Annotated in this window: 462 protein-coding genes and 2 pseudogenes (1 of these 464 running past the window's edge); 229 read left to right on the top strand and 235 right to left on the bottom strand. The window is 70.4% G+C overall.

Annotation, left to right across the window (positions count from 1 at the left end; all coding sequences use genetic code 11):
* The 6 genes in view from argH to EV186_RS31130 are tightly spaced (at most 8 nt apart) and all read left to right on the top strand, a layout consistent with a single transcriptional unit that may run on beyond the window.
* Positions 1–898, top strand: partial view of an argininosuccinate lyase gene (gene argH, locus EV186_RS31155; protein WP_133853030.1) — the 3' portion only. The gene continues 542 nt to the left of window position 1, outside the view; the window shows 898 of its 1,440 coding nt (coding positions 543–1,440); its start codon lies beyond the left edge, outside the window; it ends in the stop codon at positions 896–898.
* A complete protein-coding gene (locus tag EV186_RS31150) occupies positions 895–2,124 on the top strand; it encodes an ATP-binding protein (protein WP_133853029.1) in 1,230 nt (409 codons plus the stop codon). The genes argH and EV186_RS31150 overlap by 4 nt, the downstream gene beginning before the upstream one ends.
* Entirely contained in the window at positions 2,124–2,867 is a 744-nt protein-coding gene (locus EV186_RS31145) for an alanyl-tRNA editing protein (protein WP_133853028.1), read from the top strand. Before EV186_RS31150 ends, EV186_RS31145 begins: the two co-directional genes overlap by 1 nt.
* Positions 2,868–2,875: 8 nt before the next feature.
* Positions 2,876–4,726: an FAD/NAD(P)-binding protein gene (locus tag EV186_RS31140; protein WP_133853027.1), complete on the top strand. Its 1,851-nt coding sequence runs from the start codon at positions 2,876–2,878 to the stop codon at positions 4,724–4,726.
* On the top strand, positions 4,723–5,982 hold the full coding sequence (locus EV186_RS31135; RefSeq protein ID WP_133853026.1) for an MFS transporter: 1,260 nt from the start codon (positions 4,723–4,725) through the stop codon (positions 5,980–5,982). Before EV186_RS31140 ends, EV186_RS31135 begins: the two co-directional genes overlap by 4 nt.
* Positions 5,979–6,980: a pyridoxal-phosphate dependent enzyme gene (locus EV186_RS31130; protein WP_243754379.1), complete on the top strand. Its 1,002-nt coding sequence runs from the start codon at positions 5,979–5,981 to the stop codon at positions 6,978–6,980. Before EV186_RS31135 ends, EV186_RS31130 begins: the two co-directional genes overlap by 4 nt.
* Here EV186_RS31130 and EV186_RS31125 read toward each other — a convergent pair.
* Positions 6,962–7,459: a hypothetical protein gene (locus EV186_RS31125; protein WP_133853025.1), complete on the bottom strand. Its 498-nt coding sequence runs from the start codon at positions 7,457–7,459 to the stop codon at positions 6,962–6,964. The two genes, EV186_RS31130 and EV186_RS31125, sit on opposite strands and share 19 nt — an antisense overlap.
* A complete protein-coding gene (locus EV186_RS31120) occupies positions 7,456–7,797 on the bottom strand; it encodes an NIPSNAP family protein (protein ID WP_133853024.1) in 342 nt (113 codons plus the stop codon). The genes EV186_RS31125 and EV186_RS31120 overlap by 4 nt, the downstream gene beginning before the upstream one ends.
* A gap of 119 nt (positions 7,798–7,916) precedes the next feature.
* Here EV186_RS31120 and EV186_RS31115 point away from each other — a divergent pair, with 119 nt between their 5' ends.
* The 5 genes from EV186_RS31115 (at position 7,917) to EV186_RS31095 (ending at position 13,078) form a co-directional block, all read left to right on the top strand.
* A complete protein-coding gene (locus tag EV186_RS31115) occupies positions 7,917–8,585 on the top strand; it encodes a hypothetical protein (RefSeq protein ID WP_243754378.1) in 669 nt (222 codons plus the stop codon).
* Between the two features lie 29 nt (positions 8,586–8,614).
* Positions 8,615–8,962 (top strand): MmcQ/YjbR family DNA-binding protein, encoded by a 348-nt coding sequence (locus EV186_RS31110; protein ID WP_133853023.1) that lies wholly within the window; start codon positions 8,615–8,617, stop codon positions 8,960–8,962.
* Positions 8,963–9,153: 191 nt separating this feature from the next.
* Positions 9,154–11,646, top strand: a complete 2,493-nt coding sequence (gene pepN / locus EV186_RS31105; protein ID WP_133853022.1) for an aminopeptidase N — start codon at positions 9,154–9,156, stop codon at positions 11,644–11,646.
* 14 nt (positions 11,647–11,660) lie between these two features.
* Positions 11,661–12,653 carry an FAD-dependent oxidoreductase gene (locus tag EV186_RS31100; RefSeq protein WP_166659403.1) on the top strand — a complete coding sequence of 331 codons (993 nt, stop codon included), beginning with the start codon at positions 11,661–11,663 and terminating at the stop codon, positions 12,651–12,653.
* Complete coding sequence (locus tag EV186_RS31095) at positions 12,650–13,078, top strand: VOC family protein (RefSeq protein WP_133853020.1); 429 nt, start codon at positions 12,650–12,652, stop codon at positions 13,076–13,078. Before EV186_RS31100 ends, EV186_RS31095 begins: the two co-directional genes overlap by 4 nt.
* Positions 13,079–13,116: 38 nt before the next feature.
* Here the strand turns inward: EV186_RS31095 and EV186_RS31090 are convergent, their stop codons facing one another.
* Positions 13,117–14,280 carry a metal-dependent hydrolase family protein gene (locus tag EV186_RS31090; protein WP_243754377.1) on the bottom strand — a complete coding sequence of 388 codons (1,164 nt, stop codon included), beginning with the start codon at positions 14,278–14,280 and terminating at the stop codon, positions 13,117–13,119.
* 635 nt (positions 14,281–14,915) lie between these two features.
* Here EV186_RS31090 and EV186_RS31085 point away from each other — a divergent pair.
* The 18 genes from EV186_RS31085 to EV186_RS31000 all read left to right on the top strand — a co-directional run bounded on the left by EV186_RS31085 (position 14,916) and on the right by EV186_RS31000 (position 33,156).
* The gene (locus EV186_RS31085; RefSeq protein ID WP_133853018.1) at positions 14,916–15,947 is read left to right on the top strand and encodes a 3-oxoacyl-[acyl-carrier-protein] synthase III C-terminal domain-containing protein; all 1,032 of its coding nucleotides are present in this window, start codon (positions 14,916–14,918) and stop codon (positions 15,945–15,947) included.
* Positions 15,948–15,962: 15 nt separating this feature from the next.
* Positions 15,963–17,831 carry an HAD-IIIC family phosphatase gene (locus tag EV186_RS31080; protein WP_133853017.1) on the top strand — a complete coding sequence of 623 codons (1,869 nt, stop codon included), beginning with the start codon at positions 15,963–15,965 and terminating at the stop codon, positions 17,829–17,831.
* Positions 17,831–18,079, top strand: a complete 249-nt coding sequence (locus tag EV186_RS31075) for an acyl carrier protein (RefSeq protein WP_133853016.1) — start codon at positions 17,831–17,833, stop codon at positions 18,077–18,079. The genes EV186_RS31080 and EV186_RS31075 overlap by 1 nt, the downstream gene beginning before the upstream one ends.
* Before the next feature lie 25 nt (positions 18,080–18,104).
* The gene (locus tag EV186_RS31070; protein WP_133853015.1) at positions 18,105–19,421 is read left to right on the top strand and encodes a lysine N(6)-hydroxylase/L-ornithine N(5)-oxygenase family protein; all 1,317 of its coding nucleotides are present in this window, start codon (positions 18,105–18,107) and stop codon (positions 19,419–19,421) included.
* A gap of 12 nt (positions 19,422–19,433) precedes the next feature.
* The gene (locus tag EV186_RS31065; protein WP_208115866.1) at positions 19,434–19,817 is read left to right on the top strand and encodes a cupin domain-containing protein; all 384 of its coding nucleotides are present in this window, start codon (positions 19,434–19,436) and stop codon (positions 19,815–19,817) included.
* Positions 19,814–21,388, top strand: a complete 1,575-nt coding sequence (locus EV186_RS31060) for a class I tRNA ligase family protein (protein ID WP_133853014.1) — start codon at positions 19,814–19,816, stop codon at positions 21,386–21,388. The genes EV186_RS31065 and EV186_RS31060 overlap by 4 nt, the downstream gene beginning before the upstream one ends.
* Positions 21,385–22,626, top strand: a complete 1,242-nt coding sequence (locus EV186_RS31055; protein ID WP_133853013.1) for an ATP-grasp domain-containing protein — start codon at positions 21,385–21,387, stop codon at positions 22,624–22,626. Before EV186_RS31060 ends, EV186_RS31055 begins: the two co-directional genes overlap by 4 nt.
* A 40-nt stretch (positions 22,627–22,666) precedes the next feature.
* A complete protein-coding gene (gene ddaH, locus EV186_RS31050; RefSeq protein WP_341815748.1) occupies positions 22,667–23,527 on the top strand; it encodes a dimethylargininase in 861 nt (286 codons plus the stop codon).
* Between the two features lie 160 nt (positions 23,528–23,687).
* Positions 23,688–24,059 carry an avidin-fold protein gene (locus EV186_RS31045; RefSeq protein ID WP_133853012.1) on the top strand — a complete coding sequence of 124 codons (372 nt, stop codon included), beginning with the start codon at positions 23,688–23,690 and terminating at the stop codon, positions 24,057–24,059.
* A complete protein-coding gene (locus EV186_RS31040; RefSeq protein WP_133853011.1) occupies positions 24,056–25,843 on the top strand; it encodes an ABC transporter substrate-binding protein in 1,788 nt (595 codons plus the stop codon). Before EV186_RS31045 ends, EV186_RS31040 begins: the two co-directional genes overlap by 4 nt.
* Positions 25,833–27,182: a cation:proton antiporter gene (locus EV186_RS31035; protein ID WP_243754376.1), complete on the top strand. Its 1,350-nt coding sequence runs from the start codon at positions 25,833–25,835 to the stop codon at positions 27,180–27,182. The genes EV186_RS31040 and EV186_RS31035 overlap by 11 nt, the downstream gene beginning before the upstream one ends.
* The gene (locus tag EV186_RS31030) at positions 27,179–28,423 is read left to right on the top strand and encodes an ATP-grasp domain-containing protein (RefSeq protein ID WP_133853010.1); all 1,245 of its coding nucleotides are present in this window, start codon (positions 27,179–27,181) and stop codon (positions 28,421–28,423) included. The genes EV186_RS31035 and EV186_RS31030 overlap by 4 nt, the downstream gene beginning before the upstream one ends.
* A 43-nt stretch (positions 28,424–28,466) precedes the next feature.
* Positions 28,467–29,774: an MFS transporter gene (locus tag EV186_RS31025; protein ID WP_133853009.1), complete on the top strand. Its 1,308-nt coding sequence runs from the start codon at positions 28,467–28,469 to the stop codon at positions 29,772–29,774.
* Complete coding sequence (locus EV186_RS31020) at positions 29,774–30,232, top strand: hypothetical protein (protein WP_133853008.1); 459 nt, start codon at positions 29,774–29,776, stop codon at positions 30,230–30,232. Before EV186_RS31025 ends, EV186_RS31020 begins: the two co-directional genes overlap by 1 nt.
* A gap of 14 nt (positions 30,233–30,246) precedes the next feature.
* Entirely contained in the window at positions 30,247–31,128 is an 882-nt protein-coding gene (locus EV186_RS31015) for a TIGR03621 family F420-dependent LLM class oxidoreductase (RefSeq protein WP_133853007.1), read from the top strand.
* A 105-nt stretch (positions 31,129–31,233) separates the two neighbouring features.
* Positions 31,234–31,737: an OsmC family protein gene (locus tag EV186_RS31010; RefSeq protein WP_133853006.1), complete on the top strand. Its 504-nt coding sequence runs from the start codon at positions 31,234–31,236 to the stop codon at positions 31,735–31,737.
* 22 nt (positions 31,738–31,759) lie between these two features.
* Positions 31,760–32,494, top strand: coding sequence for a class I SAM-dependent methyltransferase (locus EV186_RS31005; protein ID WP_133853005.1), 735 nt, complete (start codon positions 31,760–31,762; stop codon positions 32,492–32,494).
* A 68-nt stretch (positions 32,495–32,562) separates the two neighbouring features.
* Positions 32,563–33,156, top strand: coding sequence for a hypothetical protein (locus EV186_RS31000; protein ID WP_133853004.1), 594 nt, complete (start codon positions 32,563–32,565; stop codon positions 33,154–33,156).
* Positions 33,157–33,255: 99 nt separating this feature from the next.
* On the opposite strand, the gene EV186_RS30995 is transcribed toward EV186_RS31000, so the two are convergent.
* Together EV186_RS30995 and EV186_RS30990 are read right to left on the bottom strand one after the other, a co-directional pair.
* Entirely contained in the window at positions 33,256–33,468 is a 213-nt protein-coding gene (locus EV186_RS30995) for a DUF397 domain-containing protein (protein WP_341815743.1), read from the bottom strand.
* Positions 33,469–33,478: 10 nt separating this feature from the next.
* Positions 33,479–34,336 (bottom strand): helix-turn-helix domain-containing protein, encoded by an 858-nt coding sequence (locus EV186_RS30990; protein WP_133853003.1) that lies wholly within the window; start codon positions 34,334–34,336, stop codon positions 33,479–33,481.
* Positions 34,337–34,513: 177 nt separating this feature from the next.
* Between EV186_RS30990 and EV186_RS30985 the strand changes: the two genes are divergently transcribed.
* From EV186_RS30985 to EV186_RS30920, 14 genes are all read left to right on the top strand, one after another.
* Positions 34,514–34,810 (top strand): hypothetical protein, encoded by a 297-nt coding sequence (locus EV186_RS30985; protein ID WP_133853002.1) that lies wholly within the window; start codon positions 34,514–34,516, stop codon positions 34,808–34,810.
* A 1-nt stretch (position 34,811) separates the two neighbouring features.
* Positions 34,812–35,051, top strand: coding sequence for a hypothetical protein (locus EV186_RS30980; protein ID WP_133853001.1), 240 nt, complete (start codon positions 34,812–34,814; stop codon positions 35,049–35,051).
* Positions 35,052–35,501, top strand: a complete 450-nt coding sequence (locus EV186_RS30975) for a serine integrase family protein (RefSeq protein ID WP_133853000.1) — start codon at positions 35,052–35,054, stop codon at positions 35,499–35,501.
* A gap of 1 nt (position 35,502) precedes the next feature.
* Positions 35,503–36,180 (top strand): hypothetical protein, encoded by a 678-nt coding sequence (locus EV186_RS30970; RefSeq protein WP_208115865.1) that lies wholly within the window; start codon positions 35,503–35,505, stop codon positions 36,178–36,180.
* Entirely contained in the window at positions 36,177–36,458 is a 282-nt protein-coding gene (locus tag EV186_RS40865; RefSeq protein ID WP_424983709.1) for a helix-turn-helix domain-containing protein, read from the top strand. Before EV186_RS30970 ends, EV186_RS40865 begins: the two co-directional genes overlap by 4 nt.
* Before the next feature lie 2 nt (positions 36,459–36,460).
* Positions 36,461–36,709, top strand: coding sequence for a helix-turn-helix transcriptional regulator (locus EV186_RS30960; RefSeq protein ID WP_243754393.1), 249 nt, complete (start codon positions 36,461–36,463; stop codon positions 36,707–36,709).
* 401 nt (positions 36,710–37,110) lie between these two features.
* Entirely contained in the window at positions 37,111–38,673 is a 1,563-nt protein-coding gene (locus EV186_RS30955) for a M4 family metallopeptidase (protein WP_133852998.1), read from the top strand.
* Between the two features lie 120 nt (positions 38,674–38,793).
* Positions 38,794–39,294: a hypothetical protein gene (locus EV186_RS30950; protein ID WP_133852997.1), complete on the top strand. Its 501-nt coding sequence runs from the start codon at positions 38,794–38,796 to the stop codon at positions 39,292–39,294.
* 129 nt (positions 39,295–39,423) lie between these two features.
* The gene (locus tag EV186_RS30945; RefSeq protein WP_133852996.1) at positions 39,424–40,275 is read left to right on the top strand and encodes a glycoside hydrolase family 16 protein; all 852 of its coding nucleotides are present in this window, start codon (positions 39,424–39,426) and stop codon (positions 40,273–40,275) included.
* Positions 40,276–40,474: 199 nt separating this feature from the next.
* A complete protein-coding gene (locus EV186_RS30940) occupies positions 40,475–41,722 on the top strand; it encodes a glycoside hydrolase family 16 protein (RefSeq protein WP_133852995.1) in 1,248 nt (415 codons plus the stop codon).
* Positions 41,719–42,807 (top strand): RICIN domain-containing protein, encoded by a 1,089-nt coding sequence (locus EV186_RS30935; RefSeq protein ID WP_133852994.1) that lies wholly within the window; start codon positions 41,719–41,721, stop codon positions 42,805–42,807. Before EV186_RS30940 ends, EV186_RS30935 begins: the two co-directional genes overlap by 4 nt.
* Positions 42,804–44,651 (top strand): RICIN domain-containing protein, encoded by a 1,848-nt coding sequence (locus tag EV186_RS30930; protein WP_133852993.1) that lies wholly within the window; start codon positions 42,804–42,806, stop codon positions 44,649–44,651. The genes EV186_RS30935 and EV186_RS30930 overlap by 4 nt, the downstream gene beginning before the upstream one ends.
* The gene (locus EV186_RS30925) at positions 44,648–46,006 is read left to right on the top strand and encodes a chitinase (protein WP_133852992.1); all 1,359 of its coding nucleotides are present in this window, start codon (positions 44,648–44,650) and stop codon (positions 46,004–46,006) included. Before EV186_RS30930 ends, EV186_RS30925 begins: the two co-directional genes overlap by 4 nt.
* 190 nt (positions 46,007–46,196) lie before the next feature.
* Positions 46,197–46,646 carry a hypothetical protein gene (locus EV186_RS30920; protein WP_133852991.1) on the top strand — a complete coding sequence of 150 codons (450 nt, stop codon included), beginning with the start codon at positions 46,197–46,199 and terminating at the stop codon, positions 46,644–46,646.
* A gap of 37 nt (positions 46,647–46,683) precedes the next feature.
* Here EV186_RS30920 and EV186_RS30915 read toward each other — a convergent pair whose 3' ends face one another.
* The 9 genes from EV186_RS30915 to EV186_RS30875 all read right to left on the bottom strand — a co-directional run bounded on the left by EV186_RS30915 (position 46,684) and on the right by EV186_RS30875 (position 58,892).
* Positions 46,684–47,130 (bottom strand): lamin tail domain-containing protein, encoded by a 447-nt coding sequence (locus EV186_RS30915; RefSeq protein WP_208115864.1) that lies wholly within the window; start codon positions 47,128–47,130, stop codon positions 46,684–46,686.
* 280 nt (positions 47,131–47,410) lie between these two features.
* A complete protein-coding gene (locus EV186_RS30910) occupies positions 47,411–49,603 on the bottom strand; it encodes a galactose-binding domain-containing protein (RefSeq protein WP_133852990.1) in 2,193 nt (730 codons plus the stop codon).
* Between the two features lie 36 nt (positions 49,604–49,639).
* Positions 49,640–51,955, bottom strand: coding sequence for a galactose-binding domain-containing protein (locus EV186_RS30905; RefSeq protein WP_133852989.1), 2,316 nt, complete (start codon positions 51,953–51,955; stop codon positions 49,640–49,642).
* Between the two features lie 13 nt (positions 51,956–51,968).
* Positions 51,969–53,591: a glycoside hydrolase family 13 protein gene (locus tag EV186_RS30900; protein ID WP_133853127.1), complete on the bottom strand. Its 1,623-nt coding sequence runs from the start codon at positions 53,589–53,591 to the stop codon at positions 51,969–51,971.
* Between the two features lie 47 nt (positions 53,592–53,638).
* Complete coding sequence (locus EV186_RS30895) at positions 53,639–54,511, bottom strand: carbohydrate ABC transporter permease (RefSeq protein ID WP_133852988.1); 873 nt, start codon at positions 54,509–54,511, stop codon at positions 53,639–53,641.
* Between the two features lie 4 nt (positions 54,512–54,515).
* Positions 54,516–55,463: a carbohydrate ABC transporter permease gene (locus tag EV186_RS30890; protein WP_133852987.1), complete on the bottom strand. Its 948-nt coding sequence runs from the start codon at positions 55,461–55,463 to the stop codon at positions 54,516–54,518.
* Positions 55,460–56,842 (bottom strand): ABC transporter substrate-binding protein, encoded by a 1,383-nt coding sequence (locus EV186_RS30885; RefSeq protein ID WP_133852986.1) that lies wholly within the window; start codon positions 56,840–56,842, stop codon positions 55,460–55,462. Before EV186_RS30885 ends, EV186_RS30890 begins: the two co-directional genes overlap by 4 nt.
* Before the next feature lie 203 nt (positions 56,843–57,045).
* Positions 57,046–58,071, bottom strand: a complete 1,026-nt coding sequence (locus tag EV186_RS30880; RefSeq protein WP_341815776.1) for a LacI family DNA-binding transcriptional regulator — start codon at positions 58,069–58,071, stop codon at positions 57,046–57,048.
* 26 nt (positions 58,072–58,097) lie between these two features.
* Complete coding sequence (locus EV186_RS30875; protein WP_133852984.1) at positions 58,098–58,892, bottom strand: AraC family transcriptional regulator; 795 nt, start codon at positions 58,890–58,892, stop codon at positions 58,098–58,100.
* Positions 58,893–58,955: 63 nt separating this feature from the next.
* Between EV186_RS30875 and EV186_RS30870 the strand changes: the two genes are divergently transcribed.
* Positions 58,956–59,330 (top strand): DUF3224 domain-containing protein, encoded by a 375-nt coding sequence (locus EV186_RS30870; protein ID WP_133852983.1) that lies wholly within the window; start codon positions 58,956–58,958, stop codon positions 59,328–59,330.
* A gap of 72 nt (positions 59,331–59,402) precedes the next feature.
* On the opposite strand, the gene EV186_RS30865 is transcribed toward EV186_RS30870, so the two are convergent.
* Both EV186_RS30865 and EV186_RS30860 read right to left on the bottom strand, forming a co-directional pair.
* Positions 59,403–59,855, bottom strand: a complete 453-nt coding sequence (locus tag EV186_RS30865) for a carboxymuconolactone decarboxylase family protein (protein ID WP_133852982.1) — start codon at positions 59,853–59,855, stop codon at positions 59,403–59,405.
* 43 nt (positions 59,856–59,898) lie between these two features.
* Positions 59,899–60,867 carry a helix-turn-helix transcriptional regulator gene (locus EV186_RS30860; protein ID WP_133852981.1) on the bottom strand — a complete coding sequence of 323 codons (969 nt, stop codon included), beginning with the start codon at positions 60,865–60,867 and terminating at the stop codon, positions 59,899–59,901.
* A gap of 63 nt (positions 60,868–60,930) precedes the next feature.
* On the opposite strand from EV186_RS30860, the gene EV186_RS30855 reads away from it, so the two are divergent.
* Both EV186_RS30855 and EV186_RS30850 read left to right on the top strand, forming a co-directional pair.
* Positions 60,931–62,085 (top strand): epoxide hydrolase family protein, encoded by a 1,155-nt coding sequence (locus tag EV186_RS30855; protein ID WP_133852980.1) that lies wholly within the window; start codon positions 60,931–60,933, stop codon positions 62,083–62,085.
* Between the two features lie 125 nt (positions 62,086–62,210).
* Complete coding sequence (locus EV186_RS30850) at positions 62,211–62,636, top strand: DUF742 domain-containing protein (protein WP_133852979.1); 426 nt, start codon at positions 62,211–62,213, stop codon at positions 62,634–62,636.
* Here the strand turns inward: EV186_RS30850 and EV186_RS30845 are convergent.
* The 5 genes from EV186_RS30845 to EV186_RS30825 all read right to left on the bottom strand — a co-directional run bounded on the left by EV186_RS30845 (position 62,619) and on the right by EV186_RS30825 (position 67,284).
* On the bottom strand, positions 62,619–62,906 hold the full coding sequence (locus EV186_RS30845) for a hypothetical protein (RefSeq protein WP_341815733.1): 288 nt from the start codon (positions 62,904–62,906) through the stop codon (positions 62,619–62,621). The two genes, EV186_RS30850 and EV186_RS30845, sit on opposite strands and share 18 nt — an antisense overlap.
* A gap of 121 nt (positions 62,907–63,027) precedes the next feature.
* Positions 63,028–63,393, bottom strand: a complete 366-nt coding sequence (locus EV186_RS30840; RefSeq protein ID WP_133852977.1) for a hypothetical protein — start codon at positions 63,391–63,393, stop codon at positions 63,028–63,030.
* Positions 63,390–64,682 (bottom strand): PepSY-associated TM helix domain-containing protein, encoded by a 1,293-nt coding sequence (locus EV186_RS30835; protein WP_133852976.1) that lies wholly within the window; start codon positions 64,680–64,682, stop codon positions 63,390–63,392. The genes EV186_RS30840 and EV186_RS30835 overlap by 4 nt, the downstream gene beginning before the upstream one ends.
* Positions 64,683–64,760: 78 nt before the next feature.
* Positions 64,761–65,108 carry a hypothetical protein gene (locus EV186_RS30830; RefSeq protein ID WP_133852975.1) on the bottom strand — a complete coding sequence of 116 codons (348 nt, stop codon included), beginning with the start codon at positions 65,106–65,108 and terminating at the stop codon, positions 64,761–64,763.
* Positions 65,109–65,217: 109 nt separating this feature from the next.
* Positions 65,218–67,284 carry a DUF6461 domain-containing protein gene (locus EV186_RS30825; RefSeq protein WP_133852974.1) on the bottom strand — a complete coding sequence of 689 codons (2,067 nt, stop codon included), beginning with the start codon at positions 67,282–67,284 and terminating at the stop codon, positions 65,218–65,220.
* Between the two features lie 256 nt (positions 67,285–67,540).
* Between EV186_RS30825 and EV186_RS30820 the strand changes: the two genes are divergently transcribed.
* Entirely contained in the window at positions 67,541–68,743 is a 1,203-nt protein-coding gene (locus EV186_RS30820) for a L,D-transpeptidase (RefSeq protein ID WP_424983700.1), read from the top strand.
* Positions 68,744–68,930: 187 nt separating this feature from the next.
* Here EV186_RS30820 and EV186_RS30815 read toward each other — a convergent pair whose 3' ends face one another.
* The gene (locus EV186_RS30815) at positions 68,931–69,566 is read right to left on the bottom strand and encodes a TMEM175 family protein (RefSeq protein ID WP_133852972.1); all 636 of its coding nucleotides are present in this window, start codon (positions 69,564–69,566) and stop codon (positions 68,931–68,933) included.
* A 25-nt stretch (positions 69,567–69,591) separates the two neighbouring features.
* Complete coding sequence (locus tag EV186_RS30810) at positions 69,592–69,978, bottom strand: cold-shock protein (RefSeq protein WP_133852971.1); 387 nt, start codon at positions 69,976–69,978, stop codon at positions 69,592–69,594.
* A gap of 74 nt (positions 69,979–70,052) precedes the next feature.
* On the opposite strand from EV186_RS30810, the gene EV186_RS30805 reads away from it, so the two are divergent.
* Positions 70,053–71,450, top strand: coding sequence for an SDR family oxidoreductase (locus tag EV186_RS30805; protein ID WP_133852970.1), 1,398 nt, complete (start codon positions 70,053–70,055; stop codon positions 71,448–71,450).
* 35 nt (positions 71,451–71,485) lie between these two features.
* Complete coding sequence (locus EV186_RS30800; protein ID WP_133852969.1) at positions 71,486–72,415, top strand: hypothetical protein; 930 nt, start codon at positions 71,486–71,488, stop codon at positions 72,413–72,415.
* 196 nt (positions 72,416–72,611) lie between these two features.
* Here the strand turns inward: EV186_RS30800 and EV186_RS30795 are convergent, their stop codons facing one another.
* From EV186_RS30795 to EV186_RS30785, 3 genes are all read right to left on the bottom strand, one after another.
* A complete protein-coding gene (locus EV186_RS30795) occupies positions 72,612–74,585 on the bottom strand; it encodes a S53 family peptidase (RefSeq protein WP_243754375.1) in 1,974 nt (657 codons plus the stop codon).
* Between the two features lie 123 nt (positions 74,586–74,708).
* Complete coding sequence (locus EV186_RS30790; protein ID WP_133852968.1) at positions 74,709–75,860, bottom strand: acyl-CoA dehydrogenase family protein; 1,152 nt, start codon at positions 75,858–75,860, stop codon at positions 74,709–74,711.
* Positions 75,857–76,726, bottom strand: coding sequence for a 3-hydroxybutyryl-CoA dehydrogenase (locus EV186_RS30785; protein WP_133852967.1), 870 nt, complete (start codon positions 76,724–76,726; stop codon positions 75,857–75,859). Before EV186_RS30785 ends, EV186_RS30790 begins: the two co-directional genes overlap by 4 nt.
* 115 nt (positions 76,727–76,841) lie before the next feature.
* Between EV186_RS30785 and EV186_RS30780 the strand changes: the two genes are divergently transcribed.
* Genes EV186_RS30780 through EV186_RS30770 form a run of 3 tightly spaced genes read left to right on the top strand, consistent with a single transcriptional unit; the run spans position 76,842 to position 78,837 of the window.
* The gene (locus EV186_RS30780; protein ID WP_133852966.1) at positions 76,842–77,381 is read left to right on the top strand and encodes a methylated-DNA--[protein]-cysteine S-methyltransferase; all 540 of its coding nucleotides are present in this window, start codon (positions 76,842–76,844) and stop codon (positions 77,379–77,381) included.
* A gap of 21 nt (positions 77,382–77,402) precedes the next feature.
* On the top strand, positions 77,403–78,407 hold the full coding sequence (locus EV186_RS30775) for an amidohydrolase family protein (protein WP_133852965.1): 1,005 nt from the start codon (positions 77,403–77,405) through the stop codon (positions 78,405–78,407).
* 31 nt (positions 78,408–78,438) lie between these two features.
* Positions 78,439–78,837 carry a DUF1707 SHOCT-like domain-containing protein gene (locus EV186_RS30770; protein WP_133852964.1) on the top strand — a complete coding sequence of 133 codons (399 nt, stop codon included), beginning with the start codon at positions 78,439–78,441 and terminating at the stop codon, positions 78,835–78,837.
* 138 nt (positions 78,838–78,975) lie between these two features.
* On the opposite strand, the gene mftR is transcribed toward EV186_RS30770, so the two are convergent.
* The gene (gene mftR / locus EV186_RS30765; RefSeq protein ID WP_243754374.1) at positions 78,976–79,590 is read right to left on the bottom strand and encodes a mycofactocin system transcriptional regulator; all 615 of its coding nucleotides are present in this window, start codon (positions 79,588–79,590) and stop codon (positions 78,976–78,978) included.
* Positions 79,591–79,663: 73 nt separating this feature from the next.
* Here mftR and mftA point away from each other — a divergent pair, with 73 nt between their 5' ends.
* Genes mftA through mftE form a run of 12 tightly spaced genes read left to right on the top strand, consistent with a single transcriptional unit; the run spans position 79,664 to position 90,976 of the window.
* Complete coding sequence (gene mftA, locus EV186_RS30760) at positions 79,664–79,744, top strand: mycofactocin precursor MftA (protein WP_133853125.1); 81 nt, start codon at positions 79,664–79,666, stop codon at positions 79,742–79,744.
* Positions 79,734–80,009 (top strand): mycofactocin biosynthesis chaperone MftB, encoded by a 276-nt coding sequence (mftB, locus tag EV186_RS30755; protein ID WP_133852962.1) that lies wholly within the window; start codon positions 79,734–79,736, stop codon positions 80,007–80,009. The genes mftA and mftB overlap by 11 nt, the downstream gene beginning before the upstream one ends.
* Positions 80,010–80,028: 19 nt before the next feature.
* Positions 80,029–81,168: a mycofactocin radical SAM maturase gene (gene mftC / locus EV186_RS30750; protein ID WP_133852961.1), complete on the top strand. Its 1,140-nt coding sequence runs from the start codon at positions 80,029–80,031 to the stop codon at positions 81,166–81,168.
* A complete protein-coding gene (locus EV186_RS30745) occupies positions 81,165–83,003 on the top strand; it encodes a mycofactocin system FadH/OYE family oxidoreductase 1 (protein ID WP_133852960.1) in 1,839 nt (612 codons plus the stop codon). The genes mftC and EV186_RS30745 overlap by 4 nt, the downstream gene beginning before the upstream one ends.
* Positions 83,000–84,958: a mycofactocin system FadH/OYE family oxidoreductase 2 gene (locus EV186_RS30740; protein WP_243754373.1), complete on the top strand. Its 1,959-nt coding sequence runs from the start codon at positions 83,000–83,002 to the stop codon at positions 84,956–84,958. Before EV186_RS30745 ends, EV186_RS30740 begins: the two co-directional genes overlap by 4 nt.
* Positions 84,955–85,866: a mycofactocin-associated electron transfer flavoprotein alpha subunit gene (locus EV186_RS30735; RefSeq protein WP_243754372.1), complete on the top strand. Its 912-nt coding sequence runs from the start codon at positions 84,955–84,957 to the stop codon at positions 85,864–85,866. Before EV186_RS30740 ends, EV186_RS30735 begins: the two co-directional genes overlap by 4 nt.
* Positions 85,859–87,136: an FAD-dependent oxidoreductase gene (locus EV186_RS30730; protein WP_133852959.1), complete on the top strand. Its 1,278-nt coding sequence runs from the start codon at positions 85,859–85,861 to the stop codon at positions 87,134–87,136. Before EV186_RS30735 ends, EV186_RS30730 begins: the two co-directional genes overlap by 8 nt.
* Positions 87,133–87,423 carry a ferredoxin family protein gene (locus tag EV186_RS39140; RefSeq protein WP_166659401.1) on the top strand — a complete coding sequence of 97 codons (291 nt, stop codon included), beginning with the start codon at positions 87,133–87,135 and terminating at the stop codon, positions 87,421–87,423. Before EV186_RS30730 ends, EV186_RS39140 begins: the two co-directional genes overlap by 4 nt.
* A gap of 4 nt (positions 87,424–87,427) precedes the next feature.
* Positions 87,428–88,234, top strand: a complete 807-nt coding sequence (locus EV186_RS30725) for a mycofactocin-associated electron transfer flavoprotein beta subunit (RefSeq protein WP_166659400.1) — start codon at positions 87,428–87,430, stop codon at positions 88,232–88,234.
* On the top strand, positions 88,231–89,013 hold the full coding sequence (locus EV186_RS30720; RefSeq protein ID WP_133852957.1) for a mycofactocin-coupled SDR family oxidoreductase: 783 nt from the start codon (positions 88,231–88,233) through the stop codon (positions 89,011–89,013). The genes EV186_RS30725 and EV186_RS30720 overlap by 4 nt, the downstream gene beginning before the upstream one ends.
* Positions 89,010–90,311 (top strand): mycofactocin biosynthesis glycosyltransferase MftF, encoded by a 1,302-nt coding sequence (gene mftF / locus EV186_RS30715; protein WP_133852956.1) that lies wholly within the window; start codon positions 89,010–89,012, stop codon positions 90,309–90,311. Before EV186_RS30720 ends, mftF begins: the two co-directional genes overlap by 4 nt.
* The gene (gene mftE, locus EV186_RS30710) at positions 90,308–90,976 is read left to right on the top strand and encodes a mycofactocin biosynthesis peptidyl-dipeptidase MftE (RefSeq protein WP_243754371.1); all 669 of its coding nucleotides are present in this window, start codon (positions 90,308–90,310) and stop codon (positions 90,974–90,976) included. Before mftF ends, mftE begins: the two co-directional genes overlap by 4 nt.
* Here mftE and EV186_RS39135 read toward each other — a convergent pair.
* The 3 genes from EV186_RS39135 to EV186_RS40240 all read right to left on the bottom strand — a co-directional run bounded on the left by EV186_RS39135 (position 90,957) and on the right by EV186_RS40240 (position 92,814).
* The gene (locus tag EV186_RS39135) at positions 90,957–91,094 is read right to left on the bottom strand and encodes a hypothetical protein (protein ID WP_166659399.1); all 138 of its coding nucleotides are present in this window, start codon (positions 91,092–91,094) and stop codon (positions 90,957–90,959) included. The genes mftE and EV186_RS39135 overlap by 20 nt on opposite strands.
* Before the next feature lie 216 nt (positions 91,095–91,310).
* The gene (locus EV186_RS30705; protein WP_243754370.1) at positions 91,311–92,435 is read right to left on the bottom strand and encodes a sensor histidine kinase; all 1,125 of its coding nucleotides are present in this window, start codon (positions 92,433–92,435) and stop codon (positions 91,311–91,313) included.
* Positions 92,436–92,553: 118 nt separating this feature from the next.
* A complete protein-coding gene (locus EV186_RS40240) occupies positions 92,554–92,814 on the bottom strand; it encodes a hypothetical protein (protein ID WP_243754369.1) in 261 nt (86 codons plus the stop codon).
* Positions 92,815–92,881: 67 nt separating this feature from the next.
* On the opposite strand from EV186_RS40240, the gene EV186_RS30700 reads away from it, so the two are divergent.
* The 3 genes from EV186_RS30700 to EV186_RS40860 all read left to right on the top strand — a co-directional run bounded on the left by EV186_RS30700 (position 92,882) and on the right by EV186_RS40860 (position 94,816).
* Positions 92,882–93,523 carry a response regulator transcription factor gene (locus EV186_RS30700; protein ID WP_243754368.1) on the top strand — a complete coding sequence of 214 codons (642 nt, stop codon included), beginning with the start codon at positions 92,882–92,884 and terminating at the stop codon, positions 93,521–93,523.
* A 172-nt stretch (positions 93,524–93,695) separates the two neighbouring features.
* Positions 93,696–94,733, top strand: a complete 1,038-nt coding sequence (locus EV186_RS30695) for a DUF222 domain-containing protein (RefSeq protein ID WP_166659398.1) — start codon at positions 93,696–93,698, stop codon at positions 94,731–94,733.
* A complete protein-coding gene (locus tag EV186_RS40860) occupies positions 94,658–94,816 on the top strand; it encodes an HNH endonuclease (RefSeq protein ID WP_424983747.1) in 159 nt (52 codons plus the stop codon). The genes EV186_RS30695 and EV186_RS40860 overlap by 76 nt, the downstream gene beginning before the upstream one ends.
* 322 nt (positions 94,817–95,138) lie before the next feature.
* Here EV186_RS40860 and EV186_RS30685 read toward each other — a convergent pair whose 3' ends face one another.
* A complete protein-coding gene (locus EV186_RS30685) occupies positions 95,139–95,774 on the bottom strand; it encodes a TetR/AcrR family transcriptional regulator (protein ID WP_133852951.1) in 636 nt (211 codons plus the stop codon).
* A gap of 37 nt (positions 95,775–95,811) precedes the next feature.
* Positions 95,812–96,993 carry a sensor histidine kinase gene (locus tag EV186_RS30680; protein WP_133852950.1) on the bottom strand — a complete coding sequence of 394 codons (1,182 nt, stop codon included), beginning with the start codon at positions 96,991–96,993 and terminating at the stop codon, positions 95,812–95,814.
* Positions 96,994–97,101: 108 nt separating this feature from the next.
* On the opposite strand from EV186_RS30680, the gene EV186_RS30675 reads away from it, so the two are divergent.
* Positions 97,102–98,100 carry an ABC transporter ATP-binding protein gene (locus tag EV186_RS30675; protein ID WP_133852949.1) on the top strand — a complete coding sequence of 333 codons (999 nt, stop codon included), beginning with the start codon at positions 97,102–97,104 and terminating at the stop codon, positions 98,098–98,100.
* Positions 98,097–98,831 carry an ABC transporter permease gene (locus EV186_RS30670; RefSeq protein WP_133852948.1) on the top strand — a complete coding sequence of 245 codons (735 nt, stop codon included), beginning with the start codon at positions 98,097–98,099 and terminating at the stop codon, positions 98,829–98,831. The genes EV186_RS30675 and EV186_RS30670 overlap by 4 nt, the downstream gene beginning before the upstream one ends.
* A gap of 153 nt (positions 98,832–98,984) precedes the next feature.
* Here the strand turns inward: EV186_RS30670 and EV186_RS30665 are convergent, their stop codons facing one another.
* From EV186_RS30665 to EV186_RS30595, 15 genes are all read right to left on the bottom strand, one after another.
* Positions 98,985–99,632 carry a 4'-phosphopantetheinyl transferase family protein gene (locus EV186_RS30665; RefSeq protein ID WP_133852947.1) on the bottom strand — a complete coding sequence of 216 codons (648 nt, stop codon included), beginning with the start codon at positions 99,630–99,632 and terminating at the stop codon, positions 98,985–98,987.
* A complete protein-coding gene (locus EV186_RS30660; RefSeq protein WP_133852946.1) occupies positions 99,629–100,474 on the bottom strand; it encodes a metallophosphoesterase family protein in 846 nt (281 codons plus the stop codon). The genes EV186_RS30665 and EV186_RS30660 overlap by 4 nt, the downstream gene beginning before the upstream one ends.
* Positions 100,475–100,484: 10 nt before the next feature.
* Entirely contained in the window at positions 100,485–100,838 is a 354-nt protein-coding gene (locus tag EV186_RS30655) for an SCO6045 C-terminal-like domain-containing protein (protein WP_133852945.1), read from the bottom strand.
* Positions 100,835–101,671, bottom strand: coding sequence for an MbnB/TglH/ChrH family RiPP precursor modification enzyme (locus EV186_RS30650; RefSeq protein ID WP_243754367.1), 837 nt, complete (start codon positions 101,669–101,671; stop codon positions 100,835–100,837). Before EV186_RS30650 ends, EV186_RS30655 begins: the two co-directional genes overlap by 4 nt.
* Entirely contained in the window at positions 101,664–102,566 is a 903-nt protein-coding gene (locus EV186_RS30645; protein ID WP_133852944.1) for a TIGR04222 domain-containing membrane protein, read from the bottom strand. Before EV186_RS30645 ends, EV186_RS30650 begins: the two co-directional genes overlap by 8 nt.
* A gap of 18 nt (positions 102,567–102,584) precedes the next feature.
* Positions 102,585–103,469 carry a TIGR04222 domain-containing membrane protein gene (locus tag EV186_RS30640; protein ID WP_133852943.1) on the bottom strand — a complete coding sequence of 295 codons (885 nt, stop codon included), beginning with the start codon at positions 103,467–103,469 and terminating at the stop codon, positions 102,585–102,587.
* Between the two features lie 15 nt (positions 103,470–103,484).
* Positions 103,485–103,955 (bottom strand): hypothetical protein, encoded by a 471-nt coding sequence (locus tag EV186_RS30635; RefSeq protein ID WP_133852942.1) that lies wholly within the window; start codon positions 103,953–103,955, stop codon positions 103,485–103,487.
* A 28-nt stretch (positions 103,956–103,983) separates the two neighbouring features.
* Positions 103,984–104,895: a TIGR04222 domain-containing membrane protein gene (locus EV186_RS30630; RefSeq protein ID WP_133852941.1), complete on the bottom strand. Its 912-nt coding sequence runs from the start codon at positions 104,893–104,895 to the stop codon at positions 103,984–103,986.
* 90 nt (positions 104,896–104,985) lie between these two features.
* Entirely contained in the window at positions 104,986–106,083 is a 1,098-nt protein-coding gene (locus EV186_RS30625; protein ID WP_133852940.1) for an alanine racemase, read from the bottom strand.
* Positions 106,080–107,840 (bottom strand): IucA/IucC family protein, encoded by a 1,761-nt coding sequence (locus EV186_RS30620; RefSeq protein ID WP_208115863.1) that lies wholly within the window; start codon positions 107,838–107,840, stop codon positions 106,080–106,082. The genes EV186_RS30625 and EV186_RS30620 overlap by 4 nt, the downstream gene beginning before the upstream one ends.
* A complete protein-coding gene (locus EV186_RS30615; RefSeq protein ID WP_208115862.1) occupies positions 107,837–109,306 on the bottom strand; it encodes an IucA/IucC family protein in 1,470 nt (489 codons plus the stop codon). The genes EV186_RS30620 and EV186_RS30615 overlap by 4 nt, the downstream gene beginning before the upstream one ends.
* Positions 109,303–110,442 (bottom strand): ATP-grasp domain-containing protein, encoded by a 1,140-nt coding sequence (locus EV186_RS30610; protein WP_133852939.1) that lies wholly within the window; start codon positions 110,440–110,442, stop codon positions 109,303–109,305. Before EV186_RS30610 ends, EV186_RS30615 begins: the two co-directional genes overlap by 4 nt.
* Before the next feature lie 127 nt (positions 110,443–110,569).
* Positions 110,570–111,139 (bottom strand): PIN domain-containing protein, encoded by a 570-nt coding sequence (locus tag EV186_RS30605; protein ID WP_133852938.1) that lies wholly within the window; start codon positions 111,137–111,139, stop codon positions 110,570–110,572.
* 3 nt (positions 111,140–111,142) lie between these two features.
* Positions 111,143–111,598 carry a helix-turn-helix domain-containing protein gene (locus EV186_RS30600; protein WP_133852937.1) on the bottom strand — a complete coding sequence of 152 codons (456 nt, stop codon included), beginning with the start codon at positions 111,596–111,598 and terminating at the stop codon, positions 111,143–111,145.
* A 94-nt stretch (positions 111,599–111,692) separates the two neighbouring features.
* Complete coding sequence (locus EV186_RS30595) at positions 111,693–112,166, bottom strand: cupin domain-containing protein (RefSeq protein WP_133852936.1); 474 nt, start codon at positions 112,164–112,166, stop codon at positions 111,693–111,695.
* Positions 112,167–112,256: 90 nt separating this feature from the next.
* Here EV186_RS30595 and EV186_RS30590 point away from each other — a divergent pair, with 90 nt between their 5' ends.
* The gene (locus EV186_RS30590; RefSeq protein WP_133852935.1) at positions 112,257–112,457 is read left to right on the top strand and encodes a DUF5302 domain-containing protein; all 201 of its coding nucleotides are present in this window, start codon (positions 112,257–112,259) and stop codon (positions 112,455–112,457) included.
* 9 nt (positions 112,458–112,466) lie between these two features.
* Here EV186_RS30590 and EV186_RS30585 read toward each other — a convergent pair whose 3' ends face one another.
* Positions 112,467–113,840 carry a WS/DGAT/MGAT family O-acyltransferase gene (locus EV186_RS30585; protein WP_133852934.1) on the bottom strand — a complete coding sequence of 458 codons (1,374 nt, stop codon included), beginning with the start codon at positions 113,838–113,840 and terminating at the stop codon, positions 112,467–112,469.
* A gap of 136 nt (positions 113,841–113,976) precedes the next feature.
* Between EV186_RS30585 and EV186_RS40855 the strand changes: the two are divergent.
* The 4 genes and pseudogenes from EV186_RS40855 to EV186_RS30570 all read left to right on the top strand — a co-directional run.
* Positions 113,977–114,090 (top strand): annotated as a pseudogene (locus EV186_RS40855) (maleylpyruvate isomerase N-terminal domain-containing protein); the annotation flags it as partial.
* 10 nt (positions 114,091–114,100) lie between these two features.
* Positions 114,101–114,532 (top strand): annotated as a pseudogene (locus tag EV186_RS30580) (DinB family protein); the annotation flags it as partial.
* 87 nt (positions 114,533–114,619) lie between these two features.
* Entirely contained in the window at positions 114,620–114,961 is a 342-nt protein-coding gene (locus tag EV186_RS30575; protein WP_133852932.1) for a YciI family protein, read from the top strand.
* Positions 114,958–116,181 (top strand): RNA polymerase sigma factor, encoded by a 1,224-nt coding sequence (locus EV186_RS30570; RefSeq protein ID WP_208115861.1) that lies wholly within the window; start codon positions 114,958–114,960, stop codon positions 116,179–116,181. Before EV186_RS30575 ends, EV186_RS30570 begins: the two co-directional genes overlap by 4 nt.
* A gap of 388 nt (positions 116,182–116,569) precedes the next feature.
* Here EV186_RS30570 and shbA read toward each other — a convergent pair whose 3' ends face one another.
* From shbA to EV186_RS30545, 5 genes are all read right to left on the bottom strand, one after another.
* On the bottom strand, positions 116,570–117,241 hold the full coding sequence (gene shbA, locus EV186_RS30565) for an RNA polymerase sigma factor ShbA (RefSeq protein ID WP_133852931.1): 672 nt from the start codon (positions 117,239–117,241) through the stop codon (positions 116,570–116,572).
* A 271-nt stretch (positions 117,242–117,512) separates the two neighbouring features.
* Positions 117,513–118,169, bottom strand: coding sequence for a GntR family transcriptional regulator (locus tag EV186_RS30560; protein ID WP_133852930.1), 657 nt, complete (start codon positions 118,167–118,169; stop codon positions 117,513–117,515).
* Between the two features lie 16 nt (positions 118,170–118,185).
* Positions 118,186–118,965 (bottom strand): maleate cis-trans isomerase family protein, encoded by a 780-nt coding sequence (locus EV186_RS30555; RefSeq protein WP_243754391.1) that lies wholly within the window; start codon positions 118,963–118,965, stop codon positions 118,186–118,188.
* Between the two features lie 178 nt (positions 118,966–119,143).
* Positions 119,144–119,905 (bottom strand): maleate cis-trans isomerase family protein, encoded by a 762-nt coding sequence (locus EV186_RS30550; protein ID WP_133852929.1) that lies wholly within the window; start codon positions 119,903–119,905, stop codon positions 119,144–119,146.
* An 8-nt stretch (positions 119,906–119,913) separates the two neighbouring features.
* Positions 119,914–120,405 (bottom strand): DUF3830 family protein, encoded by a 492-nt coding sequence (locus EV186_RS30545; protein ID WP_133852928.1) that lies wholly within the window; start codon positions 120,403–120,405, stop codon positions 119,914–119,916.
* A gap of 201 nt (positions 120,406–120,606) precedes the next feature.
* Between EV186_RS30545 and EV186_RS30540 the strand changes: the two genes are divergently transcribed.
* The 5 genes from EV186_RS30540 to EV186_RS30520 all read left to right on the top strand — a co-directional run bounded on the left by EV186_RS30540 (position 120,607) and on the right by EV186_RS30520 (position 126,228).
* Positions 120,607–121,596 carry a D-2-hydroxyacid dehydrogenase gene (locus EV186_RS30540; protein WP_133852927.1) on the top strand — a complete coding sequence of 330 codons (990 nt, stop codon included), beginning with the start codon at positions 120,607–120,609 and terminating at the stop codon, positions 121,594–121,596.
* Positions 121,583–122,977 (top strand): amidase, encoded by a 1,395-nt coding sequence (locus EV186_RS30535; RefSeq protein ID WP_133852926.1) that lies wholly within the window; start codon positions 121,583–121,585, stop codon positions 122,975–122,977. The genes EV186_RS30540 and EV186_RS30535 overlap by 14 nt, the downstream gene beginning before the upstream one ends.
* A gap of 95 nt (positions 122,978–123,072) precedes the next feature.
* Positions 123,073–124,368, top strand: coding sequence for an acyl-CoA dehydrogenase family protein (locus tag EV186_RS30530; protein ID WP_133853116.1), 1,296 nt, complete (start codon positions 123,073–123,075; stop codon positions 124,366–124,368).
* A gap of 15 nt (positions 124,369–124,383) precedes the next feature.
* A complete protein-coding gene (locus tag EV186_RS30525; RefSeq protein WP_133852925.1) occupies positions 124,384–125,586 on the top strand; it encodes an acyl-CoA dehydrogenase family protein in 1,203 nt (400 codons plus the stop codon).
* A gap of 162 nt (positions 125,587–125,748) precedes the next feature.
* Positions 125,749–126,228, top strand: coding sequence for a hypothetical protein (locus EV186_RS30520; RefSeq protein ID WP_133852924.1), 480 nt, complete (start codon positions 125,749–125,751; stop codon positions 126,226–126,228).
* A gap of 186 nt (positions 126,229–126,414) precedes the next feature.
* Here the strand turns inward: EV186_RS30520 and EV186_RS30515 are convergent, their stop codons facing one another.
* The 4 genes from EV186_RS30515 to EV186_RS30500 all read right to left on the bottom strand — a co-directional run bounded on the left by EV186_RS30515 (position 126,415) and on the right by EV186_RS30500 (position 129,073).
* Positions 126,415–126,750 carry an ArsR/SmtB family transcription factor gene (locus tag EV186_RS30515; protein ID WP_133852923.1) on the bottom strand — a complete coding sequence of 112 codons (336 nt, stop codon included), beginning with the start codon at positions 126,748–126,750 and terminating at the stop codon, positions 126,415–126,417.
* Entirely contained in the window at positions 126,740–127,171 is a 432-nt protein-coding gene (locus EV186_RS30510) for an SRPBCC domain-containing protein (protein ID WP_133852922.1), read from the bottom strand. The genes EV186_RS30515 and EV186_RS30510 overlap by 11 nt, the downstream gene beginning before the upstream one ends.
* Before the next feature lies 1 nt (position 127,172).
* Complete coding sequence (locus EV186_RS30505) at positions 127,173–128,558, bottom strand: MFS transporter (protein WP_133852921.1); 1,386 nt, start codon at positions 128,556–128,558, stop codon at positions 127,173–127,175.
* A 71-nt stretch (positions 128,559–128,629) separates the two neighbouring features.
* Positions 128,630–129,073, bottom strand: a complete 444-nt coding sequence (locus EV186_RS30500; protein ID WP_133852920.1) for a YybH family protein — start codon at positions 129,071–129,073, stop codon at positions 128,630–128,632.
* A gap of 109 nt (positions 129,074–129,182) precedes the next feature.
* Here EV186_RS30500 and EV186_RS30495 point away from each other — a divergent pair, with 109 nt between their 5' ends.
* The 4 genes from EV186_RS30495 (at position 129,183) to EV186_RS30475 (ending at position 134,139) form a co-directional block, all read left to right on the top strand.
* Entirely contained in the window at positions 129,183–129,554 is a 372-nt protein-coding gene (locus EV186_RS30495; RefSeq protein ID WP_133852919.1) for a YciI family protein, read from the top strand.
* On the top strand, positions 129,551–130,744 hold the full coding sequence (locus EV186_RS30490; protein ID WP_133853115.1) for an RNA polymerase sigma factor: 1,194 nt from the start codon (positions 129,551–129,553) through the stop codon (positions 130,742–130,744). The genes EV186_RS30495 and EV186_RS30490 overlap by 4 nt, the downstream gene beginning before the upstream one ends.
* 316 nt (positions 130,745–131,060) lie before the next feature.
* Positions 131,061–132,680, top strand: a complete 1,620-nt coding sequence (locus EV186_RS30480; protein ID WP_166659396.1) for a tol-pal system YbgF family protein — start codon at positions 131,061–131,063, stop codon at positions 132,678–132,680.
* Between the two features lie 67 nt (positions 132,681–132,747).
* Positions 132,748–134,139: an FAD-dependent oxidoreductase gene (locus EV186_RS30475; RefSeq protein WP_133852916.1), complete on the top strand. Its 1,392-nt coding sequence runs from the start codon at positions 132,748–132,750 to the stop codon at positions 134,137–134,139.
* A 158-nt stretch (positions 134,140–134,297) separates the two neighbouring features.
* On the opposite strand, the gene EV186_RS30470 is transcribed toward EV186_RS30475, so the two are convergent.
* Positions 134,298–135,353, bottom strand: coding sequence for an alpha/beta fold hydrolase (locus EV186_RS30470; protein WP_133852915.1), 1,056 nt, complete (start codon positions 135,351–135,353; stop codon positions 134,298–134,300).
* Positions 135,354–135,427: 74 nt separating this feature from the next.
* Here EV186_RS30470 and EV186_RS30465 point away from each other — a divergent pair, with 74 nt between their 5' ends.
* Positions 135,428–137,305, top strand: a complete 1,878-nt coding sequence (locus EV186_RS30465; protein ID WP_133852914.1) for a 4-alpha-glucanotransferase — start codon at positions 135,428–135,430, stop codon at positions 137,303–137,305.
* Positions 137,306–137,503: 198 nt separating this feature from the next.
* Here the strand turns inward: EV186_RS30465 and EV186_RS30460 are convergent, their stop codons facing one another.
* The 4 genes from EV186_RS30460 to EV186_RS30445 all read right to left on the bottom strand — a co-directional run bounded on the left by EV186_RS30460 (position 137,504) and on the right by EV186_RS30445 (position 143,187).
* Positions 137,504–138,655 (bottom strand): acyl-CoA dehydrogenase family protein, encoded by a 1,152-nt coding sequence (locus tag EV186_RS30460; RefSeq protein ID WP_133852913.1) that lies wholly within the window; start codon positions 138,653–138,655, stop codon positions 137,504–137,506.
* Positions 138,652–140,622 carry an ATP-binding protein gene (locus tag EV186_RS30455; RefSeq protein ID WP_133852912.1) on the bottom strand — a complete coding sequence of 657 codons (1,971 nt, stop codon included), beginning with the start codon at positions 140,620–140,622 and terminating at the stop codon, positions 138,652–138,654. Before EV186_RS30455 ends, EV186_RS30460 begins: the two co-directional genes overlap by 4 nt.
* Positions 140,623–140,660: 38 nt before the next feature.
* Positions 140,661–142,274 carry a carboxyl transferase domain-containing protein gene (locus tag EV186_RS30450; protein ID WP_133852911.1) on the bottom strand — a complete coding sequence of 538 codons (1,614 nt, stop codon included), beginning with the start codon at positions 142,272–142,274 and terminating at the stop codon, positions 140,661–140,663.
* A gap of 124 nt (positions 142,275–142,398) precedes the next feature.
* On the bottom strand, positions 142,399–143,187 hold the full coding sequence (locus EV186_RS30445; protein ID WP_133852910.1) for an SGNH/GDSL hydrolase family protein: 789 nt from the start codon (positions 143,185–143,187) through the stop codon (positions 142,399–142,401).
* Between the two features lie 133 nt (positions 143,188–143,320).
* Here EV186_RS30445 and EV186_RS30440 point away from each other — a divergent pair, with 133 nt between their 5' ends.
* The 4 genes from EV186_RS30440 (at position 143,321) to EV186_RS30425 (ending at position 147,571) form a co-directional block, all read left to right on the top strand.
* Positions 143,321–143,953, top strand: coding sequence for an SACE_7040 family transcriptional regulator (locus EV186_RS30440; protein ID WP_133853114.1), 633 nt, complete (start codon positions 143,321–143,323; stop codon positions 143,951–143,953).
* A 105-nt stretch (positions 143,954–144,058) separates the two neighbouring features.
* Entirely contained in the window at positions 144,059–144,865 is an 807-nt protein-coding gene (locus EV186_RS30435; RefSeq protein ID WP_133852909.1) for an SAM-dependent methyltransferase, read from the top strand.
* Between the two features lie 79 nt (positions 144,866–144,944).
* On the top strand, positions 144,945–147,044 hold the full coding sequence (locus EV186_RS30430; RefSeq protein ID WP_133852908.1) for a GGDEF domain-containing protein: 2,100 nt from the start codon (positions 144,945–144,947) through the stop codon (positions 147,042–147,044).
* Between the two features lie 38 nt (positions 147,045–147,082).
* The gene (locus EV186_RS30425; RefSeq protein ID WP_133852907.1) at positions 147,083–147,571 is read left to right on the top strand and encodes a hypothetical protein; all 489 of its coding nucleotides are present in this window, start codon (positions 147,083–147,085) and stop codon (positions 147,569–147,571) included.
* An 11-nt stretch (positions 147,572–147,582) separates the two neighbouring features.
* On the opposite strand, the gene EV186_RS30420 is transcribed toward EV186_RS30425, so the two are convergent.
* Both EV186_RS30420 and EV186_RS30415 read right to left on the bottom strand, forming a co-directional pair.
* Complete coding sequence (locus tag EV186_RS30420; RefSeq protein ID WP_133852906.1) at positions 147,583–148,113, bottom strand: hypothetical protein; 531 nt, start codon at positions 148,111–148,113, stop codon at positions 147,583–147,585.
* Between the two features lie 3 nt (positions 148,114–148,116).
* A complete protein-coding gene (locus EV186_RS30415) occupies positions 148,117–148,539 on the bottom strand; it encodes a DddA-like double-stranded DNA deaminase toxin (protein ID WP_133852905.1) in 423 nt (140 codons plus the stop codon).
* 35 nt (positions 148,540–148,574) lie between these two features.
* Here EV186_RS30415 and EV186_RS40600 point away from each other — a divergent pair, with 35 nt between their 5' ends.
* The 3 genes from EV186_RS40600 (at position 148,575) to EV186_RS30405 (ending at position 151,419) form a co-directional block, all read left to right on the top strand.
* A complete protein-coding gene (locus EV186_RS40600) occupies positions 148,575–148,703 on the top strand; it encodes a hypothetical protein (protein ID WP_279538343.1) in 129 nt (42 codons plus the stop codon).
* Between the two features lie 228 nt (positions 148,704–148,931).
* Complete coding sequence (gene rdmE, locus EV186_RS30410; protein WP_133852904.1) at positions 148,932–150,497, top strand: aklavinone 12-hydroxylase RdmE; 1,566 nt, start codon at positions 148,932–148,934, stop codon at positions 150,495–150,497.
* Between the two features lie 31 nt (positions 150,498–150,528).
* On the top strand, positions 150,529–151,419 hold the full coding sequence (locus tag EV186_RS30405; RefSeq protein ID WP_133852903.1) for an SGNH/GDSL hydrolase family protein: 891 nt from the start codon (positions 150,529–150,531) through the stop codon (positions 151,417–151,419).
* On the opposite strand, the gene EV186_RS30400 is transcribed toward EV186_RS30405, so the two are convergent.
* Together EV186_RS30400 and EV186_RS30395 are read right to left on the bottom strand one after the other, a co-directional pair.
* A complete protein-coding gene (locus tag EV186_RS30400; protein ID WP_341815705.1) occupies positions 151,416–151,772 on the bottom strand; it encodes a VOC family protein in 357 nt (118 codons plus the stop codon). The genes EV186_RS30405 and EV186_RS30400 overlap by 4 nt on opposite strands.
* Positions 151,773–151,908: 136 nt before the next feature.
* Complete coding sequence (locus EV186_RS30395) at positions 151,909–152,289, bottom strand: hypothetical protein (RefSeq protein ID WP_133852901.1); 381 nt, start codon at positions 152,287–152,289, stop codon at positions 151,909–151,911.
* Positions 152,290–152,352: 63 nt separating this feature from the next.
* Between EV186_RS30395 and EV186_RS30390 the strand changes: the two genes are divergently transcribed.
* The 9 genes from EV186_RS30390 to EV186_RS30350 all read left to right on the top strand — a co-directional run bounded on the left by EV186_RS30390 (position 152,353) and on the right by EV186_RS30350 (position 166,259).
* Positions 152,353–153,906: a PucR family transcriptional regulator gene (locus EV186_RS30390; RefSeq protein WP_133852900.1), complete on the top strand. Its 1,554-nt coding sequence runs from the start codon at positions 152,353–152,355 to the stop codon at positions 153,904–153,906.
* A 151-nt stretch (positions 153,907–154,057) separates the two neighbouring features.
* A complete protein-coding gene (gene ald / locus EV186_RS30385; protein ID WP_133852899.1) occupies positions 154,058–155,173 on the top strand; it encodes an alanine dehydrogenase in 1,116 nt (371 codons plus the stop codon).
* Between the two features lie 419 nt (positions 155,174–155,592).
* Positions 155,593–155,727, top strand: a complete 135-nt coding sequence (locus EV186_RS40595; RefSeq protein WP_279538341.1) for a hypothetical protein — start codon at positions 155,593–155,595, stop codon at positions 155,725–155,727.
* 2 nt (positions 155,728–155,729) lie between these two features.
* Positions 155,730–156,131, top strand: a complete 402-nt coding sequence (locus EV186_RS30375; protein WP_133852897.1) for a hypothetical protein — start codon at positions 155,730–155,732, stop codon at positions 156,129–156,131.
* A 91-nt stretch (positions 156,132–156,222) separates the two neighbouring features.
* Positions 156,223–157,392 carry an ABC transporter ATP-binding protein gene (locus tag EV186_RS30370; protein ID WP_133852896.1) on the top strand — a complete coding sequence of 390 codons (1,170 nt, stop codon included), beginning with the start codon at positions 156,223–156,225 and terminating at the stop codon, positions 157,390–157,392.
* On the top strand, positions 157,392–158,234 hold the full coding sequence (locus EV186_RS30365; RefSeq protein ID WP_133852895.1) for an ABC transporter permease: 843 nt from the start codon (positions 157,392–157,394) through the stop codon (positions 158,232–158,234). The genes EV186_RS30370 and EV186_RS30365 overlap by 1 nt, the downstream gene beginning before the upstream one ends.
* Before the next feature lie 65 nt (positions 158,235–158,299).
* Positions 158,300–162,067, top strand: a complete 3,768-nt coding sequence (locus EV186_RS30360; RefSeq protein WP_424983671.1) for an ABC transporter ATP-binding protein — start codon at positions 158,300–158,302, stop codon at positions 162,065–162,067.
* A gap of 189 nt (positions 162,068–162,256) precedes the next feature.
* Positions 162,257–165,994, top strand: coding sequence for a multifunctional oxoglutarate decarboxylase/oxoglutarate dehydrogenase thiamine pyrophosphate-binding subunit/dihydrolipoyllysine-residue succinyltransferase subunit (locus EV186_RS30355; RefSeq protein ID WP_133852894.1), 3,738 nt, complete (start codon positions 162,257–162,259; stop codon positions 165,992–165,994).
* 85 nt (positions 165,995–166,079) lie between these two features.
* Positions 166,080–166,259, top strand: a complete 180-nt coding sequence (locus EV186_RS30350; protein ID WP_133852893.1) for a DUF6104 family protein — start codon at positions 166,080–166,082, stop codon at positions 166,257–166,259.
* A 61-nt stretch (positions 166,260–166,320) separates the two neighbouring features.
* On the opposite strand, the gene EV186_RS30345 is transcribed toward EV186_RS30350, so the two are convergent.
* Positions 166,321–169,578 carry an ATP-dependent helicase gene (locus tag EV186_RS30345; protein ID WP_208115860.1) on the bottom strand — a complete coding sequence of 1,086 codons (3,258 nt, stop codon included), beginning with the start codon at positions 169,576–169,578 and terminating at the stop codon, positions 166,321–166,323.
* A gap of 114 nt (positions 169,579–169,692) precedes the next feature.
* The gene (locus EV186_RS30340; RefSeq protein ID WP_243754366.1) at positions 169,693–172,884 is read right to left on the bottom strand and encodes an ATP-dependent helicase; all 3,192 of its coding nucleotides are present in this window, start codon (positions 172,882–172,884) and stop codon (positions 169,693–169,695) included.
* A gap of 63 nt (positions 172,885–172,947) precedes the next feature.
* Here EV186_RS30340 and EV186_RS30335 point away from each other — a divergent pair, with 63 nt between their 5' ends.
* From EV186_RS30335 to EV186_RS30315, 5 genes are all read left to right on the top strand, one after another.
* Positions 172,948–173,703: an alpha/beta fold hydrolase gene (locus EV186_RS30335; RefSeq protein WP_133852892.1), complete on the top strand. Its 756-nt coding sequence runs from the start codon at positions 172,948–172,950 to the stop codon at positions 173,701–173,703.
* A complete protein-coding gene (locus EV186_RS30330; protein ID WP_133852891.1) occupies positions 173,703–173,990 on the top strand; it encodes an MGMT family protein in 288 nt (95 codons plus the stop codon). The genes EV186_RS30335 and EV186_RS30330 overlap by 1 nt, the downstream gene beginning before the upstream one ends.
* A gap of 74 nt (positions 173,991–174,064) precedes the next feature.
* Positions 174,065–174,808, top strand: a complete 744-nt coding sequence (locus EV186_RS30325; RefSeq protein WP_133852890.1) for a hypothetical protein — start codon at positions 174,065–174,067, stop codon at positions 174,806–174,808.
* Complete coding sequence (locus EV186_RS30320) at positions 174,805–175,842, top strand: GNAT family N-acetyltransferase (RefSeq protein ID WP_133852889.1); 1,038 nt, start codon at positions 174,805–174,807, stop codon at positions 175,840–175,842. The genes EV186_RS30325 and EV186_RS30320 overlap by 4 nt, the downstream gene beginning before the upstream one ends.
* Positions 175,839–176,873 (top strand): GNAT family N-acetyltransferase, encoded by a 1,035-nt coding sequence (locus EV186_RS30315; RefSeq protein WP_133852888.1) that lies wholly within the window; start codon positions 175,839–175,841, stop codon positions 176,871–176,873. Before EV186_RS30320 ends, EV186_RS30315 begins: the two co-directional genes overlap by 4 nt.
* Positions 176,874–176,897: 24 nt before the next feature.
* Here EV186_RS30315 and EV186_RS30310 read toward each other — a convergent pair whose 3' ends face one another.
* Both EV186_RS30310 and EV186_RS30305 read right to left on the bottom strand, forming a co-directional pair.
* Entirely contained in the window at positions 176,898–178,187 is a 1,290-nt protein-coding gene (locus EV186_RS30310) for a hypothetical protein (RefSeq protein WP_133852887.1), read from the bottom strand.
* A gap of 27 nt (positions 178,188–178,214) precedes the next feature.
* A complete protein-coding gene (locus EV186_RS30305) occupies positions 178,215–179,000 on the bottom strand; it encodes a hypothetical protein (protein WP_208115859.1) in 786 nt (261 codons plus the stop codon).
* 257 nt (positions 179,001–179,257) lie between these two features.
* Between EV186_RS30305 and EV186_RS30300 the strand changes: the two genes are divergently transcribed.
* Positions 179,258–179,962, top strand: coding sequence for a hypothetical protein (locus tag EV186_RS30300; protein WP_133852886.1), 705 nt, complete (start codon positions 179,258–179,260; stop codon positions 179,960–179,962).
* Positions 179,963–179,983: 21 nt separating this feature from the next.
* On the opposite strand, the gene EV186_RS30295 is transcribed toward EV186_RS30300, so the two are convergent.
* On the bottom strand, positions 179,984–180,898 hold the full coding sequence (locus EV186_RS30295) for an FYVE zinc finger domain-containing protein (protein ID WP_133852885.1): 915 nt from the start codon (positions 180,896–180,898) through the stop codon (positions 179,984–179,986).
* The gene (locus EV186_RS30290; RefSeq protein WP_133852884.1) at positions 180,895–181,827 is read right to left on the bottom strand and encodes a hypothetical protein; all 933 of its coding nucleotides are present in this window, start codon (positions 181,825–181,827) and stop codon (positions 180,895–180,897) included. Before EV186_RS30290 ends, EV186_RS30295 begins: the two co-directional genes overlap by 4 nt.
* 410 nt (positions 181,828–182,237) lie before the next feature.
* Here EV186_RS30290 and EV186_RS30285 point away from each other — a divergent pair, with 410 nt between their 5' ends.
* From EV186_RS30285 to EV186_RS30270, 4 genes are read left to right on the top strand one after another with little or no spacing between them, the layout of a single operon-like run.
* On the top strand, positions 182,238–183,245 hold the full coding sequence (locus tag EV186_RS30285) for an NAD-dependent epimerase/dehydratase family protein (RefSeq protein WP_133852883.1): 1,008 nt from the start codon (positions 182,238–182,240) through the stop codon (positions 183,243–183,245).
* Positions 183,245–184,291, top strand: coding sequence for a glycosyltransferase family 2 protein (locus EV186_RS30280; protein WP_133852882.1), 1,047 nt, complete (start codon positions 183,245–183,247; stop codon positions 184,289–184,291). The genes EV186_RS30285 and EV186_RS30280 overlap by 1 nt, the downstream gene beginning before the upstream one ends.
* The gene (locus EV186_RS30275) at positions 184,288–185,511 is read left to right on the top strand and encodes an ATP-grasp domain-containing protein (protein ID WP_133852881.1); all 1,224 of its coding nucleotides are present in this window, start codon (positions 184,288–184,290) and stop codon (positions 185,509–185,511) included. Before EV186_RS30280 ends, EV186_RS30275 begins: the two co-directional genes overlap by 4 nt.
* Before the next feature lie 52 nt (positions 185,512–185,563).
* Positions 185,564–186,094 (top strand): hypothetical protein, encoded by a 531-nt coding sequence (locus EV186_RS30270; protein ID WP_133852880.1) that lies wholly within the window; start codon positions 185,564–185,566, stop codon positions 186,092–186,094.
* Here EV186_RS30270 and EV186_RS30265 read toward each other — a convergent pair.
* The 4 genes from EV186_RS30265 to EV186_RS30250 all read right to left on the bottom strand — a co-directional run bounded on the left by EV186_RS30265 (position 186,091) and on the right by EV186_RS30250 (position 190,395).
* Complete coding sequence (locus EV186_RS30265; RefSeq protein WP_133853110.1) at positions 186,091–186,921, bottom strand: TIGR02569 family protein; 831 nt, start codon at positions 186,919–186,921, stop codon at positions 186,091–186,093. The two genes, EV186_RS30270 and EV186_RS30265, sit on opposite strands and share 4 nt — an antisense overlap.
* 71 nt (positions 186,922–186,992) lie before the next feature.
* A complete protein-coding gene (gene moeZ, locus EV186_RS30260; protein ID WP_133852879.1) occupies positions 186,993–188,165 on the bottom strand; it encodes an adenylyltransferase/sulfurtransferase MoeZ in 1,173 nt (390 codons plus the stop codon).
* Between the two features lie 109 nt (positions 188,166–188,274).
* Positions 188,275–189,369 carry a DUF3152 domain-containing protein gene (locus tag EV186_RS30255; RefSeq protein WP_133852878.1) on the bottom strand — a complete coding sequence of 365 codons (1,095 nt, stop codon included), beginning with the start codon at positions 189,367–189,369 and terminating at the stop codon, positions 188,275–188,277.
* Between the two features lie 39 nt (positions 189,370–189,408).
* Positions 189,409–190,395, bottom strand: a complete 987-nt coding sequence (locus tag EV186_RS30250) for an alpha/beta fold hydrolase (RefSeq protein ID WP_133852877.1) — start codon at positions 190,393–190,395, stop codon at positions 189,409–189,411.
* A 108-nt stretch (positions 190,396–190,503) separates the two neighbouring features.
* Between EV186_RS30250 and EV186_RS30245 the strand changes: the two genes are divergently transcribed.
* Positions 190,504–191,136 (top strand): TetR/AcrR family transcriptional regulator, encoded by a 633-nt coding sequence (locus tag EV186_RS30245; RefSeq protein ID WP_133852876.1) that lies wholly within the window; start codon positions 190,504–190,506, stop codon positions 191,134–191,136.
* Here EV186_RS30245 and EV186_RS30240 read toward each other — a convergent pair.
* From EV186_RS30240 to EV186_RS30210, 7 genes are all read right to left on the bottom strand, one after another.
* Positions 191,133–192,056 (bottom strand): alpha/beta fold hydrolase, encoded by a 924-nt coding sequence (locus EV186_RS30240; protein WP_243754364.1) that lies wholly within the window; start codon positions 192,054–192,056, stop codon positions 191,133–191,135. The genes EV186_RS30245 and EV186_RS30240 overlap by 4 nt on opposite strands.
* Positions 192,057–192,332: 276 nt before the next feature.
* Positions 192,333–193,661 (bottom strand): UDP-glucose dehydrogenase family protein, encoded by a 1,329-nt coding sequence (locus EV186_RS30235; protein ID WP_133852875.1) that lies wholly within the window; start codon positions 193,659–193,661, stop codon positions 192,333–192,335.
* A gap of 14 nt (positions 193,662–193,675) precedes the next feature.
* The gene (locus EV186_RS30230) at positions 193,676–194,893 is read right to left on the bottom strand and encodes a glycosyltransferase family 4 protein (protein WP_133852874.1); all 1,218 of its coding nucleotides are present in this window, start codon (positions 194,891–194,893) and stop codon (positions 193,676–193,678) included.
* Positions 194,890–196,050, bottom strand: a complete 1,161-nt coding sequence (locus EV186_RS30225) for a glycosyltransferase family 4 protein (RefSeq protein WP_133852873.1) — start codon at positions 196,048–196,050, stop codon at positions 194,890–194,892. The genes EV186_RS30230 and EV186_RS30225 overlap by 4 nt, the downstream gene beginning before the upstream one ends.
* A complete protein-coding gene (locus EV186_RS30220; protein WP_133852872.1) occupies positions 196,031–196,987 on the bottom strand; it encodes a lysylphosphatidylglycerol synthase domain-containing protein in 957 nt (318 codons plus the stop codon). The genes EV186_RS30225 and EV186_RS30220 overlap by 20 nt, the downstream gene beginning before the upstream one ends.
* Positions 196,984–198,237, bottom strand: a complete 1,254-nt coding sequence (locus tag EV186_RS30215; protein WP_133852871.1) for a metallophosphoesterase — start codon at positions 198,235–198,237, stop codon at positions 196,984–196,986. Before EV186_RS30215 ends, EV186_RS30220 begins: the two co-directional genes overlap by 4 nt.
* 2 nt (positions 198,238–198,239) lie before the next feature.
* The gene (locus EV186_RS30210; protein WP_133852870.1) at positions 198,240–199,274 is read right to left on the bottom strand and encodes an NAD-dependent epimerase/dehydratase family protein; all 1,035 of its coding nucleotides are present in this window, start codon (positions 199,272–199,274) and stop codon (positions 198,240–198,242) included.
* Between the two features lie 128 nt (positions 199,275–199,402).
* Here EV186_RS30210 and EV186_RS30205 point away from each other — a divergent pair, with 128 nt between their 5' ends.
* Complete coding sequence (locus EV186_RS30205) at positions 199,403–200,989, top strand: AfsR/SARP family transcriptional regulator (RefSeq protein ID WP_133852869.1); 1,587 nt, start codon at positions 199,403–199,405, stop codon at positions 200,987–200,989.
* A 40-nt stretch (positions 200,990–201,029) separates the two neighbouring features.
* Positions 201,030–202,001, top strand: coding sequence for an aldo/keto reductase (locus tag EV186_RS30200; protein ID WP_133852868.1), 972 nt, complete (start codon positions 201,030–201,032; stop codon positions 201,999–202,001).
* A 15-nt stretch (positions 202,002–202,016) separates the two neighbouring features.
* On the opposite strand, the gene EV186_RS30195 is transcribed toward EV186_RS30200, so the two are convergent.
* Positions 202,017–202,895 carry an alpha/beta fold hydrolase gene (locus tag EV186_RS30195; RefSeq protein WP_243754363.1) on the bottom strand — a complete coding sequence of 293 codons (879 nt, stop codon included), beginning with the start codon at positions 202,893–202,895 and terminating at the stop codon, positions 202,017–202,019.
* On the bottom strand, positions 202,856–203,776 hold the full coding sequence (locus EV186_RS30190) for an AurF N-oxygenase family protein (RefSeq protein ID WP_133852867.1): 921 nt from the start codon (positions 203,774–203,776) through the stop codon (positions 202,856–202,858). The genes EV186_RS30195 and EV186_RS30190 overlap by 40 nt, the downstream gene beginning before the upstream one ends.
* A gap of 80 nt (positions 203,777–203,856) precedes the next feature.
* Here EV186_RS30190 and EV186_RS30185 point away from each other — a divergent pair, with 80 nt between their 5' ends.
* Positions 203,857–204,591: a TetR/AcrR family transcriptional regulator gene (locus EV186_RS30185; RefSeq protein WP_133852866.1), complete on the top strand. Its 735-nt coding sequence runs from the start codon at positions 203,857–203,859 to the stop codon at positions 204,589–204,591.
* On the top strand, positions 204,578–204,889 hold the full coding sequence (locus tag EV186_RS30180) for a DUF4873 domain-containing protein (protein WP_133852865.1): 312 nt from the start codon (positions 204,578–204,580) through the stop codon (positions 204,887–204,889). The genes EV186_RS30185 and EV186_RS30180 overlap by 14 nt, the downstream gene beginning before the upstream one ends.
* A 53-nt stretch (positions 204,890–204,942) precedes the next feature.
* Here EV186_RS30180 and EV186_RS30175 read toward each other — a convergent pair whose 3' ends face one another.
* Positions 204,943–205,173, bottom strand: coding sequence for a DUF3107 domain-containing protein (locus EV186_RS30175; RefSeq protein WP_133852864.1), 231 nt, complete (start codon positions 205,171–205,173; stop codon positions 204,943–204,945).
* A 113-nt stretch (positions 205,174–205,286) separates the two neighbouring features.
* Positions 205,287–205,931 (bottom strand): ferritin-like fold-containing protein, encoded by a 645-nt coding sequence (locus EV186_RS30170; protein WP_133852863.1) that lies wholly within the window; start codon positions 205,929–205,931, stop codon positions 205,287–205,289.
* A 255-nt stretch (positions 205,932–206,186) separates the two neighbouring features.
* Between EV186_RS30170 and EV186_RS30165 the strand changes: the two genes are divergently transcribed.
* The 6 genes from EV186_RS30165 to EV186_RS30140 all read left to right on the top strand — a co-directional run bounded on the left by EV186_RS30165 (position 206,187) and on the right by EV186_RS30140 (position 211,819).
* Positions 206,187–207,887: a DEAD/DEAH box helicase gene (locus tag EV186_RS30165; RefSeq protein WP_133852862.1), complete on the top strand. Its 1,701-nt coding sequence runs from the start codon at positions 206,187–206,189 to the stop codon at positions 207,885–207,887.
* A 6-nt stretch (positions 207,888–207,893) separates the two neighbouring features.
* On the top strand, positions 207,894–209,264 hold the full coding sequence (locus EV186_RS30160; RefSeq protein ID WP_133852861.1) for an Rv3212 family protein: 1,371 nt from the start codon (positions 207,894–207,896) through the stop codon (positions 209,262–209,264).
* A gap of 43 nt (positions 209,265–209,307) precedes the next feature.
* Positions 209,308–210,177: an alpha/beta fold hydrolase gene (locus EV186_RS30155; protein ID WP_133852860.1), complete on the top strand. Its 870-nt coding sequence runs from the start codon at positions 209,308–209,310 to the stop codon at positions 210,175–210,177.
* Between the two features lie 165 nt (positions 210,178–210,342).
* Positions 210,343–211,149: a RecB family exonuclease gene (locus EV186_RS30150; protein WP_243754388.1), complete on the top strand. Its 807-nt coding sequence runs from the start codon at positions 210,343–210,345 to the stop codon at positions 211,147–211,149.
* Positions 211,146–211,472, top strand: coding sequence for a hypothetical protein (locus EV186_RS30145; RefSeq protein ID WP_133852858.1), 327 nt, complete (start codon positions 211,146–211,148; stop codon positions 211,470–211,472). Before EV186_RS30150 ends, EV186_RS30145 begins: the two co-directional genes overlap by 4 nt.
* Positions 211,472–211,819: an arsenate reductase family protein gene (locus tag EV186_RS30140; RefSeq protein ID WP_133852857.1), complete on the top strand. Its 348-nt coding sequence runs from the start codon at positions 211,472–211,474 to the stop codon at positions 211,817–211,819. Before EV186_RS30145 ends, EV186_RS30140 begins: the two co-directional genes overlap by 1 nt.
* 541 nt (positions 211,820–212,360) lie before the next feature.
* Here the strand turns inward: EV186_RS30140 and EV186_RS30135 are convergent.
* From EV186_RS30135 to EV186_RS39130, 4 genes are read right to left on the bottom strand one after another with little or no spacing between them, the layout of a single operon-like run.
* The gene (locus tag EV186_RS30135; protein WP_133852856.1) at positions 212,361–212,981 is read right to left on the bottom strand and encodes a MarC family protein; all 621 of its coding nucleotides are present in this window, start codon (positions 212,979–212,981) and stop codon (positions 212,361–212,363) included.
* 6 nt (positions 212,982–212,987) lie between these two features.
* On the bottom strand, positions 212,988–213,860 hold the full coding sequence (locus tag EV186_RS30130) for a PHP domain-containing protein (protein WP_133852855.1): 873 nt from the start codon (positions 213,858–213,860) through the stop codon (positions 212,988–212,990).
* Between the two features lie 54 nt (positions 213,861–213,914).
* Positions 213,915–214,475, bottom strand: a complete 561-nt coding sequence (locus tag EV186_RS30125; protein WP_133852854.1) for a PH domain-containing protein — start codon at positions 214,473–214,475, stop codon at positions 213,915–213,917.
* A 17-nt stretch (positions 214,476–214,492) separates the two neighbouring features.
* Positions 214,493–214,657 (bottom strand): hypothetical protein, encoded by a 165-nt coding sequence (locus EV186_RS39130; RefSeq protein WP_166659395.1) that lies wholly within the window; start codon positions 214,655–214,657, stop codon positions 214,493–214,495.
* A gap of 151 nt (positions 214,658–214,808) precedes the next feature.
* Here EV186_RS39130 and EV186_RS30120 point away from each other — a divergent pair, with 151 nt between their 5' ends.
* Entirely contained in the window at positions 214,809–215,219 is a 411-nt protein-coding gene (locus tag EV186_RS30120) for an NUDIX hydrolase (protein ID WP_133852853.1), read from the top strand.
* Between the two features lie 25 nt (positions 215,220–215,244).
* Here the strand turns inward: EV186_RS30120 and EV186_RS30115 are convergent, their stop codons facing one another.
* The 6 genes from EV186_RS30115 to EV186_RS30090 all read right to left on the bottom strand — a co-directional run bounded on the left by EV186_RS30115 (position 215,245) and on the right by EV186_RS30090 (position 219,298).
* Entirely contained in the window at positions 215,245–216,360 is a 1,116-nt protein-coding gene (locus tag EV186_RS30115) for a DUF2332 domain-containing protein (RefSeq protein ID WP_133852852.1), read from the bottom strand.
* Positions 216,357–216,863, bottom strand: coding sequence for a MaoC family dehydratase (locus EV186_RS30110; protein ID WP_133852851.1), 507 nt, complete (start codon positions 216,861–216,863; stop codon positions 216,357–216,359). Before EV186_RS30110 ends, EV186_RS30115 begins: the two co-directional genes overlap by 4 nt.
* A 101-nt stretch (positions 216,864–216,964) precedes the next feature.
* Positions 216,965–217,690, bottom strand: coding sequence for an ESX secretion-associated protein EspG (locus EV186_RS30105; protein ID WP_133852850.1), 726 nt, complete (start codon positions 217,688–217,690; stop codon positions 216,965–216,967).
* Complete coding sequence (locus tag EV186_RS30100) at positions 217,687–218,007, bottom strand: hypothetical protein (protein WP_133852849.1); 321 nt, start codon at positions 218,005–218,007, stop codon at positions 217,687–217,689. Before EV186_RS30100 ends, EV186_RS30105 begins: the two co-directional genes overlap by 4 nt.
* Positions 217,997–218,965, bottom strand: coding sequence for a hypothetical protein (locus EV186_RS30095; RefSeq protein WP_133852848.1), 969 nt, complete (start codon positions 218,963–218,965; stop codon positions 217,997–217,999). Before EV186_RS30095 ends, EV186_RS30100 begins: the two co-directional genes overlap by 11 nt.
* A gap of 9 nt (positions 218,966–218,974) precedes the next feature.
* Positions 218,975–219,298 carry a hypothetical protein gene (locus tag EV186_RS30090; protein ID WP_133852847.1) on the bottom strand — a complete coding sequence of 108 codons (324 nt, stop codon included), beginning with the start codon at positions 219,296–219,298 and terminating at the stop codon, positions 218,975–218,977.
* Between the two features lie 388 nt (positions 219,299–219,686).
* Between EV186_RS30090 and corA the strand changes: the two genes are divergently transcribed.
* On the top strand, positions 219,687–220,763 hold the full coding sequence (gene corA / locus EV186_RS30085; protein WP_133852846.1) for a magnesium/cobalt transporter CorA: 1,077 nt from the start codon (positions 219,687–219,689) through the stop codon (positions 220,761–220,763).
* Positions 220,764–220,956: 193 nt separating this feature from the next.
* Here corA and EV186_RS30080 read toward each other — a convergent pair whose 3' ends face one another.
* The 3 genes from EV186_RS30080 to EV186_RS30070 are packed head-to-tail and all read right to left on the bottom strand — an operon-like array spanning position 220,957 to position 223,942.
* Positions 220,957–221,859, bottom strand: a complete 903-nt coding sequence (locus EV186_RS30080) for an ESX secretion-associated protein EspG (protein WP_133852845.1) — start codon at positions 221,857–221,859, stop codon at positions 220,957–220,959.
* 30 nt (positions 221,860–221,889) lie between these two features.
* Positions 221,890–222,312, bottom strand: a complete 423-nt coding sequence (locus EV186_RS30075; protein WP_133852844.1) for a hypothetical protein — start codon at positions 222,310–222,312, stop codon at positions 221,890–221,892.
* Positions 222,313–222,340: 28 nt separating this feature from the next.
* Entirely contained in the window at positions 222,341–223,942 is a 1,602-nt protein-coding gene (locus EV186_RS30070; protein ID WP_166659394.1) for a WXG100 family type VII secretion target, read from the bottom strand.
* Positions 223,943–224,119: 177 nt separating this feature from the next.
* On the opposite strand from EV186_RS30070, the gene EV186_RS30065 reads away from it, so the two are divergent.
* Together EV186_RS30065 and EV186_RS30060 are read left to right on the top strand one after the other, a co-directional pair.
* The gene (locus EV186_RS30065; protein ID WP_133852842.1) at positions 224,120–224,794 is read left to right on the top strand and encodes a metallophosphoesterase family protein; all 675 of its coding nucleotides are present in this window, start codon (positions 224,120–224,122) and stop codon (positions 224,792–224,794) included.
* Positions 224,784–225,632: a ParB N-terminal domain-containing protein gene (locus EV186_RS30060; protein ID WP_133852841.1), complete on the top strand. Its 849-nt coding sequence runs from the start codon at positions 224,784–224,786 to the stop codon at positions 225,630–225,632. The genes EV186_RS30065 and EV186_RS30060 overlap by 11 nt, the downstream gene beginning before the upstream one ends.
* Positions 225,633–225,637: 5 nt before the next feature.
* Here the strand turns inward: EV186_RS30060 and EV186_RS40590 are convergent, their stop codons facing one another.
* From EV186_RS40590 to EV186_RS30030, 8 genes are all read right to left on the bottom strand, one after another.
* On the bottom strand, positions 225,638–225,763 hold the full coding sequence (locus tag EV186_RS40590) for a hypothetical protein (protein WP_279538340.1): 126 nt from the start codon (positions 225,761–225,763) through the stop codon (positions 225,638–225,640).
* Positions 225,764–225,767: 4 nt separating this feature from the next.
* A complete protein-coding gene (locus tag EV186_RS39125; RefSeq protein ID WP_166659393.1) occupies positions 225,768–225,920 on the bottom strand; it encodes a hypothetical protein in 153 nt (50 codons plus the stop codon).
* A gap of 86 nt (positions 225,921–226,006) precedes the next feature.
* Positions 226,007–226,354, bottom strand: coding sequence for a peptidase inhibitor family I36 protein (locus EV186_RS30055; protein ID WP_133852840.1), 348 nt, complete (start codon positions 226,352–226,354; stop codon positions 226,007–226,009).
* An 84-nt stretch (positions 226,355–226,438) separates the two neighbouring features.
* Positions 226,439–227,611, bottom strand: a complete 1,173-nt coding sequence (locus tag EV186_RS30050) for an ABC transporter ATP-binding protein (protein ID WP_133852839.1) — start codon at positions 227,609–227,611, stop codon at positions 226,439–226,441.
* A gap of 10 nt (positions 227,612–227,621) precedes the next feature.
* Complete coding sequence (locus tag EV186_RS30045; protein WP_133852838.1) at positions 227,622–228,521, bottom strand: carbohydrate ABC transporter permease; 900 nt, start codon at positions 228,519–228,521, stop codon at positions 227,622–227,624.
* Positions 228,521–229,468, bottom strand: a complete 948-nt coding sequence (locus EV186_RS30040; protein ID WP_133852837.1) for a carbohydrate ABC transporter permease — start codon at positions 229,466–229,468, stop codon at positions 228,521–228,523. Before EV186_RS30040 ends, EV186_RS30045 begins: the two co-directional genes overlap by 1 nt.
* Entirely contained in the window at positions 229,465–230,817 is a 1,353-nt protein-coding gene (locus EV186_RS30035) for an ABC transporter substrate-binding protein (RefSeq protein ID WP_133852836.1), read from the bottom strand. The genes EV186_RS30040 and EV186_RS30035 overlap by 4 nt, the downstream gene beginning before the upstream one ends.
* Positions 230,818–231,024: 207 nt before the next feature.
* Positions 231,025–231,549 carry a YflT domain-containing protein gene (locus EV186_RS30030; protein WP_133852835.1) on the bottom strand — a complete coding sequence of 175 codons (525 nt, stop codon included), beginning with the start codon at positions 231,547–231,549 and terminating at the stop codon, positions 231,025–231,027.
* 167 nt (positions 231,550–231,716) lie between these two features.
* Between EV186_RS30030 and EV186_RS30025 the strand changes: the two genes are divergently transcribed.
* Entirely contained in the window at positions 231,717–232,691 is a 975-nt protein-coding gene (locus EV186_RS30025; protein WP_133852834.1) for an alpha/beta hydrolase, read from the top strand.
* A 107-nt stretch (positions 232,692–232,798) separates the two neighbouring features.
* Positions 232,799–233,338, top strand: a complete 540-nt coding sequence (locus EV186_RS30020; protein WP_133852833.1) for a hypothetical protein — start codon at positions 232,799–232,801, stop codon at positions 233,336–233,338.
* Here the strand turns inward: EV186_RS30020 and EV186_RS30015 are convergent.
* The 4 genes from EV186_RS30015 to EV186_RS30000 form a co-directional block, all read right to left on the bottom strand.
* Entirely contained in the window at positions 233,335–234,531 is a 1,197-nt protein-coding gene (locus tag EV186_RS30015; protein WP_133852832.1) for an acyl-CoA dehydrogenase family protein, read from the bottom strand. The two genes, EV186_RS30020 and EV186_RS30015, sit on opposite strands and share 4 nt — an antisense overlap.
* Positions 234,532–234,610: 79 nt before the next feature.
* Entirely contained in the window at positions 234,611–234,970 is a 360-nt protein-coding gene (locus tag EV186_RS39120) for a hypothetical protein (RefSeq protein ID WP_166659392.1), read from the bottom strand.
* Positions 234,971–235,075: 105 nt separating this feature from the next.
* Positions 235,076–236,008, bottom strand: a complete 933-nt coding sequence (locus tag EV186_RS30005; RefSeq protein ID WP_133852830.1) for a hypothetical protein — start codon at positions 236,006–236,008, stop codon at positions 235,076–235,078.
* A gap of 17 nt (positions 236,009–236,025) precedes the next feature.
* Positions 236,026–236,832 (bottom strand): slipin family protein, encoded by an 807-nt coding sequence (locus EV186_RS30000; RefSeq protein ID WP_133852829.1) that lies wholly within the window; start codon positions 236,830–236,832, stop codon positions 236,026–236,028.
* Positions 236,833–236,900: 68 nt separating this feature from the next.
* Between EV186_RS30000 and EV186_RS29995 the strand changes: the two genes are divergently transcribed.
* From EV186_RS29995 to EV186_RS29985, 3 genes are read left to right on the top strand one after another with little or no spacing between them, the layout of a single operon-like run.
* Positions 236,901–237,752, top strand: coding sequence for an aminoglycoside phosphotransferase family protein (locus EV186_RS29995; RefSeq protein WP_133852828.1), 852 nt, complete (start codon positions 236,901–236,903; stop codon positions 237,750–237,752).
* Between the two features lie 9 nt (positions 237,753–237,761).
* Positions 237,762–239,039 carry a magnesium transporter MgtE N-terminal domain-containing protein gene (locus tag EV186_RS29990; RefSeq protein ID WP_133852827.1) on the top strand — a complete coding sequence of 426 codons (1,278 nt, stop codon included), beginning with the start codon at positions 237,762–237,764 and terminating at the stop codon, positions 239,037–239,039.
* Positions 239,032–239,532 carry a DUF1003 domain-containing protein gene (locus EV186_RS29985; protein ID WP_133852826.1) on the top strand — a complete coding sequence of 167 codons (501 nt, stop codon included), beginning with the start codon at positions 239,032–239,034 and terminating at the stop codon, positions 239,530–239,532. Before EV186_RS29990 ends, EV186_RS29985 begins: the two co-directional genes overlap by 8 nt.
* Here EV186_RS29985 and EV186_RS29980 read toward each other — a convergent pair whose 3' ends face one another.
* Both EV186_RS29980 and EV186_RS29975 read right to left on the bottom strand, forming a co-directional pair.
* Positions 239,533–239,712 carry a DUF397 domain-containing protein gene (locus tag EV186_RS29980; RefSeq protein WP_133852825.1) on the bottom strand — a complete coding sequence of 60 codons (180 nt, stop codon included), beginning with the start codon at positions 239,710–239,712 and terminating at the stop codon, positions 239,533–239,535.
* A complete protein-coding gene (locus EV186_RS29975) occupies positions 239,709–240,623 on the bottom strand; it encodes a helix-turn-helix domain-containing protein (protein WP_133852824.1) in 915 nt (304 codons plus the stop codon). Before EV186_RS29975 ends, EV186_RS29980 begins: the two co-directional genes overlap by 4 nt.
* A gap of 129 nt (positions 240,624–240,752) precedes the next feature.
* Here EV186_RS29975 and EV186_RS29970 point away from each other — a divergent pair, with 129 nt between their 5' ends.
* A complete protein-coding gene (locus EV186_RS29970) occupies positions 240,753–241,391 on the top strand; it encodes a hypothetical protein (RefSeq protein ID WP_133852823.1) in 639 nt (212 codons plus the stop codon).
* A gap of 2 nt (positions 241,392–241,393) precedes the next feature.
* Positions 241,394–241,597 carry a helix-turn-helix transcriptional regulator gene (locus EV186_RS29965; protein WP_133852822.1) on the top strand — a complete coding sequence of 68 codons (204 nt, stop codon included), beginning with the start codon at positions 241,394–241,396 and terminating at the stop codon, positions 241,595–241,597.
* On the opposite strand, the gene EV186_RS29960 is transcribed toward EV186_RS29965, so the two are convergent.
* Entirely contained in the window at positions 241,594–242,721 is a 1,128-nt protein-coding gene (locus EV186_RS29960; protein WP_424983743.1) for an Mrp/NBP35 family ATP-binding protein, read from the bottom strand. The genes EV186_RS29965 and EV186_RS29960 overlap by 4 nt on opposite strands.
* Positions 242,722–242,806: 85 nt before the next feature.
* Here EV186_RS29960 and EV186_RS29955 point away from each other — a divergent pair, with 85 nt between their 5' ends.
* On the top strand, positions 242,807–243,262 hold the full coding sequence (locus tag EV186_RS29955; RefSeq protein ID WP_243754362.1) for a MarR family winged helix-turn-helix transcriptional regulator: 456 nt from the start codon (positions 242,807–242,809) through the stop codon (positions 243,260–243,262).
* Positions 243,259–243,588: a YnfA family protein gene (locus EV186_RS29950; RefSeq protein ID WP_133852819.1), complete on the top strand. Its 330-nt coding sequence runs from the start codon at positions 243,259–243,261 to the stop codon at positions 243,586–243,588. Before EV186_RS29955 ends, EV186_RS29950 begins: the two co-directional genes overlap by 4 nt.
* Positions 243,589–243,677: 89 nt before the next feature.
* Here the strand turns inward: EV186_RS29950 and tatB are convergent, their stop codons facing one another.
* The 4 genes from tatB to sigE all read right to left on the bottom strand — a co-directional run bounded on the left by tatB (position 243,678) and on the right by sigE (position 247,088).
* Positions 243,678–244,076 carry a Sec-independent protein translocase protein TatB gene (gene tatB, locus EV186_RS29945; protein ID WP_133852818.1) on the bottom strand — a complete coding sequence of 133 codons (399 nt, stop codon included), beginning with the start codon at positions 244,074–244,076 and terminating at the stop codon, positions 243,678–243,680.
* Between the two features lie 10 nt (positions 244,077–244,086).
* A complete protein-coding gene (locus EV186_RS29940) occupies positions 244,087–245,604 on the bottom strand; it encodes a S1C family serine protease (protein ID WP_133852817.1) in 1,518 nt (505 codons plus the stop codon).
* Between the two features lie 267 nt (positions 245,605–245,871).
* Positions 245,872–246,513, bottom strand: coding sequence for a zf-HC2 domain-containing protein (locus tag EV186_RS29935; protein WP_133852816.1), 642 nt, complete (start codon positions 246,511–246,513; stop codon positions 245,872–245,874).
* The gene (gene sigE / locus EV186_RS29930) at positions 246,510–247,088 is read right to left on the bottom strand and encodes an RNA polymerase sigma factor SigE (protein ID WP_133853107.1); all 579 of its coding nucleotides are present in this window, start codon (positions 247,086–247,088) and stop codon (positions 246,510–246,512) included. Before sigE ends, EV186_RS29935 begins: the two co-directional genes overlap by 4 nt.
* Positions 247,089–247,310: 222 nt before the next feature.
* On the opposite strand from sigE, the gene EV186_RS29925 reads away from it, so the two are divergent.
* The gene (locus EV186_RS29925) at positions 247,311–247,961 is read left to right on the top strand and encodes an O-methyltransferase (protein ID WP_243754361.1); all 651 of its coding nucleotides are present in this window, start codon (positions 247,311–247,313) and stop codon (positions 247,959–247,961) included.
* A 67-nt stretch (positions 247,962–248,028) separates the two neighbouring features.
* Here EV186_RS29925 and glgC read toward each other — a convergent pair whose 3' ends face one another.
* Positions 248,029–249,246 carry a glucose-1-phosphate adenylyltransferase gene (gene glgC, locus EV186_RS29920; RefSeq protein ID WP_208115858.1) on the bottom strand — a complete coding sequence of 406 codons (1,218 nt, stop codon included), beginning with the start codon at positions 249,244–249,246 and terminating at the stop codon, positions 248,029–248,031.
* Positions 249,247–249,374: 128 nt separating this feature from the next.
* Between glgC and EV186_RS29915 the strand changes: the two genes are divergently transcribed.
* Positions 249,375–249,839, top strand: coding sequence for a GtrA family protein (locus EV186_RS29915; protein WP_166659391.1), 465 nt, complete (start codon positions 249,375–249,377; stop codon positions 249,837–249,839).
* 24 nt (positions 249,840–249,863) lie between these two features.
* On the opposite strand, the gene EV186_RS29910 is transcribed toward EV186_RS29915, so the two are convergent.
* Both EV186_RS29910 and EV186_RS29905 read right to left on the bottom strand, forming a co-directional pair.
* Entirely contained in the window at positions 249,864–251,372 is a 1,509-nt protein-coding gene (locus EV186_RS29910; protein ID WP_133852814.1) for a leucyl aminopeptidase family protein, read from the bottom strand.
* A gap of 73 nt (positions 251,373–251,445) precedes the next feature.
* Positions 251,446–251,613: a DUF3117 domain-containing protein gene (locus EV186_RS29905; protein ID WP_133852813.1), complete on the bottom strand. Its 168-nt coding sequence runs from the start codon at positions 251,611–251,613 to the stop codon at positions 251,446–251,448.
* A 250-nt stretch (positions 251,614–251,863) separates the two neighbouring features.
* Here EV186_RS29905 and EV186_RS29900 point away from each other — a divergent pair, with 250 nt between their 5' ends.
* Positions 251,864–252,649, top strand: coding sequence for an enoyl-CoA hydratase-related protein (locus EV186_RS29900; RefSeq protein ID WP_243754360.1), 786 nt, complete (start codon positions 251,864–251,866; stop codon positions 252,647–252,649).
* Here the strand turns inward: EV186_RS29900 and EV186_RS29895 are convergent.
* From EV186_RS29895 to EV186_RS29875, 5 genes are all read right to left on the bottom strand, one after another.
* The gene (locus EV186_RS29895; RefSeq protein WP_133852811.1) at positions 252,636–253,205 is read right to left on the bottom strand and encodes a DNA-3-methyladenine glycosylase I; all 570 of its coding nucleotides are present in this window, start codon (positions 253,203–253,205) and stop codon (positions 252,636–252,638) included. The genes EV186_RS29900 and EV186_RS29895 overlap by 14 nt on opposite strands.
* Before the next feature lie 145 nt (positions 253,206–253,350).
* Positions 253,351–253,794 carry an SRPBCC family protein gene (locus EV186_RS29890; protein WP_133852810.1) on the bottom strand — a complete coding sequence of 148 codons (444 nt, stop codon included), beginning with the start codon at positions 253,792–253,794 and terminating at the stop codon, positions 253,351–253,353.
* A complete protein-coding gene (locus EV186_RS29885; RefSeq protein WP_133852809.1) occupies positions 253,787–254,152 on the bottom strand; it encodes a DivIVA domain-containing protein in 366 nt (121 codons plus the stop codon). Before EV186_RS29885 ends, EV186_RS29890 begins: the two co-directional genes overlap by 8 nt.
* A 3-nt stretch (positions 254,153–254,155) precedes the next feature.
* Positions 254,156–254,863, bottom strand: coding sequence for a permease prefix domain 1-containing protein (locus EV186_RS29880; protein ID WP_133852808.1), 708 nt, complete (start codon positions 254,861–254,863; stop codon positions 254,156–254,158).
* Positions 254,845–255,183 (bottom strand): helix-turn-helix transcriptional regulator, encoded by a 339-nt coding sequence (locus EV186_RS29875; protein ID WP_133852807.1) that lies wholly within the window; start codon positions 255,181–255,183, stop codon positions 254,845–254,847. Before EV186_RS29875 ends, EV186_RS29880 begins: the two co-directional genes overlap by 19 nt.
* A gap of 63 nt (positions 255,184–255,246) precedes the next feature.
* Between EV186_RS29875 and EV186_RS29870 the strand changes: the two genes are divergently transcribed.
* From EV186_RS29870 to EV186_RS29850, 5 genes are all read left to right on the top strand, one after another.
* A complete protein-coding gene (locus EV186_RS29870) occupies positions 255,247–256,467 on the top strand; it encodes a cytochrome ubiquinol oxidase subunit I (RefSeq protein WP_133852806.1) in 1,221 nt (406 codons plus the stop codon).
* A 10-nt stretch (positions 256,468–256,477) separates the two neighbouring features.
* Positions 256,478–257,365, top strand: a complete 888-nt coding sequence (locus EV186_RS29865; RefSeq protein WP_133852805.1) for a cytochrome d ubiquinol oxidase subunit II — start codon at positions 256,478–256,480, stop codon at positions 257,363–257,365.
* On the top strand, positions 257,362–258,882 hold the full coding sequence (gene cydD / locus EV186_RS29860) for a thiol reductant ABC exporter subunit CydD (RefSeq protein WP_133852804.1): 1,521 nt from the start codon (positions 257,362–257,364) through the stop codon (positions 258,880–258,882). Before EV186_RS29865 ends, cydD begins: the two co-directional genes overlap by 4 nt.
* 118 nt (positions 258,883–259,000) lie before the next feature.
* Positions 259,001–259,189 (top strand): hypothetical protein, encoded by a 189-nt coding sequence (locus EV186_RS29855; RefSeq protein ID WP_133852803.1) that lies wholly within the window; start codon positions 259,001–259,003, stop codon positions 259,187–259,189.
* Between the two features lie 2 nt (positions 259,190–259,191).
* Positions 259,192–260,739 carry an ATP-binding cassette domain-containing protein gene (locus tag EV186_RS29850; protein WP_133852802.1) on the top strand — a complete coding sequence of 516 codons (1,548 nt, stop codon included), beginning with the start codon at positions 259,192–259,194 and terminating at the stop codon, positions 260,737–260,739.
* 280 nt (positions 260,740–261,019) lie between these two features.
* Here EV186_RS29850 and EV186_RS29845 read toward each other — a convergent pair whose 3' ends face one another.
* A complete protein-coding gene (locus tag EV186_RS29845) occupies positions 261,020–261,928 on the bottom strand; it encodes a glucosyl-3-phosphoglycerate synthase (RefSeq protein WP_133852801.1) in 909 nt (302 codons plus the stop codon).
* A 13-nt stretch (positions 261,929–261,941) separates the two neighbouring features.
* Complete coding sequence (gene folP, locus EV186_RS29840; protein ID WP_208115857.1) at positions 261,942–262,811, bottom strand: dihydropteroate synthase; 870 nt, start codon at positions 262,809–262,811, stop codon at positions 261,942–261,944.
* A gap of 85 nt (positions 262,812–262,896) precedes the next feature.
* Here folP and EV186_RS29835 point away from each other — a divergent pair, with 85 nt between their 5' ends.
* Positions 262,897–263,565, top strand: coding sequence for a lysophospholipid acyltransferase family protein (locus tag EV186_RS29835; RefSeq protein ID WP_133852800.1), 669 nt, complete (start codon positions 262,897–262,899; stop codon positions 263,563–263,565).
* A gap of 195 nt (positions 263,566–263,760) precedes the next feature.
* On the opposite strand, the gene EV186_RS29830 is transcribed toward EV186_RS29835, so the two are convergent.
* The 11 genes from EV186_RS29830 to EV186_RS29780 all read right to left on the bottom strand — a co-directional run bounded on the left by EV186_RS29830 (position 263,761) and on the right by EV186_RS29780 (position 276,307).
* Positions 263,761–264,753, bottom strand: coding sequence for an aldo/keto reductase (locus EV186_RS29830; protein WP_133852799.1), 993 nt, complete (start codon positions 264,751–264,753; stop codon positions 263,761–263,763).
* 309 nt (positions 264,754–265,062) lie between these two features.
* The gene (gene hutI, locus EV186_RS29825) at positions 265,063–266,208 is read right to left on the bottom strand and encodes an imidazolonepropionase (RefSeq protein ID WP_133852798.1); all 1,146 of its coding nucleotides are present in this window, start codon (positions 266,206–266,208) and stop codon (positions 265,063–265,065) included.
* Entirely contained in the window at positions 266,205–267,488 is a 1,284-nt protein-coding gene (locus EV186_RS29820) for a formimidoylglutamate deiminase (protein WP_133852797.1), read from the bottom strand. Before EV186_RS29820 ends, hutI begins: the two co-directional genes overlap by 4 nt.
* Positions 267,485–268,687 carry an allantoate amidohydrolase gene (locus tag EV186_RS29815; protein WP_133853103.1) on the bottom strand — a complete coding sequence of 401 codons (1,203 nt, stop codon included), beginning with the start codon at positions 268,685–268,687 and terminating at the stop codon, positions 267,485–267,487. Before EV186_RS29815 ends, EV186_RS29820 begins: the two co-directional genes overlap by 4 nt.
* A gap of 214 nt (positions 268,688–268,901) precedes the next feature.
* A complete protein-coding gene (gene hutU / locus EV186_RS29810; RefSeq protein WP_133852796.1) occupies positions 268,902–270,563 on the bottom strand; it encodes a urocanate hydratase in 1,662 nt (553 codons plus the stop codon).
* Between the two features lie 10 nt (positions 270,564–270,573).
* Positions 270,574–272,088, bottom strand: coding sequence for a histidine ammonia-lyase (hutH, locus tag EV186_RS29805; protein WP_133852795.1), 1,515 nt, complete (start codon positions 272,086–272,088; stop codon positions 270,574–270,576).
* Between the two features lie 78 nt (positions 272,089–272,166).
* A complete protein-coding gene (locus EV186_RS29800; protein WP_133852794.1) occupies positions 272,167–273,183 on the bottom strand; it encodes a hypothetical protein in 1,017 nt (338 codons plus the stop codon).
* The gene (locus EV186_RS29795) at positions 273,180–273,677 is read right to left on the bottom strand and encodes a SigE family RNA polymerase sigma factor (RefSeq protein WP_133852793.1); all 498 of its coding nucleotides are present in this window, start codon (positions 273,675–273,677) and stop codon (positions 273,180–273,182) included. Before EV186_RS29795 ends, EV186_RS29800 begins: the two co-directional genes overlap by 4 nt.
* Positions 273,678–273,693: 16 nt before the next feature.
* Positions 273,694–274,662, bottom strand: a complete 969-nt coding sequence (locus EV186_RS29790) for a hypothetical protein (RefSeq protein WP_133852792.1) — start codon at positions 274,660–274,662, stop codon at positions 273,694–273,696.
* A 125-nt stretch (positions 274,663–274,787) separates the two neighbouring features.
* Entirely contained in the window at positions 274,788–275,816 is a 1,029-nt protein-coding gene (locus tag EV186_RS29785; RefSeq protein ID WP_133852791.1) for a hypothetical protein, read from the bottom strand.
* Positions 275,813–276,307, bottom strand: a complete 495-nt coding sequence (locus tag EV186_RS29780; RefSeq protein ID WP_133852790.1) for a SigE family RNA polymerase sigma factor — start codon at positions 276,305–276,307, stop codon at positions 275,813–275,815. Before EV186_RS29780 ends, EV186_RS29785 begins: the two co-directional genes overlap by 4 nt.
* A 76-nt stretch (positions 276,308–276,383) precedes the next feature.
* Here EV186_RS29780 and EV186_RS29775 point away from each other — a divergent pair, with 76 nt between their 5' ends.
* Positions 276,384–277,181, top strand: a complete 798-nt coding sequence (locus EV186_RS29775; protein WP_133852789.1) for an IclR family transcriptional regulator — start codon at positions 276,384–276,386, stop codon at positions 277,179–277,181.
* On the opposite strand, the gene EV186_RS29770 is transcribed toward EV186_RS29775, so the two are convergent.
* Genes EV186_RS29770 through EV186_RS29750 form a run of 5 tightly spaced genes read right to left on the bottom strand, consistent with a single transcriptional unit; the run spans position 277,166 to position 280,971 of the window.
* A complete protein-coding gene (locus EV186_RS29770) occupies positions 277,166–277,471 on the bottom strand; it encodes a DUF6191 domain-containing protein (protein WP_243754359.1) in 306 nt (101 codons plus the stop codon). The two genes, EV186_RS29775 and EV186_RS29770, sit on opposite strands and share 16 nt — an antisense overlap.
* Before the next feature lie 42 nt (positions 277,472–277,513).
* Entirely contained in the window at positions 277,514–278,461 is a 948-nt protein-coding gene (locus tag EV186_RS29765) for an ABC transporter substrate-binding protein (RefSeq protein ID WP_133852788.1), read from the bottom strand.
* A gap of 10 nt (positions 278,462–278,471) precedes the next feature.
* Positions 278,472–279,242, bottom strand: a complete 771-nt coding sequence (locus EV186_RS29760; RefSeq protein WP_279538339.1) for an ABC transporter permease — start codon at positions 279,240–279,242, stop codon at positions 278,472–278,474.
* Positions 279,197–279,859: an ABC transporter permease gene (locus EV186_RS29755; RefSeq protein ID WP_133852787.1), complete on the bottom strand. Its 663-nt coding sequence runs from the start codon at positions 279,857–279,859 to the stop codon at positions 279,197–279,199. Before EV186_RS29755 ends, EV186_RS29760 begins: the two co-directional genes overlap by 46 nt.
* The gene (locus EV186_RS29750; RefSeq protein WP_208115856.1) at positions 279,856–280,971 is read right to left on the bottom strand and encodes an ATP-binding cassette domain-containing protein; all 1,116 of its coding nucleotides are present in this window, start codon (positions 280,969–280,971) and stop codon (positions 279,856–279,858) included. The genes EV186_RS29755 and EV186_RS29750 overlap by 4 nt, the downstream gene beginning before the upstream one ends.
* 240 nt (positions 280,972–281,211) lie before the next feature.
* Between EV186_RS29750 and cmtR the strand changes: the two genes are divergently transcribed.
* Positions 281,212–281,571 carry a Cd(II)/Pb(II)-sensing metalloregulatory transcriptional regulator CmtR gene (cmtR, locus tag EV186_RS29745; RefSeq protein WP_133852785.1) on the top strand — a complete coding sequence of 120 codons (360 nt, stop codon included), beginning with the start codon at positions 281,212–281,214 and terminating at the stop codon, positions 281,569–281,571.
* A 47-nt stretch (positions 281,572–281,618) separates the two neighbouring features.
* On the top strand, positions 281,619–282,296 hold the full coding sequence (locus EV186_RS29740) for a cation efflux transmembrane domain-containing protein (protein WP_133853100.1): 678 nt from the start codon (positions 281,619–281,621) through the stop codon (positions 282,294–282,296).
* Position 282,297: 1 nt separating this feature from the next.
* On the opposite strand, the gene EV186_RS29735 is transcribed toward EV186_RS29740, so the two are convergent.
* Positions 282,298–284,694: a putative bifunctional diguanylate cyclase/phosphodiesterase gene (locus tag EV186_RS29735; protein WP_243754358.1), complete on the bottom strand. Its 2,397-nt coding sequence runs from the start codon at positions 284,692–284,694 to the stop codon at positions 282,298–282,300.
* 364 nt (positions 284,695–285,058) lie between these two features.
* On the bottom strand, positions 285,059–286,261 hold the full coding sequence (locus tag EV186_RS29730) for an NAD(P)-dependent malic enzyme (protein WP_166659390.1): 1,203 nt from the start codon (positions 286,259–286,261) through the stop codon (positions 285,059–285,061).
* 300 nt (positions 286,262–286,561) lie between these two features.
* Between EV186_RS29730 and EV186_RS29725 the strand changes: the two genes are divergently transcribed.
* A complete protein-coding gene (locus EV186_RS29725; protein ID WP_133852783.1) occupies positions 286,562–287,164 on the top strand; it encodes a dTDP-4-dehydrorhamnose 3,5-epimerase family protein in 603 nt (200 codons plus the stop codon).
* Here the strand turns inward: EV186_RS29725 and EV186_RS29720 are convergent.
* Positions 287,140–287,469: a S26 family signal peptidase gene (locus tag EV186_RS29720; RefSeq protein ID WP_279538338.1), complete on the bottom strand. Its 330-nt coding sequence runs from the start codon at positions 287,467–287,469 to the stop codon at positions 287,140–287,142. The two genes, EV186_RS29725 and EV186_RS29720, sit on opposite strands and share 25 nt — an antisense overlap.
* Positions 287,470–287,548: 79 nt before the next feature.
* Between EV186_RS29720 and sodN the strand changes: the two genes are divergently transcribed.
* Positions 287,549–287,956 carry a superoxide dismutase, Ni gene (sodN, locus tag EV186_RS29715; RefSeq protein WP_133852782.1) on the top strand — a complete coding sequence of 136 codons (408 nt, stop codon included), beginning with the start codon at positions 287,549–287,551 and terminating at the stop codon, positions 287,954–287,956.
* A gap of 660 nt (positions 287,957–288,616) precedes the next feature.
* Entirely contained in the window at positions 288,617–290,107 is a 1,491-nt protein-coding gene (locus tag EV186_RS29710; RefSeq protein WP_133852781.1) for a HEPN domain-containing protein, read from the top strand.
* A gap of 36 nt (positions 290,108–290,143) precedes the next feature.
* On the opposite strand, the gene EV186_RS29705 is transcribed toward EV186_RS29710, so the two are convergent.
* Together EV186_RS29705 and EV186_RS29700 are read right to left on the bottom strand one after the other, a co-directional pair.
* Complete coding sequence (locus EV186_RS29705) at positions 290,144–290,815, bottom strand: HAD family hydrolase (RefSeq protein WP_133852780.1); 672 nt, start codon at positions 290,813–290,815, stop codon at positions 290,144–290,146.
* Positions 290,812–291,651 carry a GntR family transcriptional regulator gene (locus EV186_RS29700; RefSeq protein ID WP_243754357.1) on the bottom strand — a complete coding sequence of 280 codons (840 nt, stop codon included), beginning with the start codon at positions 291,649–291,651 and terminating at the stop codon, positions 290,812–290,814. The genes EV186_RS29705 and EV186_RS29700 overlap by 4 nt, the downstream gene beginning before the upstream one ends.
* A gap of 207 nt (positions 291,652–291,858) precedes the next feature.
* Here EV186_RS29700 and EV186_RS29695 point away from each other — a divergent pair, with 207 nt between their 5' ends.
* The 9 genes from EV186_RS29695 to EV186_RS29655 all read left to right on the top strand — a co-directional run bounded on the left by EV186_RS29695 (position 291,859) and on the right by EV186_RS29655 (position 296,736).
* The gene (locus EV186_RS29695) at positions 291,859–292,281 is read left to right on the top strand and encodes a plasmid replication, integration and excision activator (RefSeq protein ID WP_133852779.1); all 423 of its coding nucleotides are present in this window, start codon (positions 291,859–291,861) and stop codon (positions 292,279–292,281) included.
* Positions 292,281–292,565, top strand: a complete 285-nt coding sequence (locus EV186_RS29690) for a hypothetical protein (RefSeq protein ID WP_133853096.1) — start codon at positions 292,281–292,283, stop codon at positions 292,563–292,565. Before EV186_RS29695 ends, EV186_RS29690 begins: the two co-directional genes overlap by 1 nt.
* A gap of 11 nt (positions 292,566–292,576) precedes the next feature.
* A complete protein-coding gene (locus EV186_RS29685; RefSeq protein ID WP_133852778.1) occupies positions 292,577–292,822 on the top strand; it encodes a hypothetical protein in 246 nt (81 codons plus the stop codon).
* On the top strand, positions 292,819–293,091 hold the full coding sequence (locus EV186_RS29680) for a hypothetical protein (protein WP_133852777.1): 273 nt from the start codon (positions 292,819–292,821) through the stop codon (positions 293,089–293,091). The genes EV186_RS29685 and EV186_RS29680 overlap by 4 nt, the downstream gene beginning before the upstream one ends.
* On the top strand, positions 293,081–293,713 hold the full coding sequence (locus EV186_RS29675; protein ID WP_133852776.1) for a hypothetical protein: 633 nt from the start codon (positions 293,081–293,083) through the stop codon (positions 293,711–293,713). Before EV186_RS29680 ends, EV186_RS29675 begins: the two co-directional genes overlap by 11 nt.
* A gap of 87 nt (positions 293,714–293,800) precedes the next feature.
* The gene (locus EV186_RS40585) at positions 293,801–294,262 is read left to right on the top strand and encodes a tyrosine-type recombinase/integrase (RefSeq protein ID WP_166659389.1); all 462 of its coding nucleotides are present in this window, start codon (positions 293,801–293,803) and stop codon (positions 294,260–294,262) included.
* 1 nt (position 294,263) lies between these two features.
* On the top strand, positions 294,264–294,527 hold the full coding sequence (locus EV186_RS40580) for a tyrosine-type recombinase/integrase (protein ID WP_166659388.1): 264 nt from the start codon (positions 294,264–294,266) through the stop codon (positions 294,525–294,527).
* 185 nt (positions 294,528–294,712) lie between these two features.
* Entirely contained in the window at positions 294,713–295,099 is a 387-nt protein-coding gene (locus EV186_RS29660) for a hypothetical protein (RefSeq protein ID WP_133852773.1), read from the top strand.
* 680 nt (positions 295,100–295,779) lie between these two features.
* Entirely contained in the window at positions 295,780–296,736 is a 957-nt protein-coding gene (locus tag EV186_RS29655; protein WP_166659387.1) for a CE1 family esterase, read from the top strand.
* Here the strand turns inward: EV186_RS29655 and EV186_RS29650 are convergent, their stop codons facing one another.
* Positions 296,737–297,201 carry a hypothetical protein gene (locus tag EV186_RS29650; protein WP_133852771.1) on the bottom strand — a complete coding sequence of 155 codons (465 nt, stop codon included), beginning with the start codon at positions 297,199–297,201 and terminating at the stop codon, positions 296,737–296,739. It abuts the gene before it with no gap.
* A gap of 62 nt (positions 297,202–297,263) precedes the next feature.
* Here EV186_RS29650 and EV186_RS29645 point away from each other — a divergent pair, with 62 nt between their 5' ends.
* A complete protein-coding gene (locus EV186_RS29645) occupies positions 297,264–297,806 on the top strand; it encodes an RNA polymerase sigma factor (RefSeq protein ID WP_133852770.1) in 543 nt (180 codons plus the stop codon).
* A gap of 59 nt (positions 297,807–297,865) precedes the next feature.
* Here the strand turns inward: EV186_RS29645 and EV186_RS29640 are convergent, their stop codons facing one another.
* On the bottom strand, positions 297,866–298,579 hold the full coding sequence (locus EV186_RS29640) for a hypothetical protein (RefSeq protein WP_133852769.1): 714 nt from the start codon (positions 298,577–298,579) through the stop codon (positions 297,866–297,868).
* Positions 298,580–298,688: 109 nt separating this feature from the next.
* Between EV186_RS29640 and EV186_RS29635 the strand changes: the two genes are divergently transcribed.
* Positions 298,689–299,297, top strand: coding sequence for a histidine phosphatase family protein (locus EV186_RS29635; RefSeq protein WP_133852768.1), 609 nt, complete (start codon positions 298,689–298,691; stop codon positions 299,295–299,297).
* Positions 299,294–299,761 carry a GNAT family N-acetyltransferase gene (locus EV186_RS29630; RefSeq protein WP_133852767.1) on the top strand — a complete coding sequence of 156 codons (468 nt, stop codon included), beginning with the start codon at positions 299,294–299,296 and terminating at the stop codon, positions 299,759–299,761. The genes EV186_RS29635 and EV186_RS29630 overlap by 4 nt, the downstream gene beginning before the upstream one ends.
* Positions 299,762–299,875: 114 nt before the next feature.
* Here EV186_RS29630 and EV186_RS29625 read toward each other — a convergent pair whose 3' ends face one another.
* The gene (locus EV186_RS29625; RefSeq protein ID WP_133852766.1) at positions 299,876–300,280 is read right to left on the bottom strand and encodes a hypothetical protein; all 405 of its coding nucleotides are present in this window, start codon (positions 300,278–300,280) and stop codon (positions 299,876–299,878) included.
* 227 nt (positions 300,281–300,507) lie between these two features.
* Here EV186_RS29625 and EV186_RS29620 point away from each other — a divergent pair, with 227 nt between their 5' ends.
* Positions 300,508–301,446 (top strand): diacylglycerol/lipid kinase family protein, encoded by a 939-nt coding sequence (locus EV186_RS29620; protein ID WP_133852765.1) that lies wholly within the window; start codon positions 300,508–300,510, stop codon positions 301,444–301,446.
* Between the two features lie 208 nt (positions 301,447–301,654).
* Positions 301,655–301,909 carry a WhiB family transcriptional regulator gene (locus EV186_RS29615; RefSeq protein ID WP_133852764.1) on the top strand — a complete coding sequence of 85 codons (255 nt, stop codon included), beginning with the start codon at positions 301,655–301,657 and terminating at the stop codon, positions 301,907–301,909.
* 289 nt (positions 301,910–302,198) lie between these two features.
* Here EV186_RS29615 and EV186_RS29610 read toward each other — a convergent pair whose 3' ends face one another.
* Positions 302,199–303,692, bottom strand: a complete 1,494-nt coding sequence (locus EV186_RS29610; protein WP_133852763.1) for a sensor histidine kinase — start codon at positions 303,690–303,692, stop codon at positions 302,199–302,201.
* Positions 303,693–303,753: 61 nt separating this feature from the next.
* On the opposite strand from EV186_RS29610, the gene EV186_RS40850 reads away from it, so the two are divergent.
* Positions 303,754–303,828 (top strand): 50S ribosomal protein bL37, encoded by a 75-nt coding sequence (locus EV186_RS40850; RefSeq protein ID WP_372448383.1) that lies wholly within the window; start codon positions 303,754–303,756, stop codon positions 303,826–303,828.
* 52 nt (positions 303,829–303,880) lie between these two features.
* On the opposite strand, the gene rsrA is transcribed toward EV186_RS40850, so the two are convergent.
* Positions 303,881–304,192 (bottom strand): mycothiol system anti-sigma-R factor, encoded by a 312-nt coding sequence (gene rsrA / locus EV186_RS29605; protein WP_133852762.1) that lies wholly within the window; start codon positions 304,190–304,192, stop codon positions 303,881–303,883.
* Complete coding sequence (locus EV186_RS29600) at positions 304,189–304,812, bottom strand: sigma-70 family RNA polymerase sigma factor (protein ID WP_279538337.1); 624 nt, start codon at positions 304,810–304,812, stop codon at positions 304,189–304,191. Before EV186_RS29600 ends, rsrA begins: the two co-directional genes overlap by 4 nt.
* A gap of 217 nt (positions 304,813–305,029) precedes the next feature.
* Here EV186_RS29600 and ybaK point away from each other — a divergent pair, with 217 nt between their 5' ends.
* The gene (gene ybaK, locus EV186_RS29595; RefSeq protein ID WP_133852760.1) at positions 305,030–305,509 is read left to right on the top strand and encodes a Cys-tRNA(Pro) deacylase; all 480 of its coding nucleotides are present in this window, start codon (positions 305,030–305,032) and stop codon (positions 305,507–305,509) included.
* A gap of 211 nt (positions 305,510–305,720) precedes the next feature.
* Here the strand turns inward: ybaK and EV186_RS29590 are convergent, their stop codons facing one another.
* A complete protein-coding gene (locus tag EV186_RS29590; protein WP_133852759.1) occupies positions 305,721–306,332 on the bottom strand; it encodes an alpha/beta hydrolase family protein in 612 nt (203 codons plus the stop codon).
* The gene (locus EV186_RS29585) at positions 306,329–307,093 is read right to left on the bottom strand and encodes an SOS response-associated peptidase (protein WP_133853095.1); all 765 of its coding nucleotides are present in this window, start codon (positions 307,091–307,093) and stop codon (positions 306,329–306,331) included. The genes EV186_RS29590 and EV186_RS29585 overlap by 4 nt, the downstream gene beginning before the upstream one ends.
* 78 nt (positions 307,094–307,171) lie before the next feature.
* Between EV186_RS29585 and aroA the strand changes: the two genes are divergently transcribed.
* The 3 genes from aroA (at position 307,172) to EV186_RS29570 (ending at position 310,386) form a co-directional block, all read left to right on the top strand.
* Positions 307,172–308,434, top strand: a complete 1,263-nt coding sequence (gene aroA / locus EV186_RS29580) for a 3-phosphoshikimate 1-carboxyvinyltransferase (protein ID WP_133852758.1) — start codon at positions 307,172–307,174, stop codon at positions 308,432–308,434.
* Positions 308,431–309,459: a ribosome small subunit-dependent GTPase A gene (rsgA, locus tag EV186_RS29575; RefSeq protein ID WP_133852757.1), complete on the top strand. Its 1,029-nt coding sequence runs from the start codon at positions 308,431–308,433 to the stop codon at positions 309,457–309,459. Before aroA ends, rsgA begins: the two co-directional genes overlap by 4 nt.
* 96 nt (positions 309,460–309,555) lie before the next feature.
* On the top strand, positions 309,556–310,386 hold the full coding sequence (locus tag EV186_RS29570) for an SCO4651 family lipoprotein (protein ID WP_133852756.1): 831 nt from the start codon (positions 309,556–309,558) through the stop codon (positions 310,384–310,386).
* 51 nt (positions 310,387–310,437) lie between these two features.
* Here EV186_RS29570 and EV186_RS29565 read toward each other — a convergent pair whose 3' ends face one another.
* Positions 310,438–310,719, bottom strand: coding sequence for a hypothetical protein (locus EV186_RS29565; protein ID WP_133852755.1), 282 nt, complete (start codon positions 310,717–310,719; stop codon positions 310,438–310,440).
* Positions 310,720–310,932 (bottom strand): hypothetical protein, encoded by a 213-nt coding sequence (locus EV186_RS29560; protein ID WP_133852754.1) that lies wholly within the window; start codon positions 310,930–310,932, stop codon positions 310,720–310,722. It lies immediately after the preceding gene.
* 524 nt (positions 310,933–311,456) lie between these two features.
* Here EV186_RS29560 and EV186_RS29555 point away from each other — a divergent pair.
* Both EV186_RS29555 and EV186_RS29550 read left to right on the top strand, forming a co-directional pair.
* Positions 311,457–312,485: a fatty acid desaturase family protein gene (locus EV186_RS29555; protein ID WP_133852753.1), complete on the top strand. Its 1,029-nt coding sequence runs from the start codon at positions 311,457–311,459 to the stop codon at positions 312,483–312,485.
* A gap of 272 nt (positions 312,486–312,757) precedes the next feature.
* Positions 312,758–313,048 (top strand): hypothetical protein, encoded by a 291-nt coding sequence (locus EV186_RS29550; protein WP_133852752.1) that lies wholly within the window; start codon positions 312,758–312,760, stop codon positions 313,046–313,048.
* Between the two features lie 222 nt (positions 313,049–313,270).
* On the opposite strand, the gene pruA is transcribed toward EV186_RS29550, so the two are convergent.
* The 3 genes from pruA to EV186_RS29535 form a co-directional block, all read right to left on the bottom strand.
* The gene (pruA, locus tag EV186_RS29545) at positions 313,271–314,899 is read right to left on the bottom strand and encodes an L-glutamate gamma-semialdehyde dehydrogenase (protein ID WP_133852751.1); all 1,629 of its coding nucleotides are present in this window, start codon (positions 314,897–314,899) and stop codon (positions 313,271–313,273) included.
* A gap of 310 nt (positions 314,900–315,209) precedes the next feature.
* Complete coding sequence (locus EV186_RS29540) at positions 315,210–315,713, bottom strand: DUF6912 family protein (RefSeq protein WP_133852750.1); 504 nt, start codon at positions 315,711–315,713, stop codon at positions 315,210–315,212.
* Positions 315,710–317,110 carry a WS/DGAT/MGAT family O-acyltransferase gene (locus EV186_RS29535; RefSeq protein ID WP_133852749.1) on the bottom strand — a complete coding sequence of 467 codons (1,401 nt, stop codon included), beginning with the start codon at positions 317,108–317,110 and terminating at the stop codon, positions 315,710–315,712. Before EV186_RS29535 ends, EV186_RS29540 begins: the two co-directional genes overlap by 4 nt.
* A 43-nt stretch (positions 317,111–317,153) precedes the next feature.
* Here EV186_RS29535 and EV186_RS29530 point away from each other — a divergent pair, with 43 nt between their 5' ends.
* Positions 317,154–317,924, top strand: coding sequence for a TrmH family RNA methyltransferase (locus EV186_RS29530; RefSeq protein ID WP_166659386.1), 771 nt, complete (start codon positions 317,154–317,156; stop codon positions 317,922–317,924).
* On the opposite strand, the gene EV186_RS29525 is transcribed toward EV186_RS29530, so the two are convergent.
* A complete protein-coding gene (locus tag EV186_RS29525; RefSeq protein ID WP_424983618.1) occupies positions 317,916–318,320 on the bottom strand; it encodes an HAD-IA family hydrolase in 405 nt (134 codons plus the stop codon). The two genes, EV186_RS29530 and EV186_RS29525, sit on opposite strands and share 9 nt — an antisense overlap.
* Positions 318,321–318,403: 83 nt before the next feature.
* Between EV186_RS29525 and EV186_RS29520 the strand changes: the two genes are divergently transcribed.
* A complete protein-coding gene (locus EV186_RS29520; protein ID WP_133852748.1) occupies positions 318,404–318,850 on the top strand; it encodes an Rv3235 family protein in 447 nt (148 codons plus the stop codon).
* 69 nt (positions 318,851–318,919) lie between these two features.
* Here EV186_RS29520 and secA read toward each other — a convergent pair whose 3' ends face one another.
* From secA to EV186_RS29480, 8 genes are all read right to left on the bottom strand, one after another.
* On the bottom strand, positions 318,920–321,790 hold the full coding sequence (gene secA, locus EV186_RS29515) for a preprotein translocase subunit SecA (protein WP_133852747.1): 2,871 nt from the start codon (positions 321,788–321,790) through the stop codon (positions 318,920–318,922).
* A 225-nt stretch (positions 321,791–322,015) separates the two neighbouring features.
* Entirely contained in the window at positions 322,016–322,669 is a 654-nt protein-coding gene (hpf, locus tag EV186_RS29510) for a ribosome hibernation-promoting factor, HPF/YfiA family (protein ID WP_133852746.1), read from the bottom strand.
* A 677-nt stretch (positions 322,670–323,346) separates the two neighbouring features.
* Positions 323,347–324,000 (bottom strand): ComF family protein, encoded by a 654-nt coding sequence (locus EV186_RS29505; RefSeq protein ID WP_133852745.1) that lies wholly within the window; start codon positions 323,998–324,000, stop codon positions 323,347–323,349.
* A gap of 40 nt (positions 324,001–324,040) precedes the next feature.
* Positions 324,041–325,759, bottom strand: coding sequence for an LpqB family beta-propeller domain-containing protein (locus EV186_RS29500; RefSeq protein ID WP_133852744.1), 1,719 nt, complete (start codon positions 325,757–325,759; stop codon positions 324,041–324,043).
* A complete protein-coding gene (mtrB, locus tag EV186_RS29495; protein ID WP_424983614.1) occupies positions 325,756–327,489 on the bottom strand; it encodes an MtrAB system histidine kinase MtrB in 1,734 nt (577 codons plus the stop codon). Before mtrB ends, EV186_RS29500 begins: the two co-directional genes overlap by 4 nt.
* 16 nt (positions 327,490–327,505) lie before the next feature.
* Complete coding sequence (gene mtrA, locus EV186_RS29490; protein ID WP_133852743.1) at positions 327,506–328,183, bottom strand: MtrAB system response regulator MtrA; 678 nt, start codon at positions 328,181–328,183, stop codon at positions 327,506–327,508.
* 60 nt (positions 328,184–328,243) lie between these two features.
* Positions 328,244–328,870 carry a dTMP kinase gene (locus tag EV186_RS29485; RefSeq protein ID WP_133852742.1) on the bottom strand — a complete coding sequence of 209 codons (627 nt, stop codon included), beginning with the start codon at positions 328,868–328,870 and terminating at the stop codon, positions 328,244–328,246.
* A gap of 176 nt (positions 328,871–329,046) precedes the next feature.
* Entirely contained in the window at positions 329,047–329,472 is a 426-nt protein-coding gene (locus tag EV186_RS29480; RefSeq protein ID WP_133852741.1) for a YjdF family protein, read from the bottom strand.
* A 242-nt stretch (positions 329,473–329,714) separates the two neighbouring features.
* On the opposite strand from EV186_RS29480, the gene EV186_RS29475 reads away from it, so the two are divergent.
* The gene (locus EV186_RS29475; protein ID WP_133852740.1) at positions 329,715–331,343 is read left to right on the top strand and encodes a ricin-type beta-trefoil lectin domain protein; all 1,629 of its coding nucleotides are present in this window, start codon (positions 329,715–329,717) and stop codon (positions 331,341–331,343) included.
* Positions 331,344–331,398: 55 nt separating this feature from the next.
* Here EV186_RS29475 and ahcY read toward each other — a convergent pair whose 3' ends face one another.
* Positions 331,399–332,886 (bottom strand): adenosylhomocysteinase, encoded by a 1,488-nt coding sequence (gene ahcY / locus EV186_RS29470; protein WP_133852739.1) that lies wholly within the window; start codon positions 332,884–332,886, stop codon positions 331,399–331,401.
* A 72-nt stretch (positions 332,887–332,958) separates the two neighbouring features.
* On the opposite strand from ahcY, the gene EV186_RS29465 reads away from it, so the two are divergent.
* On the top strand, positions 332,959–335,256 hold the full coding sequence (locus tag EV186_RS29465) for a hypothetical protein (protein ID WP_243754356.1): 2,298 nt from the start codon (positions 332,959–332,961) through the stop codon (positions 335,254–335,256).
* A gap of 499 nt (positions 335,257–335,755) precedes the next feature.
* Here EV186_RS29465 and EV186_RS29460 read toward each other — a convergent pair whose 3' ends face one another.
* Complete coding sequence (locus EV186_RS29460) at positions 335,756–337,075, bottom strand: glutamate mutase L (protein ID WP_133852738.1); 1,320 nt, start codon at positions 337,073–337,075, stop codon at positions 335,756–335,758.
* Between the two features lie 39 nt (positions 337,076–337,114).
* On the opposite strand from EV186_RS29460, the gene EV186_RS29455 reads away from it, so the two are divergent.
* Entirely contained in the window at positions 337,115–337,981 is an 867-nt protein-coding gene (locus tag EV186_RS29455; RefSeq protein WP_133852737.1) for a Vgb family protein, read from the top strand.
* Here the strand turns inward: EV186_RS29455 and EV186_RS29450 are convergent.
* From EV186_RS29450 to EV186_RS29420, 7 genes are all read right to left on the bottom strand, one after another.
* Positions 337,978–339,516: an APC family permease gene (locus EV186_RS29450; RefSeq protein WP_133852736.1), complete on the bottom strand. Its 1,539-nt coding sequence runs from the start codon at positions 339,514–339,516 to the stop codon at positions 337,978–337,980. The genes EV186_RS29455 and EV186_RS29450 overlap by 4 nt on opposite strands.
* 538 nt (positions 339,517–340,054) lie before the next feature.
* A complete protein-coding gene (locus EV186_RS29445; RefSeq protein ID WP_133852735.1) occupies positions 340,055–340,981 on the bottom strand; it encodes a cation diffusion facilitator family transporter in 927 nt (308 codons plus the stop codon).
* Between the two features lie 43 nt (positions 340,982–341,024).
* Positions 341,025–342,239 (bottom strand): mannose-6-phosphate isomerase, class I, encoded by a 1,215-nt coding sequence (gene manA, locus EV186_RS29440; protein WP_133852734.1) that lies wholly within the window; start codon positions 342,237–342,239, stop codon positions 341,025–341,027.
* Between the two features lie 31 nt (positions 342,240–342,270).
* Positions 342,271–343,350, bottom strand: a complete 1,080-nt coding sequence (locus EV186_RS29435; protein ID WP_133852733.1) for an SIS domain-containing protein — start codon at positions 343,348–343,350, stop codon at positions 342,271–342,273.
* Positions 343,351–343,355: 5 nt separating this feature from the next.
* Positions 343,356–343,577, bottom strand: a complete 222-nt coding sequence (locus EV186_RS29430; RefSeq protein ID WP_133852732.1) for a Trm112 family protein — start codon at positions 343,575–343,577, stop codon at positions 343,356–343,358.
* 60 nt (positions 343,578–343,637) lie between these two features.
* Positions 343,638–344,990 (bottom strand): phosphomannomutase/phosphoglucomutase, encoded by a 1,353-nt coding sequence (locus EV186_RS29425; protein ID WP_133852731.1) that lies wholly within the window; start codon positions 344,988–344,990, stop codon positions 343,638–343,640.
* Between the two features lie 59 nt (positions 344,991–345,049).
* Positions 345,050–345,409 carry a DUF3499 domain-containing protein gene (locus tag EV186_RS29420; RefSeq protein WP_133852730.1) on the bottom strand — a complete coding sequence of 120 codons (360 nt, stop codon included), beginning with the start codon at positions 345,407–345,409 and terminating at the stop codon, positions 345,050–345,052.
* A 71-nt stretch (positions 345,410–345,480) separates the two neighbouring features.
* Between EV186_RS29420 and EV186_RS29415 the strand changes: the two genes are divergently transcribed.
* The 3 genes from EV186_RS29415 to EV186_RS39115 all read left to right on the top strand — a co-directional run bounded on the left by EV186_RS29415 (position 345,481) and on the right by EV186_RS39115 (position 346,662).
* Positions 345,481–345,954, top strand: a complete 474-nt coding sequence (locus tag EV186_RS29415) for a metallopeptidase family protein (RefSeq protein ID WP_133853090.1) — start codon at positions 345,481–345,483, stop codon at positions 345,952–345,954.
* Positions 345,944–346,312 carry a hypothetical protein gene (locus EV186_RS29410; RefSeq protein ID WP_133852729.1) on the top strand — a complete coding sequence of 123 codons (369 nt, stop codon included), beginning with the start codon at positions 345,944–345,946 and terminating at the stop codon, positions 346,310–346,312. Before EV186_RS29415 ends, EV186_RS29410 begins: the two co-directional genes overlap by 11 nt.
* Positions 346,313–346,509: 197 nt before the next feature.
* On the top strand, positions 346,510–346,662 hold the full coding sequence (locus tag EV186_RS39115) for a hypothetical protein (protein ID WP_166659385.1): 153 nt from the start codon (positions 346,510–346,512) through the stop codon (positions 346,660–346,662).
* Between the two features lie 49 nt (positions 346,663–346,711).
* Here the strand turns inward: EV186_RS39115 and EV186_RS29400 are convergent, their stop codons facing one another.
* Together EV186_RS29400 and EV186_RS29395 are read right to left on the bottom strand one after the other, a co-directional pair.
* Positions 346,712–350,104: a glycosyltransferase family 2 protein gene (locus tag EV186_RS29400; RefSeq protein ID WP_243754355.1), complete on the bottom strand. Its 3,393-nt coding sequence runs from the start codon at positions 350,102–350,104 to the stop codon at positions 346,712–346,714.
* A 76-nt stretch (positions 350,105–350,180) separates the two neighbouring features.
* Complete coding sequence (locus EV186_RS29395; protein ID WP_133852728.1) at positions 350,181–350,483, bottom strand: WhiB family transcriptional regulator; 303 nt, start codon at positions 350,481–350,483, stop codon at positions 350,181–350,183.
* 210 nt (positions 350,484–350,693) lie between these two features.
* On the opposite strand from EV186_RS29395, the gene EV186_RS29390 reads away from it, so the two are divergent.
* The 4 genes from EV186_RS29390 to EV186_RS29375 are packed head-to-tail and all read left to right on the top strand — an operon-like array spanning position 350,694 to position 354,336.
* Entirely contained in the window at positions 350,694–351,473 is a 780-nt protein-coding gene (locus tag EV186_RS29390; protein WP_133852727.1) for a site-2 protease family protein, read from the top strand.
* A gap of 9 nt (positions 351,474–351,482) precedes the next feature.
* On the top strand, positions 351,483–352,472 hold the full coding sequence (cofD, locus tag EV186_RS29385; protein WP_133852726.1) for a 2-phospho-L-lactate transferase: 990 nt from the start codon (positions 351,483–351,485) through the stop codon (positions 352,470–352,472).
* Entirely contained in the window at positions 352,472–353,806 is a 1,335-nt protein-coding gene (locus EV186_RS29380; RefSeq protein WP_133853088.1) for a coenzyme F420-0:L-glutamate ligase, read from the top strand. Before cofD ends, EV186_RS29380 begins: the two co-directional genes overlap by 1 nt.
* On the top strand, positions 353,803–354,336 hold the full coding sequence (locus EV186_RS29375) for an NUDIX hydrolase (protein ID WP_133852725.1): 534 nt from the start codon (positions 353,803–353,805) through the stop codon (positions 354,334–354,336). The genes EV186_RS29380 and EV186_RS29375 overlap by 4 nt, the downstream gene beginning before the upstream one ends.
* A 19-nt stretch (positions 354,337–354,355) precedes the next feature.
* On the opposite strand, the gene EV186_RS29370 is transcribed toward EV186_RS29375, so the two are convergent.
* Positions 354,356–355,258, bottom strand: a complete 903-nt coding sequence (locus EV186_RS29370; RefSeq protein WP_133852724.1) for a DNA-3-methyladenine glycosylase family protein — start codon at positions 355,256–355,258, stop codon at positions 354,356–354,358.
* A 36-nt stretch (positions 355,259–355,294) separates the two neighbouring features.
* Here EV186_RS29370 and EV186_RS29365 point away from each other — a divergent pair, with 36 nt between their 5' ends.
* Both EV186_RS29365 and EV186_RS29360 read left to right on the top strand, forming a co-directional pair.
* Positions 355,295–356,386, top strand: coding sequence for a mannose-1-phosphate guanylyltransferase (locus EV186_RS29365; protein ID WP_208115854.1), 1,092 nt, complete (start codon positions 355,295–355,297; stop codon positions 356,384–356,386).
* A 192-nt stretch (positions 356,387–356,578) separates the two neighbouring features.
* On the top strand, positions 356,579–357,037 hold the full coding sequence (locus EV186_RS29360; RefSeq protein ID WP_133852723.1) for a hypothetical protein: 459 nt from the start codon (positions 356,579–356,581) through the stop codon (positions 357,035–357,037).
* Between the two features lie 303 nt (positions 357,038–357,340).
* Here the strand turns inward: EV186_RS29360 and EV186_RS29355 are convergent, their stop codons facing one another.
* The 3 genes from EV186_RS29355 to EV186_RS29345 form a co-directional block, all read right to left on the bottom strand.
* Positions 357,341–358,210 (bottom strand): glycosyltransferase family 2 protein, encoded by an 870-nt coding sequence (locus EV186_RS29355; protein ID WP_133852722.1) that lies wholly within the window; start codon positions 358,208–358,210, stop codon positions 357,341–357,343.
* Between the two features lie 24 nt (positions 358,211–358,234).
* Complete coding sequence (locus tag EV186_RS29350) at positions 358,235–359,368, bottom strand: glycosyltransferase family 4 protein (RefSeq protein WP_133853086.1); 1,134 nt, start codon at positions 359,366–359,368, stop codon at positions 358,235–358,237.
* A 75-nt stretch (positions 359,369–359,443) separates the two neighbouring features.
* Positions 359,444–360,484, bottom strand: a complete 1,041-nt coding sequence (locus EV186_RS29345; protein WP_133852721.1) for a glycosyltransferase family 4 protein — start codon at positions 360,482–360,484, stop codon at positions 359,444–359,446.
* Positions 360,485–360,537: 53 nt separating this feature from the next.
* On the opposite strand from EV186_RS29345, the gene EV186_RS29340 reads away from it, so the two are divergent.
* The 5 genes from EV186_RS29340 (at position 360,538) to EV186_RS40230 (ending at position 367,245) form a co-directional block, all read left to right on the top strand.
* Complete coding sequence (locus EV186_RS29340) at positions 360,538–361,491, top strand: glycosyltransferase family 2 protein (RefSeq protein ID WP_133852720.1); 954 nt, start codon at positions 360,538–360,540, stop codon at positions 361,489–361,491.
* 163 nt (positions 361,492–361,654) lie between these two features.
* Positions 361,655–364,126, top strand: a complete 2,472-nt coding sequence (locus EV186_RS29335) for a glycosyltransferase (RefSeq protein ID WP_243754353.1) — start codon at positions 361,655–361,657, stop codon at positions 364,124–364,126.
* Positions 364,119–365,201: a glycosyltransferase family 4 protein gene (locus tag EV186_RS29330; protein ID WP_133852718.1), complete on the top strand. Its 1,083-nt coding sequence runs from the start codon at positions 364,119–364,121 to the stop codon at positions 365,199–365,201. Before EV186_RS29335 ends, EV186_RS29330 begins: the two co-directional genes overlap by 8 nt.
* A gap of 57 nt (positions 365,202–365,258) precedes the next feature.
* Positions 365,259–366,251 carry a hypothetical protein gene (locus EV186_RS39540; RefSeq protein WP_208115853.1) on the top strand — a complete coding sequence of 331 codons (993 nt, stop codon included), beginning with the start codon at positions 365,259–365,261 and terminating at the stop codon, positions 366,249–366,251.
* Positions 366,252–366,816: 565 nt separating this feature from the next.
* The gene (locus EV186_RS40230; RefSeq protein ID WP_133852717.1) at positions 366,817–367,245 is read left to right on the top strand and encodes a VOC family protein; all 429 of its coding nucleotides are present in this window, start codon (positions 366,817–366,819) and stop codon (positions 367,243–367,245) included.
* Between the two features lie 87 nt (positions 367,246–367,332).
* Here the strand turns inward: EV186_RS40230 and EV186_RS29315 are convergent, their stop codons facing one another.
* Genes EV186_RS29315 through EV186_RS29300 form a run of 4 tightly spaced genes read right to left on the bottom strand, consistent with a single transcriptional unit; the run spans position 367,333 to position 368,990 of the window.
* A complete protein-coding gene (locus EV186_RS29315) occupies positions 367,333–367,794 on the bottom strand; it encodes a hypothetical protein (protein ID WP_133852716.1) in 462 nt (153 codons plus the stop codon).
* Between the two features lie 28 nt (positions 367,795–367,822).
* The gene (locus EV186_RS29310) at positions 367,823–368,188 is read right to left on the bottom strand and encodes a VOC family protein (protein ID WP_133852715.1); all 366 of its coding nucleotides are present in this window, start codon (positions 368,186–368,188) and stop codon (positions 367,823–367,825) included.
* Positions 368,185–368,394, bottom strand: coding sequence for a hypothetical protein (locus EV186_RS29305; RefSeq protein ID WP_133852714.1), 210 nt, complete (start codon positions 368,392–368,394; stop codon positions 368,185–368,187). The genes EV186_RS29310 and EV186_RS29305 overlap by 4 nt, the downstream gene beginning before the upstream one ends.
* Entirely contained in the window at positions 368,394–368,990 is a 597-nt protein-coding gene (locus tag EV186_RS29300; RefSeq protein ID WP_133852713.1) for a TetR family transcriptional regulator, read from the bottom strand. The genes EV186_RS29305 and EV186_RS29300 overlap by 1 nt, the downstream gene beginning before the upstream one ends.
* Before the next feature lie 67 nt (positions 368,991–369,057).
* Here EV186_RS29300 and EV186_RS29295 point away from each other — a divergent pair, with 67 nt between their 5' ends.
* Positions 369,058–369,759 carry a tyrosine-protein phosphatase gene (locus EV186_RS29295; protein WP_166659384.1) on the top strand — a complete coding sequence of 234 codons (702 nt, stop codon included), beginning with the start codon at positions 369,058–369,060 and terminating at the stop codon, positions 369,757–369,759.
* On the opposite strand, the gene rfbD is transcribed toward EV186_RS29295, so the two are convergent.
* Both rfbD and rfbB read right to left on the bottom strand, forming a co-directional pair.
* Complete coding sequence (gene rfbD / locus EV186_RS29290) at positions 369,743–370,645, bottom strand: dTDP-4-dehydrorhamnose reductase (RefSeq protein WP_133852711.1); 903 nt, start codon at positions 370,643–370,645, stop codon at positions 369,743–369,745. The genes EV186_RS29295 and rfbD overlap by 17 nt on opposite strands.
* Complete coding sequence (gene rfbB, locus EV186_RS29285; RefSeq protein WP_133852710.1) at positions 370,642–371,634, bottom strand: dTDP-glucose 4,6-dehydratase; 993 nt, start codon at positions 371,632–371,634, stop codon at positions 370,642–370,644. The genes rfbD and rfbB overlap by 4 nt, the downstream gene beginning before the upstream one ends.
* 135 nt (positions 371,635–371,769) lie before the next feature.
* On the opposite strand from rfbB, the gene EV186_RS29280 reads away from it, so the two are divergent.
* Together EV186_RS29280 and EV186_RS29275 are read left to right on the top strand one after the other, a co-directional pair.
* Positions 371,770–373,452, top strand: a complete 1,683-nt coding sequence (locus EV186_RS29280; protein ID WP_243754352.1) for an LCP family protein — start codon at positions 371,770–371,772, stop codon at positions 373,450–373,452.
* A 58-nt stretch (positions 373,453–373,510) separates the two neighbouring features.
* Complete coding sequence (locus EV186_RS29275; RefSeq protein WP_243754351.1) at positions 373,511–374,749, top strand: LCP family protein; 1,239 nt, start codon at positions 373,511–373,513, stop codon at positions 374,747–374,749.
* Here the strand turns inward: EV186_RS29275 and EV186_RS29270 are convergent.
* Positions 374,746–375,234 (bottom strand): hypothetical protein, encoded by a 489-nt coding sequence (locus EV186_RS29270; RefSeq protein ID WP_133852708.1) that lies wholly within the window; start codon positions 375,232–375,234, stop codon positions 374,746–374,748. The genes EV186_RS29275 and EV186_RS29270 overlap by 4 nt on opposite strands.
* A 39-nt stretch (positions 375,235–375,273) precedes the next feature.
* On the opposite strand from EV186_RS29270, the gene EV186_RS29265 reads away from it, so the two are divergent.
* Together EV186_RS29265 and EV186_RS29260 are read left to right on the top strand one after the other, a co-directional pair.
* Positions 375,274–375,954 carry a TIGR03089 family protein gene (locus EV186_RS29265; RefSeq protein WP_133852707.1) on the top strand — a complete coding sequence of 227 codons (681 nt, stop codon included), beginning with the start codon at positions 375,274–375,276 and terminating at the stop codon, positions 375,952–375,954.
* Between the two features lie 27 nt (positions 375,955–375,981).
* Positions 375,982–376,794 (top strand): SDR family NAD(P)-dependent oxidoreductase, encoded by an 813-nt coding sequence (locus EV186_RS29260; RefSeq protein ID WP_133852706.1) that lies wholly within the window; start codon positions 375,982–375,984, stop codon positions 376,792–376,794.
* 3 nt (positions 376,795–376,797) lie between these two features.
* Here the strand turns inward: EV186_RS29260 and EV186_RS29255 are convergent, their stop codons facing one another.
* The 3 genes from EV186_RS29255 to EV186_RS29245 form a co-directional block, all read right to left on the bottom strand.
* Positions 376,798–377,769 (bottom strand): hypothetical protein, encoded by a 972-nt coding sequence (locus EV186_RS29255; protein WP_133852705.1) that lies wholly within the window; start codon positions 377,767–377,769, stop codon positions 376,798–376,800.
* Positions 377,766–379,208, bottom strand: a complete 1,443-nt coding sequence (locus EV186_RS29250; RefSeq protein ID WP_133852704.1) for an FAD-binding protein — start codon at positions 379,206–379,208, stop codon at positions 377,766–377,768. Before EV186_RS29250 ends, EV186_RS29255 begins: the two co-directional genes overlap by 4 nt.
* Before the next feature lie 279 nt (positions 379,209–379,487).
* On the bottom strand, positions 379,488–380,681 hold the full coding sequence (locus tag EV186_RS29245; protein WP_133852703.1) for an acyl-CoA dehydrogenase family protein: 1,194 nt from the start codon (positions 380,679–380,681) through the stop codon (positions 379,488–379,490).
* A gap of 69 nt (positions 380,682–380,750) precedes the next feature.
* Between EV186_RS29245 and EV186_RS29240 the strand changes: the two genes are divergently transcribed.
* Positions 380,751–382,313 carry a class I adenylate-forming enzyme family protein gene (locus tag EV186_RS29240; RefSeq protein WP_133852702.1) on the top strand — a complete coding sequence of 521 codons (1,563 nt, stop codon included), beginning with the start codon at positions 380,751–380,753 and terminating at the stop codon, positions 382,311–382,313.
* Here EV186_RS29240 and EV186_RS29235 read toward each other — a convergent pair.
* Entirely contained in the window at positions 382,306–383,670 is a 1,365-nt protein-coding gene (locus tag EV186_RS29235) for a serine hydrolase (RefSeq protein ID WP_133852701.1), read from the bottom strand. The two genes, EV186_RS29240 and EV186_RS29235, sit on opposite strands and share 8 nt — an antisense overlap.
* Positions 383,671–383,787: 117 nt before the next feature.
* On the opposite strand from EV186_RS29235, the gene EV186_RS29230 reads away from it, so the two are divergent.
* The gene (locus EV186_RS29230; protein WP_133852700.1) at positions 383,788–384,702 is read left to right on the top strand and encodes a GbsR/MarR family transcriptional regulator; all 915 of its coding nucleotides are present in this window, start codon (positions 383,788–383,790) and stop codon (positions 384,700–384,702) included.
* On the opposite strand, the gene purE is transcribed toward EV186_RS29230, so the two are convergent.
* The 5 genes from purE to EV186_RS29205 are packed head-to-tail and all read right to left on the bottom strand — an operon-like array spanning position 384,699 to position 389,702.
* A complete protein-coding gene (purE, locus tag EV186_RS29225; RefSeq protein ID WP_133852699.1) occupies positions 384,699–385,205 on the bottom strand; it encodes a 5-(carboxyamino)imidazole ribonucleotide mutase in 507 nt (168 codons plus the stop codon). The two genes, EV186_RS29230 and purE, sit on opposite strands and share 4 nt — an antisense overlap.
* Positions 385,206–386,390 (bottom strand): 5-(carboxyamino)imidazole ribonucleotide synthase, encoded by a 1,185-nt coding sequence (locus EV186_RS29220; protein ID WP_133852698.1) that lies wholly within the window; start codon positions 386,388–386,390, stop codon positions 385,206–385,208.
* A 5-nt stretch (positions 386,391–386,395) separates the two neighbouring features.
* Entirely contained in the window at positions 386,396–387,523 is a 1,128-nt protein-coding gene (locus tag EV186_RS29215; protein WP_133852697.1) for a glycosyltransferase 87 family protein, read from the bottom strand.
* Positions 387,520–388,818 carry a glycosyltransferase 87 family protein gene (locus EV186_RS29210; RefSeq protein WP_243754350.1) on the bottom strand — a complete coding sequence of 433 codons (1,299 nt, stop codon included), beginning with the start codon at positions 388,816–388,818 and terminating at the stop codon, positions 387,520–387,522. Before EV186_RS29210 ends, EV186_RS29215 begins: the two co-directional genes overlap by 4 nt.
* Before the next feature lie 50 nt (positions 388,819–388,868).
* Positions 388,869–389,702 (bottom strand): GGDEF domain-containing protein, encoded by an 834-nt coding sequence (locus tag EV186_RS29205; protein WP_208115851.1) that lies wholly within the window; start codon positions 389,700–389,702, stop codon positions 388,869–388,871.
* Between the two features lie 229 nt (positions 389,703–389,931).
* On the opposite strand from EV186_RS29205, the gene EV186_RS29200 reads away from it, so the two are divergent.
* The 3 genes from EV186_RS29200 to EV186_RS29190 all read left to right on the top strand — a co-directional run bounded on the left by EV186_RS29200 (position 389,932) and on the right by EV186_RS29190 (position 393,623).
* Positions 389,932–392,211 carry a sigma-70 family RNA polymerase sigma factor gene (locus tag EV186_RS29200; protein ID WP_133852696.1) on the top strand — a complete coding sequence of 760 codons (2,280 nt, stop codon included), beginning with the start codon at positions 389,932–389,934 and terminating at the stop codon, positions 392,209–392,211.
* Positions 392,212–392,485: 274 nt separating this feature from the next.
* Positions 392,486–393,049, top strand: a complete 564-nt coding sequence (locus EV186_RS29195) for a GtrA family protein (protein ID WP_133852695.1) — start codon at positions 392,486–392,488, stop codon at positions 393,047–393,049.
* 19 nt (positions 393,050–393,068) lie between these two features.
* Complete coding sequence (locus EV186_RS29190) at positions 393,069–393,623, top strand: GtrA family protein (protein WP_133852694.1); 555 nt, start codon at positions 393,069–393,071, stop codon at positions 393,621–393,623.
* Here the strand turns inward: EV186_RS29190 and EV186_RS29185 are convergent.
* Genes EV186_RS29185 through EV186_RS29175 form a run of 3 tightly spaced genes read right to left on the bottom strand, consistent with a single transcriptional unit; the run spans position 393,609 to position 396,663 of the window.
* Positions 393,609–394,715 carry an amidohydrolase family protein gene (locus EV186_RS29185; protein ID WP_133852693.1) on the bottom strand — a complete coding sequence of 369 codons (1,107 nt, stop codon included), beginning with the start codon at positions 394,713–394,715 and terminating at the stop codon, positions 393,609–393,611. The genes EV186_RS29190 and EV186_RS29185 overlap by 15 nt on opposite strands.
* Entirely contained in the window at positions 394,712–395,989 is a 1,278-nt protein-coding gene (locus tag EV186_RS29180; RefSeq protein ID WP_133852692.1) for an ATP-binding protein, read from the bottom strand. The genes EV186_RS29185 and EV186_RS29180 overlap by 4 nt, the downstream gene beginning before the upstream one ends.
* Positions 395,989–396,663, bottom strand: coding sequence for a response regulator transcription factor (locus EV186_RS29175; RefSeq protein ID WP_133852691.1), 675 nt, complete (start codon positions 396,661–396,663; stop codon positions 395,989–395,991). The genes EV186_RS29180 and EV186_RS29175 overlap by 1 nt, the downstream gene beginning before the upstream one ends.
* A gap of 33 nt (positions 396,664–396,696) precedes the next feature.
* On the opposite strand from EV186_RS29175, the gene hisN reads away from it, so the two are divergent.
* Both hisN and EV186_RS29165 read left to right on the top strand, forming a co-directional pair.
* On the top strand, positions 396,697–397,479 hold the full coding sequence (hisN, locus tag EV186_RS29170; protein ID WP_133852690.1) for a histidinol-phosphatase: 783 nt from the start codon (positions 396,697–396,699) through the stop codon (positions 397,477–397,479).
* Positions 397,476–397,955, top strand: coding sequence for a GNAT family N-acetyltransferase (locus EV186_RS29165; RefSeq protein ID WP_243754349.1), 480 nt, complete (start codon positions 397,476–397,478; stop codon positions 397,953–397,955). The genes hisN and EV186_RS29165 overlap by 4 nt, the downstream gene beginning before the upstream one ends.
* Positions 397,956–398,112: 157 nt before the next feature.
* Here the strand turns inward: EV186_RS29165 and EV186_RS29160 are convergent, their stop codons facing one another.
* From EV186_RS29160 to EV186_RS29120, 8 genes are all read right to left on the bottom strand, one after another.
* On the bottom strand, positions 398,113–398,418 hold the full coding sequence (locus EV186_RS29160) for a hypothetical protein (RefSeq protein ID WP_133852689.1): 306 nt from the start codon (positions 398,416–398,418) through the stop codon (positions 398,113–398,115).
* Positions 398,415–400,784 (bottom strand): TNT domain-containing protein, encoded by a 2,370-nt coding sequence (locus EV186_RS40225; RefSeq protein ID WP_243754348.1) that lies wholly within the window; start codon positions 400,782–400,784, stop codon positions 398,415–398,417. The genes EV186_RS29160 and EV186_RS40225 overlap by 4 nt, the downstream gene beginning before the upstream one ends.
* 9 nt (positions 400,785–400,793) lie before the next feature.
* Positions 400,794–401,117, bottom strand: a complete 324-nt coding sequence (locus EV186_RS29145; RefSeq protein WP_133852688.1) for a WXG100 family type VII secretion target — start codon at positions 401,115–401,117, stop codon at positions 400,794–400,796.
* On the bottom strand, positions 401,117–401,545 hold the full coding sequence (locus EV186_RS29140; protein ID WP_133852687.1) for a YbaB/EbfC family nucleoid-associated protein: 429 nt from the start codon (positions 401,543–401,545) through the stop codon (positions 401,117–401,119). The genes EV186_RS29145 and EV186_RS29140 overlap by 1 nt, the downstream gene beginning before the upstream one ends.
* A 387-nt stretch (positions 401,546–401,932) precedes the next feature.
* Positions 401,933–402,532 carry an adenosylcobinamide amidohydrolase gene (locus EV186_RS29135; RefSeq protein WP_243754347.1) on the bottom strand — a complete coding sequence of 200 codons (600 nt, stop codon included), beginning with the start codon at positions 402,530–402,532 and terminating at the stop codon, positions 401,933–401,935.
* Position 402,533: 1 nt separating this feature from the next.
* Positions 402,534–403,487, bottom strand: coding sequence for a hydroxymethylglutaryl-CoA lyase (locus EV186_RS29130; RefSeq protein ID WP_133852686.1), 954 nt, complete (start codon positions 403,485–403,487; stop codon positions 402,534–402,536).
* A gap of 3 nt (positions 403,488–403,490) precedes the next feature.
* The gene (locus EV186_RS29125; RefSeq protein WP_133852685.1) at positions 403,491–404,069 is read right to left on the bottom strand and encodes a PH domain-containing protein; all 579 of its coding nucleotides are present in this window, start codon (positions 404,067–404,069) and stop codon (positions 403,491–403,493) included.
* A gap of 235 nt (positions 404,070–404,304) precedes the next feature.
* The gene (locus EV186_RS29120; RefSeq protein WP_133852684.1) at positions 404,305–405,111 is read right to left on the bottom strand and encodes a biotin--[acetyl-CoA-carboxylase] ligase; all 807 of its coding nucleotides are present in this window, start codon (positions 405,109–405,111) and stop codon (positions 404,305–404,307) included.
* A gap of 279 nt (positions 405,112–405,390) precedes the next feature.
* Here EV186_RS29120 and EV186_RS29115 point away from each other — a divergent pair, with 279 nt between their 5' ends.
* From EV186_RS29115 to EV186_RS29090, 6 genes are all read left to right on the top strand, one after another.
* A complete protein-coding gene (locus EV186_RS29115) occupies positions 405,391–407,031 on the top strand; it encodes an acyl-CoA carboxylase subunit beta (protein WP_133852683.1) in 1,641 nt (546 codons plus the stop codon).
* Positions 407,028–407,240: an acyl-CoA carboxylase subunit epsilon gene (locus tag EV186_RS29110; protein ID WP_133852682.1), complete on the top strand. Its 213-nt coding sequence runs from the start codon at positions 407,028–407,030 to the stop codon at positions 407,238–407,240. Before EV186_RS29115 ends, EV186_RS29110 begins: the two co-directional genes overlap by 4 nt.
* Before the next feature lie 7 nt (positions 407,241–407,247).
* A complete protein-coding gene (locus tag EV186_RS29105; protein WP_243754346.1) occupies positions 407,248–407,913 on the top strand; it encodes an AAA family ATPase in 666 nt (221 codons plus the stop codon).
* 91 nt (positions 407,914–408,004) lie between these two features.
* Entirely contained in the window at positions 408,005–408,589 is a 585-nt protein-coding gene (locus EV186_RS29100) for a PadR family transcriptional regulator (RefSeq protein ID WP_133852681.1), read from the top strand.
* The gene (locus EV186_RS29095; RefSeq protein WP_133852680.1) at positions 408,586–410,169 is read left to right on the top strand and encodes a DHA2 family efflux MFS transporter permease subunit; all 1,584 of its coding nucleotides are present in this window, start codon (positions 408,586–408,588) and stop codon (positions 410,167–410,169) included. The genes EV186_RS29100 and EV186_RS29095 overlap by 4 nt, the downstream gene beginning before the upstream one ends.
* A gap of 41 nt (positions 410,170–410,210) precedes the next feature.
* Positions 410,211–410,708, top strand: coding sequence for a DinB family protein (locus EV186_RS29090; RefSeq protein ID WP_133852679.1), 498 nt, complete (start codon positions 410,211–410,213; stop codon positions 410,706–410,708).
* Here EV186_RS29090 and EV186_RS29085 read toward each other — a convergent pair whose 3' ends face one another.
* The 5 genes from EV186_RS29085 to EV186_RS29065 all read right to left on the bottom strand — a co-directional run bounded on the left by EV186_RS29085 (position 410,709) and on the right by EV186_RS29065 (position 414,623).
* Positions 410,709–411,203: an Imm1 family immunity protein gene (locus tag EV186_RS29085; RefSeq protein WP_133852678.1), complete on the bottom strand. Its 495-nt coding sequence runs from the start codon at positions 411,201–411,203 to the stop codon at positions 410,709–410,711.
* A gap of 55 nt (positions 411,204–411,258) precedes the next feature.
* Positions 411,259–411,765, bottom strand: coding sequence for an Imm1 family immunity protein (locus tag EV186_RS29080; RefSeq protein ID WP_133852677.1), 507 nt, complete (start codon positions 411,763–411,765; stop codon positions 411,259–411,261).
* A gap of 46 nt (positions 411,766–411,811) precedes the next feature.
* Positions 411,812–412,339: a flavoprotein gene (locus tag EV186_RS29075; RefSeq protein ID WP_243754345.1), complete on the bottom strand. Its 528-nt coding sequence runs from the start codon at positions 412,337–412,339 to the stop codon at positions 411,812–411,814.
* 392 nt (positions 412,340–412,731) lie between these two features.
* Positions 412,732–413,274 (bottom strand): flavoprotein, encoded by a 543-nt coding sequence (locus EV186_RS29070; RefSeq protein ID WP_133852676.1) that lies wholly within the window; start codon positions 413,272–413,274, stop codon positions 412,732–412,734.
* Positions 413,271–414,623 carry a helix-turn-helix domain-containing protein gene (locus EV186_RS29065; RefSeq protein WP_243754344.1) on the bottom strand — a complete coding sequence of 451 codons (1,353 nt, stop codon included), beginning with the start codon at positions 414,621–414,623 and terminating at the stop codon, positions 413,271–413,273. Before EV186_RS29065 ends, EV186_RS29070 begins: the two co-directional genes overlap by 4 nt.
* Between EV186_RS29065 and EV186_RS29060 the strand changes: the two genes are divergently transcribed.
* The 3 genes from EV186_RS29060 to EV186_RS29050 all read left to right on the top strand — a co-directional run bounded on the left by EV186_RS29060 (position 414,613) and on the right by EV186_RS29050 (position 417,426).
* Positions 414,613–415,299, top strand: a complete 687-nt coding sequence (locus EV186_RS29060) for a hypothetical protein (protein ID WP_208115850.1) — start codon at positions 414,613–414,615, stop codon at positions 415,297–415,299. The two genes, EV186_RS29065 and EV186_RS29060, sit on opposite strands and share 11 nt — an antisense overlap.
* A 9-nt stretch (positions 415,300–415,308) precedes the next feature.
* On the top strand, positions 415,309–415,932 hold the full coding sequence (locus EV186_RS29055) for a Maf family protein (protein WP_133852675.1): 624 nt from the start codon (positions 415,309–415,311) through the stop codon (positions 415,930–415,932).
* Positions 415,933–416,094: 162 nt separating this feature from the next.
* Positions 416,095–417,426, top strand: a complete 1,332-nt coding sequence (locus tag EV186_RS29050; protein WP_243754385.1) for a dicarboxylate/amino acid:cation symporter — start codon at positions 416,095–416,097, stop codon at positions 417,424–417,426.
* A 115-nt stretch (positions 417,427–417,541) separates the two neighbouring features.
* Here the strand turns inward: EV186_RS29050 and EV186_RS29045 are convergent, their stop codons facing one another.
* Positions 417,542–418,258: a hypothetical protein gene (locus EV186_RS29045; RefSeq protein ID WP_133852673.1), complete on the bottom strand. Its 717-nt coding sequence runs from the start codon at positions 418,256–418,258 to the stop codon at positions 417,542–417,544.
* A 152-nt stretch (positions 418,259–418,410) separates the two neighbouring features.
* On the opposite strand from EV186_RS29045, the gene EV186_RS29040 reads away from it, so the two are divergent.
* From EV186_RS29040 to EV186_RS29015, 6 genes are all read left to right on the top strand, one after another.
* Positions 418,411–420,198, top strand: a complete 1,788-nt coding sequence (locus EV186_RS29040; protein WP_133852672.1) for an acetyl/propionyl/methylcrotonyl-CoA carboxylase subunit alpha — start codon at positions 418,411–418,413, stop codon at positions 420,196–420,198.
* Positions 420,199–420,258: 60 nt separating this feature from the next.
* Positions 420,259–420,894 carry a DUF1707 SHOCT-like domain-containing protein gene (locus EV186_RS29035; RefSeq protein ID WP_133852671.1) on the top strand — a complete coding sequence of 212 codons (636 nt, stop codon included), beginning with the start codon at positions 420,259–420,261 and terminating at the stop codon, positions 420,892–420,894.
* A 40-nt stretch (positions 420,895–420,934) separates the two neighbouring features.
* Entirely contained in the window at positions 420,935–421,438 is a 504-nt protein-coding gene (locus tag EV186_RS29030; RefSeq protein ID WP_133852670.1) for a GNAT family N-acetyltransferase, read from the top strand.
* A 135-nt stretch (positions 421,439–421,573) separates the two neighbouring features.
* Positions 421,574–422,026: a transcriptional regulator gene (locus EV186_RS29025; RefSeq protein ID WP_133852669.1), complete on the top strand. Its 453-nt coding sequence runs from the start codon at positions 421,574–421,576 to the stop codon at positions 422,024–422,026.
* Positions 422,023–423,570: a hypothetical protein gene (locus tag EV186_RS29020; RefSeq protein WP_133852668.1), complete on the top strand. Its 1,548-nt coding sequence runs from the start codon at positions 422,023–422,025 to the stop codon at positions 423,568–423,570. Before EV186_RS29025 ends, EV186_RS29020 begins: the two co-directional genes overlap by 4 nt.
* Before the next feature lie 23 nt (positions 423,571–423,593).
* A complete protein-coding gene (locus tag EV186_RS29015; protein WP_133852667.1) occupies positions 423,594–424,433 on the top strand; it encodes an ESX secretion-associated protein EspG in 840 nt (279 codons plus the stop codon).
* 95 nt (positions 424,434–424,528) lie between these two features.
* On the opposite strand, the gene glpD is transcribed toward EV186_RS29015, so the two are convergent.
* Positions 424,529–426,262, bottom strand: coding sequence for a glycerol-3-phosphate dehydrogenase (glpD, locus tag EV186_RS29010; protein ID WP_133853075.1), 1,734 nt, complete (start codon positions 426,260–426,262; stop codon positions 424,529–424,531).
* A gap of 277 nt (positions 426,263–426,539) precedes the next feature.
* On the opposite strand from glpD, the gene EV186_RS29005 reads away from it, so the two are divergent.
* Both EV186_RS29005 and glpK read left to right on the top strand, forming a co-directional pair.
* On the top strand, positions 426,540–427,286 hold the full coding sequence (locus EV186_RS29005; RefSeq protein WP_133852666.1) for an MIP/aquaporin family protein: 747 nt from the start codon (positions 426,540–426,542) through the stop codon (positions 427,284–427,286).
* 19 nt (positions 427,287–427,305) lie between these two features.
* On the top strand, positions 427,306–428,820 hold the full coding sequence (gene glpK / locus EV186_RS29000; protein WP_133852665.1) for a glycerol kinase GlpK: 1,515 nt from the start codon (positions 427,306–427,308) through the stop codon (positions 428,818–428,820).
* 57 nt (positions 428,821–428,877) lie between these two features.
* On the opposite strand, the gene EV186_RS39110 is transcribed toward glpK, so the two are convergent.
* A complete protein-coding gene (locus tag EV186_RS39110) occupies positions 428,878–429,051 on the bottom strand; it encodes a hypothetical protein (RefSeq protein WP_166659383.1) in 174 nt (57 codons plus the stop codon).
* Complete coding sequence (locus EV186_RS28995) at positions 429,038–429,586, bottom strand: DUF4352 domain-containing protein (protein ID WP_133852664.1); 549 nt, start codon at positions 429,584–429,586, stop codon at positions 429,038–429,040. The genes EV186_RS39110 and EV186_RS28995 overlap by 14 nt, the downstream gene beginning before the upstream one ends.
* A 220-nt stretch (positions 429,587–429,806) precedes the next feature.
* Here EV186_RS28995 and EV186_RS28990 point away from each other — a divergent pair, with 220 nt between their 5' ends.
* Positions 429,807–430,688 (top strand): esterase/lipase family protein, encoded by an 882-nt coding sequence (locus EV186_RS28990; protein ID WP_133852663.1) that lies wholly within the window; start codon positions 429,807–429,809, stop codon positions 430,686–430,688.
* Between the two features lie 46 nt (positions 430,689–430,734).
* Here EV186_RS28990 and EV186_RS28985 read toward each other — a convergent pair whose 3' ends face one another.
* Entirely contained in the window at positions 430,735–432,141 is a 1,407-nt protein-coding gene (locus EV186_RS28985; protein WP_133852662.1) for an NAD(P)H-quinone dehydrogenase, read from the bottom strand.
* A 153-nt stretch (positions 432,142–432,294) separates the two neighbouring features.
* On the opposite strand from EV186_RS28985, the gene EV186_RS28980 reads away from it, so the two are divergent.
* Together EV186_RS28980 and EV186_RS28975 are read left to right on the top strand one after the other, a co-directional pair.
* Positions 432,295–432,744 carry a gamma-glutamylcyclotransferase family protein gene (locus EV186_RS28980; protein WP_133852661.1) on the top strand — a complete coding sequence of 150 codons (450 nt, stop codon included), beginning with the start codon at positions 432,295–432,297 and terminating at the stop codon, positions 432,742–432,744.
* 175 nt (positions 432,745–432,919) lie between these two features.
* Positions 432,920–433,459 carry an AMIN-like domain-containing (lipo)protein gene (locus EV186_RS28975; protein ID WP_208115849.1) on the top strand — a complete coding sequence of 180 codons (540 nt, stop codon included), beginning with the start codon at positions 432,920–432,922 and terminating at the stop codon, positions 433,457–433,459.
* 40 nt (positions 433,460–433,499) lie between these two features.
* Here EV186_RS28975 and EV186_RS28970 read toward each other — a convergent pair whose 3' ends face one another.
* The 5 genes from EV186_RS28970 to EV186_RS28950 form a co-directional block, all read right to left on the bottom strand.
* A complete protein-coding gene (locus EV186_RS28970) occupies positions 433,500–434,780 on the bottom strand; it encodes an amidohydrolase (protein ID WP_133852660.1) in 1,281 nt (426 codons plus the stop codon).
* Between the two features lie 218 nt (positions 434,781–434,998).
* Positions 434,999–435,337 (bottom strand): hypothetical protein, encoded by a 339-nt coding sequence (locus EV186_RS28965; RefSeq protein ID WP_133852659.1) that lies wholly within the window; start codon positions 435,335–435,337, stop codon positions 434,999–435,001.
* Positions 435,338–435,425: 88 nt separating this feature from the next.
* A complete protein-coding gene (gene meaB / locus EV186_RS28960; protein WP_133852658.1) occupies positions 435,426–436,409 on the bottom strand; it encodes a methylmalonyl Co-A mutase-associated GTPase MeaB in 984 nt (327 codons plus the stop codon).
* Positions 436,409–438,613 carry a methylmalonyl-CoA mutase gene (gene scpA / locus EV186_RS28955; RefSeq protein WP_133852657.1) on the bottom strand — a complete coding sequence of 735 codons (2,205 nt, stop codon included), beginning with the start codon at positions 438,611–438,613 and terminating at the stop codon, positions 436,409–436,411. The genes meaB and scpA overlap by 1 nt, the downstream gene beginning before the upstream one ends.
* Complete coding sequence (locus EV186_RS28950) at positions 438,610–440,505, bottom strand: methylmalonyl-CoA mutase family protein (RefSeq protein WP_133852656.1); 1,896 nt, start codon at positions 440,503–440,505, stop codon at positions 438,610–438,612. Before EV186_RS28950 ends, scpA begins: the two co-directional genes overlap by 4 nt.
* A gap of 94 nt (positions 440,506–440,599) precedes the next feature.
* On the opposite strand from EV186_RS28950, the gene EV186_RS28945 reads away from it, so the two are divergent.
* Positions 440,600–442,309 carry a serine/threonine-protein kinase gene (locus EV186_RS28945; protein ID WP_279538335.1) on the top strand — a complete coding sequence of 570 codons (1,710 nt, stop codon included), beginning with the start codon at positions 440,600–440,602 and terminating at the stop codon, positions 442,307–442,309.
* Here the strand turns inward: EV186_RS28945 and EV186_RS28940 are convergent.
* Positions 442,293–442,931 (bottom strand): MerR family transcriptional regulator, encoded by a 639-nt coding sequence (locus tag EV186_RS28940; RefSeq protein WP_133852654.1) that lies wholly within the window; start codon positions 442,929–442,931, stop codon positions 442,293–442,295. The genes EV186_RS28945 and EV186_RS28940 overlap by 17 nt on opposite strands.
* An 87-nt stretch (positions 442,932–443,018) precedes the next feature.
* On the opposite strand from EV186_RS28940, the gene EV186_RS28935 reads away from it, so the two are divergent.
* A complete protein-coding gene (locus EV186_RS28935) occupies positions 443,019–444,005 on the top strand; it encodes a hypothetical protein (protein ID WP_133852653.1) in 987 nt (328 codons plus the stop codon).
* On the top strand, positions 444,002–444,454 hold the full coding sequence (locus tag EV186_RS28930; protein ID WP_133852652.1) for an ABA4-like family protein: 453 nt from the start codon (positions 444,002–444,004) through the stop codon (positions 444,452–444,454). The genes EV186_RS28935 and EV186_RS28930 overlap by 4 nt, the downstream gene beginning before the upstream one ends.
* Here EV186_RS28930 and EV186_RS28925 read toward each other — a convergent pair.
* Positions 444,365–445,609, bottom strand: coding sequence for an MFS transporter (locus EV186_RS28925; protein WP_133852651.1), 1,245 nt, complete (start codon positions 445,607–445,609; stop codon positions 444,365–444,367). The genes EV186_RS28930 and EV186_RS28925 overlap by 90 nt on opposite strands.
* 197 nt (positions 445,610–445,806) lie before the next feature.
* Here EV186_RS28925 and EV186_RS28920 point away from each other — a divergent pair, with 197 nt between their 5' ends.
* From EV186_RS28920 to EV186_RS28910, 3 genes are all read left to right on the top strand, one after another.
* On the top strand, positions 445,807–446,631 hold the full coding sequence (locus EV186_RS28920) for a purine-nucleoside phosphorylase (protein WP_133852650.1): 825 nt from the start codon (positions 445,807–445,809) through the stop codon (positions 446,629–446,631).
* Positions 446,628–448,289, top strand: coding sequence for a phospho-sugar mutase (locus EV186_RS28915; protein ID WP_133852649.1), 1,662 nt, complete (start codon positions 446,628–446,630; stop codon positions 448,287–448,289). The genes EV186_RS28920 and EV186_RS28915 overlap by 4 nt, the downstream gene beginning before the upstream one ends.
* Before the next feature lie 108 nt (positions 448,290–448,397).
* Positions 448,398–448,763 (top strand): hypothetical protein, encoded by a 366-nt coding sequence (locus tag EV186_RS28910; protein WP_133852648.1) that lies wholly within the window; start codon positions 448,398–448,400, stop codon positions 448,761–448,763.
* Between the two features lie 37 nt (positions 448,764–448,800).
* On the opposite strand, the gene EV186_RS28905 is transcribed toward EV186_RS28910, so the two are convergent.
* Positions 448,801–449,706: a beta propeller repeat protein gene (locus EV186_RS28905; protein WP_133852647.1), complete on the bottom strand. Its 906-nt coding sequence runs from the start codon at positions 449,704–449,706 to the stop codon at positions 448,801–448,803.
* Positions 449,707–449,717: 11 nt separating this feature from the next.
* Positions 449,718–450,539 (bottom strand): DUF1906 domain-containing protein, encoded by an 822-nt coding sequence (locus EV186_RS28900; RefSeq protein WP_133852646.1) that lies wholly within the window; start codon positions 450,537–450,539, stop codon positions 449,718–449,720.
* A 110-nt stretch (positions 450,540–450,649) separates the two neighbouring features.
* On the opposite strand from EV186_RS28900, the gene EV186_RS28895 reads away from it, so the two are divergent.
* Together EV186_RS28895 and EV186_RS28890 are read left to right on the top strand one after the other, a co-directional pair.
* Positions 450,650–451,093 (top strand): flavodoxin family protein, encoded by a 444-nt coding sequence (locus EV186_RS28895; protein WP_133852645.1) that lies wholly within the window; start codon positions 450,650–450,652, stop codon positions 451,091–451,093.
* 16 nt (positions 451,094–451,109) lie between these two features.
* Positions 451,110–451,916 carry a TIR domain-containing protein gene (locus EV186_RS28890; protein WP_133852644.1) on the top strand — a complete coding sequence of 269 codons (807 nt, stop codon included), beginning with the start codon at positions 451,110–451,112 and terminating at the stop codon, positions 451,914–451,916.
* A 55-nt stretch (positions 451,917–451,971) separates the two neighbouring features.
* On the opposite strand, the gene EV186_RS28885 is transcribed toward EV186_RS28890, so the two are convergent.
* Positions 451,972–452,922, bottom strand: coding sequence for a chitinase (locus EV186_RS28885; RefSeq protein ID WP_133852643.1), 951 nt, complete (start codon positions 452,920–452,922; stop codon positions 451,972–451,974).
* Entirely contained in the window at positions 452,922–453,887 is a 966-nt protein-coding gene (locus EV186_RS28880) for a chitinase (protein ID WP_166659382.1), read from the bottom strand. Before EV186_RS28880 ends, EV186_RS28885 begins: the two co-directional genes overlap by 1 nt.
* Positions 453,888–454,316 lie beyond the last annotated feature (429 nt).

Raw genomic sequence — 454,316 nt, 5'->3', positions numbered from 1 at the left:
CGCCGCGGCCGACGGGCTGCGGGTCTGTCCATTGGGCGCCAGCGCGGTCGCGGGCACCGACCTGCCGATCGACCCGGCGCACACCGCGCGCCTGCTCGGCTTCGACGCCCCGGCCCGGCACGCGCTCGACGCCGTGGCCAGCCGGGACGTCGCGTTGCGCATCCTCGGCGCGGCCGCCGGCCTCGCGGTCACGCTCAGCAGGCTCGGGGCGGACCTGCAGCTGTGGAGCAGCGCCGAGTTCGGGTTCGTGACGTTCCCGGACCGGCTGGTGGGTGGCAGTTCGGCGATGCCGCAGAAGCGCAACGCGTTCCTGCTGGAGCACGTGAAGGCGAAGCCGGCGCAGGCCCTGGGCGCGTGGGCGGCGGCCGCGTCGGCGATGTCGGCGATCCCCTTCACCAACTCGATCGAGGTCGGGACCGAGGCGGTCGCGAGCGTGTGGCACGGGCTGGCCGCGTGCGTGGATTCGGTGCTGTTGAGCCAAGTCGTGGTCAGTGGCGCGCGGCCGGTCCCCGAACGCATGCGCGCACGGGCCGAGGCGGGCTTGACCGCGGCGACGTCGATCGCCAACCGGCTGGTGCGCCACGGCGTGCCGTTCCGCTCGGCGCACCAGCAGGTGGGCGCGGCGGTGCGGGCGGCGATCGAGGCCGGGTCGACCGACCTCGCGGCCTTCGGACCGCCGGGCTGGTTGGACGGGGTCGGCCTGGAGGACCTGGACCTGGCGGCCTTGGTGCGCGCGCACGCCTACGGCGGCGGGCCCGGCGACTTCGACGAGCCGCACGCCGACGCCGTGGGTGCGTGGGCCGGGCGGCGGCAGTGGCTGGCCGACTGGCGCGCGGCCGGGCGGGCGGCCGACGAGCAGCTGGCGGAGGAAGTGGCGAAGCTGCTGGTGCCGGCATGAGCGTGATCGTCTTCGTGGAGAGCAACACCACCGGGACCGGCCGGCTGTTCTGCCGTCGCGCCCGGGAGTTCGGGCTGCACCCGGTCCTGCTCGCCAAGAACCCGGCGCGCTTCCCCTACGTCGAGGCCGACGGCATCGAGCACCACGTGGTCGACACCGACGACCCGGCCGCGGTCCTGGCCGCCGTCAAGGGCCTCGACCGGCCCATCGTGGGCGTGGCCAGCAGCTCCGAGTACTGGGTGGCCACCGCGGGCGAGGTCGCCGCGGCGCTGGGGCTGCCGCACCCGGATCCGGACGCCGTCCGGGCCTGCCGGGACAAGGCCCGGCAGCGGGCCACCCTGCACGCGGCCGGGGTGCCGGGCGCCGAGTTCGCGGCCGCCCGCACGCCGGACGAGGCGGTCGGGCACGCCGAGCGGATCGGGTTCCCCGTCGTGGTCAAGCCGGTCGCGGGCTCGGGTTCCGTGGCGACCCGGCTGTGCCGCACCCCGGACGAGGTGCGGGGCGCCGCGCGGCTCGTGCTCGCCAGCGACCCGGCCGAACTGGGGCTGCCGCCGCAGGACGCGGTGCTGGTCGAGGAGTACCTGGACGGTCCGGAGTTCTCCGTCGAGACGCTCGGCACGCAGGTCGTCGGTGTCACCGCGAAGCACCTCGGGCCGGCGCCGTGGTTCGTCGAGGTCGGCCACGACTTCCCCGTCGACGAGCCGGTCGGGCCGACGGCGGTGGCCGCCCTGAGGGCCCTCGGGCTCGGGTGGGGCGCGGCGCACGTCGAGGTGCGGGTCACCGCCAGCGGGCCGCGGATCATCGAGGTCAACCCGCGGCTGGCCGGTGGGATGATCCCGCGGGTCATCGAGGCGGCCACCGGCATCGACGTGATCGCGCACGTCGTGGCGATCGCCGCGGGCCTGCCGCGACCGGCCGCACCGGCGCGAGCGGGGCACGCCTCGATCCGGTTCCTGGTGGCCGAGCGCTCCGGCGTCCTCGACGAGGTCGCCGGGCTCGACGAAGCGCGGGCCGCCGACCACGTCGTCGAGGTCGAGCTGACCAAACCCGTGGGCACCGAGATCACCCTGCGGCACAGCTTCACCGACCGCTTGGGCTACGCCATCGCCGCCACGGACGAGACCGGCAGCGGTAGCGTCGCCGCACGCGCGGCGGAAGAGGCCGTGCGGACCGTGCGCGCACACGTCGCGCCGATCTCGTTCGCAGCGGAAGGCACAGCAGGCTGATGGGTTTCGAACATCACGGACGCACGTACCGGCTGGACTGGTCCGACGTCACCATCCGGGAGTGGGACTGCACGGTCGTGTGGTCCGACCCGGCCGACCCGGAGGCCGGCATCGTGCTGGACCGCTCGGCCTTCTACCCCGGTGGCGGCGGCCAGCCGCCGGACCACGGCGTCCTGCTCTGGGAGGGCACCCAGACCCGCATCGTCGGCACCCGCAAGGGCGACGACTTCTTCCTGCTCCCGGCACCCGGCGACCCCGTGCCGCCGACCGGTACTGCCGTGCAGGGCGCCATCGACGACGATCGCCGGACCAGCCTCATGCGCACGCACTCGGGCCTGCACGTGTTGTGCGGCACGGTGTTCCGCGACTACGGCGCGCTGGTCACCGGCGGCAACATGGAGCCCGGCGAGGCACGGATGGACTTCAACCTCCCCGAGCTGCCGCCGGGCTTCAAGCAGACCCTCGAGGACGCCGTGAACGCGGAGATCACCGCCGACCGGCCCATCGAGGTCAAGTACATGCCGCGCACCGAGGCCATGGCGATCCCCGACATCGTGCGCACCCAGGACGTGCTGCCGCCCGAGGCCGACGAACTGCGCCTGGTCGACATCGTGGGCCTCGACGTGCAGGCCGACGGCGGCACCCACGTGGCCTCCACCAAGCAGATCGGCCGCCTGCAGGTCTACAAGGTCGAGAACAAGGGCCGCCAGAACCGCCGGGTGCGGATCAGAATCGTCGACTAAGGAGTGCCATGAACAGGTCGGTGGCCGTGATCGGCGTCGGCTCGCGCGGGGTCGGCGTGCTCGAACGGATCGTGTCGCTCTCGCGGCTGACCGACCGGCCCGCCCCGCTGCGGGTGGAGCTCATCGACCCGCGGTGCGACGGCGCGGGCGTCCACGCCACCGACCAGCCCGACTACCTGCTGCTCAACACCACCGCGGGCGCGGTGTCGCTCTTCCCCGACCACCACACGGTCGGCGACGCGGTCAGCCTCGCGGGGCCGTCGCTGCTGGAGTGGGTCACCGACCGCGGGCTGCGGCTGGGCGAGGACGGCTTCACCGTGAGCCACACCGGCCGCCCGATCCGGTCGACCGACTTCCTGCCGCGCCGGGTGCTCGGCGAATACCTGGGCTGGGTGCTCGACGAGGTCATCGCGGCGGCGCCACCGCACGTGACGATCACCCGGCACGCGTCGGCCGCGGTCGACCTCACGCCGGCCGCCGACGGCGACCTCGAGGTCACGCTGGCCGACGGCGAGGTCGTCCGGGTCGCGCAGGCGTTCCTGACCACCGGCTACACCGCCAACGCCGACCGGACGCCCAAGCCCGGCATGCTGCCCGGGCCCTATCCCCTGCCCGGCGTGCTCGACTGCGTGGCTCCCGGGCAGGCCCTCGCGATCGGCGGGCTCGGGCTCTCGGCCATGGACGTGATGTCCGCGTGCACGGTGGGCCGCGGCGGCCGGTTCGTGCCCGACGGCGACCGGCTGCGGTATGTCCCGAGTGGACGCGAGCCCAAGCTGCTCTTCTCCTCCCGCACCGGCGTGCCGTGCCGGGCGCGGACCAAGGTGGTCGAGTTCGGGCCGAAGTACCAGCCGCTGGTGTTCACCGAGGCGGCCATCGACGCGTTGCGGGCCGAGCGCGGCGGCCCGCTGGACATGGTCAAGGACGTGCTGCCGCTGGTGTTCACGGAGATGCGGATCGCGCACCGCCGCCGCCTGGCCGCCATGGCCGGCACCGAACTCCGATTACCCCACGAGGACATACCGGCGGCCCTCGACGAACTCGACCGCAAGCACGGCGCCTTCGACCCCATCGCCGCCTTCGACGGCTCGACCGGCATGCCGCTCGACGACAGGGCCGCCTACCAGGACTGGTTCGCCGACGTCGTCGCCGCCGACCTGGCCGAGGGACGGCGCGGGCTCACCGGCAGCCCAGTCAAGTCCGCTTTGGACATCCTGCGCGACCAGCGCGACATGTTCCGCTACGTCTGTGACTTCGGCGGCCTGACCCCGGAATCGCTCGACGAGTTCACCGCGTCCGTCGTGCCCGCGATCAACCGGGCCGTGGTCGGGCCGCAGTTCGAGCGGCACGAGGAACTCCTCGCCCTGATCGCGGCCGGGATCGCCGAGGTGCCCTTCGGGCCGTCGCCGGTGGCCACGCCACAACCCGACGGCCGGTGGCGGATCGCGTCGACGATGCTCGCCACGCCGCACACGCGTGACGTGGACTGGGTGCTGCCCGCCCAGACACCGCTGCCCGCGGTCGCCGCGTCGGCCGACTCGCTGCTGGTTTCCTTGCACCGCAAGGGGTTGATCCGCCGGTTCCGGCCCGACAGCGCCCTGGTGCCCGGCGTCGACGTGGACGCCGACCAGCACCCGGTCGGCGCCGACGGCCGCCCCGAGCGGCGGATCCGGGTGCTCGGCCCGCTCTGCGAGGGCGCCACCTTCTACAACAACCTCGTCCCCTCACCCGGCATGTGGTCCCGTCCGGTCGCCGACGCACACCGCTGCGTCGTCGCCGCGCTCGCCGACCTGCCGGCCGCTGAACCCCTGCTGACCGCAGGTACAACTTTGCTGACCACCGCCCCGGAAGTGACCACATGACCGAAGAAGTCGGCCACGCCGGCGTTTTCCAGACGTTGCGCGAGACCTCCGCGTCGGTGCACTACGTGCTGCTCGGCGTCTTCATCAACCAGTTCGGCGCGTTCCTGCGCACGTTCCTGGTGCTGTACCTGACCACGGCACGCGGGTTCAGCGCGGGCCTGGCCGGTCTGGCCCTGGGCTTCTACGCGGTCGGCTCCATCTTCGGCTCGCTCCTCGGCGGTGCCCTGGCCGACCGCATCGGTCCACGGTGGACGATCGCCGGGACGATGAGCACGGCCGCGTTGTTCACGTTGTCGGTGACGTTCCTCAGCGCCTACCCGCTGATCGTGGCGGCCGCCGTCATCTCCGGCGCGATGACCAACGCGTCGTCCCCGGCCGCGTCGTCGCTGCTGCTGGGCATGGTGCCCAAGGCGCGCCAGGTGATGGTGTTCGCCATGTACCGCACCGCGTTGAACGCGGGCGTCGTGATCGGCCCGCTGGTCGCGGTGTGGCTGTCGACGATCTCGTGGAACCTGGTGTTCTACGTGGACGCGGCGACCGCGGTCGGCTACGCCCTGATCGCCGCGCTCAAGCTGCGCGACCGCGACGCGGCGCCCGCCGCGCCCGACACCGCCGAGGACGGCTCGCCGGTGCGCCTGCGCTCCCGCTACGCGACGATGCTGCGTGACGGGCGCTACCTGGCGTACCTGGGCCTGATGCTGGCCAACGGGCTGGTGCACATCCAGTTCTGGGTGGTGCTGCCCTTGATGGTCGTGGCCGAGGGCTACCCGACCTGGGTGTACGGCGCGGCGATGGGCACCTCGGCGTTCGTGGTGATCAGCTGCGAGCTGCTGGTGACCAAGGCGACGCAGAAGTGGCCGGCCTGGCTCTCGGTGATCGGCGGCTGGGTCCTGCTCGCCGTCGGCTACGGCGCCTTCGGCTTGCCGGGTGGGATCGCCCTGGTGTTCGCCGGGACGCTGATCGCGGTGGTCGGCCAGATCATCGGCGGTCCCGCCGCGTTCGCCTATCCTGGCAAGGTGGCACCGAAGCACGCGATGGGCCTCTACGTGTCCGGGGCGCAAGCCATGTTCGGCACGGGGTACGCCCTCGGGCCGATCATCGGCGTGTTCCTGTGGAACTCCGTGGGCAAGGGCTTCTGGGGCCTGGTCTTCCTGTTCGGCATGCTGATGGTGGGGCCGGGCATCTGGGGCCTGCGCGCCGACCGGTCCGAGACCCCGAAGGCCTCCGACGACGTGGTCGCGGAGCCTGCCGGGTGACGTGGTGGTCGCAGCCGGGGGCGCGCGGGTGGCGGTGCGCCCCGGCGCCGGACGTGCTCGCGTTCCACCGCTCGCTGCCGGAGTACGCGCCGACGCCACTGGTCTCGTTGCCGGTGCTGGCTTCGGCCTTGGGGGTCGGACGGCTGTTCGTCAAGGACGAGTCGTCGCGGTTCGGGCTGCCCGCGTTCAAGGTCCTCGGCGCCTCCTACGCGATGCACAAGGCCGTGACCGGGCCCGTGTCGCACGTCGTGACGGCGACGGACGGCAACCACGGTCGCGCGGTGGCGTGGATGGCCCGGCGCATGGGGCTGGCGTGCCGGGTGCTGGTGCCGGCCCCGGCCGCCGCTTCGGCTCCCCTGATCGCGGCCGAGGGCGCGGACGTGCGGGTGGTCCCGGTCGGCTACGACGAGGCCGTCCGCATGGCCGCGGCCGAGGACGGGCTGCTGGTGCAGGACACCGCGTGGCCCGGGTACGAGCAGATCCCGCAGTGGATCGTCGACGGGTACTCGACGATGCTGCGGGAGATCGACGCGATCCCGGACCTCGTCCCGGACCTCGTTGTGGTGCCGATGGGCGTCGGGTCGCTGACGCAGGCGGTGATCACGCACTACCGCAGCGGCACCGTGCGCCCGGCCCTGCTCGGCGTCGAGGCGGAGGTGGCCGCGGGCGTGCAGGCCAGTCTGCGCGCCGGACGCCTGGTCGATGTGTCCACAACGGACACCGTGATGGCCGGGCTCAACTGCGGTACGACCTCGTCGCTCGCCTGGCCTTACCTGCGCGACGGCCTGGACGCGGCGGTCACGGTCACCGATGCGCAGTCACTGGCCGCGTCCGACGAGCTGGACGAACTCGGGGTCTCCAGCGGTCCGTGCGGCGCGGCGACGCTCGCCGCCGCGCGCGCCGCGCTGGCGGGCCACCGGGCCGAACTCGGGCTCAGCCGGTCCAGCACGGTGGTGTTGCTCAGCACCGAGGCGAGGCGTCAGCAAGGACCCGTGTAGCGGTCGTCGAGGTAAGCCTGCTTGGCCGCCTCGTCCCGCGCGGTGCGCAGGAACCGCGACCACGCGTTCATCTCGTAGGCGACCGCGCCGAACTCCCACACGCACGCCACTTCCTTGTGGTGCTTCAACGGCAGCACCTGGTACGCCTCACCCTCGTTCGCCACGTACACCGTCGACCACGCCTCGTTGGCGTTGCGCCAGGTCCACACGATCAGGAAGTAGAACGACTCCCCGCACAGGTGGTGGACCACGAACCCCAGGTCGCCCGAGATGGGCAACGCCCCGGAAGCCGCCTCGGCGCGCAGGAACTCCAGCGACGACGCGCGCCACGCGTCCGGCACGGTCCGGTGGCCCTCGCGGATCTCGTACCACTTCAGGTAGGCGTCGTCGGTGACCAGATCGGATTCGGGCAGCGGGGTGATCTGCTTCTCGTAGTGCTTGTAGTCGGCGGGGACGTCACCGAGCGCGTCGAGGTTCATGCGCCGAACTCTGCCATGTGCTTGATCGCCTCGGTCGACATCGGGAAGACGACGGTGCTGTACGCGGCCATCATGGCGCCGACCGGCTCGTCGTACTGCTCCCACTCGGGCTGCTCGTAGAGCGAGGCGCCGAGTTCGGTGCGCTGCTTCTCGTCGTCGAACGCGCGCAGCAGGTAGTAGGTGTCCTCGTCGTAGAGCGAGGGACCGTGTGCGACCACGGTGATGCCGATCTTGCGCATCAGCGGCACCGTGCCCTCCCGGCTGACCCGGTCGAACTCCTCCCGCATGCCCGGCTTGACGGTGAACAGGCGGAGTTCGAGCAACTGCGCATCGGCCACGGGGGTCCTCCCGATCTTGTTGGTGCCACAACGAAAGCGGGCACGAAGGCAATGTCTATCAGGCGCGGTCGGCCCGGCATAGCGGCCAACTGTCGTAGTGCTCCACTACGCTCCCAGCCGTGACCTCCGTGCCCACCGCGACACCCCCGCCGTCCATGGCCGGCCTGCAGCACGCCGTCGACGAATTCGGCGCCTACCAGGGGCCGGAGAAGTCCTGGCTGGCCTTCACCGCGGCCACCGCGCCCGCCGCGGATTTCACCCGTGCGGCCCATCGCAAGGCCGCCCACACCTGGCTCAACGCCTGGACCTGCCGCATCCGGTACCCCCGTCCGGGCGAGCCGGACGTCTTCGGCGCCGGCCTCTCGGCGTGGTGGCGCACGTGGCGGACTTCCTTGCCGCCCATGGATGTCTCGCTTTCCGAGCTGTCCGACGCGCAGGTCGCGGCGGCCGGCGACTGCTTCGCCGCGTTGACGGCGAGCCCGGCCGCGCAGACCAAAACGGTGCGAACGTTCGGTCCCACCGCCGCGTCCAAGTTGATGTATGCGTTGCGCCCCAAGGCGTTACTGCCGTGGGACGAGATGATCGCCACAACCCTGCACGGCACCCGCGACCGCGCGGCCTACGTGGCGCACCTGCGGCTGGCCCGGGCGTGGGCGCAGGCATTGCTCACGGAATCAGGGGTTGACGAAGACGCTCTGTGCGCACGCTTGGGCCGTCCGGGTCGAACACTTGCCAAGTTGCTCGACGAATACTGTTATATCGTGTATACGCGCGATGCCGGTAAATAAGTAAACACAGCAGAATCGAGCCACCACGCATGGTTACCGGTGATGACGTTCGGCGTATCGCCCGCCCTCTTCCGCGAACCACGGAAAGGGTTGTTCAAGATCGATTGAAGTTCTACATCGGTCGAATCGTTTATCTGGCATTGTCACCCGATGAGACCAGTATGGGTTTCGCCTACCCGAAGGAGGAACGCGCTGGGCTGATTGCCGCGGAACCGAACAAGTTCCAGCTGCCCGCCCGGTCCGACCTCCGCTACAACTGGGTACGCGCTGAGCTGGCCGAACTTGATCCGGACGAGCTCGAGGAGCTGATCACCGAGGCGTGGCGGATGTGCGTGCCCAAGCGCGTCGCGGCCGCGTACTTCGACGAAAACGGATGAATCCGCTCCGGGGTCCACTAGCCCGGACAGGCGTACCGAAGATGACCCGAACTGCCCTGCGCACGGCCCTCGAGCGACCGTAGAGTGACGGCGACGCGGCACACTTCGTCCCGCCCCGGAATGTCGCCGACACCTGAAGGCGATATCCGGAACGTGCCATTCCCACCACACCATGGAGAGGCGCTGTCCGCATGCCCAGCTTGACGCGCACCGAGGCCGCCGACCGCAGTGCCTTGTTGACGATCGTCTCTTATCACGTCGACCTTGATCTGAGTACCGGCCCGGAAGTTTTTCGCGCCACGACCACGATCGTTTTCGATTCCGGTGACCAGTCGCGGTCGACCTTTCTGGACGTGCGCCCCGAGACGCTGCACTCGATCACCCTCAACGGCGTCGAGCTCGACCCGGCGGCGCTGAGCGACGGCCGGTTCCCGCTCACCGGCCTCGCCCAAGGGGATGGGACACAGCACAACGAGCTTGTCGTGGTGGCCGACATGGCCTACTCCACCACCGCGCAGGGCCTGCACCGGGCGGTCGATCCCGCCGACGGCAAGGTCTACGTCTACGGCTCGGTGTTCCTCGACCACGCGCCGCGGGTGTTCGCCTGCTTCGACCAGCCGGACCTCAAGGCACCCATGACGTTCGTGGTCACCGTGCCCGAGGACGACTGGCAGGTGCTCGGCACCGGTGTCGCGACCAAACGCGCCGACGGCCGCTGGGAGGTCGTGCAGGAGGTCGGCCAGGCCACCTACCTGACCACGATCGTGGCCGGCCCGTACGCCTCGTTCCGCACCGTGCACGACGGTGTGCCGCTGGGGCTGCACTGCCGCGCGTCGGTCGCCGACGCGGTCGGCGCGGACGCCGACGAGATCTTCCGGGTCACCGGGCAGTGCCTGGACGAGCTGCACCGCCTGTTCGGCATCCGCTTCCCGTTCCCGTCCTTCGAGCAGGTCTTCGCGCCCGAGTTCAGCTTCCTGTCCCTCGACCACCCGGGCTGCGTGCTGATCAAGGAGCTGTACCTGTTCACCACGCCGGTGCCGCGCAGCGAGCACGAGACGCGGGCCGTGGTGATCGCGCACGGGCTCTCACTGCAGTGGCTCGCCGGGCTCGTCACCAACTCCTGGTGGAACGACGTGTGGCTGAGCCAGGCCTTCGCCGACTACATGGCGCACCGGGTGCCGAGCGAGGTCACCGAGTTCACCGGCCCGCTGACCACGTTCGCCGCGCGGCGCAAGGGCCAGGCCTACGTCGCCGACCAGCGGCCCTCGACCCACCCGGTGGCCATCGAGGGCAAGGACGCGCTGAGCGCGCTGCTCGACCTCGACCGGATCTCCTACTTCAAGGGCTCGTCGGCGCTGCGCCAGCTGGCCACGCACCTGGGTGACGACAAGCTGCGGGCGGCCCTGCGGATCTACTTCGACCGCCACGCCTACGGTTCGGCCACCTACGACGACTTCAACGCGGCGCTGTCGGAGGCCGCGGGCCGCGACATGACCGACTGGTCGCGGCGCTGGCTGATGACCCCGAACGTGACCACGCTGGGCGCCGACCTCACCATCGCCGACGGCAAGATCACCGCCGCCGCGATCACCCAGGACGTGCCCGCGTCCCACCCGGTGTACCGCCCGCACACCCTCGACGTCGGCCTCTACGGTCCCGGCGACACGCACGAGACCGTCCGCGTCGACGTGGACGGCCCGCGCACCGAACTGCCCGCCCTGGTCGGCCGGCCGGCGCCGGATCTGGTGCTGGTCAACGAGAACGACCGCACCTACGCGAAGATCCGCTACGACGCGCGGTCGCTGGCCGCGTTGCCCGAGCGCCTCCCGGAGCTCGAGTCGATCAACCGCGGCATGGTCTGGTGCACGCTGCTGATGGGTGTGCAGGACGGCACCGTGACACCGGCCGAACACCTGGCCCTGGTGTGCGACATGGTGGCCGCCGAGACCGAGCTCTCGATCGTGATCGAGGTGCTGGAGCAGGCCCGCATCGACATCGCCGACCGCTACCTCGACCCCGCGTTGCGCCCGGAGCTGATGGTGCGCGTCGCGGATGCCTGCCGGGACCGGCTCACGCGCACGACCAAGGACGACGAGCTCGGCATGCCGTTGCTGCGCGGGCTGATCGAGTTCACCGCCGACACCGGCGAACTGCGGGGCTGGCTGAACGGCACAGCTCTGCCCGCGGGCATCGAGCTGGACGTCGACCTGGCATGGCGGATCCGCTACCGGCTCGCCGTGCTCGGCGCGTTCGACGAGGCCGCGATCGAGGCCGCCTACCAGGCCGACCCGACGACGCAGGCGGAGGCGTTCGCGGCGAAGTGCCGGGCGGCCCGGCCCGACGCGGACGCCAAGGCGGCCGCGTGGCAGGCCATCACCGAGGACGCCACGCTCTCCAGCTACCGGCTCTGGGCGCTCGCCGAGGGCTTCTGGCAGCCCGAGCAGCACGCGCTGACCGAGCCGTACGTCGCTCGGTTCTTCGAGGAGATGCCGAAGGTCGCCGGAGTGCACAGCGACAAGGTGCTGGACACGCTGGTGCTGTGGCTCTTCCCGCGCTACGCGGCGAGCCCGCGCACGCTGGAGCACGCGGAGAAGTTCCTCGCCCGCGAGGACCTGCCGCTGGCGCTGCGCCGCCGGGCCGCGGACCAGACCGACGACTTGCGTCGCGTCGTCAGCACGAGATGAGGAGCGTCGCCGTCGTGGGTGCCGGTGTCGCCGGTGCCCTGCTCACGCTGCGCCTGGCCGAGGCCGGGGTGCCGGTGGACCTGTTCACCGGCACCCAGCCTGACGATGCTGACGCCACCAGTGCGTCCGGTGGCCTCGTGCGGGGCTACGAGCCCGATCCGGCCGCCGCCGCGCTGGCCGCGGCCGGCATCGCGGAGTTGCGTTCGGACCCGCGGATGCGGAGCTGGGCCGACTTCGCCGAGATCGGCTCGGTGTACGTCACGCCGGTGTCGCAGCCGCCGGTCGCGGCGGCCGTCGACCAGGTGCTGACCCGGCTGCCCGGGTCGCTGCGCCTGGCCGAACCCGCGGAGCTGCCGCTGCGCGGCGTGCCCGAGGGCGCGGTCGTGGTGCGGGAACGCCTCGCCGGGTTCATCCGCCCGGGCCGCCTGCGCGCGAATGTCCTCGCCGCGTTGCCGGGTCTCGGCGCGACCGTCCACACGCGACGGATCACGGCCGTGTCCGGCGATGCCGTGCGCGCCGGCGCCGAGGGCTTCGACGGTTACGACGCGGTGGTCGTCGCGGCGGGCGCGTGGACGCGGGAACTGGTGCCGGGCACCGAATCCACCACGCGCCAGATCCAATACGGCCTCTACCCCGTGCGGGTGGCGGGGCTGCCGTCGTTCGTCGACGAGACCAGCGGGCTCTACGGCCGTCCGTACGACGGCGGCCGGATGTTGTTCGGGCTGAGCAGCGACCGGTGGGGGCTCCCGCCGGAGCAGATCAGGCCCGACGAGGAGCTGTCCGCGCGGGTGACCGCGTGCCTCGGCGAGCGGCTCGGCCTCGACGTCCAGCCCGAGCAGGTGGTCGCGTCGTTCGACTGCTACACCGAGCCCGCGGGGCTGCGGTTGCGGCGGGTCGGGAACGTGCTGACGTTCACCGGCGGCAGCGGCGGCGCGGCGAAGACCGTGCTCGCGGCGAGCCGGGTGGCCGCGCGGGAGCTGGTCCCGGTGCTGGAGGGGGCACGGTGATCCTCGGCATCGACCACGTCGGCGTGGTGACCGAGGACGCGGCCGCGGTCGGCGCGTTCCTCGACGCCCTGGGCATGACGCGCACGGAGGACGGCACGGCGCCGGACTACGGGGTGTCGTGCGACTTCTGGCAGTTCTCGCCCGCGGCCGCCGAACCGGCGGTCGAGGTGGTCGCGCCGATCGCGCCGGACGCGGCCGTGCACGACTACCTGGGCAACAACGGGCCTGGTCTCTACCACGTCGCGTTCGAGGTGGACGACCTCGAAGGCGAGCTGTCCCGGTTGCGGCGCAACGGTTTCATCCCGATCGACCGGGAGCCGTGCCGGGGTGCGCGCCCGGGGATGCGGGTGGCGTTCCTCTACTTGCCCAAGCCCGCGGCGTTCCTCGTGGAGCTCGTGCACTACCCGACCCGCAGGCGAGGGTGAGCGCGTCAAGGCTGATCGCGCTCACCCCCGCGCGCTCGTCACTTGACTCGGGCGCCGGCTTTCCAGACACCCGTGATGTGTTCGGGACGAGCCAGCGTGCCGAGGTCGTCGAGCGGGTTGGCGTCGAGCACGATCACGTCCGCGTCGTACCCGGCGACCAGTTGGCCGGACTTCGGCGCCTGCGGGCCCAGGGTCTGGGGGCCGGTCGCGGTCGCCGCCTCGATGGCCTGCAGCGGCGACATGCCGAGCTCGCCGAGCAGCACCGGCTCCCGGCCGTTGCGGCCCCACGAGTTCAGCAGTTCGCGGCCGGTCAGCGCGATGTCCGAACCGGACGCGACGGTCACGCCCGCCTCCATCGCCATGGTGACCGCCTCGGCGTGCCGGTCGATGGTCGCCTTCAGCTTGCGCACGGCGTAGTCGGGCAGCAGGTGCGAGTTGTCCTGCAGCTCCATGAAGATCGTCCGGGTCGGCACCAGGATCGCGCCGGTCTCGCGCATGGCGTCGGCGACCTCCGCGTCGAGGTAGGTGCCGTGCTCGATGGTCTTCACGCCCATCTCCAGCGCGGTCATCATGCCGGACTTGCCGTGGCAGTGCGCCGCGACGATGCGGTCGGCCATGCCGGCCACCTCGATGATCGCGGCCAGCTCGGCCCTGGTGAACTGCTGGTGCTCCGGACTGTCCATTTCGGACAGGACACCGCCGGAGACCGCCACCTTGATCAGCCGCGCGCCCTTGCGCAGCTGCTCGCGGGCCGCCTTGGCGCACTCGGCCGGACCGTCGCACAGCCGCAGCTCGCCGCCGAGGTGACCGAAGTCCTCGATCCAGTCCAGGGGGTAGGTGTGCAGGTCGGCGTGACCGCCGGTGACCGAGAGCGCGATCCCGGCCGAATACACCGAAGGCCCGGCGATCGACCCCTCCTCCAGGGCCGGCACCAGGTTGATGCCGAGCCCGCCGACCTCGCGCACCGAGGTGAAGCCGGCGTCGAGCGCGTCCCGGAAGCACCGCACGACCCGGGCCGCGCGCAGCGCGATCGTCTCCTGCGGCATCACGTCGAGGTCCGGCGACCTCAACCCCATGAAGTGGCCGTGGCAGTCCCACAGCCCCGGCATGACCGTGTTCACCTGCACCGGCGTGACGTCCGGAGTGGGCGGTGCGCCCGCGGCGGGCCCGGCGTAGTCGATCACCGGGCCGTTCAGCACCACGACGGCGTTCTCGACCGGCGCGCCTGAACCTGGAATTAGCCTGTCTGCCTCAATACGTTCCACCATGGCTTAAGACAACCAAAATACCCATGCTCTGGCAACGATACATTTAGCGAGGTGCGCCGATTGGCCTAGAACTTAACCGCCGCTGCGCCAAACGGTCGGACCTCGTACGACCGCGTAACGGGTAACCATATTCCATTCGGCGGCAGGCGTCCCCATTTACCACTGACCGCGTCGGGTGCATATCACGGCGCGGGTTCAGCCATGCGCGAAGCGTGGCGAGCCGAGACTGCGACCTGGGATTTTGTTGTCACACAACCGATCCAGGAGACCTTGCGGACAGTTCGCAAGAATGCGTAACGCTTCCGCTGAGTCATGGGGTGCTACCGAAAGTACTACCCCCTTCTGGCGTAGTGACGACTACCCACAGCTCCGGTAGAAATGATGACGGCCAGCCAAACGGCCGATATAGATCACCAGACCGCGCGGACGAACGCGGCCGGTAACTCCACTCGGTTCAGGCGTTTCCGACGCCTGCGCGAACGCGCGGCGAAACTCATTCACCGAGCGCGGACAAACGCGTCCAAAAGACGAATCACAAATAATCCGGCGTTGCCGGGACGGGAGCATCAATGACTGAGCCACTCGTGGAGTTCGGCATCGCCGGCTTCGGCTACGCGTTCGGCGAGGACCAGGACGTCGCGACGGTGGCGGGCGACTACGTCGACGACCCGGAGCGGCCCATCAAGTGGGGATACCACACGTTCCACCGGGCGCCCGACGGCGTGACCGCCTCGAAGATGGCCGCGACCGCGGCCACCAAGGCGCTCAGCGAGGTCGGCATCGGCGCGGAGCAGCTCGACCTGATCGTGGTCGCCGCCTCGGAAATGCCCGAGTACCCGTACTGGGACACCTCGGCGGCGGTCGCCCGTGAGCTGAAGATCGCCACCACGCAGACCCTGCTGCTCAACGAGGGTTGCGCCTGCGGCGTGACCGGGATCGGTTACGTGGCCGGCATCATGGCCGTCCAGCCGGAGATCGAGACGGTCATGTTCATCGCGGTCAACCGGGTGAGCGAGTTCCACCGCAACCGGATGAACGTCAACAACTCCGTGCACAGCGACGGCGCGGTCGCCACCATCTGGCGCCGCGGGCACAAGGAACTGCAGTGGCTGTCCACCGAGCAGTTCACCGACCCGGAGTTCTGCGACTGGTTCCGCACCGACTACGGCGGCATGGTCGAGCCCGTGCCGCCGCAGGGCTGGTCCAGCCGGCAGTCCCCCGCCGGGCACGTGGCCGTGCAGGCGCACTTCAAGAAGGAGCCGGCCCGGCTGATCGCGTTCTCCCAGCAGCTCGAGCAGCGGGTGGTCGACGTCGTCGACGGCGCGCTGAAGCGGGCCGGGCTCACCCGTGACGACCTCAAGCACCTCATCTACATCAACGACGCGCCGGACGCGATCGAGGACATCGCCAAGCCGCTGGGCATCTCCCTGGAGCACACCAACGCGAACCTGTCGGTCGGGCACGGTCACATGGGCGCCGCCGACCAGCTGATCGCGCTGGGCCAGCACCTGCAGCGCGGTGAGATCCGCTCCGGTGACGTGGTCGCGCTCTGCGGCATCTCCATCGGCATGCGCTGGTACTGCACGCTGGTCCGGGTCTGAGGGGTCGAATCCGAAGTGACCACCATAGGGGAAACGCTGACCGGGGCCGACCTGCTCGCTGCCTTGCGCCAGTCCTTGTCGGACGCGGAGCAAGGCGGCGTGCCGGGACCGGCGTTGCGCACGGCGCTGCTGCGCTGCGACGACCCGCTCGTGCTGCGCAAGGCGGCCAAGACACTCGCGAAACTGCCGCTGGACAACGGTTTGCGTGCGGCCAAGGTCTGCATCCAGGCCACGTGCACGATCGGCAGCTTCGCGCCGCTGCTGCGCGCACAGCTGGTGGGCGCCGGCATCGCGCCGGAGCTGGAGTCCGGCCCGTACGGCCGGTTCGAGCTGACGATGGCCACCGCCGACTTCAGCGAGCACGACGTCGTGGCGTGCCTGCTGGACGAGAGCTACTTCCTGCCGGACGAGTGGGACACCCTCGACCCGGCGGGGCTGGGAAAGCACGTGCGGGCGCGGTTGGAGGAGCTGCGGGGCATCCTGCTCGGCGCGGTCGAGCGGAGCAGCACCTCGTTCGTCCTGCACACCCTGCCGCTGCCCGCCCAGGTGCGGGACAGCTTCATCAGCTGGTCCGGGCGGGCGGCGGTATCCCAGGCGTGGCACCGGCTCAACGCGGACCTGCTCGCGCTGGCCGAGGAGAGCAGGCAGCTCGCCGTGGTCGACCTGGTGGGCATCCTGGCCGACCAGGCCGTCGCGGCCCGCGACGACCGGATGTTCCGCTACGGCGACATGCCCTACACCGACGATGCCCTGCTGGCGCTGGCCAAGCAGGTCCGGCGGTTCACCCAGGCCAAGCTGGGCCTGTCCCGCAAGGTCCTGGCCCTCGACCTGGACAACACCCTCTGGGGCGGGGTCCTCGGCGAGGTCGGGGCGGCGGGCGTGCAGCTGGGCGGGCTGTACCCGGGCAACTGCTACACGCAGCTGCAACGAACGGCGCAACGCCTGCGCGAGCAGGGCGTGATCCTGGTGCTGGCGAGCAAGAACGACGCCGAGCTGGTCTCGGAAGCCCTGCGCGAACACCCCGAGATGCTGCTGCGTGAGGACGCGTTCTCCGCGACCGCGGTGAACTGGGCGTCCAAGGCGGGCAACATCGAGGCCGCGGCCGAGTCGCTTTCGTTGAACACCAACAGCTTCGTGTTCCTCGACGACTCGCCGTTCGAGCGCGGGCACGTCGCCGACGAGCTGCCCGAGGTGGCGGTGCTCGCCGCCGACGGCGACCCGGCCAACGTGGTCCGCACGCTGCTGCGCGACGGCTGGTTCGACGTGCTGGAGCTGACCGACACCGACCTCAAGCGCCCTGAGCTCTACCGGACCCGGGCCAAGCGGGCCGACTTCGCCGGTGGCTTCGGGTCCTCGGAGGACTACCTGGCCGCGCTGGAGATCCGCCTCGCCGCGGAGGAAGCGACCAGCTACACCATCGGCCGCATCGCGCAGCTCGGCGGGCGCAGCAACCAGTTCAACCTCACCGGCATCCGCCCGGACGAGGCCGAGACGAAGCGGCTGGCCGAGAGCGACGACCACCTGGTCGCGTCGTTCGCGGTGCGCGACCGGTTCGGCGACGAGGGGATCATCGGCGCCACCTGGGTCGAGTGCGGCGCGGACCGCTGGGACGTGACCAACTTCGTGCTCAGCTGCCGGGTGCTGGGCCGCGGCGTGGAAATCGCCGCCGTGCACTGGATCGCGGACAAGGCACGCGCGGCCGGGGCGAAGACCCTGCGCGGCCGGTTCGTCCCGAGTGGACGCAACAACATCTGCGCCGACCTCTGGACCCGTTCGGGTTTCACGGAAATCGAAGACGGCGTGTTCGAACTCGACCTGGGGGCGGACGCCGAAGGGGCGTCCCGATCGCCTCGCTGGATCATTGTGAATGGAGAAGATGCTTGATGGACGACTCGGTTTCGGTACGGGACTCCGTGCTGGACATCCTGAGCGGGGTGCTCGACATCGAGGTCGGCGACCTGCTCACCCAGCCGGTGCTGGCCGCCCACGAGTGGGACAGCATCTCGTCGCTGGAGGCGTTTGCCGCCCTCGAGCGCCATTTCGGCATCGAACTCGACCTGCGTGCGTTCCACGCGACCCGCACCGTCGACGACCTCGTGCGGCTGGTCGACAAGACCCCCGCACAAGCGTGAATCCCCAAAGACCTTGGAGAGACAAGTGAACCACCAGCAGGTTGAACTGTTGGCGATCGGTGCGGGGCCGGCGAACCTGGCCCTGGCCGTTGCCTTGGAAGAGATGGCTCCCGCGGAACTCGCCGAGCGCTGTGTCGTCGTCGAGCAGTACGACGACATCGTGTGGCAGCGCGGGATGCTGCTGCCCTGGGCCCAGAGCCAGGTGTCCTTCCTCAAGGACCTGGTGACGTTGCGCAACCCGCGCAGCAAGTTCTCGTTCCTGAACTACCTGCACTCGCAGGGCAGGCTGGACGAGTTCATCAACCTCGGCACGTTCACCCCGTACCGCCAGGAGATCTCCGGGTACCTGCAGTGGGTCGCGCACTCGCTGACCAAGGTGAAGGTGCAGTACGGCCGCAAGGTCGTGTCGGTCGACGCGGACACCACCGCGGACGGGACCGTGCGCGGCTGGCTGGTGGGCTTCTCCGACGGCGCCACGATCGCGTGCCGCGACCTCGTGGTCGGCGCCGGCCGCGACGCCCACGTGCCCGAGGTGTTCGCCTCGGTGTCCAAGGAGAAGGTGATCCACTCCACCGAGTACGCCTTCCGGGTCACCGAGCTCGACGAGCAGGCGGAGCACCGGATCGTGGTGGTCGGTGGCGCGCAGAGCGCCGCGGAGATGCTCTGGTCGTCGCACCAGCGCTTCCCCAAGGCCCAGCTCACCATGGTGATGCGCTCCATCGGCCTGAACGGCTACGAGAGCAGCAAGTTCACCAACGAGCTGTTCTACCCGTCCTTCGTCGACGAGTTCCACGGCGCGCTGCCCGAGGCGCGCGAGCAACTGCTGCGCGAGATGCACCGGACCAACTACTCCGGGCTCGCCCCGCACATGCTCGAGAACCTGTACCGCGAGATGTACCTGGAGAAGCTGCACGGCAAGGAGCGGCTCGCCATGATCACCATGGCAGAGATCGTGGACGCGCAGACCGACGGCGACGAGGTCGTGCTGACCTTGCTCGACCGCAAGTCGGGCGGTCGCAGCGAGTTGCGCTGCGACGTGGTGATGCTGGGCACCGGCTTCGTCAAGGAGATGCCGAGGGTGGCGCAGAACCTGGCCGCCGAGGTCGGCGCGAGCGCCGTCGCCGTGGACCGCAGCTACCGGATGCAACTGCCCGAGAACGTCACCGGCCGCGTGTACCTGCAGGGCGTGAACGAGGCGACGCACGGTATCGCCGACTCGCTGATCAGCGTGCTCGCCGCGCGTTCCAGCGAGATCGTCGCCGACCTGCTCGCCGGGCGCCAGACGCGCGAGATCGCGCGCAACGGCGTCGAGCCCGCGCCCGCCGTCGCCCAGTCGCTGTAGAGGAGTGCTCAGATGATGGAGATCCACCCGCTCGACCGGGAAAACCTCAAGCCCGACAACGGTTTGCGTGCGCAGCGGCTGCTGCCGTGGGAGCTGCTGAACGCGCCGTTCGAGGCCTCCTGGTGCGTCGTGCACCCGGGTGCGGAGTCCGGCGCGCACGGCCACCACGAGTACGAGATCTGGGTCGCGATGACCGGCGCGGCCGAGATCATCACCGACGCGGGCACCACGCCTTTCGTCGCGGGCGACATCGTGCACTTCACCCCGCACGAGCGCCACCAGGTCGTGAACAACGGCGATGCCGACTTCCAGTTCTACTCGATCTGGTGGGACGCCGAGATGGGCGAGCGGTTCGCCGCGCGCCACGCGGAAACGGCGGAGAAGGCGACCACATGACCGACGCCACCCGGCCGGTCGTCATCATCCCGGCGACGCCGACCTCCAACGGCGACCTGCACGTGGGCCACCTCGCGGGCCCGTACCTGTCGGCCGACATCTACGCCCGCTACCTGCGGGCCACCGGCCGCCCGGTCGTCTACACCACGTGCACGGACGACAGCCAGAGCTACGTGATCACGTCGGCGAACCGGCTCGGCCTGCCCAAGCAGGTCCTCGTCGACAAGTCGACCAGCGAGATCGGGCACACCTACGAGGCCATGGGCGCGATGCTCGGCAACGTCAACCGGGGCCTGCCGCCGATCGACGACACGTACCGCGAAACCGTGCAGCGCTTCGTGACGGAGCTGCGCGACGCGGGCAAGTTCGAGAAGCGCACGCTGAAGATGCCCTATGCCACCAAGGCCGGCATGTACCTGTACGACGGCCTGGTCAGCGGCGTCTGCCCGGCCTGCTACGCGGGCAGCTGCGGCGGGGTCTGCGAGGGCTGCGGGCACCCGAACAACTTCGACGAGCTGCTCGACCCGCGGTCCACAATGGATCCCGACGACCCGATCGAGATGCGGGAAGTCACGATCTACGTGCTGCCGCTGGAGCGGTACCGCGAGCGGCTGACGGCGTACTACGCCGAGCACGCCGCGGTGTGGCGCCCGCACCCCAAGCAGCTGATCGACGAGCTGCTGTCCGGGCCGTTGCCGGACTACCCGGTGACCGTGCCCGGCACGTGGGGCGTCGACTCCCCGTTCGAGGACACGCCCGGTCAGATCGTGTACCCGTGGATCGAGGCCATGCCGGCGTCGATCTACAGCACGTGGTGGTCGCTCGGCGCGACCGGCGACGTGGACACGCCGTGGCTGGCCGAGACGAACCCGGAGCTGATCTACTTCCACGGCTTCGACAACGTGTGCCACTGGGGCGTGCTCGACCTGGTGCTGCTGATGGCCCACGACGGCAAGTACGTGCTGCCCTCGGCCAACGTCGTGAACGAGTTCTACGACCTGGACGGCGAGAAGTTCTCCACCAGCCGCGGCCACCTGGTGTGGGGCGCGGACCTGCTCGCCGACGTGCCGCGCGACCTCGTCCGGTTCTACCTGGCGCTGACCGGTCCGGAGTTCCAGCGGACCAACTTCAACCGCTCGACCATGGACCACATCACCACCACCCGGTTGGTGCGGCCGTGGAACGAGCTGGCGGAAGCGGTGGAGCGTGCGGTCGCCGACCTGCCGGACGGCACGGTGCTGCCGACCACCGAGCGCGGCCGCGGCCGGGCCCGCGCGGTGATCGAGCGGGTGAAGCTGTGCTTCCGGCTCGAGCACCTGAGCCTGGGCCGCGCGGCGGAGACCGTGCTCGCGCAGGTGGGCCGGTTGCGGGCCGCGGTGTCTGATGTGGACAGCAAGGAGGCGCTGGGCGACCTGATGCTCGAGTTGCGCACCTTGCTCGCGTGCGCGTCGCCGTTCTTCGTGGACACCACCGAGGGGATCACTCCGGACCTCGACGCGGAACTCCCGCACGAGATCGCGCCGGTGCGCTTCCCCGCCCTCCCCACGATCGAGTCAGGAACCAACCCATGAAGCTGCTCACGATCGAGACCCGGCAGTACCTGAAGTACTACCACTCGCGCTACCAGCAGGTGCTCGACCTCGGCGTCGACCTGTACGTGCTCAACGGTGAGGGCACGGAGGACTTCTGGCCGGCCGAGAAGTACCGGCTGGTCGGCAACAAGAACCTCGACGAGATGATCGCCACGGCCAAGGAGTGGCACGCCACCGAGCACTTCGACGGCGTGATCACCTTCTCCGAGGCCGCGGTGGTCGCCGTCGCGGCCATCGCCGAAGCCCTCGGCCTGCCCGGCATCGGTGTCGAGGCGGCGCTCAACAGCCGCAACAAGTTCCTGATGCGCCAGTCGCACGAGAAGGCGGGCGCGCCGATCCCGAACTACCGGCTCGTGCACGACCTGGCCGAGGCGAAGGCGACGGCGAACGAGTTCGGCTACCCCGTCATCATCAAGCCGACCCTGGGCGCCGGCTCGCACCTGGTGTTCAAGGTGCACGACGACGCGCAGATGGACGAGCGGTTCACCCAGGCCCACGAAGGTCTCAAGAACCTGTTCTGGGTCAACTCCGAAGCCGACGGCATCGACATGGGCCCGGTCGGCATCCTGGTCGAGTCCTTCTTGGACGGTCGCGAGTTCCTGATGGAAGCGCTCGCGTGGGACGACGAGGTGTACCTCGGCTCGTTCGTCGACCGGATCACCATGGAGGGCGACAACTTCGACGACGACATCCACCACGCGCCGACCAACCTGTCCCCCGAGGACATCAAGGCCGTGCAGGAGACCGTGAAGGCGGGCGCGCACGCGCAGGGCCTGCGGCGCAGCGCCATGCACGCGGAAGTCCGCTTCCACGAGGGCAAGCCGTACCTGCTGGAGATCGCGGCCCGCGTCGGTGGCGGTGGCCTGGACATGATCGCCCGCATCACCGCCGACTACGACCCGATCGCCGCGGTGGTCGACGTCGGGCTCAGCCGCAAGCCGAACGTGCGCCACTTCACCCCGACCGGCGTGCACACCGCGTCCATGTGCCTGATCTCCGACGCGGGCGTGGTCGAGAAGGTGAACGTGCCGGACGAGGTCGCGAACTCCGACCGCGCGTTCCTGCTGAAGATCACCGCCAGCAAGGGCGACCTGATCCGCAGGCCACCCGACGGCAACACGATCATCGGCTTCCTCGGCACGACCGGTGAGTCCGAAGAGGACGCCGTGAACCTGATGAACGACTTCGCCGAGAAGATCACCGTCGACTTCCAGTAGCGCGCCGGCCAACCCGCTGCCCACACACGAGAGGACCCCCGTGTTACCGAGCACGAGCGCGGCGCCCGCGACCAGACCGGTGCGCGTGGCACGACCCCGCCGTTACCTGATGTGCCCACCGGCGCATTTCGACGTCACCTACTCCATCAACCCGTGGATGCACCCGGAGAAGCCCACCGACCAGAGCCTCGCGATGGTGCAGTGGGAACGGCTGCGCAGCCTGTACCTCGGGCTGGGCCACCAGGTCGAGCAGATCCCGCCGCGCGGCGGGCTGCCCGACATGGTGTTCGCGGCCAACGGCGCGACCGTCGTGGACGGGCGGGTGCTGTCGGCGAAGTTCCGCCACGCCCAGCGCCAGCCCGAGGGACCGGCGTACCTGGAGTGGTTCCGCGAGCACGGATACCTCACCCGCGACGCGTACCACGTCAACGAGGGCGAGGGCGACTACCTGGTCACCTCGTCGCGCATCCTCGCGGGCACGGGTTTCCGCACCGACGTGCGCTCGCACACCGAGGCGGCGGAGTTCTTCCGCCGCGAGGTGATCTCGCTGTCCCTTGTGGACCCGCGGTTCTACCACCTCGACACCGCGCTGGCCGTGCTCGACGGCGACACCATCATGTACTTCCCCGCCGCGTTCTCGGCCGACAGCCAGGCGACGCTGGCCCGGCTCTACCCGGACGCGATCCTCGCCGACGAGCACGACGCCGCGGTGTTCGGCCTCAACGCCGTCTCCGACGGCCGGCACGTGCTGCTCGCCGAGCAGGCGACCGGGCTGATCGACCAGTTGTGGGCCCGCGGCTTCGTGCCGATCGGCGTCGACCTCTCCGAGCTCATGAAGTCCGGCGGCAGCGCGAAATGCTGCACGCTCGAACTCCGCCCTGGTCCGGGAGCTGTGAAATGACTGGAGCAACTCCGAACCGGCGGCCAAGGGGAACGGGACGCAACCCGGCCACGGACGCGCTGTCAACTGGTCAGCGCCAACGCAACGCAACCGCTTCCGGAAATTCCGGGGCGGCGGAACAGTGCACCTTGGAACTCCGCCCTGGTCCGGGAGACACGCGATGACTCTCAACTATGACGGGAAGCGGTTCCACCCGGTGGAGGACTCCTCGGCCGACCCGAGCCGGGTCGCGGTGTACCACCAGGACGGCGACCTGCTCTGGGGCGAGTTCCTCGGTGGCAAGGCCCGCCGTGGCGCGCTGACCGGCACGGTCAACGCCGACGGCACCCTGGAGTTCGCCTACTGCATGGTGAACGAGGACGGCGACGTGATCTCCGGGCACTGCGCGTCCACCCCGCACCTGCTCGACGACGGCCGCGTCCGGCTGGAGGAGGTGTGGGAACGCTACGGCGCCCACGAGTCCAGTGGCGTCTCCGTGATCGAAGAACTGCCTGCCGAAATCCCCGCGCAGACCGTGAGGACTGGTTCATGACCGCGACCGTCGAGCCCACCACCGTCCGGGACGGCAAGCCGCGCAAGGGCGGCATCGTCACCTGGGCGTGCGCGCCGGGCTTCCCACCCGCGGTGATCTTCCCGTTCACCCCGGCCGAGCGCATGGGCACACGCAACATCATCGAGTTCCAGATGCTGATGTACCGGCCGCTGTTCTACTTCGGCAGCGACGGGACGCCCAGCGTCGACTGGTCGAACTCCATCGGCGAGGCGCCGGTGTGGAGCGAGGACGGGCTGCGCTGCACGATCAAGGTCAAGCCCTGGAAATGGTCCAACGGCGAGACCCTGTGCGCGGACAACGTGCTGTTCTGGGTGAACCTGATGCGAGTCAAGGGCGACAAGTACGGCGAGTACGTGCCGGGCTACTTCCCCGACTTCTGCACCGACTACGGCAAGGTCGCCGAGGACACGCTGTACTTCGAGTTCGACAAGAAGTACTCGCAGCACTGGATGCTCTACAACCAGCTCTCGACGATCACCCCGCTGCCCAAGGCGTGGGACCAGACCAAGGACGGCCCGGCCAACGCCTCGGCCAGCCTGCGCGACCTCGACGTCGCCGAGGTCGAGGCCGTCTACGACTTCCTGATGGAAGAGCAGGGCGACCACACCGACGAGGGCAACGCGCACCGCACCCGGTGGGCGTCCAGTCCGATCTGGAGCGTCGTCAGCGGGCCGTGGCGGTTGAAGGAGTACACAGAGGACGGTCTGGTCACGTTCGTGCCCAACGAGCACTACTCGGGCCCGAGCAAGGCGCACCTCGACGAGTTCCGCCAGGTGCCGACGTTCTCCGACGAGGAGCAGTTCGACAAGCTGCAGCGGGGCGAGTTCCAGGTCGGCTACCTGCCGCTGTCCATGGCGACCGACCGCGTGGCCAACCCGACCGACCCCGGCGAGAACCCGATCGGCGAGCACTTCACGCTGGTGCCGCAGACCGCGTACTGCATCCGGTACTTCTGCCTGAACTACAACAACCCCACGTGGAAGGGGAAGTTGTTCGCCCAGACGTACTTCCGCCAGGCGCTGGCGAAGTGCCTGGACCAGGACTCCGCGGTCCGCGACATCTACCAGGGTCGTGCCTACCGGCAGAACGGCCCGGTGCCGATGTACCCGCCGAGCGAGCACACGGCGCCGTCGCTGCGCACCGGCAGCGGGCCGCACCCCTTCGACCCGGCGCGCGCCAAGGCGTTGCTGGCGGAGAACGGCTGGGACACCGGCGTGTTCCCGGCAGTCTGCGTGGACGCGGACAAGGCGGGGGTGCCCGCGGGCGAGAAGCTCACCGTGCTGATGCGCTACGTCGAGGGCCGCCCCGCGCTGACCCGGCTGATGGAGCAGTACAAAGTGGACTGTGCGGCGGCGGGCATCGACATGGTGCTCGAAGAGGTCTACGGGTCGATCCTGGTCTGGGAGGACGCGCCCTGCGTGCCCAGCGAGGACAACGCGTGCCTGTGGGAGCTCACCTGCTGGAACGGCGGCTGGGCCTACCACCACCCGACCGGCGAGATCCTGTTCAGCACCAACGCCGGCGGCAACTTCGGCCACTACACCGACTCGCGCGCCGACGCGCTGATCGCGAAGACGGTCACCTCCGACGACCCGGCCGTCTTCCACGAGTACCAGGAGTTCATCGCCCGGGAAGCGCCGGTGATCTTCACGCCGAACTTCCCGATCCGGCTGTTCGAGGTCGCCAACACCCTCGGCGGCTTCGGACCGGTCAACCCGTACGGGATGATCAACCCCGAGAACTGGTATTACCTTGAGGACTGAGCTGACCCTCGCCGCCACCGCACCGGTGGCCCCGATCGACGCGCACGGCATGCTGATCCTGTTGCTGCAGCTGGTTTTGCTGCTCGGCACGGCGTTCGGGCTCGGCCGGTTGTGCCAGCGGTTCGGGCTGCCCGCGGTGTGCGGCGAGCTGGCCGCGGGCGTGCTGCTCGGCCCGTCGATCCTCGGCTCGACCCTGCCCGCGTTCTCCGGCTGGCTCTTCCCGCACGACGCCGGGCAGATGCACCTGCTCGACGCCATCGGGCAGATCGGCGTGGTGCTGCTGGTCGCGCTCACCGGCGTGCACGTCGACACCGGACTGGCCAAGCGACAGGGCCGGGCCGCGCTGACCATCAGCGTCGGCGGGGTCGTGCTGCCGCTGGGCCTCGGCGTGCTCGTCGGGCTCGCGCTGCCCGCCGCGATGCGGGGCGCGGGCATCAACACCGGCGTGTTCGCGCTGCTCATCGGGATCTCGATCGCGGTGAGCGCGATCCCGGTGATCGCCAAGGTGCTGCTCGAGATGGGGCTCATGCACCGCAACGTCGGGCAACTGGTGATGAGCACGGCGACCGTCGACGACGTCGTCGGCTGGACGTTGCTCTCGGTGGTGTCCGGGATGGCCACGGCCGGGCTCACCACCGGCCGCGTGCTGTGGTCGATCGGCTCGGTCGTCCTGGTGCTGGTGCTGACCTTCGTGGTCGGCCGGCCGGTGATCAAGCTGGCGTTGCGCGGCGCCAACCGGTCGACCGAGGAGGGCACGCACGTGGCGGTCGTGGTGCTCTTGGTGCTGGCGTTCGCGGTGGGCTCGCACGCCCTCGGGCTGGAGCCCGTGGTCGGCGCGTTCTTCTGCGGGCTGGTCATCAGCGCGAGCGGACTGGTGAACCGGGCGGCCCTGGTACCGCTGCGCACGGTGGTGATGGCGGTGCTCGCGCCGATCTTCTTCGCCACCGCGGGCCTGCGGATGAACCTGACCGCCCTGGCCCAGCCGCCCGTGCTGATCGCCGCGGTCGCACTGCTCGTGGTCGCGGTGATCGGCAAGTTCGCCGGCGCCTACCTCGGCGGGCGGATGGCGCGGATGGGGCACTGGGAGAGCCTCGCGGTCGGCGCGGGGTTGAACGCGCGCGGCGTCATCGGCGTGATCGTGGCGATGACCGGGCTGCGGCTCGGGGTGCTCACCACGGCCGGCTACACGATCGTCGTGCTCGTCGCCGTCGTCACCTCCGTCATGGCCCCGCCGTTGCTGCGCGCCACCGTGCGGCGCATCGCCGAGACCGACGAGGAACAGGAACGCGAGAAATTGCTGAGCGGCCGGAAGGTCGCCGTGGGAGGAACCGAGAAATGACTGAGACGTCCGAGCGTCCCCTGTTGCTGGTGGTCGGAACCGGCATGCGGACCTACCGCGAGTACCTGCTGCGCTCGATCAGCACGCAGTTCCGGGTGCACCTGTTCAACGGCGTCGCCCCCGAGTGGGAGAAGGAGTACCTGCACGGCTGGACGGTGCTGGAGAGCACGACCGACGGCCCCGCGATGGCGGCGGCCGCGGTGAAGCTCAACGCCGAGGAGCCGATCGCGGGCGTGCTGTGCTGGGACGAGGTGCGCATCCACGCGACCACGTTCATCGCGCAGGCGCTCGGGTTGCGCAACGGCGACCCGGACGTGATCTGGTCGCTGCGCGACAAGGGCACGACGCGGCGGATGCTGGACGCGGCCGGCGTGCCGCAGCCCAGGTCGATCCCGGTCAAGACGGTCGACGACGCGGTCGCCGCGGCCGAACGGCTGGGTTACCCCGCGATCCTCAAGCCGCGTGGGCTCGGCGCGAGCCTCGGCGTGATCCGGGTGGAGAACGAGCAGGAGATCCGCGACAACTTCGCGTTCACCGCAAGTGCCGAAGGACCCGAACCGGTCGTCTTCGACACCGACGAACCGATCCTCGTCGAGGAACTGGTCACCGGTGAGGAGATCAGCGTCGACTCGGTCATCCAGAACGGCGTGGTGACCCCGCTCTACATCGGCCGCAAGGTCGTCGGCTACCCGCCCTACGCCGAGGAGATCGGCCACTTCGTGGACGCGGCCGACCCGCTGCTCACCGACCCGGTGCTCGGCGCGGCGCTGCAGGACACGCACACCGCGCTGAAGTTCACCGACGGCATCACCCACTCGGAGTTCATGCTCACCGCCGACGGCCCGAAGGTGATCGAGGTCAACGGCCGCCTCGGCGGCGACATGATCCCGTACCTGGGCCTGCTGACCAGCGGGATCGACCCGGGCATCGTCGCGGCGAGCGCGGCGTGCGGCATCAAGCCCGACCTCACCCCGACCCACAAGCGGGTGGCCGCCATCCGGTTCTTCTACGTGGCCGAACAGGATTCCACCATTCAGTCGCTGTCGTTCGACGAAACGGCCCTGCCCGACTCGGTCGACAAGGCGGTGGCTGTAGCCCAACCGGGTGCTGTTGTCTCCCCGCCGCCCAAAGGTACGGTTTGGGGCCGCATCGCGTTCGCGACAGCGGTGGGCGATTCGCGCGAGGAATGCGCCCGCACCTTGGACACCGCCGAATCAGCACTGCGGATCCGGCTGGCGTGAGATCCGCGCCCGCCGATTCCCCTGAGCCGAAAGAGCCCACCTGATGGCCGCTGACACCCAGCCGCAACAGAGCGCCGGTATCTGGCGCACCTTCGCAGAATCCCCACTGGCCGTGAAAGCCGTGCTCGGCGGCGTGTTCGTCAACCGGCTAGGCGGCTTCCTGAACATCTTCCTCGTGCTGTTCATGACGTCGAAGAGCTACACCGACGGCCAGGCCGCCGTGTCGCTCGGCATGTACGGGGCCGGTGCGGTGGTCGGCGTGCTGGTGGGCGGCACCCTGGCCGACCGGCTCGGCGCGCGGAACTCCACGGCGCTGTCCATGGCCGGCTCGGCCGTGCTCATCGCGTCGATCCTCTACCTGCCGAACTACGCGTTGCTGCTGGTCGCGGTGACCCTGGTCGGCGCGGTCAGCCAGGTCTACCGGCCCGCTTCGGCGACCCTGCTGTCCACGCTGATCAGCGACGACCGGCAGGTCATGATCTTCGCGATGTACCGGTTCGGGCTGAACCTCGGCACCACGGCGGCGCCGTTGCTCGGTTACGGCCTCTACTTCCTCGGCGGCAACCAGTACACGCTGCTGTTCTACGGCGAGGCGCTGGTCGCGTTGGTCTACACGGTCATCGCGCTGGTGGCGCTGCCGGGCAAGGCGCAGAGCACGGGGGCCGACGGCGAGGCCGTGGCCGAGCCCGACAAGGGCAGCTACCTCGACGTGCTCAAGGACCGGCGGTTCACGTTGTACCTGTTCGCCATGCTGTTCAACAGCATCGCGTACGTGCAGTACCTCTCCACGCTGCCGCTGGACGTGAAGGCGACCGGGACGCCGATCTTCTGGTACACCTTCGCCGTCGCGCTCAACGGGTTCATCGTGATCGCGTTCGAGCTGCTGGTGACCAAGGTGTCGCAGAAGTGGCCGTTCAAGGTCGCGGTGGGCCTGGCGTTCGGCCTGGTCGGCCTGGGTGTCGCGGTCTACGGCTTCCCGCTCGGCCCGGCCGTGATCATCATCGGCACCCTGATCTGGACGGTCGCCGAGATCCTGGGCGGCCCCGTGGTCTTCGCCTACCCGGGCATGGCCGCACCCGCGCACCTGAAGGGCCGCTACATCGGCGCGTTCCAGTTCATGTTCGGGCTCGGCTCCGCGATCGGCCCGGTGATCGGTGGCGCGCTGTTCATCGCCATGGGCCACTCGGTGTGGCCGGTGATGGGTCTGTTCGGCGCGGCCGCGTGCATCCTCGGTGTCACTGCGGTCAAGAAGTCGAACCTCAAGAGCGAAGAGGTCGAGCAGGCGGCCGAGCCCGCCGACATCGAGAAGGCCGAGGCGGCGGCGCCCGCGGCGGCGACGGAAGCCGGCTGATGCCCGCGTCCGACTTCGACTTCCTGCACGGCACCTGGCACATCCACAACCGCAGGCTGGACAAGCGGCTCGCGGGCTGCACGACGTGGTCGGAGTTCGACTCGTCGGCGTGGTGCAAGCCGATCTTCGGCGGCGCCGGGAACGTCGACGAGTTCTCCTTCGGCGACGGGGAGAGCTACGGCATCACCGTGCGCATCTACGAGCCGACGACGGATCTCTGGTTTCTGACTTGGGGCGACAGCGGCAAGGGCGCGATGCTGCCGCCGCTGTCGGGGTCGTTCACCGACGGCGTCGGCACGTTCTTCGGCGAGGAGGAGTTCGAAGGACGCACGGTCAAGATCCGCTACATCTGGTCGAAGACCACGCCGACGTCGGCGCAGTGGGAGCAGGCGCTCTCCGACGACGGCGGGCAGAGCTGGGAAACGAACTGGTACATGTACTTGACGAGAACGAACTGACTGGGGCTCCTACGATGAGCAAGGAACTGAAGTTCGGCTTCACGCTGGCGTCCCCTGGGTCCAAACAGGACCTCGTGGACACCGTGCGGGCGGCCGAAGGCTACGGCTACGACATCGCGGTCACAGTCGACCACCTCGGCGCCGGGCGCACGTCGCCGTTCCAGGGCGCGCTCGCGGCGGCGATGGTCAGTGACACGATGCGGGTCGGCACGTTCGTGCTGAACTCGGGCTACTGGAACCCGACCATGCTCGCCCGTGAGGTGGCCACGATCCAGCGGCTGACCGGCGGCCGGTTCGAACTGGGCATGGGCACCGGCATCATCAAGGCGATGTACGACGCGGCGGGCATCCCGTGGCAGCCGTACCGCAAACGCCTGGCGTGGCTGGAATCCTCGGTGGCCAAGGTGCGCGAGCTGATCGCCGCCGAGTCCGGTGTGGACATGCCGCCGCTGATGCTGGGCGGGGCGAGCACGCGCACGGTCAAGCTGGCGGCCGAGAACGCCGACATCGTCAGCATCGCCGGCATCGTCCAGATCCCCGGCCAGCCGCCGGGCGCGCTGCGCGTGCTGTCCGGCGACGAGACCCGGAAACTGGCCGCCGAATTCCGTGAATTCGCCGGGGCCCGGACCCCGGAATTCAATGCGTTCGTCCAGGACGTGGTCATCACCGACGACCGCCGCGGGGCGGCCGAGGCGATCGCCGCCGAACAAGGCGGGATGCTGTCGGTCGAAGGCGCACTGGACAGTCCGTTCCTGTTGCTCGGCACGGAAGAGGAAATCGCCGACCAGGTCGTGCGGGCGCACGAGGAGTACGGTTTCACGTCGTTCTACGTGCAGCGGCCGTGGATGGAAAAGCTCGGCCCGGCCATCAAGCGGGTGCGCGCACAGCTCGGCTGACGAAGATCACGAAATGGGCCCGGTCCGCACGGACCGGGTCCATTTCCTTGCTGTGGCCCCATTTCCTCACTGTGGTAACGGGCGACGGCGCCCATACTGGCCCGCATGGACGCGGCAGAACTGCGGGAGCTGCAAGCACCGCTCAAGGACAAGTACCGCGACGACCCGGCCAGCGCCGTGGTCACGTTGCGGGCGAGCGCCGAGCTCGACGGCACCGGCATCGCCTGCCGGATCGACACCGGCCGCGCGCTCGCCGAGGCCGGCCTGCACCCGGCGACCGGCGGCGACGGCACCCAGCTGTGCTCGGGCGACATGCTGCTGCAGGCGCTCGCGGCCTGCGCTGGGGTCACGTTGCGCGCGGTGGCGACGGCCATCGGGCTCGAGGTGCGCGGCGGGACCGTGCGCGCCGAAGGGGAGCTCGACTTCCGGGGCACCCTGGGCGTGGCCAAGGACGCGCCCGTCGGGTTCACCGCGATCCGGCTGGCCTTCGCGGTCGACGCGGACGCCGACGCCGAGCAGCTGGCCACGCTGCAACGGCTGACCGAGCGGTACTGCGTGGTGTACCAGACCCTGCGCACGGCACCTGACATCGAAGTGACCCTCCGGTAGCGGGTCTCGATATGGTCGCCGGGTGAGCTTCGAGCAGACGCGGCGCGACTGGGCGCGGCTCGGCGCCAGCGACCCGCTCTGGGCGGTCTACGTCGCTCCGGGCACCCGCAACAACAACTGGGACGTCGAAGCCTTCCTCGAACTCGGCCGCGCGGACGTCGCCAAGGCGCTCGCCTGGCTCGACTCCCTCGACCTGCCCACCCGCTGGGCGAGCGTCCTGGACTTCGGGTGCGGCGCGGGCCGGCTCTCCCAGGCCCTCGCCGCCCACGCCGACGCGGTGACCGGCGTCGACGTGGCCCCGGCGATGCTCGACACCGCCCGCGCGCTGGACCGCACCGGCGGGCGCTGCACGTCCGTGCTCAACGAGCGGCCGGACCTCAGCCGCTTCGCCGACGACACCTTCGAGCTCGTCTACACCGAACTGGTCCTGCAACACCTGCCGAGGCCGTTGATCGAGCGCTACCTCGCGGAGTTCCTGCGGGTGCTGCGCCCCGGCGGCGTCGCCGTGTTCCAGTGCACGACCAGACCGCTGAACACGGCCAAGGGGCTGGTGTGGCGGGTCATGCCGTTCCCGGTGATCCGCCTGCTGCAACGCGTCGTGCTGCGCTACCCGGCGCCCATGCGCATGACCGCGGTGTCCCCGTCGCGCGTCCGCGCGGTGGTCGAAGCGCACGGCGGGAGGGTCATCGACAGCCGCGCCGAGGATGTGCCGAGCACCCACTGGCGCTCGGCCACGTACGTCGTGCGCAAGCGGTAGGGCCGATCACACTCGCTTGACTCTCACCGGATCGCCAACGGCCAGGACACTGCTGAGGACACGTCGTCATGCGGATAGACCACTACCAGTGGGCCGACGAGGACCCAGACCTCGTCCTGACCGCAGCCGTCATCCCCGGTGTCACGATCGCCGAGGCCGTGCAGCTCCACGGCGGCGACCCCGCACAGCTCGTATCCAAGCCGTCCGCTGAGGCCTGGCCGGCGCCCACACCGGACGGCGGGCAGACCTTCACCGTGCAGTTCATCGAGCTGGGCACAGCTGTTGTAGCCATCGAGCCAGGCGGTTGGACTGGCTCCATACCCGAGATCGCCCGGCGCGGCTCGAGGAACGGTCGCTACGTCGCTGCGTACTGGAGCATGTCCGGCGCCTACCGCATCACCGAAGCCGAGCAGGGCGGCGTCACCGCCTACTTCGACCCGTTCGCGGTCGGCGAACCGGGCGGCATGGGCGATCGCCAACCCGCGTGGGCTGCCGATCTAGCCCTCGACATCGAGCAGCCGAACGCGAGCTGCCTGGCCGCGCTCGAAGTTCGCAGCGACGTCGCCTTCCAGCAAGAGTGGTTGACGAGTCCTCAGCCAACTTGCCAGGTGCCGGGACCGGATCGATTGCTGGCCGGAGTGGACCAGGCATGGACGCCGTAGTCGTCTTCGATTCATTGAGCTGGACAGTTTGCACTCGTGTAAAAGCAAAGCCCGTCCCTTCTCGCCTTGGGACGGGCTGCCGTTTGTTCTTCTCTCGCGCTACGACGCGCGATCGCCAGCACGCGCGACGAACACAGCAAGGGCATCCGGTGCCAACAGCAGCACAGGGCCATCCGGGTTCTTGGAGTCCCGTATCGCTGCGAGCCGGCCGAGATGGGCCAGTTCGACGCACGTGCCACCGTTGCCGTTGCTGAAGCTGCTCTTGCGCCAGTTGGCTCGGCGGTAGTCGGCGGACATGTTGATCAGCTCCACTCGCTAGGGGCTACCGGCCGTCGATCAGTCCGCGGATCAGCGCCACTGACTGCTCAGGATCGAGGGCGAACTGCCGAAGACCGGCAAAGTTCATGTTATACGTCTCCACCGAGGCCGGGTCCTCCAGCAGGCGGCCAAAGCGCACGTTCTCGATGTAGACAACGTCGTCCAGGTGGTCCTCGTTGAACGACAGGATGTCGAAGGGTGAGCCCATCACGCTGTGCGCACCCTGCTCGAACGATGCCACCTGGATAGTGATGTTGTCCTGCTCGGCGAACTCCAGTAGCCGTTCGATCTGCTGCCGGTGGGTTTCCACCCCGCCGACCACGCAGCGCATCGCAGCTTCGCTGATGATGGCCTCTACGCGGAGCGAATCATCGCCGCTCAGCAGCGCCTGACGCGCAACCCGGATCTGGGCTCGTCCCTGGATGGTCTCCTCGTCGACGGCCGGGACGTCGGCCCGAGCGAGGGCGGCGGCGTACGCCTCGGTCTGGAGTAGCCCTGGAATGAGGTCGATCTTGAAGGTCCGCTCCACCGCGGCCTCGGTCTCCAGCTCCAGGTAGTCATGGGCCGACTCCACCAACTCAGCTTCGGTGTAGTCCTGCCACCAGCCTTTCTCCTGGGCTGCGGCGGTCGCGTTGAACAGGCGGTTCCGTTCGTCCTCGGGTACGTGGTACGTCAGACCGAGCGCCAGCACCTCGACCGGCAAGATCGGCTGGGCGGCGTTCTCGTACTTGCTGAGCTTGGCGGCTGACCAGCCGAGTTGTGCCGCGACGTCAGAGGCCTTCATCCCCGAGGCGGTTCGCCACCGCTTGAGCTGCCGAGCGATGCGCCGCAGCCGCATGCTCGCCCGGAAGACCTCCGCCACGTCAACCTCCTGATCACCGCACCCCGACACCCGAAGCTTACGGACGGCCGCACGTCGGTTTCGCTAGGCCGATCGGACTATCTACGAAACTTTCGTGAGATTCAACTTGCGATCTGGCGAAAGTTGAACGATGGTAAGACTTGATCCGATCAGTCGCTATCGCCATGAGGTGAGGCCGTGATGACCGACGCCCACAAAACCCATATCCCCTGCACCGACGGCTTCCATCGCAAGCGCTCGGTCGGCGTCTGGACCGCCCCGACCACCGGCCAACTCGTGCTTGTCGCACCTCCAGCTGAGGCCGCTCTACTCAGCCCGACCGAGGCCCGGATGCTGGGCAAGAGTCTGTTCGAGCTGGCCGCAGTTACCGAACAGGAGCACCTCGACCTGGTGCAGGCTGGCAAGAGCGGCTTGGTGACTCCAGCCCAGCCAAGAAGCACGCTCTCGTCCTCGTCGCGGACGGAGGCGGTCTGAGATGTCTAGGCCCACCGTCAACGCCTACGTCAAGATCCCCGCCGGCTGCGACATCTCGTACAGCTTCGGGGCTGACGGAGACATCGAGGTCCTGTTCGGTTCCGTGCGGGAGGGTTTCGAGGTCATCTTGACGCCGGAGGCGCTGGCCAAGCTCGCTGCGGTGATCCATCAGGCCCTCCACGTGCCTGCCGACCTCTACCGCGAGCCGGCCGGCACGCCTGCTCCTGCGGCGGTGGTGTAGATGACCACCGAGAAGAACGGCGTGAAGAACATCGCGAGCACGCCCATCCCGTCCGGCGCCCAAGCCTGCATCCAGCGCCCCAAGCCGGCGCCCTCGGGCTCGGTCACACCCCGCCTGGTGTTCGGCTACATCCGCATGGAGGAGCCGGACGAGATCGAGATTGCCAAGCTCCGGGACGAGCTGGCGCGCTTCTGCCTCGGGCACGGCTTCCACCTCGGTGGGGTGTTCTGCGACCGGGGCGTGGCCGAGGACGCCATCGCGCGGGTGGGGTTCGCCGGAGCGCTGGACGCTCTGCGGGTGCCGGAGAGCTACGCGCTGCTCGTACCGGGCCGAGAGCACTTGTCCGGACTCGAACTGGTCGAGCGGGCGCTGGTGCGCATGGTCAACCGGACGGGGTGCCGGGTGCTGGCCTTGCCTGCCGGAGCCGACTCGGCTGTGGAAGTGGGCTGACGTGGCACACCTGTCGCCTGACGGCAGCGTGCTCGACCTGCCGCACGCCGCCAAACCCGTGTTCCGCGGCCCGCACGGCCCCGTCCCCTACGTCGCCAGGTGGAGCGCGGAAGAAGTCCTTGCCGCGCCGATAGTTGAGACGCCGCGAGGCATCGCCTACGCCGACGAGTCCTCAGTGGACCGTGACCGAAACGGTCTTCTGTGGTCACGAGTGGCATCGCGTCCCGGCGTCGGTGAACCCATCTACCGGCAGATGCACCCACTCCGCCAGCGCCGGGCCATGCGCCGCCTGCTGTGCCAGGTGTGCGCCGGACCCGCCGACCACAACGACCACGGCACGCTCTGGCTCCTCCAGGACCAGCACGAGCTGTGGCCCGGATGGCCGGAAGGAGCCCAGAACACCCATCCGCCGCTATGCCTGCGGTGCGCGCGCATCTCGGCGAAGTCCTGCCCCTGGTTGAAACAGGGCTTCGTGGCCGTGCGGGCACAGTCGTTCCTCAGCGGCGCCTCGGGCGGGCTGTACCGCGAGAGCTGGTTCCGTCCCCGGTTGTCGAAGCCCCAGGCCCGCACGCTGCACATCGGCGACCCGCGCCTGCGCTGGCTGCAAGCCGACCAACTGGTGCGGGAGTTGGTGGGGTGCAGGTTTGTCGAGCTTGAGAGGCCGGGGCACGCCACATGAGTGACTCGACCGACAAGCGGGTTGCCTCTCGCCGTGTCCTCGCCGACCCGACAGTGCGTGCACAGGTGCGGCAAGCACTTCGGCTGCAGTACGAACAGGAGGCCAGTGTGCGGGAACTGGCGCGAAGCTCCGGCTACGCGTTCGGCACGGTTCGCACCCTGCTCTTGGAAGCCGGAACCGTACTGAGGGGCCGAGGCCGGCCGGAACAGGGCAGCCATGCTCGAAACCGAACGGAACCGGCGTATGACCCGGCCACCGATCGCACAGGGGGCGCGTGACCATGCCCAAGCCCAACGGAACCCAGATTCGCAAACGGCGAATCGAACGCGGTCTCACCACCGGACAGCTCGCGGCCCGAGTGGGCTTCGCCAACGAGGGCTCGCTGCGCAACATCGAGAGCCGGGGCGATGCGGTGTCGGAGATCAAGCTGCACCGGATCGCACGCGAGCTGGGGGTGTCGGTGGACGAGATCCTGGCGGCCGAGGGTGCGGGGCCGGGTTCGGCCGGCCGGACAGATGACCAGGGCTGAGACGTGCCGCCGGGTTGGTGGCGCGTGCACGTGCGAGGCATCCACCGCGCGCGCTACACGTTGGTGCGCAAGCGGTAGGGCCGATCGTATGGCGTTGCGTGAGCGGCCGAACACGCTCGCGTGACTCTTATTAACATTTGAACAGAATGGGCCGTCGGTAAGTCGCAAGACGGATGGTGGTAGCCATTGCGCCATTCAGTTCCCTACGAAAGTAGGTTTCCGGACAATTCTGGCGCATTTTCGTGTTTCTGCTTGGAATATCGCCGGATGACCACGAAGCGTTTCAGCAGATCGTTGGTTCCGAACACATTGCGGACTGTGCATGATCGGAAATGCCCGAGTTCGCCGGGTTCGCGAGGACCGGCGAGTCCCTGCTTCGGACAAAAGCGAGGAGCACAAACATGAAACGCTCGACCCGGTTCTGGGTCGCCGCGGCCGCGGTCGGCACGGTGATCGGCGGCGGCGCCATCGCCGCGACCGCCGCCCCCACAGCGACGAACACGCCGTTGACCAAGAGCGCGGCCCGCCAGCTCGCGCAGACCGACTCCGTGAAGGTGGCCAAGGCCGCTGGCGTCGGCGCGCAGGAGCAGCTCGTCGTCAAGGACGCCGTTGTCACCAAGGACGGCCTGCGGCACCTGCGCTACGACCGCACCTACCAGGGCCTGAAGGTGCTCGGCGGCGACCTGGTCGTCACCGAGAACGCGGGCGGCGACATCGTGTCGACGACCAAGGCCACGCAGGCCCGGTTCACGCTGTCGACCAAGCCCGGCATGGCCGCCCCGGCCGCCGCCAAGGCCGCCCTGAAGTCGCAGAAGGGCGTCAAGTACACCGCGGGCGACCCGTCGCTGGTGGTCTACGCGGTGCGCACCGCGCCGACGCTGGCCTACGAGACCGTGCTGACCGGCAAGAAGGCCGACCAGACGCCGAGCAAGCTGCACGTCTTCACCGACGCCCGCTCCGGCAAGGTGCTCTACAGCTACGACGCCGTCGAGCAGGTCGCGGGCACCGGCCACAGCGAGTACTCCGGTGACGTGGCGCTCGAGACCACCGAGGGCGGCGACGGCTTCAACCTGGTCGACAGCACGCGGGGCAACCAGCAGGTGTCCAACTCGGACACCAGCACGCTCTACACCGACGCCGACAACGACTGGGGCAACGGCCAGGGCGACGACGACCAGACCGCCGCCGTGGACGCCGCCTACGGTGCGGCCTCGACCTGGGACTACTACAAGAACGTCCACAACCGCAACGGCATCAAGGACGACGGTGTCGGCGCCGAGAGCTTCGTGCACTACGGCGACGCGTACGTGAACGCGTTCTGGGACGACTCGTGCTTCTGCATGACCTACGGCGACGGCATCGGCGACAACCACCCGCTGACCGCGATCGACGTGGCCGGCCACGAGATGTCCCACGGTGTCACCTCCGCGACCGCGGGCCTGGTGTACTCCGGTGAGTCCGGTGGCCTGAACGAGGCGACCTCGGACATCTTCGGCACCGCCGTGGAATTCTCGGTGAACAACGCCACCGACCCGGGTGACTACCTGATCGGCGAGAAGATCGACATCAACGGTGACGGTTCGCCGTTGCGCTACATGGACGACCCGACCAAGGACGGCGCGTCGCTGGGCTGCTGGAGCTCGGACGCCGGCAACGTCGACGTGCACTACTCCTCGGGTATCGCGAACCACTTCTTCTACCTGCTGTCCGAGGGCAGCGGCGCGAAGAACGTCAACGGCGTGGACTACAACAGCCCCACCTGCGACGGGTCGACCGTGACCGGCATCGGCCGGGACAAGGCCGAGGCCATCTGGTACAACGCCCTGTCCACCAAGTTCACCTCGACGACCGACTACCACGACGCTGCCACGCAGACCGTCGCGGCGGCCGACGAGCTGTACGGCGCGGGTTCCCCGGAGTCGCAGGCGGTTGCCGCGACCTGGGCCGCGGTCGGCGTGAGCTGACGCAGCACGATCGAAGCAACGGCCCCCGGCTCCCTCGCGAGCCGGGGGCCGTTGCGCGCCAAGCCTTTGCCAAGCGTCGTCCGACATGATCAATGGTTGCCAGACCATGAAAGGCGGCGCATGACCGGCGAACCGAAACCGTGGCGGCTCAAGGACAGCCTGCAGGCCGGCCTCGTGGTCTGCTTCCCGACCGCACCGATCATCCTCGGCCTCGCGTTCGCGCTCGGTCCTTGGTACGCCTGGATCCTCGCGTTCCCCGGGGTGATCCTCCTGACGGTCGCCATCAGCCTGGTGGCCACCGTGATCCGCGGCCACCGGGCGATCACCGGCCCCTTGACCGCCATCGGCCTGCTGATCCTCGCCGCGGCCGGGGCCGGCCTGATCTGGTTCGGCATCATGGTCAATCTCCACAACGCGCCGTGCGATCCCGAGGTGAGCCAGTGCGTCACGGTGATCAACGGCGTTGCCCGTGGCGAGTCCACCGAATCCACCGGCAGCCAGCAGTTCGGCACGTTCCTGTTGTCGCTGGTGGCCATCCTGCCCGGGCTGCTCCTCCTCGTGGTGAGCGCGCGGGTCACCGGCCACCTCATCCGGCGGCGGAGTTCCTCTGTAGACAGTTGACGCGGCTTGCACGCGTGTCATGACCGACCTGCCCTTGCAGACAAGGATTCACCGGATTCCTGTACGTATCGTCGCCCAGTTGCCACAGTGGAATCCGGACCCGTACTCGAACCGAGAGGGGCGAAATCCATGTCCAGCGTGAAACGGGGATCACGTCTGTTGCTGGTCGCCGCGGCGGCAGTTTTGTGCGTCGGCGGTCAGATCGCCGTGGCCACAACGAGTTCCGCCGCACCGGCAGCCCAGCCGAGAGCGTCATTCGCCGACGACTTCGACGGCCCGGCGGGCGCGGGCGTCGACGGTGGCAAGTGGCAGCACGAGATCGGCAACGGCGGTGACGGCTGGGGCAACCACGAGCTCGAGTACTACACCGACGGCACCGCCAATGCCGCCCTCGACGGGCAGGGCCACCTCGTCATCACCGCCAAGCAGGAAAGCGTCGGCAACTGCTGGAACGGCCCCTGCCAGTACAGCTCGGCGAAGTTCTCCACGCCGGGCACCTTCACCGCGGCGTACGGCCACTTCGAGGCGCGGATGAAGCTGCCGCGCGGGCAAGGCGTCTGGCCGGCGTTCTGGATGCTCGGCGACAACATCAGCTCGGCCGGCTGGCCCAACTGCGGCGAGATCGACATCATGGAGAACGTCGGCAAGGAGCCCGGCACGGTGCACGGCACCATCCACGGTCCCGGCTACTCCGGCGCGGGTGGCATCGGCGCGGGCTACACGCTGCCCGGTGGCGCGTCCTTCGCCGACGACTTCCACACCTTCGCCGTCGACTGGTCGCCGAACCAGATCGTGTGGTCGGTGGACGGCAACGCCTACGAGACCCGCACCCCGGCCGACCTGAACGGCAACCAGTGGGTGTTCGACCACCCGTTCTACCTCATCATGAACTTCGCGGTCGGCGGCTACTGGCCCGGCGACCCGGACGGCTCCACCCAGTTCCCGCAGCAGCTGGTCATCGACTACGTGCACGTCAGCTGACCCGATCGGCACCGGCCGGGCCTCGCCGCGACCCCGCGGCGGGGCCCTTGCCCGTGTGTCACCCACTGGATGCCCGGCCGGACAGATATTCCCCCGGCTATTGTAAATATTGTTTACTACTTGCCACCATGGCGGACATCACACCACGTAGCCACCCGTTGACACATATGTGAACGACGGGCAGAAGGGACGTGTTCAGATGTCCGCACTCCGCAGACCCCGCCGCCTCGCGCTCCTGGGCGCTGCCGTCCTCGGTGCCGCCCTGGCCATTTCCGCCGGTCACGCCACCGCCGCCACCACCAGTCCGGCCCTGGCGGCCGCCTCGTTCACCGATGACTTCAACGGCCCGTCCGGCGCGGCCGTCGACGGCTCGAAGTGGCACCACGAGATCGGCAACGGCGCCGACGGCTGGGGCAACCACGAACTCGAGTACTACACCGACGGCACCGCCAACGCCGCCCTCGACGGGCAAGGCCACCTGGTCATCACCGCCAAGCGCGAGAACTACGGCAACTGCTGGAACGGCACCTGCCAGTACACCTCGGCCAAGTTCTCCACCCCGCAGACGTTCTCCCAGGCCTACGGGCACTTCGAAGCACGCATGCAACTGCCGCGCGGCCAGGGCATGTGGCCCGCGTTCTGGATGCTGGGCAACGACATCGGCACCGTCGGCTGGCCCAACTCCGGCGAGATCGACATCATGGAGAACATCGGCAAGGAGCCCGGCTCCGTGCACGGCACCATCCACGGCCCCGGCTACTCCGGCGCGGGCGGCATCGGCGCCGGGTACACGCTGCCCGGCGGCCAGGCCTTCGCCGACGGCTTCCACACCTTCGCCGTGGACTGGGCGCCGAACTCCATCACCTGGTCGGTCGACGGGAACGCCTACGAGACAAGGACTCCCGCCGATCTCAACGGCAACCGCTGGGTGTTCGACCACCCCTTCTACATCATCATGAACCTCGCGGTCGGCGGCTACTGGCCGGGCAACCCCGACGGCTCGACGAGCTTCCCGCAGCGCCTGGTCGTCGACTACGTGCACGTCACCACCGGCTCCACGACGCCGCCCACCGGGCACCAGATCGTCGGCCTGGCCGGCAAGTGCATGGACGTCTACGCGGCCAACCCGGCCAACGGCACCCCCGTGCAGCTGTATGACTGCAACGGCACCAATGCGCAAGCGTGGACCGCCACCAACGGAACCCTGCAGGCGCTGGGCAAGTGCCTCGACGCCACCAGCGGGGGTACCGCGGACGGCACCCCGTTGCAGCTCTACGACTGCAACGGCACCGGCGCGCAGAAGTTCACCCTGAACAGTGCGCACGACATCGTCAACTCGGCGTCCGGCAAGTGCGTGGACGTGACGGGCAACAACTCCGCGAACGGCACCCGGTTGCAGCTCTGGACGTGCACCGGCGGCGCGAACCAGAAGTGGACCATGTCATGAGGCGCGTGTTCGCCGCGCTGGCCGGGTTCCTCCTGCTGGCGCTGCTCCCGCATGCCCCGGTGGCGAACGCCGCCCCGCAAGCGAGCCCCGCGCCGCAGGCCAACACCCTGCAGGCTGGTCCGACCGCCGACCAGCTGCTGGCGAAGGTCTCGACCTGCCAGCAGATCTCGTCGGGCCGCTACGCCCACGACGAGGGCGGTGCGGCGACCGTGCCGGTCTGCCAGAACAACGGCGTCGTGTTCTTCAGCGCCGACATGGACATCGACTGCGACGGTGTCCGCACGACGCAGTGCAACGAGAACACCGACTGCTGCTTCTACCCCGACACGGCCTTCCACACCTCCACCGACCAGCCGTTGAACGCGGCCCAGCTGCCCTACATCGTGCTGCCGCAGCCAACGTCCAATTGGGACTACCGCAACTACGGCATCGACGGCGGCTCGGTCGTGGCGGTGATCTACCAGGGCCGGGTGGAATACGCCGTGGTCGGGGACACCGGCCCCACCGGCATCATCGGCGAGGCCTCGTACGCCACCGCGGCCGGGCTGGGCATCGACCCCGACCCGAGCACCGGCGGCACCGAGGGACCGGTGACCTACATCGTGTTCCCGCACACCTCGGTCAACCCGATCGAGAACCACGACGTGGCGAACTCCGTCGGCGAGGACGCCGCGAACCGGCTCGTCGGCACCACCACGCCACCGGCGGGATCCGGCGCCATCGTCGGCCTCGGCGGCAAGTGCATGGACGTCGCGGGAGCCAACAGCACCAACGGAACCGCGGTGCAGCTCTACGACTGCAACGGCTCGGCCGCGCAAGCGTGGACCGCTACGAACGGCACGCTGCGCGCGCTCGGCAAATGCCTCGACGTGCGCGACCGCAGCACGGCCAACGGCGCGAAGTTGCAGCTGTGGGACTGCACGGGCGGAGCGAACCAGCAGTTCACGCTCAGCGGCAGCGGCACGATCGTCAACCCGGCCGCGAACAAGTGCGTGGACGTCACGAACAAGTCCACCGCGAACTCGACGCCGTTGCAGCTGTGGACGTGCACCGGTGCCACCAACCAGAAGTGGACCCTGTCATGAAACGAGCACGGGTGTTCGCGGCCTTCGGCGCGGCCGCGATCGTCACCGGGTTGCTGAGCGCCGTGCCCGCCGAGGCGGCCGGCGAGACGGTGAACGTCTGGCTGACCACCACGAACGACAGCGGCGGGCGCAACGTCACCCGGGGCCTGCAACAGCAGACGCCGGTGCAGTTCGCGGCGGGCAACGGGACCGGGCAGCAGACGATCACCGTCGACGAACACACCACCTACCAGAAGTTCACCGGCGGCGGCGCGTCGTTCACCGACACCGCGGCGTGGCTGATGAACTCCAGCGGCGCGCTGTCGCAGTCCACAAGGGACGACACGATGCGCAAGCTCTTCGACCCGAACACCGGGATCGGTCTGAGCTTCCTGCGCAACCCGATGGGCGCGTCCGACCTGGCCCGCTACAGCTACACCTACGACGACATGCCCGCGGGGCAGAACGACCCGGGCCTGGCCAACTTCTCCATCAGCCACGACCTGGCCGACGTCGTCCCGCTCACCAAGCAGGCGCGCCAGCTCAACCCGCAGATCACGGTGATGGGCTCGCCGTGGAGCGTGCCGCCGTGGATGAAGGACAACGACTCGTACTCGCAGGGCTGGGTCGAGTCGCAGTACTACCCGGCGCTCGCGCAGTACTTCGTGAAGTACCTGCAAGCCTATGCGGCACAAGGTGTTCCGGTGAATTTCGTGTCGGTGAACAACGAGCCGACGTGCTGTCCCGGCTACCCGTCGACGCAGTGGAACGGCTCCGGGCTGGCGTACTTCACCAAGACCAACCTGCTGCCCGCGCTGCACACCGCCGGACTGTCCACAAAGGTCCTCGCGGTCGACTGGAACTGGGACACCTACGACGCCTACGGCGCGCCGTCGGTGACCGACTCCGCGATCCGCAACGACCCCAACTTCGGCGGCGTGGCCTGGCACGGCTACGGCGGTGACATCAACGAGCAGGACACGGTGCACAACCAGTACCCGTCGATGCCCGCCTACGAGACCGAGCACTCCGGCGGCACCTGGATCGGCAACCAGCAGGCCGAGGACATGGGCAACATCATCGACTACACGCGGCACTGGGCGCAGAGCGTCGTGAAGTGGAGCCTCGCGGTCGACGAGCACATGGGCCCGCACAACGGCGGCTGCGGCACGTGCACCGGCCTGATCACCGTCCACAACGACGGCACGCACCAGGTCGACTACACCGTCGAGTACTACGACATGGGGCACCTGACCAAGTTCGTGAAGCCGGGCGCGGTGCGCATCGCGTCCAACGACACGGCGGTGCGCAACGTGGCGTGGCGCAACCCGGACGGCTCGAAGGCGTTGATCGCCTACAACGGCACCGGGTCCAGCCAGCAGGTGCGGGTGAACTGGGGTGGCGAGTCGTTCTCGTACACGCTGCCCGCGGCCACCTCGGCGACGTTCACCTGGTCCGGCGACCAGTCCACCGGCGGCGGCACCCCCACCGGCAAGGCGATCACCGGGCTCGGCGGCAAGTGCATGGACGTCGCCGGGGGCAGCAGCGCCAACGGCACGGCCGTGCAGTTGTACGACTGCAACGGTTCCGCGGCGCAAGCGTGGACCGCGTCCGGCGGCACGCTGCAGGCGCTCGGCAAGTGCCTGGACGTGACCGACCGCAGTACCGCCGACGGTGCGAAGCTCCAGCTCTGGGACTGCACCGGCGGCGGCAACCAGCAGTTCACCCTCAATTCCGCCCACGACATCGTCAATGCCGCGTCGAACAAGTGCGTCGACGTCACCGGCAACACCAGCGCCAACGGGACCCGGCTGCAGATCTGGACCTGCACGGGGGCCGCCAACCAGAAGTGGAGCTTCCAATGACGCGAGTCAGATCGGGTTTGTCGCTCATCGCCGCGCTCGCGTTGGCGGTGCTGGCGCCGCTGCCGTCCGCGTCGGCCGCGACGACCGGCCAGATCACCGGCCTGGCCGGCAAGTGCATGGACGTGGCCGCGGCGAGCAGCGCCAACGGCACCGCCGTGCAGTTGTACGACTGCAACGGCACCAACGCCCAGCAGTGGACCGCCACGAACGGCACCTTGCGCGCCCTCGGCAAGTGCCTCGATGCCACCAGCGCCGGGACCGCCGACGGCACGAAGCTGCAGCTCTGGGACTGCAACGGCACCGGCGCCCAGCAATTCACCCTGAATTCCGCGCACGACATCGTCAACTCGGCGTCCAACAAGTGCGTCGACGTCACCGATCGCAACAGTGCCAACGGAACCCGCCTGCAGTTGTGGACGTGCACCGGCGCCAGCAACCAGAAGTGGACGATGGGCGGCACCACGCCACCGCCCGGGAACTCCGGCATGCAGGTCGCGCCGTACTACTACAACGGCTGGGGCAGCCCGCCGAACCCGGCCACCGTGATGTCGGCGACCGGCGTCAAGTGGTTCACGATGGCGTTCATCCTGTCCAACGGCGGCTGCGCGCCCGCGTGGGACGGGGGCCGGCCGCTGACCGGCGGTGTCGACCAGCAGACGGTGAACACCGTGCGTGCCAACGGCGGCGACATCATCCCGTCGTTCGGTGGTGCGAACGGCTACAACCTCGAGACGGCGTGCACTTCGGCCGGCGCCCTGGCCGGGGCGTACCAACAGGTCATCAACGCCTACGGCCTCAAGGCGATCGACATCGACATCGAAGGCGGCACGTACTCCAACGGCACGATCCAGCAGCGCACGATCGACGCGCTGAAGACCGTGAAGGCCAACAACCCTGGCATCACCGTGTACGTGACGTTCCCGTCGGACCAGGGTGGACCGGATTCGAGCATGATCAACCGAGCGGCGTCGTCGGGACTGACCGTGGACGGCTGGACGATCATGCCGTTCGACTTCGGCGCGGCCGGTCAGGACATGGGTGCGCTGACCATCCAGGCGGCCGAAGGCCTGAAGAACACGGTGCGCAACGCCTACGGCTACACCGATGACCAGGCGTACCGGCACTCGGGCATCTCGTCGATGAACGGCATCACCGACATGAACGAGACGGTGACCGTGGCCAACTTCCGCACGATCCTGTCGTACGCCCAGCAGCACCACCTGGCCCGGCTGACGTTCTGGTCGGTCAACCGCGACCGCCCGTGCAGCGGCGGCGGCCCGGGCGACGACACGTGTTCCGGGGTGTCGCAGCAGGCGTGGGACTTCACGCGGACCTTCGCCCAGTACACCGGCTGATCTTCTCGACGGGGAAAGGGGCGGGCCTTCGGGTCCGCCCCTTTCGTTTGCGTTTCCACAACATGATCGGCGGAGGTCACGGTAATCCTTCGCGCGCCGACTGAGCCGAACGGGCGTTTGGTGTGCGCCGCAAAAAGATTACGGTGACCTCCCGGCGACAACGGCGTCGTCGGTGGCGAGTGGAGACACCATGCGAAGGTTGCGGAAGATCCTGTCCATTTCGGCCGGCGTGGCCCTGGCGGCCGGCCTGCTGATCACCCCTGAGGCCGCCGCCGACGACTCGCCGCCCGGGTGCGGCACGCCGCACGAGGTCAACCGTTCGGCCATCATGTACGGCGTCGGCACGTCGTCGTGGCGGGTCGGCACGCTCGTCCAGTACTGGGGCTGGTGCGATTCCAATTTGCGCAACTGGGCGCACGTGAGCTTCTCGGCCGGGAATTCCGCCTTCGGCACGCGGGTGGCGATCCAGACCCGCGACGGCGTCCTGCACGGCGCCAAGACCCACGACAGCGGCACGAGCTTCAACTCGGCCCCCACCGCCACGATCAACGTCGACACCCGGGCTTACGTCGACGGGAACTTCTGGAACGGCGGCGTGGCAACGCTTTCCCCGCAGCACACCGCCTGGAGCGGCTCCTGACCGAGCTGAGGCCCGGCTGCGCGCCGGGCCTCACCGATCAGCATTGGATGGACGTGTGCCCCGAGCCCCAGCCGCACGTGTCGACGGTGCTGCCCGCGGAGTTCCGCAGGTAGGCCGTGTCGCCGGAGTTGTTCCAGATGTACCAGGTCTGGTTCCAGTAACGGGTGGTCGCGTTGTTCGTGCCCTTGCCGGTGCGGACGAAGAGGTACTTGCCCGCGCCGATCGTGGTGGTGGGGAACTTGTAGACGTGGTTCTGCCGGTCGCGCAGGGTCCAGCCGGTGATGGTCTTGGTGCTGGTGGAGGTGTTCTTCAGCGCGATGTACTCGGCGGTCAGGCTGGCGTTGCCGCCGTAGTCGGGCCCGGGCGAGTCGTAGTGGGCGTTCCACAGGACGACGCCCCCGGCGGCATCCGCGGTGGTCGCTCCGGCAAAGCCCAGCACGGCGGACATGACGGCCACGACGATCGCGGCGGGCCCTTTGCGCATCAGAATGTTCCTCTCGCAGGTGGGTTCCGCGAGAAGTCGAAGCAGGGTCACTCATCGTTACCGATAGCGCTTCACGTCACCCGATCCGGTGACATGCCATCGGCTCGGACGTCACCCAAAGCCGCTTTAACTTGCCTCGTTCGAGGCAAGTTTGCCTCGAACCGGAACTTTCTCCGGTGAGGCAAGTGCGTATTTGAGGCAAGTTCACCTCCATCGAGCCGTTGCCGCTGCGGCAAGCTGCGGCGCCCCGCCGACGCAAGCAGGGCGCCGCAGCCCTGGATCAGGAGCCGTAGACCTCCAGTTCCGACAGCTGACCGGCCGGCCAGCCCGTGTTGGCGGTGATCTGGACCCGGACGTACCGGACCGAAGCCGCGGCGAAGGTCACTGTTGCCGTGTTGCCCGAGGCCGGGTCGAACGTGTAGCCGTGCGATGCCGACAGGGTGGTGAACGAGCCGCCGGTCGTCGAGCCCAGGACCGACAACGTCTGGGTGCGGGCGCCCCACGCCGAGGACGGCGGGAGCTTCAGCACCAGTTTGGACACCGACTGCGCCGAGCCGAGGTCGACGGTGATCCACTGCGGGAAGGCGTTGTTCGTGCTCTCCCAGTACGTGTTCGCGTTGCCGTCCACGGCGTTGCCCGGCGCGTAGACGTCGGCCTGGCCGCTGGCCGTCGTGGACCGGTGCAGGGCCAGGTTGCCGTTCGCGGGCGGGTTGCCGGGACCCGAGCCGGGCGCGGGCCACGTGCTGCAGTCCGCCCACGTGCCGCTCCAGCCGGAGTTGCCGCTGCCGGTGAACGTCATCGGCTGGTTCGACGACGGGTACGGGCAGTTGTACGTGCCGGTCACCCCGACGCCCGAGGCCGTGATGTTGGACAGCGACACCGTGCCACCGGTCTGCGACTGCACCACGAAGGTGCCGACGCCCTCGACCGAAGCGCCGTCGACGGACACGTTGTTGATCGACTTGCCCGCACCGTTGCCGTCGATGAACTGGATCGCCTCGTACGGCGAGGCCACCGCACGCAGGTCGGTCACCCGGATGGCGGCGTTCGGCGAGCTGTCCCGCGCGTCGACCCAGAAGGCGCCGACGCCGAACTGCCAGTTCGGGTCGAGGGCGCCCGCGCGCACGGTCGTGTTGTGCGACACCGTGATCGTGCCGGACAGCGGGGTCGCGTTGAAGCGGTTGGCGACCAGGATGCCACCGCCGAGGGCGTTCGTGTCGCGCACCAGGTTGCCCGTGACGGTCTGGTCGGTGCCGCCGTAGATGGCGATGCCGTTGGCCAGCTGCGGCTGCACGACCGTGTTGTTGCTGATGGTGTCGCGGGCGTCGGGTGCGCCGTTGGACCACAGGGCGAGGCCGTCGTCGCCGTTGCTGCGCAGGAAGTTGTTGCTGATCACCGAATCGGTGACGTTGCCGTCGAAGTTGATGCCGTCGGCGGTGGTGTCGAGGATCCGGTTGCCGCTGATGGTCAGGTGGCTGGACGCGCCGTTCATCAACCACAGCCCGCACTTCATGTGCTGGATCCACAACCCGGTCACCGACGAGTTCGCCCCGAGCACGCCGTGGAACGCGTTGTCCGGGCTGCCATCGTTGCGCTCGGTGATCTCGCCGAAGACCGCGAAGTCCTTCAGGTGGATGTTGCCCTGCGCGCCACCGTTCTGGAACGGGTTGTTGCTGTGCAGCACCGTGTACCACTGCCCGGCGCCCTGGATCGTCACGTTGTCGACCTGCAACGACGAGCCGATCTCGAAGGTGCCCTGCGGCACCCACACGGTCTTGCCCTGCGACTTGGCCGTGTCGATCGCCGACCGGAACGCCTGCGCGTCATCCGATCCGTCGTTCGGGGTCGCGCCCGTGGACGTCACCGACACCGAGTTGGCCGGCTGCGCGTCGGCCCCCGCGACCTGTTCGAAGTCGGCGAGGTCGATGGTCACCGGCCCGGCCGACGAGTCGTCGACCTGCACCTTGACTTTGGCGCCGGCCGCCACGTTCTGGCCGAGCAGCATGCGCGTCTCGTCGTAGAACTTGTGCGTCTTGGCCCCCGGGATCCACCCGGTGTCCACATAGGAGTACTTGGAGGTGATGTTGAGGTCGCCGACCTTCTGCGACCCGACGTACACGGCGAGCTTGCCGGAACGCCCATCCTGGACCGAGTACCGGACGTCGATCGAGTTCGCCGCCGCGGACAGCGTGAACTCGACGTACTGCCCGCCGTTCAGCGTGACGGCCTTGCGGCCGGACGCCTCGGACGGCAACGACGCCTGCGTGTAGTTCGGGCCGATGGTCGACCCGTTGGTCGATGCGCTCTCGGCCTCGTACTCCACGAACGGCACCGTCGCGCCCGAACCGCCTGCTGCCAAGGCGGCCGGGGCGCCGAGGGCGCCGGTGAGCACGGTCAGACCTGAGGCCGCGAGCGCGACGGCAGCAGCCGCCGCGAGCGGTCGTTTCCTGGGATTTCGCCGGTTTTCGGGCATGGCGGAGCAGGGCCACCCTTCTGTGTTCGGTGAAACTTACGAGCTGTACGCCTCGAGTTCGGACAGCTGGCCGGCGGGCCAGCCGGTGTTGGCGGTGATCTGCACCCGCAGGTACCGCACGGTCGCGGCGGCGAACGTCACCGTCGCCGTGTTGCCGGAGGCCGGGTCGAACGTGTAACCGTGCGAGCCGGACAACGTCGCGAACGACCCGCCGTCGGTGCTGCCGAGCACCGACAACGTCTGCGTGCGGGCACCCCACGCCGACGACGGCGGCAGCTTCAGCACGACCTTGCCCACCGAGACCGGCGCGCCGAGGTCGACCGTGAGCCACTGCGGGAACGCGTTGTTCGTGCTCTCCCAGTACGAATTGGCGTTGCCGTCGACGGCGTTGCCCGGCCCGTACACGTCGGCCTGCCCGCTCGCGGTGGCCGGGCGGTGCAACGCAAGGTTGCCGTTGGCCGGTGGCGTGGTGGTGGTCGTGGTGGTGGGTGGCGGCGTGGTCGTGGTGCCGCCGTTGTCCCCGCCGTAGACCGGGTTCGGCCACGGGCCGCAGTACTGGCTGCTCCAGCCGGAGTTGCCGCCCTGGTCGGTGATGGCGAAGGCGCCTGCGCCCATGCAGTTGTAGGTTCCGGCAACGCCGATGCCGGTCGCCACCACGTTCTTGAACGTCGCACCGCCCGTGGCCTGCAACTGCAGCGCGAACGTACCCGCGCCCTGGATGCGCACGCCGTCGAAGTGGATGTTGGACACCGACGAGTCGATGAACTGGATCGCCTCGTAGTTCGAGTCGATCAGGTCCATGTCGGACACGTTCACGGTGCCGGTCATCGTGCCGTCGCGGGCGTCGAACCAGAGGGCGCCGACGCCGAACTGCCAGTTCGGGTCAAGCACGCCCGCGCGGATCGTGGTGTTGCCCGACACCGTCGTGGTCCCGGCCAAGGGCGTCGCGGTGAAGCGGTTGGCGACGTGGATGCCGCCGCCCTGGGTCTGGGTCTCGGACACGACGTTCCCGGTGACGCTGTTGTCCTGTCCGCCGTAGATCGCGATGTTGTTGGCCAGGATCGGCGCGACCACGGTGTTGTTGGAGAACGTGTTGTCGTGGTCGGGCTGGTGCTCCGACCACATGGCCAGGCCGTCGTCACCGGTGTTGCGCAGGAAGTTGTCGTCCACCGTGACGTGGCTGATGCCCTGGTGCAGGTTCAGCCCGTCGGCGGTCTGGTCGACGATCGTGTTGTGCGTGACGGTCAGGCCGTCGAACGGGCCGTCGAGCCACAGGCCGACCTTGGTGTGCTGGATCCACAACCCGGAGACCACGGAGCCGCCGCCGAGCGCACCGCCGATGCCGTTGACCTGGTCGCAGTCGACCCGCTCCCGCACCTCGCCGATGATCGCGAAGTCGTAGAGCTTCACCGCGCTGCTCACACCGGTGTTGCCGCCCTGCCCGCAACTGCTGGGCTCGCCGAGGCCGAACACGCCGACCCGCGTCCCGCGCAGTTCCGAGTACCAGTTCCCCGCGCCCCGGATGGTGACCCGGTCGACCGTCAGGTGCCGGTTCACCACGAACCGCCCGCGCGGGACCCAGACTTCCTTGCCTTGGCTCTTCGCCGCGGCGATGGTTGCGTCGAACGCGGCCGCGTCGTCGGTGCTGTCGTTCGCGGTGGCGCCGTAGTCGGTCACCGACAACGACCCGGCCGGCTGGGACGCCGGCGCCCCCAGGTTGTAGAAGTCCGCCAAGTCCACGGTGGACGAGGTGGTGTCGCCGCCGTCGACCTGCACGCGGACCTTCGAGCCCGCGTGGGCGGCCGTCCCGAGCAACGCCCGCGTCTCGTCGTAGAAGTGGTGCGCGTGACCGTCGCCGGGGTTGTTGGTGAACGGGTAGTACCCGTAGTACCAGCTGTAGCGCGACGTCAGGGCGAGGGTTGCCGCCTTGGTGCCGTCGACGTACACCGACAGCGTGCCGTCGGTCCCGGTGCCGGCCCCGCTGTCCGGCAGGCTCGCCCGCACGTCGATAGCGTTGGCCGCGCCGGTCAAGGTGAACTCGACGTACTTGCCCTGGCCGTCGAGCCGGACCGCCCGGCGCCCGGACGCCTCACCGGCGAGGGTGCCCTCCGTGCGGTCCATCGCCAGCACCGCGCCGTTGGTCGCGGCGGATTCGGCTTCGTATTCGGTGAAGTCGACGGTTGCGCCGCGTCCAGCGACCGCGAATGGTGAGGCCGCGCCGGTCGGCGCCGGGGTGACCGGCGCGGCCTCCGACACCGCGCCGATCCCCAGCACCGACACCGTCACGGTGCCGGCGGCCACGGCGGCGGCGGCACCCAAGGCCAGCCGCCGCCTTGTCTGTTGTTTGCTCATGACGCCCTTCCTGTCAGGTCAGCCGCAGCCACGCGGCGGAATCGGCGGGCAACAAGGTTCCTTCGAGCTCTTGGCTGGCAAGCAACACCTCCTGGTGCGCGGGCAGGTCGACGGTGCCGTCGGACAGGTTGACCACACAAGCGATCCCGTCCGTCCGGGCAAACCCGAGCACCCCTTCGGGCAGCCCGTCCAGCCACGTCAGCGGGCCGTCGCCGAACGCGTCGAGTGACCGGCGCAGGTGCAGGGCGGCCCGGTAGAACTCGAGCATCGAACCGTCCACACCGGATTGGGCGGCGACGGTCAACCCGGCCCACGGCGACGGCTGCGGCAGCCACGGCGCGGCACCGGTGTCGTTGAACCCGAACGGCGGTTGCGCACCGGACCACGGCATCGGCACACGGCAGCCGTCACGGCCGATGTCCGCACCGCCGGTCCGCGCGAACACCGGGTCCTGGCGCACCGCGTCGGGCAGGTCCTCCACCTCGGGCAGGCCGAGCTCCTCGCCCTGGTAGACGTAGACCCCGCCCGGCAACGCCATCGACAGCAACGCGGCGGCCCGCGCCCGCCGGGTGCCGAGCACCGGATCCGTTGGCACGCCGTGCTTGCGGTCGTCGAAGCCGAAGGACGTGTCGTCGCGGCCGTAGCGCGTGACGTGCCGCGTGACGTCGTGGTTGGACAGCACCCAGGTCGCGGGCGCGCCGACGATCGCGTGCGCCGACAACGTCGCGTCGATGACGCCACGCAGCTTCTCGGCGTCCCACGGGCAGGACAGGAAGTCGAAGTTGAATGCCGAGTGCAGCTCGTCGGGCCGCAGGTAGAGGGCGAACCGCTCGGGGTCCGGCAGCCACATCTCGCCCACGAACACCTTCGGTTCCGGGTAGGAGTCGGCGATCGCGCGCCAGCGCCGGTAGATCTCGTGCACGCCGTCCATGTCCGAGTACGGCAGCGGGATGGTGTCGCGGCCGTGCACGTCGGGCAGGTCCGGGTCCTTCACCAGCCCGTCGGCGACGTCGATGCGGAACCCGTCGATGCCGCGGTCGAACCAGAACCGCAGGACCTCGTCGAACTCTGCCGGCACGTCGGGGTTGCTCCAGTTCAGGTCCGGCTGCTCGGGCGCGTAGAGGTGCAGGTACCACTCGCCGTCGGGCACGCGGGTCCAGGCCGGACCGCCGAAGCGGGACTGCCAGTCGTTGGGCGGCAGTTCGCCGTGCTCGCCGCGGCCGGGCCGGAACCAGAACCGTTCGCGAGCCGGCGATCCCGGTCCGTCGGCCAGCGCTTGCACGAACCACGGGTGCCGGTCCGACGCGTGGTTCGGCACGATGTCGATGATCACCTTGAGGCCCAGTTCGTGCGCCTCCCGCACGAACTCCTCGGCCTCGCCGAGCGTGCCGAACGCGGGCTCGATGTCGCGGTAGTCCGCCACGTCGTAGCCGGAGTCGGCCATCGGCGACGGGTACCACGGGTTCAGCCAGATCGCGTCCATGCCGAGGTCGGCGATGTGCCGCAGGTGGGCACGCAGCCCGGCGAGGTCGCCGGTGCCGTCACCGTTGCCGTCGGCGAAGCTGCGCACGTAGACCTGATAGATCGCGGCACCACGCCACCAGTCCGCCCTGCGCCACCAGTCGCTGCCCTGCATGTCGGCCACCCGGCCCTCCTCGGTCTTCTCGGTCCTGTCGGTGTTGGTCATCCCTTGAGGCTGCCCGCGGTCAGGCCGGCCAGGATCTGGCGCTGGAACACCAGGAACACCGCCACCATCGGGATGCTGGCGAGCACCAGCCCGGCGAGCAGCAGGTTGATCGGGGTGTCCGGGGCGAACCGGTTCAGCGCCACGGAAAGCGTTTGCGCACCTGGGTCCGGCAGCACGAGCAGCGGCCAGATGAAGTCCTTCCACGCGGCGACGATCGCGAAGATCGACACGACCGCGAGGATCGGCCGCGAGAGCGGCAGCACGACCCGCACCATGGTGGTGATCCGCCCGGCGCCGTCGATGGTCGCCGCCTCGATCAGCTCCCCCGGCACCTGGTCGAAGAACCGCTTGAGCAAGTAGATGTTGAACGCGTTCGCCGCCGCGGGCAGCCAGATCGCGCCCGGCTGGTTGATCATGTTGGTGTGCACGACCGGCACGTCGGTGATCGTCAGGTACGTGGGGACCAGCAACGCCGACGCCGGCAACATCAACGTGGCCAGCATCAGCCCGAGGATCCAGTTGCCCAGCACCGGGCGCAGCTTCGACAACGCGTACGCGGCGGGCACGTCGACCGCGAGCTGGACCAGCCACGCCCCGCCGGCGATCATCACGGTGTTGCCGAAGTACTTGGCCAGCTCCATGAACGACCACGCGTCCGAATAGGTCTCGGGGTGCCACTGCTCGGGCAGGATCGTCGGCGGCACGTGCGCCAGCTCCGGCGCGGACTTCATGGCGCCCAGCAGCATCCACACGAACGGCAGCACGAACGCGACGGCAAACGCGATGAACGCGCAGGAAAACACCACCCAGTAGCCGAGGCGGCCGTGCAAGGTGCGCAATTGGTTGTCGGAGAGCAACGTGCGGTTCACCGAATCACCCCCTTGTCCGGGTCAGGCGCAGGTACAGCGCGGAGAACGCGCCGAGCGCGAGGAACAGCAGCAGGCTCATGGCGCTCGCGGTGCCGAAGTCGTTGTAGACGAAGGCATAGCGGTACAGCAGGAGCAGCACGGTGACCGTCGAGTCCTCCGGTCCGCCCCCGGTCATCACGTACGGCTCGGTGAAGACCTGCATGGTGGCGACTATCTGCAAAAGCATCATGACGAGCAAGACGAAGCGCGTATGCGGGATCGTTATGTAACGCACGCGCTGCCAAATAGTGGCTCCGTCCAGCTCGGATGCTTCGTACAGTTCCCCGGGAATGCCACCCAAAGCGGCCAGATAGATCAGAGTCGCGGATCCCATGTTGGCCCACGTGGACACCAGCACCAGCGACAGCATCGAGGTGCTCGACGAGTCCAGCCAGGACAGGCCCGGCAGGTTGACCGCGTGCAGCAACGTGTTGAACAGCCCTGGACCGGGGTCGTAGAACCACTTCCACAGCAGCGCCGTGACCACCGGAGGGAGCATCACCGGCAAGTACACGACGAGCCGGAAGAACCCCTTGGCGTGGCGGAACTCGTTGATCACCATGGCCACGACGAACGGGATCGCGAACCCGAACACCAAGGCCAGCAAGGTGAAGTAGAGCGTGTTGCGCCACGCGACGGCGAACAGCGGGTCGGCGAAGAGCTTCTGGAAGTTGGCCCACCCGACCCACGTGGCCGGGTTGACGAAGTCGACCTGCTGAAACGACAGCAGGACACCGCGGATGATCGGGTACCACGAGAACAGGGCGAAGCAGATCAGCGCGGCGCACAGGAACCCGTAGCCGGTGAGGTTGTCGCCGAACCGGCCCGGCCTCCCGCTCGACCGGGGACCCCGCCGCCGCGCAGGCTTTTCCGGCCTGCGCAGCGACGTGGTCTCGATGAGCGTGGCGGTCATTTGACCTGGGCGAGGATCGACTTGACCTTGTTGTCCGCCTCGGCCAGCAGCGCCCCGGGATCAGCGTCCCGGCGGGTCAGCACGCCCTGCATGACGTTGTCGAGCGCGGCGTAGATCTCCTGCGCCTGCGGTGGTTCGATGTTGCCCTTGAGCCTGCTCGCACCGTCCATGTAGGACTTGTAGTTGCTCACCGGCACGGTCGCGTACTGCTGCTTGAGCTGTTCTTCCTTGTCCCGCACCGCGCCGGTCCAGATGTCGGCGACCGGCGGCACCGGCAGGCCGACCGGCTGGCCCTGCGCCTTGTAGCGCTTCAGGTTGGTCTCGAACCGGTCCGGGTTGAGGAACTTCCACTGCAGCCACTGCAAACCGGCCTTGATCTTCGCGGGCGAGGCCTTCGGGTTGATCATGTAGCCCTCGCCGCCGATCAGCGTGCCCTGCCCGCCTGGCATCGGCGCCAGGCCGTAGTCGGCGTAGCTGCCGTGGAACTGGTTCACCACGGTCGGCACGTTGTCCGGCGCCGCGAGGTACATGCCGAGCTGGCCCGCACCCATCTTCTGCTGCACGTCTGCGAGTTCGAGCAACTGCTTCTGACCCATGGAGTTGTCGGTCCAGCGCATCTGGTGCAGGTTGTCCAGCACCGCGCGCCCCTGCGGGGTGTTGACCGCGGACTCCCACTTGTCGCCGTTCTTCGTGGCGATCTGCCCGCCTTGCGAGTACATCTCGGCGGTGAAGTGCCAGCCGCCCTGGTTGCTCTTGCTGTAGTCGGCGTAGCCCACGATGCCGTTGCCCAGTGCGGCGATCTTCTTGGCGTCGGCCTGCACCTCGGGCCAGGTCGTCGGCGGCTTGTCGGGGTCGAGCCCGGCCTGGGTGAAAAGCTTGCGGTTGTACAGCAGGCCCATCGTGTAGTTCGCGGTCGGCAGGCCGTAGTAGTGGCCCTTGCCGTCGCTGAAGACATCCCGCAACGGCTGCTGGATGTCGTTGTAGTGCGGGACATCCTTGACGTAGTCGGTGATGTCCGCGGCCTGGTGGCGCGCGATCAGCGTCGACGGGTCGGTGAAGTAGACGTAGAAGACGTCTTCGAGCTGACCACCGGCGAGCTTGGCCGAGAACGTCTTGGGGTCCATGAACCCCTCGTGCGGCTCGAGGTGGATGTTCGGGTGGGTCTTCTGGAACTCGGCGACGTCCTCGTCGAAGATCTTGCGGTCGAACGGCTGGGTCTTGGGTGGCTGGCCGTTGATCGAGATGGTGACGGGTCCGTCGGTGGCGGCGTCGGTGCCGCCGCCGGCGCTGTTGGCGCTGGTGCAGCCGGCCAGCACGCCGAGGCCTAAACCGGCAGCGGCGAGCAGGCCGAGCCCCCTGCGCAGGGCAAAAGAGTTCATCTGTCCTTCTTCGGCGTCGGGGAGGGGCTTCGTTGTGACGGACACCATAGGGATGTTGGACATGAGACTGCAATATCCGAACTCAACTTCGCAAGAACTCGACAGCTCGACTGCACGAAAGGACCAACGCACACAAGAAGCCCGGTCGGCGTCTTGCCGACCGGGCTTGCGGTGTGCTTGCGAGGACTTGCGGAAGCGGATCCTCAGGCCGCGGGCGGCGGCGCCGTCGAACCCCGGACCACCAGCTCGGGCTCGAACAACAGCTCTTCCAGCGGCACCGTTCCCCCGCCGATCTGCGCGGCGAGGATCTCCACCGCCGCGCGGCCCATGGCCTCGATGGGCTGGCGGATCGTGGTCAGCGGCGGGTCGATGGCGGTCATGAACGCCGAGTCGTCGAACCCGATGATCGACACGTCGCCGGGCACCGAGAGCCCGCGGCGCTTGACCGCGCGGATCGCCCCGATCGCGATCGGGTCCGACGCGCAGACCAGGCCCGTGTACCCGCGCTCGATCAACCGCCCGGCGGCCGCCTGCCCACCCTCGACGGTGAACATCGTGTACTCGATCGCCTGGTCAGGCACGGGAACGCCGGCCTGCGCCGCGGCCGCCCGCAGCGCGGCGAGCTTGCGCCGCGACGGCATGTGGTCCGACGTGCCCAGCACCATCCCGATCCGCCGGTGGCCCAGCGCGTGCAGGTGCCGGAAGCACTGCTCGGCGGCCACGGCGTCATCGCACGAGACTCCGGGGAACCCGAGCCCGTCGACGGCCGCGTTCACCAGCACGGCGGGCAGCTTGCGCCGGCGCATCCGCTCGTAGTGCTCGTGCGACGCATCGGCCTGCGCGTACAACCCACCGGCGAAGACGACGCCGGAAACGTGCTGGTCGAGCAGTAGTTCGACATACTCGGACTCGGCGACCCCGCCCGCGGTCTTGGTGCAGAGCACCGGGGTGAATCCGCGCTGCGCGAGCACGTTGCCGACCACGTCGGCGAACGCCGGGAAGATCGGATTCTGCAGCTCCGGCAGCACCAGCCCGACCAGCCGGTTGCGCTCACCGCGCAGCTGGGTCGGCCGCTCGTAGCCGAGCACGTCGAGCGCGGTGAGCACCGCCTGCCGCGTGTCCTCCGAGACGCCGGCCTTGCCGTTGAGCACCCGGCTCACGGTCGCCTCGCTGACACCGACCTTCTCCGCGACTTCGGCCAGCCTTCGTCGTGCCATGGCCGCAAGTATACGCAAACACTTGCAAGGACTTTCAGTCAGTTCAACCGGTGGTACCGGCCGGGCGGCACGCCGAACGCGGCGGTGAACTCGCGTGTCAGGTGCGCCTGGTCGGCGTACCCGAGGTCGGCGGCGAGCCGGCCCCAGTCGACGTCCTCGTCGCGTGCCGCGCGCTCACCCGCCTCGTACAGCCGGTACCGGCGCAGCACGTACTTCGGCCCGATGCCCACGTGGTCCTGGAACGCCCGCTGCAACGCGCGCACGCCCACGCCCGCGGCCGCCGCCAGCTGATCCACCCGGTGCAACGACCGGTCGGTGATGGCCAGCTCGGCCCACGCCGTCGTCGTCTCGCACGGCTGCGGTTCGGTGGGCACGAGTTCGTGCAGCAGTTCGTCGACCTGCTTGGCCGTCCGTTCGTCGGCGTCCCCCTCCGGCATGGCCTCGGCCAGCTCGGGCAGCACGTCCAGCAACGGCACCATCTTGTCGGTCAGCGTGGACACCGGCTCGCCCAGGAACGGCCGGAACCCGCCGGGCCGGAACATCACGCCGAGCGCGCTGCCGTGCCCTTCGAGGACCCGCGTGTACGTCCGCCGCTGCACACCGCTGACGACCACCTCCCGCGCGTCGGTGTCGAACACGACGTTGATCACGGGGTGGACCAGCACCTGCTGCTCGTGCCGTTCGCCGGGTGGCAGGTGCCAGCTCGAGAGCCAGTACCGGTCGACGAACCGCGCCACCTCCGGCGACGGCTCGAACCGGTCGAGGCGGAACTTGCGCAGGCCGGCGGCCGGGCGCACGATCCCGCGCGTGTCCTTCTCCACCGGCTCGACCACGCCCCGATCGTAGGCGACGCGTTTGTTCAAGAGCGCGCGCTGACCAGGCCGTACGCTGCCGCCATGCGTGCTTCGTGCTCATTCACCGTGGAGACCACCGAGACGTCCGACCCGGAGTGGGAAGGCGGCGCGATCCAGCGCAACCGGCTCGCCAAGGTCTTCACCGGCGAGGTGGAAGGCACCAGCGTGGTCGAGGCGATCATGTTCGGCAAACCGGACGGCTCCACCGCGGCCTACGTCGGCATCGAGCGGTTCGCGGGCACGGTGGCCGGCGCCAAGGGCAGCTTCGTGCTCGTCCACCGGGCCACGATCGTCGCCGGCGAGCAGGTCGCCGAGCTGACGATCCTGCCGGGCACCGGCACCGACGAGCTCGAAGGCATCACCGGCACCGCCGACCTGCTCCCCGACCACAACATGACCCTGCACTACGAACTCTGAGCCGCCTCCCCGAATTTTCCAGGTGTGGTTGCGACGTGTTGGCAGCTCACGGTTTCGGGCGGTGGAGCAACCTCAGTACTTCCCGGCCAGCTGGCGGGTGGTGGCGTTGATGCGGTTGAAGACGTTGATCGCGCCGATCGCCACCAGCAACGACGAAAGCCCCTTCTCGTCGTAGTGTTCTTCCGCCTTGGCCCAGATCGCGTCCGGCACCGGGTCGGACTTGTCGGCGATACGGGTGACGTACTCGGTCAGCTCGAGCGCGGCCCGCTCGGCGTCGCTGTAGTACGGGGTGTCGCGCCAGCCGGCGACACCGAAGATGCGCTCGTCGGGCTCGCCTTCCTTGCGCATGTCCTTGGCGTGCATGTCGACGCACACACCGCAGCCGTTGATCTGGCTGGCGCGCAACACGACCAGGTTCAGTGTCGACTTCGGAACGGAGCCGTTCTCGGCGGTCATGGCCAGTGCGATCGTGGCCTTCATCGCCTCGGGCAGCACCATCAGCGGGTTCTTCATGCGTGCGGTCACTGGAATCTCCTCCTTTTTCGCGGTTGAACCCATGACGAGCGCGCTACGAAAAAGGTGACTGCACCGCCTTGTGATAGCGCTCACCCAGCTTGCGCATCCACTCGACGAGCTCCGGCGGCCCGGTCACGGTGACGTCGGCGTCGAGCAGTCCGATGTGGACGGCCAGGCTGGTGATGGTGTCCGCGCCGGTGTGCAGCAGGCACGTCGTCGCGTCGAGCGCCTCGACCGTGCCGACCGCCGGGTTGATCCGTTCGGCGACCTCCGAGGCGGGCGCGTGCACGACGACGTCAGCTCGGTAGCGCCAGGCGGCCGCCGACACGCCCCGGCGCACGCGGTCGGTGACGTCCTCGGGCAGCTCGCGTGGGGTGAACCTGGCGCCGTTCGGGGTCTTCGGCTCGATCCGGTCGACGCGGAAGGTCCGCCAGTCCGCGCGCGACGGGTCGAACGCGACGAGGTACCAGCGCCGGCCCCAGTTCACCAGCCGGTAGGGCTCGACCTCGCGGCGGGACTCGGTGCCGTCGTGGTTGCGGTAGGCGAACCGCAGGCGTTCGTGGTCGCGGGCGGCGGCAGCGATCGTGGTGAGCACGCCCGCGTCGACCCGCGGGCCGGGCTCGTCGCGGGGCACCGGCACCGTGTAGGTCTGCATGGTGTTGACGCGTCGGCGCAGCCGGGACGGCAGCACCTGCTCGAGTTTCGCGAGCGCGCGCAGGGACGCCTCCTCGACGCCGGTGATGGTGCCGCCCGCCGCGGTGCGCAGGCCGACCGCGACGGCCACGGCCTCCTCGTCGTCGAGCAACAACGGCGGCATCGACGCGCCCGCGCCCAGCCGGTAGCCGCCGACGGAACCGCGGGTGGCGTTCACCGGGTAGCCGAGGCCGCGCAGCCGCTCGATGTCGTTGCGCACCGTGCGGCCACTGACCCCGAGCCGCTCGGCCAGTTCGGTGCCGGTCCAATCGCGTGGGGTCTGCAGCAGCGAGAGCAGGCGGAGCAGCCGCGCCGAGGTTTCCAACATGGCTCGAAGTATGCGCTTGCATTAGGAACCGAACGTGCCTAATTGGTTCCTAACGTACTGGTCATGACGAACTCCGAGATCAATCCCTTCCGCATCGACGTCCCGCAGGCCGACCTCGACGACCTGGCCGACCGGCTGGCCCGGGTCCGCTGGGCCGACGAGTTGCCCGCCTCGGAGCTGGCCGCGCTCCCGGCCGAGGGACCGGTCCAGCCGGGCTGGCAGTACGGCGTGCCGGTCGACTTCGTGCGGCGGCTCGTCGAGCTGTGGCGCACCGAGTACGACTGGCGCGCGTGGGAGGCGAAGCTGAACGCGTACCCGCAGTTCACCACCGAGATCGACGGGCAGAACATCCACTTCCTGCACGTGCGCTCGCCGCGGCCGGACGCGACGCCGCTGATCCTCACCCACGGCTGGCCGAACAGCGTCGTCGAATACCTGGACCTGATCGAACCCCTGACCAACCCGGGTGCGGACGACCCCGCGTTCCACCTGGTCATCCCGTCGCTGCCGGGCTTCGGCTTCTCCGGCCCGACCCACGAGCGCGGCTGGAACCGCCACCGCACGGCGCGCGCGTGGGCCGAGCTGATGCGCAGGCTCGGCTACGAGCGCTACGGCGCCCACGGCAACGACGCCGGCGCGTTCGTCTCCCCGGAGGTCGGCCGGATCGACCCCGAGCACGTGATCGGCGTGCACGTGACCCAGCTGTTCTCGTTCCCGTCCGGCGACCCGGCGGAGTTCGCGGGCATGACCGAGCAGGAGCTCGAGTACCTGCGGTTCCTGCAGGCGTTCAACGACAACATGACCGGCTACGCCAAGCTCCAGGAAACCGCGCCGCAGAACCTGGCGCACGCGCTCGCCGACTCACCCACCGGCCAGCTCGCGTGGTCGGCCCAGCTGCTCGCGGGCACGCCCGCGGAGCACCTGCTGACCAACGCGACCATCTACTGGCTGACCAACACCGCGGCGTCGGCCGCCCGGTTCTACTACGAGGACAACCACGTCGAGCACCCGACGACGCCGACGACCACGCCCACCGGGCTGGCCAGCTTCGCCTACGACTTCACCCCGCTGCGCCGCTTCGCCGAGCGCGACCACGCGAACATCGTCTCCTGGAACGAGTTCGACAAGGGCGGCCACTGGGCAACCCAAGATGCGCCGGAACTGCTGGTGGCCGACCTGCGTCAGTTCTTCAAGGCCCTTAACACAGCCAGGGGCTGAATGCACGGACCCGGGAGCGGCGTGTTCCACGTGAAGCAAGGCAGTGAACCGCGTCGCTCCTGGGTACCCCTTGCGTGCCGTCGTACAGTCACGAAGGGCCGTCAAGCCGGACCGCCGGAGCCCGCATGAGCTCAGACAACGACAGAATTCCCGCCGATGACCAAGATCGCTTCTGGATCGACGACTTCCAGAGCGACCATCGCGCGGTGATCCGCCCGTACGTGCGGACCGGCGGGCGGTCCCGGCCGAGCCACGACCTGCGGCTCGAGACGCTGGTGTCCGGGCTGTGGCCCGAACAGGCACCGCTGATCCCCAACGCGCGCCGCACCCCGGACCTCGAGGTGATCCGGGAGCTGTGCCGGGGCGCACCGCTCTCGATCGCGGAGATCTCCGCACACCTGTCCATCGCGCTCGGCGTGGCCCGGATCCTGGTCTCCGACGCGATCAACGCGGGCATGTGCGTGCGGCACGAGACGGCGGACACGGCCGGCAGCCAGCCGTCGATGGACCTGCTGGCGCGGGTCCACAAGGGATTACGCAGGCTCGTCTGACCGGCGCCCGGCCAGCAGCCACCACCCGGCGAGCACCGGCAGGACGAGCGGCACGAACCCGTAGCCACGGCCGAAGCCGGACCAGACCGTGGCGTCCGGGAACGTCGTGACCACAGTGGACAGTCCAACCCCGATGACTCCGACCAGTTCCACCGCACAGCACACCAGAGCCGGCCCGCGGGAGTGCTCCGGATGCCGGTCGGCCCGCACGAGCAGCACCAGACCGCAGGCGTAGACCACCGCGGCCAGCGCCGAAAGGCCGTAGGCCACTGGAGCACGAGACGCATGTGTGCTCAGTTGCACCGCGCTGCGAGCCCCGGCGGCCACTACGAACAAGGCATAGCAGGCCACGAGAACCCTGCCCGGCCCCACCTGTCCTTTTGCGACTCGATCAGCCACCGGTGACCCGCCACGTGGTCTGCATGCGCACCACGATCACCGCGAGCGCCACCAGCGCGACCGCGACCAGCACGGCCGACCAGCGCCCGTCGTCGCGGGCCGACTGCGTGCCCACGGCGGGCAGCACGACCAGCGAGGCCCCCAGGTACGCGGCGTGCGTTGCGGTCTCGGCGAGCTCGTGCCCGCGGACCTGACCGACGACGTCGAAGATCGCTTGTGCCACAAGGGCGATCTCGATCGTCACCAGCAGCGGCAGCACCGCCCGCCACCGGTAGCGGCGCAGGATCCCGGCGCCGAGCACGACCAGCCCGCCGATCGCGCACACCACCGTGGTCGCGAACGCCAGCACCTCGATCACGCGGCCTTCGCCTTCCTGCGCCTGCGCTTGGTGCCGAGCCGGAAGAGCCAGGTGGACAGCGCCGTGACCATCAGGGCCAGCGGCGCGAGGCCGAGCACGAACCAGATGATCCGCCACCAGCCGTTGACCAGCCAGCCGAAGTGCGCGGGTTCGAACACCTTCTCGTAGAACGTGTTCGCGGCGGGCTGCGGCTTCGCGTCCACAACGGACACGTGGTCCGGGTCGTGGCCGTCGACGTAGACGAACTGGTCGCCGCCGAAGAAAGCCCTTGCGCCGTAAGGCTGGTAGCCGGTCCCGGCGATCGAGAACGAGTAGTAGTCCGCCCCCTCCTGCCGGGTCGTCAGGTAGCGGATCTCCCCGGGCGCGTGCGCCACGGCGACCGCGGCGGCCTGGTCGATGCCCAGGACCGGGGCGCCGGCCGGCGCCGGATCGGCCGCGAAGGAGTACTTGGCCTCGTCGGGCGCGCTGCCGCCGGTGATCGCGAGCCACGCCTTTTCCACCTGCGGCAGGTAGAACGCGGCGCCGGTGACGCCCCACATCAGGATGAACGGCAACGAGACGATGCCGATGATGTTGTGCAGGTCGTAGTCGCGGGCGAAGCGGCCTTTGCCGGTGCGAACCCGGAAGCCGTGCGCGAGCTTCTTGCGCCCCGGCCACCACGTGATGATCCCGGTGACGACCAGCAGGATCATGAGCAGGCCGAGCACGTCGAGGGCGAGTGCGCCCCACGTCGTGCCCTCGGGCCAGTCGAAGCCGGGCGAGGGTGGCGTCGCGGCCAGCCACGAGGCGTAGCCCGCGTAGCCGCTGCAGGTGAACGCGCAGTCGTGCAGGTTGGCCAGCCAGCCCAGCACACCGCCGTTGAGGTCGGTCACGCCGTTGATGTGGCCGGTGCCCGGATCCACGGCGTACGCGGTGGCGTAGGTCGGGTCGCCGACGGCGATGATGCCGCCGTCGTTGCTGACCCAGGCGGCCGGGAACTCGGGGTGCGCGGCCGCGACGATGTCGTGGGCCTGCTGCAGGCTGACCGGGCTCGGGCTGTCGGTGTGCTGGTAGAAGCCCGGATTGGTCATCCGGAAGAGCTCGGCGTGGTACAGCAGCACCGCGCCCGACGTGGTCTCGACGACCAGGAACAGCCCCAGCACGAGCGACGTCCAGCGGTGGGTGAGCACGAGGGCGCGGCGGACCGGGCGGCGGCGCCACCAGCGGCGTAACCGGCCGCCTCGCGCGGGCGCGCGCTGCGCGACCTCGGTCCTGGTCAGTTCCTCGTCGACCGGTGCCTCGGCCGTCATCGCCCCACCCCCAACTCGATTCACTAGAGTGAGGTTAGCCTTACTTAAGTTGGACGGTAAAGAGGTGGCTGGGTCACATCACCCGGACGTCCAGTTGTCGAGGTCCTCCTTGAACCACTCGTGCTGCTGGCGCTCCCACGCTTCCATGTCCGGGTACTTGTCCCGGCAGCAACGCTGCTCCAGCCACGCGGCGAACGCACGCACCTCGTCGGCGTCCTCGAACGCCAAGGCGTCGTGGTGAGGGTTGGTGGACAAGAAGAATCCGCCACCCTCGCGCGCCCACAGGTGCGCCTCACCGGTCCGGCCGTTCGGCGTCGCGTCCACCGTGCAGTGCCAGGCGGCGTAGACCCCGCGGTACCAGTAGTCGCCGTTCCAGCGGTCCTGGTTGGCGAGCCACTCCTGCCAGACATCAGTCTTGTCGGTCATCCCGTACCCCCAGTGGCACGCTCGAAGAACCCCGCCAAAGCCCGTCCGTGCGCCTCGACGTCCAGGTCAGGGTAGGCGATCACCTGGGCCGGGAAGGTCGCCGACGTGGTCAGGCGTGCAGCTCCCGCCGGACCTCGTCGAGGAAGCCGGGCACCGCGTACCCGGCGGCCTGCAACGCCCCGAGGGCCGCGCCCAGCTCGTTCGGGTTGGTGGCGGCGTGCAGGGTCATCCACATCCAGCGCGGCTCGGCACTCCCGCCCAGCTCCGAACTCCGCGCCCGCCGGGCCGCCGGCTCGTCCAGCTGCCGCGACGTCAGAACCCTTGCCACGTCCGGGTCTTCGGCCACCCCGAGTCGCTGCACCACCCGCCGGGCCACCCGCCACGCCAACGCGCGCAGCCGGTCGTCCGGCAGGGCTGCGACGGTGTCGACCAAGTCGCCCAGCGAATGCCAGCCGCGCAGGTCGGACCGGGACACCGCGGGCAGCTCGGCCAACAGCGGCAGGATCGGGTAGCCGACATCCGCGTCCAGCAGGCGCGCGAGATCCGCGTCGTCGAGGCCGTACCCGGTGAACCGCTCGATCACCGTCAACGCCTTGGCCCACCGGTGCTCGTAGTCGGCGAAGTCGAGCCCCGCCAGCACCTCCGCCACCTCGCCGACCGGCTCGTCGAGGCCGGGCTCGAACGACGCCAGCACGTCACCGCGGCGGGCGAAGGACAACCGGCTGACCGCGTTGACGTTGCGGTACATGCTCGCCGTGACCCCCGTCGCGGACACCGCGCGCAGCACCGGCCGCCGCGCGCCCTGCCAGCCGTTGGGCTCCACCGCGAGCACGACCTCCCCCAGGTCGAGCACCGCCACCCACGGGTCGATCCCGAAGTCCGCGCCCAACGACGTCATCGACCGGGGCTGGTCCGGGTCCGCGCCGAACCCGCGCAAGACTTCGGCGACGGACGCACCGCGCACCACCGTGATCGTCGACGCCTCCGCCAGCCAGTGGTGCTCGAACCACCGGTACACCGCGTGCGCCGGCACCGCCCGCAACGGCTCGGGCTCGCCACGCAAGCGGTGCCCCAGCCGGTCCCGCCGCGAGTGCACGACCTCCGGTCCGGCCGGCGCGCGCCAGACGATCACCTCATAACGTTCGTCGTCCTCCCCGTCGCGCCCACGCGCGTGGACCCGCGCCCGATACTCCCCCGGCCACGGCGGCGCGGTCAGCCGCACCGGCCGCGCATACCGCGCACGCGCGGCCCGCACCGTCGCCCCACCGCGCGGGGCCACCCAGCTGACCTCGACGACCTCCTCCCACCCGGCCCGCGGGTCCGGCGCGGGCGGCTGCTCCACCACCGAGAACACCACCGGCACGTGCCCGTCCGCGGTGCCGGTGCGCACGACGATCCCGTCACCGACGACCGCCACCAGCCCGTTTCCCGAGAAATCCGGCGGCGACGCCACCTCGCCCTCGGTCAACGCGAACCGGTGCTCGCGCACGACCGCGTCCATCAGTCCGCCGAACGGCAACAAATAGGTGGATCGTTGGTGCTCGAGCACGGCGTCCGCGTACCCGGCGGGCATCGGCCGCGACCGCAACAGCAAGGCAGCGACACCGGCCCCGACCCCGATGACCTCGGGCACCCCGATCATCGGCAACCGCACCGGCCGCAGCGCGCCGGCCGCCACCAGCACGGCCAGGGCGAGGTGGCTGGCCCCGTGCCGGGCCGCGACGGTCGGCTCGTCACCGGCGTCGATCACCAGCAACGACGCCACCTCGGCCCGGTCGGCCAGGGCCGCGGTCACCGCGACGATCGCGGCCGTCAGCCCGGGCCGTAATCGATCCACAATGGACACACCGTTGACCACCGCGCCCCAGCTGGGCATGGCGGCGATCGCCACCGCCCCCGTGTGCGGCTCGGGGGCGGCCACGAGTTCCGCGGGCACCACCAGGTCGAGCCCCCCGACGGCGAGCTCCAACGCCCCCACCAGGCGCTCGACCAGCAACGGGTCCAGCTCGCGCGCCGCCTCGGCAACCGAGTCAGGCGGGTGGGCGTGCGTCACACCCAGGCGTCCCAATTCGGCCGCGGGCGCCGCCGGGACGCGGGCCCGCAACGACGGCAACGCCGCGACGACAGCCGCCGTGAGCTGGGCCATCGCCGGCTCGGGCCGGGTCCCTTCCGTCATGACGGCGAGCATGCCACCGAGCACCGACAGCGACGGGCCGTGCCGTATCGTTCGTGACCACATCGAGCCGCACGGAACCCGGGGCAACCTTTCCGCCCGCCTCAGCGTCGTTACTGGTGGCTCCGTCGGAGCCTCGCCCGGTCCCTCACTCGGAGTGCCGGGGCGGTCGCGTAGATTGGGACCGTCTCGTCCGGCAAACCGACAATCTCCTCTGGATGACATGTTTCCCAAAAAGGCATTACGTCACGTTCCCGCGGTGGTTGCCGGACTGCTCGCCGGCGCCCTGGTGCTCTCCGCGTGCTCGTCCGACGACGGCGGGAGCCCCACCCAGGGCATTCCGGGTGCGGCCCAGAACAACCAACAGGGCAACGGCGGCGCTCCGGCGCAGCCGATCAACCTGACCATCGCCCCGGCAGGTGGCAAGAACGTCAACCCGGCGACGCCGATCGTGGTCAAGGCCTCGAACGGCAAGCTGGTGGATGTCACCGTCAAGAACAAGGTCAAGGGCACCGTCGTCAAGGGTGAAACCGCGGCGGACGGACTCAGCTGGACCTCCAGCGAACCCCTCGGCTACGGCGCCACCTACACGGTGACCGCGCACGCGCAGCCGATGGGCGGTGGTGACGCGGTCGAGAAGACGGCCGAGCTCACCACGCTGCAGCCGGACAAGCTGGCGAACCCGAACATGATCCCCGCGCCCTCGTCGGTGAAGTCCACCGGCATCGGCGTCGGCCAGCCGATCGTGTTCCAGTTCAGCTACCCGGTGCAGAACAAGGCCGCGGTCGAGAAGCAGCTCAAGGTCGAGTCCAGCCCCGAGCAGGAGGGCGGCTGGTACTGGATCGACGACAAGAACGTGCACTACCGGCCGAAGGAATACTGGCAGGCCAACACGACCATCAAGGTCACCGCGAAGGTCTACGGCGTGGACTTCGGCAACGGCGTGTTCGGCTCCGAGGACCGCGAGGAGACCTACAAGGTCCACGACGCGTGGGTCGCGAAAGCCGACGGCAACACGCACAAGATGAAGATCTACAAAAACGGCGACCTCGTGAAGACCATGGACATCTCGCTGGGCAAGGGCTCCACGCCCACCCACGTCGGTCCGCACGTGATCTCCGACAAGCACGAGGACTACGTCATGGACTCGTGCACGTACGGCGTCTGCAAGGGCGACCCGAACTACTACCGCTCGCACGAGAAGTGGTCCCAGCGCATCTCCAACGACGGCGAGTTCGTGCACGAGAACCCGAACTCGGTCAGCGCGCAGGGCAACACCAACGTCTCGCACGGTTGCATCAACCTCAACGGCGAGAACGCGCAGTGGGCCTACCAGCACCTCGGCATCGGCGACGTCGTCGAGGTGACCAACTCCGGCGGCCCCAAGCTGCCGCTGTGGGACCTCTACGGCGACTGGGAGCTGTCCTGGTCGGCGTGGCAGCAGGGCAGCGCGATCAAGTAGGCGTTCACGACAACGAAGAACGGCCCGGCGAGTGCATCGCCGGGCCGTTCTGCTTTGCCGCCACCGATCCGACGCGCCTCCCGGAACGTGGAACACACCCGCTCCGAACGTGGGACACACCCTGCCGGAACGGAGGACACACCCGCCCTGAGTGTGGGACACGCCCGGCGGGAACGTGGGACACGCTCTAAAGGGCGGCGGTGGCGGGTCGGGGCGATGGGCCGAGGACGAACACCAACGCGAGCAAAGCCGTTGCCAGCAGGGTCAACCAAGGCGCAATCAAACAAAGCAGCGTCGCCACCAAATAGCCGAAGACCCCGATCACGTAACGGATCCCGACATCGCGCCGGAACGCCGCGTCGATCGACTCCAGGAGCAACCCGGCCCGCTCCAACCGCCACCAGATCGCGTTGAACATGACCGCGCAGGCGGTCAGCGTCCCGCCGTAGAGCAGCATCGCCGTGCGGCCGTCCGCGCCGGCGGTGTGCTCGGCGACCAGTCGCGTGGGCAGCGGCAGGAACGACACGAACCCGAGCAGCAGCAGGTTGGCCAGCAACAGGATCTGGTCGACCTGGCGCACCGTGCGGAACAACGCGTGGTGGTTGGCCCACATGATCCCGATCTGCAGGAAACTGGCCGCGTACGCGACGATCTGCGGCATCGCGTGCCCGAGCGCGTGCGCCAGGCTCTCGCCTTCTTCGGGTTCGACCCGGACCTCGAGGATCAACAGCGTGATCGCGATGGCGAGCACACCATCGCTGAACGCCTCCAACCGCGCCGCGTCGCCGCGTTGCGCGCCGCCTGACCACCATCCACGTGCCATGCGGCACAAGCTAGCCGGGCAGGGCTCAGCTTTCGATCCAGTTGTGCTTCGCGGCCAGCCGCAGCATGCTCTGGCGGATCTGCTGGATCTGCGCCGCGGTCGCCGTCGGCACCGATTCGATCAACGCCTCGGTCACCTCGCGCTGGTACCCGGACGAGGACAGGACGTCACACAGCGTGTCGTCACGGACGTCTCGGGTCACCGTATCGCGGTCGACCACCCGGACCTCCGACGCCTTCAGCCCGCGGTCCCCGTCGGAGATGTCGAACTCGACCCGGACACCCGCGCGGAACAGGTACTTCTCGTCCAACAGGTCGTTGGCGTGCATGAACACGTCATCGCCGCCGTCGTCCGGGGCGATGAACCCGTACCCCCGCGTGTCGTCGAACCGCAGCACCTTGCCGGTCGCCACCAGGATCACCTCAGCCCAACCACGTGTACTCACCGCAACGACCACCAGGCTACGCGACCTCATAGGCTGCACTCATGACCGGTGTCGACCCCGACCGCTTGCGTGAGTGCCTCGCGGTGCTGGCCGAAGTCGAGCTGCTGCCCACGGACCACCCCGACGCCGTCGTGGTCCGCCGGGCCACCTCGCGGATGTACAAGGTCGCGCGCCAGCGCAAGAAGGCGGCCAAGCGCGCGGCCATCACGGAAGCCGACCGCGAGGTGATTGCCCGCACCGCAACGGGTTCACCCGATCGGATCGACGACGAGACCAAGGGCATCCCGCTGGTGTCCACGGTCCCTGGGGCGAGCGCGGGAGAGTACCAGCGCGCGCGCTCTTGCTACACCTGCAAGAAGCGCTACACCCAGGTCGACGCGTTCTACCACCAGCTGTGCCCGCCGTGCGCCGCCCGCAACCGCGACCGCCGCGACGCCCGTGTGGACCTCACGGGCCGGCGCGCGCTGCTCACCGGCGGCCGCGCCAAGATCGGCATGTACATCGCGTTGCGGCTGCTGCGCGACGGCGCGCACACCACGATCACCACCCGGTTTCCCAAGGACGCCATCCGCCGCTTCAGCGCGATGGACGACAGCGCCGAGTGGCTGCACCGGCTGCGCGTGGTCGGCATCGACCTGCGCGACCCCGCCCAGGTCGTCGCGCTCGCCGACTCCGTGGCCGAGCAGGGCCCACTGGACATCCTGATCAACAACGCCGCGCAGACCGTCCGGCGCAGCTCCGGCGCCTACGCGGAGCTGATCGCCGCCGAGTCCGGACCATTGCCCGCGGGTGAGCTGCCGGAGATGATCACGTTCGGCCGAACCGCCGAGGAGCACCCGATCGCGTTGGCGTCGGTGCCCGTCACCGAACTCGCTCTGGTGGCCAAATCCGCGTCGCCGGACCGCGTCGCCGCGGGCACGGCCATCGACGCGGGCGGTCTCGTGCCCGATCTCGCGGCGACGAACAGCTGGGTGGACCGGGTGCACGAGGTCGACCCGACCGAACTGCTGGAAGTGCAGCTGTGCAACCAGACCGCGCCGTTCATCCTGGTCTCGCGGCTGCGCGCGGCCATGCTGGCGAGCCCGGCGCGGCGCAAGTACGTGGTGAACGTCTCGGCCATGGAAGGCCAGTTCAGCCGGGCTTACAAGGGCGCCGGGCACCCGCACACGAACATGGCCAAGGCCGCGCTCAACATGCTGACCCGCACGAGCGCGTTCGACCTGGTCGACGACGGCATCCTGATGACCGCCGTGGACACCGGCTGGATCACCGACGAACGGCCGCACCCGACGAAGATGCGGCTGGCCGACGAGGGTTTCCACGCGCCGCTGGACCTCGTGGACGGCGCCGCGCGGGTGTACGACCCGATCGTGCGCGGCGAGGCGGGCGAGGACCTGTACGGCTGCTTCCTGAAGGATTTCGAGCCCGCACCCTGGTGACCGGCGCGCGAGCGGGCGATGCGAAACTCCTGCGAGTGGAGTACCAGCTGACCGCCCTTCTCGTTCCGCCGCCCGACACCGCGGAGCTCGACCCGTTGCAACGCCACGGCGTCGCCGCCCTGCTCGACGAGCAGCTCGACATGCTCGCGGGCATCGAGGGCCCGGACGGGGTGGAGATCGAACCCCTCGACCACCGCATCGACGTCACCACCACCGGCGCCCACATCGAGTGGCTGGTGGAGGCGCCCGCCCTCGCGTTCGCCGAGGAAGGCGCGAAGCACGTGCTCGACGAGCTGCTCGCGCAGACCGAACTGCTGGCCCGCTGGCAGGTGCAGCGCTGCGAGGTCACCGCGAGCGACGCCGCCCTGGAGGCGGCCATGTCCGACGAGCCGCCGCAGGACGAGGAAGAGGACGAGCTGACCGAGGCCGACCTCGAAGAACACCTCGACCAGCTGGCCGACGCGGGCGGCGCGCTGCGTGCGTTCGAGTTCGACGACCTCGCCGAGGAGCACGCGCAGCTGCTGGCGGGCGCGCTGATCACGTCGGCGGAGATCCTGGTCGGCGAGTTGTTCGGCGACATCGCGGCCCTCGAGGACGGCGACACGACCGTCGACGAGCACGAGGAACTGGCCGTGCTCCCGCTGCTGCCCGAGCGCTACCGCGACCGGTACACCGCCCACTTCGCGCGCCAGTTCCTGATCACGATGGTGATCGTCGGCTACCGCCTGACCCAGCCGGCGTGGATCCCGCCGGGCACGATCGCCGAGTCGCTCGCGCTGCACCTGCTGCGGATGGAGGCGGCCACGCAGCTGGCGGTGCACGAGGACCTGCCCACCGAGGAGATGCTGGCCGCCTTCGACGCCGTGGCCGTGCACGAGGTCAGCCACGAGCACCTGTACAAGCCGCACCCGGAGTCCGTGGACGAGGATGACGCGGCGGCCGACCCCGACCTCTGGTGGGACTAGGCAGGCGCCTGCTCCGCTTCGCGGCGGGTCGTGGAGTTCACGAGGTAGTCCCACCGTTCGGCGTCGGCGGCGGCCGGTAAGACCAGCTTCAGCCAGTCCCAAGACGTCAGCGAGCCGTCACGGCAACGGCCCCACACGCCAGGCGGGCGTGTGGGGCCGTTGCCGTTGTGCCGTTGTGCCGTTGTGCCGATGTATCTCAGCCGGCCGCCAAGGCGCTCAGCCAGGCCGCTCCGTTGGGCGAGCCGATCCCGGTCACGTCGTCGTACCCGGGCCGGGTGTGGATGGTGAGGTTCGCGTCGAAGTCGAGCGTCCGCAGGCTGACGACGTAGCCCTCGGACGAGTCGACCGTGTTCGCGAAGTCGTTGCGCGCCACGGCGACCGGTGCCGCCGGCGGCACGATGTCGTGGAACGCCGACGTGCCCGCGTTGCGGTAGAACAGCGGGTTGGCGAAGCCGAACGTGCGGCCCGCCTGCTGCTGCGCGACCGCGACCATGCCCGCGAACACCGGCGAGGCCAGGCTGGTGCCACCGATGCGGTACTCGCTGTACGCCGCGTGCCCGTCCGGGAACGTCTGCGTCTGGCCGACGAGCATCCCGGTGTTCGGGTCGGCGATCGAGGCGACGTCCGGCACGACGCGCATCGGCTGCGGCCGGGCGCCGTTCGCCGTCGCGATCGCGTTGGGCACCACACCCGCCTGGTACGCGGGCTGGGTGAAGAGGCGGCTCGTGCCACCGCCGGAACCACTGGTGTAGTTGCCGGGCGGGGTCGGCGACCAGGCGCCGTTCACCAGGTTCGAGCGGCCGGTTTCCCAGCCGGCCTCGAACAGGTAGTTGCCACTGGCGCCGATGGCGATGGCGGTGCCGCCGACCGCGGTGACCCACGGGCTGACGGCCGGCCAGTCCGGGGTGGCCGACGCGGCGTTGGCCGGGTCGCCCGCGGTCTCGTCGCCGTTGTCACCCGAGGAGAAGTAGACGCCGACACCCGTGGCCGCGGCCTCGATGAGCGTGTCGTTGAGCGGCTTGACGTAGCCGCGCGGCAGGAGCTCGGTGGAGAAGCCGTAGGAGTTGGTCACGATCGACGCCAGGTGCTGGTCCACGACGTGGTTCATGGCCGCGTCGAGGTCCTGGTAGTTGTTCGGCGAGCCGACGTAGACGATCTTCGCGCCGGGCGCCATGCCGTGCACGGCCTCGACGTCGAGGGTCTCCTCGCCGTACCAGCCCTGCGGGTCCTGGTGGCTGTTCTGCGGGCGCTTGAACACGCCGGGCGGGGTGACCTGGCTGAAGTTCGAGCCGTTCAGCGCGGGCAGCCCGTGCAGCGACGAGTAGGTGTTGACGTCCTGCACGATGGTCGGCGAGGCGTAGGCGTCGATGATGGCCACGGTCTGGCCGCTGCCGTTGGCGGCCGAGCTGGTCATGCCGTAGGCGCTGCGCAGTTGCGCGGGCGTGTAACCGCACGGAGCCCACGGGTTGGGGTGGCCGTAGGCGTCGGGTGCCTTGGTGCCGTTCGGGGTGAGCGTGGTCGCCGTGTTCTTCTCGTTCCAGTAGGCCGAGCAGGGTGCGGCGTTGACGAACACCGGCGACGGCGGCGCGCTCGGCACGGTCAGCGCGGCCGACTCGTCGAGGCCGACCACCGAGGTGACCGAGGCGGGCAGGTCGGCGGGCACGGACAGGGCACCGTCCGGCGCGCGCAGCGTCTTGCCGGCCACCCGGTACTCACCGAAGCCGGCGCCGAAGGCCGCCTTCGCCTGGGCCACGGTGCCCTCGGCCTGCACGTACCGGTTGTTGCCCGGCGTGGTGCTGATGTCGAAGCCGGACTTGCGCAGCCACTGCTGCACCGCGCTGGCGTCCGACGGCGACGGCGCGAACTGCGCCCGGAACTGGGCGGGCGAGACGAACTTGCCGTAGTCCGCGCTGCCCGGCGTCGACACCCGCGCGGCGAGTGCCTCGGCGCCCGACTGGTTCTGCCAGCCCAGGTAGACCCGGAAGCCGACGCTGTCGGTGTCCGGCGCGTTGCTCGCCCGGTTGGCCGCCGCCGCCCACGGCGGGACGCTGCCCGCGAGCACTCGCCGGTCGGACGGGGCCGCGGAGGCGTCGTGCCCGAGCACGACCGTCATCGCGGCCAGCAACGTCGCCGTCGCCCCCGCCACCCAGCGTTTTCTGTACTGACCCATTTCCCTGCCTCCGCACGATGCGCGAGCCAAAAGGTCCCCGACGTTCGCAGGGAAACGTAAGCGGGGTCGTGCCCGGTTACCAGGGTTCAGTATCGATCAAGTATTTCGATTCGATCGCTTCGCTCATCCTTTGAGTAGCTGCCGCGCCATCACTACCCGCTGGATCTGGTTCGTGCCTTCGTAGATTTGAGTGATCTTCGCGTCCCGCATCATGCGTTCCACCGGGAAGTCACGCGTGTATCCGGCACCGCCGAAGAGCTGCACGGCATCCGTGGTCACCTGCATGGCGGTGTCCGACGCGAACGTCTTCGCCGCGCTGGCCGTGAACCCGGCGCCCGGGTCGCCACGCTCCGCCTTGGCCGCCGCGGCGTAGACCAGGTGGCGAGCCGCCTCGACCTTCATCCCCATGTCCGCGAGCATGAACTGCAAGCCCTGGAACTCGGCGATCGCCTTGCCGAACTGCTTGCGTTCCTTGACGTACGCGATCGACGCCTCGAGCGCACCCTGCGCGATGCCCACGGCCTGGGCGCCGATGGTCGGACGCGTGTGGTCCAGCGTCGCCAGCGCGGTCTTCAGCCCGGTGCCCGGTTCGCCGACGATGCGGTCGGCGGGAATCGTGCAGTCCTCGAAATGGATCTCGCGGGTCGGCGAGCCCTTGATGCCGAGTTTGCGTTCCTTCGGTCCGACGGAAAAACCCGGGTCGTCCTTGTGCACGACGAAAGCGGAAATCCCGTTTGCCGGTTTTGCGGCATTCGGGTCCGTCACGGCCATCACGGTGTACCACGTGGATTCACCGGCATTGGTGATCCACGCCTTCGTGCCGTTGAGGACCCAGTGGTCGCCGTCGAGACGCGCCCGCGTGCGCATCGACGCCGTGTCCGACCCGGCTTCGCGCTCGGACAACGCGTACGAGGCCATCTCGCCCTTCGCGATGCCCGGCAGCACCTGGGACTTCAGCTCCTCGGACGCGGACAGCAGCAACGGCACCGTCCCCAGCTTGTTCACCGCGGGGATCAGCGACGAGGACGCGCACGCCCGCGCGACCTCCTCGATCACGATGCACGCGGCGACGGCATCGGCACCCTGGCCGCCGTAGAACTCCGGGATGTGCACCGCGTGCATGTCCGCGGCCACCAGCGCCTTGCGCGCCTCCTCGGGGAACCGGGCGTCCTCGTCGACCGCGGCCGCGTGCGGCGCGATCTCCTTGTCCACCAACGCCCGGATGGCCGCGCGCAGCTCCTCGTGCTCCTCGCCGAGCTGGTACAGACCCGTCACTTCGCCACCTCGTAGTCGTAGAACCCCCGGCCAGACTTCTTGCCGAGCAGACCCGCGTCCACCATGCGCAGCAGCAGCGGCGGCGGGGAGTACAGCGGCTCCTTGAACTCCGCGTACATCGACTCGGCGATCGCCTTGGTCGTGTCGAGGCCGATCAGGTCGGTCAGGCGCAGCGGGCCCATCGGGTGCGCCAGGCCCAGCACGATGCCCTGGTCGATGTCCTCGGCCGAGGCGAAGCCCGACTCCATCATCCGGATCGCCGACAGCAGGTACGGGATGAGCAGCGCGTTGACCACGAAGCCGGCCCGGTCCTGGGACTGGATGACCTGCTTGCCCAGCGGCCCGGTGACGAATTCCTCCGCGGCCGCGCGGGTCTCGTCGCTGGTCAGCAGCGACGGCACCAGCTCCACCAGGGGCAGCACCGGCACGGGGTTGAAGAAGTGCACGCCGATGACCTGCGCGGGCCGGCTCGTGGCCATGCCCAGCTTCATGATCGGGATGGACGACGTGTTCGACGCGAACAAGGCGTCCTCGCGGCGCACCACCTTGTCCAGGGTGCGGAACACGTCGACCTTCGTGGCCTCGTGCTCGGCGACGGCCTCGATCACGATGTCGCGGTCGGCGAAGTCACCGAGGTCGGTGGTGAACGAAAGGCGGGCCAGCGCGGCGTCCCGGTCGTCCTCGGCCAGTTTGCCGCTGCGCACGCCGCGGGCCAGCGACTTCTCGATGCGGGCCCGGCCCGCGTCGGATGCGTCCTGGTTCACCTCGTTGACCAGCACGTCGAGCCCGGCTCGCGCGCAGACCTCGGCGATCCCCGATCCCATCAGGCCCGAGCCGACAACACCGACCCTGCTGACCTCACCCATGTGCAGTTCCCTCCACGACGACCGAATGCGGATAGTTTGTCGTCCTACTATCGGTAAACCAAGCGCTTGTCGGGCATCTCATGTTCTGTCGGTGCCCCGGTGCACACTCTTCACCATGACCGAGGTCAGCTTCACATTGTTCGACACCCCGATCGGGCGCTGCTCCATCGCCTGGGGTGCGAACGGCGTGGTGGGGGTCGGCCTGCCCGAGCCGACCGACCTGCGCGCCGAGGTGCGCATGCGTCGGCGCTGGCCCGACGTCCGCCGGGACAAGCCGCCGCAGCCGCTGGCCGACGCCATCACGCGGATCGCGGCGCTGCTGGGTGGAGAGAAGAGCGACCTGAGCGACGTCGAGGTCGACTGGTCCGAGGTGACCGAGTTCGACCGCTCCGTCTACGAGGTCGCCCGCACCGTGCCGCCCGGCAAGACGATCACCTACGGCGAGATCGCCAAGCAGCTCGGTGATCCGCTGGCCGCGCGGGCGGTCGGTCAGGCGATGGGCAACAACCCGTACCCGCTGGTCGTGCCGTGCCACCGGGTGCTGGCCGCGGGCGGCAAGCTGGGCGGGTTCTCCGCGACCGGTGGCGTCGAGACCAAGCGCCGGATCCTGGTGATCGAGGGCGCCCTGGAGCCGAACCTGTTCGACGAGTTCTGAGTAACGCGGTTCACTGGTGGCATGCCGCTGACCAAGATCGCGCTCGAGGAGCACTTCCTCGATCCGCGGGCCGCCGCCGACGTCCTCGCCGACCCCGACAAGCTCCAGCGCCTCTCCGACGGCGGCGGCGTCATGCCCGAGTACTACCGCCCGATCCTGGGCCTGCTCGGCGACTTCGACGACCAGCGGTTGTCCACAATGGACAAGTTCGGCATCGAGTGCGCGGTGCTGTCGCTGACCGCCCCCGGCATCCAGCTCGTCGAGGGCACGGCCGACGCGATCGCGATGGCCCGCGACGCCAACGACCTGCTCGCCGAGCAGGTGCGCAAGCACCCCGACCGCTACCGCGGCTTCGCCTCGGTGGCGTTGCAGGACCCGGCCGCGGCCGCCGAGGAGTTGCGCCGCTGCGTGGGCGAACTCGGGTTCGTCGGCGCCATGGTCAACGGCTACACGGCCACCGGTGACGGCGGCGACGCCTACCTCGACGACGAGCGGTTCACCGGCTTCTGGGAGGCGGTCGCCGACCTGGGCGTGCCGGTCTACCTGCACCCGCGCCCGGCGCCGCCGACCGACCGGCACGCGATCGCCGGCCACCCGCAGCTGGTCGGCGCGACCTGGGGCTTCGGCGTCGAGACGGCCACACACACGCTGCGGTTGATCTTCAGCGGTCTGTTCGACCGGTTCCCCGGCGTGCAGTTGGTGCTCGGCCACCTGGGCGAGGGCCTGCCGGCGCAGCTCTGGCGCACGCAGTACTGCTACGACCTCAACCCGTTCGACAAGCGCATCGAGAAAACCCTGCCGGAGTACTTCGCCGACAACATCCACGTCACCACGAGCGGCAACTTCAGCGACCAGGCGTTGATCACCGCGCTGCTGACCGTCGGCGGCGACCGGGTCCTGTTCTCCGTCGACTACCCGTACGCCGACACGGAACTCGCGACCACGTGGCTCGACCGCGCACCGATCAGCGAGAGCGACCGGCGCAAGATCGCCGGCGGCAACGCGCGAAGGTTGTTCGGGCTGTGACGGCGCGAGTGCATTCCGTAGGATCGTGACCATGGCAGGCAGCGCCAACATCCGGGTCGGCAGCGCGGAGCGAGAAAGCGCATTGCATGCCCTGGCCGAGCACCTCACGGCGGACCGGCTGGACGTGGCCGAGTACGAGCAACGCTGCGCCGCGGTGACGGCCGCCCGCACTCGCGCCGATCTGCTGGCGGTTTTCGACGACCTGCCGGTCCCGCACCCGAAGTGGGATCCCGAGGAGCTCGAACCGGCCACCGCGCCGGAGCAGTCCCCGCTGATCGACAACAGCCCGGCCCGGCTGAGCCGCCCCATCGTGCTCGCCCTCGGCGCGATCATGATCGTCGCGGCCGTGGTGGTCGCCGCCGTGACGACGACGTGGTGGGCCCTGCTCCCGGCCCTGCTGATCATCATCGTGATGTTCCTGACCAACTGACCACCCCGGGGCGTGTCCCCCGTTCCGGCCCCGCGTGTCCCCCGTTCCGGTCCCCCGAGTCCCACGTTGAAGGTGGGACACACCCGACCCGAATGTGGGACACACCCGGCCTGAGCGTGGGACACGCCCGGGCCGGGGTCAGGTGGTGCGGACGCCGGTGAAGCTCTCCGCCAACCCGGTCATCGCCGCCGCCATCAGCGCCGCCAGGTCCTGCGACTCGTCGCGCAGCCACTGCTCGTACGACGCGAGCGCCACGCCGAGCGTCGCGTACGCGATGGTCTGCGGCCCGAGCGCGTCCACAGGCTGGTCGAGCCGTTCGGCCACGAACTCGGCGACCACCTGCCGCCAGTTCGCGTACCGCAGCGTCGAGTGCGCCTGCAACGCCGGCACCTGCAGGATCAACGCCATCCGCCGCCGGTGCCACGGCACCTCGGCCGCGGGCACACGGTTGAAGTCGACGAGCGCGGCCCGCACCACGTCCATCAGCGGCTGGTCCACCGGGTAGGCCCGCAAGTCGGTGCGCAGTTGGTCCAGTTGCTCGTCGAAGGCGCCCCACGGGATGTCGTTCTTCGACGGGAAGTACCGGAAGAACGTGCGCCGCCCGATGCCGGCCGCGCGCGCGATGTCGTCCACCGTGGTCGCCTCGAAACCCTGCGCGGCGAACAGGTCGAACGCGACGTGCTCCAGTTCGGCGCGGCTGGTCACCGGTTTGCGGCCGCCGCGCGCGGGCGTCGCGGAATCGTTTCCGTACAACCGAGCCTTCCATTCGGCACCGAGTGCCATTACTCTAGCGGTGTGTCGCCGATCACTGGCTGAGGAGCATGCCATGGACGAGGAACCGGTCGAGGTCGAAGAGGAACTCCTCGTCGAGGACGTGTCGATCGACGGCATGTGCGGTGTCTACTGACTCTCCGGGGTTCGACCCGGCGGCGCCCTACCGGCTGAACCCGAGGGTGGCGCTGCGACCGGAACCCTTCGGCGCGCTCGCCTACCACTTCGGCACGCGCAAGCTCAGCTTTCTCAAGGCTCCCGCGCTGGTCGAGCTCGTCCGCGACCTCGAAGCGCATCCCACGGTGCTGGCCGCGGTCGATCACCTCGCCGCACCCGAGAAGGACCGCTACCTGCGGGCCCTCGCGACGCTCGCCGAGACGGACATGATCGTTCCCGCCTGACCTGCGAAGGGACGCGCGGATGAAGCTGGTCGACCAATTCAAGAAGGGCTTGTCCGCCCCGATCTGCCTGACCTGGGAATGGACCTACGCCTGCAACCTCTCGTGCACGCACTGCCTGTCGTCGTCCGGGCGGCGTGACCCCAAGGAGCTCACCACCGCCGAGATCAAGGCGGTGATCGACGAGCTGCAGCGGATGCAGGTCTTCTACGTCAACATCGGCGGCGGCGAGCCGACCGTGCGGCCGGACTTCTGGGAACTCATGCACTACGCCGTCACCCACGACGTCGGCGTGAAGTTCTCCACCAACGGCCTGCGCATCACGCCGCTGCGGGCGCGCCAGCTCGTCGCGACCGACTACGTCGACGTGCAGATCTCCCTGGACGGCGCGACCCGCGAGGTCAACGACGCCGTGCGCGGGCCCGGCTCCTACGACACGGCGATCGCCGCGATGGCGAACCTCGCCGACGCCGGGTTCGCGGGTTTCAAGGTCTCCGTGGTGATGACCAGGCAGAACGTGCCGCAGCTCGGCGAGTTCAAGGCCATCGCCGACCGCTACGGCGCGCAGCTGCGCATCACCCGGCTGCGGCCGTCTGGGCGCGGCGCCGACGTGTGGGACGACCTGCACCCGACACAGGGCCAGCAGCGCCAGATCTACGACTGGCTGGTCCGCCACGGCGACAACGTGCTCACCGGCGACTCGTTCTTCCACCTCAACGCCCTGGGTTCGACTTCGTTGCCAGGCTTGAACTTGTGCGGCGCGGGCCGGGTCGTGTGCCTGATCGACCCGGTCGGTGACGTGTACGCGTGCCCGTTCGCGATCCACGACGCGTTCCTCGCGGGCAACGTGCGTGAGGCCGGCTTCGGCCGCGTGTGGCGGGAATCGCCGCTCTTCGCGCAGTTGCGCGAGCCGCAGTCGGCCGGCGCGTGCGCGAGCTGCGGGGAGTACGACGCGTGCCAGGGCGGGTGCATGGCGGCGAAGTTCTTCACCGGGTTGCCGCTCGCCGGGCCGGATCCCGAGTGCGTCAAGGGAAACGCGCCGACGACCGGCCTCGCCATCCCGGCTCAGGGCAAGGACCACTCGCACCGCAAGCGGGTCGCGCTCGGGATGCCCAGCGTGCCGGCGAAACCGTGCGACCCCAGCCCGCTGGCGGTGCGGTGATCACCGATCCGGTGACGCTGGCCGGTCGGCAGGCCCCCAGCCGGGTGCTCTTCGGTCCACATGAGACGAACCTCGGGCGTGGCCGCGCCTTTTCCGACCGGCATGTCGCCTACTACGCGCGACGCGCCCGCGGTGGTGCCGGGGTGATCGTGACCGAGACGGCAAGCGTGCACCCGTCCGACTGGCCGTACGAGCGGGCGCCGCTGGCCGCCGAGTGCGGACCGGGCTGGGCGGCCATCGCCTCGGCCTGCCAGGGTTCGCTTGTGCTGGCGTCGTTGGGGCACAGCGGGTCGCAAGGCTCGCCGGCGTTCGGGCAGCAGGCGTTGTGGGCGCCCTCGCGGGTGCCGGACGTGGCGAGCCGTGAGCTGCCGATGGCCATGGAACAGGCGGAAATCGACGCGTTGATCGCCGGGTTCGGCGCGGCGACCAAGCTGGCCATGGCGTCCGGTGTGGACGGTGTGGAGCTCGAAGCGGGCCAGTTCTCCCTGCTGCGCCAGTTCTGTTCGGGGCTGACCAACCAGCGCGATGATCGATATGGCGACAAATCCACCCTGCTGCACGAGGTGATCGCCGTGGTGCGGGCGTCGGTAGGCGACGGCGTGCTGGGGTTGCGGCTCTCGTGCGACGAGCTGGCACCGTGGGCCGGGATCACGCCGGACCAGGGCGCCTCGCTGGCGGCTTCCGTGGCCGATGCCGTCGATTACTTGGTCGTCGTTCGTGGCTCGGCCATGGGCACGTCGGCGACCCGCCCGGACTTCCACACGCCGCCGGGGTTCAACATCGAACTGTGCCGCCAGGTCCGGGCCGCGGTGGCCGGTCGGTGCCCGGTTGTGTTGCAGGGCAGCGTGATCGACCCCGCGATGGCCGAAGAAGCCCTCGACGGGGTGGCCGAGCTCGTCGAGATGACCCGGGCGCAGATCGCCGAGCCGGACCTGGTCGCGTTGTGGCGGGCCGGGCACGGCGCGCGGATCCGGCCGTGCGTGCTGTGCAACCAGCGGTGCCGGGTGCGCGACAACCGCAACCCGATCGTCAGCTGCGTCGGCGAACCGGCGAGCGGCCACGAGACCGAGGACCCGCCGATCACGCCGGCCGCCGCCCCGCGAGACGTGCTGGTGGTGGGCGGTGGACCGGCCGGCCTGGAGGCGGCTCGGGTGCTCGCGTTGCGGGGGCACCGGGTGGAACTGGTCGAGCGTTCGGACGTGCTCGGCGGGATGCTGCGGCACGCGCCGGGCCGGTTCGCCGCGCTCGCCGACTGGTTGGCGGCCGAGATCCGGCGGCTGGGCGTCACCGTGCGGACCGGCGCCACCGCGGACCCGGGCGACCGGCTGGTGGTGCGAGCGGTCGGGTCGGTGCCCGGCCCACGGGCTTACGACGTGGCCGAGGGCGCGGTCGTGGTGGAAGCGGTGGACGTGCTGAGCGGTGCGGAGTTGCCGCCGGGCGCGGTCGCGGTGCTCGACCCGGTCGGCGACGCGGTGGGCGTGGCGGTGGCCGAACGCCTTGCGGGGGCTGGACGTTCGGTCGCGATCGTCAGCCAGGACCAGGTGATCGGCACCCAGCTCGCGCTCACCGGTGATCTGGCCGACGCGAACGCGCGGCTGCAGCGCGCGGGTGTGCGCCTGGTGAAGCGCAGCAAGCCCCGGGCCGTGCGCCCTGGTTCGGTACTGGTGGAGGACGTGTTCACGGCCGAGCAGAGCAACGTGCCCGCCGAGGTTGGGGTCCACTGTGGACATCGATTGCCCGCCGACGCCGACGGCGTCACCGCGGGTGACTGCGTTGCGCCGAGGACCGTCTACGAGGCGATCCTCGAAGGCAGGCGGGCCGGTGCGTTGCCGTGAGCCGCTTGCGTTACCTGTTCTCGCCGTTGCGGGTGGGCCCGCTGGTGCTGCGCAACCGGATCGTGTTCGCCGCGCACCTGACCAACTACGCGGTCGACGGCCTGCCGTCCGAGCAGCACGCGGCCTACTACGCGGCCCGCGCGGCCGGAGGCGCCGGGTTGATCATCACCGAGGAGCACTCGACCCACCCGACGGACTGGCCGTACGAGAAGCTGATCCACGGCCACCACCCGCAGGTCGTCCCCGGTTACCGGCGGATCACCGAGGCGGTACACCGGCACGACACGCCGATCCTGGCCCAGCTCAACCACAACGGCGGGCAGGCCTCGTCGATGTACTCGCGGTTGCCGGTGTGGGCGCCGAGCGCGGTGCCGGACCCGATGTTCCGCGAGGTGCCCAAGGCCATCGACACCCGCGAGATCGCCGAGGTGGTCGCCGGCTACGCGACGGTCGCCGGGCATTGCGCCGAAGGCGGCTTCGACGGCGTGGAACTGCAGTGCTCGCACTCGTCGATCGTGCGTGGCTTCCTTTCTCCCACAACGAATGTGCGCACCGACCGCTACGGCGGTCCGCTGGCCAACCGGGCGCGCATCCTGCTGGAGATCGTGGCCGCGGTGCGCGCGGCGATTGGGCCGGACCGCGTTCTGGGCGTGCGCATCTGCGGTGACGAACTGATCGAGGGTGGCACGACGATCGACGAGGCCGTCGAGGTCGCGCGCATGGTTGAGGCCAGCGGGCAGGTCGACTACCTGAACACGTCGATCGGTGTCGCTACCGCGAGCCTGTTCATGATCGAGGCGTCCATGGCCGTCCCGCCCGGCTATGCCTTGTTCATCGCCAACGCCATGCGCAAGGCCGTGCGCCTGCCGGTCGTCGGCGTCGGCCGGATCAAGGATCCCGTGCAGGCCGAGCGCGCGCTCGCGGCCGGGCACTGCGACCTGGTGGGGGTCGTGCGCGGGCAGATCGCGGACGCGGACTTCGCGGCCAAGGCGCGGTCCGGGCACGGCACCGAGATCCGGACTTGCTTGTCCTGCAACCAGGAATGCGTCGGCCGGATGGGCCTGAACCGCTGGCTCGGCTGCATCGAGAACCCCCGCACCGGGCGCGAGGCCATCGACCTGCCGATGCCCCGGCGCCGAGATCTCCGGGTGCTCGTCGTCGGCGGTGGTCCGGGTGGCCTGCAGGCGGCGTCGACGGCCGCGCAACGCGGGCACCACGTGACGTTGTTCGAACGGGCCGAGGATGTCGGCGGGCAGGTCGCGGTGGCCGCGCGCGTCCCCGGCCGGGCCGAATTCCTCGACGTGGTGCGGAATCTGCGCGCGGAATGCCAGCGCTACGGCGTGGACGTGAAGACCGGCACCGAGGCGACGGCGTCGCTGCTGCTGGCCGAGTCCCCGGATGCCGTCGTGCTGGCGACGGGCGCTCGCCCGCTGCGCCCGTACTGGGCCGGGTCGAGTGCGCGCGTCGTGGATGTGCGGGACGTGCTCGAGCAGCGCTGCGCCCCGTCCGGACGCGTGCTCGTGGTGGACGACCTGGGCTTCCACCAGGCGACCAGCGTGGCGGAGTTGCTGGCCGACCGTGGCTGCTCGGTGCGGATCAGCACGTCCGGGATGGTCGTCGGCCAGGACCTGGGGATCACGCTGGACATGGAGATGTTCTGCGTCCGCGCCCACGCGAAGGGCATCGAGCTGACCACCGACGAGGTGATCACCGGCGTGGCCGAGGGTGTGCCGGCCGAGGGTGTGACCGTACAGTTGCTCAAGCACACGACGAGCGAGACCTTCGACTTGCCGGTGGACTGGGTGGTCTGCGCGACCCACCAGGAGCCGGAGGACGAACTGTGGCACGCCCTGCGTGATGCCCCGTTCGCCGTCCACCGGGTCGGCGACTGCGTGACGCCGAGGCGCGCCCATGCCGCGGTCGTCGAAGGCCACCGAGCGGCGTTGGCCTTGTGATCGGCGCCCCCGGCCGGCCACTCGCCCTTCTCGTCGTTCGCGACGGGGAGCCGCCGCTGGGTGCGGACGAGGCGGTGGCCGAGGCCGCCGGCGCGGCGCTGGTGGTCGGGTCCGGGCCGAGCGCCACCGGGCTGGTCTCGGCTCGCCGGTTGTGGCTCGCGGAGACCGGCTCGTTCGCGCCCGGGGCATTGGCCGCGGCGTTGAGCAGGCTCACGACGTGCGGGCCGATCATCCTGCCGGCCTCCCCCGACGGTCGCGACCTGGCGCCGAGGCTGGCCGCCGTGCTCGGACGGCCCCTGCTGGCCAATGCGGTGCGCGTGCACGACCACGGCGCCGAGGTCACGCGGTGGGGCGGGCAGGTCACCGTCGACTTGACCGCCGCCGGGCCCTTCGTGGCCACGTTGGTGCCCGGCGTGCGTGGGAGCGATCCGGTCGGCGCACCACCGGCCGTCGAACATGTGGACATCAAGGTCGAGCGGGGCGACGACGTCGAGGTACTCGAGACGCTCGAAGCCGATCCGGCCACCGCCGATCTCGCCGAGGCGCCGCGCATCCTCGGGGCCGGTGCCGGACTCGGCAGCCGCGGCCACACCGCGTTGCTGGGCAAGGTCGCGGCCGCGCTCGGCGCGTCGCTGGGGGCCACGCGCGTGGTCACCGACGCCGGGTGGGCGCCCTACGAACGGCAGATCGGCACCACCGGCGTCGCGGTCGATCCCGAGCTCTACGTGGCGTTCGGGGTGTCCGGCGCGGCGCAGCACCTCGGCGGGCTCGGCTCGCCCCGCGCCGTGGTCAGCGTGAACACCGATCCGTCCTGCCCCATGACCGCCATGGCCGATCTCGGCATCGTCACCGACGCGCCGGGGCTGCTCGACGAGCTGGCCGAACGGCTGGGGGTCGAGCGTGACTGAGTTCGACGTGGTGGTGGTCGGCGCGGGTCCGGCCGGCTCGGCGGCCGCGCTGGAGGTGGCGCGGGCCGGGCTCTCGGTGGCGTTGGTCGAGCGTGGGCCGTTCCCCGGGGCCAAGAACGTCTTCGGCGGGGTCGTCTACGGCCGGGTGCTCGACGAACTCATCCCCCGCTGGTGGGAACGGATGCCCGTCCAACGCTGGGTCACCCGCCGCTCCACCATGGTCCTGACGCCGACCCAGGCGTTGACCGTCGACCTGCGGGCACAGGACTGGGGCCAGGCCCCCTACAACGGCGCCACCGCCCATCGGTCCGAACTGGACAGTTGGCTGGCCGAGCAGGCCGTGGCCGCGGGCGCCACGCTCATCACGTCCACCGTGGTCACCGGCCGGTCGGCGACCGGGGTGCGGACCGACCGGCCGGACGGCGACATCGCGGCCAAGGTCGTGATCGCCTGCGACGGGGTGAATTCCTTCCTGGCCAAGGAAGCCGGGCTCTTCAAGGCTCGGGAGCACAACACGCTCGGCGTGAAGGAGACGCTCGCGCTGCCGCGGGCCGTGATCGACGAGCGGTTCGGGTTGACGGGTGACGAGGGCGCGGACTTCGAGATCATCGGCTGCACCGGCGACATCCCCGGCGGCGGATTCCTGTACACCAACAAGGAATCCGTCGGGATCGGCGTCGTGCTCGAACTCGACGGGCTCACGGCCGCCAAGGTGCGTCCCGAGGAGCTGATCGCCGAGCTGAAGGCGCACCCCGCCATCGCGCCGCTGGTGCGCGGCGGCGAGCTGGTCGAGTACTCGGCGCACCTCATCCCCGAGGGCGGCTACCGCACGATGCCCGAGTTGGTGACCGACGGCATGCTCATCGCGGGGGATGCGGCCGCGATGTGCCTCGCCGCGGGGATCTGGCTGGAGGGCGTGAACTTCGCCCTCGGCGCGGGCATGTACGCCGGCCGGGCCGCCGCGGCGGCGATCGCCAAGGGCGACACGTCCAAGGCCGGACTCGCCGCCTACCGCACCATGCTCGAGAATTCCTTCGTCCTCGGTGATCACCGCAGGCTGCGCGACATGCCCGGCCTCGTGCTGTCCGAACGGGTGCAACGGCGCTACCCCGGCCTGGTCTGCGACCTCGCGCAGGGGATGTTCGAAGTGGACAACGCGCAGCCGAAGCCCGGGCTGCGCAAGCTGCTGCGCGAGGCACGGCGGACCCACGGCGTGCGCGTGCGCGACCTGCTCAGGGACGGGATCACCGCGATGAGGTCGCTGTCATGACCTACCCGGAGCGCGACTTCGACGACCGTATGTCCACTGTGGAGTTCCGGGTCGGCGACCGGCCGCACATCACCGTCGACCAGGACGTGTGCCGCTCGTGCACCACGCAGGCCTGCGTGCACGCGTGCCCGGCGAACCTCTTCGTGCCGACGGCCGAGGGCGGCATCCTGTTCAACTACGAGCAGTGCTTCGAGTGCGGCACGTGCTACCAGGTGTGCAACCAGGAGGGCGCGATCACCTGGACCTACCCGGACGGCGGCCACGGCGTCGTGTTCCGGAAGGGGTGAGCCGGTGCTGGTGATCGCCGCCCTGCGCTGGGTCGATCCGCGCCCGGGCGTGGACCCGCTGACGGGCGCCGTGCACACCGACCCGAAGGCCAGCGGCCCGAGCGCGGCCGACGAGTGCGCGCTCGCCCACGCCCTGCGCATTGCCGGGCCGGGCCGGTGCGTCGCCGTCACGGCCGGGCCGCCGGCGGCCGAAGGGCTGCTGCGTGACGCGCTCGCCGCCGGGGCCACCGACGCCCTGCGCATCGACGACGCCGGCGCCAACACGGCGGTCGCGCTGACCGCGGGCATCCGCACGCTCGGCCCGCCGGACGTGATCGTCTGCGGCGACCACTCGCTCGACCACGGCACCGGCGCGACGCCGGCCCTGCTCGCCCACGCCTTCGGTGCCGCTCAGGCCCTCGGGCTGGTCGAACTGTCCATGGATGGCGAGCTCACCGGCCTGCGCCGGCTCGACGGTGGGCGCCGCGAGCGGCTGGCCATCCCACTGCCCGCGGTGTGTTCGGTGGAGCCGACCGGGCTGCGGCCGCCGCGGGCCTCGCTGCCCGCGGTGCTCGCCGCCCAGGCCGCGGCAATCCCCGTTGTGACCGTCGACAGTGGACCGTCAATGGTCCAGGCAGGCGAGCAGAAGCCCTACCGGCCCCGCCCGACCCACCTCGGCGCACCGGCCGGCGACGCCCACCACCGGGTGCTCGCGTTGACCGGGGCGCTGACCGAGCGGACGCCACCTCGCGTCGTGCGCCCGGCGTCGGCTGCCGAAGCCGCCGACGAACTGCTCGACTTCCTGCGCAAGCATGGTTTCCTTGAGCCATGAGCCGGGTCGCGGTGGTGACCGGGGCGGCGCGGGGGATCGGCGCCGCCGTGGTCACCCGCCTGGCCGGTGCGGGGTGGCGGGTCGTGGCCGTCGACCGCTGCGCCGATCTGCCCGGCGTGGGTTACCCGCTCGGCACCCGGGCGGACCTGGACGCCGTGGTCGCGCCCTGGCCGTCGACGGTGCGCGCGGTGGTCGCCGACGTGCGTTCCCCGCACGCTTTGGTCGACGCCGTGGCCTTGGCCGAACGCGACTTCGGCGGCCTGGACGCGGCCGTGGCGGCGGCTGCCGTCATGGCCGGTGGCCGCCCGTTGTGGGAGACCACCGACGCCGAGTGGGACGCGTTGTTCGACACCGGGGTCCACGGCGTGCTGAACCTGGCACGGGCCGCGGTACCCGCCTTGTTGCGCCGCCCGGAGCCGCGGGCCGGGCGGTTCGTGGCCCTGGCGTCGGCGGCCGCACACACCGGCCTGTGGCACCTCGCCGGCTACAACGCGGCCAAGCACGCCGTGGTCGGGCTGGTCCGCGGCCTGGCCGCGGACTTGCGGGGCACCGGCGTGACCGCGACCGCCGTGTCACCGGGTTCGACCGACACCGCCATGCTGGCCGCGACCGCCGACCTCTATGGACTGTCCGATGTGGGCGAGTTCGCCACGCACCAGCTCGTGGATCGCTTGCTGACGCCCGACGAAGTGGCCGCCGCGGTGTGCTGGCTGTGCTCCGCGGAGTCCGGCGCGGTCACCGGCAGCGTGCTGCACGCCGACGGCGGGTTCCTGGCATGACCACGCTGCGGTTGACCCGTGACGGCGGCACCCGGGTGCTGCGCGGCGGCCGGGTGCTCGTCGGTGGCGCTCCCCTGCGCATGCTCCGCCTGTCCAAGACGGGCGCCGACCTGGTGAGCCGGTGGTTCGCGGGTGTGCTGGTCGACGACACGCACCGGGCGCTGGCCCGGCGGCTGGTCCAGGCCGGGATCGCTCATCCGTCCTATCGCGACACCGGGTGGAGCACCGCGGACGTCACCGTGGTCGTGCCGGTGCGCGACCACCCGGTGGGCGTGCCCGGCGCGGTGATCGTGGACGACGGGTCGATCATCCCGGTGTCCGGTGCCGCCGTCCGGCACCCGCAACCCCGCGGCCCGGCTGCGGCACGCAACGCCGGGTGGCGGATCGCCACCACCGAGCTGGTCGCCTTCGTGGATGCCGATGTGCGGCTCACGCCCGGCTGGCTCGACCCGATCCTGGCGCACTTCGCCGATCCGGACGTCGCCGCCGTGGCGCCGCGCGTGCGCAGCCGCGCGGGCACGGGCTTGCTCGCCCGGTACGAGGCGGTCGCGTCCAGCCTCGACCTCGGCGGTGAGCCGGCTCAGGTGCGGCCCGGTGGGGTGGTCAGCTACGTGCCGTCGGCGACCCTGGTGGTGCGGCGATCGGTGCTGGACCGGCTGGGCGGCTTCGACGAGTCGATGCGGTTCGGCGAGGACGTCGACCTGATCTGGCGCATGGTCGATGCCGGGTTGTCGGTGCGCTACGAGCCCACGTCCACTGTGGAGCACGCGCCGCGGGCCAGCTGGGCCGGCTGGGTGCGGCAGCGGTTCGAGTACGGGACATCGGCAGCACCGCTGGCCGTGCGGCACGGGCGAGCGGTGGCGCCGGTGCGAATGTCGGTGTGGAGCGCGCTGTCGTGGCTGGCGGTCGCTGCCGGACGGCCACGCACGGGAATCGCGCTGGCGTTGGCAACAGCCGCGCTGTTGCCGGTCAAACTGCGCCGGGCCGGGCTGCCCCGCGGCGAACTGGTCCGGCTCGCGGTGACGGGCCACTGGTACGCCGGCCGCCTGCTCGCCGATGCCACAACGCGCTCGTGGTGGCCGATTTCCTTGGCGTTGCCGTGGTTCCGGCGTGGCCGGTGGGTGCTGGCAGCAGCCTTGGCCCGGCACCTTCCCGGCCAGGGCGGCATCGACCCGGCGCGCTGGGTGCTGCTGCGCGCGGCCGACGACCTGGCCTACGGCGCCGGGGTGTGGTGGGGCGCGGTGCGCGATCGCACGGTGCGGCCGCTGCTGCCGGACTTCACGGAGTGGCGGCCGTGAGGCTGGACTCGACGGCGTCGGTGCACGGCACGCTCGTGGTCCCGGTGGGCTCGACCGAGCAGCACGGCCCGCACCTCCCGTTCACTGTGGACACCGCGATCGCGGCGGCCCTCGCCGAGCGGCTCGCGGCGGAAGTGTCCGATGTGGTCATCGCACCGCCGGTGGCCTACGGGGCGAGCGGCGAGCACGCCGGGTTCCCCGGGACGTTGTCCATCGGCGTCGAGGCGACCCGGGTGGTGTTGGTGGAGCTGATCCGCTCGGCCGACGCTTTCGACGGTGTGGTGCTGGTTTCCGGCCACGGCGGCAACGCGGTACCCGTGCGTGCCGCGTGTGCGCTCGCCGCGCGCGAAGGCAGGCGGGTATGCGTGTGGTCACCGACGGGGCCCGCCGACGACAGCCACGCGGGCTGGACGGAGACGTCGGTGATGCTGGCCCTGCGGCCGGACGCGGTGCGGATGGACCTGGCCGCGCCAGGGGTGACCACGCCCTTGCCCGAGTTGATGGACCGCCTGCGCAAGGACGGTGTCGCGGGCGTGAGCAAGTCCGGCGTCCTCGGCGACCCGACGAAGGCCAGCGCCGAGACCGGGGAACGCATCCTGCGCCAGTGGACCGCCGACCTGGTCCGGACGGTCACCGCCTGGCGGGCTACTGATCGGCGCGGCTGATGTCGATGATGTCGGCGGCACGCACCAGCACCGCCGGCGCGTGCTCGGGCACGGTCGGCGGACGGACCGGGACCCAGACCGATCCGGTGTGGACGTCGCGCAGGGGCAGCCCCACCACGACCGCGGTGGTGATCGGCGCGGTCGGCGGATGTCTGCGACGGGCACCCGCACGTGTCGTGTAGGTGACCGTACTGCCCCTCGGGTACGTCCTGTCCGGCTCCACCGCGCCCCTTTGTCCCCGACCGTCGGGTGTCGAGGCCGATCTTGGGACCTGTGCGCCCACATCACCCGCCGAGGCCTCGATGATCACGCCTCCGGGTGACGTCGTCCGAGGTCAGGCCGGTACGGTCGCGGTCACCAGCCAGCGGTCCACGCCGCCGGCGTCGAGTGTTCCGCCGACCAACACGAGCCGCTCTCGCATCCCGGTCAGTCCGTAGCCGCGTGGCCCCTCCAGCACAGGAGCATCCTCGGGCACGGCGTTGGCCACGGTCAGCGTCACGTGGTCCGCGTCGAACGCCAACGCCATGGTGACCGGGGCGCCGGGGGCGTGCCGGGCAGCGTTGGTCAACGCCTCGCGGGCGGCGCGGACCAGCGACACCGCCGCCGCGGACGGGAGTTGTCGCGGTGCGCCTTCTACGTGGAAGTCGACCGGACCGTGATCACGCCGGTGCGCCTCGGCGAGTTGCGCAAGCGCCTCGGACAACGACGGCACGCCGTCCCGGCGCAGTGCGGCAACGGCATCGCGCGCCTCGGTCAATCCCTCGCGCGCGAGCCGGTTCGCGCGGCGCACCCGCTCGCTCGCCTGCGCCGCGTCTCCCTTGTCCAGCAACGCTTCCGCCACGTCCAGCTGCACGGTCAAGGCGCCCAGTGAGTGGGCGAGCACGTCGTGCATCTCGCGGGCGATGCGGGCGCGTTCGTCCAGCGCCGCGGCCCGGGACTGCTCCTGCTGCGCCAGCCGGGTCTGGGCCAGCAACTCCTCGGCCTGCCGGGCCCGCAACTGGTACTGCCGCCGGTTCAACCCCAGCACGGTCAGCAGCAACACCATGCCCACCGACCCGAAGACCTCCAGCGTGCTCCGGCGCCAGAGCAGGCAGCCGATGAGCGTGCACGCCTCGCAGTAGACGAAGAGCCACAGGATCAGCCGCCCGCTCGGCTCGGGCAGGGAAGCGAGGCGGCCGAGCAGCACGCAGCAGATGACCAGCGCGGTGGCGTCCGGCGCGGGCCCGACCGCCAGCGCGGGCACGACGATGCTCACCACGAGCACCGGCACCGCCCAACGCGAGCCCACCTGGTCGAGGCCGATGAACGCGAGCCAGCAACCGATGCCGATGCCGTAGACCGTCCACAAGAGAGCGTTGGCAGGCGCGGCGGTGATCACCACCGTGACCAGGATCGCGGTGCCGAGCAGCTGCACCACCAGCCAGCCCGGCGCGAGGCGGTCGATGAGGTGGTCGGTCACGAAGTTCCCTACTTGCTGCCGACTTTGCGGTAGATGATAACCATCGCGACCAGCGCGAGCAGGCCCAAGCCGACCACGATGCCCACCTTGATCAGGTAGTCGGTGATGAGTTCCTCGATCACCGGCGGTCCTCGCGATCGAGGTGGTTGAGCACCGTGCGGGTGGCAAACTTGGCGGCGCCACCCCGCCGCCGGCGCCGAGACGGGCTCTGCGCCCACGAGCGCACCACCGGCTCGACGTAGCGGCGGGCGTCGACCTGCTTGCCATTGCGCTTCAGCACGACCAGCACGGTGAACGCCGCCACCGCGAGCAACGCGATCCCGCCCGCGACGATCGCGAAGCGGACGAGCAGCAAGGTCATCACGTCATGTGCTTCCATGGCGACGACGCTAGGTGCGGGGGCGGGTGGAGGTGGACCACCCGGCGGTGGAGATCGGGGTGGAGACGTGACCGACATCCGGGTGCTGGTGGTCGACGACCAGCAACTGGTCCGCGAAGGATTGGTGGCGCTGCTCGGGCTGCTCGACGGCGTGACCGTGGTCGGCCACGCCGGCGACGGCGCGGAGGCCGTCCGGCTGGCGGCGGAGACGGTGCCGCAGGTGGTGTTGATGGACCTGCGCATGCCGCGCATGGACGGCGTGGCGGCCACGGCGGAAATCGTGAAGCGGCACCCGAGCATCGGCGTGCTGGTCCTGTCGACCTACGCCGACGACGAGTCGATCGGTTCCGCCTTGCGTGCCGGCGCCCGCGGATACCTCACCAAGGATGCCGGCCGGGCGGAAATCCTCGCGGCAGTGCGGTCCTGCGCGGTCGGACAGTCCACTTTCGACCCGGTGGTGTCGGCCCGGTTGGCCAGCGCACTGACCGGAACGCGCCCGGAACCGCCACCGGACCACCTGACCGCCCGGGAGGCGGAAGTGCTCGGCCTGATCGGTGGCGGTTCGAGCAACACGGAGATCGCCGCGTCGCTGTTCATCAGCGAGACGACGGTGAAGACGCACATCAACAACGCATTCGCCAAGATCGGCGCCAAGAACCGAGCAGACGCCGTGCGGTATGCGCTACGGCATGGGTTGGCTCAAGCCTGAGCTTGCCTTTGCTAGTTGCCCTCTATTAGGAGCTATTAGGGGCGGCTGCCGAGGGTGTTCGCCCCCTGCGGTTTATTGGATGGTCCCGTTGGTGCCGGGCTGCGTGAAGAATCGGAATATTCCACCATTCCCGGTTAGGCCGTTTGGTCGATTGTTGTGGTATGATCGAGGTATGGAGCTGGGGGAGCTTAACTCGACTGTCGCGCAGTTGCGGCGTCTGGAGTTGAAGCTGCTCGACGACATTTCCCACCTGGAGTGGAAAGAGTCCGGGTATCCCCAGTTGTGGCGGTTTCTGCAGGATGTCCTGCATCTGACCGCTCCTGAAGCCAAGCGTCTTGAACATCACGTCGAGTTGTTGTGCCCGAAGGTCGGGATCACCGGCCAGTCGATCCCGCCGCGGCTGCCTGCCGCGCGGGCGGCGATGACGGCCGGGGAGATCTCTGGCGCGCACGTCGACAAGATCGCCACCGCGGTGGAACTCGTCCCGGTCGAGCACGCCGAACAGGTCGACGTAGACATGACCGAGCTGGCTCGGGAGTTCAACCCGACCCAGCTCATCCACCTCGGTAAGCGCATCGTCGACGCGCTGAACCCCGACGGTCGCAAGCCGGTCGAGCCGACTGTGGTGGACGCGCAGAACACGCTGGACCTCTACGAACACCGCGACGGGTCGCTGTCAGGCCAGTTCCGGCTCGGCGCCGAGGACGCGAGCGTGCTGCGCGCGCTGCTCTCCCCACTGGCCAAGCCCCAGCCTCAGGATGACCGGATCCTGAGCGAGCGGCAGGGCGACGCGCTGGCCGAGATCATCGGCTTCGCCGCCGACTCCGGCCGGGCTCCGGCTGAGGGTGGCGAGCGTCCGCACATCGCGGTGACGGTCTCTCTGGAGACTCTGCAGACTCGGATCGGCCGCGCGATGCTCGATGATGGCCGCACGCTGGCTCCGGAGCAGGCCCGCCGCGTGGCCTGCGAGGCGAAACTCATCCCCATCGTCCTCGACGGCAAATCCCAGCCACTGGATATCGGGGAACCCGCCGATTGGCCGATAAACGATTGCGCAGAGCCCTCGCCATCCGCGACCAAGGCTGCGCCGCACCCGGCTGCGCGCGAACACCGCATCAATGTCACGCGCATCACATCAAACATTGGGCCGACGGCGGACCAACAACGCTCGATAATCTGGTATTGGTGTGCCCTTATCATCATCGGTTGATCCATCACACCGAATGGGCGGTGCACATGGATAACGGGCTGCCAGTATTCACCCCACCACCCTGGCTACAAGGCGCTGCGTAAATTCCTGTAACTCAGCCACCGCCGGGACGACCCGGGGAACCGCCGGCTGCCCTCGCAACGTAACCCCTCAACCGGGCCACCCCCGCCACGCAATCACCGGCACCGGTGGCAAGGGTGTTCGCCGCCACCAACCCCGAGACCAACCCAGCCACCGAGCGGCGAACACCCGCGGCAGCCGCTCCTAATCGAGGCCCACCGCCCCACCCCGAGACCAACCCCACCACCGGGCGGCGAACACCCACTCGAGAGCAACCACCCCAGAACACAAGCCACCACCCACAACAGCCACACCCGCCTGTGGAAAACCCCAGCAACAAGAGGATCAGCGGGAGTAGGCGCGAACGAAGAGGTCGGCGGCCGATTCGGCGATGCGTTTGCGGTCCTTGGCCGACAGCTCGGTCACCCCGTAAGCCGTGTTGTTCATGCCGCGGAAGGAAAGCAGGCCGAAGTAGTTCTCCACGGCGGCCACCGGGTCCGGCACGTCCAGCACGCCGCGTTCGGTGAGCGCAACGAGCTCGGTGATCAGCACGGTCGCGATCGCCGTCGGCGCCCCGGCCGCCCACATCTCGCGCAGTTCGGGAATCCGGCTCAGCTCGCCGATCATCACCCGGCGCAGGGCCGCCACCCGCTTGCTCAACACCACCGTCAGCATCCGCTCGCCGAACCGGGTCAGCGAGCCGAGCAGGTCGTCGGGGTCCAGCACGGTGGCGACCGCGTCGGCGGGCCGCAGCTGCTGCTCCCGCGCGGCCTCGACCACGGCCATGAACAGCGACTTCTTGTCCGTGAAGTGCCGGTACACGGTCTGCTTCGACACACCCGCGACCGCCGCTACATCGTCGAGGTTGGTGCGGTCGTAGCCGTTGTCCAGGAAGACCGACGTCGCCGCTTCGAGGATGGCCGCCCGCTTCTGCGATGACGGCGGACGGCCGCGCCGGGCCGGTTCGGTCGAAGTCGCCATGAACCGGACCTTATCATACGAGACGGTACAGTCTCGCTTAAGCGGCCGCGCGCAGCACGAACCAGCCGTCGACCCGCTCCCACGTCAGGGACGAGCCGGACGCCGCGAGCCGGTCGCGCAGGCCACGCAACCCGTTGCCCGCCGACGGGCTCCCCGAGCCGGCCCGGCCGTTGTCCCGCACCTCGAGCCACGACTCGCCGAGCCGGACCTCGCAGCGGGACGCGCCGCTGTGCTTGACCACATTCGTCACGCCCTCGCGCACCACCCAGGCGAACTGCTCGCGCAGCGACGAGCGCAACTCCTCCACCCCGCCCGGCAACACCGCCTCGATGCCCGCGGCACGCAACGCGGCCTTCGCGTTCACCAACTCCGCGGCCAGCGAGATCTGGTGGTACCCCGACACGGCGGCCCGCACTTCGACCAACGCCTTGCGCGACAACTCCTCCACGTCCCGCACCTCGCTGATCGCCCGCTCGGTCGCCGCGCCGGTCTCCAGCACGCGCCGCGCCAGGCCCGACTTCACCGTGATCGTGGTCAGGCTGTGACCGAGCAGGTCGTGCAGGTCGCGGGCGAAGCGGCTGCGCTCCTCGGCGACGGCGAGGTCCGCGATCATGCTGTTCGCGTCGCGCAGGCTCTGGATGGTGTTGCCGACGATCAGCAACGACGTGACCGACACGGTGACCAGCACCAGCGTCCACGTGCCGCTCCAGTCGACCGCACCGTCGGCGAGCCAGGTGATCAGCATCTGCAGCCCGATCACGACCGCGCCGATGGGGCGGCTGTAGCGCAGCGGCACGACGAGCACCGTGATCACCATGGCGTAGGTGATCATCGGGAAGTCCTTGGCGTCCATGGAGACCACCGGCAGCAACCCGCCGAGCAGCAGCATCCACGCCACGATCAGCGCCCGCGTGCGGTGCGAAGCCTGCACCCGCATCCGGGCCACCAGCACCGCGACGAAGCTCAACGCGTAAACGGTGGCCACGATCGCGAGCAGCACCCGTTGGACGATCGGGTGCGGCCCGGCCAGGTCGTCGCGCACCGCGGCGAACATGAAGAACATGAACGCCACCGGCGCGAAGAGGTTGCGCACCACGGCGTTCTGCTTGCGGTCGCGATCACGGCCGGCGAACCCCCAAGCCGGCCACTGGTTCGCGGTGAACTCGTAGGCCCGCAGCCGCGCGGCCCGTTCGGCGTCCTCGGAGAGTTGACCCTGCACAACAAGACCCTAGGCGACGCCGCCGGACCCGGCCCATGACATCTGTCATCCCGAACCCGTGACGGCCGTACCGGGGTCGTGGTCCTTTGCGGACACAGACTTCGAGCCATGCCAGTCCAGACCACACCACCGCGGACCACGCAAGCCGTGACGATCCGCGACCTGCGCAAGAACTACGAAACGAAGACCGGCACGGTCGCCGCGGTCAGGGGCGTCGACCTGGCCATCGGCACCGGCGAGGTGGTCGCCGTGCTCGGGCCGAACGGGGCCGGCAAGTCGACGACCGTGGCCACCATCCTGGGGCTGACCCAGCCGAGCGCGGGCACCGTCGAGGTGTTCGGCAAGACGCCGCGCGACGCGGTCACCGAGGGCCTCGTCGGCGCGATGCTGCAGCAGGGCAACCTGCTCGAGGACGTGACGGTCGCCGAGGTGATCGGCATGATCGCCGGGCTCCACAAGCACCCGATGCCCGCCGAGCAGGCGATGCGGATGGCGGGGGTCACCGACATCGCCGACCGCTACTGCACCAAGCTCTCCGGCGGCCAGCGCCAGCGCGTGCGGTTCGCCATGGCCCTGGTCGGCGACCCGCGCCTGCTGGTGCTCGACGAGCCCACCGCGGCCATGGACGTCGGCAGCCGCCGCGACTTCTGGCAGGCCATGCGCTCGTTCACCGACACCGGCCGCACCGTGCTGTTCGCGACCCACTACCTCGACGAGGCCGAGGAGTTCGCCGACCGGGTCGTGCTGCTGCGCGACGGCCGGGTGGTCGCCGACGGCACGGTCGCCGAGGTGCGTGGCAGCGTCACCGGCAGCGTGCTGCGCGCGGTCGTGCCCGGCGCGACGCTCGCCGACCTGCTGCGCCTGCCCGGCGTGACCGGTGGCGAGTTGCGTGGCGATCGCGCCGAGCTCAGCTGCGACGACTCCGACACCGCGTTGCGCGCGCTGCTCGTCGAGCACCCGCTGGCCCACCACTTCCAGATCACCGCGATGGGCCTCGAAGAGGCGTTCCTGTCGCTCACCAGCACCGAAGAACCGCTTGCGGGTTCGAGCATCAGCACCGAAGAACCGCTTGCGGGTTCGAGCATCAGCACCGAGGAGTCCCGATGACCGGCTACCTGACGTTGGAGATCAAGCGCATGTTGCGCACCCCGCGCTTCGTGCTGTTCGCGATCGCGTTGCCGACCCTGCTCTACCTGTTGCAATCGGGGCTGTACAAGGACGAGTCGGTGCCCGGCACCGACGTGAAGTACAAGGCGTACCTGTTGTGCGGGCTCGCCGCGTACGGGGCGTTCGTGTCGGCGCTGTCGACCGGCATCCGGATCGCGGCGGAGCGCTCGGGTGGCTGGCAGGCGCAACTGCGGCTCACGCCGTTGAGCCCGAAGGCGTACCTGCTGTCGAAGGTGGTGGTCAGCATGATCGTGGCGCTGCCCGCGCCGATTATCGTGGCCATGGCCGGTGGCTTCATCGAGAACGTGCACCTGAGCGCGGGTGCGTGGGTGCAGCTGACGTTGGGCACGTGGCTCGCGTCGTTGCCGTTCGCGGTGCTCGGCGTGCTGCTCGGCCTGCTCGCCTCGGCGGACTCCGTGCAGATCTACACGGCCGGGGTCCAGCTGGGCTTCGGTTTCCTGAGCGGTCTGCTGATCCCGCTGACCGGGTTCCCGAGCTGGGTCGCGTCCGCGGTGAAGGCGATTCCCAGCTACTGGCTGGCCGACATCGGGCACGGCGCGTTGCTGGGCAACAACAACACCGCGCTGGCGGTGCTGGTGCTGGGGGCCTGGACGGTGGCGTTGAGCGCGCTGGTCGTCTTCAGCTACCGCCGCGAAGCCGCTCTGGCCTGACCGCCTCCGGGCGTGTCCCACACTCAGGCAAGGTGTGTCCCACACTCAGGACGAGCGTGTCCCACACTCGAGTGTGGGACACACCCCGCGCGAGTGTGGGACACACCCGGCGGGAACGGGGGACACACCCGGCGCGAGTGTGGGACACGCCCGTCAGGCGAAGGGGACGGCGATGGCCGTCAGCACGAAGCCGTCCTCGACCAGCCAGCGGCCCTCGAAGCCCCGCAGCTCGACGCCGTCGAGCACCGGGCCGGGCACCAGCAGGCGGGCGGAGAACGTCCCGTCGGTGGCGAATTCCAGCGAGGCTTCCTCGAAACCCAGCCAACGCTGGGTGATCGGGAACCACGCCTTGTACACGCTTTCCTTGGCGCTGAACAACAAGCGGTCCCAGTGCACGCTGCTGGGCAGGCCGGCCAGGTGATCCCGCTCGGCCGGCAGCGACACCGCGTCCAGCACACCGTCGGGCAGCGGGCCGTGCGGCTCCGCGTCCACGCCGACCGAGCGCAACTCGGTCGCGTGCGCCACCACCGCGGCCCGGTACCCGGCGCAGTGCGTCATGCTGCCGACCACAGTGGACGGCCAGCTGGGCGCCCCGCGTTCGCCCGGAACCAGTGGCACGTAGGGAACTCCGAGTTTGGCCATGGCCAGCCGGGCGCAGTGGCGGACCGTGGTGAACTCGCGGCGGCGGTTCGCCACCGCCTTCGCCACCGCGGCCGCCTCGACCGGCAGCAGCACGGCCTCCGGCGGGTCTTCGAACGCCTCGACCGCGACGGCCTTGGCCGGCAGGATCCGGTCGATCATGCGCGCTCCACCTGTTGTGCGGCCGGGAGGATCGTGCGCACCCAGCGCTCCCGTTTCCGTCGGGCCTGCCACTCCCTCGGGTAGCCGACCGAGACCTCCTCGAACGGCACCCCGTCGTACACAGTGGACCGTGGGATGTGCAGGTGCCCGTATACCATCGCGGCGGCGTTGAACCGGGTGTGCCAGTCGGCGGTCAGGTCGGTGCCGCACCACTGCGCGAAGACCGGGTACCGCAACACGAGCGTCGGCTCGCGGCGCAACGGCCAGTGGTTCACCAGGACGGTCGGGCCTTCGACGGCGGCCAGCCTGCGCTCGGTCTCGGCCACCCGCGCCCGGCACCAGTCGTCCCTGGTCGGGTAGGGCGACGGGTCCAGGAAGTACTCGTCGGTGCAGACGATGCCGGCCTCGTGCGCCGCGGCCAGGCCTTCGGCCTTGGTGCGGGTTCCGGCCGGGCGCCACGAGTAGTCGTAGAGGGTGAACAGCGGCGCGATGGTGACCGGGCCGCCCGCGCCGGTCCAGACCTCGTACGGGTCCTCGGGGGTGACCACGCCGAGCCCGCGGCACATCTCGACCAGGTGCTGGTAGCGCGCGACGCCCTTGAGCTGCACGGGGTCGGACCCACCCGACCACAGCTCGTGGTTGCCCGGCGACCAGATCACCTTGGCGAACCGGTCGGCGAGCGTGCCGAGGGTCCATTCGATGTCGGCGACCTTCTCACCGATGTCGCCGGCGACCAGCAGCCAGTCGCCCTCGTGGTCCGGCCACAGGCCGGTGACGATCTCCCGGTTCTCGGCATACGAGACATGCAGGTCGCTCACGGCGAGCAGGCTTGCGTCGGTCACCGCACCGAGCTTACCGACCCCCGCTGGACCGGTCCTTGAGTTTCCACCAAGGACGCCGGGGTGGCGACGCGAGCAGGCCCTCGGCGATCGCCCAGGCCGCGAAGTCGTCGGCGTCCTGGCGGGCCCGGGTGGTCACGCTCTTCGGATGGCTGCGCGCGAACCGGTCGAACGCCGCCACGTACTGCTCGCCCAGCTCCTCGGCGACGTCCGGGCGCAGCATCGCGGTGACCCGCCGCCGCTTGGCCCACAAGGCTTTCGCCTCGCGCTCGAGGTCCTCGGCGGCGAACCCCGGCGGCGGGTCGCCGTCGGCCAGCAAGGCCCATAGCAACTGCGCCTGCCGAGCGGCCAGCTCTTCTCTGGTCATCGGCCCACCACCGCGCGGATGCGGGCCAGCTCGTCGGCCAGTTCGCTGTCGGACGGGTAGTCGTCGTCGCGTTCGAGCAGCACGCCCGGCGGCTGGGTGCGGTCCCGCAGCCGCGCGAGCACGTCGAGGACCTGCGGGAGGACCGGGTGCGCGTGCGTGTCGTGGTAGGCGCCGTCGTGTTCGACGCCGCCCGCGACGTGCACGTACGCGATGCGCTCCAACGGGATCTCGTCGAGGAACCTCTCGATGTCGAGACCGATGTTGCGGGCGCACGCGTAGAGGTTGGCGACGTCGACGATCAGCGCGCAGCCGGTGCGTTCGGTGAGCTCGGCCAGGAACTGGCCCTCGGTCAGCTCCGCGTCCGGCCACTCGATCAGCGCGGCGATGTTCTCCAGCGCGAGCGGGGTTTCCAGGATGGACTGGGCGGTGGTCACGTTGGCCACCAGCACGTCCAGTGCATCGCGGGTGCGCGGGATCGGCATCAGGTGCCCGGAGTCGAGGCCGCCGGCCCGCACGAAGCAGACGTGGTCGCTGACCACCGGCGCGTCCAGCGCCGCGGCCACGGCCGCCAGGTGCTCGACCCTCGCCGGATCCACCGGGTCGGCACCGCCGAGGGAGAGCGAGACCGCGTGCGGCAGCACCGGCAGGCCCTTGGCGCGCAGCTCGACCAGCGACTCGGGCAGGTGCTCGACGTGCAGGTTCTCCGCGACGACCTCGACCCAGTCCACGCCGGGCAACCGCGCCACGGTCAGGTCGATCTCGGGCCGCCAGCCGATGCCGACCCCGAGGTCCGCGAGGTCCGCGAGGTCCGCGAGGTCAGCCAGGTCAGCCACCGCAACCACCTCCGCCACCGCAGCCGCCGCCACCACCACAACTGCTACCGCCACCACAGCTGCTGCCGCTGCTGCAGTTGGAGCCTCCGCCACCCGAGCCCCCACCGCCGGAGAACGACGCCGGGACGTAGGCGAGCGCGGTCTGGATGGCCGGGTCCGGGTAGAGCGCCATGCCGCCGAGGGCGACCGCACCGGCCGCGCCCGCTCCGGCCAGCACCAGGCCCGCGCTGCCCGTCGAGGTCCGCCCGCGGTGCGCGGCTTTGGCCTCGCGCAACAACCGCCGACCCGACATCGTCGCCAGCGTGGTGTCGCGCCGTCGCAACCGGAAGGCCACGATCATCAGCGCGACCCCGGCCAGCACTTCGAGGACCAGCCAGCCCACCGGCCGGTCGTTCGCGACCCCCGCCCCCATCCGGACGACGCCGAGGAGCACGAAGGCGAGCGACAGCAGGGCCACGGCCTTGCGGCGCAGCTGAACGGCCTTCTCCGGCACGGCCAGACCCTGCTCGGCCAGCTCGCCGTTCACCTTGGTGGCCAGCGGGCCGAGCTTGCCGACCACCTGGGGCAGCCGCTTGCGGCTGGCCAGCCCGAGCACCGTGCGCTCGACCTTGTCCGTGAGCGACTGGCCCGGGATCACGCTGATCAGGCCCTTCTTGCTGACCCGGACCCGCTGCGCGGCCAGCAGCCGTGCGACCGCGCTCTCCGCCATCCGGCGCCGGCCACCGGCCAGGTACGCCAGGTGGTGCACGGTCAGGCTGGTGGACGTCGTGGCGGAGGGCCGCCCGAGTCCCATGACCTGGACGAGCCGCCAGAGCAGCCCGACCACGAACGGCGCCACGAGCAGGACCCCGTACAGCTTCAGCCAATCCGGCCCGGAAATGCCCCACGTCTGCATGGCTACCTCCCCTTCAACTCAGCCGCCGCAACCGCCACCGCCACCACAGGAGCTGCCCCCACCGCAGGAGCTGCCGCTGCAGGAACTGCTGCTACCGCACGAGGACGACGACGACCCGCCGTCGCCGCTGTACCCGCTGAACGCCGTCTGCTGCGGCACGCTGCCCAGCGCCGACACGATCTGCTCGTCCGGGAACGCGCTCAGCCCGGCCACCGCGACCGCGACGGCCACGCCGCTGCCCACCGCGAGCGGCAGGACCGACCGGTCGCCGCGGCGGGACCGGTTGACCAGGTCCTTGCCCGCCTTGGTCGTCACGTCGGCGCGCGCCGAACGCGAGAACGAGAAGCAGAAGATCGCGACCGCGTCCGCGAGGATGAACAACGGGATCAGGTACCCGATCGGTTTCTCCGCCGCGATCCCCGAGACCAGCCGGGCCAGGCCGAGCACGGCGACCAGCACGGCGACGGTGAGGATGACCTGCCGCCGTTGCTTGGTCGCGGCCCGCGGCACCAGGTAACCGGCCGCTGCCAGGTCGTCGGCCAGCGCGTCGCACGGCCGCTCCAGCACCGGCACCAGCTCACGCGCGCGCCGCGAGTGGGCGCCCGCGAAGACCGCCATCTCCACCGGCTCGCGCGGCGCCTGCTGGGACGACTGGCTCAGCTGTCCCTTGCTGTTGGTGCGCAGGTACCCGGCGTCCAGCAGTGAGGCCACCGCCGTCTCACAGACCCGCGGCCGCCCACCGGCCAGGTACGCGAGGTGGTAGACCCCGAGGCGCCGGGCGGTCCCGGTCGCCGACCTGTTCTCCTGCGCGCTCTTCCACACCAGCCCGGCCACGACCTCGACCGCGATCAGCACCCCGAAGATCGCGAGGAACGTCGGCCCGGGAATGCCCCAGGTGTCCATGTCCCCTCCCTCTGCTCATCCGCCGCAGCCGCCGCCACCGCCACACGAGGACCCGCCACCGCAGGAACTCGCGCTGCCGCAGGAACTGCTACCGCAAGAGCTTGCACTGCCGGACGAACCGGTGTCGTAGGTTCCGGCCGCCATGTAGCTGACGCCGCCGGATCGGACGCTAGTCCGACGCACGGGGCGCCTGGTTGGTGGCGGGCTGTAGGTGAGCGCCTTGGCGAGGTCGCCGTCCGGGTAGGCCCGGAGCCCGTTGAACGACACCGCGGCAGCCGCTCCGTGGTGTTCCTTCTTCCGCCGCTGCTCCCGCACCAGCTCCCGCCCCGCCTCGGTGGCCAGGTCGGTCTTCGTGCGCCGGGCGAGCCCCGCCGACACCGCGATGGCCGCCACGTCGACCAGGAGCAGCAACAGCAGGTAGCCGACCGGGTGGTGCACCGACAGGCCCGCGAACAGCCGGACCAGGCCGAACACGCCGACCGCCACGTAGAGCCAGACGACGGTCTTTCATCGCTCATCCCCCGCATCCGCCGCCGCCACCGCACGACGACCCACCGCCGCACGAACTGCCGCCGCCGCACGAACTGCCCGCACCGCTGCTGCACGAGTAGCCGCTGCCGCCACCGCCCCAGAAGCCACCACCTGTGGCCGCCGGTGTGTAGGCCAACGCCGAGACCACCGTCTCGTCCGGGTAGGCCTGCAACCCGTCCAACGCGACCCAGGCGGCCGCACCGCCGAGGATCAGGCCCGCCGGCCCGACCATGGCCGCACCCGCCCTGCGCGTGCGGCCCGCGTCGCGCACCATCGCCCGGCCCGCCGCCGTGATCAGGTGGTCGGGGCCGCGCTCGGCGAACCAGAGCGCCACCGCGATCGCCGCGATGTCCACCACCAGCAGCAAAACCAGGTGACCGACCGGGTGGCCCAGCCCCGAGCCGGCCCAAGCCCGGACCGACCCCAGCACGCCGATCGCCACGTACAGCCCCGCCACCACACGCTTGGCCAGGACGACGGACTTCTCCGGCACGGCGAGGCCCCGCTTCGCCAGGTCGTGTGACAGCTCGTACGTCGCATCCGCGACCACGACCGGCATGCTCCTGATCCTGGCGCCCTCGGCGCGGCGGAACACCGCACGCTCGATCGGATCCGCCGGCTCCGCCTTGCCGACCTTGTGCAGCACGCCCGTGCTGTCCACCCGCAGCCGCTCGCCGTCCAACAGCGACGCGACCGCCGATTCCGCCGCCCGCTTCGGTCCACCGGCCAGGTAGGCCAAGTGGTGCACCGTCATCCCGGACCGTTGCGGGCCGGCCGGCTTGACCCGCCGGACCTGCCACCACCGCCAGAGCACGGCCCCGATCGCCGGTGCGACCAACAAGCCCATGTAGATCTCGATGAAGCGTGGCCCCGGAATACCCCACAGATCGGTCATGGCCCCTCCATTCCCCTGGAGCTTGTGAGTGTGACCACGCAGCCGGGGATTCGGTTGCCACGAAACCGAAAGCTAGTGAAGATTTAGGCGTCAGATAAGGTGCACGACCGCCGGTTTCGGGTGCATCAAGAACTCGGTGTGACTGATGTTGTACGCGTAGGCGCCGGCCATCCCGAACGCCACGACGTCCCCCACCCGCACCCGCGGCACGACGACGTCCCTGGCCAGGACGTCCTTGGGTGTGCAGAGCTGACCGACGAAGGTGACCGGTGCGTCGTCGACCGAAGGTCCGCTCGATCCCCGCGGCAGCACGGCAAGCGGCTGGGAATGCCCCTTGGCGGCGGGTGTGCGCAGGTGGTGGGTGCCACCGGCGCAGATCGCGAACCACGAACCCGCACTGCGTTTCACGTCGAGCACGCGGGTGGCGTACCAACCGTGGTAGGCGCTCACCGCGCGGCCCGGTTCGATGCGCAGCACCGTGCCGGGCGGGGCAAGCCCGCGCAGCAACCGTCCGTACCGCGCCCAGTCGAACCGTTCGTCCGGGCGCAGGTAGTCCACGGCCATGCCGCCGCCGACGTTCACCACCTCACGCGGAAGCCCGGCATCCACCGACCAGCGCACGACTTCCCCGGCGACGGCGGCCGCCTGCTCGGCGTCCACGCCGCTGACCAGGTGGGCGTGCACGCCGATCACCCGCACGCCCGGCGGCGCCTCGACGGCCGCCTTCCGTGCGTCCTCGGGGTCCATGCCGAACGGGCTGGGCAGCCCGCCCATCCGCAGCACCGCAGGGCCTTCGGGTACCGGCAGGTTCACCCGCAGCAACGCGGTCGCGCCGGTCAGCCGCGCGAGTTCGTAGCGGCTCTCCACGTGAAACAGGTCCACAGTGGACTTCAGTTCGGCGTCGGTCTTGCCCGGGCCACCGAACGCGATCAGCAGGTCAGTGCCGAGCTTGCGGACGTGGGCCAGCTCGCCCGCGCTGGCTACCTCCAGACCGTCCACATGCGACGCGATCGTGCGCAGCACACCGAGATCCGGATTTGCCTTGACGGCGTGGAAGAATTCCACGTGCGGCCCGAGCGCGGTCCGGATCGCGCGCACGTGGTCGTCGAGGCCGGGCAGGTCGTAGAGGTACGTGGGTCCGTCGACGCCGAGGGCCGCCTCGGCGACCGCGTCCGGAACGGCGATCATCGGGCGAACGGGTTGCGCAGCGGCACGTACCCGGCCAGCCGGTCGGCGTCCCGAGCCCACCGAACCAGCAGGTTCGCCTTGGCGGGCAACGGTTCTCCGCGCAACATGGCCAGCAAACGCGGCGGGTTGCCGAGCTCGACGCACAACCGGCCGAGCACGTCGCCCAGGGTGTCCCACAGCTCGTCCTCGAACCGGCACATGCCCGGCGCGCTGTGCTGGGCGAGGTCGGCCAGCGCGCCCGCGAGCTCGGCCAGGTGGTTGACGAACAGGCAGTACGCGATCCGCTGCCAGGCCCGGTCCTCGTCGTACGCGCAAGCCTGCGCGACCTTCGGCGGCAACGCGGCGAGGGTGGCGCGGTGCCGGCCGGCCACCAGCTTGGTGCCTTCGAGGTCGCGGGCGAGCACGCGGCGCGGCATGCCGTCCGGACCGGTCACGACCAGCACGTTCTGCAGGTGCGGCTCCAGCACGACGCCATGCCGCGCCCACAACGCGAGCACCGGCCCGACCAGCACGTCCAGGTAGCGCCGCCACCACTCGCGGGCCCACGTCACGCCGTCCGCGACGCCGTCGGCGAGGTCGGCGATGCGGGTCCGGGTACCGGCCGGGTCGGGTGCGGCGGCCGCCAGCGCACCGGCCAGGTGGACCTGGTCGCCGCGCTCCAGGTGCGCGGCGATGCCTTCGCGCACAATGCATCCGAGCCCTTCGAGCAACGCGAACCGTTGGGCCTGCGTGCCGTACCGCTCGGGCAGCAGGACGCTGCGCGCCGCCGGTTCCTCGAGCACCGCGAAGCCCGGCCACCGGCCCCCGACGCGCCGCACCGGCTCGGCCAACGCCTCGGTGAGCGCGACCGCGCCGGTCAGCTCGTACTCGGCGTTGCGCCGGACGCAGTTGGTGATCCGGACGTTCAGGCTGGTCTTGAGGAACAGGTCGGCCTCGGGCTGGTACAGCGTGCGCACGCTGGCCGTCGGGTGCAGCGGGGCGCCGACCGGGCCGAGGTCCTGGATGGTGCCGTCGGCGAGCGCCTCGGCCAGCGGCAGTCCGGTGACCGGATCGTCAGTGAGCAGCCGGAACTGCCACGGGTGCACGGGAACCAGCGCGTGCCCGGCGAACGCGGCGCCGACCAGCCATGCGGTGCGGGCGTGCGCGTCGAAGCCGTGCCCCACATCGCGCACGGCCTCCGCGCGCACAGCGAGCCAGTGCAAGGGGAACGCGGTCCGGTACTCGGGGGCGTAGCGCCGCCACGCCGCCCGGTCCCCGGAGCGCCACTTGGGCGCGGGGTGGCGCGGGTGCCCGGCGAGCAGCGACTGCTCGGAGTCCAGGTAGCCCGACGCCGGCTCGCCCACCGGGCGCGGCGCGCTCGTGGACCGGCGGGCGTGCAGGTCGGCCAGCGTGTCGCGGCTGGCCAGCACCTGGCCGACGAACTCGTCGTTGCCGTGGCCGCTGACCGCTGCCAGCTCGGCGGCGACCAGCTCGGCCAGCGTCGCGGCGTCGAGGTCGCCCCATTCGTCCGCCTTGTGCTGCACCGGATCGGTGAACCGGTGACCGCCCACTGTGGACGTCCGCGCCAGTCGCGCACGCAGCCTGACGCCGGTCCGCGGCAGCGTGACGACCAGGTGCGGGCCGTCGGCGACGGCGTGCCCGCCGGGCTCGGCCAGCTCACGCACGACGCAGCCGAGCAGCGTGTGCGCACAGGCGAGGTCGGCCTGGCGCTGCGGGGCCGACCGCGGCGGCGCGAGTACGGGCAGGGTGATGCTCACGAAGAACTCCGGTGGCGCAAGTAGTTGGGGCCGGTGCGCAGGTAGTGCTTGTTGATGTCGGTGCAGCCGAGGCGGTGCTTGGGCAGCAGGGTGCCGGCCGTCACCATTGCCTTGACGGGTAAGCGATCCGCTTCGAGCACGCGGGTGCGCAACAGCTCGGCCGCCCGCACCGAGGCCGGATCGGTGGGATCGGTCCAGCGGTCGGCGGCCTCGGCGAGACGCCGGCCGATCAGCGAGAAGAGGTCGTCACGCCCGGCCGCGCGGACGGTCGCGGCCGCGCACAGGTGCAGGGTGATGGTGGTGAAGACGTCGGCCAGCTCGGCCGGGTCCGCCACCGCCATGCGCCGGTCGGCGAAGGCCGCCTGCTGCCGGGTCGGGTCCACCCGGGCGCCGTCGTTGTCCTTGTACACCAGGCGAATGCGGTCTCCGGCCAACGCGAGCGTGATGTTCTGCTGGTGCGATTCCAGGGCGATGCCGTAGCGCAGCCAGAGGGCGACGTGGAAGTCGAGCAGCACCCGGAGGTAGCGGTCGAACCAGGCGTCGAGGTCGCCGCCGGCGACGCGGTCGAGGACCGTGCCGGTGCCCCACGGATCGGGGGCGGCCAACGCGGCCAGCGGGACGAGGTGCGCACCGTCCAGTTCGGACGGATAGCGCCGGGTCAGCGCCGCGCGGTATTCGTCCGGGTCGTCCACCCAGACCGACTCGTCGGCCAGGACGATGGTGTCGGCGAGGGCCGGTTCGGCGGCCAGCACCTTGGCCAGCAGGCGTTGCATCTCGGCGCCGTCAGCGAGCGTGCCTTGCTTGATGCTGCGGGTATTCCGGGCGCCGAGGGTCGCCGTGGGCAGCGGCAGCTTGAGGTGCACGCCGGGGTCGTCCGCCAGCGCGACCGTGCGCATGGACAGGGTCGGGATGACCTCGGGACCCAGTTCGTCCGCCTCGACCAAGCCGCGCGCGACGATCAGCGGGTGCACTGGGAGGCCATTCGCTTGGCGGAGCCGGAAGCGTGGGCGGTACTCGGGTGCGTAGGCGCGCAGTTCGGCCTCGGTCAGGCCGAGCCGGGCGCGACCGGCCGGGTGGACGGGGTGTTCCAGGGTCGCGGCCAGCGCCTCGTAGTGCAGCAACCCGGCGAAGCCCATGGGGTCGAGCGGGGCGAGCTCGTCGCGCAGGTCCGGGGTGTCACGCTCGGCGGCGTGGCACTCCTCGGTGAACGCGGCCCAGCCCCGTTCGGCTTCCGGGTCGTCGACCGGCGCGAGCGCCGCGAGCACCGCGTCCAGTGTGGACAATCGACGGCCGCGGACTTCGAGGAACGGCTTGGCCACCCGGTGATCGGCGAGGAACCCGTCCGGCTCGACGGGCAGGCGCAGGTGCCGCCAGCGCCACCAGTCGCCGTCGGGTTCGCCGTCGCTGTGCATGCCGAGGTGGTCCTCGCGCAGCAGTGTGGTCAGCACGCGCGCGATCAGCGTCACCCGGTCACCCGCCAGGTGTTGCTGTCGACGAACTCGCGCACGGCCGCGTGCACGGCTTGCTTGTCGGCGCCGATGGCGTGCACGGCGGAGAGGTAGTCGCGGTTGGTGTGGTGCAGGGGCGCGGCGACGCCGGGCTCGCGCAGGCGGCGGTGGGTGAGCGTGACGCCGGGCGCGGTGATCGTCTGAGCTTGCGGCGCTTCGACCAGCGTGCCCGCGCTCGTGGCGCTGACGTACTCGATGCGTGCGAACCGTTGCAGGTCAACGGGATCCGGCAGATCGGGAAGCGGCTCGCCGAGGTGCAACCCGATCACCGCGTCGAACAGGTCGACGCCGAGCAGCTCGGTGCAGAGCAGGTCCATGGTGTCGCCGATCAGCCGGTAGTTGACCTCGACGATGCGTGCGCGATCGCCCTGCTGGACGAATTCCGTGTGGCAGGCACCGAACCCGACGCCCAGCGCGTCCAGCTGCGCTTCCAGGTGGGCCCGCACGGGCTCGGGCAGCTCGGGCGCCCAGTCCAGCGCCGTCTCGGCGAAGAACGGCGGCGGTCCGAGGCTGGTCCGGAACCCGCCGAAGTGGCGGCCGCCGAGGGTTTCGTAGGTGCGCAGCGGCCCGTCGAGGTACTCCTCGACGATCAGCGGATCGTCCCGGCGCGACCGGATCTCCGCGACCCGCTTGACCAGTTCCTCGTGGTTGTTCACCAGCACGACGTCTTCGCTGGCCACCCCTTCCCGCGGCTTGACCACGGCGGGGAACTTCGGCGCGCTCGGCTCGTCGCCGATCGGCGCGACCGCGACCGGGTCGAGGTGGGCCAGCGCGCGCCTGGTCAGCAGCTTGTTCTTGCACGTGATGGCCGCCCGCCAGTCCTTGCCCGGCAAGCCCAGCAGCGCCGCGGCCTGCGCGGTCGCGGCCTGGAGGTGGTCGCTGTTGCTAAGCAACCCGTCGGCGTCACCCTCAACGGCCGCCACGATGGCGCCCGCGTCCCGCACCTGGCAGCGCCGCACCTCGACACCGTCGTAGCGGTGGGCGTCCGGCTGGTCGGTGAGCACCACGACCGCGAGCCCCCGCCGGGCCGCGGCAGGCAGGAACCCGTGCGTCACCGCGTCGGTCGGGTTCAACGCAGTCAAGTACAGCGGCACCGGCACTCCAACGAAATTGGTGAGCCTTACCTAACTGGCTCTCCGGCAACGCCGTCAAGCCAGGGCACACCATGGAGTGATCAAGCCGGCCCCGACAGCCCGTCACCGCCGGCCCCGGACCCCGCCGTCACGTGAATCGACCGCCCGGTCCACGCAGGAGCTCTGTCACTTCGAGCAAGCCAGAGGCCGCCAGCCGATCGAGAACATCCTCGTAGATGCCAGGGGGCTTCTTCCAGGAATCCGCCACCTGCTGGATCGCACTGACAACACGAGCTTCGTTGAGCCAGTATTGATCCACCAAGAATTCGTCAGCGGTCTTGGTCTCGATTCCCAGCGGCTCCAGGACGTGGTCTGGAAAGTCACGGATGTTCTCCGTGACAATGACTTGAGCTTGGCTCTTGACGGCAGCCGCGAGCACGTGCCTGTCGTCGGGATCCGGCAGCTCGAAGGCATGCTCCAGCGGCTCGTAACCGGTGACCAGGCAGTCGAGCACCGCCTGGTTCATCAACACACGAGTGCGATCCAGCTTGGCAATGTCGATGTCTGGATGATTCCGCTTGATGCTGGAGAACGTCTCATCGAGGATGCGGTCTGTCCATTTCGCTTGCACCAATCCACCCTGCGCAATGCGGATCAGCACATCGCGCAGTGTTGACGGATACAGGACGTTGGCATCGTAAAGAACAACGAACGCCACGGCCTACGTCAGCCCCATCTCCTGATTCAGAGCCGTCAGTTCGCTTGCGACATCGCTCATGCGCTGAGCTTCCGCGCGCATGTAGTCACGCAGCGACTCCGCCAACACCCGTCGATGCGTCCCGACCGTGCGGTACTCGATCTTCCCATCGTTCAGCAGCTTGATTAAGAAGGGACGTGAGACGTTCAGCATCGCCGCAGCCTGCTGGGTCGTCAGCTCGGCGTTGGCCGGAACGATGGACACGCCCTGGCCTGCCGCCATGTGCGTCAGGATGCGAGCCAGCAACTCGATCGCGGCTCGCGGAACCTCGAGGGGCTCGTCCCCGCCATCGGCGACGAGCCGCACGACGTCGCGCGCGTGATGCCTGGCGAGGTACGCCTTGATGTGCGGCAACGCGTCGTGTGCCGTCCGAACATCCCGCTGGTCCGGTGTCAGCGCCGCAGCATCAAACCTGGTCATGGCGTCTCCCACAGCCTCGCGATCGATTGAGGGCCTAAACGCATTATCCGCAATAAGCGCAATATCCGCAACCGACTGGCGACAGCCTTCAGCGTCAAGCCGGGTACTGGTCGTGGCGGGCCCAGAGTTCGAGCCACTCCTCGTCGGTCAGCTTGCGGCCGCTCTCCGCGATCTCCGCCAGCTCGATGAAGTACTTCTCCCGCGGCGCGCCCGGCGCGAACAGGATCAGCATCGACGCCGCCGCGTCCGACTTGTTGTGGAACGCGTGCACGCCGCCCTCGGGGACATACAGGTAGTCACCGGCCTTGGCGTCCACCCACTTGTCGCCGTTGAACAGGCCCACGGTGCCGTCGAGGACGTAGAAGGCTTCGGAGAAGGTCTTGTGGAAGTGCGCGTCCGGGCCCCCGGACTCCGGGCGCATGTCCCAGCGGAACAAGCCGTACTGCCCGTTGGTCACCGAGCCGGGCGCGACGAACGTCGACGTGCTCAAGGGGCGTACCACGGACTGGATCTCGGCCGCCGGCCGGTACAGGGCGCTGATCTCGCCGGTGTCACCGAGGTAGGTCATGGGCCCAACATAGGATGAAATGAGTTCGCGCGGCACCGATCTTCGTGCCACGCTCGCATCGCACACGTCGGTTCACAGGAGGTTGGGGCCATGTCGGACGCACCGGAAGCCAACGAGAACGACGAGGCCACCCCCGAGACCGAGGACGTGAAGCGCAAGTTCCGCGAAGCCCTCGAGCGCAAGCAGGCCGCCACCACGGCGCGCGCCGCCCACGCGGACGCCTCGTCCAAGGTGCACGACTCCCACGGCCGGGCCGGCGGCAAGCGCCAGTTCCGCCGCAAGAGCGGCTGATCCCTCGCCCTACACGCCGGACGTGGCCTTCTCCAGCTCGGTCAGCGAGTCCTCCAGGTAGCCGAGCAGCCGCTGCAGGTGCGGCACCGTGCGACGGCAGCCGGTCAGCCCGAAGGCCAGCCGGCCCGCGTAGCTGGTAACGGTGATGTTGAGCGCCTGGCCTTCGTACGGAATGGACACCGGGTAGATCCCGTCGAGCTCGGCGCCGTTCCAGTAGAGCCGCCGCGGCGGGCCGGGCACGTTGGAGATCAGGACGTTGAACCGCGGGCTCATCACCTTGGTGCCGCCGGGCAGCACGCCGACCGCGAGCGGGATCAGCGGCAACGCGGACAACGCGGTGATCTGCAGCGGGCTCATCCCCGCGTAGAACTCCTTGCCCCTGGTCATCGACGCGTGGATCTCGGCGAGGCGGGTGGCCGGGTCGGCCTGGTCGGTCGCGAGGTTGCACAGGATCAGGCCGACCGCGTTGCCGCTGTCGCCGCTGTCCTTCTTGCGGGCCCGCAGCGACACGGGAACGCCGGCGACCAGCGGCCGCTCGGGCAACGCGTCATAGGACAAGAGGTAGCGGCGCAGCGCCCCCGAGCACATCGCCAGCATGACGTCGTTGAGCGTGGCCCCCGCGGCCTTGCTGACCTTCCTGATCCGGTCCATGTCCCACTGGTCGGCGGCGAACCGGCGGGCGCCGGTGATCGGCACGTTCAGCATCGAACGCGGCGCGGGCGAGGCGAGCGTGCTGGCGCTCTGCTCGCGGAACAGGTCGTTGGCCGTCTGCCACAACGCGGGCGCGAGCCCGGCGAGCTCGCCGACCGCCTTGGCCGCGCCGCGGATCCCGGCCAGTGGACCGCCGTTAGCGCGCGGGCCCTTCTTCTCGCTGGCCGGCGGCTCGCCCCACGGCGGCAGCAGCTCGCGTGCGTCCGGGTCGGTGGACAGCGACTTCGCCAGCAGCCGCAGCGCGCTGACGCCGTCGAGCAGCGAGTGGTGCACCTTGGTGTAGCTGGCGAACCGCCCGTCGGTCATGCCCTCGATGAGGTGGTACTCCCAGAGCGGGCGGTGCCGGTCGAGCAGCGAACCGTGCAGCCGGCCGGCCAGTTCGAGCAGCTCACGCACCCGGCCCGGACGCGGCAACGCGGAGAGCCGGATGTGGTACTCGAGGTCCATGTCGTCGTCGATGCGCCAGGCCTGGCCGAGGCCGATCGGCCCGCGCAACCGGCGCCGGAACAGCGAGCGCACCTCGGTGGCCAGCAACCGGTGGTGCAGCTCGGCGAGGTAGTCCGGACCCGCGTCGGCGGGCGGTTTCCACAGTTGCAGGCCACCCACGTGCATGGGGTGCTCGCGGGACTCCGCGAGCAGGAACATCGAGTCGGTGACCGGCATGATCGCCATGCGGATCCTCCTCACCAGTCGCGGGCAGTCTCCCCAGACTAGCCGCGGTGCGAACGTGTCGCCTTGAGCCAAAAGGGATCGACCACGCGGCTAGGTTGACATCGTGAGCGACATCGTCGAGTTGGACCGGCTGGCCATGGCGTGGACCGCGGGGCTGATCGCCGAGGCGCGGCCCGCGGATTGGTCCGCACCGACGCCGTGCGGTGCGTGGAACCTGATGGAGTTGATCGAGCACCTGGTCGCGCAGAACAAGGGGGTTCGCGGCGGCCGCTTCCGGTGGTGCGCGGGACAAATCGGACTGGGAGCCGCGACGGCTGGAGGAAGATCCGCACGCGGCGTTCGTCGCATCGGCGGCCGAGGCGACCGAAGCGTTCCGGTCCATCGACGACGAGGTGTACCTCGCGGAGTTCGGGCGTGCGGTCCCGGGCAAGATCGCGGTCGGGTTCCACTTCGTGGACTACCTGGCGCACGGCTGGGACGTAGCGCGGGCGCTGGGCCGGCCGGATCGGCTCAGCGAACCGGACCCGGCGCTGACCGAGGCGGGCATGGCGATCGCGGAGCGGATCCCGAACGAACCGCCGTCGCGCGGGCCGGGCGCGGCGTTCGCGTACCGAGTGGACGTTGCGGACACCGCTTCCCCGCACCAACGCCTCATCGGACTGCTCGGCCGCTCTCCAGAGTGGACTCGCTGAAAAAATCTTGGAACAGGCTGTCGATTCCCACCGACCCCATCCGACGGAGGGGTGTTCGAATGGACCTCCGAAAACTAGGAGATCGACATGGCCCAGTACCTGATCCTGATCTACGAGAACGAAGAGTCGTACGCCAACGCGACGCCCGAGGTGTTCGAGCGGGTCATGCAGGCGCACAGCCGGTTCACCGAGCAGGTGCCCGAGCACGGCGCCAAGCTCCTGGGCGGTGAGGCGTTGCAGCCGACCCCGACGGCCACCACCATCCGCGGCGACGTCGTCACCGACGGCCCGTTCGTGGAGACCAAGGAGGCGCTCGGCGGCTACTACGTGATCGAGGCGCCCGACCTCGACACCGCCATCGCCGTCGGCAAGCTGTGCCCGGCGGAGTTCGGTGGCGTGGAGGTGCGGCCGGTCATGGTCTTCGAGTGATCGAACCGGCCGACGCGGTCGCGGACGCGCACCGGCGCGAGTGGGCCTTCGTGCTCGCCGCGACGGTGCGCGTCGCCGGCGACCTCGACCTCGCGGAGGAGTGCGTGCAGGACGCGTACGTCGCTGCGCTCGAGGTGTGGACCCGGCAAGGGGTGCCGGGCAACCCCGCCGCGTGGCTGACCACCGTGGCGCGCCGGCGCGTGATGGACGCGATGCGCCGGTCGAGCACCCTGCGCGCGAAGCTGCCGCTGCTGGTCGAACCGCCGTCCGACGACCCGCCGCCCCGGCCCGAAGCCGTGCCGGACGACCGGCTGCGGATGATCTTCACCTGTTGCCACCCAGCGCTCGCGCGTGAGGCACAGGTGGCGTTGACGTTGCGGTTGTTGTGCGGCCTGACCACCGGGGAGATCGCCGACGCGTTCCTGGTGTCCGAGCCGACCATGGCCGCGCGCGTGACCCGGGCGAAGAAGAAGATCACGGGCGCGGGCATCCCGTTCCGGGTACCCGGCCCGGCGGAGCTGCCCGACCGGCTCGACGCCGTGCTCACCGTGGTCCACCTGGTCTACACCACCGGGCACACGGCGCCGCGGGGCGAGGGATTGGTCCGCGCCGACCTGACGGCGCTCGCGATCGACCTCGCCCGCCTGGTCCACGCGCTGATGCCCGACGAGCGCGAGGCGACGGGCCTGCTCGCCCTGTTGGTCCTCCTCGACGCCCGCCGCGGTTCGCGCACCGACGCCGGCGGCCGGATGCTGCTGCTGTCCGAACAGGACAGATCCAGCTGGGACCGCGTCGCCATCGAGGAGGGCCGCGAACTGGTCTTCGACGCGTTGCGCGGCGGGCGTCCCGGCCGGTTCGCCGTGCAGGCGGCGATCGCGGCGCTGCACGCGGAGGCGCCGAGCTACGAGGAGACCGACTGGGAGCAAGTGGTCGGGCTCTACGACGTGCTGGCCACGGTCTGGCAGTCCCCGGTGGTCGCCTTGAACCGCATCGCGGCGTTGTCCATGGCGCAAGGCCCCGAACGCGCCCTGGCCGAGCTCACCGAACTGGCCGACGATCCCCGCCTGGCCGACTACCACTACCTGCCCGCCACCCGCGCCGACCTCCTGCGCCGCCTGGGCCGTCCCGAAGAAGCCGCCGCCGCCTACCGCGAGGCCCTCGCCCTCACCACCAACCCGGCCGAACGCGACTTCCTCACCCGCCGCCTCGCCACCCTCTGACCCCAACTCTTCCCCACACCCCTCGTAACAACCCCCACCTCACGCTTCAAGGGGTTCAGCAGGCTAATTCCCCCGCACTTCCCAGCCCGCCGATCCGCTGACCAGCAGTTTCCCGCCACCACCCACGCATGCATGCGGAATGAATGAAGAGGTCCGACCCTCGCCCACGCACTCTTGCCACTAACGCAACCCCCGTCCCTTTAGCGGGATTTAGCGGGCTAGTTCCCGTGAGGGCGGAGCGGGAGGTGTGGGGAGAGCTGGGAATTTGCGGGATGGAAGGAGGTATTCATGTGGAATGAATGGGTGGGGTGCGGGGTGAGGGAAAGATGGCGAAACAAAACCGGCGCGTCGGGGGTGCCGACGCGCCGGTCTGTTGAGGTGTCGCTGTTTAGCGGAGGTCCAGGCCCGCGGCCAGTTCGCGGAGCTTGTTCAACGCGCGGTGCTGGGTGACGCGCACCGCGGTCGCGGTCAGGCCGATGGCCGTCGCGGTCTCCTGGGCCGACAGACCGACGATCAACCGCATCCGCAGGATTTCCTGCTGGCGCGGCGCGAGCCGGTCCATGAGTTGCAGCAACTTGGCACGCAGGTCACCGCGCAGCGCGTACTGCTCGGGACCCACGTTGCGGTCGACGAGGTCGGGCATGTCGGCGACCGGGTCCGTGCGGTCACGACCTGCTTTGCGGTAGTGGTCGGCGACCTTGTGCGACGCGATGCCGTACACGAAGGGCAAGAACGACGACGGGTCGTCGGCGAACTTCTTCAGCGCCCCAAGCACACCCAGGCAAATCTCTTGCGTCACGTCGTCCGCCGAGGAGTACGACGAACCCGAGCGGCCGATCCTGGCTCGGCAGTACCGCTGCACTGCCGGCTGCAACCGCACGAACAACGTCGCAATAGCCTCCCTGTCGCCCGCCTGTGCGTCGACGACCACTTTGTGGAAGTCGGGGCCCTTCAGGTCAGGGGCGATTGAATTTTGAACGACCGGGCCAGATGTCACGTGTTTCTCCCTGCGCACGCACCAACCGGGAGCACCGCCGGATGGTTCCCGGGGGCGGCGCATAAAATCAAGGCAACGGGGGTGTGCCGGTACGGCCGGGGCCGTTCGTGCCGTGTTCCTTGACGCTGCGTGACGCTACAGCATGGACCAATCCGCGACTAGGGGTCTTTTTGCTGCATCTGGGGGACTTTCGTCCCTGCCCACCCATCACGCAAAGTGGTCACAACATGCTCCTGGCCGGACGTTTGTGTCATGTTTCGGAGTGACCGAGACGGCACCTTGTCGGTGAGAAACCTCCCGAATGGGCCGCTACCTCGATTAATCCGTTACCCGGCTAGGGGTTGAGTCGATCAATGGAATCGAGCATGTGGCGCTCGATCAGCTCCAACAAGAGTCTTTCGTCCCCATCTGCGATCGCGTCGACCAACGCACGGTGTTCGGCGACGAGTTCGTCCGGTTCGGGGTAGTGCGCCTGCAACGCCGAGAGGCACATCCGGGTCTCTACCAGCAGGGTTTGTGCCATCCGCACCAACCGCGAGTTGCCCGAGCACGCCACCAGGGCTTGGTGGAAGGCTTGGTCCGCATCGCTCATTGCAATTCGGTCACGGGAGGCCGCGGCCTCAAGAATCCCCTCCAGCGCGGCCGACAACGTCGCCAGCGCCTCGCCCCGGTTGCCCTGCATGACCAGCTGGCACGCCGCGCGCTCGATCGCGAGCCGGGCCTGGTAGACGTCCCGCACGTCGGCGGCGTCCATGTCGATCACGAACAGCCCCCGGTGCCGCTCACTGCGCAACAGGCCTTCCTGGACGAGCCGCTGCATGGCCTCGCGCAGCGGCCCGCGGCTCACGCCAAGCTTGGCCGCGAGGTCGGCCTCGCCCAGCTGGGAGCCCGGCGGCAGCGAGCCGTACATGATCGCCGAGCGGAGCTGGTCGGCGATGATCGCGGCGGTGGACCTGCGGGTGATCGGTTCCAGCTCGCCGAGTTCGCTCATCGCACGATCCTTCTGTTCAGTTCACCTGGGCCACGCCGGCCCGGAAGAGCGAGCCGAGACCGGTTCTCGGCTCGAAGTGACCGGCCAGGCGCAGGCCGGCCCACACGGTCACCTGGTTCGCGGTCAGCACCGGCTTGCCGAGTGCCGCTTCGAGGTCGTCGAGCCAGCGCACGCTGTGCAGCGCCGTGTCCGGCACCAGCACCGCCTCGGCGTCCGGGTGGTCGTTGGCCGTGACGAACGCGAGCACGTCCTCGCGCCCCAGCGTGCCCACCTCGGCCGCGGTCACGATCCCCCGGCACGACAGCGAGACGACCTCGATGCCCGCGCCCGCAAGGAATTCCACGAATCGGTCGGCCACGTCCTTCGGGTAGGTCGCCGCCACCGCCACCTTGCCCACACCGAGCGCCCGCGCCGCGTGGACGAAGGCGAACGACGTGCTGGACGCCGGCACGCCCGCCGCCTCACGCACGCCGTCGACCTGCTCGGACGCGCCGTCCCAGCCGAAGACGAAGCTGCCGCTCGTGCACGCCCACATGGCCGCGTCGACGCCGAGCTGACGCAGCTTCACCGCGCCCACGCTCAGCACGTCGTTGCCGCCGATGTCGAGCAGGGCGTCCACCCGGTGCGCGTCCTCGCGCATCAAGGTGTGCACCACCGGCAGCCGGACGTCGCCCAGCATCGCCTCGATGGCCGGGTAGTCGTCCTCGGCGCTGTAGCCGGGGTACAGGAAACCAATGGTGGGCGCCGTGTTGTTGGCCCTCTCTCCGTTCGGGCGGGCCTCGGCGCCGTGTGGGATTGCGCTCTCTCCGCTCGCGCGGGCCTCGGCCCCTTCATGGCCTGCCTCGCTCCGGTCGTGACCGACCTCCACGAGACAGGCCGGGCCGAGGCCGTTGTGGTTTGTCACGGGGACGCTCCCTTGAGATTGTCGACAATCATATGGCCTCGGCCGAAGCCGTGGGGGTTCGCTACGTCGATCACGCGGCTGTGGGGGTCGTGGCCTGGACGAGGCGCTGTTCCGCGGCGATCGCGCCGAAGCCGGCCGCCCGCAGCGCCGACCACATCGTCACCTGGTTCGCGGTGAGCACCGGCTTGCCGAGCATCCGCTCGAGTGGCGCGATGATGTCGTAGGTCGGCACATTGGTGCAGCTGATGAACACCGCTTCGGCGTCGGGCCGGTCGACCGTGCGCACGGCCTGCACGACCTCGGCGTACCCGACCTTCCAGATGTGGCTGAGCAGGCCGAGCCCGATGCTGTCGACCGACTCGATCCCGTGCTCGCCGAGGAACGCCAGCAGCCGCTGGGTCACGCTGTCGATGTACGGCGTCACCACCGCGATCCGGCGCAGACCGAGCAGCGCCAACGCCTCGACCAGCCCACCGGACGTGGTCGTCGCGGCGGGCGCGCCCGCGTCCACCATGCTCTTGGCCAGCAGCCGCTCGCCGAGCATGCCGTGCACGAAGCTGCCGGACGCGCACGCGTAGGCCACCGCGAGCGGTTCCGGGGCCAGGACGTCCTTGGTCGCCCGGCTCACCCGGTCCGGATCGGACAGTTCGGATGCCATCTCGATCGTCACCGGGACCGGCACGAACGGCAGCCTGGTCATGTACAGGGAGACGTTGTCCGGCGTCCAGCGCCAGAGCTCGCGGTCGAGCGCGAAGTCGAACGGCGCCACGACGCCGATCCCGTGCTGGGTCACCAGCTCAGGGCCGATGAGCTCCACGTTGTCGATCGTCATGACGGCGCTCAGCCGTCGAGGCGTTCGTACACGAGCCGCTCGCCGATCGCGCCCGCCCGCCAGACGTCGTTGCAGGCCTCGGCCATCTGCTCGAGGCCTTCGACGATGGTGCCGTACACGTTGCCGATCACCCAGCCGACATCGCCGTTGAGCAGCAGGTTGTTTCGCCCGTAGAAGATCGCCAGGTCGATCACGCCGGGCAGCTGGTCGATCCCCTTCTCCTCCTTGAACGCGCGGTCGAGCATGCCGCCGTTGAAGTCGAAGAAGACCACGTCACCGGGGATGGGCGTGACCGTCGGGTTCTCCTGGCCGACCGGCTCGGCGAACCGCTCGACCATCGTGTAGACCTCGTTGCGGGCGTATTTCGCGTGGTAGGCGTCGCCGCCGAGCGGCAGCGCATTCCACACGGCGTCGCAGGTCCGTGGCGCGTCCTTGTCGAGCAGGCGCGCCACACAGGACACGCCACGCTTCGCCAAGGAGATCTTCATGAGCCGAGACATATTCACCCCGCAAGCTCAGGGGTGAGCGAAGGCAGCCCACCCGAGTGTTTGTTTGCTTTGGGAGTGCGCCTTGGGATCCGTCGTGACGGTCTTGCAGCACGCTGCCGTCCTCTCGCGGGCTGCTCCGTCCGCGCCGATTGTTGACAATCATACGAGCCGTTCCTAGCGTGTCAATACTTCCTCGACTTCGATCGGACCTCCATGCCGCCGACCGTCACGGTCCTGCACGACGCGGACAAACCGCCTGCCATGCAAGGGATCGAGCGCGATTTCCCGGTCCGCTACTGCACCGGTGAGAGCCTCGCCGACGCCCTGACCGGCGCCGAGGTCCTGTTCGTCTGGGACTTCCGCTCGCGCGCGCTGGCCGACGCCTGGGCCGGCGCGAGCGCCCTGCGCTGGGTCCACGCGGCGAGCGCCGGCGTCGACCACGTGCTGGTCCCCGGCGTGCTCGAGGGCGAGATCGTGGTGACCAACTCGCGCGGTGTCTTCGACCAGCCGATGGCCGAGTACGTGCTCGGCGCGATCCTCGCGCTGGCCAAGGACTTGCCGACGACCTTGCGGGCGCAAGGCGAACGCAGGTGGGTGCACCGCGAGACCGAGCGGATCGGCGGCAAGCGGGCCCTGGTCGTGGGCACCGGGCCGATCGGGCGGGCCACCGCGCGCCTGCTGACCGCCGCGGGCCTGGTGGTGACGGGGGTCGGCCGCACGGCTCGCGCCGGCGATCCGGACTTCGGGCGCGTGCTGGACATGTCGGAGTACCGGAACGCCTTGCCGGACACCGATTTCCTCGTGCTCGCCGCGCCGCTCACCGAACAGACCCGGGGCATGGTCGACGCCACGGCGCTGGCCGCGCTGCCGAACACCGCGCGCCTGGTCAACGTCGCCCGCGGCCCGCTGGTGGTGGCCGACGCGCTGGTGGCCGCCCTGGCAGCGGGCGAACTCGCGGGCGCGGCCCTCGACGTGTTCGACGTCGAGCCGCTGCCCACCGACTCTCCACTGTGGACAATGCCGAACGTCATCGTGTCGCCGCACATGTCCGGCGACGTGCTGGGCTGGCGCGAGGAGCTGGTGGCGCTCTTCGCCGACAACCTGGCACGCTTCACCCAAGATCGCCCGCTGCGCAACGTCGTGGACAAGCGGCGTGGGTACGTGCCGTCGAAGCAGTCCGAGGAGTCCCATGTCGACCGCTGACCTGACCGCGACCGAACTGCTCGCGGCCTACCGGTCCGGGGAGTTGTCCCCCGTGCAAGCCTGCGAGGACACGCTGGCGCGCATCGAGCAGCTCAACCCGGCGGTGAACGCGTACCTGCTGGTGGACGGCGAACGCGCGCTTGCCCAGGCGGCCGAATCGGCGGCCCGCTGGCGCAAGGGCGAGCCGCGCGGGCTGCTCGACGGCGTGCCGACGTCCATCAAGGACATCCTGCTCACCGACGGCTGGCCGACCCTGCGCGGCTCCAAGACGATCGATCCCGGCCAGGAGTGGAAGGTCGACGCGCCCGCCGTGGCCCGGCTGCGCGAGCACGGCGCCGTGCTCGTCGGCAAGACCACCACGCCCGAGCTGGGCTGGAAGGGCGTGACCGACAGCCCGGTCAGCGGCGTCACCACCAATCCGTGGGATCCGGCGAAGACGGCCGGCGGCTCCAGCGGCGGCGCGGCGGCCGCGGTGGCGCTGGGCATGGGCCCGCTCGCCGTCGGCACGGACGGTGGTGGCTCGGTGCGCATCCCCGCCGGGTTCTCCGGCGTGTTCGCGCACAAGCCGACCTACGGCCGGGTCCCGCTCTTCCCGGCGAGCGCGTTCGGCACGCTCGCTCACGTCGGGCCGATCACCCGCACGGTCACCGATGGCGCGCTGATGCTGGACGTCCTGTCCGGCGCCGATGCCCGCGACTGGTCGGCGGGCCCGCCGGCCGAGCCGGTGGCCAAGCGGCTGGCCGACGGGGTCGCGGGGATGCGGATCGCGTTCAGCCCGACGCTGGGCTACGTGCGGGTGAACCCGGAGGTGGCGGCCGCGGTCGCCGCCGCGGTGCGGGTGTTCCGCGAGCTCGGCGCGCAGGTCGACGAGGTGGACCCGGGGTTCACCGACCCGGTGGACGCCTTCGAAACGCTGTGGTTCTCCGGTGCGGCCGCGTCGGTGGCCGCGTTCCCGGCAACGTCCGATGTGGACCCCGGGCTGATGGAGATCGTCGAGCAGGGCCGGGGTTACAGCGCCCTGGACTACCTCGCGGCCACGTCTACCCGGATGGAACTCGGCCGGATCATGGGCGAGTTCCACCGCCGCTACGACCTGCTGGTCACGCCGACCCTGCCGATCCCCGCGTTCGAAGCCGGCGTCGAGGTGCCCGCCGGGTGGTCCCGCAACCGCTGGACCAGCTGGACGCCGTTCACCTACCCGTTCAACATGACCCAGCAGCCCGCGGCTTCGGTGCCGTGCGGGTTCACCGCGGCCGGGCTGCCGATCGGCATGCAGGTGGTCGGCCCCCGCCACGCCGACGCCCGCGTGCTCACCGCGTGCCTCGCCTTCGAAACAGCCCGGCCGTGGACGCACAAGAAGCCCCCACTGCTCGCAACCTGATTGGCGACGGCTCGTTTACTACTCTAGAGTAGGTTCCGATTCCTACTCACGGGTAAGAACGGGGAGCCGTCGTGGCGAAGGAGAAGCGCGACCCGATGGGCGCGGCACTGGGGGTGCTCAACCGGGTGGCCGGGCTCGGCCTGCTCGACCGCCTTGGCCTGCGCAAACCGGTCGAGCGCGGGCTTTACCAGGCCACGCGCGCCGGGTTCCGGACGGCGGCGGCGACGAGCCGCACGTTCACCGCGGCGAGCAAGCTCGGCCAGCCCGCGCGGCTGCCCAAGGCCCCGGAGCAGGACCTCTTCGACATCACCCCCACCGACGAGCAGAAGATGATCGTCGACACGGTGCGGGAGTTCGCCGCCGAGCAGGTGCGCCCGGTCGCGCCCGACGCCGACGCGAAGTGCGAGGCGCCCCAAGGTCTGGTCAGCGCGGCCGCCGAGCTCGGCGTGACGTTGATGGGCGTACCGGAGGAACTCGGTGGCGTCGGGGCGGAGCGCTCCGCGGTCACGTCCGTGCTGATCGCCGAGGCGCTGGCGCACGGCGACATGGGCATCGCGGTGGCGTGCCTGGCTCCCGCCGCCGTCGCCAACGCCCTCGTCGAGTGGGGCGACGCCGAGCAGCAGTCGACCTACTTGCCCGCCCTGACCGGCGAGAACGCCCCGGCCGCCGCCCTCACCGTCCAAGAAGGACAACCGCTCTTCGACCCCTTCGCCTTGCGCACCAAGGCCTACCGCACGGCGGACGGCTTCCGGCTGACCGGCGTCAAGACGATGGTGCCGCGCGTGGGGCAGGCCGAGCTGTTCGTCGTGGCCGCCGACCTCGACGGTCGTGGCCCCGCGTTGTTCGTCGTCGAGTCGGGGTCCGCCGGGCTGAGCGTCGAGGCCGACCCGTCGATGGGCCTGCGTGCGGCCGGGCTCGGGACGCTGCACCTGGACAACGTGGCGGTGCCCGCGTCGGCGCTGCTCGGCGGCGGCGACCCGGCCGTGTACGCCGACTGCGTGCGGCTCGGCCGGCTCGGCTGGTGCGCGCTCGCCGTGGGCACGGCGCAGGCGGTGCTCGACTACGTGATCCCCTACGTCAACGAGCGCGAGGCGTTCGGCGAGCCGGTGTCGCACCGGCAGGGCGTGGCGTTCATGGTCGCCGACATCGGCATCGAACTCGAAGGCATGCGGCTGGTGACCTACCGGGCCGCGGGGCGCGCGGAGCAGGGCAAGCCGTTCGCCCGGGAGACCGCGCTGGCCCGGAAGTTGTGTGCGGACAAGGGAATGCGGATCGGCCTGGACGGCGTGCAGCTGCTCGGCGGGCACGGGTTCGTCAAGGAACACCCGGTCGAGCGCTGGTACCGGGATCTGCGGGCGATCGGCCTCGCCGAGGGCACCCTTCTCGTCTGAAACGGAGCGACTTCCATGATCAACCTCGAGGTGCCCAAGAAGTTCCAGCAGCTGGTCGACCAGGCGCACCAGGCCGCGGAACACTTCTTCCGGCCGAACTCGCGCAAGTACGACCGCGACGAGCACACGTACCCGAAAGAGCTGGACATGCTGGCCGCCGCGCTGGACGGGCTGTCCGCCTCGGGCGGTGGCGCGGGCGCCGGTGGCGTGCGGCGCTCTCCGGCCGCGGAGAAGGGCAACGTCAACGGCGGCAACCTGCGCCTGCTGCTCGGCACGATGGAGATGTGCTGGGGTGACGTCGGGTTGCTGTTGACCATGCCGCGTCAAGGCTTGGGCAACGCGGCGATCGCCTCGGTCGCCAACGACGAGCAACTCAAGCGCTACGAAGGCAAGTGGGCCGCCATGGCCATCACCGAACCCGACACGGGTTCGGACTCCGGCGCCATCCGGACGACGGCCGTGCTGGACGGCGACCACTACGTGCTCAACGGCGAGAAGATCTTCGTGACCTCCGGCGAACGGGCGGACTGCGTGGTCGTGTGGGCCACTTTGGACCGGTCGAAGGGCAAGGCCGCGATCAAGTCGTTCGTGGTGGACCGGGACACGCCCGGCTTCGAACTGGTGCGCCTGGAGCACAAGCTCGGCATCCGGGCGTCGGACACCGCCCACTTCCGGCTGGACAACGTCCGCGTGCCGGTGGAGAACCTGTTGGGCAGCCCGGAAATCGAGACCGGCAAGGGTTTCGCGGGCGTCATGCAGACCTTCGACAACACCCGCCCCCTGGTCGCCGCGATGGCCGTCGGCGTGGCCCGCGCGTCGTTGGAGGAGACCCGCCGGGTGCTGGCCGAGGCCGGCATCGAGATCGACTACGACCGGCCCGCGAACACCCAACACGCTGCCGCGGCACGGTTCCTGCAGCTGGAGGCCGACTGGGAAGCGGCGTACCTGCTGTCGCTGGAAGCCGCGTGGATGGCCGACAACCGCAAACCGAACTCACTGCAGGCCTCGATGGCGAAGGCCAAGGCGGGGCGGGCGGGCTCGGACATCACGTTGAGCTGCGTCGAGCTGGCCGCCGGCGCCGGTTACAGCGAGGACTCCCTGCTGGAGAAGTGGGCTCGCGACTCGAAGATTCTTGACATCTTCGAAGGGACACAACAGATCCAGCAGCTGATCGTGGCCCGCAGGTTGCTCGGGAAGACGTCAGCCGAACTGAAATAGCTTGTTTTACAACGGGAATCGGCCACGCCCCTCGCGTCCAACTAAGACCGAGGGGCCGTCGCCGTACGCAGCCTGAACGCCCGGTTTCAAGATCAGGCCATCGTCAGACTGCGAGGTCGCGGATAATGCGTGGACCTACCAACATAAGTGGGCGACCCGCTGATGACCTATGAACCTCCCGGCCCCGAAGACAGCAGTATTCAGGGCCAGTCCACGCAGAAGCCCATTCCCGCCTACGGCCTCTTCACGCCAACGCTGGGCATACAATCGGCCGACCTAAGCTTCACGGTCCCGGCATTCCGAAGTTGGGGTGACCGATATTGTCTTGAGTTTGAAGCCCGGACCTCCCATCGCTATCCGCTGCTTGACCTTCGGCTCATGGCGCACCGAGACGAAGAGCGCTTGAAAGCGCTGGATCTTCACATCTTGCATGACGACGTACCGCAAGACGTCATGATTGGCGGCCACGTCACTGAAGACGAGTGCAACGGCGTGATCCACGTGGACAGCCCGCCTCCGTCAGGAAACGTCGTGCTCGTCCTCTCCTGGCCACCGAATCAGCTTGACGGCGCGGTCGTGAACGTCCCAAGCGAGCCAATCCGAGAGGCATCCGCACGCATCGTGCGACCCGAGTGGTCGTGACCGCATGAACCCCCAGCTCAGGACCCATCCCCCTGCTCCCGCCTGGCGGGATCTAGCGGCTGATTCCCGTGTGGAGCGGGCTGGCCCGCAGGCGAGATGGCGTGGTCCCTGGTGGAGCACCGGTCGGTGAGGAGGGTCAGCAGGATGTCGATCCCTGCCGGGAAGACAAGCGCCGAGCTCAAGTAGCTAGCCGTCCAGGTGTTGTTTCAGGGCGGCCAGTGGGCTGTCCCAGTCGCGGGCCAGGGCGGCCAGGAACTGTTGGGCCACCCGCATCGGTGCCGACTGCAGGCGGTAGCGCACCCGCCGCCGCTCACCCGGTTCCGCCTTCACCAAACCCGCCTCGGTCAGCAACCCGAGGTGCTTGGCGATGGCCTGGCGGGTGATGGGCAGCCGCCCGGCCAGGTCCGTCGCCGTGGCCGGGCCGACTTCGGCCAGCGCCGCGAGGATGGCGCGGCGGCTGGGGTCGGCCAGGGCGGTGAAGACCTGCTCGGCGACCGCCTCGGTGTCGGTTTCAGGCGGCATCGAGGTACTCGACAAGCTCGGCCAGTTCGCGTGGCCAGCCCTCGGTGTGCGAGGGGAAGCCGATCGCGTACGCCTCGTCGGCCAGTTGCGCGAACCCCGTCTCGACCACGGTCAGCCGGGTTCCCGCGCCCACGGCTTCCAGGGTGAACTCGACGTAGGTGCGGCGCGGGTCGTCGTCGAGCACGCCGTCGGGTTGCCAGGTGAAGCCGAACACCGCGGGCTCCTCCACCCGCTCGACCCGCAACGTCTTGGTGGGCCCGTCGTTCCACGACATCTCGACGGCGCCACCGGGACTCAGGTCCACCGTGGCCTTGTTGCCGAACCACGTGCCCAGACCCTCGGCCGTGGTGATCGCGGCCCAGACCTTCGCGGGCGGGTGCGCGAGCTCCAGGGTTCGCTCGATGCGGTCGGGGAATCCCATGTCAGCCTCCGATGAGCAGCGAGTCCGACGTGACCGTAGTGCTCGGCGCCTCGACGCGCAGACGCAACCCACGCCGCACCAACGGGACGCTCACCAGCACCGCGGCCGCCGCCACCCCGAGCGCGAGCCGGATCCCGGTCAACTGCACGGCCTGCGTCGCGGCGACCGCGCTCAGCACCGGGATGCCGACGGTGATGGCCACCTGCTGCGTCATCGTGGCCAGGCCGGTGGCCAGGCCCTGCTCGGCGTCGGGCAGGCCGCTCGTGCCGGTCACCGTGTAGCCCACGATCGCGGCCACGTGCCCGAAGAACCCGACGAACAACGCCGGCACCACCACGAACAGCGCCGCCCGGTCGGCCCCCAGGAACGCCAGCGGGACGATCGCGAGCCCCTGCACGGCCATGCTCACGGTCAGCACCGTGCGGGTGCCGAACCGGCCGATGATGCGCCCGGCCAGCAGCCCCGCGGCCACCGACGCGAGCCCCGGCACGCCGAACACCAGCCCGGTGGCCAGCGGCGACAGGCCGAGCACCTGCTGCAGGTACAACGTCATCACGAAGATCATCGCCGGCTCGACGCAGAAGATGACGAAGCCCGCGTAGTTGCCCCACTTCACCGACGGCCGGCCGAGGATGTGCAGTGGCGCGAGCGGCGCGGCCGCCCGCTTCTCGATCACCCAGAACGCGATCAGCAGCACGACGCCGACGCCCGCCGCGAGCACGCTGCGCTCGACGACGCCGTAGATCAGGGACAGCAGCCCGGCGGTCACGGTGATCGCACCCGGCACGTCGAGGCGGACGCGTTCGGTCGCCTTGCTCTCGGTCAGCACGAGCGGCGCGACGATCAGCACCACGATGGCGACCGGCACGTTGACGAAGAACGCGGCCTGCCAGCCCGCGGCGCTGATCAGCGTCCCACCGACCAGCGCGCCCACGGTGAACCCACCGGAGAGCAGCGCACCGTTGAGCCCCAGCGCGCGCTCGCGCTTCGCGCCTTCGGTGAACGTCGTGGTCAGCAGCGACATCGCGGCCGGCAGGGTCAGCGCGGTGGCCGAGCCCTGCAGAGCCCGCGCGACCAACAGGGTCGTCGGGTCCCCGGCGAAGCCGCCGAGCAGCGATGCGCCCGCCAGCAGCACCATGCCGGACATCAGCATCCGGCGCCGGCCCCACAGGTCGGCGAGCCTGCCGCACAACAACGTGAACCCGGCGGCGGGCAGGGCGTAGGCCGAGGCGATCCACGCGAGTTGGTCCCCGCTCATGCCGACACCGGCCCCGGCCTGCGGCAACGCCACGTTCAAGATCGAGAAATCCACCGACAGCATGAAGCCCGCGCCGAGCAGCACCAGCAGGACCACCCGCTGTCGCCCGGTGAAGGTCGTTCCGGTCATCGTTCCTCCTTGGATAGCAACCGTGCGGTTGCAACCCTATTGCAACCGCACGGTTGCGTCAACCGGAGGCCTCAGGGCTCGAGGTCGACCGCCGCCCGGAACGAGCCGTCCATGTGGAAGGGCACGGACTGGTGCTCGTGCTCGACCTTCCAGCCCTCGGCGTCGCGCCGAAGGCCCACGGTCAGCCGGAACCACAAGGTGAACGGCTCCGTCATGCCGGCCGGGGTCGCGGTCAGCCGGGCGATGCCGTGCGCGTAGGCGATGTCACCGCCGACGAAGACCTCGAGGTCGGTGAGGTCGTAGTCGACCGGGCCGGCGAAGGTGCCGAACCAGGCGGCCAGGCGGTCGGCGTCGCGGGCCTCGGGCTGGCGCAGCGGCGGGGCGAGGGAGTACTGCACGACGTCCGGGGTGAAGCGGGCGATCAGGCCGTCGACGTCACCCGCGCGCATCCCGGTCACCAGCCGGGCGAGGACGTCGCGGACCTGGGTCTCGTCGGTGACGACAGTGCTGGTCATGGGGGGTGTTCCTTCCCTCGATGGGTTCGTGACACCCCGGACGTCGAAGCGGTACCGGCGGCTTCGACGTCCCCGGTGCAAGAATTTCCACGAATCCGGAGGAGACACCGTGAAGTACCTGATCCTGATCCACAGCAACCCGAAATCGCGCGCGGTGTGGGAGACCATGACCGACGAGCAGCGCATGGAGTTCGGGCGCGGGCACATGCGGTGCACCGAGGACCTCGCCGCCTCGGGCGAACTCGTGGTCTCCGAGGGCCTGCCCGGCCCGGAGGCGAGCAAGTGGGTGACGGTGCGCGACGGCCAGACCATCGCCACGGACAGGCCGTTCGCCGAGGTCAAGGAGTACGTCGCCGGGTTCTACCTGGTCGAGTGCGAGTCGATCGAGCGCGCCGTCGACCACGCGGCGAAGATGCCCGACGCGCAGTACAACGAGGTGGAAGTGCGGCCCGTGCTGGACATGAGCGCGTGGGATCTGTGACCGGCATCGAGGACCTGCTGCGCGAACTCGCGCCGCAGGTCCTCGTGGCCCTCGTGCACCGCTACGGCGACTTCGACACGTGCGAGGACGCCGTGCAGGAGGCGTTGCTCACCGCCGCCTTGCAGTGGCCCGCCGGTCTGCCGGACAACCCCAAGAGCTGGCTGATCACCGTGGCCTCCCGGCGGCGGATCGAGTTGTGGCGCAACGATTCCGCTCGCCGCCGGCGCGAGGAGGCGGTCGTCGCGTACGCGCCGCCGGCGAACCCGGAGCCGCCGCCCGCCGAGGACGACACGCTCCAACTGCTGGTGTTGTGCTGCCACCCCGCGTTGACCACGCCGTCGCAGGTGGCGCTGACGTTGCGCGCGGTCGGCGGCCTGACCACGGCCGAGATCGCCCGCGCGTTCCTGGTTCCCGAGTCGACGATCGGGCAGCGGATCAGCCGCGCGAAACAGCGGATCAAGGCCGAGGGCGCGCACTTCCGGATGCCGGCCGACGACGAGCGGCTCGCCGCGGTGCGCCACGTGCTGTACCTGATCTTCAACGAGGGCCACACGGCCAGCTCCGGCGACGCGGTGAACCGGGTCGAGCTGACCGCCGAGGCGATCCGGCTGACCCGGCAGCTGCACGCGCAAGTCCCCGCCGACGGGGAGATCGCCGGGCTGCTGGCGTTGATGTTGTTGACCGACGCGCGCCGGCCCGCGCGCACGCACGCCGACGGGACCCTGGTGCCGCTCGCCGAGCAGGACCGCTCGCGGTGGAACGCCGACGCCATCGCCGAAGGCGTCGCGTTGATCACCAGAACCCTGGCCACCGCGGCGATCGGGCCCTACCAACTGCAAGCCGCGATCGCCGCCCTGCACGACGAGGCACCGACGGCGGAAGACACCGACTGGCACCAGATCCTCGGGTTGTACGAGGTGCTGACGACCGTGGCGCCGGGTCCGATGGTGACGTTGAACCGGATCGTCGCGCTCGGGATGGTGCGTGGCCCAGCGGTCGCCCTGGCCGAGCTGACCGACGTCGAGTCCGAATTGGACGGTCACTACCGGGTCGATGCCGTGCGGGCGCACCTGCTCGAACGAGCCGGCGACCGGGCCACGGCCCGCGAGCACTACGCACGGGCAGCGGAGCGGACGCTGAGTGTCCCCGAGCGGCGGTACCTGAGTGCACGGGCGGCCGCGCTAAGCTGATCAAGCTTGGCAGCAACCGGACAGATCGGCCTCATCCGGGACCGCTCCCCACCGGGTCCCGTGACACTGGACGGGTCGCTGCCGCCGCTTCGTCACGAGGGAATCTCCAATGGAAAACCCGTCGCCGCAGGGCGAACCGGTGCCGGACAACGCTGAGCGCGAATCGGCCCAGAACCCCGCGCCGACGGAAAGCCCGCAAGGCGCCGAGGCCCCGGGTTCCCCAGCCGGCGAACCGGCCGCAGAGCCTGCGGCGGATTCCGCCGCCGAATCGGCATCACCTGACGCCGCCGAAGCGACCCCGGCGTCCGAGCCTTCGGTGAGTGCACCGGAATCGGCGCCCGGCGAAGCCGCTGTTGCCGCCGAATCGGCGTCGGATTCGAGCCAGCCGGCTCCGGTGGTGTCCCACGCCGAACCGGCTGCCGGCACGCCCGCGCCTGCGGTTCCCGCTGGGCCGGTCGACCCGGATTCCACGCCGCCCCAAGGCATTCCGGTGCAGATCCCTGGGCCGGCTCAGCCCCAGCAGACCGTGTACCAAAACCCCACCTGGAACGACCCGGTCACCGCGCCGTTCAAGCGGATCCGGTCCAACGATCCGCTGGCCGCCGCCATCGGCAACGCTTCCTTGCTGGGCGTCGGTTACTTCCTCATGCGGCGCGGTGTCGTCGCCATCCTCAGCATCTTCCTCACCGCCGTCCTGCTCGTGCTGCTGGCCACGACCTGGCGCACCACCTGGTTCGAGATCGTCTTCCTGGTCTGGTGGGTGGCGCTGATCGCGCACGGCTGGTTCCTCGCCGGCCGCGGCGCGCACAAGGTCAAGTCCCGCAACCAACGGCTCACGGCCGTCGCGGTCGCGGTGCCGGTGATCCTCGTCGTCGCCCTGCTGCGGTGGAACGCCGTCTCCATCGAATCGGACCTCGACGACGCGCGCGCCGCCGGCGACTGCCCGAAGGCGCAGGGCGCCATCGACGACATCTGGTTCGCCCACCACATCGTCGACGCCCCGATGACCGTGCGCAGCGCGCAGACCGCCGACGCCTGCACCCGGTTGACCACCGCGAAGCAGGAGCTCGACCACGGCCTGGCCACCGGCGAATCGGTCGACTTCGACAAGGGTTTCCTCACCCTGCGCGGGGTGCTGGCCGTCCTGCCCGGCCACGAGCACATGGTCGACACGGTGCTCGACGGCTTCGTCAAGGGCCTGCCGACGCCCGACGCGTGCCGCACCGCGCAGATCACCGACTGGCTGCGCGCGACACACCCCGCGGGCGACCGGCTCGACCGCGTCAAAGCGGTGCTGCCGAAGGTCGAACCGAACGCGCTGCTCGGCTGCGGCGATCAGATGATGGCCGGGGAGAGCTGGGAAAGCGCACGCACGCGCTACCAGCAGCTGGTGGAGCGCTACCCGAACGACCCGGGCGCCCAGCACGCGAAGGACGGCGACGCCAAGGCCGCGCTGGGCATCGAGCACGACCACGTCCAGGAGCTGGTCACCAACGGCACCTACTGCTCCTCCCCCGCCAAGTACAGCGCGGCGCCCGCGTACAAGAAGGGCACCAACCGGGGCTTCTTCCTCGGCTCCGACGAGTACGTCGACGACCTGCCGGGGGCCTGGAAGACCAGCGACTTCACCAAGGCGTCGATCATGGTGTGCCTCGGCGACCACCAGTCCGGCCCGGTGGTGCGCACCTGCCCGTACACCTACAGCGGCGGCATCGGCACGATCAGCGTGGCATTCCACAAGATCGCCATCCCGGTCAAGGCGTACTCGTTGCGCACCGGCAAGCGCGTGGCCGACACGAAGATCCAGATCAGCGGCTCGTCGTGCCCGGCGTCGTTCACGTACACGAGCTACGCCGGTGGACCGCCCGGTGACCAGGACATCACACCGAGCAAGTCGGGTGTGCAACTCGCGTTCAAGTTCCTGATCGTCCGGTAAGGGCGTATCCAGCCACCCGTTCGGCGCACTTCTCTTCCCAAGGGGACACCGAGGGAAGGGTCCTGCCATGGCATCGATCGTCGTGTGCGGCGCAGGCGTGATCGGGCTGTCGGCGGCCGCGATGCTGGCCGACGACGGGCACACGGTCACCGTGCTCGAGTCCGACGGAGAAGTGCGGGCCGCGGCACAGGCGTGGACGTCGTGGCGCCGCCCCGGCGTGGCGCAGTTCCGCCAGCCGCACAACCTGTTCGCGCGGTTCCGCCGGGTCGCCGACGCGGAGTTGCCGGGCCTGACCGACGAACTCGCGGCCGCGGGCTGCGCGTGGGTCGACCCGGTCGCCGCGCGGCCGCCGTCGATCACCGACTTCGAACCGCGGGACAGCGACGACGTGCTGCGCTTCGTCACCGGTCGCCGCCCGGTGGTGGAGGCCGTGGTCGCGGCGCACGCCCAGGCGAAGCCCGGGGTGACCGTGCGGCGCGGCGTGCGGGTCCACTCGCTGGTGACCGGGCGCTCGATCGCCTCCGGGGTGCCGCACGTGACCGGCGTGCGCACCGACGACGGCGAACGCATCCCGGCCGAGCTCGTGGTCGACGCCTCCGGGCGCCGCTCGCCGGCCGAACGCTGGCTCTCCGGCATCAACGCGACCCCGCCGGTCGTCGAGGCGGGCGATCGCGGCTTCGTGTACTACACCCGCTACTTCACCGGCGCGCAGCGCCCGGTGCGCAAGGCCGCGGGCCTGACCGCGATCGGCAGCTTCTCGATCCTGACGCTCGACGGCGACAACGACACGTGGTCGATCACCCTCTACGGGCTGTCCAACGACACCGAACTCAAAGCCGCGCGCGACCCGGCCGCGTTCGACCGCGTGCTCGGCGCGTGCCCGCGGCACGCACACTGGCTCGACGGCACCGCGGTCTCCGACGTCATCGCGATGGCCGGGATCCTCGACCGCTACCGCCGCTTCGTCGTCGACGGCCGGCCGGTGGCCACCGGCTTCGTCGCCATCGGCGACGCGTGGGCGTGCACGAACCCGTCGGCCGGTCGCGGGCTGAGCACCGGCCTGGTGCACGCGCAGGTGCTGCGCCGGGTCGTGCGCGAGTACGCCGACGACCCGCTTGCCCTGGTGCTGGCCATGGACGAGGACACCGAACAGCACGTGACGCCGTTCGTGCGCACGCAGGCCGCCGCCGACCGCGACCGCGTCACCGAGATGGCCGCCGCCCGCGACGGCCGGGGCGTGCGCCGGATGATGTCGGACATGGATCGGCTGCAGATCGCGGCCAGCTACCGGGCGGACGCGTTCCGCGGGATGCTCGACATCATCAACTGCATGGCGTTCGTGCCCGAGGTGCTGGCCCGGCCCGAGGTGAAGCAGGCCATCGCCGACCTGGACGACGCTCCCCCGCCGCCCAAGCTGGGACCGGACCGCGCGGAGTTGCTGGCCTTGCTCGCCGGCTGACCCGGGCCCGAGCTCTTCTACCGCGACGACCACTGCACCCATTTACTACGAAAACATAATATTCGAATGCGTAGTGTATCGACTCGGAGAAACCGGGTGTCGAGGTTACGGATCGAGTCATCCAGGGATGCTGCGCTGGTGGTCGCCGCGAGGCCGAGTCAGGCGGTGCGCTCGTCCAGGAAGTCGTCGATGTGGCGCCAGGTCGAATTGCGGGCGGCGCGGCCGGTCAGCACGCCGAGGTGACCGCCCGGGCAGACCTCGAACCGCATGTCTTCGGCGTTCTCCAGCACCTCGACCAGCCGGTGCACGGCCCGTTGCGGCGCGATCGAGTCGCCGCGCCCGGCGATCACCAGGACCGGCTGCTTCACCTCGGACAGCGCGATCCGGCGTCCACCCAGGTCAACGGCGCCGTTGGCTAGGTCGTTGGCCCGGAAGAAGTGGTGGTACATCTGCCCGAACGTGCGCCCCGGGTAGGCGATCATGTTGTCGGTGAACCGGTCCACGGCCTCGAGCTGGGCGAGGAAGTCGGCGTCGTCGAGGTGGGTGAGGATCGCGTAGGGCTTGGTCACGACCTTGTCGATGGCCGAGAGCTGGAACACCCGCTTCACCAGCTGGCGCGGCGCGCCGCCGAGCAGGCGGTACGCGGCGGTGAAGAGCAGGCCGTCGGCCACGTTGGCCAGCGGTTTGATCGGCGCGAACAGCGGGACGGCCGTCATGTCGAACGGCGCGGCGACCGACACGATCGAGGCCACCGGCAGCGTCGGCTGCGCGGCCGACGTGAGCAGCGAGAAGATCCCGCCCAGGCACCACGCGACGATGTGCACCGGCTGCCCGCCCGCGTCCTCGCTGACCGCGCGGATGGTGCGTGGCAGCACCTCGTCCACCCAGTGCTCGACGCCCAGGCCGCGGTCGGAGAACGCGACCGTGCCGTAGTCCACCAGGTAGGTGCGTCGGCCGCCGGTGACCAGGTGTTCGGCGAGGCTGCAGCCGCGGCGCAGGTCGAAGCACAACGCGGGCGCGGCCAGCGGCGGCACCAGCAGCACCGGCGGGCCGTCGAGGGTCTTGCCGCGCGGCGCCAGCCGGTAGACCGACCGGTTGGGGCCGCGGTCGATCAGCGTGCGGGGCATCGGCCGCAGGTCAGCGAGGCCGCCGTTGACCGTCTTGGCGACCACATTGGACGCGGCACTGGCCAGCCATTGCGGTGCGGACGCCATCGGAGCTCCCCTCGTCGACGCTGTCATCCTCCGGGTTCGAGCGGGACACATCAAATCCTGTACACAGTGAGATCGTGCACGCCGAACTCGCCGAGCTGGCCGCCGCCCACGGGGTGGCCACCAGCTATGAGAACGCAGACCGGGTCGAGGTCACCGTCGACGAAGACGTGGTGATCGCCATCCTGGCCCAACTCGATGTGGACGCAAGCACCCCATCCGCGGTGCGAGCGGCCCTAGCGGAGCTCCGGTCCGCGCCCGACGCGCTGCCCCCGACGGTGGTCGTGCGGGAAGGCGCGACGCGCCCGCTGGACGGGCCGGCCGAGATCACCCTGGAGGACGGCACGACCCGCGCGGTCACCGCCATCCCCGATGACCTGCCGCTCGGCTGGCACCGGCTGCGCACCGACACCCAGGAGGTGACGCTTGTCGTTGTGCCGCAACGGCTTCCGGCGGTGCCGCGGGCGTGGGGCTGGATGCTGCAGCTGTACGCCATGCGCTCGGCCGAGTCGTGGGGCATGGGCGACTTCGGCGACCTGGCGTCGATCGCCGAGCACAGCGGGGCCGGCGTCGTCCTGGTCAACCCCGTGCGGGCGGTCAGCCCGACGCACCCGGTGGAGCGCTCGCCGTACTCCCCCGCCAGCAGGCGGTTCCTGAACCCGCTGTACCTGCGCATCACCGACACGGCGGCGTTCGGCCGGGCCGACGAGGCGACGCGCGCGGCCGTGGTGGCGTTGCGGCCCCCGTCGTCGGAACTGATCGACTACGACTCGGTGTGGGCGGCGAAGCGTTCGGCGTTGGAGCTGCTGTGGCCCTTCGCCGAGCGGGTCGATCCCGCGCCGGATCTGCGTGACTTCGCGACGTTCTGCGCGCTGGCCGAGCAGCACGGGCCGGACTGGCGCTCGTGGCCGGCGTCGGAACAGGACCCGGCCTCGGCGAGCGCGCCCGAGGAGCGGGTCGCCTTCCACGTGTGGTTGCAGCAGGAGTGCCTGGCGCAGCTGGCGGCCGTGCAGGACCGCTCGCGCATGGCCGTCGGCGTCATTCACGACCTGCCGGTCGGCGTGCACCCCGGCGGCGCGGACACGTGGGCGGCCCGCGACGCGTTCGCCGCGGACGTGCGCGTGGGTGCGCCGCCGGACGCGTTCAGCCAGCAGGGCCAGGACTGGAACCTGCCGCCGTGGCGCCCGGATCGGTTGGCGCGCTTGGGGTACGCGCCGCTGCGGGACATGCTGCGCAGCGTGCTCACCCATGCCGACGGCGTGCGCATCGATCACGTGGCAGGGCTCTGGCGGCTGTGGTGGATCCCGCCGGGCGAGCCCGCTTCGCGTGGCACCTATGTGCACTACGACGCGGAGGCGATGATCGGGATCGCGGCTTTGGAGGCCCACCGGGCGGGCGCCGTGGTGGTCGGCGAGGACCTCGGGACCGTGCAGCCCACGGTGACGACCACGCTGCATGAACGCGGGATGCTCAGCTCGGCGGTCCTGTGGTTCCAGCGGAACTGGGTCCGGCCCGGTCAGCCGTTCGTGCCGCCGCGGGAGTGGACCGAGCAGGCGATGGCGAGCGTGTCGACCCACGACCTGCCGACGGTGACCGGGTGGCTGGAGGCCGAGCACGTGCGGATCCGCTCGGCGCTCGGGCTGCTGACCGATTCCGATGCGGCGGAGTACGAGCGCGCCGCGGCCGAGCGCTCGGCGATGACCGCCTTGTTGCGCGCGGAAGGCATCCCGACCGACGACATGGTGCTGGCCCTGCACAAGCTTCTGGGCACGGCGGCCTCGCAGCTGGTGTTGACCTCACCGGCCGATGTGGTCGGCCAGGTGCGCCAGCCGAACCTGCCGGGGACGGTGGACCAGTACCCGAACTGGCGCATCCCCCTGCCGTTGACCTTGGAAGAATTCCTCGCCGATCCACGGGTGCGGACCATCGCCGCGGCCCTGAGCGAACACCACTGACGACGATTTCCCTTGCACGTCAACAGTCTCCGGCGCCTCTTGAGTTGAGAGATCCCCCACCCTCACCGGGGGGCGACCCCGGAGCCAGTCTACCGGGATTCAAGCAGGGGAACCGTGCACGGGCGGATCTGGGGACAACCACAAGCCTGTGGACAACCCGCCGGCTGGGCGGGATCGCCACCCAGCCGGCGGGTTCGACTACAGGCCGAGGTGGCGAGCGATGAGCATCTTCTGGACCTCGCTCGTCCCCTCACCGATCTCGAGGATCTTGGCGTCCCGGTAGAACCGGCCCACGGGGTATTCGTTCATGAACCCGTAACCGCCGAAGATCTGGGTGGCGTCGCGGGCGTTGTCCATGGCTGCCTCGGAGCACACCAGCTTGGCGATGGCGGCTTCCTTCTTGAACGGCTCGCCGCGCAGCATCTTGGCCGCGGCGGCGTAGTAGGACAGGCGCGCGGTGTGGGTGCGGGTCTCCATCTCGGCGATCTTGAACTGGATCGCCTGGTAGTGGCCGATGTTGTGGCCGAACGCCTCCCGCTCGTGCGCGTAGCGCAGCGACTCGTCGACGCACCCCTGCGCCAGACCCACCGACAGCGCGGCGATCGCGACCCGGCCTTCGTCCAAAATGGACAGGAACTGGGCGTAACCCCGGCCCCGCTCGCCGAGCAGGTTGCCTTCGGGCACGCGACAGTCCGAGAAGGACAGACCGTGCGTGTCGGAGGCGTTCCAGCCGACCTTGGAGTACTTCTTCTCCACGCCGAACCCAGGCGTCCCGGACGGCACGATGATCGCGCTGATCTCCTTGCGCCCGCCCTCGGCCTGGCCGGTCACCGCGGTCACGGTCACCATCGACGTGATGTCGGTGCCCGAGTTGGTGATGAAGCTCTTGCTGCCGTTGATCACCCACGCGTCGCCTTCGAGGCGTGCCGTGGTCTTCGTCGCGCCCGCGTCGGAGCCGCCGCCCGGTTCGGTCAACCCGAACGCGGCGAGCCGGTCGCCACGGCACAGGGCCGGCAGCCAGGTCTCCTTCTGCGATGCGGACCCGAAGCGGTAGACCGGCATCGCCCCAAGGGAAACCCCGGCTTCCAGGGTGATCGCGACCGAGGAGTCGACGCGCGCCAGCTCCTCCAGGGCGAGGCAGAGCGCGAAGTAGTCGCCGCCCATGCCGCCGTACTCCTCGCTGATCGGCAAGCCGAACAGGCCCATCCGGCCCATCTTGGCGATCAGGTCGTACGGGAACTCCTCGCGCTCGTAGAACCCGCCGATCACCGGCGCGACCTCTTCGCGCGCGAACTCCTCGACGGTCTTGCGGAGCGCCTCGTACTCCTCGCCGATGCTCAGGTCGATCATGACTGCTCCTCAGAGGGGGTGACGAGGGCGACGGGCTGGTTGAGCGCGACCTGTTGGCCGGCTTGCACCCGCATCTCGGTGAGCACGCCGTCGACCGGTGCGGCGATGGTGTGCTCCATCTTCATGGCTTCGATGACCAGCAACGGCTGGCCCGCGCTGACCTGCTCGCCCTGCTGCGCCTTGACCAGCAGCACGGTGCCGGGCATCGGGCTGACCAGCGGGCCACCGAGGGCACCGGCCGCGGCCTCGCCCTCCAGGATCGAGTGCTCGGCCACCGGCCAGACCTGCCCGTCGGCGGCGAGCCACAGCACATCGCCGTCGGCGTGGCGCAGGTAGCGGTGCACGCGTGCGCCGATGCGCACAACCAGGTCGTCGCCGTCCCAGTCGGCGGAGGCCTCGACCGCAGGCCCGTCGTCGACGACGACCGAGGCCGCCGAAGCGCCGCCGGTGACCCGCACGGTGACCTGCCGGTCCGCGCACGCCAGCCGGGACGACGTGCCGCCGCGCCCGCCGAGGCGCCAGTTGTCCGGCACGTCCCACGGATCGACCACGGCCCCGGTCGGACGCACCGCGAGCAGCTGGTCCAGCGCGGCCGCCACGAACACGGCGTCCGGGACCTCCTGCGCCACCAGCGAGTCCAGCTTGCGCTCGACCAGCTGGGTGTCCAAGGTGCCCGCGACCACGTCGGGATCGGCGAGCAGCGCACGCAGGAACGGCACGTTGGTGCCGAGCCCCAGCACGGCGGTCCGGCCGAGCGCGCCGGAAAGCTTGCGCAGGGCGGCGGTTCGCGACGGCGCCCAGGCGATCACCTTGGCCAGCATGGGGTCGTAGTCCGACCCGACCACGCCGCCGGTGACCAGCGCGGAGTCCACGCGGACCTCGGACGGTTCGCGCAGCGCCAGCACCGTCCCGCCGGTCGGCAGGAAGCCGTGCGCCGGGTCCTCGGCGTAGACGCGGGCCTCGACGGCGTGCCCGGTCAAGGTGACCGACGAGAACCCCAGCGGCTCGCCCGCGGCGACCAGGATCTGCTGCTCGACCAGGTCGATGCCGGTGACCAGCTCGGTGACCGGGTGCTCGACCTGCAGCCGCGTGTTCATCTCCATGAAGAAGAACTCGTCGGGCCGGTCGGCCGACACGATGAACTCGACCGTGCCGGCGCCGGTGTAGTCGACGGCCTTGGCCGCATTGACCGCGGCCGCGCCCATCCGTTCGCGGGTCGCCGCGTCCAGCAGCGGGGACGGCGCCTCTTCGATGATCTTCTGGTGCCGTCGCTGCAGGCTGCACTCGCGTTCGCCCAGGTGCACCGCGTTGCCGTGCGTGTCGGCGAGCACCTGGATCTCGATGTGCCGCGGCCGCTGCACGAACCGCTCCACCAGCAGCGTGTCGTCGCCGAAGGAGCCGCGGGCCTCGCGCCGGGCCGACTCGATGGCACCGTCCAGTTCGGACTCCTCGTGCACCAGCCGCATGCCCTTGCCGCCACCACCGGCCGACGGCTTGAGCAGCACCGGGAAGCCGACCTCGATCGCGGCCGCGCGCACCTCGGCGTCGGACAGGCCGGGTTCGGTGCGACCCGGCACCACGGGCACGCCTGCGGCCGAGACGGTCAGCTTGGCGCGGATCTTGTCGCCCATGGCCTCGATCGCCGACGCGGGCGGGCCGATGAACACGATGCCCGCGTCCGCACAGGCCCGCGCGAACGCCGCGTTCTCGGCGAGGAAGCCGTAGCCGGGGTGGATGGCCTGCGCGCCGGTTTGCCTTGCGGCGTCGAGGATCCGCTCGATCGAGAGGTAGCTCTCCCGGGCGGCGGCCGGGCCGATGCGCACGGCGTCGTCGGCCTCGCGCACGTGCTTGGCGTCCGCGTCGGCGTCGCTGTAGACGGCGATGGAGCGCAGGCCCATGGCCCGCACGGTGCGGATGACCCGGACCGCGATCTCGCCGCGGTTGGCGATGAGAATGCTGTCGAACACCGAAGATTTGCTTGCAGAATCGAGCATTGACACTGCGCTCACATCCGGAAGACGCCGTAGCCGACCGGCTCCAGCGGGGCGTTGGCGGCGGCGGACAGGGCGAGCCCGAGCACCTTGCGGGTGTCGGCGGGGTCGATCACGCCGTCGTCCCACAGGCGGGCGGTCGAGTAGTACGGGTTGCCCTGGTCCTCGTACTGCTCGCGGATCGGGGCCTTGAACGCCTCCTCGTCCTCGGCGCTCCACTCCTGCCCACGACCTTCGAGCTGGTCGCGGCGCACGGTCGCGAGCACGGACGCGGCCTGCTCGCCGCCCATCACCGAGATCCGCGCGTTGGGCCACATCCACAGGAACCGCGGCGAATACGCCCGCCCGCACATCGAGTAGTTGCCCGCGCCGAAGGAGCCGCCGATGACCACGGTGAACTTCGGCACCCGCGCGCACGCGACGGCGGTGACCATCTTGGCGCCGTGCTTGGCGATGCCGCCGGCCTCGTAGTCGCGGCCGACCATGAACCCGGTGATGTTCTGCAGGAACACCAGCGGGATCGAGCGCTTGTCGCACAGCTCGATGAAGTGCGCGCCCTTGACCGCGGACTCGCCGAACAGCACGCCGTTGTTGGCCACGATGCCGACCGGGTGGCCGTGGATGCGGGCGAACCCCGTGACCAGCGTCGAGCCGTACTCCTTCTTGAACTCGCGGAAGCGGCTGCCGTCGACCACGCGGGCGATGACCTCGCGCACGTCGTAGGGCGTGCGCGAGTCGGTCGGCACGACGCCGTAGAGCTCGCCGGGGTCGACCACCGGGTCCTCGGTCGCCACGACGTCCCACGGCCGCTCGGCACGCGGGCCGAGGGTGGAGATGATCGAGCGGACGATGCGCAGTGCGTGGCCGTCGTCGTCGGCCAGGTGGTCGGTGACCCCGGAGACGCGCGAGTGCACGTCGCCGCCGCCGAGCTCCTCGGCCGTGACGACCTCGCCGGTCGCGGCCTTCACCAGCGGCGGGCCGCCGAGGAAGATCGTGCCCTGGTTGCGCACGATGACCGCTTCGTCGCTCATGGCCGGGACGTACGCGCCGCCTGCCGTGCACGAGCCGAGCACGGCGGCGATCTGCGGGATGCCCTTGGCCGACATGGTGGCCTGGTTGAAGAAGATCCGGCCGAAGTGCTCGCGGTCGGGGAACACCTCGTCCTGGCGGGGCAGGAACGCGCCGCCGGAGTCCACTAGGTAGACGCACGGCAGGTTGTTGTGCAGCGCGACTTCCTGGGCGCGCAGGTGCTTCTTGACCGTCATCGGGTAGTAGGTGCCGCCCTTGACGGTGGCGTCGTTGGCGACGATCACGCACTCGCGCCCGGACACCCGGCCGACTGCGGTGATGATGCCCGCGGCGGGCGCCTCGTCGTCGTACATGCCGTTCGCGGCCAGCGGGGAGAGCTCCAGCAGCGGCGAACCGGGGTCGACCAGCGAGTCCACCCGGTCGCGGGGCAGCAGCTTGCCGCGCTCCACATGGCGGGCGCGGGCGCGCTCGGGGCCGCCGAGGCTGGCCTTGGCGATGCGATCCCGCAGCTCGACGGCGAGCTCTCCGTGCTCCTTGCGGTAACGCTGGAACGCGGGGTCGGCCGGGTCGGCGGCACTGCGCAGGACGGGCGCGTCCATCTCACTCCCGTGCGAGGTTAGTCATCGTTAACCATACGACCTCATGTTAGCGCTGACTAACGTCTGCGTCCACAACAACGGCGGCCGTCCCCGCAGGGACGACCGCCGTTGTACCGCGCGCGACTCAGCCCGTGATCGAGCGGAGCTCGGCGTAGTAGCCGCCGTTCTGACCGGAGGCCGTCGGGTGGTAGGACTCGTCCACCGGCCACGCCCAGCTGTGCAGCCACGGGCTGCCGGAGCACAGCTCGTGGCCGCCGAAGGTGCCGCGGACGTCGCCGAAGGTGAAGCCGTGCGCCGAGGCGCGACCGGCGGTCACCTGGTCGACGGTGTCCGCACCGCTGTTGATCGCCGACCGCTTGGTGTCGCTGAGGCCCGCCCAGCAGCTACCGGGCACCGCGTACATGCGGGGGTAACCCAGCACGATGACCCGGGCGTACGGCGCGTGCTGACGGATGGCGTTGTAGGTGTTGTCGAGCCGGCCGGGCAGCTCGCTCGTCGCGAAGGCCTTCGCCTGGTTCACCCGGTCGACGCAGTCCTGGTCGGAGCCGAGGTTGCAGGTCTCCATGACGTCGGCGAACCCGGCGTCGTTGCCGCCGATGGTGATCGTGACGAGAGACGTGGACGACGACAGCGAGTTCACCTGGCTGTTGATGACGTCCGAGGTGACCGCGCCGGAGCAGGCCACGAACGTCAGCGAGTTGACCGAGTGGGAGCTGGCCCAGAGCTCGGCGTAGGCGTTCTGGCTGCGCTTGCAGGAGCCGCTGTCGCTGAGGTACGAGCCGGCGCCGACGCCGGAGGAGTAGGAGTCGCCGAGTGCCACGTAGTTGTCGCCGGCCGCGGACGCGGGGAGCGTGAACGCGAGCATGGCGGTTAACGCGAGGACAGGGAGCAGGGCAAGTCTGAGCACACGCATGGGGACCCTCCATGTGACGGTGGACACGCCTTGCATAATTACCAGCGAATTTCCAATCCCGGTAGCGTCATGTTGACAATTTTCGAGAAGTGTTAGCGCTTGCTAACTCCCGGCCAGTACCATCGCGGGGGTGATCTCCCCGCCGCCGGACGCGCCCGACAAGCCCCCGGGCAAGCAGCGTCGCCGCGACCAGATCCTCGCCGCGGCCGCGGAGCTCTTCGCGCGGCACGGCTTCCACGGCGTCGGCATCGACGACATCGGCTCGGCCGTCGGCGTGTCCGGGCCCGCGCTCTACCGGCACTTCCGCTCCAAGGACGCGATGCTCGGCGAGATGCTCACGTCGATCAGCGAGATCCTGCTCGACGGCGGCCAGACCCGGGCCGACACCGGCGCCGAGCCACGCACCCTGCTCGGCGAGCTCGTCCGGTTCCAAGTGGACTTCGCGCTGGACAACCCGGCGTTGATCACCGTGCAGGAACGCAACCTCGGCAACCTGACCGATCCGGACCGCCGTCGCGTGCGGGCGTTGCAGCGGCGCTACGTGGAGATCTGGGTGGACGCGATCCGCGCCGCGCAGCCCGACGTGGACGAACCGGCCGCACGCGCGGCCGCCCACGCCGTGTTCGGCCTGATCAACTCGACCCCGCACAGCAGGCACCTCGACCGCGAGCAGATGGCCGCGCTGCTGACCGGGATGGCGCTGGCCGCGGTGCGTGGCGCGGCCACGCCGGCGTCCGCGACGTCCGCGGCGCTGTCCCTCGATTAGTCGCAAACACAGCCGCAACACAGCCGCAAACGCTTGGCAGTCAACGGAAACAACGCCACCCGTCCGGCGGTTACGGGCCTGGGGGCGCCCGCTATCCTTGCCAAAATGACCACCCCCGACTGGATGCCGCCCGGCGTCGACGCCGAGCTCCCCAGCGCGGCGCGCATCTACGACTACCTGCTCGGCGGCGCGCACAACTTCGCCTCGGACCGCGCGGTCGCCGATCGCCTGCTCGCCGTCGACCCCGGCGTGCGCCGGATCGCCACGCTGAACCGGGCCTTCCTCCGTCGCGCGGTGCTTTTCCTTATGTCGCAAGGGATCCGCCAGTTCCTCGATCTGGGCTCCGGCATCCCCACGGTCGGCAACGTCCACGAGATCGCGCACCAAGTGGACCCGAGCACGAAGGTCGCCTACGTCGACTACGAAGCGGTCGCGGTCGCGCACAGCGAGATGATCCTGGCCGGGGTGGACAACACGGCCATCCTCATGGCGGACGTGACCGAGCCCCACCTGGTGCTCGACTCGCCGAAAATCCGTGGCCTGCTGGACTTCGACCAGCCGATCGGCCTGCTGGCGTTGACGCTCTTCCACTACATCCCGCCGCAGCGCAAGCCGTTCCAGGTGATCGCGGCCTACCGCGACGCCCTCGCCCCCGGCAGCCACCTGGCCGTCTCGCACTTCACCGACGACCTGGTGCACTCGACCGGCGACGGCCTCGTCGACACCATGAAGACCACGCAGAACAACGTGTTCCCCCGATCGAAGGACGAGATCACCCAGCTGTTCGCCGGCTTCGACCTCGTGGACCCCGGTTTGGTGCCGATTTCGTTGTGGCGGCCGGAGACGACGATGGACGGGGGCGACGATCCCAGCCGGGACGGCCAGTACGCCGGTGTCGCCCGAAAGAAGTAACCCTTGCGCTGGATGCGCGATAGACATGGCAACTGAGTAATCTGATCGTTACCCGTTACAGGCCCCCGTTCGAGGTGTGATGTCCAGCCAGGGACGCGACGAACGCGTGGCGCTCGCGCGTACCTGGGCCCGTGCCATCGGCTCGACGGTCTACGTGCCGATGTCGGCCGTCGAGCTGCACGAATACCTGCTCGACCTGATCACCACCCTGTTCGACACCGTGGCGGCCGAGCCGTTCACCGCGGCGCCCGCCGCCGAGCTCGGCCGCCGGCTCGTGCGCGCCAAGTTCACCGGGCACGAAACCCTGCAGCAGTCCATCGCCGTGCTCAGCGACGCCCTGCTGGCGGAGAGCGGCTCGGCGGACCGGGTCGTCGCCATGATGGGTGAGCTGGCCGCCGGCTACGCCGAGGCGATCCGCGGCTGGACCCTCGACCAGCAGGAAGAGGTCAAGCGCGCGCTGCTCGACGCCACCCGGCGCAGCGAGGCCGAGCTGCGGGAGTCAGAGAACCGGTTCCGCGAGGTCGTCACGTCCTCCGCGCTCGGCATCGCGATCACCGACCTCGAGGGCAAGTTCCTGCAGACCAACCCGGCGCTGGCGGAGATCATCGGCTGCAAGCCCGCCGACTTCGAGCAGCGGGTGCTCACGGACCTGTTCTCCGTCGCGACCCGCGGGCAGGTCGCGAACGCGTTCCGCGCGGACGGGCCGGACCGGATGATCACCAAGGCCGAACTGGTCAAGGACGACGGCGACGAGGTGTGGGCCAACGTCGCGTTGTCGCTGCTGCGCGACGACGACGATGCGCCGTCGTACCTGGTCGCCATGGTCCAGGACAACAGCGAACTGGAGCTGCTCCAGCGCCAGATCGAGACGTTGACCAGCAAGGACGGGCTGACCGGGATGCACAACCGGCAGTTCTTCAAGTCCCGCGTGGAGTCCGTGCTCGGCCGCGCGGCGCCGGGTCACGCGATCACGTTGCTGCACATCGACATCGACAACTTCTCGGTGGTCAACCACGGTTTCGGCTACGAGGCGGGCGATGAGCTGCTGGTGTCCATCGCGGACAAGCTGCAGCGCGTGTTCGCCGACGAGAAGGCCGAGTTCGGGCGCATCGACGGCGACGAGTTCGCGGTGCTCGTGGAGAACGGTCCGACCACACCGTCCACTGAGGACATGATCCGGGCCGTGCACGCGGAACTCGCCGAGCCGGTCTACCTCGGCGAGCACGGCATCGCGGTCGGCGCGAGCATCGGCGCGGTCGGCCGGCTGTGGAGCACCGACGCGGTGGAGTTCTTCGGCGCGGCCCAGTCGGCGTTGCGCAAGGCCAAGCGCAGCGGGCTGCGCCAGTGGTCGGACTACGACAAGCCCGAGGACGCCACGGAGAAAGCCGACTTCGAGCGGGCCGCCATGCTGGCCGGTGCGTTCGAGACCGGTGAGGTCACCCTCGACTACAGCCCGGTGGTCCGGCTGAGCGACCGCAAGGGCGTCGGTGTGCTGGCCGGCGTGGTCTGGCAACCGCGCGACGCCGAGGTCATCGCGCACGACGACTGCGTGCGCCTGGCCGAGCTGACCGGGCTCTCCGTGCAAGTCGGACCGTGGCTGCTCGGTGAAGCGTGTGGACACCTGCCGATCTGGCAAGCGCTTGCGGCGACCGCGAACGCGAAGGAGTCGGTGTTGCGCGTGCGGTTGTCGCGTGCGCAGTCCGCCGACGGCGACCTGGTCGCGGCGGTGAACGAAGCGGTCGCGCGCAGTGCCGTCGGACCGGAGTTCCTGCAGATCGCGTTCGACACGAGCGCCGTGGCGGAGGGCCTGGGCACCGCGCCGGACAACCTGTTCACCGTGGCGTCCAATGGAGTCCGGGTCGCGCTGCACTCGTTCCGCGGCGGACCGCTCGAATTGGACTTGCTGGCGGGCAGCGAGGCGCGATCGGTGGTCCTGACCGACGTGTTCGGCGACGTGCGCCCGCCGCAGCGGTCCGCAGATTCGGCGTTGGTGCTGGGCACGGTGGAGCTGGTGCGGGCCGTGGCGCGGATCGGCGCGGAGGTGTGCGTCGACGGCGTGCGCGACGAGGAAGAGGCCGCGTGGTGGTCGGACCACGGCGTGCACACCGCGACCGGCCTGGTCTTCGGCGACCCGGGTGACGTGCACGACATGATGGCGCGCTTCTCCGACGCCGGTTGATCTCGCCCCGACGGGCGCGCCTGGTACAAGATGAGGGCGTGGACCCCGCAGACGGTGATCGCCAGGACCGGATCCGACTGACCGCGAGCCGTGCACTCGCGGCGATGCAGAACGGTGACGAGGAGGGCTCGCTCGACCGCCTCGCCGCCGTGCTGCGCGACGGTGAAGGTGAAGCGAAAGACCTGATGCTGCTGCTGTTCCACGAATGCAGCGCCATGGTGGCCGAACTCGGTTCGGGCGGCACCGCCCCGGTCAAGATGCAGGTCTACGACGACGAGGGTCACGAGGTGTCGATCGACGACGCCGACCCACCCGTCCGGACCGCGGTGCGCACCTTGCTGGCCGAGGTCCACGGCGACAGCGAAGCGGCGGCCGAGCAGATCGAGATCGCCCTGTCCAACGCGGAGCCGGACGAGATGATCAGCGTCCTGGTCCAGGCGCTGCGATGGACGATCAAGTTGTCCGCCGAGTGCCTGAGCCGCGACCTGCCGGTGCCCGAGTGGATCAGCTCCGCCCTGGAGGACTGACCTTCGGCCCGCTACCAGCCGACAAGGTCGTGCGCGACAGCGGTCCAGGTGATCGCCGAAGGCGGCAGTACGTCACCAAACGCCCACTGCACCACGACGGCTCGTAGCTCGGCGATGGTGATGAACGACTCCGGCGGGAACCGGTTGGCCTCGGGGCTCCAAGTCGAGTGGGTCAACTCGACGCCGTCGCGGCCGGCTGTGCCCCGGCTCATCCACGCGTGGGTATTGGCGTCCTTGTCCAGGGCGAGCAGCACCACTGCCGCCACCTGGTGCTCGATGTCGTAGTCGAAGCGAAGAGCGGAAACCGGCCACTCCGGGCGCTTCTCCCGATATCCCTCGGGCCGGAGGGCGAATCGAGGTGTGGCGGGCTTGTCCGGGAACCGCATCATCGTGTCCAGACAGCGCAGGACCCCGTCTTCGTAGGCAAAGGTCACCGCGTAGGTCGCGTCCTCGAACTGGAACACGCCATGCGGGCTCAGCTCGTACTTGTCGGCGTAGTAGAGGTCCGACCTCGCCAGCGGCCCGTCGTACGACGCCGTCATTGGTCATCTCCTGTGAACGTTGTCGAGGTCATCGCTTTCCACCTCTCCGTCTCGCATGTCGGCCGCCACCTTCATCTCCACGTCCGACGCTGTGCTTGCGTATCCACGTGGTGGCAGCACGCCGAGTTCACGCAGAATCTCGTTGACCCGAGCAGCAGTGGCATCCTTGCGACTGTCATACCTCTGCTCTGTGCCTTCATCGTCATAGGCCAGGCCGACGGTCGGCTTCTGCCCCTTGATCTCTTCAAGGCGCGCCGCTGCCCACTCGGCGTCCGACCCCGCATCCTCGATGTCCGATGGGCAGTCCCGGTCGTCTGCATTCGCAACAGCGGGCGCCGACTCGCACCCGAACTTCGTCGAGCAGCTCGGCACCACGAAGACCCATGCCAGTACGCCAAGAATGACGATGAAGAGAAGCTTGCGCACAGCTTGTAGCCTTACGTGTGCGCTCCGTGAACACAATGCCATCCGCCCGTCCGGGCGACCCGGAACGCGGTCAGATCTTGGCGATCCTCGCCCTGCGCTGGTTGCAAGCCGATCAGCTCGTCCGCGAACTGGTCGGCTGCACCTACGCCGACCTGGACGTATGACCTGGCCGCCGCCAACGGAGCCGAAACGTGGAACACCCAGCCCGAACGGGGGACACACCTAGCCGGAACGGGGGACACGCCCGCTCCGAACGTGGGACACACCCGGTCGGAACGGGGGACACGCCCCGCGCGAATGTGGGACACGCCTCAGTACCTTCGCGAAGCGAAGTATCTTGCTTGTCGAACCTTTTGTTGGCTAAGATACTTCTGGAACGAAGGGGATGGGACATGGACACCACACAGGTACTGGTCATCGGCGCCGGGCTCGCCGGCTCCAGCGCAGCGCTTTTCCTTGCCCAGCAAGGCATCGACGTCACGCTCGTGGAGAAACACCCGGGCACCTCGCTGCACCCGAAAGCCGCGGGCCAGTACCCGCGGACGATGCAGCTCATGCACATCGGCGGCGTGGCCGACGAGATCCTGGCCGCGAGCCACGGCATGCAGGGCGGTCTGACCATCAAGATCGCCGAAAGCGTGCACGGCAAGGTCTTCAACACGATCATGGCGGGCGGCGAGGACTTCGACCTCTCGGCGATCACGCCGTTCCCGCTCGGCATGGCCACGCAGGACAAGGCCGAGCCGATCCTGTTGGGCAAAGCCCAGCAGTACAAGGCAAAGGTCCGGTTCCGCACCGAGGTGGTCTCGCTCGACCAGGACGACACGGGCGTGACCGCTCGCCTGCTGGACCGCGACACCGAACGCGTCACCGAGTTGCGGGCCGACTACGTCGTCGCCGCCGACGGGCACCGCGGCGGCACGCGCACCAAGCTGGGCATCGGACGCCAGGGCAAGGGTTCGCTCTCCAGCGTCGTCGGCGTGCTGTTCAAGGCCGACCTCGGCGGGCACGTCGAGCACGACACGTCGCTGCTCTACTACCTGCAGAACCCGGCGTTCACCGGCGTCTTCGGCGGCGCGACCGATTCGGACTCCTACATCTTCGGCATCGACTACCACCCCGACCGCGGCGAGTCGGCCGCCGACTTCACCCGCGAGCGGATCGTCGAGCTGATGCGCATCGCCCTCGACAAGCCGGACCTGGAGCCGGACATCATCACCGTGCAGGCGTGGGAGATGGCCGCCTGGCTGGCCGATCGCTTCCGCGACGGGCGGATCTTCCTCGCGGGCGACGCCGCCAAGGTGACCCCGCCGACCGGCGGCATGGGCGGCAACACCGCGGTCCAGGACGGCTACGACATCGCGTGGAAGCTCGCCGCCGTGCTGAACGGGCACGCGGGCCCGGGCCTGCTGGACAGCTACGAGGCCGAACGCCGGCCCATCGCCGAGATGGTGATCACCACCTCGCTCTACAACGCCAAGGAGCGCCTCTTCCCCGACCTCGACCTGTCCGACGTGCCGCCACCGCCCGCCGATATGCTCGGGCTGATGGGCGGCTTCCGCTACCGGTCCGCCGCGATCATCCCCGACCAGGGCGACGACGACCCGGCACCGGCGGAAAACCCGTTCATGGCAACGGGTAGGCCCGGCTTCCCGGCGCCGCACGTCCCGGTCGACGTCGACGGCAAGTCGTCCACAGTGGAGCTGTTCGGTCCGGAGTGGACACTCGTGTGCGGCAAGGACGACGCCCGCTGGCGCGCCGCGGCCGCGGCCACCGGCCTGCCGATCCGGGTCTACGGCGCCGAACTGCCGGACGCCGTGGCGGCCAAGTACGGCCTTGGCCCCACCGGCGCGAGCCTGATCCGCCCCGACGCGATGGTCGCCTGGCGGGCCGTCGAGGCGCCCGAGGACCCGACCGCCGCCCTCACCGCCGCGGTGGCCGCGATTCTCGATCGTTGACACCGAAGGCCGACCTGACAAGGCTGTCGCCATGCGTGGCAGAGCCGCTGGTGCGGTCGTGATGATGGTGCTGGCTTTGATCATGACCAGCGCGGCGTCGCAGGCAACTGCGGCGCCGCGGTCGTGGGCGGCGCCGGTCAAGCACTACGTGGCCCTCGGCGACTCCTACGCCGCGGGTCCGGGCATCCCCACCCAGCACGGCACGCCCGCCGGCTGCGCCCGCTCGGACCACAACTACTCGACCCTGCTGGCCGCCGCGCTGCACGTGCGGACGTTCACCGACGCGACCTGCAGCGGGGCGACGACCGTGCACATGACGCAGCCGCAGCAGGTCTCCGGCGGCGTCGCACCACCGCAGTTCGACGCGCTGACCAAGGACACCGACCTGGTGAGCGTCACCATCAGCGGCAACGACACCGGGTTCGGCGAGATCCTGGCCACCTGCGGCGCGCTCGCCCGCCAGGACCCCACCGGCAACCCGTGCGAGCAGCACTACGGCGCGTCGGGCACCGACGAGCTGGCCAAGCGGATCGAGAAGGCCGCGCCGCTGGTCGACGCCGTGCTGGCCGGCATCCGGGCCCGCGCGCCGCACGCCCGCGTGCTGGTCGTCGGGTACCTGCGCATCCTGCCGGCCCAGGGCAGCTGCTTCCCGACGGTGCCCTTCGCGGCCGGTGACGGGCCCTACTTCGACTCGGTGGAGCGCCAGCTCAACAAGATGGTCGCCACCGAGGCACGCAAGGCCGGCGACCGGTTCGTCGACACCTACACGTGGTCCTACGGGCACGACGCCTGCCAGGAGCCCGGCCGCAAGTGGGTGGAGGGCCTGGTGCCGCAGTCACCGGCCGCACCGATGCACCCCAACGCGACCGGCATGGCCGTGGTCGCCGGGCTGAGCCTGCTGGGCACGCTCTTCCCGTTCTAGTCCTGGCGCAGGGCGAAGCGGGTGCCCTCGGGGTCCTCGAACATCGCCCACCAGCCCCACGACTGCTTGACCGGTGGGGCCGGGAAAGCCACGCCCTTCGCGGTCAGCTCGCGGTGGGTGGCCTCGATGTCGTCGGTGTAGAAGAAGACGTTCGAGTGCGGTAGGTCGTCCCGCGCCGCGGGCCGCTCGAACCCCGGCTGCGCCTTGGTCAGCACGAGCCGCGTGTGGCCGTCGGGCGTCAGCACCTCGAGCCACCGCTCGTCCCCGTACTCGGCGTCGGTGGCGACCGTGCACCCGATCACCTCGGTCCAGAACCGCCTGGCCACCGCCTGGTCCGACACGTACAACACCACTTGGCTTACACCTCTGAGCATCAAGCCATTTTCACCGTTCCCGCAGCCCACGGCTTGACGAAAACATCCGGTTGCGGCGGCACCCAGGCCGGGTCGGCCGCGCTGGCCAAGGAGCTGAACGCGTTGCGCGCCCTGCTCAACGGCGTGTCCGGGCCTGAGTCCTGACGGCGGCCGCGGTGGCGATCAGCAGCACGATCGCCAGCGCGGTCATCAGCCACGGATCGCTGTCGTGCCCGCCGAGGTGCTCGTCGACCAGGTGGGACACGGCGTGGGCGACCGACGCGGCGGTGACGCCGGCGAGCCCGGTGATCAAGGCGTTGCGCGACCACACACCGGCCAGCGTCCCGATCCCGATGCCGATCAGGAACGCGCCGATGTCGTGCAGCAGGTGCCGGTTGTAGGGCGGGTAGGTGGCGATCACGTCGAAGAACGACTGCGGCGCCACCATCGCCCACACCCCGCCCGCGAGGTAACCGAGCCCGGCCACGGCCGCGACGGTCAGGACAGCACTGCGCATTGCTTCCTCCTCTGGTGCACTCTGCACACATGACTGGACAGCTTGCGGAGATGTGACAGCGCGATGATCAGCGTGCGTGGCGTGGTCGACCGGGTCGGGCCGACGTTGCTGCGCACCGTGCTGCCCGGCGCCGGCGACGTGGCCGTGACCGACGTCGTCATCGCCGAGCTCGGCCGGCGCACCCACCTCGCCGCCGGGGACCTGGTGCTCGGCGTCGCGGTCAGCACCACCGAGCAGGCCGTGGACCTCGTCCGGCACTGCGCCGAGCAGAAGGTCGCCGCGGTCCTGCTGAAGCCGCCGCTCGCGGCGCGGACGGCGGTGCGTGGCGCGGCCCGGTCGGGCGGGACGGCCGTGCTGGAGGTGCACGCGGGCGCGGCGTGGGCGCAGCTGGTCTGGTTGCTGCGCGCGGTGATCGACGCGGCCGAGGAGTCCGAGTCGGACGGACGGTTGCCGGCAGGCGGGCTCGGTGACCTCTTCCGGCTGGCCGACGCGGCCGCGTCCGTTGTGGACGCCCCGGTGACCATCGAGGACGCGAACTCCCGGGTCATCGCCTACTCGGCCCGCCAGGACCGCACCGATCCGGCCCGGGTCTCGACGATCATGGGCCGGCGGGTGCCGGACGACGTCCTCGCGAAGTTCCGCTCACGGGGTGTGTTCCGCCAGCTCTCCCGCGGCCGGACGACGATCTTCGTGCCGCAGCAGAAGGACGGCACGTTACCGCGGTTGATCGTGCCGATCCGGATGGGCGGCGAGCTGCTCGGCTCGATGTGGGCGGTCGTGCCGGGGCCGGTGCCCGAGGAGCGGGCGGCCGCGTTCGCCGACGCCGCACCGGTCGTCGCGCTGCACCTGCTGCGCCGCCGGGCCCGCGACGACGCCGAACGCCGGCGTTCGGCCGAACTGGTCCGCTCGCTGCTCGACGGCGTCGGCAGCCCGCGGCTCGCCATCGCCGAACTGGACCTCGAGGACGGCCCGCACCGCGTGGTCGCCATCGACGTGGACACCGACGACGTGCTCGGCGCGGAGGGCGCGCGCCTGGCGTTGTGGGAACGGATCACCGCCGGCGTCGGCCGGCGGCCCGCGGTCGCCGACTTGCACGACGTGCTCTACGCGGTGGTGCCCGACCGCGACTGCGACAGCGGGTGGCCGGCGCTGCGCAAGGCGCTGACCGAGCGCGCCGGACCGGTGAAACCGCTGGTGGGGGCCGGTTCGGCCATGGCGATCGGGGAACTGGCGGTGTCGCGGGCCCAAGCCGAGGAGACGCTCGGGCTGGTGCGCACCGGCCTGGTCGCGGGGCCGGTCGCGAGCCACGAGGAGGCCTGGCCGGTCCTGGCGTTGCACCGGGTGGCGGCCTCGGCGGCCCCGGGTGTGCTGGACGTGGGCCCGTTGCCCCTGTTGACCAGGCACGACGAGGCGAACGGGACCGAGTACGTGGCCACGCTCTACCACTGGCTGCGCCACCCCGGCGACCCGCGCGCGGCGGCCGGGGTGCTGGGCATCCACCCGAACACGTTGCGGCACCGGATGAACCGGATCGCCACGCTCGCGGCGGTGGAGCTCAGCGACCCGGATGTCCGGCTCGCGTTGCTGGCTCAGCTGGCCGTGAAGTTCTGGCGCTGAGATTCGGTCCCCCGTGCTGAGATCGGTCACTGTGCCGACGGCACGACAGAAGCGCACACTGGTAGTGCCAGCAGCACGATGACAAGGCGTTTTGACTGCTCCATCGTGGTGTACAACACCCACTTGGCCCAGGCCCGAAAGGACTCCTCCGGTGCGCATCGCCGTCCCCCGCGAGATCAAGAACCACGAATACCGGGTGGCGCTCACCCCCGCGGGCGCCCACGAGCTGTCCAGCAGAGGCCACGACGTGTTCGTCGAGGCGGGCGCGGGCCTCGGCTCGGCGTTCACCGACGAGGAGTACCTGGCCGCGGGCGCCAAGGTGCTCGCCACCGCCGAAGAGGTGTGGGGCGAGGGCGACCTGGTGCTGAAGGTCAAGGAGCCGATCGCGGTCGAGTACCCGCGGCTGCGGTCCGGCCAGGTGCTGTTCACCTACCTGCACCTCGCCGCCGACGAGCCGCTGACCCGGGCGTTGCTCGACGCCGGCACCACCGCGATCGCCTACGAGACCGTTCAGACCGCCAACGGCGCGCTGCCGCTGCTCGCGCCGATGTCCGAGGTCGCGGGCCGGCTCGCGCCGCAGGTGGGCGCGTACTCGCTGATGAAGCCCTCCGGCGGGCGCGGCGTGCTGCCCGGTGGCGTGCCGGGCGTGCCGCCGGCGAAGGTCGTCGTGATCGGCGGCGGTGTCGCGGGCATGAACGCCGCGACCATCGCGCTGGGCATGGGCGCGCACGTGACCGTGCTCGACACCAACGTCGACCGGCTGCGCCAGCTCGACGCCCAGTTCGGCGCCCGGCTGAGCACGCTGACGTCGAACAAGCAGGCCGTCGAGCACGAGGTGCGCGCCGCCGACATGGTGATCGGCGCGGTGCTGGTGCCGGGTGCGAAGGCGCCGAAGCTGGTCAGCAACGAACTCGTCGCCCAGATGCAGCCGGGCTCGGTGCTCGTGGACATCGCGATCGACCAGGGCGGCTGCTTCGCCGATTCGCACGCGACCACGCACGCGGACCCGACCTACACGGTGCACAACTCGGTCTTCTACTGCGTGGCGAACATGCCGGGCGCGGTCCCCCGCACGTCGACCTTCGCGCTGACCAACGTGACCCTGCCCTACGCGGTCCAGCTGGCCGAGCACGGCTGGCACACGGCGTTGCGCGCGGACAAGGCGCTGTCGCTGGGCCTCAACATGCACGACGGCAAGCTCACCAACGCCCCCGTCGGCGCGGCCCACGGCATCGAGTCGGTGCCCGTGGAGAGCGTCCTGGCCTGACCCCGACGCATTTCGCCCCGCCCGCGCTTTCCGCGCGAGCGGGGCGTTTTGCATTCTCGGATTGCCACTCTTGTGCCTGGTCAGGCGTCTGGGGAGGACAAACGACCACCGAACGAGATTCGGCCGGGGCCTGGTCTCGAACCACCGTGTCTCACAAAGCGAGCGGCGACCCGCTCAACCAGCCTGGGGGTCACTGGGAGCGGGCCGCCGGGTACAGCTTAGGCATGAAACGGTTGTTGTGGTGCAAGTGGGGGACCAAATGTCGTGATAGTTGCAAGCGCGAAAGGCACGATCGAGTGAATGCCGCGCCAATGGAGTGAACCGGGGTTCTGCCGCGGGCCGCAACGGCCGATGTCCTCCCAGTGACCGAACCCAGGTGGTACCTCAGTTGTCACGATCCGTTCGGCCGCGATCGCGCGGTGACGGTTCTCGTCGAACGCGGCGCGGTGGTCCTGGTGTCCCCGCCGGGCTCGTCCGCGGTGCTGTCGCCCGCGCAGACCCGCCAGCTCGGCCGGACGCTGGAGCAGGCCGGGCTCGACGCCGCGGCGGGCTGACCATGGCGGCACGCAAGCAGACCCAGGTGAGCGTGAGCCTGCGCGCCGCGGTCCTGCGCAGCCTCGACCGGCTGGACGCGGTCGCCGCGGGCACCAGTTCGCCGACGCAGGCGCGCGCCGAGCTCTCCCGGCTCACCGACGGCTGGCGGCTGCTCCTGCAAGTGCACCGCTCGGACGAGAACAGCCGCTGCGTCGCGTGCCCGCACCGGTTGCGGGGCAGGCGGTGGCCGTGCCAGGTCTGGCGGCTCGCGCACCGGCACCTGATCGGCGACGGCCAGCGTCGCGGCGAACGGCACCGGCCCGGGTTCCGCCGCACCATGGCGCAGGACCTGCCCGGCGAGTTGACCATGGAGCTGCCGATCATCGCTGCTGACGGTCCGCAACCGGTTCACCGCTGCGAGTGATACACGGACGAGCTTGACCATCTGACGCACGCCGCCCCACCCCGTACGGCAGGATGTCGCCACCGACACGCCTCGACCAACGGGAGGGCCCGTGCAGGACGGCAGTGGTCGCATCGTGGTGAACAACCTGTCGAAGACCTTCGGCAGGGTCAACGCGGTGCAGAACCTCAGCTTCCAGGTGGAGCCGGGCTCGGTCACCGGGTTCCTCGGCCCGAACGGCGCGGGCAAGACGACGACGCTGCGCATGCTGCTCGGCCTGGTGACGCCGACCGCCGGGCACGCGACGATCAACGGCCAGCCGTTCAACCACCTCGGCAACCCCGGCCGCGTCGTCGGTGCCGTGCTGGAGGCGCAGGGTTTCCACCCCAAGCGCTCGGCCCGCGATCACCTGCGTGTCTACACGGCGGCCATGGGGCTGCCCGACCAGCGCGCCGACGAGGTGTTGCACCTGGTCGGCCTGCGCGAGGCCTCGCACCGCTCGGCCGGCGCCTTTTCCCTTGGTATGAAACAACGTCTGGCGCTGGCCACCGCACTGCTGGGCGACCCGCAGGTGCTGGTGCTCGACGAGCCGGCCAACGGCCTGGACCCCGAGGGCATCGCCTGGCTGCGCGGGTTCCTGCGGTCGTTCGCGGGCAGCGGCCGCACGGTGCTGGTCTCCAGCCACCTGCTCGCCGAGATCGAGCAGACCATCGACCAGGTCGTGATCATCAGCCGCGGCCAGACCATGTTCTACGGCAAGCTCGACGACCTGCGTGGCACGCAGCAGGGCCAGGTCCTCGTGGAGGCCGGGAACCCCGAGGCGCTGACCAACGCGCTGCGCGGCGCCGGCCTGACCAACATCTCGCCCACGCAGCACGGCAACCGGCTCGCGGTGACCGGGGCGACCGCGCGGCAGATCGGTGACCTCGCGTTCCAGGCGGGCACGCCGATCTACTGGCTGCAGGAGGAGCGCGCCGACCTCGAGCAGATGTTCTTCCGGCTCACCAGCGGTCAGTACTCCGGCGCGCCGCTGCCGGGTCAGCAACCGCCCCAGCAGCTGCCCCCGCAACAGATGCCGCAGCAGATGCCACCGCAGCAGTACCAGCAGGGCACGCCGTCGGGCGGCTTCCCCCAGCAGGGCACGCCTTCAGGTGGTTTCCCCCAGCAAGGCACGCCTTCAGGTGGTTTCCCGCAGCAGGGCTACCAGCAACCACCGCCGCCACAACAACAACCACCGCAGCAAGGCTGGCCGCAGCAGGGTGGATGGGGAGGTAACGCCTGATGGGCCGCCTGATCGCCGCGGAGTACCGCAAGATCTTCACCACCAAGCTCTGGTGGGCGCTGCTGATCCCAGCCGCCATCATCGCGCTGGTGTTCGCGTGGGGTGGCTCGGCCCTCGGCGCGCTGCAGGACGAGGCGGAGACGCTCGGCGGCAGCCTGCCGCTCGCGTTCGTCACCTTCGCCTACGGCTACAACTTCGCCACCATCTTCGGGCTGATCTTCGGCGCCACCTCGCTCACCGGCGAGCTGCGGCACAAGACGATCACCACCAGCTACCTGACCGGCAGCAGCCGGGGCGCGGTGCTCGCGGCGAAGCTCTTCACCTACACCACGATCGGCGCGCTCTACGGCATCATCTGCGCCATCACGGGCACGATCGGCAGCGCCATCGGCGACGAGGTGCCCGCCTTCGGCGCCTGGACGCAGCTGATGCTCGCGTCGATCCTCGTGATGATCATGTGGGTGCTGCTCGGCGTCGGCGTGGGCGCGCTGATCGGCAACCAGGTCGGGGCCGTGGTCAGCCTGATCGTCTACGTGCTCGTCGTGGAGCGCGTGCTCGCACCGGTGATGAACAACCAGGGCATGGAGAACGTCGTGCCCTACCTGCCGTACCAGTCGGCCGCGAACACCACCATGGAGCTGGCGGTCCGGCTGCTGTTCGGCAACCTGCCCGGCGACCTGGCCGGCGACAGCGACACCCCGCAGGTCGAGCGCGGCATCCGCACGGTCCTGCTGCTCAACCACGTGCCGGACTGGTGGACCAACGGCGTGATCTTCGCGGTCTGGGCCCTGGTGCTCGGCATCATCGGCTGGCTCGTCGCCCGCCGCCGCGACATCACCTGATCGGCTTTTAGCCCTCTGACCTGCGATTTAGCACACTGTCGGGGGGTGGGCCTAATGTGGCCCGCGTGGGGATAGCTGCGTCGAACAACGAACAAGGGTGGATCCGCAGGCTCGCGGGGGCGTGCTGGGCGCACCCGCGCCTCGTGCTGCTCTCGATCCTGTCCTCGGCCGTGGGCGTCGGGTTCCAGGCGGGCGGGCCGCTGCTGGTCAAGGTCGCCGTCGACGACGCGGTCGCGGGCAGCACGCACCGGATCGGGTGGCTCGCGGCCGGGCTGATCGGCCTGGAGCTGCTGACGTTCGCCGGCGCGTTCGTGCGCCGGTACGTCGGGGGCCGGCTTTCCCTTGACGTGCAACACGACCTGCGCCGGGCCGTGTTCGGTTCGGTGCAGCGCCTCGACGGCGGCAACCAGGACGCGTTGCGCACGGGACAAGTCGTGTCGCGGTCGATCACCGACCTGCAGCTGGTGGCCGGGCTGTTGATGATGGTGCCGCTCGCGGTCGGCACGGTCGTGTTCGCGGTCGCCGCGTTGATCGCGATGCTGAGCCTGTCGCCGCTGCTGACCGTGGTCGCGCTGGTCGTCACGCCCGTGGTCGCCTACGTGGCCGCACGCACCCGGCTCACGTTGTTCCCGGCCACGTGGTCGGCGCAGCAGCGGGCGGCCGACCTGGCCCAGCACGTGGAGGAGACGGTCACCGGCGTCCGCGTGGTGAAGGGTTTCGGCCAGGAGGCGCGGGAGATCAGCCGGCTGGAGAAGGCCGCGCGGCGGCTGTTCGCCGAGCGCATGCGCGCGGCGGCGCTCACCTCGCGGCCGGCCGCGACGTTGATCGCGATGCCGGCGGCCGGTCAGGTCGCGGTGCTCGCGCTCGGCGGCTACATGGCCATGCACGGCCAGGTCACGCTGGGCACGTTCCTGGCGTTCGCCACCTACGTCGCCAACCTCGTCGGCCCCGCGCGGTTGATGTCCGGGCTGCTGGTCAACGCGCAACTGGCCCGCGCAGGCGTCGAGCGGGTGTACGAGCTGATCGACTCGCAGCCGGCCATCGTGGACGCGCCCGACGCCCAGGACGTGCCGCCCGGCCCGGTCCCAGTGGAGCTGGACGGCATCACGTTCGGGTACACCCGCAGCGAGCCGGTGCTCGACGACGTGTCCTTGCGGGTGGACCCGGGCGAAACGCTGGCGCTGGTGGGCACGGCCGGTTCGGGCAAGTCCACGGTTTCCTTGCTGTTGCCCCGGTTCTACGACGTGCACGAGGGCGCGATCCGGGTCGGCGGGGTCGACGTGCGGCAACTGCGGCTGCACTCGTTGCGCCGCACCGTGGGCGTGGTGTTCGAAGAGGCGTTCCTGTTCTCCGACTCCGTGCGCAACAACATCGCCTACGGCCGGCCGGACGCCACCGACGAGGACGTGGTCGCGGCCGCCGTCGCGGCCCAGGCCGACGAGTTCGTCCGGGCCCTGCCCGACGGCTACGACACGCCGGTCGGCGAGCGGGGCCTCACCTTGTCCGGGGGACAACGCCAGCGCATCGCGCTGGCCCGCGCGCTGCTCTCCGACCCGCGGGTGCTGGTGCTCGACGACGCGACCTCGGCGGTCGACAACGCCACCGAGTCCGCCATCCACGACACCTTGCGTTCGGTCACCGCGAACCGCACCACGCTGCTGATCGCCCACCGGCGGTCAACCCTCTCGCTGGCCGACCGGATCGCCGTGCTCGACAAGGGCAAGGTCGTCGACGTCGGCACGCACGCGGAGCTGACCGAGCGGTGCCCGCTCTACCGGGCGCTGCTGGCCGGCCCGGGCGAGGCCATCGAGGAGGCGACCACCACCGACGACCTCGTCCCCGGCGAGGACGGCGTGACCCCGGCGCTCTGGCCGGAGCCCGTCGAGCCGGCCGATTCCTCGGTACCCGTCAACGCCCGGACCGGCGCACCGCGCGTGGGTGGTCCCATGCAGGCCGCCCAACTGGACATGCCGCCGACCCCGGAACTGCTCGCCGCCGTGCAGGCGCTGCCACCCGCCACCGAGGTCCCGAAGCTCAACCACGACGAGGACCCGACCGCGCCCGATCCCCGCTTCCGGCTGCTCAGCCTGCTGCGCCCGGTGCGCTGGACCATGGGGATCCTGCTGCTGCTGGTCATCGGCGACACGCTGGTGTCGATGGCGTTGCCGACGTTGGTCCGCTCCGGCGTCGACCACGGCGTGGTGACCGGCGCGACCGGCGCCTTGTGGGGCGCGACCGCGTTCGCCGCGGTGCTGGTGGTGCTCGGCTGGTTCGACACGCGGGTCAACACCGTGCTGACCGCGCGGGTCGGCGAACGCCTGCTGTACGTGCTGCGGGTGCGCAGTTACGCGCACCTGCAACGGCTCGGCCTCGACTTCTACGAGCGTGAGCTGGCCGGGCGGATCATGACCCGGATGACCACGGACGTCGACGCGCTGTCCACGTTCCTGCAGACCGGCCTGACCACGGCCGTGGCGAGCGTGCTGACGATCGTCGGCGTCGCGGTCGCGCTGCTGGTGACCGACTTCTCGCTGGCGATGGTGGCGCTGGCCGTCGTGCCGGTCCTCGCCGTGGCCACGGTGATCTTCCAGCGGCTGTCGTCGCGGGCGTACGCGGAGGCGCGCGAGAAGGTCAGCGTGGTCAACGCCGACATGCAGGAGAACGTGTCGGGCCTGCGGGTCGCCCAGGCCTACACCCGCGAGGACGCGTCGGCGCAGGCGTTCGCCGAGCGCAGCGACGCCTACCGCCGCTCGCGGCTGCGGGCTCAGCGCTACATCGCCACGTACTTCCCGTTCGTGGCGCTGCTGTCGGGGCTGTCGCAGGCGGCGGTCCTGGTGGTCGGCGCGTTCGGCGTGGCCGACCACACGATCAGCCCGGGCGTGCTGCTGGCGTTCCAGCTGTACCTGAGCTTGTTCTTCAACCCCGTGCAGCAACTGTCCGGCGTGTTCGACGGCTACCAGCAGGCCCGCGTCGGCCTGCAGCGCATCGGCGAGCTGCTGCGCACCCCGACCACGGTCGAGCCGCCCGCCGACCCGGTCCCGGTGCCCGCGACCCTGCGCGGCGAGGTCGAGCTGCGCGACGTGACGTTCCGGTACCAGGGCAGCGACACCCCCGCGCTCGACCGGGTGTCCCTGCGTGTCGCCCCCGGTGAGACGGTGGCGTTGGTCGGCGCGACCGGCGCGGGCAAGTCCACCGTGGTGAAGCTGGTGTCGCGCTTCTACGACCCGTCCGAGGGCCAAGTCCTGGTCGACGGCGTCGACGTGCGCAACTACGACCTCGTCGGCTACCACCAGCGCCTCGGCGTGGTCCCACAGGAAGCGCACCTGTTCACCGGCGACGTGGCCAGCAACGTCCGCTACGGCCGCCCGGAGGCCGACAAGCCCGCGGTCGAACAAGCGGTGCGCGAGGTCGGCGCCCTGCCGATGGTTGCGAGCCTGACCGACGGCTTCCACCACGAGGTGGGCGAGCGCGGCCAGGGCTTGTCCGCGGGACAACGCCAGCTGGTCGCCCTGGCCCGGGCCCAGCTCGTCGAGCCGAACATCCTGCTGCTCGACGAGGCCACCGCCGCGCTGGACCCGGCGACGGAAGGCGTGGTCCTGGCGGCGAGCGACCGCCTGGCCAGCACCCGCACCACGTTCGTGGTGGCCCACCGCCTGGCCACGGCGGCCCGCGCCGACCGGATCGTGGTCCTGGACGAGGGTCGCGTGGTGGAAACCGGTCGCCATGAGGAGTTGTTAGCCCAGGACGGTCACTACGCGCGGCTGTGGCGCTACGGACGGATGGACCTCACCGAGGTGCCGACGGTCCACGATGAACAAGTGGCCACCCACTAGCCCGGCCCCGGCCGCGACCGGGGCCGGGGCGTGCGGGAACCGATCCACTGATCGATACAGTGACGAATGCACCACATGAGCTTGACCACGGCGGTCCGGTTCTGTGACACGCGTACGGCTACGCGTACTAGCCTTGGCGTCAGAGTGTGTTTCACCAGAGAACGAGATGGATAGAGGCGAAGCCCAGCCGTGTCCAGCAGCAGTCCTGCGTCGCAGTTCGGCCCCAATGAATGGCTCGTCGAGGAGATGTACGAGCAGTTCCTCGCGGACCCCTCATCGGTGGATCCCGCATGGCACGACTTCTTCGCGGACTACAAGCCCACACAGCGCGCCGGCACTGCACGCGAGCAGGCCGCGAGCCAGTCCAACCAGTCGACTTCGACGTCGACGGCCACCGCGACCAAGCCGCCGGCCGAGCCCGAGCGGCCCGAGCGGTCCGAGGGCGCGAAGCCGGAGAGCAACGGCAAGGCACCCGCCAAGGCCGCTGAGAAGTCCGCGCAGTCGACGCAGGCGCAGCAGCCGAAGCAGCAGCCGGCCAAGGAGCAGGCGAAGCCGCAGCCGGCCAAGCACGACGGTGACGAGAGCAAGCCGCTGCGCGGCCCGGCCGCGATCATCGCGAAGAACATGAACGCCTCGCTGACGTTGCCGACGGCCACCAGCGTGCGCGCAGTTCCTGCCAAGCTGCTGGCCGACAACCGCATCGTGATCAACAACCACCTCAAGCGGACCCGGGGCGGGAAGGTCTCCTTCACCCACCTCATCGGCTACGCCATGATCCGCGCGCTCGCGGCGTACCCGAACATGAACCGGCACTACGCCGAGGAGAACGGCAAGCCGGTCGCGGTCACCCCCGAGCACGTCAACCTCGGTCTCGCCATCGACCTGCACGGCAAGGACGGTTCCCGCACCTTGGTCGTCGCGTCGATCAAGAACACCGAGAACATGAACTTCCTGCAGTTCTGGCAGGCCTACGAGGACATCATCCGCAAGGCGCGCGGTGGCAACCTCACCGCCGACGACTTCGCGGGCACGACGATCTCGCTGACCAACCCCGGCGGCATCGGCACCGTCCACTCGGTCCCGCGCCTGCAGGTCGGCCAGGGCACGATCCTCGGCGTCGGCGCGATGGAGTACCCCGCGCCGTTCCAGGGCGCGAGCGACCGCGCGCTGACCGACATGGGCATCAGCAAGATCATCACGCTGACGTCCACGTACGACCACCGGATCATCCAGGGCGCCGAGTCCGGCGAGTTCCTCGGCAAGATCCACAAGTTGCTGCTGGGTGAAGAGGGCTTCTACGACGACATCTTCACCGCGCTGCGCATCCCGTACGAGCCGGTGCGCTGGGTCGCCGACATCCCCGAGGGCGAGATCGACAAGACCGCCCGGGTGATCGAGCTGATCGACGCCTACCGCACCCGCGGTCACCTGATGGCCGACACGGACCCGCTGAACTACCGACAGCGCCGCCACGACGACCTCGACATCCTGTCCCACGGCCTGACCCTCTGGGACCTCGACCGCGAGTTCCCGGTCGGCGGGTTCGCGGGCAAGGACCGGATGAAGCTGCGCGACGTGCTCGGCGTGCTGCGCGACTCGTACTGCCGCACCGTCGGCGTCGAGTACACCTACATCCTCGACCCGGCCGAGCGCGGCTGGATCCAGCAGCGCGTCGAGGTGCCGCACGAGAAGCCCCCGGCCGCCGTGCAGAAGTACATCCTGTCCAAGCTGAACGCCGCCGAGGCGTTCGAGACGTTCCTGCAGACCAAGTACGTCGGCCAGAAGCGGTTCTCGCTCGAGGGCGGCGAGTCGGTCATCGCGCTGCTGGACACGGTGCTGGACAAGGCGGCCGAGTACGAGCTCGACGAGGTCGTCATCGGCATGCCGCACCGCGGCCGGCTCAACGTGCTCGCCAACATCGTCGGCAAGCCGATCTCGCAGATCTTCCGCGAGTTCGAGGGCAACCTCGACCCGGGCCAGGCCCACGGCTCCGGCGACGTGAAGTACCACCTGGGCGCCGAGGGCAAGTACTTCCGGATGTTCGGCGACGGCGAGACCAAGGTGTCGCTGACCGCGAACCCGTCGCACCTGGAGACCGTCGACCCGGTGCTCGAGGGCATCGTCCGGGCCAAGCAGGACCTGCTCGACAAGGGCGACAGCTCCACCGGTGGCTTCACCGTGCTGCCGGTCGCGCTGCACGGCGACGCCGCGTTCGCCGGGCAGGGCGTGGTCGCCGAGACGCTGAACCTGGCGCTGCTGCGCGGGTACCGCACCGGCGGCACCGTGCACGTGATCATCAACAACCAGGTCGGCTTCACCACCGCGCCCGAGGCGTCGCGCTCGAGCCAGTACGCCACCGACGTGGCGAAGATGATCCAGGCGCCGGTCTTCCACGTGAACGGCGACGACCCGGAGGCGTGCTACTGGGTGGCGCGCCTGGCCATGGACTACCGGCAGGCGTTCAACAAGGACGTCGTGATCGACATGGTCTGCTACCGTCGCCGCGGCCACAACGAGGGCGACGACCCTTCGATGACGCAGCCGGCGATGTACGACATCATCGACACCAAGCGCAGTGTCCGAAAGGGATACACCGAGTCGCTGATCGGCCGCGGGGACATCTCCGTGGACGAAGCCGAGAAGGCGCTGAAGGACTTCTCCAGCCAGCTCGAGCACGTCTTCAACGAGGTGCGCGAGCTGGAGAAGCACCCCGTGACGGCGAGCCCGTCGGTGGAGTCCGAGCAGCAGGTGCCGCAGAAGGTGCCGACCGCGATCTCCCGCCAGACGCTCGAGCGCATCGCCGACGCGCACGTGGAGCTGCCCGAGGGCTTCACCCCGCACCCGCGCGTGAAGCCGGTGCTGGAGCGGCGAGCCAAGATGGCCCGTGAAGGCGGCATCGACTGGGCCTTCGGTGAGCTGCTGGCGTTCGGGTCGCTGAACATGGAAGGCAAGATGGTTCGCCTGGCGGGCCAGGACTCCCGGCGCGGCACGTTCACCCAGCGGCACTCCGTGGTGATCGACCGCAAGACCGGCAAGGAGTACACGCCGCTGCAGAACCTGGCCGAGGACCAGGGCCGGTTCCTGGTCTACGACTCGGCGCTGTCGGAGTACGCGGCGCTGGGCTTCGAGTACGGCTACTCGGTGGCCAACCCCGACGCGCTGGTGTTGTGGGAAGCCCAGTTCGGTGACTTCGTCAACGGCGCCCAGTCGGTGATCGACGAGTACATCTCCTCGTCGGAAGCCAAGTGGGGCCAGCGTTCCGACGTGGCGATCCTGCTGCCGCACGGCCACGAGGGCCAGGGCCCGGACCACACGTCGGGCCGCATCGAGCGGTGGCTGCAGCTCTGCGCCGAGGGCTCGATGACGGTGGCCATGCCGTCCACGCCCGCGAACTACTTCCACCTGCTGCGCCGCCACGCCCTCGACGGCGTGCAGCGGCCGATGGTGGTGTTCACGCCGAAGTCCATGCTGCGCAACAAGGCCGCGACCAGCCCGGTCGAGGACTTCGTCGACGACAGCCGCTTCATGTCGGTGATCGACGACCCGTCGATGACCGACCCGGCGGCGGTGCGCCGGATCCTGCTGGTCAGCGGCAAGCTCTACTACGAGCTGGCCGCGGAGAAGGCCAAGCGCGAGGCCCACGACGTGGCGATCGTGCGGGTCGAGCAGCTGTACCCGGTGCCGGAGAAGAAGCTCGGCGCCGCCCTCGACCGCTACCCGAACGCCGACGACGTGCGCTGGGTGCAGGAGGAGCCGGCGAACCAGGGCGCGTGGCCGTTCTACGGGCTGTTCGTGCGCGACAAGTTCCCGGAGCGCCTGGGCCGGATGCAGCGCGTGTCGCGCCGGCCGATGTCGGCGCCCTCGGCGGGGTCGAGCAAGGTCCACGAGTTCGAGCAGCGCGCGATCATCGAGAAGGCTTTCGAGTAGCGAACCTCATTCGCACGAGCCCGGCGCCGTTCGCCGGCTGCCGGGCCGTGCGGATCTGGTGCGATGTGGGAATGAGGTTCGGTCGGTGTACTTCACGGATCGAGGCTTGGAGGAGCTGGCCGACCGGCGTGGCGAGGAAGAGGTCACGCTGGCCTGGCTGGCCGAGAAGATGCGCGCGTTCGTCGACCAGCACCCCGAGTTCGAGAACGCCGTCGAACGCCTGGCCACCTACCTGGCCCGCGACGACGACGACTTCGAGGACTGACCTGAAGCACGACAACGGCCGCACCGCTTCCCGGTGCGGCCGTTTGTCCACTCAGGACTGGTCAGGACGCAGGCACCGAGCGCAGCAGGGCGCGAAGTCCTTCCAGGTCAAGGAGATCGGCCGGGCGGATGGTCCGGTCGTGGCGCACGTAGTGGAACGCGGCCCTGACCTTCGCCAGCGGCGCACCGGACAACGAGGCCCACGCCAACCGGTAAGCCCCCAACTGCACGGCCAGCGAAGGCATCCGCTCGGCTGAGGGAACCGCCCCGGTCTTCCAGTCGACCACGGTCCACCCGCCGTCCCCGTCGGCGAACACGGCGTCCATCCGCCCGCGCACGGAGATCCCGTCGACCTCGGTCGCGAACGGCACCTCCACGTCATCGGGCGTCCGCGAACCCCACTCGCTGGCGAGGAAAGCCTCACGCAGCGCCTCGAAGTCCTCGTCGGTCACCGCGGTGTCGTCGGCCGCGCCGGGCAGGTCGTCCAGGTCCAGCAACCGGCTGGAGGCGAACCGCCGTTCCAGCCACGCGTGGAACGCGGTGCCCCGGCGCGCCACCGGGTTCGGCGGGTACGGCAGCGGCCGGCGCAACCGCCGCGCCAGCGCATCCCGGTCCGCCGCCAGCTCGACGAGCTGGCTCACCGACAGGTGATCAGGCAGCGCGACGCGTTCCCGCCGCGCCCGCGCCGCCGCCCGCTCGGCCAGCAGCACGTCGACGTCGCGCGCCCAGCCCTCCGGGTCGTCGAAGTCCATCGACAACTGGTCCGACGAGTCGCCTTCCTCCGCCGGCAGGGAATCCATCGCCGCCAGCACCAACGCGGCACCTTCGGCGACCGGTCCGCGCCGCTCCCCCAACGGATCGGCCGGCCACTGCGCGGTCACCGCCACCTCGGTCAGCGGGTTCGCCTGGTCGTCCGGCGGCCGCACGGCCCAGGAATCCGTGGCGGACAACGCTTCCCCGATCTGCACGAGGAAGTCCGACGGTTCGCGCGGGGTCGAGCTGGTCTCGTTCCACCAGTGCCCGCTGATCAGCAGCACCCGCTCGGCCCGCGTCAGCGCGACGTACAGCAGCCGCCGCTCCTCGATCAGCCGCCGGTGGTCGAACTCCTGCTCGTGCGCCTCCAGCGCCTCGGTCACGGCCTTGCGATCGGCCTCGTCGTCGAGCACCAGCCGGGGCAGGTCGTCGCGGTCGCCGCGCAGGGCCGCGGGCAGCTCGGTCACGTTCTTCAGCCACGACGACGCGCGCTTGCGGCTCGGGAACACGTCCTTCACCAGGTGCGGCACGGCGACGACCTGCCACTCCAGGCCCTTCGCCGCGTGCACGGTGAGCACCTGCACCCGGTCGGGCGCGACGACGACCTCCGCCTTCTCCAGACCGTCCTCGGCGACCTCCGCGGCGGCCAGGTAGCCCAGCAACGCGGTCAGCGTCGCCGACGGGGTCGCGGCCGCGTAGTCCCCGACCACGTCGGCGAACGCGTCCAGGTTGGCTCGTCCGGCACCCGGCCGCGACAAGGTCTCGATGTCCAGCAGCAGCGTGCGTTCCACGTCGGCGACCAACTCGGGCAGCGGCTGGTCCAGCCGGCGGCGCAGGGCCGCCAGCTCGCCGCCGAGCCGGGTCAGCCGCGCATAGCCCTGCTGGGTGTACGCGGCGGGGTCGCCCGGGTCGTCCAGCGCGTCGACCAGGCAGGCCTGCTCGGCGTGCTCCCCGGGCAAGGCGTCGAGCACGTTGGCCAGCGGGTCCCCGCTCGAGGTCGTCGGCGCGTCCCCGGCGAGCACCCGGGCCCGCTGCCACACCGCAGCCAGGTCGGCGGCACCCAGTCGCCAGCGCGACCCGGTCAGCAACCGCGCGGCGGCCGTGCCCGCCAACGGGTCGACGAGCACGCGCAGCGCACTCACCAGGTCGCGGATCTCCGGCTCGTCCAGCAACCCGCCCAGACCGACCACCTCGACCGGCAAGCCGCGGGCGCGCAAGGCCGCGGCGATCTCCGGCATGTCGGCGCGGCGGCGCACCAGCACCGCCGCCGTCGGCAGCTCGCCGGAGAGCTCACCCTCGCGCCAGCGCGCGGCGATCTGGTCGGCGACCCAGTCGCGCTCGGTGCGGATGTCCTCCAGCAACGCGACCCGCACGTGGCCGTCCGGCGCGTCGTCGCGGGGACGCAACCGGTCCACGGCCAGCCCGGACGCACGCAGCGGCTCGGCCACCTCGTTGGCCAGCGCCAGCACCTCCGGCGGGTTGCGGAAGCTGGTGAGCAGGCCGTACTCCCGCGCCGGGACCAGGTCGCGGCCGACGCGGATCGGGAAGTCCGTCGTGAACCGCGGCAGGTTGGCCGCGCTCGCGCCGCGCCAGCCGTAGATGGCCTGCGCCGGGTCGCCGACCGCGGTGACCGGGACGCCCGCGCCGCCACCGAAGAGCGAGCGCAGCAGCACGCGCTGGCTGTGCCCGGTGTCCTGGTACTCGTCGAGCAGCACGGTCGCGTAGCGCTCGCGCTCGGCGGCCACGACCTCGTCGTGCTCGCTGGCCAGGCGCGCGGCCAACGCCATCTGGTCGCCGAAGTCGAGCGCGCCCTCGCGCCGCTTGGCCGCCTCGTAGGCCTCCACCAGCGGCAGCAGGCTGACCCGGAACTGTTGCGCGGCAACGATCTTCTTCAGCTCCGACAGCTTGCCCGCGCGGCCCTTGTGCGGCGGCGCCTCCATGATCCACCGGGTGACCCGCTCGGTGACCGCGCGGATGTCGTCCGGGTCGACGAGGTGCTCGGCCAGCTCACCGGCGAGCCGCAGCACGTGCTCGGTGACCGTGGCCGGGACCTTGTCGGTGTCCAGGTCGTCGGCCCACGTGGTCACGACCTGGTTGGCCAGCTGCCAGGACGCGGTCTCGGTGAGCAGCCGCGCGCCGGGCTGCACGGGCAAGCGCAGGCCGTGCTCGCCGACCAGCCGCCCGGCGTAGGCGTGGTAGGTCAGGACGGTCGGTTCGCCGGTGAGCACGGCGACCCGGCGCTGCCCGGACGGGTCGAGCTCGTCGAGCAGCGGCGAGCCGCCGAGGCGGCGCAGCCGGGCCCGGATGCGTTCGGCGAGCTGGCGGGCGGCCTTGCGGGTGAACGTCAGGCCGAGGACCTGGTCGGGTTGCACCAAACCGTTGGCCACCAACCACACCACGCGCGCGGCCATGGTCTCGGTCTTGCCCGCGCCCGCACCCGCGACCACCAGCGCGGGCTCGACCGGCGCGGCGATGACCGCTTCCTGCTCCTCCGTCGGCGGGTGCAACCCCAGCGCCAACGCCAACGTCCGTGGCCCGACGATCCGCTGCTCAGCCTCAATGGTCATCGCGGCCCCCCAGCCACCACGGCCGCGGCCCAGCCTGCCTCGTGGCGGTCGGCCACGACCGGAGCGAGGCAGGCCATGAAGGGGCCGCGGCCCGCGCGAACGGAGAGAGCGCCATCAGAGCTGCCGGCCTGATTCATGGACTGGGCAGGCGGTGCGCACGGGGCAGCGGTTGCAGTCCTGGTTCTGCTGCGCGGTGTACTCCGGGCCCGCGCACGCCTGCGCGGCCTGCTGCACGGCACCGAGCCAGGTGCGCAGGCCGTCGGCGTCCAGCGGTTCCTGGCTGCGCGCGGTGGCCTTGCCGTAGGCCTCCTTGCCCACGTAGAGCAGGTGCGCGCCACCCGGTTCGTCGCGGGCGCCGAGACCGGCGAACGCGCCGAGCGCCGCCGCGAGCTGGTACACGGCCAGCTGAGGGTGCTCGGCCGCGGTCTCCTTGGACACCGCGTTCTTGCCGGTCTTGATGTCGACGATCACCGGGCGGCCTTCCTTGTCGACCTCCACCCGGTCGACCCGGCCCCGCACGACGACCTCCGGACCGCCACCGACCTCCGGCCGCGGCGGCTTGACGCTGACGCCGTACTCGACGGCCAGCTCGGTCAGCTCCTCGCGGCTGGCCTCCAGCCACTGCCGGAACAGTTCGATCATCCGCTCCAGCCGGGCGCGTTCCCGCCGCGAGAACCACGGCGCGCCGGCGTCCACTTCGGACCAGGCGCGGTCCAGGGCCGCCCGCCATGCCTCCTCGTCGGCACCGGCGGCGACCGCCTCGGCCAGAGCGTGCACGAGGTTGCCGGTGATCGCGGGCAACTCGGCCGGATCGGTGCCACCACTGCGTTCCACGAGCCAGCGCAACGGGCAGGCGAGCAGCTTCTCGATGGTGGACGGCGTGACCGTGACGGTGTCGTCGTCTGTCCACAGTGCATCGTCGCTGGACACCTCGGGCAGGCCGTACCAGGACGCCGGGTGCGCGCCCGGCACGCCCGCCGCCGCCAGCCGGGCCAGCTGGTGGGCGGCCCGCTGCTTGGTGTCGTCGTCGGCGGTCGGCGAGCACACCGCCCGGCGCAGCTCGCCGACCAACTCGGCCAGGGTGAGACCGCGGCCGGGGCGCTGCACCGGGCGCGGCTGGTCGTCGTCGCGATCGTCGTCGTCGATCTCGTCGAGGAACCGGGACGGCTGCTCGTCGTCGCCCTGGATCGCGCTCACCAGCAGCCGCCGCTTGGCCCGGCTGACCGCGACCATGAGCAGCCGGCGTTCCTCGGCCAACAGCGGCGCGGTTAGCGAAGTCGTGTCGGTCGGGATGCCGGACAGCGTGTCCACCATGCGTTCGACGCCGAGCAGCGAGCCCCGCAGCCGCAAGTCCGGCCACGCGCCCTCCTGCACGCCGGCGATCGCCACGACCGTCCACTCGCGACCGGCGGACGCGTGCGCGGTCAGGATGGACACCGCATCGCCCAGCGGGGCCGACGGGGCCAGGCTGTCGGCCGCGATGCGTTGCGCGGCAAGGTAATCGGCGAAGGCGCCGGGGGTGGCGGCGGGCTGGCGGTCGGCGTGGTGCTCGGCGGCGTGGAACAACGCGACGATGTTGTCCAGGTCGCGGTCGGCTCGCGCACCGACCGGCCCGCCGCGCGCGGCCAGCGCCGTCCAGCGCGCCTCGAGCCCGCTCTCCTGCCACACCTGCCAGAGCACCTGCTCGACGCTCGCGTCTTCCTCGATTGCCTTGCGCGCCACGGCAAGCAGGTGCGCGATGCGCCGGACCGGGGCCGCCTCACCGTCGTCCAACGCGGTCAGCAGGTCGTCGTCCTCGAGCACGTGCAACAGCAGCTCGTCGCTGGACCGGTCGCCCCCCGCGGTCTGCTCCAGCCGGCGCAGGCCGCGGCGCAACCGCCGCAGCGCCAACGGATCCGCGCCACCCAGCGGCGACGCAAGCAGCACCGCGGCCTGCTCTGCATCCAATGTGGACGGCCGGTCGGCGCAGCGCAGCAACGTCAGGAACGGGCGGACGGCGGTCTGGGCGGCCAGCGGCAGGTCGTCGTCGGTCACCACGACCGGCACCCCGGCCGCGGCAAGGGCCCGGTGCAACACCGATACCTCGCGGTTCGGCGAGCGCACCAGCACGGCCATCTCCGACCACGGCACCTCGTCGATCAAGTGCGCGCGCCGCAACTGGTCCGCGATCCACGCGGCCTCGGCGGCCGGGGTCGGCCAGAGCCGCACCAGCACGGTGCCGCGGTCCGGAACCGGATCGGGGTCGTCGAGGTGGCGCTGCACCCCCGCGCCCGGCAGCCGCGACGTGAGCCTGCGCACCGCGTCGCCGATCGCGGGGAACATGCGGTGGCCCGCCGTGAGCACGACCGTGCGGGCACCACCGGGGTCGGCGTCGGCGAGCAACCGGGATTCGGCGCCACGGAAGGCGAACACGGTCTGGTCGGGGTCGCCGGCCAGCACGAACTCGGCCGCGGCCGAGCCCAGCAACCGGATCAACGCGTACTGCAACGGGTCGAGGTGCTGGGCGTCGTCGACGAACAGGTGCCGGATGCGGCCGCGCTCGTGGCGCAGCAGCGGCGGGTCGTTGTCGAAGGCCAGCAGCGCGCTGTCCACCAGCTCGGCCGCGTCCAGGGGCGGCGCGACGGCCTGCATGGTCGCCGCGTCCGAGGCGCCACGCAGCAGGTTGACCTGCTCGTACTGCTGCCAGAACCGGCCCGTGGCAAGCCATTCGTCGCGATGGTGCTCCTTGCCGAGCCGGATCAGGTCCTCGGGCCCGAGGCCCCGCTCGGCCGCACGCAGCACGAGGTCGCCCAGCTCCTCGGCGAACCCGGGCACCAGCAACGCGGGCTGCAGCCGCTCCGGCCAGCTGCGGAAGCCGTCCTCGACGTCCCCGGCGAGCAGGTCGCGGATCCACGCGTCGCGGTCGGCCGCGGTGAGCAGCCGCGGCGGCGGCCCGCCGTGCGCGTTGGCCTGCAGCCGCAGCACGCCGAACGCGTAGGAGTGCACGGTGCGCACCATCGGCTCGCGCACCGTGCGCGGCACGTCCGAGTCGCCTTCGCTGTCGGTCAGCAGCCGGGTGATCTCCGCCCGCACGTGAGCCGCGGCCCTGCGGGTGCCGGTGAGCACGAGCACGCTCTCCGGGTCGGCGCCGGCGGCGATGCGCTCGGCGGCGGCTGCCACCAGCAACGTCGTCTTGCCGGTGCCCGGCCCGCCGAGCACCCGCAGGAACCCGTCCGGACCGGCCAGCACGCGGCGTGCGGCGTCATCCCACCGCGCGCGGGGACGGTGCGCGGTGGCCGGGCGGACCAGCAGTGGCGGGGAGACCACCGATAGATGGAACCACGTACGGCATCGGGGGTAGTGCACCGGCGCGCCTTATGATCCGTCCTCATGGCCGATCAGCTGCACGTGCACACGTTCGGTCCGGTGGACGCGCCGCCCCTGCTCGCGCTGCACGGCATCACGGGGCACGGTGCCCGGTTCCGCCGCCTCGCCGAGACGCAGCTGGCGGAGTTCCGCGTGATAGCGCCGGATCTGCGTGGCCACGGACGTTCCCCGAAGACCCCGCCGTGGACGCTGGAGCAGCACGCCGCGGACCTGCTGGCCGTGCTGGACGCCCACGAGGTGGACTCGGCGCCGGTCGTCGGGCACTCCTTCGGCGGGCCGGTGGCGTTGCAGCTGGCGCAGCTCGCGCAGCAACGCGTGCGGCGGCTGGTGCTGCTCGACCCGGCCGTCGGCATGCCGCCCGAGCGGCTGCTGGACGTCGCGCGGGGCGCCTACCAGCACTTCTCCTCGCGGGAGGAGTTGGCGGCATACCAACGCGACGCGTGGCCGTTCGCGGACGAGTCCTTGATCGCGGAGGAACTGGCGGAGAACACGTCCGGCACGGCATACCGGTACGAACCGGCGTCGATCGCGACCGCGTGCAGCGAGATGTGCCGGACGCCACCGCTGCCGAGTCCTTCGCTGCACACCTTGGTCGTCGAGGCGCGCCGCGAGGACTACGTGTCGCCGGAGTTCGTGAAGGCCTGCCGGTTCGCGCTGGGGTCGTCGTTCCGGCACGCCGGGCTGGACAGCGGCCACATGCTGTACTTCGAGCGCCCCGACGAGACGGGCGAGCTGATCAGATCGTTCCTGGCGGAGTGATGGACGAGGAACTGCACGAGCGGATGCGCGAGATCGTCGCGTCGGTGCCGCCGGGTTCGGTGACCACGTACGGGGACGTGGCCGCGATGGCCGGGGCGCCGTCGCCGCGCATGGTCGGCAAGATGCTGTCCGAGGATGGTCTGGACCTCCCGTGGCACCGGGTCCTGCGGGCGAGCGGCCGGCCCGCGGAGCACATCGTGCACCGGCAGCTGGAGCTGCTGCGCGCCGAAGGCGTGCTCGCCGACGACGGGCGGATCAACCTGCGCAAGTACCGCTGGAAGCCCTGACCTGCGCTCGGGCGGCGAGCAGGTGTCGCCGAAGTGCTCGTCGGACGGTCGGGCAGCTGGCAGACTCCCGCGTCATGGGGACTTCGCTCAGCACCGTGCTGTGGCAGCTGACCTATCGAGCGGTGGTGCGCTCGGCGTTCGCGACCGTGCCGTTCTACCGGGAACACTGGGCGCTGGACGGTCGAACCGACCCGGTGCTGGTACCGGGGCGCACCGGACGCCACGGGGGTGCGGTGGACGCGGCGACGGTGCTCGCCCGGCGCGCGGATCTCGTGCCGTTGGCCGGCGGCGAGGCCGTGGTGGACCCGCTGCGCGGTCTGGGCGCCGTGCTGCGCCGGGTCGAGCCGCTGCGGACGGGCACCTTGGTCGCGGTGTTCGGCGCGGACAGCGCGCCGGTGGACCTGCCGCGGGGCGTGCGGGGCTGGGCGGTGCGGCCGGACGACGACGTGGACGCGGTGCTGGCCCAGGCCCGTGGCCCGGTCGTCGCGGTGGGGCCCGACAAGCAGCTGCAGCTCCTGCCCGACCGGCCGCACCTGCGCCGGGTTCCGCTGCGTGAGCTCGACGAGCTCGATCGCGGCCCGCACGGGTTGCTCGTGCACCCGGTCCTCGGGGTGCTGGCCGGGCTGGCCGACTGCGGGCGCTGGCACGTGGACCGCACGGCGCTCTACCTGCGCGAGACCGACGCCGGCCTGGCCGGCACGGTGCTGCGGCAGCGCTCGCCCCGGCTGGTCGACACGCTGCTGGGTGACGAGCGGGTGCGGCTGAGCGCGTGCCCCCGCCACCGCGGCCCGGTGTTGACTCCTGGGCTGGCGCGGTGATCGTCGAGCTGGTCGATCCGCGGACCGACCCCGAACCCGAGGGCTGGACGGCATTCGTCGCGGCCCGGCAGCTGCACCCGGTGTGGGAGTTCGACCTGCTGCGCATCGAGTCCTGGCTGGCGCGCAACCCGGCCCTGCTGGCGGTCGTGCGCGATGGCGGGACGATCACGGCGGTGGCGACCGCGCTGGTCTGCCGGTTGCCGTTGACGGCCCGGTTCGCCCGGCCCGGCTCGCGGTCGTTGGTGCGGCCGGGGTGGGCGGACATCTACCTGCCGTGGCTGTCGGGGTTCCCGGGCATCGAGTTCGCGGCCGGCTCCGACGTGGACACCCGGGTGGCCGCGCGGCGCGCGGTGGAGCGGGCGCTCGTGCGGCGGCTCGGACCGGGCCTGCTCGGGGTCGTCTACCGCCCGGTGCGCCCGGACGAGCTCGACATCTTCACCGGCCGTGGCCGCCCGATCCGGAGCTGCATGCCCGCGGCGGTCCTGCGCAACGAGTGGACCAGCGTGGACGACTGGCTCGGCTCCCTGTCGCGGGAGCGGCGCAAGAGCCTGCGGCGCCAGCAGCGGGACCTGGCCGCGGACCGCGGCGTCGTGACGCGCGGCGGGCCGGCCCGCACGGACCTCGACGCCAGTGAGCTCGCCACGTTCGTCGAGGCGCACCGGCGAAGGCTCGGGCCGTTGCCTCGTGAGGTCCGGACCCCGGTGTCGGCGGCCTACCTGGACCGGCTCGTGCGGCGCCCGGACGTGCACACGCTGACCTACCACGACGAGGACGGCAGGCTGCTCGCGGTGAACACCATGCTGGACAACCCGGTGTGCGCGGTGAAGCAGCACTGGGCGGCCCGCGCGCGTGCCGACGGCGGCCGCCGGCACCTCTACTTCGACGCCTACGTGCGCGCCATGCGCTACCTCACCGGCGCGGGGCGACCTCTGATGTCCTCGGGCACCGGGCTGGAAGCGGTCAAGCAGTCGCTGGGGTTCGACCTGCACGTGCGCCACATGGTGCTCGCCCCGAGACCGGTGCTAGGCCGATGAACACCAAGCCGATGAACACCAAGCCGATGAGCACCGACCTCGACGTGGAGGTGCTCGACCCGCGCCACGACCCCGAGCCCGCCTACTGGGCCGCGCTGCGCGCCCGCGCCGGGCTACGGGCGGACTGGGCGTGGGACATGCTCGGCACGAGTGCGTGGCTCGCCCGGCTGCCCTTGCTGGTGGCCGTGCTGCACCGCGCCGGGGCGCCGGTGGGCGTCGCGACCGGCACCTACAGCGGCCTTCCCTACCACCCCAAGCGATTCGTGCCGGTCCGCGGCGGCCCGCTCGTGGGCGTCTGGCACGTGCGGGCCCCCGCGAGCAGCGCGCTGCCCGGTTGGTGGCTCGACGACGGCCTGACCGTGCGGGACGTGCTGCGCTGCCGCCCGGCGATCGGCCGCGGCTGCGCCGGGGTGCTGCTGCGCCAGGTCGGCCCCGAGGACCTCGCGGTGCTCCCGGCGCGTGCCCGGTTGGTCCGGCCGACCGAACCGACGTGGACGCTGCCGGTGCACGACGTCGGTGACGTGACCGAGTGGATCGGCGGCCTGCGCCGCAAGCGTCGCGCGCACCTGCGCGCGACGTGGCGGGAGACCAACGACGACCAGCGCATCGTGGTCGACGTCGCCACCGCGTCCACAACGGACCCGGCGGAGGTGGCGCACCTGTTGCGCCACAACGAGAACAAGTACCACGGGCGGTTTTCGCCGCTGCCCACGGCGGCCGGTTACCTCGGCGCGCTGATGCGCCGCGACGACGTCCTCACGGTCACCTACCGCGATCGCGACACGTCGGCGTTGCTCGCCGTCGGCGTCACGCTGGACCACCCGCGGTGGCCGATGCCCCGGTACTGGTCGATGCTGCCGGTCGAGCGGGGCGGCGTGCGCAACGCCTACTTCCACCACCTGACCGTCCTCGTCGACTGGGCGATCGGGAACGGCAAACAGGGTTTGCTGCTGGGCAAGGGAAAATCGGAGGTGAAGGAGTCGCTCGGCGCGGTGCCGACCGAGCAGAGCGCGGTCCTGGTCGTACGGTGAGGCCGGTGCGGTGATCAGGTGCGTTCAGGGCCGCGGGGCCGCTGCCCCGGCCTCGCGCCGAAGCCACAGCCGGATCAGCACCGAGCGGCCGACCAGCCCGACGACCATGGCCACCACCGCGCCCACCGCGTGCAGGGCCGGCACCAGCACCAGCCCGGAGACCGTCGTGGCCGCCAGGCCCACCCACGCCGCCGTCGAGGTCAACCGCAGCGCGACGCCGTTCGTGTTCTCCAGCAGGAAGATCGTGTAGAGCACCACGCAGAACAGCACCATCTCGACCGCGATCGCCAGGCCCAGCGCGAGGGTGCTGGCCGCGATCGCGGCGACCGCTCCCGCGCCGCCGACCGCGGCCGCGAACACCACCACCGCGAGCCCCACCGCGAGCGCGATCCCGGCGAGCGCGGTCGCCCACGCGTTGATCGCCGCCGCGCGCTGTCGCCCGGACCGCCCGCCGGTGCCCCGCAGCCGCATCGACGTGCCCGGCTGCAGCAGGCGCAGCACGAGCACCGACAGCGAGCCGAACACGCTGGAGATCACCATGACCACGTACACGGTCGCGGCGTCGGCCGGGGTGCCCGTCGACGCGATGACCACGTAGAGCACCGCCACCCCGGCGGTGCTGGCGACCTCGGAGATGCCGAGCAGGAACACCCGGCGGTCCACCCGGCGGCGCAGCACGCGCCCAGCGCGCACCCGGGCCGGCCGCGACCGCAGTCGCGGCACCGCGAGGGCAAGCACGGCGCACACCACCAACTGCCCGGTGACCAGCCCGAGCAGGTACTGGTAGGGGTGCAGGGCGCCGGCGAACGCGAACCCCGCCAGGATGATCACCCACATCGCGAACACCACGTAGGCGGTCGTCTCCCGGCCCGCGTGGCCGTCGATGCGGTGCAGGCTGGCGAGCACCGACATCAGGCCCTGGGACCCCGCGTAGACCGCCGCCGCCGGGTACAGCGCCCATGCACCACCGACCGGCAGCAGCGCCACCGCGAGCACCGCCGCGACCGCGACGGGCGCCGCGGCCCGGCCGACGAGCATCCTGGTCAGCTGGTGGGCGAGCACGGGGGCGCGTGGCAACCCGGTCAGCGCGGCCTTCTCGGTGCCCTGCACCAGCGCGGTCAGCCAGTTGAAGGCCCCGGTGGCGGCCACGTACGGCCCGAACTGCTCCGCTCCCCACACCGGCAGCAGCGCCAGCATCGACACCTGCATGCAAGCGCGTGCGAGCCCCCGCCCGGCGATGATGCGCACGGCGACCCGCAGCCGGGGGGTGAGCGCCCGGACCGCGGTCGTCGTGCCGGTCGCGGTGGCCGTCATGGTGGCTCCCGCCGGTTCGCCGCGGCGTTACTGACCTTGGCCGCTGGGCACGGGCTGGCCGGTGTGGTCGTTGCGGTCGGACGCGGGCGCCACGGCATCGGGCGCGGCGGCCTCGGGCGCGGCCTCGACGGGCGCGGAGTCCTCGGCGGTGGCGGCCCCGTTGCGGCGGGTGAACCGACGGAACAGCGACGCGGGCAGGGTCAGGATCAGCAGCGCGAGCACGACGTGGATGGCGATGAAGGCGAACGCCTGGTACTTGGTCAGCGGGTGGCCGAGGAACACCGTCATGTGGTCGGCCCAGGCCCAGACCTCGGGAATCGGCGTCCACTTCGGATCGGTGTGGTTGTTGATCGTGAGGAACGCCAGGTCCTCGATGCCGGAGAGCTGCAACAGGATCATCGCGTAGCCGAGCCTGCGGCTGGTGCCGCCGCTGCCGCCGCCGAGCCGGAAGGCCAGCACCATCGCCAGGATCAGGAACGGGGTCAACGTGAGCACGTAGTAGTACGGGCTCTCGGTGCCTTCGCCGCTCGCCGAGAAGAAGATCTTCGGAACGAAGTATCCGAAGTAGACCAGGAAGCAGACCGGCAGCGCCGCCAGCGCGATACCACGCCGCACGCGCGCGCTCAGGTTCATCGCCGCGATGGCCTCGACGGCCAGCACGAAGGGCACCAGCTTGACCAACAGGATGCCGATGTTGGGGATGGCCTTCTCGTGCGGCATGCCGAACCACACCCCGCCCGCGGCCGCTAACGCGGCGACCAGCAGCACGATGAACTTCAGCTGGCCGCGCCGTCGCTGTTGGACAAGCGTCATGAAGGACTCCCCAAAGAAAGGCGAACAGGTGGGCGTTCCCACGCGCGGCGATAATACGCGTGCGAGTAACTCACGCCACCCCTGTCGGGATAACCTCTGCAGCATTGCCACCACGCTGCGCCGTTCGGCCGCACGACCCCCCAAAGATCACGCACGAAAAACGGCGGTGAATTGATTTGGTGACAACACCGGGAGCGACCAGTCGACTACCGGTTCGCGCGATTCGGCGCACGGCGTGGGAACGAGCCGCGGCCCGTGTGGCGGTGCGCGCCCGCGACACCGTGCCGTTCTACCGCGAGCGCTGCCCGGTGGGCGGTCTCGCCGGCCCGGTGCGGTCGGCCGAGCTCGCCGGCCGGCTGCACCTGCTCACCCCGTTCGCGCGGCCGTTCGATCCGGCCGAGGAGCCGACGCTGTGGACCGGCGTGCCCGCCGACCTCGGCGCCGCGCTGCGCACCGCGATCGGGGCGAGCAGGCGGACACCGGTGATCGAGGGTCGCCGGTCCTGGGTGCACTGGCAGACCCTGGGTCGCGCCGGTGCGCCCTACGCGGCCGTGCTGACCGGGGCCGTCCCGCACACGGACCTCGACGAGCGGGCCCGGCTGCTGGCCGCGGACGGACGTGCCGTGCTGGTCGCCGGCCCGACGGAACTAGCCGAGGTCGGCACGCGGATCGGGCACCGGGGGCCGGTCGTCGCGCGGGTCAGCGCCGAGCAGGCGCAGCACTGGCGCGGCGGCGCTGCCGTGGTGTTCGACCGCCACCTCGGCTACTACGCCGCGCTCGGTGGCTGCGCTCGGTGGCACCTTTCGTGGCGCCGGTTCCACGCCGTCGTGGGCCGCGAGGGGCTGCAGGTCACCGCGCTGCGCCGCACTCGTCCCACCCTGGTGCGGGTCATCCCCGAGCACCCCGGTTTCCGCGCCGTCACCTGGTGCCCGGCCCACGGCACCCCCGTGCTGCAGCCGTGACGCAGCCGTGAGGCCGAGGAGCTAGGCACTGTCCAGGGCGGCCCGGGTAGCGGCGAGCAGGGGGCGGGTGCGGTCGGCCAGGTAGGCCGCGACCGCCTTGGTGACCGCTTCCGTGGTGAATGCCCGCAGCAGCAGCCGCAGACCGGGCCCGCCGTCGACGCCGAACAACGCCGCACGCAGCAACGTCGCGTCAGCCCTGTCGACCGCGCCGATCGCGCCGACCGCGCCGAGCCGTTCGGCGGCCCGCGCCACCTCGTCCGGGTCGGGCAGCAGGTCGGGCTGGAACCGCGCGATCACCCAGCACGTGTCCCGGGCGGCGTGCGCGAGCCACCTCCTGGCGTGCACGACCCGTTCGGCCACCTCGGCGCGCTCGGTCCACCCGTCATCGACCAGCGAGTCCACCACCGGCTCCGAGTGGTACGCGAACTCGTGCAGCCGCCCCACCACCAGCGACACCGGCGGCAGCGCCGAGGTCGCCGAGGTCGCCGAGGTCGCCGCCTCGTCGAACCGCTTGTGCAGTTGGTAGTAGGCGGCTTTGTCCAGCGTGGCGGGCAGCGCGCGGCCGGTGGTGGCCAACCAGGCGAGCACCGGCGGCGCCACCAGCCGCGACCGGTCCTCGGCCACCGCGCCGGGAGCGGCCCGCGCCCCGGAATCGACCTGGGCCCCAGGATCGACCTGCGCCCCGGGCTGGGGCCACCGGGCCGCGACCAGCAGGCTCGGGTCCGCCAGCGCGACCACCGCACCGCACCGGCGACACCAGTAGCGCGCACGGCCGCGCCACAGCCGGTGCACGACCGTGCGGTCGGACTGCCCGCACTGGGCGCACACCGCGGCGAGCTCGGCCCGGCGGGCCGGGCGGCCCGTCCGCTCGGCCACCCAGTTGCGCGCCGTGCGCAACGACGCGGCAACCGAGCTGATCGGCGACTCGCTGCTCATCGGCCGGCCACCAGGAAGCGGGACTCCTGCGTGGTGGCGAACCGCGCCTTGATCTCGGTCATGCCCTTGCCGAACCGGGTCAGGGCCCGGCCGCGGTCGATCATCAGGTCGGCCACCCGCAGGAACTGGTCGAAGTAGATGTTCTGCCTGCCGCCGTCGGTGCGGTCCCGGCTCCCCCAGTGGCTCATCTGCAGCTCCGTGCCGGTGTCGTGCACGGTGGAGAGCGCCAGCAACCGCTCGCCGGAGAAGTAGCACACGAACTCGGTACCGGGGTCCTCGTTGAGCACCCGGAAGTAGCTCTCCGGGATCGGCGGGCGGATCAGCCACCACGGCCGGTGCCTGCGGCCGATCTGCTGCACGAGCCGGGTCGCCTCCCGCTCGGGCACCTCGGGGCACAGGCGCACCGACAACGTGGGGTCCGCGGCCACCGTGGCCTGCACCTTGCGCAGCTGCGAACGCCACTTGCCGGGCAGCTCAGCCCGGTACTGGCCGGGGTCCGACCAGCGGTTGTACAGCACCGGCTCCGGTTGCACGGGACGCACCAGCCGGTTGCGGCCACGCACCGCGGCCACGTGCTCCGGCGCGACGTGCCGGTAGGCGACACCGGCCACCCGCCTGCCGAACCGGGCCCGCAACGCGGACTCGAACGCCGCGACGGCAGCCGCCTGACCTGCGGCATCCAGCCGCTCGTCGAACCGGTACCCGGCCAGCGACCCCGGGTAGAGGCGGCACTCGAAGAAGCCTGGCGCCGCCTCGGCGGGCGCGTGGTAGCGGCGGGGGTCGCTCAGGCCCTGCAGCCGGCCGAAGAACAGGGCGACGGTCCGGGGGCCGTCGGTGACCGCGCACAGCACGCTCGGCGTCTGCCCGAGCCAGGACGCGGTGGCCAGGGTGCGACCGTGCCAGAGCACCGGCAGCGACTCCTCCTTCACGAAAGCGTCCCAGGCGTACGGAATCGGTTCGGTAACCGGATCCACCATTTCCGTGCGCACAGCGCAACCCCTTTCCCCTGTCGCCGACCGCCATCGAACCCTAACCCCGGTCCGGACGTCGAACGGCGTGATCACATTTCCGCGACCGTCCGACCGCATTCGGTCATAACCAAAGGCGTGGCACTCGACTGTATGGAGTAAACCTTTACACAATGTTCGGCCGTTGCCGGAAATGGCCGGTAGGAAACCTTCCACGCCGGTCGTCCAGCTTGTTAGAGTCCGCCGATCTCTTCACAGCCAGTGCTTCGAGCGCCACTGGCAGCCTTGTTCCGGCAGCGCCCCGCCCGAGTGGGACGCCGTCGAAGGCTGCCTCGTGATGCCCGGGCGCGCACGGGAAATGGGGCACACCGATGACGAAGGTCATCATGGTGACGGGGGTTGCCGGATTCCTTGGTAGCCACGTCGCGGACACCATGCTGGCGCTGGGGCACGAGGTCCGCGGCATCGACAACATGATGGACGGGTTCAAGGAGAACGTTCCGTCCGCAGTGGAGTTCGCCGAGGCCGACTGCCGCGACGCCGGGCAGTACGAGTCGATGCTGCGCGACGTCGACGTGGTCTTCCACTGCGCGGCGGCACCGTACGAGGGGCTCTCGGTGTTCGCACCGTTCCTGGTGCACGAGCACACGACTTCCGCGACCGTCGCCATGCTCTCCGCCTCGGTGCGCGCCGGCGTCGGCCGGTTCGTGCACTGCTCGTCCATGTCCCGCTACGGCCGGCTGCGCCCACCGTTCACAGAGGACATGACGCCGGAGCCGCTCACCCCGTACGGCATCGCCAAGTACGCCGCCGACCTCCAGGTCCGGGCGATCTCCGCGGTGCACGGGATGGAGTACAACATCGCGGTGCCGCACAACATCATCGGCACCAGGCAGCGCTACGACGACCCGTACCGCAACGTCGCCGCCATCATGATCAACCGCGTGCTGCGCGGCAAGCAGCCGGTGGTCTACGGCGACGGCAGCCAGTTGCGGTGCTTCAGCTTCGTCTCCGACGTGGTGTCCTGCCTGACCAAGCTCGCGCTCGACCCGCAGGTGCAGGGCGAGATCGTCAACGTCGGCCCGGACGAGGGCATGGTCAGCGTGCTGGAGCTGGCGCAGACCATCTGCGACATCGTCGGCGTCGAGTGCGACCCGGTGTTCATGCCGGCGCGCCCGCTCGAGGTGCACCACGCCACGTGCAGTTCGGACAAGGCACGCCGGCTGCTGGGCTACCGCACCCAGGTCGGCCTGCGCGAGGGGCTGACCGAGATGGTGGAGTGGATCGCCTCGGCCGGCCCGCGCGAGTTCGACTACAACCTCGAGCTCGAGATCGTCAACGAGCTGACCCCGCGTACGTGGACCAACCGGTTGATGTGATGGACCACGACCTGTTGCCGGAAGAAACCGGCCTCACCGCGATCGTGCCCTGCTACAACGAGGGCGCCCAGGTCGACGTCGCCTACCGCGCGGTGAGCGACGCGCTGGCCGCGGTGGCGAACCTGGAGATCCTGTTCGTCGACGACGGCAGCGGCGACGACACGCTGGCGCGCATCAAGCGCATCGCCGAGTCCGACCCGCGCGTGCGCTACCTGTCGTTCACCCGCAACTTCGGGCTCCCCGCCGCCGTCACCGCCGCGTTCCGGTACGCGAGCAAACCATGGGCCGTGCAACTCGACGCGGACCTGCAGTTCCCGCCCAGCGAGATCTGGCTGCTCCTGGAAACCGCGGCGCAGGGCTACGACCTGGTGTTCGGCATCCGCCGGGAACGCAAGGACGGGGTGCTGCGGCGGATCGGGGCCGCGGGTACCCACCAGATCGCGCGGCGGCTGCTGCACATCGAGGTGCCGCAGGGCGCGACCTCGTTCCGGGTGGTGCGCACCGAGGTCGGCCGCACGATCGTGAACCTGCCGACCGGCAACTCGCACTTCGTGGCCAAGGGCCCGCAGATCGGCGCGCGGTACACCACCGTGCCGGTGCAGCACGCCGCCCGCGACCAAGGGCAGTCCAAGTTCCGGTTCGGCCGGCTCGCCGGGGACGCGTTCGAGCTGCTGTTCGGCTTCTCCTGGCGGCCGTTGAACGCGGCGTACCTCCTGTGCGCCCTGGCGGCGACGCTCGGCGTGGTCTTCGCGGTGCTCGGCGCCACCGGGGTGGCCGGCGGCGGTGTGCTCGGCGCCGCCGGGTTGCTCGCCGGCGCCCTCATCGCCGGGGCGGTCGGGTTGATCGGGCGGTACCTGCACCGGCGGATGCTCGACGTCCCGACCCGGCGGCGGTACTACGTCCGCGAGGCCAATGTGGACGTCGTGCCCGAGGACACCATCGACCGTGGCGTGCGCGCCCCGGTGCCCACGCGGCGACCGGCGCCCGTGTCGCTGGCCGTGCCCTCGTCGGTGCCGGCGACCCAGGACCTGGAGGTGACGACGTGAGCGGGGCGCTGCTCGTGCTCGGGGCCGGCGAGGAACAGGTCGCCCTGTACCGCGAGGCACGCAAGCGGGGCCTGCGGACCATCGCGGTGGACATGCGATCCGACCGGCCGGCGGTCGCGCTGGCCGACGAGTTCCTGCGCATCTCCACCACCGACCACGCGGCCATCGCCGACGCACTGGCCGGTCGCGAGATCGCCGGGGTGGTGTCCACCGCGGCGGACACCTGCCTGCGGTCCTGGTGCGAGCTCTCCCGGCACTTCGGCACCCCGTGGCAGTTCCCGAACGCGGCCGTCACGGTGTCCATGGACAAGGCGGCGTTCCACCGGATCGCGACCGCCGCGGGTATCCCGACCTACCGGTGGGTGCAGTCCGCGGATCTCATCGAGCTGTCCGATGTGGTCAGTGGGTTCCGGTTCCCGGTCGTGGTGAAGCCGACCGACGCCTCGGGCGGGCGCGGCGTGCAGGGCGTCGCGGTACCCGCGGCGCTGGACGCCGCGCTCGAGTCGGCGATGGCGAGTTCGGTGCGCGGCGCGGTGATCGTCGAGGAACAAGTGATCGGGACCGACTACACGGTCAACGTGTTCATGATCGATGGTCAGGTCGCGCACTCGATCATCACCGAGAAGCAGGTCATCCCGGGCCCCAGCTTCCTCATCGGTGGGCACATCGCTCCCGCCCGGCTGGCCGACGCCACGGCAGCGGCACTGATCGCCGACGCGCACCGGTTGTGCCTCGCCTTCGACCTGACCGACGGCCCCGCCAACTTCGACGTGATCGTCACCGATGACGGCACCTGCTACTTCCTCGAAGTGGGCGCACGGATGTCGGGCAACGGCTTCCCGCAACTGGCGCACGCCGTGTCCGGTGTGGACGTCGTCGCCGCGCTGCTGGACCTGGCGACCGGTCAGCCGGTGGACCTCACCGCGCGGTGGCACCGCGCGGGCCAGTTGCACGTGCTGATCTCACCGCTGTCCGAACCGGGCGAACTGGTCGCCGCCGAAGGGCTGGACCGGGTGCGCGCTCTGCCGCAGGTGCACGCCGTCGACCTGTTCGCCCACCCCGGCGACCGGGTGCTGCCGTTCACCGAGGCCGGGCGCAAACTCGGCTGGGTCGTGGTCGGCGCGGACACCCACGACGAGTTGCCCGTCCTGCTGGCCGAGGCCGTGACCGCGCTGGACATCATGGTCCAGCCTGACCAGCCGCAGCCGGTGACCACCTGAGCTGCTCGTCGATTCGGGAATGGCGCCGACCAGTGCTGTGCACAATCGGACCATGCGGGGACTCTTGGGCGTGTGGGCGGCCGGTTCGCTGACGTTGGGCACGGTGGCTCTGGTCTTCGTGCTGAACGGCACCGGCGACGTGGTCCTGCAGCCGGTGACGGAACTCGGAGCGGCGGCGTTCCTGGTGCTCCTGCTGATCGCCGTGCTCGTCGTGGCGCTCGCGGCGCTGTCCCGGCACGCGGACTCGTGGCTGACCGGGCACGCGCGCGGCCAGGCCCTGTGGACGCTGGTGGTGCTGGTCGGCGGGCTCGCGGGCTGGGGCTGCGCGGCGACCGTGGTGCTGGCCCTGAACTGGGCGCCCGCCGTGCTGCTCGTCCTCGCGTACGTCGGTGGTGGACTGCCGTTCGCGGTGGTGGCAGCGGTGCTCGCCCGGTCACCTCGGCTGGCCGGCGCGGCCCTCGGCGCGGCGGTGGTGCTGGTGCTCGTGGGTGCCGCGCTCGTGGGCGGTGTCTTCCCCCTCGTGCGGCTGGCCGCGGCAAATCTGGCGCTGCTGCTGACCGAGGAGGTCGCGGTCCCGCTCTAGAGCGCCTCGACCTGGCGCGCGACCCGCTCGATGCCACGCAGCGAACGCTCGGTGGACAACGGGTGCAAGGCGTGCACCGCGAGCCGGAACAGGGTGGCGTGGCGCAGCACCTGCGGCCACTCCGCCAGGTGCGACCAGCGCTGCAGGATGGCCTCGTCCGCGCCACCCCACGCGAGCGCGTCCACGACCACGACGGCCGCGGCCCACTCCGGCGGGCGGTAGAACGCGGTGAAGTCGATCAGCCCGGGCGCCGCGTCGCCGACGAACAGGACGTTGCCGAACAGGTCGCCATGCACGACCTGGCTGCGCAGCTCGAGGTCCTTGCGGCCCTCGGCGAGCGAGTCGAAGAGCTTGCCGCCGAGCGCGGCGTCCAGCGGCGCGTCCTGCTCGCCCCACGCGGCCCGGTCGGCCATGGCGAACACGTCGGCGCGGTTCTCGATGAACTTCGGCCGCGGCAGGTCCGCGGTGGCCTGGTGCAGGCGCATCGACAGCGACACGATGTCGTCGTAGCGCGGCTCGGCGCGGCCCTCGATGTGGCGGCACGCGGCCCAGCCGCCGACCACCCACCGGCCGTCGCTGGAGCGCAGCGGACGGCCGACGCGCAGGTCGGGAACGTGCAGGTCACCCAGGGTCTTCGCGACCCACGCGGCCTCGGCCGGGTTGGTGGCCGGGCGCAACGCGACGTCGTCGCAGCGCCACACGGGGCCGGCGTCGATCAGCTCCGGGGTGGCGTCCTTCGCGCCGAACGCGGCGCGAACGTGTTGCGGTGGCGGTTCGGGCGCGCGAGCGGAAGTCACAACCCGGCACGGTATCGCGCCCGGCCGCATCTGGTGGTCGACGACATGCCATGAATGGCCCATTCGCAGCGCTCAACGCCGCGAATGGGCCATTCAGGGCCTCAGTACGTGGGCAGGGACGGATCCACGTCGCGAGCCCAGCCCAGCACGCCACCGCCGACGTGCACGGCGTCGCGGAAGCCCGCCTTGTGCAGCGCGGCGAGCGCCTCCGCGGACCGGCCACCGGACTTGCAGTGCAGCACGATCGGCTTGTCCTGCGGCAGTTCCGACAGCGCCTCGCCCGACAGGATCCGGTCCTTGGGGATCAGCACCGAGTTCGGGATGCGGACGATCTCGAACTCGTGCGGCTCGCGGACGTCGATCAGGGCGAAGTCGTCGCCCCGGTCGAACTTCTCCTTGAGCTCGCGCGGCGTGATCGTGTGCCCGGCCGCCGCATCCTGGGCCGCGTCGGACACGACCCCGCAGAACGCGTCGTAGTCGATCAGCTCGGTGATCGGCTTGGTCTCCGGGTCCTTGCGGATCTTGACGGTGCGGTACGACATCTCCAGCGCGTCGTACACCATCAGCCGCCCGAGCAGCGGCTCACCGATGCCGGTGATCAGCTTGATCGCCTCGGTCACCATGACCGAGCCGATGGACGCGCACAGCACGCCCAGCACGCCGCCCTCGGCGCACGACGGGACCATGCCGGGCGGCGGCGGCTCGGGGTAGAGGTCGCGGTAGTTCAGGCCCTGCCCGTTCGGCGCTTCCTCCCAGAACACGCTGACCTGGCCCTCGAACCGGAAGATCGAGCCCCACACGTAGGGCTTGCCCTCCAGCACGGCGGCGTCGTTGACCAGGTAGCGGGTGGCGAAGTTGTCGGTGCCGTCCAGGATCAGGTCGTACTCGCGGAACAGCTCCCGCGCGTTCTCGGTGCTGAGCTGCTCCTGGTGCACGTTCAGGGTGATCAGCGGGTTGATCTCGGCGACGGACTCGGCGGCCGAGACGACCTTCGGCTTGCCCACGTCGGACTGGCCGTGGATCACCTGGCGCTGCAGGTTGGACTCGTCGACCACGTCGAAGTCGATCACGCCCAGGGTGCCGACGCCGGCCGCGGCCAGGTACAGCAACGCGGGCGAACCCAAACCGCCCGCACCGACGACCAGCACCTTGGCGTTCTTGAGCCGCTTCTGGCCGTCCATCCCGACATCCGGGATGATCAGGTGCCTGCTGTAGCGGGCGACCTCGTCCTTCGTCAGCTCCGCTGCCGGCTCCACGAGCGGCGGCAAGGTCATGTGAGGCTCCTCAGTTCAACACTGGTTGCTTACCCAGTCTCAACGCTGGCGCCGTGCCTTGTCTTCCGTTGTGCGGTGACCGAGGTTTCTTCCCGGATGCTGGAACGGGCTAGTTGACCTGTGGCTTCGGCCAGGCGTTGGGCTTGCAGACCTTGTGGTCGCTGGGCACGGCGTCGCGGTTGGTCGGGTCGACCTGGTTCAGCTTGGCGACGTAGTCGTTGGCCACGCCGAAGGTCTGCTGCATCATCACCGGCGCCAGCCCGCCGTCCTTCTGGCAGCCCACGTGGTGGTTGCCGAAGGCGTGGCCGATCTCGTGGTTGAGCGCGTACTGGTGGTAGGTCAGCATGTCGCCGTTGAAGGCGATCGCGCCGCGCACCCAGCGGGCCAGGTTGATCATCACGCGGCCCTTGCTGCTGCGCCAGCACGAGGACTCGTAGTGGATCGAGTAGCCGCAGTAGTCGGCGCGGTGCACGGTGTTCGGGGTGGACAGGCTGATCCGGATGTCCGGCCTGGTCACGTTCGGGTCGACCCGCTGGACGGAGACGTCGCCGGTGCCGGTCCAGCCGCGCGGGTCGGCGAGGGTCTGGTCGACGAGCTTGCTGAAGTCGCTGTCGTCGCCGTACATGGCCGGGTCGATGCCGTTCTCCACCTCGACCGAGTACGTGTAGAGCCGCCCGCCGGTGCCCACGCGCTTCGTGGTGCCGGGCAGCACGCGCCACGTCGCCGAGCCGCTCTGGGCGTACGGGCCGCCCTTGGGCAGTTCCGCGGTCGGCACCTTCGCGTCGTTGACCGGGGTCGGCGGTTCCTCGGTGGCCTGCGGCGTGCTGGGGGTGCCGCCCTGGGCCGTGCTCGCGTCGGCGGCGGTCTGGTCAGGCGAGTTGTCCGGGCCTGGACCGGTCACCTTGATCAGCACCAGGACGGTCAACGCGACCAGGATCGGCACCGCGTACACGCGCCAGCCGTAGGTGGACACGATGCCCGCGATCCCGCGCTTCTTCGGCCGCGCCGGGCGCACGGCCGACGCCTCACTCGCGTCCGGCTCCCACGAGGCGGCGAGCGGCTGCGCCTTGGTCCGCCGGGCACCCCGGCGATAGCGGTCTTCGGTGGCGCTGCGCGGCGTCCCCGGGCGCGATCGAGCCGAACTGGCTGTGGACCGTGACCGCTCGGGGAGCGCGTCGGCGTCCCTTCGCGTCGAGCGGCTCACGGTCACTAGGGTGCCACATCCACCTGTGCGCGCTGGTTGTCACCACTTGCCGTCGTCGGCCAGGCGCCACATCGCGAGCACCGCGCGGGCGACGGTGACCGGTCGCTCCATCTGCGCGACGTGCCCGGTGCGCGGCAGCACGAGCAGGCGCGCCCGCGGGATCAAACGGGCAACCTTGGGCGCCTTGCGCGCCGTGACCAGGCGATCCTCGGTACCCCAGACGACCAGCGTCGGGGCTTTGATCCGCTCGGCGACCGCCCACAGCGACCGCGAACGCGGCGCGAACCACGCCCGCAGCAGGCCCAGCGTGCTGCCCGTGAGCGCCGGGCCGTTCCACGGGTGGCGCGAGCGGGCGACGAGTTCGCGGGCGGCCTCCTCGATGCGGGTCTCCGGGACCGTCGACGGGTCGGCGAAACAGAGCCGTTGCACCTGCTCGACGCGGGCGCGCGGGCTCAGCGCGGCGAGCCGGCCGCGGGCGGGTGCGCCGATCACCGGCAGCAGTGCGAGCGCGAGCCGCGGGTCGGACATCCGGCCGGGCAGCGGGCGCCGGTCGGGCACCGCGGGCGAGATGAGGGTGAGCGTGCGGACCAGGTCCGGGTGCCGGGCGGCGAGCACCATGCTGACCGCGCCGCCGAGGGAGTTGCCGAACAGGTGGACCGGGCCCTCGCCGGTGGCGCGCAACGCCCGCGCCACCGTGTCCGCGAACTCGTCCAGGGTGAAGCGGTAGCCGGGCAGCGGCTCGGACTCCCCGGTACCCGGCAGGTCGACCGCGACGCCGTTCGCGTGCCCGGAGAGCAGGGCGGCCAGGTCGGTCCAGTTCGTCGAACTGCCGGACAGGCCGTGGACGAACACCGCCGTGGTGTCGTCGGGGCCGGGGGTGCGCCGGACGTGCAGGCGCAGGTCACCGAAGGTTTCCACGCCGCCGGGCCACGATGGGATGGCCGGGTCCCATGCCGGCAGCGGCTCGTCGGAGAGCGGCGCGTGGGCCAACCGTCGATCGTGCCTGGTAGCGGTCTGTTCGGTCATCCCTCCATAGTGCCTGGCTCGATGGCGTTCGCTTCTGAGGCTTACTCACAGGTAAGTTCGACATGTTCGAACACCGGCGAACCCGGGATCAGCGGGGGTGGAAGCGAGATGTCGGAAACTGTGCAGCAGGCCGGGCCGGCAGGCCGAGGGGCACGACTGCCGCGCACGGCGCGGCGAGCACAGCTGCTGGCGGCCGCGCAGGACGTGTTCGCGGCGAACGGCTACCACGCCGCGGCGATGGACGAGATCGCCGAGCGCGCGGGCGTGAGCAAGCCCGTGCTCTACCAGCACTTCCCCGGCAAGCTCGAGCTGTACATGGCGTTGCTCGACACGCACGTCGACGAGCTGATCCGCCGGGTCGCCGACGCGATGGAGTCCACCACCGACAACAAGCAGCGGGTCCGGGCCGCGGTCGGCGCCTACTTCGACTTCGTCGACGGCGAGAGCCAGGCCTACCGGCTGGTCTTCGAGTCCGACCTGCGTGGCGAGCCGATGGTGCAGCAGTCGATCGACCGGGCCACCGACGCGTGCGTCGAGTCGATCACCACGACCATCACCGCGGACGCGGGCCTGGACATCGAGCGGGCCCGGCTGCTCGCGGTCGGCCTGGTCGGCGTGAGCCAGATCGCCGCGCGCGACTGGCTGACCGAGGGTCGCCAGCTACCCAAGGACGAGGCCGTCGGGCTGATCTCCACGCTGGCCTGGCGCGGCATCGGCGGCGGTTTCCCGAAGAGCGCTTAACGCGCGGCGCGGCGGATCCACGCGGTCAGCTCGGCCGTGCGCTCGTACGGCAGCATGTGCCCGGTTCTCGGGTAGATCACCAGTTCGGCCCCCGGCGTCGCCTCGGCGATGGTGCGGGCGTGGTCGAGCGGGGTGAGCCGGTCCAACTCGCCCGCGAGCACGACGGTCTTCGCGCCCGCGTAGTGCGCGAGCGCCTCCCGGAGTTCGTGCGTGCCGAACGCGCGACGGAACCCGCCGGCACTGCGCTGGTCGGTGTTCTCCATCTGGGCCAACGTCTTGCGCACGGCGGCCCGGTCCGGGCGCGGGCCGAACGCGAGCCAGCGCACGACGCCGTTCGCGATGATCTTGTTGGTCTTGCCGGTCTTGTTGGTTTTGGCGGCCGCCTGCACGGCGGCGCGCGGGGCCGCCGTACGCACCTTCGGCTTGCGGCGCCTGCGGTCCAGCTTGTTCACGGCGTTGAAAACCGGCCGGGGCAGCCCGAACGTGACCTCGCCGAGTTTGCCCGACGACGTCGCCGCGAACACGGCCGCCACCACCCGCTCGGTGACGAGGTCCGGGTGGCGCTGGGCGAGCGACATCATGGTCATCCCGCCCATGGAATGCCCGGCGAGCACGACCTTCCCGCGCGGCACTCGTTGCGTGATGACCTCGGCCAGGTCGTCGCCGAGCTGCTCGATGGTCGCGGTGCCGTGCGGGGCGGGGTCGGACTTGCCGTGACCTCGGTGGTCGTAGCGCACCACGTGCAGGTCCGCGCCGAGCCGCTCGACCACCGGATCCCACACGGTCATGTCGTTGACCCAGCCGTGCAGCAGCACGACGGTCACCGGCGCGTCGGGGGGCCCGGACTCGCACACGGCGAGCCGCACGCCGTCGGAGGTCATCAGGTAGTCAGCGGTCTGCACCTGGTTGGGGCTTGTCACGAACCTGAACCTACCGGCCAGTAGCCACCGCGTCGACAGGACGACCCAACTCGCCGGACCGCCCTTCCGCGCCCGTCCCCGAAGTCGATCTTTTCTCGCGCGCGTGACAAGCCCCGCCCTGCCCTTGGGGGCTCCCCGATACCCAGTCTATCGAGGTCAAAGGGGGTGTGAGAGCTTCGGCGCGGATCTGTGGACAACCGCCTGCCTGTGGAGAACTACCCAGCCGAGTAGAACTGCACAGCCGAGTAGAACTGCACAGGCGAGCTGGCGGGTGGGTCAGGCCGCGACCGGGCGGCCGAGGCCGATCCATTCGAAGCCGCCGCGGCGGGCCGCCTCGGCATCGAGGAGGTTGCGGGTGTCGACGACGACCGGCTCGCGGGCCGCCTCGGCGAGCCGGGCCCAATCCAGCGACCGGAACTCGGGCCACTCGGTGAGCAGCACCAGCGCGTCGGTGTCCTTGGCCGCCAGGTAGGGGTCGTCGACCATCGAGACACCGGCGAGATCAGCGCCGTCGGCACCGTCGGTCGACAGGACCGGGTCGTAGCCGATCAGTTCGGCGCCGGCCTGGCGCAGCAGGGCGGCCACCGCCAGCGCGGGCGAGTCGCGCAGGTCGTTGGTGCCGGACTTGAACGTCAGGCCCAGGACCCCGATCCGGCTGCGCGACAGCGAACCGTCGCGTTTGCCGGTCACCGCCACGCGGACCTTGTCGACGATGCGCTGGCGCTGCCGCGTGTTGGTGTCGATGGTCGCGCGCAGCAACCGGAACTCGAAGTCCGCGCCGTCGGCCACCTGCAGCATCGCCTGGGTGTCCTTCGGCAGGCAGGACCCGCCCCAACCGGGGCCGGGCTGCAGGAACGACTGCCCGATGCGCCGGTCGTAACCCATGCCCTCGGTGACGTCGGAGATGTCGGCGCCCAGGCGCTCGCACAACTCGGCCATCGCGTTGACATAGGACAGCTTCATCGCCAGGAAACAGTTCGCCGCATACTTCACCAGCTCCGCGCTCGCCGCGTCGGTCAACACCGTCGGCGCGCCGAGACGGGCGTACAGCGCGGCGACACGCTCGGCCGCGTCCTGCTGATCGCACCCGACCACGATCCGGTCGGGCGCCAGGAAATCCTGCACCGCACTGCCCTCCCGCAGGAACTCCGGGTTGGAGACCACGGTCACGTCGTCGCGGTCGAGCAGCTCCGCGGTCCGCACCGCGGTCCCCACCGGCACGGTGGACTTGTTGACCACGACCGCGTCCGGCTGCAGCAGCGGCCGGATCTCCCGCAACACCTGCTCCACAATGGACAGATCGGCCACCCCGCCGACGCCCATCGGCGTCGGCAGGCACAGGAAGACCACCTCGGCGGCGAACTCCGGCGAACGCACGGCCGCCGCGGCACCCCGCACGAAGCTCAACCGGCCTGCCGCCCGCCCTTCGGCGACCAGCTCGGCCAGCCGCGGTTCGAGGATGTCGACCTCGCCGCGGTCGAGCCGTTCCAACTTGGCCGCGTCCACGTCGGCGCACACCACCCGGTGCCCCAGCGAGGCCAGGCACGCGCCGGTGGTGAGACCCACGTACCCGGTGCCGATCACGGCGATCCGTCGAACGAACACGTCCAGCTCCTCTCTCAGTTCTCGACCGCGCGGGCATAGACGTCGAGCGTCCGGCCCGCGGCGGCCTCCCACGAGTGGTGGTCCCGCACGAAGCGGCGGGCCCGGTCGCCCAGCTCGGGGTCCTCGTCACCACTGGCCCGGACCAATGCAGGCACCAGCTCGGCCGGTTCGACCGTCGACGTGCGCAAGCACGCGTCCTGTTCGCTGCCGACGATGTCCTCGTCGAACCCGGGACCGACGACCGTGCGCGCCCGCAACGCCATCGCCTCCAGCGCCACGAAGCCGAACGGTTCGTACGCCGACGGGAACACGCACGCGTCGGCCGCCACCATGTGGTCGCGCAGGTCGTCGGTGTCCAGCCACTCGCGCAGCAGGTGCACCCGGTCGCCGAGCTCGAGCCGGCCGACCCGCTCGGTCAGCCGGTCGTCGTGGGCGACGTCCGGCCACCCCGTGCCGGCCATCACCAGCGCGACGTCCGCGCCGCCGTCCACGGCCTGCCGGATCGACTCGACCAGCTGGACCACGCCCTTGTGCGGCGCGTACCGGCCCGCGTACACGAGCAGCCGCCGCCCCTCCGGGATCCCGTACCGCGAACGGACTTCGTCGCGAACCGCGGCGCGCTCGGCGTCGTCCGGGCAGGGCATCCGCCACGCCCGCCCGGCACCGTGCGAGATCGGGAAGACGTCGGCGCGCCCGGCCAGGTGCGGGATGTCCGACACCGTCGCGGCCGAGGGCACGACGATCAGGTCGGCCCGCTTGCTCAGTGCCCGGTTGAGCACCCGCCCGACCGCGGCCCGCAGGCTCTTGCTGCTCGCGCCGACGAAACTCTCGGCCGAGTGGATGTGGTAGCAGACCGGGATCTTCAGCAGCCGCGCGCAGGCCAGGCCGGCCGGTGCGCACATCCAGTCGTGCACGGCGACGAGGTCGACCTTGGCCTTGCGGTGCAACCGCCACACGTACCAGGTGCCGACGACGTTCAACCGGACGAACGCCCAGACCATCCCCAGCAGGCCGAGCAGCGAGGCGTGCGTCCACGGCTTGGCGACCCGGACCCGGCGGACGGTGGCCTGGTGGTACCGCGACACCTTGGGCAGGTCGGGGAAGCGGCTCGCCCCGACGAGGTGCACCTCGGCGTCCTGCGCGGCCAATCCGCCGAGCAGGCCCTCGATGTAGGTGCCGAGGCCGCCGTAGGGGTCGGGCGGCGCACCGGTGCAGACCATGGCGATCCTCATGCGACCTCCTCCTCGCGACCGGTCACCGGCACGTCGAGGCCGTGCTCGTCGAGCAGTTCCTCGTAGGCGTCCAGGAAGCGGTCCGTGCCGAACAGGCGCAACGCCTTGGCCGCCGCCTGTTGCCTGCGCTGCGCCGGGATGTCCGCCGCGGCGAGCAGGGCCTCGTGCAACTCGGCGTCGCTCGCCCCGCGCTCGATGAGCACGCCGAGCCCGGTCTCGGTGACCGGGAGCCGCCCGCCGGGCAGGTCCACCGTCACCGACGGGACGCCGCACATGATGGCCTCGGCCTGCGCCTGGCCGAACGACTCGACCACCGACGGGAGCCCGAACACGTCGATCGACGCGTAGAAGTCGTCGAGCGCCGACCCGGTGAGCGGGCCGAGGATGCGCACCCGGTCGTCCCCGGCGGCCGCCGCGCGGACCACGTCGATGGTGCTGCCCCCGGCGACGTCTTCGAAGTCGCCCGCGATCAGCAGCCGCGCGTCCGGGTCGTCGACCATGCGGAACGCCCGCACGAGCCGGTCGACGCCCTTGTCCGCGACCACGCGGCCGAGGAACCCGATGTGCAGGCCGGCGGTCTCGCGGTACCGCGCGGTGCCGCCGCGCCGGTCGGTGCAGGGGGCCGGGAGCGCGTGCACGTCCGCGTCGGCGAGCGTCGCGCGGTGCACCGACCGCACGATCTGGTCGTGGCTGTTGATCGTCACCGCGGCGGAGGCCTTGAGGGCACTCGACACCGACGCGTTGACCGCGCGGGTCACCGGCGCCCGCAACAACGACGGCGGCATCCACACGTCGATGTGGTAGCGGGTCACCACCGGGGTGTCGCCGATGCCGCGCACCAGCAGCGCCGCCTCCAGCATGGGCAGGTGCACGTGCAGCAGCCGCGACCGGCGCGCCACGTCCCGGGTGATCCGAGTCATCGCGGGGCTGAAGTAGCCGCGACCGATCTTGCGCACGATGGGCGCGCGGTAGACGTCGACGCCGTTGAGCTCTTCCCGTTGCGGCAACCGGTTGTCGTGCTGCGTGGTCACCACGGCGACCCGGTGGCCGCGGCGGGTCAGGCCCTCCGCCACCACCTTCGCCGTGCGGGCGACACCGCTGAGGTACGGGTGGTAGTAGTTCAGCGCGATGGCCAGGTCATACCGGCGTTCGGACACTGTCGACTCCCTTCTCTTGGTGCGTCGGGACTTCGTGCGGGCGCGGCCGGCGCAAGCCCACGGCCAGGCCGATCTCCACGACGGCGGTCACCAGCCGGCTGACCACCGTGACGGCCAGGGCACTGGGCGGGTCGACCAGCTGGCTGAGCATCCCGACCATGATCAGTTCGCGGGCGCCGATCCCCGCGGGGAAGAACACGGCCAGGCTGCTGAGCACCGTGGCCAGGGCCTGCGCCGCGACCGCCGGGTAGAGCACACGCAGCGGATCGGCCCCGGCCGCCACCATCAGGACGTAGACGTGCAGGCCGATCACCGCCCAGCCGGCCAGCGACCAGCAGGCGGACCGCCGGATCTGCCCGCCGAGCGCCTTCGCGGTCGAGGCGTCGACGGTGCGCAGCTTCGGCAGCCGCGACACCAGGGCGATCACCTGGCCCGGCAGGCACACCAGCAGCAGGAACCCGGCCACGCCGACCAGCGGCACCCACCACAGGCCGGGGACGACCACCGGCACGATTCCCGCGGCGAGCACGACCCGGCTCAGCATCGAGATGCCCAGGTTCACCGACGCAGCGGTGATCATCTGCGACCGGGACCGGCCGAGCGTGTCGGCCAGGTAGGACTGCGCCACCACCGGCCACACCCCACCGCCGGGCAGGTACTTGCCCAGCTGGGTGGAGAAGAAGAACGCGGACGCCGCACGCAGGCCGAGCACGCCGTCGCGGGGCACCGTCAGCTCCCGCCAGGACAGCATCGTGAGCATGCTGCCCGCGACGACGAGCGCCGCCGCGCCCAGCATGACCAGCGGCGAGATCGAGTCGATGGCGTGCCACACCGCGTCGCGGTGCTGCCCGATCCACCAGCCGATGGCGGCGATGGCGCCCAGGGTCAGCACGACCGACACCACACGCGAGGCGCTCGAGCGCCGGGCCGGGGTCATCGGGCACCTCCTGGTCGCAGGTCCATGACGGTGAGCTCCGGCGCGGCCCCGACCCGGACCGGCGGGCCGAACGTGCCGACGCCCCGGGTGACGTACATCCGCGTGTCCTCGACGGTCGACCACCCGGAGACCGACGGGCCCTGCAGCCGCTTGAGCAGGCCCAGCGGCTGCATCTGGCCGCCGTGGGTGTGCCCGGCGAGCAGCAGGTCGACCCGGTGGCGGGCGGCCTCGTCGACCATGGCCGGCTGGTGGGCCATCAGCACGACCGGGCGGGCGGGGTCGCGGCCGGCGAGCGCCTGTCCGACGTCCGGACCCGGCTGACCGGAGCCGGTCGCGCTGAGGTCGTTGACACCGGCGAGGTCGAACCCGCCCGCGCCGCCGATGCCGACGCGTTCGTTGAGCAACGGCCGGACGTCCAGCCGCCGCAACAACTTCAGCCAGTCGCCGACCTGTGCGTAGTACTCGTGGTTGCCCGTGACGAAGTAGCTGCCGTACGTGGACCGCAACTCCCGCAACGGGGTCACGTCGTCACCGAGCTGCTCGACGGTGCCGTCGGCGAGGTCGCCGACGACGGCCACCACGTCGGGCCGGGTGTCGTTGATCATCCGGACCATCCGCTCGACGTGCGGGCGCCGGTGGAACGCGCAGGCGTGGATGTCGGCCACCGTCGCGATCCGCAACCCGGACAGGCTCGGCGAAAGCCCCGCGAGGGGCACGTCGTAGCGGGTCACCTGTGGTGGGCCGAGCGCCGACTCCACGCCGTAGGCCACCGTGCTCGCCGACACCACGCCGGCCGCCAGGGCGAACGAGCGCGCCAGCACCTGCCGCCGGCCGACCTCGGGCTCCGGTTTCGGTTCGCCGGCAACGGTTTCCTCGGGTGGGCCACCCGCTGCCACGAGCACGGCGGTCTTCTGCTTGGTCTCCTGCCCGGTCTTCTGCTTGGCGCGCCTGCGCAACCGGAGCACCGCGCGCGGTATCTCCAGCAACACCAACGCGATCGTCAGGTAGAAGGCGAGCGCCCACCAGAGGTAACCCGGCCAGGCGGCCCACTGCGCCACCGAGACAGGCAGCAGCCTGCTGAACGCGTTGGTGGCCACCGCGAGCGCGGCCGCGGCGCCCAGGCAGGCACCCAGCACCAGACGCCGCCTGCGGTCGGCGGTGGTGCAATGGACCAGCCGCCAGTACAGGTAGCCGTGGGCGAGCACCAGCAGGATGCTGCTGTCGGCGATGCCCTTGAGGTAGGCGACCATGCTCAGAACGCCGCTTTGACCAGCTTGAGGGCACCCTGGCGCCAGGGTTCGCCGTGGCTGCGGCCGGTGTGCTGCGTGCCCCGCGCGTGCTCGAGGTACCAGTCGTAGGTGCGCAGCAGCGACTCGGTGTTCGAGAACTTCGGGTCGAACCCGAGCCGGGAGCGCGCCCTGTCGATCGAGACGTACGAGTCGTGCAGCAGCTTGCGGGCCAGTCGCTTGTACACCGGCGAGATGTGAAGTTTCTCCAACGCCCGCAGCACGCCGATCGCGGGCCGTGCCGGGATGGTGATCACCCGGCGACCGTGGCCCGCGGCATCGAGCACCGCCTGGAACTCGTCGCGCAGCAACCCGAACTCGCTTGCCGCGACGTTGAACACGTCGTTGACGGCGTCGGCCGGCCGGTGCAGCGCCTCGACGGTCACGTCGCACAGGTCGGCCACGTCGAGCATCTGGCAGCGGACGCGGCCGCCGGCGAGCACCGGGAACCCGCGGCCCTCGCTCGCCCACTCGAAGAGCATCGCGAACAAACCCAGCCGCTCGGGACCGAGAAATGTCTTCGGCCGCAGAATCGGCAGGCACATGCCTTCGTCGCGGTATTGCCCGCACAACCGCTCGGCGGCGATCTTCGCCCGGTTGTACGGATCGACACCGACGAACGGGTGATTTTCCGGGGTGGGTTGCACTTCCGGCACGCCATACACGGCGGTGGACGAAATGTGGACGAAACGGGAAACTCCGCAACGACGCGCCGCGGCCAGCACGGTGCTCGTGCCGTCGACGTCGACCGACCACACGTCGGCCTCGTCGTGGCTCGGCAGGGCCGCCGCGCAGTGCACGACGGCGTCGGCGCCGTCGGTCAGCCGCCCGACCATGTCGGGGTCGCGAACGTCGCCGATCACTTGCCGCACACCGGGAATCGGCTCCGCGTCCCGGATGTCGAGCCCGATCACCTCGTACGGCTCGCCCGCCGAACGGGCGAGCCTGCGCACCAGGTGGGTGCCGAAGATGCCTGCGCTTCCGGTCACGAGGACTTTCACCCCGAGCTCCTTTCTGTCGCCGTGACGAATGCCGGACGTTAAGCGCGGTCGTCACCACCCCGGCACCAGACGAACACCACCGAGTGGTGTTGCTCCACGTCGGAAAGCGTGTGGCGGGGGTGCGAGCGGTGCGGGAAAATGGCGGCATGGGGGAAGCCGGGTTGGAGTTCAGCATCCTCGGCGAAATGAAGGTCCTCGCCGGGGGCCGCCCGCTGCCCATCGGCGGGCCGCGCGAGCGGAAGATGCTGGCCGTCCTGCTCGTGAACGCCAACGCAGTGGTGTCGATCGACCAGCTCGTCGACGCGGTGTGGAACGCCGAACCCCCTGCCACGAGCCGGAACCAGGTCCGCAACCGCATAGCGCACCTGCGGCGGTCGTGGCGATCGGCCGGGGAGAGCAGGGAAGTCATCGTCACCGAGGACACCGGCTACCGGATCCGGGTCACCGACGAGGAACTCGACGCACTGCGCTTCGAGGCGGCGGCCGACCTGGGCGCCAAAGCCATGCGGTCCGGGGATTTGTCAACCGCCGCACGGCTCATGCGCCAAGGCCTCGCGCAGTGGCGTGGGCCGTCGTTGAGCGGCCTCGACGGCGAAGTGGTGCGTGCGGCCGCGGAACGCTTGGACAGCCGCAGGTTGACGGTGCTGGAGGACTGCTTCGAGTGCGAGCTCGAACTCGGCCGGCACACCCAGATCCTCGACGAGATCGCCGCGCTGGCCGCCGAGCACCCGTTCCGCGAACGGCTGGTGCGGCACCTGATGTCGGCGCTGTACCGGGCGGGACGACGCGCGGACGCGCTCACCGTGTACCGCGAGACCGCGCGGCTGTTGCGCGACGAGCTCGGCGTCGACCCGGGCGTCGAGCTGAAGGCCGTGCACGAGGCCGTGTTGCGCGACCAGCTGGCCGCCGAGTTCGCCCGGCCGCTGCCCACCACCCAGCCCGAGCCGGTGCCCGCACCGAAGCCCGCCCAGCTGCCCGCCGACATCGTCGACTTCACCGGGCGTGACACCGAACTGCGCAGGCTCGACAAAGCGTTGCCCGGCAACGTCGCCGCCCACCCGACGGCCGTGCCGATCATCGCGATCACCGGCCCCGCCGGGCTCGGCAAGACCGCGCTCGCCATCCACTGGGCGCACCGGGCGGCACCGCACTTCCCCGACGGGCAACTGTTCCTCGACCTGCGCGGGAACAGTCGCAGCCCGCTGACGCCGGCCAAAGCCCTCGCGGCACTGCTGCGTTCCTTGGGGGTTCCGGACGACCAGACCCCCACCGACGCCGACGACGCGGGCCGGATGTTCCGGTCTTTGTTGGCGGGCAAGCAGATCCTGCTGCTGGTCGACAACGTCGCCGCCGCGCCCCAGATCCCGCCGTTGTTACCCGGCGGCGCGGGGTGTGTCGTCCTGCTGACCAGCCGCGACTCGCTGGCCGACCTGACCGCCAGCAACGGCGCCTACCTGCTCCCGCTCGACGCGCTGACTCCGGCCGAAGCTGTGGAGTTGCTGGCCAAGGTGATCGGCACCCAGGTGGCCGCGGATCCGTTGGCCGCCGCGGAACTCGCCCGCCGCTGCGGCTACCGGCCCCGGGCGCTGCGCAACGCCGCGGCCGCCGTTCGCAAGCACGACGACCTGACGATCCGCGCCTACCTCGAAACCCAGCGCACCGCCCACCTGGCCACCGTCGTGCACACGCTCCCTGCTCCGCGACCGGTCCCCTGATGCCGCTGCCGAAGGCGAGCACCGCTGTTACGTTCGAATCATGGCCGTGTCGCTGCGCACCCTCGCCGACGGCACCCGAGTCAGCGCGTTGTGCTTGGGCGCCATGTGGTTCGGCACTCACGTCGACGAGCCGACGTCGTTCGCGATCCTCGACCGGTTCACCGAACGCGGGGGCACCCTGATCGACACCGCCGACAACTACGCGTACTGGCTCGACGGCGCGCGGGGCGGCGAGAGCGAGACCGTCCTCGGCCGCTGGCTCGCCGCGCGTGGTGCTCGTGACCGCGTCGTGCTGAGCACCAAGGTCGGCGCGCAGCCGGTCGCGCCGGGCGTGCGCGAAGGTTTGTCGGCGCGAGCCATCCAGTCCGCTGTGGACGGAAGCCTCGCCCGCCTCGGTACCGACCACGTCGACGTCTACTGGGCCCACGTCGAAGACCGCTCGGTGCCGCTGGACGAGACCTTGGGTGCGTTCGCGGACGTGGTCGAGTCCGGCAAGGCACGCCTGCTCGGCGCGAGCAACCACGCGACGTGGCAAGTGGAACGCGCGCGAACGATGGCCGGCGCGGCCGGTCGCCCTGGCTACTCGTGCGTGCAACTGCGCTACTCGTACCTGGCACCGCGGGTGTGTCCCCGGCTCCCCCACCCGTCGCACCTGCACGTCACCGAGGAGTCGCTGGACTACGTGCGCAGCCACCCGGACCTGACGTTGTGGGCCTACAACACGTTGCTGGCGGGCGCCTACGTCCGCGCCGACAAACCGCTGCAGCCCGCCTACGACCACCCCGGCACACCCGCGCGGCTGGCGGTGCTGCGTCACGTCGCCGCCGAACTCGGCTCCACCCCGAACCAGGTCGTGCTCGCCTGGTTGCTGACCAACCCCCAGCTCATCCCGATCGTCGGCGTCAGCGACCCAGGCCAACTCGACGAGCTCCTGGACGCCACCGACCTTGAGCTCGACGACACCCACCGCGCCGCCCTGGACGAAGCCGACCCCTGCCCGGCGCCCAGCTGAGGGAGGTTCGCGACCCTAGTGTGGCGCGGCCAGCCGGTCGATGTGGCGGGCCAGTTCCGCGGGGCGTTCGAACGGCAGCATGTGTCCCGCCTCGGGAAACGCCACGAAGGTCGCCGACGGCAACTCGGCCGCGATCGCCCGGGCCTGTGCGGGCGTGCACAACCGGTCCCGCGATCCCGACAGCACGACCACCGGCACGCAGCGCAGTGCGGCCAACGCGGCCAGCCGGTCGTGCTCGGTCAACGACACCCGAAAGCCCGCCATGCTCGCCGGGTGCGCGCGACCGAACTGCCGCGCCGCCTTGGCCACGTGCGCGCGCGAGGGACGGCGGCCGAACGCCAGCCACCGCACGCCCGGGCGCAACGCGGCGGTCCGGCGGGCGATCACCGGCCGGCTCACCCGGGCCAGCCGCGCGGTGAGCTTCTGCTCGCCGGCCAGCACCCAGCGCGGCAGGCCGAACGTCGCGTCGGCCAGGCCCGCGGCGGCGCCGGAGAACAGCAGCACGCCCGCGACCCGCTTCTCGACCAGCTCCGGGCGTTGCTCGGCCAGCGCCATCACCGCCATCGCGCCCATGGAATGCCCGACCAGCACCAGTTTCCCGTCCGGCACGCGCTCCTCGACCAGCTCGGCCAGATCCGCGCCGAGCCGTTCGATGGTCGCGGTGCCGGGCGGCGCGGGGTCCGAGCCGCCGTGGCCGCGCAGGTCGAACCGGATGGTCCGCACCGGCGCGGTCAGCAGCGGGAGCACGTCGTCCCACGTTGTCGAGTCCGACGTCCAGCCGTGCACGAACACGACGGTCACCGGCGCGTCGGCGGGTCCGCTGTCCAGCAGCGCCAGCCGGACCCCGTCCGAGGTCAGGAACGGGACAGCAGCAGGGACTTGCGCCACAACCACCCGGAGATCCCCTTCTCGTCGACCAGGTCCGACTCCCGCAGGAACGCGATGATCCGCTCGCCCCAGTGCGCCATCGTCGCCTGGAAGTGCGGGTTCTCCTTGGCGGCCTTCCACGCCTGCTTCGGGTCGAGCCCGACCGACGCGTAGACCTTCGGGTTGATCAGGCTCAGGGACACGAAGTACGACACGACCGCGGTCAGCAACGCGTGGTGCCTGCGCGCGAACGGCCCGGCCTTCCCCATGCCCCGCGCGACTTCCTGGCGCGCGAACGTCACGTGCCGCGCCTCCTCCAGCACGTGGATGCGGTTCACCATGCGCACCAACGGTTGCAGGTCCTCGTCGGCCATGTTCTCGCGCTGCATGCGGTCGAGGACCTCTTCGGCCACCAGGATCGCCGCGTAGATCGACGGGCCGCGACCGATCGCGGGCAGCAGCTTCGCGAGCGCCTTCACCCACGGGCGCGGGCCGTAGACGGTGGCGTCGAAGCGCTTGATCGCCTTGCCGAACATCGTCGAGTGGCGGCACTCGTCGGCGATCTCGGTGAGCATGTACTGCACGTGGCCGCTCGTGGGGTCGAGCCGGTAGACCTGCTTGAGCAGCAACTGCATCAACAGCACCTCGAAGAAGATGCCGGACGCGCAGATGCTCGCGATCTCGTGCTTGCCGAGTTCCCGCCGCTGCTCAGGGCTCAACCGATCCCAGAGTTCGGTGCCGTACAAGGAAACCCGGCGCTCGGGGTGGAAGAGCTTGTCGTCGGGGACCGGCGCGTCCCAGTCGATGTCGACCTCGGGGTCGTAGAACTTGTCGGCGGACGAGTTCAGCAACCGTTGCGCGGTCTTCTCCCGGTCGGCGCCCTTGGCGACCTGCACTGCGCGGCTCATGTCACTCCCCGATCGATACCGTTGGTGCTCGTTCCAGGCTGTTACCCGAAGTAACTGTTACCTCTGGTAGCATCCGACACATGCAAGACGGTGTCAAGCGCGACGACAAGCATGAGGCAACCGCTCCGGCCGACGCCCGGCGTGACCGCTGGCGCTCGCACCGCGCCGCACGCCGCGAGGAGTTCGTCGAGGCGGCGCTGCGCGCGCTCGCCGCGCACGGTCCCGACCTCGGCATGGAGCACGTCGCCGCCGAGGCCGGCGTGACCAAACCCGTGCTGTACAGGCATTTCACCGACAAGGCCGACCTGATCGTCGCCCTCGGGCACCGCGGCACGGAGATCCTCTTCGAGCGGCTGATCCCGGCCATGAACATCGAGGAAGCGCCGATTCCGCGGATCCGCAAGAGCCTGGACGCCTTCTTCTCGGTCATAGAAGAGTTCCCCAACCTCTACCGGCTGCTCGTGCGCCGCAGCCTGTCCGAACCGACCGGCTCGGACGTGGTCGCCGAGGACAAGGAGGTCATCGCCGCGGCGCTGGCCACCCTGCTGGGCGACTACATGCGCGCGTTCCAGCTCGACTCCGGCGCGGCCGAGCCGTGGGCGTACGGGATCGTCGGCATGGTCCAGAACGTCGGCGAGTGGTGGCTGGAGCGCAAGACCATGGCCCGCGACGCCGTCGTCGAGTACCTCACGCAGGTCATCTGGGCCGCGATCGACGGGATCCTGCGGCAGAACGGCGTGAGCGTCGACGGCACGAAACCGCTGGAGCTGAACAAGGTCGTCAAACTGGAGGAGGCCAAGCGTGACCGGGCATGAGAACCAAGACGACGACGGCTACGCCGGACCGGCGACCCTCGTGGTCGGCGAGCGCGAACTGACCGTCGAGGTCGACCTGCGCGGCCACTTCCAGCCCATCGACGGCCGCTACCGCTGGTACGGGCGGCTCGCGGGCAACGACGAGCTGACCGCGATCGCGGGCGGCCGCAAGACCGAGGCCACCATCCGCACCCCGCAAGGCAGCGCCGACGGCGAGTTGTCCGACCCCGACCCGTGGGGCCGCTACCGGATCACCGGGTCGAGCACGCCACCGTTCGCGGTACCCACAACGCTCTGAAGACGCCAGAAGGGCCGTACCCGACAAGCGGGTACGGCCCTTCTTCGCGTTTCTCAGGCGGTGGCGAACCCGACCCGGCGGGCGTCCGCCGCGCCGATCTCCACGTACGCGACCCGGGCGGCGGGCACGACGAACCGGCGACCCTTGTCGTCCACCAGGGTGAGGGTGCCCGTGCTCTTGGCCCCGAGGGCGTCGGACACCAGGGCCTCCACCTCGTCCGGGGACAACGTGCTCGTCAGCACCAGCTCCCGAGCGGTGTCGGCGATGCCGATCTTGACCTCCACGCTGACCTCCGCATTCGCAACAACCTTCGTGTTGGTTGTCCGCCAGGCTAGTCGAGCGCGGCGGTGCGCATCCGGTCAGGGCGGCGCCGTTCGCTCCCCGCTGAACCGGTCCGTCAGCCCAGCCCCAGCGCGGTCATCCGTTTCCCGTGGCCCTGTTGCAGCCGCCGGAACAGCGCCGCGATCCCCGCGAGGTCGCCCGAGCCCTTGACGATCAGCTCGGCCAGCCCGTCGCGCTCGGCCACCACGTACTGGGCCTGGGTCAGCGCCTCGCCGAGCAGCCGCCGCCCCCACAGGGTCAGGCGGTCCCGCTGGGTGCGATCTCGCTCACACGCCGCGCGCACCTCCCGCTCGGCGAACGCCGCGTGCCCGGTGTCGGCCAGGGTGTGCAGGACGAGCTCGCGGGTCGGCTCGTCCAGCCAGCTCGCCAGCTCCCGGTAGAGGTCCGCGGCGAGGCCGTCCACGACGTAGGCCTTGACCAGGGACTCGAGCCAGGAGTTGGGCGTGGTGGACGCCTGGAACGCGTCGATGTGCGAGATGAACGGGGCCATGGCCTCCTGCACGTCGGCGCCGAGTTCGCCGAGCCGGTCGGCGAGCTGGCGGTAGTGGCCGATCTCCAGGCCGGCCATCTCGGCGAGCGCTGCGCGACCCGCCAGGGTGGGTGCCGCGCGCGCGTCCTCCGCCAGCCGGTCGAACGCCGAGAGCTCGCCGTATGCCAGCACTCCGAGCAGGTCGACGACGCCAATCTGAGACTCACTCACGGTACCGAGCGTATCCGCCCGTACCTCCCAGGTAGAATGTGCAGTGACGCCTGCCCACGCAAGGGCGCGTGGTCACCGCCGGCCTCGGTAAACGGCCGGTGTGAGTGCCCGCCCGGTGGCGCGCAGGCATCGACAAGACCAAGGGCGGGCCAAGACCGCCCCATGGAGGGTATGCGCACCGCGCGACCTCTCCCGCGCGCCCTGTGAAACCGCAGGCGAGTGCGCGGTCGAGCGGTTGAACGGCGATGGTCGCCGATGGGTGCGCGCGGGCGAGGAGAGGCGATCACCCTGACTCAGGACAACACCACAGAAGAGAACACGACCGCGGACCCGGTGGCGCTGGAGCACAGCGAGACCGGGGTGGCGGAGGTCACGGCCCACCCGCTGCAGGCGGGCGCCCCGGTCACCCCGGAGGCCCCGACCTTCGCGGAGTTCGACGTCCACCCGGACATCGTCCGGGCGCTGACCGAAGCGGGCATCGAGCACACGTTCGCGATCCAGGAGCTGACCCTGCCGCTGGGCCTGGCCGGCGAGGACATCATCGGCCAGGCGCGCACCGGCACCGGCAAGACGCTGGGCTTCGGCGTCCCGCTGCTGCACCGCCTCGGCGGCCCCGGCGACGGCACCCCGCAGGTGCTGGTCGTCGTGCCGACCCGCGAGCTGTGCGTGCAGGTCACCAAGGACCTCGCGGACGCGGGCAAGTACCTGGGCGTGCGCACGCTGTCGATCTACGGCGGCCGCCCGTACGAGCCGCAGATCGAGGCGCTGCGCCGCGGCGTCGACATCGTGGTCGGCACGCCGGGCCGGCTGCTCGACCTCGCCGAGCAGAAGCACCTGGTGCTCGGCAAGGTCGCCGCGCTGGTGCTCGACGAGGCCGACGAGATGCTCGACCTGGGCTTCCTGCCCGACATCGAGCGGATCCTGCGGATGGTCCCGGACAGCCGCCAGACCATGCTGTTCTCGGCCACCATGCCCGGCCCGATCATCACGCTGGCCCGCACGTTCCTGTCCCAGCCCACGCACATCCGGGCCGAGGAGAACGACGCGAGCGCCATCCACGAGCGCACCGAGCAGTTCGTCTACCGGGCGCACTCGATGGACAAGATCGAGGTCATCGCCCGGGCCCTGCAGGCCGACGGCCGCGGCCTCGCGATGATCTTCACCAAGACCAAGCGGACCGCCCAGAAGGTCGCCGACGAGCTGACCGAACGCGGTTTCGCGGCCGGTGCCGTGCACGGCGACCTCGGCCAGGGCGCCCGCGAGCAGGCCCTGCGCGCGTTCCGCTCCGGCAAGGTCGACGTGCTGGTGTGCACCGACGTCGCAGCCCGCGGCATCGACGTCACCGGCGTCACCCACGTGATCAACTACCAGTGCCCCGAGGACGAGAAGACCTACGTGCACCGCATCGGCCGCACCGGCCGGGCCGGGCGCGCGGGCGTGGCGATCACGCTGGTCGACTGGGACGACGAGCCGCGCTGGAAGCTGATCAGCGACACGCTCGACCTCGGCAAGCCCGAGCCGGTGGAGACCTACTCCACCTCCGAGCACCTGTTCGCCGACCTGCACATCCCGGCCGACTCCACCGGACGGCTGCCGCTGGCCAAGCGGACCCGCGCCGGGCTGGACGCCGAGAAGCTCGAGGACCTCGACGGCAAGCGCGGGCGCAACAACCGCAAACGCGGGCGCACCAAGGTCACCAAGTCCGGCAGCCGGGCCCCGGTCACCCAGCAGGGCGCCGACGGCGAAGAGGACGGCGAGAGCCGCCCGCGCCGGCGCCGCACCCGCAGGCGCGCCGGCGAGGTCGTGGCCGGCCAGCCGCAGGAGAGCGACGAGGCACCCAAGGCCGAAGAGGCCGGCGAGCCGACCGGCGACCGCCCGGCCCGGCGCAGGCGTCGCCGCCGTTCCGGTGCCGAGGTGAGCCCGAACACCGAGGAAACATCGGCTTCGGCAGACTGACCCACCGTGCAGGAGTCCACGACCGCCGGCGAGGAGGATGTGCTCGCCGAACCAGCGCTCGACGAGCCGGACGGCCCCGACCAGCCGAGCATGCCCCGCACCAGGTTCCGCAGGCCGCGTGACCTGGTCGCGGTGGCGCTGATCGTCGTGGCCGCCCTCATCGCGTGGTTCGTGTTGTGGCAGAACAGCGACGAGCACGCGACCACCTCGCAGACGGCGGCGGTGCCGATCGAGCCGCCGTCGGCCCCCGAGGTGTTCCCGCCTTCGCTGGCCGAGGCGTGGCGGGCCGACAGCCCGGCGACCCCGCAGCCGGTGGTGACCGGCACGGCCATCGTCACCGCGGCTGGTGGCGAGGTGCTCGGCCGGGACCCGCTGACCGGCCAGGTGCGCTGGCGTTATGCGCGTGACCTGCCGTTGTGCACGGTCGCAACGGCGTGGTCGAAGGTCGTCACGGTCTACCAGACCGACGGCCGGCTGCTGCCGTCGAGCGACCCGCGGTCCGGCGGTGGCTGCAGCGAGGTGACGACGCTGCACTCCGACGACGGCGAGCGCGACACCGCCCGCAACGACGACGCCCAGCTCGGCACCCACCTGGTCTACGACGGCAACTACGTCACCGCGACCGGCCCGGACGTGCTGGACACCTGGCGGTCGGACCTGGTGCTGACCGTCGAGTACGGCCGGATGCCCGACCTGCGCAACGCGGGCAAGCAGCGCGTCAACCCCGAGACGCAGACCTCCGGTGACCGGCCGAACGAGTGCAAGTACGGCTCGGTCGGGGCCGGCGGTGGCTACGTCGCGGTGATCGAGCGGTGCTCCGACGACATCGGCAGCGACCGGTTGAGCGTCTACAAGGCGGTCGGCAAGGACGACTGGGACATCCCCGAGGTCACCGGCAGCGTCGTGGTCGGCGGGCACGACGCGCAGATCGTCGCGTTCAGCGGCGACCACATCGCGGTCGCGCTGCCCGACCCGCAGCGGCTGGTCGTGTACACGGTCGAGGGCAAGCAGGTCGCGGAGTACCCGTTGCACCTGCCGGACGCCGACCTGCGGGGCAGCGCCAAGGGTCCTGTCGTGTCCACGGCCCAAGGCCCCGGGATGATCTACTGGTACACCGGTTCGCGCACCATCGCCCTGAACCAGCGCGCGCTCACTCCACTGTGGACCGTGGACGGCGCGCTCGGCCCGGGCACCCGGTTCGCGGGCAAGCTGCTGGTGCCCGTGCCCGGCGGGATCGACGTCCTCGACCCGGTCACCGGCAAGAAGATCGGCACCTTCCCCGTCGACCGCGGCGGCTACACCGGCCCGGTGGAGATGGACTTCGAGGGCCCGATGGTCTTCGAGCAGCGCGGTGCGACGTTGGTCGCCCTCAGGTAGTTACGCAAGGCGTTTTCGAGATTGCTGAGGCAAAATCGAAGGCGTGACCGAGACTCCTTCGCAGGTGAGTGCCCACGGCGCGGACCGCGTCGAGTTGGACGGCAGGCTGGGTCCGATCGCGGCGCTGCGCATCCGCCGTCCGGACGCGCCCATCGTGTTGCTGGTGCCGGGCTACACCGGCTCGAAGGAAGACTTCGCTCCGCTGCTCGACCCGGTCGCCGCGGACGGCTTCGAGGTCGTCGCCATCGACCTGCCCGGCCAGAACGAGTCGGTCGGGCCCGCGGCCGAGTCGGAGTACCTGCCCGGACCGCTGGGGCTGGTCCTGGCGGAGCTGATCGGCAAGCTGGGCGCCGATGGCCGGCCCGTCCTGCTGCTCGGGCACTCCTACGGTGGCTTGGTCTCACGAGCTGCCGTGCTGGCCGGGGCCTCGATCACCGGTTTGACGTTGCTGGACAGCGGTCCCGGTGAGCTGCCTTCGGGCGCGCGCCGCCAACTGCTGGACCTGGCCGAGCCGGCGTTGCGCCAGTACGGGATCGAGGCGCTGTACCAAGGCATGGAGGCGATGTCGGCGCAGACCCCGGCGTGGGCGTCGAAGTCCGACAAGTTGAAGGCGTTCCTCAAGGAGCGGTTCCTGCGCAACGAGCCGGCCGGGTTGCTGGGCATGGCACACGGGCTGCGCTCGGAACCGGACCAGGTCGGCGCGCTCGCGCACGCGTTGCGCACCCAGGGCACGCCGTGCCTGGTGGCGTGCGGGCAGGACGACGACGCGTGGCCGGTGCCGTTGCAGCGCGACATGGCGGACCGGCTGGACGCGGATTTCGCCGTGATCCCGGATGCGTTGCACTCGCCCAACACGGAGAACCCGACGGCGTTGCTGGCCACCCTCCTCCCCACCTGGCACAGCTGGCTGTAACCCACACGGCTGCGGCCCGGCCTGGTTCGTGGAGGTCGCTCCGCGACCGGAGCGAGCCAGGCCATGAAGGGGCCGCGGCCCGCGCGAACGAAGAGAGTGCCATCAACACTGTCGGTGGGGCTGCGTAACGTTGGTGCCGTGCAAGGGCAGCTCGGGTTCGACGCCATGCCGGCGAAGCTGGTGAAGGTCACCCCATCGAAGTTGGCGACGTGGGCGGATTGCCCGCGCCGCTACCGGATGGCGTACGTGGATCGGCCCACGCCACCGCGTGGTGGGGCGTTCGCGCACAACACGTTGGGTGCCGTGGTGCACAACGCGTTGCGTGCCTTCTACGACCTGCCGGTCGGGCGCCGCACGCCGGAGATGGCGGCCGCGCTGGTGGGCCAGCACTGGAAGGACGAGGGTTTCCAGCACCCGAAGCAGGCCGCGGAGTACCGCAGCCGGGCGATCGGCTGGGTCGTCGACTACATCGCGGGTGTCGACGTCACCGACGACCCCGTCGGGTTGGAGCGCTGGGTGTCGGCGCCCGCGGGCAAGCTCATCGTCGAGGGCCGGGTCGACCGCATCGACGAACGCGATGGCGAACTCGTCATCGTCGACTACAAGACCGGCCGCCACGCCCTCACCACCGACGACGCCCGCGGTTCGCAAGCGCTTGCCCTGTATGTGATCGCCGCGCGCCGCACGTTGCGCAGGCCGTGCACCCGCGTGGAGTTGCACCACCTGCCCAGCGGCACCGTCGCCGCGTGGGAGCACACCGAGGAATCCCTTGCGCGCCACCACAAGCGTGCCCAGGAATCGGCCGAGGACTTCCAGCTGGCCACCGACACCCTCGCCGCGGGCGGCGACCCGGACGTGCTCTTCCCGAGCCAGCCCGGCCGCCAGTGCGGCTGGTGCGATTTCCGGCGCAGCTGCCCCGAGGGCCAGGCGGCCGCGCCCGCGGACGAGCCATGGGCGATGCTGGTGCCGTGAGTACCGACCAAGAGGCTGTCACCGCACGGCTGCCCCGGCCGCCGAGCGGGCGCAAGCTGAAGTTCCCGCGTGAGATGAGCGGGGTGCTGGCGGCGGGAATGGTGCTGCTCGCGGTCCTCGTGCTCGGCGCGCAGCTCTACGCCTTGTTCCGCGGCACGCCGGGACCTGGCGTCTTCGCCGTCGCCGGGCACCTCGGCGCCGGCGCGCTGTGCTTCGCGTGCCAGCGCATGCTGGACCGCCGGACCGGCCGCGCGACAATCCTCCCCGGTGTCCTGATGGTCGTGGTCGCCGCGGCGACCCTGTGGTTCTTCTGGTGGTCGTGATGGAGCTCTGGCACAACCCCCGCTGCTCGAAGTCGCGTGCGGCGAAGCAGGCCTTGGACGACAGCGGTCGCCCGTACGTCGAACGGCGCTACCTGGACCAGCCGCCCACCGCGGCCGAGCTGGACGAGGTGCTCGAGACGCTGGGCATGCAGCCGTGGGAGCTCGCCCGCACCGGTGATCCCCTGGCCAAGGAACTCGACCTGGGTGCCCTGCCGCACGACCGCCAGAAGTGGATCGACGTGCTGGTGGCCAACCCGTCGCTGATCCAGCGCCCCATCGTGATCGCCGGCGACGGCCGGGCGTCGGTGGCCCGCACGCCGCAAGCGGTGTCCGACATCCTCGGCTGACTGCCGGTCGGGTTTTCCACAGGGTTTTCCGAAGTTGTCCACAAGCCAGCAGTTGCCCTGTTCGCGGCTGGATCTTCGGTAAAATGCCTGGTAGAGGCGTTGCAGGTCGCCACGCTTGACCAGGTCTGTTTCACCTGATCGAGCGACAAGGCCCCGAATTCTGCCCGGATCTGGGTGTTCTGCGCGTCTGCTGTAAAGACGCAGTGCCGCAGCCAGCACCAGCACAGCTCACAAGCACCCGCCCCTGGTCGACTCGATCCCGCCTCGGAGGTGAAGAAGGGACTCACGCCACGCCGACTGGCCGACCGCTCCGGCCCTCACCCACGCCAGCCCCACCGGCCGACCGCCTGGCCCTCACCCACCCCAGCCCGACCGCCTGGCCCTCGCCCAACCTCAGCCGCACCGGCCGGCCGCTCCGGCCTCACCCACCCCGACCCCACCGACCGGCGGCCTGGCCTCGATCAACCGCGCGCGACAGCGGCAGACCCCGCCCGCCACCAAACGGCAGGCCCGCCCGCCACGCGCCGCCGGCCGCGAGTGCTCAGCTGGCCCCACTCACGAACCCGCGCACGGCGTCGGCCACCAACTGCACCGCGATCGCCGCCAGGAGCAAACCGGCGATCTTGGCCAGCAGCACGATCCCGCTCTCCTTGATCACCTTGATCACGAGCCCGGAGAACCGCAGGCACGCCCACAGCACCAGGTGCACCATCAGGATCGCCGCCGCCAGCGCCAAGTACGACGGCCAGTGCCCGTCGGCCTGCCGGACGAACACGATCGTCGCGGCGATGGCACCCGGCCCGGCCAGCAACGGCGTGCCCAGCGGGACCAAGGCCACGTTGACGTCCTCGACCGCCTCCGGCTGGGCGTCACCACGCCCGGTCAGCAGGTCCAAGGCGATCAACAGCAGCAGCAACCCGCCCGCGCCCTGCAGGGCCGGGATCCCGATCCCGAGGTAGGACAGGATCGCCTCGCCGCCGACCGCGAACAACGTGATCACGCCGAGCGACACGAGCACAGCCTGGCGCGCGGCGGCCAGGCGCGTCGAGCGGGTCTTGCGGCCGACGAGGCTCAGGAACACCGGGACGGTGCCCGGCGGGTCCATGATCACCACGAGCGTGATCGTCGCCTCGGCGAAGAGCGGGACGTCGAAGACGGCCACCCGGGGTCAGCTCCCCGTCAGCAGCGGAGCGCCGGTCGCACGCGAGACGATGGCGTCCAGCATCTCGGGGGCGGTGGTCTCCTGGCCGAGGCGGATCGTCTTGTGGCCGCCGTGGTAGTCGCTCGACCCGGTCACCAGCAGGTCGAGGTCGGCCGCGAGCTCGAGCAGCTCGGCGCGGTTCTCCGGCGTGTGGTCCGGGTGGAACACCTCGACCCCGCCGAGCCCGGCCCCGGCCAGCTCCTTGACCACCTCGGCGGTGATCGTGCGGCCGCGGTGGCGAGCGAAGCCGTGGGCGAGCACGGTCACGCCGCCCGCCTCGGCGATCATCTGGATGGCGTCGAGCACGGGCGTGTCCGCGCGGCCGATGTGGAACGGTCCGCCGGTGCGCAGGTAGCTCGCGAACGCCTCGTCCACCGACCCCACCACGCCCGCCTTGATCAACGCGGCGGCCAGGTGCGGGCGCCCGGCGGGCGCGTCGGGCGGCAGGGCCGCGAAGATCTCGTCGGCGTCGACGGGCAGGCCGGCGGCCGCCATCTTGTCGGCCATGAGCCGAAGGCGGCGCCTGCGTTCGACGCGCAGCCTGGACTGCTCGGCGATGATCACCGGCGAGGACGGGTCGAACAGGTACGCGAGGAGGTGAACGGTGCACCAGCCGCCTCGACCGTCCCGCGACTCGCACGACAGCTCGGCGCCACGCACCAGCTGCATCCCCGGCGGCAAGGCGGCCGCCGCTTCGTCCCAGCCGGCGGTGGTGTCATGGTCGGTGATGGCCACCGTCGAGAGCCCGGCGGCGGCCGCCGCCGCCACCAGTTCGGCGGGCGTGTCGGTGCCGTCGGATCTGTTCGAGTGCGTGTGCAGGTCAATCAGCTCGGGTGCCACGCGCCCAGTGTGACCGAAGGTCGCTCAGACCTCCGGTCGGGCGTGACCGCCACCTCAGCCGACGGGCTTCTTCCCCCGCGCCATGCGCTGCGCCCGGATCATCGAGAAGCGCTCGGCCTGCGCCTTCTTGTCGCCGAACACCAGCTCGGAGATCGCGTCGTAGACCTGCTCGGGCTTGGGCAGGTACGTGATGTTGTTCAGCGCCTGGATCTGACCGGCGGACTCCACGACCAGCGTGCCGTAGCCGAACACCCGGCCCGTGGCCGTGCGCAGGTAGGTGAGGTCGGTGACCTTGCTGATCGGCATCATCAGCACCTTGGTGGTGAAGACGCCGGTGGTCATCATGAACCGCTTGTCGGTCACGACGATCCGCTCGACCCACCACTGCAGCACGATGTAGATGAACCGCAGCAGCACGAGCAGGGCCGCGTACCAGAGCACGTTCTGACCGACCACGAGGCCGGGCGGCAGCAGGTACGAGACCATCACCGCGATCGCGAACAGGGCGCTGGCCTCGAACACGTCCCAGGCGAGCGAAGCCCAGTGCCGCCGGACCCGGATCACCCGGCGTTCGGAGTCGAGTAGATATTCGTCCGGATCCCTCGGCGCGAACATGGCTCGAGGTTACCCGCTCAGCCTTGGAACACCGAGCGTACGAACGTGATCAGGGCTTCCGCGGCGTCCTTCAGCGTGTTGAGGATCTGCGTGACGATCCCCGCCGACTGGACTGGTTGAGTGACCAAGAAGAACACCAGCAGCGCAGCACCGGCGAGGATGAGCGCCTTCTTCGCGTTCACGTCGACCCCTTGCTCGTTTTTTCCGCACCCGTGCCGAGCGCGGTTTTACTGAAAACCGTTGTACCGCACTCCGCGGACTTAGGGGAGCCTAGTACCGCTCATGGGGCAACGCGGACGGCGACCGCACCAAAACCCGTTACTGTCGGTGGCGATGACCTACCCGGATAAGCCGAAGATCAGGTGTGTCGGCGCACTCGTGTATGACGCACAGGGACGGCTATTGCTCGTGCAAAGAGCGAACGATCCTGGTCGTGGCCGGTGGTCGTTGCCCGGCGGCAAGGTCGAACCCGGCGAAACGGACGCCGAGGCCGTCGTGCGGGAGGTCCGCGAGGAGACCGGTCTCGTGGTCACGCCGGGCCGGCTGGTCGGTGTGGTCGCCCGGCCTGCGCCGCACGGCGTATTCGAGATCCACGACTACTTCTGCGAGGTCATCGGCGGTGCCCTCGCAGCAGGCGACGACGCCCTGGACGCGCGTTGGACCGATCGTGTGATCTTTGCCGCACTCCCACTGGTTGAACTGTTGGAACAGACGTTAACCGAATGGGATGCCCTGCCCCGCTAGCGCGAACCAGCCGGAGCGCGTCCAGTCAGCCCAGCCAGACCAGGCGCTGACCGTGCAGTCCAGCCTTGGCGAGCGCGCGTGCTTCGGGCTTGCCGTCCTGCCACCGCACCAGCCCGATCACGCCGAACGCCGAGCTGTTGGTCGGCTTGAGGTCCTCGCGGCCGGGCAGCAGCAGCTCCAGGCCGACCTGGTAGCCCTCCTGGCTCACCCACCACACCGGCCGCCGGCGCGACAGCTCGCCGAGCGCGTCGAGGAACGCCTGGCGGCGCTCGCCGAGGTAGGCGACCGCGCTGCTGGTCATGACCACCAGGGGCAGCGACTCCGGGATGCGCTTGGCCGCGGCCGCGAGGTCGTCGACGGCGTCGCCGCGGACGAGCTCGGGCGGGTCCTTGCGTTGCGCGGCCGCCGCGACGGTGAACAAGCGCGCGCGCTCGGGCTGGTCGGCCCAGATGCACGCCTCCAGCCAGGCGTAGGCGTCCTCGTCGGCGAGGTCGACCGGGTTGCGGTCCAGGCCGATCCTCGCCCCAACCGCCAGCCGCTTCGGGATCGCCGGCAGCTGCGCGCCCGGCCCCAGCTCCAGCGCGCAGTGCAGGCCGACCGGCGCCTTGGCCGGGCCTGCGGCCAGCTGACCGGCCTGCTCGGTCTGGTAGCGGTAGGAGTACCGGTCGATGCCCAGCAGCAGACCCGCGCTCGTGCCGACCTCGAGCAGCCCGATCGCCCCGCGCGCCTGCTTCGCGGCCAGCGCGACCGCCGGGTACAGCACGGCGGCCCGGCGCACCTCGTTGGTCTGCGTGGTGCGGGTCGCGACCAGTTCGCGGATGCGCTCGGCGTTGTCGGCGACGAACGAGCGGAACGCGGGCCAGGTGCCTTCGTCCACGCCGTAGCTGCCGCCGACCGACGGGTAGTAGTTGGCCAGCTCGTGGAACGGCCGCATCTGCAACGCCCGGTGCACGGCCGCGAAGAGCAGCGTGGGCGCGCCGAAGCCCGGTTGCGCCGCGCCGAGCAGGCCCGTGATGTCGTCGTCCTCGGCCGCGTGGCGGGCCAGGTGTTCGTAGAGCGGCGAGATCCCGGCGGCTTCCTTCTCGGCGAAGCGCAGCAGTCGCCCGCGCAGGTGCTCGAGGTCCGCCGACGACTCGGTCATGACTCGGTCAGCGTCGGCCGGCCGGGCTGCTCGCCGCCCCGCGCGTCGAGGTAGTTCTGCTTGGGCACCATGACCTTGCGCTTGAACACGCAGACGAGCGTGCCGTCCTGGTTGTAGCCCTTGGTTTCCACGTGGACGACGCCGCGGTCGTCCTTGGACTTGGACTCCCACTTGTCCAGCACGGTCGTCTCGCCGTAGATCGTGTCGCCGTGGAAGGTCGGCGCGACGTGCTTGAGCGACTCGACCTCGAGGTTGGCGATGGCCTTGCCGGAGACGTCCGGCACGGACATGCCGAGCAGCAGCGAGTAGATGTAGTTGCCCACCACGACGTTGCGCTTGAACTGCGTGGTCTCGCCCGCGTAGTTGGCGTCGAGGTGCAGCGGGTGGTGGTTCATGGTCAGCAGGCAGAACAAGTGGTCGTCGTACTCGGTGACCGTCTTGCCGGGCCAGTGCTTGTAGGTCGCGCCGACCTCGAACTCCTCATAACTACGACCGAACTGCACGCCTCGCCTCCCAGGGTGATCGCCCGGTTCCGTGGCCGGGGGGAACTCAGTCTGACCGCATCGTCGTGCTCAGCGGCAACCGGAGGTGAGCAATCTCGCGCTCAGCGCCGCGCCGCGGCCACCAGCTCGCGCAGCGCGGCGGTCAGTTCCCGGACGCCGAGCGGGTTGAGGCTGACCCACTCCCGGTCCGCCACCACACGCAACCGGCCGGCCTCGGTGTCCACCCAGGACAGCTCCGGTCCGACCAGCTCGCCGCAGCTGCTCACGCCGAGCCGGCCGTGCCCGGTGACCTCGCCGAGCACCTCGCCCAGCGCGGCGGCCTGCTCCCGGTCCGGGCAGTCGGCGCGGACGGCCGCGCGCACGCCGCGCTCGTCGCTCGCCGCCAGCGCACGCCCCAGGGCGGGCACGGACAGGCGCAACGGCATGGCGCGCCGGGCGGGCAACGCCGGGAGCTCACCGGCCAGCTCGTCGGCGAGCCGGTCGGTGGGCACCGACCGGGTCGACACCATGTCGTCGGCACCCGCCTGCGTGCAGACGACGGCGCGTCCGCGGCGGATCAGCGCGCACCAGACGCGGTCACCGGAGCTCATGTGCACCGCGGCCGTGTGCTCGGCGAGGGCCGCGACGAGCCGTTCGGCCATGCCCAGCGGCTGGTCCTCGTCGGCGAGCCCGCGCCGCCGCAGCGTCTCGCACGCCATCGCCAGCAGCGTGTCGCGTTCGACGTCGTAGCTGCCGAACGACGGGACGCGCAGCGGGAAGGGCACGTCCACGCCCGCGAACGTGGTGAGCAGGTCGAACTCGACCAGCCCGAAGTCCACCGAACTCACGCGAGGTCGCCGAACTGCCGCTTCGCCGAGTCGTCGTGGTCCTCGTAGGTCCGCACGCTCGCGTGCAGGTCGTCGCCGAGGTGCCCGAGCCGCCCGGCGAGCTCCTGGTGCACGCCGCCCAGGCCACCCGCGCCGGCGAGCCGCATGAACCGTGCGGCGATCGCCTCGGCGGGTGGGCTGCCACCGAGCATCGGCTTGTCCTGGCTCAGCTGGTCGGCGACGGACGCGCCGGTCCCGGAGTCGTCGGCGAGCTCGTGCAGCGACCGGCCGGCCAGCCGGATCGCGTCGGGGTCCACCTGGAGGTGGTCACCGGTCATCGTCACCTCCGATCACCGCGGGCCCGACCACGAGCCCCACGTCGAACAGGTTGTGCTCCTGGGGAAGCGTGTTGACGTGTTCCTTGTCGTCGTCACCGCGCTTGCGCCCGCGCCCCGCCGGGCCGAGCGGTCCGTGCCGGTCCCCGGCACCGGTGAGCCCGCTGCGCGCGCTCCCGGCCCGTCCGGTCGGCTCACCCGCAAGTCCTTGTCCGGCACGGGGATTCGCGTCACCGAAGGCCAGGTCGGGCAGGCCCACGCCGGGGTAGCCGCCGGTGCGCCCGCCGCTGGCGAAGCTCCGCCAGGAACCCGGCTCGAAGCCCGGCCGCCGCATGGGCGACGCGGCCCCCGGTGCCGTCCGCGACGACTCGACCGCCGTGGCCGGCGCGGTCCCCTGACCTGTGCCCGGCGCGACCGCGTTGCCCGGCACCGGCGTGCCGCCGGACCCGCCCGCGGTAGCGGCCGGCGTCGTGGATGCCACGGCGGGTACGGCGGCGGCGGTTGACAACCGTTGCGGCGCAGGCGATCCACCGGTTGGCTGGTCGCCCGGACCCGGCGCCGAGTAGTCCACACGGGACGGTGGGGGCCGGAACTCGCGCCCGATGATGACCTTTTCGTAGTCCTGCATCACGTGCACGGCCCGCTTCTTCGCCTCGAGGTTCTTCCGGTGCTGCTCGAACGTGCCGAACCCCGCGGCGGTGACCGACTGGACGCCCATGGCCCACGGCCCGGCCGGCGCGGCTTTCAAGCTCGCCACGGCCGAGCCCTCCAGCACGGCCGCCAGCGGGTGGTCCGGTGGTGGCGGCATGCGGGACTTCGCCGTGCCGAGCGCGTCGGCGACCAGGCCGAGCTGCCGGGCCACGCCGGTCGTCCAGTCGGCCGCGGCGTTCGAGTGGTCGCGGATGTCCTGGGCCCGCGTCCCGGCCAGCTGCGCGGCCGCGCCCCGCCACGCCGCCCGCACCGATTCCCACTACCTGCCGACCGCGTCGCCCTTGGACCGCAGGCCGTCCGCGTGGGCGAACCAGGCCTCGACCTGCTCCAGCACCTGCTGCGGGCTCGCGTCGACGTGCACGAAGGCGTAGAGCTCCGAGTGGTGGTAGGCGTCCCAGTTCGTGCCGCCCCGCAGCGGCTTGATGCCGGTGCGCTCACCGTTGAGGTAGTCGTTGTAGCGCTTGGCGAGCGCTCCGGCGAGGTGCTCGGCGGCCTGCACCGCCTCGTGCAGCGGCGGGATCGGCTTGGTCAAGTGGTCGACGGCCTTCTTGAGCTTCCTCAGCGCCTTGTCGATTCCGAACAAACCCGCTCCCCGCGACTCCGGTAGCCGAACGGACACGTTCCGTGGCGACGGGAGTATAAGGCGCGAATTTCGCGGGGAACGGGACAGATCAAGGTCAACCGGGCCGTACACCGTCTGTCACCACGGCCCGGGGCTCATGGAGTAAGCTCGAACCTCGGCAGCGCGGACCGTCGTATGAGCCCGTGCGCCCACGGCCCGAGGAGGTGAGGACGCCCAGATGAGTGGCAATTGCCCGAGTAGTACCCGCGTCCCCGCCGGAAGGGTTCCTCGCCTGTAAAGGCCCCTCGCAGCTCCGGCCGGGACGCCCCGGTGCCGGAGTGTGCGCTTTCCGCCCCCTCCGGTGCGTCGTTCGCGTCGTTTCGCGTCGCCGTGAGGCTGGAGGACGGACATGCCTGCCATTCCATCGCTGCGTGGCCGCGGCCACCGCAGGCCGACGGGCTCGCTCGCACCCATCCCCGTGCCGCTGTCCGCGTACGTCGTGGACTGCGCGGTCTACGTCGACGGCGAACGACTGCCCGGGCACTGGTCGCACGCCCAGGCGGTCGAAGAGGTCCGCAAGCGCCACGACGGGTTCGTCTGGATCGGCCTGCACGAGCCGGACGAGCAGCAGATCCAGGGCGTCGCGGACGCGTTCGGGTTGCACGAGCTCGCCGTCGAGGACGCGGTGCAGGCCCACCAGCGGCCGAAGCTCGAGCGCTACGACGAGACGCTCTTCATGGTGCTCAAGACCGTCACGTACGTGCCGCACGAGTCGCCCACGACGGCCAACGAGATCGTCGAGACCGGCGAGATCATGGCCTTCATCGGCCGGGACTTCATCGTCACGGTCCGGCACGGGAACCACTCCGGGCTCGCGCACGTGCGCAAGGAACTGGACGCCGCACCGGATCGGCTGCGGGCCGGCCCCGCCGCCGTGCTGCACGGCATCGCCGACCACGTCGTCGACCGGTACCTGGAAGTCACCGACCGGATCGAGAACGACATCGACGTGATCGAGAGCCGGGTCTTCGCGCCCCGCACCTCGATCAGCGCCGAGCAGATCTACCTGATGAAGCGGGAAATCCTCGAACTGCGGCGCGCGGTGATGCCGCTGGCCAATCCGCTGCGGCGCCTCGCCGAGGGGTACACGCCGCTGGTCCCCGAACAGGTTCGATCGTATTTCCGCGACGTCGACGACCACCTGACCACGGTGTCGGAACGGGTCGTCGGCTACGACGAGCAGTTGACCACCCTGGTCGACGCGACGCTCGCGAAGATCACGCTGCAGCAGAACACCGACATGCGCAAGATCACCGCCTGGGCGGCCATCCTGGCCGTGCCGACGATGATCGCGGGCATCTACGGCATGAACTTCGAAGACATGCCGGAACTGAAATGGAAATTCGGCTACCCGTTCATCATCGCGGTGATCCTCGTCGCGTGCGTGGTGCTCTACCGAATATTCCGCCGCAACAAATGGCTCTAGCCAATCCTGTTTGACCCACTTCCAACCCCCGATGGGAGGCTTATCGTGACAAGGCTGCTGAGCAATCCCCGATTTTGGCTCATGACCGTCGCGATCAGCTGGGTCGCGACTATCACGTGGATAATCGCCCACCAGTGAACACCCGCAAGGAAACCGGTACGGCCGTTCGCTTTCGCTGACGCTCGGAAATACGTCAGCGCAGGCGAGCGGCCAGCTTCCGCAGCGCGGACCGCATCTCGTCCATCGGGAACGGGTTCACGCTGATCCACTCGCTGCCGGCGAGCTCGTCGTCGTCTTCCTCCGACGACCGCCGCATGGTCCGGGCCGCGGAACGACCGAGCCCGGTCTCGTCACCGTCGGCGAACCGCCAGCGCCCGCGGCTGGTGTCCAGCCACCGCAGCTCGTCACCGTCGCGGCGCCACTCGTCGCCTTCCGCGCCGGTGCGGCGCGCGATACCCGCCTGCCCGTTGCCGAACACGGGCTGCAGGTGCGTGACCATGTTGCGCACGGCGCGCTCGTCGATGCCGTGCGAACGGATCAGTTCGTCGACCTCGTCGCCGGTGAACTCCTGCGGGGCCACACCGCTTTCCGGGTCGCCCATGCGCTCGGTCAACGCCGAGAAGACCGCCGCGATCGCCCGGCGGGGCAAGGTGAACGGCGAGGCCATCGGCGCGTCGTGCTGGGGCACGAGGGCCATCAGCTCCTCGACGGCCTCGTCCAGGGTGATCGGCTTGAGGTAGACGTAACCGACCTCGTCGCGCGGGTCCTGGGTGACCAGCAGGGCCTCACCGCGGTCGGCCAGCACCACCGCCCGCAGCCGCGGCTGGTCGTCGAACAGGACCAGGTCCAGCGCACCGGTGCCGAAGCGGATCAGGTGGACGAAGTCCTCGGCGACGCCGAGCGGGCCGCCCTCGTCCGCGAGGCCCCGTTCGGTCAGGGCCTCGCGGGCGCCGCGGTAGATCATCAGCTGCTCGGTGTAGGTCTGCCCGCTGGACTCGATCTCCAGCGGGAAGGGCGCCTCCACCTCGGCGAAGGTGCACAGCAGGTCGATCTCGATCGGGTGCAGCCGCACGCCACGGGCGGTAGACGGTTCCATGGCCAGCGGAGCACCTTCGGTCGTGGTCAACTAAGCCTGCTGCCGCAGCGTATCGGCTGAAGCGTTGTCCGACTCCACGTAGGTCGCCGCGGCCTTCTCGGCGCTGGACACGAAGTCCTCGAGGTTCTTCAGCGCGATCCGGAGCTGGCCCGCGAGACCGGCGTCGCTGGTCAGCCGGTCGTTGAACTTGCGGGCCAGCTGCTGGCCGGTCGGGCTCGTGCCCAGCCGCGGCTGGTAGTCCGGGCCGGAGAGCTCGTCCACCTGGTCGCGCACCTTGTCCAGGTGGGCCCGGACCTGCACGATCGCCGAGGCGAACGCGTTGACCTGCTCGGGCTCCACGGCCCACTGCCCGCCGCTGGTCGGCACGGGCTGCGCCGGTGCGGGCAGCGTGCTGGCGGTCGGCACGGGAGTGGCCGTCGGGTCGGCGGTTTCAGCCGTGTCATCGACGTACATGAGGGAAACTCCTGGGGTTCGCGGGCGGTCAGAGGCCGATGACGGGCGGGGCCGCCTTCAGGTCGCCGAGGAACGGGTCCTCTTCGTACGGGAACTTGCGACGGTGCTCGCCGTCCTCTTCCTTGCGCGAGCCGGCGCCACCGGCGCCGTAACCGCCACCCATGCCACCGCGGCCCTCCGCCTCGGCGCCGAGCATGCCGCCCGCGCCGCGACCGAACCGGCCGTTCATCCGTTCCCGCTCCGCCGCACCGAGCGCGCTGCCGGCACCGCTGCCGTAGCGGCCCATGCGGCCCTCTTCCTCGGCGCCCAGCGCACCGCTCGCGCGGTACTTGGCCAGGCGCTCCTCTTCCTCCGCGGCGCTGAGGCCGTTGGTGTACCGGGACAGCCGCTCCTGGTCGGACGTGCCGCCCAGGCCCCGGGGGAACGCACCCGGGCCCATGCCGCGGCCGTACTTGCTGCCCCAACGCTCGAGGTCGCCACCCGCGCCGCCACGCATGCCACCGGGGCCCATGCCGCCCATGCCACCGCGACCGCCAGGCCCGCGGCTGCCGGCGCCGGTGCGCCCCGGGCCGAGGCCACCAGGGCCGATCGGCATGCCGCCGGGGCCGAGCCCACCAGGACCGAGGCCGCCAGGGCCGAGACCGCCGGGACCGACGCCGCCCGGGCCGAGTCCACCGGGACCAAGACCGCCAGGGCCGAGACCGCCGGGACCGAGCCCACCCGGGTTGAGACCGCCGGTGATGCCGGTCCAGCGACCAGGCGGGCTGTCGACGAACGACGGCGTGGTCGTGTCACCGGGGTAGCCCGGGTAACCGGGGATCTGGCTGATGGGGGTGCCGCCGTTGTGCTGCGTGCCGTCGGACATGCCGCCACCGGGTGCGGTCGGGGTGCCACCGTTGCCCGGGATCGACGGGTCGTGGCCCCACGTGCCCGCGTCGCCGGGGGTGACCCCGTCCGCCGGGCCGCTGTACTTCGGGGTGCTGCCGTCGATGCCCATGGCCGCCTGCTCGAAGCGGGTCATGGTCTGGACGGCCTTCTTCTTCATCTCCTTCTTCTTGTTGCCGAAGCCGAAGACGCTGGCGATGCCACCGAGCACCGCACCGGCGGCCGCGCCGAACGGGCCGGCCACCATGAAGCCGGCCGCCGCGCCACCACCGGCGCTGGCCAGCCAGTTGTTGTGCGGGACGCCCGGCATCGTCGACTGCGCCGAGCGCAGCGCGCCCGCGGAGTCCTCGATGGGCTCGGCCATCTGCGTGGTGGTCTCGCCGAGGTTGGAGAGCCAGTCGGCGTTGCGGGCCACGGTGATGCTCGCCTGGTCGGCGGCCGAGCCGTTCCAGTACTGCATCAGCGTGGTGAGCGAGGACTGCAGGTCCTCAGAGGTCTGCGTGATGTTCGAACCGTTGGTGCGCCAGCGGTTGGCCAGGCCTTCCAGCTGCGGCGGGCTCGCGTTCGAGGCGACCATGCCGACCAGCGACTCGAGGCTGTAGCCGTTCCAGTTCGTGCCGCCGGGCACGTAGTGGTCGCTGGTGCTGTCGGTCATCTGCTGGTAGTGGTGGCGCTGGGAGGACTCGTGCACCACGTGCAGCAGTTGCGCGAACCACTGCCCCAACCCATCGTGTTGACTGACCACGCCCTGTGCCCCTTCCCGATCACGGCCCCTGCCCGAGCCGCACATGGACGGTCGTCACCCCTCGACCATCGTTTCCGACGATCACGTTAGCGGATGGCACCGACGGCCAACACCGCTTCGAGGACGTCCGACGGCCGTGGAACGGGTAACGAATCGGCCACTCCTAAGCTAGCGGACATGGTCCGGGTACTGGCGGTCTCCGACGAAGTCGTGGAGTCGCTGTGGACTGACCAGGTCCGCGAGCACCAGGTCGAGCTCATCCTCGGCGCCGGGGACCTGCCGTTCGACTACCTGGAGTTCCTGGCCAGCGCGTTGGACAAGCCGTGCGTGTTCGTCCCCGGCAACCACGACCAGGACCTGACCGGCTACCAGCGCAAACGCGGCCTGTGGCTGCGCTCGGGCTTCCCCGCGGCGTGGCCGGGCCCGCAGGGCGGGTTGAACGCCGACGGCCAGGTGCACGACGTCGCCGGGTTGCGCGTCGCCGGGCTCGGCGGCTCCATCAGGTACAACATGGGCCCCAACCAGTGGACCGAGCGCGAGCAGACCCGCCGGGCGCGCAAGCTGGTGCGCACGGCACAACGCCGGACCAAGCGCGACGGACGGCGGGTGGACGTGCTGCTGACCCACTCACCGCCGCGCCACCTCGGCGATCGCGAGGACCCGCCGCACCGGGGCTTCGAGTGCCTGCACGACACGATCGAGCGGCTGCGGCCGGCTTTCCTGGTGCACGGCCACATCCACCCCCACGGTGAGCGTGTGCCCGATCGAACATCGGGGTCTACCCGGCTGATCAACACGGTCGGGTACCGCATCCTGGACATCCCGAGCACGGAGGCGAGCCATGGTTCGTGACACGGGTTTTCCCCACGCGGACGCCGAGAACGACTTCCTGCGCATGCGCCGCAGGCAGGTGCTGTCCCGCCTTTCCCGGTGGCTGCGCCGCGAACCCGACGACGTGAACATCATCCTCCCGTTCGACGAGGTCGTCGCCGCCCTCGGGCGGCTGGGCGAGAAACGCCTCGGGCTGCAGGTGATCCCCATCGACTCGATCGTCGGCAGCGTCGACAAGACCCGCGACTTCGACCGCCTGTTCCGGCCGACGTCCGGGCGCGTGCGCGAGCGCTGGGAGCGTCTGGCGCTGGCCCAGCGCCGGGGCGAGGCCATCCCGCCGATCGACGTTTACCGCATCGGCGAGCTGCACTTCGTGATCGACGGGCACCACCGCGTCTCGGTCGCGCACGCCCTGGGCCTGCGCACGATCGACGCCTACGTCACCGAGATCCGGACCCGCCTCTCACCGACCGGCATCCACGACCGTGGCGACCTGTTGATCAAGGACTACCGGCGGATCTTCCTCGAGCGCGTGCCGCTGACCGGCGAGGCGCGCGCCGGGATCTCGGTGACCGACCCGTGGGAGTACGCGGAGCTCGGTGAGGCCGTCGAGGCGTGGGGATTCCGCCTGATGCAACAGGAAGCCACCTTCCTCGACCGGCCCACGGTGGCCGCGCGCTGGTACGCCGAGGAGTTCCGGCCCGTGGTCGAGATGTTGCGCCAGGCCGGGCTGATCGACACCCAGACCGAAGCCGAGGCGTACCTGTGGGTCACGGGCGAGCGCTACCGATTGATCCGCGAGCACCGCTGGGACGACGAGGTGATCGAAGCCCTGCAAGCCCAGCGGCGCCCGCGTTAGCCCGGCTACTTGGCGTCCAGTGCCTCGTCCACCTCGTCCTCGGTCACGTCAGGCACCCCGAGGTGTTCGAACAGCTTGACCCATCGGAGGTCGGCCTTGGTGACTTTGCGTTCCAGGTCGCCCCATCGCATAGGGTTACCGCCCATCCAGCACCTCGTCCACCTCGGCCTCAGTGGTCTCGGGAATTCCCATGTGCCTCAACATCTTGAGCACGTTGAGGTCGGTCCGCGTGGTCCTGCGCTCGAGCCGGTAGATCGACTCCCCGTAGCTGGTCTCGATTTCCGACATGCGCGCCTCCAGTGCCGTCACACGAACAGCCACAGCATGCAGGGATGTCATCTTCGAACGCCACCTGTCTTCCGTCCTATCCACCATCAGTGGTCCCACACCTCGATCCCCCGGACGACGAACGGCGCGTTGGGCACGTAGGTCCCACCGCCCGGGTACGTCGTGAACTCGCCTTCGGTCGAGCAGTCCGCCCCCTGGTACACGGTCACCAACCGCGTGGACAGGTTCACGAACGACCGAGCCTCCGGCACCGACACACAGGAACCCGGATTCACCGTCGTCAAGTCAAGGCGCTGTTGGGTGTCTCCGTAGGACGGTGACTGCCACAGGCACAACTCCCCCTGGTCGCAGGGCACGTCGGGGCAGGCCGACGCGGCCCCGGTCGAGCCGAGGAAACCCAGGCAGGCCAGCACGAGAACAACGAACGCACGCATAAGAGAAGCCCCTCTGTCGTCGCGGGTGGTTATGCAACAACAGAGGGGCTTCCCGGGCCGATCAGGGCAACACGATCGGGTGAATCACTCGGTGTAGGTCAGGTTCTTCCCGGACGCCGGGTCGAAGAGCTGGATCTTGTCCGAGTCGTACCAGAGGTCCAACGGCTGGCCGGCCACGGCGCCGGACGACGCCGCGAGCCGCGTGACGATCGACGAACCGCTGGCGGGCACGTCCGTCGAGCCGGCGTCGGCCGCCAGCTCGTCGAGCTCCGCCGTGGTGGCCGTCTCGCCCTCCACGGTGAAGTACGCGTACTTGTCCGAGCCCATGGACTCGAGCACGTCGACGGTCGCGGTGAAGGAGCCGCCTGGCTTGCCCTCCACCAGCTTCGCGTCCTCGAAGTGCTCCGGGCGGATGCCCGCGATCAGCTCGCGCGGGGCGTTGGCCGCCTCGGCGAGCCGCCGGATCCGGTCGGACAGCGTGACCGTGCCCAGCGGCGTGTTCAGCGCGCCGTTCTCCAGCGTGCCCGGCAGGAAGTTCATCGCCGGGGAGCCGATGAAACCGGCCACGAACAGGTTCGCCGGCTGCTCGTAGAGGAACTGCGGCGAGCCCACCTGCTGCACCAGACCACCGCGCAGCACCACGACCCGGTCGCCCAGGGTCATGGCCTCGGTCTGGTCGTGCGTGACGTACACGGTGGTGGTGCCGAGCTGCTTCTGCAGCTTCGAGACCGACGTGCGCATCTGCACGCGCAGCTTGGCGTCCAAGTTGGACAGTGGCTCGTCCATCAGGAACGCCTTGGGCGAACGCACGATCGCGCGGCCCATGGCCACCCGCTGGCGCTGGCCACCGGACAGGTTGCCCGGCTTGCGGTCGAGGTGGGCGACGAGGTCGAGGATCTCCGCGGCCTCGTTCACCTTGGCCTGCACGGTCGCGTCGTCCACCTTGGCCAGGCGCAGGGGGAACGCCATGTTCTCCCGCACGCTCATGTGCGGGTAGAGCGCGTAGGACTGGAACACCATCGCGATGTCCCGGTCCTTGGGCGCCTTCTCGTTCACCCGCTGGCCGTCGATGCGCAGCTCGCCTTCGGAGATGTCCTCCAGGCCCGCGATCATGTTCAGCGTCGTGGACTTCCCGCAACCGGACGGGCCGACCAGGATGATGAACTCGCCATCCGCGATCTGCAGGTCCACTTCGGACACCGCGAGGGCACCGTCCGGGTACCGCTTGGTGATCTTGTCAAGAACGATTTCAGCCATTGGTCCTACCTCAGCCCTTCACGGCGCCGGACGTCAGCCCCGCGACGATGCGGCGCTGGAAGAACAACACGAACAGGATGATCGGGATCGTGATGATCACCGCCGCCGCGGAGATCGTCCCGTTGGGTGCCTCGAACTGCGAGGCACCGGTGAAGAACGACAGCGCCGCGGGCACCGTCCTCGACGACGTGGTCGAGGTCAGCGAGATCGCGAACAGGAAGTCGTTCCAGCAGAAGATGAACACCAGGATGGCCGTGGTGAACACACCGGGTGCCGCCAGGGGGGCGATCACCTTGCGGAACGCCTGCGCCGGGGTCGCGCCGTCCATCTTCGCGGCCTTCTCGAGCTCCCAGGGGATCTCGCGGAAGAACGCCGACAGCGTGTAGATCGCCAGCGGCAGCGCGAAGGTGATGTACGGCAGGATCAGGCCCGGCCACGTGTCGAACAGGCCGATGTTCCGCTCGATGTTGAACAGCGGCGACACCAGCGACACCTGCGGGAACATCGCGATCAGCAGCGAGACGCCGACGAGGGCCTTCTTGCCGGGGAAGTCCAGGCGCGCGACCGCGTACGCGGCCATCGTGCCCAGCACCACGGCGATGATCGTCGAGATCAACGCGATGCCGATCGAGTTCACCAGCGCGCTGACGAACTCGTTGGTCTTGAAGATGTCCTGGTAGTTCTTCCAGGTCCATTCCTTGGGGAAGAAGCTCTTGTCGTTCAGACCGTCGGCGGTCTTGAACGACAACGACAGGATCCACAACACCGGGATCAACGCGTAGGCGACGACCAGGATGTCGATCAGCGCCCACTTGACCTTCTTGCCGGCCCCGCTCGGCACGCGGCCGGTCGTGCGGGCCGGCGGTGCCGGCTTCGTGTTGTCGGTGACCTGGTCAATGTCGACGGACATCAGCGCTTACCCCCGTCGTCCGAGCCCGGCGCACTCGTGCCGAAGACCTTGATGAAGATGAAGGCGATGATCGCCACCGAGATGAAGATCAGCACCGCCATCGTGGAGCCGATGCCCAGGTTCAGGCCCTTCAACAGGTTGTTGTAGGTCTGCATGGACACCGATGACGTGTCGTTCTGCCCGGTCGTCAACACGTAGATGTTGTCGAAGATGCGGAACGCGTCCAGGGTGCGGAAGAGCAACGCCACCAGGATGGCCGGCTTCATCACCGGGACCATGACCTTGGTGAACCGCTGCCAGGCGTTCGCGCCGTCCATCGACGCGGCCTTGAGCAGGTCCTCGGGCACCAGGGCGAGGCCGGCCATCAGCAGCAACGCCATGAACGGCGTGGTCTTCCACACCTCGGCGAGGATGATGATGAAGATCGACGGCCAGGTGCTGGTCAGCGGCGCGGACTCCGAGCCGACGAGGTAACCGCTGTCGGTGTTCCACGCGAAGTACCACGAGAACGCCGCCACCACGGTCACGATGCCGTACGGGATCAGGGTGACCGTGCGGACCAGACCACGCCCGACCAGCGTCCGGTGCATGATCAACGCCAGCACCATGCCGAGCACGAGTTCGATGATCACCGACACGATCGTGATGAACATCGTGACGCCGTAGGCCGTCCACCAGTAGCCGTTGCTGAGCACGGCGCCGTAGTTGGCCAGCCCGATGAACTTCTGCTGGTCCGGGAAGTGCAGGTCGTAGCGCTCGAGCGACAACCAGATCGAGTAGAGGATCGGGTAGCCGGTGACCGCGATCATCACGATGGCGGCCGGCGCGATCAGCCAGAGACCGAGCCGGCGCTCGGCCCGTTTGCCTTCGCTGAGCGGGACCTTGCCCTTCTTGGCCGGTGCGGGCTCCGGTGTGGTCGCCGCAGTGACCTGGGTCGATTCACTCACGGCAGGACCCCCTTCGAGTCGAGGGCGAGTTGCAGCTGCTCACGCAGTTCGTTCGCCGTTCCCTGCGGGTCGATGTCCTGCGGCGGCGAGAGCAGCTTGGAGGTGACCGTCGAGGCGTTCTGGTAGATCGGGGTCAGCGGGCGCACCGCCGACTGCTCGACCGCCGAGAGGATGTCCGCCTTCATCGGGTATGCCGTGGCCATGCTCGGGTTGTCGTCGGCGTTGGCCGGCTTCGACGCGTCGAGCGGGGTGTCGTCGGTGTAGAGCGACCGCAGGGTCGGCGGGACACCGTCCTTGATGGCCGAGAACTTCTGGCTGTCCTTGCTGCGCAAGCACAAGGCGGCCTTGAAGGACTCCTCCGGGTGCTTGGAGTAGGCGCTCACCGCGAGGTTGAAGCCACCGATGGTGACCTTGCTCGGCACCCCGGGCACGGCGCTCGGGTAGCGCGCCCACTTCATGTGCTGCAGCGATTCCTTCATGGCCGGGTCGTCCTTGGCCGCGGACTGCATCGAGGCGTAGACGAACGGCCAGTTCAGCTCGAAGGCGCCCGCACCATCGGCGTTCTGGAAGCCCAGCTGCACCTGCTGCTCCTGCGCGCTGGTCAGCGCCGGCGACGTGACCCCCGACGTCGAGATCCGCTTGAGCAGCGCGAGCGCGGAGACCGCACCCTGGTCCATGACGACCTTGGTGCCGTCGTCGGACAGGAGGTGGCCGTTGCTGGAGGCCGTCAGCGTGTTGTAGAAGACCACGAGGCCCTCGTACTGCGCGCCGGTGAACAGGATCTGGTAGCGCTTGCTGCCCTTGGCCTTCAGGTCCTGGGCCTGCTTGATCATGTCGTCGAAGGTGGCCGGCGGGGTCGGCGTGATCCGGTCGTCGTACCAGAGCAACTGCACGTTGGTGTTCTTCGTGGCCGCGTACAGCTTGCCGTCGTACATCGCCGTCTTCAGCGGGCCTTCGATCACGTCCTGCTTGGCCGCCTGCTCGTTGGCGCCGGTCCACGGCTTGAGCCAGCCCGCCTTGGCGAACTCCGGCACCCAGGTGACGTCGAGGCCCAGGATGTCCAGGGCGTCGTCGCTGGCGGCGAGGCGGCGCACCATCTGCTGGCGCTGGCCGTCCGCGTCACGCGGCAGCTTGTTGTAGACGATCTTGTAGGCGCCGTGGGCCTGTGTGTTGCAGTTGTCGACGACGGACTGGAAGTTCTCTTCCGGGCCGTAGTACACGTTGATGGTGATGCCGCTGTCCGAACCGCAGGCGACCAGCGCCGGCGACCCTATGACCGCGGCGAGGACGCCAATAGCGACGCGTTTGCGCGTTGAGCGCCCGCGGATGCGTTGCTGGGCACTGCTCATCCGTCCCTGCCTCCTTCCCGACGAAAGCACGGGAGGAGCCAGGCTGCGCATGGGGAAACACAATTGTTGAACCCAGCACCTCGACGTGCATGACCGCGACGCGCGGGGACTTGACGCGTCCGACCGGTGCACAGAACCTAGGCCGGTTGATCACGGTCCGCAAGCATTCCGCGCAACGATTCAGAAAAAGGCGTAACGGCGAACGGCCTAGGCCGTTGCTCCACCTGGACCTATTGCCTGCTTGGCCAGCAGATCACGGCCCTGTTCGGCGTTGCGGGGCTGGCACAGCACGTCGTAGCGCCCGGCGACCAGTTGGCTGGCCGAGGCGATCTGCCGGTTGCCGCGCGTGCTGGCGTAGCCCACCGCGGCGAAGACCAGGCCGAACAGGGTGCCGGTGACCAGCCCGACCACGATCGGCACCAGGGACGCGGACTGCGTGCTGAACAACCCGAGCAGCAGGCCCACGAACAGGCCGAACCACGCGCCGGAGACCGCACCCGAGCCGAGGACCTTCGACCAGGTCAACCGGCCCACGACCCGTTCGACCAGCATCAGGTCGACCCCGACGACGGTGACGTCCTGCACCGGAAAGTCCTTGTCGGCCAGGTATTCCAAGGCCTTGTGCGCTTCTTCGTAGGTGTCGTAGGAGCCGATCGGCCACCCCGTCGGCGGCGTCGGGAGCCGCGGCACGCGAGGACTGGGCCTGCTCTGGCCCGAGAACGAACCGCTCACCTTCGGATCACCCTTCCACGCCAAACCTCGAGTCGGGGTCCATCCTGCCAATTCGACCCCGGTTGGCCGGAAGTGGCCATTACAAACCCCTAACTTTCCCCGAAAAGGGTTCACGTTGATGCATGCTTGACCATGAAACCGAGTCCCGCTCATCGGGGAGGGTGGACATGGTGTCGCGAACGAAGGTGAGCGCGCGGGCGCATGTCGTCCATGGGCTGGCCAGGACGTTCCTGCGTCCTGCCATGCGCTGGTGGCCGCTGACGCCGGTCACGATGGCACCGATCACGTGGTTCGACCACGCGATGCGGCTGCTGCCGAAGCCGCGCGGCGTGCGCTTCGAGCGCGCGGGGTTCGACGGGTACCACGGCGAGTGGGCCCGGGCCGCGGACGCCCGCGACGACGGCGCCGTCCTGTACTTCCACGGCGGGGCGTTCCTGTTCTGCGGGCTCGGCACGCACCGCGCGATCGCCGCGATGCTGTCGTCGACGGCCAAGGTGCCGGTGCTGTCGGTGGCGTACCGGCAACTGCCCGCCGTGCCGCTGCTCGGCACCATCGAGGACTGCCTCGGTGCCTACCGTTCGCTGCTCGACGCCGGCTACGCGCCGGACCGGATCGTCTTCGCGGGCGACTCGGCCGGCGGGCACCTCGCGTTCGCGACGGCGTTGCGGGCCATGGCGACCGGCCTGCCCGGCCCTGGTGGTCTCGTGGCGATCTCGCCGTGGCTCGACTTCGACGCCGGCGCCAAGCTCGTCCACGAGAACGCGCGCAAGGACGCCTACATCCCGTCGGTCCGGCTCGAGGCCATCGCCGCGATGTGCGCGGGCGGGGTGACGCCCATAGACCGCATGCTCTCCCCCGTCAACCACGACCTGAGCGAGCTGCCGCCGTCCTTGATCATCGTGGCCGAAGGCGAGATCCTGCGTGCCGACGGGGAGTTGATGGCCGCCCGCCTCGACGACGCCGGCGTTCCGTGCGAGCTGCAGGTGTGGCCGGGGCAGGTGCACGCGTTCCCGGTACTCGCGCAGCTGCTGCCGGAAAGCCGGGCCGCGGTGCGCGGCATCGGCGGCTTCGTGCGCTCGGTCCTGGCCAGCTCCGAAGCCGAGACCACTCAGCAGCAGGAGGAAGCCTCGGTCAGTGCTTGATAGCCGACCACCACGATCGCGGCCGCGCCTGTCTCGTGGAGGTCGGCCACGACCGGAGCGAGGCAGGCGGCCAAGAGGCCGCGATCCGCACGAACGAAGAGAGCGCAATGACACAGCAGCCGATCGAGGACGAGCCGGACGACTTGCCCGACCTCCCCGCCGGTTACGTGCGGGTGACCCGCCCAGGTCGCTCGGTTCCCAAGAAGCGCAAGGCATCCGTGTGGTGGGGCGTGGCCGGGTTCGTGGCCGTCGCAGCCGCCGCCGTCCTGGTGATCGTGCTGGTGAGCCTGCCGGACCCGCAGGACGAGGCGGACACGACGGCGCAGGCCGTCGCCGACGCGCTCACCGCACACGACCTCGACGGGGTCAGCTCCCTGCTGTGCGAGCACGCGGCCCGCTCACCCGAGATCACGGCGTTCTACCAGAGCTACGGCAACGCGAGCGTGCTCGCGGTCGAGGACCTCGGCAGCGGCTTCGCCAACGCCACACTGCGCTCCGCCGACCGGCCGGGCATCGACCTCGTGCTGCAGATGAGCATGGAGGACGACTCGTGGTGCGTGTTCGGGCCGGTGCCGTGCGAGGTGATGGACAGCGGTTCGGCCGGCCTGCCACCTGCGGACGTCTGTGAGAAGCGCCCGCGTGCCTAGCCGCGGGCCTTGTACTCGCGCAGCAGACCGCGGCTGATGATCGTCTTCTGGATCTCGCTGGTCCCCTCGCCGATGAGCAGGAACGGCGCCTCGCGCATGAGCCGCTCGATCTCGTACTCCTTGGAGTAGCCGTAGCCGCCGTGGATGCGGAAGGACTCCTGCGTGACCTCGGCGCAGTACTCCGACGCGAGGTACTTGGCCATGCCGGCCTCGACGTCGTTGCGCTCGCCGGAATCCTTGAGCCGCGCGGCGTTGACCATCATCAGGTGCGCGGCCTCGACCTTGGTGGCCATCTCCGCGAGCTTGAACGCGATGGCCTGGTGGTCGGCGATCTGCTTGCCGAAGGTCTTGCGCTGCTGGGCGTATTCGATCGCGAGCTCGAACGCGCGGATCGCGATGCCGCAGGCGCGGGCGGCCACGTTGACCCGGCCGACCTCGACGCCGTCCATCATGTGCGCGAAGCCCTTGCCGGACGCACCGCCGAGGATCTTGTCGGCGCCGACGCGGTAGTCGGCGAACACCGCTTCCGTTGTGTCGACGCCCTTGTAGCCCATCTTGTCGATCTTGCCGGGGATGGTCAGGCCGGGCGCGACCTCGCCGAAGCCGGGCTCCTTGTCGATCAGGAACGTGGTGAGGTTCTTGTGCGCCTTGTCCGCGCCTTCGTCGGTCTTCACCAGCAGGGCGATCAGGTTGGAGCTGCCACCGTTGGTGAGCCACATCTTCGCGCCGTCGATGACGTAGTCGTCGCCGTCCTTCTTGGCGCGCGTCTTGATCGCCGCGACGTCGGAGCCGAGGTCGGGCTCGGACATGGAGAACGAGCCGCGGATCTCGCCGGTCGCCATCTTGGGCAGGTAGTGCTGCTTCTGCTCGGGCGTGCCGTGTTGCTTGATCATGTGGGCAACGATGAAGTGCGTGTTGATCACGCCGGAGACGCTCATCCAGCCGCGGGCGATCTGCTCGACCACCAGCGCGTAGGTCAGCAGCGACTCGCCGAGCCCGCCGAACTCCTCGGGGATCGTGAGCCCGAACAGGCCCATCTCCTTCATGCCCTCGACGATGTCCGTGGGGTACTCGTCCGCGTGCTCCAGCGCCTGCGCGTGCGGGATGATCTCCTTGTCCACGAAGTCGCGGACGGTCGAGATGATCTCTTCCTGGACGTCGGTCAAGCCGGCGGTCTGGGCGAGGCGGGCCATCGGTGCTCCCATCGAGGTCGCGTCGAGAAGTTACCGAGCAGTATCCATCGGTTAACGCTCGTTCGCGCCCGGACGTGAGCTAGCTCGCGCGCAGCTTCGGCTCACCGGCCACGGCCGCGAGGCGGGCCTGGCTCGCCAGCTGGGCGTAGTGCACCGGCCGGGCCTGCAGGACGGGCCGGGGCTGGGCGAGCGGCTGGGCCTGGCGTGCCAGCTGGGCGTAGTGGGCCTGCGGCACCGGCTGGGCGTGGCGGACGGGCTCGGGCGCGGGGTTCGACGTCGCGGCGTTCAACACGGCGCCACAAGCCCGGCAGTCCTCCGCCAGGACGTAGACGTCGTCGCCGCAGCCGTGGCAGCGGGTGAACGAACGCTCGAAGAGGCTGTCACGCTTGCGCGAGCCGAACAGACTTCGGCCCTCCTTGGAGACTCGGTGCTTCGCCATGCCCCTAGGTTCACCCGGACGGGTGGGGTCCTGGCAAGTTGCCGACCGTTACCTGTGCGTTATCTCACGGCAACCTACCCGAGAGTTACACCCACCGTGAACAAGTCACGACTCCCCGGTGAGCCTGGTGAACACCTCGGCGAAGTCGCCCTCGATGTGCACCGCGATGCCGCCGTCCTCCGCGTCGTGGGTGATCTGGCTGAAGGAACCGTCCCGCCACCAGTACACGTGCGGGGTCACCGGACCGACGCTCGACTCGTGGTCGTGGCGGGCCATGTTGGCCATCGCCTCGATCGCGCCGATCACCTGACCGTCGCGTGGCACGTGGTACATCAGCACGTTGCGTGACGGCGCCGCCGCCAGCACCCCGTTCGGGAGCAGCGCTTCGCCGGTCGTGCGCAGCACCATCTCCGGCAGGATCAGCAACGTCGACGCGAGGTAGACCGACTCGCCGAGCAGCACCTGCACGCCCTGGATGTCGTTGCGCTCGTCGGCCTGGACCGTCCGCAGGTTGGCCAGCCCGGCCCGGCGCAGGTCCTCGAGGCCGTGCGGCGCGACCCGGTCGTCGGTGAAGACGCCGACCGCGTCGGGCAGGTCCAAGGCGAGCAGCTCGAGCACGCCGGGCAGCACCTCGCGGCCGTAGCTCCACCGGTCGGCGTCGGGCAGCGTGTTCGCGGGGTAGAGGCGCAGGTAGGTGCGGGCGAGCAGGTCCTCGACGGGGACGTCGAACTCGTCGGGTGCGTCGACCACGGCCAGCAGCCGGTTCACGTGCTCCTCGACCGCGGTCGGCCACTGCTTCTCCGGCAGCCCGGCGACCACGCGGGACAGCCCGTCCAGGCCGAACTCACGTCCGGAGCTGTCCTCCAGGTAGTCGGCGTACACCGTGACCTCGAGCCCCGCCTGGGCCATGCTTCGCCGGCTCAGGCTGCGCAATCGCTGAGCCTGTGCGGCCGAGAGCACGGGCAGCGCGTGATCCCGTGGCTCCCGTTCGTCGGTTTGGTCCCCTCTGCCGTCGCGGCGCTTGCCGAACAGTCCCATGAAGACACCCTACGGCCTCACGCCGTCGGCGGGCTCTCCTGCGCGGCCGGGGTCACCTCACCTTTGCGCGGCTCGGTGCGCGCGTCGAGGAAGCGCAGCAGCTCCACGGGGAACGGCAGGACCAGCGTCGAGTTCTTCTCCGCGGCCACCTCGACCACGGTCTCCAGCAGCCGCAACTGCAGCGCGGCCGGGGTGTCGGCCATCGCGGTGGCCGCCTCGGCGAGCTTGTGCGACGCCAGCAGCTCGCCCTCCGCCGCGATCACCCGGGCCCGGCGCTCGCGTTCGGCCTCGGCCTGCCGGGACATCGAGCGCTTCATGCTCTCGGGCAGCGAGACGTCCTTGATCTCCACGCGGTCGATCTGGATGCCCCACTCCAGGGCCGGGCTGTCGATCATCAGCTCGAGGCCCTCGTTGAGCCGTTCCCGGTTGGAGAGCAGGTCGTCGAGGTCGCTCTTGCCGATGATCGAGCGCAACGACGTCTGCGCGACCTGCCCGATGGCCTGCCGGTAGTTCTCGACCTTCACCACGGCCAGGCGCGGGTCGATGACCCGGAAGTACACGACCGCGTCGACCCGGACGGTCACGTTGTCGCGGGTGATGCCGTCCTGCGCGGGCACCGGCATCGTCACCACCTGCATGTTGACCTTCTGCAGCCGGTCGACCATCGGCATCAGCCAGGTCAGGCCCGGGTCACGCGGCTGGTCGAGCACCTTGCCGAAGCGGAACACCAGGCCCTGTTCGTACTGCTTGATCACCCGGGCGGTGCTGCTGAACGCGACCAGGCCGACCGCGAGCACCGTGAGGAGGAGGTAGAGAACGATCATGACGCGCTCCTGATCCGGACAAGCCGCGCGAGCATGGAAATCGGTGTCCACCAGCTTACGCTTTCCCGGTGTCGATCTCGGTGCCCGCGACGTTCGTGACCGGCCTCGTCGAGGCGGAGGGCGAGGCGCAACGCCCCTGGCTGGACGCGCTGCCCGCGCTCGCCGAGCGCTACCTGCGGCGGTGGCGGCTGACCCTCGACGACGGCGCACCGATGCACGGGATGGGCGCGCTCGTCCTGCCGGTGCGCACCGCGAGCGGCGACGCGGCCGTGCTCAAGGTGACCTGGCCCCACGTGGAGGCCGAGCACGAAGGCCTCGCCCTGCGGCTGTGGCAGGGCCGCAACGTGGTGCGCGTGCTGGACGCCGACGACGCGAACTTCGTGCTGCTGCTCGAACGCCTCGACCACACCCGGGTCCTGGACGACGCGCCGCTCGACGAGGCCGTGCACGTGTGCGCCGAGTTCCTGCGCACACTCGCGATCCCCGCACCGGCCGAGATCCGCCCGCTGGCCGCGGTGGCCAAGCGCTGGGTCACCGAGTTGCCGGAGCAGTCGAAGGGGATCGTGCCGGACCACGTCGTCGCCGAGGCGGTCGCGGCGTGCGAACGGTTCGGGCCCCTCGCGCGACCGCTGCTGACCAACGAGGACCTGCACTACGAGAACGTGCTCGGCCGGGACGGGACCTGGGTGATGATCGACCCGAAGCCGATCGCCGGTGACCCGGAATTCGGCGTGCTTCCGTTGCTGTGGAACAGGTTCGGCGAGGACGACGTGATGGCCCGCTACGCCACGATCGTGCGGGAGGCCGGCCTCGACGCCGAGCGGGCGCGGGGTTGGGCGCTGGCCCGCGCGGTCGACAACTGGATCTATCCCGAGCTGACGCCCGCGTGCCGGGCGGTGGGCCTGGCGCTGGCCGGATAGCCTGTGCCCGTGGCCGCCACCAACCGGGTCTTCGCAGCTCAACTCGCAGGGCTACCGGTGTTCGGGCCCGACGGCGAGTCGATCGGCAAGATCCGTGACCTGGTAGCGGGGCTGCGGGCGGACCGGCAGCCCCCGCGGGTGCTCGGCCTGGTGGTCGAACTGGCCACCAGGCGACGGATCTTCGTGCCGATGCTGCGGGTCACCTCGATCGAGGCGAGCGCGGTGACCCTCGCCACCGGCTCGGTCAACCTGCGGCACTTCAGCCAGCGGCCCAACGAGGTCCTGGTGCTCGGCGAGTTGCTCGACGCCCAGGTGACCATCGAGGCCAGCGGTGCCGTGGCCAACGTCGTCGATGTGGGCATGGAGCAGATCCGCACCCGGGACTCGGTGCTCGGCCGGGTCGCCGTGCGCGAACGCACGGGCCGGCTCAGCCGGCGCGGGCCGATCCAGGTGCTGCGATGGGAAGAGGTGCTCGGCCCGGGCGTGCTGGAGCTGACCGGCCAGCCGCAGGACGCGCACCAACTGCTCGCCGTGTACGAGACCATGCGCGCCGCCGACGTGGCCGCGCACCTGCACGACCTGCCGACCAAGCGTCGTTACGAGGTGGCGGACGCGTTGGACGACGAGCGGCTCGCCGACGTGATCGAGGAGCTGCCCGACGAGGACCAGAAGGACCTGCTCGGGCACCTCGACGACGAACGCGCCGCCGACATCCTCGAGACGATGGACCCGGATGACGCCGCCGACCTGCTGGCCGAGCTGGACGAGCTGGAGAAGGACCGGCTGCTGGAGCTGATGGAGCCCGAGGAGTCGGCGCCGGTGCGACGGCTGCTGGAGTACTCCTCGCACACCGCGGGCGGCCTGATGACCCCGGAACCGATCGTGCTCACGCCCGACGCGACGATCGCCGAGGCGCTGGCCCGGGTGCGCAACCCGGACCTGACCCCCGCACTGGCCAGCATGGTGTTCGTGTGCCGGCCCCCGTCGGAGACGCCGACCGGGCGCTACCTGGGCTGCGTCCACATCCAGCGGCTGCTGCGCGAACCGCCGTCGGACCTGGTGGCGGGCGCGGTGGACAAGGAGCTGGCGAGCCTGCGCCCGGATGCCCTGCTCAGCGACGTGACCCGCTACTTCGCCGCGTACAACCTGGTGTGCGCGCCGATCGTGGACGACCAGGACCACCTGCTGGGCGCGGTCACCGTGGACGACGTGCTCGACCACCTGCTGCCCGAGGGCTGGCGGGAGACCACCTGGCAGGAAAGCCACCCGGAGGCCGCCGATGCCTGAACCGTTCACCCGGCGGCGCCTCGACCAGCCACGCGCGCCCCGCAGGCTCACGCTGAGGGTCGACCCGGAGGCGTTCGGCCGGTTCTCCGAGGGCCTCGCCCGCTTCCTCGGCACCGGCAAGTTCCTGTTCTGGCAGACGCTTCTGGTCATCACGTGGATCACGCTGAACCTGGTCGCGGTGTCGCTGCGCTGGGACCCGTACCCGTTCATCCTGCTGAACCTGGCCTTCTCCACGCAGGCCGCCTACGCCGCACCACTCATCCTGCTGGCCCAGAACCGCCAGGACGACCGGGACCGGGTCTCGCTGGAAGAGGACCGGGCCCGCGCCGCGCAGACCAAGGCGGACACGGAGTTCCTGGCCCGGGAGCTGGCCGCGCTGCGGATCGCCGTCGGTGAGGTGGCGACGCGGGACTACCTGCGCGGTGAACTGGACCGCCTGCGCGCCGACCTGGACGCCAAGCCCCGCCCGCGCGAGAAGAAGACGTCGTACTGACTACTTCTCGTCGACGTGGTCGAGGAGGGCCTTGAGACCGGCGGTGCTGAATTCGAGGATGGGACCGTCGGTGTTCTTCGAGTCGCGGACGGCGACGCGGTGGCCGAGGTGAGCCATCTCCACGCAGTTGGGGTTGTTCGCGCTACGGCTGGACTTGCGCCAGCGGAGGTCGTCGGTCACGTGTCCTTCTCCATTCGTTTGAGCAAGTCTTTGATGAACCTGGCTGAGGCCTCCGGCGGGAGCGACACCGGGTAGATGCGGTCGACGGCACGCTTGTACGCGTGGACGTCCTCGTCCTCGTGCAGCATCAGCACCGATCGAAGCAAGCTGACAAAGGCAATCGAGTCGGAGTCAGCCGCCCGACCTTTCCGCACCAGGGTCGCCACGCTCGACTCGATGATTGCGAATGCGCCGTCGAGTCCGGGGTGCCAGTCACTGCCATCGGGGACGATGCGCAGCTCGATGTTCGGCCGGGCCGCCATCTCCAGAAGATGCGCTAGTTGTCCGATCGTGGTTTCGGTGCCTCCGATGTCCTGCCGCAGGGCGCTCTCCCCCAGCAACACCACCAACTCAGCGGGCTTCTTCTTTCTCGTGACAATTTCGCGCCTGCCGATGCGCGTGGCGACGCGCGACGCAATCTCGCCGGTCTCGATCCCGGCCGCTGTCATGATCGCTCTGGTGTACTCGCTGGTCTGCAGCAAGCCGGGCACCAGCAGCGGGGCGACTTCCACGATCCGGGTGGCGTTCTGCTCCCAGTGCACAAAGGCTGCCATCTGCTGGCGCTGCTCGGGCAACGTAGTTGCCACCCATTGCGACTCGCCGGTGCCGTAGGCCAGCGTCATGATCTCTTCGTAGCGATCACCGCCCACGCCGAGATGCGTCAGGATTTGGGCCACCTGCTCCGGTTTCGGCGTGCGGTCGCCGGTCTCCCAACGTGACAGCACACCGATGTCGCGCTTGATCGCAGCAGCCACCTCGCGCAGGAGCAAGCCCTTTTCTTCGCGCGCCTGCCGGAGTTCGGCGCCCAGCGCGCGGGCCTTCGGGGTTCGAGCCACAGCCTTGATCTCCGGGTTGTCGGCCGGTAACAGCATAGCGTCACCGGGTCGCGGGCCAACCTCACCTGTTGCGCCTAGGCAAGGCATTTTGTCGGCGTCAGCTCTTCACCAGAGACTTGGCAAGTCCGCAAATCGAACCTAGCACCGGGAACGAGAGCAACCCCCATGGCCAGTCCTGTCGTCAAAGCCGACAAGCCAGTATTCCGTGGTCCGCGCGGCCCGGTGCCGTATGTCGCCCGATGGAGTGCCGAGGAAGTCCTCCCGGCGCCTCTTGTCGAGACGCGGCAGGGCATCGCCTACGCCGATGAGTCCTCAGTGGACCGTGACGGCCATCGCCTGCTGTGGACCCGTGTCTCCTCCTGCCCGGGAGTCGGCGAGCCGCTCTACCGGCAGATGCACCCGCTGCGCCAACGCCGCGCCATGCGGCGCCTGCTGTGCCAGGTCTGCGCGCGACCCGCCGATCACAACGAAGACGGCACGCTGTGGCTCATCTCCGACCAGCCCCACCGCTGGCCGGGCTGGCCCCGGCGGGCACAGATGACCCAGCCACCGCTGTGCCTGCGCTGCGCCCGCATCTCCGTGCGAGCCTGCCCCTCGTTCAACCGGGACCACCTCGCCATCCGCGCCCACTCGTTCGTCAGCGGCGCCTGGGGCGGGCTCTACGCCACCGGCTGGCCCAACCGCCACCCGCTCCTCACCGGCGCCCACACGGTGCAGTTCGACGATCCCCGCATCCAGTGGTTGCAGGCCGACCAGCTCACCCGCGAACTCACCGACTGCACCTACGTCGACCTCGACGCGTGAGGATGCCTCGACCGAATGGCGCGCAGATCCGCAGACGACGCCATGAACGCGGCCTCACCACCGCCGAACTCGCCGCCCGGGTCGGCTTCACCAATCCGGGCTCGTTGCGCAACATCGAGAACCGCGACGACGCGACCGCGATGATCAAGCTCCACCGCATCGCCCGGGAACTGGGCGTCGCGGTCGACGAAATCGTCGCTGACTAGCGGCCCGCCGGGCTCACCGACAGCATCCGGCCGGCCAGCCCGCGCGCCCGGACCGACAGCTTCTTCGCGATCTCCGTCAGCACCTGCGCCGCCGCGCTCTCCGGCACCGCCTTGACGATCGGCGTCCCCGCGTCGCCGGCCTCGCGCAGCCGCGGGTCCAGCGGCACCTGACCCAGCAACGGCACGTCGGCCCCGACGGCCTGGGACAGCGACGAAGCCACCGAGGCCCCGCCACCGGAACCGAAGACGTCCATCCGCCCGCCGTCGGGCAGTTCCAGCCACGACATGTTCTCGATCACGCCGGCGACCCGCTGACGGGTCTGCAGGGCGATCGCCCCGGCGCGCTCGGCCACCTCGGCCGCGGCCTGCTGCGGGGTGGTGACCACCAGGATCTCCGCGTTCGGGATCAACTGGGCCACCGAGATCGCGATGTCGCCGGTGCCAGGCGGCAGGTCGAGCAGCAGCACGTCCAGGTCGCCCCAGAACACGTCGGCCAGGAACTGCTGCAACGCGCGGTGCAGCATCGGCCCGCGCCAGACCACCGGGGTGTTGCCCGGCGTGAACATGCCGATCGAGATGACCTTCACGCCGTTGGCCTGGGGCGGCAGGATCATCTTCTCGACCTTGGTCGGCTTCTCCGTCGTGCCGACCATGCGCGGGATCGAGTGGCCGTAGATGTCGGCGTCCACGATGCCGACCTTCAGGCCGCGCTCGGCCATGGCCACCGCGAGGTTCACCGTCACGCTGGACTTGCCGACGCCGCCCTTGCCGGACGCGACGCAGTACACGCGCGTCAGCGAGCCCGGCTGGGCGAACGGGATGACCGGGTCCTCGCTCTCGCCGCGCAGCGAGCGGCGCAGCTCCGTGCGCTGCTGGTCGCTCATCACGTCCAGCGTCACGCGCACGTCGCGCACGCCGTCGAGCGCGGCCACCGCCGCGGTCACGTCCTTGGTGATCTTGTCGCGCAGCGGACAGCCCGCCACGGTCAGGTAGACCGCGACGTCGACGACCCCGTCCTCGCCGATGGTCACGTCCTTGACCATGCCGAGATCGGTGATCGGCTTGTTGATCTCCGGGTCCTGCACCGTGGCCAAGGCCTTGCGTACCGCATCGACATTGGGCATGGTCTGCGCGTTGCTCACGGGTTCCATGCTACGGACCGCCCACCCGCGCCCTCGCGGTCAGGCGTGCCTTCCGTACCATCGGCCTGTGCCCGATCAGGCCGTTTCCCGCGTCCCGACCCGCGAACAACTGAGCGCGTGGCGGTCGTTCCTGCGCGCCCACGCCCGGATAACCCGGCTCCTCGAGGCAGAGCTCGTCGCGGAGCGCAACCTGTCCCTCGGCGGCTACGACGTGCTGGTCCAGCTCGCCGAGGCGCCGCAGCGCCGCCTGCGGATGGCCGAACTCGCCGACGCCGTGCTGCTGTCGCGCTCCGGCGTGACCCGCCTGGTCGACCGGCTCGAGGTGGCCGGGCTGGTCTGCCGCGAACGCGTCGACAGCGACGGGCGGGGTGTGGTGGCGGTGCTCACACAGGCCGGGCTGGACACGTTGCGCACGGCGTCGCGCACCCACCTCGCCGGCGTCGTCGAGCACTTCGTCTCGCTGCTCGGCGAGGACGAACTGAACGAGATCGGCGCGGTCTGCGAACGCCTAGCAACCCAGTGATCCTGCGCTCGGTCGCGCTGTTCGTACTCGCCGCGGTCCTCGAGATCGGCGGCGCATGGCTGATGTGGCAAGGCATCCGCGAGCACCGCGGCTGGGCGTGGATCGGCGCGGGCGCACTCGCGCTCAGCCTCTACGGCGTGGTCGCCACGTTCCAGTCCGACGCGAACTTCGGCCGCATCCTGGCCGCCTACGGCGGGATCTTCGTGGCCGGCTCGCTCGCGTGGGGCGTGGTCGCCGACGGCTACCGACCCGACCGGTTCGACCTCGCCGGCGCGGTGATCTGCCTGCTCGGCATGGCCGTGATCATGTACGCACCCCGCACCTGACCAGGCAATATTCCGAACCTCGACTTCAGCTCGTTATTTGGAAACATCGCTTCGACCGCCACTTGCTCGCCCGGCTTGTGGGACCCGGCTCAGGTGAGGTCGGGGTCCACCGGGGGCTTCTCGCCGGCTTCGAGCGGGCGGTTGTCGCTCTTCGTGGCGTCGGTGCCGTTGTTGCCGATCGGGCCCGGGTGGCCGTTCGGCTTGTACGACGAGTCGTCGCCCACGTCGTCGAAGAGGTGCTTCGTCATCGCGGCCCGGGGGTTGAAGCCGCGCAGGCGCTGCAGGTCCTCCAGCGGCTTGCGCAGCTCGTCGTACTCGGGACCCAGCTCGTTCTTCAGCTGGTCGCGCGCGCCCGAGGCGTACTCCCGCACCTTGCGCACGTTGCGGCCCAGCCACGCGGCCGCCGACGGCAGGCGTTCCGGGCCGAGGATGAACAGCCCGGCGAGCACCAGCACCAGGATTTCGGGCCACCCGACGTTCTCGAACACGTGAACCAGCCTAATCCGAGCGCAACGTCACTTGAACCGTGAGATCTCGCCCTTGCCGTGCCAGTTCCACCGGGACGGTGTCGCCTGGGTTGTGCTCGCGCACCGCGACGGTCAGTTCGGGGGCGTTGCGCACCGGCCGGTCGCCGACCTTGCGGATCACGTCGCCCTCGCGGATGCCCGCCTGCTTGGCCGCGCCGCCGTCGACGACGTTGACCACCTGGGCGCCCTCCGCCGTCTCCGCCGACACCGAGCGGACGTTCACGCCGAGGTCCGCGTGCGCGACCTTGCCGGTCCTGATCAGCGACTCGGCCACCTTGCGGGCGTCGTTGACCGGGATCGCGAAGCCGAGGCCGATGCTGCCCGAGTCCTCGCCGCCACCGCTGCGGATGGCCGAGTTGATGCCGACGAGCGCGCCGGTGGTGTCCACGAGCGCACCGCCGGAGTTGCCGTGGTTGATGGCCGCGTCGGTCTGGATCGCGTCGTAGGTGACGGTGCCGCCGCCGGCGCCGTCGTCCGCGGTGACCGGGCGGTGCAGCGCGGACACGATGCCGGACGTGACCGTGTCGGCCAGGCCGAGCGGCGAGCCGATCGCGATGACCTCGTCGCCGACCTGCAGGTCGTCGGAGTTGCCGAACTGGATCACGGTGAGGTCGGTCAAGTCGACCTTGATCACCGCGAGGTCGGTCTTCGGGTCGGTGCCCACGACCTGTGCCGGGACCCGCTTGCCGTTGGTGAAGACGGCGGTGATCTTGGCGCTGGAGTCCTGGCTGCCCGCGTCGACCACGTGGAAGTTGGTGAGCACGTAGCCCTTGCCGTCGATCACCACGCCCGAACCGACCGCGGAGACCTGGTTCCCGCGGATCTCGATGGACACGACCGCCGGGGTGACCCGGTGCGCGATGTCGGCGACCGACCCGGCCGGGCGTTCCTTGGCCGGCGAGACGGTGGCCAGGGAGACACCGTCGTCGGTGAGCGAGTCGCCTTGCTTGCCCAGGAAGAACCCGAGCGCGCCGCCCGCGGTGCCGATCAGCAGCGCGACGACGGCGAGCAGGATCAACGCGACCGGCTTCACCCGCCGGCCGAACAACAGCTCGGGCAGGCTCAGCAGCGGGCCCTTGGGCTTGGCCTTGGTGGCGGGTTCGTCGTCGTTGGGGTCCAGCGCCGGCGGCCCGACGACCGCGCCCGCACCGGGATCGCGCCACGGTGACGAACCCGACCACATCGGGTCTTCGGCGTCCGGCCCCTCGTCGACCTCACCCGGCGGGCGCTGCAGGGTCTCGCCGTTGGTGGTCGGCGGCCGGCTGAAGGCCGAGACCAGGGCTTGCGGGGGCGGCGGCGCCGAGCGGATGCCGCCGAGGTGGTTGGCGTTGGTGGGCGCGAAGGCGCCCTGCACGCCGTTCGGGCGGGCGAAGACGGCGGCCGCACCCGGATCGACCGGTGGGCGCTCCAACGGGCGCGGCCCGACCCGCTGGTCGGCGGGGATGCGCCCGGCCTCGGGTTGGGTGTCGTTGTCGTGCTGCTCAGTCATCGCTCGTCGGTCACCAGGCTCCGCTCGGCTTGTGCTGATCAGACTGCCTGGTCCCCAGTGAAGTTACGGTTTCGACCCCGCCAACCATGGCGAGTCCCCTCTTCCGACCCGGTGTGTCCCCTCTTCTGACCGGGTGTGTCCCCTCTTCCGAACATGGGACGTACCCCGCGCGAACGTGGGACACGCCCGACGGGAACGTGGGACACACCCCGCGCGAATGTGGGACACGCCCGTCGGGGGAAAGGAGAAGCGGAGGGGAGGGGTGGGTTAGCTGGCCTTGGCGTCGCGGAGGGCGACGGCCATGGCGGCGGCGCGGGTCTGGGGGCGGGTGGCCGGTTGGGCCACGCCGAAGACCGCGGCGGGGCGGACCTCGCCCTGAGGGCCGGGCACCGATTCCTGCGGCGTCCCGGATCCCGGCGTCACCAGGGCCAACGCCCCGAGCACCAACCCGGACACGACCACGCCGGCGCCCTGCGCGGCCCGGCCGGGCAACGCACGACCGGACTTCGGCCGCTGGCCGAGCACAGCCGATCCGTGGCCGAGCGGCGCCGAAGAGCCCAGAGCGGCCGAGGACCCGAGCGGTGAGACGGCATCCGGTCGCTGCACGACGACCAACTGCCCGTCGTCGGAGACCGCGAGGTTGTCCGGGGCGCTCGGCAGGTCGACGTGCTGGGGAATGGCGCGCAAGGCGGCGAGCAGCCCGGCGGGCGTGCACGGCGTGTCGGCGGCGCGCACGGCGGCGCGGGCCTGGCGCTGGGCGGTCACCTCGGCGGCGCAGAACGCGCACCCGGCCACGTGGGCGGACGCGCGGTCGTGCGAGCTCGGCGAGAGCTCACCGTCGACGTAGGCGACCACAGCGTCGGGCAACAAGTGCGGTACGGACGTGCCCCAACCCCGAAGATCGGTCATGAGGCCGAACCCTCCTGAACCTTCCGCCGCCGCTCCAGGCTGGCTCGAAGCGCCGCCCTGCCCCGGTGAATCCTCGACCGCACAGTACCGAGCTTCACCCCCAGGGTGGCGCCGATCTCCTCGTACGACAGGCCTTCCACGTCACACAGCACGACGGCGGCGCGGAACTCCGGCGGCAGCTCGTCGAGCGCGGCCTGCAGGTCCGGGTCCAGGTGCGTGTCGGTGTAGACCTGCTCGGGGCTCGGGTCGTCGCCCACGATGCGGTCGGTGTCGTCGGGCAGGCCTTCCATGCGCAGCCGCGAGCGGCGGCGGGCCATGTCGAGGAACAAGTTCGTGGTGATGCGGTGCAGCCAGCCCTCGAAGGTCCCGGGCTTGTAGGACGCGAGCGAGCGGAACACCCGGATGAACGTCTCCTGGGTGAGGTCCTCGGCGTCGTGCGCGTTGCCGGTCAGGCGGTAGGCAAGGCGGTAGACCCGATCGGCGTGCTCGCGGACGACCTCGTCCCAGGTGGGCGGGGTCCACGCGGCATCGCCGTCGATGTCGACGGGGCCATGCTGCTCCAGTTGCACGGTCATCGTGCGGGTGTCCACCTCCGGGCCGTGGCTGGTACCACTGCTCTCCCCAACGTCCACCTTGCTCACTGTGTTCCCCGCTCCCCCAGAGGTTGGTCCCCGCCGATACCAACTATCGCTCCTTGTCCTGGGACGGTAGTGAGAATCGACTGAGAGAAAACTGAGAAACTGTTTTGCTGAGTGGTTCGCCCGTTCAGCGGTGTCTCGGCAGTAATCTCGCCAGTCGTGACCACCCCATCAGTGGAACCGGAAGACCTGGCGGGCCTGCGCGACCACATCGAGGGCTACCAGAGCGATGACGACGTGCTCGCGGCCGCGCGGGCGCGGGGCCACCAGCTCGGCTGCGTGCCCATCGGCAGCGCGGGCGGGGCGACCTTGCGATTCCTGGCGACCGCGGTGCGCGCGAAGTCGGTGGTGGAGATCGGCACCGGGGCCGGGGTGAGCGGGTTGAACCTGCTGCGTGGCATGGCCCCGGAGGGCGTGCTGACCTCGATCGACGTCGAGCCGGAGAACCAGGCCGCGGCCAAGCGGGCGTTCCTCGAGGCCGGGTTCGGGCCGGGCCGCACGCGGTTGATCATGGGGCGGGCCCTGGACGTGCTCCCGCGCCTGACCGACGGCGGCTACGACCTGGTGTTCGTCGACGCGGCGAAGGCCGAGTACCCGAAGTACCACGAGCACGGTGTGCGGCTGCTGCGCCCGGGCGGCGTGATCGCGTTCGACAACGTGCTCTGGCACGGCCGCGTGATCAACCCGGCCATCCGCGACGCCGAGACGCTGGCGATCCGCGAGGTCAGCCGCGCGGTGCGCGACGATGAACGACTGGTACCCGCCCTGCTCGGCGTAGGCGACGGCCTGCTGGTGGCCGCCAAGCTCTAGTCCGCTCGGCACCGTGCCATGAATGTCCCATTCGTGGCACCCAGCGTCCTGAATGGGACATTCATGGCTAGTCCGCTCGCACGCCCTTGCCGAGGATGACCACGCCGCCCGCGCTGACGGTGTAGTTCTCGCGGTCCGCCGCGAGGTCCACGCCCAGTTGCACGCCGTCGGCGACCACGACGTTCTTGTCCAGGATCGCCTTGCGCACGACCGCGCCCTTGCCGATCCGCACGCCGGGCAGCAGCACCGCGCCCTCGACGACGGCGCCGTCCTCGATGGTCACGTCGGCGCTGACCACGGACTCGGTCACCGACGAGCCGGAGATGATCGAGCCCGGCCCGACGATCGACTCCTGCGCGCTGCCCCCGTTGACGAACTTGGCGGGCGGCAGCGGCGGCGTCGCGGTCCGGATCGGCCACTTCTGGTTGTAGAGGTTGAAGACGGGGTGCACGGACACGAGGTCGAGGTGCGCGTCGTAGTAGGCGTCCAGGGTGCCGACGTCGCGCCAGTAGCCGCGGTCGCGTTCGGTGGCGCCGGGCACGTCGTTGTCGGCGAAGTCGTAGACGTGCGCGCGGCCCTGGTCGACCAGCATGGGGATGATGTCGCCGCCCATGTCGTGCATGGATTCGGGGTCGGCGGCGTCGGCGCGCAGGGCTTCGAGCAGCACCTCGGTGCGGAAGACGTAGTTGCCCATGGAGGCGAACGTCACGTCCGGGTCGTCGGGCACGTGCGGTGGATCGGCGGGCTTCTCCAGGAACCGGGTGATCTTGCCGGACGCGTCGGAGTCGATGCAGCCGAACGCCTTCGCCTCGGTGCGCGGCACCCGGATCCCGGCCACGGTCACGCCGGCGCCGCTCTCGATGTGCTGGTCGAACATCTGCGACGTGTCCATCCGGTACACGTGGTCGGCGCCGAAGACCGCGATGTGGTCCGGGTTCTCGTCGTAGACGAGGTTCAGCGACTGGAAGATCGCGTCGGCGCTGCCGGTGTACCAGCGCGGGCCCAGGCGCTGTTGCGCGGGCACCGGGGTGATGTATTGGCCGAGCACGCTGGACAGCCGCCACGTGGTGGAGATGTGCCGGTCCAGCGAGTGCGACTTGTACTGCGTCAGCACGCACAGCTGGTGCAGTCCGCCGTTGAGCAGGTTGGACAGCACGAAGTCGATCAGCCGGTAGTTGCCGCCGAACGGCACGGCCGGCTTCGCCCGGTCGGCGGTCAGCGGCCAGAGGCGCTTGCCCTCGCCACCGGCCAGCACGATCCCGAGCACACGCGGCTGGCCTTTCACGATCGTGACCCTAGCTGCGTGGTGGTGGTTCCTGCCACACGACCTCGCGCCTGTTCACCCGGGTGCCGCACGGACGCCACACTCGCACCCTCAGAGGACTTTCAGCTCGCGTGGGGAATGCTGGGGCCGTGCACACGTTGCCGGCCGCTGAGCCGTCGAGGCCGGCCGCGAGGCCGCGACTCGCCCGCGTGTTCGGCAAGTTCGCCGTCGCCTCGCTCGCCGCGACGGCGTTCAGCCAGCTGGTCCTCGCGTGGCTCTACGCGGGCGGAACGGGCGCGCTCGCGGCGAGCACGCTGGCGTTCCTGGCCGGGGCGGTGCCGCACTTCGTGTTGACCCGGCGGTGGGCGTGGGGCGTGCGGGGGCCGCAACGGCTGCGCCCGCAGCTGCTCACCTACGTGCTGGTGACCGCGGCCGGCGGCGTCGTGTCGATCTTGATGACCGGCGGCGCGGAGTGGCTGGTCAGCCTGTGGATGCCCGACCGCGTCGAGCGCACGCTCTGGCTGAACGCGGCCTACCTGCTCAGCGGGGCGCCGGTGTTCGTGCTCAAGTTCTGGGTGCTCGACCGCGTGTTCGGCACGCGCAAATCCGCGTAGGTCGTCACCGCACCCGCCGTGTCACTACGCGTACGAAGCGGCCAGCTCCACCAGGGTCCGGGCCGCGAACCCGGACGCGCCGGGCACGACCTCGTCGTAGACCTTGTCCGCCCGCGCGGGCCCGGCGATGTCCAGGTGCGCCCACGGCAACCCGCCGGTGAACTCGTGCAGGAACAGCGCCGCCGTGATGGCACCCGCGCCCGGCGGGCACTGGCGCACGTCGGCCAGGTCGCTGCGGACGCTCTCGACCATCTCCACCCGCACGGTGTCGCAGTCCCCGCCCAGCGGCATGCGCCAGAACGCCTCGCCGACCCGCTCACCGGCGGCACGCACGCGGTCGGCCAAGTCGTCGTCGGTCGCGAAGAGCCCCGCCGTCCGCGTGCCGAGCGAGACCTTCATCGCGCCGGTCAGGGTCGCCACGTCCACCAGCAGGTCCGCGCCGAGCTCGGCCACCGCGTAGGCGAGGCCGTCGGCCAGCACCATGCGGCCCTCGGCGTCGGTGTTGGTCACCTCGGTGGTCTTGCCCCCGAAGTGGCGCACCACGTCGCCCGGCCGGTACGCCGACCCCGACACGTGGTTCTCCGCGCACGGCACCAAACCGGTCACCCGCACCGGCAACCCCAGCCGCGCCACCGAAAGCACCGCCGACATCACGGCCGCGCCGCCGGCCATGTCGGTGCGCATCAGGTGCATGCCGTCGGCCGGCTTGATCGAGATGCCGCCGGTGTCGAACGTGATGCCCTTGCCGACGAAGACCAGATGCGGCCCCTTGACGCCCCGGGGCGCCCACGAGAGCTCCACCAGCCGGGGCGGGCGGTCCGAGCCGCCGCCGACCGCGAGCACGCCACCGAAACCGTTGCGCGCCAGCCACTGCTCGTCGCGCACCTGCACGGCCAGACCGTTGACCTTGCCCGCGATCCGGCTCACCGTGCGGGCCAGCCACGCCGGGTCCTTGATGTTGGACGGGGAGTTGGCCAGGTCGCGGGTGAGCGCGGTCGCCGATGCCTGTGCGTGCGCCCGCGCCACCACCTCGGCGAAGTCGCCGCCGGTGATCAGCGTCAGCGTGCGCAGCCGCGGCTTCGCCTCCTGCTCGGTCACCACGAACTTGTAGCCGCCGAGGAAGACGCCGAGCGCGAACTGCCCGACCTGCTCGGCGCCCGCGTCGGGCGGCAGCACCACCTGGACGTTGCGCTGCACGGCGCGGCCGGCTTCCTCGTCGGCCGCCGCGGCCGTGTTGACCGCACGGGTCAGCGCGGCACCCGCCGTGCGCCACGCCTTGACGGCCCCGTCGCCGAGGCCGACGACCCAGCGCACGTCCGTGCCCGACGGCCCGGACAGGACCTGGCCCGCGCCGGCGGTCAGCCCGGCGTCGGCCACCCAGTCCGTGGTGATCGCTTCGCCACCCGGCCCGACGAGCGGCTCACCCTCGTCGTCGCGCATGGCGACCACGGCGAGCGGCACCCCGCGCCGGACGGTCTTGGCGACCTCGAGACCAGGCAGCGCGGTGGGCAACGTCGGTAACGGGCTCGGCACGACAAATCCTCACAGGTAGACGAAAGAACCGCCCCGGCGTGCTGCGACCGGGGCGGACTTGCGTGGGGCGGGGTCAGCCCGCGACGTCCTTGAGGGCGTCCCCGAGCGCGCTCGCTTCTTCAGCGGACATCTCGACGACCAGGCGCCCACCACCCTCCAGCGGCACGCGCATCACGATGCCCCGACCCTCCTTCGTCACCTCGAGGGGACCGTCTCCGGTCCGGGGCTTCATGGCCGCCATAGCGTGCTCCCTCCGTCATAGCCTGCCGACCCCGGACGGGCAGTAGTCGATCATGAGCCGCCCGGGTTCGCGCACATTCTCCCCCATCGGGTCACCGCGACGAAATCCAACCGATCTTTGCGTGTCGTGTGACCGGCCACGATGTCGAGTCCACGGGTTCCCGGCCAGCGCGTCCACATCGGACGTGGCTGGTCCGGAGGGCTCCCGAGCTGGCACGATCTCCCGTACCCGTGCCTTGGAGGTAGCGACCGTGTCCACCCTGCTCATCGACGACAACGACGGCGCACGCACCCTGACGCTCAACCGGCCGGAGGCGTTCAACTCGCTGACCACCGAGCTGAAGGACCAGCTGCTGGCTGCGTTGCGCGAGGCCGCCGAGGACGCGGGTGTGCGGGCCGTGGTGCTGACCGGTTCCGGCCGCGCGTTCTGCGCGGGGCAGGACCTCAAGGAACACGTCGCGCGCCTCGAGAGCGACGCGCCGGAGCCGATGAGCACCGTGCGCGAGCACTACAACCCGATCGTCGAGGCGATCATGCGGATGCCCAAGCCGGTGCTCGCGGCGGTCAACGGGATGGCGGCCGGCGCCGGTGCCTCGCTGGCCTTCGCGTGCGACCTACGGGTGGCGGCGGAGTCGGCGAAGTTCCTGCTGGCGTTCGCGGGCGTCGGGTTGAGCGCGGACACGGGTGCGTCCTGGACGTTGCCCCGGTTGATCGGCTACGGGCGGGCCATGGAACTGATGCTGCTCGGCAAGCCGGTCGCGGCCGACGAGGCGTTGCGCATCGGCATGGTCACCACGGTGGTGCCCGACGACCAGGTGGCGACCACGGCGGCCGAGCTGGCCGGGCGCATGGCCGCTGGGCCCACGACCGCCTACGCCAAGATCAAGGAGGCCGCGCTGGCGTCCACCACGGCCGGGCTGACCGAGGCGCTGGAGGTCGAGGCACGCACGCAGGCCGAGGCCGGCGCCACCGAAGACCACCGCGCGGCCACCAAGGCGTTCGTCGCCAAGGAGAAGCCGCGGTTCAGCGGTCGCTGACCCAGCAGTCGGCGAGGTGGTCGTCGACCATGCCCGTGGCTTGCATGAGCGCGTAGCACGTCGTCGGCCCCAGGAACGCGAACCCGCGTTTCTTCAGCGCCTTGGCCATGGCCTTCGACTCGTCGGTCACGGCGGGCACCTCGCTGGTGTCCTTCGGCCGCGGCCGGCGTTCGGGCGCGAACGACCACAACAGCTCGTCCAGCCCGCCGTCGAGCTCGACGACGAGACGGGCGTTGCGGATCGCCGCGTCGATCTTGGCCCGGTTGCGCACGATGCCCGCGTCGGCCATCAGCCGCGCCACGTCCTTCTCGCCGAACGCCGCGACCTTCACGGGGTCGAACCGCTTGAACGCCGCCCGGAACGACTCGCGCTTGCGCAGGATGGTGATCCACGACAGGCCCGACTGGAACGCCTCGAGGCACAGCCGCTCGTACAGCGCGGCGTCGCCGTGCAGCACCCGGCCCCATTCCTCGTCGTGGTAGTCCACGTAGTCCGGCGTCGACACACCCCAGGGGCAGCGCAGCTTGCCGTCCGCCCCCGCGACCGACCCGGTCATGCGACACCTCGCACGCTCGGAGTCCGCATGCGCGGAGGTGCAGTGTTGGATGACTCGCTCGCAAGCTCACTCATGCCGACACCTCGCACGCTCGGAGTCCGCATGCGCGGAGGTGCAGTGTTGGATGACTCGCTCGCAAGCTCGCTCATTGGTAGGCCTCCGCGAACTTGGCGAAGCGCCGCAACGAATACCGCACGCCGAGCCGGAACCCCGGCCGCACGAGCGGCCAGCCCACGCGGCCCAGCGCGCCGAGCGGCAGGTCCAGCCGCTCGGTCCAGACCAGTTCGGACGTGCTCGCGCCGACCGGGCGCACCTCGAACGACGCGGTGCCGCACACCACCTTGCCGGTGTGCCGCACCTCGCAGCGCACCGGCGGCTGCCAGCTCGTGATCTCCATGTGGTCAGTGAACCCCAGGGGACCGACACCCGTGCGTGCCGCGAGCGTCGACCCGGCTCCGCGCCCGCTTCCACCGGTCACCCGCACCGCGGTGGCTAGCATCCACTCGCCCTGGCGCGGCCAGTCGGTGACCGCCGCCCACACCATCTCGGCGGGCGCGGCGACCCGAACCAGTTCGACCAGCTCAGCCACGGTCGGCGTCGGCATCGGCGTCGGCCGGTTCGGCGGCAACGGTGACACCGGTGCCGCCGCGCTCGAGCGCCAGCTCCTCCTCGAGCGCCGCGATCCGCCCGCGCAGGTCCTCCAGCTCGGCGCCCAGGCGCTGCAGCACCCAGTCGACCTCGGACATCTTGTAGCCACGCAGCACGAGCTGGAACCGGACGTTGCTCAGGTCGTCCGCGGTCACGCCGGACGCGGGCAGCCGGGTCGGCGAGGCGCCCGGCGGCAGCGGCGGCAACTCCTCGCCCCGGCCGAACACCACGGAGGCGAGCAGGAACACCACGGCGGCGACGAGCACCATGACGATGAGGTAGATCAGGGCGGTGTCCACGCCTCAGATCGTGGCACGCCGCTCGTCGCGCGACCCAGCGGAGTAGGCGAACGAGCGCACCGTGAGCACCAGCAACCGCCCGGCGACCACCAGCGACACCAGGGTGGCGAGCCCGGTCGGCAGCGGCCCGTTGAGCCGGTGCGGGTCGAACACGGCCGTGGCCACCAGCAACGCCAGCTCCACCACCAGCACCGCCCCGAGCGCGACCGCCCCCGCCACAGCCGGCATCCGCGCGATGCGCCTGCTGTCGACGCCGTTGCGCGCGGCCCACCGGCAGCCCAGCAACGCGACCAGCGCGATCGCCGACGACAGCCAGACGACCCGGTCGTTGGCCCACGCGAACGACAGGTACCAGGGCGGCGTCTTCGTGCCGAAGTGCTGGTCCCACGCGCCGATCGACCAGAGCGCGGTCAGCTCCCACAACGCGTGCACTGCCGGCAGGGCCAGCAGCATCGAGCGCAGCAACCGCGCGCCTTGCGCGACGCTGAGTTCGGCCTGGTACTCGCGGCCGATCTCGTCGACCGGCCCGAACTCCTCGATCGCCGCGCGTTGCGCGTCGAGCGGGGTGAGCCCGCGCTCCTCGTGCGCCTCGGCCGCGTCGACGAGGCCGTCACGCGCCTCCGCGAGCAGCTCCGCCTTGGTCGACGCCATGCCGCGCAGGCGGGCGTCGAGGTCGGCCAGGTAGCTGTCGATCACGCCGGTGTCGGCCACGGCCCACCACCCAGGACTCCGTCGATCGCCGTCGTGAACTCGCGCCACGCGGTTCGTTCCCCGGCCAGCGCCTTGCGGCCCGCGGAGGTGAGCCGGTACGTGCGGCGTTGCCGGCCGCCGACCGTGGCCCACTCGCTGGCCACCAGGCCGCCGCGCTCGAGCCGGCGCAACGCCGGGTAGACGGTGCCGGTGGGCAGGTCGAGCGCGCCGCCGCTGCGCTGCTGCAACGCCTCGATGATCGCGTAGCCGTGCAGCGCCGCGCCGTCCAGCGTGGCCAGCAGCAGCGCGTCGAGGTGACCTCGCAACGCGTCGGGCTTCATGAGTAGGCAGTCTACCCCTCAATGGGTTGCGGACCTACATGTAGTTCGGCTACATATGGAGACATGGCCGATCCTCCTGCGCTCGCCCGGATCCAGTTCGCGGTGACGACGACGTTCCACTTCTTGTTTGTCCTGCTCACCTTGGGCCTCGTGGTGCTGGTGGCGATCATGCAGACCCGCTACGCGATCACCGGGAAGTCCGAGCACCGCCGGGCGACCCGCTTCTTCGGCAAGCTCTACGTCGTCAACTACGCGCTGGGCATCGCGACCGGGATCGTGATGGAGTTCCAGTTCGGGCTGACGTGGAGCGGCCTGTCGACCTACGCCGGTGACGTTTTCGGTGCGCCACTGGCGATCGAGACGCTGGTCGCGTTCTTCCTCGAGTCGACGTTCCTCGGCTTGTGGATCTTCGGCTGGGATCGGCTCAACAAATGGGTGCACCTGGCGTTGATCTGGCTGACCGCGGCGACGGCGTTCGCGTCCGCGTTCTGGATCATGGTGAGCAACGCGTTCCTGCAGAACCCGGTCGGCTACGAGCTGCGCGACGGCGTGCTGCGGCTGACCGACTTCGGCGCCCTGCTGCGGAACCCGACGCTGACCGACGCGGTGCTGCACCTCTCGTCGGCGGCCCTGGCCACCGGCGGCTTCTTCGTCGCCGGGGTCAGCGCGTGGCACTTCCTGCGCCGCACCAAGGACATCGTCCTGTTCAAGCGGACGATACGGCTCGGTCTCATTGCTTCCACTGTCGGAATGTACGGAGTAATATCCTACGGTTTCGAACAATATGGTGTGTTGAAGAACGTGCAGCCGGCCAAGGTCGCCGACCCGGATGATCTGCCCGCGCTGACCGACCGCCTCGGCGCGGACAACATGCCGCCCGGCTGGATCCACGTGCCCCGCGACGTGATGGTCAACATGGGGTTCACGCTGGCCCTGGTCTCGCTGGTCGCCTTGCTGCTGACCATCGGGAACCTGGTGGTGCGCCTGCGTTTCCCGCTCGTGGTGCTGCTGGTCGTGGTGCCGGTCCCGTTCGCCGCCGCGATCTGCGGGTGGCTGCTGCGTGAGGAAGGCAGGCAGCCGTGGCTGATCAACGGCGTGCTGCGCACCGCCGACGGCATGTCCCCGGTCGGCGCGGGTTCCGTGCTCGCCTCGCTCATCGGGTTCTCCGCGTTGTTCGTGCTGCTGGCGCTGGCCGACTGGATCCTGATCGCGCGCCTGGCCGGGCGAGGACCGGAACCCGAACAGGCCCCGGCCCCGGTCCGCGAACCAGCGATCGTCCTCTAGGGAGCGTGTGATGACCACGATGTGGTTGGCGTTGCTGGGTTTCCTGTTCTGCGGATACCTGGCGCTGGCCGGGGTCGACTACGGCACCGGACTGTTGATGCGGGTGCTCGCCACCGACGCGACCGAGTCCCGCCGCGTGCTCGGCGCGGCCGGGCCGGTGTTCCTCGGCAACGAGGTGTGGCTGGTCGCGGCGGCCGGCGTCCTGTTCGGGGCGTTCCCCCGGCTGGAGGGCGACCTGCTGTCCGGCGCGTACCCGGTGGTGGTGGCGACGTTGCTGGGGGTCGTCGCCTTCACGGCCGCGGTGCAGCTGCGCAGCAGGCGCCCGGAAGGCCGGAAAGGCTTGTGGGACGGGGTGATCCTGCTGTCCGCGGCGACGATCTCGACCGGCTGGGGTGCGTTCGTCGCACACACGCTCGGCGGATCGGCGGTCGGTCAGCTGGTCTGCGGCACGACGTTGCTCGCGTTGGTCCTGGTGCACGGCAGCGCGTTCCTGGCCGTGCGTGGTCCCGTGCGGGCTCGCGCCGCCCGGGTCGGCCGGGTGGTCGCGCCGGCCGCGTCGGCCCTGGTCGCGCTGGCGGTGTTCGCGGGGTGGCCGTGGCAGCGCGTCGCTCACCCGGCGTTCGCCCTGGCACTGGCTGTCGTGCTGGTCGTCTTACCCCTGGCGGCGCGTTCATTGCTTGCCCAGCACCGGTTCCGCCTGGCCTTCGGCGCCACAGCGGCCACCCTCGTGTGCGCCGGGGCGTTGGTGTTCGCCGCCAGGCTCCCGGTCACCGCGGCCATCGCGGCCACACCGACGCTGACGGTGCTGACGTGGTTCGCCGTGCCGGTGGTGCCGATCGTGGTCGTGCTGCAGGCGATCACCTGGTGGACGGCGCGGCCGGGCCGGGTGTTCTGGTGAAAGACCTGCCGCTGGGCCGCTACCCGCTCTGGCTCGCGGTGTTGAGCGTGGCCGGCGCGGCCGTGGTGATCACGCAGGCGTGGACGCTGGCCGGCGCGCTGCTCGGTGGTGCGGTCCTGCCGGTGCTGGTGGTGATCGCCGTTCGGGCCGGGCTGCATTTCGTGCGCACTTCGGTGGCGGCGCATGCCACTTCGCGCATCACCCACGTGTTGCGCATGCGTGCCTTGTCGTCGGCGGAATCGCCCGGCCGGGTGGCCACGGTCGTGACGCGCGGCGTCGACGCGGTGGTCCCGTACGTGACCGGCTACCTGCCGCAGCTGGCCGCCTGCGCCGTCGTGCCGGTCGCCGTGCTGGTCGCCGTCGCCGTCGCGGATCCGTTGTCGGCGTTGACGATCGGGGTGACGCTGCCGCTGATCCCGGTGTTCGCGGTACTGGTCGGCAAGCACACCAAGGCATCGACGAAGCACGCGTGGGCCGGGACGACCCGCCTGGGCGGCCACTTCGCCGACGTGGTCCGCGGCCTCGACACGCTGACGGTCTACGGCCGGGCGCGGCGCCAGGAGCGGACGGTGCGTGCGCTGGCCACCGCGCACGCCCACGCGACGATGCGGACCTTGCGCGTGGCGTTCCTGTCGGCGCTGGTGCTGGAGTTGGTGGCCACCCTGTCCGTGGCGATGGTCGCCGTGCCGGTGGGGCTGCGGCTGCTGGACGGTTCGATCCCCGCGCACACGGCGGTGTTCGTGTTGTTGCTGACACCGGAGGCCTACTTGCCGTTGCGCGCGGCGGGCGCGGCCTTCCACGCCAGCGCCGAGGGCCTCGAAGCCCTGCCGCCGGTTCCGCCACCGGTCACCGCCGTGACCCGCCCGCCGGACCTGCGCCACGCCACGATCGAGCTCGATCGGGTGACCGTCCGGCGTGGTGACGTGGACGCGCTGCACGAGGTGTCGCTGACCATCGCGCCCGGCCGCCACTACGCGATCACCGGCCCGAACGGCGCCGGCAAGAGCACGTTGCTCGCCGTGCTGCTCGGTTTGCTGCCGCCGACGTCGGGGCGGGTCCTGGTCGACGGCGTGGACCTGCGGGTGTTCGACCACGCGGCGTGGTGCGCGCAGCTGTCGTGGATCCCCCAGCGCCCGTGGCTGACCGAGGGCACGGTCGCGTCGAACGTCGTCTTGGGCCGCCCGGACGCCTCGCCGGCCGAGGTCGCCGCCGCTTGTTCGACCGCCCACTTGCCGGTCGCGACCAGCACACCCGTGACCCGCCTGTCCACCGGTGAACGCCAACGGGTCGCCTTGGCGCGCGCGTTGTTGCGGACGCAGGCGCCGCTGCTCCTGCTGGACGAGCCGACCGAGCGGCTCGACAGCACCACGGAACAGGCAGTGGTGTCCTCCCTGGTTCCCTTGCTCCACAACCGAACGGCGGTCGTCGTGGCGCACCGCCCGCTGATCCACCAGGCCTTGCACGACCCCGTCCCGATCCACCTCGATCGCGGCCGAGTGGCCTTGGCGGTCGGATGAAACGCCTGGCCGTCGCCGTGGTCGCGACCTGGCTGCTCACCCGCGCGATGCGGACCCGCCTCGGCCGCGAGGCCCGGCGCCGCCGCCGCTGCAACCCGACCCTCACCCCAGGATGACCATGTCTTTCGACCGACGCCTCGCTCTCGCCGTGCTGTACGCCGCCACCGCGACGCGGGTGGTCCACCTCGACTGCAGGCGACTGACGTCGGCGGCGGCAAGCTGGCTGCTCACCCGCGTCCTCCAGACCTACCTCGGCCGCGAGGCCCGGCACCGCCGCCGCTGCAACCCGACCCTCACCCCAGGATGACCATGTCTTTCGACCGACGCCTCGCTCTCGCCGTGCTGTGCGCCGCCGCCGCGGACCTCGCCGCCATCGGGCTCACGGCCACGGCGACGTGGATGATCGTCCGGGCGGCCGGGCACCCACCGTTGGCCGCGTTGTCGGTGGCGATCGTCGCCGTGCGGACGCTGGCGGTGGTGCGTGGCGGTCTTCGTTACGCGGACCGGCTCGTCGGCCACGACGCCGTGCTCGGCAAGGCCGGTGAGGCCCGCGCCCGCAGCTACCGCACCCTCGCCGCCCGACCGCACCGGCACGGCGGCGCCGCGCTCGCCGCGGTGGTCACCGATGTCAACGACGCGCAGGAGTTCTTGCTGCGCCGGCAGCTGCCCCGCCTTGCGGCCGCGGTGACCGGCGGGCTCACCGTCGCGGTCACCGCCGTCGTCTCGCCGGTGGCCGGGCTCGTGCTGGCCGCCGGACTGGGCATCACCGGACTGGTCCTGCCTCGGCTGGTCCCGCCGGTGCCGCCCTCGGCGCACGCCGCGCTGTCCGCCTACGCGCTCGACCTCACCCGTGGCCGCGACGACCTGGTCGTGCTCGGCGCGTTCGACCGCCACCGAGCCGAGGCAGCCGCGGTCTCGCGCGCGGCTGCCGCGCGTCAACGCCACGTGACCACCAGAGCGTCGGCGACCACCGCCGCGGCGATCCTGGTGCAGGCCGCCACCGCCGTCGTCGTCCTGCTGGTGAGCGGGGCGGGCGGGCCGACCGCGGCGGCGCTGGCGTTGACCGCGTTGGGCGCCATCGAGGTCACCCTGCAGCTGCTGGAGCCCCTCCGTCGGCCACCGCCGCTCGCGGCCGTCGAACCCGTGCCGCAGGCACCGCTGACCGACGAACTGCGCCTCGACCGCGTCTCGGCCCGCACCTTGCGCGAGCTCACCGTCACCGTCCACAAGGGACAACGCATCGCCGTCGTCGGCCCGACCGGCGCGGGCAAGAGCACCCTGCTCGACCTGATGACCGGCCTGCTCCCGCCGGAAAGCGGCCAGGTCACTGGCCGAGCGAGCGGCAACCACGACGACGCGTGGGTCTTCGCCGCGCCGATCCGCACCAACCTGCGCCTGGCGAACCCGCGAGCCGGCGATGACGAACTCCTGGCCGCCCTCACCACCGTCGGCCTCGACGTGGACCTCGACACCGACGCCACGACGTTGTCCGGTGGGCAACGCCAGCGGCTGCTGCTGGCCCGCGCCCTGCTGGCCGACCCGCCGATCCTGGTCCTGGACGAACCGGTCGCCGCTCTCGACCCGGCGTCGGCGGACGAGGTGCTGCTCGCTGCGCTGGAGCATGCGACGGGCGCGGTCGTGCTGGTCAGCCACCGGTTGGCCGCCCTGGCCGCCGTCGACGAAGTGCTGGTCCTGGACCAAGGCAAGATCGTCCAGCGCGGCCCCCATACCGACCTGGCCATAACCCCCGGCCCCTACCGCGACGCCCTCCTCATCGAACAGGCCGCCACTTTTCCCCAGGCGACCAGTTGTCCACAGATCGACGCAGCTCCCGTTTCCCCAGCTCAAACCCGATAGAATGGACAAGGGGGAGCCCCCGGGAGGGTGGGCCCTGCGCGGGAAACATTGAGCAAGATCATGCGCGTGATCGGGCGGCCACCATCCCACGAGCAGCCAACTCGCAGGGCCGCTATCCCACCGAGCCGCGGCCGCTCCAACCGCCCCATCAAGCCGCCCCATCAAGCCGCCGCCCACGCTCAGCGCCCGATCCAACCGCCCCATCAAGCGGCCCCATCAAGCCGCCGCCCACTCTCAGCGCCGATCCAGCCGTCACCCGATCCTGAGCCACCGGCCCAGATCAGCGCACCGGCGGCCAGGCCACCTCGTTGATCGGCGGCCGGTCGGCCAGCAGCACCTCTTGCGGATCCGGCAACCACTCGCCCATCACCTCGACGAACTGCGTCAACCCAGCTGCCGACCCAGCCACCCCGGCCCTGGCCAACGCCGTCCCGAGCACCTGCCGCGCCATCACGCCGAGCTGCGCCAGCGGCCGGTTGCGGTGCCGCCGCACACCCAGGTTCACCTGCGCCAACCCCGCCAATCCGTACCGGCTGTGCGCGTCGAGCAGCAACCCGATCTCGACCCCGTACCCCGCCGCGAACGGCACCGACTCCAGGAACGACCGGCGCGCCGCGTACTCCCCGCTCAACGGCTGGACCACCATCGCCAACTCCGGGCGCAGCGCCGCCAGCAACGGCCGCGCCACCAGCTCGGTCACCCGCCCGCCGCCGGCGTCGTCGGAGGCGCCGAGCGGGCGCCGGTAGAACGACTTGACCAGGTGGACGTCGTCGTCGAAGAACAACGGGCCCAGCAGGCGTGGCACGAACCACGGAGCGGGCGAGACCAGGTCGGAATCCAGGAACACCAGCAAGTCGCCGCTGGTCGCGGCCAGCGACCGCCACAGCACCTCACCCTTGCCCGGCAACGGCTCGAGCTCGGGAAGGACGTCGGTGCGGTGCACCACCCGCGCGCCCGCCGCCGATGCGACCGCGGCGGTCCGGTCGGTCGAACCCGAGTCCACCACGACGAGCTCGTCGACCAGCGAGCCGACCAGCGGCCGCACGGACTCGATCACCCCCGCGACCGTCGGTTCCTCGTCCAGCGCGGGCAGCACGACGCTGACCGTGCGGGATCCCTTGGCCTGTAGGAGTTCCTCCTCTGTCCACGAAGGACTCTGGTAGGTGTTCTCGGTGAACCAGGAGTGCACGCACCCTCCTCGATCAGGCCAGCGCCCGCAGGACCCTGGCCGGTGGCCGGGTACCCGCGATGCTCGCCACCATCTCCAGCACCCCGCGGGTCCGGCGGACCTGGTGCGCCCGGAACACCCGGGCACCGGTCCAGGCCGCCACCGCGGTCGCGGCCAGCGTGCCGTCGACCCGGTCGTCGAGGCCCGCGTCCAGAGTCTCGCCGATGAAGTCCTTGTTGGACAGCGCCATGAGCACCGGCCACCCGGTGTTGACCAACTCGTCAAGCCGGCGCAACAAAGCCAGGCCGTGCCAGGTGTTCTTGCCGAAGTCGTGGGTGGGGTCGATCAGCACGCCCGCACGCGGCACCCCGGCCGCGACCATGGCCTCGGCCCGTTCGACCAGTTCCTCGGCCACCTGCGCGACCACGTCGCGGTAGCGGACCCGGTGCGGGTCGGTGCGCGGCTGGAGCCCGCCGGTGTGGGAGCAGACGATGCCGGTGCCGTGCTCGGCGGCGACCTCAGCGAGCCTGGGATCGGCACCCGCCCACGTGTCGTTGATCAAGTCCGCGCCGGCCGCGCACGCCGGGCCCGCGACCTCGTGGCGCCAGGTGTCGACACTGATCACCAGGTTCGGGTGCGCCTCCCGGATGGCCTCGACGATCGGCACCACCCGGCGGACCTCCTCGGCCGCGTCGACGTGCTCGCCGTGCGACCCGGCCCGCACGCCGCCGATGTCGACGATGTCGGCGCCTTCGGCCACCGCGCGGTCGACCGCGGCCAGCGCCGCCTCGTCGGCGAACGTGGCCCCGCGGTCGTAGAACGAGTCCTTCGTCCGGTTGACGATGGCCATCACCAGGGCACGGTCCTGCGGCACCACGCGTGCGCCGAACTTGAGTTCTCCCACTTCACGATCGTGCCATTGGTCCGGACGGTGGACAGGTAACGGGCGACACTGCCTGGACGCGGGCTTCAGTACGTAGAGTGGTGCAGTGCTGTATCAGGTGGTCCGACGGGTGCTCGCCCCCTTGCTCAAGGCCGTGTTCCGGCCGCACGTCGAGGGGATCGAGGACGTGCCTCCGGAGGGGCCGGTGATCTTCGCGAGCAACCACCTGTCGTTCATCGACAGCATCATCATCCCGCTGATCGCCCCGCGGTCGGTGTCGTTCCTGGCGAAGGCCGAGTACTTCGAGGGCGGCAACCTGCGCCAGCGCATGGCGGGCGCGTTCTTCTCCGCGATGGGCGCGGTGCCGGTGCGGCGTGGCCAGGGCCGGGCGGCGGTGGCGGCCCTGGACGCGGGCATCGAGGTGCTGAACAAGGGCGGCGGGTTCGGGATCTACCCGGAGGGCACCCGGTCGCTGGACGGCAAGCTGCACCGCGGGCACACGGGTGTCGCGCAGCTGGCGTTGAGCACGGGCGCGCTGGTGGTGCCGGTGGCGCTGCTGGGCACGGACAAGGTGCAGCCGAAGGGCAAGAAGCTGCCGCGCGTGCACCGGTTCACCGTGCGGTTCGGCAAGCCGCTGGACTTCTCCCGCTACGAGGGCATGGGCGCCTCGCCGCCGATCCGCCGCGCGGTGACCGACGAGATCATGTACGCGATCATGGAACTGTCCGGCCAGGAATACGTCGACAGCTACCACAAGCGCCCCGACGCCGCCTGATCATCCACTCACCGCGCGCAATCCGCCTCGCGCGCGAAGACAGCCCCCACCCTTCCCGGGGGGCACCCCTGATGCCAGTCTATCGAGGTCAGGCGGGGTGTGGGGTGCGTTGAGCGGATCTGTGGACAACTCGCCGGGTGTGGACAACTGCGGCCGTGGCCGGGGTTCGGGCCGGCCGAACCCCGACCAGCCGGGTCACCAGGCGTAGGCCTCCGGAGCGGGCTTCGAACCGTTCGGGGCCGGGGCCGGGAACAGCTCGTCGAGCTTCGCCAATGCGTCGGCGTCCAGCTTGATGTCCAGCGCGCGCAGCGAACCGTCGAGTTGGGCGATGGTGCGCGGGCCGATGATCGGGCCGGTCACGCCCTCCTGGTGCAGCAGCCAGGCAATGCCCAGGTCAGCGGGGTCGTGGCCGAGCTCGGCGGCGAACTTCTCGTACTTCTCGATCGTCTCGCGGTGCTGCTCGAGACCGTCGGCCGAACGTCCCTTCGCCCCGCGCGACGCGCCGCCCTCCTTCTGCTTGCGCAACACGCCCGCGAGCAGGCCACCGTGCAGCGGCGACCACGGGATCACACCGAGCCCGTAGTGCCGCGCGGCGGGCAGCACCTCGAGTTCGATCCACCGGGTCAGCAGGTTGTAGATCGACTGCTCGCTGACCAGGCCGAGGAAGTGCCGGTCGCGCGCGGCCTCCTGCGCCTGCGCGAGGTGCCAGCCGGCGAAGTTCGAGGACCCGAAGTAGAGGACCTTGCCCTGCTGGCGCAGGACCGAGAACGCCTCCCAGATCTCGTCCCACGGCGTGTTCCGGTCCACGTGGTGCATTTGGTACAGGTCGATGTAGTCGGTCTGCAGGCGCTTGAGCGAGGCGTCCGCGGCGCGCCGGATGTTCAGCGCCGACAGGAAGGTGTCGTTGGGCCAGTCACTCATGCTGCCGTAGAGCTTGGTGGCCAGCACGGTCTTGTCGCGCCGGCCGCCACCCTTGGCGAACCACCGCCCGATGATCTGCTCGGTGATCCCCTCGCCCTTCGCCCAACCGTAGACGTTGGCGGTGTCGAAGAAGTTGATGCCGTGCTCGTGGGCGCGATCCATGATCGCGTGACTGTCCTCTTCGGACGTCTCGGGCCCGAAGTTCATGGTGCCGAGGACCAGCCGGGACACCGAGAGCCCGGACCGGCCGAGGTGCGTGTACTCCATGCCCGCCAACCTACGCCCGGAGTAACTCCAGGTATGGCACTCCGGTCACCGGCAACCGAGCCCGCTCCGCCGGGTGTGTCCCCCGTTCCGACCCGGCGTGTCCCTCCTTCCGACCCGGCGTGTCCCCCGCTCCAGCCGGGTGTGTCCCCCGTTCCATCCGGGTGTGTCCCCCGCTCCGACCCAGCGAGTCCCACGTTCCGAGTGTGGGACACACCTTGCCCGACTGTGGGACACACCCTGCTCGACTGTGGGACACACCCTGCTCGACTGTGGGACACACCCCGCCCGACTGTGGGACACGCCCGGGCTTCAGGCTCGGGTGACGCGCGTGCCGCGGCGCCACACGGCCCAGGTCAGCGGGACGCCCGGCCGGTAGGCCAGGTGCGTTGCCGACGGCGCGTCCAGCACGTGGAGGTCCGCGCGCGCACCCTCGCGCACGACACCGACATCGTCGCGGCGCAACGCTTTCGCTCCGCCCAGGGTGGCCGCGGCGACCGCCTCCTCGACGCTCATCCGCATCTGCAGCACTGCCGTGGCCACGCAGAACGCCATCGACGAGGTGTAGGACGAACCGGGGTTGCAGTTCGACGCCAGCGCCACGGTCGCGCCCGCGTCCAGCAGCCGCCGGGCCGGGGGCAGGGCCTGCCGAGTGGAGAGATCGGTCGCGGGCAACAACGTGGCCACCGTGCCGGAGCCCGCCAACGCGTCCACATCGGACTCGCTGAGGTAGGTGCAGTGGTCCACGCTCGCCGCGCCCAGTTCCACGGCGAGGCGCACGCCAGGCCCCTCGCCGAGCTGGTTCCCGTGCACCCGCAACCCGAGCCCACGCGAAGCGGCCGCCGTCAACACCGCACGGGACTGGCCCTCGTCGAACGCGCCGGTCTCGCAGAACACGTCCGCCCAGCGCACGTGCGGGGCGAGCGCGTCGAGCATGTCGCCGCACACCAAGGCCACGTAGTCGTCGGCATCCCACCCCGGTGGGACCAGGTGCGCGCCGAGGAAGGTGACCTCGTCGGCCAGCGAAGCCGCGACGATCGCCGACCGGCGCTCGTCCTCGACGGTCAACCCGTAGCCGGTTTTGGTCTCGATGCAGGTGGTGCCCTGCGCGACCGCCTCGTCGACGTGCTTGCGCAGCCCGGCGGCCAGCACGTCGTCGGACGCGGCGCGGGTGGCCTCGACCGTGGTCGCGATGCCACCCGCCGAGTATGCCTGCCCGGCCATCCGCGCGGTGAACTCGGCCGTCCGATCGCCCGCGAAGACCAGGTGGGTGTGGCTGTCGACCCAGCCCGGCAGCACGGCGCGGCCTTCGACGTCGACCCGCTCGTCGGCGTCGGGGGCGCCGGCGGCCGAACCGACCCACGCGATCCGCTCGCCGTCGATGACCAGGGCGGCATCGGTGAGCGCAGCGCCGGTGTTGGTGGTCAACTCGCCGATGCCGGTGATCAGGACGCTCATCGGGCCGCCTCCCAGACTTCGGTGATCGCGTCGTGCAGGAGTCTGCCGACGTCGCCCAGGGTGCTGTGGACGCCGTCGCGGACTATCGGCGTGCCGTCGGAGATGACCGTGTGGATGTCAGCCGCGGACGCCGCCAGCATCACCTGACCGGGGGCGCTGCCCGCGGTGCGGGGCGTGTCCATGCGCACCGCGACCAGATCCGCGGGCCAGCCGGGGGCGATCGCGCCGCCGGGCCGGCCGAGGGCGGCGTGACCGGTCATCGCGGCGGTCAGCTCGGCCGGGGTGAAGCGGCCGCGCCGGCCAGTGCGCAGGCGCTCGCCGTGTTCCAGGGCGCGGGCCTCGGTGAACATGTCGATCACGACGTGCTGGTCGGAGCCCAGGCAGAGGGTGCTGCCCGCGTCGACCAGTTCGCGCGCCGGGCCGATGCCGTCGGCCAGGTCGCCTTCGGTCGTGGGGCAGAAGCACGCGGTGACCTGGTTGCCGCCCAGCAGATGGATGTCCTCTGTGGACAGGTGGGTCGCGTGCACCGCGGTCAGGTTGTCCCGCAGCACGCCGTGGCGGTGGAGCAACTCCGTCGGCGTGCAGCCGTGACGCGCCAGGCAAGCCTCGTTTTCCGCGGGCTGCTCGGACAGGTGGACGTGCACGACGCCGCCCCGGGTCAGCTCCGCGAAGGGACGCAAGTATTCGGCCGGCACCGCACGCACCGAGTGCAGGGCCCAGCCGTCGAGGGTGCCCGCACGGGACCACCAGCGGTCGAGGTCGCCGTCGGAGAACCGTTGCTGCGTCTCGTTCAGCGGCTCGCCGTCGAGGCCGCCGGTCAGGTAGAGCGTGTCCAGCAACGTGATCCGGATGCCGGCGTCGGCCGCGGCTTGGTGCAGGGCGTGCCCCATGGCGTTGGGGTCGTCGTACGGACGGCCGCCGGGCGCGTGGTGCAGGTAGTGGAACTCGCCGACCGACGTGATACCGGCCAGCGCCATCTCGGCGTAGACCGCGCGTGCCAGGGTGAGGTAACTGTCGGGGTCGAGGGTCGCGGCGAGGGCGTACATGGCGTCGCGCCACGTCCAGAAGGTGCCGCCGTCGGCGTGGGTGCGACCACGCAACGCGCGGTGGAAGGCGTGCGAGTGCGCGTTGGCGAAGCCGGGGAACACCATGCCGGACAGGCGCTCCGCACCGACGTCCTCAGTGGACACCTTGGTGATCAGGCCATCCTCGGCGTGCACGGTGACGCCCTGAGCCACACCGTCGGGCAGCCAGATGTTCTCGCACCAGTAGGCGGTCATCCGGCCAGCCGTTCCAGGACCTCGGCCAGCGCGACCGCCCCGGCCGCGCAGTCGTCGCGCTCGGCGTGCTCGGCCGGGGCGTGGCTGATCCCGGTCGGGTTGCGGACGAAGAGCATCGCGGTCGGCACCCGGGCGGCGAGCACGCCCGCGTCGTGCCCGGCGCCGGTGGGCAGCGCGGGCACGCCGCCGAGCCAGCCCGCGAGGCGGTCGCGCAGCGCGGTGTCGAACACGACGGTGTCGCCGTAGGACTCCTCGGTGATCTCGACCGCGCATCCCTCGGCGGCGGCTGCCTCGCGCGCGGCGGCAGCGATTTCGGCGACCACCGCGCGTGTTCCGGCGTCGTCGGGCGAGCGCGCGTCCAACCACATGTCCACTGTGGACGCGATGACGTTGGTGCCGCCGGGCACCGGGAGCACCCGGCCCACCGTCGCGCGGGCCTGGGGGACGGCCTTCGCCGCCTGGCGCACGGCGACGACGGTCTGCGCGGCGGGCAGCATGGGGTCGCGGCGGTCGCCCATCAGCGTGGCGCCGGCGTGGTTGCCCTCGCCGGTGAACCGCAGGCGCCAGCGGCCGTGCGCGAGGATCGACTCCGCCACCGCGACCGGCGCGCCGAGGTCGATGAGCCCGCGGCCCTGCTCGACGTGCAGTTCGACGAACGTGCCGATGGTGGCGAGTGCTTCGTCGTCGCGACCGAGCCGTGCGGGGTCGAGCCCGGCGGCCCGCACGGCATCACCGAGCGTGGTGCCGTCAAGGTCGGTGAGCGCGCGCGCTTTGTCGGCCTCGATGGTGCCCGCCAGCAACCGCGACCCGAGGCACGGCACCCCGAACCGGCCGCCTTCCTCCTCGGCGAACACCAGCACGGCCAGCGGCTTGACCGGTTGGAAACCCTTGTCCCGCAACAAGTCGACCGCGGCGAGCGCGCTGGTCACACCGAGCGGCCCGTCGAACGCGCCGCCGCCGGGCACCGAGTCGAGGTGGCTCCCGGTGACGATCGCGCCCTTGCCGGGGGTGCCCCACCAAGCCCAGAGGTTGCCGTTGCGGTCGGTGCGGACGTCGAGGCCGCGGCGGCGCGCCTGCTCGGTGAACCACTCGCGCAGCTCCAGCTCGACGCGGTCGAACCCGTGCCGCGAATAGCCGCCGCGCTTGGGATCGGCGCCGACGCCCGCGATCTCGTCCAGTCCGCTGTTGGCGAAGCCCACAGCCGCGAGCTCGCGGGGGCCCCGGCTCGCCGCGCTTGATGGCTCGCTCACGCGTCACCCTCCTGTCAAGCAGTTGTCCACAGGCACCCGGTTGTCCACAGATCCGCTTCGAGCGCCCCACAGCCCCGCTGACCCCGATAGACTGGACACAGGGGCGCCCCCCGGGAGGGTGGGGGCTGCCATAGGAGCGGAATGCGTTGGTGTCAAGGGGAAGTCACGCGCGTTCCATGGGGATCGCGACCGCGCGGTCCCGGGCCACCTCGTCCGCCCGCTCGTAGCCGGCGTCCACGTGCCGGATCACGCCCATGGCCGGGTCGTTGGTCAGCACGCGTTCGATCTTCTGGCCCGCCAGCTCGGTCCCGTCCGCGACCGTGACCTGACCCGCGTGGATCGAGCGCCCGATGCCGACGCCACCGCCGTGGTGGATGGACACCCAGCTCGCCCCCGACGCGGTGTTGACCAGCGCGTTCAGCAGCGGCCAGTCCGCGATCGCGTCCGAACCGTCGGCCATCGACTCCGTCTCCCGGTACGGCGACGCGACCGAGCCGCAGTCCAGGTGGTCGCGGCCGATCACCACCGGCGCCGACAGCTCGCCCGACGCGACCATCTCGTTGAACCGCACGCCGGCCAGGTGCCGCTCGCCGTAGCCCAGCCAGCAGATGCGCGCCGGAAGCCCTTGGAACGCAACGCGTTCGCCCGCCATCTTGATCCAGCGGGCCAGGGATTCGTTCTCCGGGAACAACTCCAGGATGGCCCGGTCGGTCGCCTCGATGTCCTTCGGGTCACCGGAGAGCGCGGCCCAGCGGAACGGGCCCTTGCCCTCGCAGAACAGCGGCCGGATGTAGGCGGGCACGAAGCCGGGGAAGTCGAACGCGCGCTCGCTGCCGCCGAGCTTGGCCTCGCCGCGGATCGAGTTGCCGTAGTCGAACACCTCGGCACCGCGGTCCATGAAGCCGACCATCGCGTCCACGTGCTCGGCCATCGAGTCGCGGGAGCGGTCGGTGAACTCGTCGGGCTTCTTGGCCGCGTAGTCGTGCCAGTCGTCCAGCTCGACCCCGCGCGGCAGGTACATCAGCGGGTCGTGCGCCGAGGTCTGGTCGGTGACGATGTCGATGTCCACGTTGCGGCGCAACAACTCCGGCAGCACCTCGGCGGCGTTGCCGATCACCGCCACGGACAGCGGACGGCGCTCCTTCTTGGCGGTCTCGACCCGGCGGATCGCGTCGTCCAGGTCGTCGGCCACCTCGTCGAGGTACCGCGTCTCCACCCGCCGGTGCGCACGCGCCGGGTCCACCTCGATGCACAGCACGACGCCCTCGTTCATCGTGACCGCAAGCGGTTGCGCACCACCCATGCCGCCGAGCCCGGCGGTCACGGTCAGCGTCCCGCGCAGCGTGCCGCCGAAGCGCTTGTTCGCCACGGCCGCGAACGTCTCGTAGGTGCCCTGCAGGATGCCCTGCGTGCCGATGTAGATCCACGAACCCGCGGTCATCTGCCCGTACATGGTCAGGCCCAGCTGCTCCAGGCGCCGGAACTCCGGCCACGTCGCCCAGTCGCCGACCAGGTTCGAGTTCGCGATCAGCACCCGCGGCGCCCACTCGTGGGTGCGCAGCACGCCGACCGGCTTGCCCGACTGCACGAGCAGCGTCTCGTCCTCGGGCAGGGTGGTCAGCTCGCGGGTGATCGCCTCGAAGCTGGCCCAGTTGCGCGCGGCCTTGCCGGTGCCGCCGTAGACGACCAGGTCGTCGGGGCGCTCGGCCACCTCGGGGTCGAGGTTGTTGTGGAACATCCGCAGCGCGCCCTCGGTCTGCCAGTTGCGCGCGGTCAGCTTGGTGCCGCGCGCGGCGCGGACGGGACGAGGTCCGGGGGTGGTCATCAAGATCTCCTCACAGTGCGGCCAGCGCGCCGGACCGGATGAGGTCCTCGGCGGCGGCGATCTCGGGGGCGAGGTGGCGGTCGGGGCCGACGCCCGGCACCCGCTCACGCAGCAACGCGAGCGCCGTGCCGGTGGCCTTGCCCGGCGTCAGGGGCGCACGCAGGTCGAGCGCGCGCGCCGCGGTCAGCAGTTCGATGGCCAGCACGGAGGTCAGGCCGTCGACGGCCTTGCGCAGCTTGCGCGCCGCCGACCAGCCCATCGAGACGTGGTCCTCCTGCATGGCCGAGCTCGGGATCGAGTCGACCGACGCCGGCACCGCGAGCCGCTTGAGCTCGGAGACGATCGCGGCCTGGGTGTACTGGGCGATCATGTGACCGGAGTCCACGCCGGGGTCGTCGGCCAGGAACGGCGGCAGGCCGTGCGAGCGGGCCACGTCGAGCATCCGGTCGGTGCGCCGCTCGGCCATGCTGGCCACGTCCGCGACCGGGATGGCCAGGAAGTCCAGCACGTAGGCGATCGGCGCGCCGTGGAAGTTGCCGTTGGACGCCACCCGGCCGTCGTCGAGCACCACCGGGTTGTCGATGGCCGCGGCCAGCTCGCGCTCGGCGACCAGTTCGGCGTGCGCGAGCGTGTCGCGGGCCGCGCCGTGCACCTGCGGGGCGCAGCGCAACGAGTAGGCGTCCTGCACGCGCGTGTCCTCGGGGCCGCTGTGGCTCGCCACGATCGGCGAACCTTCGAGCAGGCGCAGCATCCGCGCCGCCGAGAGCGCCTGGCCGGGGTGCGGGCGCAGTGCGTGCAGCTCGGGGATGAACACCCGGTCGGTGCCCAGCAGCGCCTCGACGCTCATGGCCGCGGTCAGGTCGGCGACGTCGAGCAACGCATGCAGGTCGCGCATCGCGAGCACCAGCATGCCGAGCATGCCGTCGGTGCCGTTGATCAGCGCGAGGCCCTCCTTCTCGGCCAGCTGCACGGGCGTGATCCCGCTGTCGCGCAACGCATCGGCCGCCGGACGCAAGGTGCCGTCGCGGTCGAGGACCTCGCCCTCGCCCATCAGCGTGAGCGCGCACGCGGACAGCGGCGCGAGATCACCGGAGCAGCCGAGCGAGCCGAACTCGTGCACCACCGGCACGATGCCCGCGTTCAGCACGGCCACCATCGCCTCCACAGTGGACTGGCGAACGCCGGTGTGCCCGGTGAGCAACGTCTGCAGGCGCAGCAGCATCAGCGCCCGCACCACCTCCGGCTCGACCGGGGCCCCGGTGCCGGCCGCGTGCGAACGGATCAGCGAACGCTGCAGCTGCGCGCGCTTGTCCGGCGGGATGTGCTTCACGGCGAGTGCACCGAACCCGGTCGAGATGCCGTAGGTCGGCTCCGCCGCGTTGGCCAGCTCGTCGATGTGGGCGCGTGCCTTCGCGACCGCGGCCAGCGCCTGCTCGGTCGGCTCGACCGGCGCACCGTCGCGCGCCACGGCGACCACCTGGGGAGGAGTCAGCGGCGTGCCGCCGATCGGTACCCGTTCCTGCATGCGCACAGCAAACCCCGCCCCGGGCGTTCGCACGACCCGGGACGGGGTGGGATGTGTCTGGAATCCCAGACAGTGGTTCTAGCGGGTGCCGATCCAGTTCACGTAGGCCGCGTCGTGCACGACCGCGGTGTCGGCGATCTTGATCACCTCGTCCCTGGTCAGCGGCCGGACGCCGGGGTGGTTGCCCCCCGACGCCACCACGCTCAGGTACCGCCCGTCGCCCAGCGGAACGGACAAGGTCTGCCTGGCCCCGTCCGCCGACTTCGCATACCGGCCCTGGTTGCCGCGCGCGGTCACCGCCGCACCGCTGGTGAGCTCCGGCTCGTGGTCGACGAAGATGTCCACTTCGGCGAGCGGCTCCTGCTCTCGAGTGGTGCACGACGCCATGCCTTCCGGGGCATGGCCGCCCACGGACGGCCCCCTTGTGATCGCGCCGAGGTTGGCGTACGGGCACCAGCCCGGGTCGACCACCGCGCGGAAGGGCTTGGTGCCGTCCGTGCGCAGCGCGCGCGCGACGTGCAGCGCGATGGCACGGTGGTCCTGCCCGCCGTCGACGGTGATCCGCACCTGCAGGTGGGGCTCGGGCCGCCACGTCACGTCCGTCCGGTGCCCCGGCGGGGTGTCGGTCGAGTCGACGTAGGCCGGCTTGCCGTTCACGTCGACCACCGTGGTGTCGTCGGTGCGGCGCGGCGGTTCGTCGGTCTGCTGGACCGTGATCGTCACGGTCGGCCCCGGCCACTGCGAGCCCACCGGCATGCTCCACTGCCGCAGGACCGCCGTCGCCTGGGCGGACCGCTCCGCTTCCACGACGTCGGCGGGCAGCCAGCCGGGCTCGTAGGCCATGGCCCGCTGCCACAGGACCGGCTGGTTCGGCGAAGCCGCCGCCGGCGTCGTGCTCCGCGCGTGGCGCAGGACGAACGGCACGGTGATCGCGATCGCCACCACCGCGGCGGCCGCGAGCGCCATCCCGATCGTGCGCGGACCGTGCCGGCGCGAGCCGGCCCGGGCCAGCGCTTCCCGCACGGCGGCGCCGTCCGGGCGACGGTCGGCCTGCAGGTGCATGGCGGTCACGATCAGCTCTTCGGTGTCAGTCATGATCCGTCCCCGGTCGACGTGGTCACGTGGTCGGTGCGCAATGCGGCGATGGCGCGGGCGAGGTGGCTGCGGACCGTGCTCGCCCCGCAGCCGAGCAGTTCGGCGATCTCGCCGTCGGTGCGGTCCTCGTAGTAGCGGAGCACCACCGCGGCCCGTTGCTTCGGCGGCAGCGCCGCGATGCGCGCGAGCATCGCCTCGCGCTCGTCGTACGACCCGGACGGGTCGTCGACCAGTTCCTCGCGGGCCACGGCCACCGCGGCGGCCTCGTGCGCGGCCCGGCGGCGGCGCAGGGACAGGTACTCGTTGAGGATCATGCGCTTGACGTACGCCGTGGGCGCGGCCATCGGCCCGATCCGCCGCCACTTCTGCTGGGCGCGCAGGAGCACTTCCTGCACGACGTCCTTGGCGAGTTCGGCGTCACACGTGAGCACGCTGGCGTAGCGCAACAGACCGTCCAACCGCTCGTCGACGAAATCGTCGAAACTGCTTCGCACAGCTCTCCCCTTCGCCTCAGCGGGTGCCGATCCAGCTCACGTCGGCGTGCTGGTCGACCTGGACGGCGGCGAGCAGTGCGGTGAAGTCGGGCCATCCCGGCAGGTGCCCGGTCTGTTCGGTCCCGGCGACCGCGACGTCGTAGCCGTCCCGCTCGACCTGGGCCAGGCCCGGCTTGCCCGTGCGCAACTGCCCGAAGGTCAGCACGAACTCGTGACCCTGGTAGGTGGTCTTCGCGGAGATGCGGGTTTTCGGGGGGTTGACGTGCCTGGAGCCGAAGACCTTCGCGCCCGCGGCGGTCCACCCGGCGGGGAGGTGGTCGAAGCGCAGTTGCGGTGCGAAGCGCACGGTGTCGCCCTGCCGCACCGACCTGGCGACGCGTTCGGCGATGCCCGCCTGCGCCTCGTCCGGTCCCAGCAACGCGGACACGGTCACCAACCGGCCCGGCGACTGCTCCCAGACCACCCGGGTGTCGTTCTCGCCGGTCAGCTCCTTGGCCGGCTTGCCGTTGACGGTCAAGGACTTGCCCTTGGCGGGCAGGTGGCCGGGCCCCACCGCGAGCGACACCCCGGAGATGGCCACCGGGGTCCCGCCGTCGTCGACCTCGCCGTCGAGCCACGTGCGGGTGAACGACTGGCTGGTGGACGTCCGCTCCGCTTCGACCACGTGTGCGGGCAACCAGTGCGGCGCCAGGTTCATCTCCGTGACCGGTGCCGAGGGCTTCGCGGCCGGCGCGGCGGGTACCACCTGCGCCGCTGGCGCGGCTGGCGCCGCCGTGCCACCGGGCGCACGGTGCAGGACCACGGGCACGGTGATCGCGGCCACGGCAGCGGCCACGACCGCGATCACCACGTTCCGGCGGATCCGCCTTCCTTGTCTGGTCAGGACGTCACGGATCGCCATCGCATCGGGGCGACGGTCGGCCTGGGTGCCCTCGGCCTGGGTGCGCAGTGCGGCCACGATCAGCTCCTCGGTGTAGGTCATCATGCCGCTCCGGGTCGAGGCGGTCGCATGGTTTGCTCACCCTTGGAACGCACGCGCTCACGGATCTGCTGAGCGCACGCGAAAAGAAACCCCGCGCCGAGCGGCGCGGGGTTTCCTGGGAGATCGGCTCAGGGGGTACCGAGCCAGCTCACGTCAGCCTGCGGGTGCTCCTGGATGGCCTGTGACGCCATCTGCACCATCGTCTTCATCGGTGGTGTGGGCTCACCGGGTGCGTCGACGTGCAGCCCCACCAAGAGGAAGGACCCGTCGGGCAGCTTCCCGATGTTGTCGTTCGCGTGCACGTCCGGCTTCGGCCGGTAGGTGCTGGGCTGCCAATCGAGGAAGGCGATGAAGTCGTAGCTCCCGGTCCGCACCCGCACTTGCAACTGGGTGTCGCTGTTGCGGGGGTTGTCCCCGCTGACGCCCACCGCGAGCGGCGTCCAGCCCTGCGGCAGCTTGCCGAACGTGATCTGCGGGTCTATCCGCGCGTCGTGGTCGTCCGGCTGCACCGACCGCGCCACCCGGAGCACGTCCGCGAGAACCTTGTCGCCCTCGGCAGGGGACTGGGTGTGCTCGGGCGTGTAGCTGAAATTGGGCTGACCATCGGCACCCCGCACCGTCAGGATCACTCCTGGTTCCGGCTCCCAGGTGACCTCGTAGACGGTCGTCGCCAAGCTGGTCACCTTGCCGGGGTGGCCGTTGATGTCGATGGTGTGGTTGTTGCCCGTCGGCATGGAGCCCGGCTGGGTCGAGAGCCGGATCGTGTGACCGGTCGCGAACTGCCAGTCGGCTTCGCCGCCTTCGGTGACGACCCCCTCGCTGGTGGTCCACAGCCGGGAAGTCTCCGCACCGCGGCTCTGCCGCGCCTTCTCCACGAGTCCGGCCGGCAGCCAGTGCGGTTGGAACGCGAACCCCGAGTGGTGCTGGGCGGCCGCGGACTGGTTCTGGCCGCTGGAACCCCCCGGTCCCGCGACCAGCACCGCCCCGACGGCCAGCAGCGCCGCCACGGCGGCAGTGGCCCCCACGAGCACCGCCCGGCGTGGCCGGCTGCGGGCCTGCCGCGCCTCGATCCGCATCAGCAGCGCCACGGCGTCCGGTGCGCGATCGGCCTGCCGGTGCAGCGTTTCCTTGATCAACACCTCGGTCTTGTCGGTCATCGTCCCTCCTTCACGGTTGTCACGACGTCGTTTGCGCGCAGCGCGGCCATGGCGTGCGACAGGTGGCTGCGCACCGTGCCCGACCGGCAGCCGAGGATCTCGGCGATCTCGGCGTCGGTGCGGTTGTCGTAGTAGCGGAGCACCACGGTGGCCCGCTGTTTCGGTGGCAGCACGGCGATCCGGGCGAGCATCGCGTCGCGTTCGTCGTAGTCGGTGGCCGGATCGGCGAGGGCCACCTCGACGCCGCCGTGCCCGGTCGAGATCTCGCGCACCGCCTTGCGCCGGCGCCACGACAGGTATTCGTTGGTGACCATGCGTTTGACGTACGCCAGCGGTGCGTCCATCGCGCCGATCCGCGGCCACCGCGGCTGCACCCGCAGCAGGGTGTCCTGGACGACGTCCTGAGCGAGATCCGGGTCGCACGTCAACGCGGTGGCGTAGCGCAGCAGCGTGGCCGCCCGCTCGGTCGCGAATTGCTCGAAGCTCTGCACTGGCACCCCCTTTCGTTCGTTCGCCCCACTAGAACGTCGCCAGGCACCCGAGATGTTGAGCCGTAGGGTGACATTCGTGGCGAGCAGTTCGGATGTGCCCGCGCTGCGCCGCGGCCTGGCCGTGCTGCGGTTGCTGGCCGGGAAGGCGGGGCCGGTCACCGCGGCGGCGGTGGCGCGGGAGCTCGCCCTGCCCCGCTCGACCACGTATCACCTGCTCACCGAGCTGGCCGAGGCCGGTTTCGTCACCCACCTGCCGGAGGAGCACCGGTACGGGCTCGGGCTGGCCGCGTTCGAGCTGGGGTCGGCCTACCTGCGCCACGACCCGCTGGAGCGGCTGGCCCGGCCGTTGCTGCGCCGGCTGGTGGACCGCACCGGGCACACCGCGCACCTCGGCGTGCTGCACGGGCGGGAGATCGTCTACCTGCTGCGGGAGCTGCCCGCCCGGCCGAACACGACGGTGACCGACGTGGGGGTGCGGTTGTCCGCGCACCTGCCCGCGTCGGGGCGGGCGATGCTGGCCTACCTGCCGGCCGCGCAGGTGCGGGTGTTGTTCCCGGACCGGGCCAGTTTCGTCGAGCGGACCGGGCGCGGTGCGCGGTCGTTGCCGGAGTTGCGGCGGGACCTGGCGGCGGTGCGGCAACGGGGGTGGGCCGTCGAGGACGGGTTCGTGACGGCCGGCCTGGCGTCAGTGGCCGCGTGCGTCTTCGACCACGGGGAACGGGCGATCGCCGCGGTGTCGGCGACGTTCCGGCACGAATGCCCAGAGTCTTGTGACGCAGGGCCTTGTGGCGCCGATTGGCCGGACGTCGCGGCGGACGTGCGGGCGGTGGCCGCGGAGCTGACCTCGCGGGTCGGCGGTCACTCGGTCGGCTGAGCCTTGCCGAGGCGGTCGGCGCGGAAGGTGCCGCGGTCGAGGTCCACGCCGTGTTCCGGCGGCGCGCCCTGCGATTCCTCGTCCCGCATCATCGACATGGAGTCGCGGTGCTCGAGCTGCATGCGCTTGGAACCGTAGAAGAAGGCCGTGACCTCGTCGGCATAGGTGGCCGACAAAGTGCGGTGGTTCCCGCGTTTACCGGCCTTGCGCGCCCGGGACTCGTAAATACCGACGATCATCAACAGGATGATGCTGAGCGGCCCCAGGAGTTCCATCAGCAAAACGCCCACGGCCACTCAACGAGTGGCCGTGGGCGCTGGTTCCTGCGATTCTCAGCCCTTGTCCAGGCCCTGGGCCTTCAGCCATTCCGCGGCCACGGCCGCCGGGTCCGGCTTGCTCGGGGCGTTGAGCTTGCCGTTCAGCTCGATCAGCGTGTCCGTGGTCAGCTTGGCCGACACCGCGTTCAACGCCGCCTTGACCTTCGGACCCACCTTCGACGAGTTGATCAGCGGCAGCACGCTCTGCGCCGCGAAGTTGCTCTTCGGGTCCTCGAGCACCACGAAGTTGTTCGCCGTGATCGACGGGTCGGTGGTGAAGAGGTCGGCCGCCTGGACCACGCCGGTCTTGAGCGCGTTCACCGTCAGCGGGCCGCCCGCGTCGAGCGACTTGTAGCCCTTGATCTGCAGGCCGTAGTTCTTCTGCAGGCCGGGGATGCCGTCCGGGCGCTTCTGGAACTCCGGCGGACCACCGAAGGTCACCTCACCGCCGTGCGGGGCCAGGTCGGCGATGGTCTTGAGGTTCCACTTGGTGGCGGTCTCCTTGGTGACCACCACGGCGTCCTTGTCCTCGGCCGCCGACTTGTCCAGCACGATCAGCGGCGCGGGGACCTTCTGCTGCAACGCCGTGTAGACATCCGCGTCGGAGGTCTCCTTCGCCGACTTGTCGAAGTACTGCAGCAAGGTGCCGGAGTACTCCGGGATCAGGTCGATCGACCCGTCCTGCAACGCCGGGATGTAGGTCTCGCGGCTGCCGATGTTGGGCTTCTTGCTGACCTTGATGCCCTTGGCTTCCAGCGCGCCCGCGTAGATCTCGGCGAGCAGCTGGCTCTCCGGGAAGTTCGCGGAACCGACCGTCAGCGACGCCGGGTCCGCGGCCGCCGTGGTCGGCGCCTTGCTGGGACCACCGGCCGGGGTGTTGCTGAGCGGGTCGGACGACCCGCCGCACGCGGACAGGGTGAGCGCCGCGGTGACGGCGACGACACCGGCGAATACGCGTTTCATCGAGAACTCCTCATGCTTGTGCGCCGGCCGCCTCGGCGACCGGTTCGGAACTGGCCCGCGTCGCGCGCCGGCGGGTCCGCGCCGTGCGCAATCCAGGCGACACGGCGAGGCGTTGGACGACGGTCAGGATGGCCTCCACCACGATGGCCAGCGCCGCGATCAACACGGCACCACCCGCCATGGAGGCGTAGTCGTGGAAGGCGAGACCGTCGAGGATGAAGCGGCCGAGACCACCCAGGGTCACGTAGGCCGCGATCGTCGCGGTGGCGATGACCTGCAGGGTCGCCGCGCGCAACCCGCCGATGATCAGCGGCAACGCGATCGGCAGCTCCACGGTCAGCGCGATCTTCAGCTCGGACATGCCCATGCCGCGGGCCGCGTCCACCACCTCCGGGTCGACGTTGCGCACACCGGAGTAGGTGCCCGCGAGCAGCGGCGGGATCGCCAGCGCGACCAGGGCGATGGTGACCGCCTGCAGCGCGAGCGCGACCCCCATGACCAGCACCAGCAGGATCAGCAGACCCAGTTCGGGCAGTGCGCGGAACGAGTTCACGACGCCGACCACGACGAACGAGCCGCGCCCGGTGTGCCCGACGTAGAGCCCCAGCGGCAGGGCGATCACCGCGGCGATCAGCACCGCGATGGCGGTGTAGGTCAGGTGCTCGCCGATGCGCACGGGGATGCCCGCGTAGCCCGACCAGTTCAGCGGGTCGGTCAGCCAGGCCCAGATCGCGTTCACGCCGATGCCCCCTTGCTCGCGCCGCGCGTGGCGCGGGTCCACGGCGTGATCAGCTTGCCGACCAGCAGCAGGAGGGCGTCGACGACCAGGGCCAGCACCAGGATCGCGACGATGCCCGCGATGATCTCCGGGTAGTTGGTGCGGTTGAAGCCTTCGGTCAGGAACGAGCCGAGGCTCTCCACGCCGATGATCGCGCCGATGCTGGCGAGGCTGATGTTGGTCACCGCCGCCACGCGCACGCCCGCGGTGAGCACGGGCACCGACAGCGGCAGGTCGACGGTGAAGAACCGGCGCAGCTGCCCGAAGCCCATCGCGTTGGCCGCGGCGACCACGTGGCCCGGCACGGCGTCGAGCGCGTCGGCGACCGAGCGGACCAGCAGCGCGATCGTGTAGATGGTCAGCGCCACCTGCACGTTCAGCGGGTCGAGGATGCGGGTGCCGATCAGCGCGGGCATCACGACGAACAACGCCAGCGACGGGATCGTGTACAGCAGCCCGGAAAGCGGGATCAGGATCGTGCGGGCCAGCCGCCAGCGGTGCGCGACCCAGCCCAGCGGCACCGAGAGGACGAACCCGATCAGCACCGGGAGCAGCGCGAGCACCAGGTGTTGCCCGGAGACCTGCAGCAGCTGTCCGAAGTGGTCGCTGACCCAGGTCATGCGGTGGCCGCCTGTTCGCGGGCCTTGGACAGCGCCGCCAGCACGGATTCCGCGCTGACCCGGCCGACCACGGCCCCGCTGCCGTCGACCGCCACGCCGTGCCCGGAGGGCGAGGACAAGGCGGCGTCCATGGCACTGCGCAAGGAACCCGTGGTGCCGTTGCCGCCCTCGACGTCGTAGAGCGAACCGCCGGGCTCCAGGCCGTCCGCGGTCACCGTGCCGTCCACAGTGGACGACGAGCCGGGGCGCAGCCACCCGACCGGCTTGCGCTCGCCGTCGACGACCAGGACCCAGTCGTTCGTGGTCGGCACCGCGGCGCCGACCGGCACGGTTTCCAGTTGCTCCACGGCGATCCCGTCCGCGGACAGGAAGCCCAGGCCGCGGTAGCCGCGGTCGCGGCCGACGAAGCTCGACACGAACTCGTCGGCGGGCGCGCGCAGCAACTCGGCCGGCTCGGCGTACTGGGCGAGCTTGCCGCCGACGCGGAACACCGCGACCTTCTCGCCGAGCTTGATCGCCTCGTCGATGTCGTGGGTGACGAAGACGATGGTCTTGTCCAATTCGGCCTGCAGCCGCAGCAACTCGTCCTGCAAGCCTTCGCGCACAACGGGATCGACCGCGGAGAACGGCTCGTCCATGAGCAGGATCGGCGGATCGGCGGCCAGCGCGCGGGCCACGCCGACGCGCTGCTGCTGACCACCGGAAAGCTGTGCGGGGTAACGCTTGCCGAACTCGACGGGCAGCCCGACCAGTTCGAGCAGTTCGCTCGCGCGGGTGCGTGCCTTCGCCTTGGACCAGCCCGAGAGCAGCGGCACGGTGGCCACGTTGTCGAGCACGGTGCGGTGCGGGAAGAGGCCTGCCTGCTGGATGACGTAACCGATGCCGCGGCGCAGTTGCGCGGGCTTCTGCTTCGCCACGTCCTGGCCGTCGACCAGCACCTGACCCGAGGTGGCCTCGATCATGCGGTTGACCATGCGCAGTGACGTGGTCTTGCCGCACCCCGACGGGCCGACGAACACCGTGATGGTGCCCGCTTCCACGGAAAGGGAGAGCTCGTCGACCGCGACCGTCCCATCGGGATACCGCTTGGTCACGTCCCGGAACTCGATCACCCGAGATCCTTCCGGTCGTGACGGCCACTCGCCGGCCGCCGCGTGGTCAGCAGACCCTATATCGCCCCACCGACAGTGGCACCACGTTTCACAATGTGATGTCCCAATCGCGACCCTTCCGCGTTGCGAGCAGCGCGGCGACGGCCCAATTCCCGTCACTCGCGGCGGTGACGCCCGGCGCATCGCGTCCCGGTTCCGCTTCCAGCTGACCAGTTCAGCTATGGCTGTACTATCTTCCGCGTGCTGAAGTGTGTGGCGCGGGGCGATGCGCTGGCCCGAATCGGTCGAGCTCTGGCGGACCCGACGCGATGCCGGATCCTGGTCGCCCTGCTCGACGGCGAGCGTTACCCGGCCGTGCTGGCCCAGCGGCTGGCGCTGAGCCGGTCGAACGTGTCGAACCACCTCGCCTGTTTGCGCGGCTGCGGGCTGGTGACCGCGTCCTACGAAGGCCGTCAGGTTCGATACGAGCTCGCCGATCCGCACCTCGCGCGCGCTCTGGCCGAGCTGGCCGACGTGGTGCTCGCCGTGGACACGGCGGCGCCGTGCGTGGCCGAGCAGCAGTCGATCGCCTCGAGCCCGGCCGGGGTGGTGACGCCGTGAGCGACGAACTTCGCGCCGGCGCGCGGCAAGCTCTGCGGCCCGTCGTGATCGGCGACCCGGTCGCGGGATCGCAGGAATGCGACGACGGGTGCGGACCGCACTGCACGAGCCCCTGCTGTGCCCAGCCCGACCCGCACCGGCGAGCCGTGCTGAGCCGCCGGGTGCGGTGGCTGGTCGCGGGCACCATCACCTACAACGTCGTCGAAGCCGTTGTGGCGCTGGCCGCGGGGACGGTCGCGTCGTCCACCGCACTGATCGGGTTCGGGCTGGACTCGGTCATCGAGGTCGCCTCCGCCGCGGCCGTCGCCTGGCAGTTCGCCGGAGCCGACGCGCGCGAGCGGGAACGCGTCGCGCTCAAGGTCATCGCGCTGTCGTTCTTCGCACTGGCCGCCTACGTCACCGTGGACTCCATCCGGTCCCTGCTCGACACCAGGGCCGCGGACCACTCGACCACGGGGATAGTGCTCGCGGCGTCGTCGTTGCTGATCATGCCGGTGCTGTCCGCCGCGCAACGCCGGGCAGGACGCGAACTGGGGTCCGCGAGCGCGGTCGCCGACTCGAAACAGACGTTGCTGTGCACGTACCTGTCCGGTGTGCTGCTCGCCGGGCTCCTCGTGAACTCACTGTTCGGCTGGTCCTCCGCCGACCCGATCGTCGCCATGGTCATCGCCGCCGTCGCCGTCAATGAAGGGCGCAATGCCTGGCGTGGCGACAGGTGCTGCTGACTCAGCTGCCCTCGGGGATGTGCACCGGGCCCTTGCGCAGCAGCTGCCGGAACTGCCCGGGCGGGATCGGCCGGGACATCAGCCAGCCCTGGAACGCCTCCACGCCGATCCCCCGCAGCACGTGGAACTGCGTCGCCGTCTCCACGCCCTCGGCCACGCAGCTGCGCCCCATCGCGCGCCCCATGTCGACCAGGGCGCGGGCCACCGCGAAATCGGCCGACTCGGTGGCCACGCCCGACACGAAGCGGCGGTCGACCTTGATGATCTGCGCCGGCAACTCCTTCAACCGGGCCAGCGACGAGTAGCCGGTGCCGAAGTCGTCGACGGCGAACCGCACGCCACGCTCGACCAGTTCGTCCATCGCGGTGCGGCTGCGTTCGGGCAGGTCGATCAGCAGGGTCTCGACGAGCTCGATGATCACCCGGTCCCACGGGATGCCCGACGCCACCACCGAAGTCGCGATCACGTCGACGAAATCCGCGTCGCCGGGCACCAGCCCGGAGAGGTTCACCGCGACGCACACCGGGTGCCCGCTGTGCTCGGGCCACGTCGACGCCTCGCGCAACGCCGTGCGCAGCACCCAGCGGTCCAGCTCACGCAGCAGGTCACCGCGCTCCGCGACCGGCAGGAACTCCCCTGGCGGCAGTATTCCGCGCTCCGGGTGCGGCCAGCGGACCAACGCCTCGGCCGAGAGCACGCGCCCGTCCGGCCCGACCACCGGCTGGTAGTGCAGCACGAGGCCGTCGTTGGCGATCGCCTCGCGCAGCTGGCCTTCCAGGTACATCTGGCTGTTGGCCGACGCGATCATCTTGGGGTTGGCGAGCGCCACCCGCCCCGCGCCCTTGGCCTTCGCCTCGAACATGGCGGCGTCGGCGAAGCGCAGCAGGTCGGCGCCGGTGGTGTCCGGGCCGTCGGGCACCGCGACGCCGATCGACGCCGACACCCGCAGCAGCTGCCCGCGCACCGGCACGGCCGCCTTGAGCAGCGACGACACCGACCGCGTCAAGGTCTCGACACCGCCCGCGCGGTCGATGTCGGCGCAGATCACCACGTACTCGTCGCCCGACATGCGCCCGACGGTGCAGCCCACCGGCAGCCCGCGCTCGAGCCGCCGGGCCAGCGCGACGATCAGCTCGTCACCGGCGTCGTGGCCCATGGAGTCGTTGACCCGCTTGAAGTTGTCGACGTCGCAGAACAGCAGCGCGACCCGCTCGGCGTGCTCGCCGCTGAGCAGCTCGCGCAGCAGCTCGTTCACCGCGGTGCGCCCGGGCAGACCGGTCAGGTCGTCGTGCGTGGCCTGGTAGCGCAGCTGCTGGGCGACGCGGAGCCGCTCGGTGACGTCGGAGAACACCACGAGCCGGAACTTGCGGCCGTCGTCGGCCACCGACTCGGTCGAGGACAGTTCGCAGTAGACGGGCTTGCCCGACGCGGAGGCCAGCACCCGCAAACCGGCGACGAGCGGGCCGTGCCGGTCGGGGGCGTCCTCGCCGGCCTGGTCCTCGGCGTGCAGCAGCTCGGCCGCCGGCAGGCCGCGCACGGCTTCGAGCTGGCGGCCCAGCAGCGAGCACAACGCGTCGTTGGCGTCGACCAACCGGTTGTCGTCGTCGAAGAGGCCGATGCCCACCGGGGCGACGGCCAGCAGGTCGGTGAAGCGCTGGCTGGAGCGCTGCATCCGGTCCTGGATGGAACGTTGCTCGGTGACGTCCTGGACCGTGCCGATGACGATGCCCGCGCCCTCGGCGAGCGGTTCGCCGCGGCACAAGCACACCCGCACGGTGCCGTCCGGGCGGATGACCCGGTTCTCGCACTCGACCCGCTGCCCGGTGCGCCCGCCCTCGTCCCAGCGCTCCTGCACCCAGCCGACGTCGTCGGGGTGCACCATCTGCAGGTACGACTCGTAGGTCACGGGCGTGCCCGGCGCGACACCGAAGATGTCGTAGAGCGTCGTGGACCAGATGCACTCGCCGGTGTCGATGTGCCATTCCCAGGTGCCGAGCCGCGCGACGCGCTGCGCGTCGGAGAACAGGCGCCGGTCCTGGTCGAACTGGCGTTCCATGAGGTGGCGGTCGGTGACGTCCTGCACGGTGCCGTGCAGCAGCCGCGGCACGCCCTCGTCGTCGACGGTCGCGCGGCCGCGCACCTGGTAGGCGCGGGTGCCGCTGCAGTCGCGCACGGCGACTTCCAGGATCTCGTCGTCGGTGGCCATCCGCAGCTTCGCGCTGAACGCCTTCAGCGCCGACCGGTCGTCGCGGTGCACGCGCCGGAGCAGGTCGTCCATGCCGGCGGTGGCGTCCAGCCCGGCGAGCTCGCGCAGCCCACCGGACAGGAAGGCGTCACCCGTCCTCGGGTCGAGGCGCCAGCTACCCAGCTGGGCGATCCGTTCGGCATCGAGTGGCATTGCGGATTCCGGCCTGGCTAAGCGGGACTCGGCGGGCATACGAGCGGACCGGTCGGTGTCGACCGTGCCTCGCACTCGCACGACCCGCTCGGCCACGCCCGCCATCCTTCCGGCGCCAGATCAGGCGGTTCGGTGTCCCCTGCCGTCCGCCAAATTCCCTACGACGTGTCCGGCGCCGGTGGGGCGGCGTTGTCGCAGGGTCATCAGGCTACCGCGTCCAGGCCTGCCCACCCCGGTCCGAGCACGGGCAGTTGGATCACGACACCGGGCACAACGAGCGGCATGTGCTCCGGCTACGCCGGACGCAGCAATCGCTTCACCCGGTGCGCTGACCCCGTTCGTCTGTGCAGCTCAGACGACACCGTCACGCCACACCATCGGCTCGCGCGGCGGCGGCGACCGCGGCGGCCACCGCGGGCCCGACCCGGGGGTCGATCGCGCTGGGCACGATGTGGTCGGGGGCGAGCTCGTCGGCGGCCACCGCGGCGATGGCGTCGGCCGCGGCGAGCTTCATCGACTCGGTGATCCGGCGTGCCCCGCTGTCCAACGCGCCGCGGAAGATTCCTGGGAATGCCAGCACGTTGTTGATCTGGTTCGGGAAGTCGCTGCGCCCGGTGGCCACGATCGCGGCGTGCCTGGCCGCGGCTTCCGGGTGGATCTCCGGGTCCGGGTTCGACAGCGCGAACACGATCGAGTCCGGCGCCATGGTCGCGACGAGCTCCTCCGCCACGGTCGAGGCCGAGAGCCCGACGAACACGTCGGCGCCCGCGAGCGCCTCGGCGAGCCCACCGGTCAGCCCGGCCACGTTGGTCCGGCCCGCGAGCTCCGCCTTGACCGGGTTCAGGTGGTCGCGACCGGCGTGGATGATGCCGCGCGAGTCCAGCAGCGTGACGTCGCCGATGCCCGCGGCGAGCAGGATCTTGGCGCAGGCGATGCCCGCCGCGCCCGCGCCTGCGATGACCACCCGCTGCTTCGAGATGTCCTTGCCGAGCACGGTGTTCGCGCCGCGCAACGCGGCGAGCAGCACGATCGCGGTGCCGTGCTGGTCGTCGTGCATGACCGGGCAGTCCAGCGCCTCGATCAGGCGCTTCTCCAGCTCGAAGCAGCGCGGGGCCGAGACGTCCTCGAGGTTCACCGCGCCGAACGAGGGCCGCAACCGCACCAGCGTCGCCACGATCTCGTCCACGTCGGTGGTGTCGAGCACCAGCGGGATCGAGTCCAGGCCGCCGAAGGTCTTGAACAGCGCGGCCTTGCCCTCCATGACCGGCAGCGAGGCGCTCGCGCCGATGTCACCGAGACCGAGTACCGCGGTGCCGTCGCTGACGACCGCCACGACCCGGTGCGCCCAGGTGTAGCGGGCCGCCTTGCTCGCGTCCTGCGCGATCGCGCGGCACACCTTCGCCACGCCGGGGGTGTACGCGATCGCCAGCGAACGGGGGTCGGCGATGGGCGCGGTCACCGAGATCGCGAGCTTGCCGCCCTCGTGCGCGGCGAAGATCTCGTCGTCGGTCACGGGCGCGTTGCCGTTCGGGGAGCTCACGGGTTTCGCGGGGTTCGCGGGGTTCATCGTCTGATCGTGGTCCAAGGCGCTGGGGGCGGCATCGAATGGCTCGACAGTGCTGTCGGTGCTGCTGCCGTCAGTCATCGTCACGGCGTCCTCCTGAGGAACGGGAGCCGCGGAAAAGGAGCACGATGCCCTGGTCCCGGCGCGGTGGCGCCGGGGTGGTCCGGACATCGAGCCTGCCCGTGCGGGTTGCCCAGGATGCGGCTGCCCCGCCGGCAAGGCGTGTCTCATAGTGTGACACCCCGCCGCCGGGGTGTCTGCGGCAGGGATCACAACTCTGGGGTCCCCCTATGCTTTCGCGCCATGAAGTGGCGCAAGCTCGCGATCGACGGTGCCGTCGAGTTCACGCCGGCGGTCTTCCCCGATTCCCGGGGCATGTTCGTCGCGCCATTCCAACAGGATGCGCTGGTCGAGGCGGTCGGGCACCCGATGCGGCTGGCCCAGACCAACCACAGCGTGTCGAGCGCGGGCGTGATCCGCGGCGTGCACTTCGCCGACGTGCCGCCGAGCCAGGCCAAGTACGTGTACTGCCCGCGCGGTGTCGTGCTGGACGTGGTCGTGGACCTGCGCGTCGGCTCGCCGACGTTCGGCCAGTGGGAGGCCGTGCGGCTCGAGGCCGCCGCCTGCAACGCGGTGTACATCGCCGAAGGGCTCGGGCACGCCATGATGGCGTTGGAAGACGACACGGTGCTGAGTTACCTGTGCTCGGAAAGCTATGCGCCGCAACGCGAACACGGCATCACCCCACTCGACGAGACCTTGGCGCTGCCGTGGCCGGCGGAGCTGACGCCGGTGCTCTCACCCAAGGACGCGGGCGCGCCGACCCTCGCGCAGGCTCAGGAGTCCGGCCTGCTGCCCGACTACGCCGCCTGCCTGGCCTACTACGACAAGTTGCGCGCGCGCTGAGGCCTGGGCCACAGCCGCGCGACCACCACACCGTGCACCTCGGCCGGGCCCAGCTCTCGTGAATCGGTGGAGGCGAACGTGTTGTCACCGGTGACAAACCAGCCGCCGGCCGCCGGGCGCACCACCCGCTTGACCGAGAGCTGACCGGGGCGGGAAGCCCACGTCACCAGCACGATGTCCCCTTCGGCCGGGATCCGGCCGCGCCGCACGAGCACGACGTCGGCGTCCTTGAGGGCAGGCGCCATCGACGGGCCGCGTACCCGGATGCGCCGCACCGGGAACCGGCCGAGCGGGCCACTGTTCAAACGATCACCTCCGCCTGCCGGACCAGTGTGCCGGGAGTAGGGTCACCAGCGTCGGAGCATCCACTGTCATGGAGGAACGATGCGACTCTTGTCGCGCATTCTCGGACCGCGCCTGGAGGCAACCGCGCACTGCGACCTCCCGTGCGGTGTCTACGACCCGGCGCAGGCCCGCATCGAGGCCGAGTCGGTCAAGGCGATCCAGCAGAAGTACCAGGACAACGACGACCCGGAGTTCCGCACCCGGGCCATCCTGATCGCCGAGCAGCGCAGTGAGCTGGTGAAGCACCACCTCTGGGTGCTGTGGACCGACTACTTCAAGCCGCCGCACTTCGAGAAGTACCCGCAGCTGCACGAGCTGGTGAACAAGGCCACGAAGGCCGCGGGCGCGTCCGGCACCAAGGGTTCGATGGACCCGGCCAAGGGCCAGGAGCTGCTGGACCTGATCGCGGAGATCGACAAGATCTTCTGGGAGACCAAGAACGGCTGAGGCTAGGCCGTCCGAAACGGCGCTGACCTGCGAGAAGACCTCTCGTTAGGCAGCGTCGTTTTTCGTTGTTGGGTGATGTCTGACGGCCTGCAGACGGCCTGATCTTGGTCCGTCCACACCTCCACCATCACCCCGATACGAAGCCGATCACGCGGCCGGCGGTGCTGGGTCAAGGCACGCTTTCCAGCCTTGACCCAGCACCACCGGCCGTTGTCATGCTCGGGCGTCGGAGTGGTCCTCACCGCGGCTCGTGGGCCGTCGTCGCGAAGCGTCGTCGGGCGTTCGATCGCCGCGCCCAGCTCGGTCGGCTGAGTGCCCGCGCGATCGTCACGGCCTTGCCTGCCTCATAAGTCTCAGGGCTCCTGCGCGCTGTCGTCGGCGGCGCGAACGCAGCTGACGCCTTCGGTCGGCGCGCCGCGTGGCCGGGCGGCCGGGAGCGGAGCGGTAGGCCGATCCGTGCCGCGCTGTGCGCGGCCGACCGAACGCAACCGCACCCAGCGCGCCGCCGTCGGCGGCGCGCCTTGATCCCCTAGAGCCAAGTTCGGCAAGCTCCGGCAACTCACCGATTCCCGGAGGACAGAGCGCCAGCGTTGGTAGGTAACAAACAACCAGTTGATTGCGATCTGACAACCGGTTCCTCAGAGAGAGTGGAGTCGGACCGTGGAAATAGAGCCCGGCGAGCATCCAGCCAGGTGGTGGATCCCTGGACGAGAGGATCACTCTGTAGTGGGACGCTACATTGTCGCAGACGATGGCGCAGCCACTATAGAGCTCAATGAGGACCTTCAACCTCCTGCACCGCATCTGACTCAAGATGGCGATGAAGAATTCGAGTTTCCACTAATAGGACCTCAAGAGTACGAAATTCTTCACGGGCAAGCTGGCCACATGGCTCTGACCGCATACCGGATCGACGTAACCAGCGCCACTATGCAACTAGGCGCCGCTGTACGTCGAGAGCGATTGCGTCCTCTTATAGTCGTGGAAGCGTACGAGTTTCTTGGCATTGACGAACTAGTTTGCATGCAAGCGCGGTTCGAACCGCGGATGGCCTCATCGATGGCGTGGTCAAAAGTTGACCGGTCGTGGGGCGGAAGTTCCGAAGCTGGACACGCCGTTACTGTCACGACTACGACCATGCCCGAACAGTCTTTCGAGCTCGAAATTGGCTCGGTTACCGTAGATCAGTTCGCGCGCGTGAGGGAGATGTCGAAAAGTAGTGAAGCTATCTCGATACTGAAGGCACTTGCGTTTACTCTGACGCTCCCGGAACCTCGTTCATTGCTCGACGTTGCGAACGAGTGGATTAGACCCCTATGCCTCTTCTTGAACTTGATTGATGCACGACCGGTCAGAATCATGAAGTTTCATTTCAAGTCACCAACCGTCCTGTGGCCAGACGAAAACAACCCAAGCAACGCCGACATTCCGCCGCAGCAGATGTGGACTACAGTAAGGATGCGCGTCGGCGCATCAAAGGCATACAATCCAGACAAGAGAAAGGTCTCGTTTGTACCGCTCGAAGAATTGGTTTGGGACTCCGCACTCCCGGCGTGGTTCTCATGGTTCAACTCAGGGGCGGCTGAAGCACAACTGATGACTTTACTGCTTGACCCGCAATACGCGTGGCTTGAGTCTCAGTTTATTACCGCAGCCCAGCTGGTAGAGGGCTTGCACCGAAAGTCCTACCCAGCACCTGAGGCCGATATACAGAAAAATCAAGAATTTATTAACAGGATTGTCGCAGCGCTCCAGGGCGAGAGCTTTACCTCCAAGGATCGAAACAAGGTAAAGAGTGCCCTTAAGTACCGATATGAGCCCAGCCTCGAAGGTCGAATTGTTCAGCTCGACGCAGTCAGCGGACACCCGCTAGACCGAGCGACAAGAGGTAGAGTTAAGCCGTTGGCGACTGCTATTGCCAAGCTCCGAAATGCGTTCGCCCACTCATCTGAAGCAAGGAAAGTCGAAGAACTCCGTCCCGTTCAGGTCGCACGGGCCGCCCTGCTCCTCCTGGGCTTCTCATTCCTTTTGACAAGAGCAGGGCTCACTGATGAGACTGCCTGCCGCTACGTAGAGCAATCGCAGTTTGGGTCAACATGGCTGTGGCTCGTGACCAATCACAGTGAATTCTTGCTCGAAGACAACGCATAGATTCGCGGACATAGATAAAGTTGACCAACTTTATAGTTACACGATATCTATCATGGATTCGACAATCGCGTCGGCGTGCATCGCGATGAACATGGACCGCTTCGCGGGTCGGTTAGCATAGCCGATCGAGCAAGCGCCAATAGCCTGCGCCGCTTCGACATCCGTTGCAGAATCGCCCAGCAAAATGGCTTCAGTCGCAGGGATTCGCAGATGCCGTAGGGCTACGTCAAGAAGATGCGGAGACGGTTTGAGCAAGGTCGAGTCCGAGCTACTTCGAGCTGAGACCCAATCAACCAAGTGCGCCAGATCAAACTTTTTCAGATAGACCTCGACCGCCGCAGCGCTATTGTTACTTACAATGGCAAGAGGTCGGTCTATTGCTCTCCAGGCTTGGATCAGCTCGTGCGCGCCTGGCGTTGGCTCGGCGAGTTGTACCGCTTCGACTTCGTGTGCGCGAAAGGCGACCTCGACGTGGTCTGCTTCGTCGGGGCCGAGTTTGGCCGCGTAGGTCAAGATGTCGAAGGGGTCCGACGAATTCTGTACGTCGTCGGGTAGCGCGCCGTAGCCGCCTTGAGCCAGCAGGTCGCGGAGTTGGTCGGCGACGAGGTGTGCGGGGAATCCTTGAAAGACGCTGCAGATGGGGCCATCAAAGTCCAGGAGCAGCGCGCGGGCTTCGGCGAGCAGGGCTCGTGCTTTGGCTGCGGTCACAGGACGAGTTCGGTCGAGACGGTGTTCCACATGCTGTCGAACCAGGTGCGGGCTTGCTCGACGTATTGACTGCCGGTGGAGGTGTCGTCGTCGGTGGCTGAGTGGTGGAAGAGGATGGCGTCTTTGCCCATGAGGTCGTAGATGGCGGTGGGTTGCTCGCCGAAGGTCAGGACGTGTTCGCGGACGGGGTAGAAGCCGAAGAAGGCTTCTTCGTTGTTGATGACGTAGAGCTTGAACAGGGGCGCGGCGTGGTGGACGCGGACGATGGCCTCTGCCTTGTTGACCAGGCCGAGGCTGCCGAGTTCGTTCACGGTGTCGGTGATGGCGCCGACGTGGCGGTGCATGATCGCGGTTGCTCGGGCGCGGAACTCGGGGCTGTCGCCGAGGTCGTCGACGCGGCACGGGATGGCGAGTGGGGCCGAGGTGTCGGGGATGAGGATGCGGACGGTCACGGACTCGGGGCGGAGTCGGCCGGCGCGGATCTTGTCGAGGGGTTCGAGGATGGCGCCGTGCAGGGTCTCGCCGGAGAAGCCCGCGAAGTCGATGGTGACGTGTTCGGCCTCGAAGGCGCGTTCGATGTGTGGGCGGAGTCCGACGGGGCGCTCGGTGCGGTCGCGAACGAAGACGCCGCTCCCCTGGCGGGAGATGATCAGGCCTTCTTCGCGGAGCTCGCGGAGGGCGTTCTGCACGGTCATCGGCGCGACGTTGTAGGTCTTGGCCAGCTCGTTGCGTGATGGAAGCTTGTCACCCGGCGTGAACTTCTTGGTCAGGATTGCCGCGCGCAAGGCGTTGGCTACCTGCACATAGGGCGGCCTCGGGTCATCTGGATCAAGCATCGATCCTCTCTCCTAATCCCAGTTTCGTGTATCCACGCATGCCCATGTACGTGCGCGCACGTCCATGGTGGTGCACATACATCCATCTTGTCTAGCTCACCTAGCGAGCTAGCTCCCCTAACTCGAGCTTGACTTGGCTAGCCAAGCTGCGTATCCTTCGTGACTTGTACAACCCGACTAGCTCGGTTAGACAAGAGAGGTCACCTGATGCCTGTCATCCCGACACGGTTCGCCGTCGACTTCGGAGAGGTCTTCCCGGTGGGCGCGTTCGTGCTCGGCGTGGAGCCCGCCATGGCGTTCTCCGACAACCCCGGCGCACCGAAGATGCGAGAACGCGACAAGGAAACCGGCCGCCTCGTGTGGGTGGTCCGGGCGCTGGACGCCAACGAGGAGGCAGCGCGGTTCGGCGCTGAATTCAAGGTCAAGATCGCGGCCGACCACCAGCCGGTGCCACCGGCCAAGGCCAACAGCTTCCCGTATGCCGCTGTCGAGTTCGAGAACCTGACCATCACCCCGTACGCCAACAACAAGGGCCGGATCGCGCACAGCTTCCGCGCCTCGGGCATGCGGCCGCCTAGCTCGGGTCGCTCGGGCAAGGCAGCGACCAGCGAGCAGAAGACGGCCGCGTGATGTCAGGGCGGGCGTCTCGAGAAGCGGTCGCCCGCTGGAACCTGGCGTACGCCGAGCAGACGGCGGCCTTGTTCGCGGCATCTCGTGCCCAACAGGTCGACGACAAGGCGATCAGCCGTCTTGCTCTCGCTTACGCCGAAGTCGCTGCCGCCTGGCGAGTCCTAGCCGGGGAGCTGGCAGTCCCGCTCTGGGCTCGCCACGCGGCCGCGATCGCGGCCGAAGAGTTCGACCGCCGCTCACGCGTCGAGCACGCACGCATCCAACCACCAGACAAGGGCAACTGATCATGTTCAACGTGACATGCACGCCGGGACAGAACGCCTCGGCGGCCTACATGCAGATCACATCCGAGATTCCCGCGCTCGTGATCTACACCGACCCGGTGAACATGGCGGTGCAGCTGCCGCCGTTCCCCGGCGGGGACCAGGTGCTGGTCCGGTTCTGCCGGGAGCTGGCACGGGAAGCGGCCAAGCTCGCGGATGCATTGGAGGCGTCCCAAGCGGGTCCTCGGCACCGGTTGGCGGACGGTGAGGGCCTGTGAGTACCGAGGTGACGCACGCGCTTGATCCGGGTGCGGGTGCGCAGTACACGGAGCTTGAGGCCGACCAGTCGGCGCTGATGTTGTACCTGGGCTCGATGACGCTGGTGATCAGGGCGACACCGGACCCGCGCGGTGATCGGCTGCTGATGGCCTTCTGCCATGAGCTGGTCCAAGCCGCCACGATCGTGGCCGACGAGCTGCAGCTCAAGCTCTCTCCCCAGCCTCCTCGGCTGATCTCGCGAGAGGAGAGCGAGTCCGATGACGATTGACACCACCACCGAGACCGTTGGCCGTGGTGTCGTCGCGCCCTACATCTCGGCGTGGTCGGCCGAGGAGCTGCTGCCGTGCTGGTTCATGGAGGTCCCCGGCCGGGGCATCGCCTACATCGACGAGCAGGTCACCGACCGCGACGAGCACGGCGTGTTGTGGGCGCGCATGTCCTGGGCGCCACGGCAGGGCCGACCGGTCCTCGGTCAGGTGCACCCGCTCCGGCATCGGCAAGTGATGCGACGGCTGCACTGCCAGGTATGCAACGGTCCCGCCGACCGGACCGGGAACGGAGTGCTGTGGCTCCTGCCGGATCACCGAGAGGACTGGCCGGGCTGGCCTGACCGGATGGCCACCACCGAACCGCCGGTGTGCCTGCCCTGCGTGCGGGTGGCGTCGCGCATGTGCCCTGCGCTGCGGCGGGGAGCCGTGGCCGTGCGGGCCGGCCGGTATCCAGTGGTCGCTGTCCGCGGTGGCCTCTACGTCGCCGACCGCATCCCGCAAGTCATCGGCGACGAGCTGATCGCGCTCACCGACTCCCGGATCCGATGGACCCTCGCCCACAACCTGGTTCGGGAACTAGGCGACTGCACGTTGATCGAGGTCGCCGACCTGACCAAGTAGGACAGTCCCATTTAGACAAACAGCGCACGCTGAGTCGTGTGGCGGTGCCGCGCGTTGATCGCCAAGCACCCGTGTCATGGCAAGTCGGTGAAGGCTCCGAAGGCAGCGCAGAAGCGGATCGTCCCGTGGCCGGAAGAGCAGGTCTGGGCTGTTCAGAAGGCTCTACCAGAGCGGTTTCGGGTGCTGGTGGACCTGGCGGCCGGCCTCGGTCTACGGCAGGGCGAATGCCTGGGGTTGGCGGTCGAGGACGTCGACTTCCCGCACAACGTGGTGCACGTCCGGCGTCAGGTGAAGACAGTCCGGCACAAGCACGTGTTCGCGCTCCCGAAGTACGACAAGACGCGGGACGTGCCGCTCTCGGAGCCGGTGAAGTTGGCGCTCGCCGAGCACATCCACCGGTTCCCGCCGAAGGCGATCACGTTGCCGTGGGACGTGCCGGACGGTCAGCCGCGCACGGTTGAGCTGCTGGTGACGTCTGTGCGTCGGCTGGAGGTCGCCGCGAACGAACTTCAACCGGAACTACTGGAAGAAGGCTCTCAAGGCGTGTGAGGTGCCGTTCGGGCGGTACGAGAACGGCATGCACGAGCTGCGGCACTTCTTCGCCTCGGTGCTGCGCGACCAGGGCGAGTCGATCAAGGCCGTGGCCGACTGGCTTGGTCACCCGGACCCGTCGTTCATGCTGCGGATCTACACGCACCTGATGCCCAGCAGCACCGACCGCACGAAGAGCGTGATCGCTGGCGTCTATCAACGCCGGATATCATCAACGGACAGTAGGTCCGAAAGGTCAAGGTCGGAGTACCCCCAGCCGTGAGCAAAGCAATACCACCCACGCAGTCGAGTGGAGGATCACCGCCCACCGGCTCGGCGCCCAACGTCGCCTCACGGCTGGATATTACTCGACGGACCATAGCGATAGCGCTCCTTGCCGGACTCGCAGTCGCCACAACTTACGGGGCGCTATCGCAGAAACTCCACACATGCGATCAGACCGTCACCGTGACCGATGGAAAATCAACGACACAGACCGTATGCAAGCCCTTGCAGGCCACAGATGCTCCAGTAATTCTGATTGCTCTAGTTGCAATCGGCCTGTTCGCTCCGGACCTGACAAAGCTAAAGGTCGGCGGCCTCATCGAGGTAGAGCGAAAAATTGATCAACAGAAGGCCGCCGTATCTGAATTGACCGATGAAGTTCGGACACTCACCTTGGGTGTCCAGACGAAGCTAAGTGCCACAATGCACTCGGAAACTCATCACCATCACTACCCGCGCCCCGGGGAATTCTGGCCGTCAGACGTTCCTGTAACGGACGACGAACAAGCATTCCAAGAGAAGACAGAGATATTCAAGCGCGGAGGCTCAGATGTCAACACCTCCAAGTAATCGGCGCAGTGGCCCACGCAGCGAGGGTCGACCTAAAGTGCCCAGGGAGGATATGATTCTGTTGCTACAGCGCGACTTCGAGATAGGCGAGGTCCTAGCTTTCGCAAATGGAGCGCCCGCTCCAGCAGAGGACGGTCCAGCGGCGTGGCTGCTAAACCTGAAATCTCAAATAAAAGACGAGAGCCCCCGTGATATTGCGAAGCGCTGGGCAACGCTCTTCCGAGACGAGATCGAAACCGTTCGTAGAGTTCGGGGCTCCGTCGTGCATCACATCGACATTGACCCAGCAAGCGTCAAGACAGCTCTAACAATCGCCGAGCGGCTACTAGCAGCAATCGGGCATCCATCAGTCGCGGCCAACTCCTGATGGCATGCGACTCAGAGATCGCCAACGATCACCACGGCCTGGCCGCGGCCCAGACCGGTCATGTTTGGCGCAAATCCCTGGTCAGAGCCACCTTCGGGGCAGATCGACAAGATCTTCTGGGAGACGAAGAACGGCTGAGTTTCGAGCTGTCGTGGAACGGCGCTGATCAGCGGTCGTCGACCGCTGGTCAGCGCCGTTCCGCGTTTCCGCCGCCGAGCGGATCAGGGCGGATCGAGCCGGGTTCGAGGGCGTGCCCCTAGAACAGGGGTGGACCTCTGGCGAACTCTCGGGGGCGGACATGCGTGGTGGCTGGGTGCGGTGGACCGCTGCGGCGGCCGCCGTGGGCACGGCCGGTGAGGTCTACCGGCGCTTCTTGTACGCGCGGCAGGCGCCCGAGCCGGACCTCTCCGCGCCGAAGATCACCGGCACGCTCCTGGTCGGCGGCCGGCACCGGACTTTCACCGCGGTCGTGCCCGCGCAACTCCCGGCCGGCGCCCCGCTGGTCATCGCGCTGCACGGGGCCAGCCAGGACGGCGCGCACTTCCGGGCCATCACCGGCTACGGGTTCGACCGGCTGACCGAGCACGAGAAGTTCGCCGTCGTCTACCCGAACGGACACAAGGGGAACTGGAACGACGCGCGCAAGGCCGCGCACTACCCGGCGCGGCGCGAGAACGTCGACGACGAAGGCTTCCTCGACGCGTTGATCGAGCACTTCCACATCCGCTACGGCATCGACCGCGGCCGGGTGTTCGTCGCCGGGTTCTCCAACGGCGGGCAACTCGCGTTGCGCCTCGCGGCGACCATGCCGGACCGGCTCGCGGGCATCGCGGCGATCAGCGCCAACCTGCCGACGGAGGAGAACCTCGACTGCGTGCCGCGGGGCCTGCCCATCCCGGTGCTGTTGATGACCAGCACGGCCGATCCGATCAACCCGTTCGACGGCGGCGAGGTCACCGTGTTCGGGTTCGGCAGCCGGGGCGACGTCCGCTCGGCGACCGACACGTTCGCGTACTTCGCCGCGCTCAACGGGCACGCCGGGTCACCGCACACCGAGTTCCTGCCCCACCCCCGGGGCGAACTCGACACGCGGGTGGCCCGGACCAGCCACCGCACCCCGGGCCACGCGCCGGTCGAGCTCTACACCGTGTTCGGCGGCGGGCACCTGGTGCCCAACCCGCACTACACGGCGCCCTTGATCTCGGGGCACACCACCCACGACGTCGACGCGCCCGCCGTCATCTGGGCCTTCTTCCGCGACCTGCCCTGATCAGGCCCAATCCCCGTCGCCGTCCGGCAGGTCGCCGACGATCGGCTGATCGTGTCCGGCACCATGGTCCATGCCGAATTCGTGCGTGTCGGACAAGTCGTCGGGGGTTTCGTGGGTTTCATGGGGGTCGAGCAGGCTGTCGGCGTGGTCGGTGGTGTCGGTGGTGTCGGTGAAGTCGTGCTCGGGTTCGGTCACGTCCTCGACCGCGTCGGCTGCGACGTCCGACCCGTCGGCGACGTCGGAGGCGTCCCAGTCGTCGTCGGAGCCGCCGAACACCTCGTCGACCGGGATGAGGTCGTCGGCGGCGTGGTCGTCCTCGACCGGCGCCTCGAAGGTGTGCTCGAACATCGCGTCGCGCTGGGCGTCGTCGAGCCCCGGCACGCTGTCCAGGAGCAACTCCCGCAGCTCACCGCGGTCCGCGTCGTCGTCGATCGCGTCGAACCCGTCGTCCTGATCCCTGGCCATCACGCCAGCCCTCCTTGTGCAACCATCACCGAGCCGCCGGACCCGCAGGCCAGGAGCACTCCATGAGCGTCGACCTCACCGCCGAGCAGGCGCTGGTCCGCGCCGCCGCCTCCGGTGACCAGGACGCCTTCCGCACGCTCTGGACCGAGGCCGAACGCCCCGCGTACGCCCTCTGCGTGCGGCTGACCGGCAACCACGCCGACGCCGCCGACGCCCTGCAGGACGCCCAGCTCGCCGCCTGGCGCAACCTGCACCGGTTCCAGGCCCGCTGCCCGTTCGGTGCCTGGGTGTACGCCATCGCCCGCAACGCCGCGCTCGCCGTGGTCCGCGCCCGCGGCAAGCGCGCCGAGGTGGAGCTCGACACCGCCGAGGACGACGGACCGCGGCCCACGGGATTCGCCGACACCGTCGTCGAATCGATCGCCGTGCGCGAGGCACTGGACACGCTGCCCGAGAAGCACCGCGAGGCGCTGCTGCTCTGGGTCGGCGGGCTGTCGTACGACCAAGTCGCGGGGCTCATGGAAGCTCCGACGAACTCGGTGCGCGTCTGGATCCACCGCGCCCGCGGCGCGTTGCGCGAACGCCTCGCCGAACAGGCCGGCTGAGACGCCGGAGCCGGCGCCGCGACCGTGGTCGCGCCGCCGGACTCCGGCCGATCCGCACATCAGCTCAGGTCGTGCTCGTCGGTGACCTGACCGTTCTCGATCGAGTACTCGGCGTCGGCGTGACCGTCGTAGTCGGTGTCGGCGACCGCGTAGTCGGCCTCGCCGTCACCGTCGGTGTCGGCCACGACCAGGTCGATGCGACCGTCGTCGTTGGTGTCCATGGCCACGGTGTCGACCTGGCCGTCGTTGTCGGTGTCGTACGCGACCGCGTCGACCCGGCCGTCGCCGTCCATGTCGACTTCCTGGCCGCCCTCGGGCAGCTGACCCGAGTCGCTGGACCCGTCGCTGGACTCCGAGTAACCGCCGGTGGTGCTGCTGGAGCTGGTGGTGTCCTCGTCCTTGCCGTACTCCTCGTCGGAGCTGCTGGCGTCGGACGCGGTGGTCGACGAGGACGAGCTGGTGGCGCCGTCCTCGCTGTACGGGGTGGCGTTGCCGTCGGCGTCGAACTGGGTGTCGGCCTCACCGTCGAAGTCGGTGTCCGCCACGCCGTAGTCCACGTGCCCGTCGCCGTCGGTGTCCTGGGCGACCATGTCGATGCGGCCGTCGGCGTTGGTGTCGAGTGCGACGGTGTCGAACTGGCCGTCACCGTCGGTGTCGGAGACGACGCCGTCGACCACGCCGTCGTTGTCGGCGTCGACCCACTCGCTCTCGTTGACGCCGTCGTTGTTCAGGTCCGCGGCCTGGCCGGCGGTGGGGGCGCTGCTGTCGCTCATCTCGTGCTCCTGGTCTGCTCTGCTCGGTGGCTTCACAGGGATGGATGGCGCTACCCCGGCCCGAGTTACAGCGAGTTCCAAGATTTTTTCCGACCCGTAGGATCAAGCCATGGCGGGCGAGGGCAAAACAGGCATCTACCTGCTGCGACACGGGCAGACCGAGTGGTCGCGGGACGGCAGGCACACCGGGCGCAGCGACATCCCGCTGACTCCCGAGGGCGAGGAACTGGCCCGCGCGGCGGGCCGCACGCTGGCCGGGCTGCGCGGTGGGGCGGCGCCCGCGCTGGTGCTCAGCAGCCCGCGGCAACGCGCGGTGCGGACCGCGGAACTCGCCGGGCTCACGGTCGACGAGCAGACCGAGGACCTGGCCGAGTGGGACTACGGCGACTACGAGGGCCGGACCACGCCCCAGATCCGGGAGTCGGTGCCCGGCTGGACGGTGTGGACCCACCCGACCCCGAACGGCGAGACCGCCGAGCAGGTCGGCGCCCGCGCGCGGGCGGTGCTCGACCGCGTGCGGCCCGCGCTGGCCGACGGCGACGTGGTCCTGATCGGGCACGGGCACTTCAGCCGGGTGCTGGTGGCCGCGTGGCTGGAGCTGCCCGCGACGAAGGGCGTGTCCTTCGGCATGGACGCGGCCGCGGTGTCCGTGCTCGGCGACGAACGTGGCGCGCCGCAGATCCAGCACCTGAACGTGCCGGCCGGGGCGACCGCGTGATCCGCCGCGCCCGTGAGTCCGATGTGGACCAGATCGTCGCGCTCTGCCGCGAGCTCGCCGAGTACGAACAGGCGCCCGAGCACTTCAAGATGACCGCGGAGCAGTTGCGACCCGCGTTGTTCGGCGAGGCGCCGTCGGTCTTCTGCCACGTGGCCGAAGTGGACGGTGGACTGGCCGGGTGCGCGGTGTGGTTCCGCTCCTTCTCCACCTGGACGGGCACGCACGGGATCCACCTGGAGGATCTGTACGTGCGCCCGCAGCACCGCGGCACCGGGCTGGGCAAGCAGTTGCTGGTAGCCCTCGCCCGCGAGTGCGTGCGCGCGGGCTACCAGCGGCTGGAATGGGCGGTGCTGGACTGGAACGAGCCGACGATCGAGTTCTACCGCCGGCTCGGCGCGACCCATGTGGACGACTGGATGACCTTCCGGCTGGACGGCGACGCCCTCACTACGTTCGCCTCCTAGACGTGGTGCTCAGACGCCGGCCACCGAACGCCCGGCACTGCACGCAGGCGCGGACGGCCAGGCCATCTCGTTCCACACCGGCAGCCTCGACCAGACCCAGGGCGTCGTGGCCCGTCAGGCGGAGTGGTCCTCTTCCTCGTTGGCCCACTGCCGGGCCTGTGCGCCCAGGAGCAGGACCAGCGTGACCACGGCGACGACCGCGACCGGGATGCCGTACCCGGGCCGACTGGACGGGCCGATCGCGTACCAGGCGACGCCGAGCAGCAGCACCTGGATCACCACGGCGGGGGTGCGCGCGCCCTGCTTGCCGAGCAGCAGCGCCACCCCGCAGGCCAGCACGGCGGCGGCCATCAGGGCGAAGAACGCCGCCTCGGCGTAGACGTTGCCCAGCCGCGCCTGGCCGCGGAGTTCGAGCACGACGAGCCACACGGCCGCGCCCAGCACGGCAAGTCCTTGCAGGCAAACGACGACAGCCGCGGCCCGCACCGGCAACGGGGCGCCGGTTCCGGCGGATTCCATGCGCACGCGTGACCCTTCCAGCGATTGCTACCGACAGTGCCGGTCACGGATGGTAGGCCACCCGTACGGCCGTTCCGTTTTGTCGGTGGGGCGCGCGATGATCCATGCGAAGCCTCCTCGGGATCGGCGAGCAGACGGTCGTCTGGGTGCACTCGCCGCACCACCGAGCGGTAGGGACGAAGGGAGCGCCAGCCGAAGACGGGACAGGGCTGCCTTACGCTGCGGTTATGCGCGCAGTGCTGGTGGTGAACCCGCGGGCGACGGCCACGACGCCCGCCGGCCGGGACGTGCTCGCGCACGCACTGGCCAGCGAGGTCAAGCTCGAGGTCGTGGAGACCGACTACCGCGGGCACGCGTTGCTGGCCGCCCGCGCGGCCGCGGCCGACGGTGCCGACCTGGTGGTCGCGCACGGCGGCGACGGCACCGTCAACGAGGTGGTCAACGGCCTGCTCGCCGACGGCCTGCGTCCTGACCTGCCCATGCTCGGCGTGGTGCCCGGCGGCTCGGCGAACGTCTTCGCGCGCGCTTTAGGGCTGCCTCGCAACCCGGTCGACGCCACCCACCAGCTCCTGCGCGCCATCGACGAGCGCCGTTCGCGCCGCGTCGGGCTCGGCCGCGTCGAGCCGAACGTGGCGGTCGAGACGGGACCGCGCTGGTTCACCTTCAACGCCGGCGTCGGCCTGGACGCCGACGTGGTCGCCGGGGTCGACCGCAAGCGCGGCAAGCGCGCCAGCCAGCTGCTCTACCTGCGTGTCGCCGTCGCCGAATACCTGCGCCCGAAGCACGAGCGGCCGGATCTGACAGTGCTGGTCCCCGGGCACGAGCCGGTCAGCGGGCTGAAGCTCGCGTTCGTGTCGAACACCGACCCGTGGACCTACCTCGGCGACCGGCCGGTGCGCCTCAGTCCAGGGACGACGTTCGAAGGCGGACTCGGCTTGTTTGGGTTGCGGACCTTGGGGCTACCCACCGTGGCGCGACACCTCCGACAGGCCCTGAGCCCGTCGGGGAAACAAAAAGGAAGAAAACTCGTTGGACTGGAAGACGTACCGTTGGTGGTGGTACGTGCGGAAGAACCAGCGCGCCTTCAGGTCGATGGGGACCTGATCGGCGAGCGGACCGAAGTGGTGTTCACGTCCGTGCCAGATGCCCTGAACGTGGTCGTCTGACAGTGGAGGACCACTCGGCAAGGATCGAGAAGATCGTCGCTCAGAGCGAGTAAACCTGCCCTGACGTCGATCTTTCGGGTGAGTTCACTCACCGGCCGAGAAACACCCCTTGACATCCGCTGTGTTCGTGAAAGCATTCACAAGCACCCCGACGACCGACTGACGACGATTGGCGCGTCTGAACGCGCCTGACGAGGAGCTTGGAACCATGGATTGGCGCCATGACGCGGCTTGCCGCGACGAGGACCCTGAGCTGTTCTTCCCCGTGGGGAACAGCGGTCCGGCGCTTCTGCAGATCTCCGAGGCGAAGGCCGTGTGCCACCGCTGCCCCGTCGCTTCCTCCTGCCTGACCTGGGCCCTTGACAGCGGCCAGGACGCTGGCGTGTGGGGCGGCATGAGCGAGGACGAGCGACGCGCGCTCAAGCGCCGCAACGCTCGTACCCGCGCCCGCAGCAACGCCTGAGAGAGCACCGCGCACGAAGCGCGACAAGGCCCGGCACCACGTCCCATGGTGCCGGGCCTTAGTTGTCTTTACAGGTGTGTCCCACACTCAAGCAGGGTGTGTCCCCTCTTCCGACCGGGTGTGTCCCACGTTCCAGCCGGGTGTGTCCCGCCTTCCAGCAGGGCGTGTCCCACACTCAGGCACCCCGTGTCCCACACTCGAGTGTGGGACACACCCGCGTTGAATGGGGGACACACCCGGCGCGAACGAGGGACACACCTGCGCCGAGTGTGGGACACGCCCTGAAGGGTTATCGGCGGTGGGACAAGGGGATCCGCAGCAGCGCGCGTGTTCCGCCCTCGTCGCGGTTGGTCATCGACAGCGACCCGCGCAACTCCGACTCCACGAGCGTCCTGACGATCTGCAAGCCCAGCCCATCGGCGCGCTCCAGGGAAAAGCCCGCGGGCAACCCGGCACCGTCGTCCACGACGGTCACCTCGAGCCATCGCGCCGACCGGCTGGCCGAGACCGAGACCTCCCCGCCTTTGCCTGCCGGGTAAGCGTGTTCGACCGCGTTCTGCACGAGTTCGGTCAGCACCATCACCAGTGGGGTGGCCAGCTCCGCGGCCAGCACGCCGAAACTTCCCTTGCGCCGCACCACGACCTTCGTCTCGGCGACGGCGACGTCGCCCACCACCGGGATCACCTTGTCGATCAGCTCGTCCAGGTCGACCCGCTCGTCCACCGAGACCGACAACGTCTCGTGCACCATCGCGATCGCCGACACCCGCCGCACCGACTCGGCCAGCGCCTGCTTCGCCTCGTCGCTGGACGTGCGCCGGGATTGCAGGCGCAGCAAGGCGGCCACGGTCTGCAGGTTGTTCTTCACCCGGTGGTGGATCTCGCGGATCGTCGCGTCCTTGGACAGCAACGCCCGGTCGCGGCGCCGGACTTCGGTGACGTCCCGGCACAACACCAGCGCGCCGGCAGGCTTTCCCAAGGGCCGCAACGGAAGTGCCCGGAACAACACGGCCGCACCGCGCCGCGACTCGGCCTCGGCACGCATGCTCGGCTGACCCTCCAGCGCGGCCACGATCCGTTGCGCCACCTCGGTCGCGTCGAACGGGTCGGCGATCAGCGACCGGGTCAGCGGCGCGAGCTTCGTCCCGACCAGGTCGGCCGCGTGTCCCATCCGGTGGTAGGCGGACAACGCGTTCGGTGAGGCGAACACCACGACACCGGACGGGTCGAGCCGGACCAGCCCGTCGCCCACCCGCGGGCTCGTGTGGACGTCGGCGGTCGGCTCGGGGCTGGGGAAGCTGCCGTCGGCGATCATCTGGCAGAGGTCGCCCGCGCTGCCCAGGTAGGCGATCTCCAGCGGGCTCGGCACCCGCGGCACCGCCAGGTTCGTCTCCCGGGACAGGATCCCCACCACGGTGTCCTCGAACACCACGGGGATGGTCTCGCGGCGCACGGGGATGCCGCGGTACCACTGCGGGTCCTCCTCGCGGCAGATCCGCCGGTCGGCGCCCGCACGGCGCAGCTGCGGGTGCTCGGCCACGGGGACGAGGCTGCCCACGACGTCGTCGGGGTGCGCGGTGGGTGCCGTGGTGGGCCGGGCCTGCGCGACGCACAGGTACTTGCCTTCGTCCTCGTCGGGCTCGGACACCCGCACCCAGAGCAGGAAGTCGGCGAAGGAGAGGTCGGAGAGCAGCTGCCACTCGGCGACCACGCGTTGCAGGTGGTCGACCGCGGCGCCGGGCAGGCTGGTGTGCTCGGCGACCAGGTCGGCAAGGGTGGTCACGTCGCCATCAAATCACGACGTGTCAGAATTGACGGACCGCACCAAGGCACCAGGAGGAACCATGTCGAAGCGCGCTCGCAAGCGCCGCGACCGCAAAAAGGGCGGCGCGAACCACGGCAACCGCCCCAACAGCTGACAACAGACGAAGACCCCGCCAAGCACACGCCTGGCGGGGTCTTCGTTTGCGCTCAGTCTTGTTCTTCGGTGAGCTCGACCGTCGTGGTCGTGGTCCGGACGCCGTCGTGGTCGATGACGGTCTGCCGGATCGAGGCCCGCAGCCGCTGCTTGAGCGACTCCGGGGCCTGCTCGCCACCGCACTTGCTGGCGAGCAACACCTTGAGGTGCTCGTCGATGCCGTACTCCTCGAGGCACGGGTTGCACTCGTCGAGGTGCTGCTGGAGCGCCTGGCGCCGGTTCGGGTCGCACTCGCGGTCGAGGAACAGCCAGACCTCGGAGAGGACCTCTGAGCACGGCGTCTCGTGCGGTTTGCCGCAGCTCACGACTCGACCTCCTGCTTGGCGGTGCGCACGAAACCGCGCTCGCGCGCAACATCCGACAGCATGTCCCGCAGCTGGCGCCGGCCCCGGTGCAGCCGGGACATCACGGTACCGATCGGGGTGCCCATGATCTCGGCGATCTCCTTGTACGCGAAGCCCTCGACGTCGGCGTAGTACACCGCCATCCGGAACTCCTCCGGCAGGCGCTGCAACGCTTCCTTGACGTCGTCGTCGGGCAGGTTGTCCATCGCCTCGACCTCGGCCGAGCGCAACCCCACCGACGTGTGGCTCTCGGCCTGCGCGAGCTGCCAGTCGGTGATCTCGTCCGTGGGCGACTGCTGGGGCTGACGCTGTTTCTTGCGGTAGCCGTTGATGTAGGTGTTGGTGAGGATCCGGTACAGCCACGCCTTGAGGTTCGTGCCCGCCCGGAACGACGCGAAGGCCGCGTAGGCCTTGAGCATCGTTTCCTGGACGAGGTCCTCGGCGTCGGCCGGGTTGCGGGTCATCCGCAACGCGGCCGCGTAGAGCTGGTCGAGCAACGGCATCGCGTCGCGTTCGAACCGCGCCGCGCGCTCCTCCGCCGTCTCCGGGTTGTCGACGGCGTGCGTTTCGGTGCCGGGCACCGCGCTCCCTTCCAGCCGGGGCGTCGTCCTCCCGGCTGCCTGCGACGATCCCATGGCGGTCTTCGCATGAGTCGGCGTCGAGTTTACGCGGCGCGTACCGGGCCGGCCGGGCGCCCGGTCGGCTCGGGGACCCCTGCGGGTGGTCACGGTATCGGTCAGCACAGTCGTCAGAACGCGGTGGCCGGCGTGGACATTCCCGACCGTAAGCTTGTTCGCCATGGCCGGTAAGGGGACGCCAGCGACCGCGCTGCTCGCCAAGAAGGGCGTCACGCACACCCTGCACTCCTACGAACACGATCCACGCGCGGAGTCCTACGGCACCGAGGCCGCCGACGCGCTCGGCCTTGCACCACAACGGGTGTTCAAGACACTACTGGCCGAAGTGGACGGCACGCTGACCGTCGGGATCGTGCCGGTGACCGGGCAACTGGACCTCAAGGCGCTGGCCGCCGCGGTCGGTGGCAAGCGGGCGAAGATGGCCGACGTGGCGGCCGCGGAGCGGGCCACCGGATATGTGGCCGGCGGGATCTCGCCGCTGGGGCAGAAGAAGCGGCTGCGCACCGTGCTGGACGTCTCGGCCGGCGACCACGAGACGATGTTCTGCTCGGGCGGGCGGCGCGGGCTGGAGATCGAACTGGCGCCCGCGGACCTGGTCGCGCTCACGGGTGCCGTGGTGGCTCCGATCGCGGCGGGCTGACCGCCACCACCCGCGCCCACCAGATCACCGCCACACCACCGCCAACCCCTGCCACACCCAAGCCGTTCATGATCAACTGGCCGCGGGGCGGAGGCCCACCCTCCCGGGGGCTCCCCCTTACCCAGTCTATCGGGTTTGAGCTGCGGAAACGGGCGCGTCGGCGATCTGTGGACAACTGCCCGCCTGTGGAAAACTCACGCACTGGGAACGCTCAGTCGAGGGGGCGCAGGATGCGGTTCAGCCACTCGGTCACCGTCTGGGCGATGACCTTGGGTTCCCGCTTCAACGAGTGGTCGCCCGGCAGCACGACCACCTCGCGGTGGTGGGCCGACGGGGGCATGCCGAACGGGTCGTTGTCGCCCTGGATGACCAGCGTGGGTTCCTCGACCGACTCCAGTTCCGGCAGCCGCGACTTCTCCGGCTTGCCCGGCGGGTGCACCGGGAACGCCAGGCACACCACGGCCACCGCCTGCCCCTCCGCGGCCGTCCGGCAGGCGACCCGCGCGCCCGAGGACCGCCCGCCGAAGACCAGGGGCAGGTCGTCGAACCACTGCGGGGCGAGCTGATCCACCACCGACAGCCACGCCGTGTCCAGCTGCGCCGCGGGCGCCGGGGCCCGGCGACCGGCCACCCGGTACGGCTGCTCGATCAACGCCACGTGCACGCCCGCCGCCCGCGCGCCCCGCGCCGCCGCGATCAGGTCCGGCGCGCCGAAGCCACCACCGGCGCCGTGCCCGAGCAGCAGCGCCGCGCGACCTTCCGGCGCGCAGTGCAGCTCGGCCCGCGCGTCGCCGTGCGGGGTGGGCACCAGGGTGGTGGTCATCCCGGGTTCCGTACCTCGTCGAGGTCGAACAGGGCCACCTCGTCGCCGCCGGGCTGGACCTCTTCGAGCAGCTCGGGACCGTCGTTCTTGACGCTGTTGACCTTGCTCGACACCGGCCGCACCTCCAGCGCGTCCAGCACCGGGTCGGGCGTGCGCACCAGCAGGTCGGTGACGTCCGCGGTGTCCGGGTCGAGCCACCGCGCCCAGTGATCCGGCGGCACCAGCATCGGCATCCGGTCGTGGATGTGCGCGAGCGGGCCCACGGACTCCGTCGTCAGCACGGTGCAGCTCAACACGGGCGGCCCGTCCGAGGCACGCCAGACCGCCCAGAGCCCGGCCATCGCGATGCTCAGGCCGTCGCGCCTGGTCATGAAGTACGGCTGCTTGGCCTTGCCCTCGCGCAGCCACTCGAACCAGCCGTCGGCCGGCACCAGGCAGCGCTTGGTGGCCAGCGACTTCTTGAACGCGGGCTTCGTGGCCACGCTCTCGTACCGCGCGTTGATCATCTTCGCGCCGCCGGAGAGGTCCTTGGACCAGCCCGGCACCAGGCCCCAGCGCATCACGCGGATGCTGCGCACGGTGGTCTTCGGGTCGGGCGTGCCGTCGGCGTCGCGCGGGTGGCGCTGCACCACGGCCAGCACCGGATCGGTGGGCGCGACGTTGTAGTCCGCGCCCGGCGCCTCGCCCTCGGTGCCGTCGACGGCGTCGAACTCGGCGGCCAGCGTCGCCGGGTCCTTGGTGCTCGCATACCTGCCGCACATGAGGCCGATGGTGTCACGCACCACCGACACATGCGAGCCGCCGCCCGGGATGACCTGCGGATGCGGGACCATTGGCGCATGACATGGCATGCCCCCGCCGCCCCCGGCCCGGTCCGCGGGACGGTCGCGGTCCCCGGCTCGAAGTCGATCACCAACCGGGCCCTGGTGCTTGCCGCGCTCGCCGACGGCGGCGGCACGGTCACCGGCGCGCTGCGCAGCCGCGACACCGACCTCATGGTCGCGGCGTTGCGCGCGCTCGGCGTGCCCGTCGAGGTCGACCACACGACGGTCGTGGTCGGCGCACACGCGGGATTCGCCGGGCCGGCGGACATCGACTGCGGGCTCGCGGGCACGGTCATGCGGTTCGTGCCGCCGATGGCCGCGCTGGCCAAGGGTGAGGTCCGCTTCGACGGCGACGCGCACGCCCGCACCCGGCCCATGGGCACCGTGCTGGACGCGTTGCGCACGCTCGGCGCGTCCGTCGACGGCGACCGGCTGCCCTTCACCCTGCACGGCAACGGCGGCCTGCGGGGCGGCGCGGTCACCATCGACGCGTCGGCGTCCTCGCAGTTCGTCTCCGCGCTGCTGCTCTCGGGCGCCCGCTACGAGCAGGGCGTCACCGTGCACCACGACGGCAAACCCGTGCCGTCCATGCCGCACATCGAGATGACCGTCGGCATGGTGCGGGCCGCGGGCGCCGCGGTGGACGACAGCGAGCCGAACACCTGGCGCGTGGCACCGTCACTGTTGGACAGTCGTGAGTGGACGGTCGAGCCGGATCTCTCCAATGCCACCGTCTTCCTCGGCGCCGCCGCGGCCACGGGCGGACGGGTCACCGTCCCCCGGTGGCCCGCTTCGACAACACAGGCGGGTGACGGCATCCGCGCGATCCTGGCCGAGATGGGCTGTACCGTCGAACTCTCCGCCGATGGCCTGATCGTCACCGGGCCGGATCGCCTGTCCGGCATCGACGTGGACCTGCACGACGTCAGCGAGCTGACGCCGACCGTCGCCGCGCTGGCGACGCTGGCGTCGGGACCGTCGCGATTGCGTGGCGTTGCCCACATCCGCGGGCACGAAACGGATCGCCTGGCCGCACTGGCCGCCGAGATCAACGGGCTCGGCGGCTCCGCCGAGGAGACCGAGGACGGCCTGGTCATCCGGCCCACGCCCCTGCACGGCGGCCTCTGGCACGCCTACGCCGACCACCGGATGGCCACCGCGGGCGCGCTCGTCGGCCTCGTGGTGGCGGGGGTCGAGGTCGACGACATCGGCTGCACGTCGAAGACGATGCCCGGATTCGTGGACCTGTGGGCGGAACTGGTGGGGTCGCGCCGGTGACCGGACGCCGACGCGACTGGAGCAAGCTGGACGAATCCGACGTGCGGGTCCGGCCGGGCAAGGGCACCCGGCCACGCAGCAAGCGCCGACCCGAGCACGCCGACGCGAGCACCGCGATGGTGATCGGCGTGGACCGCGGCCGGTGGACGTGCGCGCTGGACGACGACCCCACGCGGGTCGTGGTGGCGATGCGGGCGCGTGAGCTCGGCCGGACCCCGATCGTCGTCGGTGACCAGGTCGACCTGGTCGGCGACGTGTCCGGCAAGGTCGACGCGCTGGCCCGCATCGTGCGGGTCGGCGAGCGGCTGAGCGTGCTGCGCCGCACCGCCGACGACACCGACCCCTATGAGCGCATCGTGGTGGCCAACGCGGCCGAGTTGCTGATCGTGTGCTCGCTCGCCGATCCGCCGCCCCGCACCGGGTTTATCGACCGGTGCCTGGTCGCGGCCTACGCGGGCGGGTTGCAGCCGGTGCTGTGCCTGACCAAGTCCGACCTGGCCGGCCCCGAAGACCTGATCGCCGCCTACGCCGAACTCGACCTGCCGGTCCTGGTGACCCGCAGCGACCGCGAGCCCGACGAGGTGCGCGAACGGGTCACCGGCATCGTGTCGGCTCTGGTCGGGCACTCCGGGGTCGGCAAGTCGACGCTGGTCAACCGGCTGGTGCCGGACGCGCACCTGCGCACCGGCGTGGTCAGCGCGGTCGGCAAGGGCAGGCACACGTCGGTGGCGGCGGTCGCGCTCGCGCTGCCAGGCGGCGGCTGGGTGGTGGACACGCCGGGCGTGCGGTCCTTCGGGCTGGCCCACATCGAGCCGGACGACATCGTGAGCGCCTTCGAGGAGTTCGTCGAGGCGGCCGAGGAGTGCCCGCCCGGCTGCGGTCACCTGGGGGCGCCGGAGGACCCGGACTGCATGCTCGACCAGGTCGTCGCCGACGGCACGGCCTCGCCGGGCCGGCTCGACTCGCTGCGCAGGCTGCTGGCCTCGCGGGCCGGCCACGACGACCCGGATGCGCCGGATCACTGAATCGCTGGCAACGCGAGGCGGGATGCGCGCGTCTAAACTCAGGTAATGCCCGGACATCCCGGGCGAGCACAGCAAAGGTCAAGGGGGACGACCCTCATGCGCAAGTTCGCGTTCGCGGCCGTCGGCACCGCGCTCGCACTGTCACTGGTGGCCTGCGGCGGCAAGGACGGCACCGCGACCGGCCAGGCACAGGGCGGCAACGGCAACGGCGGCGGCCTGTCGATCATGGCGAACGTCGCCGACTTGGCCCACCAGGTCGACCAGGGCGCCAGCACCAGCAACAGTGCCAAGATCACCCTCGACGCCACCATGCAGGGCCAGGCCATCAAGGCCACCGGCGCCTACCGGCTCAAGCCCAGCGTGGCGATGGACATGACCATGAACACCCCCGAGGGTGCCATGCACATGGTCCTCGTCGACAACGTGCTCTACATCCAGCTGCCCGAGCAGGCACGCGGTCAGCTGGGTGACAAGCCGTGGGTGAAGATCTCCGCCAACGGCGACGACCCGATGTCGAAGATGCTCGGCTCGATGCTCACGACGGTGTCCGACAACGTCGACGTGACCAAGCAGATCCAGCAGATCAAGGACGCGGGCACCATCACCAAGTCGGCGCAGGAGAACCTCGACGGCCAGCAGGTGGTGCACTACTGGATCGACGTGGACGTCCAGAAGCTCGCCGCGCTGCAGAAGGACGAGCTGACGAAGACCGCGTTGGAGTCGTTGGCGAAGCAGGGCACCAAGACCCTCAAGTACGAGCTGTGGGTCCGCGGTGACGGCCTGCCCGCCAAGTTCACCACGCAGATGCCGGTCGGCTCCGGCCAGCCGGTGGCCGTGACGGTCGGGTTCAGCGACTGGGGCAAGCCGGTCACCGTGCAGGCACCGCCGGCCGACCAGGTCGGCGAGATGCCCAAGATGGGCGGCTGACCTACGGGTCATCGAGGCGGGCGTCCCGGTGGGGCGCCCGCCTTCGTCTTGTCAGCGGTTCGACGACGGGAAACGGCCGTCGCTCGCACCCAAGGCGATCAACGCCGTGTACTGGTCCTGCCAGGAGCGTTCGGTCGCCAGCAGATCGGCGAGCCGTTGCACCCAGGCCGCGTCGACCTGGGTGTTCTCGGTGGTCAGGTGGCGCTGGGTGTCCTCACGCGCGTGCAGCCAGTCCCGGAGCGTGGGCCGCAACTCAGGCCCGCCGACCTCGTCGGGTTCCTCGGTCTGGTCAGTCTGGTCGGGCTCGTCGGTTTCGTCGGGCTCGTCGGCCATTCAGGGCCGTTCGAGGCGACCGCCCACGGCCTCGCCCTCGTCCAGGCCGAGCATGGACAGCAGGCCGGCGTACTCCTGCGGGTTGTGGCAGTGCCGGGCCACCGTCCGGGTCGCTTTGTCGCGTTGGTCGTTGCGCTCCCGCTCGGCCCGGACCCTGCTCTGCGCGAACTGGGACATGGGGTGTTCGCCGGTTTGCTGGCGCGTCGAACTCATGATTTTTGTCTCTCCTGGCCGCCCTGGCAGATTCCGAAAATCCGTAGCCGAAATCACAGAATTGCGGGCGAATGGCATTCGGAAAACATAATTCGACTTTCGTTCAGTACAGCACACGGGTCAAGGAGCGTCAACACCGCCACGGCCCGCCTCCTGGCGTGTCCGAGGGCGGTGGAGTAGCGTTGGCCACGGAGAGTTGATTCGCCGAGCCGCGAGACCGGTTGCGAGGAGCACCGAAGCGGTCCGACACTGCCGAGCAGGCAGTGCCCCTGACCCGACGGCCACATCGGCAGTACTGGTTCCTATTGATTCACCCCGAACCACGCGCGCCCGGCACCCTCTCCCCCACGACTTCTTGAGGAGATTTCCCTTATGCAGAACGACATTCAACCCCGGCGCCCGGACCCGGTGGCCCGCGTGGTGTTCAGCCACCCGGCCGAAACCGAGCCGATGAACCAGCAAGCGGTGCAGCACCCGGACCGCGCCGCCCACTTCTCGTCAGACACCGACAAGCGCTCTAGCCGATGACGTCGCTGGCCGCGACCGGCAGCGAGTACGCGGCGCTCTCCCGCGAGGTGCGGGACGCCGGCCTGCTGCGCCGCCGGCACGGCTACTACGCCGTTCGGATCACCGTGAACCTGCTGGCCCTGGCCGGCGCCTGGGTCGCGTTCGCCTTCATCGGCGACAGCTGGTGGCAGCTGCTGGTCGCCATCGGTCTCGCGGTGATCTTCGCCCAGCTGGCCTTCATCGGCCACGACGCCGGGCACAAGCAGATCTTCCGCACCCGCAAACCGAACGACGTGATCGGGACCGTCCACGGTGGTCTGGTCGGGATGAGCTACCAGTGGTGGATGCACGGGCACAACCGCCACCACGCGAACCCGAACCACGAGGACCTGGACCCTGACATCGACATCGCCGCGCTGGCCTTCACGAGCCGGCAAGCGAAGCTGAAGCAGGGGTTCCTGCGCTGGATGGCCAAGCACCAGGCGGTGCTGTTCTTCCCGCTGCTCACCCTCGAGGGCCTGAGCCTGCACCTGGCCGGCGTCCGCGCGATCTTCCGCGGTGACACCAAGATGCGCAAGATCGAGGGCGCGCTGATGACCCTGCACATCGTCGGGTACCTGACGGCGGCGTTCCTTGTGCTGTCGCCGGGGGTCGCCGTGCTGTTCATCGTGGTGCACCAGGCGCTTTGGGGCGTCTACATGGGTTGTTCGTTCGCGCCCAGCCACAAGGGTATGCCGACCACGACCAACGAGTCCCTGGACTTCCTGCGCAAGCAGGTCCTGACGTCCCGCAACGTCCGCGGCGGCTGGTTCATCGAGTTCCTGATGGGCGGCTTGAACTACCAGGTGGAGCACCACCTGTTCCCGAACATGCCGCGCCCGCACCTGAAGCACGCGCAGCCGATCGTGGAGCGGTTCTGCGTGGCGCACGGCATCCCGTACACGCAAACCAGCCTGGCGCGCTCCTACCGGCTGGTGCTGGAGCACCTGCACGAGATGGGTGCTCCGCTGCGTGCCGCGGACCGGGCGGCGCGCGCCGCCGCCTGATCCGACTACCGCCAGCGGCGGTCCGAAGACGAACGAGGGCGTTCCCGGTGTTCCGGGAACGCCCTCGTTTTGTGCTCAGAGTGCGTTGATCGTGTGGGCGCCCGCGATGGTCTGGGTGATCCGGTTGCCCGCGCGATCCGTCGCGGTCCACGAAGTGCTGGTCCGCGGGGATGGCGCCGTCGTCGCGGAACGCCGCGTCGTAGGTGTCGTCGGGACCGGTGCCACCGGCCCGGCCGGGTGAGATGGCGGCCCACTTCAGGATGGTGCTACGGATGCCGACCAGCGGCGCCGGGGCGGCGTTGACCACCATGCGATTGGAGCCGGGGACGAACGCGCTCATGGTCCAGCTCGCGCCGGTGGCGTCGGTGCGCACCGCGATCCGTCCACTGTGGTCGGTCACCGTGGGCCGCGGCGCGGCCACGGTCACCAGCGAGGTGGCGGTTCGCTCGTCCGCGGTGATCGTGGTCGTGCCGGTGCTGGACACCTCCGGGTACCTCGACGACGGCGTCGGCACGAACGTGCAGTTGCTGCTGGACAACGCACTTGGCGGTCCGGCCCGCTGAACGCGCGGAAGTTGTTGCGGTCCTGACCGCTGACCGAATACGTCAAGCGGCCGTCGAGGTGGGTGAACCGCACCTGGCCCGCCGGGCTCGCGGTGGATGGCGCGGCGGTGCTGGAGACCGTGGGAGTGGTGGTCGCCACAATCGCGGCGGCCACCAGTCCCACGGTGGGTCGGAAGGTCATGCTCCTGCTTGACCGAACAGGAGCAGACCGTTCCCCCTCGGTCAGCCCATGTGCGGGTACCCGTGGGCGGTCGGCGGCACGAACGTCTCCTTGACCGCCCGCGGGCTCACCCACCGCTGCAGGTTGTAGATGGACCCGGCCTTGTCGTTGGTCCCCGAGGCGCGCGCACCGCCGAACGGCTGCTGGCCGACGACCGCCCCGGTGGGCTTGTCGTTGACGTAGAAGTTGCCCGCGCTGAATCGCAGCGCCTGGTGGGCCTCCTCCACGGCCGCGCGGTCGGTGGCGAACACCGCACCGGTCAACGCGTACGGGGTCGACGTGTCGACCAGGTCGAGGATCTTCGAGTAGTCCTCGTCCGGGTAGACGAACACGGCGAGGATCGGGCCGAAGAACTCGGTGGTGAACACGTCGTGGTGCGGGTCGTCGCCGACGAGCACCGTCGGCTGCACGAAGTAGCCGACCCGGTCGTCGGCCACGCCACCGGCGAGGATCTCGACCAGGTTCTCGTTGCGCACCTGCTCGAACAGCTCGCTGTGCTTGGTGAACGCCCGGTCGTCGATCACCGCACCGCCGAAGTGGCTGAAGTCGGTCACGTCACCGAAGGACAGCGACTTCGCGGTGTCGACCAGCTGGTCGCGGACCCCGCCCTCCCACAGCGAACGCGGGATGTACGCACGGGAGGCGGCCGAGCACTTCTGGCCCTGGTACTCGTAGGCACCGCGCACGAGCGCGGTCGCCAGGCCGGCCGGGTCGGCCGACGGGTGCGCGACGACGAAGTCCTTGCCACCGGTCTCACCGACGATGCGCGGGTAGCTGCGGTAGTGGTCGAGGTTGTCGGCCATCTTGCGCCACAGGTACTTGAACGTCTTGGTGGAGCCGGTGAAGTGCAGGCCCGCGAAGTCCTCGTCGGCCAGGGCGACCTCGCTGACCGCGACGCCGTCGCCGGTGACCAGGTTGATCACGCCGTCGGGCAGGCCGGCCGCCTGCAGCAGGCGCATCGTGTAGTGCGCGGCGAGCGACTGGGTGGGCGAGGGCTTCCAGATGACCGTGTTGCCCATCAGCGCGGGCGCGGTGGGCAGGTTGCCCGCGATCGCGGTGAAGTTGAACGGGGTGATCGCGGTGACGAACCCCTCGAGCGGCCGGTGGTCGAACCGGTTCCACATGCCGGGGCTGGACATCGGCTGCTCTTCGAGCACCCGGCGCGCGAAGTGCACGTTGAAGCGCCAGAAGTCGATCAGCTCGCAGGCGCTGTCGATCTCGGCCTGCTGCACCGTCTTGGACTGGCCGAGCATGGTCGCGGCGTTGAGAGTGTCACGCCAGGGCCCGGCGAGCAGGTCGGCGGCGCGCAACAGGATGGCGGCGCGCTCGTCGAAGGGCAGGGCACGCCACGCGGGCGCGGCCTGCTTGGCCGCGGCGACCGCGTCGGCCACGTCCTGCTGGGTGGCCTGCGCGGCGACGCCCAGCACGTGCGCGCGGTCGTGCGGCTGCACGACGTCGACGGCGTCACCGCCCGCCATCCGGTGCTTGCCGCCGATGGTCATGGTGAATTCGTGCTTGTCGCCCTCGAGTTCGGCGATGCGGCGCTGCAAGGACTCCCGCTCCGGACTCCCCGGCGCGTAGCCGCGCACCGGTTCGTTGGACGGTGCGGGCACGGACGAAACGGCGTCCATCGGCTGGCTCGCCTCCTGTCTGATCTGTGTCTGATCTGTGCTCGGGTAGGGCCCACGGGGGTGGTGCGGGCCCGCCGGGTTCCAGGCCATTCCATCCTGCTTCGGCCGCGTTGGCAAACCACCTGTCCACAGGCTGCCCTTCGCAACCCCGGGTTATCCACAGATTCGCCCACAGCGGCCCACAACCCCCTTGACCTCGATAGACTGGCTGCAGGGGTGCCCCCGGGACGGGTGGGGGCTGGGGTCACGCGGGCGCGCGCGAGGAAACAGGGGGCGCGAGAGGTGCCGCGGGTGCGCGGTGTGTGTCGCGCTACATCAGGTCCAGCAGGAACGGCAGTTCCTGGGTCGCGTACCAGGCCAGCTCGAAGTCCTCGGCGTCGCCGAGGGTGAACTCCGCGTCCGGGTCGCCCAGGTCGGCCTTGTCGATCACCTCGCTGGCCGCGCGGACGGCGTCCTCGGCCTCCTCGGTGTCCACGTGCACGGCCGCGACCTCGCGCATCGGCACCGGCCCGGACAGCCGCACGACGGCGAAGTCCAGGTCCGGGCGCAGCTGCACGTCCTCGACGTCCGCGGACACGACCACCCGTCGCGGCATCGCCTTCGGGTCCTCGGCCAGCTCCGCCGCCAGCAGCCGCAGCGACGCCCGGCTGGCATCCAGCATGGCCGCGTACTCCAGCTCCTCGTCGCCGCCGGTCGCGTACGACTCGCGGAACGCGGGCGTGACCGCGAACGCGGTGCCGCCCAGCGCGGTCAGCTCGCCGGACTCGCTCAGCTTGCGCAACATGGCGATCGTCGCCGGGATGTAGACCCTCATGCGCGTACCACCATGGACAGCTCCTCCAACGACTCCTCCAGCATGCGTGCCAGAACGTCCACATCGGACATCGCGTCCCGGTCGCCGGTCAGTCCGAAGTAGACACCGCCGTCGTAGGACGTGACGCCGATCGCGAGCGCCTGGTTGCGGGCCAGCGGCATGACCGGGTACATCTCGGTCATCCGCGCGGTGCCCGCATACAACGGCTGTTGCGACCCCGGGACGTTGGTCACGACCAGGTTGAAGATCCGGTTCGAGAACGAGTTCGCGGCCCGCGCCCCCAGCGAGTGCAACGTCGGTGGCGCGAACCCGGTGACCCGCAGCAGCGCGCTCGCCGCGACCGAGCGCACCGAGTCGTTGTGCTTGAGCATCGCGTGGCTGATGTGGTTCAGCCGCACCACCGCGCTCGGCTCGCCGACCGGCAGGTCGACCAGGTACGGGGTGACCCGGTTGCCGAGCAGACCCGGCACCGCGCCGTCGACCTCCTCGTCGCGCACCGCGAGCGGCACCAGCGCCCGGACCTGCGCCGACGAGGTCACCTCCCGACCACGCGACAACAGCCAGCCGCGCAACGCACCGGCGACCATCGCGAGCACCACGTCGTTGACCGTACCGCCGTGCGCCGCGCGGACCGCGCGCACGTCCGCCAAGCGCACCCGCGCCATCGCGAACCGGCGCTGGTTGCCGATCGGCACGTTGAGCGGGCCGGACGCCGCCGGGCGCGCGGTCACGACGCCGCCGACGGACGAGACGAACCGGCGCGCCCCGGTGAGCACGTCACCGGCGACGGCGCGGGCGTTCTCGACGACCGCCTTGGGGCTCTGCACGGTCTCCGCGACCGCGTCCAGCACCAGCTTCGCCTGGCTCGGCGGGTGCCGGGGCAGCCACCTCTCCTCACCGGAGTCCGCGGTGTGGTCGGTGTACGGGCTGTTGTCGAGGATCACCTGCGCGATGTCGATCGTGCGCACCCCGTCGACCATCGCCTGGTGGGTCTTGGTGATCAGCGCGACGTGCCCGCGGGCGAGGCCTTCGACCAGGTAGGCCTCCCAGAGCGGCCGGTCCTTGTCCAACGGCCGCGACACCAGCCGGGCGACGAGCTCGCGCAGCTGCTCGCTGTTGCCCGGCTTGGGCAGCGCGGAGCGGCGCACGTGGTAGGTGAGGTCGAAATCGGTGTCGTCGATCCAGACCGGCCGGGCCAGGTGCCCGGGCACCTGGACGACCTTCTGGCGGTAGCGCGGCACCATCGGCAGCCGCTGCTCCATCAACCGGACGAACTGCTCGTAGTCGAAGCCGGAGCGGGGTTTGCGGAACACCGCGACGCTGCCCACGTGCATCGGGGTCGTCGCGTCCTCCAGGTAGAGGAAGGACGCGTCGAGCGCTGACAGGCGGTCCGGCATGAACCGATCCTGACACACCGCGTGGCCGCGCAGGTGACGTGGAATGCTGCCGGGCGTGGACACCAGCACGTCGCCCAAGGACAGGTTCGTCACCGTGTACGGGCGCAAGCCCGTGCTCGAGGCCCTCGCCGACCCGGCGTTGTCGGTGGACAAGGTGGTGCTCGCCGACACCGCCCGCGGCCAGGCGGCGGCCCAGATCCTCGACGCGGCCGCGGCGCGCGGGGTCCGGGTGCAGCGGGCGTCGGCGCACCGGGTGAAGGTGCTCGCGGGCAACGGCAAGCAGGACCAGGGCGTGCTCGCCGACGTGGTCGCGCCCCGGATGCGCCTGCTGAGCCAGGCGTTGCGCGAGCCCCGGCCCCCGCGCAGCGTGTTGCTGCTGGACGGGATCACCACGCCCGCGAACGTCGGCATGATCCTGCGCACGGCGACCGCGGCCGGGATCGACGGCATCGTGGTGCCCCGCCGCGGCGTGGCCGGGCTGGACCCGATGGTGGTGAAGGCGTCGGCCGGGGTGGCCTTCCACGCGCCGGTGTTGCGGTGCCCGACCCCCGCGGACGCGGCCGCCTTGCTGCGGGAGTCCGGGTACCCGCTGTTCGCGCTGGCCGCGGACGCGCGGCAGTCGCTCTTCACGGCCGAACTGCCGCCGCGGGCGGCGTTCGTGCTGGGCAGCGAGACGGCCGGGGTGTCGCCGGAGGTCGCGCAGGCGGTGACCGACCGGGTGTCGATCCCGATGAGCGGTGGCGTGGAGTCGCTCAACGTCGCGAGCGCGGCGGCCGTGTTGTGCTTCGAGCTGTTGCGGCGGCGCTCAGGGTAGGAGGGCCGCCAGCTCGGCGAGGGTGGCCTCGGCGCGGCGGTGGTGGACGCCGACCATGCCCGCGGCGACCGCGCCCCGGACGTTGCCGATGAGGTCGTCGACGAACACGCACTGGCTCGTCGCGACGCCGAGCTTGTCGGCGGTGAGCCGGAAGATGCGGACGTCGGGCTTGGCCAGGCCGACCTCGCCGGAGAGCACGACGGCGTCGAAGACGTCGGGCAACCAGTCGGGTCCGACCTCGGCGTTGGAGATCATCGCGGTGCGGATGCCCCGCTCGTGGGCCGCGCGGACGGCGGTGAGGATCGGCGGTTCGCGCTGCGGGTCGCCGTCGACATCGGTCAGGACACCGGCGTAGTCGACGATCAGGGCCCGCAACACCGCGTCACGGTAACTCACCGGATGGGGTGGTTGCTGCCCTGGCACGCGGGGCCGGCGCCTCTGTTGGGCGTCCGCACCTACTGACTGCTGGGGGAACGGCGTTGGCCGCCATCCACACCCTGCCCGCCTACGAACCACCGCGTGGCCGGCCCTTGCGGGACTGGCGTGCCCGCCGCGCGTCGCCGCCGTTGCGGGTCCTGCCGCCGACCCCGCCGGGGCCCACCTGGGGTGAACCACCGGAGATGCACCACCGGCTCGTCCGGCTGGTGGCGACGTTGCTGGAGGTCCTCGACGGGAGCCGGCCGGTGGCACAGCTGAAGATGCTGATCACCGAGGACGTGCGCGCGGCCGCGACGGCTCGCGCGCAGGAGGCTTCCGGGGTGCGGTACCGGTTGCGGCGCCTGCACAGTTGCCGGCCCACCGAACGGGCGATCGAGTTGACCGCCATCGCCGCCACCGGGGTGTCCGATAAGGACAGAGCGGTGGCCGTACGGCTCGACCGCCGCACCGACGGCTGGGTCTGCACCACACTGGAAGTCATTGCCTGACAAGGACTTCAAGACGCGAATACCCGCCCACGCGCGGCGTGGGCGGGTATTCGGCTCCGGCTTCGGTGCTTAGCGGCGGGCGCCCTTCTTGGCCTGCTTCGCCTGCTGGCGGGCCGCCTCCCGGCGCTCGCGGCGGGTGCCGCCCTCGCCGCCGCCACCAGCGGCCCCGCCGGTGCGGTTGCCGTTGCCGCGGGACTTGACCTGGCCGTCCTCGGCCGGGCCGCTGTAGGTCAGGCGCTGCTGCGCGGCCGCGGGCTGGTCCAGGCCCCGGGCGCGCAGGGCGGTGGGCACCTGCCGCTGCGCCCGCTCCTGCTCGGCCAGCTGCGCGGCACGGGCGGCCTGGGCGGCTTGGGCCCGGCGCTGCTCGTGCACGCGCTGGGCCTGCTGGCCCGCCGCCGTCACCTGGGCCGGCAACGCGGACGGGCTCAGCTGGACCTGCGGCTGCTCCTGCTGCTCGACCTGCAGGTTGAACAGGAAGCCGACCGTCTCCTCCTTCAACGCGTCGAGCATCGCGTTGAACATCTCGAAGCCCTCGCGCTGGTACTCGATCACCGGGTCGCGCTGGGCCAGGGCACGCATGCCGATGCCCTCTTTGAGGTAGTCCATCTCGTAGAGGTGCTCGCGCCACTTGCGGTCCAGGACCGACAGCATGACCCGCCGCTCCAGCTCGCGCATCGCGCCTTCGCCGACCTGGGCGTTGATCTCCGCCTCGCGCTCGCGGTAGGCGCGGTGCGCGTCCGCGACGATGACCTCGGTCAACGTGGTCGAGTCGAGGTCGCCGTGCTCGTCGACCACGTCCTCCCACTTCAGCGAGAGCGGGAACAGCGTCTTCAGCGCCGTCCACAGCTTCTCGTGGTCCCAGTCCTCGACGTAGCCGTCGGCGGTCTCGCCCTCGACGTACGCGGTCACCACGTCGTTGATCATGTGCTCGACCTGCTCGGACAGGTCCTCACCCTCGAGCACGCGCCTGCGCTCGGCGTAGATCACCTTGCGCTGCTCGTTCATGACCTCGTCGTACTTGAGGACGTTCTTGCGGATCTCGAAGTTCTGCTGCTCCACCTGCGTCTGCGCGCTGCGGATCGCGCGGGTGACCAGCTTGGCCTCGATCGGCACGTCCTCGGGCAGGCGCATCGTGGTCATCACGCGCTCGACCATCGCCGCGTTGAAGCGGCGCATCAGCTCGTCTTCCAGCGACAGGTAGAACCGGGACTCACCCGGGTCACCCTGGCGGCCGGAACGACCACGCAGCTGGTTGTCGATGCGGCGCGACTCGTGCCGCTCGGTGCCCAGCACGTAGAGACCGCCGACCTCGCGCACGCCCTCACCGGCCTGGCGGCACTCCTCGGTGAGGTCCTCGATCATCGCGTCCCAGGCCGCCTGGTACTCCTCCGGCGTCTCCACCGGGTCGAGGCCCTGATCGCGCAGCTCGTGGTCGGCGATGATGTCGGCGTTGCCGCCGAGCACGATGTCGGTACCGCGACCGGCCATGTTGGTGGCGACCGTGACCGCGCCGGTGCGCCCGGCGCTCGCCACGATCAGCGCCTCACGGTCGTGGTGCTTGGCGTTGAGCACCTCGTGCGGGATGCCCATCCGCAACAGCAGCTTCGACAGGTACTCCGAGCGCTCCACGCTGGTCGTGCCGACCAGCACGGGCTGGCCCTCTTCGTGCCGTTCGGCGATGTCCTCGGCGACCGCCTGGAACTTCGCCTCCTCGGTCTTGTAGATCAGGTCGGCCTGGTCCTTGCGGACCATCGGCCGGTTGGTCGGGATCGGGACGACGCCGACCTTGTAGATCTGGTGCAGCTCGGCCGCCTCGGTCTGGGCGGTACCGGTCATGCCGGAGAGCTTGTCGTAGAGCCGGAAGTAGTTCTGCAGGGTGATCGTGGCCAGCGTCTGGTTCTCGGCCTTGATCTCGACGCCTTCCTTGGCCTCGATCGCCTGGTGCATGCCCTCGTTGTAGCGGCGGCCAGCCAGGATGCGGCCGGTGAACTCGTCGACGATCAGGACCTCGCCCTGGCGGACGATGTAGTCCTTGTCCTTCTTGTAGAGCTCCTTGGCCTTGATCGCGTTGTTCAGGTAACCGACCAGCGGCGTGTTCGCGGCCTCGTAGAGGTTGTCGATGCCCAGCTGGTCCTCGATGAACTCGACGCCCGACTCTGTCACGCCGACGGTGCGCTTGCGCTCGTCGACCTCGTAGTGGGTGTCCTTCTTCATCATCGGCACGAGCCGCGCGAACTCCTGGTACCAGCGCGACGAACCGTCGGCGGGGCCGGAGATGATCAGCGGGGTGCGAGCCTCGTCGATGAGGATCGAGTCGACCTCGTCGACGATGGCGAAGTTGTGGCCGCGCTGGACGCAGTCCTCGAGGCTCCACGCCATGTTGTCGCGCAGGTAGTCGAAGCCGAACTCGTTGTTCGTGCCGTAGGTGATGTCGGCGGCGTAGGACTCGCGGCGCTGGTCCGGGCTCATCTCCGACAGGATCGCGCCGACCTTGAGGCCCATGAAGCGGTGGACGCGGCCCATCCACTCCGCGTCGCGCTTGGCCAGGTAGTCGTTGGTGGTGACCACGTGCACGCCGTCGCCGGAGATCGCGTTGAGGTAGGCGGCGAGCACCGAGGTGAGCGTCTTGCCCTCACCGGTCTTCATCTCGGCGACGTAACCGAGGTGCAGCGCGGCACCACCCATGAGCTGCACGTCGAAGTGGCGCTGGCCCAGCACCCGGCGAGCGGCCTCGCGGACCGCGGCGAACGCCTCGGGCAGCAGGTCGTCGAGCGACTCGCCGTCCTGGTAGCGCTCGCGGAACTCGTCGGTCTTCGCCCGCAATTCCTCGTCGGAGAGGTCGGCGACGTCGTCCTCAAGCGAATTGACCTGCGCGACGATGCGGCGCAGGTGCTTGAGAATCTTTCCCTCGCCCGCGCGGAGCACTCGGGACAGCACCATCCGGTCGACCTCACTACAGATTGGCGGCGCGCCCTGGAGCGGGCGCCTTCGTGGTCATCGTAGGCAACGCGTCGCGCACCAGGTACCGACGGCAGTGGCCAACGGTTGCCTCTAGATGAAACGGAACACGTCGCACCATAGTTCCATGGGCGGTTTCGGCAGGTCACCGGCATGACGGTGCCCCGGGACAGCCGTCCCGGGGCACCGTCATCACACGGATGGAGGTCAGGTGGTCAGGCTCAGCACGCCGTAGTCGAAGCCCTTGCGTCGGTAGACGACGCTCGGGCGGCCGGTCTCGGCGTCGACGAAGAGGTAGAAGTCGTGTCCGACCAGTTCCATCTCGTAGAGGGCCTGGTCGACGCGCATCGGGGTGGAGGGGTGCTCCTTCTCCCGCACGATGCGGCCCGGTTGCTGGTCGGCGACGCCGTCGTCCCAGCGTTGGCGTGGAATGCCGGGTTCGGCCACATCATCTTCGAGTTCCGGTGCGTCGAGCACGGCGGTCGACGCGAGTTGCGCGCCGTTGACCGGTTCGCCGTTCGTCGCGGCCGCGACGGACGCGGGCGTTCGTCGTCCGTAGTGGACCCGCCTGCGGTCGTGCAGGCGGCGGAGTCGGTTCTCCAGTTTGGTCACCGCGCAGTCGAGAGCGGCGTAGAAGTCGGCCGCACACGCTTCGGCGCGGACCGCGGCTCCCCTGCGGTTGACGGTGATCTCGACTCGCTGGCAGTTCTTGGCCTGCCGGCGGTTGGGCTCGTGGAAGAGTTCGACGTCGAAACGGATGACCTTGCGGTCGTAACGCTCGAGGCGGCTTACCTTCTCCTCGACGTGGGCCCGATAGTGATCGGGCACCTCAACGTTACGGCCCTTTACGACGATGTCCATACACGACCTCCCTCGCTTTGCTGCGAGTACCTCGTTCGGTCACTGAACTGCGGCGCCGGAACGGCGAGCGGATGGTTGAAGTCGCGAGCGGGCCGGTGGCGGGACGTCTCCCGGAACGGGCCGTCGCGCTCAACGCACCTCCGGCGCCAGGGACATGGGCTGATCGCCTCCTCCCGGTGAACCGGAATCGCTGATAGCGCAGCACGTTAGCCCGGTGTGCCGAGGAGCAACAGTCCCCTTGACGGGCGATGGACCGCCGATGACGATCTTGTGCTGCGTGACGGGCCAGTTGTCGCGCCGATACCCGACCGTGACCCGCACGTCCAGATGAGCGGACCCGGATTCACCCCACCGGCGCATCGACCGGCACTCGTCCGGGGGTCCACCACGGCGGTCGCGCGGCCCCCGGGCGATCGTCTCCCGATCCTGGGGGTGCTCGCGGTGCCGCCTCATGTCTGGTGAACGGGCGGCGGACGACCGAGGTTCCCGGGGAACGAAATCACCCGATCGGGGGTATGCGGAGGTAACGAGTGGATCTTTTGCCTGGTCAGAGGTTCGAGACCCGACGAACCGCGCTGGTGGGGCGGTACTGCGTCGAGCCTGGCGCATGGCCCTGCGGGTGTCCGGCGGGTGGCGGCGGAAAACACGCGAGCCGAACTTTTTTGATCAAGCACGGGTCAGCGAGCCGGCAGGGCCGCGGTGATCGCGAGCGTCGCGCTCACCCGCACCCCGGCGCCCCGGAGTGCCTCCTTGCACGCCGCCGCCGTGGCACCGGTGGTGATCACGTCGTCGAGCAGGACCACCGGGGAACCGCGGGGTGGCAAGGCCTTGCGCACCACGTGGACGCGGCCGGCCAGGTTGGCCCGGCGCGCGGCCGCGTCGAAGCCGACCGAGTCCTTGGCCCGGCGGTCCAGGCGCAACGCCGGCACCACCACGGCGGGCTGGCCCGCTCGGCACAACGACCGGGCGCACGCCTTCGCCACCGCCGGCAGGTGACCACCCCAGCGGCGGCGGTTCGCCGACGGGCGCGACGGCGCGGGCACGAGCAACCACCGGCCGTCCGGCGCGGCCCGGGCCTCGGGCACGCGCGGCAACGCCTCGGCCAGCGCGAGGCCCAGCGGCACGACCAGATCGCGGCGGTCGCGTTCCTTCAACGCGAGCACGGCCCGGCGCGGCTCGGCGGCATAGCGGGCCAGGGCGTAGCGACCGGCACCCACCGGGAACGGGTCGGCGAGCGTGCGCGCGCACGACGCGCACCAGGCGGCGCCCGCGCCGTCGCAGCCCGCGCAACGCAGGGGAACCAGCAGGTCGAACACGGTGGTCTTGGTCATGGCGGCAGGATGCCAGCGACCACCGACAGTTTTCGAACGGTCACCCCGGGTAGAACGGGAGCGGGTCGCTGAAGCCGGAGACACCCTGCGACCGCCACGCCTCACCGGGCACCGACGAGGTCCACACGCGGGACTCCTTGTCGGTGACGGTCAGCGGGCTGTTGGGCGCCGCCGCGATCGACCGGACCGGCAGGGTCAGGTTCGAGATGTCGTACGGCACCTCCTGCGACCCGTCGAACGGGACGCTGAGCACCGAGTCGCGGCCCTCATCGGCGGCCACCGCCAGGGTGAACGGCCCCATCCAGTCGACGTCGACCACGTCCTGCAGCTGGTCCTCCATCAACCGGCGGGGCAGCCGCACGCTCACCGTGTCCCCGTTGCGGTCGACCCCGGCCACGGCGAGCCGCCCGCCCGCCACCATCGCGAGCCTCGTGCCGTCCCGCGAGAGCCGCATCGTGGTGATGGGGCCGAACGAGGCGAGCGTGGACGAGTTCATCGACCCCGGCGCCCACGTGCCGTCCTTGGTGCGCACCAGCCGCACCACGGTCGTCCCGTTGATCACCGTCCAGAGCTCGTTGGCGCCCGGGCGCCAGGTCGGCCGGGTCATCGTGTTCGCGGTGAGCGGCACGATCGAGAGCGGTCCGTCGACCTTGCCCACGCGCAGCCGCATCTTGTTGCCGTACTTCTCCACGACGGCCAGCTGGGCACCGTTGATCGACTGCGCGGCGCTCTGCACGTTGTACTGGCCCGCGCCCGCCGGGCCGGGGATCGGGTTGCCGTCCTTGAGCGAACGCACCCGCCCGTTCGAGACGAACATGCCCGGCAGGTCGGGGCTGGGCGTGGTGGGCGCCGTGTAGGAGGGGACGTCGGAGGCCCGCCACTTGGGCTTGCCCGGCACCAGCGGGGTGTTGTCGGCGAGCAGCTTGATCACACCGCCGGTGGCCACCCCCTGCAGCGACAGGACGATCTGCGCGGCGATCTTGTTGCGGGTGTCGAGGTTCGCGTTGCCGAGGCCGGTCAGGCTGACCACGAGGTCGCCGTCCTCGCCCGCGACGCCGCTGGCGCTGGGGTTGGCCGCGTCGCCGAGCAGGCTGCGCAGCGGGCCGGCCAGCATGTCCGACGGGCCGGCGAGCAGTTCCTGCAGCACCCGCGACGGCAGGCCCTGGCTCGGTCGCTGCGCGACGTAACGCAGGTCCGGCACCAGGATGTTCAGCTCGGAGTCGAAGAAGTACAGCGGCACCTGCCGGTAGGCCGACCGGAACTCGTCGAGGGTGATCGCGGTGGTCGCCGGGGGCTTGCTGACCCGCCACTGGCCGTCGGCCTGGCGCTGGACGGTGACCTTGTCCTCGTAGGCGCCGGGCGCCGGGATGAAGGAGTTGTCGGGGCCGAGCCGTCCCACCTTCGTGCCGTGGATCAGCACGGTCTGCTCGTTGCCCTTGTTGTTCGGTTCCTGCACCGGCGGCGGGATCGTGTTGTACGTGTTCTCCATGATCGTGGGCTGCGCTTCGGGCTCCCACGTCTTCTGGGCTTCCGGGGTGAGGTACTGCTTGGCGACGTCGACGTTGGTGGCGTGCGCGACGAAGTCACGGGCGATGGTCAGCGGGTCGGCGTCGCGGTCGATGGGCACGACCGTGTTCTCCGGCTCGCTGGTGTCCTGGGTGCCCGCGACCTGCGGGTTGGACTGCTCCGGGATGTTCGCGCAGCCCGCCGCCACGGCGAGCAGGAGCAGGACGGTGAGGATCGCGCGCAGCCTGCTCATCCAACCTCCTCGTGCTCGGGTAAGTCGGCGGCCTCGCTGGTGCCCTCGACCGTCACCAGTTCGAAGTCCGTCACCCGATCGCCGGCGTCGTCCTGCGGCGGCAACGGCAGCGGGCTCGGTCCGAGCGGGGTGCCTTGCCTGCGGGGCAACGTCAGCCGGAAGCACGCGCCCGTGCCCGGCTCGCCCCACGCCTCCAGGGTGCCGCCGTGCAGGCGCGCGTCCTCCAGGCTGATCGCGAGCCCCAGGCCGGTGCCGCCGGTGTGCCGGTTGCGCGACGGGTCGGCGCGCCAGAACCGGTTGAACACCAGGTCGGCCTCGCCGACGCGCAGGCCGACACCCTCATCGCGCACGGTGACGGCCAGGGTGTCGTCGTCACGGGCCATGCGCAGGCGCACCGGGCGGCCCTCGCCGTGGTCGATCGCGTTGGCCAGCAGGTTGCGCAGGATGCGTTCGACCCGGCGTGCGTCGACCTCGGCCGTGGTCTCGCCGGGTGGCAGTTCGAGCACGATCGGCGAGCCCGCGTTGCCCGCGATCACCCGCACCGACTGCGCGGCCCGCAACGCGATCGCGCCGACGTCGGTCAGGTCGGCCAGCAGCTCCTCCACGCCCGCGTCCAGCCTGCTGATCTCCAGCAGGTCGCCGAGCAGCGACTCGAACCGGTCGAGCTCGTCGACCAGCAGCTCGGTCGAGCGGGCGAGCCCCGCGGGGAACTGCGCCCGCGACGCGTGCAGCACGTCCGCGGCCATCCGCACGGTGGTGAGCGGGGTGCGCAGCTCGTGCGACACGTCGGAGGTGAACCGGCGCTGCAGCTGGCCGAACTCCTCGAGCTGGCGGATCTGCTGCTCGATCGACTCGGCCATCTGGTTGTAGGACTGGGCGAGCCGCGCGACGTCGTCCTCGCCGGCGACCACCATCCGCTCGTCGAGCTCGCCCTGGGCGAAGCGTTCCGCGGCCTGCGCCGCCCTGCGCACCGGGCGCACGACCTGTCTGGTGACCAGGTTCGTGATGCCCGCCAGCAACAACAGCAGGACGAGCCCGCCCGCGATGAGCGTGCTCTGCACGACGCTGATCGTGCGCTGCTCGGCGGTCAACGGGAACAGCAGGTAGATCTGCATCGGCTGGGCCACGTTCAGCGGCGCGCCGACCATGAGGAACGTCGTTCGGCCGTTGTCCCGGTCGACGGTGTAGATCTGGCTCGCGGTCTGGCCGTTCCAGATGAAGTGCCGCAGCGACATCGGCACGTCGGCGTAGGGACCGGCGGACGCCCGCTTCTCGGCGGTGATGTCCGGGCTGTCCTGCACGAGCACCGGCTCGAACGCGCCCGCCGCCGAGTCGAACGCGGCGCTGGTCGTCTCCTGGTCGGCCGCGGACACCGACGGCGAGGACGACGTGATGCCGTTGCGCGCGCTGGCGAGGCGCTGGCGCACCAGGTCGGTGATCGGGTTGATGCCGGCGAGCTCGCGTTCGGCGATGTTGGTCGCCACCCGCAGCTCCGAGAGCGCGGCCTGCTTCTTGGTGTCCAGCAACCGTTCGGTGATCTGGTTCTGCAGCACCATGCCCAGCACGAACACCACGGCCGAGGACAGCGCCAGCGTGCTGACCACCACCCGCAGCTGCAGCGAGCGGCGCCACAGCTCGCTGAACCGCACGGTGTACTGCTTGGTCAGCACAGCGCCGTGGGCGACGAGCCTGACCACGGCACGTCCGGCGCGGGTGAGCGGATTACTCACGCGCAGCCGGTCCTGCTCACGGAGGGCCTGCCTTGTAACCGACACCGCGCACGGTCAGCACGACCTCGGGGTGCTCGGGGTCGCGCTCGACCTTGGAGCGCAGGCGCTGCACGTGCACGTTGACCAGGCGCGTGTCGGCCTGGTGCCGGTAGCCCCAGACCTGCTCGAGCAGCACCTCGCGGGTGAACACCTGGCGCGGCTTGCGGGCCAGGGCCACCAGCAGGTCGAACTCCAGCGGGGTCAGCTGGATGGCCTTGCCGTCGCGGGTGACCTCGTGGCCGGGGACGTCGATGGTGAGGTCGCCGATGGCGAGGGTCTCGGTGGGCTCGGTGTCGGTGCGGCGCAACCGCGCGCGCACCCGGGCGACGAGCTCCTTGGGCTTGAACGGCTTGACCACGTAGTCGTCGGCGCCGGACTCCAGGCCCAGCACGATGTCGACGGTGTCGCTCTTCGCGGTCAGCATGACGATCGGCACGCCCGACTCCGAGCGGATGGCCTTGCACACGTCGATGCCGTTCATGCCGGGCAGCATGAGGTCGAGCAGCACGAGGTCGGGTTTCAGCTCACGCAGGGCGGGCAGGGCCCGGGAACCGTCGGCAACCACGGCCGTGTCGAAGCCCTCGCCACGCAACACGATGGTGAGCATCTCGGCGAGTGCTGGGTCGTCGTCCACTACCAGGACACGTGCCTTCATACCGCACATAGTGACACTTCGTACCGACACATCGGTCGGCACCCGGCGATCTTGGGCCGGTCAGGTGACAACCCGGGCCGCCAACGCGGCGTAATCGGGGTCGGTGACGACCTCCCACGGCGAGAGCCACCGCCGCTCGGCCAGCCCGTCGTAGACCGCCGCGCACCGCGCCTGCAGGTCGTTGTCGGTCTCCCAGGTGTCGCGGGCACGCTCCGTGCGCTCCCGCCCGGCCGCGCGCTCGGCGGCGACCTCGGCGGACACGCGCAGGAGCAGCTGCAGGTCGGGCACGGGGCAGCCGAACCGCTCGATCTCGATGGCCCGCACCCAGTCGACGAACTCACCGTGCGCGTCCTGGTGCAACCGCGCGGCGCCGTAAGCGGCGTTGGACGCGACGTAACGGTCGAGCAGGACGACGTCGTGCTGGCCCAGGGCCTTGCGGATCTCGTCGGCGGCGCCGTGGCGGTCGAGGGCGTAGAGCACGGCCATGCCGTAGACCTCGTCGCCGAGGCCGCCGAGCCGGCCGTGCAGGCCGTCGTGGACCAGGTCCGCGTGCACGTCGACGCCGTAGCGCGGGAAGGCACGCGCGGTCACCGTCGCGCCCTCGGCGGTGAGCGCGGCGGTCAGGCCGTTGGCGAGCGTGCGCTTGCCGGCGCCGTCCAGGCCCTCGATGACGATCAGTCGCCCCACGCGCCAGACCCTAGCCGCCCGCTGTTCGCCGCTCGCGGGTGCGGTTCTCCACAGGCGGGTGGTTGTCCACAGATTTCACCTTTGCCCGTTATCGCAGGTCAACCCCCGATAGAATGGGTCTCAAGGGGTGCCCCCGGGAGGGCAGGGGTCTGGTCTACGCGCGCGGGAAAGTTCGGTCAGTGGCCGCGGTGCTTGGCTTTGGCCTTCGCCCTGGCCATGTCGCGACGGCGTTCCTTGGCGGCTTCGCGGCGCTGTTTGCGTTGGGCTTTCGCGCCGGCTGCGTGCTCGACGAATGACTCCTTGAGCGCGCGCTGGGCCGCCGTGCCGACCGGCTGATCTTCCAGGGCCTTGCGGGCGGCGCGGGCCAGGCGTTTCGGGTTGAGCTTGCGGACGGGGCGCTGGTCCTCGGGCACCAACGGCGCGGCGTGCGCCTGCCTGGACAGGTCCAGGAAACCCGAGCCTGTGCAGAACTCCAGAAGTTCGGCGTTGCCGGGTTCGGGTCCGAACACGTGCCGGGCGGCGCGCACGCCGTCTTCGTCGTGCAGTTCGAGGACGCCGACCCAGAACTGGCCGTCGTGGAACACGGAAAAGGTCGCGGACATCGGTACTCCAGGGCATGGGGCATCACCCTGGCTGCCCTGGTTTCCCGCCGGGGCGGGACAACGAGCCGCGTGACACGACCGCCCGGACTACCCACCGGGCCGTGAGGTTCGTTCAGCCAAGCTTTCCACCTCACTGTCCCACGCTGAGCCACCTGATTGAAGATGATTCGAATGGAGGTTTTTCGATCATCTTCGAGCAGCTACCGTCGAGGTCCCTGCTCCCACACCGTGGTGGTGATCGAATGCGTGTGCTCCCGATCCTGGCCGGGCTGCTGCTGCTCCCGGCGTTGCTGGTGACACCCGAAGCCGTGGCCGCGACACCGAGCGCGGACAACGGCGACAACCTGGCCCCGACCCCGCCCATGGGCTTCAACAACTGGGCCCGCTACGAATGCGGCGTCTCCGAAGACGTCATGGTCCCCAACGCGGACGCGCTGGTCAGCAGCGGCCTCGCCGCCAAGGGCTACGACACCGTGACCGTCGACGACTGCTGGATGACCCACAGCCGGGACGCCGCGGGCAACCTCGTCGCCGACACCGTCAAGTTCCCGCACGGCATGAAGTGGCTGGGCGATCACCTGCACGCCGAGGGCCTGAAGTTCGGCATCTACGAGGACGCGGGCACCAGCACGTGCGGCGGCTACCCCGGCAGCATGGGCCACTTCACCCAGGACGCCAACCTCTTCGCCGCGTGGGGCGTGGACTACCTGAAACTCGACGGTTGCAACGTCCCGACCGCGCAGGGCAAGACCAAGGAACAGACCTACCGCGACCTCTACGCCCAGCAGAGCGCGGCGCTGGCCGCGTCGGGCCGGCGGATCGCGTTCTCCGAGTCGGCACCCGCCTACTTCTGCTGCCAGAACCCGGATTGGTACCGCACGCTGTCGTGGCTGCCGCAGTACGGCCAGCTCTGGCGCGAAGGCTGGGACATCGCCGTGCACGGCAGCACCAACCGGTGGGGCAGCGTCATGACGAACTACTCCTACAACGTCCCGTTGCAGCGCTACGCGGGCCCGAACCACTGGAACGACCCCGACTTCCTGATCACCGGCGACGCCCTCACCGCCGACGAGTCACGCAGCCAGATGGCGTTGTGGGCGATGATGTCCGCGCCGCTGATCCTGTCCGTCGACGTGCCCGCGATGGACGCCACTTCCCTTGCCACGGCCGGAAATCGCGACTTGATCGCGCTCGACAAGGACCCGCTCGGCAAGCAGGCGGCACGGGTGTCGACGTCCGGCACCGCCGAAGTCCTCGTCAAGCCGCTGGCCAACGGTGACCGCGCGGTGGCCCTGCTCAACCGCGGTGCCGCGACGGCCACGCTCACCACGTCGACCACCGCGATCGGGATCACCGGCACCTGCACGTCGTCGGTGAAGAACCTGTGGACCGGTGCGACGTCGACCACGACCGGCGCGTTGTCGGCCGCGGTGCCCGCGCACGGCACCGCGGTCTTCCGGGTGACGAAGGGCGCCGGCTGCGGCGTCACACCGACCGGCCAGATCGAAGGAATCGGCGGCAAGTGCGTCGACGACACCAACAGCGGCACAGCGGACGGCACCGCGATCGTGTTGTACGGCTGCACCGGCAACGCGAACCAGCGGTGGGCGGTCGGCACCGACGCCACGCTGCGCACGCTCGGCAAGTGCCTCACCGCGTCGGGCACCGCGGACGGCAGCGCGGCCGTGCTGTCGACGTGCACCGGGTCCACCGCGCAAAAGTGGACCTACCAGCAATCCGGCGCGCTGGTTAACGGCGCGTCCGGCACCTGCCTCGACGCGTACGGCGGCTCATCAGCCGACCTGACGAAGCTCGTGGTGTGGCCGTGCGGGTCGTTCCAGGTCAACCAGACCTGGTCGCTGCCCGTGTGACATAGCGGAAAGCCCCCGCCGAGCGAGGGCCGGCGGGGGCTTTCCGTGGTCGGACTCAGTAGCGGTAGTGGTCGGACTTGAACGGGCCTTCGACGTCGACGTCGATGTACTCGGCCTGCTCCTTGGTCAGCTTGGTGAGCTTGCCGCCGAGGGCCTGCAGGTGGATGCGCGCCACCTTCTCGTCCAGCTTCTTGGGCAGCCGGTACACCTCGTTGTCGTACTCCTCGTGCTTCGTGTACAGCTCCACCTGCGCGATCACCTGGTTGGAGAAGCTGTTCGACATCACGAACGACGGGTGCCCGGTGGCGTTGCCCAGGTTCAGCAGACGGCCCTCGGACAACACGATGATCGAGTGCCCGTCGGGGAACACCCACTCGTCGACCTGCGGCTTGATGTTGATCTTCCGAACGCCCGGGTAGCGGGCCAGACCGGCCATGTCGAGCTCGTTGTCGAAGTGGCCGATGTTGCCCAGGATCGCCTGGTGCTTCATCCGGGCCATGTGCTCGACGGTCACCACGTCCTTGTTGCCGGTCGTGGTGATCACGATGTCGGCCTTGCCCACGACGTCGTCGAGGGTCTGCACGTCGAAGCCGTCCATCACGGCCTGCAGGGCACAGATCGGGTCGATCTCGGTGACGATGATCCGCGCGCCCTGGCCGCGCAGCGACTCCGCCGCACCCTTGCCGACGTCGCCATAGCCGCAGATGACCGCGACCTTGCCGCCGATCAGCACGTCGGTACCGCGGTTGATGCCGTCGACCAGCGAGTGCCGGATGCCGTAGCGGTTGTCGAACTTCGACTTCGTCACCGAGTCGTTGACGTTGATCGCCGGGAACAGCAGCTTGCCCTGCGCCGCGAGCTGGTAGAGCCGCAGCACGCCGGTCGTGGTCTCCTCGGTGACCCCGCGGATGCCCGACGCCACGTTGGTCCACTTCTTGCCGTCGGCGGCCAGCGAACGGCGCAGCACGTCGAGGATGACCTGCCACTCCTCCGGGTCGTCGTCCTCCGCGGACGGCACGACGCCGGCTTCCTCGTACTCGCGGCCCTTGTGCACCAGCAGCGTGGCGTCGCCGCCGTCGTCGAGGATCATGTTCGGGCCCTCGCCGGGCCAGGTGAGCATCTTCTCGGTGGCCCACCAGTACTCCGGCAGGGTTTCACCCTTCCAGGCGAACACCGGCACGCCCTTGGGCTCTTCTTCCGTGCCATATGGCCCAACCACGACCGCGGCCGCGGCGTGGTCCTGGGTGGAGAAGATGTTGCACGAGCACCAACGGACCTCCGCGCCCAGCGACACCAGCGTCTCGATCAGCACCGCGGTCTGCACGGTCATGTGCAGCGACCCGGAGATCCGCGCTCCGGCCAGCGGCCGCACCCCGTCGTACTCCCGGCGCAATGCCATCAGACCGGGCATCTCGTGTTCTGCCAGCCGGATCTCCTTGCGGCCGAACTCGGCCAGCGACAGATCCGCCACGGCGAACTCGAGGTCGCCGATCGTCTTCGCGTACCGGGCACCGGGCTCGACGCGCGTGTCTTCAGCGGTCATCGTGCGTTTCCTCCAAACTCCGTGGTCAACGAACACTACCGTTGGTCGTGCCAGTTCTCGGAGGTCGATGTCTTGCTGCTGCCCGGACCGGACACCCGCGTGGTCGAACTGCGCGTGCACGGCATGCTCGGCACGCGGCCCGAGTCGTTGGTCAACGCCGTCGCCGCCGTGGACGTCGCCGGGGACGGGATCGGGCGCATCGTCCGGCCCGCTGATCGACTTCGCCGTCCCGCGCCGGGCCCCGTGCTCGAAGCGGAGGGCAGGCCGCTGCCGCGGACGGTCGAGGGATACGTGTGGGGCGGCATGACGTCCGGCGGCTTCGCCAAGGCGATGTGGGCGGTGCTGTTCCCCTTCTCCATGGCGAACGTGGCGCACTGGATGCTGCCGCCGGTGCGGGATCGCGCGGGCGCGGTGCTGGGCCGGTTGTGCCGCGCGCTGCTGCGGTTGGCATCGGTGTTGCTGACCATGCTCCTGGTCGCGCAGGTCGCGGTCGTGACGCTGGATTTGCTTGCGGCGCAATGCCTTGCGCCGGGCACGCAGTGCCTTTCCCCGGTGCCTTCGTGGCTTCGGTCGGCCTACGGCGTGCGGCCGGTGATCGGGCTGGTGCCCGTGCTGCTGGTGTGCGCGGTGTTGCACCGGGTGTCGAAGGTGAAGTGGGAGGTCGGCCAGGCGCCCGAACACGACCCGACACCGCCGAACGTGGATGCGCCGCTGCCGGGCAGCAACCTCGTGGCCGACCCGGACACGCCCGCGTTGCGCGCGCTGCACCTGGTGGCCGCGCTGGCGACGGTGGCGTTGATGCCGTTGGGCGGGCCGCTCGACCCGCCGCGCGGATGGCCGCTGGCGGTGTGGTTGCTCGCGGTCGTGCTGCTGGTGGTCGCGGTGGCCGGGGTGGTGGCGCTGGACGACCCGGCCGTCGGCTCGGGAACGCGGTTGCGGCGGCTGTTCGGCCACCGGCCACGCTGGGCGCTGGTGTGGTCGGCGGCGGGGCTGGTGCTGGTCGCGGGGTTCACGCGCGGGCAGTTGCCGACCGCGCTGCCAGGGACCGACGGGTGGGTCGAGGGCATCGCGCTGGTGTTGTTCGCCGTGGTCGTGGTGTTCGGGGTGTTGCTGATCCCGGCAGCGTTGCTGGCCCGCCCGACTTGGCGCAACGAGCCGCCGGAGTTGCGACCGTGGGCCGGCGGCTGGATGGCGGCGCCCGTGCTGGCGACCGCCGGGTTGCTGGGTGGCGGGTTCGGCGCGGGTTTCGGGATCACCGTGCGGAAACTCCTCGGCGGCGGCGCGTTGCCGCTCGGGTACCAGTCGATCACGTTGCTGTGGGGTTGCGGAGCGGTGCTGGCGCTGGTGATCGGGGTGCCCTACGCGGCGGTCGGGTTGGCCCGCGGGTGGCGCGGCGGGCCGGACGAGGCACCCGTGGTTGCGTTGCTGCACAAGGACAAGCCGTCGGACATCCCCGTCGCGACCCGCCTGTGGCGGCGGGCGAACTGGCAGCAGTTCGCGGTGCACCGGGCTTTGCTCGGGCTCGCGGCCGTGCTGTGCGCGGGTGCGGTCGTCGCGCTGGTGATGCGATTGCGCGGCGTGGCACCGCCCGCGTGGACCAGCCCCCTGTCGGCGATCGGCGTGCTGGCCCTGGGTTTGCTCGCGGCTTCGCTGCTGCGCGCGGTCTACACCGCGGCCCGCAAACCCGAAACCGCGCGACATCTCGGGGTCCTGGCGGACATCGCGTGCTTTTGGCCGCGCGAGGCGCACCCGACGGTGCCGCCTTGCTATGCGCTGAAAGTCGTGCCCGAACTGGTGGCGCGTACGCTCGAACACCTGCAGACGCCAGGCACCCGGGTAGTCCTAACTGGACACAGCCAGGGTGCCCTGCTGGTCGCCGTTGCGGCGGCACGCCTGTCCCACTGCCTGCCGCCGGAGGAGTTCGAGCGGGTCGGCCTCGTGACGGCGGGGGCGCCGTTGCAGTGGGCCTACCCACGAGCCTTTCCCGTGGTGGTCCCCGCGGCGTCGCTGGTCCGCCTGCACGACGCCCTCGGCGGCCGGTGGCGATCGCTGTGCCGGGGCACGGATCCATTGGGATGCGCGGTGACCACGTGGCGCCGGCAGGTGGCGGATGGCCAGTTGCTCGGAGTCGGATTGCGCCCGGGGCTGCCACCAGGACCGCTCGCGCCTGCCGCGCGTACGGAGTCGGGGGCGCTGGTCTTGGGCAGCGACCACTGGCTACCGGACCCCCGGCTGCGACCGACGCGCGGACTGCGGTGGGTCGCGGGGCCGCAAACGCACCAGCACTACGTGACCGATCCCGAGTGGGACCGGGCGGTGGCACTGGCTGCGGGGTTGCTGCCGTCAGCGCCATTCGGGTGGCGGGCTTGAGCTAGCGCTGCATGCGATGTCGGCCGGCGTTCGACGCGAACGTCACGACGCCCAGCACCACGAAGAAACTCATCCCTGCCGCCGCGGACCATGCCAGCGGCCCGCGCCGGGGAGGACCAGGTGAGGCCACTACCCGCGAGCGGGAGCGGGGGTCGGGGGCGTTCGCACGGTGGGTCTGCTGTAGTTCCCCGGGCGACTCGCGTCGAGCGGGACTGGCGGTTGGTTCGTTCATTCGCCTCCTGGTGGCGGGTCGTGTCGGCGGGAGCGTGCGCTTTGTCGGCGGTGCCGGTGCTGGCTGCGGCACTGCGTCTTTACAGCAGACGCGGGAAACACCCAAATCCGGGCATGATCCGGGCCCATTCACCGCTTTGGGTGACATGGATCAGCTCGGGCATCCGACCGAGGGAACCGCGTCTACCAGGCATTTTACCGGTCGGGAGCGACTAGAAAAGGGCAGCTCGCAATCTGTGGACAACTTCCGGAAACCCTGTGGAAAACGTCATCCGCGGGAGGCCGCGGGCTGGGCCAAGCGGCTGCGGAGCAGGGAATCAGCCGCATCGCCATGCCCGGCATCGGACATCAATCCGGCAGGGGCCAGCACGTAGTCGCGGTCGACGACCACCGATGCCGTCCGCAGGACCGGCCGTAGCACCGGATCCGCACGCAGAGCCTCCTCGACCGCGGACACGTCCGGAGCATGACGGAACACCCCACCCGACAAGACAAGCAGACCGGCGCCACGCGGACCAAGCCGGCCGTCGACCATGCGCAAATGCCGCCGCACCGCCAAAATCGCCGCCAAGGCGGCCAAGCGAAGGTCCACACGCGACTCTTCGGCCGAATCGGGGATCCAGTCGACGGAACGGGAACGCGCGGCCGCCAACGGCGCCAAGGCCTCCGCCTCCTCCGCGGAGATCAGCCGCTCGACCGCCGCCTCCGCGACCACCCCCTGCGCCGACCACCGCATCCCGATGTCGCCCTCCACCGTCCGGCGGTCCGCGGGCAACGCCACCGTGCGCGTCTGCTTCTCCTCCACGGAGGCCACAGTGGACACAGCCGAGTAGACATCCGTGGTCGCACCACCGACATCCACCACCAGCACCGCTCCCGGCTCGTCGTCGGCGAGCACCCCGGCGAGACGGGCCACGCCGGACAACACGGCATCCGGGGTCACCGTGCGCACCAACTGCCGGAACCGCGGCCCGCGCGACAGACCCTTGCCGCCGATCACGTGCCGGAGGAACACCTGGCGGATGGCCGCGCGCGCTGGTCCGGGCGCCAGCTCCCCCACGTCCGGCAGCACGTTGTCCGTCGCGACGACGGTCCGGCCCGACAACGCGGTCAACGCGGCTTCCCGGGCTGCCACGTTCCCGGCCAGGACGATCGGCGGCCGCACGCGGGCCTTGCCGAGCCGCGACGCGTTGTGGAGCAGGACCCGCTCGTCGCCGCCGTCGGTACCGCCAACCAGGAGCACCACGTCCGGCGCCGCGGCCCGCAGCGCGCGCACGCCCGCACCGTCGAGGCAACCGGCGGACACGTGGACGACCTTGGCACCGGCGGACAAGGCGACCCGGTGCCCGGCCTCGGCGCTGATCAACCGCTCGTGCCCGACGACCGCCAGCCGCAAGCCGCCGCCGGCCGACGAGCAGGCCAGAACCGCGGCGTCACAGCCATCGACCGCGGCGGTCACCGCGTCGATGCCGTGCATGACCTCAGGTGGCGTGGTCTGGTGCTGCGCCGTGGCAAGCAGCTCGCCTTCGGCCGAAACGAGCGCACCTTTGGTCCAAGTGGACCCGATATCAAGGCACAGCAGGGACATGTACGGCACGCTACCCGCGCTTGCCGGTAAGGTCCGGGCATGGTGGACATGATCGAATTCCCCGTCACCGGGGTGTCACCATACGGCATTGCCGCAGGTCAGGACGGTGCCGTGTGGTTCACCGGGGTCCACGAGGGAAAGATCGGGCGGATCACGGTCGCCGGTGCGCACACGCTGCATGACCTGGCGTCGACCGACGGTCAGCCGTCCGTGATCACGACGGCGCCGGACGGCACGCTGTGGTTCACCGAAACCAGGGCGAACCTGGTCAGCAGCATCACCCCGGCGGGTGAGCTGGACTCCGTGGCGACGCCGGGCTCCGGTCCGTACGGCATCGCCGCTGGTCCGGACGGCGCGCTCTGGTACACCGCCATGACCACCAACGCGATCGGCCGCATCGAGACGGGCAAGGCCCAGGAGTTCCCGCTGCCCATGGACGGCGGTTTCCCGTCGTTCATCACGCCGGGCCCGGACGGCGCCATGTGGTTCACCTTGAACCAGGCCAACGCCATCGGTCGCGTCGACGCCGACGGCCGGATCGAGAGCTTCCCGTTGCCCACCGAGAGCGCGGCGCCGGTCGGCATGTGCGCCGGTCCCGACGACGCGCTCTGGTTCGTGGAGATCGGTGCGGGTCAGGTCGGCCGCATCGGCACGGACGGCAAGATCACCGAGTACCCGCTGCCGAACCGCGAAGCCCGCCCGCACGCGATCACCACCGGCCCCGACGGTGCGTGCTGGTTCACCGAGTGGGGCGCGAACCGGATCGGCCGCATCGCCACCGGTGGCGACATCGAGACGTTCCCGCTGCCCACTGCGGGTTCCGAGCCGCACGGCATCACGACGGGCCCGGACGACGCGTTGTGGGTGGCGCTCGAGCACGGCGCGATCGCCCGGGTGACGCTCTAGACCTTCGTGGGCACCTCGCCGCCGTCGGCCATCCGCTGCCCGAGGCGCGAATTCCTGCGGCTGTAACCGAAGTAGATCACCACGCCGACCGCGAGCCAGATGACGAACCGGATCCAGGTCAGGACCTCCAGGTTCAGCATCAGCCAGGCGCACGCGATGATCGCGAGGATCGGCAGCCACGGGACGCCTGGCGCCTTGAAGCTGCGGGTGAGGTCGGGGCGCGTCTTGCGCAGGACGATCACGCCGGCCGACACGAGCACGAACGCGAACAGCGTGCCGACGTTGGTCATCTCCTCCAGCTTGTCCGCCGGGAAGAACGTCGCCGCGATCGCGATCAGGCCGCCGACCACCCAGGTGGCGCGGGCCGGCGTGCCGCGGTCACTGCTCTTGGACAGCCAGCGCGGGAACAGACCGTCGCGGCCCATCGCGAAGATCACCCGGATCTGGCCGAGCATGAGCACCATGACCACCGTGGTCAGACCGATCAGCGCGCCGATCGAGACGATCTGCTCGCCCCATTGCGCGCCGTTGGCGGCGAAGGCGGTCGCGAGCGTCTTCTTGTCCTGCGATCCGTCGGGCTTGGTGGTGGTCGCGAGGTCGCCGTACTTGACCATGCCGACCACGACGAGGGAAACGGAGACGTAGAGCACGGTGACGATGCCGAGGGAGAACAGGATGCCGCGCGGGACCGACCGTTGTGGGTTCTTCGTCTCCTCGGCGGTCGTCGCCACGATGTCGAAGCCGATGAACGCGAAGAACACCAGCGACGCCCCGGCGAGCAGCCCGAAGATGCCGAAGTTGCTGCCCTCGGAACCCGCGATCGCGGCGAACAGCGACTGGTTCACGCCGGCATCGCCGCCCGCGGGCGCCTTCGACGGCGGGATGAACGGCGAGTAGTTGGCGGCCTTGACGAAGAAGAGGCCGGCGAAGATCACGAACAGCACGATCGCGACCTTGATGATCGTGATCACCATGCTCACCCGGGAGGAGAGCTTGGTGCCCAGCACGAGCAGGGTGGTCAGCCCACCGATGACGACGAGCGCGCCCCAGTCGATGGTGATGGCGCCGATCTTGAACGCGGTGACGGTCTTCGCGCCTTCGTCGAAGTCGAAGAGGTAGGCGAGCACCGTGTTGAGGTAGATGGACCAGTTCCTGGCGACCGCGGCCGCGCCGACCGCGAGCTCGAGGATCAGGTCCCAGCCGATGATCCACGCGACGAACTCGCCGAAGGTGGCGTAGGAGAACGTGTACGCGCTGCCCGCGACCGGCACGGTCGAGGCGAACTCGGCGTAGCACATGGCGGCCAGCGCGCACGCGATCGCGGCGATGATGAACGACACCGCGACCGAGGGCCCGGTGTAGTCGCCGGCCGTGCGGGCGGTGAGCGTGAAGATGCCCGCCCCGATCACGACAGCCACGCCGAAGACGGTCAGGTCCCAGGTTGACAGGCTTCGGCGCAACTTGCTGCCGGGTTCGTCCGTGTCCTTGATCGACTGTTCGACGGACTTGGTGCGCCACAAACCATTGCCGGGCATTCGCGGCCTCCTCGCCCTGGAGAAGAAGGGAGTTTGCCCGTCGAGGCTAATGCCCGTGATCACGCTCGGCACGGCCAAACGAACGCAGCGTGCGAACTGGGGTTCAGACCACTCTCGACCGTGGCTCGAAGGTCAGGACACCCGGAGCCCACTACCGATCGGCAGCCCGCAACTCGCTTTGATCCGGCCCGAACTCGCGACTTCCTTGATCGACAAGTCTTCGCGTCGGGCAGGGGCCCGCCCATCCCGGGGGCTCCCCCTTGACCAGTCTATCGGTTCTGAGCAGGGAAAACGGGCGCATGGGCAATCTGTGGACAACCAGTAGCCTGTGGAAAACCGCGGTGGCGGACGTGTTGCGAGCGAGGAACACACCCAGCCTGGGGGTGGGACACGCCGGATCGGAGCGTGGAACACGCCCCGCCGGAACGAGGGACACACCCGGTCCCAACGGGGGACACACCCCGCCGGAACGAGGGACACACCCGGACCGAAGGTGGGACACGCCCGGGTGGAGGGGACGCGCGAGGGTGGGGCGGGGTTAGTTGGGGGTGCGGAGGTGGGCGCGGTCCAGGTCCGGTTCCAGGTAGATGCGCTTCGCCCACGGCACCGCGGAGCGGACCCGGAGTTCGGCGTCGTCGATGGCCTGTGCCACTTCCTCCAGCGGCAGGCCCGGCGTCAGGGCGATCTTGGCCGCCACCAGCAACTCCTCCGGGCCCAGGTGCTGGGTGCGCAGGTGGATCACCCGTTCCACGCGCCCGGCTTCCAGCTCCGTGAGGATCTGCCGCTGCATGGCGGGCGTGGCGCTCTCGCCGATGAGCAGGCTCTTCGTCTCGACGATCAGGGTGATCGCCACCGCCGCCAGCAGCGCGCCGATCGCGAGCGTTCCGATGCCGTCCCAGACCGGGTCGTCGGTGATCAGGGACAGCCCGACGCCGAGCAGTGCGAAGACCAGACCGATCAGCGCCGCGCTGTCTTCGAGCAGCACGACCGGCAGGTCCGGGTCCTTCGCCGAGCGGATGAAGCGCCACCACGTCGCCTTGCCCTTGACCTTGCGGGACTCGCGGATCGCGGTCAGGAAGCTGTAGCCCTCCAGGCCGATCGCCACGACCAGGATGATGATCGCGACGATCGGGGTGGAGAGCGGTTCGGGGTGCTCGACCTTGTGCACGCCCTCGTAGATGGCGAACACCGAACCGAGCGTGAACAGCAGCAACGCCACGATGAACGCGTAGAAGTACCGGTCCCGGCCGAAGCCGAACTGGTGGCGCGAGGTCTCCTCGCGCTGCGACGTCCGCCGGCCGAGCAGCAGCAGGCCCTGGTTGGACGTGTCCGCCAGGGAGTGCACCGACTCCGCGAGCATCGACGACGACCCGGTCACCAGGAAGCCCGCGAACTTCGCCACCGCGATGCCCGCGTTGGCGCCGAGCGCGGCCAGGATCGCCTTCGTACCGCCGCCAGCGGACACTTTGCTGCTCCTCGGATCCGGTGTCTGAAATGTCGGAAGGAGCTTACCTACCGGCCGTGGCCCGAAAGACCTGGACCGGGCCGTCGCCGAGCGGGTGCAGCGTCACGGCCGGATCGTGTGCGGCGAGCCACGCCGACTGGCCGCGGGCCAGGTCGAGCGACCTGCCGTCGGCCTCGAGCCGGACCGAGCCCTTCGTGCAGATCATGATCTGCGGGCCCGACGGCGCGAGCGGCTGGGCCGCGCGGTCGCCCTCGGCCCACTCGATGCGGGAGAGCTCGAACTCGGGTGCCTGCGTCGGGTACACCGCGACGCGGTCGCCCGCGCCGCGCTGCACCGGCATGTCACCGCAGCGGAAATCCAGTACCCGCAACAGTTCCGGCACATCGACGTGCTTCGGGGTGAGGCCGCCGCGCAGGATGTTGTCGGAGTTGGCGAGGATCTCCACGGCCGTGCCATGCAAGTACGCGTGCAGGTTGCCCGCAGGCAGGTAGATGGCCTCGCCGGGCCCGAGGACCAGGCGGTTCAACAACATCGCGGCCAGCACGCCCGCGTCGCCCGGGTGCGTCTCGCCGAGGTCGAGGATGGTGCGGCACTCCAGGTCGAACTCGCCGTGGGCCTTCACGTGTTCCACGCACGCGTCCAGCAACGTCGGCAGCAGCTCGTCCAGAGCCTGCTGCGGCAGCGTGATCCACGTCGTGAACAACGCCCGCAACCCGTCCGAATCCGGTTGCGCGGCAAGGAGGTTGACGTACGGCTCGATCTGCGGCGTCTGCACGGCCCGCAGCAACTGCACCGTGCGGTGCGGGTCGCGGAAGCCGGCCAGCGCGTGGAACTCGGTCAGCGCGCACACCAGTTCCGGCTTGGCCGTCGGGTCCGGGTAGTTGCGGTTCGGCGCGTCCCGCGCGACGCCCGCGGCCTCCTCGGCGGCGTACCCGGCCTTGGCCTGCTCGGCCGACGGGTGCGCCTGCAGGCTCAACGGCTCTTCCGCGGCGAGGATCTTCAACAGGAACGGCAGGCGGTTGTCCCAGCGGCCCGCGCACTGCTCGCCGAGCTGTCCCGACGGGTCCTCGGTGACGACGTCCAGCAGTGACCGCTCCGCGCCGTCGGCGCCGACGATCCTCGACGGGTCGCCGGGGTGCGCCCCCAGCCAGAGCTCGGCCTCCGGGTGCGGTGCGGGCACCGGGTTGCCGAGCAATTCCGCGATCGTGGTGCGCGATCCCCACGCATAGGGCCGAACCGCGCCCAGCAGCAACTCCACGTCTCGTTCTCCCTACCCCGGACCCCCGCGCTCAGTTGTGCGCGGCGGCCCTGTCCCCGATGGTGCCGGCCGCCAGCCCCAGGTACAGGGCGGCCAGCTCGAACCGCAGCGCGATCACGGCCGCGCGGGTCGCGTCGTCCCCGGTGACCTCCTCGGCCACGCTCAGCACCTCGGTGCCGGGCAGCGCCTCGGTCGCGGCCCGGCGCGCGGCCAGCGACCGCTCGTCGGAGCGGACCTCGACCAGCACGACGCGCAGCCCGCCGCCTTGCGGGCCGTCCAGGTCCGGGTCGGCGAAGATGTCCTCACCCGAGGTGGTCGACTGCACGGCGGCCCGGTGCAACGCGATCTTGGTGGTCGCCTGCTGGTAGCCCGACGCGTCGGCGACCACCGCGGCCTGCGAGGCGAGCACGGACGCGGCGTGCCGGGTGACGGCGGTGGCCACGTCGTCCAGGCCCCAGAGCAACGGCGTGTGCTCGGCCAGCCGCAGCGCGAGCGCCTTGGCCGGGTTGACGAACGACTCGTGCTGCAGGTGGTCCTTCTCGGCTTCGCGGTCCAGCTCGTCGGCGAGGTTGTTCAGGTCGACCGAGAGCAGCCCGGCGGCGTTGGCCACGATCAGGCCCGCGGTGAACGCGCGGGGGAACCGGAAGCCCGGCGGCACCGGCAGTCGCGGCGGCAGCAGGATCGCCCGCCCGCCGCCGGCGGCGGCGACCGGTCCTTCGGACGGCGCGGTGAGCATGACGGTGGCGCCGTAGCGCACGGCGCGGTCGATCGACTCGGCCAGCACGTGGTCGCCCGGGTCGTCGGTGTGGGCGATCACGACGTCGAGCGGCCCGATCCAGCTCGGCACGATGTCGGTGACGACCACCGGCGCCGGGCAGACCGGCTGCAGGATCGCCAGCAGCACGCGCACCGCGCTCTGGCTGACCCCGGGCCGGGTGAGCAGCAGGACCGCGCGGGGCCGGGTGCCGCGCAGCCGGTCGAGGCCGAATTCGCCGGCCGCTTCCGCGGTCGCGCGCACCTGCGCACCGGCCATCGCGGCCGCGCGGAGCAAGCCTTCGGCGTCGACCTCGGCCAGCCTGCCGGGGTCGTCGAGCAGCGTGTCGTCCAGCACGCGGATCACCGTTCTCGGGCCGATTCCACCCCATCGGCGCCGACGGTGACGGCCTCGTCGAGCAGCAGCACCGGGATGCCGTCGGTCACCGGGTAGCGGCGCCCGCAGGATGTGCAGGTCAGCATGTCCGCATCCGGGTCGTCGGGGGTACCGGTGGTCAACGGGGCGTGATCGTCGGACGGGCAGGCGAGGATCTCCAGCAGCTGCGGGTCCAGGTTGACGGCCACGGTGACCTCCCGGTCGTGGGGACTCAATGGGGATTAACGTCTGTCAGGGGGCAAAAGTTCTCAGCCGCGCACGATGCCGAGTACCCGGTCACGCAGGTCGGCGACCATCGTCTCGTCCGGCGCCTCGATGTTCAGCCGGAGCAGCGGCTCGGTGTTGGACGGGCGCAGGTTGAACCAGGACTTGTCCCGCAGCTGCACGGTCAGCCCGTCCAGCTCGTCGATGACGGCGCCGTCCTCCCTCTCGAACGCGCTCTTCACCGCCGCCATCCGGGCCTGCTGGTCGTCGACCGTCGAGTTGATCTCGCCGGAAGCGGCGTAGCGGGTGAACTCCGCCGTCAGCTCCGAGAGCGGCTCGTCCTGCCCGCCGAGGGCGGCGAGCACGTGCATCGCGGCGAGCATGCCGGTGTCGGCGCGCCAGAAGTCGCGGAAGTAGTAGTGCGCGGAGTGCTCGCCGCCGAAGATCGCGCCGGTCTTGGCCATCTCGGCCTTGATGAACGAGTGGCCGACGCGGGTGCGCAGCGGCTTGCCGCCGTGCTCGGCGACGATCTCGGGGACGGAGTGCGACGTGATCAGGTTGTGGATCACCGTGCCGCCCGGCTCCTTGGCCAGCTCGCGGACCGCGACCAGCGCGGTGACCGCGCTCGGCGGCACCGGGTCGCCGTTCTCGTCGACCACGAAACAGCGGTCGGCGTCGCCGTCGAAGGCCAGGCCGATGTCGGCGCCGACTTCACGCACCTTGGCCTGCAGGTCGACGATGTTCTTCGGGTCGAGCGGGTTGGCCTCGTGGTTGGGGAAGTTGCCGTCCAGCTCGAAGTACATGGGAACGATGTCGAGCGGCAGCCCGCCGAGCACGGACGGGACGGTGTGCCCGCCCATGCCGTTGCCCGCGTCCACCACGACCTTGAGCGGCCGGATCCCGGACAGGTCGACCAGCGTGCGCAGGTGCTCGGCGTAGGCGCTGAGCAGGTCGCGCTCCTCGACGGTGCCGGGCGTGACACCTTCGGTGGCCGGGCGCTGGGCCTCGACGTCGGCGCGGATATCGGCGAGCCCGGTGTCCTCGCCGACCGGGGCGGCACCCGCGCGGCACAGCTTGATGCCGTTGTACTTGGCGGGGTTGTGGCTCGCGGTGAACATGGCGCCGGGCAGGTTCAGGCTGCCCGACGCGTAGTAGAGCATGTCGGTGCTGGCCAGGCCGATGCTGACCACGCTCACGCCTTCGCTGGTCACGCCCTCGGCGAACGCCTGCGCGAGCCCCGGCGACGAGTCACGCATGTCGTGGCCGATCACCACGGCCGGACCACCGACGAGGCGGGCGAAGGCGGCGCCCACGTCACGCACGAGCTCGGCGTCGAGCTGCTCGCCGACGATGCCGCGGATGTCGTAGGCCTTGAAGACCCCGGACAAGTCACGCACGCGCTCTCCCGAAGTAGGTGATCATGGCGCTGGAGACGCCTGTCCCGGGAGCCTACCGTTCAGTCGTCCACTGGATTGGGGAGCACGCGCAGGTGGCCGCGGCGACCGGTGGTGGGATCCGGCTCCGGCGGCGCGACCGGGGCATCCGGCCGACCGGCCTCGCGCACGGCCTCGGCGAGCGCGGTCAGGTCGTCCACCGACGGCTCCGGCTCGGCGAACTCGCCGTCGTGCCGGACGACTTCCCAGCCGCGCGGCACGGTCAGGCGCAGCGCGTGCTCCTCGCACAGGTCGTACGAGTGGGGCTCGGAGTAGGTGGCCAGCGGGCCGACGACCGCGGTGGAGTCCGCGTACGCGTAGGTCAGCGTGGCGACGGCTGCGTTGACGCACCCGGTCCGCGAACACCGTCTGACACTTCGCACGGTCGCTGACGATAGCGCGTCCCGGCCGCTCGGTATCGCGACACGCCCCGCGTAGGCTGCAGACCGTGGGTATGGTCCGCGGGGTTCGGCACGAACGGGGACGGCGACGGCCCGGCAAGGCGCGGGACCGGCACGGCCGTGGCATGCGGGGGCCGCTGTATCCGGCGTCGTTGCCCGCCGCGAGCACCCGGTCGCAGAAGTTCGACCAGCTGGTCCTCGAGGCGCTGGAGCCGATCGAGGCACGCTGGCGCACCGAGCTGACGGCGCTGGACGTGGCCGTCGACGACGTGCCCGACGTAGGCTCGTCCGGCGCGCCGACCCCGGACGGCGTGCTCGCCGATGGTGGCGTGCCGCTGGCGCGGCTGGTGCCGGCCGGTGTCGACCGCCGCGGGCAGCCGACGAGCGCGCGGATCGTGCTCTACCGGCGGCCGCTGGAGGCGCGGGCCAAGGACAGCATGGACCTCGCCGACCTCGTCCACGACGTCCTGGTGGAGCAGATCGCCGCCTACCTCGGGCTGGACCCGGACGTCATCGATGGCAACTGACCCGGTCGCGATCGACCTCACCGACGACGAGCGGGAGGTCCTGCAACGGGGTCTTGCCGAGTGGGGCGGTCCGGCCGGCTGCAGCGACGCCTTGGCGTCGGTGATGGGATTCCGGGACAAGGCCGATCTCCTCGACCAGTGCGAGCGGTTGCACTCGGCGTTGATCAGCGGGGATCCGTTGCCGGGTGCGGATTGGCGCAAAGCGTTGCGGGCGACGGAAATCGTGTTCGTGAGCGACGAGTTCGGGTCGGGCAAGGACTGGTCGGCCACGACCGGGTTCTCCGACGAGGAAACGATCCGGTTGTTGCGGAAACTGCAACGCAAAGTCGCCGACGCATTCAACGGCCGCGACACCTGACCCGCTATATCGACACGTCTTCGTCGGCCAGATCGCGAATAGTGTCCGCGGCGCGTGGGTGCCCGCAACGGTCAGACCCTCCCGCAGCACATCGGCGAGCACGGGCTCGTCGCCTCCGCGATTGGCAACCTCCGCCGCGGTGAACACCAGCGGCCGCGTGTCGTTGCCGGCCCACCGCGCCACAGCAGCCCCACGATGTGATCCGCGGCGAGGTGATCACGGTTGAACTGGTACGCGAACGCCTGACCGACTCGATCCGCCAACACGACGCCCTCGCTGGCGAAAACTGCGAGCACATCACCGGCGAGCGTAGGAGTGACCGTCAGCAGTGGTCGATTCAAGTCGACTAGTGGACCAACTATAAGACTGGTATCCGCACTATAGTGCGGGTTGCTGCACTCAGCGGCCCTTGCGGCCCGGGATCGCGGTCAGCAGGGTGAACAGCACCATCGCGCCCTGGACCAGCAGCAACACGCTGCGCAGCGCCGTCGGCTGCTCGATCCGGACATCCGCCGCCCGAGTCGGTACCGCGACCGCGACCAGGTGACCCCACGCCCGCACCACCGGCACCTGACGCCCGCCGACGGTCGCCACCCAGCCCGGTTCCTCCTCCGCGGCCACCACCAGCAACCGCCCGGACGGTCCGTCCGACACCCGCACCGCCAGGTCCGGCGGCGACGCGGCGACCGGCACGATCCCGCCGGTGCCCAGAGCCGACGGCGGCGACAGGCCCGACACGGCCCGCTTCGCCAGCTCCGGGGACAGCAACACGGCATCGCCGCCGTTGAGCTCCATGCGCACGACCGGCCGGCCGTCGGAGGTCGCGGGAGCGTCAGCGATCAGGTCGTTTGCCATGGCGTGCAAGCGATCCGCGGTCGCGCGGTCGGGCAGCACGACGAACAGCACGCCCGCTGCGGTCGCCTCCGCCAACGCGTCGCGCACGCCCTGCTTGTCGCCGGTCATGAGCTGGCCGGCCAGGCGCGCGAACCGGCCGGGTGTGGTCGGCGTGGGTGCGAAGTCGTCGTCGCCGAACTCGGGGGCGCGGCCGGCGGACTGGCGCGCCGGGCTGCCGTCGTAAGGCAGCACCAACACCGAACGCTGCGTCAACGAGAGTTCGTGGGTCAACGTCGAGGCGAGCACGAGGCGATCACGCGGCGGTGTGGCTCGCCCCGGCACGACCGCGCCCACGCACAACGCGAGCACCGCCGCGGCACCGGCCACGGCCGCCACCCGCGCCACCGTCCGCGCCGACGGCTTCAACACCGGCACCAAGCCTTGGGCATTGGGGCGGCACATACCGAGCAACGCCCACAGCAGCCCCCACCCGATCACCAGCAAGGCCGGCCCCGACCACCCGTGCAGCGCCGGTCCGCCGGTCAACGGGATCGCGGGCACCGACCGCACCAGCACCAGCGCGCCGACGCCGAGCACGACCACGCCGAGACCCGGCAACGCCGCCCGCGCCGGGCGCAGCACCAGCCCCGCGAGCACGGCGAGCACCACGACCGCGCCCAGGATCGGCCACGCCCCCGGCCCGCCCGGCGCAAGCCCGATCAACCGCGTGATCGAGACCGGTTCCTCCGGCACGGTCGCCCCGACGCCCTGCAGCACGACACCGGGGTGCTGGATCACGACGGCAGGCCACGGCAGCAGCAAAGCCAACGGCATCAACACGATCGCGAACAACGCGGCCACCCGCCGCTTGCCGTCGCCGCGGTGCCCGGGCACCAGGACGAATCCGGCGAGCGCGGTCACCACGAGCAGCAAGTGCACCAGCGGCGCGAACGCCCCGATCACCGCGAGCCCGAACGCCGACCCGGCCGCCGTCGAGAGCCACGCCGTCGAGCCGCGTTCCTGGCGCCCGCGCACCAGCAGGGCGGCGATCCCGGCCAGCACCGGCGGCAACAGGATGTGCACGACGATCGCGTCCAGCCGCGACTGCGCCACCGCCGCGGTGGCGGCGGGCATCGCGGCGTACGCGACGGCGACCAGCGCACGCACCCAGCGGCGCACCGGCATCGACCGCGTTGCCGCGTAGGCGAGCAACCCGGCCAAGGGCAGGTCGCCGTAGACCAGCAAGCCGACGGCGGCGTGCGGCCCGCCGAACGGCCACAGCAGCGCACCGAGGCTGCCGAGCACCGCGAGCGCGGCGGGTGCGGGCGCCGCCGTCCCGCCCGCCACCGGGTGCCAGGTCGCCAGGTACTCCGACCAGATCCGGCCGAGGTCGCCGACCGGCAGCAGCCGGCCGCCTTCGAGCCCGCCGAACCGGCCGACGTGCGCGGCCAGTGCGAGCAGCACCAGCCCGACGAACAGCAACAGCGGCGGGGCCAGCAGGATCTGGCGCAGGACCGTGCGACGGCTGACGTCGACGAACACCAGATCCGGCGCCGGTTTGACCTCGCCGTCGCGCCTGGTCGGGGACGGGCGCGGGCGCGGTGACGGCCGCAGCCCCGGCTCCAGCTGCGCCTCGACCGGCACGACGACGCCGATCCGCTCCGCCGGCCTGCGCAAGCCCGACGCCCGCCGCACGCCGCCACGACCAGGCAGCGCACCGGCGGGCAACGCGTCCGGGCCGACCGGTCGCCGGCCGTCCTCGGTGACCGGGCGGGGCCGGGTCTCGACCGTGGGCAGCCGGCCGAGCGCGGCGTCGGCTTCGATCCGCCGCCGCACGATCGTCGCACCGGCCCGCCGCACGGCGCCGCGCAGCCGGGCGAGCCGCGAGGTGAAAAGGCCGCGGACGGAGCCACGACCGGACCGGCGGCGGCGCGCCTCACGCAGCCGCGCCTTGCCGCTGAGCAGGTAGCGCAACGCGGCGAGTTCGGCGCCCGCGTTGGGCATCCGGCGTTGCATCGCGAACCCGACCGCACGCAACAGGCACAGCACGGTCAGGCGCGGCAGGCCGAGCACGAACGACAGCGCCGAGCAGTTGACCAGGAATGTGCGCAGCCCCGCGGCCCGGTCCATCGCGGGTGCGGACACGGTGATGCGCGGGTGCTGGCCCGCGTCCACACCGCGGAACTCGCGGCTCGCCGCACGTACGTGCCGGATCCGGGCGGACGGCACGCACAGCACGACCTTGCCCGCCCGGTTGGCCCGCCAGCCGAAGTCGATGTCGTCGCGCAACAGCGGCAGCGCCGGGTCGAACCCGTCCAGCTGGTGCCACAGCTCGCGGCGCACCAGCATGCCGGCGCTGGACACGGCGAGGACCTCGGTCGACTGCTCGAACCGGTCGGCGGGCTCGGACCCGTCGGCACCCGAGAGCCGGGACCAGTCGAGCTCGCCTTGGCGGATGCCGGTCTGCCGGTGCCCGGACGCGTCGGTGGACAGCCCCGCCTCGACCACCAGGCGCGGGTCGGTCCAGTCGAGGGCGAGTGGGCCGAGCACGCCGACCCTGGGCGCCACATCAGCCGCGGTGAGCAGCGTGGCCAGGCAGTCGGGCTCGGGCGCGCTGTCGTCGTGCAGCAGCCACACCCAGCCGCCGGGATCGCCCCAGCGGCGCACCGCGTGGTCGACCGCGGTCGCGACGGCTTCGCCGAACCCAGCCTTGCGGCCCAGGGTCAGCACGCCGTCGAGCAACTTGTCCGGTCCGTCGGCCGCCGCGTCCAGCAACGCGCGCGTGTCGTCGCGCGAACCGGTGTCGACCGCGAGGACGTGCCGCGGCAACAACGTCTGCGCACGCAACGCGGCGAGGGTCTTGCCGAGCCACTCGTCACCGTCGTGGCACACCACGACCGCGAGCGCGGGCGCGGTCCGCACCGTTGGTGGTGCGACGCGCGAGGCAGGACGGGTCACCGGCGGCAATCCTGTAGACGATCACGAGATGAGGCACACACCGTACGTCGTGTGCCCCACCCGTCCATCTACCAGGTCATACCGCGCGCTTCTTGAGCTTTCGCCGCTCGCGCTCGGAGAGCCCGCCCCAGATGCCGAACCGTTCGTCGTGCCCGAGGGCGTACTCGAGGCACTCGGCGCGCACCTCGCACCCCTGGCAAATCCGCTTGGCCTCGCGCGTGGAGCCGCCCTTCTCCGGGAAGAACGCCTCAGGATCGGTCTGCGCACACAGTGCCCGCTCCTGCCACTCCTGTTCTTCCGGCTGGTCGAACAACTCCGCGAGCACGCCGAGTTCCTCGTGCTCGCCCCACGCCAGGACGCCGCTGTCGAATCCCTGCATCGCCGTCCGCCTCCTCAATACGCTCCCCGGTTGGCGGACACCATCCGCCGCTCCGTGCCTCCCAAGCACTCATCGGCGAATGACATCAATGTGATTACACCCGTGTCATCGCTGCCGGTCAAGCGAAACTGCACGCCTGGGTGAAGGCATCCCAAAGTGGGTACAAGCGGTGAACAACCCACGCGTCAAGCGGCCTGACAGACTGGAGGTGTGCAGCGATCAGTGATCCGGCCGAGCCCGGTATTCCTCGGCATCGTCGGCGTAGCCGTCCTTGGCGGGGTGCTCACCGCGCTGGCCAACCAAGACGACTACTACACCTTCGACGGTCCGGGTGCCCTCGCGATCACCGGCACGGTGCTCCTCGTGCTCGGCGGGTGGGCGGTGTCACTGTGCCTGCATGAGTTCGGTCACGCGTGGTTCGCCTACCGCGGCGGCGACAAACAGGTCTACTTCAAGGGTTATCTGACCCTGGACCCGCGCCGCTACACCGATCCGGTGCTGTCGATCGTGCTGCCGCTGCTGTTCTTGTTGATCGGAGCGATCCCGTTGCCTGGCGGTGCGGTGTGGATCAACCACCACGCATTGCGTTCGCGCGCAACGCAAAGCGTTGTCTCCCTTGCCGGTCCGCTGTCCAACCTGGTCCTCGGCGTGCTGATCGCCGTCGTGGTGAGCGCGGTGCCGATGCCCGTCGGCCTGGCCGCGGGCCTGTCGGTTCTGGCCTTGTTCCAGGTGCTCGCGTTCGTGCTGAACATCCTGCCGATCCCCGGTCTCGACGGGTGGGGCGCGATCGAGCCGTGGCTGTCCTATGAGGCCCAGCGGTTCGGCGCGAAGGTGCGGCCGTGGGCGCCGTTGGTGCTCTTCGCGTTGATCATCGGCGTGCCACAGGTCGGCAACACGATCTTCGGCTGGGCCGACGACTTGTACACCACCCTGGGTGGCAGCCCGCTCGCCGTCGTGGGTTACGACGCCTTCAAATTCTGGAACTTCTAGGATCGCCGCGTGAAGGTTGTCGTAGTCGTTGGCGGGGTCGGCGGGGCGCGGTTCCTGCTCGGGGTGAAGGCGGCGCTCGGTCTGCCCGCCGTTGGCGCGCCGGATGGCGCGTCACCTCATCAGGTGACCGCGATCGTGAACACCGGCGACGATGTGTGGCTGCACGGCTTGCGCATCTGCCCCGACCTCGACACGTGCATGTACACCCTCGGCGGTGGCATCGACACCGAACGCGGGTGGGGACGCACCGGCGAGACCTGGGTGGTCAAGGACGAACTCGCCGCCTACGGCGCCGACCCGGACTGGTTCGGCCTCGGCGACAAGGACATCGCGACGCACCTCGTCCGCTCCCGGATGCTGCGGGCCGGCTACCCCCTCTCGGCGGTCACCGAGGCGCTGTGCGACCGGTGGCAGCCGGGCGTGCGGCTGCTGCCGATGACCGACGACCGGGTCGAGACGCACGTGGTCGTCGACCTGCCGAGCGGCGAGCGGCAGGCGATCCACTTCCAGGAGTGGTGGGTCCGCTACAAGGCGGCGCTGCCCGCCCACTCGATCGTGCCGGTCGGCGGCGACGAGGCCGCCCCCGCGCCCGGTGTGCTCGACGCGATCGCCGAAGCGGACGCGGTGCTGCTCGCGCCGTCGAACCCGGTGGTCAGCGTAGGCACGGTGCTCGCGGTGCCCGGCGTGCGGGACGCCCTGCGCAAAACCGAGGGCGGGGTCGTCGGCGTGTCCCCGATCATCGGTGGCAAGCCGGTGCGGGGCATGGCCGACGCCTGCCTGAGCGCGATCGGCGTCGAGACCTCGGCCGAGGCGGTGGGCCGGCACTACGGCTCGCGCCGCTGTTCGGACACCGGCGTGCTCGACGGCTGGCTGGTCGCCGCGGGTGAGCAGGCGGACGTGCCGGACGTCGCCGTGCGGGCCATCCCCCTGTTGATGTCCGATGTGGACGCCACGGCGGCCATGGCACAGGCCGCGCTGGAACTGGCGGGTGCCGCGTGATCGGCGACCACGCCTCGGAGAAGCTCGAGATCCTGCCGGTTCACGAGCTGCCGGAGTTCCGGCCGGGCGACGACCTGACGGGCGCGATCGCCGCGGCGGCGCCGTGGCTGCGGTCAGGCGACGTCGTGGTGGTCACGAGCAAGGTCGTGTCCAAGATCGAAGGCATGCTGATCCGGGTGCCGGACGACCCGGAGGAGCGTGACGCCGCCCGGCGCCGGCTGGTGCTCGAGGAGTCGGTCAGCGTGATCGCGGCCAAGAACCGCACGCTGATCACCGAGAACAAGCTCGGCATCGTGCAAGCCGCGTCCGGCGTGGACGCGTCCAATGTGGACAAGGGAGAGCTCGCCCTGCTGCCCACCGACCCGGACGCCTCAGCGCTGGCGCTGCGCAACGGGTTGCGGGAGCGGCTCGGCGTCGAGGTCGCCGTCGTCATCACCGACACCATGGGCCGCACGTGGCGCATGGGCCAGACCGACGCGGCGATCGGCGCGTCCGGGCTGCGGGTGCTGCACTCCTACGAGGGCCAGGTCGACGGCCAGGGCAACGAGCTGGTGGTCACCGAGGTCGCCGTGGCCGACGAAGTGGCGAGCGCCGCCGACCTGGTGAAGGGCAAGCTCGGCGGCGTGCCTGTCGTCGTGGTGCGCGGCATGCGGATCGAGGACGACGGCTCCACGGCTCGGACCCTCGTGCGCCCGGTCGAGGAAGACCTGTTCCGGCTGGGCACCGCCGAGGCGATCGCCGCCGGGCGCCGGGAAGCGGTGCTGCTGCGCCGCTCCGTGCGGACGTTCACCGACGAGCCGGTCGACCAGGAGGCGCTGGAGCGGGCGATCGGCGTCGCGCTGACCGCGCCCGCGCCGCACCACACGCGCCCGGTCCGGTTCGTGCACGTGCGTGCGCGCCGGGATGCCTTGCTGGCGGCCATGCGCGAGCAGTGGATCGCGGACCTGACCGCCGACGGCTGGACGCCGGAGCGGATCGAACGCCGGGTCAAGCGCGGCGATTTGCTTTACGGGGCAACGGAGATCGTGCTGCCGTTCCTGGTGCGCGAAGGTGCGCACGGTTATCCGGACGAGCGACGTGCGGCCGCCGAGAAGACGATGTTCGAGATCGCCGGCGGGGCGGCCGTGCAGGGCCTCCTGGTGGCGCTCGCGGCCGAGGGCATCGGGTCGTGCTGGGTGTCCTCGACGATCTTCTGCGCCGACGTGGTCCGTTCGGTGCTGGACCTGCCCGCGTCGTGGGAGCCGCTGGGTGCGGTCGCCGTCGGCCACGCCGCGGACGGTGCGCCGGTGGCCCGCCCACCCGCCGACCCCGGCGACCGGTGGGTGCGCCGGTGACGTTGCACGCCTCGGCTGTGTCGGTGCTCGAAGCGTGGGAACCGCCGACCACGGACCAGGATTCGGTGCGCCACGCGCTGATGTCGTTCCTGGCCGCGCGGCCGGATGGCTGCCTGCGCTCGTGCGAGCCGGGGCACATCACGGCCTCGGCGGTGGTGCTGGACGCATCCCGGGCGCACGTGCTGCTGACGTTGCACCCGCGGGTGGGCAAGTGGCTGCAGCTCGGCGGGCACTGCGAGCCCTCGGACGCGACGCTGGTCGACGCGGCGCTGCGCGAGGCGATGGAGGAGTCGGGGCTCGACGGGCTGTCGATCGATCCGTCGCCGGTGCACCTGGCCGTGCACCCGATCACGTGCTCGCTCGGCAAACCGACCCGGCACCTGGACGTGCGGTTCCTGGTGACGGCGCCGCCGGGCGCGTCGCCGGTGCGCAGCGACGAGTCGCTGGACCTGCGTTGGTGGCCGGTGGACGCGCTGCCGGACGGGTCGGCGGACCTGGCGCCGCTCGTGTCGGCCGCTCTGGCCGCCTGAGCTCGGACGATCTCGCCGGTCAGAGGGTGCGGTAGTCCCGCGGCGAGAAGCGGGGGCCGAAGCGCGGACGCCGGATGCCCGCCGCCTCGATGTAGCGGACCGCGCGGTGGCGCTGCGGCGTGTAGGGCGCCAGCTCGGCCATCATCCCGTCGTCGTCCAGCGGACGGCCCAGCAGCGCGTGGCCGACCACGCTCGGGATGTGGAAGTCGCCGATGCTCACCGCGTCCGGGTCGCCCCAGGCGCGCTGGGCCACCTCGGCCGCGGTCCAGACCCCGATGCCGGGCAGCACCTGCAGCAGCTCCCGGCCCTTCTCACCACGCAGCTCCACCGCGCGCTCCAGAGAGCGGGCCGACCCGGCCGCACGCAGCAGCGTGCGCCGGCGTGCGCCGTCCACGCCGGCTTTGTGCCACTCCCAGTCGGCGATCGCGAGCAGGGCACGCGGCGTCGGCGGCGCGTACATGCCGTGTGGTGCCGGGCCGGGCGCCGGGGTCCCGAAGCGGCGGGCCAGCTCACGCCACGAGCGGCGGGCCTCGTGGCCGGTCACCTTCTGCTCGAGGATGGCCGCGACCAGGACGTCCCACACCCGCCCGGTGGAGCCGAGCCGCAGCTTCGGCATCCGGCGCCGGATCTCCGCGATCAGGTCGTGGTGCGGCTCGAAGCCCGTGTCGTCGTCGTCCGCGCCGAGCAAGGCGGGCACGCCGTCGAGCAGCCAGTCGGCGCCATCACCCCAGGCCGACGCCTCGATCGCGCCGCCGTGGCCACGCAGGTGCAGGGTGCCGACACCGGCCGGTGTGTTCCCGGTCAGCCACCACTCGCCCGGCTCGGCGCGGAACGCCGGATCGCCCGCGCCCCGGCGCAGCGGGCCGAGCACGCGGCCGACGTCGGGCACGTAGGGCGGCACCCACCGGCGGGTGGCGGTCACGGTAGCCACGCTACCTCGGGCCGCTACAGTGTCGAGGTGTCGACCGACCTGCACATCGTCGTGCCCGCCGGCGGCAGCGGCACCCGGCTCTGGCCGCTCTCCCGGGCGGCGAGCCCCAAGTTCCTGCACCCGCTCACCGGTACCGAGCGATCGCTGCTGCAAGCCACGTACGACCGGCTGACCCCGCTGGTCACACCGGAGTTCATCCACGTGGTGACCGGCACCTCGCACGCCACGGCGGTGGCGCGGCAGCTGCCGGAGGTGCCCGAGCGCAACATCCTCGTCGAGCCGATGCCACGCGACTCGTGCGCGGCGATCGCCCTGGCCGCGGCGGTGATCGCCAAGGAGAACCCCGACGCGATCATGGCGTCGTTCGCCGCCGACCACCTGATCGCCGACCCGGGCGCGTTCGTCGACACCGTGCGGGCCGCGGTCGAGGGCGCGAAGGCCGGGCGCCTGATGACCATCGGCATCACCCCGACCGGTCCGGAAACCGGGTTCGGCTACCTGCGGTGCAGCTCCGTGCCGGTCCCGGGGACCGCGCAGCCAATCCTGGAGTTCCGGGAGAAGCCGTCGGCCGAGGTCGCCGCCGAGTACGTCGCCTCGGGTGAGTACCTGTGGAACGCCAGCATGTTCGTGTGGCGGGTGTCGGCGTTCCTCGAAGCACTCGCCGAACACCGGCCTGACGTGCTGGAACCGGTACGGCGGATCGTCGCCGCGCGGGACACCGCGGCCGAGGAGCAGGTGCTCGCCGAGGTGTGGCCGACCATCCCGAAGGTCGCCGTCGACTACGCCGTGATGGAACCGGCCGCCGCGCAGGGCCGGGTCGCCACCGTTCCGGGTGATTTCGGCTGGAGTGACATCGGCGATTTCGACACGCTTGGTGAGCTGCTGGCCAAGACGTGCGACGGGGCCGCGGTGGTCGGCGAGGGCGAGGTCATCTGCCTGGACACCGAGGACAGCGTCGTCGTGCCGCATGGCGGCCGGCTGGTCGCGCTGCTCGGCGTGCGGGACCTGATCGTGGTGGACACGCCCGACGCGCTGCTGGTCGCGCGGCGCGACCGCACCCAGGACGTCAAGAAGGTGACCGAACTCCTGAAAGAGCGGGGCCTGACTGGTTTCCTGTGACGAGACACATTCGGGCCGGTCCGGCGTGGTCGACCCGAGCGATCCGCGGAGATCCTGGGGCCGCGGGGCGATGTGGGAATATGTCTCACTGTTTTGCATTAGCGACCTGGTTGTGTCGCGGACTGACGGCGGTAGGCCGATGGGCCTACTCTTGCCGTACCGAGCGGGACACGGGACATGGGGAGGCCGGGGATGGACCCTCGCGAGCGAGCCGAGGCCGCGTTGGCCAGGGCCCGCGCCCGTGGCTCCTATGTGGTCACCCCGGATGACGCCGTCTCACCGATGGACGCGAAGAGCACCCTGCAGATCCCACGCTCGGTGATCTTGGCCGCCGCCCGGATGGACGACGACCCCGAGGCGACCATGGTGGTGCCCGCTCCGCTGGCCGGAGCGCTGGGCGACGACCGAACCACGTCGATGCCGTCGCCGGCGGCGCCGCAGAACTACGGGCAGGACACCGACGCATACGAGTCCTACCCGGACTACGCGGACGACAACCCGCTCACGCACTCGCCCCGCACGCAGCCGCTGTACCTGCAGCAGCCGCCGCGCCGGGAGCCGGAGACCGTGCACGAGGAGCAGGACGGCATCATCCCCACGACCACCACGGTCACCCGCCGCACCCTGGCCCAACGCCTCAACGGCGAGTAACCCCTGCCCGGTTTGTTCGGTGGCGGGCAGGGACCTTCAGGCCTCGTCGGTGGTTTGGACCAGCAGCCGGATGAGTCGTTGTGCATGGCGGAACCCATTGGCGCGGCTTCGGCCAGCACGTGGTCGGTTGAACCGCTCGGCTTTGCCGTTGGGCTTTGCCGTTGGTTCGTGGCCAGTAGCGGCGGGTGAACCGGGCCTGAGCGCCGATCTCGGTCAGCGCGTCGCGCCAGGCTGCGCCGCGGGTCTGTGGCCGTGGGGCGGCTTGGCGGAGCGGTCACGTACGAGGAGGTACGGAGCGGGTGGTCAGCGGTCGCCGCGGGTTTCCAGTTTCAGGCGCAGGGCCAGGCCGGCCTTGATGGCGGCCAGGACCGGGGCCCACTGCGGGCCGCGGTGGCGGTCGGCCAGGTACTGGTAGGCGCTCGCGTGGTGGGCCGCCAGCATCTTGGCCGACGCGCGTTGGGTGGCATGCCCGCCCAGGTGGACGACCTGCGACGACGGCACATACACGTTCTGCCAGCCGGCCTTGCCGAGGCGGTCACCGAGGTCGACGTCCTCGAAGTACATGAAGTACCGCGGGTCGAAGCCGTCCACCGAGTCGAACGCGGTACGCCGCAACAACAGGCACGAGCCCGACAGCCAGCCGGCCGCGCGCTCCCGCACGTCCGTGTCGGACTGCTTGTACGCCACCGACCACGGGTTGCCGGGCCACAGCTTGCCGAGCGCGCCGTGCCCGATTCCCTTGCCCAGCGAGGGAAGCAGCCGCGCGGACGGGTAGGTGCGCCCGTCCGGCTCCTTGATCAACGGACCGAACGCGCCGCCGCGCGGCCAGCGCGAGGCGGCCTCCAGCAGCTCGTCGAGCGAGTCCGGCAGCCATTCGATGTCGGGGTTGGCGACGACGACCCAGCCGACGTCGTTGCCGAGCTCCGCGACGCCGCGGTTGGCCGCGCCGCCGTAGCCGAGATTCTCGCCGGTCGCCAGGAACCGCACGTTGTCGCGCTCGGCCGCGGCCCGCTCGGGCTCGCCGTCGGTGGAACCGTTGTCGGCCAGGACGACGGTGACCGGCCGCGAAGTGGCTTTGGCCAGCGTGTCCAGGAACCGGTCAAGGGTTTCGCCGGGTGAATAGGTGACGGCCACCACCGCCACCCCGTCGCCGTATCGCTCCGCCTCGGTCACGATCCGCCATTGTGCCCGAGGAGGTCAGCGACCCCTGCGGCGCACCAGCCACGCCCGCCCGTAGGCCTCCCGGTGCTGCTCAGCCGACGCATCCCACGAGAAGTCCTTGGCCCGCAGCTGCGCCGCCTCGGCCAGCGTCGCGCGCCGGCCATCGTCGTCGAGCAGGTCACCGAGCCCGACGGCGATGTCGCCCGCGCCGACCCCGCAGTACGCCACCGCCTCGCCACCGACTTCGGGCAACGACAGCCGCCGCGTGGTCAGCACGCACGCGCCGCACGCCATCGCCTCGAGCACCGGCAGGCCGAAGCCCTCGCCGAGGCTGGGGTAGGCGACCACTTCGGCGCCGCCGAGGAACCCGGCGAGCCGCTCGAACGGCAGGTACCCGGCCCGGATCACCCGCAGCCGGTGCGGCGCCGCATCCAGGGCGCGCTCGATCTGCGAGTCCCAGCCCGGCTGCCCGGCCAGCACCAACGCGGGCGGGTTCGCGCGACCACGGCAGGCCGTGACGAAGCCGCGGATCAGCGACGGGACGTTCTTGCGCGGCTCCAAGGCGCCCAGGAACGCGACGTACGGCGTCGAGTCGTCCAGGCCGACCAGCGAACGCGCCTCGTGCACCTCCTCCGGCGACGGCGGGTGGAAGCGCTCGTCGTCGACACCGTGCGGCACCACCTGCAGCATCCGCAGCCGCGCTCGGGCGACCCTGGCCAGCTCGGCCGCGGTGGCGGTGCTCGGCACGACGCAGAGCTCGGCACGCGCCAGCGACGTGCGGGTCCAGCCGCGGAAGAAGCGGGCCTTGACCGACGAGTGCAGCACGGCATCGGTGAAGAACGTCGCGTCGTGCAAGGTCACGACGGACGCGACCGGGTTGGCCAGCGGCATCGTGTAGTGCGGGGAGTGCACGACCTGCACGCCGAGCCGGCGCACCAGCCGCGGCAGCGTGGTCTGCTCCCAGGTCAGCCGCGCGGTGCGGGTGGCGACCGATTCGGCTGTGGCCAGCACGCGTGAGTGGGGCGCGATCGTCTGGTAGAGCGCCTGGTCACGCGGCTGGCACACCACGCTCAGCGGCGCGCCCGCCCGGTCGAGGGCGGCCACCAGCGAGTCGACGTAGCGCCCGACGCCGCCGCGGTCGGCAGGCACCGCGGTCGCGTCGATGAGCACGCTGGGTTCCACCGTCGGCACGCCCTGAAGACTACGACGCGGTGTCCCCCGATCGAGCGGCAACGGGGGAAATGCTCACCGGGTTGGGCTGCGGTAGAGCGACCGGTAAAGCGACCACAGCGCCGCCGCGGCCGCATCCCAGCTGTAGGTCTGGGCCCGCTGCCGTGCCCGCTGCACCCGTTCGGCGGTCTCGGCGGGTTCGTCGAGCACCCGGCGCAGGGCCGCGGCCAGCGCCTCCGGGTCGCCGCGCCGCGCGGTCAGGCCGGTGCCGCCCGCGACCTCGACCAACGCCGGCGCGTCCGAGTGGACCACGGGAACGCCGAGCGCCATCGCCTCCAGCAGGGGCAGGCCGAAACCCTCGGCGAGGCTGGGCACGGCGAGCACGGCCGCCCGGCGCAGCACGACCGCGAGCTCACGGTCGCTGAGCCGGCCCAGGACGATCGCCCGGTCGCCCAGTTCGACGGCGCCCCAGCCCGCCGGCCCGGCGATCACCAACCGCAGTTCGGGCACCTTCGACATCGCCTCGACCAGCACGTCGAGGCCCTTGCGGGGTTCGCGTGTGCCCACGGCCAGCACGTACTTGTCGGGCAGCGCCAACGAGCTTTCGCCTGCGTCCTGCAGCGCCGACGACACCCCGTGCCCGATGACGTGGACGGGCGCCGGCCCCGGCGCGTACTGCGCCAACTCGGCGGCGACGGCCTTGGTCGGCACCACGACCGCGGACGCCGTCGTCGTGTAGCGCTTGATCATCGCCCGGTGCCACTGCGCGCCGCGTGGGGTCAGCGTTTCGGGATGCGTGAACGGGACCGTGTCGTGGATGGTCACCACCAGCGCCCGGCCCCGGCGCGGGCGCGGCGGCGCGAACGGGGTCGGCGCGTGCACGATGTCGCCACCCGGCCACAGCGGCAGGCCACGTTCCCAGGCTAAGGTCAAAGCCTTGCGCGGCAACGGAAGCACGCGGCCTGGTGTGCCCCGGTGGTAGGCGGAGACGCCCGACAGCGACCAGTCGGCGGGCAGCGACCGACGCAGCGCGGCCATCAACTCCGCCGTGTACCGGCCCGTGCCACCGGGCACGGGCGCGAACAGCTGCTCGGTGAGCACGACCAGGGCAGGCACAGGATCAGCCTGTCAGACGGGATCAGCCTGTCAGAACGGGCCGGCAGCTCGGAATGGACCAGTTCACCAGTGCGGTGCTGCCGTACCGTGACCCCGTGGCAGTACGGACCACGGTGGTCGTGGTGACCTGGCGGGGCGCCGAGCACGTCGGCCAATGCCTGGCGGCACTGGACGCGCAGACCCGCGAGCACACGCTCCTGGTGGTGGACAACGCTTCCGACGACGGCACCGCCGCGTTGATCGAGGGCCGCACGGTCCTTCGCCTGCACCGCAACGCGGGTTACGCCGGCGGTCTGGCCCGCGCGATGTCCATGGTGGACACCCCCTACGTCGCCTGGCTCAACGACGACGCCGAACCCGCGCCCGGCTGGCTGGCCGCGCTGGAGGACGCGCTCGACAACCACCCGCGCGCCGCCGCCGCGAGCGCGCGCCTGGAGCACGCGGACGGCACCGTCCAGTCGGTCGGCGTCGGCCTGACCCGCCTCGGCTACGGCGCTGACCTCGTGGACGGCCTCGCCGACGGCACCGTCTTCGGTTTCTGCGGCGGCGCGGCCCTGCTGCGGGTGGACGCGCTGACCCAGGTGGGCGGGGTGCCGGCCGAGTTCTTCTGCTACTACGAGGACACCGACACGTCGTGGCGTCTGCGCCTGGCCGCGTGGGACGTCCTGGCCGTCCCGGAGGCCGTCGTCCGCCACAAGCACGGCGCGACCACCCGGCCAGGGTCCCGCCAGTTCCACCTGTGGAACGAGCGCAATCGCTTGCGCATGCTTCTGCGCTGCGCACCCCGGCTCATCGCCCTGCGCGAGCTGGCCCGATTCGCGGTGATCACCGCGCTGTTGCCGTTCCGCCCCGGCGACCAGCCGCCCAACTACCGGGTCGCGCTCCGGCTGCAGGCGCTGGCGGGGGCGCTGCCCTACCTCTTCCGACGGCCCCAGCCGGGCCCGCGCGGAGCGGTCTGGCGCCATTGGGCCGGCACGGACCGCAATTCCAGCAATTCCACTCTGTAGTTGACAAGGTGCACACCGTCACCGGCTCCGTCCAGTTTGCCACAGCCTCGAACCCCTGTTCGATGACACGATCGGGTGAATGGTGGCGAGCGCCCCCAAGCTGACGGTTGGCGTGCCATCGGGCAGGCTGTACCGCACGCGCGAGCTTCGAAGGAGGGGTGCGGTGGCCCTGCCCAAGGTGTCCGTCGTCGTGGTCAACTATCGGGGCGCCGACGACACCCTGGCGTGCCTGCGCGCCCTGCGTGAAGACCTCGACTACCCCGCCGACCGGCTCGAACTGGTCTGCGTGGACAACGCCTCCGGGGACGGCGGCGCCGAGCGGATCGCGGGGCTGGCCGACGTCCGGCTGATCCGGTCGGCCGAGAACCTGGGCTTCGCGGGCGGCTGCAACCTCGGCGCCGAGCAGGCCACCGGCGACGTCCTCGCCTTCCTCAACAACGACGCCCGGCCGCACCCGCAGTGGCTCAAGGCCGCCGTCGAGGTGTTCCGAAGGGAACCCGGCGTCGGCGCCGTCGCCTCGAAGGTCCTGAACTGGGATGGCACCACCATCGACTTCGTCGACGGCGGCCTGACCTGGTTCGGCATGGGCTACAAGCGCTTCGCGGGAGAGCCGGACGACGGCGCGCACGACGACCCGCGCGACGTCCTGTTCGCCACCGGCTCGGCCATGGTCGTGCGCCGGAGCGTCTTCGCCGAGCTCGACGGCTTCGACGACGACTTCTTCATGTTCTATGAGGACGTCGACCTCGGCTGGCGGATGAACCTGCGTGGCTGGCGCGTGCGCTACGAGCCGGCTTCGCTGACCTTCCACCGCCACCACGCGTCGATGGCCAAGGCCGACACCGGCGACGGGGCCCGCGAGCTCTACCTGCTCGAACGCAACGCCCTGGCCACGCTCTACAAGAACTACTCCGACGAGACGCTCGCCAAGGCCCTGCCCGGCGCTCTCGCGCTCGCCGTGCGCCGCGCCACCGCCCGCGGCGAACTCGATCCGACCCAGCTCGAGATCAACCGCCAGGCGACGCCGGACACGACGGTGCCCGCGCCCGCGCTGGCCGGTTTCCTGGCCATCGACCAGTTCGTCGAGCTGATGCCGAAGCTCGCGGCCAAGCGCAAGCAGATCCAGGCCACCCGCACCCGCACCGACGCCGACCTGCTCGGCCTGATGCGCAAGGCCATGGAGCCCGCCTACCCGCTGCCCCGCTACCTGGCCGCGCACGACATCCTCGTCGAGGCGCTCGGGCTGGACGAGGTGTTCGGCAGGCCGCGCAAGGTCCTGGTGATCACCGGTGACGCGATCGCCGAGCGGATGGCGGGTCCGGCGATCCGCGCGTGGCACATCGCCGACGTGCTCGCGCAGGAACACGACGTCCGCCTGGTCACCACCAACGCGGGCTCCGCGCCGCCCGAAGCCCGCTTCCCCGTCATGGTCGCGAAGGTCCGCGAGCTGCCGTCCCATGTGGACTGGGCCGACCTGGTCGTCCTGCAGGGCCACGCGCTGGAAATGGCGCAGAGCCTGAAGAAGTCGCCGAAGATCGTGGTCTGCGACATGTACGACCCGATGCACCTGGAACTGCTGGAGCAGGGCAAGGACGACACCGACGAGCAGCGCGAGCTGGACCTCGACGGTGTCACCGACGTGGTCAACAACCAGCTCGAACGCGGCGACTTCTTCCTCTGCGCGTCCGAACGCCAGCGCCACCTCTGGCTCGGCCACCTCGCCGCCATCGGGCGGCTGCGACCGGCCATCTACGACACGGACCCGACCGTTCGCTCGCTGCTCGCGGTCGCGCCGTTCGGCCTGGACGGCAAGCCGCCGCAACGCACCGGACCCGCGATCAAGGACCGCCTGCCCGGCATCGGCGCCGAGGACAAGGTCGTGCTCTGGGCCGGCGGGGTCTACAGCTGGTTCGACCCGCTGACGCTGGTGCGCGCGATGGACCTGATCAGCATCGAGCACGCCGACGCGCGGCTGGTGTTCCTCGGCATGAAGCACCCGAACCCGGACGTGCCCGAGATGGACATCGGCGCGCGCACCAGGGCGCTGGCCGAGCAGCTCGAACTGACCGGACGCCACGTGTTCTTCAACGAGAACTGGGTGCCCTACAACGAGCGCCAGAACTGGTTGCTGGACGCCGATTGCGGTGTCACCACGCACTTCGAGCACGTCGAGACCACGTTCGCGTTCCGCACCCGCGTGCTGGACTACCTGTGGTCGTCGCTGCCGATCGTGACCACCGACGGCGACGCCTTCGCCGACCTGGTCCGGGCCGAAGGGCTCGGCGTCGTGGTGCCGGCCGAGGACCCCGCCGCGCTGGCCAACGCCCTGGTGAAGGTCCTCTACAACCCGGAGTTCGCGCAGGCCTGCCGGGAACGGATCGCCGTCGTCCGGGAGCGGTTCACGTGGGAGACCACGCTCGCGCCGCTCGTGGAGTTCTGCCGCGACCCGCGACCGGCCGCCGACCGGTTGCCCGGCGCGAAACCGCTGGTGCGCAACGCTCCTCTCGGCCGGTTGGCGGCCTTGCGCCGCGACGCCGCACTGGTGCGCGAATACCTGGACGCGGGCGGGCCGAAGGAGCTGGCGAAGCGGGTGACCGGGCGGGTGCGCAAGCTCGCGCGGGGCACGGATGGCTAGGCACCTGCGGGTCCTGCTGGACGGCACACCCCTGCTCGGCGACCGGACCGGGATCGGCCGCTACACCGCGTCCCTGGTCGAAGAACTGGCTTCGCGCAACGACGTCGACCTCCGCGTGGTGGCGTTCACCCTGCGCGGCTGGCGCAAGCTGCGGACCGTGTTGCCGCACGGTTCGCAGGCCCGCGGCATGCCGGTGTCGGCGCGGCTGCTGCGCCAATCCTGGCTGCACACCAACTTCCCGCCGATCGAGCTGTTCGCCGGGTTCACCGACGTGGTGCACGGCACGAACTTCGTGCTGCCGGTGGCGATGCGCGCGCGGGGCGTGCTGACCATCCACGACCTCGCGTTCCTCGCCTCGCCCGAGGACCTGCCGCCCGGTGATCGCAACCTGCCCGCGCTCGTGGCCAAGTCGGCCGCGCGGGCATCGGTGGTGTGCACGCCGACCGAGGCGGTCGCGCAGACGGTGATGGAGCGGCTGGGCGTCGGCGAGGACCGCATCGCGGTCACCCCGCTCGGCGTGGACCCGGCGTGGTTCACCGCGCGCCCGCCGACCGACACCCTGCGCACGCGGCTCGGCCTGCCGTCCGAGTACGTCTTGTTCGTCGGGGCCGCGGGTCCGCGCAAGTCGCTGGACTGGCTGCTCAAGGCCCACGAGGCGGCCGCGGACCTGCCGCCGCTCGTGCTGGCCGGACCGGGGCACACCCGCATCACCGACCGGGTGCTGCCGCTCGGCTATCTGTCCGATGTGGACCTCCGCAGCGTGGTCGCGGGGGCGGGCGCGCTGGTGCTGCCCTCGCGTGACGAGGGCTTCGGCCTGCCGGTGCTGGAAGCGATGGCGTGCGACGTGCCTGTGGTGTGCAGTGACCTGCCGGTGCTGCGCGAGGTGTCCGGCGGGCACGCCGCGACCGTCCCGTTCGGCGACGTCGACGCGATGACCGCCGCGTTGCGCGAAGTGCTGGCGGCCCCGCCGACCTTGGCCGAGACGACGGCCCGGCGCGCACACGCCGCGGGCTTCACGTGGCGGCGGTGCGCGGAGCTGACCGTGCAGGCCTATCGAAGGCTGTCGGTGGCCTGAGCTACCGTAGCCGGGAGTTTCTGGGGCTGGGGTTTTGACTCAAAAGGCAGGTTCGTCATGATTGCCGCACTGGGCATAGTCGGCTTGATCGCCATGCTCGCTTTGCTGAACCTGTTCTCCCTCGGGATCCCGAGGATGTACCTGAAGAAGCGGCAGGACTTCAAGAACAACGAACGCGGTCAGCTCGCCATGCGCATGGGCTGGCAGTTCCGCCCGTACGGGCCGGATCTGCTGAACCGTTACCCGTTCCCGCCGTTCACCGAGCGCGGCGACCGGCGGGTGGCGTTCGGCGTGCTCTCCGGCGTGGTCGAGAACGTGCCGTTCGTGGTGTTCGACTTCCAGGTGCGGCGCAAGGTCACCACCTACAACCTGATCGTGCGGCGCGAGGACAACGAGGTCAACACGATCTTCGCGATGCGCCTGCCGGGCACGCCGCCGGCGCTGCGCGTAGCCACCAGGGGCTGGCGCATGGCGATCGGGCGCTCGGTCGAGCCGCAGACGCCGGACTACGAGTTCAACAAGCGCTACCTGCTCGACGACACCGACCCGGCCGCGGCGAACATGGTGCTGACGCCGCAGTTCATGGCGATCATGCGCGACTGCGGCTTCACCAACATCACCATCCACCGCGACGAGCTGGTGTTCTCCATCCGCAACCTCACGCGCACGACCGCGGAGGACATCGTCGCGCGGGTGCAGCAGCTGGCGGCGCTCGTGCACACGATCCCGCACGAGGTGATGCAGGGCGTGCAGGCCGGCCCGCCGCCGGTCAGCGCGCCGACGCCAGTGCAGCAGCCGCCGCAGCTGCCGCAGCTGCCGCAGCCCCCGATGCCAGGGCCGCCGATGCCGGTGCCCGCGGCCGCTTACCCGCCGCCCGGTCCCGGCTACGGGCCGCCGCCTCCTGGGTACGGCCCGCCGCCTCCGGGCTATGCGCCACCGCCCGGGTACGCACCTGCGCCGGGGTACGGGCCGCCGCAGGGCTACGGCCCGCCGCCGCCCGGTTATGGTCCGCCGCCTCCGGGCTACGGTCCCCCGCCCGGCCGCTGGTAGCCCACCCCTCCGCCTCGGCGTGTCCCCCGCTCCCGCTGGGCGTGTCCCCCGCCCCGACTGAGTGTGTCCCCCGCTCCAGCCAGGCGTGTCCCCTGTTCCGGCCGGGCGAGTCCTCCGCTCCGGCTGGGCGAGGCCCCTGTTGGGGGGTGTTCCACGTTGGGTTCGTGTGGGGTGGGTTGGCTGCGACTTAGCCTCGGGGTGGGCGGCGGAGCCTTTCGGAGCGGCCAAACGTGACTCCGCGTTCCGGCTGAGCGTGTCCCCGGTTCCGACCGGGCGTGTCCCCTGCTCCGGCTAGGTGTGTCCCCCGTTCCGGCTGGGTGTGTCCCCCGTTCCGGCTGGGTGTGTCCCCCGTTCCGGCTGGGTGTATCCCCCGTTCCGACCGGGCGTGTCCCACACTCGCGCCCGGCGAGTCCCCCGTTCCGGCTGGGTGTGTCCCACCTTCCGGCCGGGTGTGTCCCCCGTTCCGGCCGGGCGTGTCCCACACTCGCGCCCGGCGAGTCCCCCGTTCCGGCCGGGCGTGTCCCACAGTCGGGCTTGGCGTGTCCCACGAGGTGGAGGTGGTCGCGTGAGCGAGTCGGCACACGGCACGGTGCACCACGTCGAGCTGTGGGTGCCCAACCTGCAGCGAGCGATCGACTCGTGGGGCTGGCTGCTGGAAGCGTTGGGGTACAGCGCGTTCCAGAGCTGGGACGGCGGCCGCAGTTGGCGGCTCGGGCCGACATACGTGGTCATCGAGCAGTCCCCGGCGCTCACGGCCGACCAGCACGACCGCTGCCGGCCGGGGCTGAACCACCTGGCCTTCCACGTCTCGACCACCGCGGCGGTGGAGGAGCTGACCGCAGGCGCCGCGCAGCACGGCTGGCGCTCGATGTTCCCCGAGCGGCACCCGCACGCCGGTGGCGAGCAGCACTACGCCGCCTACCTGGAGAACGAAGACGGCTTCGAGGTCGAGCTCGTCGCGAGCGGCTGGCGTGACAGTGACGGACCGCCCTGACCGCTTCCCGTCGGGGCGCCCCGCCGGTTGCGATGCTGACCGGAGCTCACCAGCGGACCTGAGTGCCGGAGGTGCGAAGCCTGTGCGCTACTTGATGGGCCGGAACGGCAGGTTGCCCAGCGCGGCCAGCACCTCGCGCCGTGGCTTGGCACACCCGTCGACCGGGATGAACGGGGCGATCGCCTGCCGGTCGGCGGTGACCAACGCCAGGTAGAACGGCAGCAGGTACTCCGTGGTGCACGGGCCGGTCTGCTCGGTCGCCGAGGGCAGGCGCAGGGCCGCGAGCAACTCGGCCGGCGGGCCGTCGGCCCGCTCGACCCGGACGTGCGTCGCGCCGGATTGGGCCGGTGGTCCCATGACGCACTCCAGGACCCACGACACGGTGACGTCCGCCGGGACCGCGGACTGCTCGGCCGGCAGCTCGGGCACCTCGGGCGGCAGCTTCGCGCAGAGGTCCGCCGACGTGACGTACGGCTCGACCGGCCCGGCGGGTCCCGGCGCGCTGACCGGCTGCGCGCAGGCGGCGGCCAGGAACAGCATCGCTGTCACGGCCGCCAACCTGCGCACACCCCCAGTGTCACTCCGGCGACATCAGCTCGTACAGGTTTTGGGCCGCATCACGGAAAAAGACGCCACGCGCGGCAAACGGGTGATCGGTCAACCCGTTGGTCCAGTCGTGCGGGCGGTTGCCGAACGGGATCTTGTTGGCGCGCAGGTGATCCACTGCGGCGTCGAACGTGGCCGGGTCGACGTCGAAGGCCAGGTGCATCGGCTGCGGCTCGTCGACTGTCATGAAGTCGAGCGTCAGCTGCTCGTTGATGCGCACCGGCGCGAAGTGGCGGTTGGGCCCGTCGTAGGACAGGCCGAGCACCGCTGCCAGGAATCGCGCCTCGGTCTCGTTGTCGACGGCCGGGACGATCGTGTGGTTCAAGGTGATCGTCATGCCATAGCTCCATGGAGGAACGTCTCGGCGAGGGCGCAGCCGGGGATCATCGGGTCCGTCGTGCGCCGAGCCGCGGCGCTGAACAACGCGGCGAGCTGGTCGGGCGGGAAGTTCGTCGTCGCGGCGGCGAGCAGGATCGCCACTTCCCGGTCCCGCTCCGCGCCGTCGCGGATGGCGGCCGCCTCTTGGGCCAGTTCCTCGCGCATCACTGCTTCACCGCCCCGTGCAGAAAGACGTCCACAATGGACTCCTTGGCCAGCTCGTCGCCGTCCTGGCGGGCACGGGCGAACAGGAAACCCATGAAGATCGCCGCCGCCTGGTCCGGCGGCAGGCGCAGGCTCGCGGCGTCCGGCTCGAACAGGCCCGCCATCGCCTCGCGGATGGCGTCCATCGACCGCTCGCGCGCACCCGGCTCCGGCCGGCCCCGCGAGGGCTCCCCGTGACCGGACGCGAGCATCGCCCCGACCACCCGGCCCATGCGCTCCAGGTGAGCCTGCAGGGCGTCGGCCGCCTCGACGAGGCGGTCGGCGAGGGGCTGGTCGAGGGGGATCGCGGCGATCTCGTCGACCGCGCGGTCGATCCGCACGGCCTGCGCGACGCACGCCCGCAGCAGTTCTTCCTTGTCGGCGAAGGCGCGGAAGATCGTCGCCTCGCCGATGCCCGCCGCCTTCGCCACCTGTGCGGTGGTCACGGCCGCGCCGAACTCGCTGACCAGCGGAATCGCCGCCTGGACGATCATTTCGCGGCGCTGTTCCGGGCTCATGGCCGGGGCGCGCCGACGCGGTGGTTCTTGGCTCGTCATGCGCTCCACCGTACGGAGTGAGTACTCACTCCGTCAACCTGACCGTCGTTCATGCGTCTTTGCGACCATGAGGGATCTTGCGTGGGACGGGAGCGTCAACGCCCGCGACCTGGGTGGCCTCGGCCGGCTCAGGCCGGGCGCGGTGGTGCGGATGGAACAACCGGCACGGCTGAGCACGGACGGGTGGGCGGCGGCCTGGGCGTACGGCGTCCGGACCGTCCTCGACCTGCGCGACGAGGGCGAAGGCGATCCCGACCAGGCGGCGCGGCCCGCGGGGATCACCACCGTGCAGGTGCCGCAAGACCCGGTCGGCACGCCGTTCTACGAGCACTGGCAGAAGATCGACAACCTCGCGTCGCCGCTGTACTACCCGGCGATGCTGGCCGAACACCCGCGGCCGGTCGTCGCCGCCGCGCGGGCCATCGCCAACGCCGCACCGGGATGCGTCGCCTTCCACTGCGCCGGCGGCAAGGACCGGACCGGCCTGCTGACGGTGGTGCTGCTCGCCCTGGCCGAGGCGGCACCGGACGACATCATCGCCGACTACCTGCTGAGCTACGAACGGATGAAGGCCCGCTACGCGGAAAGCGGCGCCCGCGACCAGCTCACCGCCGTGACCGAATTGCTCGCCAAGCACGGCACGACCATCGAGGCGTCGCTGACCGCGACCATTTCCTCGTTGTCGGCGCCGGATTTCCTGCTGGCGAACGGCCTTCTCGACACCGAGCTCGACGCCCTGCGGGCTCGGTTGCTCAGCGCGCCCAGCTAGGCACGTCCGCCTTGGTCAACGCCTCGCGCCACGGCGCCAGGGGCGGCAACCCCGCCGACCGCCACTCCGCGTCGGACAACACGCTGTAGGCCGGACGCGGCGCGAGGCGCGGGAAGTCCTTGGTGCCACACGGTTTCACCCGCTCGGGATCGAGGTCCAGCTCCTCGAAGATCGCGCGGGCGAAGCCGAACCACGTCGTTTCGCCGCCGCCGGTGGCGTGCAGGATGTGCCGCGTCGGCGCGTGCCCGGTGGCGATCCGCTCCGCCAACGCGACCAGCCCACGGGCCAGGTCGCCGGACCACGTCGGCGATCCGCGCTGATCGTCCACAACGGTCAGTTCGTCACGCTCGGCAGCAAGGCGGGCAATGGTTTTCACGAAGTTGTTGCCGTGCGCGCCGTACATCCAGGCCGTGCGCACGACCCACGCCCGCGCGCCCGAGCCGAGCACGGCCCGCTCCCCGGCCAGCTTCGTCACGCCGTAGATCGACTGCGGCCCAACGGCATCGTCGGCGGCGTAGGGCTTGGACGCGTCGCCCGGGAAGACGTAGTCGGTCGACACGTGCACCAGCGGCACGCCCCGCGAGGAGCAGACCGCGGCGAGAACCCTTGGCGCGTCGGCGTTCACGGCGAAGGCCGCGTCCTGGTCCTTCTCGGCCATGTCCACGGCGGTGTACGCGGCCGCGTTGATCACCACCGGCTTGCGGCCCTCGTCGCGCGCGCGGGTGGCCAGCTCCGACACGGCTTCGATCACCGCCCCGGCTTGGCGGACATCCAGATCGGCCGAGCCGGGCGCCGAGACGTACGCATCCGAGGGGGCGTGCAAGACGAGGTCACGACCGAGCTGACCGTGTCCCCCCGGAACCAGCAACGCCAAACCGAAGCTCATGCCTTGACCAACTCCGCCCGCTCCTTCAACGGCTCCCACCACGCCCGGTTGTCCTTGTACCACTGGACGGTCCGGGCCAGTCCGTCCACAAACGACACCTGGGGTGTGTAGCCCAGCTCGTCGCTGATCTTGCTGATGTCCACCGAGTACCGCCGGTCGTGACCCTTGCGGTCGGCGACCTTGCGGACCATCTCCTCGCCCACCCCCACGGCCTCCAGCAGCAACGTGGTCAGCTCGCGGTTGGTCAACTCCGTGCCGCCGCCGATGTTGTAGATCTCGCCCGGGGTTCCGCCGTCGGCGACCAGCTGGATGCCGCGGCAGTGGTCGTCCACATGCAACCAGTCACGCACGTTCAGCCCGTCGCCGTAGAGCGGAACCTGCTTGCCGTCCAACAGGTTGGTCACGAAGAGCGGGATGACCTTCTCCGGGAACTGGTACGGCCCGTAGTTGTTCGAGCACCGCGTGATGACAACCGGCAGCCCGTAGGTCCGGAAGTACGACCGGGCCATCAGGTCCGCGGACGCTTTCGCCGCCGAATAGGGCGAATTGGGCTCCAGCACGTGGTCTTCGGTCCACGAGCCGGTCTCGATCGAGCCGTACACCTCGTCGGTGGACACGTGCACGAACCGCCCGACCCCCGCGTCGAGCGCCGCCTGCAACAACACCTGCGTGCCAAGGACGTTCGTCATCACGAACGAGGCGGCGCCCGTGATGGACCGGTCCACATGGGTCTCGGCCGCGAAGTGCACGACCACGTCGATCCCGGACATCACGCTCAGCACCGTGCCGGGATCGCGGATGTCACCCTTGACGAACGAGTACCGCGGGTTGTCGGCGACCGGCGCCAGGTTCTCCTCGTTGCCCGCGTAGGTCAGGGCGTCGAGCACCACGACGTCGGCGTCGGCGAGCGTCGGGTAGGCGCCGGACAACACCTGCCGCACGTAGTGCGAGCCGATGAAACCCGCCCCTCCGGTGACCAGAACCCGCATCCCGTTACTCCATCCGTCTCAATCCCGGTGGCATGAGTCTGTCACGAGACAACCTCGTGACGTTCTTGTGCGTTGTTACCGGCACAGCACCCGGAAATCTCAGTAATGTGGACTCTGGGGCAGGGAGGAGCGTACGTGTCGGAACGTGCGCCGGAGGACGAGCGTTCACCGGATGAGGTCGGGGCCACCACGGAGCCAGCGCTGACACCAGCGTCCGTGCCGGTCCCGCGTCGCCGCTCGCCGGTGGTGCGGGTCGGCCTCAACTCCAGCCGGTCACTCTTCGCGCTCGTCTCGGCGGCCGTGCTGGCCACGACCGGGTACTACTGGTGGAACGTCGGCAACCCGAACGACAACGTGGTGACCACCGACGTCATCGACCAGCAGGGGATCGACACGCCGCAGGGCAAGCCCCTCGACGGCGCCGTCGACATGCTGCTGGTCGGCATGGACAGCCGCACCGACGCCTACGGCAACCCGCTGCCCGACGACGAGATGGCCTACCTGCACGCGGGCATCTCCGACGGCGAGCGCAACACGGACACGATGATCCTTGTGCACATCCCGATCGACGGGACCCGCGCCACGGCGATCTCGTTCCCGCGCGACTCCTGGGTCGAGCAGGCCGGCCCCTACGGCAAGCACAAGCTCAACTCGGCGTTCGTCTACGCCTACAACGACACCCGCAAGACCCTGATCAACAAGGGCGACACGGACGAGAAGGACGTCGACAAGAAGGCCACGATCGCCGGGCGCAAGAACCTGATCAAGACCATCGAGAAGCTGACCGGCGGCACGGTGTCGATCGACAAGTACGCCGAGGTCAACCTGGCCAGCTTCTACGAGATCACCAAGGCCATCGGCGGCGTGCAGGTGTGCCTGAAGAAGCCCGTCAACGACGTCAAGTCCGGCGCGCACTTCAAGGCCGGTGTGCAGACGGTGTCCGGGGCGTCGGCGTTGTCGTTCGTGCGCCAGCGCTACGGGCTGCCCAACGGCGACCTCGACCGGATCGTGCGCCAGCAGGTGTTCCTCGGCGCGCTGGCCAACAAGGTGCTGTCGGCCTCCATGCTCACCGATGCGGGCAAGCTGCACGAGCTGCTCGAGGCCGTGAAGCGCTCGGTCGTGCTCTCCAGCAACTGGGACCTGCTCACGTTCGCCCAGCAGATGCAGGGCCTGAGCAGCGGGAACATCAGATTCACCACGATCCCCACGCTGGGCAACGCCGTGATCGGCGGCGCGGACGTGATCAGGGTCGACCCGGACGCGGTCAAGGCGTTCGTCGGCTCGATCACCGCCGACGAACGGGGTCAGCCGCACACCACGACGTCCGGTAGCTCGTCGGTCACCACGACCGGCTCACCGACGTCGAAGACGAACACGACCGCGCCGGTCGAGCCCGCCGGGCAGGACCAGGCCACGGTCGCGGTCGGTCAGATCACCGTGGACGTGCGCAACGGCTCCGACCAGCACGGGCTGGCCGCCAAGATCAGCGGCGAGCTGACCACGCTCGGCTTCCAGCAGGGCCTGATCGGCGACGCGCCCGTCCAGCCCAAGACGGTCGTGGAGTACGCGCCCGGCGACGAGCAGGCCGGCCGCCAGGTGGTCACCGAGCTCGGCGGGACCGCGTCGTTGAAGGTGAACAGCAGCCTGATCTCCGGACACGTTCGGGTGATCCTCGGCAAGGATCACGAGGACGGGCGCAGCGGTCTGACCGGCCCGGTCAACCTGCGCAAGGCCCCCACCCCCGGTGACACCACCACGACCAGCACGAACGCGCCGACGGACTCGATCCAGGCCGGCGCACTCACCTGCGTGAACTGAACGGGCTGTCAGTACCGGCGGTTAGCCTTGTCCCGGGAGTCACGACAGGGGGAATCTCGTGGAGCAACCGGACCGGAGAGCCGCGCGGGCCGCGATGGTGGGCGGCCGGGTGCTGGTGGCCCTGGTGTCGGCGGCCGCGCTGGTCGCGGCGGGCGTGGCGTGGACGCGGCTGAGCCAGCTGTCCGACAGCGTGAACACCACCGACGCGCTGGCCGAGGTGGAACACCAGTCGCCGGTGGGCGCGCAGCCGAAGAAGGACGACGGCGCCGAGGACCTGCTGCTGGTGGGCAGCGACACCCGCACCGACATGCAGGGCCGCCCGCTGTCGGCGCAACAGCTGCGTGAACTGCGGACCGAGGCGTCGGCCGGGCTGAACACCGACACGATCATCCTGATCCGCATCCCGCACGGCGGCGGCAAGAGCTACGCGATCTCCATCCCGCGCGACACCTACGTGAGCATCCCGGGCCGCGCCCCCGACAAGATCAACTCGGTGTACGGCGTGCGGAAGTACGCCGCCGAGCAGGAGTTGCGCCGCTCCGGCGCGACCGACCGCGCGGTGATCGAGAAGAAGTCCGCGCAGGCGGGCCAGGCGGCGCTGGTCGAGACCGTGCAAAACCTGACCGGCGTGCACGTGGACCACTACGCGGAGATCAGCCTGTACGGGTTCTACCTGCTCACCGAGGCGGTCGGCGGCGTCGAGGTGTGCCTGAACCACGCGACCGTCGACCCGGACTCCGGTGCGAACTTCGCCGGCGGCGTGCAGACCGTGAGCGGCAGCGACGCGGTCGCGTTCGTGCGGCAGCGCAAGAACCTGCCCCGCGGCGACCTCGACCGGATCGTGCGGCAGCAGACGTTCCTGGCCTCGGCGATGCGGAAGATGTTGTCGGCGGGGACTTTGACGAGCTCGAGCAAGCTGAACGCGTTGGCGGAGGCGGTGAACAAATCCGTGGTCACCGACGGCGGGCTCAAGCTGATCGATCTCGTGGAGCAGGCGCAGTCCCTGGCGTCGGGCAACGTCGGGTTCGTGACGATCCCGGTGACGTCGGGCAACGCGCACAACAGCCGCGGGCAGAGCATCGTGAGCGTGTCCGTGCCCGCGGTGCGCGCGTACGTGGCCGGTCTGGTCGGGCAGAAGGCGTCGCCGTCGGCGCCGATGACGACGCCGACGGACGTCAGCGACGGGCCGCCGCCCCCGAAGCCGACCACCACGACGACCGGGAACGGGTTGGCGGGCGGGCATTTGCTCGCCCTCGACGCCGCCCTCAATGCCGCCGCGCCGCGCTGCGTGGACTAGCCGACGCGCTTGTAGACGATCGGGCCCGGTTCCGCGGAGCTGTGCACGGTCATCGTGTTGCCGTCGGCGCTGAGGTCGGCCGTGATGTGGGCCGGGGCGGTGCCCTGGGTGGAGATGAGCAGGATGCGGAAGTGCTTGTCGCCGAGCCAGACGAACTGCCCCTTGGCCGTCCGGCCGTCCTGGGCGAGCGTGATGCCGCCGTCCTTCGCCACGTGGGCCATGATCGGCTTGCTCGTGGTGTCCTGGCGCCAGTCACCGGCCAGCGACTCGAGCGGGTCGGGTTGCTCCAGGGTCTTGGTGTCGATGGCGGGCAGGCTGGTCTCGCCGCCACCCACACCCGGAACACCCGGAACGCTCGAGCCGGTCGTGGTCGCCGTCGTGGTCGTCTGCGGGTGCGCCGACCCGGTCGTGTCGCTGCCGCACCCGCTCACCAGCAGCGCCAACAGCACGGCCGCCGACCCGGCCACCGCCATCGAAGATCGCATGAGCCCTCCCTGACCCCTGTGGATTTGTACGATTAAACAGTGACCGTTACCGAGCGCCTGTTCCTGCCCCTGCTGACGAACCCGGCCCGCCCGGTGATCACCCACTACGACGACGCCACCGGCAGCCGCGTCGAGCTGTCGGGGGCGACGCTCGCGAACTGGGCCGCGAAGACCGCGAACTGGCTGACCGAGGAGTACGACGTCGAGCCGGGCGATCCGGTTTCCGTTGTGCTGCCCGCGCATTGGCAGACCGCGGGCGTGCTGCTCGGCGCGTGGTGGTGCGGCGCCCACGTGATCGCCGACCCGGCCGGCGCACGGGTCACCCTCGCCGGGCCGGCCACCCCGATCACGACCAGCGGCGTCCTCGCGCGGGTTTCCTTGCACCCCATGGGACTCGAGCTCGGTGACGTGGCCGACGGCGTCGACTACATCGGCGAGGCCCGCCTGCACGGCGACCAGTTCCTTGCCCTGCAAGACGTTCCGGACGACACCCCGGCCCTGGCGGGCGCCACGGTGGCCGAGACGGTGGCCGCGGCGCGCGCGGCAGGCATCCCGGCCGAGGCGCGCGTCATGTCCACACTGGACTGGACGGTGCCGGACGGGGTCATCCGCGGTTTCCTCGCCGTGCTGGCCGCGGGCGGGTCGCTGGTGCAGGTGTCGAACCCGGCCCGCCTCGACGCGCACCGCGCGGCCGAGCGGACGAACCACGACCTCTCGTAGTAACTTACCCTCGGTAGGGAGGCCAACATGAGGTCGTTCAAGAACAAGGTCGCCGTGGTCACCGGTGCGGGCTCGGGCATCGGCCGGGCCCTGACCGTCCGGCTGGTCGCCGAGGGCGCACGCGTCGCCGCATCGGACATCGACGCCGAAGGGCTCGCCGAAACCCTGCGACTGGCCGGGGCCGAGGCCCGCGGCTACGCCCTCGACGTCGCCGACCGGGATGCGGTCTACGCGCACGCTTCGCAGGTCGCCGCCGACTTCGGCGCGGTCAACCTGGTGATCAACAACGCCGGGGTGGCCATGAAGGGCACCATCCGCGAGATGTCCGACGAGGACCTGAACTGGGTCATGGACATCGACTTCTGGGGTGTCGTGCACGGCACACGCGCGTTCCTGCCGCACCTGATCGAGTCCGGCGACGGGCACGTGGTGAACCTGTCCAGCGTCTTCGGCCTGATCGCGGTCCCGACCCAGGCGGCCTACAACGCGGCGAAGTTCGCGGTGCGCGGCTTCACCGAGGCCCTGCGCCAGGAGATGGAGCTGGAGAAGCTGCCGGTCGGGGTCTCGTGCGTGCACCCCGGCGGCATCAAGACCAACATCGCCCGCAACGCCCGCAGCACCGACGCCGCCGACAAACCCGAGGAGATGGGCCGCAAGTTCGAGCAGGTCGCCCGCACCACGCCCGAGTCGGCCGCCCGGACGATCCTGGCCGGGGTGCGCCGCAACCGAGCGCGGATCCTGGTCGGCCCGGATGCGTACGCGATCGACGCGCTCCCCCGCCTGCTGGGCTCGTACTACCAGGAGGTCGTCAAGCGCGGCGGCCGCAGCCTGCTGAAGTAGGCGTCAGCCGAGGATCAGCTTGATCTTGACCAGCTCGCCCGCGCGGCCGTACTCCGCGTAGACCGGGTACCAGCCGTCGCCGTGCGGTGTCATGGCGAACAGGAGCTGCGCGCCGCCGACCTCCGTGGTGCCGGAGACGGTGGCCGACGCGCGCACCTCGCGCATCACGCGCCAGTGGTGCGAGTGCGGCCGGTAGTCCACGGCGATCTTCTGGTCCGGGTGCGCCTGCTGCCACGAATCCAACTGGCGCAGGCGTTCCATCGCGTCGGCAACGTCCACATCGGACCAGCCGTAGCCGTTGTCCACCCGGAACGCGCCGGTCGCCGCCGCGGCCCGTTCCTGGTCGCGGCCCCAGAACGCCACGTCCGCACGCCCGTCGATGGGTTCGTCGTGGCGCCACTCGGTCAACGCGTCCGCATCAGCGATGGCATAACGGGCCCAGTCGACGAAGATCTCGCCGATCCGCTGCCGCGACACCACCTCGGCATCGGCCACGTGGATCACGGCCTGCGCCTGCTCACCTTCCTGCACGGAGTAGACCGGCAACGCGCGATCCGTTGGCACACCGGCGATCGCTACCACCGGAACACCGAACATGATGAAGCTGCCCGGCGCGCAACGCTGCACCCGCGTGCGGTGCGGCACGCGCTCGGTGCGCTGCATCCGCGCGGTGAAGCCGTGTTCGCGGCAGTGCTCGGCGAAGGAGGCGGTCACCTTCGGGATCCCGGACGCCGGGATGTCGTAGAGCCACACGCCTTCCTGCCGGTCGAACGAACGGGCCGCGGCCTCGGCGTCCGGACCGACGATCTCGAAGTCCCCCGCGCCGCGCACGTCCTCGGGGTCGCTGACGCCGAGCAGCTCCGGGTCCACCTCGGCCGGCGACCCGGTTCCCGACCACAGGCGCAGGTAGCCGCCGTCGACCACGACGAGCAGCCCGGACGGGCACGTCACCTCACCGAGCAGCGCGGGGCTCATGCCCCGAAGATCCCCTGGCCGGGCGTGAGCGTGTGCCGCGGGTCGAACAACGCCTTGTCCGCGGCGAACCGCGGGTAGTCGCCGCCGTAGTGCTGGACCCAGTCCACAGGGGACATCGGCACCGCGCTGACGGGGTACAGCTTCCCGCCGCAGGCCCGCGCCTTCTCGTACAGGGCGCGGTTGCTCTTGACCATCGGATCGACGAGCGCCGGGTCGGCGGCCAGGCGCAGGATGGCGAAGAGGAACGCGATCGGGGTGTCCGGCACCTCGACGTTTGGCCTGGTCAAGAGGTTCGTCTTGATCGGGTACAACAGGATCGGGCCGCCGCCGGTGTCCGCGGTGGTGAGGCTCGCCATCGTGTCGGCGACGTACCTGTCGGTCGCGTCGCCGGGTAGGTAGAGGTTGAGCCACGGGCTCGGGAAGCCGAACTGCTTGAGCTGCTCGACCAGCGCGTAGATGCGGTTGAGCCAGTCGAAGTACGTGACCTCGGAGATGTCGCTGGAGGTCGGCGCGGGCAGCCCGGCGACCTTCGCGGCGTCATCGGGCGCGTCCGGGGCGGTGTAGTAGACGAGGCCTTCGAGCTGGTAGCTCCAGCCGCCGCCCTCGACCGCGTTGACGCTGCCCTCGAGGTAGTCGAAACGCCCGTCGGCCAAGGCGATCCGCTGCGCGGCGGTCAGCTTGGCGACGTCGGCGTAGTTGAGGTGGTACACCCGCGCGGTCGTCTTGGCGGGGATCACCTTCACGGTGGCCCGCACGATGATGCCGAACTGGCCGAGGCCGCCGAGCACCGCGCGGAACAGTTCCGCGTTGCAACTGGCCGAACACGTGACCAGGTCCCCCTGGCCGGTCACGACCTGTAACTCGAGCGCGTTGTCCACCTGTAAACCGTGGTGCGAGGTCGCGCCGCCGACCCCGCCGACGGACAGCGTGCCGCCGACCGAGAGGCCGAGGTAGTCGGTGAACACCGGCGGCGTGAGGCCCTTGGCGGTGGCCGCCCGCGCGAGGTCGAGCCACTGCACGCCGGCGTCGACGACGGCGCCCCGCGGGGAGATGTCGTGGATGGTGGCGAGCGTGCGCGAGTCGATGACGACACCGCCCTTGACCTGCGCCTGGCCGAACGTCGAGTGGCCCTGCCCGCGCATGGCGACCTTGAGCCCGTGGCGGTCGGCGTAGCGGACCATCACCTGCACGTCGTGCACGGACGCGGGTCGCAGCACGGCGATCGGTGTGCGGTGCACGATGTGGCCGTAGTCGTCGGCGGCCTCGGCGAGCGACGCGGGATCGGTGACCAGCTCACCGTCGAGGCCCGGCACCGCGATCGCGCCGTCGGTGCGCGGGTCGGCCTCCGCGACCCAGCCGAACACCGGGTCGAAGGCGACAACGGTTGCGGCGACCGCGGTACCGGCGAGGAACCGACGCCGACCGACTCGCTCGGACATGAGACCGCTCCCAAGGGCTGGCAAGATCAGGACTGAGCCACCCTAGTGATGCCCCGCGGGCTCGGGAACCCTTGGCAGGGTCAGTTGACGGGCTGTGGGCGCTCGGTCACCCGGACCATCCACACCCGCGCGGGGGCGTGTCCCACGCTCACGCGGGGTGTGTCCCACGTTCGCGTCGGGCGAGTCCCACACTCACGTAGGCCGTGTCTCACACTCGTGTGAAGGACACACCGGGCCGGAACGGGGGACACACCTGACCTGGGTGTGGGACACGCCCGGTCAGCGCAACAGTTGGCGGGCCATGACCATGCGCTGGATCTGGTTCGTGCCTTCGTAGATCTGGGTGATCTTGGCGTCGCGCATCATGCGTTCGACCGGGAAGTCACGCGTGTAGCCGGCTCCGCCGAACAACTGCACCGCATCGGTGGTGACCTGCATGGCGGTGTCCGACGCGAACGTCTTCGCCGCGCTCGAGGCGAACGACGCGTCCGAGTCGCCGCGTTCGACCTTCGCCGCCGCCGCGTAGACCAGGTGGCGGGCCGCTTCGATCTTCATGCCCATGTCCGCGAGCATGAACTGCACGCCCTGGAAGTCGGCGATGGCCTTGCGGAACTGCTTGCGCTCCTTGACATACGCGATCGTGGCCTCCAGCGCACCCTGCGCGATGCCGAGCGCTTGCGCGCCGATCGAGTGCCGCGTGTGGTCGAGGGTGCGGAACGCCAGCTTCAGCCCCTGGCCCGGCTCGCCGATGATCCGGTCGGCCGGGATGGTGCAGTCCTCGAAGTAGATCTCGCGGGTCGGCGAGCCCTTGATGCCGAGCTTGCGCTCCTTCGGCCCGATCGAGAAGCCGGGGTCGTCCTTGTGGACCATGAACGCGGAGATGCCGTTGGCCGGCTTGTCCGCGTCCGGGTCGGACACGGCCATCACGGTGTACCAGGTGGAGATCCCGGCGTTGGTGATCCAGCACTTGGTGCCGTTGAGCACCCAGTGGTCACCGTCCAGGCGCGCCCGCGTGCGCATGGACGCGGTGTCCGAGCCGGCCTCGCGCTCCGAGAGCGCGTACGACGCCATCTCACCGGCGGCGATCGACGGCAGCACCTGCTTCTTCAGCTCTTCGGAGCCGCCGAGGATCAGGTTCATCGTGCCGAGCTTGTTGACCGCGGGGATCAGCGACGACGCCGCGCAGACCCGGGCGACCTCCTCGATCACGATGTTGGCGGCGACCGAGTCCGCGCCTTGGCCGTCGTAGGCGTCGGGGATGTGCGGGGCGTTGAAACCGGCCTTGTTCAGCGCGGCCAGGGCCTCGTCGGGGTAGCGCTCGTGCTCGTCGACCTCCGCCGCGAACGGCGCGATCTCCTTCTCCGCCAGCGCGCGAACGGCCTCGCGCACCGCCTCGTGTTCCTCACCGAGCCGGTAGAGCTCATAACCGCTGTTCACGCCGATTCCTCCCTCGCCACGGGGTCGCCCACCCATGGTAGACGGAGAACTTACCGACCGGTAACCGGCGACATACCGGCCGGTTGGTAGGTATCTTCGGAACCTATGACGTGGCCCCCGGAACTACCCAGGTCGCTCACCTACCCCGCGGTCGCCGTCGGCTCCATCCTGGACGCCGCCGCCCGCCGGTACGGCCCCCGCACCGTCTTCCAGCAGGACGCGGAGTCGTTGTCCTACAACGACTTGGCCGATCGGGCGCACCGGTTCGCGGCGGCTCTCGCCGGGCGCGGGATCGGCCGCGGCGACCGGGTCGCGCTGGTGATGCCGAACTGCCTGGCCTACCCGGTCGCGTACTACGGCATCCAGTTCGCCGGGGCCACGTTCGTGCCGGTCAACCCCCTGCTCCCGGACGCCGCACGCAACGCGCAGCTGCGTGACGCGGAGGTGGCGCTGACCGTCACGGCGGCCATGACCGACACGATGGTCGAGGCCGAGAGCACCGGGCTCGACCAGGTGCCGGTCGACCAGGTGCCGGTCGACCTCGAGAACGACCTCGCACACCTCGCCTACACCGGCGGCACGACCGGCGTGTCCAAGGGCGTGCGGCTGCCGATCCGCAACGTCGTCGTCAACACCCTGCAGAACACGTGCTGGCGGATGGGCGCCCTGCCGGTGCTCGACGACCACGGCGACGTGACCGTCGAGCAGGTCGGCTCGGAAGAGGAATGGCCGGCCCGGCTCGGCAGCGACGTGGCGATCAACCTCACGCCGTGGTTCCACGCCATGGGCACGATCGGCGGCCTGAACGGCCCGATCATGGCGGGCGCGACGCTGCACCTGCACGCCCGCCTCGACCCGCTGCACTACCTGCGGGAGGCCGAACGGCTGCGGATCACCACCATCGGCGGCGCCCCGGCGCTGGTCGCGGCGCTGCTGGCGACCGGGCGGATGGGCAAGTTCGACCTGTCGTCGGTGCGCAGCGTCAGCACGGGCGCGGCGCCGCTCAGCCTGGACACGATCGAGCGGCTGCACCGGATCCTGCCTGACGCCAAGGTGATCGAGGGCTACGGCCTGACCGAGGTGACGATGGGCGCGACGCTGAACCCGGCGTTCACCTCGGGCGTGCGCAAGCCGGGGACGGTCGGGCTGCCGACGTTCGACACCGAGCTCAAGGTCGTGGCCGAGGACAGCGAGGAGCCGCTGCCCGCGGGGGAACGCGGGGAGGTGTGCATCCGCGGGCCGCAGGTGATGACCGGCTACCACAACCGTCCCGAGGCGACGGCCGAAGTGCTGGTGGACGGCTGGCTGCACACCGGCGACATCGGGGTCCTGGACGAGGACGGTTATCTGTCCATTGTGGATCGCAAGAAGGACCTGGTGCTGTACAAGGGGTACAACGTGTACCCGCGGGAGCTGGAGGAGCTGCTGCTCGCGTTGCCGTCGGTGCGCGCGGCCGCCGTGGTGGGCAAGCCGGACGAACTGGCGGGCGAACTGCCGGTGGCGTTCGTCGTGCCCGATGGCGACTTCGACCGCGACACCGTGCTGGCGACCATCAACGAGCAAGTCGTGCACTACAAGCGGTTGCGTGACCTCCGCGTCGTGGACACCATCCCCGTGTCGGCGGCGGGCAAGGTCCTCAAGCGCGAGCTGCGGGCCACGCTCACCTAGCCGGGAGCACCCGGCAGTTGATGTGCAGGTACCGGGCCTTGCCGTCGACGAAGTCGTAGATCGCCGCCGTTTGCGTGTCCTCCAACGGATCGGTCGAGGTCACCAGGAAGTGCGTCTCGCTCACCGGGACCAGCTCGTAGGTGAGGCGTTCCGGTTTTCCGAGGAACTGCGCGTGCATCGGGTCGAGGTGGTGGACGAGGCGGAGCTTTCCGTCATGGGCGATCACCTCGTAGTGCGTGCCCGGGCGTTCGTAGACCCCGACGTACCGTGACGGGTCGAGCTCCGCCGACGGGTTCGCGGCCGGCAGGTCCGGGGCGGCGCCCAGCCCCAGGATCTCGCTGAACACCTTGCGGTACAAGCTTTCCCTGGGACTACCGTTGGTCAGCATCGCGACGGCCGTCTTCGAGTCGGGCAGGATCCGCAGCCGCGCGTTCTGGCCGACGGTGCTGCCGTCGCTCGCGTAGACGGTCTCGCCATGCCAGTCGCAGACGATGAGGCCCAGGGCCCATGCCGGCCCGAACATGTAGGGATCCGGCAGCGGCACACGGGAATGCAGCATCTCCTGCACGCCCTCGACCGAAACGACGCGCTTTCCGTTGGGCGCCACGCCGTCGTGGAGGAAGACGTGGGCGAGCGCAAGGACCTCGCGAACCGTGGCGGTGATGTTCCCGCCGGGACCGAACTCCCTTGGCAGGTAGGGGATCGGGGAGACGATGGGGCCCTCGTCGAGCGAGCGGAGCAGGTGCCCGGTGGCGGCGCGGTCCGCATCCACCTGGTCCTGGCGGGTGTTCGTGCTGGTGAGGCCCATCGGGTCGAAGAGGCGGTCACGCATGAGGTCGTCCCAGCGCTGGCCGTCGTGCACCTCGAGGATGCGGGCGAGGATCGCGTAACCGAGGGCCGCGCTGTAGCCGTGGGTGTGGCCAAGCGGGAAGACCTGGGGTGCGTCGGCGATGTTCGCGACCATGCGTTCGTAGACGTCGTCGTCTTCACCGACGTCGCCGTAGGCCTCCTCGATGCCGTTGGTGTGGTTGAGCAGGTGGCGCGGGGTGACCTTGGCGCTCACCTCCGGATCCGCGACGGCGAAGCCCGGCAGGTAGGTCGCCACCGGGGCGTCCAGGTCGAGCGCGCCCTCGTCGACGAGCTGCATGACGGCGAGCGCCGTCCAGGTCTTGGTCATGGACCCGAGCTGGTAGACGGTGCCGGTCGTGGCCGGCTCCCCGGTCGTCACGTCCTTGACGCCCACCGCGAACTCGGTGATCTCCCCGTCGCGCAGCACGCCGATCGCGGCGCTCGGGATGCCGTACTCAGCCAGCAGCTCACTGACCCGGACTCGCAGCTTCGACACATCGACAGTCATTCGCCCTCCCTTTCGAATGACCGAAAGCTACGTTGCATTTCTCGATCTATCAACGTCGGGCCTGCAATCGTTGCAACCAACTTGCGCTGAAATGCAACGCGTTGCACTGTACTGAGGGTGAACGCAAAGACTCGGCTGACCCACGAGGAGCGGCAGCAGATCGCGGGGTGGCTTGCCGAGGGTCTCGGGTACGCCGAGATCGCCCGGCGGCTCGGCCGGCCGACATCGACGATCAGCCGCGAGGTCGCCCGCAACGGCACGTCCGGCGACTACCGGGCCGAGTACGCGCAGCAAGCTGCGGGCCGGCGCGCCCGCAGGCGCAAGCCGTCCCCCGCGAGCGAGCCCGACGGCAGGACCGGCGCGGAACACGACTTCGTCGACGAGTTCGCCGGTCTGCTCGCCGCCACGGGCATGCCCCGGATGACGGCGCGGGTGTTCACGTGCCTGCTCACCGCCGAGGGCAGCCTGACGGCGGCCGACCTCGTGCGCCGGTTGCGGGTCAGCCCCGCGTCGGTGTCCAAGTCCATCGCGTACCTGGAAGGCATGTCGCTGGTGGCGCGCCAGGTGGAACCCGGCAGGCGCCGCGAGCACTACACCGTGGCCGACGACGTGTGGCTGCGGGCATGGCAGACCGACACCGGCGCGCACGGCAAGATCGCGACGACGGCACGCGATGGCGTCGACCTCTTCGGTGCCTGCACGGTCGCCGGCCGGCGACTCGCCGCGATGGCCCAGTTCTTCGGGCGGCTCAGCGAGCACATGGGCGGGAGCGTCATCGCCGAGCCGGCCGCGGACGACGCGCTGACCGTGCTCGCCGCCTTGGTGCACGCGGGCCGGCCGCTTGCCTTGAGCGCCATGGCTTCCGCGCTCGGCTGGCCCCGGGAGCGGGTGGCCGCGGCGTTGGCGGTCATCGACCGCCGGCCCGCCGTCGCGGATCCGCTGACCGTCGAGCGCATCTGGCCCGAGACCTTCACCGTCGCGGCGCGGCCGGACCGGCTCAGCCCGGCGCAGCGAAACCGGTTGCCTGGCTAGTCCGAAGGAGATTCGAGAGACGCACGCAGGGCGGCGTCCTTGGCCAGCACCAACTGTTCGAGCTCGGCCTGGAACGTGGCCATCCGCGCCCGCAACCCCTCATCCGAAGCCGCGAGGATTCGCACGGCCAGCAACCCGGCATTGCGTGCCCCGCCAACGGAAACCGTCGCCACCGGGACCCCGGCCGGCATCTGCACGATCGACAGCAGCGAATCCATGCCGTCGAGGTACTTCAGCGGCACGGGCACGCCGATCACCGGCAACACCGTCGCCGACGCGACCATCCCCGGCAGGTGCGCCGCGCCACCGGCCCCGGCGATGATCACCGACAGGCCACGCGACGCCGCCGTGCTCGCGTAGTCGAGCATGCGTTGCGGCGTCCGGTGCGCCGAGACCACGCTGACCTCGTACGAGACGCCGAACTCGGTCAGCGCCTCGACCGCGGCGCCCATCACCGGCCAGTCCGAGTCGCTGCCCATGATGACGCCAACCTGCGCGGTCACTCAACCTCCATGGATGTCATACCCGTCGGCCCACTCGCCGCGGGAAAGCCAGTGCGCCGCAAGGGAAGCACGCCTGCGCACGTCGTCGAGGTCGGTCCCGAGCATGGTCACGTGACCGATCTTGCGGCCCGGGCGCTCCTGCTTGCCGTAGTTGTGCACGTGCGCGTCGCGGAAGCGCGCGAACAGGTGGTGCAACCGCTCGTCCGGACCCATCGCGGGCGACGCGGGTGCGCCGAGCACGTTGGCCATGACGACCACCGGCGCCAGCTGGTCGGTCGCGCCGAGCGGGTAGTCGAGCACCGCGCGCAGGTGCTGCTCGAACTGCGAGGTCCGCGCGCCCTCGATCGTCCAGTGCCCCGAGTTGTGCGGGCGGGTCGCGAGCTCGTTGATCACGACGCCGTCGTCGGTGTCGAAGAGCTCCACGGCCATCACGCCGGTCAGCCCGATCCGGTCGGCGATGCGCAACGCCAGGTCCTGGATGGCGTCGGCCCGGTCCGGGTCGAGGCCGGGCGCGGGCGCCAGCACCTCGACGCAGATCCCGTTGACCTGCACGGTTTCCACCACCGGCCACGTGCCGCCCTGGCCGAACGGCGAGCGCGCGACCATCACGGCGAGCTCACGGCGCATCGACACCTTCTGCTCGACCATCAGCGGCGTGCCGGCCTCGAGCAGTTCGGCGACGGTGGTCTCGGCGGCGGCCGGGTCGTCCAGCATCCACACGCCGCGGCCGTCGTACCCGCCGCTGATCGACTTCAGCACGCACGGCCAGCCGTGCTCGTTGCCGAACTTCACCGCGTCGTCGACCGACAGGACCTCGGTGAACGGCGGCACGCCGAGGTCGGCGAGGCGTTCACGCATCAGCAGCTTGTTCTGGGCGTGGACCAGCGCCTCCGGCGCCGGGTGCACGCGGATCCCCTCGGCGACCAGCGTGCGCAGGTGCTCCCCCGGCACGTGTTCGTGGTCGAACGTGAGCACGTCCACGCTCTTGCCGAACGCGCGCAACGCCTCCAGGTCGGTGTGGCTGCCGAGGCTGGTGTTCGGGCTGACCAGGGCGGCGGGTTCGTCCAGCGAGTTCGCCAGCACGTGCAGCGACTGGCCGAGCGCGACCGCGGCCTGGTGCGTCATCCGGGCCAGCTGGCCCGCACCCACCATGCCAACGACGGGAAAGCCGGTTCGGGGGTCCACGAGGGTCAGAGCTTAGTTGAGGGCTTGCGCAGGCCCGTCACCAGGAGGAATGCCAGTCCGATCCAGACGTAGGCGTCGCCGGTGAGGTGTTGCCACCACGACCAGTTCAGCTCGGCGTAGTGCAGGTTCGGCATCAGGCCGTGCGGCCCGACGACGAACACCAGGAGCACGACCACGCCCCACCCGCGGTGCCACGCCAGCAGCAGCGGCACGGCCGCGATGATCCACACCCAGTGGTGCGACCACGACACCGGCGAACAGAGGAGCCCGACCACCGCGACCACGAGCAACGCCGTCAGCTTGTCCTCGGCGCGGCGCGCGGCCAGGTAGCCGAGCCCGACGACCACCACGCACAACAGTCCCCATAGGACGGTGCGCGGCCCGTCGGCCAGCCCGAGCCGGTACAACACGGCGTTCATCGACTGGTTGTAGGCGTAGGGGAGCTCGCCGATCCGCCCGGAGTCCCACAACGTGTGCGTCCAGTAGCGCGCCGAGTCGTGCGGGTCGAGCAACGCAACCAGTCCGGCGAATCCGAGCCCCGACACGACCGAGACCGCGGCGTCGCGCCACTGCCGCCGGGCGACGAAGTACAGGACGAACACCGCGGGCGTCAGCTTGATCGCCGCCGCGAGCCCGACCAGCAACCCGCGTGGCCACCACGTTCTGGGCAGCAGGCAATCGGCCACCACCAGCGCCATCAGGACCGTGTTGACCTGGCCGAACACGAAGTTCTGCCGGAACGGCTCGAACACGACGACCACCGCGCCGAGCGCGAGCATCGCGGTGACGCTCAACCCGCGCTCTCGGCCGACGACCAGCACCGTCACGGCGATCGCGGCGATGCTCAGCACCGTGACCAGCACCTTCGCCGCGGTCATGGTCAGCAACGACACCGGCGCGAACAACATCGCCGACAACGGCGGGTAGGTGAAGACCAGCGTCTGGTCGACCAGGATGCGCGGGAACTGCCCGTCGTAGAGCGGCTGCCCGGTGCGCCACAACAGCCCGCCCGCGCGGTACACGTTCAGATCGACGAAACCCTGGTCTCCCGGCAACGCGCCGACGACCGCCAGGAACACGAACGGGGCGAGCACCAGCACGACGGCCGGCGGCGCCCAGCGCGCAACCGTCACGCGGTCGATTCTTCCGTGCGCCGCCGCGCCATCCGCCTGCGCAGCCACCGGATGGCGAACACCAGCCCCGCGACCACGGGGACCAGCAAGTACGCGCTGCCGAGCACGAAGTCCCAGCCGTCCCAGTACATCTCGATGCCCGCGCCGGTCGGCACGATCAGGATCAGCACACAGCTGCCGAACACCGCGGCCACGCTGATCAGCCCGGCCAGCCGCATGATCCGTCCGGTCCCGGCCGGGAGGTGGTCGGGCAGGCGCGAGAGCAGGAACACCACCAGCGGCACCACCCAGACCCAGTGGTGCGACCAGGAAACCGGGCTGACCAGCAGCCCGTAGAACGCCGTGACCAGCAGCGCGGGCAACGGCCGGTGCTGGCGGTGGAAACGCCGGACCAGCACGAACGCGGGGATGGCCAGCAACAACCCGATCGCGATCGCCGCCTGCAACGTCCACGGCGCGAGCGAGCTCAACCGCGCGATCAGGCCGTTCAACGACTGGTTGCCCGCGATGTAGACCGGGCCGGTGCGGCCGGGATCGCTGACCGCCTTGCCCCAGAACAGGAGTGCGTCGTGCGGCGCGGCCGCGAACATCAGCAGCTGCAGGACGACGAACGTGCCCAACGCGCGGAAGCCGTCGGCCTTCTTGCCGGTGATGAACAGGTGCGGCACGAAGATCAACGGCGTCAGCTTGACCGCCGCCGCGACGCCGGTGAGCACGCCACCGAACTTGCGCCAGCGCCCGCCCGACTCGGTGCACACGACGAGCACGTCGAGCACGACCATCGCCATCAGGATGAGGTTGATCTGGCCGAGGCTGACCGTGCGCCACACGGGTTCGAGCGCGAGCAGCAACACGGCCAGGATCAGCGTGATCCGCGCCGGGCTCATCCAGGTGGGCATCCGCTTGACCTGCGCGACGCTCACCCGGATCACCAGCGTCATGGCCAGCACCGAGACGCCGCCGAGGATGCCCCACGCGACCTGGTTGGGCACCAGCGCGAGCGGCACGAACAGCAGCGCCGCGGTCGGCGGGTAGGTGAACGGCAGCAACGCCCAGTACGGCTCGTAGTGCAGGGTCGTCAGGTCGTAGAGCGACTCGCCGTGCAGCAGGGTGAGCGCACCCGACCGGTACACGGTGCTGTCCACACCGAGCTGCAGGTTGAGCACCGCGGCGACGATGCCGTAGCCCACCAGCAACGCCGGCACCGCGAACAGCAGGATCAGCTGCTGGGGGCGGCCGGTCGCGCGCCGTGCCGCGACCCGCAACCAGGACGGCGTCGCGTGGCGGTCGGTCACGGCAACCAGGAAACCACGACACGGTCGCCTGCGACCCAACAACCCGCCAATTATGCCTTGGCCAGCTGGTTCACCAGGTCGACGGCCGACGAATGGGTCGGCGGGAGCCGGTAGGTCCGCACCCGCGGCCGGGTCATCCGGGTCAGGTCCGCGTCCATGCCGAGCCGCTCCGCGAGCAGGAACCGCGCCCGGGTCGCCCGGTCGGCGAGCCCGTCGTCGCGCTCGGCCAGCACCGCCGCCACCGACTGCCCGAGCAGCGCGACGCTCTCACCGCCGTCGAACACGGTCCGCAGGGCGTCGGCGATCACGACCATCGCCATGAGGCGGGTGAAGCCGTTCACCGAACTCAGGTCCAGGACCACGGCGAGCAGCACGTGGTCGTCGGACGGACAGCGCCCGGTGCGCCGGCCCCGCCGATAGACCTCACCCAAACGGGTACGCAAATATTCGGCCGTGGCCAGCCCCGTGAGTGGCTCGGTCGACTCCCGGCGGGCGTTGTCCCCCGCCGTCACCTCGGCCCAGCCGAGCGCGACCGTGCGCAGGAACCTGGTCGGCAACTCGTCCGGGTCGGCGATCAACAACCCGTCCGGCGGGCCGTTCATGACCGCGTGCAAGGCGGCCAGGTCCTTGATCGTCTCGTCCAGCCCGGCACCGGACTCGGCACGCGCCTTGCCCAGCCCGAGCAGGGCGTCAGTGAGGTTCTTGTCCCGCCGCAAGATCGACGAACACACCGTGTCGACCTCGGGCAGCCCCCAGTCGCTCGGGAATCGCCAGCCGGTCGCGAAGCTCACCGTGCGCCATCGGGCGCGCAGCACCCGCGAGTCACCGTCGGAGCCGTCCGCGTCGCCGGGTGGCGACAGATGCCCCGCTTCCCGTACCGCCACCCACAGCCCTTTCCCTCGAACCGTTGTCGGATCTGGAACGCACATAACCCCCCGTCGTGACGCGAAACCGGCCATTGTTTCCGTTCGCGGTCTCGAGTTGTCCACAGGTTCGGCATCGGACGTGACGACCGCGTCGCCATCCGTCACACTGGGCGACGCCGTGGGAAGACCGGGCGTGGTGAGCAGGGGAGACGCGGGCCGCGTGCTGGTCGAGGAGTAGAGGAGTGACGTGGCCACCGTTCCTGCTGACGTGCAGGGGCCGAGCGATGCCGAGCTGATCCAGTCGGTGCGCGATGGCTCCGTGGACGCCTACGGATCGCTCTACGAGCGGCACGTGGGCGCCGCGTACAACCTCGCGCGCCAGCTCACCCGGTCCGCCGCCGAGGCCGACGACCTGGTCAGCGAGGCATTCGCCAAGGTGCTCGACACCTTGCGGGCCGGTCGCGGCCCGGACTCGGCGTTCCGCGCGTATCTGCTCACGGCCCTGCGGCACACCGCGTACGACAAGACCCGCCGCGACCGCAAGGTCGAGCTGTCCGACGACGTGTCCACGGTGTCGGGGGTCAGCCAGGCCGCGGTGAGCGTGCCGTTCTCCGACACCGCGGTGGCCGGGCTGGAGCGGTCGCTGGCCGCGCGGGCGTTCGAGCAGTTGCCCGAGCGCTGGCAGGCCGTGCTGTGGCACACCGAGATCGAAGGCCAGTCCCCCGCCGACGTCGCACCCATACTCGGGCTAACCCCCAACGGGGTTTCTGCACTTGCTTATCGGGCGCGTGAAGGCCTGCGCCAGGCGTACCTGCAGGTGCACCTCGCCGAGACCAGCGAGGAACGCTGCCGCATCTGCGCCGACCGGCTCGGCGCGTGGACCCGCGGCGGCCTCTCGAAGCGGGAGAAGGCCCAGGTCGAGACCCACCTGGACGACTGCGACCGCTGCCGCGCGCTGGCCGCCGAACTCGCCGACGTCAACGGCGCGCTGCGGGGCTTCGTCGCGCCGCTGGTGCTGGGCATCGGCGCCACCGGCTACCTGGCCGCGTCGGGCACCACGGCGAAGGCCGCGACCCTGGTCGCGGCCGGGACGACCGCGGGTGGCGCGAGCGGCGCGGCCGGCGCCTTGACCTCCGGGCCGCGGCAGTTCGTCGGGGTCGCCGCGTCCGCGACCGTGCTGGTCGCGGCGGTCGCCCTCGGCCTGACGGCGGGCGGCGGGACCCAGGAGGTCCCGGCCGCCCAGCCCCAGCCCGTGGTCCAGACCCCCACGCCCGCGCCCGCGCCGCCGGCGAAGCCGGTGCCGGCCAAGCCCGTGCCGGCGCCGCCACCGCCTCCGCCGCAGCAGCAGTCCCCGTCGTCGACGACGCCGCCTCCACCGCCACCGCCGCCGCCGAGCCCCACGCCCGGTCCGCCGAAGGTGACCGCGCAGGGCCCGAGCCAGACGATCACGCTGACGCCGGGCTCACCGGTCGACGTCCCGATCACCATCCGCAACACCGGCGGCACCGCGGCCCCGGCCCCAAGCGCAACCTTGAACCTGCCGGACGGCGTGCGCGCGATGCCGCCGACCGCGAACTTCGCGGCCCGGCCGATGCTCGACCTGGCCGGTGCCCGCGCGGTCACCGTCACCACCAACTGCCCCGGCGGCCGCGGCACGGTCACGTGCCACGCCACGCAAGAGCTGGCCCCAGGCGGCACGGCCGTGCTCAAGTTCCGCCTCGCCGCCGACGCGTCCAGCAAGGGCGGCGTGGTCACCGGCTCGGTGATGGCCGGCGCAGGCATCACGGTCAAGATCACCGTCGACGTGAAGGTGACGCCACCGCCGAGCAAGGACGACGTGCTGATCCAGGCGTCCGCGGAGTGGCTCGACCTGCTGCTGCCGGGGCTGCGCTGGAACCCGACCGTGGACGTCACGGCCCTGAACACCGGCACCAGCACCAAACCGATCACCATCCACGTCTCGGACCCGGACGCGGTGCCCCTGCCCCAGGGTGCGGTGACCCTCGCCTGCACCCGGGATGGCGGCGGCATGACCTGCACGTCGGACCCGATCGCCCCGCACCACGCGATCTTCCTGCGCTTCCAGGTGCACTGGCCGACCGTCGGCACGATCCCGAACCCGGCACCGCACCACCGTGTGGTGGCGGTGATGGCCACTCTTGGCGCCGCGTCCGACACCGCCGAGGTCCCCCTGCACTGGTGGCCGTGGCCGGTGCCGCCGCCGGACCCGCACCCCAAGCCGACGCCACAGCCGGAGCCGGGCCACAACTACAGCCCCACCACGACAACCACGCCGTCGCCGACGACCTCGCAGTCGCCGTCGTCGCCATCCAGGACCACGACCACTGCGCCCACCACCACGACGACGACCAAGAAGCCACCGGCCACCAAGCCGACCACCGGTGGCGGGAACGGCTCCGCGACCGTGGTGCCGGGGCCACCGAACTCGGGCTCGACGTGCACCTCGCCCACGTTGCCCAGCGCGCGGTTCTTATTGGAACTACTGACGGGCCAGTGCAAGCAGTAGCGAGACCCCTGCCGGCAACAAGTCCGCCGCGACAACGCACTCCACAACGAAACCGCCGCCCGCCACCGCAAACCACAAGCGCCCGAGGTTGAGGACGCGTCCGGACCCGGATCGTGCCCGAGCGCGTTGAACACATCAGCCCGAGGTTGAGGGCGCACTGGAACCACCTGCGGAGACGTTCGACCAGCGCCGATGTTGATCGATCGAGACGCACGACACCTGTAACACCCGTTCTCACGTCACCGATAAACAATGCTCGCTAGACTCCGCCGCCATGGCCGTTGTCGAAGGTGTGCTCTCGCGGTTGCCGCAGAAACTGCGCTCCGTGCTCGTCAAGCACCGCGAGATGCTCAAGTTCGCCATTGTCGGCGGCGTGTGCTTCCTGATCACCATGGCGGTGAACTACGGGCTGAAGCTCACGATCCTCAACTCCAAGCCCGTCTCCGCGCAGACCTTCGCCGTCGTCATCGCCACGATCGTGTCCTACGTGCTCTCGCGCGAGTGGTCGTTCCGGACCCGGGGCGGGCGCGAGCGCCACCATGAGGCCGCCCTGTTCTTCCTGATCAGCGGCATCAGCACGGCGCTCAACTCGGTGCCGCTGGCCATCTCCCGCTACTGGTTCGACCTGCAGGTCCCGCACGTGAGCCTGCTCGTCCAGGAGACCGCCGACTTCTTCAGCGGCATGATCATCGGCACGCTGATCGCGATGGTGTTCCGGTGGTGGGCGTTCAAGAAGTGGGTGTTCCCCCAGGCCGGAGCCCGCGTACGGGTGACGCGGCGCGAGCGGCGGTTGCGTTCGGTGACCGCCGACCCCGGCACCGGCAAGCGCGCCGCGTAGCCCCTCGTAGACTGCGCTCGTGACCGTCGTCCAGAGCGTGCTCCGGCACGTGCCCGAGCCCCTGCGACGGGTCCTGATCAAGCACCGCGAGCTGCTGAAGTTCGCCATCGTCGGCGGCACGACGTTCGTCATCGACAACGGGATCTGGTTCCTGCTCAAGTTCACGGTCCTCGAGGACAAGCCGATCACGGCGAAGGCGATCTCGATCATCGTGGCGACCATCGTGTCCTACGTGCTGAACCGGGAGTGGTCCTTCCGCACCCGCGGCGGGCGCGAGACCCACCACGAGGCGGCACTGTTCTTCCTGATCAGCGGGGTCGCCGTGGTGATCAACCTGATCCCGCCGTGGGTTTCGCGCTACGTGCTCGACCTGGAGACCCCGCACGTCACGCGGCTGGTGCAGGAGACCGCGGACTTCCTGAGCGGGTCGATCATCGGCATGCTGCTCGCGATGTTCTTCCGGTTCTGGGGGTTCAAGCGCTGGGTGTTCCCCGACGAGCTGGGCCACCGCAGGCGCGAGCTCACCGTCGTGGCCGACGGCGCCGACGGCGAAGAGGACCTAGGCCACAGCTGATCCGGCCTGCCACACCGCCCGCACGCCGAGGTCGGCCACGTCCAACCGGTCGACCAGCACGATGTCGGCCCGCAACCCCGGCGCGATGCGGCCCCGGTCCAGCCGCAGCAGCCGGGCCGCCTCGCTGGTCGCCGCCCGCAGCGCACCGACGTCGCCCAGCCCCGCCTCGGCCAGCAACCGCAGTTCGGTCCGCAGGTCGACGTGCGGGCGGGGCGCCAGGTCCGAGCCCGCGGCGATCGGCACGCCGGCCGCCAGGGCCATGGCCAGCGACTTCCGGTGGGCCGCGAACGCCTCCGCCACACCGTCCAGCGCGGCCAGGGTCGGCACGTACCAGCACTCCCGCGCGCGCATGTCCGCGATCGACACCTCGTCGAGGAACACGCCGTGCTCGATGCTGCGCACCCCCGCCCGCGCCGCGGCCGACGCCGTCGACGCCGTGTGCGCGTGTGCCATCACGTCCCGGCCGCACCGCCGGGCCTCGTCGACGACGGCGTGCAGCTCCTCGTCGGTCGGGGCCACGCTGCGGTTCTCACCCACCTGCCGGAACGCACCGCTGGCGCCGAGCTTGATCCAGTCCGCCCCGGCCCGCACCATCCGGCGCACGGCCGCGCGTGCCTGCGCGGGCCCGTCGAACACCGCGTCGGGCAGCGACGGGTCGTCGATCCGGTCGACGCGGCCGAGGTCGGGCTGCCACCAGTCGCCGAGCCCGCCGCTGGGGCCGAGCTGGCGCAGGCTGACCAGCAGGTCGGGGCCGGTGATCCACCCTTCGCGCAAGGCGTGCTGGAACCCGGCGTCCGCACCCCAGGCGTCGCGCACCGTGGTGATGCCGCGCTCGAGCAGGCGCCGCAACACCGGCACGGCTTCGAGGACGCGAGCGCTGCGCGGCAACGGATCCGGGCGCGGGAAAGCGACGTGGACGTGGCAGTCGATCAAGCCCGGGATGAGCACACCACCGGAGCAGTCGACCCGCTCGTCGCCGGACAGATCCGAGCCCACGGCCTCGATGCGGTCCCCGGCCATCAGCACGTCAGCGCGTGTGGTCTCGCCGCTGTCGGGGTCGAACACCAGCGCGCCGGTCAACAAGGTGCTCATCGCGGTCCCCGCTCCGCCGGCCACTTCACGCCGCGCACGTCCCCGGCCCGCGGCACCGACAAGAACAGCGTGAACGTCGCCGGTTGCCGGGTCGACAGCTCCAGCCGGCCGCCGTCGGACTCGACCAGCGCGCGGGCCAAGGCCAGCCCGAACCCCGTGGACCCGCCGCCGGACACCCCGCGCTCGAACACGTGCGCGGCCAGCTCGTCGGGCACCCCGACGCCGCCGTCCGACACGTCGACCACGACCGTCCCGTCGCCGCGGCGGGCGGAGATCGTCACCGGGCCGGCGCCGTGCATAACGGCGTTGTCCAGCAATACCCCGACGGCCTCGCGCAGCTTCGCGGGTGTCGCCCGGGCGATCAGGCCCTCGGGCACCCGCAGGCGCAGCGACCGGCCCTTGGCCCGCAGCAGCGACCGCCATTCGTCCACCATGGACGGCAACGTGCTCGCCAGGTCGACCGGTTCGGCGCCCACGGCGCGAGCCTCGCGGGCCGCGGCCAGCAGTTCGTCCAGCGTGGCGGCGAGGCGTTCAGCCTGCTCGAGCGCGGCCTGCGCGTCCTGGGCGACCTCCTCGTCGTCCACCGCGGTCATGGTTTCCAGGCGCAACTGCAACGCCGTCAGCCGGCTGCGCAGCTGGTGCGACACGTCCCCGACCAGCTCGCGTTCGCGCTGCACGAGCTGCGCGAGGGCGGTCGCCGACGTGTCCAGCGCCTCGGCCACCATGTCCAGCTCCATCAGCTGGTAGCGCCGGGCATCCAACCGGAAGTCACCGGCGCCGAGCCGGCTCGCGCGCTCGGCGACGTGCCGCAACGGGTTGGCCAGCCGCCGCGCGGTGATCACGGCGACTGCCGCCCCCACGGCGACCGTCAGCAGGATCACCAGGATGACCAGCACGGCGACCTGCGTCTGCCTCGTCCGGGTCGGGCCCGCGTCCTCGGCCAGGGTCACCCGGCCCTGCTGGATCAGCGGCGCGCCCTCCACGATCTGGTCCGACCCGAGCGGGCCGCCCAGCGAGCGGGTCGGCTGGCCCGGCACCGACACCGTGAGCCGGCCGTTGGGCGGCACCAGCAGCCGCACTTGGTCCAGGTTGAGCGACTCGCCGTTGACCAGCTCGTCGTCCAGCGTGGTCGCGATCTGCTGCGCCCGCGCGGCCAGCGCCTCGCGGTTGAGGCTCTCCACCAGCCGCAGCGACGCGATGCCCAGCGGCACGCCGAGCACCACCGCGGTGACCGCGACGGCGATCAGGATCGCCCGCAGGATCCGTGCGCGCACTAGTCCGCGTTGAACCGGAAGCCGACCCCGCGCACGGTCGCGATCCGCCGTTCGGCACCGCGCGGGCCGCCGTCGCCGAGCTTGCGGCGCAGCCACGACATGTGCATGTCCAGGGTCTTGCTGGTCTTCAGCTCGGGGCCGTGCCACACCTCGGTGAGGATCTCCTCGCGGGTGACGACCTGGCCCGCGCGCTGGATCAGCACGCGCAGCAGCTCGAACTCCTTGTTGGCCAGCGTGACCTCTTCGCCGTCCACGGTGACCATGCGGGCGGCGAGGTCCATCTTCACGCCGCCGACGTCGATGGAGCCGGGCGACTGCCTGCGCAGCAGCGCCCGGATGCGGGCCAGCAGCTCGGCCAGCCGGAACGGCTTGGCCACGTAGTCGTCCGCGCCGGCGTCGAGGCCGACGACGAAGTCGACCTCGTCGGCGCGGGCGGTCAGCATCAGCACCGGGATGCCCCGGCCGGACGCACGCAGCCTGCGGCACACGTCCAGGCCGTCCATGCCGGGCAGGCCGAGGTCGAGGACCAACAGGTCGGCGCCGCCCCCGGTGGCGGCCTCCAGGGCGCTGGGCCCGTCGGCGACCACGTGCACCTCGTAGCCCTCGCGGTTCAACGCCCGCGAGAGCGGATCGGCGATGGCCGAGTCGTCCTCGGCCAGCAGGACCTTGCTCACGGTGCCCACAGTAGGCGTGACAGCATCGAACCCGTGTCAACTCAAGGACGCGATCTCGCTATCGCGCTGGAATTGGCCGGCGCGGCGGACGCGATCACGTCGGCCCGGTTCCGGTCGTCGGACCTCGTGGTGAGCAGCAAACCGGACCGCACCCCGGTCACCGACGCCGACACCGCGGTCGAGGACATGGTCCGCGCGCGGCTGGCCACCCAGTGCCCGGACGACGCGGTGGCCGGGGAAGAGCGTGGCGGCGAGATCGGCGCCGGGCGGACGTGGGTGCTCGACCCGATCGACGGCACGAAGAACTTCCTGCGTGGCGTGCCCGCGTGGGCGACGTTGATCGCGCTCGTGGTCGACGGCGTGCCGGTCGTCGGGGTGGCGAGCGCGCCCGCCCTTGGCCGGCGGTGGTGGGCGTCGGCCGGCGAAGGCGCCTGGGCCGGCGTGCCCGGGTCGGCGCCGACCCGGCTCGCCGTGTCGCGGGTGGCGTCGATCGGCGATGCATACCTCTCGACCACGCACCTGGGTTCGTGGGTGGAGCACCACTCGCGCGAGGCGTACCTGCGGCTGGTCGACGCGTGCTGGGAGAACCGCGCGTTCGGCGACTTCTGGCAGCACTGCCTGGTGGCCGAGGGTGTGATCGACGTGGCCGCGGAGGCGATCGTCAACCCGTGGGACGTGGCGGCGTTGCAGGTCCTGGTGGAGGAGGCAGGTGGCCGCTTCTCCGACCTCGGCGGTCAGGCCCGGTTCGACGGCGGCTCGGCCCTGTCCACCAACGGCCTGCTGCACGACGATGCGTTGCGGCTGCTGACGCCGTGAGCACGCTGTCCTTGGTCGAACCGACGACGCGGCTGCGCCAGGCTTGGCGGCAGGCGCACGCCGAGTGGGGACCCGGACTGCACGAGGACGGGTTCGGGTTGCTGCCGTCGGACGACGTCGAGACTGACCCCGGCTTCGCGGCCTGGATCGCGCGGCTGACCGGCGAAGAGCTGGTCAGCTACCGGTCGATCGTCGAGGGTGAGCAGGTGCTCGGCGGGATCGCGCTGCGGCACGCGGGCCACGAGCACGCCGAGTGGGCCGGACACATCGGTTTCGGCATCCGCCCATCCGCACGGGGACGCGGGGTGGCGACGTGGGCGGTGCGGTGCATGCTCGACGAGGCTCGAACCCTTGGCCTGCACCGGGTTCTGCTCGTGTGCGAGGCCGGCAACGTCGCCTCCGCCAAGACGATCGAGAAGGCCGGTGGCGTGCTCGAGCGGGCCGAGCACGTGCGCCGCTACTGGCTCGACACCTGATCGCTGGGCAGCACGCCGAAAGCCGACCAGCGGGCCACCGGACTCAATACGGTTCGAGTTGCGATATTACGAAATCATAGTATTTGAAATCGTAGTGTATCGGCGCGTAAAGAACGAGTTCCGTGTGTCGGTGTGGCCGAAGAGGCCGACTACCGCGTCACTGGCTCGGCACCTGACCGCTGGGCTGGTCAGTGGGCAGCACGCCGACCGCGCCGCGCACGACCTGGGTCCACGTGAGCCGGCCGAAGAGGTACTGGCACGCGACCATTTCGCTGGTGAAGCGCGCCCAGTCGTAGCGGTTCCCCTGCTCGCGCCAGAAGACCTCCCAGCCGATGACGCCGTCCGCGTCGGGGTGCTCGTCGCGCAGGAGGCACCAGGCGTGGTCGCGTTCGGCGCCGATGGCCACCACGTCGGCGGGAACGCCGACCGCCTCGAGCCAGCCGATGATCGAGTCGCTGTTCATGGCGTTCCTTCTTCGGCTCGGGTGACGTCTTCGAGGTGGCCCAGCGCGACCAGCTCGGCCGCGGACCGCGTGCTGCGGTAGCGGACCCCGCCGCCGGGCTGGGCGAACCACGCCGCGGACACCGATCGCCACACCGGGATTGGCTCAACCACACGGTATCGGCGGTATTCTAGGTCCACATGGGACGGTGGCAGGGCCCGCTGCGCGAACGGCGTCCCGGCCGCGGCGAACACCCGGCCGTCCTCGCGGCCGAACCGGTCGAGCACCGTGCCGGCGTCGAGCACCTCGGGCTCGCCGGGCGCGGTGCCGCCCTCGGGGTAGAGCTCGCCGGGCGGCCACGCGTACTCGGCGTCGCCCTCCGGACCGGCCGGACGGACGAGGAACTTGCGGTCCCAGTCGCGTTCGTGCAGCTCACCAAGGCTGTCGTGACCGGTGAGCAAGTCTTGGACGACGGCGGATTCGGACGTCAGCGGCTCGACCACCGGGACCTGCTCCGGCGGGACCGCGGCGCCGACGAGGTGCGATTGCGGGTGGTCGTCCGGCGCGAACCGCAGACCCGGCGCGTAGTCGAGCTCGGGCGGCGGGGTGGGCAGCTGGCGCGCCGGTTCCGTTGCGGCGACCGGCATGTGGCCGAACGGGAACATGTGGACCAGCAGGACGGCCACCAGTTGTTCGCGCTCGGTCTTGTGGCCGGGCGGCAATGCGGGAGCGGGTGGGAGGCGGTCCGCCCCCGGCAGTTGCGTGCCGGGCTGCTGCGCGCCGACGAGCGGGCCCGCGCCGCGGGCCTGACCGAGCCCAGCCCCGACCTGGCCGCCGGGTGCGCCGGGGCCGCTCGGCGTGCCTGGCCGGCCGGGGGCGCCTGGCGTTCCCGGTGTTCCTGGTGTTCCGGCGAGGGGCTCGCGAACCGGCGGGACACCCGGGCCGCCGGTTGAGCTGCCCCCGGGGCCGCGGTTCAGGGGCGCGGCCGGTTGCGCACCGCCGACCGGACTGCCGCCCGGACCACCGACTGGACCACCGACCGTGCCGCCACCGGGAACGGCGCCGCCGACCGGCGCGCCACCGAAGCCGCCGCCCGCGATCGGGCCACCGCCAGGTCCGCCACCGAAGTAGCCGCCGCCGGGCTGCGCTCCGGGCTGTGGCAAGCCGCCCTGAGCCGCCCCCGGGAACGGAGTCCCGCCAGGCGCGGCGTTGCCGGGGAGGTTGGCGACCGGCGGTGCGTCGGCCAGGCCCGCCGCGGCGACCACCTGGTTGACCGGGTGCGGGAGGCCGGTGTGCGGGGTCGGGGCATCGGGCTGGGCGGGAATGGGACCGGTGTCGCCTGCGGTGATGTCGCCGGCGGTGGCGTACGGGACGTGCCCGTGGCCCGGGTCGACGAGGTTCGTCGCACCCTGGGCGGTGTTGTCGACGAGGTTGGTCGCGCCCGGCCCGAGGTCACCGACCGGACCGTGACCGGTCACGTCGTGCACGGTGCCGTCGACGAGGTTCGTCGCACCTTGGCTCACCTCGGCCACCCCGCCATGACCATGGCCGGTCACACCTTGGACCGTGCCATCGACGAGGTTCGTGGCGCCCTGCGCCAGATCACCGACCGGACCGTGCCCCTGGCCCGTCGCACCCTGGCCCGTCGCACCGTGCACCGTGCCGTCCACGAGGTTCGTGGCGCCCTGCGTCGTGTGGTCGACGAGAGTGGTGGCGCCGTGGGTCGTGTCGCCGACCAGGTTCGTCGCGCCTTGCACCGTGTCGCTGACCATGCCGTGGCCGTGGGTCGGCGCAACGACGTTGGTGGTGTTGGTCAGCAGGTTGTCCACGACGCCGTGCTCGCCCGGGCCCGCGTGGGTGGGCAGGTGGGTCGCTCCCACATCGACGCCACTTCCCGGCCGCACGGCGTCGACGAGGGAGTGGTTGATCGTCGCGACGTTGGCGGCCGTGCCCTTGACGAAGGTGTCCAGCCCAGCCAGCGCCGTCGGGTGCCCGGACGCGGCCGCCGTGTGGGCCGCGTCCGTGTTGCTGGCCAGGGCCACCAACTGCCGGACGATCTCCGTCTTCGCGATGCCCACCTGGTCGGCCGCGTGCTCGAGCCGGTCGGCGGCCGCGGTGCAGCCCTTGGCCGTCGCGGTCAGGTGGCCGGTGTCGGGAGCCACGAACGTCGACCAGTGCCGGGTGGCCGCGGTACCGGCCTCGCCGTGCATGTGAGTGAGGGTGGTTCTGGCCGTCTTGTCCGAATCGGTGACCAAGGTGTCGAGCTTCGCGCCCGCGTCACGCCAGGCCTGGGCGGCGTCGCGCATCTTGTCCTCGTCGGCCTGCGGCCAGTGCACGCCCGCGGCCTGCGCGACCCCCACCAGTTCCTGGGGCAGCTCGATACCCATGGCGATCCCCTAGCGGTCCTGCTCCGTGGCGGTCAGCTCGGTCACGCCCGTGGCGTCGGCGTTTTCGTAGGTCTTGGCGGCGGCGACGAACCGGCCCCCGACGTCGCCGAGCTGGCTCGGCAACGCCGCCAGCCGGCCCAGGGTCTCGTCCGCGGGAGCGGCGTACACCTCGGCGAAGCTGCGCCCGGCGTCGTCGTCACCCCACGGGTGGCCGAGTGAGTCGAGGGTGGTGCGCAGGTCGGCGTGGATGCGTCCGGCGCGCTCCGCGAGGCCGTGGAACTCGCTGGCGTCGCTGGCCAGCTGCTCGGGATCGGCGTGGAAGCTGTCGTTCATCACGGCCTCCGCTCGGTCTGCAGCCATGACCGCTCTTCCATGCTTTCTTCTTCTTCAGGCGGCGGCTTGTACTCGTCGGGGCGCAGGTCGGCGGTGCCACGCAGCAACGCGTCGGGGTCGCTGTCGGCGGGCAGCACCGGTTCGAGCGCACGCCCTGCCGCCCGGACCGCTTTGGTCGTCGCCATGCCCGCGACGAGCACGATCTGCCTGGCCAGCTGGTCGGGACGGTAGACGCGGTAGGCGGCCTCGGCGAGCTGGAGCCCGATGATGCTGCCACGCGCGGAAACCGTGACCGTGATCAACCCGTCGGCATCGGTCGCCGACTCGGCGATGGTGGCCAGCTCGCGGTGCACGGCGGCGAGCTGTTCCCGACTGCGGCGGTATTCGGCGAGCAGGCCGTCGACACCTGCCCGATGGTCGGTCGCCACGGCCACCTCCGCGATACCCGGCATGGTCCTAGGTCCAGCCTTGGACGCGGGTGTGCGAGCGCCGGTTCCCCCCAATCGAGTGACATTTGGGTGACCCTCGATCGAAACGCGACCCGAGCAGGGCCCACCCTTCCCGGGGGGACCCCCGCTGACCAGTCTATCGGGTCTGAGCTGGGAAAACGGGTTCATGCCGAATCTGTGGACAACTCCGATCGCGAACGGAAGTGGATCGGGGGACGATCCGACGGTGGGCCCGGTGGACCGTCCAACCGGAGGTCCGGCGGATCCGCGAACGAACGGAAGTGGATCGGAGGACGATCCGACAGTGGGGCGGGTGGACCGTCCGACCGGGGGCTCGGCGGATCCGTGAGCGAAGGGCCGAAGCCGTCAGAGAGCGGAGCTGATGGCGGCGTGGGTCGCCCGGGCCAACGCCGAACCCACCACCGACCGCGGACCGCCGTAGGCCTCGGCGGCGCCGGTCGCGGGGCACGCGAGCACCACCGCGTCCGTGCACGTGCCGGTCCCCGACACCCCGGCCTCGACCAGGGCCTGGGCCTTCGCCTCGGCCACGGTCGCGACCGCGTTGACCATGGCCGCGTCGGACAGGCGGACCGGCAGGAATGCCACCACGTTGATCGTTCCCACCCGCGGCGGCTCGACGACCGACGACGGGGCCGCCGCCCAGATCGGCATCCCGCCGAGGCCGGTCGTCGCGTGCACGGTCACGTCTTCGTCGGTCCGGGTGACCACTTCGCGGACGTCCACCGCCGTCAGCAGCCCGGTCCCGGAACCGGTCAACCCCAACGAGGACGCCAGTTCGCGCACGTGCACGTCCGGATCGTCGCGGTCGTAGTCCAGCGGCACCGTCGCGTTCAGCACCCAGTCGCGCGATCCGAGGCCACCGCCGAACGGACCCGACGACACGACCAGCATCGGCGCGGCGAACCGCCACACCAGCACGGGCGATGCGTCGACGAACTCGACCACGTCAGCCCCGCAGGGCCTGCACCACGCGGGACGGGCTCGGCCGGCCCAGCCGCTGCGCCATCCACGCGCTCGTGTCGGCGAGCTTGCCCAGGTCGGCACCGGTCTCGATGCCGAGCCCGTTGAGCGCCCACACGAGGTCCTCGGTCGCGAGGTTGCCGGTGGCCGACTCCGCGTACGGGCACCCGCCGAGCCCACCGGCCGAGGAGTCCACTGTGGACACACCGCGGCGCAGGGCCGCGACGGTGTTGGCCAGTGCCTGGCCGTAGGTGTCGTGGAAGTGCACGGCGAGCGCGTCCAACGACGTGCCCGCCGCGATGAAGCCGTCGAGCAGCGCATCGACCTGACCGGTCGTGGCCACGCCGATCGTGTCGCCGAGGGAGAGCTGCGAGCACCCCATGTCCAGCAGCCGCTTGCCGACCGACACCACCTGGTCGGCGGCGACCGGACCCTCCCACGGGTCGCCGAAGCACATCGACACGTAGCCGCGCACGTCCAGGCCCTCGGCCCGCGCCCGGGTGACGACCGGCTCGAACATCGCGAACTGCTCGTCGAGCGTGCGGTTCAAGTTCTTGCCGGCGAACGTCTCCGTGGCCGACCCGAAGATCGCGATGTGCTCGACGCCGGCCGCGAGCGCACGGTCGAGCCCGCGCTCGTTGGGCACCAGCACCGGGTACCGGACACCCTCGCGTTTCTTGAGCCCGGCCAGCAGTTCCGCCGCGTCGGCCAGCTGCGGCACCCACTTCGGGTGCACGAAGCTGGTCGCCTCGAGCGTGGTCAAGCCCGCGTCGGCGAGCCGGTCGAGGAACTCGAGCTTCACCTCGACCGGCACCACGGCCGACTCGTTCTGCAGCCCGTCGCGCGCGCCGACCTCCCAGATGGTGATCCGCGACGGCAGGTCACCGGGAACCGGTGCGGGCACCCGCGCGGGCAGGCCGAGGTCGAGCGCGCCGGGCACCGCTCAGCGCCCCCGGCCGCGCGGGTCGCCGTGCTGCGGCGGGTACGGCGTGGTCTGCTGCGGCGGTTGCTGGGCGGCGTTGTAGTCGTCGTACGGGTTGTCGTTGATCTCGCGGTAGAGCAGCGAGTGCACCTTCTCCACGGCCGGGATGTCGTCGAACTCGAGCGGTTCCTGCGAGGACGACTCGATGATCAGCGTGCCGCAGCCCACGATCCGGTCGATCAGCCCGTGCTCGAAGCGCACGCTCGAGATCCGGGACAGCGGGATGTCGATGCCGGTCCGGTTGATCACGCCCTCACGGGCCATGACCCGGTCGGTGGTGACGATGAAGTGCGTGGTGCGCCACCGCACGAACGGGATGATGAACAGCCACACGATCAACACCAGCCCGACGACGCCGATGGCGATCAGGCCGACGTTGTTCCACGGCGAGGAAGCGTCCTTGGCCAGCAGGGCGAGCCAGATGCCGAGGCCGATCGTCACGATCAGGACGATGTAGGGCAGCAGCAGCATCTTCCAGTGCGGGTGCCGGTGGATCACAACCCGCTCGCCTTCGCTCAGCAGGTCGTCTGGATATGCCACGGTGTTCCTCCCGGGTGGAACGCGGCTCGTGAGTAGACGGCCTCACCGTACCGGCGGCACGCCCCGATCGGACCGGATACCAGCCATTCAGTGTCCATGGTCGCGCTCCGCGCTCCAGCTGATCGCCCTTCAAGCCGGCCCGACCACGCACGCCACGCAGTCCGTCGCCGTGGTGGCCGGGGCGAGCGCGGTCGATCCAGCGGCGATCAGGGGTCCGATGGCCGCGCTCCAACAATCAGTGCCGCACGTGGACCACGTCGCCGGCCGACACGGCGAAGGACACCCCGTCGTCGCCGGTCACCAGGAGCCTGCCGTCGGCGTCGATGTCGCGGCCGACGCCGGTGCGGGTGCTGCCGTCGGGCAGTTCGACCCGCACGTCGGCGCCCAGCGTCGAGCACAGCTCCCGGTAGGACCGCAGCAGCCCGGACGCGGCCAGGCTGCCGCCCGCCGAGCGCCACCGCGCCTCCAGTTCGGCGAACTCGACGAGCAGCGCGACCAAGATCGCGGACCGGTCGGTCTCGGTCGCCCCGGCGTCGGCCAGCGAGGTCGCGGGCAGCCCCCCGGCGCCCGCCGGGACCTCCTCGCCCAGCGGCCCGGTGTTGAGCCCGATGCCGACCACGACGGCCGGTGGCGTGCCGCCGCCGACCTCGCACAGGATGCCGGCGCACTTGGCCCCGTCGATGAGCAAGTCGTTGGGCCACTTGAGGTCCGCGGTCACGCCGGCGGTCTCCCGAACGGCCTCGGCGAGCGCGAGCCCGGCGACCATGGACAGGGTGCCGAGCGCCGGCGCCGCCACTTGCGACGGTCGCAACAGGACGCTCAGGTAGAGCCCGGTGCCCGGCGGCGACACCCAGCGACGGGCCCGACGGCCCCGGCCGTCGGTCTGGGCCTCGGCGATCAGCACCGTCCGGTCGGGCGCACCCAGGCCGGCCGCGGCGAGCAGATCGGCATTGGTGGAGCCGGTGCTGTCGGTGACGTCCAGCTGCGGGTAGTACCCGGCGAGCGCGGCACCCAGCGCGGCCGCGTCCAATGGCGATGACATGAACACACGCTAGAACCTCTCGACCTCGACCGCGCCGGAGATCGCAAGCTTTTCTTCGCGGACCGCCGTCGGCGGGGTCGCCCGCAGCCACAGCCCGCAGCCACAGCGGAGCTCGAAACAGGGATCTCCGCCGGTTGACCTCCAGTGCGCTGGAGGTCGCATGCTTTCTTCGTCGGCCGCCGCCGTTCCCGCTCCGACCGGCGGCGGCCCACACCCGGGCTCGTGACATTGACAACGGCCGTCTGGCGCGCGCGCCGATGCTGATTAGGCTGCCCCTCCATGAGCAGCGCGACCCAGCCGATGGGCAGCATCCCCGAGGGTGAGCCGGACCTGCACACCACCGCGGGCAAGCTCGCGGACCTGTACCGGCGCAACGACGAGGCCGTGCACGCGGGTTCCGCGCGGGCGGTGGAGAAGCAGCACGCACGCGGCAAGCAGACCGCACGCGAGCGCATCGACATGCTGCTCGACCCCGGCTCGTTCGTCGAGCTCGACGAGCTGGCCCGGCACCGGTCGACGAACTTCGGGCTTGAGCGCAACCGCCCGTACGGCGACGGCGTCGTCACCGGCTACGGCACCGTCGACGGCCGCCCGGTGTGCGTGTTCAGCCAGGACGTGACGGTCTTCGGCGGCTCGCTGGGCCAGGTCTACGGCGAGAAGATCGTGAAGGTCATGGACCTCGCGCTCAAGACCGGCCGGCCGATCATCGGCATCAACGAGGGCGGCGGCGCGCGCATCCAGGAGGGTGTCGTCTCGCTCGGCCTCTACGGCGAGATCTTCCGGCGCAACACCATGGCGTCCGGCGTCGTCCCGCAGATCTCGCTGATCATGGGCGCGAACGCGGGCGGGCACGTCTACTCCCCGGCCCTGACCGACTTCGTCGTGATGGTCGACCAGACCTCGCAGATGTTCATCACCGGTCCGGACGTGGTGAAGACGGTGACCGGCGAGGAGGTCACGCTCGAGGACCTCGGCGGCGCGCGGGCGCACAACACGAAGTCCGGCGTCGCGCACTACATGGGCTCCGACGAGGAGGACGCGATCTCCTACGTCAAGGAGCTGCTGTCGTTCCTGCCGTCGAACAACCTGGCCGACCCGCCGGTCTTCCCCGGCACGGTGCCCGAGGGCAGCTCTGTCGCCGACGAGATCACCGACGAGGACCGCGAGCTCGACACGTTGATCCCGGACTCGGCCAACCAGCCCTACGACATGCACGAGGTCATCACCCGCGTGCTGGACGACGGCGAGTTCCTCGAGGTCCACGAGTTGTTCGCGCCCAACATCGTGGTCGGCTACGGCCGCGTCGACGGGCACGCGGTGGGCATCGTCGCCAACCAGCCGACCCAGTTCGCCGGGTGCCTCGACATCGACGCCTCGGAGAAGGCGGCGCGGTTCGTGCGCACCTGCGACGCGTTCAACGTGCCGGTGCTGACCTTCGTCGACGTGCCGGGCTTCCTGCCGGGCACCGACCAGGAGTGGAACGGCATCATCCGCCGCGGCGCCAAGCTGATCTACGCCTACGCCGAGGCGACGGTCCCGCTGGTCACGGTGATCACGCGCAAGGCATACGGCGGCGCGTACGACGTGATGGGGTCCAAGCACCTCGGCGCCGACGTGAACCTGGCGTGGCCGACCGCGCAGATCGCCGTGATGGGCGCGTCCGGCGCGGCGAACATCCTGCACCGCCGGAGGTTGCAGGAGGCACTGGACAAGGGCGAGGACGTGGACGCGTTGCGCGCCGAGCTGGACGCCGAGTACGAGGACACGCTGCTCAACCCGTACCTGGCCGCCGAGCGCGGGTATGTGGACTCGGTCATCCCGCCCTCGTACACCCGCGGCTACGTCGCGCGAGCGCTGTCGATGCTGCGCGAGAAGCGCGAGACCCTGCCGCCCAAGAAGCACGGGAACATCCCGCTGTGAGCGGGGAAAAGCCCGTGCTGCGCGTGGTCCGCGGCACGCCGGACGACCTGGAACTGGCCGCGCTGACCGCGGTCGTCGCGAGCCTGCGCACACCCGAGCCCGAGACCGAGCAGGCACCACCTTCGCGCTGGGCGGACAAGGCATCGTTGATGCGGCACCCCCTGCCCAAGGGCCCCGGCGCATGGCGGGCATCGGCGCTGCCACGCTGAGCTTGTGATGAACTGGGCCCATGGTGAACTGGGCGCCGTGCTGATCTGGATCAACGGCCCGTTCGGCGGCGGCAAGACGCAGACCGCGCACGAGTTGAACCGGCGGCTGCCGGGCAGCGTGCTCTGCGACCCGGAGTCCGTGGGGTTCGGCCTGCACCGGATGATGCCGAAGGCGCTGCGCGAGGACTTCCAGCACCTGCGGTCGTGGCGCGCCGGGGTCGTCGAGGTGTTGGACTTGGTGCTGCGCAAGCACAACGGGCCGGTACTGGCCCCGATGACGTTGATCCGCGAGGACTACTTCGCCGAGATCATCGGCGTGCTGCGCGCGTCCGGGCACGACGTGCGCCACTTCACGTTGCTCGCCTCACGGGAGACGGTGTTGCGGCGGCTGAGTGAGCGCGGTCTGGGGCGCCTGGTGCAGTTCGTGGCCGGCGCCGGGGCGACGCTCAAGCACGAGACGTTCGCCGTGCGGATGCTCGACGAGTGCCTCGAACGGTTGGCCGCACCGCAGTTCGCGGAGCACCTGCACACCGACACGACGCCGATCGAGGCCGTGGCCGACCACATCGCCGCCGCGTGCGGCTTGGCGTTGACCCCGGCGGACCCCAGCCGCGTCCAGGCCCGGCTGCGGCGCGCGGTGGTCGGCCTGCGCCACATCCGCATCGGGGCCTGACGGGCCGGAAGACCTCATTGACAAGCACCGTCCTCCCTCCCGTATATTCCACGTGGAATATTTGATCCGAGACATTCGGCTTGGAGTATCAGTGCGTGACCAGAAGCTCACGCCGCTGGCCCTTGCGGTGCTCGACCTGCTCCACGAGCGGGACATGCACCCCTACGAGATGCATCAGACGATGCTGACCAGGCAGACCGACCAGCGGATGAAGATCAAGGCGGGCTCGCTCTACCACACGGTGGACCGCCTGCTGGAGCACGGACTGATCGACGCACGCGAGACCACCCGGGAAGGCCGGCGCCCGGAACGCACCGTCTACGGGCTCACCGAATCCGGTGCCGCGGCCTTCACCGCGCGGCTCAAGGAACTGGTCACCCGGGTTCCGACGGAGTACCCCGAGTTCCCGATCGCGCTCTCCATGGTGCACAACCTGACCCGCGGCGACGCGATCGAACTGCTGGGCCGGCGGATCATCCAGCAGCAGGCCAAGGTGGCGAGCCTGCGGGCGATCGCCGACGGGCTCGCCGCACGCGAACTGCCGCCGATGTACTGGATCGACGTCCGCTACACGCAGGCGGTCGCCGAAGCCGAGCTCACCTGGACCGAAGGCTTCCTCGAGCAATTGAAGGCCGGGCACGTGCCGTGGCCCGACAACGACAAGGAAAACTCATGACGACGAGACCCTGGGCCGCGCTCAGCGCACTGTGCATCGGGTTCTTCATGATCATGCTGGACACCACGATCGTCAGCGTGGCCATCCCGCGGCTGCTCACCGACCTCCCGGCGAGCATCAACGAGGTGGTGTGGGTCAACAGCGTCTACCTGCTGACCTACGCGGTGCCGTTGTTGCTCACCGGCCGGCTGGGCGACCGGTTCGGCCCGAAGCGGGTGTTCCTGGCCGGGCTCGTCGTGTTCACGCTCGCGTCGCTGTGGTGCGGGCTGTCCGGCAGCCCGGAGATGCTGATCACCGCGCGTGCCGTGCAGGGCCTCGGCGCGGCGATGATGACCCCGCAGACGATGGCGTTCATCACCAACCTGTTCAAGCCGTCCGAGCGGGGCGCGCCGATGGGCATGTGGGGCGCGGTCGCCGGGGTGGCGACGCTGCTCGGCCCGCTGCTGGGTGGCGTGCTGGTGCAGGGCGTGGGCTGGGAGTGGATCTTCATCGTGAACGTGCCGATCGGCGTGGTCGCGATCATCCTCACGGTGTGGCTGGTGCCCGACTGGCAGCCGAAGAACAGCCACCGGTTCGACGTGCCGGGAATCCTGTTGTGCTGCTTGGGTTTGTTCGCGCTGGTCTTCGGCATCCAGAACGGCCAGCAGTACGACTGGGGCACGATCGCCGGGCCGTTGTCCATCCCGGTCATGATCGCGATCGGCGTCCTGCTGCTGGTGGCGTTCGTGTGGTGGCAGGCGCGCAACCGGAACGAGCCGTTGCTGCCGCTGACGTTGTTCCGCAGCCGCACGTTCTCCTTCGCCAACCTGGCCAACCTGATGCTGGGCTTCACGATCACGGGTATGTTCCTGCCACTGGTGATCTGGATCCAGGCGGTGCGCGGGTACTCGCCGATCGAGTCGGGGCTGCTGACGGCGCCGATGTCGTTGCTGTCCGGGTTCGTCGCGCCGTTCGCCGGGCGGTTGTCCGACCGGATCAACCCCAAGCACGTGGTGGTCGTCGGCCTCGGCGCGCTCGCCGTCGGCCTCGCGATCATCGCGATCCAGACGCAGCCGGACACCGCGCCGTGGGCGTTGATCCCCGCGTTCCTGGTGTGCGGCTTCGGCATCGGCTGTGTGTTCTCGCCGTTGTCGAACGCGGCGACCAGCGCGCTCGAGCCGCGGTTCATCGGCGCGGGTTCCGGCATCTTCAACACCTCACGGCAGGTCGGCGGTGTGCTGGGCAGCGCGTCGATCGGCGTGCTGCTGCAGGCCCGCCTGGCGGTCGAACTGCACAACGCGGCGCAGCTGCACGCGTCGGCGTTGCCCGCGAACGAGCGAGCGGGCTTCGTCGAGCAGATGACCGAAAGTGCAGGCCACGCAACGGAATTCGGCTCGTCGGCGCCGAAGGGTGGGATGGCGCCGGAGCTCGCCAAGGCCGCCCTCGACACGTTCCACGACGGCTTCACCAGCGCGGCGAAGGCCACCTTGGTCCTGCCGATCGTGACCCTCGTGATCGGCGCGGTGTTCGCGGCGGGCATGGGCAAGCAGAAGGCGACGCCGGCCGCGCCGAAGCCGGAAACGGCACCGACACCTGCGTAATTCGGCGGCGACCGGCTCGTCGGCTGGCTAGGTTCGAGCGCATGACCGAACCCCCGCTGTTCCCCGACGAGCAGGTCGCCACCGCCGACGAGCGTTCGGTCCTGGCGACGTTCCTGGACTACTACCGCACCGAAGTCGTGCGCAAGGCGCGTGGCGTGTCCGAGCAGGATGCGCGCCGCAGGCTGGTGCCGTCGCTGACCACGATCGGCGGGCTGGTCAAGCACCTGACGGTGGTGGAGGAGAGCTGGTTCCTGCGCCGCATGGGCGCCCGCGACGACCTCCCGCCACGGATGCCGACCGAGCAGGAGTTCACGTTGTCCGACGACGACACCGTGGAGTCCCTGATCGCGGCCTACGAGAAGCAGTGCGCGCTCTCCCGCGAAGTGGCGTCGGCGCACGAGCTGGACGACAACGTGCCGCACCACCGCCTCGGCCGGGTGTCGCTGCGGTGGATCTACGTGCACATGATCGAGGAGACCGCCCGGCACGCCGGCCACCTCGACATCCTCCGCGAGCAGATCGACGGCGAAACGGGCTGATCAGGTAGTGGTGACCCGCCAAGAAGCGGAATCGGACCACTCGCCGGTCGTCGCGAAATCGATCATCAGCGCGCGGATCGCGTCCAGCGGCAGCACTGCCTCTGACCGGAAGTAGGTCGGCACGTGGGTGTCGTACAACACTTGCCGCTGAACGGGGCTGGCGTTGTAGGTGGTACGAACTGCCCGCTGTCCCGAGCCAAGGCGGTTCACGACGTGCTCGGCCGCGCCGAACTGCCCGGCGACGCCCACGCGCATGAATTCGATCAACTCCGGCGCCTCGACCGGACTGCCGTCCACGACCTCGCGGTACCGGTCCAGCGCGGCGAAACCGTCGCCCGTGCGGTCTATTTCGAGGTGGATGACGTCACCGATCGGATCAACCGACGCCCTCCTGAGCAGCCGATCGACCAGCGCGATCCGCTCGTCCGCCGTGGTCGCGGTGAGACCTCGCTCGGAGCCGACATCATCGCCACCGATGCGCAGCGTCCCGATCATCACGCGCTCCCTCGGACCGCGTGGAACAGCTCGGCGTCCAGCGCCGCACGCCGGGTCACACGAGCATCTGATCGTGCGGCTTCCAGGGCACAGCGTCAGACCATTGACCTGTCGTGGCGAAATCGACCATGAGCCGGCGTACTTGCGCCAACGGGACGACCGTCGTCGGGGGGAAGTAGTACGGGACTCCGCCGTCGTACAGCACGCGGGGTTGATCATCCACTGAGTCGGCGCGGTCCGTGGCACACACGGTCAGCTCGTCGGAGCCGACCCGGAGCCTCACCCACTCCGCGGCGCCGAGGGTCCCCAGGACACCCACCCGCACGTACTCGATCACCTCGGGTGTTTCCGTCGGAGCCCCGTCCACGACGTGGCGGTAGCGGTCAAGACCGACGAAGCCGTCGCCAGCACGGTCAAGCTCCAGGAAGACGACACCACCGCGCGGGCGCGCCGACAGCTCGCCGAGGTAGTGGTCGACCAACGCGATCCGGCTGTCATCGGCTGTGGCCGTCGATCTCTCCCCGTCGACCACATCGCCTCTGATCCGTAGCACCGCTCTCATCACGCCTTCCCTCGAACTACTGGCCCCGGGGGAGCCAGGCGGTTCGTTACCTCAAATGCTCCAATAGCGCTGCTTCGAGGCGCTGCCAGCGGAACGGCTGGCTCTTGGTCGGCGGTCGGACGAGCTCGTTTTCCAGCACCTTGACGCCCCAGCTCGCCAGTGTCGACAAGCTCTCGGCGAAAAGGGGATGTGCAGCGAGAGCCGGCTTCGCGTAGGGCATGACCACTGTGGGCATCCTTCGTCCAATGCCTTCGTGCAATAGCCCGAGCGCGAAGTTGTCCGCGACACCCCCGGCCAGCTTGTTGATCGTGTTGAACGTCGCCGGGGCCACGAGTGCGGCATCGGCCGGCGGCAGGCTGGTCGGGTCGTCCGGACGACGGCTGGTACTGCGTACCGGAAAGCCGGTGTGCCTTGCCATCCTCGCCATGGCGTCCGTGTCGAACCAGTCCGCGGCCGCGGGCGTCGGAATCACGCAGGTACGCCAGCCGTGCGGCCGCAGGAGGTCGACCAAAGCACCCAAGTCCTGAACCGGAGGTGCTGCGCAGCCGATCAGGTACAGCACGCGGTCAGGCATCCGCCACTCCAGCACGGTGCGCCAGGGATCTCAGCCCTGGCGTGGTGTTGCGGCGCTCGCGGGCCAGCAGTTCGCTGATCATCCGACGGGCGCCGGCTCCCAGCGCTGGATCGTGGAGCGCTCGACCGAGAGTTGTTCTGCCAGCGCTTCTTGGCTGAGCCCCACCCTGCTGGCGTCGGGTGGCCAACTGAGACCGACCTTGCACCCGACGCCACCGGCTCGCCGTGCTGAAGATCCATGCCAGGACACCAACCACGACGACGAGGAGGAGGAGGAACTTGCGCACAAGTCGTGGGTACTGGCGCATGCATCGTCAATACAAGGGTTTACACCCGGAAGGTGCACGCCTTGCCCAAGGCGCAATATGCTCCGGACAACGGGTGAAACGGCCCTCAGCGTTGGGACCTCGTCCACACTGCGTCGAGGGCCGCGCGCCACGGATACCGCTCCATCGCTTGGCCGCCCGTCCGCGGTGGATGCGGCACGAAACCACCGTCCCCGAACAACACCGTGACCCCGGACGCGCGCAGTTCGTCCACACTGCGCAGGAACACCCGGTTGGCGGCCAGCGCCGTGTTGACGAACGGCAGCACCACGATCGGCACGCCGAGCCCGGTGAGCTCGGCGAGCTGGGTCAGCACGTAGGTGTCGGCGATGCCCGCGGCCCACTTGTTGATCGTGTTGTAGGTCGCCGGGGCCACGACCACGGCATCGGCCTTGGGCAGCGCCGGTTGTCCCGTGCGCTGGTGGCCGGTGCGGACCGGGTGCCCGCACAGGTTGGCCAGCGCGTCGAGGTCGAGGAAGTGCTCGATCGCACTCGGCGTCGCCACGCACCAGACGTCCCAGCCATCGGCCTGTGCCAGCTTGACCATGCGGTCGATCTGGTCGGCCGGTCCGGCTCCGCAGATCATCAGGTAGAGGACGCGTTCGCTCACGCGGTGACTCCTGCCCGGTCGGCCATCCGCTTCACCATCCGCGCGGGCTCCCCGGTGGTGTTGTGCAGCAACGAGCGCAACAACCCGTGGGCCAGCGGACGACAGCGAACCTCTTCGGGTGCAACGAGTTCGGCGCGGCCCAGCAGCCGAACGGCCTCCCGGTAGCGGCCCGCCTGCGTGTTGGCTTCGGTCAAGTCGAGCAGGTAATTGGCCTGGCGCTCCGCGGACAGCGCCGCGACCGTCGCCGGGTCGATCGTGGCCGCGAACTCCAGCGCCCGCCCGGCCTCGTGCAGGCGCACCAGTGCCGATACGCGGTGGATGAGCACGTTGGTCAGGCCGAAGAACGTCTGGTGCGTCCGGTGGTGCGGCTGCAAGCGCAGCGCCGCGGCCATGGCTTCGTCGTGCATGTCACGGGCGAGGCGCGCGTCGTCCTGGCCGGCGGCGGTGATCGAGGCGCTGAGGTACAGCATTCCGTAGAGCGACAACAGTTCCTGTTCGTTTCGATTGGTCTCGTCGTGCATCCGGTCCGCCATGTCCAGCGACGTCGCGATCGCCTCGTCGCGCTGGCCGGTGCTCGTCATCGCGCGAGCCACGCTGCGCGTTGCCCGCGCCAGGCTCCAGGTGTCGTCGATCCGCAGGGCGGTGTGCATGGCCCGATCGGCCGCCAGCCAAGCCACGTCGTTCGCCTCGAACTTCAGCAACATGGACGACGCCAACCGGTAGGTCGTCACCAGCACGCGGTACGCCGCCACCTGTTCGGCGGCTGTCGTGACCAGGACGGCGCGCTGGGCGTCGTCCATGAGTTGCGGCAGGTGCCGCGCCACCACCGCGAAATGGGACGACAGCCATGCTTGATCAAGGTATGCGGCCTGCCGCTGAATGCCGACGACACCGACACGCCCGCTGTCACGAGCCGACAAGCCCGGATAGCGCCCCAGGGCCGAACGAATGGCCTGCACTTCGGCCGCGTCGACGCACTGCGCGGTGCGAGCAGCCTGGATGGAATCGGTCAGTGCGGCCGGATCGACGCCCAAGGCGTCGGCGACCCGCTCCAGCAACGGCAACCGGGTCAGCTCGCGCTCGCCCTTCTCCACCTTGTCCAGCCAGGACGTGGAACGGCCGACCATGTCCGCGAACTGCTTGCGGCCGAGGTTGCGGCGCAGCCGCCAATAGCGCACACGACTACCGACGTGCGGCGTTGCTTCGGCCATGACCGCCAGCTTAGACCGCGCAAAGTCACACATTTTGTACAACGTGTGACGCTCCGCTGTCCCTAGCGTCGGTTGCCGCTCCGCGAAAAGCGAAGCACGGAACGGCAACAAGACGAGGTGTCGACGAATGGCCAGCAAGCTGCTGCACGGCAACCCGGCCGCTGCGGGCATCCGACTCGAGTTGCCGCGGGCCGGCAAGCCGGTGTTCCGCGGGCCGCACGGTCCGGTGCCGTACGTCGCGCGGTGGAGTGCCGAAGAGGTACAGGACGCGCCCGTTGTCGAGACGCGGCAGGGCATCGCCTACGCCGACGAGTCCTCGGTCGATCGCGACGAGAACGGGTTGCTGTGGTCGCGTGTCTCGTCGCGGCCGGGAGTCGGGGAACCGCTCTACCGCCAGATGCACCCGTTGCGCCAACGCCGGGCCATGCGCCGGTTGCTGTGCCAGATCTGCGCCGGACCCGCCGACCGCAACGAACACGGCACGCTCTGGCTCATCCAGGACCAACGCCACGAGTGGCCCGGGTGGCCCGAACGCGCCCAGAACACCCACCCGCCGCTCTGCCTGCGTTGCGCCCGCATCGCCGTGAAAGCCTGCCCGTGGCTGAAACGGGGCTACGTCGCCGTGCGGGCGCGGTCCTTCGTCAGCGGCGCGTCGGGTGGGCTGTTCCGCACCGGCTGGCCGCGGCCGCGTCCCGTCCTTGCCGACGCCCGCACCCTCCAGTTCGGCGACCCCCGCCTCCGCTGGACGCAAGCCGACCAGCTCGTGCGCGAACTGGTGGGCTGCACCTATGTCGACGAAATCCTCGCTGGCTAGGCTGGCGGCATGCAGGTCGTGCTCGCCTCCGCTTCCCCCGCAAGGCTTTCCGTGCTCGAGGCCGCGGGGATCACCCCGCACGTCGTCGTGTCCGGTGTGGACGAGGACGCCATCGCGGCGGCGCTTCCCGCGCCGGAACCCGAACACGTCGTCGTCGCGCTGGCCGAGGCCAAGGCGGCCGCCGTGCTCGCCGAGGTCACCAAGTCACACCCCGACTGCGTGGTCATCGGCTGCGACTCGATGCTGCACCACAACGGCGAACTGCTCGGCAAGCCGCACACGCCCGAGGTCGCCCGCAAGCGCTGGGCGGCCATGGCCGGCACCACCGGCGACCTGCTCACCGGCCACGCGGTCCTGCGCGTCGAGCAGGGCCGGCGCACGGCGAGCGCCACCGGCACCCAGTCCACCACGGTCCGCTTCGGCACCCCGACCGACGCCGAACTCGACGCCTACATCGCCACGAAGGAGCCGTTGAAGGTCGCGGGCGCGTTCACCCTCGACGGGCTCGGCGGCTGGTTCGTCGAGGGCATCGACGGCGACCCGTCCAGCGTCATCGGCATCAGCCTGCCGCTCACCCGCCGCCTGCTCGCCGAGGTGGGGGTCACGGTGGACCAACTCTGGTCCACTACGTGAGACAGTCACCACTGTCCCTCGTTTGGTGGAAGATTCCGACGCATTGACCCGTTGGACTGGACCAGTTCAGTCCTTTCTGCGGAGGCATGCATGTCGGACACGCCACCCCCCACCGCGACCGAGGCCCCAGTCACCCAGCGTCGCGGCTCCCGGCTCAACCTGATCTTCGGTATCGCCACCCTCGTGGCGCTGGTCCTCGGCGCGTTGCTGGGGTGGATCGCGAAGACCACCGACGCGTCCTGGCTGGTCACGACGCTGGACCGGATCGGCACGATCTTCACCAACCTGCTGCAGTTCACCGTGGTCCCGCTGGTGTTCACGGCGATCGTCGTCGGCATCAACAGCCTGCGGCAGTTCGGCGGCACCCGGACTGCGGCCCGGCTCGGCGGCAAGACCGTGGCCTGGTTCGCGACCACGTCGCTGATCGCCGTGCTGATCGGCATCGCGATCGGCGTGATCGGCAGCCCCGGCAGCGGCATGGCCCCGCTGAAGCCCTCACAGGCCACCCTGGACAAGCTGGCCGACCGCAGCCAGGGCGACTGGTGGCAGGTCCTGACCAACATCGTCCCGGACAACTTCTTCAGCCCCTTCGCCGAAGGTGAAGTACTGCAGGTCGTGTTCCTGGCGCTGATCGTCGGCGTCGCGACCTTCGCGCTCGGGGAGAAGGCGGCGCCGTTCGTCACGGTCAACCGCGCGGTCTTCGACGTCATCCAGAAGATCCTCGGCTGGATCATCCGGCTCGCCCCGATCGGCGTGCTCGGCCTGATCGGCACCGCGTTCGCCACCTACGGCAACGAGTTCGTCAAGCCGTTGTTCTCGTTGATCGCGTCCGTCTACATCGGAACGTTGATCGTGCTGTTCGTGGTCTACCCGATCCTGCTGCGCTTCGTCGGGCACGTGAGCCCGCTGATGTTCTTCCGCAAGGCGTGGACGGCGCTGGAGTTCGCGTTCGTGTCCCGGTCCTCCGGCGCGACGCTGCCGCTCTCGCGCCAGACCGCGGTGAACCTCGGCGTCGAACCCGGGTACGCGGGCTTCGCCGTGCCGCTGGGCACCACGACCAAGATGGACGGTTGCGCCGCGGTCTACCCGGCGGTGGCGACGATCTTCATCGCCAACCTCTTCGGCATCCACCTGTCGTTCTGGCAGTACGTGGGCATCGTGCTGGTCGCCGTGTTCGGCGCGCTGGCCACCGCGGGCACCACGGGCTGGTTCACCATGCTGACGCTGACCCTGTCCACGATCGGCCTGCCGCCCGAGGTGATCGCCACCGGCGTTGCCATCGTCTACGGCATCGACCCGATCCTGGACATGATGCGCACCGCCACCAACGTGGCCGGCCAGATCACCGTCCCGGTGCTGGTCGCCCGCAGCGAGGGCCTGCTCGACGACGAGGTGCTCAACACCCCGACCCCGCCGCCGCTGCTGGGCGGCGAGCAGGTCGAGCCGAAGCCCAGGGTCGAGGAGCGGGAAGTCAGGGAAACAGCGTCTGTCTAGTGCCGCGGTTTCGGCCCGGCCTGTCTCGTGGAGGTCGCTCGCGACCGGAGCGAGGCAGGCCATGAAAGGGCCGAGACCCGCGCGAACGAAGAGAGCGCCAACCGGCACCGTTTAGCTAGCAGTTCACCATGGCCACTCCGCGAAGCTGGATGTTCGGGTAACCGGGCATGTTCTCCAGCTTCGCGTAGTGGTGCCTGGTGCAGCCGAGTTCGGTCCCGTTGGCCTGGAAGACCTGGCCGAACACGAGGCCGTCGGAGCAGGCGTCCGCGCCCTGGCAGTCGTACTGGATGGCGACGATCTCGGGCGCGGCGTCCCCGGAGACGTTCGACAACGCGAGGTAGCCCGCGCTGGACTGGAACTGGGTCTCCAGCGGGCTCCACGAATCCGATCGGCCGACGATGACCTCGCCGGCCACCCCGCCGTCGTAGGACCCGCGGATCAGGCACGCGGAGATCGTGCCGGCCTGGCACTGCAACGAGCTGTGGGTGAGCTTCACCCCGAGCTTGGTGATCTTCGTCTCGATCACCCGCCCGGAGCCCGTGCCGCCGCCGCCGATCCGCAACCAGCCCGACGTGCCGTCGCGGTCGGCGACCAGGTCGACCGCCGTCCCGGCGACCATCACCGTGCCGAGCACCTTGCACGGTCCGCGCTTGCACGCCGACGGGTCGATCCCCTGGTCGGGTGCCGGTGCAGGCGTGCTGGAGCGGGACGGCTGCGCGCCCGACCGGCCCGACGGCCGCATCAGCGCCGCCGCGGTCACCGACCCCGCCGCGACCAGCAGGGCCAGCACGATCGTGACGATCACCGAGGTCGGCGTTCGCCTGCCCGCCACGGTGTCCTCCCCTCGACTACCACTCGTGCGTGAGCATGCTCTCGGTTCCGGATGGCTCGCCAATCCGTAAACTCCGGGACCAGTTCACCCCTTGTTTAGTTCACCAGAGTGCCCCGGGTCGGCTACCGGGCGCCGTCGACGAGGAGGCATAGGTGCCGGACCTCACCCCGCTGCACAAGGTTCTTGTTGCCAACCGCGGTGAGATCGCGGTCCGGGTCATCCGGGCGTGTCGCGACGCCGGTCTGCCCAGCGTCGCCGTCTACGCCGATCCCGACCGGGACGCGCCGCACGTGCGGATGGCCGACGACGCCTTCGCGCTGGGCGGCAACACCCCCGGCGAGAGCTACCTCTCCATCGACAAGCTGATCGACGTGGCCAAGCGCTCCGGCGCCGACGCCGTGCATCCGGGCTACGGCTTCCTGTCGGAGAACTCCGACTTCGCGCAGGCCGTGCTCGACGCCGACCTGATCTGGATCGGCCCGAGTCCGCAGGCCATCCGCGACCTCGGCGACAAGGTCACCGCCCGGCACATCGCCACGCGTGCGGGCGCCCCGCTGGTACCCGGCACCAAGGACCCGGTGAACGGGCCGGACGAGGTCGTCGAGTTCGCCAAGGAACACGGCCTGCCGGTCGCGATCAAGGCGGCGTTCGGCGGTGGCGGCCGCGGCCTGAAGGTGGCCCGCACCATCGAGGAGATCCCGGAACTGTTCGATTCGGCGGTGCGCGAGGCGGTCACCGCGTTCGGCCGTGGCGAGTGCTTCGTCGAGCGCTACCTGGACAAGCCGCGCCACGTCGAGGCCCAGGTGCTCGCCGACAAGCACGGCAACGTGATCGTCGTCGGCACGCGGGACTGTTCGTTGCAGCGCCGCCACCAGAAGCTGGTGGAGGAGGCGCCCGCGCCGTTCCTGTCCGACGAGCAGCGCGCCACCATCCACAGCTCCGCCAAGGCCATCTGCAAGGAGGCCGGCTACTCCGGCGCGGGCACCGTCGAGTACCTGGTCGGCCAGGACGGCACGATCTCCTTCCTCGAGGTCAACACCCGCCTGCAGGTCGAGCACCCGGTCTCGGAGGAGACCGCGGGCATGGACCTGGTGCGTGAGCAGTTCCGGATCGCGGCGGGCGAGGAACTGCGGATCAAGGAGGACCCCACGCCGCGCGGGCACTCCATCGAGTTCCGGATCAACGGCGAGGACGCGGGCCGGGGCTTCCTGCCCGCGCCCGGCACGGTCACCAGGTTCGTGGTGCCCGACGGCCCCGGCGTCCGGGTGGACGCGGGCGTCGAGTCCGGCAGCGTCATCGGCGGGCAGTTCGACTCGTTGCTGGCCAAGGTGATCGTCAGCGGCGAGAGCCGCGAGGAGGCCCTGGCCCGGTCCCGGCGCGCGCTCGACGAGATGGTCGTCGAGGGCATGGCGACCGTGCTGCCGTTCCACCGCGTGGTGGTCCGCGACCCCGCGTTCGTCGGTGACGGCGAGACGTTCTCGGTGCACACGCGCTGGATCGAGACCGAGTTCGACAACCGGATCGAGCCGTTCACCGCCGTGCCCGCCGAGGGCGACGAGGAAGAGCCGCGGCAGAACGTGGTCGTCGAGGTCGGCGGTCGGCGCCTGGAGGTGTCGCTGCCGGGCAACCTGGCCGTCGGTGCGGTCGGCGCCGGGCCCGCGGCCGGGGGCGCCAAGGCCAAGCCGCGCAAGCGTGCGGGCGGCAAGGGTGCCGCGGCGGCGTCCGGGGACGCGGTCACCGCGCCCATGCAGGGCACGATCGTCAAGATCGCGGTGGAGGACGGCCAGACCGTCCAGGCCGGCGAGCTGATCGTCGTGCTCGAGGCCATGAAGATGGAGAACCCGGTCACCGCGCACAAGGCGGGGACGGTCACGGGTCTGTCCGTCGGGTCGGGCGAAACGGTCACCCAGGGCACGGTCCTGTGCGAGCTGAAGGACTAGGACTGGGCGAGCTCAAGGACTGAGGTCCGGAAGTCGGTTCTGACCAGTAGGATCGATGCCGTGAGCGAGTCTGCGGAAATCCGCGTGGGGGACACCGAGCGCGAGGCTGCGATGACCGCGCTCGGCGAGCACATGAGCGCGGGCCGCCTCGACATAGACGAATACGGCGAGCGGTCGGCGCGGGTCGTGGCCGCCAAGACGCGCGGCGAGCTGCTCGAGGTCTTCGCCGACCTGCCCGATCCGCGGCCGGTCTTCGGCCCCGCGCAGCCGGTGCGCCAGGCTCCGCAGTTCGGCCAGCCCACGCCGCCGCTCAACCCCGACCACCCGAAGCCGGGCGAGCCGTGGGGCTGGACGACCGAGGTGGCCCAGCAGTGGGACAACCGGCCGGTCGGGCAGCGGGTGGCCGCGGGCATGGTGCCGCTGGCGGTCGTCATTTCGCTTGTGTTGTTCTTCGCGGTGTTCCACGTGTGGTGGGTCTTCATGCTGATCCCGGCCGCCGCCGTGATCTCCGGGGCGATCCTGGGCGATCAGCGCCACGCCATCCAGGAGCAGCAGCGCCGGCGCCGCTCCGCCATCCGCGAGTCGCAACGGCAGACGCGTGAGCACATCCGCGACGCCCAGCGCCACACCCGCCACCAGATGCGGCACATGCGCCACCAGTACCGCCACGGCAGCCGGCGCGACCTCGACGAGTGATCGTTCCAAAGCTGTCGGTGGTCGCGGCTACGGTGCAACTGTGGAGCCGATCGAGATCAACGCGGGGCTGTTCTACCTGCGTGGGCTGCGTGCCGACGAGCTGATCGACGACCGTCCGGCGCTGGCCGAGGCGTTCGCCGATGAATCGATTCGGCAGGTGGTCCAGGCGGCCGATCCCGACGTCTACATAGGCATGCGCGCGCAGCAGTGGGCCGACGAGAGCGGGTGCTCGTGGGCGGTGGCCGAGCCGACCACCGGCCGCTTGCTCGGAGAGGCCGGGCTGGTGATCGAGGCCGAGGGCGCCCGGGCGTACTGCTGGACGCTGCCCGGCGAGCGGGGCAAGGGCGTCGCGTCCACGGCGCTCGGTGCCGTGCTTCGGTTCGGTCGTGGCGCGCTTGATCTGGTCACGATTCGGTTTCGGCACCCGGTTGGTGAACAAGCGGCCAGTCATGTCGCCAAGTCGTGTGGTCTTGTCCGGGACGACCAGGCCTTGGTGACCATTGGTGACGTCGAGTTCACGCAATGGCACGTCACCGTGAACTGAACGCAGCGGTAATTACACGACAAGTGAGGTGGGCCGATCGGATGCACGTGGGGGAAATGTCGACCCAATCGTCGAATCCGAGCATGTGCAACCGCTAAAGTTGGCTCACCACAGGATTTCCGCAGGGAGGACGGCGTGGCACCAGGCACTCATGGGCACGCTGGCAGCAGCTCGTCCGGCCACGGTCAGCACCACGATCAGGCGGGCAAGCACGGCCAGGCCGACAGCCATGACGATCGCGGCAACGTGCACGGTGGCGGCAGCGGGCTGGACGTCTCCCCCGATGTGGTGCCCGCACTGCGCTCGTCGTTCTTCGACGCGATGACGAAGATCGACCGGCAGATCGAACTGGCGGGTGGCGACCTGCGGCAGTCGTCGTGGGCGCAGGACCCGATCAGCCAGGACGCCGCCGAGATCTTCAACAACCACTCGGTGAACCCGGACGGCTCGGCGCTGGACATGCTGCGCGCCTACCGCAGCGAGCTGGAGGCCGCCGTGTCCGCGCTGGACGCGATCAGCAACCAGTACGAGGCGATGGAGCAGGACAACAGCGTGACCGTCGGCCAGCAGCCGGGAGGTGAAGCGTGAGCGGCGAGAACCTCGTCGGCACGGTGGTGAACACCGTGGTCAACACCGTGACCAGCACGGTCGGTGGCACGGTGAACGCACTGACCGGCGGTGCGGCCAAGGGCGCAGACAAGACTGTGAGCAAGCTCGACCCCGCGCGCTGGCAGGGCTACTCGCACGACGAGCTCTACAAGCTGCTGCACGACGGCCCCGGCGCCACCGCGTCGGCGTTACCTACGCAGCGGTGGAGCGAGATCGCGCTCACGCTCGCGGACGTGGACGCCGATCTGCGTGGCGCGCTGAACCGCTCGGCCGACGGCTGGCGCGGTGGCGCGGCGAGCGTGGCCTACGAGCGGCTGGGCACCCTGGCCACCTGGGCCGACTCGGCGGGCCAGAGCGCGGGCGCGATGCGCGACGCGACGCAGCGCCAGGCCGAGAACATCGCCAGGGCGCGCGCCGACATGCCCGCACCGACCAAGGTGCCGACGGCGAGCCCCGACCCGACCGCGGCGCCGGCCATGCAGGTGCTGGCCTTGCAGGGTGATCAGGAGACGCCGGACGCGGCCGCCTCGGCGGGCGAGCAGAGCGCGCACGACGTGATGACCACCTACCAGCTCAACACCGAGTCCACCGTGGAGTCGCTGGGCACGTTCGTCGCACCCGAGCGGGTCGCGACACCGCGGGTCGACGCGCACGGACACGGCCATGGGCACGGCATCGGCCTCACCACGCCGTCCGGTCTGATCGACGGCCTGCTCGGCGGGATCATCGGCGGCAACGGCAACGGCAACGGCAATCCCAACCCCCACGGGAACAACGGGAACCACGGCGGCTTCGGTGGTGGCGGCGGCACGTCGTCCTCCGGCGCCGGCTGGGGCGGCGACAGCGGCCCCGGCCGCTCCACCACGGTCCCGGAGCCCAGCAGCGGCGGCCGCCCGACCGGCGGCTACAGCAGCCCGCTGCTGCCCGGCCTCGGCTACGACCGCGAGGAGAGCAGGCGGGCCAACAACATCCCCGGCCGCACCTCCATGCCGGGCACCAGCGGCCCGGTCAGCGGGATCGAGTTCACCAGCGGTCCCGGCGGCGGTCCAGGCGGCGGTCTCAATGGCGCCGGCAGCTTCAACGGCGTGCTCGGCGGCCCGAACAGCGCCCTGCCGAACGGCGCGGCACCCGGCGCGCACGGGCTCACCAGTGCCAACCCCGCCGCGGCCGCGCTCAACCCGAACGAGATGCCGCCGCCGGCGGCGGCCGCGGGTTCGGCCAACACCATGACCTCGGGCACCACCGGTGGCGGCGGTGTCACCGGAGCGTCCGCCGGGCACGGTGGCGCCGACCGGCTGCTCGGCCGCCGCGGCTTCGAAAGCAGCATCGGCACCGGCAACGGTTCGTGGCTCGCCGAGCCCGAGCCGGCCGCGCCGTCGTCGGTGAGCAGTGGCAGCACGCCACGCAGGCGGGACTTCAAGGCGCAGGTCCGGCTCACCGAGAAGGTCACGGTGGACGGCAAGGACGTGCAGCTCCCCGAGCGCGTCATCGGCGGCCGCCGTGGCGAGGACGAGGAACGGTGACGGCTGGGAGATGATCGGCCCGCATGCGTTCGGTCTTCGCCATCGACACTGACCAGGACCCGGCTGACCCGGTCACCCTGACCGCGCTCGAGTTCGACGTGCTCTGGCAGCACCTCGACCTCGGCCCGATGCCGCTCGTGCTCAAGGTCCCGTCCCCCGGGAAGACGGAGCTCGAGCGGGCCCGGCTGGTGCGCCAGGCCTGGGACTCCCTCGGCAAGAAGGGCCTCGGCCGGCAGGTCGACCTCGACGACGAGCTCGTCGCCATGTTGCGCCTGTTGTCGCGCCCCGAGCGCGAGGTCGACGGCCGGTTGTGGCTGGACAAGCGGGTGCGCGTGCTGGCCGCGTCGCGCGAGGAGCACGCCGTGCTGGCCGTGCTCAGCGGCGACGAGCTGACGTTGAGCAGCGCCGATGCCACCGGCCTGGCCCGCTACGCGATGTCCGTGCTGCCCGAGGCGGCCGCCGGACCCGGGCACTCGGTGACGATGCGGAGCGTGGACTTCGAGGCCGCGGCCAAAGCGGCGGTGAAGCACGAGGACCTGGCGGACGAGCTGCAGAAGGTGGGCCTGCGCAAGACCGACGCCGACGTCCTCGGCGAGATGATCGGACCGGTCCAGCGCCAGGGCCAATTCGGCGCCGCGGCCCGCGACAAATGGGGAAAACGCGTCCGGTTCGGCCGGGTGCTGAGCTTCTTCGACACGAAGGACGGGCGATACCTCCAGCTCCGCAGCGAGGATGAAGACCCGTGGATCACCATTTCCCCGGTCGACCACCGGCGCTTGCGGCAGCATTTGGTGGAATTGCACGAGGCTTCACTGAACCCACAACCGAAGCCACCTCCGGTGCAGCGCCCCACCCTGCATTGAGCGGCAAGAACGACCGATAACTCCGGGACCAACGACGGATATCCCCCGGACCGAAGGCCAAGCCCCAGCTGACGGGTCCAGCAGCAACGGCCGAATCAGCTGACGGGGTCCAGCAGCAACGGCCGCGGCTCCGGAGCCGCGGTCCGCGCCTGATCCGCCGCCTGGTCGTTGGGCTCGACCTGCGAGTCACGCTCAGCCTGCACCCGGGCCAGGTAGATCTCCACTTCCCGGGTCCGGGTCTCCTGGTCCCAGCCCAGCACCGCCCCGGCCAGCTCGGCGACCTGCTCGGCGCAGTCCACCCCGCGGTGCGGGTATTCGATGGAGATCCGGGTCCGCCGGGCGAGCACGTCCTCCAGGTGCAAAGCACCTTCGTGGCTCGCCGCATAAACGACTTCGACCTGCAGGTAATCCGGTGCGGCGGTCAACGGCTTCAGCAATTCCGGCCGGTCCGCGGCCGTCGCGAGCACTTCGTGCACCAAAGCGCCATAACGGTCCAGCAAGTGCCGCACGCGGTACGGGTGCAGGCCGTGCCGCGCCCCCAATTGATCGACCTGGTTCACCAGGGCGTGGTACCCGTCGGCGCCGAGCAGCGGCACCTTGTCCGTGATGGACGATTGCAGCCGGCCCGGAAGGTCTTGTGCCGCAACGTCGACCGCGTCGGCGGCCATCACTCGGTACGTCGTGTACTTGCCGCCCGCGATCGCGACCAGGCCGGGCGCGACCCGTGCGACCGCGTGTTCGCGGGAAAGCTTCGACGAGGATTCGCTTTCCCCGGCCAGCAAGGGACGCAGGCCCGCGTAGACGCCCTCGATGTCGTCATGGGTCAACGGCGTCGCGAGCACGGAATTGACGTGGTCGAGGATGTAGTCGATGTCGCCCTTGGTGGCGGCCGGGTGCGCCAGATCCAGGTTCCAGTCCGTGTCGGTGGTGCCCACGATCCAGTGGTTGCGCCACGGGATGACGAACAGCACCGACTTCTCGGTGCGCAGGATCAGCCCGGACTCGGCCACGATCCGGTCGCGCGGCACCACGATGTGCACGCCCTTGCTCGCCCGCACCCGGAACCGGCCACGCGAGCCCGAGAGCCGCTGCAACTCGTCGGTCCAGACGCCGGTGGCGTTGATGACCACGCCCGCCTGCACGTCGACCTCGTCGCCGGTCTCGACGTCGCGCACGCGCACACCCGACACGCGGTCGGCCTCGCGGATGAAGCGGACCACCTGAGTGGACGTGCGGACCACGGCGCCGTAGTGGGCGGCCGTGCGGGCGACGTTCATGGTGTGGCGGGCGTCGTCGGCCTGGGCGTCGTAGTAGCGGATGCCGCCGATCAGCGCGCCGCGCTTGAGGGCGGGCACCATGCGCATCGCGCCGGCCCTGGTCAGGTGTTTCTGGCCGGGCACCGAGCGGGCGCCGCCCATCGTGTCGTAGAGGAACAGACCGGCCGCGGTGTACGGGCGCTCCCACACGCGGTGGGTCAGCGGGTACAGGAAGCTGACCGGCTTGACCAGGTGCGGGGCGATGCGCGTGAGCATCAGCTCACGCTCGTGCAGGGCCTCGCGGACCAGGCCGAACTCCAGCTGTTCGAGGTAGCGCAGCCCGCCGTGGAAGAGCTTGCTGGACCGGCTCGACGTGCCCGACGCCAGGTCGCGCGCCTCCACCAGGGCGACCCGCAGGCCCCTCGTGGCGGCGTCCAGGGCCGCACCGCACCCGACGACGCCACCGCCGATGACCACCACGTCGAAGGTTTCCGACGCCAGACGCTGCCAGGCGGTCGCCCGTTCGGCCTCGCCGAGCTTGCCCGCACGGCCGTAGTCGGCCGTCGCGTCCACAGTGGAACCGTCGGACCGGCCCCCATTCGGCTTGCGCGGTGGCACGATCGCCTCCTCGACCTCACGGAACCGGACACCGACAACGCTACCCGGAGTGCGCCCGTTTCGGGTGGTGGGCGCGGTCGCAACGATCATCCGGGACTTCCAGCCGTGGACAGTTAACCAAGAATCTGGGTACCGTCCGGCTGACTCAGGGTAGGCACCGCCGCCAGCCCCGTCAGGCCGAAGCGGTGGCCGTCCCGTGCCTTATATCGCCTTGTGGCGGGAGAGGACGGACATGAACTTCGGCGAAATCATCGTTTGGGAGACCCTGGGCACCGCGGCTTTGATCCTGCTGGGTTGCGGTGTCGTGGCCAACGTGGTGCTCAAGAACACCCTTGGCAACAACGGCGGATGGCTGCTGATCACGGTGGGTTGGGCGTTCGCGGTGTTCGTGGGCGCGAGCATCGCCAACCCCACCGGGGCGCACCTGAACCCGGCCGTGACCATCGGCTTGATCTCGACCGGGCACTCCAACTTCGGCTGGGCCTACGTCCCGGCATACCTGATAGGTGAATTCCTGGGGGCGTTCCTCGGCGCCACGTTGTGCTGGCTCGCGTACAAGCTGCAGTTCGACACCCACGACGAGCCCGCGAACACCCGCGGCATCTTCTGCACCGGCCCGACCGTGCGCAACCTGCCGTGGAACTTCGTCACCGAGGTCATCGGCACCTTCGTGCTGGTGTTCTGGATCCTGCTGAGCCCCGGCGTGAAGGTCGGCTCGGACGGCATCCCGTCCTTCGGCAACGGCGCGCTCGGCTACGCGGGCGTGGCGTTCGTCGTGTTGGTCGTCGGTACCTCGCTGGGTGGCCCGACCGGTTACGCGATCAACCCGGCCCGTGACCTGGGCCCGCGCATCGCCTACGCCGTGCTGCCCATCCGCGGCAAGGGCAGCCCCGAGTGGGACTACTCCTGGGTGCCGGTCGCCGGCCCGCTCGTCGGCGGCATCCTGGCCGGCCTGATTTTCCAGATCCTGCCCACCTGATCGAAAGGCACAAGACCTGATGACCAAGTACGTCGCCGCGATCGACCAGGGCACGACGTCCACCCGGTGCATGATCTTCAGTCACGCGGGCGAGGTCGTAGCGGTCGATCAGAAGGAGCACGAGCAGATCTTCCCGAGGGCGGGCTGGGTCGAGCACGATCCGGAAGAGGTGTGGCGCAACACCAGGGAGGTCACGGCCGGCGCCCTGGCCAAGGCCGACGTCAACGCCTCCGACATCGCGGCCGTGGGCATCACCAACCAGCGCGAGACCGCGGTGGTGTGGGACAAGACGACCGGCAAGCCCGTCTACAACGCGATCGTCTGGCAGGACACCCGCACCGACCGGATCGTCACCCAGCTAGGTGACCTCGGCGGCGGCCAGGAGCGGTACCGGTCGAAGACGGGGCTGCCGCTGGCCACGTACTTCTCCGGGCCGAAGGTCCGCTGGATCCTGGACAATGTGGACGGTGCCCGGCAGAAGGCCGAGGCCGGGGACCTGCTCTTCGGCAACATGGACACCTGGCTGATCTGGAACATGACCGGCGGGGTCGACGGCGGCATCCACATCACCGACCCGACCAACGCGTCCCGGACGATGCTGATGGACCTCGACACGCTCCAGTGGGACGAGGAGATCGCCGGCGAGATGGGCATCCCCATGTCCATGCTGCCGGAGATCCGGTCGTCGTCGGAGGAGTACGGCAAGGTCCGCGAGAAGGGCTCGCTGGCCGGGGTGCCGATCGCCGGCATCCTCGGTGACCAGCAGGCCGCGACGTTCGGGCAGGCGTGCCTGTCCCCCGGCGAGGCCAAGAACACCTACGGCACCGGCAACTTCGTGCTGCTCAACACCGGCACCGAGAAGGTGATGAGCGAGAACGGCCTGCTGACCACGGTCTGCTACAAGATCGGCGACAACGCGCCGGTGTACGCGCTGGAAGGCTCGATCGCGGTCACCGGGTCGCTGGTCCAGTGGATCAGGGACAACCTGGGCATGATCACGGCCGCGCCGGAGATCGAGGAGCACGCGCGCACCGTCGAGGACAACGGCGGCTGCTACTTCGTGCCCGCGTTCTCCGGCTTGTTCGCGCCGTACTGGCGTTCCGACGCCCGCGGCGCGATCGTCGGGCTGACCCGGTTCGTGAACAAGGGCCACCTGGCGCGGGCGGTGCTCGAGGCCACCGCGTTCCAGAGCCGCGAGGTCATCGACGCCATGAACGCCGACTCGGGCGTTCCGCTGACCGCGTTGAAGGTCGACGGCGGCATGGTGGTCAACGAGTTGCTGATGCAGTTCCAGGCCGACATCCTCGGCGTCCCGGTGATCCGGCCGGTGGTCGCGGAGACCACGGCGCTCGGCGCGGCCTACGCGGCGGGTCTCGCGGTCGGCTACTGGGAAGGCGAGGACGACATCCGCAACAACTGGGCCAAGGACAAGGAGTGGACGCCGAACATGGACGAGGCGGCCCGCGACAAGACCTTCGCGCAGTGGAAGAAGGCGGTCACCCGGACGTTCGACTGGGTGGAGGCCGACGACTGATCGCTTGGCGCGTGCTCATGGGTGGCCGTGCGGCCACCCATGAGCACGGCTCCTGACTCACACCTTGCCGGGGAACAGAGCTGTCGCACGAGCGTCCGGCAGCTCACCGTGCTGCAGCCGCAGGCGCAGCCCGAGGTAGCTGTACCACTTCTCGCACAGCGCACCGGCCGGCTCGACCCGGTCACCGGGCTCGGGCATGGCGTTCGTCGAGGAGTGGTCAGGCCTTGCCAACGAAGACCGCCTTCGCCGCGGTGATGTTCGGCTGCAGCGCCAACTGGAAATCACCCGTGCCCTTGCCGACCACGAAGGCCAGCTTCACCTTGTAGGTCTTGCCGGGCAGCACGGTCGCCGACGTCGAGGTCGTGTCGTCGCAACCGCCGTCGGAGTCGAAGAGCGGCTCGGCCTTCTCGCCGTTGAACTGGGCGTCGCCGCCCACCGACAGCACCCCCGGGTCGAAGTTCTCCTTGGTCCCGTTGACCACGAGGATCGTGATCAGGACCGCGCGCGGTGGGTGTTGCGGCGAGGAGTACTCGCTGGGCTTGCACGTCACCGGCTTGGCCACCTCGACCGCCAGACCGTCCGGCCACGTGTAGCGCTTACCCCAGGTCGCCGTTCCGTCCTGCCCGGAACCGCCGTTCTTCGTGGCCGCGGCGTTCGTGCCGGAGCCATCGCTGACCGTCCCCTTGCCCGCGTCGTCCAGGCAGCCGGCGGTGGTCAGCACTGCGAATCCGGCCGCGACGGCCGCAACAATTCGCGTAACCCTCATGTAATTTCCTTCTCACCCCAGTGATCGGTGCCAGTTGGCACCGCAGGGACTATCGCTACAGAGCGTCACTCGTTTCAGCCGCGGGCCACTGGGCGTGTGTGACCGAACACAATCCGAGCCCGAAAAGTTTGAACCAGATCCCATCGCGTTCGGTGTGCTCTCGACCACATGATGTGAGGCGGGTTACCGATCGGTAGCCGACATCACGGAGGAGGTCGGGATGCGGGTACGACGGTGGCTCAAGGCGGCGACCGCGACAGCGGTGGCAGTGACCACGCTTGCGGTGGCCGCGCCGTCCGCGCAAGCGGCGACGTACACGGTGCGGCACAACCTGGCCGAGGGCATCGCCGCGATGCTGCCCGACCCGTCGAAGGCACCGCCCGGCGTGAACGTCGACTGCCACCCGAGCGCGGCCCACCCGCGGCCGATCGTGTTGGTGAACGGCACCTTCAGCAACATGATGGACGACTGGGCCGGCATGGGCCCGACGCTCGCCAACGCGGGCTACTGCGTCTACGGCTTCAACTTCGGCGGCGGCTCGCACGACCTCATCCAGTCGATCGGCCCGGTGCGCGACGCGGTCAGCGCGCTCAACAGCCGCGTGAACGAGGTGCTCGCGGCGACCGGGGCCGCCAAGGTGGACCTGGTCGGCCACTCGCAGGGCGGCCTGATCGCCGAGTTCTACACGAAGTTCTACGGCTACAACAAAGTCGCCAACCTGGTCGGGCTCTCGCCGACCACGCACGGCACCTCGCTGGACGGTTTCGTGAACCTGGCGCAGTTCTTCCCGGGCGCGCTCGACCTCGTCAACACGCTCTGCGCGGCCTGCTACGACCAGACGCCGGGCTCCAGCGTGATCCACGACCTCAACAACGGCGCCGTGGCGGTGGCCGGCGTGAAGTACACGATCATCGAGACGCGGTACGAGTTCGTGGTGACACCGGCGGGGTCGGCGTTCATCAATGAGCCGGGCGTGACCAACGTGTGGGTCCAGAACAAGTGCCCGTTCTCACTGACCGACCACGCCGGCATGTCCTACGACAAGGCGACGTGGAACATCGCGATGCACGCCCTCGACCCGGGGCACGCCATCTCCTGCTGAGCAGACCGGTGGGGCTGGTTCCGCGTGCGCGGAACCAGCCCCACCGCTAGTCCAGGTCGTCGTGGCGCATCAGCTGGCGGCCGGCTTCGGTGATCGAGCCGGACAGCGAGGGGTAGACCGAAAAGGTCAGCGCCAGGTGCTCGACGGTGAGCTGGTTCTGCACGGCCAGGGCGATCGGCAGGATCAGCTCGCTGGCGGTCGGCGCGACGACCACGCCGCCGATCACCACGCCGGTCGCGGGGCGGCAGAACAACTTCACGAAGCCGCGGCGCAGGCCTTCCATCTTCGCGCGCGCGTTCGTCGCCAGGGGCAGCATGATCGTGCGCGCGGGCACCTCACCCGAGTCGATGGCGGCCTGGCTGATGCCCACCGTCGCGATCTCGGGGTGGGTGAACACGTTGGCCGCCACCGTCTTCAGCCGGATCGGGGCCACGCCCTCGCCCAGGGCGTGCCACATCGCGATGCGGCCCTGCATACCGGCCACGGAAGCCAGCATCAGCACGCCCGTGCAGTCCCCGGCCGCGTAGACGCCCGGCACCCCGGTGCGGGACACGCGGTCGACGGACACGAAGCCGCCCGGACCGGTCTCGATGCCGATCTTGTCCAGGCCGAGGTCCCCGGTGTTCGGCACCGAACCGACGGTCATCAGGGCGTGGCTCGCGTCGAGCGTCTGGCCGCCCTGCAACCGGACCTTCACGCCCCTCTCGGTGCGCTCCACGGCCTCGGCCCGCGCGTGCTTGATCACCGTCGTGCCGCGCTCGGCGAAGACCTCCTCGAGCACCGCGGCCGCGTCGGCGTCCTCGTGCGGGAGCACGCGGTCGCGGCTGGAGATCAGCGTGACCTTGACGCCCATCTCGGTGTACGCCGACGCGAACTCGGCGCCGGTGACGCCCGAGCCCACCACCACGAGGTGTTCCGGCAGCTCGGGCAGGTCGTAGAGCTGGCGCCAGTCCAGGATCCGCTCGCCGTCGGGCACCGCGCCGGGCAGCACGCGTGGCGTTGCGCCGGTGGCGATCAGCACGACCTCGGCGTCGAGGGTCTCCAGGTGCTCGCCGTCGCCGCCCGCCACCACGACGCGGTGCGCCGCGAGGCCCGGCGTGTCGTCGCAGAACCGGGCGGTGCCGGTGATCAGCCGGATGCCCTCGCGCTGCATGCGGGCCCGGATGTCGGCGGACTGCGCGAGCGCAAGCCCCTTCACCCGGCCGTGTACGACCGGCGTCTCGACGACCGCCTCGTCGGGGTCGGCCCGGATGCCCAGTTCGCTGGCGCCGCGGATGGTGGACCGGGCCCCAGCGGAGGCGATGAACGTCTTCGAGGGCACGCAGTCGTACAGCACGCACGCGCCACCGAGACCGTCGCGCTCGACGAGCGTGACGTCCGCACCGTGCTGCGCGGCCACGAGCGCGGCCTCGTAGCCGGCCGGGCCGCCGCCCATGATCACGATCCTGGTCACCCGCATGCCTCCCCGGTTGCCGCACGTCACGGCCGACAGTTGCCGATAGTCACCGTACGCGGGCCGCTCACTGGACAGTCCGGGTGGCCGCGATTCGGTGATGTGGGCTCGTCACTGCACCGTGTGACGACTCGTGTCGCTACGCTGTGCGTCGTGCCGCTCTACGCCACCTACGGGTCGAACATGGATCCAGGCCAAATGATGGAGCGAGCCCCGTACTCGCCGATGGCCGGTACCGGGTGGCTCCCCGGCTGGCGCCTGACGTTCGGCGGTGAGGACCTCAGCTGGGAAGGTGCCCTCGCCACGATCGTCGAGGACCCCGAGTCCCAGGTCTTCGTGGTGTTGTACGACGTCCCCCCGCGCGACGAGTCCAGGCTGGACCGCTGGGAGGGCGCGCTCGGGTTGTACCGGAAGATCCGGCTGCGCGTGCAGACGCTGGAGGGCTCGGTCCTCGCGTGGTTGTACGTGCTGGACGCCTACGAGGGCGGCCTGCCGTCGGCCCGGTACCTGGGCGTGATGGCCGATGCCGCCGAGGCGGCCGGAGCGCCGGCCGACTACGTGGCCGATCTGCGCATCCGCCCGTGCACGGGCATAGGTCCCTGATCACCTGGTGACACCTTCTCCGGGACAGGCCAGTTCTCCCGAGCAGGCAGGCCGAGTGGGTCGCTGATCGGGACTTAAGACCTCGGAAAAGACATATCCGGCAACGGGGTCCGGGGCTGGACGTCCTCTCTCGTATGGCCGCAAGATGCGGCCGGTTCTCCACTAGGAGTGCGAGATGAACTTCCGAAGATCCATGCGGCGTGTCGCCGTCGCCGCCGCCGTCGTCCTGGGGCTGGCCGCCCCGGTCGTTCTGACCACCACCGCGTCCGCGGCGCCCTACTGCGGGATCACGTGGGGGTCGCTGAACAAGGCCGCCGCGTCCACCACCACGAACAGCGAGATGAAGGGCGTCCGCGCGGGCAAGCACACCTGCTACGACCGGCTCGTGCTCGACTTCACCGGTCACAACACGGGCTTCCGGGTCCGGTACGTGACCAACGTGTACCACGACGGGAGCGGGCACGTCGTGCCGTTGCGTGGCGGGGCGAAGCTGGAGATCCTGGCGTTCTCGGTCGGCTTCACGCCCAAGAACCAGACCGAACTGGCGAACCTCGCCGGCTACCGGACCTTCCGCCAGGCCGCGTGGGCGGGCTACTTCGAAGGGCAGACCACCCTTGGGCTCGGTGTCCGAGCTCGGTTGCCGTTCCACGCGTTCATGCTGCAGGGACCGGGGAACACGTCGCGACTGGTGATCGACGTAGCTCACCAGTGGTGAGCTGACGCGGCGGGCCGCACCTCGGTGCGACCCGCTGACCTCAGGCCAGGGCGGCCAGCGCGGTGTGCACCATCACCCGGGTGCCCACCAGGAGAGCGCGCTCGTCCAGCTGGAAGGTCGGCTGGTGCAGGTCACGCTGCGCGCCTTCGCCCGGCCACACACCGAGCCGCGCGAACGACCCGGGCACGTGCTCCAGGTACCACCCGAAGTCCTCGCCGCCGGAGGACTGCTTGGTCCCGGCCACGGCGGACTCGCCGAGCGCGGCCTCGATCCCGGCCCGCATGACCTGGGTGCACTCGTCGTCGTTCACGACGGGCGGCACGCCGCGGCGGTGCTGCAGGTCGAAGCCGACCCCGGTGGGCGCCAGCAGTGACTGGACCAGCCCGGCCACCAACGGCTCCAGATCGGCCCACACCTCGTGGTCACCGGTGCGCAGGGTCCCACGCAGGACGCCGTCCTGCGGCACCGCGTTGGGCGCCTCACCGGCGTGCACGGCCCCCCAGACCAGCACGGTGCCGGACCGGGGGTCGATGCGGCGCGACAGCAACGCGGGCAGCCCGGTGATGACCGTGCCCAGCGCGTGCACCAGGTCGGCGGTCAAGTGCGGTCGCGAGGTGTGCCCGCCGGGCGAGGTCAGCCGCAGTTCGAGCAGGTCGGTCGCCGAGGTGATGGCGCCGACGCGGGTACCGACCATGCCGACCGGCAGGCGCGGGTCGCAGTGCAGGCCGAAGATCCGCTCCACGCCGTCGTCGAGCCCGCCGGACGCGATCACGTCGAGCGCGCCGCCCGGCATGACCTCCTCGGCCGGCTGGAAGATCAAGCGGACGCGGCCCGGCAGCTCGGGCGCCGAAGCCAGCGCGAGCGCGGTGGCCAGCAAGATCGTGGTGTGCGCGTCGTGCCCGCACGCGTGGGAAGCGCCGTCGACGGTGGACGAGTAGGGCAGGCCCGTGGCCTCGGTCAGCGGCAGCGCGTCCATGTCCGCGCGCAGCGCCACACAACGCTCACCGGAGCCGATTTCGCAGATCAGGCCCGTGCCGTCGGCCATGATCGACGGCTTGAGGCCGGCGCCACTGAGCAAGCCGGCCACCAGCTCGGTGGTGGCGAACTCGCGGCGGGAGAGCTCGGGGTGGGCGTGCAGGTGCCGGAACCAGGCGAGTACGTCGGCGGCGTTGGCGGCAAGCCACTCGTCGAGCCAGGCCGGCCCGCGACCGGCACCGAGGTCGGGCACAGTGGGCATCCTGACGCCACTGTCGGTCAACAGCACCTCGGAGCTGCCGTCCGACTCGTTGGGCGTTTCCGGGCGCGAGTCGAGGACGGTCATTGACGTCCTCCTCGCGCTGCTGCGGTCAACCTCCGCCACGAACTCACCATCACGTCCTCGCGATCACTCACTTGGAGCAATCCTGCACCATTCACCGCGCGTTACTGTCACGACCAGAGGTTCATCCTGACGGCCGGTCCGCAACTTGCGGCAAGCGGTGGCGTTCGATCGGCCTAGCCGATCACGCTCTGGTACGGATCGGCCACTCGCCGCCGAGATCAACCGGTGTTCTCGTCGGCCTTCTTGCGACGCTTCCGGCGCAGGCGGTGGCCCCACACGACGATGAACAACAAAACCGCGGCGACCACACCGATGACCAGCTTGCGTTTGGCAAGGCGCGCATCGGCGTCGGCCTGGTCCTGGTCGAGGTCCGGGCCGGTCGGCGCATCGGGCGCCTTCGTGGTCGTCGTCGCGGGCGCGTCGTTCGCCACCGCGTCGGTCGCGACGAGCCGGACCACCGCGGGCCGCGCCGCGGCGAGCGCACCCGGCGCCGGCAACGCGAGGAACACGAGGCAGCCGAGCACGCAGGCCGACGTGAGCCTGGCCGCACTGCGCACGAGTCCCTCCCATCCGCCGAGCCAACACGGCGCCGCTAGGCGATCCCTGGAACCAAACTAGCGCCTGGAACCGAACCGACCGACAACATTACTCGCTGAAGGCCTCGAGGATGCGTTGTGCCGCCAGTGTGGCGGTCAGTTCGCCGTCGCGGACCTGTTGTTCCAGGCCAGGAACGATCGCGCGCACCTTCGCGTTGGTCTCCAGCCGGTGCAGCAGGGTGTCGCGGACCATCGTCCAGGTCCAGTCCACCTGCTGGCGCCTGCGCTTCTCGGCCAGCTCGCCGCTGTCGGCCAGCGCCTTGTGGTGCTCGCCGACGGTGTCCCACAGCTTCTCCAGTCCCGCGCCGGTCAAGCCGCTGCAGGTCAGGACCGGTGGGTTCCACGTCGTTTGCTTGCCACGCAACAGCCGCAGCGCCCCGGCGAGCTCGCGCGCGGCCTTCTTCGCCTCGCTTTCGTGCTCGCCGTCGGCTTTGTTGACCGCGATGACGTCGGCCAGTTCGAGCACGCCCTTCTTGATGCCCTGCAACTGATCGCCGGTGCGCGCCAAGGTCAGGAACAGGAAGCAGTCGACCATGTTCGCCACGGCGGTCTCCGACTGGCCGACGCCCACGGTCTCGACCAGCACCGTGTCGTACCCGGCGGCCTCCATCAGCACCATCGTTTCCCTTGTGGCGCGGGCGACTCCGCCGAGGGTGCCGGAGGTCGGCGACGGCCGGATGAAGGCGTTGTGGTCCACCGCGAGCCGGGCCATGCGGGTCTTGTCGCCGAGGATGCTGCCACGGGTGCGGGTCGACGACGGGTCGACGGCGAGCACCGCGACCCGGTGCCCGGCCGCAGTCAGCATCGTGCCGAGCGCGTCGATGAAGGTGGACTTGCCGACGCCGGGCACGCCGGTGATGCCGACGCGGAAGGCGCCGCCGGAGCGCGGCAGCAGCTCGACGAGCAGCTCTTGGGCCTTCTCCCGGTGATCGGCACGGGTCGACTCGACCAGGGTGATGGCCTTGGACAGCACGCCCCGGTCCCCTTCGACGACGCCCTTGGCGTACGCGGCGACGTCGATCTCCCTTGGCATTACTCGCTCTCGGTCAGCTTGCGCAGCAGGTCGACGGCGGCGTCGGCGATCACCGTGCCGGGCGGGAAGATCGCCGCGGCGCCGGCTTCCCGCAACGCGTCGAAGTCCTGCGGTGGGATCACGCCGCCCACCACGATCATGATGTCGTCGCGGCCGAGTTCGGCCAGTTCCTTGCGCAGCGCGGGCACCAGCGTGAGGTGCCCGGCGGCCAGCGAGTTCACGCCGATAATGTGCACGTCGGCCTCGACGGCCTGGCGCGCGACCTCACCGGGCGTCTGGAACAGCGGGCCCACGTCCACGTCGAAGCCGAGGTCGGCGAACGCGGTGGCGATCACCTTCTGGCCGCGGTCGTGGCCGTCCTGGCCCATCTTCGCCACCAGGATGCGCGGCCTGCGGCCCTCTTCCTCGGCGAACGCGTCGACGACGGCACGCGCTTCGTCCACACTGGACGATTCGCCGACCTCGTCGCGGTACACACCGGAAATGGTACGGATCTGCGCGGCGTGGCGGCCCCAGACCTTGCCGAGCGCCTCGGAGATCTCGCCCACGGTGGCCTTCGCGCGGGCCGCGTCGATGGCCAGCGCCAGCAGATTCCCGCCACCGTGCTGTTCCCGCCCCCCTGCCCTTCGGGCCCGCCCCCCTTCGGCGGCCTTGGTGAGCGCGTCCAGCGCCGATTCGACCGCCGCGGAGTCACGCTCCTCGCGCAACCGCCGCAGCTTCTCCAGCTGTGAAGCACGCACGCCCGCGTTGTCGACCTTGAGCACGTCGATGTCCTCCTCGACGGCCAGGCGGTACTTGTTCACGCCGATGACCGGCTGGCGCCCGGAGTCGATGCGGGCCTGCGTGCGGGCGGCCGCTTCCTCGATGCGCAGCTTCGGGATGCCCGCGTCGATGGCCTTGGCCATGCCGCCCGCGTCCTCGACTTCGCGGATATGCGCCCACGCCTTGCGGGCCAGTTCGTAGGTCAGCTTCTCCACGAACGCGCTGCCACCCCACGGGTCGATCACCCGCGTGGTGCCCGATTCCTGTTGCAGGACGAGCTGGGTGTTGCGGGCGATGCGTGCGGAGAAGTCCGTGGGCAGCGCGAGCGCCTCGTCCAAAGCGTTGGTGTGCAACGACTGCGTGTGCCCCTGGGTCGCGGCCATGGCCTCGACGCAGGTGCGGATCACGTTGTTGTAGACGTCCTGCGCGGTCAGCGACCAGCCCGACGTCTGGCAGTGCGTGCGCAGTGAGAGCGACTTCGGGTTCTTCGGGTCGAAACCCTTCACCAGCTTGGCCCACAGCAGCCGCGCCGCCCGCAGCTTCGCGACCTCCATGAAGAAGTTCATGCCGATGGCCCAGAAGAACGACAGCCGCGGCGCGAACCGGTCCACGTCCAGGCCGGTGTCGACCCCGGCGCGCAGGTACTCCACGCCGTCGGCCAGCGTGTACGCCAGCTCCAGGTCGGCGGTCGCCCCGGCCTCCTGCATGTGGTAGCCGGAGATCGAGATGGAGTTGAACTTCGGCATGTGCTCCGACGTGTACGCGAAGATGTCGGAGATGATCCGCATGGACGGCTGCGGCGGGTAGATGTAGGTGTTGCGGACCATGAACTCCTTGAGGATGTCGTTCTGGATGGTCCCGGCGAGTTGTTCCGGTGCGACGCCTTGCTCCTCGGCCGCCACCACGTAGAGCGCCATGACCGGCAGCACCGCGCCGTTCATGGTCATCGACACCGACATCTTGTCCAGCGGGATGCCGTCGAAGAGCTGGCGCATGTCGTAGATCGAGTCGATGGCGACGCCCGCCATGCCGACGTCGCCGGCCACGCGCGGGTGGTCGGAGTCGTAGCCGCGGTGGGTGGCCAGGTCGAACGCCACCGAGAGGCCCTTCTGCCCAGCGGCGAGGTTGCGCCGGTAGAAGGCGTTGGACTCCTCGGCCGTGGAGAACCCCGCGTACTGGCGGATGGTCCACGGCTGGGTGCGGTACATGGTCGGGTACGGGCCGCGCAGGAAGGGCGCGACGCCCGGGTAGGTGTGCAGGAAGTCCAGGTCGCCGAGGTCGTCGGCGGTGTAGAGCGGCTTGATCCCGATGCCTTCCGGGGTCTCCCACTCCAGCGCGTCCGCGCCCTTGCCGGTGGCCGCGTGCACGGCCGCCTGCCAGGCGTCCTTCTCGGCCCGGGCCGGCTCACCCAGATCGATTCCGGTGAAGTCAGGGATGCTCATGCGCTCACTCCCGTCACGTCGGCGAGCACGGCGAGCGCGTCGCATCCCATGTGGACGTATCCGTCCACTCCGGAGTATTCGGGGCGTGGTTTGCCGGCCAGGTAGACCTTCTTGGCTCCCGCTTCCCTGAGCGCCGCGGCCGCGGGCCCGACGATGTCGGGGTATGCCTTGTCGGTGCCGCAGAGGCACACCACCGGCGACGGCTGGTCGCGGTAGACCTTGACCAGGTCGTCGACGCCGTTCGTGGCCCCGGCGGTCGGGGTGGCGAACCCGCCCGCCTGGAACAGGTTGGCCGCGAACGTGGCCCGCGCGGTGTGGTGCGCGAGCGGGCCGATGGTCGCCAGGAACACCGACGGGCGCTCGCCGGTCTCGGCGAACCTGCTGTCTGCGGTGTCGCGCAGTTGCTCGTACGCCTGCGCGTAGCGGAGCTTCGGCAGGCCGCCGCTGCGGCGACCAGGGTCGGGGTCGCGCACCACAGGCTTCTCGTTGACGTCGGGGAACTCGCTCACGCCGGTGATCGGGTCGGCGCGGGTGGCCACATTGACACAGCGCACCTGCCACGTCTCGGCCAGCCGGCGCTCGATCTCCCCGTCCTGCAACGCTTTCACGATGCCGCCGTGGGCCTCGATCGCGGTGAACTGCGCCCAGGCCGCGTGCGCGAGCTGGTCGGTGAGCCGCTCCACGTACCAGGAGCCGCCGGCCGGGTCGATGACGCCGGCCACCGACGACTCGTCGAGCAGCACGGCGTGGGTGTTGCGGGCGATGCGCGCGGCGAATGCGTCGGGCAGCCCGATCGCGGCGTCGAAGGGTTGCACGGTGATGGCGTCCGCGCCGGCGACGCCCGCGCCGAAGCAGGCGAGCGTGGTGCGCAACATGTTCACCCACGGGTCGCGGCGGGTCATCATGGCCGACGACGTGACCGCGTGCTGGGCCTGTGGTGCTTGTGCGGCACCGGAAACCTCGCACACACGGGCCCACAACCGCCGTGCCGCACGGAACTTGGCGATGGTCAGGAACTGGTCGGCCGTGGCCGCGTAGCGGAACTCCAGCTGCCGGGCCGCCGCGTCGACGTCGAGGCCCGCGCCGGTGAGCGCACGCAGGTAGGCGACGGCGGCGGCGAGGGAGAAGCCGAGCTCCTGGGCGTCCGAGCCGCCCGCGTCGTGGAACGGCAGCGCGTCGACGGTGATCGTGCGCAGGTTCGGGTGGTCGGCGGCCACCCGGGCGGCCAGCTTCGCGGCACCTTCCAGATCGGGCTCGGCGCCGGTCGCCGCGAGCAGGCCGATCGGGTCGGCGCCGAGGCTGCCACGCACCTCACTCGCCGGGATCTGCTTGTCCTGGTAGACCCCGAGCAGCGCCTCGGCGGCCGCGGCGAACCCGGCGCCCGCGTCCAGCGCGACCGGCGCGAGGTCGAGGTAGACCTCGTGCAGCACGGTGGGCAGGTGCTCGACCGGGATCGCGCCGTCGCCGACGACGAGCCAGAGCGAGCGCACGCCGCACTCCAGGTCGGTGAGGATCGCGGCCTTGGTCACCTCGGGGTCGGGGTGGGCGTGGCGTTGCCGCACGTCCCAGCCCGCCGCCACCGCGCCGTCGGGGGTGCCACCGCGCACGAACGGCGGGAGGCCCGGCAGGCCCGGGTCGGGTGCCTGGTCGTCGGCCACGTAGAGCGGCTGGACCCCGATGCCGTCATAGGTCGTGGTGACCAGCAGGTCCTCCACCGGCACGTCCGGCTCGTCTTCACCGAGCACACCGGACTTGCGCAGCACGCCCGCGACCAGCGCGCGCCACTGATCACGGTCCGGTGCGGCGAATTCGCCGGCCAGGACGAGACGTTCGGGCTCCGGCGGGGTCTCGGGCGGAGCCGCTGCCGAGGAGGGTGCCGACGGGGTGGTCATGCCCCGCAATGCTACGGATCTGGCCAAGGAAAGCCATGTGAGCCGAATCGCCGAGACGCCCCGCGCGGGGGTCGGGCGTATGCACAATGTGATCGTGACGGATACACCGCCCGCCAAGCCCAACCGGCTCATCGCCGGGCGCTACCGGCTACGCCGGGTAGTCGGTCAGGGCTCGATGGGTACCGTCTGGGAAGCTTACGATGAGTACTTGCACCGGCTCGTGGCGGTGAAGGAGGTCCGGCTGCCCGAGGGCATGCCGGCGCACGAGGCGGACGAGCTGCGCGAGCGCACACTGCGCGAGGCGCGGGCCATCGCGGTGCTGTCCCACCCCAACGTGATCACCCTGCACGACGTCGCCCGTGAGCAGGGCGAACCGTTCGTCGTCATGGAGTACATGGCCGCGCGCAGCCTCGCCGAACTGCTGCGTGCGGGCGGCGCGCTGACCACCACGCAGAGCGCGCTGGTCGGCGACGCGGTGGCCGCCGGGCTGGAAGCGGCCCACAAGGCGGGCATCACCCACCGTGATGTGAAGCCCGGGAACGTGCTCGTCGCGGAGGACGGCCGGGTCAAGCTCACCGACTTCGGCATCGCACGCAACGTGAGCGAACGGACGATGACCCGCACCGGGATCATGCTCGGATCGCCGGCCTACATCTCGCCGGAAGTGGCTTCCGGGGGCGAAGTGACGCCCGCCGCGGACCTCTGGGGCCTCGGCGCGACCTTGTTCGCGTCGACCGAGGGTCGAGCGCCGTACGACCCGAACGGACCGGTTCTGGAGACGGTTTCCACCGTCGTCCACGGCGAGGTGCCCAAACCGGCGTCGGCGGGCCCGCTCGCCGACGTGATCACCGGCCTGATGGTCAAGGACCCGACCCAGCGGCTCTCCCTGGCCCAGGTGCGCAGGCAGCTGCGGCCGCTGCTGCCCGAGCCCGGCGACCAGGTCTTCGACGCGAGCCTGTTCGAGCTGGTGGAGAAGGCCCCGGACGGCGCCGAGGCCCCCACCACCGTGACGCCGGCGGTCAAGCCGGCCGCCGCGGAATCCGCGTCCCAGCTGGCGGACGACCCGGGTCCGCTGCCCTTCGTCGCGCCGCCGGCACGCAAACGCCGTTCGGCCGCGCCTTCGGTGCTGCTCGCGCTGGTGGTCGCGGTGGTGGCGCTCGCGTTGTTCGTCGGTGGCGCCCTCGGCGGCTTCGCGCTGACCCGCGCGGTCGCGCAGCGCCCGCTCACCCCGCCGCCCACCTCGTCGAGCACGCAGCCGACCAGCACGGTCGCGCCGGCGCCACGGGAATTCGCCCAGCAGCGCGCGGACGCGGCGACGATCAAGGGGATGAACGGTGGCGCGTTCTCCATCTCGGTGCCCGAGGACTGGGTCAAGTTCGTCGAGCAGCGCGGCGCGGGGAAGCTGCCGGCCAGCACGCGCGTGCACTTCCTGTCCCCGGACGGCACGCAGGAGGCGACCGTCGAGCGGTTCGTCGGGTTCTACCCGTCGGCGTCGATGGACACCTACGTCTCGCTGCTGGGATCGGAGCGTTCGGTGCTGCCCGCCACCGAGGTCGACCAGGTCCTTGAGATCGCGGTGCGGGGCGCGTCGGGCGGCCGCGAGCCGACCAAGGAGTTGCGCTACCGCACCGTCGACCGGATCGGTCCCGGCACCGACGGCGCGAACCGGTCGACCACGTCACGGCTGATCGCGCACGGCGACGACCTGTGGGTGGTCAGCCTGACCGTGCCGATCCAGCAGGAGGACAACGGGCGCACCGACCTTTTCCCGAAGATCGTGCCGACGTTCAAGATCGATCCGTGAAGGATTCCGCACCGAAGCGGCGCGCCGAGGTGAACTCGTGCGCCATGTGGCGCAGGGCCGTGAGCATCGCGTCGCCGAGGATCGTGCCGACCACGACGACCTCGGACATGGCCTCCCGGTCGCCTTGGCGTGCGGTCAGGTCGATGTCCACCTTCGCGACCTGTTCGGCCGCCACCGCGTAGGGATCGAGCACCTCGAGCAGCCAGCCCATGCCGAGCTGGCGGGCCCGGGTGATCACGCCGGCGAGCACCTGGCGGGCCGGGTGCTTCTCGCTGACGTGCCAGCCGTGGCGCTCGAGCAGCCGGTCGACCTCGGCGATCCCCGCCGCGTCGGCCTGGTCGTCACCCGGCGGCAGGATGTTGAACTGCACGGTGCCGAGCAGGTTGTTGATCTCGCCGTCGTGGTCGTCGAGCGTCGCGAGCACCTCGCGCAGGCGGGCCACGGACAGGCCGCCGACCTCGATCAGCGCCCGGATCAGCCGCAGCCTGCGCACGTGCTGCTCGCCGTAGCGGGCCTGGTTCGGGCTGGTCAGCTCGCCCTGCGGGAGCAGCCCCTCACGCAGGTAGTACTTGATCGTCGGCACGGTGACCCCGGTCGCCGTGCTCAGTTCCGCGACTCGCACTCCTTCTCCTTACCAAACCCCCTTGCCAAGCACAGCAGATAGTGTAACTATCGATAGCAGATAGCATCACTATCCACTGGAGGGGCGATGAACACGGAACCGCTGGCCAAGACGTTGAGAGGGGCAGCGAGCTGGAACCGGCCGCTGATGGTGCTGACCGGCGTCATGCTGGTGGCCGCGCTGGGCAGCGCGCTCGGGCTCGTTGTGGACGACCGGGTCCTGACCGGCGCGCCGATCTGGCTCAAGCCGTTCAAGTTCGCCGTGTCGATCGCGCTGTACTCGATCGCGTGGGCGTGGATGATCTCGCTGCTGCCCAGGAAGTCGCGGCTCGTCACGGCGAGCGCGGCGACCATCACCGCGGTGCTCGCGGTCGAGTACGTGATCATCGTGGTGCAGGTGGTGCGGGGCAAGCGCAGCCACTTCAACGTGCAGACGCCGTTCGACTCGGCGATGTTCTCGATCATGGGCGTCTCGATCGGCGTGCTGTGGGTCGCGACGCTGCTGCTGTCGATCGTCGCCGTGCGGCACAAGTTCGGCAGCTACGCCGACACCATCGCCGTCCGGGTCGGCGTGGTCGTGGCGATGCTCGGCATCTCGGCCGGGTTCCTGATGCTCGGCCCGACCAGCGACCAGCTGGCGTCGATGAAGAACGACACCTTCCAGGGCTTCGTCGGCGCGCACAGCGTCGGCGTCCCCGACGGCGGGCCCGGTCTGCCCGTCACCGACTGGAGCACCACCGGCGGCGACCTGCGCATCCCCCACTTCGTCGGCATGCACGCCCTGCAGTTCTTCCCGCTGCTCGCGATCGCCTTGCTGGCCCTGGCCACCCGGATCCCGGCCCTGCGGCCCGACCGCGTCCGGGCGCGGCTGCTCATGGTCGCCGGCGGCGGCTACACCGCGGTGCTGGGGCTGCTGACGTGGCAGGCGCTGCGTGGCCAGCCGATGGTCCACCCGGACGGACTGACCCTCGCGACGCTGGGCGTGATCGTCGTCGCCGTCGTGGCCGGTGGCGTCTGGGCGTTGCGGACGCCGGCCCCGGTCGAGGCCGACGAGCGCGAGCTGGTGGCGGCATGACCACCGTGTTGTTCAACCTGACGTTCTACCTGGCCGTGCCGTTCTGGCTGCTGATGATCGTCGCGCCGCGCTGGCCGGTGACCGAGCGGATCGTGGCGTCGCCGTGGATCGCCACGCCGCCGCTGGTCGTGTACCTGATCATCGTGCTCCCCCATTTCGACCGGCTGTGGGCGGCCGTGTCCCGGCCGGATCTCGGTGTGCTGCAGGCGTTCCTGGGCAGCGGCATCGGCGCGGCGGCGATCTGGGCCCACCTGATCGCGTTCGACCTGTTCATCGGCCGGTGGATGTACTGGGAGGCGAGGAAACTGGGCATCCACCCGCTGGTCATGGCGCCGATCCTGGTGCTGACCATCCTGCTGTCACCGATCGGCTTGCTGGTCTTCCTCGTGGTTCGTGAGGTCGCCGTCCGCCAGGTCGCGGGCCGCGTGGACGAACGCGTCGGGGGATAGCGCGCGCCACACCAGCGCTAGCGCGGCGGCCTGGATCACCGCACCCATCACCCAGACGGCCCGCAGGCCGAAGTGGGCGGCGACCAGGCCACCGGCCAGCGCGCCGAGCGGGGTCAGGCCCCACGCCAGCGCGCGGTGGCTGGTCAGCACGCGGCCGAGCAGCGCCGTGGGCGTGAACCGCTGCCGGCTCGACTGCGAGCAGACGTTCCAGACCAGCGTCGTGGCGGTCATGAGGACGACCACCACACCGACGAACACCAGCGACGGCGGCGCCACCGCGATCAACACCTGAGCGGGCACGGTGGCGAGCTGGGCCAGGCGCATCGACCACGCGTAGCCGAGCCGGTCCACCACCCGGCCGACCACGAACGAACAGCCGATCCAGCCGAGCGCCATGCAAGCCAGCAGGACGCCGTACCCGATGCCGTCCACGTGCAACACCTGCGTGGCGTAGAGGACGAGCATCGCGTTGCCCGCGCTCGCGGCGAACGAGCCGAACGCCACCGCCGTGGTGATCGCGCGCAGCAGCCGGGTCCGCACCAGGTAACGGAGGCCTTCGTGGATGTCGCGCATCGGGTGCCGCCGGGTCACCGTCACCGCCGCGGACGGGATGGTGCGGGCGAGCAGCAACGCGGTGACGGCGGCGAGGAACGCCAGCCACGCCGGCCAGCCCGCGCCGAGCGCGAGCAGCACGCCGGTCAGCGGCGGCACGACGAACTGCACGACGCCGCGGTTGATCACCTGCAACCGCGTGTTGGCGGCGGCGAGCGCGTCCGGCCCGACCAGTTCGGGCACGAGCGCGCCGCTCGCGCCGTCGCCGAGGACCTGCGCGGAGGTCACCACGAACGCCACGCCCACCAGCAGTCCGAGGCCGAGCAGGTGCGTGGACCCGGCGAGGGCGAGGGTCAGCGCGGCCACCGCGAGCGCCGCGTAGGCGGCGGCGAGCACGGTGGTGCGGCGCACCCGGTCGATCAGGACGCCGGCGAAGAGCGAGAACAGCAGCCACGGGGCCTGGCCGACCACGTTGACCAGCGAAACTTCGCGGGGATCGGTGGTGATCGACACCGCCAGCAGCGGCAGCGCGGCGAGCAGCAGGCCCTCGCCCACCGAGCCGCCGACGGTCACCGCCTGCAACCGGTGCCAGCTCGAGCTCACGCCGCGAGTCTGCCGCAGCGCGGGCGGCGTACCGGCCGAAGTGATCAATCTGGCAGCCGGCTCAACAAAACGCTCCTCCCGCGCGTTTGGAAAAGGGAGGGGTCGGCGCACCGGGTCGTCGGTCTGCTGGGGGTGGCCGACGGCCCGGTGTGCCGCAAGGCGTGAGGCCGGGCGCGGCGTCTCGTAAGCTCCGGCGGGTGACCCGCAGCTATGACCTCGCAGACCCGACGGCCGACGCCAGCGCGGCGGCCGGCGCGGCAGCGGCCGCCATCGCCGAACACACCGGCGCGGCCACCCACGACCTCGCCATGATCCTCGGCTCCGGCTGGCGCCCCGCCGCCGACGAGCTGGGCGAGCCCGACGTGGAGCTGCCGCTCGAGCAGCTGCCCGGCTTCGCGGCACCGACCGTGCCCGGGCAGGGCGGCACCATCCGCTCGGTGAGCACCGGCGGCAAGCGCGTGCTCGTGCTGCTCGGTCGCACCCACTTCTACGAGGGCAAGGGCATCGCCCAGGTCGTGCACGGCGTGCGCTCGGTGGCCGCGGCCGGGTGCCGCGCCCTCGTGCTGACCAACGCCGCCGGCGGCCTGCGCGAGGACTACACCGTCGGCCAGCCGGTGATGATCAGCGACCACCTGAACCTGACCGCCAAGTCCCCGCTGGTCGGCGCCCAGTTCACCGACCTGACCGATCTCTACTCGACGCGGCTGCGTGGCATCGCCCGCGCCATCGAGCCGGCCCTCACCGAGGGCGTCTACGCCGGGTTGCCCGGCCCGCACTTCGAGACCCCGGCCGAGATCCGCATGCTGCGCACGCTCGGCGCCGACCTGGTGGGCATGTCCACCGTGCTCGAGGCCATCGCCGCGCGTGCGGCCGAGATGGAGGTGTTCGGGCTTTCGCTCGTCACCAACCTCGCGGCCGGGATGACCGGCGCGCCGCTGGACCACCTCGAGGTGCTCGAGGCCGGTCGGATCGCGGCGAGCCGGATGGGCAAGCTGCTCAAGGAACTGGCGGCGCGGGCGTGAAGCTCGTGACTGAGTTGCGCGACAAGGCGTTCCGCTGGCTCGCCGACGACCCGGACGCGGGCGACAAGGCCGAGTTGCAGCAGGTGCTGGCCCGCGCCATGGGCGGCGACGAGACGGCGGTCGCCGAGCTCGAGGACCGGATGTCGGGGGAGCTCACGTTCGGCACCGCGGGCCTGCGCGGGCCGGAACGCGCGGGGCCCAACGGCATGAACACCGCCGTGGTCGTGCGGGCCACCGCCGGGATCGCGGCGTGGCTGCGGGCGCAGGGACATGCGGGCGGGGTGGTCATGGTCGGGCGCGACGCCCGGCACGGCTCGGCGAAGTTCGCCGAGGCGGTGGCGAGCGTGCTGGCGGGGGCCGGGTTCGACGCCCGCGTGCTGCCGGGTCCGCTGCCCACGCCGATCCTGTCGTTCCTGACCCGCGGCACGGCCGCGGTGGCGGGCATCCAGATCACCGCGTCGCACAACCCGCCGGCCGACAACGGTTACAAGGTCTACCTGTCCGACGGCGCGCAGATCTCGCCGGCCGAGGCGAACGTGATCGAGGCGGCCATCCGGGGCGGCGCGGCGGCGGTGTCCGTGCCCCGATCCGACACCTACACGACCGTTTCGTCGTCCGAAGTGGACACTTACGCGACCCATGTGGCCGCACTGGCCCGCGGTGACTCCCGGGACCTCACGGTCGCGCTGACCCCGATGCACGGCGTCGGCGGCGCGACCGCCGTGGACGTGCTGGCCCGTGCCGGGTTCACCGACGTGCACCTGGTCGCGCCGCAGGCGGAACCGGACCCGGCGTTCCCGACCGTGTCGTTCCCCAACCCGGAGGAACCCGGCGCGACCGACCTGCTGCTGGCCACGGCGTCCGATGTGGACGCCGACCTCGCGATCGCCCTGGACCCGGACGCGGACCGCTGCGCGCTCGGCGTGCGCTCCCCCGACGGTGGCTGGCGCATGCTGCGCGGCGACGAGACCGGCGTGCTGCTCGGCGACTACATCCTGTCCACTTTGGACCGTATGACGCACCCGGATCCCTTGGTGGCCACGACGATCGTGTCGTCGTCCATGCTGGGTTCGGTGGCCGCCGCGCACGGAGCCCGCTACGACGAGACGCTCACCGGCTTCAAGTGGCTGGTGCGGGCCGGCGACGGGCACGGGACCGGCTTGGTCTACGCCTACGAGGAAGCGCTCGGGCACTGCGTCGACCCCGATTCGGTGCGGGACAAGGACGGCATCTCCGCCGCCGTACTGGCGTGCTCGCTGGCGGCTTCGCTGAAGGCCGCCGGGCGCACGGTGCTGGATGCGCTCGACGACCTGGCGGTGGCGCACGGCGTGCACGTGACCGACCAGGTGTCGGTGCGGGTGACCGACCTGGCGCGGATCGGCCAGCTGATGGCACGGCTGCGGTCCGCGCCGCCGTCGTCGATCGCCGGGGTTGCGGTGACCGCCGAGGACCTGTTGCCGCGCACGGACGGACTGCGTTGGTCGGGCGAGGGCGTGCGCGTCGTGGTGCGCCCGTCGGGCACCGAGCCGAAGGTCAAGGCCTACCTTCAGGTCAAGGCCCCGGTCGCGGATGCATCGGCGCTCGCCGACGTTCGTTCTGCCGCAACGGAAAAGCTCGCTTCGGTGCGCGACGAGGTGGCGGCCCTGCTGGCCGGTTGATGCCGTCGCCCGCTTCGGTCGCGCACGTTGCGGTGCACTGGATCCATGCTGCGAGGTCAAGCACTTTCGTCTCGTCCGACCAAACCACGCGGATTCACGTTCGTCGTGGTGCTGTTGTTCGTCCAGGCCCTGTTCAACGCGTTGTTCGCCGGGCTGCTGCTGGCCGAGCTCAACAACGCGGCCGAGCACGGGCAGACCGTGCTGAACGCGGGGTTCGTGCGCTTCGGGGTCGGCCTGTCGCTCGTCACCACCGGCGCGCAGCTGATCTGCGCGATCCTGATCCTGCGGCGGATCCCGTGGTCACGCCCGCTGGCCATCGGGGTCGAGGTGGTCACCATCGGCTCCGGGATCATCGCCCTGGTCAACAACGGCGCGTCGCCGCAGTTCTTCACGGGCCTCGGCCTGCCCGTGCTGGCGTTGGTGTACTTGATGAACCACGAGTTCACCGCGTGGTTCACCCAAGACCGGCGATGACGGCGCTGCTCGCCAGGGGCCAGCAGCGCCGTCGCGCTCAGCGCCAGGTGTGGCCGCCGTCGTCGGTGACCATCGGCGTCACCGTGTGGTCGCAGCCGTCCTTCGACGTGCACGCGTGGGCGACCTGCGCCGTGCCGTGCTGGGCGTCGGTGAACGTCAGCGACTCGATCGGGCCGGGCAGGCCCGACGGCGTGATCGTCTCCTGCGTCGTCGCGTGCACGACGTGCAGCACGCCGGACGGGTCCACGACGACGTATGCGTCCGGCCCGGTCACCGCGACCGGCACCGCGACGCCGGGCGCCGCGTCCCCGGACAACGTGACCACGACGCCCTTGGTGAACGTGACGCCGTCCTTGCTGGTGTCCAGGCGGACCGTCGAGGGACGGCCGTGCGCGGTCACCGGCACGGTCACGCCGTCGGCCGTGGTCAGCGGCGCGCCGTGGCTCGGCGCGGTCGCGGGCACGTTGAACCGGCCGCCGCCGTCGAGCTTCTGCCAGGTCACGCCGCCGTCCGGGCTGGAGTAGACCAGCGACCGCTGCGGGCCGCCGACCAGCACCAGCCGCGACCCGACCCACGCGACGTCACCGGCCACCGGGGCCTGGCGCGCGGCGAGCGGCCCGGCCGCCGGACCGGTGAACAACGCGGGCAGGCCACCCGTGCTGGCGCTGCCCGGGAGCGTCGCCATCACGCCGGCCCGCGCACCGTCCGGGGACAGGGCGACCACTGCCTGCCTGGTCGGGAGGTCCAGGTGCAGGGTGCTGCGCTGCCAGGTGCGGCCGCCGTCGGTCGAGTGCTCGTAGACGAGACCGGACGCGTCCGGCGTCACCTTCGCGAGCTGGTTGCCTTGGTGGGCAACGCCTTCGTTGGCCACCGGCAGCGTTTGCTGGGCGGTGCCGCAGGCCGCGAGGACCAGACCTGCCGCCACCACAAGGATCTTCTTCATCGTCCGCCTCCTCACAAGCACGCCGAGTTGCCGCTGAACGGGGCCAGTGCCAGCGTGGGGCCGTTGGAGCAGTCACTGTCCACATTGATCGTGACGCCGTTCCAGGTCTCGTTGTGGCCGCCGCGGTACTGCTTGTGCCGCTGGTGCTGGGTCCAGTGGCTCGTGCTCACGCACGACATCGACGACGTCGACAGCACGCCGTCCCAGTCGGCGCCGGTGATGAAGTCCGGCGCCGGGCTGGTGGTGAACTGGTCGATGAAGCCCGAGCACGTCGAGGTGTAGACGCCCGCGGTCTGCGCCGGCGCCACGTGCAACTGGGCGACCCACCCGCGCACGAACGCCTTGGTGGCGTTGATGCACGTCGTCGTGGACGAGCCGGGCGCCTCGAGGTCGTAGGTCACCGGCGAGTTGGTGGCCATGCCCAGCGCGCTCATCGCGTTCCACGCCTTGACTGCCTCGGCCTTGCCCTGGCTGTACGCGGTGGTCGTGTTGGTGCTGAAGTGGTCGAAGCCGCTCGCGCACGGGTTCTGCGGGCCGACCCAGAGCGGCATCAGGTGCCAGCCCTGGTTGGTCACCGAGGCGACCCAGGCCTTGGTCAGGTTGGGCTGGCTGCACCCGCGGTCGATGCCGCCGATGTAGACGCCCCACGCGGAGTACGGGGTGTTGTTCCAGAAGGCGCTCATCTGGCTCAGCGACGGCGCGGCGCACGAGTCGACGCCTTGACCGACGAGTTGTTCGCGTTGCGGCGCGGCGTTCGCGGGCCCGGCGGCCGCGACCGCACCCGCGAACGCGAGGACCGCCGCGGCGACCACGCTGATCAGCTTGGCTTTCATTCGGGGGAACCTTTCGCAGCAGGGAAGTTCCTCCGCCAAGCAAAGTGGCGGGCGTGGTGGCGAACCAGGAGGAGCGGCCGGAGCTTTCGCTGGCAGGTAGCGTCCGGGGCATGCGCCGGCTGCTGTTGGTACACCACACGCCCTCGCCCGCCCTGCACGCGATGTTCACCGCGGTCGTCGAGGGCGCCACGGACCCGGAGCTCGAAGGCGTCACCCTGGTCCGGCGTGCGGCCTTGGCGGCGACCGCGTCCGACGTGCTGGAGGCGGACGGGTACCTGCTGGGCACGCCCGCCAACATCGGCTACATGTCCGGCGCGCTGAAACACTTCTTCGACACGATCTACTACCCGTGCCTGGACTCCACCCGCGACCGACCGTTCGGCTTCTACGTGCACGGCAACGAGGGCACGGAAGGTGCGGAACGGGCCATTGCGTCCATTGCCAAGGCACTCGGCTGGGAGCAGGTCGCCGCGCCCGTGGTCGCGATGGGCAAGCCGGATCTGGCCGCATGCAAGGAACTCGGCGGGGTGGTCGCGGCTACGGTGATGTCCTGACGAAAGGTGACTCGCCGTGAGGTCGATCTTCATCAGCCACACCACCGCGGACAAGCCTTTGGCCACGCTCTTCAGCGAGACGTTGCGCCTCGGTGGTGTTCCGGTCGAGCACATCTTCTACTCGGCGCAGCGCTCCACCGGCATCCCGGCAGGCGAGCAGGCCGAAACGCACCTGCGCGAGCGCGTCCGATCGGCCAAGCTGATGCTTGAGTTGATCTCCGAAACGTTCCTCACCAGGCCGATGTGCCTCATGGAACTGGGTGGCGCGTGGGCGCTCGGTGTGCCGACCTTCCCGATAGCCGTGCCGCCGTTGAAGCCCATGGACATCGCGAGCCGGATCGGCAACTTCCACACGCACAAGCTCTCCGAGGAGGCGGCGGTGCGGCAGTTGTTCGACGAACTGCATGACCGCGCGGAGCAGGCTACCGGCTTGCGCATCGGCGCCACCGGCTGGGGAGAAGCTGTCGACAGCTTCCTCGACCGCCTGCCGTCCGCTCTCGCGGCGCGCAGCACCGATGACGACCCGGACGCGCGGCGGGACGAAGCCACCGACCACGGCGATGGTCTGGTGTCCTCGAACTACGTGGTCGCGGAGGGCTCGTTCGGCACAGAGGTGCGTGGTGAACTGGAGAACACGACCGACTCCTCGCGGTCGGTCGTCATCCTCAGCGCGACCTTCTACAAGGACGGCGCCAACATCGGAGTCGCTTCGGGAACGGTGGGAAGGCTAGGAGCTCACCAGCGGAAGACCTTCACCTTGACCTCGACCGATCACATCCCCGTGCACGACCGGATCAGCGTCCAGGTGGACAACTGGATGTGAGCGCACGCCGTGGGTGGCGGCGCCCGAGGCGTCGGCGCCGCCACCCACGGACCGGTCAGCCGGAGTAGCCGGCCAGGATCTTGGAGAAGTCGTACGGGGCCTGCGGCACGTTGGTGCACTGGTATGTCGCACCGGTGCACGCGTTGCGGTCCCGGGTCATCTCCCAGAAGGACAACATCCCGAGGTGCTTGCCCCGCGCGAACGACACCAGCTGCGACAGGTCCGACTGGTCGAAGACGTGGTGGTCGTCGTTCTGGCCGAGCATCGGGGTGACGCCGAGGCGCGACCAGGCGTCGGAGACCCCGAGGATCGACCGCAGCTGGCCCTCCGTGCTGGTCGCGGCCTGCACGGCGGCGTCGCCGTAGTCGACGTCCTGGTAGTAGTCCATCGCCATGATGTTGACCATGTCCAGGTCGACCCCCGCGGAGACCGCGGACTGGACCACGTTCAGCCCGTCGGCGGTCAGGCCCATGGGCAGCACCGGCAGCGTGAGCGAGATCTTCAGCCCTGGCTCCTGCTGCTGCAACTGCGCCAACGCCTGCGAACGCCGTGCGATCGACGCCGGCTCGGCCACCGCCGAGCCCTCGATGTCGACGTCGAGGTAGCGCAGGCCGTAGGCGTCCACGACCGCCTTGTACTCCGCCGTCAACGCGCCGACATCACTGCACGCCTGCGCCAGCTCGATGCCGGACGCGCCGCCGAAGGAGATCTTCACGTCGCCGCCGCCCGCGCGGATGGCGTCGACCTGGTCCTTGCCCCAGGCGTCACGCGGGTCGTAGGCGTTGAACCACATGGCTTTGCAGCCCGACGCGGTGATGAACGCCAGCGTGTAGCTCTTGACCCCGGACGCCGACGCCATGTCGGTCAACGACGGCGTCGGCCACGAACCCATGTCCACATAGGGCGCGGCGTGGATCGGGTCGCCCGCGGCCGCCGAAGCGGGCGCGGACCACCCGAGCACGGCCGCCCCGGCCGCCAGCACGGCAGCCAACAGCCGGCGGCGCATCAGAACCCTGCCGTGATCTGCGTGAACTCGAAGTCGCCCTGGTCGATGCCGCTGCAGCTCTCGCTCGCGGTGGCGCAGCCGTGGTCGCGGTTGACCGACCAGAAGGCAAGGCGTGCCAGGCCGTTCTGGTTGGCGTAGTCGGTGACCTGCTGCCAGATCTGCGGCGTGGTGACCTCGGACTGGTCGGACATGCCGTTCATTCCCGAGATGCCCATGTGCGCGTACGCGGTCGCGTCGTCCCAGCCGTTGGCCGACTTCAGCGCGTCCTTCAGGCCCTCGGCCGCGCTGACCGTGCTGGCGTACATGTCCGCGCCGCCACCGAAGTCGAACGGCATGATCGTGTACGCGTCGATGCCCACGCCCATGGACGCCGCCTGGTTGATCAAGCGGGTGCCGTAGTAGGTCGGGCCGGTGGTGCCGGTGCCGAACGTGACCACCACGGCCGTGTCCGGGTTGTTCTGCTTGATGATCTTCAGGCCGCCGAGGATCCGGTCCTGCACAGCCTCGTTCTCGAACTCGTCGGAGTTCTCGATGTCGAAGTCGACCGCGATCGGGTGGTAGGCGTCGATCACCTGCTGCACGGCTCCCGCGTAGGCATTCGAGTCCGAGCAGTTGGGGCCGAGTTTGTTACCGGACCAGCCGCCGAAGGAGATCTCGACGCTGCCGCCCGCTCCCTTGATCGAGTTGATGGTCTGCTCGTCCACGCCGCCGGTCAGCGGGCGCTGGCTGTCCCACGACGGCGTGCAGCCGCCGCCGGAAAGCATGAACGCCATGGTGAACGACTTGATGCCGGTCTGGTTCATGACGTCGGTCGCGCTCGGCGGGTTGCCCCAGCCCTCGTAGAGGTAGGGCGCGCCGGGCAACTTCGCTTGCAGGGCAGGCGAAGCGGAGGCGGACTGGACGGCGAGCACCGCCAGGCTGAGCCCGGCCAGTGCGCTGAGGACGGCGGAGGCAGTTCGCCGCATGATCACTCCCCGAACTTCGTAGTGACTGCTGGCTATTCATTAGGAAAGTTTCCTAATAGTTTGCTGCGTCCATGCTAGGCAGGTCACAAGATCGGGTACAACCCTACGGAAGTAGCTACCGCCCGAATTCCCCTTGTGCCGCCGGACTTCTGGGCACGCCACTCCGGGCGTGTCCCACATCCACGCCAGGTGTGTCCCACGTTCGCGACGGGTGTGTCCCACGTTCGCGTTGGGTGTGTCCCACGTTCGCGCGGGGCGTGTCCCACCTTCGCGTCAGATGTGTCCCACACCCGGGCACCCCGTGTCCCACGCGCGAGTGTGGGACACGGGGTGCCGGAAGGGTGTCCCTATGTGGTTGTCAAGCCGCGGCGGGGGTGGAGACGGGTTCGGGGTGGCGGTAGTGGGTGCCGTTGCGGAGCATGGCGTAGA

It is taken from the genome of Labedaea rhizosphaerae (genome assembly GCF_004362825.1).
Classification (GTDB): Bacteria; Actinomycetota; Actinomycetes; order Mycobacteriales; family Pseudonocardiaceae; genus Labedaea; species Labedaea rhizosphaerae.
The sequence above is the reverse complement of the archived record's forward strand: the minus strand, read 5'-3'. Positions and strand labels throughout refer to the sequence as shown.

Excerpts from the sequence above, each read along its gene's own strand:
- EV186_RS29785 (WP_133852791.1), bottom strand. The coding sequence starts at position 275,816 with ATGACCGACAAGACCGAGGTGTTGATCAAGGAAACGCTGCACCGGCAG.
- EV186_RS28900 (WP_133852646.1), bottom strand. The coding sequence starts at position 450,539 with ATGAAAGCCAAGCTGATCAGCGTGGTCGCCGCGGCGGTCCTCGCGTTC.
- EV186_RS40600 (WP_279538343.1), top strand. The coding sequence starts at position 148,575 with ATGCCATCCGCCCGTCCGGGCGACCCGGAACGCGGTCAGATCTTGGCG.
- EV186_RS30595 (WP_133852936.1), bottom strand. The coding sequence starts at position 112,166 with ATGACCTACCTCGGTGACACCGGCGAGATCAGCGCCCTGTACCGGCCG.
- EV186_RS30330 (WP_133852891.1), top strand. The coding sequence starts at position 173,703 with ATGGACGAGGAACTGCACGAGCGGATGCGCGAGATCGTCGCGTCGGTG.
- EV186_RS31075 (WP_133853016.1), top strand. The coding sequence starts at position 17,831 with ATGGACGACTCGGTTTCGGTACGGGACTCCGTGCTGGACATCCTGAGC.
- EV186_RS31110 (WP_133853023.1), top strand. The coding sequence starts at position 8,615 with ATGGTTACCGGTGATGACGTTCGGCGTATCGCCCGCCCTCTTCCGCGA.
- EV186_RS29090 (WP_133852679.1), top strand. The coding sequence starts at position 410,211 with ATGACCGAACCCCCGCTGTTCCCCGACGAGCAGGTCGCCACCGCCGAC.
- EV186_RS30285 (WP_133852883.1), top strand. The coding sequence starts at position 182,238 with ATGACGAAGGTCATCATGGTGACGGGGGTTGCCGGATTCCTTGGTAGC.
- EV186_RS30460 (WP_133852913.1), bottom strand. The coding sequence starts at position 138,655 with ATGATCGACCTGAGCATCGGCGAGGAGTACGAGGCGCTCCGCAAGACC.
- pepN (WP_133853022.1), top strand. The coding sequence starts at position 9,154 with ATGCCCAGCTTGACGCGCACCGAGGCCGCCGACCGCAGTGCCTTGTTG.
- EV186_RS29755 (WP_133852787.1), bottom strand. The coding sequence starts at position 279,859 with ATGACCTGGGTCAGCGACCACTTCGGACAGCTGCTGCAGGTCTCCGGG.
- mtrA (WP_133852743.1), bottom strand. The coding sequence starts at position 328,183 with ATGAAGGCACGTGTCCTGGTAGTGGACGACGACCCAGCACTCGCCGAG.
- EV186_RS30870 (WP_133852983.1), top strand. The coding sequence starts at position 58,956 with ATGCGTGCTTCGTGCTCATTCACCGTGGAGACCACCGAGACGTCCGAC.
- EV186_RS29095 (WP_133852680.1), top strand. The coding sequence starts at position 408,586 with ATGACGACGAGACCCTGGGCCGCGCTCAGCGCACTGTGCATCGGGTTC.
- shbA (WP_133852931.1), bottom strand. The coding sequence starts at position 117,241 with ATGCGCCGCCCCCGGGAACCATCCGGCGGTGCTCCCGGTTGGTGCGTG.
- EV186_RS29160 (WP_133852689.1), bottom strand. The coding sequence starts at position 398,418 with ATGAACAGCGACTCGATCATCGGCTGGCTCGAGGCGGTCGGCGTTCCC.
- EV186_RS30315 (WP_133852888.1), top strand. The coding sequence starts at position 175,839 with ATGAACACCAAGCCGATGAACACCAAGCCGATGAGCACCGACCTCGAC.
- hutH (WP_133852795.1), bottom strand. The coding sequence starts at position 272,088 with ATGCAGGAACGGGTACCGATCGGCGGCACGCCGCTGACTCCTCCCCAG.
- EV186_RS29300 (WP_133852713.1), bottom strand. The coding sequence starts at position 368,990 with ATGACGAGCCAAGAACCACCGCGTCGGCGCGCCCCGGCCATGAGCCCG.
- EV186_RS30625 (WP_133852940.1), bottom strand. The coding sequence starts at position 106,083 with ATGATCGCCGTTCCGGACGCGGTCGCCGAGGCGGCCCTCGGCGTCGAC.
- EV186_RS30035 (WP_133852836.1), bottom strand. The coding sequence starts at position 230,817 with ATGAGCAGTGCCCAGCAACGCATCCGCGGGCGCTCAACGCGCAAACGC.
- EV186_RS30780 (WP_133852966.1), top strand. The coding sequence starts at position 76,842 with ATGACCGAGGTCAGCTTCACATTGTTCGACACCCCGATCGGGCGCTGC.
- EV186_RS30805 (WP_133852970.1), top strand. The coding sequence starts at position 70,053 with ATGACCGGTGTCGACCCCGACCGCTTGCGTGAGTGCCTCGCGGTGCTG.
- EV186_RS30215 (WP_133852871.1), bottom strand. The coding sequence starts at position 198,237 with ATGGTCGCCTACCTCAAGGGCATCGCCGACAGCAGCATCCTGCTGGTG.
- EV186_RS28905 (WP_133852647.1), bottom strand. The coding sequence starts at position 449,706 with ATGAAGAAGATCCTTGTGGTGGCGGCAGGTCTGGTCCTCGCGGCCTGC.
- EV186_RS28970 (WP_133852660.1), bottom strand. The coding sequence starts at position 434,780 with ATGACCGTCCTCGACTCGCGCCCGGAAACGCCCAACGAGTCGGACGGC.
- EV186_RS30120 (WP_133852853.1), top strand. The coding sequence starts at position 214,809 with ATGACCTACCCGGATAAGCCGAAGATCAGGTGTGTCGGCGCACTCGTG.
- EV186_RS29115 (WP_133852683.1), top strand. The coding sequence starts at position 405,391 with ATGAGCAGCGCGACCCAGCCGATGGGCAGCATCCCCGAGGGTGAGCCG.
- EV186_RS29245 (WP_133852703.1), bottom strand. The coding sequence starts at position 380,681 with ATGGGTGGGCGACCCCGTGGCGAGGGAGGAATCGGCGTGAACAGCGGT.
- EV186_RS30930 (WP_133852993.1), top strand. The coding sequence starts at position 42,804 with ATGAAACGAGCACGGGTGTTCGCGGCCTTCGGCGCGGCCGCGATCGTC.
- EV186_RS30435 (WP_133852909.1), top strand. The coding sequence starts at position 144,059 with ATGACCACCCCCGACTGGATGCCGCCCGGCGTCGACGCCGAGCTCCCC.
- EV186_RS30560 (WP_133852930.1), bottom strand. The coding sequence starts at position 118,169 with ATGAGCGAACTCGGCGAGCTGGAACCGATCACCCGCAGGTCCACCGCC.
- EV186_RS30910 (WP_133852990.1), bottom strand. The coding sequence starts at position 49,603 with ATGCCCGAAAACCGGCGAAATCCCAGGAAACGACCGCTCGCGGCGGCT.
- glpK (WP_133852665.1), top strand. The coding sequence starts at position 427,306 with ATGACCAAGTACGTCGCCGCGATCGACCAGGGCACGACGTCCACCCGG.
- EV186_RS30670 (WP_133852948.1), top strand. The coding sequence starts at position 98,097 with ATGACCGGCTACCTGACGTTGGAGATCAAGCGCATGTTGCGCACCCCG.
- ybaK (WP_133852760.1), top strand. The coding sequence starts at position 305,030 with ATGGCCGGTAAGGGGACGCCAGCGACCGCGCTGCTCGCCAAGAAGGGC.
- EV186_RS30280 (WP_133852882.1), top strand. The coding sequence starts at position 183,245 with ATGGACCACGACCTGTTGCCGGAAGAAACCGGCCTCACCGCGATCGTG.
- EV186_RS30535 (WP_133852926.1), top strand. The coding sequence starts at position 121,583 with ATGTCGACCGCTGACCTGACCGCGACCGAACTGCTCGCGGCCTACCGG.
- mftA (WP_133853125.1), top strand. The coding sequence starts at position 79,664 with ATGGACGAGGAACCGGTCGAGGTCGAAGAGGAACTCCTCGTCGAGGAC.
- rfbB (WP_133852710.1), bottom strand. The coding sequence starts at position 371,634 with ATGCGGGTTCTGGTCACCGGAGGGGCGGGTTTCATCGGCTCGCACTAC.
- EV186_RS29195 (WP_133852695.1), top strand. The coding sequence starts at position 392,486 with ATGGCCGTTGTCGAAGGTGTGCTCTCGCGGTTGCCGCAGAAACTGCGC.
- EV186_RS31040 (WP_133853011.1), top strand. The coding sequence starts at position 24,056 with ATGACCGCGACCGTCGAGCCCACCACCGTCCGGGACGGCAAGCCGCGC.
- EV186_RS29800 (WP_133852794.1), bottom strand. The coding sequence starts at position 273,183 with ATGACTGACACCGAAGAGCTGATCGTGACCGCCATGCACCTGCAGGCC.
- sigE (WP_133853107.1), bottom strand. The coding sequence starts at position 247,088 with ATGACCGTGCAACTGGAGCAGCATGGCCCCGTCGACATCGACGGCGAT.
- EV186_RS29330 (WP_133852718.1), top strand. The coding sequence starts at position 364,119 with ATGGCTAGGCACCTGCGGGTCCTGCTGGACGGCACACCCCTGCTCGGC.
- ahcY (WP_133852739.1), bottom strand. The coding sequence starts at position 332,886 with ATGACCGCTGAAGACACGCGCGTCGAGCCCGGTGCCCGGTACGCGAAG.
- EV186_RS29625 (WP_133852766.1), bottom strand. The coding sequence starts at position 300,280 with ATGGAATCCGCCGGAACCGGCGCCCCGTTGCCGGTGCGGGCCGCGGCT.
- EV186_RS29060 (WP_208115850.1), top strand. The coding sequence starts at position 414,613 with ATGGCCAGCAAGCTGCTGCACGGCAACCCGGCCGCTGCGGGCATCCGA.
- EV186_RS29565 (WP_133852755.1), bottom strand. The coding sequence starts at position 310,719 with ATGGCCGACGAGCCCGACGAAACCGACGAGCCCGACCAGACTGACCAG.
- EV186_RS30265 (WP_133853110.1), bottom strand. The coding sequence starts at position 186,921 with ATGCGGCCGGGCGCGATACCGTGCCGGGTTGTGACTTCCGCTCGCGCG.
- EV186_RS29415 (WP_133853090.1), top strand. The coding sequence starts at position 345,481 with ATGGTCCGCGGGGTTCGGCACGAACGGGGACGGCGACGGCCCGGCAAG.
- EV186_RS30450 (WP_133852911.1), bottom strand. The coding sequence starts at position 142,274 with ATGGACGCGCCCGTCCTGCGCAGTGCCGCCGACCCGGCCGACCCCGCG.
- EV186_RS30855 (WP_133852980.1), top strand. The coding sequence starts at position 60,931 with ATGACGAACTCCGAGATCAATCCCTTCCGCATCGACGTCCCGCAGGCC.
- EV186_RS29295 (WP_166659384.1), top strand. The coding sequence starts at position 369,058 with ATGAGGGATCTTGCGTGGGACGGGAGCGTCAACGCCCGCGACCTGGGT.
- EV186_RS29830 (WP_133852799.1), bottom strand. The coding sequence starts at position 264,753 with ATGGAGTACACGCACCTCGGCCGGTCCGGGCTCTCGGTGTCCCGGCTG.
- EV186_RS30915 (WP_208115864.1), bottom strand. The coding sequence starts at position 47,130 with ATGCGCAAAGGGCCCGCCGCGATCGTCGTGGCCGTCATGTCCGCCGTG.
- EV186_RS30885 (WP_133852986.1), bottom strand. The coding sequence starts at position 56,842 with ATGAACTCTTTTGCCCTGCGCAGGGGGCTCGGCCTGCTCGCCGCTGCC.
- sodN (WP_133852782.1), top strand. The coding sequence starts at position 287,549 with ATGCGACTCTTGTCGCGCATTCTCGGACCGCGCCTGGAGGCAACCGCG.
- EV186_RS30200 (WP_133852868.1), top strand. The coding sequence starts at position 201,030 with ATGGCCGTGTCGCTGCGCACCCTCGCCGACGGCACCCGAGTCAGCGCG.
- EV186_RS30890 (WP_133852987.1), bottom strand. The coding sequence starts at position 55,463 with ATGACCGCCACGCTCATCGAGACCACGTCGCTGCGCAGGCCGGAAAAG.
- EV186_RS29055 (WP_133852675.1), top strand. The coding sequence starts at position 415,309 with ATGCAGGTCGTGCTCGCCTCCGCTTCCCCCGCAAGGCTTTCCGTGCTC.
- EV186_RS30430 (WP_133852908.1), top strand. The coding sequence starts at position 144,945 with ATGTCCAGCCAGGGACGCGACGAACGCGTGGCGCTCGCGCGTACCTGG.
- EV186_RS29865 (WP_133852805.1), top strand. The coding sequence starts at position 256,478 with ATGACCACGATGTGGTTGGCGTTGCTGGGTTTCCTGTTCTGCGGATAC.
- EV186_RS29765 (WP_133852788.1), bottom strand. The coding sequence starts at position 278,461 with ATGAAACGCGTATTCGCCGGTGTCGTCGCCGTCACCGCGGCGCTCACC.
- hpf (WP_133852746.1), bottom strand. The coding sequence starts at position 322,669 with ATGGACATCGTCGTAAAGGGCCGTAACGTTGAGGTGCCCGATCACTAT.
- EV186_RS30600 (WP_133852937.1), bottom strand. The coding sequence starts at position 111,598 with ATGACCAGGTTTGATGCTGCGGCGCTGACACCGGACCAGCGGGATGTT.
- EV186_RS29535 (WP_133852749.1), bottom strand. The coding sequence starts at position 317,110 with ATGCCGGACCGCCTGTCAGCGCTCGACGCGTCCTTCCTCTACCTGGAG.
- EV186_RS30925 (WP_133852992.1), top strand. The coding sequence starts at position 44,648 with ATGACGCGAGTCAGATCGGGTTTGTCGCTCATCGCCGCGCTCGCGTTG.
- EV186_RS29730 (WP_166659390.1), bottom strand. The coding sequence starts at position 286,261 with ATGAACCCCGCGAACCCCGCGAAACCCGTGAGCTCCCCGAACGGCAAC.
- EV186_RS29855 (WP_133852803.1), top strand. The coding sequence starts at position 259,001 with ATGTCTTTCGACCGACGCCTCGCTCTCGCCGTGCTGTACGCCGCCACC.
- EV186_RS31150 (WP_133853029.1), top strand. The coding sequence starts at position 895 with ATGAGCGTGATCGTCTTCGTGGAGAGCAACACCACCGGGACCGGCCGG.
- EV186_RS29540 (WP_133852750.1), bottom strand. The coding sequence starts at position 315,713 with ATGAGGGTCTACATCCCGGCGACGATCGCCATGTTGCGCAAGCTGAGC.
- EV186_RS29560 (WP_133852754.1), bottom strand. The coding sequence starts at position 310,932 with ATGAGTTCGACGCGCCAGCAAACCGGCGAACACCCCATGTCCCAGTTC.
- EV186_RS30545 (WP_133852928.1), bottom strand. The coding sequence starts at position 120,405 with ATGTCTCGGCTCATGAAGATCTCCTTGGCGAAGCGTGGCGTGTCCTGT.
- EV186_RS28930 (WP_133852652.1), top strand. The coding sequence starts at position 444,002 with ATGACCACCGTGTTGTTCAACCTGACGTTCTACCTGGCCGTGCCGTTC.
- EV186_RS29695 (WP_133852779.1), top strand. The coding sequence starts at position 291,859 with ATGCCTGTCATCCCGACACGGTTCGCCGTCGACTTCGGAGAGGTCTTC.
- EV186_RS30115 (WP_133852852.1), bottom strand. The coding sequence starts at position 216,360 with ATGACCGAGTCGTCGGCGGACCTCGAGCACCTGCGCGGGCGACTGCTG.
- EV186_RS30530 (WP_133853116.1), top strand. The coding sequence starts at position 123,073 with ATGGGCGCGGCACTGGGGGTGCTCAACCGGGTGGCCGGGCTCGGCCTG.
- EV186_RS40590 (WP_279538340.1), bottom strand. The coding sequence starts at position 225,763 with ATGCGATGGGGCGACCTGGAACGCAAAGTCACCAAGGCCGACCTCCGA.
- EV186_RS30310 (WP_133852887.1), bottom strand. The coding sequence starts at position 178,187 with ATGACGGCCACCGCGACCGGCACGACGACCGCGGTCCGGGCGCTCACC.
- EV186_RS30585 (WP_133852934.1), bottom strand. The coding sequence starts at position 113,840 with ATGGCGATCATGCCGGTCACCGACTCGATGTTCCTGCTCGCGGAGTCC.
- EV186_RS30075 (WP_133852844.1), bottom strand. The coding sequence starts at position 222,312 with ATGTACGTCGATGACACGGCTGAAACCGCCGACCCGACGGCCACTCCC.
- EV186_RS30375 (WP_133852897.1), top strand. The coding sequence starts at position 155,730 with ATGGCGGCACGCAAGCAGACCCAGGTGAGCGTGAGCCTGCGCGCCGCG.
- EV186_RS29450 (WP_133852736.1), bottom strand. The coding sequence starts at position 339,516 with ATGCCCGGCAATGGTTTGTGGCGCACCAAGTCCGTCGAACAGTCGATC.
- EV186_RS30100 (WP_133852849.1), bottom strand. The coding sequence starts at position 218,007 with ATGACCGGTGACCACCTCCAGGTGGACCCCGACGCGATCCGGCTGGCC.
- EV186_RS31085 (WP_133853018.1), top strand. The coding sequence starts at position 14,916 with ATGACTGAGCCACTCGTGGAGTTCGGCATCGCCGGCTTCGGCTACGCG.
- EV186_RS30955 (WP_133852998.1), top strand. The coding sequence starts at position 37,111 with ATGAAACGCTCGACCCGGTTCTGGGTCGCCGCGGCCGCGGTCGGCACG.
- EV186_RS30055 (WP_133852840.1), bottom strand. The coding sequence starts at position 226,354 with ATGCGTGCGTTCGTTGTTCTCGTGCTGGCCTGCCTGGGTTTCCTCGGC.
- EV186_RS30325 (WP_133852890.1), top strand. The coding sequence starts at position 174,065 with ATGGGGACTTCGCTCAGCACCGTGCTGTGGCAGCTGACCTATCGAGCG.
- EV186_RS29455 (WP_133852737.1), top strand. The coding sequence starts at position 337,115 with ATGGTGGACATGATCGAATTCCCCGTCACCGGGGTGTCACCATACGGC.
- EV186_RS29395 (WP_133852728.1), bottom strand. The coding sequence starts at position 350,483 with ATGCAGGGATTCGACAGCGGCGTCCTGGCGTGGGGCGAGCACGAGGAA.
- mftC (WP_133852961.1), top strand. The coding sequence starts at position 80,029 with ATGAAGCTGGTCGACCAATTCAAGAAGGGCTTGTCCGCCCCGATCTGC.
- EV186_RS30785 (WP_133852967.1), bottom strand. The coding sequence starts at position 76,726 with ATGGGTGAGGTCAGCAGGGTCGGTGTTGTCGGCTCGGGCCTGATGGGA.
- EV186_RS30150 (WP_243754388.1), top strand. The coding sequence starts at position 210,343 with ATGCCGGCGAAGCTGGTGAAGGTCACCCCATCGAAGTTGGCGACGTGG.
- EV186_RS29145 (WP_133852688.1), bottom strand. The coding sequence starts at position 401,117 with ATGAACGACAGCTTCCACGCCGATCCCGAGCAGCTGGCCAGCGACGCC.
- EV186_RS29640 (WP_133852769.1), bottom strand. The coding sequence starts at position 298,579 with ATGAGCGACAGCAGCGCCCCCACCGCCGGCCAGGCCGCGGACCTGAAC.
- EV186_RS30190 (WP_133852867.1), bottom strand. The coding sequence starts at position 203,776 with ATGAGCCGCGCAGTGCAGGTCGCCAAGGGCGCCGACCGGGAGAAGACC.
- EV186_RS31065 (WP_208115866.1), top strand. The coding sequence starts at position 19,434 with ATGATGGAGATCCACCCGCTCGACCGGGAAAACCTCAAGCCCGACAAC.
- EV186_RS30655 (WP_133852945.1), bottom strand. The coding sequence starts at position 100,838 with ATGACCAGAGAAGAGCTGGCCGCTCGGCAGGCGCAGTTGCTATGGGCC.
- EV186_RS29635 (WP_133852768.1), top strand. The coding sequence starts at position 298,689 with ATGGCGGGCGAGGGCAAAACAGGCATCTACCTGCTGCGACACGGGCAG.
- mftF (WP_133852956.1), top strand. The coding sequence starts at position 89,010 with ATGACCACGCTGCGGTTGACCCGTGACGGCGGCACCCGGGTGCTGCGC.
- EV186_RS29935 (WP_133852816.1), bottom strand. The coding sequence starts at position 246,513 with ATGACCGATCTTCGGGGTTGGGGCACGTCCGTACCGCACTTGTTGCCC.
- EV186_RS31015 (WP_133853007.1), top strand. The coding sequence starts at position 30,247 with ATGAGCAAGGAACTGAAGTTCGGCTTCACGCTGGCGTCCCCTGGGTCC.
- EV186_RS30905 (WP_133852989.1), bottom strand. The coding sequence starts at position 51,955 with ATGAGCAAACAACAGACAAGGCGGCGGCTGGCCTTGGGTGCCGCCGCC.
- EV186_RS30475 (WP_133852916.1), top strand. The coding sequence starts at position 132,748 with ATGGCATCGATCGTCGTGTGCGGCGCAGGCGTGATCGGGCTGTCGGCG.
- EV186_RS30220 (WP_133852872.1), bottom strand. The coding sequence starts at position 196,987 with ATGACCCCGGCCCGGCGCTCGAGCGCCTCGCGTGTGGTGTCGGTCGTG.
- EV186_RS29260 (WP_133852706.1), top strand. The coding sequence starts at position 375,982 with ATGAGGTCGTTCAAGAACAAGGTCGCCGTGGTCACCGGTGCGGGCTCG.
- EV186_RS39140 (WP_166659401.1), top strand. The coding sequence starts at position 87,133 with ATGACCTACCCGGAGCGCGACTTCGACGACCGTATGTCCACTGTGGAG.
- EV186_RS30825 (WP_133852974.1), bottom strand. The coding sequence starts at position 67,284 with ATGACGGAAGGGACCCGGCCCGAGCCGGCGATGGCCCAGCTCACGGCG.
- EV186_RS28995 (WP_133852664.1), bottom strand. The coding sequence starts at position 429,586 with ATGAGGGTTACGCGAATTGTTGCGGCCGTCGCGGCCGGATTCGCAGTG.
- EV186_RS39540 (WP_208115853.1), top strand. The coding sequence starts at position 365,259 with ATGATTGCCGCACTGGGCATAGTCGGCTTGATCGCCATGCTCGCTTTG.
- EV186_RS30590 (WP_133852935.1), top strand. The coding sequence starts at position 112,257 with ATGTCGGACGCACCGGAAGCCAACGAGAACGACGAGGCCACCCCCGAG.
- EV186_RS40240 (WP_243754369.1), bottom strand. The coding sequence starts at position 92,814 with ATGGAAGCACATGACGTGATGACCTTGCTGCTCGTCCGCTTCGCGATC.
- EV186_RS29270 (WP_133852708.1), bottom strand. The coding sequence starts at position 375,234 with ATGCGATCTTCGATGGCGGTGGCCGGGTCGGCGGCCGTGCTGTTGGCG.
- EV186_RS29970 (WP_133852823.1), top strand. The coding sequence starts at position 240,753 with ATGGCCAGTCCTGTCGTCAAAGCCGACAAGCCAGTATTCCGTGGTCCG.
- EV186_RS29645 (WP_133852770.1), top strand. The coding sequence starts at position 297,264 with ATGAGCGTCGACCTCACCGCCGAGCAGGCGCTGGTCCGCGCCGCCGCC.
- EV186_RS29690 (WP_133853096.1), top strand. The coding sequence starts at position 292,281 with ATGTCAGGGCGGGCGTCTCGAGAAGCGGTCGCCCGCTGGAACCTGGCG.
- EV186_RS30020 (WP_133852833.1), top strand. The coding sequence starts at position 232,799 with ATGACACAGCAGCCGATCGAGGACGAGCCGGACGACTTGCCCGACCTC.
- EV186_RS29555 (WP_133852753.1), top strand. The coding sequence starts at position 311,457 with ATGACGTCGCTGGCCGCGACCGGCAGCGAGTACGCGGCGCTCTCCCGC.
- EV186_RS30640 (WP_133852943.1), bottom strand. The coding sequence starts at position 103,469 with ATGGACACCTGGGGCATTCCCGGGCCGACGTTCCTCGCGATCTTCGGG.
- EV186_RS30675 (WP_133852949.1), top strand. The coding sequence starts at position 97,102 with ATGCCAGTCCAGACCACACCACCGCGGACCACGCAAGCCGTGACGATC.
- EV186_RS30395 (WP_133852901.1), bottom strand. The coding sequence starts at position 152,289 with ATGCGCAGTGCTGTCCTGACCGTCGCGGCCGTGGCCGGGCTCGGTTAC.
- EV186_RS29650 (WP_133852771.1), bottom strand. The coding sequence starts at position 297,201 with ATGGCCAGGGATCAGGACGACGGGTTCGACGCGATCGACGACGACGCG.
- EV186_RS30685 (WP_133852951.1), bottom strand. The coding sequence starts at position 95,774 with ATGGCGACTTCGACCGAACCGGCCCGGCGCGGCCGTCCGCCGTCATCG.
- EV186_RS29620 (WP_133852765.1), top strand. The coding sequence starts at position 300,508 with ATGCGCGCAGTGCTGGTGGTGAACCCGCGGGCGACGGCCACGACGCCC.
- EV186_RS30305 (WP_208115859.1), bottom strand. The coding sequence starts at position 179,000 with ATGACGCTTGTCCAACAGCGACGGCGCGGCCAGCTGAAGTTCATCGTG.
- EV186_RS30140 (WP_133852857.1), top strand. The coding sequence starts at position 211,472 with ATGGAGCTCTGGCACAACCCCCGCTGCTCGAAGTCGCGTGCGGCGAAG.
- EV186_RS29185 (WP_133852693.1), bottom strand. The coding sequence starts at position 394,715 with ATGAGCACCTTGTTGACCGGCGCGCTGGTGTTCGACCCCGACAGCGGC.
- EV186_RS30900 (WP_133853127.1), bottom strand. The coding sequence starts at position 53,591 with ATGCAGGGCAGCGACTGGTGGCGCAGGGCGGACTGGTGGCGTGGTGCC.
- EV186_RS30000 (WP_133852829.1), bottom strand. The coding sequence starts at position 236,832 with ATGATCGTTCTCTACCTCCTCCTCACGGTGCTCGCGGTCGGCCTGGTC.
- EV186_RS29530 (WP_166659386.1), top strand. The coding sequence starts at position 317,154 with ATGCTGCCGGGCGTGGACACCAGCACGTCGCCCAAGGACAGGTTCGTC.
- EV186_RS30550 (WP_133852929.1), bottom strand. The coding sequence starts at position 119,905 with ATGACGATCGACAACGTGGAGCTCATCGGCCCTGAGCTGGTGACCCAG.
- EV186_RS30645 (WP_133852944.1), bottom strand. The coding sequence starts at position 102,566 with ATGCAGACGTGGGGCATTTCCGGGCCGGATTGGCTGAAGCTGTACGGG.
- EV186_RS30125 (WP_133852854.1), bottom strand. The coding sequence starts at position 214,475 with ATGTTCGCGCCGAGGGATCCGGACGAATATCTACTCGACTCCGAACGC.
- EV186_RS29250 (WP_133852704.1), bottom strand. The coding sequence starts at position 379,208 with ATGTCCGAGCGAGTCGGTCGGCGTCGGTTCCTCGCCGGTACCGCGGTC.
- EV186_RS29820 (WP_133852797.1), bottom strand. The coding sequence starts at position 267,488 with ATGACCGCCTACTGGTGCGAGAACATCTGGCTGCCCGACGGTGTGGCT.
- EV186_RS30230 (WP_133852874.1), bottom strand. The coding sequence starts at position 194,893 with ATGAGGATCGCCATGGTCTGCACCGGTGCGCCGCCCGACCCCTACGGC.
- EV186_RS30060 (WP_133852841.1), top strand. The coding sequence starts at position 224,784 with ATGGTTCGTGACACGGGTTTTCCCCACGCGGACGCCGAGAACGACTTC.
- EV186_RS29940 (WP_133852817.1), bottom strand. The coding sequence starts at position 245,604 with ATGACTGAGCAGCACGACAACGACACCCAACCCGAGGCCGGGCGCATC.
- aroA (WP_133852758.1), top strand. The coding sequence starts at position 307,172 with ATGACATGGCATGCCCCCGCCGCCCCCGGCCCGGTCCGCGGGACGGTC.
- hutI (WP_133852798.1), bottom strand. The coding sequence starts at position 266,208 with ATGAGCGTCCTGATCACCGGCATCGGCGAGTTGACCACCAACACCGGC.
- EV186_RS29875 (WP_133852807.1), bottom strand. The coding sequence starts at position 255,183 with ATGAAGCCCGACGCGTTGCGAGGTCACCTCGACGCGCTGCTGCTGGCC.
- EV186_RS29075 (WP_243754345.1), bottom strand. The coding sequence starts at position 412,339 with ATGCCTGACCGCGTGCTGTACCTGATCGGCTGCGCAGCACCTCCGGTT.
- EV186_RS40225 (WP_243754348.1), bottom strand. The coding sequence starts at position 400,784 with ATGGGTATCGAGCTGCCCCAGGAACTGGTGGGGGTCGCGCAGGCCGCG.
- EV186_RS29410 (WP_133852729.1), top strand. The coding sequence starts at position 345,944 with ATGGCAACTGACCCGGTCGCGATCGACCTCACCGACGACGAGCGGGAG.
- EV186_RS30980 (WP_133853001.1), top strand. The coding sequence starts at position 34,812 with ATGTCTAGGCCCACCGTCAACGCCTACGTCAAGATCCCCGCCGGCTGC.
- EV186_RS29725 (WP_133852783.1), top strand. The coding sequence starts at position 286,562 with ATGAAGTGGCGCAAGCTCGCGATCGACGGTGCCGTCGAGTTCACGCCG.
- EV186_RS29895 (WP_133852811.1), bottom strand. The coding sequence starts at position 253,205 with ATGACCGGGTCGGTCGCGGGGGCGGACGGCAAGCTGCGCTGCCCCTGG.
- EV186_RS29255 (WP_133852705.1), bottom strand. The coding sequence starts at position 377,769 with ATGAGCCCCGCGCTGCTCGGTGAGGTGACGTGCCCGTCCGGGCTGCTC.
- EV186_RS30050 (WP_133852839.1), bottom strand. The coding sequence starts at position 227,611 with ATGGCTGAAATCGTTCTTGACAAGATCACCAAGCGGTACCCGGACGGT.
- EV186_RS29085 (WP_133852678.1), bottom strand. The coding sequence starts at position 411,203 with ATGATCGGGACGCTGCGCATCGGTGGCGATGATGTCGGCTCCGAGCGA.
- EV186_RS30540 (WP_133852927.1), top strand. The coding sequence starts at position 120,607 with ATGCCGCCGACCGTCACGGTCCTGCACGACGCGGACAAACCGCCTGCC.
- EV186_RS30520 (WP_133852924.1), top strand. The coding sequence starts at position 125,749 with ATGACCTATGAACCTCCCGGCCCCGAAGACAGCAGTATTCAGGGCCAG.
- EV186_RS28935 (WP_133852653.1), top strand. The coding sequence starts at position 443,019 with ATGAACACGGAACCGCTGGCCAAGACGTTGAGAGGGGCAGCGAGCTGG.
- EV186_RS30065 (WP_133852842.1), top strand. The coding sequence starts at position 224,120 with ATGGTCCGGGTACTGGCGGTCTCCGACGAAGTCGTGGAGTCGCTGTGG.
- EV186_RS29735 (WP_243754358.1), bottom strand. The coding sequence starts at position 284,694 with ATGCCACTCGATGCCGAACGGATCGCCCAGCTGGGTAGCTGGCGCCTC.
- EV186_RS28990 (WP_133852663.1), top strand. The coding sequence starts at position 429,807 with ATGCGGGTACGACGGTGGCTCAAGGCGGCGACCGCGACAGCGGTGGCA.
- rdmE (WP_133852904.1), top strand. The coding sequence starts at position 148,932 with ATGGACACCACACAGGTACTGGTCATCGGCGCCGGGCTCGCCGGCTCC.
- EV186_RS29550 (WP_133852752.1), top strand. The coding sequence starts at position 312,758 with ATGCCGACCAGCGGCGCCGGGGCGGCGTTGACCACCATGCGATTGGAG.
- EV186_RS28895 (WP_133852645.1), top strand. The coding sequence starts at position 450,650 with ATGCGCCGGCTGCTGTTGGTACACCACACGCCCTCGCCCGCCCTGCAC.
- EV186_RS30525 (WP_133852925.1), top strand. The coding sequence starts at position 124,384 with ATGATCAACCTCGAGGTGCCCAAGAAGTTCCAGCAGCTGGTCGACCAG.
- EV186_RS31140 (WP_133853027.1), top strand. The coding sequence starts at position 2,876 with ATGAACAGGTCGGTGGCCGTGATCGGCGTCGGCTCGCGCGGGGTCGGC.
- EV186_RS30390 (WP_133852900.1), top strand. The coding sequence starts at position 152,353 with ATGATCAGCGTGCGTGGCGTGGTCGACCGGGTCGGGCCGACGTTGCTG.
- EV186_RS30850 (WP_133852979.1), top strand. The coding sequence starts at position 62,211 with ATGAGCTCAGACAACGACAGAATTCCCGCCGATGACCAAGATCGCTTC.
- EV186_RS29700 (WP_243754357.1), bottom strand. The coding sequence starts at position 291,651 with ATGCTTGATCCAGATGACCCGAGGCCGCCCTATGTGCAGGTAGCCAAC.
- EV186_RS29975 (WP_133852824.1), bottom strand. The coding sequence starts at position 240,623 with ATGCTGTTACCGGCCGACAACCCGGAGATCAAGGCTGTGGCTCGAACC.
- EV186_RS28950 (WP_133852656.1), bottom strand. The coding sequence starts at position 440,505 with ATGACCACCCCGTCGGCACCCTCCTCGGCAGCGGCTCCGCCCGAGACC.
- EV186_RS30630 (WP_133852941.1), bottom strand. The coding sequence starts at position 104,895 with ATGACCGATCTGTGGGGTATTCCGGGGCCACGCTTCATCGAGATCTAC.
- rfbD (WP_133852711.1), bottom strand. The coding sequence starts at position 370,645 with ATGAGCTTCGGTTTGGCGTTGCTGGTTCCGGGGGGACACGGTCAGCTC.
- EV186_RS31020 (WP_133853008.1), top strand. The coding sequence starts at position 29,774 with ATGCCCGCGTCCGACTTCGACTTCCTGCACGGCACCTGGCACATCCAC.
- EV186_RS30445 (WP_133852910.1), bottom strand. The coding sequence starts at position 143,187 with ATGCGTGTGCTCAGACTTGCCCTGCTCCCTGTCCTCGCGTTAACCGCC.
- EV186_RS31055 (WP_133853013.1), top strand. The coding sequence starts at position 21,385 with ATGAAGCTGCTCACGATCGAGACCCGGCAGTACCTGAAGTACTACCAC.
- EV186_RS30005 (WP_133852830.1), bottom strand. The coding sequence starts at position 236,008 with ATGGGACTGTTCGGCAAGCGCCGCGACGGCAGAGGGGACCAAACCGAC.
- EV186_RS31030 (WP_133853010.1), top strand. The coding sequence starts at position 27,179 with ATGACTGAGACGTCCGAGCGTCCCCTGTTGCTGGTGGTCGGAACCGGC.
- EV186_RS39125 (WP_166659393.1), bottom strand. The coding sequence starts at position 225,920 with ATGTCGGAAATCGAGACCAGCTACGGGGAGTCGATCTACCGGCTCGAG.
- EV186_RS30935 (WP_133852994.1), top strand. The coding sequence starts at position 41,719 with ATGAGGCGCGTGTTCGCCGCGCTGGCCGGGTTCCTCCTGCTGGCGCTG.
- EV186_RS30575 (WP_133852932.1), top strand. The coding sequence starts at position 114,620 with ATGGCCCAGTACCTGATCCTGATCTACGAGAACGAAGAGTCGTACGCC.
- EV186_RS29965 (WP_133852822.1), top strand. The coding sequence starts at position 241,394 with ATGCCTCGACCGAATGGCGCGCAGATCCGCAGACGACGCCATGAACGC.
- EV186_RS30815 (WP_133852972.1), bottom strand. The coding sequence starts at position 69,566 with ATGGCACGTGGATGGTGGTCAGGCGGCGCGCAACGCGGCGACGCGGCG.
- EV186_RS28880 (WP_166659382.1), bottom strand. The coding sequence starts at position 453,887 with ATGCGGCGAACTGCCTCCGCCGTCCTCAGCGCACTGGCCGGGCTCAGC.
- EV186_RS29675 (WP_133852776.1), top strand. The coding sequence starts at position 293,081 with ATGACGATTGACACCACCACCGAGACCGTTGGCCGTGGTGTCGTCGCG.
- EV186_RS29480 (WP_133852741.1), bottom strand. The coding sequence starts at position 329,472 with ATGTCCGCGACCTTTTCCGTGTTCCACGACGGCCAGTTCTGGGTCGGC.
- EV186_RS30250 (WP_133852877.1), bottom strand. The coding sequence starts at position 190,395 with ATGACCGAACAGACCGCTACCAGGCACGATCGACGGTTGGCCCACGCG.
- EV186_RS29005 (WP_133852666.1), top strand. The coding sequence starts at position 426,540 with ATGAACTTCGGCGAAATCATCGTTTGGGAGACCCTGGGCACCGCGGCT.
- EV186_RS30695 (WP_166659398.1), top strand. The coding sequence starts at position 93,696 with ATGGAGCTGGGGGAGCTTAACTCGACTGTCGCGCAGTTGCGGCGTCTG.
- EV186_RS30830 (WP_133852975.1), bottom strand. The coding sequence starts at position 65,108 with ATGACCGACAAGACTGATGTCTGGCAGGAGTGGCTCGCCAACCAGGAC.
- EV186_RS30345 (WP_208115860.1), bottom strand. The coding sequence starts at position 169,578 with ATGACCATTGAGGCTGAGCAGCGGATCGTCGGGCCACGGACGTTGGCG.
- EV186_RS39120 (WP_166659392.1), bottom strand. The coding sequence starts at position 234,970 with ATGGCGAAGCACCGAGTCTCCAAGGAGGGCCGAAGTCTGTTCGGCTCG.
- EV186_RS30405 (WP_133852903.1), top strand. The coding sequence starts at position 150,529 with ATGCGTGGCAGAGCCGCTGGTGCGGTCGTGATGATGGTGCTGGCTTTG.
- EV186_RS29475 (WP_133852740.1), top strand. The coding sequence starts at position 329,715 with ATGCGTGTGCTCCCGATCCTGGCCGGGCTGCTGCTGCTCCCGGCGTTG.
- EV186_RS29240 (WP_133852702.1), top strand. The coding sequence starts at position 380,751 with ATGACGTGGCCCCCGGAACTACCCAGGTCGCTCACCTACCCCGCGGTC.
- EV186_RS29310 (WP_133852715.1), bottom strand. The coding sequence starts at position 368,188 with ATGACGATCACCTTGAACCACACGATCGTCCCGGCCGTCGACAACGAG.
- EV186_RS30500 (WP_133852920.1), bottom strand. The coding sequence starts at position 129,073 with ATGACCAGCACTGTCGTCACCGACGAGACCCAGGTCCGCGACGTCCTC.
- corA (WP_133852846.1), top strand. The coding sequence starts at position 219,687 with ATGCCTGCCATTCCATCGCTGCGTGGCCGCGGCCACCGCAGGCCGACG.
- EV186_RS31135 (WP_133853026.1), top strand. The coding sequence starts at position 4,723 with ATGACCGAAGAAGTCGGCCACGCCGGCGTTTTCCAGACGTTGCGCGAG.
- EV186_RS29340 (WP_133852720.1), top strand. The coding sequence starts at position 360,538 with ATGGACCAGTTCACCAGTGCGGTGCTGCCGTACCGTGACCCCGTGGCA.
- EV186_RS29850 (WP_133852802.1), top strand. The coding sequence starts at position 259,192 with ATGTCTTTCGACCGACGCCTCGCTCTCGCCGTGCTGTGCGCCGCCGCC.
- EV186_RS30950 (WP_133852997.1), top strand. The coding sequence starts at position 38,794 with ATGACCGGCGAACCGAAACCGTGGCGGCTCAAGGACAGCCTGCAGGCC.
- EV186_RS29615 (WP_133852764.1), top strand. The coding sequence starts at position 301,655 with ATGGATTGGCGCCATGACGCGGCTTGCCGCGACGAGGACCCTGAGCTG.
- EV186_RS29235 (WP_133852701.1), bottom strand. The coding sequence starts at position 383,670 with ATGACTGTCGATGTGTCGAAGCTGCGAGTCCGGGTCAGTGAGCTGCTG.
- EV186_RS30165 (WP_133852862.1), top strand. The coding sequence starts at position 206,187 with ATGGGTGCGCGCGGGCGAGGAGAGGCGATCACCCTGACTCAGGACAAC.
- EV186_RS30510 (WP_133852922.1), bottom strand. The coding sequence starts at position 127,171 with ATGGGATTCCCCGACCGCATCGAGCGAACCCTGGAGCTCGCGCACCCG.
- EV186_RS30960 (WP_243754393.1), top strand. The coding sequence starts at position 36,461 with ATGCCCAAGCCCAACGGAACCCAGATTCGCAAACGGCGAATCGAACGC.
- EV186_RS29120 (WP_133852684.1), bottom strand. The coding sequence starts at position 405,111 with ATGTCATCGCCATTGGACGCGGCCGCGCTGGGTGCCGCGCTCGCCGGG.
- EV186_RS30015 (WP_133852832.1), bottom strand. The coding sequence starts at position 234,531 with ATGGCCCGCCTCGCCCAGACCGCCGGCTTGACCGACGTCCAGGAAGAG.
- EV186_RS30045 (WP_133852838.1), bottom strand. The coding sequence starts at position 228,521 with ATGTCCGTCGACATTGACCAGGTCACCGACAACACGAAGCCGGCACCG.
- EV186_RS29015 (WP_133852667.1), top strand. The coding sequence starts at position 423,594 with ATGCGTTCGGTCTTCGCCATCGACACTGACCAGGACCCGGCTGACCCG.
- EV186_RS30080 (WP_133852845.1), bottom strand. The coding sequence starts at position 221,859 with ATGGAACCGTCTACCGCCCGTGGCGTGCGGCTGCACCCGATCGAGATC.
- scpA (WP_133852657.1), bottom strand. The coding sequence starts at position 438,613 with ATGAGCATCCCTGACTTCACCGGAATCGATCTGGGTGAGCCGGCCCGG.
- EV186_RS29905 (WP_133852813.1), bottom strand. The coding sequence starts at position 251,613 with ATGGCGGCCATGAAGCCCCGGACCGGAGACGGTCCCCTCGAGGTGACG.
- EV186_RS29870 (WP_133852806.1), top strand. The coding sequence starts at position 255,247 with ATGGCCGATCCTCCTGCGCTCGCCCGGATCCAGTTCGCGGTGACGACG.
- secA (WP_133852747.1), bottom strand. The coding sequence starts at position 321,790 with ATGGTGCTGTCCCGAGTGCTCCGCGCGGGCGAGGGAAAGATTCTCAAG.
- EV186_RS31010 (WP_133853006.1), top strand. The coding sequence starts at position 31,234 with ATGGACGCGGCAGAACTGCGGGAGCTGCAAGCACCGCTCAAGGACAAG.
- EV186_RS30940 (WP_133852995.1), top strand. The coding sequence starts at position 40,475 with ATGTCCGCACTCCGCAGACCCCGCCGCCTCGCGCTCCTGGGCGCTGCC.
- EV186_RS40865 (WP_424983709.1), top strand. The coding sequence starts at position 36,177 with ATGAGTGACTCGACCGACAAGCGGGTTGCCTCTCGCCGTGTCCTCGCC.
- EV186_RS30245 (WP_133852876.1), top strand. The coding sequence starts at position 190,504 with ATGTCGGAAACTGTGCAGCAGGCCGGGCCGGCAGGCCGAGGGGCACGA.
- EV186_RS29985 (WP_133852826.1), top strand. The coding sequence starts at position 239,032 with ATGCCTGAACCGTTCACCCGGCGGCGCCTCGACCAGCCACGCGCGCCC.
- EV186_RS29590 (WP_133852759.1), bottom strand. The coding sequence starts at position 306,332 with ATGACCACCACCCTGGTGCCCACCCCGCACGGCGACGCGCGGGCCGAG.
- EV186_RS30295 (WP_133852885.1), bottom strand. The coding sequence starts at position 180,898 with ATGAGCAGCGAGTCGCCGATCAGCTCGGTTGCCGCGTCGTTGCGCACG.
- pruA (WP_133852751.1), bottom strand. The coding sequence starts at position 314,899 with ATGGACGCCGTTTCGTCCGTGCCCGCACCGTCCAACGAACCGGTGCGC.
- EV186_RS31125 (WP_133853025.1), bottom strand. The coding sequence starts at position 7,459 with ATGAACCTCGACGCGCTCGGTGACGTCCCCGCCGACTACAAGCACTAC.
- EV186_RS30515 (WP_133852923.1), bottom strand. The coding sequence starts at position 126,750 with ATGCCGCCTGAAACCGACACCGAGGCGGTCGCCGAGCAGGTCTTCACC.
- EV186_RS28975 (WP_208115849.1), top strand. The coding sequence starts at position 432,920 with ATGAACTTCCGAAGATCCATGCGGCGTGTCGCCGTCGCCGCCGCCGTC.
- EV186_RS30945 (WP_133852996.1), top strand. The coding sequence starts at position 39,424 with ATGTCCAGCGTGAAACGGGGATCACGTCTGTTGCTGGTCGCCGCGGCG.
- EV186_RS29105 (WP_243754346.1), top strand. The coding sequence starts at position 407,248 with ATGAACTGGGCCCATGGTGAACTGGGCGCCGTGCTGATCTGGATCAAC.
- EV186_RS30025 (WP_133852834.1), top strand. The coding sequence starts at position 231,717 with ATGGTGTCGCGAACGAAGGTGAGCGCGCGGGCGCATGTCGTCCATGGG.
- EV186_RS30860 (WP_133852981.1), bottom strand. The coding sequence starts at position 60,867 with ATGTTGGAAACCTCGGCGCGGCTGCTCCGCCTGCTCTCGCTGCTGCAG.
- EV186_RS30470 (WP_133852915.1), bottom strand. The coding sequence starts at position 135,353 with ATGGCGTCCGCACCGCAATGGCTGGCCAGTGCCGCGTCCAATGTGGTC.
- EV186_RS29570 (WP_133852756.1), top strand. The coding sequence starts at position 309,556 with ATGCGCAAGTTCGCGTTCGCGGCCGTCGGCACCGCGCTCGCACTGTCA.
- EV186_RS30770 (WP_133852964.1), top strand. The coding sequence starts at position 78,439 with ATGGCAGGCAGCGCCAACATCCGGGTCGGCAGCGCGGAGCGAGAAAGC.
- EV186_RS29585 (WP_133853095.1), bottom strand. The coding sequence starts at position 307,093 with ATGTGCGGCAGGTATGCGAGCACCAAGGACCCGGCGACGCTGGCCGCC.
- EV186_RS29305 (WP_133852714.1), bottom strand. The coding sequence starts at position 368,394 with ATGCGCGAGGAACTGGCCCAAGAGGCGGCCGCCATCCGCGACGGCGCG.
- EV186_RS30835 (WP_133852976.1), bottom strand. The coding sequence starts at position 64,682 with ATGACGGCCGAGGCACCGGTCGACGAGGAACTGACCAGGACCGAGGTC.
- EV186_RS30365 (WP_133852895.1), top strand. The coding sequence starts at position 157,392 with ATGGGCCGCCTGATCGCCGCGGAGTACCGCAAGATCTTCACCACCAAG.
- EV186_RS30270 (WP_133852880.1), top strand. The coding sequence starts at position 185,564 with ATGCGGGGACTCTTGGGCGTGTGGGCGGCCGGTTCGCTGACGTTGGGC.
- EV186_RS30720 (WP_133852957.1), top strand. The coding sequence starts at position 88,231 with ATGAGCCGGGTCGCGGTGGTGACCGGGGCGGCGCGGGGGATCGGCGCC.
- EV186_RS31045 (WP_133853012.1), top strand. The coding sequence starts at position 23,688 with ATGACTCTCAACTATGACGGGAAGCGGTTCCACCCGGTGGAGGACTCC.
- EV186_RS30185 (WP_133852866.1), top strand. The coding sequence starts at position 203,857 with ATGCAAGACGGTGTCAAGCGCGACGACAAGCATGAGGCAACCGCTCCG.
- EV186_RS30420 (WP_133852906.1), bottom strand. The coding sequence starts at position 148,113 with ATGACGGCGTCGTACGACGGGCCGCTGGCGAGGTCGGACCTCTACTAC.
- moeZ (WP_133852879.1), bottom strand. The coding sequence starts at position 188,165 with ATGACCTTGCCGCCGCTCGTGGAGCCGGCAGCGGAGCTGACGAAGGAC.
- EV186_RS30505 (WP_133852921.1), bottom strand. The coding sequence starts at position 128,558 with ATGACCGGAACGACCTTCACCGGGCGACAGCGGGTGGTCCTGCTGGTG.
- EV186_RS31000 (WP_133853004.1), top strand. The coding sequence starts at position 32,563 with ATGCGGATAGACCACTACCAGTGGGCCGACGAGGACCCAGACCTCGTC.
- EV186_RS29505 (WP_133852745.1), bottom strand. The coding sequence starts at position 324,000 with ATGACCAAGACCACCGTGTTCGACCTGCTGGTTCCCCTGCGTTGCGCG.
- EV186_RS30775 (WP_133852965.1), top strand. The coding sequence starts at position 77,403 with ATGCCGCTGACCAAGATCGCGCTCGAGGAGCACTTCCTCGATCCGCGG.
- EV186_RS31060 (WP_133853014.1), top strand. The coding sequence starts at position 19,814 with ATGACCGACGCCACCCGGCCGGTCGTCATCATCCCGGCGACGCCGACC.
- EV186_RS29080 (WP_133852677.1), bottom strand. The coding sequence starts at position 411,765 with ATGAGAGCGGTGCTACGGATCAGAGGCGATGTGGTCGACGGGGAGAGA.
- EV186_RS30665 (WP_133852947.1), bottom strand. The coding sequence starts at position 99,632 with ATGATCGACCGGATCCTGCCGGCCAAGGCCGTCGCGGTCGAGGCGTTC.
- meaB (WP_133852658.1), bottom strand. The coding sequence starts at position 436,409 with ATGCCAAGGGAGATCGACGTCGCCGCGTACGCCAAGGGCGTCGTCGAA.
- EV186_RS29960 (WP_424983743.1), bottom strand. The coding sequence starts at position 242,721 with ATGCCCAATGTCGATGCGGTACGCAAGGCCTTGGCCACGGTGCAGGAC.
- EV186_RS29500 (WP_133852744.1), bottom strand. The coding sequence starts at position 325,759 with ATGAGCAGGCTGCGCGCGATCCTCACCGTCCTGCTCCTGCTCGCCGTG.
- EV186_RS30975 (WP_133853000.1), top strand. The coding sequence starts at position 35,052 with ATGACCACCGAGAAGAACGGCGTGAAGAACATCGCGAGCACGCCCATC.
- EV186_RS29790 (WP_133852792.1), bottom strand. The coding sequence starts at position 274,662 with ATGATGACCTACACCGAGGAGCTGATCGTGGCCGCACTGCGCACCCAG.
- EV186_RS28885 (WP_133852643.1), bottom strand. The coding sequence starts at position 452,922 with ATGCGCCGCCGGCTGTTGGCTGCCGTGCTGGCGGCCGGGGCGGCCGTG.
- hutU (WP_133852796.1), bottom strand. The coding sequence starts at position 270,563 with ATGACCACCCCCGGACCTCGTCCCGTCCGCGCCGCGCGCGGCACCAAG.
- EV186_RS29360 (WP_133852723.1), top strand. The coding sequence starts at position 356,579 with ATGGACCCTCGCGAGCGAGCCGAGGCCGCGTTGGCCAGGGCCCGCGCC.
- EV186_RS30335 (WP_133852892.1), top strand. The coding sequence starts at position 172,948 with ATGGCCGATCAGCTGCACGTGCACACGTTCGGTCCGGTGGACGCGCCG.
- EV186_RS30795 (WP_243754375.1), bottom strand. The coding sequence starts at position 74,585 with ATGGGTCAGTACAGAAAACGCTGGGTGGCGGGGGCGACGGCGACGTTG.
- EV186_RS30920 (WP_133852991.1), top strand. The coding sequence starts at position 46,197 with ATGCGAAGGTTGCGGAAGATCCTGTCCATTTCGGCCGGCGTGGCCCTG.
- EV186_RS29460 (WP_133852738.1), bottom strand. The coding sequence starts at position 337,075 with ATGTCCCTGCTGTGCCTTGATATCGGGTCCACTTGGACCAAAGGTGCG.
- EV186_RS31145 (WP_133853028.1), top strand. The coding sequence starts at position 2,124 with ATGGGTTTCGAACATCACGGACGCACGTACCGGCTGGACTGGTCCGAC.
- EV186_RS31025 (WP_133853009.1), top strand. The coding sequence starts at position 28,467 with ATGGCCGCTGACACCCAGCCGCAACAGAGCGCCGGTATCTGGCGCACC.